This window comes from Alphaproteobacteria bacterium LSUCC0396 (assembly GCA_041228345.1).
GTDB lineage: Bacteria > Pseudomonadota > Alphaproteobacteria > Puniceispirillales > Puniceispirillaceae > UBA3439.
On sequence record CP166131.1, the window covers coordinates 2160073 to 2592803 of the forward strand.

At 48.9% G+C, this 432731-nt stretch carries 395 protein-coding genes, 3 tRNA genes, 1 other RNA gene and 2 pseudogenes (1 of these 401 running past the window's edge); 234 read left to right on the plus strand and 167 right to left on the minus strand.

From position 1 onward, the window contains the following. Nucleotides 1-1190, plus strand: partial view of an error-prone DNA polymerase gene (locus AB8881_10300; GenBank protein XDZ62928.1) — the end only. It extends 2038 nt beyond the left edge of the window; 1190 of the gene's 3228 nt are visible here — the last part of the coding sequence; its start codon lies beyond the left edge, outside the window; its stop codon occupies nucleotides 1188-1190. A gap of 85 nt (nucleotides 1191-1275) precedes the next feature. Here the strand turns inward: AB8881_10300 and AB8881_10305 are convergent, their stop codons facing one another. Then, nucleotides 1276-2679: a D-alanyl-D-alanine carboxypeptidase family protein gene (locus AB8881_10305; protein XDZ62929.1), complete on the minus strand. Its 1404-nt coding sequence runs from the start codon at nucleotides 2677-2679 to the stop codon at nucleotides 1276-1278. A gap of 272 nt (nucleotides 2680-2951) precedes the next feature. Here AB8881_10305 and clpS point away from each other — a divergent pair, with 272 nt between their 5' ends. Beyond that, nucleotides 2952-3269, plus strand: a complete 318-nt coding sequence (gene clpS / locus AB8881_10310) for an ATP-dependent Clp protease adapter ClpS (GenBank protein XDZ62930.1) — start codon at nucleotides 2952-2954, stop codon at nucleotides 3267-3269. A 5-nt stretch (nucleotides 3270-3274) separates the two neighbouring features. After that, nucleotides 3275-5572 (plus strand): ATP-dependent Clp protease ATP-binding subunit ClpA, encoded by a 2298-nt coding sequence (gene clpA / locus AB8881_10315; GenBank protein XDZ62931.1) that lies wholly within the window; start codon nucleotides 3275-3277, stop codon nucleotides 5570-5572. A gap of 16 nt (nucleotides 5573-5588) precedes the next feature. On the opposite strand, the gene AB8881_10320 is transcribed toward clpA, so the two are convergent. The 3 genes from AB8881_10320 to AB8881_10330 all read right to left on the minus strand — a co-directional run bounded on the left by AB8881_10320 (nucleotide 5589) and on the right by AB8881_10330 (nucleotide 11177). Continuing rightward, complete coding sequence (locus AB8881_10320) at nucleotides 5589-6734, minus strand: GNAT family N-acetyltransferase (protein XDZ62932.1); 1146 nt, start codon at nucleotides 6732-6734, stop codon at nucleotides 5589-5591. Between the two features lie 97 nt (nucleotides 6735-6831). Further along, the gene (locus tag AB8881_10325) at nucleotides 6832-7299 is read right to left on the minus strand and encodes a RidA family protein (GenBank protein XDZ62933.1); all 468 of its coding nucleotides are present in this window, start codon (nucleotides 7297-7299) and stop codon (nucleotides 6832-6834) included. 218 nt (nucleotides 7300-7517) lie between these two features. Further along, the gene (locus AB8881_10330) at nucleotides 7518-11177 is read right to left on the minus strand and encodes a vitamin B12-dependent ribonucleotide reductase (GenBank protein XDZ62934.1); all 3660 of its coding nucleotides are present in this window, start codon (nucleotides 11175-11177) and stop codon (nucleotides 7518-7520) included. Between the two features lie 499 nt (nucleotides 11178-11676). Here AB8881_10330 and AB8881_10335 point away from each other — a divergent pair, with 499 nt between their 5' ends. The 3 genes from AB8881_10335 to AB8881_10345 all read left to right on the plus strand — a co-directional run bounded on the left by AB8881_10335 (nucleotide 11677) and on the right by AB8881_10345 (nucleotide 13081). Continuing rightward, nucleotides 11677-12033 (plus strand): NADH:ubiquinone oxidoreductase subunit NDUFA12, encoded by a 357-nt coding sequence (locus tag AB8881_10335; protein ID XDZ62935.1) that lies wholly within the window; start codon nucleotides 11677-11679, stop codon nucleotides 12031-12033. Between the two features lie 123 nt (nucleotides 12034-12156). Then, on the plus strand, nucleotides 12157-12609 hold the full coding sequence (gene mlaD / locus AB8881_10340) for an outer membrane lipid asymmetry maintenance protein MlaD (GenBank protein XDZ62936.1): 453 nt from the start codon (nucleotides 12157-12159) through the stop codon (nucleotides 12607-12609). A gap of 1 nt (nucleotide 12610) precedes the next feature. Continuing rightward, on the plus strand, nucleotides 12611-13081 hold the full coding sequence (locus tag AB8881_10345; protein XDZ62937.1) for a DUF2155 domain-containing protein: 471 nt from the start codon (nucleotides 12611-12613) through the stop codon (nucleotides 13079-13081). Between the two features lie 26 nt (nucleotides 13082-13107). Here the strand turns inward: AB8881_10345 and aat are convergent, their stop codons facing one another. The 6 genes from aat to AB8881_10375 form a co-directional block, all read right to left on the minus strand. After that, entirely contained in the window at nucleotides 13108-13788 is a 681-nt protein-coding gene (gene aat / locus AB8881_10350; protein XDZ62938.1) for a leucyl/phenylalanyl-tRNA--protein transferase, read from the minus strand. Between the two features lie 27 nt (nucleotides 13789-13815). After that, nucleotides 13816-15159: an acetyl-CoA carboxylase biotin carboxylase subunit gene (accC, locus tag AB8881_10355; GenBank protein XDZ62939.1), complete on the minus strand. Its 1344-nt coding sequence runs from the start codon at nucleotides 15157-15159 to the stop codon at nucleotides 13816-13818. 5 nt (nucleotides 15160-15164) lie between these two features. After that, complete coding sequence (gene accB, locus AB8881_10360; protein XDZ62940.1) at nucleotides 15165-15674, minus strand: acetyl-CoA carboxylase biotin carboxyl carrier protein; 510 nt, start codon at nucleotides 15672-15674, stop codon at nucleotides 15165-15167. 6 nt (nucleotides 15675-15680) lie between these two features. Continuing rightward, entirely contained in the window at nucleotides 15681-16130 is a 450-nt protein-coding gene (gene aroQ, locus AB8881_10365; protein XDZ62941.1) for a type II 3-dehydroquinate dehydratase, read from the minus strand. Between the two features lie 43 nt (nucleotides 16131-16173). Further along, on the minus strand, nucleotides 16174-16899 hold the full coding sequence (locus tag AB8881_10370; protein XDZ62942.1) for a thioredoxin domain-containing protein: 726 nt from the start codon (nucleotides 16897-16899) through the stop codon (nucleotides 16174-16176). A gap of 107 nt (nucleotides 16900-17006) precedes the next feature. Further along, nucleotides 17007-18338 (minus strand): M48 family metalloprotease, encoded by a 1332-nt coding sequence (locus AB8881_10375; GenBank protein XDZ62943.1) that lies wholly within the window; start codon nucleotides 18336-18338, stop codon nucleotides 17007-17009. A gap of 143 nt (nucleotides 18339-18481) precedes the next feature. On the opposite strand from AB8881_10375, the gene AB8881_10380 reads away from it, so the two are divergent. Next, entirely contained in the window at nucleotides 18482-19645 is a 1164-nt protein-coding gene (locus AB8881_10380; GenBank protein ID XDZ62944.1) for a pyridoxal phosphate-dependent aminotransferase, read from the plus strand. 72 nt (nucleotides 19646-19717) lie between these two features. Here the strand turns inward: AB8881_10380 and AB8881_10385 are convergent, their stop codons facing one another. Beyond that, nucleotides 19718-22378 (minus strand): Rne/Rng family ribonuclease, encoded by a 2661-nt coding sequence (locus tag AB8881_10385; GenBank protein XDZ62945.1) that lies wholly within the window; start codon nucleotides 22376-22378, stop codon nucleotides 19718-19720. A gap of 560 nt (nucleotides 22379-22938) precedes the next feature. On the opposite strand from AB8881_10385, the gene AB8881_10390 reads away from it, so the two are divergent. From AB8881_10390 to prfB, 3 genes are all read left to right on the plus strand, one after another. After that, entirely contained in the window at nucleotides 22939-24288 is a 1350-nt protein-coding gene (locus tag AB8881_10390; protein ID XDZ62946.1) for an N-acetylmuramoyl-L-alanine amidase, read from the plus strand. A gap of 247 nt (nucleotides 24289-24535) precedes the next feature. Continuing rightward, complete coding sequence (locus tag AB8881_10395; protein XDZ62947.1) at nucleotides 24536-26887, plus strand: penicillin-binding protein 1A; 2352 nt, start codon at nucleotides 24536-24538, stop codon at nucleotides 26885-26887. Between the two features lie 138 nt (nucleotides 26888-27025). Then, entirely contained in the window at nucleotides 27026-28132 is a 1107-nt protein-coding gene (gene prfB, locus AB8881_10400; GenBank protein ID XDZ62948.1) for a peptide chain release factor 2, read from the plus strand. On the opposite strand, the gene AB8881_10405 is transcribed toward prfB, so the two are convergent. Both AB8881_10405 and AB8881_10410 read right to left on the minus strand, forming a co-directional pair. After that, the gene (locus tag AB8881_10405; GenBank protein ID XDZ62949.1) at nucleotides 28123-28977 is read right to left on the minus strand and encodes a ferritin-like domain-containing protein; all 855 of its coding nucleotides are present in this window, start codon (nucleotides 28975-28977) and stop codon (nucleotides 28123-28125) included. The two genes, prfB and AB8881_10405, sit on opposite strands and share 10 nt — an antisense overlap. A 2-nt stretch (nucleotides 28978-28979) precedes the next feature. Beyond that, nucleotides 28980-29438, minus strand: coding sequence for a peroxiredoxin (locus tag AB8881_10410; protein XDZ62950.1), 459 nt, complete (start codon nucleotides 29436-29438; stop codon nucleotides 28980-28982). A gap of 160 nt (nucleotides 29439-29598) precedes the next feature. Between AB8881_10410 and AB8881_10415 the strand changes: the two genes are divergently transcribed. Then, nucleotides 29599-33306, plus strand: coding sequence for an AsmA-like C-terminal domain-containing protein (locus AB8881_10415; protein ID XDZ62951.1), 3708 nt, complete (start codon nucleotides 29599-29601; stop codon nucleotides 33304-33306). Between the two features lie 58 nt (nucleotides 33307-33364). Here the strand turns inward: AB8881_10415 and tyrS are convergent, their stop codons facing one another. Continuing rightward, nucleotides 33365-34612 carry a tyrosine--tRNA ligase gene (gene tyrS / locus AB8881_10420; GenBank protein XDZ62952.1) on the minus strand — a complete coding sequence of 416 codons (1248 nt, stop codon included), beginning with the start codon at nucleotides 34610-34612 and terminating at the stop codon, nucleotides 33365-33367. A 99-nt stretch (nucleotides 34613-34711) separates the two neighbouring features. Next, nucleotides 34712-35374, minus strand: a complete 663-nt coding sequence (locus tag AB8881_10425; protein XDZ64551.1) for an alpha/beta hydrolase — start codon at nucleotides 35372-35374, stop codon at nucleotides 34712-34714. A 50-nt stretch (nucleotides 35375-35424) separates the two neighbouring features. On the opposite strand from AB8881_10425, the gene cysE reads away from it, so the two are divergent. The 7 genes from cysE (at nucleotide 35425) to AB8881_10460 (ending at nucleotide 40683) form a co-directional block, all read left to right on the plus strand. Then, complete coding sequence (gene cysE / locus AB8881_10430) at nucleotides 35425-36333, plus strand: serine O-acetyltransferase (GenBank protein ID XDZ62953.1); 909 nt, start codon at nucleotides 35425-35427, stop codon at nucleotides 36331-36333. A gap of 27 nt (nucleotides 36334-36360) precedes the next feature. After that, nucleotides 36361-37467: a cysteine desulfurase family protein gene (locus AB8881_10435; GenBank protein XDZ62954.1), complete on the plus strand. Its 1107-nt coding sequence runs from the start codon at nucleotides 36361-36363 to the stop codon at nucleotides 37465-37467. Between the two features lie 90 nt (nucleotides 37468-37557). Continuing rightward, entirely contained in the window at nucleotides 37558-37872 is a 315-nt protein-coding gene (locus AB8881_10440; GenBank protein XDZ62955.1) for a 2Fe-2S iron-sulfur cluster-binding protein, read from the plus strand. Between the two features lie 59 nt (nucleotides 37873-37931). Continuing rightward, nucleotides 37932-39089, plus strand: a complete 1158-nt coding sequence (gene mnmA / locus AB8881_10445; protein XDZ64552.1) for a tRNA 2-thiouridine(34) synthase MnmA — start codon at nucleotides 37932-37934, stop codon at nucleotides 39087-39089. Nucleotides 39090-39204: 115 nt separating this feature from the next. Then, complete coding sequence (locus AB8881_10450; protein XDZ62956.1) at nucleotides 39205-39420, plus strand: hypothetical protein; 216 nt, start codon at nucleotides 39205-39207, stop codon at nucleotides 39418-39420. A gap of 186 nt (nucleotides 39421-39606) precedes the next feature. After that, nucleotides 39607-40215, plus strand: a complete 609-nt coding sequence (locus AB8881_10455) for a hypothetical protein (GenBank protein XDZ62957.1) — start codon at nucleotides 39607-39609, stop codon at nucleotides 40213-40215. Between the two features lie 111 nt (nucleotides 40216-40326). Then, nucleotides 40327-40683 (plus strand): hypothetical protein, encoded by a 357-nt coding sequence (locus AB8881_10460; protein ID XDZ62958.1) that lies wholly within the window; start codon nucleotides 40327-40329, stop codon nucleotides 40681-40683. A 76-nt stretch (nucleotides 40684-40759) separates the two neighbouring features. On the opposite strand, the gene AB8881_10465 is transcribed toward AB8881_10460, so the two are convergent. The 3 genes from AB8881_10465 to AB8881_10475 form a co-directional block, all read right to left on the minus strand. Further along, entirely contained in the window at nucleotides 40760-41380 is a 621-nt protein-coding gene (locus tag AB8881_10465) for a flagellar basal body-associated FliL family protein (GenBank protein XDZ62959.1), read from the minus strand. A 14-nt stretch (nucleotides 41381-41394) separates the two neighbouring features. Further along, complete coding sequence (locus AB8881_10470; protein ID XDZ62960.1) at nucleotides 41395-42012, minus strand: hypothetical protein; 618 nt, start codon at nucleotides 42010-42012, stop codon at nucleotides 41395-41397. Between the two features lie 119 nt (nucleotides 42013-42131). After that, nucleotides 42132-42644: a hypothetical protein gene (locus AB8881_10475; GenBank protein XDZ62961.1), complete on the minus strand. Its 513-nt coding sequence runs from the start codon at nucleotides 42642-42644 to the stop codon at nucleotides 42132-42134. A 156-nt stretch (nucleotides 42645-42800) separates the two neighbouring features. Between AB8881_10475 and AB8881_10480 the strand changes: the two genes are divergently transcribed. Further along, the gene (locus AB8881_10480; protein ID XDZ62962.1) at nucleotides 42801-42989 is read left to right on the plus strand and encodes a hypothetical protein; all 189 of its coding nucleotides are present in this window, start codon (nucleotides 42801-42803) and stop codon (nucleotides 42987-42989) included. On the opposite strand, the gene AB8881_10485 is transcribed toward AB8881_10480, so the two are convergent. Genes AB8881_10485 through AB8881_10495 form a run of 3 tightly spaced genes read right to left on the minus strand, consistent with a single transcriptional unit; the run spans nucleotide 42986 to nucleotide 44224 of the window. Further along, complete coding sequence (locus AB8881_10485; GenBank protein XDZ62963.1) at nucleotides 42986-43171, minus strand: translation initiation factor IF-2; 186 nt, start codon at nucleotides 43169-43171, stop codon at nucleotides 42986-42988. The two genes, AB8881_10480 and AB8881_10485, sit on opposite strands and share 4 nt — an antisense overlap. After that, complete coding sequence (locus AB8881_10490) at nucleotides 43161-43838, minus strand: hypothetical protein (protein ID XDZ62964.1); 678 nt, start codon at nucleotides 43836-43838, stop codon at nucleotides 43161-43163. The genes AB8881_10485 and AB8881_10490 overlap by 11 nt, the downstream gene beginning before the upstream one ends. After that, complete coding sequence (locus AB8881_10495) at nucleotides 43838-44224, minus strand: hypothetical protein (protein ID XDZ62965.1); 387 nt, start codon at nucleotides 44222-44224, stop codon at nucleotides 43838-43840. The genes AB8881_10490 and AB8881_10495 overlap by 1 nt, the downstream gene beginning before the upstream one ends. Before the next feature lie 195 nt (nucleotides 44225-44419). Between AB8881_10495 and AB8881_10500 the strand changes: the two genes are divergently transcribed. Beyond that, nucleotides 44420-45223: a flagellar hook basal-body protein gene (locus AB8881_10500; GenBank protein XDZ62966.1), complete on the plus strand. Its 804-nt coding sequence runs from the start codon at nucleotides 44420-44422 to the stop codon at nucleotides 45221-45223. A gap of 8 nt (nucleotides 45224-45231) precedes the next feature. On the opposite strand, the gene AB8881_10505 is transcribed toward AB8881_10500, so the two are convergent. Genes AB8881_10505 through flhA form a run of 5 tightly spaced genes read right to left on the minus strand, consistent with a single transcriptional unit; the run spans nucleotide 45232 to nucleotide 50462 of the window. Beyond that, the gene (locus tag AB8881_10505) at nucleotides 45232-45645 is read right to left on the minus strand and encodes a hypothetical protein (GenBank protein XDZ62967.1); all 414 of its coding nucleotides are present in this window, start codon (nucleotides 45643-45645) and stop codon (nucleotides 45232-45234) included. 5 nt (nucleotides 45646-45650) lie between these two features. Further along, the gene (locus AB8881_10510) at nucleotides 45651-46370 is read right to left on the minus strand and encodes a sigma-70 family RNA polymerase sigma factor (GenBank protein XDZ62968.1); all 720 of its coding nucleotides are present in this window, start codon (nucleotides 46368-46370) and stop codon (nucleotides 45651-45653) included. Next, entirely contained in the window at nucleotides 46367-47155 is a 789-nt protein-coding gene (locus AB8881_10515; GenBank protein ID XDZ62969.1) for a MinD/ParA family protein, read from the minus strand. Before AB8881_10515 ends, AB8881_10510 begins: the two co-directional genes overlap by 4 nt. A 2-nt stretch (nucleotides 47156-47157) precedes the next feature. Then, complete coding sequence (locus AB8881_10520) at nucleotides 47158-48303, minus strand: hypothetical protein (protein XDZ62970.1); 1146 nt, start codon at nucleotides 48301-48303, stop codon at nucleotides 47158-47160. 35 nt (nucleotides 48304-48338) lie between these two features. Beyond that, on the minus strand, nucleotides 48339-50462 hold the full coding sequence (gene flhA / locus AB8881_10525; protein XDZ62971.1) for a flagellar biosynthesis protein FlhA: 2124 nt from the start codon (nucleotides 50460-50462) through the stop codon (nucleotides 48339-48341). Nucleotides 50463-50836: 374 nt separating this feature from the next. Between flhA and AB8881_10530 the strand changes: the two genes are divergently transcribed. The 7 genes from AB8881_10530 (at nucleotide 50837) to AB8881_10560 (ending at nucleotide 54847) form a co-directional block, all read left to right on the plus strand. Then, nucleotides 50837-51340 (plus strand): LPP20 family lipoprotein, encoded by a 504-nt coding sequence (locus tag AB8881_10530; GenBank protein XDZ62972.1) that lies wholly within the window; start codon nucleotides 50837-50839, stop codon nucleotides 51338-51340. Between the two features lie 4 nt (nucleotides 51341-51344). Continuing rightward, on the plus strand, nucleotides 51345-52475 hold the full coding sequence (locus tag AB8881_10535) for a flagellar assembly protein T N-terminal domain-containing protein (GenBank protein ID XDZ62973.1): 1131 nt from the start codon (nucleotides 51345-51347) through the stop codon (nucleotides 52473-52475). Continuing rightward, nucleotides 52475-52912, plus strand: a complete 438-nt coding sequence (locus AB8881_10540; protein XDZ62974.1) for a FimV family protein — start codon at nucleotides 52475-52477, stop codon at nucleotides 52910-52912. The genes AB8881_10535 and AB8881_10540 overlap by 1 nt, the downstream gene beginning before the upstream one ends. Beyond that, nucleotides 52887-53666: a flagellar basal body P-ring formation chaperone FlgA gene (gene flgA / locus AB8881_10545; protein XDZ62975.1), complete on the plus strand. Its 780-nt coding sequence runs from the start codon at nucleotides 52887-52889 to the stop codon at nucleotides 53664-53666. Before AB8881_10540 ends, flgA begins: the two co-directional genes overlap by 26 nt. A gap of 43 nt (nucleotides 53667-53709) precedes the next feature. Continuing rightward, nucleotides 53710-54006, plus strand: a complete 297-nt coding sequence (gene flgM, locus AB8881_10550) for a flagellar biosynthesis anti-sigma factor FlgM (GenBank protein ID XDZ62976.1) — start codon at nucleotides 53710-53712, stop codon at nucleotides 54004-54006. A 14-nt stretch (nucleotides 54007-54020) separates the two neighbouring features. Continuing rightward, nucleotides 54021-54311 carry a hypothetical protein gene (locus AB8881_10555; protein ID XDZ62977.1) on the plus strand — a complete coding sequence of 97 codons (291 nt, stop codon included), beginning with the start codon at nucleotides 54021-54023 and terminating at the stop codon, nucleotides 54309-54311. Between the two features lie 92 nt (nucleotides 54312-54403). Further along, the gene (locus tag AB8881_10560) at nucleotides 54404-54847 is read left to right on the plus strand and encodes a hypothetical protein (protein XDZ62978.1); all 444 of its coding nucleotides are present in this window, start codon (nucleotides 54404-54406) and stop codon (nucleotides 54845-54847) included. An 11-nt stretch (nucleotides 54848-54858) separates the two neighbouring features. Here the strand turns inward: AB8881_10560 and AB8881_10565 are convergent, their stop codons facing one another. Continuing rightward, nucleotides 54859-55215: a hypothetical protein gene (locus AB8881_10565; GenBank protein ID XDZ62979.1), complete on the minus strand. Its 357-nt coding sequence runs from the start codon at nucleotides 55213-55215 to the stop codon at nucleotides 54859-54861. Nucleotides 55216-55247: 32 nt separating this feature from the next. Continuing rightward, the gene (locus AB8881_10570) at nucleotides 55248-55889 is read right to left on the minus strand and encodes a hypothetical protein (protein XDZ62980.1); all 642 of its coding nucleotides are present in this window, start codon (nucleotides 55887-55889) and stop codon (nucleotides 55248-55250) included. Between the two features lie 102 nt (nucleotides 55890-55991). On the opposite strand from AB8881_10570, the gene flgB reads away from it, so the two are divergent. From flgB to AB8881_10670, 20 genes are all read left to right on the plus strand, one after another. Beyond that, nucleotides 55992-56381, plus strand: a complete 390-nt coding sequence (flgB, locus tag AB8881_10575) for a flagellar basal body rod protein FlgB (GenBank protein XDZ62981.1) — start codon at nucleotides 55992-55994, stop codon at nucleotides 56379-56381. Next, nucleotides 56381-56797 (plus strand): flagellar basal body rod protein FlgC, encoded by a 417-nt coding sequence (flgC, locus tag AB8881_10580; protein ID XDZ64553.1) that lies wholly within the window; start codon nucleotides 56381-56383, stop codon nucleotides 56795-56797. Before flgB ends, flgC begins: the two co-directional genes overlap by 1 nt. 22 nt (nucleotides 56798-56819) lie before the next feature. After that, nucleotides 56820-57509 (plus strand): flagellar hook assembly protein FlgD, encoded by a 690-nt coding sequence (locus tag AB8881_10585; protein ID XDZ62982.1) that lies wholly within the window; start codon nucleotides 56820-56822, stop codon nucleotides 57507-57509. A 58-nt stretch (nucleotides 57510-57567) separates the two neighbouring features. Further along, nucleotides 57568-61377 carry a flagellar hook-basal body complex protein gene (locus AB8881_10590; protein ID XDZ62983.1) on the plus strand — a complete coding sequence of 1270 codons (3810 nt, stop codon included), beginning with the start codon at nucleotides 57568-57570 and terminating at the stop codon, nucleotides 61375-61377. A 46-nt stretch (nucleotides 61378-61423) separates the two neighbouring features. Beyond that, complete coding sequence (locus AB8881_10595) at nucleotides 61424-62194, plus strand: flagellar hook-basal body complex protein (GenBank protein XDZ62984.1); 771 nt, start codon at nucleotides 61424-61426, stop codon at nucleotides 62192-62194. 64 nt (nucleotides 62195-62258) lie between these two features. Beyond that, nucleotides 62259-63047, plus strand: coding sequence for a flagellar basal-body rod protein FlgG (gene flgG, locus AB8881_10600; GenBank protein ID XDZ62985.1), 789 nt, complete (start codon nucleotides 62259-62261; stop codon nucleotides 63045-63047). A 30-nt stretch (nucleotides 63048-63077) separates the two neighbouring features. After that, nucleotides 63078-63776, plus strand: coding sequence for a flagellar basal body L-ring protein FlgH (locus AB8881_10605; protein ID XDZ62986.1), 699 nt, complete (start codon nucleotides 63078-63080; stop codon nucleotides 63774-63776). A gap of 40 nt (nucleotides 63777-63816) precedes the next feature. Continuing rightward, entirely contained in the window at nucleotides 63817-64923 is a 1107-nt protein-coding gene (locus tag AB8881_10610; GenBank protein ID XDZ64554.1) for a flagellar basal body P-ring protein FlgI, read from the plus strand. Nucleotides 64924-64934: 11 nt separating this feature from the next. Further along, nucleotides 64935-65237 (plus strand): rod-binding protein, encoded by a 303-nt coding sequence (locus AB8881_10615; protein ID XDZ62987.1) that lies wholly within the window; start codon nucleotides 64935-64937, stop codon nucleotides 65235-65237. A 13-nt stretch (nucleotides 65238-65250) separates the two neighbouring features. Then, entirely contained in the window at nucleotides 65251-70113 is a 4863-nt protein-coding gene (gene flgK / locus AB8881_10620) for a flagellar hook-associated protein FlgK (protein ID XDZ62988.1), read from the plus strand. Nucleotides 70114-70122: 9 nt separating this feature from the next. Continuing rightward, nucleotides 70123-71409: a flagellar hook-associated protein FlgL gene (gene flgL, locus AB8881_10625; protein XDZ62989.1), complete on the plus strand. Its 1287-nt coding sequence runs from the start codon at nucleotides 70123-70125 to the stop codon at nucleotides 71407-71409. Between the two features lie 163 nt (nucleotides 71410-71572). Continuing rightward, nucleotides 71573-72784 carry a flagellin gene (locus tag AB8881_10630; GenBank protein ID XDZ62990.1) on the plus strand — a complete coding sequence of 404 codons (1212 nt, stop codon included), beginning with the start codon at nucleotides 71573-71575 and terminating at the stop codon, nucleotides 72782-72784. Between the two features lie 143 nt (nucleotides 72785-72927). Further along, nucleotides 72928-75966, plus strand: a complete 3039-nt coding sequence (locus tag AB8881_10635) for a flagellin (protein ID XDZ62991.1) — start codon at nucleotides 72928-72930, stop codon at nucleotides 75964-75966. Beyond that, nucleotides 75963-76490: a hypothetical protein gene (locus AB8881_10640; protein ID XDZ62992.1), complete on the plus strand. Its 528-nt coding sequence runs from the start codon at nucleotides 75963-75965 to the stop codon at nucleotides 76488-76490. Before AB8881_10635 ends, AB8881_10640 begins: the two co-directional genes overlap by 4 nt. Before the next feature lie 326 nt (nucleotides 76491-76816). Continuing rightward, nucleotides 76817-78361: a flagellin gene (locus AB8881_10645; GenBank protein XDZ62993.1), complete on the plus strand. Its 1545-nt coding sequence runs from the start codon at nucleotides 76817-76819 to the stop codon at nucleotides 78359-78361. A gap of 152 nt (nucleotides 78362-78513) precedes the next feature. Continuing rightward, complete coding sequence (locus AB8881_10650; protein XDZ62994.1) at nucleotides 78514-79752, plus strand: flagellin; 1239 nt, start codon at nucleotides 78514-78516, stop codon at nucleotides 79750-79752. Between the two features lie 85 nt (nucleotides 79753-79837). Then, nucleotides 79838-81013, plus strand: coding sequence for a flagellin (locus AB8881_10655; protein ID XDZ62995.1), 1176 nt, complete (start codon nucleotides 79838-79840; stop codon nucleotides 81011-81013). A 177-nt stretch (nucleotides 81014-81190) separates the two neighbouring features. Next, complete coding sequence (locus tag AB8881_10660) at nucleotides 81191-82393, plus strand: flagellin (GenBank protein ID XDZ62996.1); 1203 nt, start codon at nucleotides 81191-81193, stop codon at nucleotides 82391-82393. A gap of 177 nt (nucleotides 82394-82570) precedes the next feature. Further along, entirely contained in the window at nucleotides 82571-83746 is a 1176-nt protein-coding gene (locus tag AB8881_10665; GenBank protein ID XDZ62997.1) for a flagellin, read from the plus strand. Between the two features lie 470 nt (nucleotides 83747-84216). Beyond that, nucleotides 84217-86178, plus strand: a complete 1962-nt coding sequence (locus AB8881_10670; GenBank protein ID XDZ62998.1) for a flagellin — start codon at nucleotides 84217-84219, stop codon at nucleotides 86176-86178. Between the two features lie 150 nt (nucleotides 86179-86328). Here AB8881_10670 and AB8881_10675 read toward each other — a convergent pair whose 3' ends face one another. The 3 genes from AB8881_10675 to AB8881_10685 form a co-directional block, all read right to left on the minus strand. Then, a complete protein-coding gene (locus AB8881_10675; protein XDZ62999.1) occupies nucleotides 86329-87531 on the minus strand; it encodes a flagellin in 1203 nt (400 codons plus the stop codon). Between the two features lie 214 nt (nucleotides 87532-87745). Beyond that, on the minus strand, nucleotides 87746-89245 hold the full coding sequence (locus AB8881_10680) for a tetratricopeptide repeat protein (protein XDZ63000.1): 1500 nt from the start codon (nucleotides 89243-89245) through the stop codon (nucleotides 87746-87748). A gap of 92 nt (nucleotides 89246-89337) precedes the next feature. Continuing rightward, nucleotides 89338-91344, minus strand: coding sequence for a tetratricopeptide repeat protein (locus tag AB8881_10685; protein XDZ63001.1), 2007 nt, complete (start codon nucleotides 91342-91344; stop codon nucleotides 89338-89340). Nucleotides 91345-91800: 456 nt separating this feature from the next. Here AB8881_10685 and AB8881_10690 point away from each other — a divergent pair, with 456 nt between their 5' ends. Together AB8881_10690 and AB8881_10695 are read left to right on the plus strand one after the other, a co-directional pair. Further along, nucleotides 91801-93807 carry a tetratricopeptide repeat protein gene (locus tag AB8881_10690; GenBank protein XDZ63002.1) on the plus strand — a complete coding sequence of 669 codons (2007 nt, stop codon included), beginning with the start codon at nucleotides 91801-91803 and terminating at the stop codon, nucleotides 93805-93807. A 92-nt stretch (nucleotides 93808-93899) separates the two neighbouring features. Then, nucleotides 93900-96008 carry a tetratricopeptide repeat protein gene (locus tag AB8881_10695; protein ID XDZ63003.1) on the plus strand — a complete coding sequence of 703 codons (2109 nt, stop codon included), beginning with the start codon at nucleotides 93900-93902 and terminating at the stop codon, nucleotides 96006-96008. Between the two features lie 539 nt (nucleotides 96009-96547). Here the strand turns inward: AB8881_10695 and AB8881_10700 are convergent. The 9 genes from AB8881_10700 to AB8881_10740 form a co-directional block, all read right to left on the minus strand. Beyond that, complete coding sequence (locus AB8881_10700) at nucleotides 96548-97609, minus strand: zinc-binding dehydrogenase (protein XDZ63004.1); 1062 nt, start codon at nucleotides 97607-97609, stop codon at nucleotides 96548-96550. A gap of 8 nt (nucleotides 97610-97617) precedes the next feature. Further along, nucleotides 97618-98286 (minus strand): class I SAM-dependent methyltransferase, encoded by a 669-nt coding sequence (locus AB8881_10705; protein XDZ63005.1) that lies wholly within the window; start codon nucleotides 98284-98286, stop codon nucleotides 97618-97620. A 42-nt stretch (nucleotides 98287-98328) separates the two neighbouring features. Beyond that, complete coding sequence (locus AB8881_10710; protein ID XDZ63006.1) at nucleotides 98329-99396, minus strand: phosphotransferase family protein; 1068 nt, start codon at nucleotides 99394-99396, stop codon at nucleotides 98329-98331. After that, entirely contained in the window at nucleotides 99366-99965 is a 600-nt protein-coding gene (locus tag AB8881_10715) for a haloacid dehalogenase-like hydrolase (protein XDZ63007.1), read from the minus strand. Before AB8881_10715 ends, AB8881_10710 begins: the two co-directional genes overlap by 31 nt. Before the next feature lies 1 nt (nucleotide 99966). Continuing rightward, a complete protein-coding gene (locus tag AB8881_10720) occupies nucleotides 99967-100890 on the minus strand; it encodes a transketolase family protein (GenBank protein XDZ63008.1) in 924 nt (307 codons plus the stop codon). Next, nucleotides 100890-101723 carry a transketolase gene (locus AB8881_10725; GenBank protein XDZ63009.1) on the minus strand — a complete coding sequence of 278 codons (834 nt, stop codon included), beginning with the start codon at nucleotides 101721-101723 and terminating at the stop codon, nucleotides 100890-100892. The genes AB8881_10720 and AB8881_10725 overlap by 1 nt, the downstream gene beginning before the upstream one ends. Nucleotides 101724-101835: 112 nt before the next feature. Beyond that, on the minus strand, nucleotides 101836-102939 hold the full coding sequence (locus AB8881_10730; protein ID XDZ63010.1) for a DegT/DnrJ/EryC1/StrS family aminotransferase: 1104 nt from the start codon (nucleotides 102937-102939) through the stop codon (nucleotides 101836-101838). Beyond that, on the minus strand, nucleotides 102936-104093 hold the full coding sequence (locus tag AB8881_10735; GenBank protein XDZ63011.1) for a DegT/DnrJ/EryC1/StrS family aminotransferase: 1158 nt from the start codon (nucleotides 104091-104093) through the stop codon (nucleotides 102936-102938). Before AB8881_10735 ends, AB8881_10730 begins: the two co-directional genes overlap by 4 nt. A 15-nt stretch (nucleotides 104094-104108) precedes the next feature. Beyond that, entirely contained in the window at nucleotides 104109-105137 is a 1029-nt protein-coding gene (locus tag AB8881_10740) for an NAD-dependent epimerase/dehydratase family protein (GenBank protein XDZ63012.1), read from the minus strand. Nucleotides 105138-105447: 310 nt separating this feature from the next. Between AB8881_10740 and AB8881_10745 the strand changes: the two genes are divergently transcribed. The 6 genes from AB8881_10745 (at nucleotide 105448) to AB8881_10770 (ending at nucleotide 110250) form a co-directional block, all read left to right on the plus strand. Then, the gene (locus tag AB8881_10745; protein ID XDZ63013.1) at nucleotides 105448-105606 is read left to right on the plus strand and encodes a hypothetical protein; all 159 of its coding nucleotides are present in this window, start codon (nucleotides 105448-105450) and stop codon (nucleotides 105604-105606) included. 119 nt (nucleotides 105607-105725) lie between these two features. Beyond that, a complete protein-coding gene (locus AB8881_10750) occupies nucleotides 105726-106679 on the plus strand; it encodes an NAD-dependent epimerase/dehydratase family protein (GenBank protein ID XDZ63014.1) in 954 nt (317 codons plus the stop codon). Further along, a complete protein-coding gene (locus AB8881_10755) occupies nucleotides 106679-107314 on the plus strand; it encodes an SIS domain-containing protein (protein ID XDZ63015.1) in 636 nt (211 codons plus the stop codon). The genes AB8881_10750 and AB8881_10755 overlap by 1 nt, the downstream gene beginning before the upstream one ends. 385 nt (nucleotides 107315-107699) lie before the next feature. Continuing rightward, entirely contained in the window at nucleotides 107700-108212 is a 513-nt protein-coding gene (locus AB8881_10760) for a WbuC family cupin fold metalloprotein (protein ID XDZ63016.1), read from the plus strand. Between the two features lie 146 nt (nucleotides 108213-108358). After that, a complete protein-coding gene (locus AB8881_10765; protein ID XDZ63017.1) occupies nucleotides 108359-109657 on the plus strand; it encodes an aminotransferase class III-fold pyridoxal phosphate-dependent enzyme in 1299 nt (432 codons plus the stop codon). Then, nucleotides 109654-110250 carry a formyltransferase family protein gene (locus tag AB8881_10770; protein ID XDZ63018.1) on the plus strand — a complete coding sequence of 199 codons (597 nt, stop codon included), beginning with the start codon at nucleotides 109654-109656 and terminating at the stop codon, nucleotides 110248-110250. Before AB8881_10765 ends, AB8881_10770 begins: the two co-directional genes overlap by 4 nt. 427 nt (nucleotides 110251-110677) lie before the next feature. Here AB8881_10770 and AB8881_10775 read toward each other — a convergent pair whose 3' ends face one another. The 4 genes from AB8881_10775 to AB8881_10790 form a co-directional block, all read right to left on the minus strand. After that, on the minus strand, nucleotides 110678-111871 hold the full coding sequence (locus AB8881_10775; GenBank protein XDZ63019.1) for a hypothetical protein: 1194 nt from the start codon (nucleotides 111869-111871) through the stop codon (nucleotides 110678-110680). Between the two features lie 10 nt (nucleotides 111872-111881). Further along, the gene (locus AB8881_10780) at nucleotides 111882-112592 is read right to left on the minus strand and encodes a nucleotidyltransferase family protein (protein XDZ63020.1); all 711 of its coding nucleotides are present in this window, start codon (nucleotides 112590-112592) and stop codon (nucleotides 111882-111884) included. After that, a complete protein-coding gene (locus AB8881_10785; protein XDZ63021.1) occupies nucleotides 112589-114016 on the minus strand; it encodes a PfkB family carbohydrate kinase in 1428 nt (475 codons plus the stop codon). The genes AB8881_10780 and AB8881_10785 overlap by 4 nt, the downstream gene beginning before the upstream one ends. A gap of 572 nt (nucleotides 114017-114588) precedes the next feature. Continuing rightward, nucleotides 114589-114759 (minus strand): hypothetical protein, encoded by a 171-nt coding sequence (locus tag AB8881_10790; protein ID XDZ63022.1) that lies wholly within the window; start codon nucleotides 114757-114759, stop codon nucleotides 114589-114591. A 384-nt stretch (nucleotides 114760-115143) separates the two neighbouring features. Between AB8881_10790 and AB8881_10795 the strand changes: the two genes are divergently transcribed. After that, nucleotides 115144-116850, plus strand: coding sequence for a tetratricopeptide repeat protein (locus AB8881_10795; GenBank protein ID XDZ63023.1), 1707 nt, complete (start codon nucleotides 115144-115146; stop codon nucleotides 116848-116850). Between the two features lie 144 nt (nucleotides 116851-116994). Here the strand turns inward: AB8881_10795 and AB8881_10800 are convergent, their stop codons facing one another. Next, entirely contained in the window at nucleotides 116995-118170 is a 1176-nt protein-coding gene (locus AB8881_10800; protein ID XDZ63024.1) for a flagellin, read from the minus strand. 558 nt (nucleotides 118171-118728) lie between these two features. On the opposite strand from AB8881_10800, the gene AB8881_10805 reads away from it, so the two are divergent. Further along, nucleotides 118729-119214 (plus strand): hypothetical protein, encoded by a 486-nt coding sequence (locus tag AB8881_10805; GenBank protein XDZ63025.1) that lies wholly within the window; start codon nucleotides 118729-118731, stop codon nucleotides 119212-119214. Between the two features lie 21 nt (nucleotides 119215-119235). Here the strand turns inward: AB8881_10805 and fliD are convergent, their stop codons facing one another. Continuing rightward, nucleotides 119236-120927, minus strand: coding sequence for a flagellar filament capping protein FliD (gene fliD, locus AB8881_10810; protein XDZ63026.1), 1692 nt, complete (start codon nucleotides 120925-120927; stop codon nucleotides 119236-119238). A gap of 136 nt (nucleotides 120928-121063) precedes the next feature. Between fliD and AB8881_10815 the strand changes: the two genes are divergently transcribed. After that, entirely contained in the window at nucleotides 121064-122776 is a 1713-nt protein-coding gene (locus tag AB8881_10815; protein ID XDZ63027.1) for a chloride channel protein, read from the plus strand. Nucleotides 122777-123138: 362 nt separating this feature from the next. On the opposite strand, the gene AB8881_10820 is transcribed toward AB8881_10815, so the two are convergent. Beyond that, nucleotides 123139-125967, minus strand: coding sequence for a flagellin (locus AB8881_10820; GenBank protein XDZ63028.1), 2829 nt, complete (start codon nucleotides 125965-125967; stop codon nucleotides 123139-123141). 408 nt (nucleotides 125968-126375) lie between these two features. Further along, on the minus strand, nucleotides 126376-126741 hold the full coding sequence (locus tag AB8881_10825) for a hypothetical protein (GenBank protein ID XDZ63029.1): 366 nt from the start codon (nucleotides 126739-126741) through the stop codon (nucleotides 126376-126378). A gap of 79 nt (nucleotides 126742-126820) precedes the next feature. Here AB8881_10825 and fliS point away from each other — a divergent pair, with 79 nt between their 5' ends. Both fliS and AB8881_10835 read left to right on the plus strand, forming a co-directional pair. Further along, nucleotides 126821-127210, plus strand: a complete 390-nt coding sequence (gene fliS / locus AB8881_10830) for a flagellar export chaperone FliS (GenBank protein XDZ63030.1) — start codon at nucleotides 126821-126823, stop codon at nucleotides 127208-127210. After that, a complete protein-coding gene (locus tag AB8881_10835; protein ID XDZ63031.1) occupies nucleotides 127200-127493 on the plus strand; it encodes a hypothetical protein in 294 nt (97 codons plus the stop codon). The genes fliS and AB8881_10835 overlap by 11 nt, the downstream gene beginning before the upstream one ends. Before the next feature lie 35 nt (nucleotides 127494-127528). On the opposite strand, the gene AB8881_10840 is transcribed toward AB8881_10835, so the two are convergent. Then, nucleotides 127529-128608: a sigma-54 interaction domain-containing protein gene (locus tag AB8881_10840; GenBank protein XDZ63032.1), complete on the minus strand. Its 1080-nt coding sequence runs from the start codon at nucleotides 128606-128608 to the stop codon at nucleotides 127529-127531. Nucleotides 128609-128864: 256 nt separating this feature from the next. Here AB8881_10840 and AB8881_10845 point away from each other — a divergent pair, with 256 nt between their 5' ends. The 19 genes from AB8881_10845 (at nucleotide 128865) to AB8881_10935 (ending at nucleotide 145684) form a co-directional block, all read left to right on the plus strand. Beyond that, complete coding sequence (locus tag AB8881_10845) at nucleotides 128865-130088, plus strand: sigma 54-interacting transcriptional regulator (protein XDZ63033.1); 1224 nt, start codon at nucleotides 128865-128867, stop codon at nucleotides 130086-130088. 17 nt (nucleotides 130089-130105) lie between these two features. Beyond that, entirely contained in the window at nucleotides 130106-130420 is a 315-nt protein-coding gene (locus AB8881_10850; GenBank protein ID XDZ63034.1) for a flagellar hook-basal body complex protein FliE, read from the plus strand. A gap of 67 nt (nucleotides 130421-130487) precedes the next feature. Then, nucleotides 130488-132206 (plus strand): flagellar basal-body MS-ring/collar protein FliF, encoded by a 1719-nt coding sequence (gene fliF / locus AB8881_10855; protein ID XDZ63035.1) that lies wholly within the window; start codon nucleotides 130488-130490, stop codon nucleotides 132204-132206. 33 nt (nucleotides 132207-132239) lie between these two features. After that, a complete protein-coding gene (fliG, locus tag AB8881_10860; protein XDZ63036.1) occupies nucleotides 132240-133286 on the plus strand; it encodes a flagellar motor switch protein FliG in 1047 nt (348 codons plus the stop codon). Nucleotides 133287-133309: 23 nt separating this feature from the next. Further along, nucleotides 133310-134470, plus strand: a complete 1161-nt coding sequence (locus AB8881_10865; GenBank protein XDZ63037.1) for a hypothetical protein — start codon at nucleotides 133310-133312, stop codon at nucleotides 134468-134470. Further along, nucleotides 134467-135804, plus strand: a complete 1338-nt coding sequence (locus AB8881_10870) for a FliI/YscN family ATPase (protein XDZ63038.1) — start codon at nucleotides 134467-134469, stop codon at nucleotides 135802-135804. Before AB8881_10865 ends, AB8881_10870 begins: the two co-directional genes overlap by 4 nt. Before the next feature lie 47 nt (nucleotides 135805-135851). Continuing rightward, nucleotides 135852-136220 (plus strand): hypothetical protein, encoded by a 369-nt coding sequence (locus AB8881_10875; GenBank protein ID XDZ63039.1) that lies wholly within the window; start codon nucleotides 135852-135854, stop codon nucleotides 136218-136220. A 151-nt stretch (nucleotides 136221-136371) separates the two neighbouring features. Next, nucleotides 136372-137838: a flagellar hook-length control protein FliK gene (locus tag AB8881_10880; GenBank protein ID XDZ63040.1), complete on the plus strand. Its 1467-nt coding sequence runs from the start codon at nucleotides 136372-136374 to the stop codon at nucleotides 137836-137838. Nucleotides 137839-137892: 54 nt separating this feature from the next. Then, nucleotides 137893-138474 carry a flagellar basal body-associated protein FliL gene (gene fliL / locus AB8881_10885; protein XDZ63041.1) on the plus strand — a complete coding sequence of 194 codons (582 nt, stop codon included), beginning with the start codon at nucleotides 137893-137895 and terminating at the stop codon, nucleotides 138472-138474. A 34-nt stretch (nucleotides 138475-138508) separates the two neighbouring features. Beyond that, a complete protein-coding gene (fliM, locus tag AB8881_10890) occupies nucleotides 138509-139471 on the plus strand; it encodes a flagellar motor switch protein FliM (protein XDZ63042.1) in 963 nt (320 codons plus the stop codon). A 51-nt stretch (nucleotides 139472-139522) separates the two neighbouring features. Continuing rightward, complete coding sequence (gene fliN / locus AB8881_10895) at nucleotides 139523-139870, plus strand: flagellar motor switch protein FliN (GenBank protein ID XDZ63043.1); 348 nt, start codon at nucleotides 139523-139525, stop codon at nucleotides 139868-139870. A 196-nt stretch (nucleotides 139871-140066) separates the two neighbouring features. After that, on the plus strand, nucleotides 140067-140546 hold the full coding sequence (locus AB8881_10900) for a hypothetical protein (GenBank protein ID XDZ63044.1): 480 nt from the start codon (nucleotides 140067-140069) through the stop codon (nucleotides 140544-140546). A gap of 79 nt (nucleotides 140547-140625) precedes the next feature. Next, entirely contained in the window at nucleotides 140626-141354 is a 729-nt protein-coding gene (gene fliP, locus AB8881_10905) for a flagellar type III secretion system pore protein FliP (GenBank protein ID XDZ64555.1), read from the plus strand. A gap of 26 nt (nucleotides 141355-141380) precedes the next feature. After that, nucleotides 141381-141647 (plus strand): flagellar biosynthesis protein FliQ, encoded by a 267-nt coding sequence (gene fliQ, locus AB8881_10910; GenBank protein ID XDZ63045.1) that lies wholly within the window; start codon nucleotides 141381-141383, stop codon nucleotides 141645-141647. A gap of 4 nt (nucleotides 141648-141651) precedes the next feature. Further along, a complete protein-coding gene (gene fliR / locus AB8881_10915) occupies nucleotides 141652-142482 on the plus strand; it encodes a flagellar biosynthetic protein FliR (GenBank protein XDZ63046.1) in 831 nt (276 codons plus the stop codon). Continuing rightward, on the plus strand, nucleotides 142475-143650 hold the full coding sequence (locus AB8881_10920) for a flagellar biosynthesis protein FlhB (protein ID XDZ63047.1): 1176 nt from the start codon (nucleotides 142475-142477) through the stop codon (nucleotides 143648-143650). Before fliR ends, AB8881_10920 begins: the two co-directional genes overlap by 8 nt. Next, nucleotides 143640-143849, plus strand: coding sequence for a hypothetical protein (locus AB8881_10925; protein ID XDZ63048.1), 210 nt, complete (start codon nucleotides 143640-143642; stop codon nucleotides 143847-143849). Before AB8881_10920 ends, AB8881_10925 begins: the two co-directional genes overlap by 11 nt. 220 nt (nucleotides 143850-144069) lie before the next feature. Then, nucleotides 144070-144807: a hypothetical protein gene (locus AB8881_10930; protein XDZ63049.1), complete on the plus strand. Its 738-nt coding sequence runs from the start codon at nucleotides 144070-144072 to the stop codon at nucleotides 144805-144807. A gap of 58 nt (nucleotides 144808-144865) precedes the next feature. Continuing rightward, a complete protein-coding gene (locus AB8881_10935) occupies nucleotides 144866-145684 on the plus strand; it encodes a hypothetical protein (protein ID XDZ63050.1) in 819 nt (272 codons plus the stop codon). A 344-nt stretch (nucleotides 145685-146028) separates the two neighbouring features. Here the strand turns inward: AB8881_10935 and AB8881_10940 are convergent, their stop codons facing one another. Continuing rightward, nucleotides 146029-147171: a flagellar motor protein MotB gene (locus tag AB8881_10940; GenBank protein XDZ63051.1), complete on the minus strand. Its 1143-nt coding sequence runs from the start codon at nucleotides 147169-147171 to the stop codon at nucleotides 146029-146031. 52 nt (nucleotides 147172-147223) lie between these two features. After that, complete coding sequence (locus AB8881_10945) at nucleotides 147224-147985, minus strand: motility protein A (GenBank protein ID XDZ63052.1); 762 nt, start codon at nucleotides 147983-147985, stop codon at nucleotides 147224-147226. A gap of 209 nt (nucleotides 147986-148194) precedes the next feature. On the opposite strand from AB8881_10945, the gene AB8881_10950 reads away from it, so the two are divergent. Beyond that, nucleotides 148195-148767: a DUF1566 domain-containing protein gene (locus AB8881_10950; protein ID XDZ63053.1), complete on the plus strand. Its 573-nt coding sequence runs from the start codon at nucleotides 148195-148197 to the stop codon at nucleotides 148765-148767. Here the strand turns inward: AB8881_10950 and AB8881_10955 are convergent. Then, nucleotides 148764-148997: a hypothetical protein gene (locus tag AB8881_10955; protein XDZ63054.1), complete on the minus strand. Its 234-nt coding sequence runs from the start codon at nucleotides 148995-148997 to the stop codon at nucleotides 148764-148766. The genes AB8881_10950 and AB8881_10955 overlap by 4 nt on opposite strands. 258 nt (nucleotides 148998-149255) lie before the next feature. Here AB8881_10955 and rpoN point away from each other — a divergent pair, with 258 nt between their 5' ends. After that, nucleotides 149256-150746 (plus strand): RNA polymerase factor sigma-54, encoded by a 1491-nt coding sequence (rpoN, locus tag AB8881_10960; GenBank protein ID XDZ63055.1) that lies wholly within the window; start codon nucleotides 149256-149258, stop codon nucleotides 150744-150746. A 102-nt stretch (nucleotides 150747-150848) separates the two neighbouring features. On the opposite strand, the gene AB8881_10965 is transcribed toward rpoN, so the two are convergent. The 3 genes from AB8881_10965 to AB8881_10975 all read right to left on the minus strand — a co-directional run bounded on the left by AB8881_10965 (nucleotide 150849) and on the right by AB8881_10975 (nucleotide 153466). Next, on the minus strand, nucleotides 150849-151079 hold the full coding sequence (locus AB8881_10965) for a hypothetical protein (protein ID XDZ63056.1): 231 nt from the start codon (nucleotides 151077-151079) through the stop codon (nucleotides 150849-150851). 130 nt (nucleotides 151080-151209) lie between these two features. Beyond that, on the minus strand, nucleotides 151210-152406 hold the full coding sequence (locus AB8881_10970; GenBank protein ID XDZ63057.1) for a M23 family metallopeptidase: 1197 nt from the start codon (nucleotides 152404-152406) through the stop codon (nucleotides 151210-151212). A gap of 670 nt (nucleotides 152407-153076) precedes the next feature. Next, nucleotides 153077-153466, minus strand: a complete 390-nt coding sequence (locus tag AB8881_10975; GenBank protein ID XDZ63058.1) for a hypothetical protein — start codon at nucleotides 153464-153466, stop codon at nucleotides 153077-153079. A 434-nt stretch (nucleotides 153467-153900) separates the two neighbouring features. On the opposite strand from AB8881_10975, the gene AB8881_10980 reads away from it, so the two are divergent. Beyond that, the gene (locus AB8881_10980) at nucleotides 153901-154338 is read left to right on the plus strand and encodes a polymer-forming cytoskeletal protein (protein ID XDZ63059.1); all 438 of its coding nucleotides are present in this window, start codon (nucleotides 153901-153903) and stop codon (nucleotides 154336-154338) included. A 3-nt stretch (nucleotides 154339-154341) separates the two neighbouring features. Continuing rightward, on the plus strand, nucleotides 154342-154701 hold the full coding sequence (locus tag AB8881_10985) for a polymer-forming cytoskeletal protein (protein XDZ63060.1): 360 nt from the start codon (nucleotides 154342-154344) through the stop codon (nucleotides 154699-154701). A 128-nt stretch (nucleotides 154702-154829) separates the two neighbouring features. Here the strand turns inward: AB8881_10985 and AB8881_10990 are convergent, their stop codons facing one another. After that, nucleotides 154830-155138, minus strand: a complete 309-nt coding sequence (locus AB8881_10990) for a hypothetical protein (protein ID XDZ63061.1) — start codon at nucleotides 155136-155138, stop codon at nucleotides 154830-154832. Nucleotides 155139-155141: 3 nt separating this feature from the next. Beyond that, nucleotides 155142-155720 carry a hypothetical protein gene (locus AB8881_10995; GenBank protein XDZ63062.1) on the minus strand — a complete coding sequence of 193 codons (579 nt, stop codon included), beginning with the start codon at nucleotides 155718-155720 and terminating at the stop codon, nucleotides 155142-155144. Nucleotides 155721-156066: 346 nt separating this feature from the next. On the opposite strand from AB8881_10995, the gene AB8881_11000 reads away from it, so the two are divergent. The 5 genes from AB8881_11000 to AB8881_11020 all read left to right on the plus strand — a co-directional run bounded on the left by AB8881_11000 (nucleotide 156067) and on the right by AB8881_11020 (nucleotide 160282). Next, nucleotides 156067-156537: a GAF domain-containing protein gene (locus tag AB8881_11000; GenBank protein ID XDZ63063.1), complete on the plus strand. Its 471-nt coding sequence runs from the start codon at nucleotides 156067-156069 to the stop codon at nucleotides 156535-156537. A gap of 86 nt (nucleotides 156538-156623) precedes the next feature. Next, a complete protein-coding gene (locus AB8881_11005; protein XDZ63064.1) occupies nucleotides 156624-157286 on the plus strand; it encodes a TetR/AcrR family transcriptional regulator in 663 nt (220 codons plus the stop codon). 75 nt (nucleotides 157287-157361) lie between these two features. Then, complete coding sequence (locus AB8881_11010) at nucleotides 157362-158333, plus strand: zinc transporter ZntB (protein XDZ63065.1); 972 nt, start codon at nucleotides 157362-157364, stop codon at nucleotides 158331-158333. 152 nt (nucleotides 158334-158485) lie between these two features. Next, nucleotides 158486-158779 carry a putative quinol monooxygenase gene (locus AB8881_11015; protein XDZ63066.1) on the plus strand — a complete coding sequence of 98 codons (294 nt, stop codon included), beginning with the start codon at nucleotides 158486-158488 and terminating at the stop codon, nucleotides 158777-158779. Between the two features lie 594 nt (nucleotides 158780-159373). Continuing rightward, nucleotides 159374-160282 (plus strand): ion transporter, encoded by a 909-nt coding sequence (locus tag AB8881_11020; protein XDZ63067.1) that lies wholly within the window; start codon nucleotides 159374-159376, stop codon nucleotides 160280-160282. A gap of 41 nt (nucleotides 160283-160323) precedes the next feature. Here AB8881_11020 and AB8881_11025 read toward each other — a convergent pair whose 3' ends face one another. Further along, complete coding sequence (locus AB8881_11025) at nucleotides 160324-160806, minus strand: DUF2721 domain-containing protein (GenBank protein XDZ63068.1); 483 nt, start codon at nucleotides 160804-160806, stop codon at nucleotides 160324-160326. A gap of 58 nt (nucleotides 160807-160864) precedes the next feature. Then, the gene (locus AB8881_11030; protein ID XDZ63069.1) at nucleotides 160865-161491 is read right to left on the minus strand and encodes a MarC family protein; all 627 of its coding nucleotides are present in this window, start codon (nucleotides 161489-161491) and stop codon (nucleotides 160865-160867) included. A gap of 407 nt (nucleotides 161492-161898) precedes the next feature. Here AB8881_11030 and AB8881_11035 point away from each other — a divergent pair. Continuing rightward, nucleotides 161899-161975: transfer RNA gene (locus tag AB8881_11035), tRNA-Met, on the plus strand. Between the two features lie 179 nt (nucleotides 161976-162154). On the opposite strand, the gene AB8881_11040 is transcribed toward AB8881_11035, so the two are convergent. From AB8881_11040 to AB8881_11060, 5 genes are all read right to left on the minus strand, one after another. Beyond that, entirely contained in the window at nucleotides 162155-164083 is a 1929-nt protein-coding gene (locus AB8881_11040) for a tripartite tricarboxylate transporter permease (GenBank protein ID XDZ63070.1), read from the minus strand. Between the two features lie 110 nt (nucleotides 164084-164193). Then, on the minus strand, nucleotides 164194-165294 hold the full coding sequence (locus tag AB8881_11045) for a Bug family tripartite tricarboxylate transporter substrate binding protein (protein ID XDZ63071.1): 1101 nt from the start codon (nucleotides 165292-165294) through the stop codon (nucleotides 164194-164196). A gap of 21 nt (nucleotides 165295-165315) precedes the next feature. Continuing rightward, nucleotides 165316-166437 carry a CapA family protein gene (locus tag AB8881_11050; GenBank protein ID XDZ63072.1) on the minus strand — a complete coding sequence of 374 codons (1122 nt, stop codon included), beginning with the start codon at nucleotides 166435-166437 and terminating at the stop codon, nucleotides 165316-165318. After that, nucleotides 166434-167180 (minus strand): GntR family transcriptional regulator, encoded by a 747-nt coding sequence (locus AB8881_11055; protein ID XDZ63073.1) that lies wholly within the window; start codon nucleotides 167178-167180, stop codon nucleotides 166434-166436. Before AB8881_11055 ends, AB8881_11050 begins: the two co-directional genes overlap by 4 nt. 965 nt (nucleotides 167181-168145) lie before the next feature. Continuing rightward, on the minus strand, nucleotides 168146-169051 hold the full coding sequence (locus AB8881_11060) for a LysR family transcriptional regulator (protein ID XDZ63074.1): 906 nt from the start codon (nucleotides 169049-169051) through the stop codon (nucleotides 168146-168148). A gap of 165 nt (nucleotides 169052-169216) precedes the next feature. On the opposite strand from AB8881_11060, the gene AB8881_11065 reads away from it, so the two are divergent. From AB8881_11065 to AB8881_11100, 8 genes are all read left to right on the plus strand, one after another. Then, nucleotides 169217-170128: a transporter substrate-binding domain-containing protein gene (locus tag AB8881_11065; GenBank protein ID XDZ63075.1), complete on the plus strand. Its 912-nt coding sequence runs from the start codon at nucleotides 169217-169219 to the stop codon at nucleotides 170126-170128. Between the two features lie 136 nt (nucleotides 170129-170264). Further along, nucleotides 170265-171458 (plus strand): pyridoxal phosphate-dependent aminotransferase, encoded by a 1194-nt coding sequence (locus AB8881_11070; protein ID XDZ63076.1) that lies wholly within the window; start codon nucleotides 170265-170267, stop codon nucleotides 171456-171458. A gap of 40 nt (nucleotides 171459-171498) precedes the next feature. Beyond that, a complete protein-coding gene (locus tag AB8881_11075; GenBank protein XDZ63077.1) occupies nucleotides 171499-172212 on the plus strand; it encodes an amino acid ABC transporter permease in 714 nt (237 codons plus the stop codon). A 10-nt stretch (nucleotides 172213-172222) separates the two neighbouring features. Continuing rightward, nucleotides 172223-172876, plus strand: a complete 654-nt coding sequence (locus tag AB8881_11080; GenBank protein ID XDZ63078.1) for an amino acid ABC transporter permease — start codon at nucleotides 172223-172225, stop codon at nucleotides 172874-172876. Continuing rightward, on the plus strand, nucleotides 172873-173613 hold the full coding sequence (locus AB8881_11085) for an amino acid ABC transporter ATP-binding protein (GenBank protein XDZ63079.1): 741 nt from the start codon (nucleotides 172873-172875) through the stop codon (nucleotides 173611-173613). Before AB8881_11080 ends, AB8881_11085 begins: the two co-directional genes overlap by 4 nt. Before the next feature lie 68 nt (nucleotides 173614-173681). After that, nucleotides 173682-175799: a hydantoinase/oxoprolinase family protein gene (locus tag AB8881_11090; GenBank protein XDZ63080.1), complete on the plus strand. Its 2118-nt coding sequence runs from the start codon at nucleotides 173682-173684 to the stop codon at nucleotides 175797-175799. Continuing rightward, on the plus strand, nucleotides 175796-177616 hold the full coding sequence (locus tag AB8881_11095; GenBank protein XDZ63081.1) for a hydantoinase B/oxoprolinase family protein: 1821 nt from the start codon (nucleotides 175796-175798) through the stop codon (nucleotides 177614-177616). The genes AB8881_11090 and AB8881_11095 overlap by 4 nt, the downstream gene beginning before the upstream one ends. 624 nt (nucleotides 177617-178240) lie before the next feature. Beyond that, on the plus strand, nucleotides 178241-179005 hold the full coding sequence (locus AB8881_11100; protein ID XDZ63082.1) for a dienelactone hydrolase family protein: 765 nt from the start codon (nucleotides 178241-178243) through the stop codon (nucleotides 179003-179005). Between the two features lie 62 nt (nucleotides 179006-179067). Here AB8881_11100 and AB8881_11105 read toward each other — a convergent pair whose 3' ends face one another. Together AB8881_11105 and AB8881_11110 are read right to left on the minus strand one after the other, a co-directional pair. Beyond that, nucleotides 179068-179871, minus strand: coding sequence for a carbon-nitrogen hydrolase family protein (locus AB8881_11105; protein ID XDZ63083.1), 804 nt, complete (start codon nucleotides 179869-179871; stop codon nucleotides 179068-179070). Between the two features lie 3 nt (nucleotides 179872-179874). Next, nucleotides 179875-181032, minus strand: a complete 1158-nt coding sequence (locus tag AB8881_11110; protein XDZ63084.1) for a M24 family metallopeptidase — start codon at nucleotides 181030-181032, stop codon at nucleotides 179875-179877. Between the two features lie 1367 nt (nucleotides 181033-182399). On the opposite strand from AB8881_11110, the gene AB8881_11115 reads away from it, so the two are divergent. Beyond that, the gene (locus AB8881_11115; GenBank protein ID XDZ63085.1) at nucleotides 182400-183632 is read left to right on the plus strand and encodes a hypothetical protein; all 1233 of its coding nucleotides are present in this window, start codon (nucleotides 182400-182402) and stop codon (nucleotides 183630-183632) included. Between the two features lie 19 nt (nucleotides 183633-183651). On the opposite strand, the gene AB8881_11120 is transcribed toward AB8881_11115, so the two are convergent. Further along, on the minus strand, nucleotides 183652-184815 hold the full coding sequence (locus AB8881_11120) for an MFS transporter (GenBank protein XDZ63086.1): 1164 nt from the start codon (nucleotides 184813-184815) through the stop codon (nucleotides 183652-183654). Nucleotides 184816-185061: 246 nt separating this feature from the next. On the opposite strand from AB8881_11120, the gene AB8881_11125 reads away from it, so the two are divergent. The 5 genes from AB8881_11125 (at nucleotide 185062) to yaaA (ending at nucleotide 191544) form a co-directional block, all read left to right on the plus strand. After that, complete coding sequence (locus AB8881_11125) at nucleotides 185062-186120, plus strand: asparaginase (protein ID XDZ63087.1); 1059 nt, start codon at nucleotides 185062-185064, stop codon at nucleotides 186118-186120. Nucleotides 186121-186148: 28 nt separating this feature from the next. Next, the gene (locus tag AB8881_11130; protein XDZ63088.1) at nucleotides 186149-187516 is read left to right on the plus strand and encodes an NAD(P)/FAD-dependent oxidoreductase; all 1368 of its coding nucleotides are present in this window, start codon (nucleotides 186149-186151) and stop codon (nucleotides 187514-187516) included. 241 nt (nucleotides 187517-187757) lie between these two features. Continuing rightward, nucleotides 187758-188552, plus strand: coding sequence for an amidohydrolase family protein (locus tag AB8881_11135; GenBank protein XDZ64556.1), 795 nt, complete (start codon nucleotides 187758-187760; stop codon nucleotides 188550-188552). 248 nt (nucleotides 188553-188800) lie between these two features. Continuing rightward, a complete protein-coding gene (locus AB8881_11140) occupies nucleotides 188801-190615 on the plus strand; it encodes an ABC transporter ATP-binding protein/permease (GenBank protein XDZ63089.1) in 1815 nt (604 codons plus the stop codon). Nucleotides 190616-190782: 167 nt separating this feature from the next. After that, nucleotides 190783-191544 carry a peroxide stress protein YaaA gene (yaaA, locus tag AB8881_11145; protein XDZ63090.1) on the plus strand — a complete coding sequence of 254 codons (762 nt, stop codon included), beginning with the start codon at nucleotides 190783-190785 and terminating at the stop codon, nucleotides 191542-191544. 314 nt (nucleotides 191545-191858) lie between these two features. Here yaaA and AB8881_11150 read toward each other — a convergent pair whose 3' ends face one another. Continuing rightward, nucleotides 191859-192236: an H-NS family nucleoid-associated regulatory protein gene (locus tag AB8881_11150; GenBank protein XDZ63091.1), complete on the minus strand. Its 378-nt coding sequence runs from the start codon at nucleotides 192234-192236 to the stop codon at nucleotides 191859-191861. 164 nt (nucleotides 192237-192400) lie between these two features. Next, on the minus strand, nucleotides 192401-192943 hold the full coding sequence (locus AB8881_11155; protein XDZ63092.1) for a transcription termination/antitermination protein NusG: 543 nt from the start codon (nucleotides 192941-192943) through the stop codon (nucleotides 192401-192403). A 717-nt stretch (nucleotides 192944-193660) separates the two neighbouring features. Here AB8881_11155 and AB8881_11160 point away from each other — a divergent pair. The 22 genes and pseudogenes from AB8881_11160 to AB8881_11265 all read left to right on the plus strand — a co-directional run bounded on the left by AB8881_11160 (nucleotide 193661) and on the right by AB8881_11265 (nucleotide 215722). Beyond that, nucleotides 193661-193978 carry a MarR family EPS-associated transcriptional regulator gene (locus AB8881_11160; protein ID XDZ63093.1) on the plus strand — a complete coding sequence of 106 codons (318 nt, stop codon included), beginning with the start codon at nucleotides 193661-193663 and terminating at the stop codon, nucleotides 193976-193978. A 281-nt stretch (nucleotides 193979-194259) separates the two neighbouring features. Next, entirely contained in the window at nucleotides 194260-195138 is an 879-nt protein-coding gene (locus AB8881_11165; protein ID XDZ63094.1) for an NAD-dependent epimerase/dehydratase family protein, read from the plus strand. Beyond that, nucleotides 195135-195539, plus strand: a pseudogene (locus AB8881_11170) (UDP-glucose 6-dehydrogenase). The gene AB8881_11165 and the pseudogene AB8881_11170 overlap by 4 nt, the downstream one beginning before the upstream one ends. A 164-nt stretch (nucleotides 195540-195703) precedes the next feature. After that, nucleotides 195704-196447 (plus strand): CBS domain-containing protein, encoded by a 744-nt coding sequence (locus AB8881_11175; GenBank protein XDZ63095.1) that lies wholly within the window; start codon nucleotides 195704-195706, stop codon nucleotides 196445-196447. Between the two features lie 31 nt (nucleotides 196448-196478). Then, nucleotides 196479-197360: an N-acetylneuraminate synthase family protein gene (locus AB8881_11180; protein ID XDZ64557.1), complete on the plus strand. Its 882-nt coding sequence runs from the start codon at nucleotides 196479-196481 to the stop codon at nucleotides 197358-197360. A 3-nt stretch (nucleotides 197361-197363) separates the two neighbouring features. After that, nucleotides 197364-198512, plus strand: coding sequence for an acylneuraminate cytidylyltransferase (locus tag AB8881_11185; GenBank protein XDZ63096.1), 1149 nt, complete (start codon nucleotides 197364-197366; stop codon nucleotides 198510-198512). A 115-nt stretch (nucleotides 198513-198627) separates the two neighbouring features. Further along, on the plus strand, nucleotides 198628-199626 hold the full coding sequence (gene pseB / locus AB8881_11190; GenBank protein XDZ64558.1) for a UDP-N-acetylglucosamine 4,6-dehydratase (inverting): 999 nt from the start codon (nucleotides 198628-198630) through the stop codon (nucleotides 199624-199626). Next, complete coding sequence (gene pseC / locus AB8881_11195; protein ID XDZ63097.1) at nucleotides 199626-200798, plus strand: UDP-4-amino-4,6-dideoxy-N-acetyl-beta-L-altrosamine transaminase; 1173 nt, start codon at nucleotides 199626-199628, stop codon at nucleotides 200796-200798. The genes pseB and pseC overlap by 1 nt, the downstream gene beginning before the upstream one ends. After that, entirely contained in the window at nucleotides 200798-201499 is a 702-nt protein-coding gene (gene pseF / locus AB8881_11200) for a pseudaminic acid cytidylyltransferase (GenBank protein ID XDZ63098.1), read from the plus strand. Before pseC ends, pseF begins: the two co-directional genes overlap by 1 nt. Beyond that, nucleotides 201496-202596: a UDP-2,4-diacetamido-2,4,6-trideoxy-beta-L-altropyranose hydrolase gene (pseG, locus tag AB8881_11205; GenBank protein XDZ63099.1), complete on the plus strand. Its 1101-nt coding sequence runs from the start codon at nucleotides 201496-201498 to the stop codon at nucleotides 202594-202596. The genes pseF and pseG overlap by 4 nt, the downstream gene beginning before the upstream one ends. Beyond that, nucleotides 202593-203240 (plus strand): formyltransferase family protein, encoded by a 648-nt coding sequence (locus tag AB8881_11210; protein ID XDZ63100.1) that lies wholly within the window; start codon nucleotides 202593-202595, stop codon nucleotides 203238-203240. Before pseG ends, AB8881_11210 begins: the two co-directional genes overlap by 4 nt. Next, a complete protein-coding gene (pseI, locus tag AB8881_11215) occupies nucleotides 203233-204285 on the plus strand; it encodes a pseudaminic acid synthase (GenBank protein XDZ63101.1) in 1053 nt (350 codons plus the stop codon). Before AB8881_11210 ends, pseI begins: the two co-directional genes overlap by 8 nt. Before the next feature lie 57 nt (nucleotides 204286-204342). Then, on the plus strand, nucleotides 204343-205740 hold the full coding sequence (locus tag AB8881_11220) for a surface carbohydrate biosynthesis protein (GenBank protein ID XDZ63102.1): 1398 nt from the start codon (nucleotides 204343-204345) through the stop codon (nucleotides 205738-205740). Between the two features lie 65 nt (nucleotides 205741-205805). Beyond that, nucleotides 205806-207314, plus strand: coding sequence for a hypothetical protein (locus AB8881_11225; protein XDZ63103.1), 1509 nt, complete (start codon nucleotides 205806-205808; stop codon nucleotides 207312-207314). A gap of 11 nt (nucleotides 207315-207325) precedes the next feature. After that, nucleotides 207326-208747, plus strand: coding sequence for an oligosaccharide flippase family protein (locus AB8881_11230; protein ID XDZ64559.1), 1422 nt, complete (start codon nucleotides 207326-207328; stop codon nucleotides 208745-208747). Nucleotides 208748-208775: 28 nt separating this feature from the next. Further along, entirely contained in the window at nucleotides 208776-210182 is a 1407-nt protein-coding gene (locus AB8881_11235) for a capsule biosynthesis protein (protein ID XDZ63104.1), read from the plus strand. A gap of 114 nt (nucleotides 210183-210296) precedes the next feature. After that, the gene (locus AB8881_11240; protein XDZ63105.1) at nucleotides 210297-211508 is read left to right on the plus strand and encodes a DUF6418 domain-containing protein; all 1212 of its coding nucleotides are present in this window, start codon (nucleotides 210297-210299) and stop codon (nucleotides 211506-211508) included. Next, the gene (locus AB8881_11245; GenBank protein ID XDZ63106.1) at nucleotides 211505-212302 is read left to right on the plus strand and encodes a glycosyltransferase family 2 protein; all 798 of its coding nucleotides are present in this window, start codon (nucleotides 211505-211507) and stop codon (nucleotides 212300-212302) included. Before AB8881_11240 ends, AB8881_11245 begins: the two co-directional genes overlap by 4 nt. A 487-nt stretch (nucleotides 212303-212789) precedes the next feature. After that, complete coding sequence (locus AB8881_11250) at nucleotides 212790-213644, plus strand: NAD-dependent epimerase/dehydratase family protein (protein XDZ63107.1); 855 nt, start codon at nucleotides 212790-212792, stop codon at nucleotides 213642-213644. Between the two features lie 4 nt (nucleotides 213645-213648). Next, the gene (locus AB8881_11255) at nucleotides 213649-214326 is read left to right on the plus strand and encodes a PIG-L deacetylase family protein (GenBank protein ID XDZ63108.1); all 678 of its coding nucleotides are present in this window, start codon (nucleotides 213649-213651) and stop codon (nucleotides 214324-214326) included. Further along, complete coding sequence (locus AB8881_11260; protein ID XDZ63109.1) at nucleotides 214327-214893, plus strand: sugar transferase; 567 nt, start codon at nucleotides 214327-214329, stop codon at nucleotides 214891-214893. Between the two features lies 1 nt (nucleotide 214894). Beyond that, complete coding sequence (locus tag AB8881_11265) at nucleotides 214895-215722, plus strand: formyltransferase family protein (GenBank protein ID XDZ63110.1); 828 nt, start codon at nucleotides 214895-214897, stop codon at nucleotides 215720-215722. A gap of 1000 nt (nucleotides 215723-216722) precedes the next feature. Here the strand turns inward: AB8881_11265 and AB8881_11270 are convergent. Continuing rightward, the gene (locus AB8881_11270) at nucleotides 216723-216905 is read right to left on the minus strand and encodes a hypothetical protein (protein XDZ63111.1); all 183 of its coding nucleotides are present in this window, start codon (nucleotides 216903-216905) and stop codon (nucleotides 216723-216725) included. A gap of 112 nt (nucleotides 216906-217017) precedes the next feature. After that, on the minus strand, nucleotides 217018-218994 hold the full coding sequence (locus AB8881_11275; protein ID XDZ63112.1) for a polysaccharide biosynthesis protein: 1977 nt from the start codon (nucleotides 218992-218994) through the stop codon (nucleotides 217018-217020). Nucleotides 218995-219262: 268 nt separating this feature from the next. Here AB8881_11275 and AB8881_11280 point away from each other — a divergent pair, with 268 nt between their 5' ends. Both AB8881_11280 and AB8881_11285 read left to right on the plus strand, forming a co-directional pair. Further along, nucleotides 219263-220276 (plus strand): NAD-dependent epimerase, encoded by a 1014-nt coding sequence (locus AB8881_11280; protein ID XDZ63113.1) that lies wholly within the window; start codon nucleotides 219263-219265, stop codon nucleotides 220274-220276. Between the two features lie 2 nt (nucleotides 220277-220278). Further along, nucleotides 220279-221571 (plus strand): O-antigen ligase family protein, encoded by a 1293-nt coding sequence (locus AB8881_11285; protein XDZ63114.1) that lies wholly within the window; start codon nucleotides 220279-220281, stop codon nucleotides 221569-221571. A gap of 15 nt (nucleotides 221572-221586) precedes the next feature. On the opposite strand, the gene AB8881_11290 is transcribed toward AB8881_11285, so the two are convergent. Then, on the minus strand, nucleotides 221587-222324 hold the full coding sequence (locus tag AB8881_11290) for an SDR family oxidoreductase (protein XDZ63115.1): 738 nt from the start codon (nucleotides 222322-222324) through the stop codon (nucleotides 221587-221589). Nucleotides 222325-222525: 201 nt separating this feature from the next. On the opposite strand from AB8881_11290, the gene hflX reads away from it, so the two are divergent. The 3 genes from hflX (at nucleotide 222526) to AB8881_11305 (ending at nucleotide 226124) form a co-directional block, all read left to right on the plus strand. Then, nucleotides 222526-223836 carry a GTPase HflX gene (gene hflX, locus AB8881_11295; GenBank protein XDZ63116.1) on the plus strand — a complete coding sequence of 437 codons (1311 nt, stop codon included), beginning with the start codon at nucleotides 222526-222528 and terminating at the stop codon, nucleotides 223834-223836. 191 nt (nucleotides 223837-224027) lie between these two features. Further along, entirely contained in the window at nucleotides 224028-224897 is an 870-nt protein-coding gene (locus tag AB8881_11300) for an aminotransferase class IV (GenBank protein ID XDZ63117.1), read from the plus strand. 54 nt (nucleotides 224898-224951) lie between these two features. Beyond that, entirely contained in the window at nucleotides 224952-226124 is a 1173-nt protein-coding gene (locus AB8881_11305) for an aromatic ring-hydroxylating dioxygenase subunit alpha (GenBank protein XDZ63118.1), read from the plus strand. An 85-nt stretch (nucleotides 226125-226209) separates the two neighbouring features. Here the strand turns inward: AB8881_11305 and AB8881_11310 are convergent, their stop codons facing one another. From AB8881_11310 to AB8881_11320, 3 genes are all read right to left on the minus strand, one after another. After that, entirely contained in the window at nucleotides 226210-227118 is a 909-nt protein-coding gene (locus AB8881_11310; GenBank protein ID XDZ63119.1) for a DMT family transporter, read from the minus strand. A gap of 227 nt (nucleotides 227119-227345) precedes the next feature. Continuing rightward, a complete protein-coding gene (locus AB8881_11315; GenBank protein ID XDZ63120.1) occupies nucleotides 227346-229067 on the minus strand; it encodes an ABC transporter permease in 1722 nt (573 codons plus the stop codon). 2 nt (nucleotides 229068-229069) lie between these two features. Continuing rightward, nucleotides 229070-230293, minus strand: a complete 1224-nt coding sequence (locus AB8881_11320; protein XDZ63121.1) for an ABC transporter substrate-binding protein — start codon at nucleotides 230291-230293, stop codon at nucleotides 229070-229072. Between AB8881_11320 and AB8881_11325 the strand changes: the two genes are divergently transcribed. Both AB8881_11325 and AB8881_11330 read left to right on the plus strand, forming a co-directional pair. Next, complete coding sequence (locus tag AB8881_11325) at nucleotides 230292-231095, plus strand: ATP-binding cassette domain-containing protein (GenBank protein ID XDZ63122.1); 804 nt, start codon at nucleotides 230292-230294, stop codon at nucleotides 231093-231095. The two genes, AB8881_11320 and AB8881_11325, sit on opposite strands and share 2 nt — an antisense overlap. Beyond that, nucleotides 231082-232308, plus strand: a complete 1227-nt coding sequence (locus tag AB8881_11330; protein XDZ63123.1) for a serine hydrolase domain-containing protein — start codon at nucleotides 231082-231084, stop codon at nucleotides 232306-232308. Before AB8881_11325 ends, AB8881_11330 begins: the two co-directional genes overlap by 14 nt. Nucleotides 232309-232338: 30 nt before the next feature. On the opposite strand, the gene AB8881_11335 is transcribed toward AB8881_11330, so the two are convergent. From AB8881_11335 to AB8881_11370, 8 genes are all read right to left on the minus strand, one after another. Further along, entirely contained in the window at nucleotides 232339-233109 is a 771-nt protein-coding gene (locus tag AB8881_11335) for a sulfite exporter TauE/SafE family protein (protein XDZ63124.1), read from the minus strand. A gap of 11 nt (nucleotides 233110-233120) precedes the next feature. Then, the gene (locus AB8881_11340; GenBank protein ID XDZ63125.1) at nucleotides 233121-234620 is read right to left on the minus strand and encodes a tripartite tricarboxylate transporter permease; all 1500 of its coding nucleotides are present in this window, start codon (nucleotides 234618-234620) and stop codon (nucleotides 233121-233123) included. A 16-nt stretch (nucleotides 234621-234636) separates the two neighbouring features. Further along, entirely contained in the window at nucleotides 234637-235194 is a 558-nt protein-coding gene (locus AB8881_11345; protein ID XDZ63126.1) for a tripartite tricarboxylate transporter TctB family protein, read from the minus strand. Nucleotides 235195-235264: 70 nt separating this feature from the next. Further along, nucleotides 235265-236383: a tripartite tricarboxylate transporter substrate binding protein gene (locus AB8881_11350; GenBank protein XDZ63127.1), complete on the minus strand. Its 1119-nt coding sequence runs from the start codon at nucleotides 236381-236383 to the stop codon at nucleotides 235265-235267. Between the two features lie 161 nt (nucleotides 236384-236544). After that, nucleotides 236545-238113 carry an AMP-binding protein gene (locus AB8881_11355; protein ID XDZ63128.1) on the minus strand — a complete coding sequence of 523 codons (1569 nt, stop codon included), beginning with the start codon at nucleotides 238111-238113 and terminating at the stop codon, nucleotides 236545-236547. Between the two features lie 3 nt (nucleotides 238114-238116). After that, nucleotides 238117-239529, minus strand: coding sequence for an aldehyde dehydrogenase family protein (locus AB8881_11360; protein XDZ63129.1), 1413 nt, complete (start codon nucleotides 239527-239529; stop codon nucleotides 238117-238119). Nucleotides 239530-239654: 125 nt separating this feature from the next. Next, on the minus strand, nucleotides 239655-240047 hold the full coding sequence (locus AB8881_11365) for a rhodanese-like domain-containing protein (GenBank protein XDZ63130.1): 393 nt from the start codon (nucleotides 240045-240047) through the stop codon (nucleotides 239655-239657). 134 nt (nucleotides 240048-240181) lie between these two features. Further along, entirely contained in the window at nucleotides 240182-240832 is a 651-nt protein-coding gene (locus tag AB8881_11370) for a hypothetical protein (protein XDZ63131.1), read from the minus strand. A 208-nt stretch (nucleotides 240833-241040) separates the two neighbouring features. On the opposite strand from AB8881_11370, the gene AB8881_11375 reads away from it, so the two are divergent. The 8 genes from AB8881_11375 to AB8881_11410 all read left to right on the plus strand — a co-directional run bounded on the left by AB8881_11375 (nucleotide 241041) and on the right by AB8881_11410 (nucleotide 251018). Then, entirely contained in the window at nucleotides 241041-241289 is a 249-nt protein-coding gene (locus AB8881_11375) for a DUF4212 domain-containing protein (protein XDZ63132.1), read from the plus strand. Nucleotides 241290-241299: 10 nt separating this feature from the next. Beyond that, nucleotides 241300-243126, plus strand: coding sequence for a sodium:solute symporter family protein (locus AB8881_11380; protein XDZ63133.1), 1827 nt, complete (start codon nucleotides 241300-241302; stop codon nucleotides 243124-243126). A 169-nt stretch (nucleotides 243127-243295) separates the two neighbouring features. Then, nucleotides 243296-243649: a hypothetical protein gene (locus AB8881_11385; GenBank protein ID XDZ63134.1), complete on the plus strand. Its 354-nt coding sequence runs from the start codon at nucleotides 243296-243298 to the stop codon at nucleotides 243647-243649. Between the two features lie 75 nt (nucleotides 243650-243724). Next, on the plus strand, nucleotides 243725-245629 hold the full coding sequence (locus tag AB8881_11390; protein ID XDZ63135.1) for a propionyl-CoA synthetase: 1905 nt from the start codon (nucleotides 243725-243727) through the stop codon (nucleotides 245627-245629). A 145-nt stretch (nucleotides 245630-245774) separates the two neighbouring features. Further along, nucleotides 245775-246965 carry an aromatic amino acid transaminase gene (locus AB8881_11395; protein ID XDZ63136.1) on the plus strand — a complete coding sequence of 397 codons (1191 nt, stop codon included), beginning with the start codon at nucleotides 245775-245777 and terminating at the stop codon, nucleotides 246963-246965. A 73-nt stretch (nucleotides 246966-247038) separates the two neighbouring features. Continuing rightward, complete coding sequence (locus tag AB8881_11400) at nucleotides 247039-248706, plus strand: thiamine pyrophosphate-dependent enzyme (GenBank protein XDZ63137.1); 1668 nt, start codon at nucleotides 247039-247041, stop codon at nucleotides 248704-248706. Between the two features lie 76 nt (nucleotides 248707-248782). Beyond that, a complete protein-coding gene (locus AB8881_11405) occupies nucleotides 248783-249961 on the plus strand; it encodes a MalY/PatB family protein (protein ID XDZ63138.1) in 1179 nt (392 codons plus the stop codon). 142 nt (nucleotides 249962-250103) lie between these two features. After that, nucleotides 250104-251018 (plus strand): DMT family transporter, encoded by a 915-nt coding sequence (locus tag AB8881_11410; GenBank protein ID XDZ63139.1) that lies wholly within the window; start codon nucleotides 250104-250106, stop codon nucleotides 251016-251018. Nucleotides 251019-251084: 66 nt separating this feature from the next. Here AB8881_11410 and AB8881_11415 read toward each other — a convergent pair whose 3' ends face one another. Both AB8881_11415 and AB8881_11420 read right to left on the minus strand, forming a co-directional pair. Then, nucleotides 251085-251981, minus strand: coding sequence for a DUF1932 domain-containing protein (locus AB8881_11415; GenBank protein XDZ63140.1), 897 nt, complete (start codon nucleotides 251979-251981; stop codon nucleotides 251085-251087). 169 nt (nucleotides 251982-252150) lie between these two features. Further along, nucleotides 252151-252855, minus strand: a complete 705-nt coding sequence (locus tag AB8881_11420; protein ID XDZ63141.1) for a YjbE family putative metal transport protein — start codon at nucleotides 252853-252855, stop codon at nucleotides 252151-252153. A gap of 286 nt (nucleotides 252856-253141) precedes the next feature. Between AB8881_11420 and AB8881_11425 the strand changes: the two genes are divergently transcribed. From AB8881_11425 to AB8881_11435, 3 genes are all read left to right on the plus strand, one after another. Then, a complete protein-coding gene (locus AB8881_11425; protein XDZ63142.1) occupies nucleotides 253142-254188 on the plus strand; it encodes an extracellular solute-binding protein in 1047 nt (348 codons plus the stop codon). Further along, nucleotides 254182-255825: an ABC transporter permease gene (locus AB8881_11430; GenBank protein XDZ63143.1), complete on the plus strand. Its 1644-nt coding sequence runs from the start codon at nucleotides 254182-254184 to the stop codon at nucleotides 255823-255825. The genes AB8881_11425 and AB8881_11430 overlap by 7 nt, the downstream gene beginning before the upstream one ends. Nucleotides 255826-255943: 118 nt before the next feature. Continuing rightward, nucleotides 255944-257095 carry an L-lactate dehydrogenase gene (locus tag AB8881_11435; protein ID XDZ64560.1) on the plus strand — a complete coding sequence of 384 codons (1152 nt, stop codon included), beginning with the start codon at nucleotides 255944-255946 and terminating at the stop codon, nucleotides 257093-257095. Here the strand turns inward: AB8881_11435 and AB8881_11440 are convergent. From AB8881_11440 to AB8881_11450, 3 genes are read right to left on the minus strand one after another with little or no spacing between them, the layout of a single operon-like run. Then, a complete protein-coding gene (locus AB8881_11440; GenBank protein ID XDZ63144.1) occupies nucleotides 257078-257944 on the minus strand; it encodes an Asp/Glu racemase in 867 nt (288 codons plus the stop codon). The genes AB8881_11435 and AB8881_11440 overlap by 18 nt on opposite strands. Nucleotides 257945-257996: 52 nt before the next feature. Next, entirely contained in the window at nucleotides 257997-259199 is a 1203-nt protein-coding gene (locus AB8881_11445) for a M24 family metallopeptidase (GenBank protein XDZ63145.1), read from the minus strand. Further along, nucleotides 259196-260365 (minus strand): diaminopropionate ammonia-lyase, encoded by a 1170-nt coding sequence (locus AB8881_11450; protein ID XDZ63146.1) that lies wholly within the window; start codon nucleotides 260363-260365, stop codon nucleotides 259196-259198. Before AB8881_11450 ends, AB8881_11445 begins: the two co-directional genes overlap by 4 nt. 368 nt (nucleotides 260366-260733) lie before the next feature. Between AB8881_11450 and speB the strand changes: the two genes are divergently transcribed. The 9 genes from speB (at nucleotide 260734) to AB8881_11495 (ending at nucleotide 271385) form a co-directional block, all read left to right on the plus strand. Next, nucleotides 260734-261690, plus strand: a complete 957-nt coding sequence (speB, locus tag AB8881_11455; protein ID XDZ63147.1) for an agmatinase — start codon at nucleotides 260734-260736, stop codon at nucleotides 261688-261690. A gap of 199 nt (nucleotides 261691-261889) precedes the next feature. After that, a complete protein-coding gene (locus AB8881_11460; protein ID XDZ63148.1) occupies nucleotides 261890-262993 on the plus strand; it encodes an ABC transporter ATP-binding protein in 1104 nt (367 codons plus the stop codon). A gap of 108 nt (nucleotides 262994-263101) precedes the next feature. Then, nucleotides 263102-264193, plus strand: a complete 1092-nt coding sequence (locus AB8881_11465; GenBank protein ID XDZ63149.1) for a polyamine ABC transporter substrate-binding protein — start codon at nucleotides 263102-263104, stop codon at nucleotides 264191-264193. A gap of 81 nt (nucleotides 264194-264274) precedes the next feature. After that, nucleotides 264275-265537, plus strand: coding sequence for an ABC transporter permease (locus tag AB8881_11470; GenBank protein XDZ63150.1), 1263 nt, complete (start codon nucleotides 264275-264277; stop codon nucleotides 265535-265537). Nucleotides 265538-265541: 4 nt separating this feature from the next. After that, entirely contained in the window at nucleotides 265542-266456 is a 915-nt protein-coding gene (locus AB8881_11475; GenBank protein XDZ63151.1) for an ABC transporter permease, read from the plus strand. 118 nt (nucleotides 266457-266574) lie between these two features. Then, a complete protein-coding gene (locus AB8881_11480; GenBank protein ID XDZ63152.1) occupies nucleotides 266575-267312 on the plus strand; it encodes an SDR family NAD(P)-dependent oxidoreductase in 738 nt (245 codons plus the stop codon). 110 nt (nucleotides 267313-267422) lie between these two features. Beyond that, complete coding sequence (locus tag AB8881_11485) at nucleotides 267423-268844, plus strand: aminotransferase (GenBank protein XDZ63153.1); 1422 nt, start codon at nucleotides 267423-267425, stop codon at nucleotides 268842-268844. Between the two features lie 34 nt (nucleotides 268845-268878). After that, nucleotides 268879-269781, plus strand: coding sequence for a DMT family transporter (locus tag AB8881_11490; GenBank protein ID XDZ63154.1), 903 nt, complete (start codon nucleotides 268879-268881; stop codon nucleotides 269779-269781). Between the two features lie 167 nt (nucleotides 269782-269948). Then, nucleotides 269949-271385 (plus strand): aldehyde dehydrogenase family protein, encoded by a 1437-nt coding sequence (locus AB8881_11495; protein XDZ63155.1) that lies wholly within the window; start codon nucleotides 269949-269951, stop codon nucleotides 271383-271385. Between the two features lie 10 nt (nucleotides 271386-271395). On the opposite strand, the gene AB8881_11500 is transcribed toward AB8881_11495, so the two are convergent. Genes AB8881_11500 through AB8881_11515 form a run of 4 tightly spaced genes read right to left on the minus strand, consistent with a single transcriptional unit; the run spans nucleotide 271396 to nucleotide 276264 of the window. Further along, nucleotides 271396-272022: a DUF3726 domain-containing protein gene (locus tag AB8881_11500; protein XDZ63156.1), complete on the minus strand. Its 627-nt coding sequence runs from the start codon at nucleotides 272020-272022 to the stop codon at nucleotides 271396-271398. Next, the gene (locus AB8881_11505; GenBank protein ID XDZ63157.1) at nucleotides 272019-273791 is read right to left on the minus strand and encodes a hypothetical protein; all 1773 of its coding nucleotides are present in this window, start codon (nucleotides 273789-273791) and stop codon (nucleotides 272019-272021) included. Before AB8881_11505 ends, AB8881_11500 begins: the two co-directional genes overlap by 4 nt. A 36-nt stretch (nucleotides 273792-273827) precedes the next feature. After that, on the minus strand, nucleotides 273828-274808 hold the full coding sequence (locus tag AB8881_11510) for a membrane dipeptidase (GenBank protein ID XDZ63158.1): 981 nt from the start codon (nucleotides 274806-274808) through the stop codon (nucleotides 273828-273830). A 4-nt stretch (nucleotides 274809-274812) separates the two neighbouring features. Beyond that, nucleotides 274813-276264, minus strand: a complete 1452-nt coding sequence (locus AB8881_11515; protein ID XDZ63159.1) for an aldehyde dehydrogenase family protein — start codon at nucleotides 276262-276264, stop codon at nucleotides 274813-274815. Nucleotides 276265-276512: 248 nt separating this feature from the next. On the opposite strand from AB8881_11515, the gene AB8881_11520 reads away from it, so the two are divergent. Next, a complete protein-coding gene (locus tag AB8881_11520; protein XDZ63160.1) occupies nucleotides 276513-277562 on the plus strand; it encodes a DMT family transporter in 1050 nt (349 codons plus the stop codon). Between the two features lie 6 nt (nucleotides 277563-277568). Here the strand turns inward: AB8881_11520 and ccmE are convergent, their stop codons facing one another. Beyond that, entirely contained in the window at nucleotides 277569-278006 is a 438-nt protein-coding gene (gene ccmE / locus AB8881_11525) for a cytochrome c maturation protein CcmE (protein XDZ63161.1), read from the minus strand. 190 nt (nucleotides 278007-278196) lie between these two features. Between ccmE and AB8881_11530 the strand changes: the two genes are divergently transcribed. From AB8881_11530 to AB8881_11540, 3 genes are all read left to right on the plus strand, one after another. Then, the gene (locus AB8881_11530) at nucleotides 278197-278565 is read left to right on the plus strand and encodes a cytochrome c family protein (protein ID XDZ63162.1); all 369 of its coding nucleotides are present in this window, start codon (nucleotides 278197-278199) and stop codon (nucleotides 278563-278565) included. 105 nt (nucleotides 278566-278670) lie between these two features. Continuing rightward, on the plus strand, nucleotides 278671-279825 hold the full coding sequence (locus tag AB8881_11535; protein XDZ63163.1) for an alpha-hydroxy acid oxidase: 1155 nt from the start codon (nucleotides 278671-278673) through the stop codon (nucleotides 279823-279825). 37 nt (nucleotides 279826-279862) lie between these two features. Next, the gene (locus AB8881_11540) at nucleotides 279863-280354 is read left to right on the plus strand and encodes a copper chaperone PCu(A)C (protein ID XDZ63164.1); all 492 of its coding nucleotides are present in this window, start codon (nucleotides 279863-279865) and stop codon (nucleotides 280352-280354) included. Between the two features lie 70 nt (nucleotides 280355-280424). Here the strand turns inward: AB8881_11540 and AB8881_11545 are convergent, their stop codons facing one another. Then, complete coding sequence (locus AB8881_11545) at nucleotides 280425-280901, minus strand: NAD(P)H-dependent oxidoreductase (protein XDZ63165.1); 477 nt, start codon at nucleotides 280899-280901, stop codon at nucleotides 280425-280427. 76 nt (nucleotides 280902-280977) lie between these two features. Here AB8881_11545 and AB8881_11550 point away from each other — a divergent pair, with 76 nt between their 5' ends. Beyond that, nucleotides 280978-281298: a 4a-hydroxytetrahydrobiopterin dehydratase gene (locus AB8881_11550; protein XDZ63166.1), complete on the plus strand. Its 321-nt coding sequence runs from the start codon at nucleotides 280978-280980 to the stop codon at nucleotides 281296-281298. A gap of 46 nt (nucleotides 281299-281344) precedes the next feature. Here AB8881_11550 and AB8881_11555 read toward each other — a convergent pair whose 3' ends face one another. Next, entirely contained in the window at nucleotides 281345-281659 is a 315-nt protein-coding gene (locus AB8881_11555; protein ID XDZ63167.1) for an AzlD domain-containing protein, read from the minus strand. After that, nucleotides 281656-282399: an AzlC family ABC transporter permease gene (locus tag AB8881_11560; protein ID XDZ63168.1), complete on the minus strand. Its 744-nt coding sequence runs from the start codon at nucleotides 282397-282399 to the stop codon at nucleotides 281656-281658. Before AB8881_11560 ends, AB8881_11555 begins: the two co-directional genes overlap by 4 nt. A 283-nt stretch (nucleotides 282400-282682) precedes the next feature. Between AB8881_11560 and pgk the strand changes: the two genes are divergently transcribed. The 8 genes from pgk (at nucleotide 282683) to AB8881_11600 (ending at nucleotide 290864) form a co-directional block, all read left to right on the plus strand. Further along, entirely contained in the window at nucleotides 282683-283882 is a 1200-nt protein-coding gene (gene pgk, locus AB8881_11565; protein ID XDZ63169.1) for a phosphoglycerate kinase, read from the plus strand. Nucleotides 283883-283984: 102 nt separating this feature from the next. Further along, the gene (gene msrA, locus AB8881_11570) at nucleotides 283985-284620 is read left to right on the plus strand and encodes a peptide-methionine (S)-S-oxide reductase MsrA (GenBank protein ID XDZ63170.1); all 636 of its coding nucleotides are present in this window, start codon (nucleotides 283985-283987) and stop codon (nucleotides 284618-284620) included. A 139-nt stretch (nucleotides 284621-284759) separates the two neighbouring features. Then, nucleotides 284760-284885: a type B 50S ribosomal protein L36 gene (gene ykgO / locus AB8881_11575; GenBank protein XDZ63171.1), complete on the plus strand. Its 126-nt coding sequence runs from the start codon at nucleotides 284760-284762 to the stop codon at nucleotides 284883-284885. Between the two features lie 233 nt (nucleotides 284886-285118). Beyond that, on the plus strand, nucleotides 285119-286606 hold the full coding sequence (locus AB8881_11580) for an FAD-linked oxidase C-terminal domain-containing protein (GenBank protein XDZ63172.1): 1488 nt from the start codon (nucleotides 285119-285121) through the stop codon (nucleotides 286604-286606). Nucleotides 286607-286652: 46 nt separating this feature from the next. Further along, nucleotides 286653-287843, plus strand: a complete 1191-nt coding sequence (locus AB8881_11585; protein ID XDZ63173.1) for an FAD-binding protein — start codon at nucleotides 286653-286655, stop codon at nucleotides 287841-287843. Nucleotides 287844-287855: 12 nt separating this feature from the next. Beyond that, the gene (gene glcF / locus AB8881_11590; GenBank protein XDZ63174.1) at nucleotides 287856-289145 is read left to right on the plus strand and encodes a glycolate oxidase subunit GlcF; all 1290 of its coding nucleotides are present in this window, start codon (nucleotides 287856-287858) and stop codon (nucleotides 289143-289145) included. A 46-nt stretch (nucleotides 289146-289191) separates the two neighbouring features. After that, nucleotides 289192-290355, plus strand: a complete 1164-nt coding sequence (gene bhcC, locus AB8881_11595) for a 3-hydroxy-D-aspartate aldolase BhcC (GenBank protein ID XDZ63175.1) — start codon at nucleotides 289192-289194, stop codon at nucleotides 290353-290355. Nucleotides 290356-290405: 50 nt separating this feature from the next. Next, nucleotides 290406-290864 (plus strand): hypothetical protein, encoded by a 459-nt coding sequence (locus tag AB8881_11600; protein XDZ63176.1) that lies wholly within the window; start codon nucleotides 290406-290408, stop codon nucleotides 290862-290864. On the opposite strand, the gene AB8881_11605 is transcribed toward AB8881_11600, so the two are convergent. The 3 genes from AB8881_11605 to ssrA all read right to left on the minus strand — a co-directional run bounded on the left by AB8881_11605 (nucleotide 290861) and on the right by ssrA (nucleotide 293635). After that, nucleotides 290861-292468 carry a fumarate hydratase gene (locus AB8881_11605; protein ID XDZ63177.1) on the minus strand — a complete coding sequence of 536 codons (1608 nt, stop codon included), beginning with the start codon at nucleotides 292466-292468 and terminating at the stop codon, nucleotides 290861-290863. The two genes, AB8881_11600 and AB8881_11605, sit on opposite strands and share 4 nt — an antisense overlap. A gap of 85 nt (nucleotides 292469-292553) precedes the next feature. Further along, a complete protein-coding gene (locus AB8881_11610) occupies nucleotides 292554-293135 on the minus strand; it encodes an SspB family protein (protein XDZ63178.1) in 582 nt (193 codons plus the stop codon). Between the two features lie 110 nt (nucleotides 293136-293245). Continuing rightward, nucleotides 293246-293635, minus strand: a transfer-messenger RNA (tmRNA) gene (gene ssrA, locus AB8881_11615). Nucleotides 293636-293856: 221 nt separating this feature from the next. On the opposite strand from ssrA, the gene AB8881_11620 reads away from it, so the two are divergent. After that, nucleotides 293857-294651, plus strand: coding sequence for a thymidylate synthase (locus tag AB8881_11620; protein XDZ63179.1), 795 nt, complete (start codon nucleotides 293857-293859; stop codon nucleotides 294649-294651). 11 nt (nucleotides 294652-294662) lie between these two features. Continuing rightward, the gene (locus tag AB8881_11625) at nucleotides 294663-295202 is read left to right on the plus strand and encodes a dihydrofolate reductase (protein ID XDZ63180.1); all 540 of its coding nucleotides are present in this window, start codon (nucleotides 294663-294665) and stop codon (nucleotides 295200-295202) included. Between the two features lie 84 nt (nucleotides 295203-295286). On the opposite strand, the gene AB8881_11630 is transcribed toward AB8881_11625, so the two are convergent. After that, nucleotides 295287-296408, minus strand: a complete 1122-nt coding sequence (locus AB8881_11630; GenBank protein XDZ63181.1) for a P-loop NTPase — start codon at nucleotides 296406-296408, stop codon at nucleotides 295287-295289. 216 nt (nucleotides 296409-296624) lie between these two features. Between AB8881_11630 and hflK the strand changes: the two genes are divergently transcribed. The 3 genes from hflK to AB8881_11645 all read left to right on the plus strand — a co-directional run bounded on the left by hflK (nucleotide 296625) and on the right by AB8881_11645 (nucleotide 300388). After that, nucleotides 296625-297734 carry an FtsH protease activity modulator HflK gene (gene hflK / locus AB8881_11635; protein ID XDZ63182.1) on the plus strand — a complete coding sequence of 370 codons (1110 nt, stop codon included), beginning with the start codon at nucleotides 296625-296627 and terminating at the stop codon, nucleotides 297732-297734. 1 nt (nucleotide 297735) lies between these two features. Further along, nucleotides 297736-298614: a protease modulator HflC gene (gene hflC / locus AB8881_11640; protein XDZ63183.1), complete on the plus strand. Its 879-nt coding sequence runs from the start codon at nucleotides 297736-297738 to the stop codon at nucleotides 298612-298614. 280 nt (nucleotides 298615-298894) lie between these two features. Next, entirely contained in the window at nucleotides 298895-300388 is a 1494-nt protein-coding gene (locus tag AB8881_11645; protein XDZ63184.1) for a DegQ family serine endoprotease, read from the plus strand. Nucleotides 300389-300521: 133 nt separating this feature from the next. Here AB8881_11645 and serB read toward each other — a convergent pair whose 3' ends face one another. Continuing rightward, nucleotides 300522-301460, minus strand: a complete 939-nt coding sequence (gene serB, locus AB8881_11650) for a phosphoserine phosphatase SerB (protein XDZ63185.1) — start codon at nucleotides 301458-301460, stop codon at nucleotides 300522-300524. Between the two features lie 42 nt (nucleotides 301461-301502). On the opposite strand from serB, the gene miaA reads away from it, so the two are divergent. The 11 genes from miaA to AB8881_11705 all read left to right on the plus strand — a co-directional run bounded on the left by miaA (nucleotide 301503) and on the right by AB8881_11705 (nucleotide 313006). Then, the gene (miaA, locus tag AB8881_11655; GenBank protein ID XDZ63186.1) at nucleotides 301503-302456 is read left to right on the plus strand and encodes a tRNA (adenosine(37)-N6)-dimethylallyltransferase MiaA; all 954 of its coding nucleotides are present in this window, start codon (nucleotides 301503-301505) and stop codon (nucleotides 302454-302456) included. A 79-nt stretch (nucleotides 302457-302535) separates the two neighbouring features. After that, on the plus strand, nucleotides 302536-302676 hold the full coding sequence (locus AB8881_11660) for a hypothetical protein (protein XDZ63187.1): 141 nt from the start codon (nucleotides 302536-302538) through the stop codon (nucleotides 302674-302676). After that, nucleotides 302676-304487: an acetolactate synthase 3 large subunit gene (locus AB8881_11665; protein XDZ63188.1), complete on the plus strand. Its 1812-nt coding sequence runs from the start codon at nucleotides 302676-302678 to the stop codon at nucleotides 304485-304487. Before AB8881_11660 ends, AB8881_11665 begins: the two co-directional genes overlap by 1 nt. A 26-nt stretch (nucleotides 304488-304513) precedes the next feature. Continuing rightward, nucleotides 304514-305038, plus strand: coding sequence for an acetolactate synthase small subunit (gene ilvN, locus AB8881_11670; GenBank protein ID XDZ63189.1), 525 nt, complete (start codon nucleotides 304514-304516; stop codon nucleotides 305036-305038). Nucleotides 305039-305183: 145 nt separating this feature from the next. After that, nucleotides 305184-306203: a ketol-acid reductoisomerase gene (gene ilvC / locus AB8881_11675; protein ID XDZ63190.1), complete on the plus strand. Its 1020-nt coding sequence runs from the start codon at nucleotides 305184-305186 to the stop codon at nucleotides 306201-306203. A 140-nt stretch (nucleotides 306204-306343) separates the two neighbouring features. Beyond that, nucleotides 306344-307381: a rod shape-determining protein gene (locus AB8881_11680; protein ID XDZ63191.1), complete on the plus strand. Its 1038-nt coding sequence runs from the start codon at nucleotides 306344-306346 to the stop codon at nucleotides 307379-307381. Between the two features lie 14 nt (nucleotides 307382-307395). Further along, entirely contained in the window at nucleotides 307396-308310 is a 915-nt protein-coding gene (gene mreC / locus AB8881_11685) for a rod shape-determining protein MreC (protein XDZ63192.1), read from the plus strand. Continuing rightward, on the plus strand, nucleotides 308307-308843 hold the full coding sequence (gene mreD, locus AB8881_11690) for a rod shape-determining protein MreD (protein XDZ63193.1): 537 nt from the start codon (nucleotides 308307-308309) through the stop codon (nucleotides 308841-308843). The genes mreC and mreD overlap by 4 nt, the downstream gene beginning before the upstream one ends. Continuing rightward, nucleotides 308843-310792, plus strand: coding sequence for a penicillin-binding protein 2 (gene mrdA, locus AB8881_11695; GenBank protein XDZ63194.1), 1950 nt, complete (start codon nucleotides 308843-308845; stop codon nucleotides 310790-310792). The genes mreD and mrdA overlap by 1 nt, the downstream gene beginning before the upstream one ends. 2 nt (nucleotides 310793-310794) lie before the next feature. Then, nucleotides 310795-311889, plus strand: coding sequence for a rod shape-determining protein RodA (rodA, locus tag AB8881_11700; protein XDZ63195.1), 1095 nt, complete (start codon nucleotides 310795-310797; stop codon nucleotides 311887-311889). 109 nt (nucleotides 311890-311998) lie between these two features. After that, on the plus strand, nucleotides 311999-313006 hold the full coding sequence (locus AB8881_11705; protein XDZ63196.1) for a putative transporter: 1008 nt from the start codon (nucleotides 311999-312001) through the stop codon (nucleotides 313004-313006). 93 nt (nucleotides 313007-313099) lie between these two features. Here AB8881_11705 and AB8881_11710 read toward each other — a convergent pair whose 3' ends face one another. Both AB8881_11710 and glmU read right to left on the minus strand, forming a co-directional pair. Next, a complete protein-coding gene (locus AB8881_11710) occupies nucleotides 313100-314539 on the minus strand; it encodes a PfkB family carbohydrate kinase (protein ID XDZ63197.1) in 1440 nt (479 codons plus the stop codon). Nucleotides 314540-314584: 45 nt separating this feature from the next. Continuing rightward, nucleotides 314585-315949, minus strand: a complete 1365-nt coding sequence (glmU, locus tag AB8881_11715; GenBank protein XDZ63198.1) for a bifunctional UDP-N-acetylglucosamine diphosphorylase/glucosamine-1-phosphate N-acetyltransferase GlmU — start codon at nucleotides 315947-315949, stop codon at nucleotides 314585-314587. A 218-nt stretch (nucleotides 315950-316167) separates the two neighbouring features. Between glmU and glmS the strand changes: the two genes are divergently transcribed. Together glmS and AB8881_11725 are read left to right on the plus strand one after the other, a co-directional pair. After that, nucleotides 316168-317988, plus strand: a complete 1821-nt coding sequence (glmS, locus tag AB8881_11720) for a glutamine--fructose-6-phosphate transaminase (isomerizing) (protein ID XDZ63199.1) — start codon at nucleotides 316168-316170, stop codon at nucleotides 317986-317988. A 184-nt stretch (nucleotides 317989-318172) separates the two neighbouring features. Then, a complete protein-coding gene (locus tag AB8881_11725) occupies nucleotides 318173-318724 on the plus strand; it encodes a peroxiredoxin (protein XDZ63200.1) in 552 nt (183 codons plus the stop codon). A 32-nt stretch (nucleotides 318725-318756) separates the two neighbouring features. Here the strand turns inward: AB8881_11725 and AB8881_11730 are convergent, their stop codons facing one another. Then, complete coding sequence (locus AB8881_11730) at nucleotides 318757-319203, minus strand: N-acetyltransferase family protein (protein ID XDZ63201.1); 447 nt, start codon at nucleotides 319201-319203, stop codon at nucleotides 318757-318759. Between the two features lie 338 nt (nucleotides 319204-319541). Between AB8881_11730 and AB8881_11735 the strand changes: the two genes are divergently transcribed. From AB8881_11735 to AB8881_11750, 4 genes are all read left to right on the plus strand, one after another. After that, complete coding sequence (locus AB8881_11735; protein XDZ63202.1) at nucleotides 319542-320429, plus strand: DMT family transporter; 888 nt, start codon at nucleotides 319542-319544, stop codon at nucleotides 320427-320429. A 168-nt stretch (nucleotides 320430-320597) separates the two neighbouring features. Continuing rightward, nucleotides 320598-321140 (plus strand): DNA-deoxyinosine glycosylase, encoded by a 543-nt coding sequence (locus tag AB8881_11740; GenBank protein ID XDZ63203.1) that lies wholly within the window; start codon nucleotides 320598-320600, stop codon nucleotides 321138-321140. A gap of 281 nt (nucleotides 321141-321421) precedes the next feature. After that, nucleotides 321422-321850 (plus strand): GNAT family acetyltransferase, encoded by a 429-nt coding sequence (locus AB8881_11745; GenBank protein XDZ63204.1) that lies wholly within the window; start codon nucleotides 321422-321424, stop codon nucleotides 321848-321850. 16 nt (nucleotides 321851-321866) lie between these two features. Further along, complete coding sequence (locus AB8881_11750; GenBank protein ID XDZ63205.1) at nucleotides 321867-322457, plus strand: LysE family translocator; 591 nt, start codon at nucleotides 321867-321869, stop codon at nucleotides 322455-322457. 38 nt (nucleotides 322458-322495) lie between these two features. Here the strand turns inward: AB8881_11750 and AB8881_11755 are convergent, their stop codons facing one another. Further along, nucleotides 322496-324670 carry an LPS-assembly protein LptD gene (locus AB8881_11755; protein XDZ63206.1) on the minus strand — a complete coding sequence of 725 codons (2175 nt, stop codon included), beginning with the start codon at nucleotides 324668-324670 and terminating at the stop codon, nucleotides 322496-322498. A gap of 61 nt (nucleotides 324671-324731) precedes the next feature. Then, a complete protein-coding gene (locus AB8881_11760) occupies nucleotides 324732-325865 on the minus strand; it encodes a glycosyltransferase family 4 protein (protein XDZ63207.1) in 1134 nt (377 codons plus the stop codon). A gap of 191 nt (nucleotides 325866-326056) precedes the next feature. Here AB8881_11760 and AB8881_11765 point away from each other — a divergent pair, with 191 nt between their 5' ends. Continuing rightward, nucleotides 326057-327043, plus strand: coding sequence for a glycosyltransferase family 9 protein (locus AB8881_11765; GenBank protein ID XDZ63208.1), 987 nt, complete (start codon nucleotides 326057-326059; stop codon nucleotides 327041-327043). On the opposite strand, the gene AB8881_11770 is transcribed toward AB8881_11765, so the two are convergent. The 3 genes from AB8881_11770 to AB8881_11780 form a co-directional block, all read right to left on the minus strand. Beyond that, nucleotides 327040-327591, minus strand: coding sequence for a DUF924 family protein (locus AB8881_11770; GenBank protein ID XDZ63209.1), 552 nt, complete (start codon nucleotides 327589-327591; stop codon nucleotides 327040-327042). The genes AB8881_11765 and AB8881_11770 overlap by 4 nt on opposite strands. Nucleotides 327592-327624: 33 nt before the next feature. After that, on the minus strand, nucleotides 327625-329067 hold the full coding sequence (locus AB8881_11775; protein ID XDZ63210.1) for an FAD-binding oxidoreductase: 1443 nt from the start codon (nucleotides 329065-329067) through the stop codon (nucleotides 327625-327627). Nucleotides 329068-329326: 259 nt separating this feature from the next. After that, complete coding sequence (locus AB8881_11780) at nucleotides 329327-330301, minus strand: L-threonylcarbamoyladenylate synthase (protein ID XDZ63211.1); 975 nt, start codon at nucleotides 330299-330301, stop codon at nucleotides 329327-329329. Nucleotides 330302-330508: 207 nt separating this feature from the next. On the opposite strand from AB8881_11780, the gene AB8881_11785 reads away from it, so the two are divergent. After that, nucleotides 330509-331177, plus strand: a complete 669-nt coding sequence (locus AB8881_11785) for an SOS response-associated peptidase (GenBank protein XDZ63212.1) — start codon at nucleotides 330509-330511, stop codon at nucleotides 331175-331177. On the opposite strand, the gene AB8881_11790 is transcribed toward AB8881_11785, so the two are convergent. Further along, the gene (locus AB8881_11790) at nucleotides 331174-331818 is read right to left on the minus strand and encodes a DNA-3-methyladenine glycosylase (protein XDZ63213.1); all 645 of its coding nucleotides are present in this window, start codon (nucleotides 331816-331818) and stop codon (nucleotides 331174-331176) included. The two genes, AB8881_11785 and AB8881_11790, sit on opposite strands and share 4 nt — an antisense overlap. Before the next feature lie 242 nt (nucleotides 331819-332060). On the opposite strand from AB8881_11790, the gene AB8881_11795 reads away from it, so the two are divergent. Next, nucleotides 332061-332723 carry a cytochrome b/b6 domain-containing protein gene (locus tag AB8881_11795; GenBank protein XDZ63214.1) on the plus strand — a complete coding sequence of 221 codons (663 nt, stop codon included), beginning with the start codon at nucleotides 332061-332063 and terminating at the stop codon, nucleotides 332721-332723. Between the two features lie 87 nt (nucleotides 332724-332810). Here the strand turns inward: AB8881_11795 and AB8881_11800 are convergent, their stop codons facing one another. Continuing rightward, nucleotides 332811-333302, minus strand: a complete 492-nt coding sequence (locus AB8881_11800) for a cytochrome c (GenBank protein XDZ63215.1) — start codon at nucleotides 333300-333302, stop codon at nucleotides 332811-332813. A gap of 278 nt (nucleotides 333303-333580) precedes the next feature. Here AB8881_11800 and AB8881_11805 point away from each other — a divergent pair, with 278 nt between their 5' ends. Then, nucleotides 333581-334480 carry a DMT family transporter gene (locus tag AB8881_11805; protein XDZ63216.1) on the plus strand — a complete coding sequence of 300 codons (900 nt, stop codon included), beginning with the start codon at nucleotides 333581-333583 and terminating at the stop codon, nucleotides 334478-334480. Between the two features lie 159 nt (nucleotides 334481-334639). Continuing rightward, nucleotides 334640-335158 carry a hypothetical protein gene (locus tag AB8881_11810; GenBank protein ID XDZ63217.1) on the plus strand — a complete coding sequence of 173 codons (519 nt, stop codon included), beginning with the start codon at nucleotides 334640-334642 and terminating at the stop codon, nucleotides 335156-335158. Between the two features lie 28 nt (nucleotides 335159-335186). On the opposite strand, the gene AB8881_11815 is transcribed toward AB8881_11810, so the two are convergent. After that, nucleotides 335187-337223: an acetoacetate--CoA ligase gene (locus AB8881_11815; protein ID XDZ63218.1), complete on the minus strand. Its 2037-nt coding sequence runs from the start codon at nucleotides 337221-337223 to the stop codon at nucleotides 335187-335189. A gap of 745 nt (nucleotides 337224-337968) precedes the next feature. Between AB8881_11815 and AB8881_11820 the strand changes: the two genes are divergently transcribed. The 11 genes from AB8881_11820 (at nucleotide 337969) to AB8881_11870 (ending at nucleotide 351084) form a co-directional block, all read left to right on the plus strand. Then, complete coding sequence (locus AB8881_11820; protein XDZ63219.1) at nucleotides 337969-338424, plus strand: hypothetical protein; 456 nt, start codon at nucleotides 337969-337971, stop codon at nucleotides 338422-338424. Nucleotides 338425-338598: 174 nt separating this feature from the next. Continuing rightward, nucleotides 338599-339972 (plus strand): glutathione-disulfide reductase, encoded by a 1374-nt coding sequence (gene gor, locus AB8881_11825; protein XDZ63220.1) that lies wholly within the window; start codon nucleotides 338599-338601, stop codon nucleotides 339970-339972. Nucleotides 339973-340132: 160 nt separating this feature from the next. Next, entirely contained in the window at nucleotides 340133-341512 is a 1380-nt protein-coding gene (locus AB8881_11830; protein XDZ63221.1) for a class II 3-deoxy-7-phosphoheptulonate synthase, read from the plus strand. Nucleotides 341513-341586: 74 nt separating this feature from the next. Continuing rightward, complete coding sequence (locus AB8881_11835) at nucleotides 341587-342723, plus strand: nicotinate phosphoribosyltransferase (protein XDZ63222.1); 1137 nt, start codon at nucleotides 341587-341589, stop codon at nucleotides 342721-342723. A gap of 15 nt (nucleotides 342724-342738) precedes the next feature. Next, nucleotides 342739-344400 (plus strand): NAD+ synthase, encoded by a 1662-nt coding sequence (locus AB8881_11840; protein ID XDZ63223.1) that lies wholly within the window; start codon nucleotides 342739-342741, stop codon nucleotides 344398-344400. Nucleotides 344401-344478: 78 nt separating this feature from the next. Beyond that, nucleotides 344479-345819 carry a glutamate--tRNA ligase gene (gene gltX, locus AB8881_11845; GenBank protein ID XDZ63224.1) on the plus strand — a complete coding sequence of 447 codons (1341 nt, stop codon included), beginning with the start codon at nucleotides 344479-344481 and terminating at the stop codon, nucleotides 345817-345819. Next, nucleotides 345816-347189: a cysteine--tRNA ligase gene (cysS, locus tag AB8881_11850; protein XDZ63225.1), complete on the plus strand. Its 1374-nt coding sequence runs from the start codon at nucleotides 345816-345818 to the stop codon at nucleotides 347187-347189. Before gltX ends, cysS begins: the two co-directional genes overlap by 4 nt. A 95-nt stretch (nucleotides 347190-347284) precedes the next feature. After that, nucleotides 347285-348901 carry a citramalate synthase gene (gene cimA / locus AB8881_11855; protein XDZ63226.1) on the plus strand — a complete coding sequence of 539 codons (1617 nt, stop codon included), beginning with the start codon at nucleotides 347285-347287 and terminating at the stop codon, nucleotides 348899-348901. Next, complete coding sequence (locus tag AB8881_11860; protein ID XDZ63227.1) at nucleotides 348898-349707, plus strand: RNA methyltransferase; 810 nt, start codon at nucleotides 348898-348900, stop codon at nucleotides 349705-349707. The genes cimA and AB8881_11860 overlap by 4 nt, the downstream gene beginning before the upstream one ends. 160 nt (nucleotides 349708-349867) lie before the next feature. Further along, nucleotides 349868-350494: a 30S ribosomal protein S4 gene (gene rpsD, locus AB8881_11865; protein XDZ63228.1), complete on the plus strand. Its 627-nt coding sequence runs from the start codon at nucleotides 349868-349870 to the stop codon at nucleotides 350492-350494. 212 nt (nucleotides 350495-350706) lie between these two features. Then, nucleotides 350707-351084, plus strand: a complete 378-nt coding sequence (locus tag AB8881_11870) for an antibiotic biosynthesis monooxygenase (GenBank protein ID XDZ63229.1) — start codon at nucleotides 350707-350709, stop codon at nucleotides 351082-351084. A gap of 47 nt (nucleotides 351085-351131) precedes the next feature. Here the strand turns inward: AB8881_11870 and grxD are convergent, their stop codons facing one another. From grxD to purB, 7 genes are all read right to left on the minus strand, one after another. Further along, the gene (grxD, locus tag AB8881_11875) at nucleotides 351132-351470 is read right to left on the minus strand and encodes a Grx4 family monothiol glutaredoxin (protein ID XDZ63230.1); all 339 of its coding nucleotides are present in this window, start codon (nucleotides 351468-351470) and stop codon (nucleotides 351132-351134) included. A 47-nt stretch (nucleotides 351471-351517) separates the two neighbouring features. Then, the gene (locus AB8881_11880; protein XDZ63231.1) at nucleotides 351518-351754 is read right to left on the minus strand and encodes a BolA family protein; all 237 of its coding nucleotides are present in this window, start codon (nucleotides 351752-351754) and stop codon (nucleotides 351518-351520) included. A 76-nt stretch (nucleotides 351755-351830) separates the two neighbouring features. Then, nucleotides 351831-354041 (minus strand): phosphoribosylformylglycinamidine synthase subunit PurL, encoded by a 2211-nt coding sequence (gene purL / locus AB8881_11885; protein ID XDZ63232.1) that lies wholly within the window; start codon nucleotides 354039-354041, stop codon nucleotides 351831-351833. Continuing rightward, nucleotides 354038-354742 (minus strand): phosphoribosylformylglycinamidine synthase subunit PurQ, encoded by a 705-nt coding sequence (gene purQ, locus AB8881_11890; protein ID XDZ63233.1) that lies wholly within the window; start codon nucleotides 354740-354742, stop codon nucleotides 354038-354040. The genes purL and purQ overlap by 4 nt, the downstream gene beginning before the upstream one ends. A 49-nt stretch (nucleotides 354743-354791) precedes the next feature. After that, entirely contained in the window at nucleotides 354792-355040 is a 249-nt protein-coding gene (gene purS, locus AB8881_11895; GenBank protein ID XDZ63234.1) for a phosphoribosylformylglycinamidine synthase subunit PurS, read from the minus strand. 50 nt (nucleotides 355041-355090) lie between these two features. Then, nucleotides 355091-355825, minus strand: a complete 735-nt coding sequence (gene purC, locus AB8881_11900) for a phosphoribosylaminoimidazolesuccinocarboxamide synthase (protein ID XDZ63235.1) — start codon at nucleotides 355823-355825, stop codon at nucleotides 355091-355093. A 46-nt stretch (nucleotides 355826-355871) separates the two neighbouring features. Then, complete coding sequence (gene purB, locus AB8881_11905; GenBank protein XDZ63236.1) at nucleotides 355872-357164, minus strand: adenylosuccinate lyase; 1293 nt, start codon at nucleotides 357162-357164, stop codon at nucleotides 355872-355874. Nucleotides 357165-357270: 106 nt separating this feature from the next. On the opposite strand from purB, the gene AB8881_11910 reads away from it, so the two are divergent. Then, the gene (locus AB8881_11910; GenBank protein XDZ63237.1) at nucleotides 357271-357462 is read left to right on the plus strand and encodes a hypothetical protein; all 192 of its coding nucleotides are present in this window, start codon (nucleotides 357271-357273) and stop codon (nucleotides 357460-357462) included. Here the strand turns inward: AB8881_11910 and radC are convergent. Both radC and map read right to left on the minus strand, forming a co-directional pair. Next, complete coding sequence (radC, locus tag AB8881_11915; protein ID XDZ63238.1) at nucleotides 357385-358248, minus strand: DNA repair protein RadC; 864 nt, start codon at nucleotides 358246-358248, stop codon at nucleotides 357385-357387. The genes AB8881_11910 and radC overlap by 78 nt on opposite strands. A 75-nt stretch (nucleotides 358249-358323) precedes the next feature. Further along, nucleotides 358324-359115: a type I methionyl aminopeptidase gene (gene map / locus AB8881_11920; GenBank protein ID XDZ63239.1), complete on the minus strand. Its 792-nt coding sequence runs from the start codon at nucleotides 359113-359115 to the stop codon at nucleotides 358324-358326. 237 nt (nucleotides 359116-359352) lie between these two features. Between map and AB8881_11925 the strand changes: the two genes are divergently transcribed. Beyond that, nucleotides 359353-360132, plus strand: a complete 780-nt coding sequence (locus tag AB8881_11925) for a competence/damage-inducible protein A (protein ID XDZ63240.1) — start codon at nucleotides 359353-359355, stop codon at nucleotides 360130-360132. 31 nt (nucleotides 360133-360163) lie between these two features. Here AB8881_11925 and AB8881_11930 read toward each other — a convergent pair whose 3' ends face one another. Continuing rightward, nucleotides 360164-361009: a rhomboid family intramembrane serine protease gene (locus AB8881_11930; GenBank protein XDZ63241.1), complete on the minus strand. Its 846-nt coding sequence runs from the start codon at nucleotides 361007-361009 to the stop codon at nucleotides 360164-360166. A gap of 171 nt (nucleotides 361010-361180) precedes the next feature. On the opposite strand from AB8881_11930, the gene AB8881_11935 reads away from it, so the two are divergent. The 7 genes from AB8881_11935 (at nucleotide 361181) to AB8881_11965 (ending at nucleotide 366294) form a co-directional block, all read left to right on the plus strand. Then, complete coding sequence (locus AB8881_11935; protein ID XDZ63242.1) at nucleotides 361181-362437, plus strand: hypothetical protein; 1257 nt, start codon at nucleotides 361181-361183, stop codon at nucleotides 362435-362437. Between the two features lie 106 nt (nucleotides 362438-362543). Next, the gene (locus tag AB8881_11940) at nucleotides 362544-363074 is read left to right on the plus strand and encodes an adenine phosphoribosyltransferase (GenBank protein ID XDZ63243.1); all 531 of its coding nucleotides are present in this window, start codon (nucleotides 362544-362546) and stop codon (nucleotides 363072-363074) included. After that, nucleotides 363064-363636 (plus strand): 5'-methylthioadenosine nucleosidase, encoded by a 573-nt coding sequence (locus AB8881_11945; GenBank protein XDZ63244.1) that lies wholly within the window; start codon nucleotides 363064-363066, stop codon nucleotides 363634-363636. The genes AB8881_11940 and AB8881_11945 overlap by 11 nt, the downstream gene beginning before the upstream one ends. Nucleotides 363637-363881: 245 nt before the next feature. Beyond that, the gene (locus AB8881_11950; GenBank protein ID XDZ63245.1) at nucleotides 363882-364727 is read left to right on the plus strand and encodes a TauD/TfdA dioxygenase family protein; all 846 of its coding nucleotides are present in this window, start codon (nucleotides 363882-363884) and stop codon (nucleotides 364725-364727) included. Nucleotides 364728-365074: 347 nt separating this feature from the next. Then, nucleotides 365075-365374 carry a hypothetical protein gene (locus AB8881_11955; protein XDZ63246.1) on the plus strand — a complete coding sequence of 100 codons (300 nt, stop codon included), beginning with the start codon at nucleotides 365075-365077 and terminating at the stop codon, nucleotides 365372-365374. Between the two features lie 36 nt (nucleotides 365375-365410). Continuing rightward, on the plus strand, nucleotides 365411-365998 hold the full coding sequence (locus tag AB8881_11960) for a hypothetical protein (GenBank protein ID XDZ63247.1): 588 nt from the start codon (nucleotides 365411-365413) through the stop codon (nucleotides 365996-365998). Nucleotides 365999-366009: 11 nt separating this feature from the next. Next, nucleotides 366010-366294 (plus strand): hypothetical protein, encoded by a 285-nt coding sequence (locus AB8881_11965; protein ID XDZ63248.1) that lies wholly within the window; start codon nucleotides 366010-366012, stop codon nucleotides 366292-366294. 4 nt (nucleotides 366295-366298) lie between these two features. On the opposite strand, the gene AB8881_11970 is transcribed toward AB8881_11965, so the two are convergent. The 8 genes and pseudogenes from AB8881_11970 to AB8881_12005 form a co-directional block, all read right to left on the minus strand. Beyond that, nucleotides 366299-366793, minus strand: a complete 495-nt coding sequence (locus AB8881_11970; protein XDZ63249.1) for a tyrosine-type recombinase/integrase — start codon at nucleotides 366791-366793, stop codon at nucleotides 366299-366301. 8 nt (nucleotides 366794-366801) lie between these two features. After that, nucleotides 366802-367149 carry a hypothetical protein gene (locus tag AB8881_11975; GenBank protein XDZ63250.1) on the minus strand — a complete coding sequence of 116 codons (348 nt, stop codon included), beginning with the start codon at nucleotides 367147-367149 and terminating at the stop codon, nucleotides 366802-366804. Between the two features lie 24 nt (nucleotides 367150-367173). Further along, nucleotides 367174-367359 (minus strand): DUF6538 domain-containing protein, encoded by a 186-nt coding sequence (locus AB8881_11980; GenBank protein XDZ63251.1) that lies wholly within the window; start codon nucleotides 367357-367359, stop codon nucleotides 367174-367176. Between the two features lie 77 nt (nucleotides 367360-367436). After that, nucleotides 367437-367521, minus strand: a tRNA-Leu gene (locus AB8881_11985). A 90-nt stretch (nucleotides 367522-367611) separates the two neighbouring features. Continuing rightward, on the minus strand, nucleotides 367612-368235 hold the full coding sequence (locus tag AB8881_11990) for a sarcosine oxidase subunit gamma (GenBank protein XDZ63252.1): 624 nt from the start codon (nucleotides 368233-368235) through the stop codon (nucleotides 367612-367614). Further along, nucleotides 368228-371185: a sarcosine oxidase subunit alpha family protein gene (locus tag AB8881_11995; protein XDZ63253.1), complete on the minus strand. Its 2958-nt coding sequence runs from the start codon at nucleotides 371183-371185 to the stop codon at nucleotides 368228-368230. The genes AB8881_11990 and AB8881_11995 overlap by 8 nt, the downstream gene beginning before the upstream one ends. 95 nt (nucleotides 371186-371280) lie before the next feature. Beyond that, nucleotides 371281-371550, minus strand: a pseudogene (locus AB8881_12000) (sarcosine oxidase subunit delta). Between the two features lie 28 nt (nucleotides 371551-371578). Next, nucleotides 371579-372829, minus strand: coding sequence for a sarcosine oxidase subunit beta family protein (locus tag AB8881_12005; GenBank protein ID XDZ63254.1), 1251 nt, complete (start codon nucleotides 372827-372829; stop codon nucleotides 371579-371581). Nucleotides 372830-373086: 257 nt separating this feature from the next. Between AB8881_12005 and AB8881_12010 the strand changes: the two genes are divergently transcribed. Further along, entirely contained in the window at nucleotides 373087-373311 is a 225-nt protein-coding gene (locus tag AB8881_12010) for a cysteine-rich CWC family protein (GenBank protein XDZ63255.1), read from the plus strand. Between the two features lie 46 nt (nucleotides 373312-373357). On the opposite strand, the gene AB8881_12015 is transcribed toward AB8881_12010, so the two are convergent. Then, complete coding sequence (locus tag AB8881_12015; GenBank protein ID XDZ64561.1) at nucleotides 373358-373930, minus strand: YfbR-like 5'-deoxynucleotidase; 573 nt, start codon at nucleotides 373928-373930, stop codon at nucleotides 373358-373360. A gap of 392 nt (nucleotides 373931-374322) precedes the next feature. Between AB8881_12015 and AB8881_12020 the strand changes: the two genes are divergently transcribed. Further along, nucleotides 374323-375021: a hypothetical protein gene (locus AB8881_12020; GenBank protein ID XDZ63256.1), complete on the plus strand. Its 699-nt coding sequence runs from the start codon at nucleotides 374323-374325 to the stop codon at nucleotides 375019-375021. A 64-nt stretch (nucleotides 375022-375085) separates the two neighbouring features. Here AB8881_12020 and AB8881_12025 read toward each other — a convergent pair whose 3' ends face one another. The 4 genes from AB8881_12025 to AB8881_12040 form a co-directional block, all read right to left on the minus strand. Then, nucleotides 375086-375706: a flavin reductase family protein gene (locus AB8881_12025; protein ID XDZ63257.1), complete on the minus strand. Its 621-nt coding sequence runs from the start codon at nucleotides 375704-375706 to the stop codon at nucleotides 375086-375088. An 84-nt stretch (nucleotides 375707-375790) separates the two neighbouring features. Beyond that, complete coding sequence (locus AB8881_12030) at nucleotides 375791-375970, minus strand: hypothetical protein (protein XDZ63258.1); 180 nt, start codon at nucleotides 375968-375970, stop codon at nucleotides 375791-375793. 24 nt (nucleotides 375971-375994) lie between these two features. After that, nucleotides 375995-376447, minus strand: coding sequence for a YcgN family cysteine cluster protein (locus AB8881_12035; protein XDZ64562.1), 453 nt, complete (start codon nucleotides 376445-376447; stop codon nucleotides 375995-375997). Further along, nucleotides 376387-377658 carry a class I SAM-dependent methyltransferase gene (locus AB8881_12040; GenBank protein ID XDZ63259.1) on the minus strand — a complete coding sequence of 424 codons (1272 nt, stop codon included), beginning with the start codon at nucleotides 377656-377658 and terminating at the stop codon, nucleotides 376387-376389. Before AB8881_12040 ends, AB8881_12035 begins: the two co-directional genes overlap by 61 nt. A 140-nt stretch (nucleotides 377659-377798) precedes the next feature. Here AB8881_12040 and mnmC point away from each other — a divergent pair, with 140 nt between their 5' ends. Beyond that, complete coding sequence (gene mnmC, locus AB8881_12045; protein ID XDZ63260.1) at nucleotides 377799-379646, plus strand: FAD-dependent 5-carboxymethylaminomethyl-2-thiouridine(34) oxidoreductase MnmC; 1848 nt, start codon at nucleotides 377799-377801, stop codon at nucleotides 379644-379646. Here mnmC and AB8881_12050 read toward each other — a convergent pair. From AB8881_12050 to rpsF, 11 genes are all read right to left on the minus strand, one after another. Further along, nucleotides 379641-380363 (minus strand): SDR family NAD(P)-dependent oxidoreductase, encoded by a 723-nt coding sequence (locus AB8881_12050; GenBank protein ID XDZ63261.1) that lies wholly within the window; start codon nucleotides 380361-380363, stop codon nucleotides 379641-379643. The genes mnmC and AB8881_12050 overlap by 6 nt on opposite strands. 27 nt (nucleotides 380364-380390) lie before the next feature. Continuing rightward, nucleotides 380391-381845 (minus strand): amidophosphoribosyltransferase, encoded by a 1455-nt coding sequence (purF, locus tag AB8881_12055; GenBank protein XDZ63262.1) that lies wholly within the window; start codon nucleotides 381843-381845, stop codon nucleotides 380391-380393. Nucleotides 381846-381974: 129 nt separating this feature from the next. Beyond that, nucleotides 381975-382613 carry a CvpA family protein gene (locus tag AB8881_12060; protein XDZ63263.1) on the minus strand — a complete coding sequence of 213 codons (639 nt, stop codon included), beginning with the start codon at nucleotides 382611-382613 and terminating at the stop codon, nucleotides 381975-381977. 58 nt (nucleotides 382614-382671) lie between these two features. Continuing rightward, on the minus strand, nucleotides 382672-384042 hold the full coding sequence (gene radA / locus AB8881_12065) for a DNA repair protein RadA (GenBank protein ID XDZ63264.1): 1371 nt from the start codon (nucleotides 384040-384042) through the stop codon (nucleotides 382672-382674). Further along, nucleotides 384042-384833 (minus strand): ABC transporter ATP-binding protein, encoded by a 792-nt coding sequence (locus AB8881_12070; GenBank protein XDZ63265.1) that lies wholly within the window; start codon nucleotides 384831-384833, stop codon nucleotides 384042-384044. Before AB8881_12070 ends, radA begins: the two co-directional genes overlap by 1 nt. Nucleotides 384834-384835: 2 nt before the next feature. Beyond that, nucleotides 384836-385612 carry an MlaE family ABC transporter permease gene (locus AB8881_12075; GenBank protein XDZ63266.1) on the minus strand — a complete coding sequence of 259 codons (777 nt, stop codon included), beginning with the start codon at nucleotides 385610-385612 and terminating at the stop codon, nucleotides 384836-384838. 159 nt (nucleotides 385613-385771) lie between these two features. Next, on the minus strand, nucleotides 385772-386920 hold the full coding sequence (gene alr, locus AB8881_12080; GenBank protein ID XDZ63267.1) for an alanine racemase: 1149 nt from the start codon (nucleotides 386918-386920) through the stop codon (nucleotides 385772-385774). A gap of 6 nt (nucleotides 386921-386926) precedes the next feature. Then, nucleotides 386927-388423, minus strand: coding sequence for a replicative DNA helicase (locus AB8881_12085; GenBank protein XDZ63268.1), 1497 nt, complete (start codon nucleotides 388421-388423; stop codon nucleotides 386927-386929). A gap of 137 nt (nucleotides 388424-388560) precedes the next feature. Further along, the gene (gene rplI / locus AB8881_12090) at nucleotides 388561-389166 is read right to left on the minus strand and encodes a 50S ribosomal protein L9 (protein ID XDZ63269.1); all 606 of its coding nucleotides are present in this window, start codon (nucleotides 389164-389166) and stop codon (nucleotides 388561-388563) included. A gap of 28 nt (nucleotides 389167-389194) precedes the next feature. Continuing rightward, a complete protein-coding gene (gene rpsR / locus AB8881_12095; protein ID XDZ63270.1) occupies nucleotides 389195-389449 on the minus strand; it encodes a 30S ribosomal protein S18 in 255 nt (84 codons plus the stop codon). Nucleotides 389450-389452: 3 nt separating this feature from the next. Continuing rightward, nucleotides 389453-389881, minus strand: coding sequence for a 30S ribosomal protein S6 (gene rpsF / locus AB8881_12100; GenBank protein XDZ64563.1), 429 nt, complete (start codon nucleotides 389879-389881; stop codon nucleotides 389453-389455). A 458-nt stretch (nucleotides 389882-390339) separates the two neighbouring features. On the opposite strand from rpsF, the gene fabD reads away from it, so the two are divergent. The 6 genes from fabD (at nucleotide 390340) to gmk (ending at nucleotide 395501) form a co-directional block, all read left to right on the plus strand. After that, entirely contained in the window at nucleotides 390340-391290 is a 951-nt protein-coding gene (fabD, locus tag AB8881_12105; GenBank protein XDZ63271.1) for an ACP S-malonyltransferase, read from the plus strand. Between the two features lie 76 nt (nucleotides 391291-391366). Beyond that, complete coding sequence (fabG, locus tag AB8881_12110; protein XDZ63272.1) at nucleotides 391367-392107, plus strand: 3-oxoacyl-[acyl-carrier-protein] reductase; 741 nt, start codon at nucleotides 391367-391369, stop codon at nucleotides 392105-392107. Nucleotides 392108-392238: 131 nt separating this feature from the next. Continuing rightward, nucleotides 392239-392475 (plus strand): acyl carrier protein, encoded by a 237-nt coding sequence (locus tag AB8881_12115; GenBank protein XDZ63273.1) that lies wholly within the window; start codon nucleotides 392239-392241, stop codon nucleotides 392473-392475. Between the two features lie 91 nt (nucleotides 392476-392566). Further along, a complete protein-coding gene (gene fabF / locus AB8881_12120) occupies nucleotides 392567-393829 on the plus strand; it encodes a beta-ketoacyl-ACP synthase II (GenBank protein ID XDZ63274.1) in 1263 nt (420 codons plus the stop codon). Next, nucleotides 393829-394836 carry an endolytic transglycosylase MltG gene (mltG, locus tag AB8881_12125; protein XDZ63275.1) on the plus strand — a complete coding sequence of 336 codons (1008 nt, stop codon included), beginning with the start codon at nucleotides 393829-393831 and terminating at the stop codon, nucleotides 394834-394836. Before fabF ends, mltG begins: the two co-directional genes overlap by 1 nt. Next, the gene (gene gmk, locus AB8881_12130) at nucleotides 394833-395501 is read left to right on the plus strand and encodes a guanylate kinase (protein XDZ63276.1); all 669 of its coding nucleotides are present in this window, start codon (nucleotides 394833-394835) and stop codon (nucleotides 395499-395501) included. The genes mltG and gmk overlap by 4 nt, the downstream gene beginning before the upstream one ends. Here gmk and rsmA read toward each other — a convergent pair. The 5 genes from rsmA to AB8881_12155 all read right to left on the minus strand — a co-directional run bounded on the left by rsmA (nucleotide 395498) and on the right by AB8881_12155 (nucleotide 401048). Further along, entirely contained in the window at nucleotides 395498-396358 is an 861-nt protein-coding gene (gene rsmA, locus AB8881_12135) for a 16S rRNA (adenine(1518)-N(6)/adenine(1519)-N(6))-dimethyltransferase RsmA (protein XDZ63277.1), read from the minus strand. The two genes, gmk and rsmA, sit on opposite strands and share 4 nt — an antisense overlap. 87 nt (nucleotides 396359-396445) lie before the next feature. Then, nucleotides 396446-397447 (minus strand): 4-hydroxythreonine-4-phosphate dehydrogenase PdxA, encoded by a 1002-nt coding sequence (gene pdxA / locus AB8881_12140; GenBank protein XDZ63278.1) that lies wholly within the window; start codon nucleotides 397445-397447, stop codon nucleotides 396446-396448. 5 nt (nucleotides 397448-397452) lie between these two features. Continuing rightward, on the minus strand, nucleotides 397453-398730 hold the full coding sequence (locus AB8881_12145; protein XDZ63279.1) for a peptidylprolyl isomerase: 1278 nt from the start codon (nucleotides 398728-398730) through the stop codon (nucleotides 397453-397455). A gap of 99 nt (nucleotides 398731-398829) precedes the next feature. Further along, entirely contained in the window at nucleotides 398830-399936 is a 1107-nt protein-coding gene (locus tag AB8881_12150; protein XDZ63280.1) for an LptF/LptG family permease, read from the minus strand. Continuing rightward, nucleotides 399933-401048 (minus strand): LptF/LptG family permease, encoded by a 1116-nt coding sequence (locus AB8881_12155; GenBank protein XDZ63281.1) that lies wholly within the window; start codon nucleotides 401046-401048, stop codon nucleotides 399933-399935. Before AB8881_12155 ends, AB8881_12150 begins: the two co-directional genes overlap by 4 nt. A gap of 146 nt (nucleotides 401049-401194) precedes the next feature. Here AB8881_12155 and AB8881_12160 point away from each other — a divergent pair, with 146 nt between their 5' ends. The 3 genes from AB8881_12160 (at nucleotide 401195) to ndk (ending at nucleotide 403776) form a co-directional block, all read left to right on the plus strand. Further along, nucleotides 401195-402679 (plus strand): leucyl aminopeptidase, encoded by a 1485-nt coding sequence (locus AB8881_12160; GenBank protein ID XDZ63282.1) that lies wholly within the window; start codon nucleotides 401195-401197, stop codon nucleotides 402677-402679. Between the two features lie 11 nt (nucleotides 402680-402690). Further along, nucleotides 402691-403143: a DNA polymerase III subunit chi gene (locus tag AB8881_12165; protein XDZ63283.1), complete on the plus strand. Its 453-nt coding sequence runs from the start codon at nucleotides 402691-402693 to the stop codon at nucleotides 403141-403143. Between the two features lie 210 nt (nucleotides 403144-403353). Beyond that, the gene (ndk, locus tag AB8881_12170; protein ID XDZ63284.1) at nucleotides 403354-403776 is read left to right on the plus strand and encodes a nucleoside-diphosphate kinase; all 423 of its coding nucleotides are present in this window, start codon (nucleotides 403354-403356) and stop codon (nucleotides 403774-403776) included. 128 nt (nucleotides 403777-403904) lie between these two features. On the opposite strand, the gene AB8881_12175 is transcribed toward ndk, so the two are convergent. The 3 genes from AB8881_12175 to purM form a co-directional block, all read right to left on the minus strand. Further along, nucleotides 403905-404036 (minus strand): hypothetical protein, encoded by a 132-nt coding sequence (locus tag AB8881_12175; GenBank protein XDZ63285.1) that lies wholly within the window; start codon nucleotides 404034-404036, stop codon nucleotides 403905-403907. 130 nt (nucleotides 404037-404166) lie between these two features. Next, entirely contained in the window at nucleotides 404167-404856 is a 690-nt protein-coding gene (gene purN, locus AB8881_12180) for a phosphoribosylglycinamide formyltransferase (GenBank protein ID XDZ63286.1), read from the minus strand. Beyond that, a complete protein-coding gene (gene purM, locus AB8881_12185; GenBank protein ID XDZ63287.1) occupies nucleotides 404853-405944 on the minus strand; it encodes a phosphoribosylformylglycinamidine cyclo-ligase in 1092 nt (363 codons plus the stop codon). The genes purN and purM overlap by 4 nt, the downstream gene beginning before the upstream one ends. A 100-nt stretch (nucleotides 405945-406044) precedes the next feature. Between purM and AB8881_12190 the strand changes: the two genes are divergently transcribed. Beyond that, complete coding sequence (locus AB8881_12190) at nucleotides 406045-407190, plus strand: hypothetical protein (protein XDZ63288.1); 1146 nt, start codon at nucleotides 406045-406047, stop codon at nucleotides 407188-407190. Between the two features lie 17 nt (nucleotides 407191-407207). Then, a complete protein-coding gene (locus AB8881_12195) occupies nucleotides 407208-407870 on the plus strand; it encodes a chromosomal replication initiator DnaA (GenBank protein XDZ63289.1) in 663 nt (220 codons plus the stop codon). Here AB8881_12195 and rnd read toward each other — a convergent pair. Then, nucleotides 407867-409072: a ribonuclease D gene (gene rnd / locus AB8881_12200; protein ID XDZ63290.1), complete on the minus strand. Its 1206-nt coding sequence runs from the start codon at nucleotides 409070-409072 to the stop codon at nucleotides 407867-407869. The genes AB8881_12195 and rnd overlap by 4 nt on opposite strands. Nucleotides 409073-409179: 107 nt before the next feature. Between rnd and AB8881_12205 the strand changes: the two genes are divergently transcribed. Then, a complete protein-coding gene (locus AB8881_12205) occupies nucleotides 409180-410022 on the plus strand; it encodes a DUF1849 family protein (protein ID XDZ63291.1) in 843 nt (280 codons plus the stop codon). Here AB8881_12205 and AB8881_12210 read toward each other — a convergent pair. The 9 genes from AB8881_12210 to ruvX form a co-directional block, all read right to left on the minus strand. Then, nucleotides 410019-410930 carry an ROK family protein gene (locus tag AB8881_12210; protein XDZ63292.1) on the minus strand — a complete coding sequence of 304 codons (912 nt, stop codon included), beginning with the start codon at nucleotides 410928-410930 and terminating at the stop codon, nucleotides 410019-410021. The genes AB8881_12205 and AB8881_12210 overlap by 4 nt on opposite strands. A 39-nt stretch (nucleotides 410931-410969) precedes the next feature. After that, nucleotides 410970-411137, minus strand: coding sequence for a 50S ribosomal protein L33 (rpmG, locus tag AB8881_12215; protein XDZ63293.1), 168 nt, complete (start codon nucleotides 411135-411137; stop codon nucleotides 410970-410972). 92 nt (nucleotides 411138-411229) lie between these two features. Next, nucleotides 411230-413572 (minus strand): ribonuclease R, encoded by a 2343-nt coding sequence (gene rnr, locus AB8881_12220; protein ID XDZ63294.1) that lies wholly within the window; start codon nucleotides 413570-413572, stop codon nucleotides 411230-411232. Next, nucleotides 413573-416224: a type I DNA topoisomerase gene (gene topA / locus AB8881_12225; GenBank protein XDZ63295.1), complete on the minus strand. Its 2652-nt coding sequence runs from the start codon at nucleotides 416222-416224 to the stop codon at nucleotides 413573-413575. Nucleotides 416225-416423: 199 nt separating this feature from the next. After that, on the minus strand, nucleotides 416424-417524 hold the full coding sequence (gene dprA, locus AB8881_12230; protein ID XDZ63296.1) for a DNA-processing protein DprA: 1101 nt from the start codon (nucleotides 417522-417524) through the stop codon (nucleotides 416424-416426). A gap of 72 nt (nucleotides 417525-417596) precedes the next feature. Next, the gene (gene plsY / locus AB8881_12235; protein ID XDZ63297.1) at nucleotides 417597-418199 is read right to left on the minus strand and encodes a glycerol-3-phosphate 1-O-acyltransferase PlsY; all 603 of its coding nucleotides are present in this window, start codon (nucleotides 418197-418199) and stop codon (nucleotides 417597-417599) included. Between the two features lie 35 nt (nucleotides 418200-418234). Then, the gene (locus AB8881_12240) at nucleotides 418235-419521 is read right to left on the minus strand and encodes a dihydroorotase (GenBank protein XDZ63298.1); all 1287 of its coding nucleotides are present in this window, start codon (nucleotides 419519-419521) and stop codon (nucleotides 418235-418237) included. Then, the gene (locus AB8881_12245) at nucleotides 419518-420489 is read right to left on the minus strand and encodes an aspartate carbamoyltransferase catalytic subunit (protein XDZ63299.1); all 972 of its coding nucleotides are present in this window, start codon (nucleotides 420487-420489) and stop codon (nucleotides 419518-419520) included. Before AB8881_12245 ends, AB8881_12240 begins: the two co-directional genes overlap by 4 nt. Before the next feature lie 89 nt (nucleotides 420490-420578). Beyond that, the gene (gene ruvX, locus AB8881_12250; GenBank protein ID XDZ63300.1) at nucleotides 420579-421049 is read right to left on the minus strand and encodes a Holliday junction resolvase RuvX; all 471 of its coding nucleotides are present in this window, start codon (nucleotides 421047-421049) and stop codon (nucleotides 420579-420581) included. Nucleotides 421050-421138: 89 nt separating this feature from the next. Here ruvX and gatC point away from each other — a divergent pair, with 89 nt between their 5' ends. From gatC to gatB, 3 genes are read left to right on the plus strand one after another with little or no spacing between them, the layout of a single operon-like run. After that, nucleotides 421139-421426, plus strand: a complete 288-nt coding sequence (gene gatC, locus AB8881_12255) for an Asp-tRNA(Asn)/Glu-tRNA(Gln) amidotransferase subunit GatC (GenBank protein ID XDZ63301.1) — start codon at nucleotides 421139-421141, stop codon at nucleotides 421424-421426. Then, on the plus strand, nucleotides 421426-422907 hold the full coding sequence (gene gatA, locus AB8881_12260) for an Asp-tRNA(Asn)/Glu-tRNA(Gln) amidotransferase subunit GatA (GenBank protein ID XDZ63302.1): 1482 nt from the start codon (nucleotides 421426-421428) through the stop codon (nucleotides 422905-422907). Before gatC ends, gatA begins: the two co-directional genes overlap by 1 nt. After that, complete coding sequence (gene gatB, locus AB8881_12265) at nucleotides 422904-424361, plus strand: Asp-tRNA(Asn)/Glu-tRNA(Gln) amidotransferase subunit GatB (GenBank protein ID XDZ63303.1); 1458 nt, start codon at nucleotides 422904-422906, stop codon at nucleotides 424359-424361. Before gatA ends, gatB begins: the two co-directional genes overlap by 4 nt. A 22-nt stretch (nucleotides 424362-424383) precedes the next feature. Here the strand turns inward: gatB and AB8881_12270 are convergent, their stop codons facing one another. Continuing rightward, nucleotides 424384-425334 (minus strand): LysR family transcriptional regulator, encoded by a 951-nt coding sequence (locus AB8881_12270; protein XDZ63304.1) that lies wholly within the window; start codon nucleotides 425332-425334, stop codon nucleotides 424384-424386. Between the two features lie 219 nt (nucleotides 425335-425553). Here AB8881_12270 and AB8881_12275 point away from each other — a divergent pair. Continuing rightward, nucleotides 425554-425645 (plus strand) — tRNA-Ser (locus tag AB8881_12275). Between the two features lie 382 nt (nucleotides 425646-426027). On the opposite strand, the gene AB8881_12280 is transcribed toward AB8881_12275, so the two are convergent. Further along, nucleotides 426028-427521: an amidohydrolase family protein gene (locus AB8881_12280; protein XDZ63305.1), complete on the minus strand. Its 1494-nt coding sequence runs from the start codon at nucleotides 427519-427521 to the stop codon at nucleotides 426028-426030. 614 nt (nucleotides 427522-428135) lie between these two features. Between AB8881_12280 and AB8881_12285 the strand changes: the two genes are divergently transcribed. The 3 genes from AB8881_12285 to AB8881_12295 are packed head-to-tail and all read left to right on the plus strand — an operon-like array spanning nucleotide 428136 to nucleotide 431544. Further along, entirely contained in the window at nucleotides 428136-428948 is an 813-nt protein-coding gene (locus AB8881_12285) for an enoyl-CoA hydratase/isomerase family protein (protein ID XDZ63306.1), read from the plus strand. Then, nucleotides 428921-430357, plus strand: a complete 1437-nt coding sequence (locus tag AB8881_12290; GenBank protein ID XDZ63307.1) for a class I adenylate-forming enzyme family protein — start codon at nucleotides 428921-428923, stop codon at nucleotides 430355-430357. The genes AB8881_12285 and AB8881_12290 overlap by 28 nt, the downstream gene beginning before the upstream one ends. After that, complete coding sequence (locus tag AB8881_12295; GenBank protein XDZ63308.1) at nucleotides 430357-431544, plus strand: MFS transporter; 1188 nt, start codon at nucleotides 430357-430359, stop codon at nucleotides 431542-431544. The genes AB8881_12290 and AB8881_12295 overlap by 1 nt, the downstream gene beginning before the upstream one ends. A 216-nt stretch (nucleotides 431545-431760) precedes the next feature. Here the strand turns inward: AB8881_12295 and AB8881_12300 are convergent, their stop codons facing one another. Beyond that, nucleotides 431761-432642: an MBL fold metallo-hydrolase gene (locus tag AB8881_12300; GenBank protein XDZ63309.1), complete on the minus strand. Its 882-nt coding sequence runs from the start codon at nucleotides 432640-432642 to the stop codon at nucleotides 431761-431763. Between the last annotated feature and the right edge of the window lie 89 nt (nucleotides 432643-432731).

Here is a 432731-nt window from a genome sequence, read left to right on the forward strand (position 1 = left end):
ATCAATTGCGCCGCGCCATGGCGAAGTTTAAAAAACAGGGTGATATCGGTCATTTCCGTGAAAAGATGGTCACTGGCATGATCGAGCGTGGCTATGATGAAGATTTCGCTCTGCGCTGTTTTCGCCAGATCGAGGGCTTTGGCACGTATGGATTTCCAGAATCCCATGCGGCGAGTTTTGCTCTTTTGGTGTATGTTTCGGCATGGTTGAAATGCCATTATCCCGATATTTTCATCTGTGCATTACTAAACGCCCAGCCAATGGGATTTTATGCGCCGTCACAACTAATTGCCGAGGCGCGGCGAAGCGGTATTGCAATTCGGCCGGTCGATGTGAATTTTTCCGGCTGGGATCACCGTCTTGAAACCGACCCCGATAATAAAACAGGGCATCATGCCTTGCGACTTGGGCTGCGGCTGGTCAAAGGGCTGCCTCGCGGTGAAGGTGAACGGATTGCGGCTAGTCAGGTGATCGGCAATCATGCCGTTAAAGGGCGGCAAGGTCTGACCTTTTCCAGCCTAGATGATGTGATGCGAAAAGCCGATGTGTCAGCTAAATCATTACAAGCGATTGCAGATGCTGATGGGTTTTCCAGTCTGGATATGGACCGGCGACAGGCATTGTGGGCGGCGCGTGGGCTGGCGCGGCACCGGCTGCATGATATGCCATTATTTGCTCATGCCGGCCGCCAGCACGAACGGCTTGCCGGCGACGAGCCGGTGATCACCTTGCCAAAGACCCCGCTTGGTGAGGCGGTGGCTGAAGATTACCGCAGCCTCGGCCTGTCATTAAAGGCGCATCCGCTTGACCTGTTGGCAAAACCGCTTGGTGTGGCGGGGTGGCAGCTTTGCAGCCATGTGCAACAAGCGCCCGATGGCAAACGGCTTCGCATCGCCGGTCTTGTAACTATGCGTCAACGACCCGGTACGGCCAGTGGCACCGTATTCATAACGCTTGAGGACGGGCAGGGCACAGCCAATGTGATCATCTGGCCCAAATTAACCGAAACTTACCGCGAGGCGTTGTTGCGTGCGCAGATTTTGGGACTGGTTGGCCGCGTACAACGCCAGCAAGCGGTAGTGCATTTTATTGCCGAGTCACTGTTTAATCTGAATGGGTTTTTGCGTCATATTGATGCCAGCACTGGCACGAAGGGGGCGGTGCGGATGAAAAGCCGCGATTTTCATTGATTCTTAATCCTGTAACTGCAATTAACCGCGGCTGGATGAATGAACCGCCAATGATGCGGGCCGCCAGCTATGCAAAGGTGCAACGCTAGCCGCGCGATGTGGCGTTGATTGCAATCACAATGCAAGGCCGACCCGCAGCAAATAGCGCGGCGCATGCTGCACGTGCCTGATCTTCTTCTAAATCATTAAACCGAACTCGCCATAATGGAATGGCACCACGGGTTACGAGGTGCAGATTGGCCGGCGTCATACCAAGCACATCATCCGCCGTTCGCCGCGCCACAATGGCGGCACGATGAGCCGTAACGCGCTGGGTAAAATTGCCGATCTGGACGCTCCAGGTGGTTTTGCTGATGGTATCGGGATTAGTGGCGCTGGCGACATTAAGATCGATAAATTCAGGGTTATCACTAGCGTCTGGCGCTGGTTGGGGATTGCGTCTGGCTTTGCTGATCGGCAGGGATTCGGGCAGTTTAAGGCCGCGATCGGGCGGTGCCACCGGCAGTGTTGGCGGCGGCGCAAGGGCGGCGCGCCGGACCCGAATGGTCTTTGCTCGTTTGAATTGATTATCCAGAATTTGCATCATGTGGCGGTCACGGCTTTTCGAGGTTTTGCCACCGAATACGACGCCAATTAGCCGAACACCATTGCGCTCGACCGTGGCAACAAGGTTGAACCCTGATGCGTTGATGTAACCGGTCTTGATGCCGTCTGTGCCCCGATAGTTTGCCAGTAATCTATTGTGATTGCGATATTTCCGACCCTTCCAATTAAAGCTCTGGGTGCTAAAATATTTATAGAATTGTGGAAAATCACGCCGCATTGCCGCTGCCAGAACGGCCATGTCGCGTGCCGTTGATTTCTGCCGACTGTTTGGCAGGCCGGACGCGTTCATAAATGTGGTGCGGTTCATCCCGAGGGACCGCGCCTTCCGGGTCATGCGCTTGGCAAATTTACGCTCGGTGCCGGACAGTTTTTCGGCAACCGCTGTGGCAACATCATTGGCTGATTTTGTGACCAGCGCATAGATGGCTTGCTCGACGCTGATCGACTGGCCCGGTTTTAAATATAGTTTCGATGGTGATCGGCCAGCGGCTTTTCTCGATATGGGAATGCGGCTCTTCAAGGTTATACGCTCGGCTTCGATATCCTCAAACATCAGATAAAGTGTCATGATTTTGGTCAGCGACGCCGGATAACGCAGATTGTCGGCGTTTCGCGAAAACAGAACTTTGCCACTAGACTCTTCGATAACGATTGACGCGTATTTACTGGCTTTGGCAGGGGATGCAGTCAGGCCAAAATTTGCCAGCATTAATGCGGTTATGGCGATTATCAGCGACGGATTTATGGCTCTGGGTAGCCGCAGATATGACAACAGCACGCGATAGCAACGCATCAACAGTAAAGCCGCGCCCTGAAGCCAGTCTATGGCCGCGAGGGGGGTTTGCGTGATTGGCGGCGGTTTGGCCAGGCTCAATCGTGCCATTAACGCCTGCCCCATAACAAATAAAACATAATACCCCTAACGTTGCTGGGCGAATCATAACGCAATTAGGATTCTATTCAAGAATCTTGCCGAATTTAGGGCGATTAACTGATCTTGCGGCGTAATATCCCAAAATCTGATGATATTTTTCCCGCTCACCCCCTTTTACCACTCGGCCGCAATACCAATATCAGAAGATGAGACGGCATTCCTCGTTATATGCTATGTTAGCAACATATGAACAAATTGATCGAAGGTTTGGTTGAAATTCGATGGAGAATGATGACGATAAGAATGGCAATGGTCAGCTAGTCCTCGACAGCCGTACCAAAACGAAAAAGCCATCAATGTATAAAGTCATTATGCTTAATGATGATTATACGCCGATGGAATTTGTTGTGCATGTCTTGCAAAAGTTTTTCGGCCGTTCATCAGGCGAGGCAACCCAGATTATGTTGAACGTGCATCAGCGTGGTGTCGGGGTTTGCGGTGTTTATAGTTTCGAAATTGCCGAGAGCAAGGCGCAAAAAACCATTGATTATGCGCGGAAGAATGATCATCCGCTGCAGTTGCAACTGGAAAAGGAATAGCTAAGATGTTGTCACGCGAACTCGAGGAAACATTGCGCCGCGCCATGTCAAACGCGGCAACGCGTTCGCATGAATTCGCCACTTTAGAACATCTTTTATTGGCGTTAACCGAAGATAGTGACGCGTTGGAAGTATTGCATGCTTGCAATGTAGATATCGAGAAGCTGGCGGCCAAGCTAGGTGAATTTATCGAGATCGAGCTGGCATCAATCGTCGATCCGAATGGCAATGTCGATGTCCAGCCAACGGCCAGTTTTCAGCGGGTTATCCAGCGGGCGATCATCCACACGCAATCATCGGGGCGGGACGTTGCCACCGGTGCAAATGTGCTTGTGTCGATTTTCTCCGAGCGTGAAAGCCACGCTGTCTGGTTCCTTAAATCCCTGAATATGACCCGCCTTGATGCGGTGTCCTACCTTAGCCATGGTGCCGAAAGCAGCGTGACAAAAAGCACTAGCGATGAGCAGAATGCTGAAACAGGTGGCGGTGATGAAAAAGATCCGCTGAGCCAGTTTGCGGTGAATCTGATCAGTAAGGCGGCGGCCGGCAGAATTGATCCGTTGATCGGCCGTGACCGTGAATTAGATCGAACGATTCAGGTCTTATGTCGGCGCACCAAAAATAACCCGCTTTATGTGGGTGACCCCGGCGTTGGAAAAACCGCAATCGCCGAAGGGCTTGCTTTACGCATTTATGAGGGCAATGTTCCTGAAGTGCTGTCAACGGCGGTGATCTATGCGCTGGATATGGGGCAGCTTCTTGCCGGTACCCGCTATCGTGGTGATTTCGAAGAACGGCTAAAGGCAGTGATGAAAGCCGTGGCCGATGATGTGAATGCCATTCTGTTTATTGACGAGATTCATACGGTGATCGGTGCCGGTGCGACGTCTGGCGGGGCCATGGATGCGTCGAACCTGTTGAAACCCGCGTTACAGGAAGGCACGCTTCGCTGTATCGGATCAACGACCTATAAGGAATATCGTGGTCATTTCGAAAAAGACCGTGCATTGGTGCGCCGGTTTCAGAAAATCGACGTTGCCGAGCCAACGATAGCCGATACGATCAAGATTTTGAACGGATTGAAAAGCCGCTATGAAGATCATCACAAGGTACGCTTTACCGGTGCCGCATTAAAAACTGCGGTTGATCTATCGGCGCGCTATATCAATGACCGAAAATTACCGGATAAGGCCATTGACGTGATTGACGAAGCGGCCGCTGCGCAGAATCTGCTGCCGCCATCTCGCCGCCGTCAAACCATCGGGCAAAAGGAAATTGAGGCGACCGTGGCAACGATGGCGCGGATCCCCTCGAAACATGTTAGCCGTGACGATAAGGCAGTGCTGGCCTCGCTTGAGGGTGATCTAAAGCGCATGGTGTTTGGTCAGGATGATGCGATTATCGCGCTGGCATCGGCGATAAAACTGTCACGGGCTGGTCTGCGCGATGCGGAAAAGCCGGTGGGCAATTACCTGTTTTCGGGGCCAACAGGGGTTGGTAAAACCGAAGTCGCACGCCAACTCGCCGAAGCACTTGGGATCAAACTCATGCGCTTTGATATGTCGGAATATATGGAGCGTCATACCGTATCGCGTCTGATCGGTGCCCCTCCGGGCTATGTCGGTTTTGATCAGGGCGGGCTGTTGACTGATGCGGTTGATCAGACACCGCATGCGGTGCTGTTGCTCGACGAAATTGAAAAGGCACATCCTGACCTGTTTAATATTTTGTTGCAGGTCATGGATCATGGCAAATTAACCGACAATAACGGCAAGGTTGTTGATTTCAGAAATGTGATCCTGATCATGACAACAAATGCCGGCGCGCAGGAATTATCGAAATCGGCCATTGGCTTTAATCGCACGCATAATGAAGGTGCTGATATCGAAGCCATTGAAAAGATGTTCACGCCCGAATTTCGCAACCGGCTGGATGCGATTATTCCGTTCGCGCCGCTTGGCAAGGACGTCATCCGTTTGGTCGTTGATAAATTTATCATGCAGCTGGATGCGCAGCTTGCTGATCGGAATGTTGAGATTGAATTGAGTGCTGCGGCACTGGATTGGCTTGCCGAGCGCGGTTACGACTCAAAATATGGCGCGCGGCCGTTGGCGCGTGTGGTGCAGGAACATATCAAAAAGCCGCTGGCAGATGAGATGCTGTTTGGCGGGCTTGTTGGCGGCGGATTGGTCTTTGTTGATGTCGTCGATGATGGCCTGTCGGTAACGGTTAAGGCACCGCCACAAAAGGCGATTGCCGGTGGCCGCAAACGTGCTGCATTGCCTGCACCTCAGGATAATTAGGGTCTCTTGGTGCTGACTAGCCGGCTTTAAACGGGCTTGTCATCGCTATATGGTTCTTTTCGGCTTCGATGCCGCGTTTTTCTGATGCAAGGAAACGCGACACCGCATCACGAAACCCATCATGTGCGATATGATGCACCGAATGGGTTGTGACGGGCAGATAGCCGCGCTGGACCTTGTGAACGCCTTGGGCACCGGCCTCGACCCGTGATAGGCGGTTGGCGATAGCAAACTCGATTGCCTGATAATAACAGGCCTCGAAATGCAGATTTGGGATTTCAATATCTGCGCCCCAATTTCGTCCATAAAGCGCATCATCCCCAATGAAATTCAGCGCACCGCCGACAATCTCGCCGTTATATTCGGCCATAACCAAAAGCATACGGTCTGCCATGGTGTGACGAAGCTGGGTAAAGACGTCATGCGTCAAATACGCCCCACCCCATTTCCGGTCGATCGTTGACAGGTAAAACCGGTAAAAATCATCGATATGATCTTGGCTGATTGCAGACCCAGTCAACGGCAGCATGGTTACACCGGCCGCGCTAAGCGCGGCGCGTTCTTTTCGAATGTTCTTGCGTTTGCGCGACGATAGACTGGCCAGAAAATCATCAAAATCGACATAGCCCCGATTACGCCAGTGAAACTGAATACTGGTGCGTTGTAACCAACCGGCGGCACCAAGAATATTGGCGTCATCACCGGGCAGAAAATTGATATGTGCAGAGGATAATTGGTATTTCTCCAGCAGGCTTACCAAGCCCTTGGCAAGCGCAATTTTGAGGTCAGCGCGATTGTCTTTTACCAACAAACGGGGGCCGGTTGCCGGTGTAAAGGGGATAGCCGCCAGCAATTTGGGATAATAGGCACCGCCGGCGCGTTCAAACGCATTGGCCCAGCCGTGATCGAAAATATATTCGCCATATGAATGATGCTTGAGATAATTCGGCATTGCGCCGCATAATTGCCCGTCATCATTGCGCAGCAACAGATGCATTGGGTCCCAGCCGCTATCCCCGCCAACTGCGCCGCCATCTTCTAGTGCCAGCAAGAACGCATGACTTACAAACGGGTTACCGCCGCCGCCAAGTGCGTTCCATTCGCCAGCATCAATGGTCGCCATACTGGCACTTATGTGAAGATTTAACGCGCTACCATCCATGTGGCTTTAACAACAGATCTAATCGCAAAGCCACTCCATAGGATGCGGCTGGTTGGGGAAAATGCCAGTTCAAAGAATACCAGTTCAAAAACTGCGTTTAGGCAATTTCAAAAATGCCGTCAATTTCGACGAGACAATTCAGCGGCAGAGCATTGCTGCCAACCGCAAACCGGGCGTGGCGGCCGGCATCGCCAAAGGCGGCAACCATCAAATCAGAGGCCGCATTAACCACAACAGGCTGGCTATGGAAATCATCCGCCGAGGCGACAAACGCGCCAAGCTTGACCACCTGCACAACCCGGTCAAGGTCGCCGTCACAAGCCACCTTTAATTGTGCCAGCAAATTGATTGCACAGATTTTGGCTTGACCTTGCGCATCCTCGACGCTGGCATCGGCGCCAACGGTTCCGGTAACGGTTAGCTTGCCATCAACAAAGGGAACCTGTCCTGAGACAAAAACCAGATTGCCGGAACGGGTAAAGGGCAAGTAATTGGCCGCAGGTGTGGGTGCATCCGGAATACTGACGCCGATCTCTTGTAACCGCTGTTCTACCTTGCTTGTCATAATACGTCCTTTCACATGATGATTGTGCCGCCTGAGCATACCGCTTATCGGGCGGTTCACTGGCGTTTATGTCCTGATTGCGAAGCTGGCATAATCACTGCGGTATGGCAAGCTGGATCGGCGCGCGCATGACAGTTTTCGGCATGATCGTTTTTGGCAAGAAAAAGGCCCCACGGAAATCGTGGGGCCAGGGCTGCAGGTTGCACTGCAGGGAGAGTTTAACTGCAGCCTGTGGTTCCGCCACAGGTGTTGCATTTCAAACAGGTTCCATTGCGGACAAGGGTAAAGTTCTGACACTCGGGACAGGCTTCGCCCTCATAGCCTTGCATCCGGGCTTGCTGCACGAGGTCTGCTGCTTTCTGATTGCCCTTCATCACTTTGGCACCGCTGGCGACCTCGCTCGCAGTATCGCTTGCAAGTCCGATTTCGGTTGCTGTTGTTGCCGGGGCTGGCTGTTTCACCCGCATGGTTTCGGCCTGATCTTCGGGCGCGGCTGCAACAGCTGCACCACGGTCATTCGAATAGACGACGAGCCCCTGCCGCCGGATAAAGCCGTGGCTGGTAACGCGGTTCATCAATTCGGACTGATTATCGCCAGTGCCGGTTGTGGTGACGTCCAGATCATCGACATTCACATGACCAAGGTCGCTGCGGTCGAGATAGGAAATGGCCAGTTCGCGGAATGTGTAATCAAGGATCGACGTCGACATCTTGATCGCATCATTGCCGGTGACGATGCCTTGTGGCTCAAACCGGGTAAAGGTATAGGCCTCGACAAATTCCTCCAGCGGCACCCCGTATTGCAGGCCGATGGAAACCGCGATGGCAAAATTATTCATCAGCGAGCGGAAGGCAGCGCCTTCTTTATGCATATCAATGAATACTTCGCCAATACGTCCATTTTCATATTCACCAGTGCGCAGATAAACCTTATGCCCGCCAACAGTGGCCTTTTGCGTATAGCCTTTACGGCGATGCGGCAGGCGTTCGCGTTCGGCACGGATCACCCGTTCAACGACTTTTTCGATGATTTGCGGCGCCGCTGCGGTCAGTGGCGCATCGACTGTTTCCTCGTCTTCATCGTCAATATCGTCAACCAAACCGGATGACAAAGGCTGGCTGAGTTTTGAGCCATCGCGGTAGAGTGCGTTAGCTTTCAGGCCAAGCCGCCATGATTGCATATAGGCCTCGCCACATTCCTGAACCGTTGCCGAGTTTGGCATATTGATTGTTTTTGAAATGGCACCAGAGATAAATGGCTGTGCAGCGGCCATCATGGTGATGTGGCTTTCGACTGACAAGAAGCGTTTGCCAATACGGCCGCAGACATTTGCGCAATCAAAGATTGGCAGATGCTCATCTTGCAGGTGTGGTGCCCCTTCAAGGGTCATCGCCCCACAAACATGAATATTAGCGGCCTCAACCTCATCTTTGCTAAAGCCCAGATGCTCTAGCAGGTTAAAGCTGAAATCATTGAGCTGCTCGTCGGTCAGGCCGAGTTTGGTCTTGCAGAAATCAGCCCCCAATGTGAATTGATTGAATACAAATTTCACATCAAATGCACTGCCGAGACCGGCCTCAATTTTGGCGATTTCCGCATCGCCAAAGCCTTTATCCTTCAGCGCATTTACTGACACTGACTGGCAGTTTTTCAGGCTGCCGGATCCGACCGCATAAGTGATAATGTCGTCAATCTGGCTTTGCTGATAACCAAGCCGCTGTAACGCCTCGGGAACCACGCGGTTGATGATTTTGAAATAACCACCGCCTGCAAGTTTCTTGAATTTGACGATGGCAAAGTCGGGCTCGATACCGGTGGTATCGCAATCCATCACCAGACCGATGGTGCCGGTTGGGGCAATAACAGTGGATTGGGCGTTGCGATACCCATGTTTCTTGCCAAGATCAATCGCCTTATCCCATGCTGCCTTTGCCGCAGCAGGCAGTGCCTGATCAGGGCAGGACTTGATATCAAGCGGTACTGGCAGGATTTGCAGCCCTTCATAACCACTGGTTTTGCCATGCGCGGCAAGCCGGTGATTATTCATGACCCGCAACATATGCTTGGCGTTCTTTTTATAATTCGGGAACGCGCCAACCTCACTGGCAATCTCGGCCGAGGTCGCATAGGCAATACCGGTCATGATCGCCGAGATTGAGCCACAAATCGCGCGGCCTTCAGGACTGTCATAGGAATGACCTTCGGCCATCAGCAAGCCGCCGATGTTGGCAAAGCCCAGACCAAGTGTACGGTACTCATAAGACAGCTGGGCAATTTCCTTTGATGGGAATTGGGCCATTAGAACTGAGATTTCCAGTGTTAATGTCCAGAACCGCACGCCATGTTCAAATGCCGGAATATCAAAGCTTCCGTCTTTTTTACGGAACTGCATCAGGTTCAATGACGCTAGATTACACGCCGTATCATCGAGGAACATATATTCCGAGCAAGGGTTTGACGCATTGATCCGGCCGCCTTCAGGGCAGGTGTGCCATTCATTGATCGTGGTGTCATATTGCAGGCCTGGATCAGCGCAAGCCCACGCTGCATGGGCAATTTTTTCCCAAAGATCGGCTGCCTTAATACGCTTGGCAACGCCGCCATCACGGCGCTTGATCAATTCCCAATCACCATTATCCAGCACCGCCTGCAAATACTCGTTGCTAACCCGCACTGAGTTGTTCGAATTTTGCCCCGCGACTGTCAGATAGGCTTCTGAATCCCAGTCAGTATCATAAGTCTTAAACTCAATATTAGTGTAGCCCTGTTGTGCAAACTGGATAACACGCTGCACATAATTTTCGGGGATCATTGATTTACGGGCAGCCAAAATCGCTTTTTTCAGCGGCTTGTTTACCTTTGGATCGAACCGTTCATTATCGGTCATGCCCTCGGTAATCTGACAGGCGGCCATCACCGCGCCCATATGTTTTTGTGCCAGCTTTGAGCCTGCAACAAGGGCTGCGACCTTTTGCTCTTCGACAACTTTCCAATCGACATAGGCCTCGATATCCGGATGGTCGACATCGACTGTCACCATTTTCGCGGCGCGGCGGGTTGTGCCGCCTGATTTGATTGCACCAGCAGCACGGTCACCAATGCGCAAAAAGCTCATCAGACCTGACGATTTGCCACCACCGGACAGGCTCTCGCCTTCACCGCGCAGGCGGCTAAAGTTAGAACCAGTGCCCGAGCCATATTTGAATAGGCGCGCTTCACGCACCCACAAATCCATGATGCCCCCTTCATTCACCAGATCATCGCTGACTGACTGGATAAAGCAGGCATGGGGCTGGGGATGCTCATAAGCACCGGTTGAACGGGTTAGCTTGCCAGTTTTGTAATCAACATAAAAATGGCCTTGGCTTGGGCCGTCGATACCGTATGCCCAATGCATTCCAGTGTTAAACCATTGTGGTGAATTCGGTGCGGCCATCTGGGTCGCCAGCATATAGCGCATCTCGTCAAAATAGGTTTGCGCATCTTCTTCGTTGGTGAAATAGCCGCCCTTCCAGCCCCAATATGTCCATGTGCCAGCAAGCCGATCAAACACTTGTTTGGCGGACACTTCGCCCGAATAGCGTTGATCTTCGGGCAATTTGGCTAGCGCTTGCGAATCAGCTTCGCTGCGCCAGAGCCATGATGGCATCGAGGTTTCCTCAACCCGCTTCAAGGCTGCCGGAACACCCGCTTTGCGGAAGTATTTTTGCGCCAGAATATCTGTTGCTACCTGCGAGAACTGAGCCGGAACCTCAATATTCTCGGCCTGAAACACGATTGTGCCATCTGGATTGCGAATCTCACTGGTCGCTGATCTGAATTCGATGTTCGCATAGGCGTCTTGGCCAGATGTCGTAAAACGTCTTTCAAAATGCATCTATCTATTCCTTTGTCGTGTGTTTTGCGTCAACTGACTGGGCTAAAAATTTTGTTTGATTACGTGGCTTTACCGCCGAATTGAGTGGGTGAATCCACAACATATAGCGTTCGCCGAGTAATTAAACTACATTATCTAGCGGGCGATGGACAATAGCCAAAAGAGCGGTTTGGCTAAAAATTGCCATAAAATGAACTCGATTTAAGGGTCAACTCTTCCCAGTTAAGTGTCACTCCTGATAGTAAGTATCTGATGGAGAATTGTTTTTACAGTGGCGTCATTACCAGAAATGAAGGTAGAACAATGTTAAAAAAAAATTACGTCGATCCTAAAAATATGCGCCGCTGATAATTTCGGAATTTCGACTGAGCAAGCGCCGGGTAAGGACGTAAATAATTTCCGGCCTTGGCCGGTTGATGGCTGGACGCACTGGGTTGCTTGCGCCTATAGTGAGGCCGGTAAATTCCTAACCCTGTAAATTATGAAGGGCAGACGTTGGATGGATCTGGTAACTTTGATGACGCTGAAACTGACCGCGCAGCAGGTTGGGACTGATCAGTTTGGCAATCGTTATTATGAAGAGCGCCGGGCCCGTCCGGGCAAGCCGCCGCGCCGTTACGTCCGTTATAACGGCATTGTCGAAGCCTCAAAGGTGCCGGCTGACTGGCACGGGTGGCTGCATCACACAGAGGCATCTCCGCCGCCAGAAGGTGGTTATGGAAAACATGACTGGCAGCAAGAGCATCAGCCAAATGTCACCGGGACAACCCATGCCTATCGCCCGCAAGGCCATATGCTAAAGGGCGGTAAGCGCAAGCCGGCAACGGGTGACTATGAACCTTGGAACCCAGCCTAAGGCACGCGATTATTTTTGGCCCGTTTATTCTTGGCCAGGTTGTTCTTGGCCAGATTGTTCTTGGTAAGGCTCTAGCACAGCCAGCCTATTGATTTTAAATTGAGTAGCGAGGAGACGACAGTCATGCAGCGCAATACTTTGGAAACCGTTATGGGCGCCATCGTTTTGTTGGCGGCAGCTGGATTTGTTGCGCTGGCCTATGAGGCCGCTGACGTGAAAGGCAGTGGTGGCTATGAAATCGCTGCCGAATTTGGCAGCACTGGCGGGCTTTCTATTGGTGATGATGTTCGCATTTCGGGTATCAAAGTCGGGCAGATCACCGCTCAGCATCTTGACCCAATTACCTATGTTGCCAAAATTTCGATGGCGATTGATCCGGCAATAAAAATCCCAAGCGACAGCAGTGCGCGGATCACCGCAGCCTCGCTGCTGGGTGGAAATTATCTTGAGTTAATGCCGGGCGCGTCCACCGAAACCCTGGCTGCTGGCGGGGTTATATATGATACCCGCGATCCGGTTAGCCTCAGTGACCTGCTTGGCAAGGCTGTGTTCTCATCAAATAACCCGGCGAATTAAAATGCCGATGGCAAATTGCCAAATCCAGCTGGCGACGATCGGGCGTTTAAGCGCCAGCGTTTATCAGATTATCTGGCGACTGCTTAAATCATCCCGATTTGTCGCCCCTATTCTTCTCGTGCTTTTTGCTGTTTTGAGCGCAGGGCCAGCCCGTGCGGTTACATGGATTGACGGCAGTAATGCGCGGTTGCAGGCACTTGATAAGATTACTGCACGTATTTCGACGGTTGAAACGCCGGTTGGTGCGGCGCAATTTTTCGGCACCTTAGAGATAACGGTCAATCGCTGTGCGTTCCACCCCCCCGAGGAACCGCCAGAAAATGCGGCATTCATAACGGTTCTTGATCGTGGCTATGATGGCCGCAAGCCTCAGCTGGTTTTTTCGGGTTGGGTTTTTTCATCCAGCCCTGCTGTTTCGGCGTTAGAACATCCGGTTTATGATCTGACGCTGCTGGCCTGTTTCAACAAATAGCATTGGCATGACGGCAAGGCTGGCACCTAAGCAGCATGGCCTTTAAGGCTGGCGAGAAACGGGGTGATCAGCGCGCTGCTTGGTGTTTCAAAATGCAAGTCACCATCGCTGGCAAGCGCGGCGGCAAGGCGGCCTTGGAAATCTACCCGGTCAATTTCGGTCACGCCAAACTGGGTCAGATGGTCGTTGGTAAATTGGGCATCGAGCATCAAGAACCCGCCATTCCATAGCCGCGCCATCAAATGAACAAGGGCAATTTTCGAGGCATCACGCTGGCGTGAAAACATCGACTCGCCAAAAAAAGCTGCGCGCAAGGCAACCCCGTATAGCCCGCCAATCAGGGCGCCGTTCGACCAGACTTCGATAGAATGGGCAAAACCCATCTTGTGAAGGGCGATATAGAGCTGGCGTATATCTTTATTAATCCATGTATCGGTGCGCTGATCACTTGGTGCGGCGCAGGCATCAATCACCGCGGTGAAATCCTGATTGATTGACACCTCAAACGGCGCTTGGCGAACACGGCGTTGCAGGCGGCGCGGAATATGCACACCCCCCCCAAGAGAGCCGTCAATCGGAATTAATGCGCGCCGGTCGGGATCGTAGAATTTAATCTCGACAGTGTCGTGACTATCAGCCATCGGAAACAGGCCCAGCGAATAGGCCTTTATGATGGTTTCAGGCGAATAGATATAGTGATCAGCCATGCAATGCCTCCGCAACGGGGCGCAAGCCTACTGCTCTTGCAAAAAAACTTCTTCAAGCCAGCGGATATTATAGCTTCCATTCTTGATCGCCTCGGCATCTACCAAACGTTTATGCAATGTGAGGGTGGTCGGGATTGGCTCGACAATAAACTCCTGTAAAGCGCGCCGCAGCCGTGCCAGACAATGTTCACGATCATCGCCATGGACGATCAGCTTGGCAATCAGGCTGTCATAATAGGGCGGCACCGAATAGCCGGAATAAAGGCAAGACTCGACCCGAACGCCAGGTCCGCCAGCAGCATGAAAAGCGGTGACTTTGCCGGGCGTTGGCATGAAAGTTTCGGGATGTTCGGCATTAATCCGGCATTCGATAGCATGGCCGGTAAATTTGACATCTTCTTGGCTGAAAGATAGTGGCAAGCCAGCCGCGATACGGATTTGCTCACGCACCAGATCAATCCCGGTGATTTCTTCAGTAATCGGATGCTCAACCTGCAAGCGGGTGTTCATCTCAATGAAGAAAAACTCACCATTTTCATATAGAAATTCCATCGTGCCGACACCGAGATATCCCATCTGGCGGGTGGCTTCAGCGGCGATAGTGCCAATACGCTCGCGCTCTTCGGCGCTTAAGGCTGGTGAGGGGGCTTCTTCAAACAACTTTTGATGCCGGCGCTGCACCGAACATTCGCGCTCGCCAAGATGAACCACATTGCCATGTGAATCGGCAATAACTTGCACCTCGATATGGCGCGGCTGGCCGAGATAACGTTCCAGATAGACTGTGTCATCACCAAAGGCAGCTTTGGCTTCGGCGCGCGCGGCTGAAAAAGCCTCGCCCAGCTGCGCGGCAGTTTCAGCAACTTTCATCCCACGGCCACCGCCGCCTGATGCGGCTTTAACCAAAAGCGGATACCCAACCTCGTCACCGACACGCGCAGCCTCGTCAAGCGTATGGACCGCGCCCGGCGATCCTGGAACCAGCGGCAAACCCGCTGCTGCTGCAGTTATTTTGGCTTCGACCTTGTCGCCCATCGCCCTGATGTGACGTGATTCAGGGCCAATAAACGTCAGGCCATGCGCCGCAACAATTTCGGCAAACTCAGCGTTTTCCGACAGGAATCCAACCCCCGGATGCACGGCATCTGCGCCGGTAATTGCGACCGCTGATAAGATCGAGGGAATGTTCAGATAAGATTCGGCGCTGCTTGGCGGGCCGATACAAACGGACTCATCCGCAAGGCGCACAGGCATCGAGTCTGCGTCGGCAGTCGAATGAACCACCACGCTTGGAATATTCAGCTCTTTACAGGCACGAAGCACCCGCAACGCAACATCACCACGATTGGTTATCAGGATCTTTTTGAACATGGCAATTATTCAACGATCACAAGCACTTCGCCAAATTCAACTGGCTGGGCGTTTTGGACAAAGATTTTGACGACAGTTCCGGCTTTTGGTGCGGTAATTGGGTTCATCACCTTCATTGCTTCGACAATGAACAAGGTCTGACCTGCGGTGACGCTGGCCCCTTCGGTGATAAATGCCGGCGCGTCAGGCTCTGATGCGGTGTAAACAGTACCAACCATCGGTGAGGTAACGGCGCCTGGGTGATCGGCCGGATTGGCTGGCGCATCCGCTGCAATATCGACACTAGCAGGTGCGGCGGCAGACGCTGCTGCAACTGGCGCGGCGGCAACCGGGGCAACAGCGGCAACTGGTGCCGCCGAGGTTATCCGTGATAGCCTGATCGCAACTGCATCGCTTTCATATTCAAGCTCGGCAAGTCCAGCCTTATCCAAAATTTCGGCAAGATCTCTGACAAAAGCGGCGTCATTGTTTGAAGCGGCGGTCTTTGCCGCTGGTTTTTTAGGTGTCGTTGCCATTTTTAATCATGTCTCCGAAGTCAGATTGGAAATGGCGTTAATTGCCATGTAATAGGATGTGGGGCCAAAACCGGCGATTACGCCTTTGGCCACGGCCGTGATCAGCGAATTATGACGAAATGCTTCGCGGGTATGGATATTGGAGAGGTGAACCTCGATCACACCCCCCGGAAATAGCGATAATGCGTCACGCAGTGCGACTGACGTATGTGTCAGACCGGCAGCATTGATGATGATCCAATCCACCTTATCGACGGCGTGATGGATCTTGTCGATTAGCGCGCTTTCTGAATTTGACTGGAACCAGTCGATATTCATTGATTGTTCAGCCGCTAATTGGCGGCATTTAGCTTCGATATCGGCAAGTGTTGCATCGCCATAGATGCCGGGCTCACGCATGCCGAGCATATTCAGATTTGGCCCATTAAGGACAGTGATGTTAATTGCTTTTGCCATTGTGCGGTCAGTTTACCCTTACTTCGCCAGCCACGCAAATAGCCTAGCCTTGCTTGCCACGTTCCTGATCAATCAGTCTCTGTAATTCTTCGCTGCTGATGGCACCCGGAACCACGTTATCACCAATGACGAGTCCGGGTGTGCCATTGATATTCAAAGCAGCCGCGGCGCGTCGTGTGCGTCCAATAATAGCGGTTGTTTCAGGACTGTCCATATCTTGCTGCAACTGATTAAGGTTGATCCCGGCTTTACCTGCCGCCGCCATGATCGCATCGTCGCTGACCTGCCCGCGATAGGTCATCATTTCAGTGTGAAACGGCGCAAATTTTCCTTGTTTCTGGGCGGCAATACCGGCCTTTGCCGCGGTAACGGACGTTTGGCTTAGGATAGGAAATTCCTTGATAACCATCCGCACATCGTCGTTTTTACTTAGCACTTGTTGAACTGAAGCGAACATACGTTTGCAATAGCCGCAATTATAATCGGAAAATTCATAGACAATGATGCTGCCGTCAGGGTTGCCCATTACCGGATCACCGGCATCATCCCGCACCGCCATAATGCCAGCTTGTAGTCTTTTGGCTTCCTCGCGGGCGGCCAGCGCGACCAGCGCATCACGCAGCAATTCGGGATTATCCTTGATGAATTGTTCGATCATTTGCTGCGTCTGGGCGCGCTCTTCGGCATCAAGGCCTGCCCTTACCGGCGTGTGCAAGATTGTGATCATCACCACGGATACGGCGATGGTCGAGGCAAGGAAACGTATCATTCAGATTATCCTTTCACAGCGGGGCCAGAGCTTTGGGCGGGCATTCCCGCCAACGGCAAATCGGTCACGCAACCTTATATCGGATTAATCATGTTAATGCAAAGCCATCAGCGGGTCGCTTTGCCAAAGCGGAACAGGATGTCATTGGCTCGATTACGGATATCGCTTGCCAGATCGTCACGCGCCAAAACGCGTTTTGCCATCCGTACCGCCTGTTGCTCATCGTCAAGCAGGATAGCCTCTTCTGCCAGCGTCAGATCGGCAGCAGCAATATCCCCACTTCGCCCATAGGCAATGGCCAATTGCCGCCGGACAAAAGCCCATTTCGGTTCACCGTCTTTTGCCGCACTAATCGCTTCGATGGCGCGGGGCAGGCGTGACCTATCATTTGTCGCAATGAGCGCGCGCCCAAGACTCACCAGAATTTGCGGGCTTTCAGGCCGTAGGGCCAAGGCTGCCTCATAGGCGTTGGCGGCGGCATTGGCATCCGCCATCGATAACAGGATATCGCCTTGAAACTCATGATAAAACGCATCATCGGGATAGGCGGCAGTCAGCTGATCCATCAGGGTCTTTGCTGCCTGCAAATCGCCGCGCCGATATTGTGCAATGGCGCGGCTGTAGCGTGCGTCAGCGGTATCTTCCTCACCGTCACGGCGCAAAATGGCGAGTGCAGGTTCACTATAGGCGCGAATCTTGGTGATCAGGCGCTGCATCAATTGCTGGGCCTCAGTCGCTAGGGGCGCTGCATAGTGGCCGGCCTGACGGGCGTGATCTTGATAGACGCCAAGGCGCTGGGCTGAGTCTGGGTGGGTCTGATAATATTGACTTTGCCGGTTTTCCGGCAATGCGCGCTGGGCCGCCATGCGGCGCATCATTTGCTCAAGCCCGGCCGAGCTAATGCCCGCGGCCTCAAGATAATCTAGCCCCAACTCATCAGCGACAGCCTCATCAAAACGGAATGATTGCAACATCTGACGTTTGGCCTGATCGGTGCCGCCAACCATCACCCCGACCGCCGCATCATTCGGTGCCCCGCCTGCCGCCAGCGCAATCGCTGCAATCGCCGCCAGCGCGCCAGCGGTGCCTGCATCCCTTAGTGCCGCATCACGGCGCGGCACATGACCAGCCTTTAAATGGCCAAGCTCATGCGCAATGACCCCCAGAATTTCGTCGGCAGATCGTGCGTTCAATAACAGGCCAGAATGGACATAGATCATCTGTTCGCCAGCCACAAACGCGTTGTAGCTGCTGTCGATAACAATCCGGATATCAACGCTATTGGGGGCAAAACCGGCCGCCTTTACCAGCGGTGCAGCAAGCGATTGAAGGCCCGTTTCAAGTTCGGTATCGCGGATTAATCCGGCCTGTGCGATCTGCGTCATGACCGCTAAAAACGCCGATGAAAGGGTCAGCCGGATGAGTGATTGAAGTTTCATGCTGTTAATTTTCCGACAAAATAATGGCCTGTTTAAGACAGCTCTGCTATAGACCTCTGCCTAAAGCGTGCTTTTCGCAGGCTTATTCATCTGCTGCCTTGGCGTAAAGATCCGATCATGGCACGAATTCACCGGAATGAACAATGGCCATAAAAATCAGTCAAGCCCGTGAAATCCCCGCTTTCCTCGCCATGCAGGTTATGAAACGTGCGAACGAGATGCAGGCCGATGGGGTCGATCTTGTCCATCTTGAAATTGGGCAGCCTTCAACCCCGCCACCTGCCGCCGTTTTAAAGGCATTGGAGGCATCATTACCGCAGACATCATCGCATGGCTATTCGGTCGGAATGGGATTGCCTAGCCTGCGTCAACGGATTTCGGTGCATTATCAGGACTGGTATAAAATGCCGGTGGATTGGCAGCGTATTGCGATCACGCCGGGATCATCACTTGGCTTTGCCATTGCCTTTTTATCGGCCTTTGACAAGGGTGACCGTATTGCGATTGCCACACCCGGATATCCTGCTTATCTGAACCTGATGCTGGCGCTCGGGATCACGCCACAATTGCTGCCAGCCCGCGCCGCGCAGAACTGGATGCCTGATTTGGATGCGCTGGTTGAAAGCGGTGATATTCCTGATGGGCTGTTGCTTGCCAGCCCGGCCAATCCAACCGGTGTTGTGATGCGCGATGATGAATTGGAGGCTGTTTTCCGCTGGTGTGAAACGCATGGTGTGCGCCTGATTATGGATGAAATCTATCACGGTCTGAGTTTTGGCGCGCGAACCCAAACTGCGTTGGCCTATAGCAACAGCGCGATTATCATTAATTCATTTTCAAAATATTTCTGTATGACTGGCTGGCGACTAGGCTGGATGGTTTTGCCCGAAGATCTGGTGCCAACGGCCGAAATATTGGCGCAGAATATGTATATATCGGCGGCGACGATCAATCAGCTTGGGGCGATTGCCGCTTTTGACTGTTATGACGAGCTGGATCAGCATATTCTGCGCTATGAAGAAAATCGTGATCTTCTTTATCGGGGATTGCCTGCCGAGTTTCTTGGCAATCACGCGCCATCTAACGGCGCCTTTTATCTTTATGCCGATGTCAGCGCCTTTACCAATGACTCCATTGCCTTTGCCGATCGGATTCTGGCGGAAACCGGCGTTGCCATCACTCCGGGTGTTGATTTCGATGGGGTTGAAGGCCGCACGCATTTAAGGCTGTCTTATGCTGGTGCCACCAAAGATATCAAACGGGCGGTAAAACGGCTAAATGGCTGGCTGGCAATCCAGCATCGCTAGCGGCCAGTAAATAACCGGCCGCCAGCTGAATTTATGCAGTTTCAGGCATTATGCGTTGCTGGCTGTGCCTTTTTAGCTGCGTGACCACCACCCACGACGCGGTGACTTTGGCTCATCGCTGCCGATTTCAACGACATCCATCGGGGCTGAACTGATCGCCTCTCTTGCCGATGCCGCGGTACCAGCCTTTGCAGTATCTGGCGTGTCTTTCGCGGTGGCATTATCAGCCATTTTGTCGGCCGCTTTGCTGGCTGCTTTGACAGGTGCCTTCTTAGCCGCTTTACGGGTTGGCTTTTTGGCGGCTGTTTTAACAGCTGCATCATCATCACCTGCGGTGTCCTCAGCCTTTGGCTTGCGGCCACGGGCTGGCTTTTTTGCCGGCGCTTTTGCCGCTGTTTCGGCGGCAACGGCTTCGCCAATAGGTTCAGCCCCACCACTGGTGTCAGCTGTTTCCATAGCAGCCTTTTGTGCTTTACCAGCTGGTTTTTTCCGGCTGCGCGATGCCTTCTTTGCCGGCGTGCTTGCGGTTACATCAATTGTGGTGGCCGCGCCCGAATTTGACTCAGACGTATTTGACTCGCCCATATTTGGGTTGAGGCTATCGCCACCGGCGGCGATGCCGGCCGTTTCACCATCAACAGCGGCCAGATTGGCAGGCTCAGCCTTGGCGACTTTGCGGCCGCGTCCCCGGCCACGGCCCGTTTTGGACTTTGGTGCCCCATTATCTGCGGTGCCAGTTTCGCTATTGGCATCGGCATGATCGGTCGAGCTGCTCGCATTGGAATTTTTTGCGTCGGCCTCATTGTCATTGGCCTGCTGATCAGATGGTTGGCCATCCTCACCATTGCGCCGCCGCCGCCGCCGTCCGCCGCGCCGTCCGCGCCGCCGACGTTTTGTATTGCCGTCCTCGCTGCCGTTTTCGTCATTATCCGGATGCGACGCGGTGCTTTTTTCGGTTTCGCTGCCAGCGCCCGTATCAGCCCCGGTATCAGCCCCGGTATCAGCCCCGGTATCAGCCCCCGTATCAGCGCCCGTACCAGCCCCAGTATCAGTGCCCGAATTATTGTTTTGCGCTTTGTTATTTTGACGTTGCGGCTGGCGGGATGGCTGTTTAGCCGATGATTTACCCTGCCATCCAACGCGATCAGCTCGGTATTCTGGTGCAATCAGGCTGTCATCTGATAGCAATATAACGGTCAAGCCAAAGCGGGTTTCAATTTCGGCAACCGCGCTGCGTTTATGGTTTAAGATGAACAGCACTACATCACGATGCGCGGTGATATGCAGTTCATCCATCTTGCCTTTTTGGGCTTCTTCTTCGATTGACCGCAGCAATTGCAGGGCAGCTGTATCAATTGATCGCACCCGGCCGGTGCCCTCGCAATGGGGGCAAAGATTGCTGATCGACTCGTTAATACTCAACCGCAGACGCTGACGTGACATCTCCAGCAGGCCAAAATGACTGATCGAGCCGATTTGGATACGGGCGCGGTCATTGCGCATCGCATCTTTCATCCGGCGTTCGACGGCGTGCTGGTTGCGGGTTTCTTCCATATCGATAAAATCGACAACGATCAATCCAGATAGGTCACGAAGACGAAGCTGGCGGCCCAATTCATCGGCCGCTTCAAGATTGGTTTTCAACGCGGTTTCTTCGATGTTCCGCTCGCGGGTCGATTTGCCCGAGTTCACATCAATTGCGACCAAGGCTTCGGTCTGGTTGATCACAAGATAGCCACCCGATTTCAACGTGACTTGCGGGCTGTGAATAGTGTCCATCTGATTTTCAACATTAAAATGTTGGAAAATCGGCTGGGTGCCTTCATATTTCTGCACTTTTTTCAGATGGCTAGGGATCAGCATTTTCATCTGATTGCGGGCGATCTTATAGGCATCCTCACCCTCAACAAGCACTTCATCAACTTCGCTTGTGTAAAGGTCGCGGATTGACCGTTTGATCAGATCGCCTTCTTCATGGATCAGGCAGGGTGCTTGTGATTCCAATGTGCGGTTGCGGATATCATCCCATAATTTTGACAAATAGTTGAAATCACGGGCAATTTCGGTTTTGGTACGTTTTGCACCGGCGGTGCGCACGATCACTGCCATGCCAGATTGAATGTCTAACCCGCCAACAACAGTCTTTAGCCGCTTACGATCTGCCACATTGGTGATTTTCCGGCTGACGCCGCCACCGCGGTTATTGTTCGGCATCAATACGCAATAACGGCCAGCCAGCGACAGATACGTCGTCAGCGCCGCGCCTTTATTGCCGCGCTCTTCTTTGACCACTTGCACAAGCATGATCTGTTTGCGGGAAATTACTTCCTGAATCTTATAGCGTTTTACCTGCCGTTTTGGCCGAATATCATCTTCGTCGGCACCTTCACCGCCAAGCGTTTCTGGCGCACCATCAGCCTTGGCCTCGACGCTGTCATCGTCGTTTTCGGCGCGGTCAGCCTCGATCAGTGCTTCGCGGTCTTCAACCGGAATGCGGTAATAATCTGGATGTATTTCGCTAAACGCCAGAAAACCTTGGCGATTGCCGCCATATTCAACAAAGGCTGCCTGCAGTGACGGTTCAACCCGTGTGACCCGTGCTAGATAGACATTTCCCTTTAGTTGTTTCCGGTTTTCTGTTTCATAATCAAAGTCTTCAATGCGTGTTCCGCTTAGCAGCACCACCCGGGTTTCTTCGGCTTGGCGTGCATCTATTAACAGGCGTTTTGTCATTTATTTGTCTTTCCCCGGCCATCTCTGTCCGGCCGTCATCTTCTGACGGCAGGGAAATCAGGCATGGCAGGCATTGTATATCCGGATCAAATCCGCGCGCACGACCACCCAAAAAGCTGTCGCCGTTTTGGCTGCTTTGGTCATATGGTCGGTTTAGCTGTATCATTTGGAATGATCCGGTGGTTTCAAATGGCGTCGTCGGCGCCTAATCATGCGGCTCGCTGGGGGTCAGTGACGTGGCTCGTCAATTAAAATTTCTTTAAATCACGGCTCGGCAAAGATAGTCGCGGCAGACATTATCAGGCGAATAATTCAGTTTCAGCTTCGGCGGGCAAAGTGTCGTTTCATCCCCTGTTGATCGCGCATTGGCGCAAATCGAGGCAGGTAAACAGCTCCTACTCACCGAACTAATAACTCTTATATACCCGCAAAAGCTTTTTTGCCAACAAAGTAATGCCGTTTTAATAATTAGAATGAATTTGCCTTTGATCACAGCATAGCATGGGCTAGGTTCCAGCAGGGGCGATGCGCGATAGCAAAGAAGGCCGGACATGGTAACAATGGCACCAATAAACACCATTATCGCAAGGGTTGCCGCCCTTGGCCGTTTGGTCGTTTTATCGGTGATGATGTTGCTATGTGCGGCAAGCGGTCAGGCATTTGCCGAAAATTCTGTGACTGGAATGCGGCTCGGCGCAATCAAGATTGATGATCGTGACGGCCTGCGGCTGGTTATCGAGACAAAGTCACCGATCAAAGCGCGGCTGTTATTGCTGCAATCACCCTATCGGCTGGTCATTGATATGCCGGAAACCAGTTGGAACGTCGCGCAATTGGCACCGCGCGGCAATCTGGATGTAACACCGGGCAAAGCCTATCGTTTCGGTAATCCGCAGCCTGATATTGGTCGATTGGTAATCGAGTTAGCAAAACCGGCGGCACCGGTGCGCGCCTTTTCCCTGCCGCCGTTGGGCGGCGGTAATCGGTTTGTCATTGATTTGCTTGATACCGGTAAAACCGCCTTTTTGGTGGCGTCATCCGCATTGGAAAAGAATCCGAATATTGATTTGTCCGAAAGCGCGACTAATCAGAATTTGGCAAGGGATGACGATAATGTTCGCCTAGCAAAACCGCTGTCGATGCCGTTGCCAAAGTCGAAACCGTCTCGGGCCGCGGGGAAAACGGCGCCAGCGCAATTGGCGGCGCCAAAGCCACGCCCGCGGAAATGGGTTGTGTTTATCGATGCCGGACATGGCGGCAAGGATCCGGGCGCAATTGGCAAGGCTGGTACGCAAGAAAAGGCGATCACGCTGGCGGCGGCGCGCGAACTTGCTAGACAATTGACCGCTACCGGCAAGATAACGCCAATTTTGGCGCGGGATGATGACCGTTATTTGCGACTTCGCCAGCGCATCCGTCTAGCCCGCCAGAATCAGGCTGATTTGTTTATCTCGCTCCATGCAGACTCGGCACGCACATCATCGGCACGCGGCATCTCCGTCTTTACCCTGTCAGATAACGCGTCAGACAAGGAAGCAGCGGCATTGGCGCGTCAGGAAAATAGCGCTGATCTGATTGGCGGCCCGGATTTGTCGGCTGAAGACCCAGATGCGGCTGGTGCGCTTGTTCGGATGTTCCAGCGCGAGTCGATGAACCAATCGGCGCGTTTCGCCGCGGCCATTCTAGCGCAAATTCGGGATCTGCCCGGCGGTGACAAGCGTGGGCATCGCTTTGCCGGTTTTGCTGTTTTAAAAGCACCTGATATGCCGTCGGTTTTGGTCGAGATGGGATTTTTGTCAAACCGGAATGATGAAGCCAATCTTAAAAGAGATTCGTACCGGAAGGATTTATCAAGGCGGCTAACCCGGGCCATCTTGGCCTATCTTGGCGAATATGGGCCTAAAATATGAAATGCGCCTAACCTTAAAGGGCGGTGTGGGCTGTTGTATGAACTTTAATCAAGAATGGTGTAAAAAATTGATAAACAAACCGGCATCAAATTGATAAAATCTCGTCTCTGCCATATCTGCGCCAAATTTCGGCTCTAACATTAAAGCCATGTTAAGATTCGTCTCGATCGTATTATCTCTTGTATTCCTGATGTCCATGCTCGTCGGAGCAGGCATAATTTGGGTATTCTGGACCTATGGGAAAGATTTGCCCGACTATCAGCAGCTGGCCAATTACGAGCCACCTGTTGTGACCCGCGTTCACGCGGGCAATGGGGCTCTTTTAGCCGAATATGCCAGTGAAAAGCGGCTCTTCGTGCCGGTTGAGGCGATCCCGCCACGGCTAGTTCATGCCTTTATTTCGGCTGAGGATAAGGCTTTTTACAGCCATTTCGGCATTGACCTTCGTGCGTTGGCGCGTGCGGTCGTGACCAATATCTTGAATTATGGCAGTGGCCGCCGGCCAGTCGGCGCCTCGACAATTACCCAACAGGTTACCAAAAATTTTCTGCTGACCAATGAGGTTTCGATTGATCGAAAAATCAAAGAAGCAATCCTGTCGCTTCGCATGGAGCGGGCCTTTAGCAAAGACCAGATCTTGTCTTTATATCTGAACGAAATCTATCTTGGTCGGGGCAGTTACGGGGTTGCGGCGGCGGCACTTAGCTATTTCGACAAATCACTTGGACAATTGGATTTGCATGAAATTGCCTATCTTGCTGCCTTGCCAAAAGCGCCAAATAATTACCATCCGGTGCGTAATCTTCGGGCTGCTACAATTCGGCGAAACTGGGTGTTGGATGAAATGCAGCAGAATGGCTATATCACCCAAGACGAAGCTGATAGAACCAAGGCAATGCCGCTGGAAATGAGGGGGCAAAGCGGGTTTGATGCGGCCGAAGCCCCGTATTTTACCGAAGAGGTGCGCCGCCAGCTAATCCGCCAGTTTGGTGAGACATCGCTTTATGATGGCGGTTTATCGGTGCGGACAACACTGGATCCTTTTCTGCAGCAGATTGCCGATAATGCGCTTGAACGAGGGCTTGAGGCGCTTGACCGGCGGCAGGGGTGGCGTGGCCCGCTGGGGGTGATGCAAGCTGGCGCTGATATTGATAAAGTGCTTGCCGATCAGACCTCGAAATTACGCCCTAATCATTACGCCGCGCTGGTTACCAAGGTTGATCGGCGACGTGCGGAAATCTATGTCAATGGGCGGCCGGCCGTCATCCCTTTTGAGCTTGCTTTTTGGGCCTATCCGCCGCGCCGTGATGACGGGGTGCGGCCGCCGCCGCTTCGTGACCTCCGTCGTGCCCTCTCGAAAGGCGATATCGTTATTGTTCAGCCGCCCGGCTTTACGCCGGACCTGATCCGCGACGACTTTCAGCCAGCGCCTGATCATTTTGCACTTGGTCAACGCCCGGATGTGGAGGGTGCGATTGTTGCGCTTGATCCGCATACTGGTCGGCTGTTGGCGATGAGCGGGGGCTATAATTACGCCGAATCAGAATTTAACCGTGCGGTTCAGGCGATGCGCCAACCCGGATCGGCGTTCAAGCCTTTTGTTTATCTGGCGGCGCTGGATGCAGGCTACAGCCCGACCACCCGCATTCTCGATGCGCCATTGGTTGTCGATCAGGGGCCGGACAAGCCAAAATGGAAGCCGGCGAATTACACAAAGCGGTTTTACGGCCCATCGATCATGCGGGTCGGGATAGAAAAATCACGAAACCTGATGACGGCGCGATTGGCCATGACAATCGGTATGGACCGTGTTCAAGATTATGCGAAACGCTTTGGCCTGAACGATAATTTGCCGCCGTTTTTATCAATGTCGCTGGGCGCTGGTGAGACCACTTTGCTGCGGCTGACGGCGGCCTATGGCATGTTGGTGAATGGCGGCAAGAAAATCACCCCAAGCCTGATTGATCGGATTCAAGACCGGAATGGCAAAACCGTTTATCGGCACGATGCGCGGCAATGCACGTCTTGTCTGGCACCAGATGGCTGGTCAAATCAGTCAATTCCAGCATTGCCGGATGCGCGTGAACAGCTTACCGACCCTGCATCGGCGTTCCAGATGGTGTCGATGCTTGAAGGTGTGATTAAACGCGGAACCGGCAGTTCGATCAATGATCTGGAGCTGGCCGTTGCGGGCAAGACTGGCACCACCAACGACAATACAAATGGCTGGTTTATCGGCTTTACCCCGGATCTGGCGATTGGCGTCTTCATCGGCTATGACCTGCCGCGGCCGCTTGGCAAGCGTGAGACCGGCTCAAGTGTGGCGGTACCGGTTTTTGGTGATTTTGTAATGCGCTCGCAAATCGGCAAGCCGGTAATTCCGTTCCGGCGGCCAAATAATATTCAGGTTATTCCGGTTCATGCCGAGAGCGGTGAGCGTGTTCTGCCAAAGGATCAACAGGCCATTCTGGAAATCTTCAAACCCGGGCAAAGGCCGGGCGGGGTTCTGATCGATGTGGCGCCCGGCATGACTGGTGAGGCTAGTTCAACCGGCCAGACAATCCCAACGCAAGAGATATACACAAAAGGTCTGTATTAATCCTTTATCGCTGCGATTTGTGATGCGGCGATAAATGCTGGTGGCGTGCCGGTCATAATTGGGGACTTGCCACAGCCCCCTTCAGCGCGTTAGGAACAAGCGTTATTAATTTCCATTTCTACGCTGGATCGTCACGTCATGCAGGCCGAAACCGCAGCAAAAATCGACATCATCAAAACGGCAATCGATCTGTTACGCAAACACGTCAAATATGATGACGCCAAGGCGCGTCTTACCAGTCTTGAGGCGGTAATCTCGGATGGTGATTTCTGGAACGATCAGGCCAGTGCGCAGGAGACAATGCGCGAGAAAAATCGGCTTGAGCGTCAATTATCGGTGATTGATAGCTTGCAATCTGAGATGGATGACGCCGTTGAATTGCTGGAGCTTGGGGCAGCCGAGGGTGATAACGAAATCGTCATTGACGCCGAGGACACCTTGAGCAAACTGGTGGCCGTTGCCGAAAAACGCCAGCTAGAAAGCCTGCTATCGGGCGAGGCTGATGGTAATGACTGCTTTATCGAGGTTCATGCCGGGGCTGGTGGGACTGAGGCGCAGGATTGGGCGTTAATGCTGATGCGGATGTATAGCCGCTGGAGTGAGGCGCGTGGCTTTAAGCTGCAGATTATCGAAGAGAGTGCCGGTGAAGAGGCTGGCATTAAGTCGGTCACCATGCGAATTGAGGGTGAGAACGCCTATGGCTGGATGAAAACCGAGTCAGGCGTGCATCGTCTGGTGCGAATCTCTCCTTATGATAGTTCGGCGCGCCGTCATACCAGCTTTGCCAGTGTTTGGGTCTATCCCGTTGTCGATGATAATATCGAAATCGAGATTGAAGATAAGGACTTGCGGATTGATACTTACCGCGCATCCGGTGCTGGCGGCCAGCATGTCAATAAAACAGACTCGGCGATCCGGATAACCCATTTGCCAACAAATATTGTTGTGCAATGCCAAAATGATCGCTCGCAGCATCGTAACCGTGCCACCGCATTCACTATGTTAAAGGCGCGTTTATATGAGTTGGAGCTGCAGCGCCGTGAAGATGCGGCAAATGATGCGGCGTCAAGCAAAACTGATATTGGCTGGGGAAATCAGATCCGGTCTTATGTCTTGCATCCTTACCAAATGGTAAAAGACCTTCGCACCAACGTTGAAAAAGGTAATGCACAAGGCGTTCTTGATGGTGATCTGGACGATTTCATCGAAGCCAGCCTTGCGGCACGTGTTGGTAATCAGCGGTAGGCGTCGTGGCGTCTTGATGGTGATGCTACCAGATCATCACGCACCGCAAGGGGGCCATAAAATGCCGCAGAAAACCGCGCCGCATTGCGCGCCGCAATGTTAAAGGGCGGCTTCAGGTCACCATGAAAATAGCGTTTTACCAAATTATGCCATGTGCTGACCGGATCAAGACGATCTAGGCCGCATACATAATCAAACCAGCGTTTCCCAACTGAAACATGGGTTATTTCGTCAGTCATGATGATGTTAAGCGCCGCCGCAGTTTCGGCGTCACCAACTGCTTGCAAACGCTCGATCATGGTCGGGGTGACATCAAGACCGCGCGCCTCAAGCACTAGCGGCGCGATTGCGAGCCGCGCAAGAAGGTCATGTTTGGTTGCATCGGCCGCCTGCCACAACCCATCATGGGCGGCAAGATCGCCATAAGCGGCATCGAGATCGGCCAGCCGGTCGCTGAGCATCAGAAAATGCCGTGCCTCATCATCAGCAACCCCAAGCCAGTCGTGATAGAAATCAAGCGGCAAGGGTGCCGCGGTAAAACGGCTTGCCATATCCAGTGCCAAATCAACGGCATTTAATTCGATATGCGCGATCGCGTGAAGCAGCGCAATCCGGCCGGGTGCCGATTGTGTAATGCGGCGGCGCGGTACCTCGCGCGGTGGGCGTAATAGCGGGCGGACAGGTCGGCCGGGGCGATCTGGTGGCATCTGCCTGCCAAGTGGCAGTGCGTGGGCCGTCCAGGCAGCAACGAGGTCACGGGTTGCCCCAGCCTTTTGCCGCGCATCCTTGATCGTGATGACCTCGGATATCGCGCCGTTTAGCGTTTTACCGGTGGTATCTGGCATGATTACAGCGCTTTCAACCTCTCCAGAACCTCGCCAGCGTGACCGTCAACCTTTACCTTTGGCCATACAGCGGCAACTTTGCCTTCTGCATCAATGATAAAGCTAGCCCGCTGGATGCCCATATAGGTTTTGCCATACATTGATTTTTCAACCCAGACGCCAAATTCTTCACAAAAACACGTTTCATTATCAGCCCCCAAAAGGCAGGTTAGATTGTATTTTGCGCGAAATTTTGCCTGTTTTGCCGCGGTGTCCTTTGAAACGCCGATTACAATTGCATTTTCCGCAGTGAATTCTTGCTGAAACGCGGAAAATTGTTGGGCTTCTTTGGTGCAGCCAGACGTATCAGCGCGTGGAAAGAAAAACACGACCACTTTTTTGCCACCTTGTTCGGCTATCGAAAAACGGTCGGTATCGGTTGGAATTGATAGGGTGGGGGCAAGATCGCCAATCGCAAGCATGAAGTGTCCTAACCATCTCTGTGACGCCAAGGATAAGGCGCGGTTTGTTTGGTGTTTAAAATGTTACAAATGATAGATAATATTTTTATTGAAGATCGCAAGACAGCCCGGTTTTAGCATGATAAACAAGATCAAATTTTAAAGCGTTAAAGGATACGGCGTGTTTGCTGTTCGACATATCACGGTAACGGGCGTTTTCAAGACCTTTATCGTCACTGTTTTGGTGATGGCGACGGTGATTTTTGGTGCTGGTTACCTTTATGTAAATGAGGCAGGAGGATTGCGCCGGCTGCTTGAAAGCGAGCTAACCCATATGGTTGGCAACGGGTCGGTAACTGTTGGTGGTGCGCGGCTTAAACTGTCACTGTCGCGCCAGCCCCTTCACCTCGCAGCTGAAGACATCGTTCTTAAACTCGAGCGCGATCAGATTGATTTGCCAAGCGCTGACATAAGGTTTGGCCTGACAAGCCTGTTTGGTGGTGGGCCAGAAACAGTTTTGCTGCGCGGGATCAAACTTGATCTGGTGAAAAAATCATCGGGCTGGTCAGGGTCACCGGCGATAATCTTCATCGATCAATTAGCGAAAAAGTCAGGTCAAATCAGCCAAAATTTGCCGCAATCAGGCGCCATTGAAAACCGCTTGGGTGGGTTGAAATTGATTGCGATTGAAACTGACCGCCTGTCGCTATCGGATGAGAGTGGTCGCCTGCCAAAATTGATGTTTGCTGATATTCATATTGATGTGACATCGGGCGAAAATGACGAGGTAAGGGGCAGCTTGCGCGCGCGACGGCTTAATACTGAGGGTGATGACGCGGGTAATTTCACCCTGTCATTTGATGGCTGGCCGGGCAGCGAACATCTGGCTTTTGATATGAGCGCATCGCAGCTACAAACGGCTGACATAAGTGGCTATATCGAAAAGTTACCAGCGGCGTTAAGCCAGATTGGTAATCTATCAGGGCATCTTGGCCTTGAGATGAAAGACGGCCAAGTGACCAAGCTGAACGCTGATGTGGCGCTTCAAGATGGTACGTTAGGCATCCCCGGCGTTGGCCGTGATGCAGCGTTTGACACGGCTGAGCTGGTATTTTCCTACATTTTATCAAGCGATAGCTTAACCATCAGCAAGGCGGCGTTAAATTTTGCCGATGAACGGCGATTATCCTTTGATGGCATGGTAAGGCGGTTTCATCAGCCATCAGCTGCGGTAAAAGGGGTCATTGAAGCCAATAATCTACCTTTGGAATCACTTTTTGGTGTCTGGCCGGAAACGGTCGCACCAGATTTAAAACAATCACTGAAACAGCGTTTCAATGCCGGCCAATTCAAAGTAGTCAAGGCCGAGTTTGATGGTGAATACAGATCCCAAACAAGCGCCTTGCAGCTATCTGGTCTGACACTGGAAAGCCAGTTTTCTGGCGTTCGTGCAAATCTTTCCAGAGGCCAATATCAACGCATTGTCTCGACCGTTAGCGGTGCGCTCGGCATGAAAATTGGTGACGGTGGCAGGGTTGAGAATGTCGTTGTTGATCTTGACATGAAAGATGGGTCGATACTGCTTGCCGATTACGGCGGTTCGGTCAGTTTGCCATCGGGCCAGTTAAAATCTGTGCTTCGCGGTAATGTCGTCACCCTTGAAAATTTGGCGTTTGATTTGGCGAATGCTGGAAAATTTGATGTTGGTGGTAAGCTTGAGATTGGCGATGATTGGTCACTTCGCGACTTAGAGCTTTCGCTCAATGTGCCTGATATGGATGCAGTCTTGTTTTCTGCCATTTGGCCGCGCTGGGCAGCGCCAAATACACGTACATGGATCAGCCAGAATATTCCGTCAGGCCGTATTCATCAGGCAAAACTATTGCTTGCCGCCGATCTTGGGGCGCCTGAAGGCGTGCGTAAGGTCTATGATGTCGAGGGCGATCTGAAATTACGCAATGCAGGCCTGATCTGGGCACGCGGTGCCACCCCTTTCTCGAATGTTGACGCCGACCTTTACTGGGATAACGATCGTTTTACCGCGAGTATTTTAAAGGGTCGTATCAACGATGTTGCGGTGCAGCGGGGACGGGTTGTTATTGAACCAGTGCTTGAAAATATTTCGAAAGATGCAGTGATTAGCTTGAATGCCAAAGGTGGAGCCAGCACCGTTATGACGCTGGCTCGTGAAGCGGGTCTTGCCAAATATGGCAGCTTTGATTTCAGTCAAATCCAAGCCGATGGCGAGGCAGAATTTTCCATGGAGGCAGCTGTGCCACTGGGCCGACCCTCAAATCTGGCAAGTCGGATTCAGCTACTTGATGCCACTATCAGCAATGGCTCGATCCAGAATTTGCCAAATCAGATGAATGTTGAGGATGCGGAACTTGTGATAAATATTTCGCCAAACAACAGTCAGGTCAGCGGTACTGCGGTTGTTTATGGCGCGCCAAGCGAATTCAACCTCGCCATCGATCACCAGAAAAATCATGTCAATCTGTTAGGGCAAACGCCGCCATCACCATTCCTTGCTGCAGCGATGGCAAAACTGTTTGACGTTGATATTGGCGGTGCGATTGGCGGTAAAATTGCCTATTCAGGTGATCCATCGATGGGCGAGGCAAAAATCGGGCTGACCGTCGATCTTGGGAATGCCTCAATCAATCTACCGGAACTGGACTGGGCAAAATTGCCGGCCGAGGATGGACGCGCAACGTTTATGATTACGCTGCGTGGTGGTCAAATTGCATCATTGCAAAATCTTGATATGGCAGCTGGCAGCCTGTCGGCGCAAGGGCAGGTAATATTCGGCTCAACTGGTCAGGTGCAGGCAGCGTTGTTTGATCGTGTTGCCTGGCCGGGCAATGATATTCGCGATCTAATCATTGAACGCAACGGACAGGATTTGTGGAAAGTCGGCGCGACGGCAAGACTTGTGAACCTAGTGCCGCTTCGCCGGAACGAGGGGGTCAGCGGGGGCAGGTCGCTGATTTTCGATTTTACCGCTGATCAGATCGTTGTTGATAATGCGATCAGCCTGTCTGGCCAGCTATCTGGTAGGCGGGGCGGTGATGGCGTCGGAACAGCCAATTTTCTGGGCACAATGCTTGCTCATGACAAGCCATTGATTACCCAAGCAAATTTGATCATGCAGTTTGGTGCGGGCGCCGAGCAGATTAAAGGAACCGGTCTTATCGGTGGTGGCGAGGTTGAATTATCGTTTGATGGACAGGTTGACGCCGGGCCTGAGCTGGAGATTTTTTCCGACAATGCGGGCCGGGTGCTGTCTGGATTGGGTGTTACTGATGTGGTTCGCGGCGGCAAGATGCGTCTCAAAAACACATTTAACACTGATGGTTTCAAATCTTACAATACCGAAATTGACCTTGTGAAATTCCGAGTTGTTGAAGCGCCGCGGGCATTACGTGCATTCTCTGTTCTCAGTCTTGCCGGTCTTTATTCGCTTGTTCAAGGGGACGGAACGGCCTTTCGAAAGGGCCAAGCCATTCTTGAAACGCGCGGGCCAGAGGTCAAAATTGTGAAGATGCGCGCGAGTGGTGAGGCAGTCGGGGTCACGATGCTTGGCCGTTATAATCGCGTCAGCAAAAAGGTTGATGTAAGCGGTAACTTGGTGCCGGTAAATCAAATCAGCAAAATTCTGGGTGATTTGCCTATCTTGGGTGGGCTTATCACTGGTGCTGACAAAAGCGGGGTGTTTGTAACTCAATTTAAGGTCACCGGTACATCCGATGATCTGAAAACGTTGGTCGATCCCGTAACGTCAGTGACCCCGGGTGTTTTGCGTGACCTGTTTTCGCCAAACTGGCTAAATCGTGAGGAAGAGCGCCTATTTGGTAATGATAACCCTAGCGCAAATCCGGCGCAGTAGTCGGCGATCAGAATAGGCCTTTTTGCGGATCACGTAATCGTGGCGAAAGACGCTGATTTTAGGACGCTAGGACCAGCAGGGCGTGACGCTTCTTACCGGCGGAAATTTTTGCCCTACCATCATTGAAATCTGCAAGGCTTAGTGCTGCGTCTTCATCGGTGATCGGCTGGTCGTTCACCCGTGCGCCGCCACCTCTGATCAACCGTCTGGCCTCGCCGTTAGATTTGGCAAACCCAACCATGTTTAACGCCGAGATAACGCTGAGGTTGGCGGCATCATCATTGCTGATGGTAACTTGATGCAATCCATCGCCCATGCCTTTGTCGCCAAATGTGGTTTGCGCTGTGGCCTTGGCATTTTCAGCCGCCATGGCGCCGTGGCAAAGCCGCGTTGCTTCATCGGCAAGAATAATTTTTGCCTCATTGATATCCGCACCTTCAAGCGCGCCAAGCCGGCGGACTTCATCCATGGGCAATTCGGTAAACAGGCCAAGGAAGCGCTCAACGTCCGAATCTTCAGTGTTGCGCCAGAATTGCCAGAAATCAAAACTTGACAGCTTGCCGTCATTCAACCAGATCGCGCCATTGGCCGATTTGCCCATCTTGGCACCTGACGATGTGGTGATCAGCGGCGAGGTCAGGCCATAGATTTCCTGCCCGTCGACGCGGCGCGTTAAATCAATGCCGGTGACAATATTGCCCCATTGATCGGATCCGCCCATCTGCAGTTGACAGCCGTAACGACGACGCAGTTCAAGAAAATCATAGGCCTGTAAAATCGCATAATTAAATTCTAGGAACGATAATGGCTGTTCGCGTTCAAGGCGCAGCTTTACCGACTCCATGCCCATCATGCGGTTAATCGAAAAATGCGGCCCATAATCGCGCAGGAACCGGATATAGTGAAGGCTGTCCAGCCAATCGGCATTATCGACCATCAATGCGTCGGAAGGGCCGTCACCAAAGTTTAGGTATTTTTCAAAGACGCTTTTAATACCGTTTTTATTAACCTCGATATCCTGATCAGATAATAGCGGGCGCGCCGTGTCTTTACCTGACGGGTCGCCAACCTTGGTGGTCCCGCCGCCCATAACAACAATAGGTTTATGGCCGCATTGCTGCAGAATACGAAGCATCATTATCTGCACAAGCGAGCCAACATGGAGACTGTCAGCAGTGCAGTCAAAGCCGATATAGGTCGGAATGCTATGTTCGGCTGCCAGCGCGTCAAGCGCCTCAATATCAGTGGCCTGATGAATGTAGCCACGTTCGCTAAATTGCCGGATTAAGCTAGATTTATAGTTCATATTCGATCCAGATTATGAAAATTTCAAGACCAGCGCAGAGTAGACATCGATAGAATAGACACCATTATAAACATTAGGCGCTGATATTTGGTCTTACAATTAGGCCAGCGGATCAAAATCCGGCTCGACCAGCGCCGTGTCAAGATAGGTGCCAACGCGTTCGATCATCTGATCAAGATGGTTGGTGAAAAAATGATTGGCGCCAGGCACAAAATCAATATCAATTTTTACACCCTTTTGGATGGATAGCCGATCGACGAGCTTGTGCACTGCATCTGGCGGTACTTGCTCGTCCTGTTCACCGTGAACGATCAGACCGGATGCCGGGCAGGGTGCCAGAAATGAAAAATCATGAGTTAGGGCTGGCGGCGTTACGGAAATAAAGCCCCTGATTTCCGGGCGGCGCATCATCAGTTGCATACCAATCCACGCACCAAAGGAAAATCCGGCAATCCAGCATTGGCGTGACGCTGGATTTTGCGCCTGCAACCAATCCATTGCGGTGGCGGCATCGGATAATTCGCCTTCGCCATTGTCATATTCGCCCTGCGAACGGCCGACACCCCGAAAATTAAACCGAAATACAGCAAAGCCGCGCGCCTGAAAATGCTTGTACAGCGAATAGGTGACGCGATTGTTCATGGTACCGCCCTTATCGGGCTCTGGATGAAGAATTAGCGCGGTTGGTGCATCTGGCACCTCACTCGGCATATAGCGACATTCCAACCGACCGTCTGGGCCGTTAATGATGACCTCGGGCATATCTTTTTCCATTCAACTTGCACTATCGTAAACACGGCTTATATCTTAATATGTGGGTCGCGCCAAGCGAGGTTTATCATCTAAATGCCTGCCCATGCGTGATTTGTGTATTTGCGAGTGGAGGAAAACTGCTCGCTGCCGACGATCTTGGCGATAAAGTGGATCGCCAAACCAGTTTTCCCGACAAAGCCAATATTGGACTAAAACTTATGTTTGCAAATTTACGCCGTGACCTAGATGCCATTATGGAACGTGATCCAGCTGCCAGTAATCGTCTGGCGGCGGTATTTCTTTATCCAAGTTTCCAAGTCATGCTGGCCTATCGCTTGTCGCATAAACTATGGAAAATGCGGCTCCGGTTTATTGCGCGGCTGATCATGCAGGTTGCGCGGGTGCTGACGGGTATTGAAATTCATCCGGGCGCAAGAATTGGCCCGGGGTTTTTTGTTGACCATGGTATGGGAACCGTTATCGGGGAAACCGCTGAAATTGGCAGTGATGTGACGCTGTATCACGATGTGACACTTGGCGGGGTTATGCCAGCAATCGATTCCGAAAAGCAGCGCGACGCCAAACGGCACCCGACCTTGGGTGATTACGTAATTGTTGGTGCCGGTGCGCAAATCCTAGGGCCGATTACCGTTCAACGCTGTGCGCGGGTTGGTGGTAACTCGGTAGTAACAAAGGATGTGCCAGAGGCGGCAACAGTTGTCGGGGTGCCCGCACGCCAGATGAGTAAGACGTCGGTGAAGACGGATGTTGATGCCGGCTTCATGGCCTATGCGGTGAATTATGGTCTTGATCTTGATCCGCGTGAGCGCACGATCCGCGCCCTTGTTGATGAGGTGCAAAGCCAGCGCGCCCGTTTAGAAGATCTCGAAGCACAATTGGCGCGCGCTGCGACGCCGGCTGCCGCAAAAAAAGCAGCTGTCAAAACCAAACCGAAATCGATCAGCTAGCCATAGGTTGAGAGACGGTCATTTGTGATGCGCAAAACGTCAATCTATCTCGATAATAACGCAACGACGCCGCTTCGCGCCGGTGCGGTTGCGGCGATGAATGAGGCGATGGGGCCGCCGGCAAACCCGTCATCGGTTCACAGCTTTGGCCGCAATGCCAGATTGATTGTTGAAAAAGCCCGCGAGGCGGTGGCGATGCTGGCCGGGTGCCGTTCGGCCGATGTGGTGTTTACCAGTGGCGGTACCGAGGCGAATAATCTTGTTCTCGCGCAGTATGATCATGTGATTACCAGCACCATTGAACATGATTCCGTGCGTCATGCACATGATCATTGTCACCAGATTACGGTTGATCACAACGGGTTGGTTGGTCTTGATGCGCTGGCAGCTGCCATCGCGCATATTGACGATGCCATAAGGCCAAATACACTGATTTCGATCATGGCGGCCAATAACGAAACCGGGGTTATTCAGCCCATCGCCGAGATTGCCGAAATGGCACGCCGTGCCAATATCGCCTTTCATAGCGATATGGTGCAGATGTTTAGCAAGCGCCATATTGAGTTTACCGCGTCTAACATCAGCTATGCAAGTCTTTCGGCGCATAAGATTGGTGGGCCTGCCGGTGTTGGCGCGTTACTGGTGCGCCCGGGAAGCCGGTTATCCAGCCTGCTTCGTGGCGGCGGTCAGGAACAGGGGCGGCGGGCTGGAACCGAAAACCTTGTTGGTATTGCTGGTTTTGGCGGTGCGGCAGACGAGGCGCTTGGCGATATTGGCCATTACCAGAAAATGGCAAAATGGCGTGATGATTTTGAGGCGCGTATGCTTGCTGAACGCGGCGGTATTCAGGTTTTTGGGCGAGGTGCGCCACGGCTTGGTAATACCAGTTCAATAGCCGCAGCAGGTAAATCGGCCGAAACAATGGTGATGGCGTTTGATATTGCCGGCGTTGCAATCAGTGCTGGTGCCGCCTGCTCTTCGGGCAAGGTCAAATCCAGTCATGTGTTGGAGTCGATGGGGGCAGGGCCGCGTGCTGGCGAGGCTATTCGCATATCTGGCGGCTGGGCAACTTGTAAAAACGACTTTGAAACGCTTGCAGATGTGTTTTTGCAACTGTACAAGCAACCCGCATAGTCGGGCTTGGCAGGGTCACAATAGCCACCTTAATAGCTGGCACGAATGCAGAAAATCGATGATGATCGACGAAATAAGGAGTCGTCTAAAATGCCGAATATCATTTTCACCAAGCCAGATGGCTCGGAACATAATGTGACTGTCGATAATGGCGTCACCGTAATGGAAGCGGGACGCGATGCCGGATTGGGCATCGAGGGCACTTGTGGTGGCTGTTTGTCATGTGCGACTTGTCATGTCATTGTTGATGCTGACTGGTTTGCCAAAACCGGTGCGCCCGGCGAAGATGAAATGGATATGCTCGATCTGGCATTTGGTCTTGCCCAAACATCGAGACTTGGTTGTCAGATTGAGATGTCAGATGCGCTTGATGGTTTGCGCGTCACAATTCCTGAGGATATGTAGAACTGATCATGGCGGTTCAGGTGGCAGAAAATAAGACCAAGGACGGCATTGCGGCTGGTCTGAACGCGCTTGGGTTTGCCAAGCCGCCTGCCGAAACTAGGGTCGTTGTCGCCATGTCGGGTGGGGTTGACTCATCCGTAACGGCTGCTTTGCTGCATGAACAGGGCTTTGATGTGATTGGCATTACGTTGCAGCTTTATGATCATGGCGTCGCGGTTCAGGCAAAAGGCGCGTGCTGCGCAGGGGTTGATATCCATGATGCGCGTACAGTTGCGGCACGCCTTGGCATTCCGCATTATGTGCTTGATTATGAAAGCCGCTTCCATGATCAGGTCATGCAGGATTTCGCCGATAGCTATCTTCGCGGTGAAACGCCGATCCCTTGTGTGCGCTGTAACCAGACGGTGAAATTTACCGATTTGCTGAAAACGGCGCGTGATCTTGAGGCTGATTGTCTTGCCACTGGCCATTATGTGCAACGGGTGGATGGCGGTAACGGTCCACGCCTTTTGCGCGGTGCTGATCCGGCCAAGGATCAATCCTACTTTTTGTTTGCCACGACGACTGAACAGCTGGATTACCTGCGGTTTCCGCTTGGCGGGTTTGATAAGGATGAAACCCGCAATTTGGCGCGGAAATTTGGTCTTGCCGTCTCGGAAAAGCCCGATAGTCAGGATATCTGCTTTGTGCCAAATGGGCGTTATGGCGATGTTGTGCGCCGGTTGCGGCCGGGCGCGGTTGATGCGGGTGACATCGTACATATTGATGGCACTGTGCTTGGCCGTCATAACGGGGTGATTGATTACACGATCGGCCAACGCCGCGGCCTAGGTATTGGCGGGCGCGCGGGTGCTGATGAGGCTGAAGGCCCGCTTTATGTTGTGGCGATTAATGCCGAGGCCAATCAGGTCGTCGTCGGCCCGCAAAAGGCGCTTGCTTGCGCTGAGGTGCATCTTGGCGAGGTGAATTGGATCAATGGGGCGCCGGCTGATGATAAGGCGGTGCTGGCGCGGTTGCGAAATACTGCGCCTGCCATGCCAGCGCGGGTATTTTGCAGCGATGACGGCACGGTTGTGGTTCGCCTTGATGATGCGCAATTTGGCATTGCTGCCGGGCAGGCTGCTGCGCTTTATGATGGCGATAATCCAGACCAACTGCTTGGTGGCGGCTGGATCGCAAACGCGCCGCTGATTGCGTGCTTTAATCAGGGCCAGTAATCGATCGGGGCCAGTAGTCGCTGCATCATCAGCCCCCTAAATTATCCTGATTTTTTTGGTGGGCGTGGGTCTCACGCCTAACATTTTTCGCCCTAATGCCGTTTTTATCGGCGTGATGATGAATGACCTTTTGCAAATTCAAAAAGATTTGGGTGCGCCGCCGCGTGAATCCCGCCGGCACCGTGCGTCCGATGATGACATGGAAACAAACGAAGACGGCTATGATCCAAAAGATTGGCTTGCTATGCCGGTGAACCATTGCCGTTATCACAAGGGGTATACGACCAATCACTGGTTAAGTGTGTTTCGAGCGATTAATGCAACCGGCTAGCCTTGCAATTGACGAAACCTCTCTCAAAGTCGATTAGCCCAAAGTAGATTGGTGACCATTCAAAAGCTGGCTCTTAAGATAATTGTCATGCAGTGTGGGCATTAAGAGCTTGGCAGAGCTTTTGCAATCCCATCGCAAAATTCAACGGGGATACAGTTAATCTAAATTATTTGAGGGTAAGCGTTGATGGGGCAGCAGGTCTTGGTTACGAAATTAAAAGAACAGATTGAAGCGGCAAAACGCGATCTTGCGCAAATGCAGCCGGTAATCCTGTCTGTAGATTTTGATGATCAGCAAGCCAAAGACCCTGCCGCTTTGCGCGGTATCGATACAGCTGCAAGTCCAGCTATTGCTGGGCAAGCCCCAATGACAAATGACAATGCTATTTTAAGCGCAGTCCCGCCGCTTGATGGTACCGGTAATGACGGTCAAATTCGGGACAGTGATCAAAGCCGTCTCCGCACAGCCGATGCTGGTTTTCAATTTTTTCATCGTAGCAAGACAGCTGACCCTTCAAGCCAATCAGTGCGTGATGATCTGCCGAATGGGGATATGCGCCAGCGCCTCGATAGGCTGGAGGCCGAAATTGCGCAAAACCGTAAACATATCCATGAATTGATTAAATTACTCTCATCCCTCGATATGTCCGCCTTAGCGGCAAAAAAATTACCATCACAAAAACGGTTTCAGCGTCGCCATAGCTATTGGCTGTTGATTGCAATGCTAGTGTTTGGCTGGTTTATCCTCAGCCCAGCGGGCCATGATTTAGTCACTTATCTCTTTATGATGCAGTAAGTTTATCCACAGCCTTAATCTGCCACTAAGCTACCGCTTATGTTGACAAAAACATTGGATTAACCTAACTTATCCACAGTTATTTTATTGTGTTAAGGTGAAGTTTACCCGATGGCATCCCACCCAAATTTATCAACAGCACCGCGCCAGTTATCGTTGGACCTTGATGATATGCCATCTTCTGAAACCGGAAACGCGGGCGTAAAACGGTCGGTCGTTTTTCCGAAAAACATCCAGATTTATAGCGTGCCAGATTTTCAGCGGCGGGTCTCACAACTGTTTGAACCGCTGAATATCAATATTGAATTCAGGGTGACGCGGCAAAACCGGTTGGAAATGTGCTGGTCATTCCCGCAAGAGGCTGTTCAGTATGATCATCGTGATGCACGCCAGAAAACGGCGCTCTCACCCGAGGAAAACGCAGCTTTTGAAACGTTAGTTTTGTCGTTTGCTGGCGCCAGCCACTAGATATCAAAATGGTGTGATGCCAACCCCGACATGTAATACCGACAGGTAATGTTGGTGATATGAGTTGTTGGCGATATCAGGTGCCGCTAAGCACAAATTTTATAAAATGCAAATCGGTAATGGCTGAGGGGGCGGTTGGGGTCTGCCCATCGACCACAAGCCGCACCTCGCTCAATAAAGCCTTTGCCAGCTTGTTGCGTTTTGCGACGGTATTAACATCATCAAGCGTCTGCTCTGACAGTTTAAAATTGATCGCTGACCGCATTTTTGGATTGAAGGTTTCCAATTGCTTCATAACTTTTTCGCTGGCCAACGTATTCCCATAAGTGGCGATAGCAATTTCAACGGTAAGCAACCCCTTGCCATTTGACAGATTGGCAACAAATGGCAGCGGAAAGCTGTAATAGCTGTAGCGCGCGAAATCAAAGGTACCATCTGGCAGCATTGTCGCATCTTCCGGCACTGCTGGTGCCGCATCATCGCCGTTACCTGCACCGGCTTTATCGGCGTCGGCTTTGGCTTTTGCATTTTTCATGATGGTGTATATGTCATCCGGGCGAGGCTCGGGCGTGGTCAGCGTCATATAGCCGATCATGAACAAGACCAGTACCAACAAGATGCAGCTACCGATCATCAGCGGTAAAAAAAGCCGGTGCTGACTTCCTGATTTTGATTTTGCGATACTGTCTTCAGCCATAAACTCAGTCCAATCTAGCCACTAAAGCTTTGGAGGATTTTGAAAATCCATCCTGCAAGGGTTAGGCTTGATACATCGAAATTCTCAGTTGCAACGAAATAGACAAGACCGATCACAAGCCCGGCCAGCACGGCTGCAACGATCATGATGCTCGGTTTGAAATGGTGGCGGCGCGGGGTGGCGGCATCTGCAATAGGCGTTTTCGCAGCCTGATTTGACGGGTCTTGAAAGCGCGAAACCTCGCGAATTTTTTGCAGCAATATGTGCAGGTCGCGCTGGTTTTCAGCCAATTTTGCCTCGAGCCGGGCAATGCGTTCATCCAAGGCGGCGGCGCTGCTCATCGGCGGTGTTATGCCAGCTGCTGATTGATCGGTGTTTTGCGTGGCGCCAATGCCGGATTGTCCGTGTGTGCCGCGGGCATTCTGGCTGGTTTCAGCGTTATTCGCTTTGATGTTTGGCCCCATATTTGGTTCATGCATTGAGGTGGCAGTGTCGTCGGCCTTTGGCTGGGGCGCCGTTGGCTGGGTGGGCGTGTCTTGTGGCAATGGTGCTTCACGTGATGGCGCTCCAAGGCCGCTGGCAAGGGCGGATTTGGCCGCCTCGATTTGCGCCTTTAAGCTGGGGTTTGCCATCACTCTATTGCCTTCATTTATCAAGAGATTTCATGCCGATGCCGCGCTGAAACGGCGGTTTATCAGCATTGTCTTGCCTATCGTTAAGCATTTTTAATGCCAAGCTGTGTGTTTGGCGGTTAGTAGCTTTTAACCGCGGCATCCCCAAACCGGTATCCAATGATCGCGCAGTGCCTCACTTCACGGAAATTCGCCAACTCCGAATTGATAATTTGTGTCCATGTATCTTGCCCAAGCCGGTCAAGCAGCCGGCTGCCAATTTTCTGCACAATGCGGCGGCACGATCCTGATTGCGCTGGTTTGATACCATTATGTTCCTGTCCGCAAACAGCGTCGCTATTGCCAATAATCTCTGATTTGCTGTTTAGCCAGTGAATCGAGATGCCCTGAACTGTGCGGGTTTGTCGGTTGCTAAGCTGCATTTCCAGCTCATAAGACACAACCGACATACCATTTTCATCGACGCCAAACACCAGATTGATCGTACATGGCTCAATATTGCCATTGATATGGCTATTCGCATGTACCGGGGGCATGCTAATCAACAAAGACAGAAACAAGCCTGCAACGCCAATCCCAAGCGCCATTCGTGTCAGATTATGCCCGATATTGGTCAGTCTTGTTAAAAACATGGCATTACCTCACATTTGCAATTGGCATGGTTTCTGCAAGGGTTGTATCGCAGATTTCGATTGCTTAAATTTAGCAAAAGATAATGTAATGATCCACCGCTGACGATTGTCAGGTCATCGCGGTGATCATCAGGTTTGATAATGAGGATGGGTAAAATGGCAGAAGAAGAGGTCAACGAAGCCGATCTAAGCGGTCGTCTTGCCACGGTTCTTGAAGAAATTCGCGACGTTATGGAAAAGCGCAAACAGCGCATTGAAGAGCTTCGTCAAGAAATTACTGAGATTGAAAATGACAATGATGACCTCGAAAAAACGATTGCTGAATTGTTGGACAGCTTTGGCTAGGACGTCTCGTTGTCGATTACTGCATGGCCTTGAATAGCCATCGCCCCCAAAGCTTCCGTTAGGTCAGGATGTGCCGCAATGAATTTGCGGAGCTTTTCATCCGCAATCGCTTCCGCTGCATCGTTTGACGCAGCCTCGATTTCCATCACGCCGTCGATTATCCATTGAACTTTAACTATCATTCTTGTCTCCTTTGCGCTGAGTCTGCAGAGGTTTGAAGTTATACTTTTCAAAGAGGCGTTGGGATTTTATCTGAAGATCAACAAGGTTTTTAGTGTCAATTTGTGACTCGGAATCGTCACGCGCATCCGTTGTTTCAGGAAGGTTCAAAGCTACCGCGATCGAATACCAGATGTAAGCGTTTTCATAATCGGGTTCGGCCATAATTGTTAAGTGATAGTTGGCCAGTTGTGAAATTGCAGTCAAGTCTTTGTTTTCAATTCGTTTTTGTAATGCGTCTGCAACCCGATTGCGGACCTCGTCGGTGGTTTTTGGGGGCAGTAGATCAACGATATCATTGGCAAGATCTTCTGCATCTTCAATGCCACCAAGCTGGGCCTGCCATGACCAGTAGAGTGCCTCAACATAATTGCGGGGGCGTCCTTTTCCAGCATTGAGTAGGACCGCCAGATTGTACTGAGCATCATAGCGCGGTAAATTCGCTTGAGCCTCAAATAGCGTGATGGCGTGCGCATAATTACCGTTTTTGACCGCCTTTACAGCTTCTTTAAAGGCTCTGTTTTCTAAAAGTGTTTCTGGGTTGGTTGCTACCGCTACTGGGGCAAGCAGCGCACTAGCACTTAAAAAAAGACTCAAGATAGCAATTTTAGTAGTGGTGTGACGGGTCATTATCGCCCCGCCATCATCACCAACTGAAGATAAAGTACACGTACTTTGAATTTTGAGTCTGGCCTTTTTTCATATACAACTATTCGTGGTCTGTCTGAATTCTGGCGCTGAAATTCAATCGTCATATTTGTTGGCAAGAAGACACCATGTGCCTCTAATGTGCCAGATGGATCCTGATCAAAAGCGCTTTGAAATTCTGAATCAATCCAGGTGCGGGCAAGTGCCTTGCCCAAAATGTCAGGTAAAAATTCACGAACTTCTTCCCGGTCTGTGAAATGCCTCTCACCGTCATAAAGCGAAAATATCTTTTTATCTGCTCTCGAAGAGCGTACCGCAGGCAATTTTTTTGCAACTGGAACCAGTGATGTATTTTGTGCTTTTGACATTTTTTGCCTTTGCCTTCCACATTCATAATATGCGGCATTAGCAACGGCCAAACAAGCCGAAATTTAAGAAGTTAGTTTTGAACGGCTTGGCGAAGCACTCACACTTACAATAATTTACAAGTAACATTGACAGTTCAGTCTTTGGCACAAAATTTGCTGCCAGTGGGTAGTTTAACAAAGTTAGGTTTGATGCCCATGATTTCGGTAATTCGTAATGGTATGGATGTTGCGATCCAGAATCTGAACATAACTTCAAACAACATCGCAAATGCGCGGACGACTGGCTATAAAAGGCGGGACGCAAATTTCACAGATGTGTACAGCACTGCAATTTCGACTTCGACAGGTGATAGGCTTGGTATCGGTGCAAAATCGGCAGATATTCGAATGAGTCAGATGCAGGGTGTTTTGCAAAAAACAAATGGCGTTCTTGATCTTGCGATAGAAGGTGAGGGGCTGTTTGCGCTGCGTGATGAGTCAAATCCAGAGGCAAACCTTTTTACCCGCGATGGTTCTTTTCAGATGACCAAGGATGGCCTTTTGGTTAACCGCGATGGTTATAGTCTATTGTCTGCAAATAACACACCAATTACCATTCCAACCGAGGCAACAGGCATTGTTACGGCGAATGGATTTCAATCTTTTGGCGGCAGGAGGCAGCTAAGCTCTCTAGCGATCCGGCAAGACGGAAATATTGAGGCATCATATGGTGGCTCAAACATCGCATTGATCGCCAAGGTTGGCCTTGCATCATTTGCAGACCCTAACCGCCTCAAACCAGCGGGCGCCAATCTGTTCCGAAGCAGCCGCGAGTCCGGGGCTGGCGATATTGGTGAAGCGAAAACAGATGGCAGAGGGAAAATACACTCTGGCGCACTGGAAATGGCAAACACTAACATCACGGAAGAACTTTCGAATATGATCCGGGCTCAGCAAGCCTTCTCAGGTTCTTCGCGGTTGCTTCAATCAGAAGCTGAAATGGTGAAGCGGTTTATCTAATTTTTTTGTTATTTCAGCTTGAGCGTCCAAGTCAGGTTCGTAATAGAGGCGTCGATTGAACCGTCGATCACTAAACAACCTTCGTGGTCTATTACAAGCATCTTATCTAGCTCAATTTTTGCTGTAACATGCCGGTCTGCAGTTTGGATCAGATGCTTAATAAGCCCATCGAAATGATTTTTTGGAAGGCCAACATCCACTTCAATCACCGTCCGATCCAGAGGAATATGTAATTTACCAGACATACCAGCCTTGGTTTTGCTCGGTTTGATGTTCATAGCACACGAGCCGCGGGCAATCGTGATTAGGGAAAAGTTAATGCATAGGTTTTCGGCATTTGTTCCTGATTGAATCTGGAAATTTGCACTGCGAACCCGCATTTCAATATGATTGATTTTCTCAAAATTATTTATGTTCATCATCGCTTTTAAGATTGAAGCTTTTTCAGGGACTCACGAAGATTGGCGATGGCTGACTTTTTGATTTGCGACACACGGCCACTGGAGACTTCAAGAACTTCAGCGATTTCCATCACATTAAGTTCCTCAACGTAATAGAGCTGGATCACAAGCGCTTCATTACCTGATAGCTGTTGCAATGAAATTTTCAAGAGCTCTTTTAGGTCTTTGTCATTCAGCATGTCTTCTGGTGACTGGTCATCAGAGGTAAACCAAGTTGAGTATTGATCGTAAGCATTATCAAGAGAGTCGAGTGTATTTGCCTGAAAAGCCCGCTCCCATTCTCTGTATTCATTCAGGCTTATCTGCATTTCAGCACTAATCTCTTCTGCTGTTGGTTGCCTAAACAACTTGCCTTGAAGCTTGGTAACGGACTTGTTATACCGTTTTTTCATTTTTATTGTTGTTCGGCAAAGGTTGGATGCCTTTCGAAGATGGTCGATGATATCGCCTTTAATTCTTATCGAAGCATATGTGGCAAAGGTTGCTCCCTCTTTTTTTGTATATTGTTGTGCCGCATTGACTAGAGCTGCATATCCAATTTGGATAACATCTTCAATTTCAACGGCGTGGCTGGCTCTGCCGTGAATGTGCCAGGCAATTTTTTTTACCAGGTTGCTATGTGATTTGATTACGTCTTCGATATCTATTTTCTGATCAGCGTAATGGTCACGTTTCGTTGAACTCATTTTCCACCTACATTGTCAAAAAATTTAAGTTTATCTGTTTTCGGAATAGGCGTTTTTATTAAAAGCTTAGAGACTTCGCGAAAAGCTGTGGAAGCTGTAGAATTTGGCTGGCCAATTCCTACCGGCGTTCGCGTCGCTACAGCATGTTTTATGTTTTTCGAATAAGGTATCATGCCAGAGTAATGCAAATTTACGTCCAAAAATCGCATCGCGATTTCGCGAAATTTTTCGAAGCTTCTTTTGGCCATAGCTTTGCTGTCAGCCATATTCACGATGACGGCGAAATTTTTAACACCAGTCTCTAAATTTGCAGCTTTGATAAGGGCATAAGCATCAAGAAAGCTTGTTGGCTCTTCGATCAGGACAACTGCTACGATATCTGACGCGCTGGCAAAAAATAGGGTGCTGTCTGCCGCTCCGGCGGGACAGTCTACAATCAAATAGTCAATATTTCTGTCCAAATTCGAGATACCAGACAAAATTTGGTGTCGCCGCTGGTTATCTAAATTCAGAAGTTCAATAAGGCCGGATCCACCTGAAAGAATGCTCACTCCATCTTTGAAATTGGTGATGCTGTCTTCCATTGAGCATTTTTTATCAAGAAAGTCTGCAACTGATTTTGACGGTTTTGTGCCAAGCAAAACATGGGTATTTGCAAGACCAAAATCGGCATCGAATAAAAGAATATCCTTGCCGGTTTGCCCAAGCGCGACGGCAAGGCTCACAGCTGTATTGGTTTTTCCAACCCCACCTTTGCCACTTGTTATTGCAATTGAAAGCGTCATTTTTATACTGCTAATCCTTTGCTGGAGGACCGAGGTTCGAATTTATAATCAAAGTTTTCCGAGAGATATTGCATTAGCACACCCTCCGTTGCAAACAATGGGGCATCGACAATCGAACGTGAAGCAGAAAATAACCCAATTTTTGCATTAACAGTCGCGAAAGATGAGAATTCAGCGGCGCTCAGATCGCATTCATCAAGTTTTGTTAGGGCCACCATCGGCGCTAGGCTCTTTGTCTCATCTATTGTTTTTTCTATCATATTTGCACTTGTGCTGGCGGGAACTGTTAGAATGATGCCGATATTCTGTTTGCCAACGCCGGTAATAATTTCAGCCAACTTTTTGCTTGCCTGAATAACTGGCAGGTCAATATCGACAACCATCACTTCCGTGCTTTTGATCTGGTTGAAATCGGCAGCAGATGTATCAAGCCCAATTGTAAAGGCCTGGCTGTTAAGAAGTCTGCAAAAATTTTGCAGTTGACCGTTTGGGCGGTGCCCACCAGTAGCCATCTCTGCGGTTATAATATCTTTTTGCTGATAGGTCTCTTTTAGATAGGCAGTTAATTTACCAGCCATCGTTGTGCGACCGGTGCCCGATTTTCCCAAGATAAAAATAAATTTCTTCGCTAATAAGGAGACAGCATCATGATGAGTAAGATGGGCGGATAAGTCAGATAGGAACCTGTTACAGCCGTTATGAAAATTCTCTCCAAGATAAGAAGTTTTAAAATCATCAAGTACCTTTGGTGAGAAGCCAGCCTTTTGAAGCGTAACGCGGCTATTTGATGACAAATCCTGATTTATACCATCAAGGTTGGTGATAAAAAGTCCGTCGAGCATCCCCTGAAGTTGGACCAATTGCTTTTGCAAATTTTGTATTTCCTTGGCGTTTGGCAGAGTTGTTGCTGTCTCGATTTTCTCGGCATTTTTGTTGCGCGTACTGAGCATCTTGTCCGACAGGATTCGAGAGAACTCATTTTTATCATGCGGCTGAGGTTGACTGGGTAGTGCGCCTGAAGCGGCCTCCATAACAACCTTTCCGTTGATTTTGGATGTCGACAAAATGACGGCGTCAGGCCCAAGTTTATTTATAATCTCGTCCATGGCTGCTGCCGTATCCATTGCTTGAACTGTTAATTTTGACATCAGTTACAATCCTTTTTAAATGCGGTTGCCGAACCTTATTGATCTTGAACTTCTAGTTTTGGGTCAGCGTCATTGCTAATCGTTGCAATCACATTGATTTTTCGGTTGTCCGGTAATTCGGTGAAACCAAAGACAAATAAATCATCAATATGCTGTCTTAGTAATATCGATAATTGCCGTCTAATTTGAGGGGCAACTATCAGGACTGATTGACGACCGTCCGCCAAAGATTTTTCACTGGCTTGCGAAATGGATTTTATTAACCTTTGCGCAAGATTTGCATCTAGCAAAAGGTTCCCATCCCCACTCTGACTTGACATTGAGATGAGCATGTGCTCAAGGTCTGAGCTGAGTGTGATAACGGGCAAGGCTTGATTTAAAGGGGCAATTTGTTGGATTAACAAGCCTGCTAAATTTGGACGCATGGCTTCTGCAACTTCCACAACACTCATACTTTTGCCAGACATATTTGCCAGCGTTTCAAGAATTTTACGGAGGTCGCTTATCGGTACACGCTCTCTCAAAAGTTCACATAAAATTCCAGTGAGCGTGTGAAGCGGTATTAATTTGGGGACTACAGACTCAACAAGACTTGGTGAAGTCTGGGATAAATTATCTAGTAGTTTCTGGACATCGTCCTGCCCAATTAATTCGGCAGCAAATTTATACATGATCTGGGATAAATGCGTGGCAAGAACGGACTCAGGCTCAACAACCACATAACCATTACCCTCAGCCTCAGACTCCTTATGACGCTCAATCCATACAGCGTCCATGTTAAAGCTTGGGTCTTTAACATCAATTCCCGATATTTTAATCTTGGTGTTGTCACCAGGAATTGCCATTTTGCGATTTGGGTAAATTACATCCTCGCCAACAATCGTTTGTCCCACGCGGATACGATATTCATTCGCGCTCAACGACATATCATCACGCACCCGGACTGCTGGCATCACGAAGCCGAGTGCTTTTGAGACCTGTTTTCTGACACTGGTTATGCGGTTGACCAAAGGCCCACCAGTATCCTCATCGACCATTTCGATTAGACCATAGCCCAGTTGGACTGATAACGTAGAATTATCAGTGATATCGGTCAGGTCAATTTGATCTGGTTTTTTCTCTGGTTTCTCATCCTCAATTAAGCTGCTCTCATCTGCTTCTATCTGGCTGATCTTTTCTCTTTTCCGCATGATATAGCCGGCTACTGCAGCGATCGCGGCTGCAAATAGGAATAGCGTATTGGGCATACCGGGAACCAAGCCCATCAAAAGCAAAACAGCAGAAACAGGCATCCATGCGCGAGACAGCGAGATTTGGTTGCCTATGTGTGAAGCCATATTCTCAGTCGATGATACACGTGTAACAATTATGGCTGTGGCAATCGCCAACATCAGCGAAGGTATTTGGGCAACGAGGCCATCACCGACTGACAACAGAATATAGGTTTCCGCCGCCTGACCAATTCCAAGGTCATGCTGTGTTACACCAATTGTCAAACCACCTATAATGTTGATTGCGAGAATCAAGATGCCAGCAATTGCATCACCTTTCACAAATTTTGATGCGCCATCCATCGCCCCATAAAAATCGGCTTCGCGGGAAATTTCTGCACGTCTCTCCTTTGCTTCTTCGTTTGTGAGCACTCCAGCATTGAGATCGGCGTCAATCGCCATTTGTTTGCCGGGCATGGCATCAAGCGTAAAGCGCGCCGAAACTTCTGATACGCGCCCAGCACCTTTGGTGATTACCACTAAATTGATTATAACAAGGATAACAAATACGAAAATACCAACGGCATAATTACCGGCGATTACAAATTGGCCAAATGCATTGATCACTTGTCCAGCGGCTTCAGGACCTTCTTGGCCGTTACCAAGAATAATCCTCGTAGAGGCCACATTCAGGCCAAGCCGGAGCACGGTTGCGATGAGAAGCAAGCTTGGAAAACTTGAAAAATCCAATGGTCGGTATGCGTGGAGCGCCACCATCAGCACAAGAATAGACAAAAGAATATTGGATACAAAAAACGTATCGAGCAGGAACGTCGGTAATGGCAACACCATCATTGCAACTAAAGCAAGAATACCCGTTGAGAGTATGAGCGCCGAGATCGTCGAACTCATTCCTGACATTCCAAATTTTTGCAGTGTCATAATCATGACAGTCTTTTCACACCGTTGTTGCAATTGGGTAGGCATTGGACGGTGTCTTGCCCATGGCTAACCCGATTAATCTAAAAAAATCAAAAAAAAACAATTTATTATCTTTCTAAATATGAAATTTCGTCGCTGTTACAGAACCTCAATGTCTGATTTAGAGGCAATTTCCATGCCAGTTTTGAGATTGAGTGCTTCAACTCTGGTCAAAATCGGTCTGGTTTGCTGTTTTCTGGCAAATGTAGAAGTAAGCAAGAATTTTGAAACCAGATAAACGGAGAGGGCGCTTTGATTTCTTTTTAAGGCTTAATTGGCATGGAAGATGCATAGATGATGCCAACCAACTGAAGGACTTGCGTGCATCTCAGGAGCTTTTTATGAGTAAAGTATCTTTGACCATCGTGACTTTGACCACAGGTATGGCATTTTTGACTGGCTGCCAGCACCTAACCAAACAGCCTGTTGTCGACAAGATGGCTACTGTCGAAGCATCTCAAACTCAAACGCTGGTCAATATCAAAGATGTGTTGGACTCAAACTCCGAAACCATCCCAACGCTCACCGCTGTTGGGTATGCAGTGACATCAACGCAACCGGGCCGCAATGAAGCTCAAAAGCGATTGATGGCAATTCGTTCCGCGCGAATGGCGGCGATGCGTGATCTGGCCGAGCAAATTCATGGTTTGAAGGTTGACTCAAGTACGACGGTGATTGATCTGATTGTTCAAAATGACACGTTCCGGGGTGTGGTTAATGGTACAATCAGGGGTGCGCGTACGGTCAGAATTAATCCAACTGGCACTGATACGTATGAGGTTGTTCTCGAAATTGACCGGGAAACGATCGCCTATCTTCTAAAGACAGCGCGGGTAGCGGCTTGAACCGATGATTAAAAGAAGCTCGTTTCTGACATTTTTGTGTTTATTTTTTCTTTGTACGCAGATTGCCGAAGCCAGTAAGAAAGATATTGAAATTGTTACAGCAACGGGACGCGCAGCAATTATTTCTGAGGAGCATATTGACGATACCAGAGCGCGTGCCCTGGAAGATGCTCTTTACAGTGCAGCTCTGTTAGGCGGAGCTGAGATCGATGGTTTCAGCTCGGTTCAGGCCGGAACGCAGTTGGATGATCATTTTGTGGTGAGGCCATCCAGTAAGATTGTCGATTATGACGTTGTTGACGAGCAAATTGATGATCTGCATTACACTGTCACAATTGAAGCAGCAGTTGGTGAACTGAAAAAAGTTGATTGCCAAAACCGTCTGCTTAACAATGTTACTATGTTTGCCCCGATGTTTCGGGTGGATGAGACAATCCCAGCCTGGCTCTCACAACAGCCAGCCGGCTTAATTAAAGATTTGTATGAACAGCTAAAAAGAAAATCTAATTTTGAATTGGTGAATAGAAGTGATTTGCGGCTGGATCCAAAAGAGCTGACCCGTGACCAAAACTTCAGCTATAAGGCATTAACATCTGGTGCAATCAGGGTTGCCGATGGTGACTTTGCCGTTTCAACAACAATCACTTTGAAAAGGGTTGCGAAAAATACAAGTTTTCAGCAGGAGCATTTTGCTGAGGTCACAATTGAAAGTACCATTTTTGTCGATAGTGATTATCGCCTCACTCAAATGATTAATCATCAGCTGCAGGTCCCCATTCGTAAAATCTTACCTACGCGATTTATGAGTGATTTAGCATCACCTAATCAAGCAAAAATTCGGCAAGAACTATCACGCATTATGTCTGAGCATGCAGCTGAATTATCATCCGCTATTGTGTGCACACCCCTTTCTGCAACGATGGTTTCCAAAGAAGATGGAATGCACATTCCAATCGGTTCTCGCCAGGGACTTCAGGAAAATCGGCTTGCTTTTGTGTCAAATAAAGCGGTGCCGTGGACCGTTTTAAGGGTTGTCAAAACCAATACCAATAGTGCAGTTCTCAAGCCATTGAACCGGCAGCGCTCACCTGCCCAATTAAGTGGGCAAAGAGTTTTGTTTTTGGAGTTTAACTGATGCGTATGTTTGTTATGATGTTTTTAGCGTCAATACTTAGCATTCACGCGGCGCAAGCCGTCGAGCCAATCGTTGTACTTAGCTATGGTGACATAAGGGGGAACAGTTCAACGCAGGATGAATACGGCGCGCATCCGATGCGGATGGATCCTGATGCTTTTCAAACACATCAAGTCGTTGAGGCGGAGACCTTGGGCCATATTATGGCTCAATATTATGCTGGAAGCGGATTGAATATGAAATTTGTCGAGCTTGCAATATTACAAGTTAACCCCAAGGCCTTCGTCCGCGGCAACCCAAATTTTCTATTCGCTGGAAAAACGCTTCACCTTCCATCTGTCAACCAGATTAAAGCTTTGGTTACAAAAGAAAAATCTACAACACGAAGCTCATCGCAAAATGGGAATCAAAATGAGATTTTCTTCTTTGGTGGTTAGAAAAACCTTTATATCTGCAGTTTTAGTTGTTGCTGTTTGTGGAACGTGGCCTCCTGCTTTGGCTAGTGAGATGATAAGTGGTGCCGATATAAAGCGTAAAATACAGTCATTTCTGGCGGCAAGAAATTACGTTGGTACCCCAGCAATTTCAGAAACAAGATTATTTCCAAGTTGCGCCTCTGATATCAAGGTCGCGCCGATGTTTGATAGTCTGAAGACATTAGAGCTGTCTTGCGCTGAACCGGGAGGATTTAAGATTGCGATCCGAACAAATGCCACCAGTGTTCGCAAAAGCTTGGAGGCAAGAGCAACTGGATATGCTGTTGAACATGACGGTGGTTCTTTGCCAGAAAAAGACAAAATTGCCAAGGGGCATATGCTTTTGGTTGTTTCGCGAAGCGTTCAAAAAGGCGAAATACTGACCGAAGATGATGTTCGCCTAAAACAAGCTGGTACACAAAAGTTCTTGGGTTATTTTACCAAAACCAGCGATGTTATAGGCAGAAAATTGAAAAAGGCCTTGAGCGTTAATCAGGTTCTACTGAGCCGCCATCTCGAAATTGACTGGGATATTCGAAAAGGGCAAAAGATAATTATGCAATCAAACACCGGACCTGTTACTGTGCTAACCTCTGGTATTGCTATAAATAACGCTCAGATCGGCGAGCTTATGAAGGTGGAAAACCAGCAGAGCGGCAAAATTGTTGAGGGTGTTGTTGTTTCCAGAAAAAAAATTAGAATTTTGACTAAATAATTTAAATGTCCTGTCGTAGAAGTAGTATCGGAGGTCTAACAAGATGGTAGAAATCGTAAAAAATGCTGCAACCCGGTTAGAAATGCGGGCGGCCGTCAATAACGGTTCTCGCGCATTGAAGCCTGCACAAAATAGTGGGTCTGTTGAGAATGTTGGTGACAGCGTCAAGCTCAACTCTTTAGATAGTCAGTCTGCTGTAAAAGAAATGGCATCAGCTGCACCTATCGACAAAGCAAATGTGAACCGGATCAAAGAAGCGATCAAGCGTGGAGAATATCCCATCGATCTTGACCGTGTCTCAGATGCTTTGATGGAGGCTTACAAAGAAATGAAAACCTAAGGGAGGCGGGGAAATTGACCCCAAATACCGAAGTTGTGGAACTGTTGCGGCGTGTCGAGGACTTAATCGATGCGCTAGAAGTGCGTGGCATCACCTCATCAAAATTCTATGATTTGTGCTCCGAAATAGATGCATGTTTAAAATCTTTGCCGGCTGAGAAAACCCTGCAAGCTATGGATAGCGATGATACGAAAAGCCGTTTATCGTCTCTGATCAATCGACTGAAAAAGCTAGAAATCTTTGCGGGCGCTCAAGCCGGCATTACCACTAACCTCACAGACTACATTGCGAATACTGGCAAATAAGCCGCCGAGCATTCCGGTATAGCTTGGCAATTTAATGTTTGGCTCATAGAATGCGGTAGAACTTTTAATGGTACAATCCGCATGGCGAGTAAATGTCATATCTAATTCTATTATCTGAGAACCCCGCGTTCATTGTGATCATAACTATATTTGCGCTTCTCATTTTGTTTTTGGGATTTGTCGGGCTAAACTTGTTAATCAAACTTAATCGGTTGGAATCACTTACGAAAAATATCCGCAATGATAGCTCTGATACGGCTGAAGGGCTAATAAATTTTAGTCTCCGCTGGGATGAATGGACCAAAAACTTTGAAAAATTTGTGGCGAGAAACGCCCAAAACACTGCGCTTATCGAACAAATACGCTCTGAGCAAGAGGTGTTAACCAAGTCTCTTGGGAATGATAACAAACTTTCTAAAGCGATTGAGCTTGCTCGATCTGGCGCAACTGCAGATGAAATAACATATCAGGCTGGTATCGGCGCTGATGAGGCTGCTGCTGTGGTAAAATTTCACGGCCCAAAACAAGTCGATTAACTCTCATTGAGCTACATCTTGAAAACAGATTTTTTGCAGACTGTGCTCTGATATTTTGCGCCGAATGTTGCGGTTACGGCGCCAGTTTTGCGGTTGATTTTTATCCGCATATTGGCTGATTCCAACTTAGTTGTTTCGGCGGTAATCTCTGTAATGTATGCCTCTTTCTCACCACTCGAGCTTATGATTTTTGCGTGGCTCCCCGTTTCTGCCTTATTTAGGACGATGGCTTTGATGTTGAAGAGGCTTCCAGAACATTCATATTTCTCGTGCCTAAACCGTTCGGGGAAACAGGACCATAAAGAAGCAGATAGCAGCAAAAGGACTGTTGTCTGCACCAGAATAGCCGAGTTTATCTTTTTATACATAATTTGGCTTTTCTATGCCTGCGCAGGTAACATCAGATTTTTGTTTCGTCAGAGTTTGTGTCGGGGGCGTCAGCATTTTTTTCAATAGTTTCTGCTTCCGTTGACGCGCTAGCCTGATTTTCATTTTGCTCATCAGTGTCAGCGCCACCTTCTACCTCGGACCCTTCAATCGGGTTGCCTTCTTCGTCAACAATAATTGCTTTGCCTGACGATATTAATCTGGCTGAATCTTCGGCTTTTGCGTTGATGACAGTTCCTTTGAAAAAGCGGACGCCATTCACCTCACCTGGTTCGATCATGCGAAGAGAACACCAGTCATCGGAGTTGGACTCTTCTGTATGTCGTTCCTCGTCGATTTCAAAATCGACCTCTGCTGTGCTTTCATCAGGTGGCGCAAGTGTAAGGTCAGGTGGGCTTTCCATCGCATCATCACTGATAAAAGCTTTTAGGCTTATAACCTTTTGCCTTAAAATATAGACACGCGCTGCCAGTAAGCCGAGCCGTTTCAATTCGTCGGTCTCAACATCAAGGGCGCTTTGGATAAATTTATTCATCTCCTCAATCGGTTGATAAGAAAATTTTTCTATCAAAGCGTTGCGAACTTTGATCGTTTCTGGTGCCAATTTAGTTGCTGCTGACAAGTTAGTCGGCGCGCCGATTATTGCATCGTTCATTTTTTAGCCTCTTTTCCACTTTGGCATCCTATTTGCAAATTCCACACCAAGTTTACCCAATTGTGGACGGAAACCTCTAGTTACTTTGGACCAGCCTGTTACATGAATAAGATTGCTTCACATCTAGATTTCCATGCTCAGGCGCTGATGCTGCGATCCCGCCGTAATGAAATATTAGCATCTAACATTGCGAATGCGGCAACCCCTAATTTTAAAGCGCGTGACTTGAGCTTCGACGATCTTATGAAAAAGCACGCATCTGGCAGTGGACCTTTGAAAATAACGCACAACCAACACCTTGACTCAGCAATTAGCGTTGGGAGCAAACGTATTTTGTTCCGTGACCCAATAAACCCTTCAATGGATGGTAACACGGTTGAGCTAGCTGTTGAACAAATGGAATTTTCTGAGAATGTGACCCGTTATCAAACAACACTGACCTTTTTAAATAACCGTATTGCTGGGTTAATGAGCGCAATTAGGGGTGAATGATGTCAGAGATTAAAAACATTTTTGATATTTCTGGCCGTGCAATGGCTTCCCAGTTGGTTCGGTTAAATACGGTTGCAAGTAATCTTGCAAATGCTGGAACGATCTCAGGATCAAAAGAAGAGGCATACCGTTCACTAAAGCCTGTTTTTGCGACACAGTTTTCAAACGCAATTGAGAAAAACGGCGTATCGACAGTTGACGTTGTGGGTATTGAGGCCATTACGCGCGATCCAGAACGTGTTTTTATGCCAAATCATCCGTCAGCTGATGGAGATGGTTACGTCTACCGAGCTGCGGTGGACGAAAATGAAGAAATGATCGAGATGGTAGAAGCAAGTCGTCAATACCAAAATAATGTTGAAGTGATTTCTACTCTACGTGGCCTGATGATGCGAACCATCAACATGGGTAAGTAAAGGTTAGTTGGGAGACTAAACAATGAGTTCCATTGATAATAATAATAGTTCATTGAATTCAATTCTTGATAAACTGGGTATCAACCAGTCAAAGGAAGCGAAAAAGTCGTCCGATACCCTTGGTCAGGATGATTTTTTGAGGCTGATGACAACGCAGTTGCAAAACCAGGACCCTTTCAAGCCCACTGACAATACTGAGATGATTGCACAGATGGCGCAATTTTCGATGGTTACGGGGCAAACAGAAATGAACGAAAGCATCAAGGCTATTTCTGGCCAATTGTCAGAATTCCGGATTGCAACCGCCGCTAATATGCTGGGTCATTCGGTTTTGGTCTCGGGTAATAAAGCTTACCCTGATCCAGAAGGTACAGTTTCAGGGGCAATCGATGTCCCCGCTGTGTCAACAAATACAAGTATCTTGTACAAATCGATAAATGGTGAAATTTTGCACACGGAAGAATTGGGTCCCCAGCAAGCTGGCTTGCTAGGCTTCCGGTGGGAAAACATCCCACAGAATGTCCTTGAAGAGAATGAATACATTACTGTGGAAGCTTTTGCTGATACGGGAGCTGGACTGCGGTCTGTTGGTTCATCGGTGTTCAGCGAAGTCTTGGCCGCGTCGGCGGGAAGTTCAAGCGAAGGCGTGGTCTATGACGTTCGAGGATATGGCGACGTCAAGGCTAATGATGTCAAACGCTTCAAGAACTAACTCAGTTGAAATAACAAAATAAATTTTATGATGCGACCTGCATTAGGAGTCTAGCTAAATGTCTTTTTATACCGCACTGACTGGTTTGAATGGTTCAAGCGCAGATATCTCTGCAACATCAAACAACATCGCGAACGTTGGAACGACTGGCTTTAAGCGTAGCCGCGCTGAATTTGGTGATATTTTTGCCACTTCACCGTTGCAAAATGCTTCATCTTCGATTGGTTCAGGCGCAATTTTGAAAGGTATTAAGCAGCAATTTACGCAGGGTAACATCTCGTCGTCATTGAATGCGCTCGATCTCGCGATTTCGGGGCAAGGTTTTTTTACCTTGAAGCCGTCTTTGACCTCAGCACAAAAAGTTTACACGCGTAATGGATCTTTGAATGTTGATAATGACCGTTATGTTGTTGATTCAGCTGGACAGTATCTTTTAGTTTACCCAGTGAACGATGACGGCTCGGTCACGGCAAAGGACTTGGATAGTGCACTTCCATTGCAGTTACCTGTAACATCGGGTGATCCCCAAGCAACAAGTAATATTTCTTTGGGTGTGAACGTGCCGGCGGCAGCTGATGTTGTGCCGGATAGGCCCGCATTTGCAGACGGCTATACTTTTAACCCGGCGGATCCAAATACGTTTACCAACTCAACATCAATTACAATCTTTGATGATTTGGGTAACCCAACCATTGCGACGATGTATTTTATTAAGACGCAGTCGGCCTCTGCAGAAGACCCAACAAACAAATATGATACAAGGTTGGTTATCAACGATACGGTGATTGATCCCGACCTCGTACCCTCAGTAGATGATGCGGGTAATCAGATTTTTATCGATAGATTTGGTATGCAAACCACAAAAATCCCAGATGACAACTACTTCATCGAAGGTAAAGGGTCGGCTCTTTATAAAAGGGATGCCCTGCAGACATTGGTGGATTCTCAACCAGCAAAATTGACGGGTGAGGCTACAGAATTTGACTTTGGCGAAGAGGGTGACAGACTGGTAAAAATTGTCACTGATCCTATTCAGTTCAACTCAACTAGAGAGAGCGGTGACGCTGATAGTCGCGTTTATTGGGGTAAAAACTTTCTTACAGTCAACGTAGACAACGGTGACCAGCCAGTAAATATTGACCTTCGTCCTGGCGAGTATAATGCTACGCAACTGGCGGCTGAGGTCGAACGCGCAATTAATGCTGCTTATGGTGATGATAGCAAAATCCAAATCGTTCAAAATGTTGACGATACACTCAGTATTAACTTGTTCAAGCTCAACGCAGATGGATCATCAACCGGTTTAACAACCGCCATTTCAGTTGATTTGCTAAGTGCTAGCTATGTGTCAGACGTTGAGGGCATCGTTTTGACAGGCGCATCTCCGGATTTTACCCGAGATCAGTTTCTAGCTCACTCACAAGCACGACTAAACACAGCACTAAATAATTACGCATCAACCACTGCCGGTGCAAGTGCGCTAGGGGTTACTAACCAAATGTTTGGGCGCGCTGTTGGCACAAAAATGGATGCTGTGCTTAAGTCGACGCAAATTGTTAACCTTAAACACGCGGTGTCAACTGCTGCCACCCCAGCCGCAGGAAATACAACTCTCACTGACAAATTCATGGTCTATTCGTATCAGGGAAAAACGCCAAGTTTGAGTGTATACGAAAATAAAACTCAGGTGAATGCTGGCACAGCCAATCCTGCATATACCGTAAAGTTTGATGCAACGCAGAACACCATGACGATTAATTTTGGTGCCACCACACCTCCAATTACGAATAATGGAAAAATTAGAATTGCTGGGAATTTTTTGGCAGCTGATGCAACTGCAGCTTCGCACATCAATGGTAGAGAATTTACCGTTACTAATGTGGATACGACGACAGACGCAGCCAATAAAACGGTCACGATTAACACCACTGGACTGTCTTTCCCTGATGATGGATTTACTCTCACCGAAGCAAATATTTACGTCATGAGTAACCAGTCAGAAAAAGTAGAAGCTTTTTTTGAGGGTGCTTCAAATGTTTATGAAGGTGCAAAGGTTAACTTTAGCAGCCAAAAAATTGTAATTCGTGAAATTGGTGATGCTAACAAGCATGCATATAGAAACACCGATATTACTGCATTAGGCGGTCTCTATGCTAATGGCATCATTCAGGTTGACAGCGGCCAATTCAATATTACGCAGGCAGTTGGCGCTCAAACACTGGGCTCTCTTGACGTTCTTGGGCTTCAAACAGCTGGCATTACAGATGCTAATGCTTCTGCAGCTACCAGCGGTTTAACAACAACCACGGACTGGGTTGATGAAAAGGCTCCTGCAATCAAAATAAACTATAATGAGAACACGCAAAAACTTGAGTTCACAGTTGATCGAACGGTCTTAGGTACTGGAACTGAGAGTAACTTTAATTCATTCTCAATTTTTGGCTCAACAAATGCTGACTCAACAAATAATTTAGGTGTTCCAACCCAGGATGATGCATCTACGGTTCTTATTCGCGGTGGTGAGGTTTTGAGAACTGAACCATTCGTTGCAGATGGTGAAGAGATACAACTTAATGATAAGCGTTATGGTGTTTCGGTTAACTATAACAGTGACACCTCTAGTTTCACTTTTGCCAGCGGATCTACTGGTGAGCTCATTGAGGCTAATGGTGCTCTGGGTGTTACTACTCAACAAAAAGCATCCTCAATTGAAGTTGGTCGCTATTCTCTCTCAACCACTGATGGTTCTGTAATCGATACGACGGCGCATTTCAGTGGTGACAATCACCTGATGTCAGTTGGCACATCTAAAAATGACGTAATTTTATCTGCAGGGCGGGGCCTTGCATCATCGCCAGCGATCTCTATTGGTGACGCTGCAAACGAAGATTTAACTAGTGTATTCAGGTTAAGTAATGCCGGCGGTGAAAATACGTTCAACGTCTCTGTAAACGGCATTAGTGGTGTTATTGAAATTCCAACAGGTTTTTATGTTGGCACCACATTGGCCGAAGCACTAGAAAATCGAATTAATCAAATTCAAGACCCTGTTACGGGTGATACTGTAGGCGGTGTTAAAGTTAAATATGACTCTACATCAAACAACTTCACCTTTACAACAGGAACAACCGGTAACACTTCTACGATTAAGGTAAAAGGTGCGGCAAGGTTTGGCCTTGATGATGTGGCCTTGGGTGTGGGTTCAGTGCCACAAATTTACAACCTTGTCCAAGCAACCAATTCTGATGGTGTTGCACTTTATGTTGACGCATCAGGCAATGTTGTGACTACGCCGCCCGCTAATTTGGTTGAAGGTTATTACCCCCTTTACATCGATGAGGGTGAACTGACATTTGATAATGGCGGTCGAATTGTGAGCCCTAAAAACCTTGTTCATTATGAGCGTCAGGAAGAAGGATTTTCAATCGCTCTTGACATTGACTTTGGTCAATCTACTCAGTTTGCTCAGCCCTTTTCGGTACTGAATGTGGAGCAGGATGGTTTTACATCTGGTCGACTTGATGGTCTTGAGATTGATGCATCTGGAACAATTCGTGCAAACTATACAAATGGCCAGAACAACCCACTTGGAAAAATTGTTCTAGCGAACTTCAATAACCAAAACGGTTTGAAGCAGATTGGTAACGCGACTTATGTTGAAACCGCTGTGTCTGGTGAAGCACAGGTTGGTGAGGCTGGTTCTGAGGGATACGGTAACATTTTGTCAGGTTCGTTGGAGCGTTCAAATGTTGATATCACTGAAGAGCTTGTGAATTTGATCACAGCGCAACGAAACTTTCAGGCATCAGCTAAAGCTATTGAAACAACCACTACTCTGACACAGACAATCATTAATATTCGTATGTAAATTCTGGCCACAGCGCTGATATCAAACTGCCAAGGATCTCATTTTAATGGATAAATTGATACATACGGCATTAAATTCACTAAATTCAGCGCGCATCAGGCAGAATGTGAGTTCTCAGAACCTATCAAATGCGCAAGTCCCCGGTTTTCGAGGAGATGAAATTGGTGGCAGATTTGGGTCAATTTTTCTTGAATCGGATTCAACATTAAGCACTCGTGTCTTCACAAAAAGAAGTGAAGCCGGTTTGTTTTCCGATCAGCAAGGCGAATTACGACAAACAGGACAGCCAAGCGATGTGGCAATTGTTGGCGATGGCTATTTCCTTATCGAAGGGAAAAGTGGTGAACTTGCTATGAGTAGGAGAGGTGACCTAACAATTGCACTCGATAAAACCCTTCGAAATGGCGCCGACGAGGTCGTTTTGGACACCAGCCTGACGCCCATAATTATGCCGCCGTTTAAGAAACTCTCTATTAGTGAAAGTGGGCAAATTTATATTCAACCCGTCGGTGCTCCCGACGGCACTAGAGTTTTGGTCAATCAAATTGCCTTGACTTCTGGTCAAGATATTGAGTTGGGGAAAGACACAGACGGCGCTATAAGACCGAAAGGTGACTTTGTGAGGGAGCAATTTAACCCTGATCAGAACGTGCGGCTGAAACAGGGCTACCTTGAAACTAGTAACGTGAGTGTTTTTGACGAGTTGATTAACAATGTCGAAATCCAAAAGCAGTATCAGTTAAATGTCAAACTTATATCACTTGCAAAGGAGTTGGACGAAGCTGGATCTGCCCTCATGAGGCTGCCAAACAACTAAATGATGTTGGCATGATTATTGCTGATTGTAAGTTCCATCCGTGTAACCTGGAGCTGCAAATCATATGTCTACTTTCGCAATGCATGTCGCCAAAACTGGCCTCAATTCACAACAAATTAAAATGCAAGTTATCGCAAATAATCTTGCAAACGTGAATACTACTGGGTTCAAAGCGGACAGAACAAATTTTGAGTCATTACTTTACCAGGTTCTGCGTGGTGCTGGCGAAAATACATCTGAAAATACCAGCCTTGCATCTGGTCTATCGGTAGGAACTGGAACCAGGCTTTTAAACACCAGTAAAATTCACTCACAAGGTAGCTTGATTAACACTGGCAATTCGCTTGACTTGTCAGTGGAGGGTGATGGATTTTTCCAAGTTCTTCTGCCTGATGGAAAGATTGGCTATACGCGCAACGGGGCATTTATGCGAAACGCCGAGGGAACGGTCGTTACCGCAAGTGGTTACCCGCTTCAGCCAGAAATTCAAATTCCAGCCGATGCTGCAACTATTACAGTTGCCTCTGATGGCATAGTTACGGTTCAAGTTCCTGGTGATGTAGATGCCCAGGAAGTGGGTCAAATAACTTTGGCAGATTTCTCTAACCGTCAAGGATTGCAGCCAAATGGCGAGAGTATGCTAATTGAGACGCCAGCTAGTGGAGCTCCAATTATTGCTAATCCATTTGCAGAGGGTATGGGCCGTCTGGTTCAAGGCTCTTTGGAGAGTTCAAATGTGAATGTTGTCCAAGAGCTTGTTGATATGATTGAAACACAGCGTGCCTATGAGGTGAGCTCAAAAACGATCACATCAGTTGATGAGATGATGCGCTTTATTGCCCAGAACATCTAATTTTACCAGTACGAGCAGGTGCATTATCAAATGACAACATCCACCGTCAAATTTGCAGCAACTTTGTTATTTTTAGGAATGACGGGCTGTTCGTCATATGAATCAAAGATTGACAATCAGGCCTTTGCACCCATTGACCCTCCTGTGCAACTGACCGAGCCTAAACCTGCAAATGGGGCAATCTTTCACTCGTCTCAGAATGGGCTTTTTGCAACAGATCAACGTGCAAGGCGTGTTGGGGATATACTGACTGTTAGCTTTAATGAGACTTATTCTGCCACTAAGGCTCAAACGGCCAGTTCAACAAAAGCAGATAATTTTGCTGTAACACTCCCAACTGGGTTACCAAATATACTCACCGGTGGTTTTGACAAAGATGCTGCTGGAAATGGCGCTGGTCTCTCCGCAGGAACGGCACGCAGTTTTGCAGGCGCTGGCAATGCAGTTCAGTCTAACTCATTCTCAGGTCTTTTGTCGGTGACTGTTGTCCGAGTTTTTGAGAATGGCAATATGGAAGTCGCTGGGCAGAAAGAGCTGATGCTTAATAATGGAAATGAATATGTTCGAGTTCGTGGTGTTGTTCGCCCTGAGGATGTCACCGCAAATAACATAGTTTCGTCAAATCGTCTTGCTGATGCACAAATCCGTTACACCGGATCTGGACAACTCGCTGACTCGTCGAAACAAGGTTGGCTTAGCGAATTTATGCGCACTGTTTCGCCGTTTTAAAAGGATGAGTGAATTGCTCCGTAGATTTTATATTTTTGGAATGTTGATGTGTTCAAGCCTGATTTTTTTGACGGGGTTTGCAAAAGCTGATCGTCTAAAAGATATGACGTCAATTGCAGGCGTAAGATCAAATCAACTAGTTGGCTACGGACTCGTGGTTGGATTGGCAGGCACCGGTGACGGTAATGCTGTTCTCACGCAACAAGCGATGCAGTCAATGATCAGTCAATTTGGGGTCGTCACGAATGCATCTGACATGAATGGTAAAAATGCAGCTTCCGTAATTGTGACGGCCGACCTTCCAGCATTCATCAAGCCTGGACAAAAGTTGGATGTTGTTGTTTCAACGGTTGGGCAAGCAAAATCACTGCGTGGAGGCACCCTTTTAATGACGCCCTTGCTTGGCGCAGATGGCGAAACCTATGCAATAGCTCAAGGCAATTTGATGGTAGGTGGGCTTGGTGTTGCTGGCGGTGACGGCTCATCTTTGACGGTAAATGTTCCAACCGTTGGGCGTATTCCAGGCGGCGGATCAGTTGAGCGTATGATTGAAAGCACTTTTTTGGAGAGTGAAAACCTTTTACTTAATCTGCATCAGGGTGATTTTAGTACTAGTACTCGTGTCGCTGAAGCGATCAATGAAATTTTTGGAGAGGGTGTTGCGGTAGCGCTAGACTCCACGTCGATCAAAGTGCGCTCTCCAATAAACCCTGCCGAAAAAGTTTCATTTGTAAGCTTATTGGAGAACATTCAGGTAGATCCTGATCGGCCAAAGGCCAAAGTCGTCGTGAATGCCCGAACGGGCACGATTGTTATTGGTGGTGATGTTCGGGTTTTGCCGGCGGCCGTTACGCATGGCTCGCTAACAGTGAGAGTGAAAGAGGATAAAGAAGTCACGCAAACACAGGCGCTAGCTGTTGCAGACGGCGTGGCGGCTGCGGTGCCAGGTGAAGCTGTCGTGACGCCGGATACAACGATTGAAGCGACTGAGGAGCTTGCGAGAGCATTTGTTTTTGACCCAGGTGTAGAACTGTCCTCAATCGTAGACGCATTGAACGCTGTTGGTGGAACACCGTCCGATTTAGTTGCGATTCTAGAGGCTTTGCGTGAGGCGGGCTCGCTACGGGCCGAGCTAATTATCATATAGGAGTGCTAAAATTGGAAGCTCTTACAACAGTAAGCCCCAAAGTAACTGCCTCTCTGCTGCAAAAACATCAGGTGCCGAGTGATCTGCGCGATGTCGCAGAGCAGTTTGAAGCTCTATTTATTCAACAAATCCTGAAACAAGGCCGCGCAGCGAAGTTGGCTGATGATATCATGGGTGGTGAGGCTGTTGACACATATACGAGTATGCTGGATCAAGAGCGCGCTGAACAACTATCAAAAACAGTTAATCTTGGCATTGCAGAAGCGCTCGTATCACAGTTTAAGCATTTAACTCCAACTGCATCTGATAAATAGTTGGTAGGTCTGTATGTCTAGTTTATTTGATGTTGGCAAAAGTGGGATCCAGAGTTACCGCCAGGCATTGGCGGTAACTGGCCAGAATATTGCTAACATAAATACGGATGGCTATAAACGCAGAGAGGCTGGTCTTGAAGAGGTTTCAGGAAGCCAAGGGGGCATTACGAGCCTATCTAATCAATCCGGGCTTGGTGTTCGCGTTGCTGATATCAGGCGGTCATTTGATAGTTTCCTTCTTTCAAAAGCGAATAGCACTAAATCTACTTTTGAAAAAGCTAGTGTTTTTCTTGATAACCTTAGGCAAATAGAAAACACATTATTACCGGGTAAGGGAGGACTGGATGAGCAAATTGGCCGGTTTTTTTCTGCTCTATCTGATGTTGCTGGCTCACCGACTGATATAGCGTCACGTACAGTTGCAATTGAAGTTGGAAAGTCACTTGCCGCGTCATTTAATGGCCTTGCGATACAGCTCGTCCAATTTCAGGAAGCCACGATCGGGCAAACTGAAGCTGGTGTGAAAGAGTTGGCATTAATGGCAAAAGAATTAGCGTCAATAAATTCGAAAATATTATCTTCTGGGCAAAGTGGTCAGACTCCAAATGCATTATTGGACCTCAGAGACAAAACCATTAGTGAAATGTCATCCCTGGCTGTGTTGTCGGTTGATTATTCAAGTCTTGGTGTTGCAACCGTCAGCCTTGGCTCAAGTGGCATGGGGCCAACATTAGTCAGCGGTAGTAGCCACAGCAATCTTGGCTATACAAAATCCTTTGGCAAAATTCAGGTAACTGTTGGAGATGGTGCAGTCTTGCGTCCAACCAGTCAAGTTGAGGGAGGTCTGCTGTCTGGCGCTTTGGACTCTTATGCCCTAATCGAAGAAATTAAAACTGACATTGATAATTTGGCATTCCTGATTTCGAGTGAGGTTAACGGCCAGCATGGTCGGGGTACTGATCTCAGTGGGAGGCCAGGGCAAGCAGTTTTTTCAACCTTTGGGTTGGATGCTGAATTGAGTCCATCTGCCAGTACTGATTTGCGGGTTCAAATTGAGGTAACGAAGCCACTGGAACTTCCGTCAGGCACTATGACAGTGCAGTACAATAAGTCTTCCGAATTGTGGACATTACGGGGTGAGGGGCTCGCAGCACCCATTTCTGGTAAGGAGCAAATAAAGGCGGACGGTTTTACAATTAACATCACGGGTGCTGCAAAAAATGGAGATTATTTTGAGGTCAGACGAGCAGTTTCTGCAGCCGCAAATATCAAATTTTTACTAACAAAACCGCAGGAAATTGCCGCCTCTGGACTCCTTACTGTTGAGCCCTCAATTAAAAATTCCAGCGAAGCCCGGCTCGATGCCCAGCTTTTGTTGGGGGCAAAGGCCGACGAGCCTCTGGAAGTTGGAAAAATCCTAAAAAATTCCCTATCACCCATTCAGGCTACAGACTTTATCGCAACGGGATTAGCAGCCGTGATACCCGCTGGTACGCCCACCGCAAAAATTGCTTCATTTTCTAAACAATCGACGGCTGAGTTCCAGCTGCAGGATTTGGTAATAAAGAATTTGCAGCAGCTCTCTTTTCAACGCGCTGGCTCGGCAAGTGATGGTCCACACAGTTTTGACATTAGATATGTAACAGCTCACCCAAATGCGACATCAAATGCGACCTGGAAGGACCTGAATGAACTTGCAAATATGCTAAATAGTGGTGTTTTACGAAGCGCTGCAAATCTATCACTCTCTGATTTGGGGATCCGCGCCTCGGGTAATGAGGGGCGTTTGACTTTTGCGTCAAGTAGCGGAAATTTTGTTTCAACTGGTGCCGGCGTGCCGTCCCTCTCTGCAGGTGTGGGCACTGTCGAGGCAATAGTAAAAAATGCGGTGAGTGCATCTGATTTTCAAATTTTCACACGCGAAGGCCGCCATCTTGCTGGAGGGTCTCTCACCCAAGAAAACATAACAAACCTACTCACCGCAAAAAATGGATTCACAGCGGAAGCTGCCTATCGCGCAGAATACCTCAATAGTGAGAACAACGCCTATAGGGGGATGGGGCTGAACATTAGTCGTTCCGGTGGTCTTTACCGCGTTGATACTGGAAGCAATGGTGTGTTCGCCCGTTCAGCCAGCAGCGCTTCATCGGTTCCCGCTAACAATACAGCGGCCCATGCATTATCAGTTTCTATGGCGAATGGTGAGACCGCGTCGATAGCAGTCGCTGCTGGTGCTTCAGCTAAGCAGGTGGCAATCGATGCAAATCTAAAATTCAATAAGGTTGGTTTAAAGGCTGAAGCGAGGCTTGTTACTGAGTTATTTGGGTTTAGTTCTGGGACTTTAGATTTTGAAATTGAGTCAGAGAATAGAATGCCCATTCGAATCCTTGCTGATGTGACTGCATCTGACTTAACTAATTTGGCTTCAGAAATTAATCAGGCGTCTGATTCAACCAAAGTGTCTGCATATTTATCTGAGGACAAAACACGTTTAATTTTGAAGAGTGCCTTTGGTGAAGACATTGTTTTTAGTAACTTAAGTGAGACAAGTCCGACATTTTCTGCGCAAATTGTCGATGAAAACAGTGTTGCCGCGATTACGCCAATTGGAACAGTTACAGCAAGCGGTTCATTTGGAACACTCAATCTTGCAACCACTACTTTGCCTGCGACAAATTTAATTGGTGGTGGTAAAGGTGCAACTTTCGATATCACATTGGCTAATGGTGTTCCAACGGTTGTGCTAAGGCAGCCGGGGAATGGTTACCACATAAACGATACTATGCTGATCAAAGGCTCTGATTTAGGCGGGGTTGATGGTGTAAATGATTTAACAATAACGGTCGGTACTATTGCTTCTGAAAAATTTGTTGCAATGGGCAGTGGAGTTGGTGCTGCACGGATTGGTAATGCAAGGTTTTCCGGTCAGTTAATATTTTCAGCAAGTGAGTCATTCAGCCTAACGTCACCATTGGAAACAAAAATTGCTGCTCGTGATCCAAACCTTGGAAGTTTTGTAAAAATAGAAAGCAATTTGACTGGTGATATCAAAACTATTGATTTTGAAGTAAATAGTGACACTGACGTCAGCATTTCCTCCATTGATGGTGGTCATGCGGTAGCAGCGGCAGCCACGTATCAAATTAGTGTTCCCACGAGCACTTCTGCTGTTAAATTTTCGGCTTCTGTTTCTGCGAGTGCCATGAAGCCTTTGAACAAAGCTGAAGTAAACAATGCGCTCATTGAGAAATTGCGTGAACAGGCGCCGCTTGCATCTCTCTCGGGAAATGTAACAGCAGCTTCAAAGCAAGTCACAACATACGGATTTGTGGGTTCTGAAGCGATAAATTCAGCCGCTGATACTGTGACGATTAAAATAAACAACACGGCTGTTAATGTTAACCTAGCAAATATCGACGGTAATAACACACCAGCAACAAATGCGGGTCACGTGACAACAGCAATTATGAATGCTGTAAATGCTGCTAAGCTTGGAGTTGTCGCTTCTACTGCTGTGGTGGGTGGATCACAACAGATAGTCCTGACTGGGGCCACTGTGGGCACTACTTTTACCGTCGAAAACTTTGAGTTTGCTGATGCCGCAAATGCGGGCTCTCAAGGAACTTTAAGCCTTGTCTCAACGGCAAACGCCAAGGATTTTCCTGCTGATGGTAGTTCGCTCTCAATAACATTTGAGGGCAGTCAATATAATTTGACAATGCTAAATGGTGAAATTGTTGTAACCGGCGGAGAACCTGGGCGGCTGACAGCCTTTTTTGACTCTAACAACAAGCTTCAAATCTTTGGTGGCGGAACCTTATCAGGTGCAAGCTTAGAGCTAACCTCGGACAGTATTGTTTCAGGGAATGCTGCCAGCGCAACGTCATTTGGCTTGAGCAGCAGAACCACAAGATTTACAGGCTCATTAGTAACATTGGCAAATGGTATGCCGCCATTGAGTATGAACTTTGGTGGAACGGATATTAATGTTTCACTGGCTCTTGATGGATCGGTATCTGTTGCGCCTGCCGCGGTGGGCCTGGTTGCTCGTTGGGAGAGCGCCTCGGCGACAACTGGTAGGTTGGTATTTGAATATGATGCAAGTTCCAATGTTTTGAGCTTTACAAAGCCCTCTGATAGGCTTGGCTTTAAAACCACTGACCATATTGTGAGTGTCAGTGACAACAAAATAAAGATCAAGGCCAATGATGGCGCTGCATTTAAGGTTGATGCAAGTGCGACGAGTATTGCGGGTTCAACTGTTGAATTGGCGAATATGCCCAATGAGGATCTACTCGTAATTTTTACAGGAACCGGCGCTAAATCTTTGGGAGCGGTTTTTGATGAACCAGTGCCCCAAGTTGAAATCGATCAAGTCAAAATCAAGGTAATTAACGAGACAGGCTCGCTTGTAGAGCTTATTGATGCTGATACAGGCCATTCAATTGCAACGAGGACACTGAAAGACAAAAAAACAACCTTTGGAAATACAGAATTTGTTATGCAAGGCAATGCCAATCTGAATGATGAGTTTCTCGTCAAGAAGAATATCAACGGTGGTGGAGACGCTAGAAATCTTGATAAAATTTTGAATTTGCAATTTGCTGATGTGAACGGCCAAAATTCTGGCGGATTCCAGAAGGTATTTGGCACAATTGTTGCTGAACTTGGAGAGACTGTTAAATCAGGCCAGATCGCATTGGAGTCCGCAGAGGCAAGTAGAAATGCTGCAGAGGAAGCTGAAGCTGAGTTTTCGGGCGTAAACCTTGATGAGGAGGCCGCTTCGTTATTGGAGTTCCAACAAGCATATCAGGCGTCCGCAAGGATCTTGTCAACCGCTCGCGAACTTTTCCAATCTTTAATGGACGTTGTTTAGGAAATAGTAATGCGTGTTAGCAATAAATTATTCAACGAGCAGCAGGTAAGAGCGTTTCAGACTTTGCGTTCTGACATGCAAGATATTCAAGAAAAGATTGCATCCGGTAAAAAAATTAACCGAGCATCTGATGACCCAATGGGAGCGGTTAATTTATCTGCTGCAAAGGAGCAAAAATCGTTAATAGACCAATTTACAAAAAATTCAGACGTTGCCTTTATGCGACTTGATCTCACCGATAAAACGCTTGATGAAATGACATCGGTATTAACACGAATAACTGAGCTATCGGCCACAGCTGGTAACGGGATCTATGATGGTTTTGGCCATCAAGCAATATTACAAGAGATAAAGCAGTTATCAGAGGTAGCCCTCGGCTTGGCAAACACGTCAGATAGTCTGGGCAGACCACTTTTTGCTGGCAGAAGTAATGTTGAAGTGCCCTTCACAAAGAATGTAGACGGATCAATTAGCTATAATGGCGACCGCGGTCAGCATTCTGTTCAAATTTCTGAGAGCATGACAACAGCCACTGGCATTGATGGTGGATCTGCCTTTATGCGCGTGGAAACTGAGAATGGCCGACGTTCAGTCTTTGATATTATTCAATCAGCTATGAACTCAATTGAGACTGCTGCCCAAATCAAAGGGCAAGCAACTGGTGGTAACAAGACAAGACTTGATTTCACGCTCCCTTCAAAAATGGAGACTTGGTCTTTTACCCTTTCAGGAAATAAAGGCTCGGCAAAAATTACTGCGGATATCGCGAGGGACAACCTTGGTGCTCTAGTCACAGAAATTAATAGATTTACAAGTCAGACCTCGGTCTCTGCAGCGATAGATGCTGCAACAGGAGACATGATATTGACAGATATCACCGAGGGTGAGATCAAAATTGAAGACATTTCTATTTCTGGGCAGGACAGGGCATCTGAAAAATTAACATCATATGTTGCCTTTACCAAACTTGATGGGTCTTTGGCTGCGGTGTCACCAACGGTTAAACTGACGGACCGCGATCAATTAGTTGCCTATAACGTAAGCGCGATGAAGGCTGCGATGGAGTCTATTGCAAATCAGAGGAGTGCAGTTGCATCTCAAATGAGTAAAAATGAGATGCAAAGAGATGTGCTGGAAAGCCGAAAATTGATTGTGGAACGGGATGTATCTGCATTGAATGACACAGATCTTGCGGAGATGATAACGAAGCTACAAGGTCAAATGACAAATTTAGAGGCTGCACAGGCAGCTTTTAGTAAAATTGGCCAGCAAAGCTTATTCGATTATCTGAGATGATGTACCAGGATCGGTAAAATTTTATTAAGATTTTTGGAAATAGGCCTTCAGGCCTATTTTTTTTATGAAAAACCTGAATTTTTCTAACATTTTTTTTTCTGCGCCGTTTGAGTTGGTGTAGGTCAGATCAAACTGGCCTGTCAAACTAGATGAGGACCTAGTGATGACGGTAATAAACACCAATATGGGTGCGCTTCATGCACGCCAATATTCGGCGAGAGCTGAGCTCTTTGTGAACAAAGCGCTGGAGCGTCTTTCTTCCGGAAAACGTATAAATCAAGCCGCCGACGACGCGGCTGGGCTTGCTGTTGCAAGCAAGATGACGAGCCAAATGCTCGGTATGAGAGCAGCTGTTCGGAACACTCAAGACGGCATCTCTCTTGTACAAACAGCAGAGAGTGGCATCAAATCCATAAGTAATATGCTTCTCCGCATTAGAGAGCTTGCGGTTCAGATGGAAAATGGCGTTTATACATCACGAGATCGTGATAATGCTCAAATGGAAGCAAATGCTTTGATGCAGCAAATTGATAAAATTGCTGAAACATCAAAATTTAACGGGGTCAACTTGCTTGATGGCAGCTACAACAAGCAAATCAGAGCTGGTAATACCAATGCTGAGGTAATCAACGTTTATATTGATAACATGGCTACAACTAATATTGCGAAAATAGAGGCTTTTGCGAACGAGAAAGCTGTTAACGGTGTTTCTAATGCTGCTGGAAATCAACAGGTTACTTCATTTGAAGCAGGACAAGTATCTGTAAATACATCACTGTTCAGCGATGCATTCAAAGAGATTTTCAAAGATGACGGCCTTGGGAGTTTTGATTTTACTTCAACCGCTTCAACGGGAGGGGATAACACGCTCTTCAATATTGACAAAAAAACAGGTGAAATTACGAGTAAAGCAGCTTTAGATTTTGAAAACCCTACAGATACGGCTGGGAGCGGATCCGCTGCTGGCAATAATATTTATGACATTGAAGTAACATACAATGCGCGGGACGGTAGTTCTCACATAGAAGTCATTCACCTGACAATCGCCAATAAAGCCGACTCTTACCTATCAAATGTGGATCTGACCAGCCCCGTAACAGCAGCGCGCTCAATCGAATTGCTCGACAAAGCGCTGATCGAGGCTTCCGCCAGCCAATCTAAGCTTGGGGCTTTGCAAAACCGTATGCAATACACAATCAATAATCTGACGCAAGCGGCCATGCACACCGAAATGGCACTTGGAAGAATTGTGGATGCGGATTTCTCTAATGAAACGATGATGTTAGCAAAACATCAGATTTTATCTCAAGCTGCTACAGCCATGCTAGCGCAGGCCAATAAATCAAAACAAAGTGTCTTAGCACTTTTACAATAGTAAGAAGCACTTAATTGACTATGAAATCACCACAGTTGTACGAGCATTTTTTCTCTAAAAAAATACAAAACCAATTAAAAATATTTTTAACCAGTCGTTACGTTATTTGAGGACCGAACAAATATTATATTTGATCGGCGAAAATGACAGTAATTAATACAAATGTTGGCGCCTTAATGGCAAGAACCTATGCGACCAAGGCAAATGAAAAAATGTCTCGGTCGATGGAGCGTCTGTCATCTGGGCAGCGCATCAACAGTGCTGCTGATGATGCTGCAGGGTTGGCTGTGGCCAATAAGATGGAAAGCCAACAGCGCGGCATAAGCATGGCCATGCGGAACTCGAGGGACGGGGTGTCTCTTGTTCAAACCGCAGAAAGTGCAATGACCGAAATCACCAATATGGTCCTAAGGATGCGCGAGCTTGCAATCCAGATGGACAACGGTGTGTACACAGGTACGGACCGAGATAATGCCCAGTTGGAAATTAATGCGCTTCTCGCTGAAATAGACAAAATTGCAGAAAATACTCGGTTCAATGACGTAAAATTGCTTGATGGCTCATATGACCAAACAATTAGAGCTGGTAATACGAATGCTGAGACAACCCGGATCACCCTTAACAGCATGTTTATTAAAGATACGGGTGCAGGTGCGGGCGCCACTTTATCGACAGAGTTCGCAACAGGACCTGTAGCTACAGGCCCTGCTCAATTTACGACAGACTTTGCAGAAGCACTTTCTAATCAATTAGGTATTGAAGCCACTGATTATGGTTCCCTTAACGCAACCGATAGTGAGGCTGTTTTATCAAATATCGTAAGCAGTGATGACTTTGGGCACCATGGCGATAACATTCTTTTGCTCAAGGATAACATAAGTGCTGTGGGGTATACTTACGCGGCTGTGTCAATTACCGACAGCCAATGGTTGCAGGTTTCATCGAATCTTACTTTAACAAAAAAGCTTTATGAGGAAATAGCCTCTCTCGATCCATTGAACTCGGTGAGCTACTTGGACGCTGTTGCACAAATCCGTTCAAATCTTGCGGATTTAGAGGTGGAGCGGTCTCGTTACATCGGGTCTTTATTTCATTCAAATGAAATCGACCACAAGGGTGTCCACGTTGAGGGGCTGTCTAACAACAAATATGCTGAAATTTTGAATGTTTACTCGGATCCGGCAACTCGTCAGTCAATAACCGGCGAAATAGCCGCTATTGAGGTTGATTTTCATGAGCTGGCAAAAACTCTTCATGATCCTTTGAGCTGTCGGCATTGTATCGCGAAAGCAGCTGCCGGAGGTGATAGCGCGGCAGCAGCTGGCGGTTCCGAGGGCGTCAGCCCCGGTGGTGATGTATGGGCAGCTGCTAATGCATCAGTTTCGGCAGCAGGATCGAGCTCGGCAACAGCCGCATCACCGTCCAGCAATGCTGTAAGTCCTCTGATTAAAGGTTCTAAATGGACTAACGTTGGCGATGATAGCTCAGCTGCCGGTGGGGCAAACAATTTGTCTTACTCGTATTGGGATGGCACTACAAATTATTCTGCTAGTGACCCCGTTGCTGGCACCAAAACAACATTAGACAGCCACGCCACTGGAACCAACAACCAAACAGCACACGATAAAATATTTGAACTTTGGGACGCAGTGGCACCATTCTCATTAGATAAAATTACAGAATCTGGTAATGCAGGAGCAATTGGTGACTTGAGAGTTGCTGTCACTGACTCTATGCCTGGTGGGGCTGCAGCTTTTGCTTATTACCCTAGTAGTTCTCCTGTTGGTGGTGATATCTATTATGGCCAAACACAAGTTATGGGTACGCCAACCGATACTGACTTTGTGGAGGGGGAGTATAATTGGGTGACTGCTTTACATGAAATCGGACATGCTTTGGGTCTGAGCCACCCCTTTGATGGTGGGAGTTCTGACGGAAGCAAGTTAGACTTAAATCTCGATGGTCAACGGAATACTGTTATGACCTATGTCCAGCGAGATCGGAATAGAAGAATTTATATGAATGGCTCAACAGCAACTACCGGTGGGCTGATCAACATTTCTACACCGGGCCTGCTTGATATTGAGGCTATAGAACATCTCTATGGCAGCACTAATTGGTCACATAACGCTTCCAATACAACTTATGGCAGTGGCGCAGGATCGGATGCTTTCGATAACAACTATGAGTCTATAAGAGTTATCTCTGATAGTGGCGGCACAGATACTCTAGACGCAAGTGGTGTGACTGCGACTGGGAGCATTATTGACCTTACTCCTGGAACTTATTCGTCGATCAATTATTATGCCACTGATGCGTTAAAGATTGCATCATTGACCAGTGATGCAAATCAAATTGCTTTCTTTGAGAACTATATAAGCCAACAAAATGCTTTAGCCTCGGCTAGTAGTTCAAAATATCAAGCATTTACAAGATCAGCACTATATAGAGGCCAGGAAAATGTTGGGATAGCGCACAACACGTGGATTGAGAATGCAATTGGTGGCGATGGCGCTGACACCATAACTGGTAATAACAAAGGGAACGAAATTACTGGCAACGACGGTAATGACATCATTGATGGCAGTGGTGGCACTGACGTTTCTATTTATTCTGAGGCGTACGCAAATTATTCGATTTCGTCTTCTGGCGGAACTGTTACTGTTTCACATACAGGTGGTTCCGCAGATGAGGGTACCGATACACTGAAAAATATCGAGTATATTAAGTTCTTGGATGGTTACTATGATGTTGCAACGGCGACATGGAATAACGGCGGCACTGTCCCTGGTTTGACTGGCTCGGAGACAGGTGGAAAGACCGGCGGGGTTGCCAACGGTGCAAGTGCCATAAATATCGCAGGCATGACGTTAGAAGATATCAAAATACAGTCCGCAGCTGATGCTCAAGCTGCAGTTTTGATATTAGACAAATCACTTGAGCAAATTTCTGCGGGGCGGGCAAAGCTTGGTGCTGTGAGTAATCGTTTGGCGCATAATCTTGACAACCAAACACAAGCTTCGATGATGTCTCAACAGGCGAGGGGTAGGGTTGTTGATACTGATATGGCTGTCGAGTCTACTGCGCTGGCCCAAGAAATGATATTAGCTCAAGCGGCTCAGCAGGCTATCAATATGGCGAGGCAAAGACAGCTCACAGTTTTGGCTTTATTGGAGACATGATTTCTGTAATCCGAAATTGGCCAAGAGCGATACTGGTCTTTTATTGGTGTTTGGTGGCGCCTGCTGTATTTGCTTGTGATGCGGCAGTTAACCTAACAAAAATCACGGGATTTATATCAAAGGGAACGCTTGGGAAAGATGGTGATTATATCCAGCGCGTTTACTCCGGGAATAATATGTCATTCTCAACAGTAGTATTTCCCCCTAATGCAACATTTAACAAAGAGAAGGCATTGCAGAGCACGGCAAAAAGCATGGTTTCTGCGGTGAGAGCAAGAGCTCAAAATTTTGAGCCAAATATCAAAATATTAAACCAAAATTTGTTATCAGAGCTCGACGCAAGATTAGAGTTTCTAATTTATGCGCAGTATGGAAGTGAACAAGCTGTAAATATTGAAGCCTCCAGCGTAATTAAAAATAAGAATTGTTGGGCGATATTAAGGTTTACTGCTCTTAGTAAAGAGAAAAAGGAAGTTGCTCTAAATCATTTTGCAGCCCTCATCAGGGCAACTGAACTTTTTTGATTTTTTTCTATAAAAGTTAGTTGGGTCCGATCTAAGCGATGAGTGAGACCAGAGATAAAAATGCGCCCCTCACTTCAAAATTATTACCTGAATGGCTTGAGATTTCAGTTCCAAGGGCATGTTAAAAGTTGGTACCGCTTGAAATTGCCGTTCAGTGGGTTTGTTCTGTTTTAAAATGTTTGACCAGAGTTGGGCGTTTGTTTTTTTCCAGCATTTAATGCTGAACCCATTGGCATACGCCGAGGTTTCAAAGGAGATAATTTCAGCCAGTGAGCAAATAAAAAATTAGAGAGGAAAATGAGCTCAAATGATTTGAGCCGGTAGAGATGACTGTAATTAACACAAACTCTGCTGCATTGATGGCGAGAGCCTATGGGGAAAAAGCAAATCAAAATATGCTGAAACCCATTGAAAGGCTGTCCTCCGGGCTGCGCATTAACAGCGCGTCTGATGACGCTGCCGGTTTGGTTGTTTCCAACAAAATGACTGCCAATATAAAAGACTATGATATGGCCGTCAGGAACAGTGTTGATATGATAAGTCTTCTGGCCACTGCCGAGTCGGCTCTGGCTCAAATCAATCAAATACAGTCCAGGTTGATGGAACTTGCAATTCAGTCCGCGAATGGCGTCTACACGCAGCAAGATAGAGACTCAATGGAAATGGAATTATATGGTCTAGTTGCAGAAATTGATCGGATTGCGTTGAATACTAAATTCAGTGAGACGAATCTCCTTGATGGGTCTTTTGAGGTTTCAGGCAGCTCCGCTCGTGATATTTTGCCCGTTAGTCTGAGCGAATTTTCTACTTCTACTGTCGGTCGCTATTGGGCGACAGATAGTTTTGAAAATAGTAACTTTGCGACACAAGGCCCTGTTACAAATATAAGTGCAACAGAAAATAGGTTTCCGGGCTGGGCGGTTTTCAACGAGCGCGTGCGCCTTGGTAAAGGGGCTACTCCGGGGACAACTTCCATTGGGGGTTATAACGCTCCCATCGACCCGACACCGAACCCGCATCAGAATATCACTGGAGTTAATGGTAGTGGCAACCCGGCCACTGGCCTAGATGACGAAGCTGCCATTACCGGAACTGGCAGTCGAGCAACTGAGTTGGGTACAGCTAACACAACGGGTTTTGCTTTTGACGCAACAGGTGGAATTAAACTGTTTTCTTCAAATGTATGGACAGAAAATGATCCATATTCTGTTGTGCATGGTCCGTATCTAATCTCTCAAGAAGCCAAGGAGATCACTGCTGGTGACGTAGTAAAATTTGACTGGAAGTCTGCCGGTACAGATGACGCTGCTTCGATTTATGCATATCTTTTAGATGTAGATACTGGCGATACGATTGAGCTAATTGATTATACTCAATCAAGCGCTAACCAAACAACTCCATGGGCGACCAAGTCTACAAATATAACCAGAACCGGCAATTATCAATTTGTATTTATTTCTGGAAGCTATGATGCAACTGGCGGTACGAAGCTTGGGGCAGCAATGTATGTAAATAATATTATTATCGATAGAAATCGACTCCCCGCCTCAATGCAACACCTTGTCTCGCAAATTTCAGTTCAAAGCGAAGCTGAGGCAAAAAATGCAACTGATGTATTGAGTTATTCAATCGAACAAACTGGTTTTACTCGAGCAATACTTGGCGCAACTATTAATCGATATCAAAGTTCAATCGAGGGAGCCCTGGTGCGGGGGGCAGACATGCGTAAAGCTAGGTCTCGAGTAATGGACGCTGAATACACAATTGAAACTTCAAAATTGGCTAAACAGCAAATTTTGGCACAAGCATCCATGGCAATGTTAGCGCAAGCTAACGCATCAAAAGATGCTGTATTAGAACTCATAAGATAATAAATTATTACAGTGCTTTAGGGAAAAATACCGCCGGCTGGCGTTTTTTTTTGCTTAAAATTAAATATTTTTTCTAAATAAATCTAAGATTGGGTCGTTAGGCAGAAACGAGGGCCATATCAATGCAGTCGTGAAAGCTGAGGAGCTATGATATGACAATGATTAACACGAACGTAGGTGCCTTATTAGCGCGCACCTACGCGTCTAGAGCTGCCGAAAAAATGCAGACTTCTATGGAGCGCTTGTCATCAGGCAAGCGCATCAACAGTGCGGCAGATGATGCCGCTGGTTTGGCGGTTGCCAATAAAATGGAAAGTCAATTGAGTGGTATAAAAATGGCCATTCGTAACTCACAAGATGGCGTTTCTCTTGTTCAAACTGCAGATGGTGCATTTGCAGAAATAAGTAAATTAGTTCGCCGGATGCGTGAGCTGGCAGTCCAAATGCAAAACGGAATATACACGGCCAAGGATCGAAGTAATGCGCAAATGGAAATTAGAGCTCTTCTTTCTGAAATCAACAAGATAACGGAAAACACCCAGTACAACAAAGTTAACCTTCTTGATGGCAGTTATGACCAAACTGTGAGAGCGGGAAATTCAAATGCAGAAACAATTAGGTTAAGCATTGGCTCTTCTGCAACATCATCCACTGCAAAAATTGAGAATTTTGCGGTTGAGAAAGCAGTTGGGCATACGAGTGCTTCTCCATCAAGGGCTAAAACACAAAATGAACTAGAAGTCTTTGAAGCTAAGAGTGTTCAAATTGATACAAGTGTTTGGTCAGATGCATTCAAAACGTTTTTTAACCAAGATAGCCTTGGGACTTTTGGTAAAACTACGACGGATGCAACAAAATCAGCTGATAATGCTGATTTCAACCTAGACACAAAGACTGGAAAACTTACCAGTACTGCCGCAATAGTCTCTGGAACTGGCGGTTCAGCTAGTTCGCCCGTTGATACACCAGGTGGTGCAGTCAACGATGGCTTGTTTAGAATTGAGGTCACTTATACCAAAAGAGATTTGACGACTCACGTCGAGCAGCTAGAGATTAGTGTTAAAAACAAAATAGAGACATCCCTCGATGATATAAGTGTTGAGACTACGGCAAATGCAGGCAGAGCAATTGAAACATTAGACAAGGCATTGGAGGAAGTTTCGACAGCACAGGCGAAACTTGGCGCGGTACAAAATAGGCTCAGCCACAACATCGATAACTTGTCCAAAGGGTCAATGCTAACTGAACAATCAGTCGGCCGAATCATCGATGCGGACTTTGCTGCGGAAACAGCAGAGCTGTCAAAGCAAAAGATTTTGTCGCAAGCGGCGACATCAATGCTGGCTCAGGCGAATGTATCAAAACAGGGGGTCATAGCTTTATTAAGGTAAAATATTAAAATTTTTAAAAGTTATGCCGTTATGTTAACCGAGGACGTCAATATAAGAATGTATTCCTTTATTGAAGGGCCTCAGCATGACTGTAATTAACACCAACGTTGGCGCTTTAATGGCGCGTACATACGCGACCAAAGCCAACGACAAAATGCAAACATCCATGGAGCGGCTATCTTCTGGCTTGCGCATTAACAGTGCGGCAGATGATGCTGCTGGTTTGGCTGTGGCGAATAAGATGTCTAGTCAGCTTAGTGGCATTAAGATGGCTATCCGGAACTCACAGGACGGGATCTCTCTTGTTCAGACGGCTGAGAGCGGCATGAGTGAGATCACAAACATGATCTTGCGTATGCGTGAACTTGCCGTGCAGATGGAAAACGGTATCTATACTGCAAAGGACCGTGATAATGCCCAACTGGAAGTAAACGCGCTTCTAGCCGAAGTTGATAAGATCGCGACCAATACCCGTTTCAATGATGTGAAGGTTCTGGATGGATCATATGATCAGACCGTTCGTGCTGGTAACACAAATGCTGAGACCATACGGGTTAGTGTGGGATCCATGAAAACAGCTGATAATGCCAAAATCACTGGGTTTGTGAAGAATAGAGCAGTTGTTCAATCAGCCACCAGTGTTACTTCGACAGGTGCTGCCACTGGTATTAAAGTGACGATGGGAACTACTAAAGCATCGACAGTGGAAATTGACACAAGCATCTTTAGTACAGCTTTTAAAGAAGCATTTAAGAGTGACTCACTCGGGACCTTTAAAGTGTCAGGTGGAACTGCAGCAAACTTCTCGATTGACGCCAAGACTGGAAAGTTGACAAGCACTACAGCAATGGCAGCAAATACTTATACCTTTAATGTTGTATATACACCTCGTACGGGCTCGGCCCACACAGAGCAAATATCACTAATAGCTAGTGCTGCGAGTGAAGCCACGCTTGCGGATATTAAAGTTGAGACCACGGCAAATGCTACACATGCGATTGAGAGTTTGGATAAGGCACTAGAAGAAGTTTCTACTGCACAGGCGAAGCTTGGTGCGATCCAGAACAGGCTTTCGCACAACATTGATAACTTATCAAAGAGCTCAATGCTGACTGAGCAGTCAGTGGGACGTATTATTGATGCTGACTTTGCAACAGAAACATCTGAACTCTCAAAGCAGCAGATCTTGGCGCAAGCGGCGACGTCAATGCTGGCTCAGGCCAACCAATCTAAACAATCGGTGCTAGCACTGCTTCAGTAAGAATGGGTTATTTCAAGTAAAAAAGGCGCCCAAATTGGGCGTCTTTTTATTAGAAGCAAATAGCATGCCAAAATAGATATTTTTTCATTTCTTTTCTAAATATTTTGCGTATGCGTCGTTCTTTCATTTGAACGATGAATTTATAAAATCCACACCAATGATTGTGAGGGTCAAATCATGACTGTAATTAACACCAACGTTGGCGCTTTAATGGCGCGTACATACGCGACCAAAGCCAACGACAAAATGCAAACATCCATGGAGCGGCTATCTTCTGGCTTGCGCATTAACAGTGCGGCAGATGATGCTGCTGGTTTGGCTGTGGCGAATAAGATGTCTAGTCAGCTTAGTGGCATTAAGATGGCTATCCGGAACTCACAGGACGGGATCTCTCTTGTTCAGACGGCTGAGAGCGGCATGAGTGAGATCACAAACATGATCTTGCGTATGCGTGAACTTGCCGTGCAGATGGAAAACGGTATCTATACTGCAAAGGACCGTGATAATGCCCAACTGGAAGTAAACGCGCTTCTAGCCGAAATTGATAAGATCGCGACCAATACCCGTTTCAATGATGTGAAGGTTCTGGATGGATCATATGATCAGACCGTTCGTGCTGGTAACACAAATGCTGAGACCATACGGGTTAGTGTGGGATCCATGAAAACAGCTGATAATGCCAAGTTGACATCATATGCAGTTGAAAAAGCTACGTTTGTAGCTACCAAATCTGCTGTTGCAACCACGAATGCAACTGCTATGTCATTGACTGTTAATGCAACTACGTCTGCTCAAATTAATACCCTGTCCTTAGCTGACTCAGCTTTCAAAGAGGTATTTAAAGGTGACTCTCTTGGAGAGTTTGCACTGACTGGAGCTGGCTCAACAAACGATCTTTTTACCATTGACGCAAAGACTGGTGAATTGACATCAAAGGCAGCCATTGCCAATACCACTACTCACGAAGGCACAATTACATTTACTTACACGCCACGTACAATTAATGGCGTCGCTGGCCAAGCACATAGCTTTACCATAAGTTTAAGTGTTGCCAATGGCCAAACCTCATCGCTTTCTGGCATCAAGGTTGAAAACACTGTTAATGCTGGCCATGCGATTGAGAGTTTGGATAAGGCACTAGAAGAAGTTTCTACTGCACAGGCGAAGCTTGGTGCGATCCAGAACAGGCTTTCGCACAACATTGATAACTTATCAAAGAGCTCAATGCTGACTGAGCAGTCAGTGGGACGTATTATTGATGCTGACTTTGCAACAGAAACATCTGAACTCTCAAAGCAGCAGATCTTGGCGCAAGCGGCGACGTCAATGCTGGCTCAGGCCAACCAATCTAAACAATCGGTGCTAGCACTGCTTCAGTAAGAATGGGTTATTTCAAGTAAAAAAGGCGCCCAAATTGGGCGTCTTTTTATTAGAAGCAAATAGCATGCCAAAATAGATATTTTTTCATTTCTTTTCTAAATATTTTGCGTATGCGTCGTTCTTTCATTTGAACGATGAATTTATAAAATCCACACCAATGATTGTGAGGGTCAAATCATGACTGTAATTAACACCAACGTTGGCGCTTTAATGGCGCGTACATACGCGACCAAAGCCAACGACAAAATGCAAACATCCATGGAGCGGCTATCTTCTGGCTTGCGCATTAACAGTGCGGCAGATGATGCTGCTGGTTTGGCTGTGGCGAATAAGATGTCTAGTCAGCTTAGTGGCATTAAGATGGCTATCCGGAACTCACAGGACGGGATCTCTCTTGTTCAGACGGCTGAGAGCGGCATGAGTGAGATCACAAACATGATCTTGCGTATGCGTGAACTTGCCGTGCAGATGGAAAACGGTATCTATACTGCAAAGGACCGTGATAATGCCCAACTGGAAGTAAACGCGCTTCTAGCCGAAGTTGATAAGATCGCGACCAATACCCGTTTCAATGATGTGAAGGTTCTGGATGGATCATATGATCAGACCGTTCGTGCTGGTAACACAAATGCTGAGACCATACGGGTTAGTGTGGGATCCATGAAAACAGCTGATAATGCCAAAATCACTGGGTTTGTGAAGAATAGAGCAGTTGTTCAATCAGCCACCAGTGTTACTTCGACAGGTGCTGCCACTGGTATTAAAGTGACGATGGGAACTACTAAAGCATCGACAGTGGAAATTGACACAAGCATCTTTAGTACAGCTTTTAAAGAAGCATTTAAGAGTGACTCACTCGGGACCTTTAAAGTGTCAGGTGGAACTGCAGCAAACTTCTCGATTGACGCCAAGACTGGAAAGTTGACAAGCACTACAGCAATGGCAGCAAATACTTATACCTTTAATGTTGTATATACACCTCGTACGGGCTCGGCCCACACAGAGCAAATATCACTAATAGCTAGTGCTGCGAGTGAAGCCACGCTTGCGGATATTAAAGTTGAGACCACGGCAAATGCTACACATGCGATTGAGAGTTTGGATAAGGCACTAGAAGAAGTTTCTACTGCACAGGCGAAGCTTGGTGCGATCCAGAACAGGCTTTCGCACAACATTGATAACTTATCAAAGAGCTCAATGCTGACTGAGCAGTCAGTGGGACGTATTATTGATGCTGACTTTGCAACAGAAACATCTGAACTCTCAAAGCAGCAGATCTTGGCGCAAGCGGCGACGTCAATGCTGGCTCAGGCCAACCAATCTAAACAATCGGTGCTAGCACTGCTTCAGTAAAGATGTTCCTAACCTAATATAAAATGTGTGGACCGCATTTGGGTTAGGCGACAACTTCGGTTTTGGTAGACCGTACTGGTTGCCATGCCAAATAGAATAACAGTCGGTCCTCAACCTGGTACTTAAGGTATTAGGTATGGCTGTTTGATGGGGAGGGGGCTTGCTTTGCAAGCCCTCTCTTTTCTTGCGCATAATTCCCCATTTTAGAAAATAAATTCTTTTAGTTGGCGATTCCAGCTTTGGCATGGCGTTTGCAGTGCAAAGACCATGTCATTTTTTTGATGGGAAAAAAGAGCTTTGATATGAGTAAATTGAACAAAATTCGAAAGCAACGGGCTCTAGAGTATGGTTTACGAACATCCATAGCTCTAAAAATGCCCCCTTTTTCATTGAAAGAATCATCAACCGCTAATATTGGCACAATGTTTGCAAGGTGGAACTGTGTCAAAAACTTTGGATTGGCTAGATAAATGAGCAAGATTAATACAAATATGGCAGCGGTTACTGCACTTTATCATCTTCGCAATAAAGAGGATGCGCAGAACCAATCTATTGAACGTATTTCTTCTGGGCTAAGATTGAACCACGCCCTAGACGATGCTGCAGGCGCTTCGATTGTCAGTCGAATGACTTCCCAAATTAAGGGTTTGGAGGCAGCAATGCGGAACGCTGCTGACGCTATATCGCTTACTCAAACTGCTGAAGGCGCGTTGGATGAAGTTTCATCAATCCTTCACAGAATGCGAGAGCTCTCTGTTCAGGCTGCCAACGGGGTTTATACTGGTCAAGATCGCCAAGCTATCCAAAACGAGGTGGGTCAAATTCAAATCGAACTGGCGCGTATTGCCCAGAATAGTACTTTTAACGCCGTAAAAATGCTCAACGGTGACTTTACCAATACTGCCTTTCAAATCGGTTTTATGCCAAATGACACGGCAATATTATCCATAGAGAATGTTGATCCCACCGGACTTGGTGAGTATCTGACCAAGACCGATCAGCTGAGAGCCTCAAGCGCAAGCTTTATGCCAGCAGCCGCTCCAATCGTTGCAAATTCAAAAGCTGACTTCCAGCCAAGAATATCCGAGTCCGAAAACCTGACAATATATGGAAATGTTGGGAATGTTACTATTGATATTAATGGTGGCTCTACAGCGAAAGAAATTGCCGCAAGCGTTTCTTCGAGATTGAGTGAAACTGGTGTTTCTGCAACTGCTCAAACCCGCTTGAACATCGAGTTTGCTGAAACAGCTAATGGAACGCAAAAGACAGATACTGTTTCGTTTAATCTTTATGGTAAAAATACGACGTCACCCGTATTAATCTCGGCAAATGTTGACTTTGGTGAGACTAACGGACGTGGCGCCAACCTCACTGAACTCGCCGCAGCAATTAATGGCTCAACCGGTAAAACTGGGATTTCAGCAGCTTTAAGTGTTGATAAAGCCACGATGACACTACTGTCTGATGATGGATATGATATTGTCGCAGAGGACTATGTGCTTGTTGGTGTGACCGGCCCAGATATGATTGTGGCGGGAGCTGATGAGAAGAAGAATGCGTTAGCTGGTGTAACGAAACTGAACATTAAAGCAGGCACGGAGCCTAACAGTGTGCAGGTCAGTGGAGAGGTGACATTTAGGTCTCCATTTATTTTCTCTGTAGCCTCCGGAAGCATTGGAACATCTGCAGCACCGAATTTGATGGCTCCAAGAGCTCCCTATGAGTCTGTTCTTGGCGACGGCGCTGCATTTAGTGTGCCTGCAGGCACCTATATTGTTAATACTCCAACGGCTGCCGCTAGTGCGGAATATGGCGGAACACTGCCTGATCCCATTGCCGCTAGAACGTCTGGGACAGGCATGACGCTTCAGGTTACAGTTGACGGAAGCAGCAATGTAACAGCGGTTCAAATACTGAATCCTGGTAAAGACTATGACTATGGTAATGTTTTGAAAATTCCTGGAACAAACTTTCTGTCAACAGGCACAGGGTTTGTGGAATTAGTTCTGAATCCGCCAACATCTCTTGGGTTAACTACGCCTACTGGTGATGGTACAGCAATTGTTAATCCTGGCGGCATGTTCTCGTCAAATCCTCCGGGCGCAACACTGTCCTCAGTCTCTAGCTTAGACGTTCTGACAGTAGAGAATGCAAAAAAGATGTTAACGGCTGTTGATGGCGCATTAGTTCGTATTGATCTAGAGCGTTCAGATCTCGGTGCAACTATGTCCCGAATGGAGCATGTGATTAATAACCTGTCTAATATATCCAAAAATACCAAGGAGGCTCGTTCGCGTATCCAAGATGCGGATATAGCTCTTGAGACAACGAATCTAACTAAAGCTCAGGTTCTTAACCAAGCAGCTCAAGCGATGCTAGCTCAGGCTAATAGAACGTCTCAATCAATCCTTAGCTTGCTCCAGAACTAAATAATAAGAAAATGAGGACCGACTATATCTCCCTTGAGATAAGCAGCCCTTCGGGGCTGTTTTTTATTCAATTTACTCTGAAGTAGAAACTTCTTCATGACAAAAGGGGGCGATTTCTCGCCCCCTTCATCAAACAGTCGTGAATGTTGCTTATTGCAACAAGCTGAGGACGGACTGCTTAGACTGGTTAGCTTGGGCCAACATCGCCGTCGCTGCTTGAGCGAGAATCTGTTGCTTGGAGAGGTTGCTTGTTTCTGTTGCAAAGTCAGCATCAATAACACGTCCCACTGACTGCTCAGTCAGCATTGAGCTCTTTGATAAGTTATCAATGTTGTGCGAAAGCCTGTTCTGGATCGCACCAAGCTTCGCCTGTGCGGAAGAAACTTCTTCTAGTGCCTTATCCAAACTCTCAATCGCATGGCCAGCATTAACAGTGTTTTCAACCTTGATGCCAGAAAGCGATGAGGTTTGGCCATTGGCAACACTTAAACTTATGGTAAAGCTATGTGCTTGGCCAGCGACGCCATTAATTGTACGTGGCGTGTAAGTAAATGTAATTGTGCCTTCGTGAGTAGTGGTATTGGCAATGGCTGCCTTTGATGTCAATTCACCAGTCTTTGCGTCAATGGTAAAAAGATCGTTTGTTGAGCCAGCTCCAGTCAGTGCAAACTCTCCAAGAGAGTCACCTTTAAATACCTCTTTGAAAGCTGAGTCAGCTAAGGACAGGGTATTAATTTGAGCAGACGTAGTTGCATTAACAGTCAATGACATAGCAGTTGCATTCGTGGTTGCAACAGCAGATTTGGTAGCTACAAACGTAGCTTTTTCAACTGCATATGATGTCAGCTTGGCAGTATCAACTGTTTTAAGTCCATCAACACTAACCCGTATGGTTTCAGCATTTGTGTTGCCAGCGCGGATGCTCTGGTCGTAAGAGCCATCCAAAACTTTGACGCCGTTAAATCGGGTATTGGTCGCGATCTTATCAATTTCGGCTAGAAGCGCGTTTACTTCCAGTTGGGCATTATCACGGTCCTTTGAAGTATAGATACCGTTCTCCATCTGCACGGCAAGTTCACGCATACGCAAGATCATGTTAGAGATCTCACTCATGCCGCTCTCAGCCGTCTGAACAAGAGAGATCCCGTCCTGTGAGTTCCGGATAGCCATCTTGATACCGTTTAACTGGCTTTTCATTTTGTTTGCAACAGCCATACCAGCAGCATCATCAGCAGAGCTGTTAATGCGCAAGCCAGAAGATAGCCGCTCCATGGATGTTTGCATTTTGTCGTTGGCTTTGGTGGAATAGGTGCGCGCCATCAACGCACCAACATTGGTGTTTATAACAGTCATCGTCAGATCCTCATCTAGTTTGATGTAGAAAAGCTTTCTAACCTTCCTACCCACTGGAACGACCATGAGTTAAATAATTTAGTTATTAATCAAAAAAACATTTTTAATTAATAACTAAATTATTGATTAAGAAACAAAAAAATATACCTCTCTTGGGCCCCATCTTTGAACTCTTCTTACTAGGAGTGCCTAAAACTTGGCTTTTCCCGGTATGTTATTTTATGGTTTTAAGAGTAGGTTTCCAGTCACCAGGTTTTTTTTGTCTGTGGAGTTGGAGTGAACCATACCAATAGCTATCAGAGCGCTCTAACCCCCACTGCCAGCTTCGATTAAAGGGCAATAGAACTCTGGTGTTAGCACCAAGAGCACCAGCAAGATGCACTGTTGCGTTATCAATAGATACGATCTGATCGCACGCCATAATAAGCGCAGCCAGGCCATCAATGTCGTTGCGGTTATCAATCTCTGACACCTCGGCAACCTCAATGCCGTGATCTTCCCTCAACTTGGCAATTTCATCAGAGACATCACCATATTGTAAATTGACCAGCTTTACGTTGGGCCCGTCTAGATGCTGTGCCATATCACTTAAAGTAATATTTCTATGATGTGCGCCTGCAATTGGTGAAGATGAGTTCCAGCTGATACCAATAAGGGTCTTGGCCTCACCTTTTAAAAGAGTTTTTCTCAACTCTTGTGAACGTTCACTCTCACAACGCAGATATGCTTTCGACGCTTTAGAAAAGCTATCTAATGATGGTCTAAATATATTGGGCAAAGATCCCATTGGGATATGACAGTCATAACTATCTTCCAGCGCTGGGCTTTTCCTGCACCGATATTCGATGCCATCTACAAATGATCTTTTAAAGAGAGGGATAAGCCTCTCATCACATTGTACGATCAGCTTAGATGAAGTGGCGGCAAGCTCAGGAATGAGCGAGGCATACATGATCTCATCACCAATACCTTGTTCAGCCCATAAAAAGACCCTTTTATTAGCTTCACCTGACCATCGTGGCTTTGACGTGGTGAGTTCTGTTCCAATATGTTTTTGTTCGGTTTTCCAGCGCCACTCACAAAGTGGCCAGCCTTCCTCAAACTCACCAAATAGAAGAAGTTGAAGGGCTTTGTTCCAATGCGCCTCCGGATAAGTAGGATCCAAAGCAATGGCCTTATTCAAATCAGCCATCGCTTCGTCAAAACGACCCAACTCCTTTAATAACAATGCTCGATTACTATAAATTTCGGCACTTTCAGGATTTAGAGATATAGCTTGTTCATAATTTATCATCGCCTCATTAAATCGATCTAGCTCCACTAACACTAATGCTCGGTTGTTGAAGGGCTCTGCATAATCAGGCTTCAATGATACGGCTTTACTATAATTAGCTAATGCATCATCAAATTGCCCCATATTTTTAAAGGTAATGCCACGATTATTATAAGCTTCAGCATAGTCTGGCTTTAAGTATATGGCTCTAGAAAACAACGATAGAGAAGCCTCATACTGCTGAACCTGACAAGCCAAAACTCCTGAAAGTTGGAGTGCAACAACATTGTCAGGATCGATTTTTCTTATCTTTTCATAAATCATGTTAGCAGCAGCTAAATTGCCATTTTGATGCCGTTCAACTGCGGCTTCTAAAAGCAATTGTATTTTTTGCTTTTGTTCACTTAGCTGTATATTTTGGTTTTTAAATGCTAATGACATGCTAATCACAACGCCTTTTAGTTCTCAAAATTGTAAATTTAAGTATTTTAGAAATTGGCACTTCCCAGCTAGCCCCAGCTTTTCCCGGTATGTTATTTTATGGTTTTAAGGGCCTGTTTCCAGTCACCAGGTTTTTTTTGTCTGTGGAGTTGGAGTGAACCATACCAATAGCTATCAGAGCGCTCTAACCCCCACTGCCAGCTTCGATTAAAGGGCAATAGAACTCTGGTGTTAGCACCAAGAGCGCCAGCAAGATGCACTGTTGCGTTATCAATAGATACGATCTGATCGCACGCCATAATAAGCGCAGCCAGGCCATCAATGTCGTTGCGGTTATCAATCTCTGACGCCTCGGCAACCTCAATGCCGTGATCTTCCCTCAACTTGGCAATTTCATCAGAGACATCACCATATTGTAAATTGACCAGCTTTACGTTGGGCCCGTCTAGATGCTGTGCCATATCACTTAAAGTAATATTTCTATGATGTGCGCCTGCAATTGGTGAAGATGAGTTCCAGCTGATACCAATAAGGGTCTTGGCCTCACCTTTTAAAAGAGTTTTTCTCAACTCTTGTGAACGTTCACTCTCACAACGCAGATATGCTTTCGACGCTTTAGAAAAGCTATCTAATGATGGTCTAAATATATTGGGCAAAGATCCCATTGGGATATGACAGTCATAACTATCTTCCAGCGCTGGGCTTTTCCTGCACCGATATTCGATGCCATCTACAAATGATCTTTTAAAGAGAGGGATAAGCCTCTCATCACATTGTACGATCAGCTTAGATGAAGTGGCGGCAAGCTCAGGAATGAGCGAGGCATACATGATCTCATCACCAATACCTTGTTCAGCCCATAAAAAGACCCTTTTATTAGCTTCACCTGACCATCGTGGCTTTGACGTGGTGAGCTCTGTTCCAATATGTTGCTTGGTTTTCCAGCGCCACTCACAAAGTGACCAGCCTTCCTCAAACTCACCAAATAGAAGCAGTTGAAGGGCTTTGTTCCAATGTGCCTCAGGATAATCTGGATCCAACGCAATGGCCTTATTCAAATCAGCCATTGCTTCGTCAAAACGACCCAACTCCTTTAATACCAATGCTCGATTACTATAAGCCTCTCGTTCGTCTGGCTTGAGCGATATCACTTTATTAAAATCATCTAATGCGTCTTCAAGGTAGCTGAGCGCAAAATAGACATTTCCACGATTATTGTAGGCTTCTATAAAGTCATCTTTGATAGTTAGAGCCTTGTTAAGGTCAGATAGCGCTTCGTCATAGCGGTTGAGTTTTTTTAGAGTCAGTCCGCGGTTGTTTAATGCTTCTACATTTTGAGAGTTAAAAACTAAAGCTTGTGCAAAATCGTTCAACGATTCATTGGTGAGGTTTAACTTTTGAAAAACGATACCTCTATTGAAGAATGCGTCTCCAAACGTTGAATCAAAAAAGATAGCATCGTTATAATGATTTAACGCGTTTTCAAGTAAGTTCATTTCCTTGCAAAGTGTGCCAAGGTTGTTGTGCGCTTCTGCGTAATCAGGGTCTATTGAAAGTGCATGCTCATAGTCAGATTTGGCATTGTTAAACTGTTTGATTTCTTGAAAAGCAATACCGCGATTATTGAATATTTTTGATGAAGTCGGTTTCATTGATAACGCACTGGTGTAATCAGCTATGGCAGCATCGATTTCTTGGAGTTTGTGACGTGCAAGACCACGATTATAAAACGCCTCTGCGTATTTTGGGTTGATTGTTATGGCCGTGCTGTAGTCATCGATAGCGGCTTTGAAATCTTTTTGTTCAAAATATGCAATACCTCGGTTGTTGTATGCTTCAAAACAATTAGGCTTTAATAAAATCACTTTAGAAAAACGCTCTATTGAGCATTTATAATTTTGTAATTGAAGAGCCACCAAGCTTGAAAGTTGCAAAGCAGTCAAATGGTCTGGCTCAATCTCCAGAGCGCTTAGGTATTTGATCTCCGCAGAGTATAATTGACCGTTTTGGTGTTCTAACATTGCAATTTCTATCAAATTATTGAATTTATTTGATAAAATATTATTTTTATCTGAAAAATTATTTTTGAGAAGTGCCATAATCAAATTGACCATTTTTTTTGGATTTAATTCAAATCAAATAAGCAATGACTGTGCCGAAATTAAGGATAAATTATTTTGTCAGTGATTTAGATCGAAAATTGTATGTCCAGAGCTCATAAGCATTCAGGGTTGTTTGCAGAAGAAATAGTTCATGATCTCCATTGAGGAAGCTTTTAGCTAATTGAATTTTTGCTCTCAAGTTTCTTTAAATTCTTAAGTAAATTTAAAACTTGTATTGATATCGGTAGTGGTGCTGGTGTCTAAACAGATGTCTTGAGTCATGCTGGTTTAGAAGTTTTCCAAGCTGATAAAAATCTTGATATTGCAGACTTCAAAGCTATTGGCCTAGTTTGAATCCATAATTCAGCTTGATCCAATCTTTAGGCACGCTAATTGCAGATAAGAGGAAAATTATTCATCTTTAAAGTAAAGTAACGAGGTTTTTTGGGTGAGATGGCTTTAGCGACCGATAACCGAACTGGATTGAAAAGTCCTCAAAACAAAAAGACTCAACTATTGTTAAAAGCGGCAATAATTAGACACAAAAACTTAGAATTTGAAGCTGCAAGATTGCTTTATGAAGAAGTACAAAAATCTGATCATGGCAATGTGCTCTCTTTGCAGCTGTCTGGTTTATTGTACTGCCAAATGAAAGATTATGAAAAATCAATTGAGCTTCTTTCGCGTGCGATTGCTCTGGAGCCCGCCCACGAGGATTCCTATTACCACAGAGCGATTTCTTATCAGGAACTAGGTTATTTGGAGCAAAGCTTTGATGATTACAGTTCAGTCCTTAATATCAACCAAGAAAATTTCTATGCCCTAAACAATCGTGGTAATATACTGAGAGACTTGGGTCGTCTTGATGAGGCTTTAAGGGATCTTGATTTGGCACTTGTAGTCAACTCAAATTACGCTTGTGCATACAATAATCGCGGAATTGTATTCAAAAGGCTTGGTCATGTTGATAGAGCCATCATGGACTATAGTAGAGCCCTGGCGCTGGAACCTCATTATTCGGAAGCTTTTTATAACCGGGCAAAAGCATTTCAAGACACAGGTCAACTAGAAAATGCGTTGGTCGATTATGACAAAGCTATTGCTTTCAAACCAAATTATTCAGCGGCGCTGAACAACCGTGGTTTGATACTGAAAGAACTTCTTCGGTTTGACGAGGCGTTGGATGACTTGAACCAGAGTTTAAATATAAACCCTGATGACCACGAGGCGTACAATAACTTAGGACTGGTACTCAGGGAGCTTTGTCGTTTCGATGATGCGTTAAAAACTCTTGATAAGGCGCTGTCACTAGAACCAAACTACTCAAAGGGCTTGAGTAATAGGGGAAATATTCTCCAAGATTTGATGCGTTTTGACGAGGCGATGATAAGTTATGAACAAGCTATATCTCTAAATCCTGAAAGTGCAGAAGCTTTTAATAATCGCTCTCTCGCTCTAAAGGAGTTGGGTCGTTTTGGCGAGGCGATGGCTGATTTGAATAAGGCCATTGCGTTGGATCCAGATTATCCTGAGGCACATTGGAACAAAGCCCTTCAACTTCTTCTATTTGGTGAGTTTGCAGAAGGCTGGCCACTTTTTGAGTGGCGCTGGAAAACCAAGCAACATATTGGAACAGAGCTCACCACGTCAAAGCCACGATGGTCAGGTGAAGCTAATAAAAGGGTCTTTTTATGGGCTGAACAAGGTATTGGTGATGAGATCATGTATGCCTCGCTCATTCCTGAGCTTGCCGCCACTTCATCTAAGCTGATCGTACAATGTGATGAGAGGCTTATCCCTCTCTTTAAAAGATCATTTGTAGATGGCATCGAATATCGGTGCAGGAAAAGCCCAGCGCTGGAAGATAGTTATGACTGTCATATCCCAATGGGATCTTTGCCCAATATATTTAGACCATCATTAGATAGCTTTTCTAAAGCGTCGAAAGCATATCTGCGTTGTGAGAGTGAACGTTCACAAGAGTTGAGAAAAACTCTTTTAAAAGGTGAGGCCAAGACCCTTATTGGTATCAGCTGGAACTCATCTTCACCAATTGCAGGCGCACATCATAGAAATATTACTTTAAGTGATATGGCACAGCATCTAGACGGGCCCAACGTAAAGCTGGTCAATTTACAATATGGTGATGTCTCTGATGAAATTGCCAAGTTGAGGGAAGATCACGGCATTGAGGTTGCCGAGGCGTCAGAGATTGATAACCGCAACGACATTGATGGCCTGGCTGCGCTTATTATGGCGTGCGATCAGATCGTATCTATTGATAACGCAACAGTGCATCTTGCTGGCGCTCTTGGTGCTAACACCAGAGTTCTATTGCCCTTTAATCGAAGCTGGCAGTGGGGGTTAGAGCGCTCTGATAGCTATTGGTATGGTTCACTCCAACTCCACAGACAAAAAAAACCTGGTGACTGGAAACAGGCCCTTAAAACCATAAAATAACATACCGGGAAAAGCTGGGGCTAGCTGGGAAGTGCCAATTTCTAAAATACTTAAATTTACAATTTTGAGAACTAAAAGGCGTTGTGATTAGCATGTCATTAGCATTTAAAAACCAAAATATACAGCTAAGTGAACAAAAGCAAAAAATACAATTGCTTTTAGAAGCCGCAGTTGAACGGCATCAAAATGGCAATTTAGCTGCTGCTAACATGATTTATGAAAAGATAAGAAAAATCGATCCTGACAATGTTGTTGCACTCCAACTTTCAGGAGTTTTGGCTTGTCAGGTTCAGCAGTATGAGGCTTCTCTATCGTTGTTTTCTAGAGCCATATACTTAAAGCCAGACTATGCTGAAGCTTATAATAATCGTGGCATTACCTTTAAAAATATGGGGCAATTTGATGATGCATTAGCTAATTATAGTAAAGCCGTATCATTGAAGCCTAATTACGTTGATGCTTTATATAACTGTGGTATCGCTTTGCAACAGCTGAATCGTTTGGATGAAGCTATTGTTAGTTACAGTAAGGCCATATCAATTAGGCCCAATTATGTTGAAGCTCTAAATAACCGTGGTAATATTTTTAAAGATTTAGACCGGCTCGATGAGGCATTAGCTGACCTTAGTAAAGCCGTGGAATTAAAGCCCAATGATGCTGAAGCCCTTAATAATCGTGGGGTTATTTTACAAGGTCAAAAATTGTTTAACAAAGCCCTGGTTGATTACAATAGAGCTCTAGAATTGCAACCAGATTTTGCCGCAGCATTAAATAACCGAGGCATTGCTTTTCAAGAACTGGGTATGCTTGATGAGGCATTAGGTGATTTTAACAAAGCGATAACACTTGAGGCAAATATTGCCGAAAATTTTAATAATCGTGCAAATATATTAAGAGAACTCGGCCGTTTAGATGAGGCGATAGCTGATTTGAATAAGGCTATTGCCTTAGACCCTGACTATTTAGATGCGTTGAATAACCGAGCACTTATTTTCAAAGAAACTAATCGTCTTGACGAGACTTTAGCTGATCTTGATAAAGCTATAATTCTAGATCCCATTGCTACTAAAACCCTCAACAACAGGGGTGTTATTTTAAATGAGCTTGGTCGATTTGATGAGGCGATGGCTGATCACGACAAAGCCATATCCCTACAGCCTGATTATGCAGAGGCCTTCAACAACCGAGCATTGGTATTAAAGGAGTTGGGTCGTTTTGGCGAGGCGATGGCTGATTTGAATAAGGCCATTGCGTTGTATCCAGATTATCCTGAGGCACATTGGAACAAAGCCCTTCAACTGCTTCTATTTGGTGAGTTTGAGGAAGGCTGGCCACTTTGTGAGTGGCGCTGGAAAACCAAACAACAGATCGGAACAGAGCTCACCACGTCAAAGCCGCGATGGTCAGGTGAAGCTAATAAAAGGGTCTTTTTATGGGCTGAACAAGGTATTGGTGATGAGATCATGTATGCCTCGCTCATTCCTGAGCTTGCCGCCACTTCATCTAAGCTGATCGTACAATGTGATGAGAGGCTTATCCCTCTCTTTAAAAGATCATTTGTAGATGGCATCGAATATCGGTGCAGGAAAAGCCCAGCGCTGGAAGATAGTTATGACTGTCATATCCCAATGGGATCTTTGCCCAATATATTTAGACCATCATTAGATAGCTTTTCTAAAGCGTCGAAAGCATATCTGCGTTGTGAGAGTGAACGTTCACAAGAGTTGAGAAAAACTCTTTTAAAAGGTGAGGCCAAGACCCTTATTGGTATCAGCTGGAACTCATCTTCACCAATTGCAGGCGCACATCATAGAAATATTACTTTAAGTGATATGGCACAGCATCTAGACGGGCCCAACGTAAAGCTGGTCAATTTACAATATGGTGATGTCTCTGATGAAATTGCCAAGTTGAGGGAAGATCACGGCATTGAGGTTGCCGAGGTGTCAGAGATTGATAACCGCAACGACATTGATGGCCTGGCTGCGCTTATTATGGCGTGCGATCAGATCGTATCTATTGATAACGCAACAGTGCATCTTGCTGGTGCTCTTGGTGCTAACACCAGAGTTCTATTGCCCTTTAATCGAAGCTGGCAGTGGGGGTTAGAGCGCTCTGATAGCTATTGGTATGGTTCACTCCAACTCCACAGACAAAAAAAACCTGGTGACTGGAAACCTACCCTTAAAACCATAAAATAACATACCGGGAAAGGCTGGGGCTAGTTGTTTGCCTGTTTTTCTTTGTCGAAGGATTGTTTTGGAAGCGCACCAAGCTGGGTGTTCATGACAGTTATCTTTCCCAAAAGCCAAACATGTACGGCGTCATGATGTGTTGAGCTTTTGACAGGTGGAGATCAGAGCGCAAATCTTGGAAAGCTGCGAGCTCCCAATACCGCCAAACTTCTTGTGCCAATAGTAATGGTTCTTTCCCGAAATCCCAGCCTTGCGGCAAGAACCCAATGCATTTAGCCCATCATGTAAATATACGTCGCTCTCTAATAAAGCCTTCAGCGCACCTTTGTCCAACTACCGTTTCCTTGCCATCCTTAAAACACCCTATGGCCATGAAGTAATGGCAAGGTTTTAGTGGGCTAGGACAACATTAAATGAGATTGATGCAAATACGATTTTTGCTTCCTTTGCTACACTTGATGGAATTTCTTTGACGTTATCGGTGTTGTTACGGAAGGCAGACATACTTAACGTCCATGGCTTTGTCTTTATTAAGCTGACATTTTTTATTTTGCATCCATGCCTATGACGATTCGGCCATGAATGCTTCCGTTTCTCATCCCGTTAATGCCAGCATTTATCCTATCTAGTGAGATGCGATGCGTTATTAAATGGTCAAGTCTCAGCTTGCCTGATTTATGGAGTGATAGATACCTTGGAATATCCACATGCGGAATTGTTTCACCACCATGTGAGCCAGATATGCTTTTACCAAAATGAAGGGGCAATGTATAGATGCTGGTATTACAGCCATCAGGCGGCACCCCAACAAGGATAACGCGTCCTTCTGCACTTGTAAGGTAATAGCCAAGCTCGATAATTTCTGGAACTCCGGTATTGTCGATGAATACATCTACTGGTGCGTTCTTCAAGATTTGTTCAATTTCTGACTTTGGGTCACGAGTGCTTGCATTAATGACATGCGTTGCCCCTGCTTTTTGGGCAATCTCTAGGCGTCCAGGATGCAGGTCAACCGCTATTATTGGATGTGCAGATGTCATTGCTGCGGCTTGAATAATATTCAACCCGACCCCGCCGGCTCCATAAATAATGATGCTCTCGCCTATTTTCAATTTTGCATTATTGATAATCACACCAAATCCAGTAGTTACAGCACATCCAAATAGGGCTGCCAATTCTTTGTCATAATTCTTGGGAATGACGGTCAGTCTGTTTTCCGAAACTATCGAATATTCGCTAAATGTGGTGATGCATCCCGCATTAACGTTTTTGTCGCCCCACGTATAAGTTGGTGGCATTGCCTCAATACCTTGCCCTTTTCTCCAGTGCATCACGACATGGTCGTTTGGCTTTACATGCCGCACACCTGGGCCAACCTCTATTACATTGCCAGATCCTTCGTGTCCCAGTAGGTGTGGCAAATAATTATCAAAGCCTTTCACGCCATCTATTTCACCTAATTGAGATCCACAGATGCCGCTGAAGTGTATTTTAACAAGCACTTGGCCTGGCTCTAAGTTTTCGGGCAAGCAGATTTCATCAATGATCAAGGGCTTTTTCAACTCTACCAAGATTGCTGCTTTGAATTTTCTTTGAGCTATTTTCATTTGATTCCCTACTCAAAAAAAATAAATGAATGATCGCCAGAATATCCTGTTAACCTAAACCACCAATTCCACTCTTCAGGGGTGTTAAAGGCTTCACAGGTGACTTGCCAATAAAGTAAGTTCGCTTTTTCTTGCTCGTTTCTGTAAGACTCAACACACAAGTATTTTTTGTCCTTGCCAACTCGTTCCATTTCTTGCAGCGCCGGAAACAGTTCTTGTGCATACAAATTGTGGAGCGTCGTAAGGGATAGTACGAGATCAAATTCATTGGCTTCAAAAGGTAAATTCTTGGCATTGCCAATGGATACACGGTCTCTGATTTCCGGAAGTGAATTTTCGATTGCATAACTGGATATATCAATGCCTGTCACCTCAACGCCTGGACAAACCTGCATGAAATCATAGAGTAAAAATCCTTTGCCACATCCAATGTCTAGAATTTTATCCCCAGCTTTTATGCCATAATGTTCAACCATGGCTTTTGCCACTTTGGCCCACCGGCCATCATAGCTATAGCCGCCATAATTCACCTTGCGGCTACCATCCCAATAGTCAAAATCCCACTTTTTGGCGAGAGTCGCAGCATAGGCCTTTGGATATTCTGGGTCATTTACCCGCGCGAGGTAGTCACGTTTGGTGCTTTTGTGAACAGATGACAAAAAATCTATATAGCTCATGTGGGGAAACCTTTGGCAATTCGGATGATTGTTATAAAGGCCTTAATAAAATTCTTCATTGCAGCGTGTTAGGATTACCCTAGCCGTTTCAATTCGGTCGCGGCAAGTGGCTTTGTATTTCTGTGTATCTTGGTCCAAGCCCCGCGCATTGGCCCAGTCTAGCCTGAGTGGATTAAGTAGAATAGAGCACCATCTTAGGCCAAATAACGGCCTGAGAAACTTTGCTCTGGTTATATGGAGTTGCAACCTATCTTTGTTCAGGTAGGAAAGGCAAGATGCCAAGAATTTGTCATAATACTCTTGCGGCACTGGTATTTGTGGCTGAAAAAAAAAGTCTGCCGATAGCTTGGCCGGATCATCCCATCCGGCATATTCAAAATCAATAAAAATAAGGGACCCAGATTTGGTTTTTATGGTGTTATGAAATCCGAAATCAGATGGTGATAGGCATCGCTCTTTCTGCGGTAGTGCTTCATCTATTTCGAAACCTTTATCCGTAACCATTGGAATTATTCTGGTCTCAATCTGCATTAACGAGGTCGCCATATCGGTTAACAGGTCTGTCGATGCAGTGTCTTTATCCTTGATTAGTTGGAGCTCAGTGATCTTATCCCGCACGAAATCAATGTGGTCATTGACAGAGAACTTTGCATCTGACGCAATGGGTAAATGAGCGGCAGAGTCTTGCATCAATGGTGTGTTGAGTGTTTTGATGAATTGTATGGCTGAGGAAATATTTGAGGCTGTAATTGCATCTGAACTTATTCTGCTGCCTTCAATAAATTCATAAATCGCCATATTAGCGTCCTCATTGAGTGCATGGGGCGTTGGGATAGGTGAGTTGCCATCAACATCCTTGACCAGAGAGAGAAAATCCCACTCGGTTTTCAACCTATTTCGATTATCCACTTTTGAAGTATTGTATTTTTTCAAGGCATAAGCACGCCCTGAGATTGAGACTTTAAGAACAGTATTGTTGCCCCCGGCATAGGTTTCAATAACCTCTAAATCATCAATTTCTGCTTTGCAGAAAGCCATCAATTTTTCGATCTGCACTGGATCGGTATGTAAAATAGCGGCTAAGTTAATAATGTTTTGAGCTGATCCCAATGGCTGATTCTTTCAATATTTGGCTCTTTTAGGTGATGTGAACACGGGTCAAAAAGTATTTTTCTGGTGCCTTTAGGGAATTTCTCTGCTTTCAAAATCTCAGGCAAATCGTCCACAAAAATATCACATTTTTGTAGTCCAATTTGGTCTATTTTTTCAGCCTTAGTTTGATGAAAAAAGATGAATTTCTTTTCAATCAAAATGTTGTTGGAATTAGAAAAATATGTCTCGATCCATTCCCTTGCGGTAGAGTGCAAATCATACTTGGGGCCTCTAAAGGGATGCTTTGTTTTATGGCTGATAATTTTGCATACGTGGTTTTTACGTTTGGCCCAATCTAAAAACTCTGTGACCCCCTCATAAGCGTTCACTTTTTTCATCGCATTGCCATAGACGAACCCTTGCAACTTGATCCATTCTTCCTCCATGTTGTTTTCACGAAGGTGTTCCCTAACGGATATTTTATCAACGGGCACCGACGGATCAATTAGGCTTTTCTCGACGGCTACAGTGTGGAACACAACGTCGTAGCAGGCTATGGTATTGTCAAAATCCAGCCCAATATTCATTTCAAGTACGGCTCATTTCTCTGATTACTTCACAAACTTTAGCTGCATTTATATCAAATTGATCCATTGCCAAGTTATGGTTGCAGATTTTATGGATGAATTCATCATTGCCTGAAATACTAAAAAGCTGGGGCCGTTGGTTTTGTTGTGAGCTGCACCATTCAGCAATTGCACCATATAGCCCGCCAATGCGGCCGTGTTCTTCAATTACGATCAATTTATCAAAGGATTTAAAAATTTCAACCAGCCTATCCTCGTCTAATGGTTTGATAGTGTGAAAATTTTCAACGCGCAGTGAAATGTCTTCTGATTTTAATATTTCCGCTGCTTGCATGGCTTGATTAAGAACTGGCCCAGAGCCTATTATGCACGCGTCAGTGCCCGAGCGCATCGTGACAGCCTTGCCAAACTCTATGGTCTCAGGGCCCTTGTACAGATCAGGTTCCCCCTTCTTTCCAAGGCGAATGTAAATTGGTGCACCATAATCCAAAGCAGCCATAAGGCCGTCACGGGTTTCCTTAGGGCCTGAGGGACAAAAGACCGTCATGTTGGGCAGCGTTCTTAAGATGGCGATGTCTTCCATGGAATGGTGCGTTGGGCCAAGAGAAGCATAAGATAGTCCTGCACCCGACCCAACAATGATCACCGGAGCATTGTTGTAACAAACATCAACGCGGATTTGTTCAAAACAACGATATGTGGTGAATGGGGCGATTGTATAAACGACGGGTCTGAGACCAGTCATTGCCAAGCCAGCCGCCAACCCCATCATTGTTTGCTCTGCAATGCCACAATTTAGAAATTGACCTCGCGTATCCAATTTTAATCCATCAAACATCCGGTTTCCAATATCACCAGAAAGTAAAACAATTCTATCGTCCTGCTTTGCTTTGTCGTGTATCGCCTTTGCAAAACTATCCCTCATTATAGAACCCTTAACTCTAATTTGGCTTCATCGATTTCCTTGTCAGTAGGGATCTTATAATGCCAATTGTTATCATCTTCCATGAATGACACGCCTTTGCCTTTAACAGTGTGGGCAATCACAGCACGGGGGCGACCAGTTGTTGATTTCTGGAGGATGTCTGAAAGTGCCGCTATGTCATGTCCGTCAACTTCCACAGCATCCCAACCGAAAGACCGCCATTTATCAGCCAATGGGTCAATATTCATGACTGCCTGACTGCGATCCGTTGCTTGCCATTTGTTGTAGTCCGTCACGACAGTTAAATTTTCAAGCTTTTGCGACCCAGCTAGCATTGCAGCTTCCCATGTAGTCCCCTCGTTACTCTCTCCGTCACCAATGAGAACGTCAATTCTGTTCGACCAATTATTTTTTTTGCTGGCAATCGCAAAGCCCAAAGCAATTGGCAGCCCATGGCCAAGTGACCCAGTAGCAGCTTCAATGCCTGATAAATATTGAGGGGCAGGGGGATGTTCGCCAAAGACGTCTGCTCCATCATGTTTAGCGGTAGCCAATCTTTCTTCTGGGAAAAAGCCAGCCATCGCCAGAACCTGAAATAACGCCGGTGCGGCGTGTCCTTTGCTCAACACAAATCTATCACGCATCTCATTTTGTGGATGCTTGGGTTCAATGTTCAAAAGGTGGAAATAGTAGACTGTAAGGATGTCCACACAAGACAGACATGACGCAACATGCGGCGTGCGCGATGATGCAGAGTATTCAATAATTCTTAAACGCAATTCAGCTGCGGTTGCTTTTAGATCCTGTAATTTTTTATCGTATAACGGTTTCATGGATGGCCCATTATAGTTTTTGAGCTTGAAGATCGAATTTCCGCTGAGCCAAAATTCAGAATATTGATAGACCTTTGGGTTGTCGAGTTAGGTCTCTAAACTCGTAAGTAGCTTATCGATAGAAATTTCTGATGCAATTTACAATATAGCTGATCTCATCATCGTGAAGTTCAGGATAAATTGGCAAGCTCATCATCTTTTTGGAAATGCTCTCAGCCACAGGAAAATCGCCTTCTTTGTAACCCAGAGCCACTGCCGCTGGTTGCAGGTGAAGTTGAATAGGGTAATGAATTTTAGTCTCAACGCCAACACGGGCCAAATAATCCATCAACCGTTCGCGTTCTTCTACCTGAATAACAAAATTGTGATACACGCAATATTCATGTTTTTTGTCAAACGGAGTTCCAACCAAATCGCTCAAGCCATTTCTATAAAGATCAGCGATTTCTCTGAACCGAGCAGTAGTGCTGTCTAAATGTTCAAGCCGAAACAAGCCTATTTCTGCCTGCAAAGTATCTAATCTTGAGTTCATACCCCAAAAATCTGCAGAGTCACGGCCAACCATGCCATGGTTTCTGAGTTTTTTTAGTTTTTCATAAAGGGCCGTATCATTTGTCGTGATAAACCCTCCATCTCCCATGACGTTCAAATTTTTCAATGGGTGGAGACTGAAACTTCCGGCATTGCCAAGCCCGCCCACTCGGCGCCCTTTGTACCTGGCACCAATAGCTTGGGCTGCATCTTCGATTACAAAAAGGTTGTGCTGTTGGGCTATTGTATTCAACGCGTTCATTTCGGCTGGTTTACCCGTCAGGTGAACCGCAATTATGGCTCTGGTTTTACTCGTGATACGAACTTTTACACAATCTGGGTCAAGATTTAAATCATTGCGGATATCTGCAAATACGGGCGTTGCACCAATGTTTGAGATGGAACTCGCCGAGGAAATATATGAGTTGGGCGCCGTTATGACTTCATCGCCGATACCCAAGCCAAGGGCAAGCATAATCATTGACAGAGAGTCAGTTCCGTTGCCAACACCTAGCGCATGTTTGACTTCACAATATTCGGCAACCGACGCTTCGAATTTCTGCACCCCATCGCCCATGACATAGGCACCACTTTTTCCCACAGTTTGAAAGATTTCAGTCAGCCTCGCTTTTTGATTTTCAAATTGACGGGCCAAATTCACAAAAGGAACTTGTGGGTGTGTCATGAATAAAAGCCTTGAATTAATTGGATGACGTCTTCTCGCTGTTCGTTGGAGATGAATTCATGAACAGGTAACGACATTACTGAAGCGGCAACATATTCGGCTCTCGGAAAATCACCCTTTTTGTAGCCAAAGGATTTTGCGGCAGGCTGCAAATGCATCGGTGTTGGGTAGTGGATTTTGGCATCCACACCCCGCTCCTCGAGATAGATTTTCAATTCATCCCTATTTTCAAAACAAAGCGAGTAAATATGAAATACCTGCTTAATGTAATCCCCATCTCGCGGCGGAATTTTTATTTGTGCGATATTTGATAGTGCGGTATCGAAGTATAGGGAATTATCAATTCTTTTTTGCGTGATGTTAGACAGCTTTCCAAGAAGGTGCTCTGCAACTACGGCTTGTATGGTGTCTAGACGCGAATTGTACCCAAACAACTCACAAGTGTCCCGGCCAGACAAGCCGTGATTTCTCATCAACCGCAGTTTTTGAACTATTTGCTCTGACTGTGTGCAAACGACGCCACCATCACCCCAGACATTCAAATTTTTGAGAGGGTGCAGTGAAAAACAACCAGTGTCGCCCATCGTGCCGGCATTGTGGCCATGATAAGTGGCGGTGATTGCGTGGCAGGCATCCTCGACAATTTTTAGCCCGTATTTATTGGCAATTTCGTTTATAGCGTTCATTTCACATGGTTTTCCTGACCAGTGAACAGGCATGATTGCCTTTGTGTTTGGGGTTATGGCCGCTTCTATTTTTGATGGGTCAAGATTATAATCGTCCATAATGTCAACAAACACTGGACGGGCACCTGCTGTTACAATGGCACCGATTGTGGCGTAGAATGTAAATGGCGTGGTAATGACCTCATCACCTGGATTATCGCCAATGCCCAAAGCCTTCAAGCTGAGGAACAAAGCGTCGGTTCCACTGCCCACACCGACTGCGTATTTGCTATTTACCATGCTTGCAAAATGTTCTTCGAACTCGTCAACCGCGCGGCCAAGAGTGAAGTCGCCATTTCGCACGATAGTCGCAATTTTTTCCAGTATTATCTCATAGTCGTAGAATTGCTCGCCCAGATAGTTGTGGTTAATTTGCAGCGGGCGCGTTCGATCGTACTGATGCGGCAAGAAATTCTTTACATTTTCCAACGTAGGCTCCTTGAATTAAATTTGGTGCGCGTATTCGAAGGGATGCTTTTCAAGTTCATCTATATTAGCCTTCAACCAATCAACTGTTTCGATAAGACCGCATGAAAGCGATATTTCTGATGACCAACCCAATTCATCAACCGCTTTTTTGGCATTCATCAAATAAGCCTGATCTTTTCCCATCCGCTCTGGCCCATCGACACAAAAATCCTCCATGTCAACATCCATGAGATTGCTGATTTTAACGACAAGCTCTTTAATAGACACAAATTCATCGTTCGAGAAGTGATATGTCTCTCCCAAGGAACCATGCCTCAGGGTTGCAAGAATGCCACTCGCGACGTCCCTACGATGTATGAATGAGCGAATAGATGTTCCACCCCCATCAAGTGTTAATTTTCCCTTCCCCAGCGCAGCTAATATTGTGCGCGGAACAATTCTGTATAACTTTTGGCCTGATCCATAAAAGTTCGCAAATCTAGTTGTCATGACTGGAAAATCAAACTGACTGTAGAATGCGTTTAAACTCATGTCAGTGGCTGCGTGTGACACTGCATAAGGCGTAGATGGATTATAGGGCATATTCTCGCTAAGAAGCTTATCGCTACTTCCATAAACTTCGGGCGTTGAAATTCGAACGTAGGCCTTGAGGTGTTCGTTGCCAATGAGATTTTTATGCAGTTTTGATTTCGCCAGAATGTTGGTCTGATACCATTGATCGGGATTTTCCCAACTCTGCGCAACCATTCCTTGGCCTGCAAAATCTATTATTGCATCTGGTTTTACGAACTCTATCAAGCTAACAAGTTTTTCAAGATTGTTGTTTATGTCGACTTTTTCAAAAGTGAATTTATCAATGTTTTGGTGTTTATCATAAACGCGGAAAGCGCCATGTAATTCGCGTGATCTGCTGACACCCCAAACATTCATTCTCGAATTAAGACACGCTTCAACTGTTGCTGCCCCCGCAAAAGAATTGCTTCCTAAAATCAGGATATTTGAAACATGTCTATTGGGAAGACCCTTTCTTGGGTTGATGTTCATTTATCAGATTCTCGAAAATAAAAAGGGTTGAGTGAGTGATGGTGTCGTCAGAATCTGGTAAAGTTGAGTGTTCAAGAGCACGCTGGGACGCTATACAAATAAGGCAGCCACATAAATTAAAAGCCTTTTGTAAATGATCTATCGGCCTGATGATTATCATATTGTTTTTGTCTAAGCATCTCCGAAGCACACATCCAATATATCTGATTTTACATTCTAAAATTTGTAACCGTTTTTTTCCAAAAAGTCGAAGGCTGTTTTGATCCCCTAAAACTATGCCATTACTCAATGGTCACAGGAAGTTTTAAGGATGGCAAGGAAACCGTATTTGGAAGAAGATGTGTTGAATATTTTGCGTAAGGGTGACTTGCATTTACATGATGCGCTGAATGTCGTGATTTCCTGCCGTAAGGCTGGGATTTCAAGCAAGACCTCATCGCGCATTGGGCATGAGATCATCCGTCCCTGAAACCGTGTTAGAGAAATCCAAAACAAGTTGTATTGAGAGAAGGCGGTAGACACAGCGTCTGAGGTTCTGGCATAGTTGTTGCACGAGGGTGTCAGGCGTTAATCAATCGGGGGCTGACTATGAAGATACTTGTAACAGGAGGTTGCGGTTACAAGGGACATGTTCTTGTCCCAAAGTTGTTGACGGCTGGTTACGATGTGCGTGTTGTAGATACGCAGTGGTTCGGGAATTTTCATTCTAAACATCCTCGCTTGGAGTTAACATCAGGTGATGTAAATGATGTTAGCACTGTCAAGTTTGATGATGTCGATGCCATTATACATCTTGCCTCCATCGCGAATGACCCCTGCGGTGACCTCAACCCAAAATTAACTTGGGAGACAAGTTGCCTTGCAACTATGCAGCTTGCAGACGAAGCAGCAAGGCGGGGTGTAAAGAGGTTTATTTATGCTTCTTCCGGTAGTGTTTATGGTGTGAAATCAGAAGACAAGGTTACAGAAGAACTAAGCCTTGAACCTATTTCAGAATATAACAAGACCAAAATGGTTTCGGAACGTGTTCTTCTTAGTTATCAAGATCGCATGACTGTACAAATCGTAAGACCCGCCACGGTATGCGGGGTTTCTTCTCGCATGCGTCTTGATGTCTCTGTCAATATGCTTACCATGCAGGCTCTGACAAAGGGTGAAATCACAGTTTTTGGCGGCAGTCAAATCAGACCAAACATCCACATTGACGATATCTGCGATTTGTACATTTTCATGCTCCAAAACCCGAATTTTGCCGGTATTTTTAATGCTGGTTTTGAAAATATTTCAATCCTGGATATCGCCTACATGATAAAGGACAAAGTGCCATGTGATATAGTTGTGACAGAAAGTAATGATCTGCGTTCTTATCGACTTGATTCGACAAAGTTACTAAACACGGGTTTTGCGCCAAAAAAGAGTGTTGGACAGGCAATATTAGATATCATTCGCGCTCATGGGTCTGGGGCATTAAGCGATGAAGAACATTTCTACAATCTGAGATGGATGAAACGAAATGGATTTGCCGAAAGGACGGCTGCATAATGAATTATTATTCAAAAACTGCTGAGAAATCTGCTGGTAGTCAAGGAGGTTATGTTTTCGGTTGCGAGCATATGTTCTTTTCTGATTATGCAAAAGTGTTGACTGGCTCTTTAGCAGATGCTGACTGGACGAGTGTGTTAGAACTTTCTGAGATGATATTGGAAACCCACAAGTCAGGCGGAAGAATATTCTTGTGTGGTAATGGCGGGAGCGCTGCAAATGCAATGCATATTGCGAATGATTTCGTTTATGCCGTAGCTGAAAAGACAGGGTCAGGCATTGATGCGGTGTCATTAAGTGCAAACACCGCTTTATTGACTTGTCTGGGGAACGACGTTGGATATGAAAATGTTTACAGTGAACAACTGGCTGTATCAGGGCGCTCTGGGGATGTTTTGATTGTATTTTCAGGAAGCGGCAACTCACAAAATAATATTAATGCTATCCATACTGCTCACTCACGAGGCATGCGCACAGCTGCAATCCTTGGATATGATGGCGGTTTGTGCAAACAAATTGTTGAACTGCCAATCCACTTTAACATTGCCGATATGCAGGTTGTAGAAGACCTTCAATTAACGGTTGGTCACATGGTTATGAAGTGGCTCAAAAAGGAAATTGCTGAAGTCCCATAAATTCAGGAGCTTTTATACCTCAGAGGTCTACAATTAATTTATTATAACCTGCTGACAGCCCGTTGAAAAAAATTAAAGGGTATGTTTGGAGCAGTGACTTAATGAGAAAGCGGTTGCCTTCACACCTTCATGACATTTTCACAAGATACTATTACCAGCACAATAGAATACAATAAGTCTTGAGCAAAACCAAACACGCCATGCCACAATGCCATCATATGTCTGATCAAGCAGTTATGGAGCTGGAGAAAGCAGGGCATTGTAGCTCACATCCTGTTTCAATTGCCTTTAAATGAAGAATTGAAATGATCTGGCGGAGCAAAACATTCGAACTACATTGTCATCAAGTTTGAAAAAATCTCGTTAACCCTTTTGAGAGAATGCGATGGCTGAAGTGAATATAGCTGAGACTGAGCAAGAAATATTACGGGCGTTTAAGTTAGAGAAAAAAACAAATGCCGTATATTTTTGCACAGAGTATCCCAGCATCATTACCCAACTTGCCATCGAAAGACTAATTGAAATTGCATTAGTGCGCGAAATAAGAAGATTCAGAATTTGTTTACATCAATCTCAAAATGAAGCTGTCCAAGAAATGATAATGGTAATGCTTAAACCGCAAAGAATAGATACACTCCAAACTATTTCTTTAGACAATTTGGACAGAACAACTAGCTATCATCTAATTGAGGGAGATATGCTGGTTTCAAGCCACGATGATAAAGGTATTATAACAGACACCTACCACCTTAAGGCCCACGACCCAAGCCTAGCAACCTCAATACGATTAAATGCTAGAAAAAATAGGTCGATTCAAGTTCTTTCAGATCGTTGCATATTTATCGAAACTGCGAGCGGACCGTTTACAGATGAAATGACAAAATGGTGGAACAGCTAAAATTGGTGAAAAAAGAATTTCATTACTATCCTTCAATAAACAATAAAGTGGCAGGTATGAATGCTGGACCAAAAAGTACTCTGCGTGAAAGAAATTTAGCGGGGTACAAAAAACAAATATATTTTGAGTAAAATAGATTGGCGAAAATGACAAAATCAAATGTATTTAGGGTTTTTCCAAATGCCCCCATTCCTCCCTTTGCAAAACGAGCCAAAGGATTAAATATTTGGACTAATGCCGGTGAAAAGCTATTAGATGCGACCGCTGGCGGCACTTCCTACGCGATTTTAGGGTGGAACCATCCTCGTATCAACGAGGCTATTAAAAAACAACTCTCAAAATACACGCACCTAGATTACAAAATTTGGTCAGATGAAAATACGGAAATGCTTGCAGATATTTTGTTGAGCAAAGCTGAACATGATTTGAATAAGGTATACTTTTCCGGAAACTCAGGTGCGGAAGCTTGTGAAGCCGCCATGAAAATGAGTTATCAAGCACATTATGACAAAGGTAATTTGGAGAAAAAATGGTTTATATCACGGAAACAATCTTATCATGGCGCGACCTCTGATGCTTTGGCACTTGGCGAGAGGCCTAATCTTGAATTTTACCGCGCAATGTTATCTCCTTATCGAGCGCAAATTGAGATGCACCATCCACTTTATTGCAAGAAAAGTGATGAGAGCGACGATGAATACGCCAAACGGAGCGCAAGAGAACTTGAACAAAAAATATTAGAAATTGGGCCTGAAAACGTTGCTGGCTTTGTTGGCGAAACAATAATGGGCGGGCTAGTAGGAGATGTGCCACCTTGTGTTAATTATTGGAAGTACATGAAAAAAGTTTGTACGAAATATGATGTACATCTTATCCTAGATGAAATTTATTGCGGTACGGGAACAACAGGCAAAATATATTGCTGCGATTGGGATGGTGTTACGCCTGATTTTATTCTTATCGGCAAAACCTTAGCAGCTGGATATGGCGCTCTTAGTGCGGTCATCACCTCCTCAGAAATTGAGGAAACAATAGCAAAAGGGCAAGGAAGACTGCAGCATACAACTACACATCAAGCCCTATCAATAGGTGTTGCTGCAGCATTAGAAGTACAAAAAATAATACACTCTGACGGATTTTTAGAAAATGTACAAAAGATAGGCAGCTTTATGCGGAACCAATTAAAAACAGAGTTGGGTCATTTGCAAGAATTCAGAGATTTACGTGGGCGAGGTCTCCGTTTTTCCCTTGAGCACTATACTTCTGACAACTCATCATTTGCATCAATACTTCAGGCAAGGTTACGCGAGAAACATAATATTTTAATTGACAGTAAGTGGCATCGCACATGCTTTACACCAGCTCTCAATATTTCCAGAACAGAAGCAGAGCAAATAATGGAGTGCTTTATATCAGAGTTTAAAAAAGCAAGCCTTAATCAATGAATGTTCTTTATTTCACAAATAAGGATATTAAAGACCATAACATAATACCAGATGTCATAACCCAAACTGGTGATAGGGTTATTGTTCATTCAAAGTTTGTTACAGAAAAACTTATATCCGATAAGAATATCGATTTTATTGTAGCCGACAGAGCACGCTCACTAATTAAGCAAGATGTGATAAATCTACTTCCTAAACGTATTGTAAATCTTCACCCTTCTTATCTGCCGTGGAACCGTGGTTATCATCCCAATTATTGGAGCGTAGTTGATAACACACCTATGGGTGTGACCATCCATTGCATCGCTGAAGGTATAGATACAGGTGATATTCTTTTGCAAGAAAGAATATACCCAATTAAGGACGATACTTTACGAACCATCTATGACAGATGTCGCGTCGCCATGGTTAAATTATTCAAACATAATTGGGTTAAAATTCGAAATCACCAACTTCCGCCTAAAGCACAAACTCCAGTTTCCACCAACAGTTTGCACATGAAAAGTGATTTCGATGGAGTTTACGAAACATTAGTGAATGGCTGGGACACGCCAATCTCAGAAATCAATCCCATTTTTGAAGACCTTAAATAAACAACTTTTAAAATCCAATTTCAACGCACTAAACCGCCAAATAGGGGGATTATTTTGAGCTTCATCAAACTAGTCTCTATGAGAGTCGATAGTATAGGGCATATAATTTTAAATGCCCTTTGATGTATAAATCCGAACCAAAAACTGAACTCACCATTACTTATCGTTCTGAATAAATATAATATATTGATTAAGAAGCAGTTGATATCGCCGTTAAGTTGGTCAGCGCTCGTTTTGATGTCAGAGTTTCCTAGAATATTATTTCTCGGGCAAAACCTTCAGCACATATTAGTCTTGTTAAAGAAAGTGCTCGGATATCAAAATTATTACGATTGTAATGTTTTATTACGCACCCAATCATGCTTTCGTCTCAGGTGACAACTAAAGTTTTGATATTGAATTTGGCATTGACCGGTTTAGTTCTAGTTTATGCCTCGTCTGACTTTGCAAACAGTTCTTCCACCACTTCTTGACTAAGCTTCTCCCCAGCAAGCTCCAACAGTGGCCGCTCAACACTATCAAAGAGTTTAAACTGAGTGTTTGCCGCCTTAATCCTTTTGAATAAAAGAATATCTTCCGGCATGAGACCATAACAAAGCTGGGAGGCTAAATGGTGCCAAGCGACAGTCAATGATGATTTAACATTTTCAATATTTGTAAAATTATTTAACTCAATATTATTATCTGACGCGTCCATTGCTTCATCAACACCTTGAATGATAGTGGTTGAGGTCTCATCATCCCAAACGTATTTTTTGGATTTTGTTGTCATTGGAAACTGGTCTCCATGATTCATACCATAATGGCTCGAGAACCATGTTTTGGATAGCGCTATTACATCATCATCAAATGAGTTAAATGCCATTGTCCTTGCCTTTGAATACAGTAGAAGGAGAACAGGCCCATTATTCTTTGTAAAATTCAATAAAGCGTTTTCATAGAGCGCTAGCCGCGTAGGGAGATGAACTGACGCTTCGGGAGCCTCCGGCGTATGAGAAAACAGTGCAGGGCAAAAAGCGTGGCTCGTATCTCTTACAACTATTGTCTCGATGCCTCTCTCCTTTAGTTTTGTAATGGTATCTGACCAGACATCATATTTAATGGTGCGTGTGTTGTTTGCATTGTCACGATCAATTTCTCGAACTGTTAGCGTAACATATGGGGCGCCGCCTGTTCTGCTATTTGTAATCTGTTCGGCAATTTTGCGTGCATATGAAGGGGCCTCAAAAAATCCGAGAGAATCCTCTCGAAAAAGTGAAGCCACAAGTTCGTGAGCTACATATTCTGAAGTGGGCTGGTTCAGTGTATACCCCCGCGGGAATATATTATGAGCTGCAAGAGACTGAAATGATATCCCTTGCCGCTCTTCCCATATGAAACTCTCGCAGGATGGCAGCACGCTGATACCGGGTATGATTACATTATTAAAAAATAACTCATTCTGTTCAAATGTTCTGATATTGTCTTCTCGAAATTTGCGATTAGGGCCATGAACAAATATTAACTTTATGTTTGATAATCCACGTCTTATCCTGCATATTTCGGCAGAATACAGGAAAGTGAAAAAGTCATATGAACATGGTGACACAGCCAGATCATAAAAACAAAATAGCGTTTTCATTATTTTCTTTCTAATGTGCCTGTTGTTTTAAAAACCATTGGTTAGCCTCAGCTAATGTTTCTGGCCTACCGATGTCCTGAAAATACCGTTTAGTGAAGTAACAATTTATTCTGCCAATCATCATTGGAATTAAATCCTTACTAATTTCGTAAAGTGTTGGTGCTTTTCTATGTAATTCCTGCAAGAAAGATGCCGAAAACAAATATACTGCGCCACTGGCTTCTGAGGATAGTGGGTGATCCACTTTTTCATGAAAATTAGTTAGAACAAAATTGTCACTATATTCGACAATTCCACATTCGCGTGGCCTATTTGTGCTAAATACAAGCATAGTGCCATCACATGAAGGCGGGCGATTGATGAACGTACTGTACATGCCTTCAAGGTTGTCTTCACAATAATTATCGACATGAACAACAAAACAGTCATCTGTTTTAAGCCATTCTAAATGGTTAGACAGGCTCATCCCGGTTCCTAATAATGTGGGCTCAAAACTGACATTTATCCGGTCACAAAAAGGATGTTTGGAAATGAACGCATCAACTTGTTCTGCCAAATAATGTGTATTTATCACAAAATCAGTAACCCCTAACTTGTCAAGTTTGCCAAGCCAATGATCAAGCATTGTCTGTCCGCCTACTTCCATCAAGCATTTAGGTGTTGACTTGGTTAATTCTTCTAACCGAGATCCCAAACCTGCCGCAAGCAATAGAGCTTTCATGAGAGTGCCTGAATTATTTCTGATGATTTGATTGGTATGTTGCCAACTCTGCCAACTTGAATGAACGCTGCTACGCTTCCAAGCAAACTCGCCTGCCACAAATTGGCGCCAGCCGCCAATGCAAGCGAGGCGATGATCAAAACACTATCACCAGCCCCTGACACGTCAATTGGGTTCATGTTGAGGGCATCCAACCTCTCAGTGTGACGCAAACCATCCTGTTTTTGCACCAATTGTGCTATCATTCCATCACTGCCAAGTTTAAGGAGAATATTTTTCGCTGATGTTATGGTCATCAACTTGTCCGCAAGGACAACAAGTCCGTCATCGTAATTCTGAAGGGCAAGCCGTGCTTCGCGCTCTGTTGGCGTAATGAGATGTACGCCTTTAAAACGGCTGATATCTCCAAATTGTGATGAACTTTGGCTGTCAGCTGACATCATTATATTATGGTCGTTACAGAGATTAATAACACGGTTGACAAGTGGTTGAGGAAGGCAGCCGTAATTAAAGTCAGAAAACACTACAAGATCAGTATCTTTTATGGTCTGTTCTAACTCAGAAAAAATTATACTTTGAAGATGATCAGAGATTGCTTGTTGCGACAATGTGCTGACCCGTAGAAGTGATTTCCCGTGGCTTCTAAACCTTTGCTTGAGGGTTGTAGGGCGCGCGTTGTCAACAACAAAGCTATAATCAACATTACACCTATCTAATTCAGTTGCAGCTAAATCCCTTACGTGATCAGAGCCTACGACTGATAGAAACCGAGTGGATGCGCCAAGTTGGGCTGCATGTGATGCCACAATACCAGCACCGCCAAGAAAATCCTTCGTTTCTTGAGGACTCACAACCAAAGTTGGTTCTTCCTGGGACATGCCAAGCGGAAAACAATCAATATATTGGTCAACAATAGTATCACCGATGACACATACCTTAAGCTTTGCGATCTTATCAATGATGTGTTTCAGTGAGCTCGTTGAAAACTGGTGACGAATTGAAAACGACCGGATGAGCTCCCGTGTGGCTGGTGGGATAGAGAGTCTATATTCTGAGTTACTGCTCGTAGAAAACCCTATTTCACCAGAGCTGAAAATTAGTTCCCCCCCATAACTCTCAATTATTTCAGATTCTTGATTATACTGACCCTCAAACTCCTTGCCTTTAACGATGACATCCGGCTTTAGAGATTTGATGCAGTCAGATAAGGACGTTGAAATAAGAAAGGATTTGTCGACAAGTTTGATTGAAGCAACTGACTCAAGTCTCAGATCTTCAGGTACATCTACCGCATTGCCCGCGAGCTTATCACTAAACACCCCGACCAACAGTGTTTTTGAAAATGTCCTTGCAAACTTTAAAAGCCTGATGTGACCAGGATGCAAAACATTGAAATTACCGGTTACTAAAACTGTTTTTTTCATACTAAGCCCTAGGTTATGTGAACTCCTACCCCCCCCTGTTCTTTGGAAGAATAAGAACATTAATTCAGATGGCTGGTGTTATCATAAGGTTAACTGAATTCAGACTTTTTCACTGCTTAATTACATAGCTTAGCAATATCATAGAAACGTTTGGATGAAATTAGCATTATTTTCTTTGAGTTCAACTTCTGTTCCAAATAGCTGTCAGAGACAGCGTGTTTGGCCTTCCTCAAATCTCTCTAACCATTCGAATGGGATGGACGATTATGAGTGGGCCTCTGTCCAGGCCCCAATTTATGTAACATTTTCCAATTAAGATTTCTTGATCAAATGTTCCATTAAGCCTCTCATCATATCCGTTTTCCCAAAACAATTTCTACTTATTGGATTGTGGACCGCCACAGAAGAGTTTTGATTAGAACTTATGAGGCTCTCGCAGAGTTAACGTTTAATTTTTTTCAGTTATTCAATTAGCCAGTTTTATTTCCAGGTTTTTTAGGGTTTGGCTCCATTAACCCAGCTTTTTCTGTCTGTAGAGCTTGAGTGTTTCATATCAGTGGCTTTTGAACTTTCTAACCCCAGCGCCAGTCCCGGTTAGTTGGAAGCAGAACATGTATATATGCGCCCAAGGCTTCGGCCAAATGGATGGTCGCTTTGTCTATAGAAACCATATAATCACAAACTGAGATTAGCGCTGAAAAAACATCCAGGTCATTATAGATATCTATTTCTGAAGCTTCCATCACATCAATCTTATGATTCTTTTTGAGGTCTGCAGTTTCATTTGAAGCATAGCCATATTGAAAGCTAACGAGTGTTTTTCAGGTTTGTTTAATAGCCTTGCGATATCAGCTAATGAAATATTTCTTTGGCGTGCAGCTGGAATTGTTGATTTTGAGGATCAGCTTATGCCAATCAGAGTACCATCCTTGTTTCCAATGATTTATTTTCTTAGTTCAAGAGCTTGCTCGTTTTGGCACAACAAATAAGGTTTGGCACCTTTTATAAAACTTTCAATTATTAAGGTAAATAACCTGTCAATAACCATTTTTTCAACACAACCGGCATGCCAATTGCTTATCAAATTGAGTAATATTTCAGAAACTACGTATTTAGAAACGTTTTAAATGCTGACGTCACAAAGAAATAAAAAAAACTTGAAAACTCGAATGTCAGATAAGGGTAAGTTGCAATTAATTTTGGCAGCGGGTTTTGAGCGTCATAAAAATGGAAACTTGAATGCTGCTAAAATGCTTTATGCGGAGGTTTTAAAAGTCACCCCGGATAATTTAGATGCCTTAAACCTTTTTGGTTTATTGCACTACCAATTACTCGATTACAAGATGGCGTTATCATCGTTTTCGCGGGCTATAACCCTCAAGCCTGAATGGAGTGAAGCTCTAAAAAATCGAGGCACTGTTCTTAAAGAACTTTTTCGATTTGATGAGGCATTAAAAGACTTGGACAGGGCGGTTTCGATTAACCCAAACAATTTCGAAGCCTACAATAACCGAGGCAACGTTCAGCATGAGTTAAAGCGCTTTAATGAGGCAATTGACGACTATAGCCAAGCAATTCGCATTAACCGTTATTATTCAGATGCTCTTTTTAACCGTGCAAATACACTCAAGGAATTAAAACGGTTCAAAGAAGCACTCAAAGACTTTAACGAGGCTATAACTCTCAATCAAAATGAAGTTAGGTATCATAACAACAGGGGTGTTATTTTAAATGAGCTTGGTCGATTTGATGAGGCGATGGCTGATCACGACAAAGCCATATCCCTACAGCCTGATTATGCAGAGGCCTTCAACAACCGAGCATTGGTATTAAAGGAGTTGGGTCGTTTTGGCGAGGCGATGGCTGATTTGAATAAGGCCATTGCTTTGGATCCAGATTATCCTGAGGCACATTGGAACAAAGCGCTTCAACTTCTTCTATTTGGTGAGTTTGAGGAAGGCTGGCCACTTTGTGAGTGGCGCTGGAAAACCAAACAACATATTGGAACAGAGCTCACCACGTCAAAGCCACGATGGTCAGGTGAAGCTAATAAAAGGGTCTTTTTATGGGCTGAACAAGGTATTGGTGATGAGATCATGTATGCCTCGCTCATTCCTGAGCTTGCCGCCACTTCATCTAAGCTGATCGTACAATGTGATGAGAGGCTTATCCCTCTCTTTAAAAGATCATTTGTAGATGGCATCGAATATCGGTGCAGGAAAAGCCCAGCGCTGGAAGATAGTTATGACTGTCATATCCCAATGGGATCTTTGCCCAATATATTTAGACCATCATTAGATAGCTTTTCTAAAGCGTCGAAAGCATATCTGCGTTGTGAGAGTGAACGTTCACAAGAGTTGAGAAAAACTCTTTTAAAAGGTGAGGCCAAGACCCTTATTGGTATCAGCTGGAACTCATCTTCACCAATTGCAGGCGCACATCATAGAAATATTACTTTAAGTGATATGGCACAGCATCTAGACGGGCCCAACGTAAAGCTGGTCAATTTACAATATGGTGATGTCTCTGATGAAATTGCCAAGTTGAGGGAAGATCACGGCATTGAGGTTGCCGAGGCGTCAGAGATTGATAACCGCAACGACATTGATGGCCTGGCTGCGCTTATTATGGCGTGCGATCAGATCGTATCTATTGATAACGCAACAGTGCACCTTGCTGGCGCTCTTGGTGCTAACACCAGAGTTCTATTGCCCTTTAATCGAAGCTGGCAGTGGGGGTTAGAGCGCTCTGATAGCTATTGGTATGGTTCACTCCAACTCCACAGACAAAAAAAACCTGGTGACTGGAAACATGCCCTTAAAACCATAAAATAGCGTTAAACAATAATAAAATGGTCATCAACTGAATCTTCGATGAAATCAACAGGTCGTTTGAGCGGCTTTATTGTTCAATTCATTGAAAATATGACAAAAGGGGGCGATTTCTCGCCCCCTTCATCAAACAGTCGTGAATGTTGCTTATTGCAACAAGCTGAGGACGGACTGCTTAGACTGGTTAGCTTGGGCCAACATCGCCGTCGCTGCTTGAGCGAGAATCTGTTGCTTGGAGAGGTTGCTTGTTTCTGTTGCAAAGTCAGCATCAATAACACGTCCCACTGACTGCTCAGTCAGCATTGAGCTCTTTGATAAGTTATCAATGTTGTGCGAAAGCCTGTTCTGGATCGCACCAAGCTTCGCCTGTGCGGAAGAAACTTCTTCTAGTGCCTTATCCAAACTCTCAATCGCATGTGTAGCATTTGCCGTGGTCTCAACTTTAATATCCGCAAGCGTGGCTTCACTCGCAGCACTAGCTATTAGTGATATTTGCTCTGTGTGGGCCGAGCCCGTACGAGGTGTATATACAACATTAAAGGTATAAGTATTTGCTGCCATTGCTGTAGTGCTTGTCAACTTTCCAGTCTTGGCGTCAATCGAGAAGTTTGCTGCAGTTCCACCTGACACTTTAAAGGTCCCGAGTGAGTCACTCTTAAATGCTTCTTTAAAAGCTGTACTAAAGATGCTTGTGTCAATTTCCACTGTCGATGCTTTAGTAGTTCCCATCGTCACTTTAATACCAGTGGCAGCACCTGTCGAAGTAACACTGGTGGCTGATTGAACAACTGCTCTATTCTTCACAAACCCAGTGATTTTGGCAGAGTCCGATGTTTTAAGTCCATCAACACTAACCCGTATGGTCTCAGCATTTGTGTTGCCAGCGCGGATGCTCTGGTCGTAAGAGCCATCCAAAACTTTGACGCCGTTAAATCGGGTATTGGTCGCGATCTTATCAATTTCGGCTAGAAGCGCGTTCACTTCCAGTTGCGCATTATCACGGTCCTTTGCAGTATAGATACCGTTCTCCATCTGCACGGCAAGTTCACGCATACGCAAGATCATGTTAGAGATCTCACTCATGCCGCTCTCAGCCGTCTGAACAAGAGAGATCCCGTCCTGTGAGTTCCGGATAGCCATCTTGATACCGTTTAACTGGCTTTTCATTTTGTTTGCAACAGCCAAACCAGCAGCATCATCAGCAGAGCTGTTAATGCGCAAGCCAGAAGATAGCCGCTCCATGGATGTTTGCATTTTGTCGTTGGCTTTGGTGGAATAGGTGCGCGCCATCAACGCACCAACATTGGTGTTTATAACAGTCATCGTTAGATCCTCATCTAGTTTGATGTTGGAAGCTTTTTGAACTTCCTGCTGAAATCTCCAACGACATAAAAATTAATTTTTTAGTTAAAACTCAAGAGTTGGTGAATTTGATATCAAAAATAAACTTTTTAAGCGTAATTTAGCTGTAAGCATATGAATTTTTTCACCAATTAAGACAACCTTCTCTAATTAGTCTCTGAACTCATTTAATGATAACCTCGAGCAGCAGTATGCCCATGTTCCAATGCGCTGTGTTGTCTCATTGAATTGAAATGTTTTTCCCCTGTTCGCTGACGATTTGAGATGCTCTTGCACTATGGCAGATTAAGTCTGCGTACTCTTTCAAGATCAACATATAAAGCGTCAGATTCGAGACCGGTTGTTGGAGCCATTCGTTTTTCGCAAGAGGCACAAGTTTTGAGTGGCGTTTAAAAAAAGCTTATTTGTATGATTTTTATATGGAATCATACTATGATGTTGACCGCTTTGGCTCTATGTAATAAGAAAACAACCGCGTCGAAAACGTAGCATAGAAATAGACAGGATCGGAGTAGTGTGATGGCAAAATGCCCTGACTGGATTTTTGATATTGTCAGCACACGCACTTGCATTCTGTTTTTGACTTCAAGCCATCCGCTTGAATTGTCAGCAAATCTTTTTTGCCAGACGCTGAATCAAAGTTATGATGTTACTGAACCAAAAGGGGTTGCTGAGGTCGCTGAAGAGATGGTCAGGTTCCTAAGCGAAATCAATGCTGGTGAGGATGCTGTAATATTTCTGAATGATTTTATTTATTTCAGGATAAATTATGAAACAAAAGCCAAGAAACGTAATTTAAAGCCTTTATTCGGTAATCCTGAAGAGGGGGTTGCTCAAGCCAGTCACAGCGATGCATTGAAACGTTTCAAGGCCTATGTTTTTGGACTTCGGTCAAATAATTCCCCTATGCCTCCACCGGCTTGGGATATGGTTGATAACGCGTCCCCATTACCTATTGTTAAAGCATTGCTCCAAGCCAGCATTAATCCGTTAGATGCGCTCTAACCTGGAACGCTTTAGGACTGTTTAGTCGAGCCCAGCTCTCCAGGAGTCCATGAAGTTGGTAAGATATTCACCAGTCTTTTTGAAAGAGGAGACTGCGCTTTCCATAGCAGCAAATTGTTGAGTGTACCGGGCCCGAGTTGCCTCCATAGCTGTCTCAAGTTTTAACAATTCTTCCTCATAGTTTTTAATCTCTGAGCTGTATGTGCTTATTTTATTGTCGATGGCATTGCCTGGTAACAAGACAGTCCTAGAAAAATCTCTGAGAGATTGAATTAAGCTTGCTCCGATGTATATCTTAGTATCTGGTGCGCCACTCGACGGAACAATGTTTATCCCAAGCGTATTTGTACTATCACCTTTGAAAATTCCGTTTTCAAGAACCATGGGAGCGCCGTCTAGCGTTGCGCCAGAGAAGGACACGCGGTCGTCGGCGCTTGTTAAAGATAAATCATAGGTCCCTGCTTTATAGAGACTGCCAGTTCCAGTTGCTTTGATAAGGCCGCTTCCACTAGTTACTTGATTTTGTGTCAACGCTGCGAAATCACTAGGGTAATTTTTGAAGTAATCTGCAAATTTTATAGTGTCTATACTAAGAGATCCGTCTAATTCAGTCATGACACCAAAATTTGATAAGAAAATTGGTTCATCTTTGTAATTAGAAATTGGTGTAGTCGTGATAGACTTTAGGCGATTGATATAAGATCTTACCAGTGTGTCTCCCCTGAGAGGGCCACCTTCGCCTCCCTCACTTCCCATATCAGTCATATTACTCATCGATGTACGTAACGAATTTATTTCGGTTACAAACGAAGTCAATATTTCAAGCGCCTGCTTTTCGTCATAAGCTGCTCCAATTTCTATATTAGTAGCGCTAGTTTTCTCTAAGCCAAGAGTTACGCCTGGTAATAAATCGGATATGGTATTTGTTGGCCTTGTTATTGTTATGCCGTCGAGTGTAAAAGCAGCGTCAACTCCTGCAACAACTTGTTTTGCTGTATCGGTTGAAGCAGGGTTCTCAAAATTAAGTTGTGATATTGCGACATTCGAAGCGTTTCTGGCTTCAATTTTTATTTGTTTATTCTCACCTAGTGCCGATTTCACCATTAGCGAGTAAGTGTCAGTGGCTGTTTTAATAACGGTTGCAGTCAAATCCATGTCTGAGAGATTATTAATTTGCGATGCAACATCTTGAATTGTTGTGGAGGCTGTCATCGTTATCATTTTTTGAGCAATGGTAGTGTCTCGGGTAAAACTATCTCCAGAATAATTGCCAATCGAGAAAACAAGTGTTCCCGCTTCAGGTACTGTACTAGTTGCGCTAGCGAAGCCACTGAATGACAGTGTATGAGCTGCTGCGAGCGTTGAAACGGTGACGTTGTGTATAAACGGTTTTAAAGAGCCGGTATTGTCAGCTGTCACAGTCACAGCTGTTGACGATGATGCGGTTACGAGAGCGTTTTGGTCTGCGAGTAGCGCCATATTAGTATCAAACGTTGTAAATTCGCTCTTGACTTGGCCCAAACTTGATATTGAAACGTTTTTTTCTTCTACTTGCTCATTGATTTTATTTTGTTTTGGCAGGACTTCAGCATTTACCAGTGTGTCAACAATTTGGGTTGTGTTCAGCCCGCTGCCAGCATTCAGCGCGCTGATATAGTCAACGCGTTGTGTTGGTGTTGTTGTAGTTGTGGTTGAAGTTGGTGTTGTTGCCATAAAATTCTCGTCGGTGTCTTGGGCCTTCGTTGATGCAATTTCTGTGCCGCATTGGATCATCATAATTACTTGATCTAAATAAGATTTTATGACTACCATTTCCAGCACTGCTATAACAATGCTCTTAGGTATAGCTATGACTTCATTACGGCAGAAAAATCAATTATTTAGGCAATTCAGAGCTATGCTCGGTTTGTTGATGCTTAGCGGTCTTTTCGGCGTGCTCATATCACTGGTTGCAAATTACTTTGTTATGATGGTCAAGTGGTTTGCTGCATTGAGAGTATCTAATGACTCATTTTTTGAGGTTGGTGGTCTTTCGTTTGCTCCAATCCTGTGGCTTTTTGCTGCTGTCCTAATATTATACTGTGTGAGAAAGTCCTTTGATATTACTCGCTGGCATGGGCCCTCTGATGCTGTATATGCATGCCATCGCACTGATAATGAATTAGATTTGAAAAGAGGCATAGGGTCTACCTTTGCAGCTTTAATTTCTTTGTGTGGTGGTGCGCCGGTTGGTCAATATGGCCCACTGGTCAATTTTGGCGCAACGATTGGCAGTTTTGTCTCAGAATCTCTTAAATCAAGGTCCCTAACTCCGGAAATATTGATGGGGTGCGGTGTAGCTGCTGCGATATCTGCAGGCTTTCATGCACCAATAGCGGGTATTGTTTTCGCCCACGAGGCTGTCTTGAGGCATTTTTCTCTAAGGGCTTTGGTGCCTATTGCAGTGGCTAGCACAACTTCTGCCGCTTTTGGCAATTGGGCATTTGGTGGTTCAGTTCTGTTTTCGCTGAACCTTGATGCACCTGAGCTCTTGCCCCTGATGCCAGCCTTAATTTTGAGCGGCATGGTTTTTGGGGTAGTTTCCTTGATTTACATGAGAATGATTTTTTTCTTTGCGTCTGTTCCGCCTAAAATCAATGTTGGATACATGCCCTTTGCATTAATTGCAGCATTTGTAACCGGGGTTTTTGGAATGTTTTTTCCTGAAGTCTTGGGCCTGGGTGTTGACGTTATTTTTAAATTTATCACACAAGACTTTGCTATTTCGGTCATTATAATTTTGCTAGTTTTAAAGGTGTTTTTAACCACTCTTTGTATTGGTTTTGGTATTTTTGGCGGCGTTTTTTCTCCAGCTCTTTTTATCGGAGCGGCTACTGGACAATTTATGTCAAGTCTTTTAGCGAATACAGCTCTCTTGAGCACGACCTCAATTTTGGCTGTAAGTGGGATGGCTGCAGTTGCGGCTTGTGTTGTTGGTGCACCACTCGCGGTGGTTATGATTATTCTCGAGCTGACAATGTCCTATGAATATACGATTGCCGCCCTTGTTTCCACTATGGTTGCTGTGTTGATAAGCAATAGCTTTTATGGGCATTCATTTTTTGACAAACAGTTGGAACAACGTGGTATTGACCTATCTCAGGGACGTGGAAATCTCGAACTGATGTTGAAAAAAGTCGACACGATCATATCCCAAGACTACCTTACTGTTTCAGCCGACGAAAAAATATCATCAGTGATTCAAAAAATGTCAAAAAACAAAAACAGTGAGGCTTATTGCATCGATGGACGTGGTGAGTTTTTAGGCAAATGCAAGTTGGCTGAGATAACCTCAGTTAGCAAAAGTAAAAGCATAAAACATTTTCTGGAAAAAGAACCGATATCAATTAAGTTCGACGCCTCAATTTTACAGGCTATTGAAGTTGCAAGTAACTTTGTGGGAGAGAGCATACCTGTTATATCGCGCGTTGATGGCCGTTTGGCTGGTGTTGTTACTGAGGCAGATATCTTCCAAGCGTATATGTCAACGCAGGTAAAAATCAATGACCTTGAGCGGCGTTAATTCTTTGGTCTATTGAATGAAGTGTAAGCATCTGGTTCTTAATGAAATATTTTCACAGTTGCTTTTAAAGTTGTGAGTCAGGGTGAGTTTTGTATCTCTTTCACAACAAACTTTCTGTTTATACTTTTGGCTCATGTTTGCAATATGCAAACTTTTGCATATGAAAAACGATCATTGCGGTCACGTTTAATGATTTTGAGATAAAGTATTGTCCTCAGATTTTAATTAATTTTCTTGAAACCTAATTTCGAATATTTTTGTTTGGGGTAGCATTTTGACTCAATAAAATTGAGTGAGCAGGGTAGAGAAGTCGAGCTTCTCTCGCTTTGGCTAAACCCCAATTCAAATCAAATGGTTAACAACTATTCCAACAAAATCAAATTTAATTGTTTTGAAATGTTGGCCTGCGCCAGCATTGCTGTGGCGGCATTATTAAGAATTTGTTGCTTTGCAAGACGTGAGGTCTCGATTGTGTATTCGGCATCAAAAACTCTTGAACGTGCTAGCCTCATATTATTGGCGATGGAGGATGTGCTTTCAGTGGAGTGCTTCAAGCGGTTAATCAGAGCACCAAATTTTGAGAGCTCAGTAGACGTTTGAGAAATAGCCAATTGCAATATGCCAACAGCATTTCCAGCATTAGCAATAGTTTGCAGGTTGATTTTATCGACTGTGTGCTGTTCTCCCGCTGGGAGATTCTCTCGTTCAATATAAATATTATCAAGATACATTTCTGCGCCTAGAAGTTTGCCGCCGGTGTCATCATATGTGCCGTTTATAAAAACGTATTTGTAATTACCACTGGTTTGAACGGTGTGCGACACAGTTGCCCAGTTTGTCGAGCCTGCGGGGCTTTGAGTTTCGTTAAGAAGTATCTCAGTCGCGCCAGTGTTAACATCAACTATGTACGCGAATACATCAAAGGAGTCATTCGTGCCTGACGCCTTCCAATCAAATTTAACCTTTTCACCAGCATTGATTTCTTTGGCCTCGGATGAAACAAGAACAGGGCCGTGGACAATGTCATAGCCATTAACACTTGTCATAGTGCCAGTATCAAGTTTTATGTAGCCATTTTCAATGCTGAAGCCGGTTGAATTGTCATCGCCTAAGGTGCCGAAACTCAAGGGCCGGGCGCTATCATCTGTTCCTGGGGGTGTTTTCAAAGTTTTTATAGTGAGGTTTCCGGCGCCGGCTGCAAGATCTGACCCAGCCAGCGTAACGGTGCCACCTGCAGTATAACCTGATCCCCCAGTTGCGCTCACACTGACACTAGCCGCGTTTCCGTTCATAACGATATTATCGGCACCGTCAGTTGCGCCAAGCTGGCTTCCTAAAATAGTAATTTGTTCGCCCAGTTTATAACCACTACCAGCATTAGTAACACTTACGCTGATATTGGCATCGCCAACGGTCACGTTAATATCATCAGTCCCCGCGCTGCCACCAATTAGATTTCCAGGAACAGTTATTACGTCACCCGCAGCATATCCAGTTCCTGCACTCGCGAGGCTTATGCTGACGTTCGCGTCACCAACTGTGAGCGCAATATCATCACCGCCAGGGCCTGCGCCAGCGTTACCGCCAATGAGATTGCCAAGAATAGTGATTGCTTCACCTCTAACATATCCACTGCCTGTACTTGTTTGGACTATGCTCACATCTGCGGCGCCTATCGTCAGAATGAGATCTGCCCCTCCACCAATAGACGACCCTGAAATCTTCAGCTGATCTCCTACATTGTAACCTGAGCCAAGGTTGACTGCTGTTGCATCTATATTACCAGATCCGTTGATGCTTACGTTGAAAGTGGCCCCGCTTCCGCCTCCAGTGATGGTTGTTGCTGCAATGTTACCATAATTCGTTGAAAAAAGCTCTCCATTGGCTGTGCTGTTGCCTGAAGTCTCATTAAATTTCATTTGTCCAATTGAGACTGTATATTTTGCAGAAGTTCCTCCCGCAGCAGGTGCCGAAGCCGAAACATTACTAAAAGTCTGCCCCATCATCGCTGTGTTATTGGTTGTCGAGGATGTTGGTGTGGTAGTCATCTCTCCTACCGTTACATTAAACAAAGCGCCTGTGCCTGCCCCACCTGTTCCAGGTACATTCGTGAAGGTCTGGCCCATCATTGCGGCATTCGAGGTTGTTGATGATGTTGGCGTGATGGTCATTTCTCCAACCCTAACTGTGAACTCAGCAGGAGTGCCGCCAGCTGCTGGTGCGGAGCCAGGAATATTAGTGAAAGTTCTGTTCATTAACGCTGCATTGCCCGTGGTTGTTGAGCTGGAAATTGTCACAGAGCTGAGATCCCCAACCGTTACATTAAACAATGCACCAGTGCCTGTTCCTCCCGTACCACTTATACCAGTGTGCGTGACGCCATACGTCAATGCAGTATCACTTGTTGTCGATGAGGTGGGGGCCACTACTAAACTGGGAACCGCATTACTGAAGGGACGAGGTGTAGGATCTTCGGGTATTGCAAATCCGGCAATTGTATTCGCAATTGAAACATTGTCTCGATTATTTATGTTGGCTGGACCGGCTGATCCATCTTGCCCCAGTTCGATTCTTTTGTTGTGGATTTCCCATCCTGGTATTGCGCTGACATCGGCTGCCGGGCTGGTAACTGGGCCGGCGGCGTCAAAACCCCCATTGGTAAAGGTTGTTGTTTCCCAGTATCTTCCCAGTGAGGAACTTACCAGTTTTTCTATGCTCAAAAGAATGTGGTCGCCATTGAAAGCCCCTGTTTGGATAGTCTTCCCCTCAAAACTTCCGTCCAAAAGACTGACTCCATTAAACTTGGTGTGAGCGGCAAGGCGGTCCATCTCTTGTATCAAGCCCGCTGACTCAATTTCTAGATTATCTCTGTCTCGTGCGGTGTATACGCCATTCGCAGATTGAACGGCTAACTCTCTTATTCTGAGTTGCATGTCGAGTATTTGGGACAAGGAGTTTTCCGCAGCTGCTAACAGGCTGATCATATTTGCTGAGTTTCTAGCCCCTATTTCGTAGCTTTTTATTGACCTTGTCATCTTGTTACCAACAGCCAAGCCAGCAGCGTCATCAGCGGCGCGATTTATGCGCAAGCCAGATGAGAGACGCTCCATCGACGTCTGCATTTTTCTATTGGCTTTAACCGCATAGGTTTTTGCCATCAATGCAGCAGCATTGGTATTAATTACAGTCAAAACTTGGTCCTCGTTTTGTCTGATGAACTATTTTTTCAAACCAGAAAACGACCAAATTGACATATTGTTTAGCTAGTTAATTTCCGTTTTTTTTCGGATTTATATGACTATTCGATGCCATGTTGATAGCTAGAGCAATGATCAAAAATGAAATAAGATTGTTTATGCTTTTGTAAAGCTGGTCAAAAAAATCTCTGAACTAAGCTAAAAAGCAGGCACTAGTTGCCAAGCAATCGCAGAGAGAGATGTTTGATCAGTTTGTTCACTGAAAAGGCCGAAGTCTTGTCAGTGTTTCACGAGACCGCCGCGGACTAATGATCAATCATGGTTTTGTTGGGTGAGGTGTTTTTTGAGGTTGCTGCCGTTTTTGGAACTTATGAGGCTGCCCTCGTTAGCTGCTTTTGAAGTTTAGGCAAGAATATCTATCTGTTCACGAAATTTTGGTGCTTCTTTGTACAGGTTTGACACCCGAGCCTCCTTAGTACTAGCTACGTTATGAACAAATGTACCACTTATCAATGCACGTGCAGCAAGGAAGTTTTCAGATGTTACGGCAGATGGCGCCTGCCTTGGATGGTAAATTTGAGTAAGAGGTTTTTGGTGAAACTCTCTAGCTAGATCAGACAGCCGATTTGATGGCTCTACAGCTTTATTTTCTGACCGATAATTTGGCACAGCCCTTGCAATAGTCGTGTTGGCGGGAGCGCCTTCGTCAATCAAAAGCGCTGCATTAGGCCTAACGGCCGGATTTGATGCGGGCAATGCATAAACCATAGACAAACTATAGAGTTTTTACGTTATATGTTCAAGTTAAAGTTAAAGTTGAAGCCTAATGTCCCAAAAATATAAAAAGATGACCGATGTTTATCAGAGCACAGAGCGCAACGCCCTTGCTGAGACGGAAGACCCGCACAAGCTTGTTCTGATCATGTTTGATGCTCTTATCAAATCAATGGAAATTTATATTGATAATATTGATTTAAAGACCGCTGATTTGGATCTTCGATCAAAACATTTCTCAAGATCGCTTACAATCATTTACTCTCTTCAATCGAGCCTAGATTTTGAAAAAGGCGGCGAAATAGCTACAAATCTATTTCAGACATACGAATTTGCGAGGCAAATGATTATCGGAAGCATCAAGGACATGGATGGTGAGGGGCCGAAAAGGGCCGTGTCGCTATTATCTGATATTCGAGAAGCTTGGGCTCAGATGGGGGAACAATTAACTGATGAAAAGTGATCTTTCCAAACAGTTCGACTCCCTTAATAGAGAGATCGTAAAATCAATAAACGCCAAGGACTATGCTCGCGCAACCCTGCTCGATCAAGCAAGGCAATCGATATTGCATGATCTGGCCTCTTCGGATCTTCAAGCTGTTGACGAGGAGTTTTTTTCTGTTTTGGAGCAATCTGCTCGGGAAAACTCAAAGCTTATCGTTATTGTTGAACGAGAGATGCAAAAAATTAGTGGAGAAACTGGACGCTCTATTCGCGCTCACCAAGGCTATGGAAGACATTTGTAGGCAAAAAAAATTTTATATGGTGCTTTTATCTACAGTTAGGTCAATGGCTTTTGGATCATTAGTTTTTTCATTTTTTCTATCAATGTTGTACGTCTAAGTTTTAAGCTATCCGCAGCTTGGCTAACCATTCCATCGCTTTTCTCAAGTGCTGCTTCAATCAGAACAACCTCTACTTCTTGCAGGTGTCTTCTGAGGTCAATATTATCGAAATAAGCGAACCAGTCTTTGTAATGCATTGGGTGAGGGACTGGAGCTTCTGGGAGCATGGACTCACCCGTAGACGTGCTATCTAGGCCAAAACTCTCAGTAGCCTCCCAAAGCGCGTCCTGTTCCTCGACGGGATCAGGAGCCCGAAGCCTCAATAAATGGTCGCGAACATGTTTGGCTTCAATCTTGCTGCCTGGAAATAACAGGCAGGCACGTTCCATTACATTGCGTAACTCTCGAACATTGCCAGGCCACGGATAACGCATAAACTCTTGCATTGCGCTATCCTCAAAACTAGGAAGGGAGCTCTTGCCTTCTTGTTTTGCAAGTGATTTTTTGAGAGCGTTTATAATCTGTGGTATGTCTACGGCGCGCTCAGCAAGGGCTGGGAGCTTGATCGGGAAAACATTAATCCTGTAAAAAAGATCGGCGCGGAATTTGCCAAGTTCTATATCACCTTCGATGTTTTGATGAGTGGCGCAAACAAGCCTCAGATCAATTGAGATGTCTTTTCCACCACCAACTCTCTGGATCGTGTGGGTTTCAATCGCGCGCAGGAGTTTTGCTTGCAGCGGCAAAGGCATGTCACCTATTTCATCAAGAAATAATGTGCCCCCTGACGCCATTTCAAACCGGCCAACACGTGTTTTTTCAGCGCCAGTAAATGCGCCTTTTTCATAGCCAAAAAGTTCAGATTCCAGAAGTTCGGCTGGGATAGCTGAGCAGTTGATTGAAACCAGTTTTCCTTTTCTGGCTGAAATCTTGTGGATATTCTGGGCGACCAGCTCTTTACCGGTCCCAGTTGCGCCCAAAACCAAAATAGTGGTTTTAGATGGCGCTGCAATATCGATCAGCCGCCTTACATCGCGCATTAATGCGGATTGGCCAACGAGTTCATTATCAACCACACTGCACACTCATGTTTGGGTTAAACATACCTTCTGACCTCACCTTTGAACCTTAGACCATAGTGTCAGAAAATTGAACAGAAAAAGTATTTGTTCAATCTGGGCGTCAGAAAATTGTAGCTATAACGTCTGATCGTGACATTTTAAAAATAAAACAAGAAAAATCATATACATAAGAGATTTTTTTGGTTTCCCGACAAACTTGGCTCGGATTTTGCCTTTTACCCTCCGCAGAGTTTTTTGGGAGACTTGAGACATGGTTAGAGTGTGCATAGAAAGACAGTACTTACCAATCGCCGATGCGTTGTGCGACATTTTTAAAATGCGAATGGCAGATGTTGGTATTCGAGGTAATGGTCCTGTTGAAGCATCTCGTGACAGTTCCACCAAGATTAAAAATATGAGTGAAACCCAACAGTTTTACGACGTATTTTTATGTGGTGCGGAATTTGCGGCCAAGGTAGGCAACACGTCAGCTATTGTTGACATTGCGCGTAGCATGAAAGCCAAGAAAATTTTGGTTGTTAATTCGGATGGTGGCTCTCAATGTTCCATAACTTCCGACATGAATGGAAAATTAATCCATATCACCCTACCAAAAATTGCTGCAAATAAATCAATTTCCCAAAATTATTGTCATCAAATTATCGCAACTCTGTGTCTGGATGATGAACATATCGCTGTTGCTGATCCAAAAAGTCTACAGTTGATGCAACTTGCAAAGCGTGTTGCGACAACAGACGTAACGGCATTCATCAACGGACCAACCGGCACTGGCAAAGAAGTACTGGCAAAATTTATCCATAACCACTCACATCGCAAAGAAAATGCATTTGTTGCGGTCAATTGTGCGGCAATCCCCGAAAACATGCTTGAGGCGATATTATTTGGGCACGAAAAAGGTGCGTTCACTGGTGCCTCAACTGCAAATAAAGGGATTTTTCGCGCCGCTGATGGTGGCACATTGCTCCTGGATGAAATTTCTGAAATGCCGTTGTCTCTGCAAGCAAAGCTGCTTCGAGTCTTGCAGGAACGAAAAGTCACCCCGCTGGGTAGCCAACGTGAGATTGATGTTGATGTTCGGGTGATTGCGACGACCAACAGGGATATGCTGGCTACAATTAATGACGGAAAATTCCGAGAAGATCTATTCTATCGGTTGAATGTGTTTCCTTTAACGACAAAACATTTAGCCAATCGTATCGACGATATCATACCAATCAGTAGCATCCTATTGGCACGCCATAGCCCAAATTTGGAAGCCCTTCCCTTCATTGATGACGATGCCACTGACATCTTGCTGTCTTATGGTTGGCCAGGAAATGTACGCGAACTGGAAAATGTTTTGCAGCGGGCCATTGTTTTGTCATCGGGTGGCAAAATCATGGCTGGCGACATAATGGTCGATGGCACGATCCAAGAGCGCATTACTCGAAGCATTTCCACGGAAACAATGCTCTCAAGAAACGCAACTGCTTAAATTTTTAGAGGATAAACATGACGCAAGTTAGTTCAATGACAGGTCCAATTTCTTCACTTCGTGCTCAGCTTCGGGCCCAAGCAGATGCCGCGCTCGCCCCCGAGGTTAACAGCACACCATTTACAAGCAGAATGGGCGACGCATTGAAAGAGGTTGCCAGTGCTCAAAATCAAGCTGCTGATATAACCAAGGCCTACGAGCTGGGTATGGAAAATGATATTTCTAAGGTCATGATTAGCCAACAGGTTTCAAGCCTCGGATTTCAGCTCACGCTAAATGTAAGAAATAAAATGCTGAGCGCATACAAAGACATCATGAACATGCCGGTTTAGGCGGGCAGCGATAACAGTATTTGATGAATTAAGAGATCAACAAAAATAAATTTCAGGACATAAAAACATGGCCGATGCAGTTGTAAATCAAAGTCGCGAAATGGTTACTAATGACTCGGGCGTTTTTGCGCAGGCGGGAACATTAGCTGCGCAAGTAAGTCGGATGTATAATCAGCCAGCATTTCAACGCTCGCTGCCGACTATTGTTGCTTTGGCTGTGGCGGTTCTTGGTCTTGGCGCTTATCTGTGGATGCAGCAGCCGACCCGAACCACACTTTATGCGGGCCTTCCAGAGGCAGAGAAGTCTAGGGTCATAGATGCGTTACGCAATTCTGGGGTGAGTGTGACGCTTGATCCCGTGACTGGCGATGTTCTGGTGCCTACCGAAAATTATCACAGTTCCCGAATGACATTAGCCGCGCAAGGGCTTCCAGCGTCAGCTGCAACGGGTTACGAACAGTTGGACTCAATTCAGATGGGCTCGAGCCGCTCAGTCGAGGCTGCCCGGTTAAAACAATCGCAGGAGTTGGAGCTGGCAAGGTCAATCAGCGAGATTGATTTAGTGCTCAGTGCGCGAGTGCATCTGGCGCTTCCTGATAAGGAGGTCTTTGTTCGTCAGCAAGCAGAGCCAACAGCGTCTGTGTTTTTGCAGCTTGCAAGAGGGCGTAGCCTTGGCCGTTCAAAAGTTGAGGCGATCACGCATCTGGTATCAGCCTCAGTCCCAAATTTATCGAAAGAAAATGTATCTGTTGTTGATCAGAATGGCAATTTGCTCTCAAGCATCAATGGTGGTGTTGAAGGCCGTTTATCTGATGCGCAACTTGAACATCGCATCCGCTTGGAGGATATTTATCGGTCGCGCATCACATCACTGCTATCGCCAATTGTTGGGGCAGGCAACATAAATGCTCAGATCAATTTAGATATTGATTTTACTAGAAGCGAAATTACCGAAGAAATCGTTGATCCAAATGGAAATGCGCTCCGGAGCGAGCAAAGCACGTCTGATAAAACAATGGCAGCGCAGGCAAAAGGCATTCCAGGTGCGGTTGCTAACACACCGCCAGCACCGGCTGATTTAAATACGCAAAGATCGGCGACTGGGGCAAATGATGAATTGCGATCACAATCATCAAGCGAAGTAAAAAACTATGAGGTTAGCCGTACCGTATCCAGCACGGTGAACCCGACAAACATAATTCGGAAGATTAATGCAGCGGTACTAGTGCGTGAGCGAACTATCATGGATCCAGAGACTGGACTGCCAACAACGCAAAAAATGACTGAAGGTGAATTGCTCCAAATTGAAAAACTGGTTGCTGATGCGATTGGCATCAATAAAGAACGTGGGGACAGCCTAACAGTGTCAAGTGCGCCCTTTATGACTGAATTATCTGAGGGTGTCGAAATCCAGTGGTTTGAGCAGCCCTATATGCGGTCTATTATCAACCAGGCCGGTCTAGTGCTGATCCTCGCGATTGTCATTCTAGGCGTTGTCCGCCCACTACTGAACCGTATTTTGATCCCAATCTCGGTTCCAGGCATGCATGGAGCTGCTGGCTCGGAAGATGAAATTGATATTGACCAAATTGAGGTTAGTGAAGGTGAAAGCCTTGAAGACATCAAGGCGAAGCTGAAGCCGAAGAAGGCCTCCATTTCGGCAGAAATGCTTGATACTGCAAACACCTATGATGACAAGGTCGCGGTAATCCGTATGATTGTTTCTGATGAAGCTGGCCGTGTCTCTAACGTCTTCAAATCAATGATGTCGCGCGATATTGGCTAGTGGGTAATATTTTGAAAGTGAAGGGTGATTAATATGGCTGCTGCAGCAGAAGAACAAGCGCCAAAAAAGGGTGAGTCAACTTTTGATACGCTAACAGGCACACAAAAATCGGCTATATTGATGATGCTGATTGGTGAAGATGAAGCCTCAGAAATCCTTCGCAATCTGTCACCCCGTGAGGTACAGCATTTGGGAACGGCAATGTATTCAGTTCAGGGGCTTGATCAGGAAACAGTCAATCTTGTTCTTGACGAGTTTCTGGCAATTATTAAAGCGCAAACAAGCCTGGGCATGGGTGCCGGTAACTACATTCGGAACGTTATGACCAAAGCGCTCGGTGAAGATAAATCACAATCAGTTCTGAGCCGAATTGCCCCCTCAACTAGCGCCAGACCGATTGAAATTCTTGACTGGATGGATGCGCGCTCTATTGCGGAATTGATTTCGGACGAGCACCCCCAAATTGTTGCGCTGGTGGTCTCTTATCTTGATGCTGGTCAAGCTGCAGATGTGTTGGGACTCTTACCTGAAAATATGCAGGCAGAAGTTATTCGCCGGATCGCAACCTTAAAAACAGTTGGGCCTGATGCGCTTCGTGAGCTTGAGGATGTGATGCAGCGAAAATTCAAGGCAAATACGTCGCTTCGTGCAACTCAGGTTGGCGGAATTGATGCTGCAGCGCGGATTATGAACTTTACTCAGCAGGCAATGGAAGGCCGAATTATGAAAGATATCGCCAAAGGCGATAAGGGTCTTATGCTGGCTATTCAAGAGAGCATGTTTGTCTTTGATACGCTAATAATGTCAGATGATAAATCATTGCAAACATTGCTGCGTTCAGTTGATACAGACCTTCTGATTCTGGCGTTGAAGGGTGCAGATGAGCCGCTTCAAGAAAAGCTGTTCTCTTGTATGTCAAAACGTGCAGCGGCAAATATCATGGATGAGATGGAGGCCCTTGGTCCGGTCCGCTTAACCGAAGTGCAAGCGGCACAAAAAGAAATCATCAATGTTGCACGACGCCTGTCGGATGAGGGCAGCATTGTTCTTGCTGGCCGTGGGGGGGATGATTTTGTCTAGACTGGCAATAGGGTGTTGGTGATATGATCAATGCGGTCAATCAAATTGTTGAGGAGCAAAGCGGCCCACTTGCTGAAAGTGAGGTTGCGCAACTTTTGTCTGTACTGCGAAATGCTGAATTCAAGCGCTCAGATACGCGGAATACCAAAAAAGATACTAGCTTTAAACCAAGAAGTTTATTTGAAATTGCGTCTGCAGCGCAGGCGCGTGAGGTTGGCAAAAGACCGACTGAAGTGACGGCTGATCAGGTCGCTAATGCAACAGATCTAAAAGATGGAATAATAGAAGATATTGAGCAGGGCGATACGAAAAATGAGGGTATCGGCGATCCTGGCGAAGGTAACTTGGAGAATTCTCTCTCTGCTGGCTTTGAAGCGAAAGATGATTTGTCTAGCCCAGAAAATGCCGAGGTGTTTGATGGGGCAGGTAAGGGTGATGCAAGGCTCGAGCCGCTGGCCCTGCAAGACGGAGCGTCAAACGCGCTGACATCAGAGGCTGAGATAAGCCAAAACCAGGAAACGGTCATTGCCGAAGATTTGGAAGGCGGAAAGGTTGCGGCAGGATTTGAGACAGCAAGTGAAGCTTTTGAGCGAGGCAAGGCTGAAGGCGTTGCTGAAGGGAGACAGGCAGCGATTGCTGAAAACAAAGCCGCTGCAGAAGTAGCGGCTAAGGCAGAATTGGCTGAAAAAGTTAGTGTCTTTGGGCAAACACTCGCATCTTTATTAAAGCCACAAGCCATGCAAGCTGAAGCTTTGACGAAATCAATTCACGCGGCAATTTTAAAATTAGCAAGCGAACGTGCTGGCAAGGAGATTGATAATTTGCCAGATGTTTTTGCAAATAGGATTGATGCTCTCGTCAGCGCTATCGGAAAAAAAATAAATGAAGGTCAGGTTCAGCTCAATGCAGACGATTACAGTGTAATGACGGCTTATTTCGCGAATACCACATATAATTTTGTGGTCAACTCGGATTTGATGCGTGGTGATGTTGTGTTGCGATTTGATGGCATTGAGCTTGCTGACATCGCTGAAAACCGGATTGGTAGCAATTACGTATCCGAGGGAACCAGTGAGTCTGTTCCAGTACAGATAGCTTTAGAAGACACAAATGGAAATTCCGATTTTATGGCGGAGCCTGATCTTGATATCGCGCCAGATTCTGGAGATCAGCAAGACTCATGAATGGGGCTTTAGAACAAATTATATCTGATATAGATGCGCTAACACTTGAAAAGCCGCTTCAGCTTTCTGGATGTGTCAGCCGGTTTGATGGACATATTATTGAGTGTGATGGTTTTCCTGCAACAATCGGAACTATCTGCCAAGTTGTTACCCAAAAGGGCAAAACAACTAATGCTGAGGTAATCGGGTTCAAGGACAACAATAATCTTCTGTCAGTGCATGATCACAATGCACAGATCACTGTTGGTGCAAAGGTAACGCTCAGCGATGATGGGCATTTGATCAAGGTCGGGCCGGAGCTGCTTGGTCGTGCAATTGATGCACTTGGTCATGCGCTTGACGATGGGCCGCCGATGCGGCTCTACGATAGCTGGCCGTTAAATGGCAAAAAGACTAACCCTCTGGCACGTCGTCCGGTGAATAAACAGCTCGATGTGGGGGTGAGGGTTATCAACAGCCTTTTGTCGGTTGGGCAGGGACAACGTATTGGCATTATTGCAGGGTCAGGTGTTGGCAAATCCGTTCTTTTGGGCATGATGACAAAATTCACCGAGGCGGATGTTGTCGTTGTTGGTCTGATTGGTGAGCGTGCACGTGAAGTGGCCAGTTTTGCGGCCGAAGTGTTAAATGGCTCATCTCGTGACCGCACCGTAATTGTTGCTGAGCCAGCTGATCGGTCGCCCTTGCTTCGAATACGCGGAGCAAACCGAGCCACTGCAATTGCTGAATATTTCCGGTCGAAGGGCAAGAATGTTTTGTTGATAATGGACTCAATAACAAGGGTTGCACATGCGCGACGTGAAATTGGGTTAGCTCTTGGTGAGCAGCCAACATCAAAAGGCTATCCACCATCGGTTGTTTCAATGATACCGGCTTTGATTGAACGTACTGGAACAGGTACGGGCCAGGAAGGGTCAATTACTGGTTTTTACACTGTATTGGCGGATGGTGATGATGCCAATGATCCAGTTGTTGATACAGCCCGTGCAATTCTTGATGGGCATATCCTTTTGTCACGGGAGCAGACGCAAATGGGCATTTATCCGGCGGTTGATGTGCCAGCATCTGTGAGCCGAGTGATGAGTGAAATTGCAAGCCCAATCCAACTTCAAGCAGCGCAATATTTTCGTCGATTGGTCTCGCTTTACATGGAAAATCGGGACCTAATTTTGATGGGTGGCTATGCGCCTGGCCAAGATCAGGATCTTGATTTGGCCGTACAATTATGGCCAAAACTCATGGCTCATATTCAGCAGCCTTTTGATCAAAGCGCATCTGTAGAAATTAGCATTAAAGCATTGACAGATCTGTTTAATTTACAGGCAGAGATATGAACCGCCGAATTTCGACCTTGCATCGCCTTGCCCTTAAGGAACGCGTCTTGATCAATAGACAAATGCGAGGCCTCGGCGTTCTGAATAGTGAGTTTCAACGAATTGACGAGATGCGGAAGAAGCTGAGTGAAATGGCGGGTGAACATGCGCATGACAACGGTGAACAAGTCATGTCGACATTTCGTATCGCTGCTCAGTTAAATCACCAAATCCGAGACCAGCTTGAAATGGCAAATAACCGCTGCGATCATCTAGCGCAAGAATTGCAGACTATGCGTTATAGAATTGCTCAAGCTGACCGCCGCCGCGAAAAATCCACCAAAAAGGCAGATGCGCTGAGGGCTCGGGAACTTAATGACCGCGACGCAAAACGTGAAGATGCAGAGGCATCGCGACGGCGCTCCAAGCTACAATAAAAACGCCAAATATCAAAAAAATGGCATCTGAATTGCATCATTGACTGAGAAATTGTCAATCTGATCTACAAAAGCGGTTAGCGGAAATATGCCAAAAATAGTGCCAAAACCCTCACAAAGCCCAGGATCTGGACCTAAACGGCCTGTGCCAATGCCAGCAGAAAAAACGGGCCATGATTTGCTGTTTGCAGCGTTGTTTGATGGCGCAAACGCTAATGTTGCCGGTAATGATATAGTTGTTGGCCCAGCTGCATTTTCTGGAAGTTTTGTGACTCATTTGCAAAATCAAGGCGATGATAATACGCAACCGCAAGAAGATTTGCTTGCAATGATAGCAGCACTGCAGGCGCCAGGGACGTTTTCTCATAAAAAGACTGACAAACAAAATCAGGAGACCGATAAAGAGGTCACATCTGATCAAGCTAGCTCTTTGATGGACGAGGAAAATCCCGATGGCTTGGCGAATATGGTAGTGGCAATGCCATCTAGTCCAGAGGGTTTTACCGAAATGGAAAAAGTCGATACCCACAGTGGTGAGAAAGCGAGCCTGATGCCAGCAAAAATGGCTTTTGAAGATAGAAAATCATCAGGTCTTCTGGGTACAAAAGGCTTTGCTTCTGAGGCTGGACAAACAACTACAGAGAAAATGCGGTCAATAAGTGAGAGGTCTTTCGCTCATGATAGTAGCAATTCGGCGTCTGCGAATACTAAGCTTGAGGGTGCGCCGGCAGTTTCAAACGAGAGGGTGTTAAACAGTAAAACAAAGCCACCGATGGTGAAATCCATCAATACCAAGCCGATAGTCAACAAAGCCAATATGGCAGTAGTTGAACCTATCACTGAAGAAGAAAGCAACACTAAAAATGTTGTCAAAGCTTTTGATGACTCTCGAGAACAGATGATCGGCAAAAAAGATAAAAATCTCACTACTGTCGCAAGCTTGAAACGGGCGATGCTGTCAGAAAGTAATATGGCGGCGGGTGACAAGGTGCCGCCGCGCGCAGCAAGTGGCCAAAATGTGCATGAGATGGGGCAACCGATGAAAGCTGTTTTAGCGATGCTTGATAATGCCTCTGGACCTGGTAGCCAGGCGCAAACAGGTGGTCAAAGTGGCGGCAATTCAGGTGGTCAAACAGGATCTATGACAGGAGGTGGGCTGCTTAATAATCTCAATATGCTTCAAACACTTGATATGGCAAAAAGTAACTGGAGTGAAATGCTGTTACAACGTGTACAAAGGGCGCTAGCTGGTGCCAAAGAGCATTTGGATTTTCAGTTAAGTCCCCGCAACCTTGGAAAAATGCGCGTTAGTATTGCGATACAGAATGATCGCACAAATATCCAGATTCAAACTGAAACATCGGCTGCAGCCTCTATGTTGAGCGATGCTGAGGGGCGTCTGGCACAAATGCTTGAAGCATCGGGCCTTCGCCTTGGTAGCCTAAGTTCGGGTCAGTCGCAGAGTTTTGGCGGGAACACGTCGGGCGGGCAGGCCGACCAGCAAGGTCAGGCAAAGTTAGCCTCGAAAGCGAGACCGGATAAAACTGAAAAAGATGGCTTGTCTGATACGGAAATAACTTCAGAGCTTTCAGAAAATTTGATAAATATTCAAGCCTAGTACATCAGTTGGTACTGATGTGTCAGGCAGGGACGTCCATTGGAGGATTAGTCTATGGCAGATGAAGAGAATAACCAGCCTAAAAAGAGTCGCGGAATTTTAAAAATTCTGGGGTTTGTCTTCGGTGGGCTGTTGCTTGTTGGGGCAGGTCTTGGTACCGGGTTTTTCTTGTTTGGCAGCGACCAACCAGATCCGTCCGAGGAAATCGAACAGATCATTGAACGGAAAATGGTTGAGGCTGAGGAGAAGAAAGCGGCTGATGAGAAAGCAGTTGAGGGAGAATCCAAGGTTGCCAAGGAAACCCCTGAAGTTAAAACTTTCATGACAACCTATTTTGAGTTCCCGGGTACTTTTACAACTAACCTCATGAATTCTCGGAAATTTCTGCAGGTTGGCCTAGGCGTCTCTACCCAATATGATGACAAAGTGATGAGTAATGTTGAAGCGCATCAATTAGCACTTCGCTCGGAGATTTTGAATGCGATGAGCGAATTTTCAGAAACTGACATTCAAGGCAAGAATGGTCGTGAACAGTTGGCGAAGGCGTTAACTGCTAGCATAAACGAAAAATTGATTGCACTTGAAGATTTTGGTGGCGTAAGTGAAGTCCACTTTACGTCTTTTGTGTTGCAGTAACATTAATAATTTAATCGGGAAATTTTGGTAAGGCATGTCGTCACGTAAATTATCAAGTGAAGAAGTCGAAGCATTGATGGACGGGTTGAAAGCCTCGTCTCATAATGTGCATGCTGATGTTTCTGGCTCTGCCGAAGTGCGTTCGTTCCAATTTGGCGAAGATGATTTGTCATTAATGGGCGACTACTATGCTTTGAGGCTTATTAATGAGAGGTTTGCGCGTATCGCACGTAGCGTATTCCTACCGATGTTAAGAGTTCAACCCCGCATTTCACCATTTCCTCCCGAGGTTAAAACTTTTGATGAATATTGCGAGAGCATTAGTAGCTTTATGAATTTGAATATTTCAAGGATGGAGGAATTACGAGGGCCGATGCTGTTATCTATTAGCCCTAAATTCATTTCGACCCTCACCGCCTCATATTACGGTGGATCAATCGTTCAAGCAGATCAAAAACGTACAGAATTCACCAGCACAGAAGAGCGCGTGATCGAGATTGTTCACCGGGGCTTGTGTGAAGCCCTAACCAATTCTTGGGTTGATTTGATGCCCATAAGAATCTCGAATCAAGGTCGTGAAGTTAACCCTCAATTCGCCTCATTTGTTGATGGAAATGAACTGGTCATTATTTGTTCTTTCCTTGTCCAATTGCCACAAACGGATGCAGTTAATTTTGATGTTGTATACCCCTTGCAAACTTTAAAACCTATCGCATCACAGCTTCGGTCTCGTGTCCAATCTGAAACTGGAGATGATGATGTTACCTGGCGCGAGAAAATGGAGCGCGCTATTTTGAATATTCCACTAAATATCACTGCGCTTCTTGGTGAGCCTGTCATGTCAATGGGGCAATTAATTCGCTTAAAAACTGGTGATGTTGTTCCTATCCAGATTAATGACGGCATTGAAGTTCGAGTCGAAGACAATCCGATCTTTTTAGCCGAAATCGGTGAAGTGTCGGGGCAGGTGGCAGTAAGCCTGTCAAGGCGGATTTAAATAATTTCTATCTGATGGCCGGCAAGCTGGCAAAAGAAAAGGAAAAGCATAATGGCAGACGAAACTGAAAATCAGGCAGCCGGTACTGAAACAGATGCAAAGGGCCCTGATACAGGCGCAACAAGCGCGGCAAAGGTGACTGCTGAGAACTTGCGTGTCCTCGAAAATGTTGAAGTGCAAATGACGGTCGAGGTTGGCAATACTGAAATTAAGATCCGTGATCTGCTGCGTCTGAATGAAGGTGCAGTAATTGAGCTTGATCGGCTCGCTGGTGATCCATTAGACATACTGGTCAATGGAACAATGATCGCCAAAGGTGAGATTGTTATGGTCGGCGAGAGATTTGGTGTGCGCTTTACCGAGATTGTTGATCCCGAAAAGCGGGTTGAAAATCTTTAGTGGCAAGCCTGCCCCACAGAGCCCAAATGTGTCTAACTTTTGACGCTTGATAGGGCATTGTCCTACAGCTTCCATTTAAATTTTTAATTTAAAGACAATGTATTCAGCCTCTTAATGATTAATTAAGGGGCTGTTCTTCGCTGTGGCATATATTTTGCCTTCTCTGTTATTAGGATGGTCCTGACGGAGTTCGGCTATGTACACGAATATTATTGGCACACAGCAAATTGTCATCACTGCTGCCTTTTTGGGGATGATGGTGTTGTTATTGGTCATTTTGCGAAAGAAAAGCAATGTGATCCGCGCCGGATTAAAAGCTGGGAAACGCATTAATGTGGTTGAGGAAACTGCGGTCAGCCCAAGTGAGAGGTTAAGGCTAGTAGTAATCGACTCCAAAGAATTCATTATGGTTTCGGCTAAGGGCCATGCGCCCAGTTTGATGCCGCTTAAGGCTGGTGATACTGGACCGGATATGAGAGAAAGCCAGTGCGATGATGCTGATGCTAAGATGGAGGCTGCGATCCGTGATGCCATGCAAGCGCACGCAGCGGCCACAGTATTTGATGGAACCCGAGAAGACCCCCAAAAAGCCCAGACCAGCCAGTCAGCTATTGATGACCCCCAGGCCTTTGCCAAAAAATTTCAAAGCTGGAGGCAGCAGAATGCAGGACGCTAACCAAATGAGGTTTGGCATCAGCGGATTGCTTTGTGCTCTTGTCAGTACTGCTATTTTTATCGTTTCGAATGGTGAGGCGATGGCGCAGGATGCAGCCAGCAGCCTTGCCAGTAACATGGCTGGCCTTGGCGCTGGCTTACCTGCGCTGATATCCAGCAATGCCGCAGATGGCAGCACATCTTATTCATTGTCATTGCAAATCCTCGCGCTTATGACGGCGATGACAGTTTTGCCTTCACTAGTGCTCGGTATGACTTCGTTCACCCGGATTATTATTGTGTTGTCTATTCTGCGCCAAGCGATGGGTACACAGCAAACACCCCCTAATCAGGTCCTAATTGCGATTGCGTTGTTCCTGACTTTTTTCATTATGTCGCCAACTCTGACTAATATTTATGAAACCGCTGCCGAACCGTATTTAAGTGGCAATGTTAGTGCTGAAAGTGCTTTGTCGTCAGCGAGTGGCGATATGAAAGAATTTATGGTTAAGAATACCCGTAAGGATGATTTGAATATGTTTATGGATCTAGCGGCAAAAGGCGCAGTTGAGACGCCAAAGGATGTTCCTTTGACGGTGTTGTTGCCGGCTTTTATTACCTCTGAGTTAAAGACAGCTTTTCAGATTGGCTTTCTATTATTTTTGCCATTTCTGGTGATTGATATGGTGGTGGCGTCTGTGCTCATGTCACTTGGTATGATGATGCTCAGTCCAATGTTAGTGGCATTACCGTTTAAATTACTTTTGTTCGTTCTAGTTGATGGCTGGAGCATGACAGTGGGTTCGCTTGTTGCGACCTATGTTGTTTAGCCTCTTTCAGTAGAAGGGTGCCGATTATGGGCTTTGATATGAATGTCGAATTTTTGCGGATGGCATTTTGGCAGATCGTTATGGTTGCTGGCCCAGTTTTGTTGGTCGCGCTTGCGATTGGTCTTTTCATTGGCATCATACAGGCGGCTACATCAATCAATGAGCAAACTCTCAGCTTTGTACCAAAACTTGTGGTGGTTTTGATTACCTTTGGATTATTGGCTAATCTGATGATGGTACAGTTAAGTGACTATTTTCATTTCATTTTTGAACAGGTCGCACAGGTAGGATAAATGAATGAGTGAGCTGGCATTGTCAAATTTGGGTGGTGTAGGCCCGCTGCCAGGTCTTAGCTTGCAATTTTTGATGGAGCTTCTTGCTGGATTATTTCTGGCAAGTTTACGCATTGGTGCCTTTTTGATCGCTTCGCCCTTTTTTGGAGGTAGTTCGGTTCCCTTGCAAGTCCGGATTATTATGGCAGTGCTTCTTGGGGTTGCTGTGGTTAATAATGTTGTGGTTCCGGACTGGCAAAGCTTTAACGCACTTACAGGCATTCGGGTGGTCTTAACCGAACTGGCCATCGGCATTGCATCTGGTCTGATTCTGACCATCTGGTTTTCAGCTGCGCTCCTTGCTGGTGAAAAAATTGCTAGTTCGGCTGGTCTTGGATTTGCAGCCCAGATTGATCCCGACTCGGGTGGACAAACGCCCGTAGTCAGCAAAACATTCTCATTGTTCCTTACGGTAATTTTTTTGTCATGGAACGGGCACCTGCTGGTGTTAAGGGCGGTTGCTGACTCGTATGAATATTTACCGGTTGGCGCGATGCCTGCTTTTCCAGTTTTGGTCCAAGGCGGGATTGCGGCGGCTGGTTCAATGTTTTTTGCTGCAACGATTATCATGCTGCCGTTGACTGCCTTTTTGCTCGCAATCAATCTGGCGATCGGTGTTATTACTCGATCAGCCCCGCAGCTTAATCTGTTTTCATTTGGTTTCCCAATCAGCATGCTGGGCATTTTTGTACTGCTCTATCTTTGGGTTGATGTATTGGGTGACGCGATGGATGATCTTTCCCGTTCGGCAATCGAAAATGTTCAATTTATTCTGGGGGCGATAATCAATGGCTGAAGAAGGTGATGACAGCCAAGAAAAGACTGAGGACCCCTCCCAACGAAAGCTCGAGAAAGCCGCAGAGGAGGGGCGGGTTCTTACCTCGAAGGATATGTTTGTCTTTACTGGCCTCTTTGGTGCTTTGCTAATGATGCTAGCGGTACCGGGCATTATTGAGCCGGTGCTTGGCAAGTGGGGAGCATTGCTAAGACTTGAGCGTGGAGCTGATTTGGATGCCCTAATCAGCCAGCGCATTACTGAGGGGATCAAAATGATCCTTATCACCGGCGTTGTTATCGGTGTTCCATTGATGGCTGTGGTAATCCTAACACAAGCAGCTGTTGCCGGTAATTTGAATTTCGCACCCAAGGCAATGGCGTTTAAGGGTAACCGTATAAATATCTTAAAAGGCTTGCAACGGATGGTGTCGATAAAGGCACTGGTCGAGCTCGGCAAGGCGTCACTAAAGGTTGTTCTGCTTTTTAGCATCGCGATTGGCATTCTTTATATGCAGGCTCCAAAGATTCTGAAGTTACCCTATCGATCACTTGGGGAAGCAGTGGCATCCGCAGGAACTATGTTTCCAGCAGTGCTCGGCGGGCTTTTATTAATGCTGGCAGTGATCGCACTTCTTGATTTTCTCTGGCAACGCCATACCCATATCAAGTCGTTGAAAATGTCCAAGCAGGATCAAAAAGATGAATATAAACAGACTGAAGGCTCGCCTGAAGTGAAAGCGAAAATCCGACGTATGCAGATGGAGAACTCTGCTAATGCTGCACGCCAGCAAGCTGCCTTGGATGATGTTTCTTCGGCTACTGCCATCATAACAAACCCGACCCATTTTGCCGTGGCACTGAAATATGAAGTTGGTAGCATTGAAGCTCCAAAAATTCTGGCTATGGGGCGAGGGAAGATTGCTGAGATGATTATCGATCGCGGTAAAGATGCCAATATCACAATTTTTCGCAGTGCGTTACTGGCGCGTGCGTTATACTTTAGTGGCGAGATTGGAAAAGAAATACCTGAGATGCTTTATCAGGCTGTGGCGGTAATCTTGGCCTATATCTACCGCATTGACCGGGGTGAAGACCTTGAGCGTCCGGAGATTGAGTTGCCTGACGATATGCGCTTTGATGAATTTGGTAAGCCGCTGGTCAATCGGGCAGGAGGATATGATGCGTAAAAACCGATCAATCGGTGAAATGATAAGTACCGTTACGTTTTCTGGCGTCGCCGCCTATCTGTTGATTTATAGTCTAGGCCTTTTTGAGGCGGGCGAGGCAATGCGCGGTACGATAGGTTTGCTGGCAGCGGCGTGTTGCGCGCTTGGCGGGTTGCGGTTTGTTATTGCAAACTTTGTCGCGATGTGGCGCAAAAACTAATGGCTAAAGAGCGTGATTATTTGGTTCGTTGTCATGGCTGTGCGCATTATTTCGTGACCTATGACAGGCATCGCCCGTACGGCTGTGCTAAGTTTGGCTTTAAGACCAAAAGCTTGCCATCGCAGGTGGTAATCGAAACAACTGGCATGCAATGTGCATATCGGACAGAACGTCCGGTCGCCAAAAACGGCCGTGTAGCAGAAAACCAGAGGAAAATCTGATGGCAGGCGAACTTAATTCAGTCCAGGAAAGTATCAAACTTGCATTGGACGCCGCAGATGCGGCAACTGATGTGACATCAGAGTATAGTCAAGTTAAACGCGAACACAAAAAGTTGGAAAGTAAAGTGTCACAGATTCACCGTTACACCACCATAACCTTTGTCAGCGCTATCTCAGCAGCAGTTATAGCGCTAGCCTTTTCGGCGACCTTGTATTTTAAGTCTATTTCTGAACTAACATTAATGACTTCAACCAACCGTCAAGGTTTGATTGTGTTTTCTGAGAATATTGAAAAATTAAATACCGTTCTGGCTGAACTACAGGTGTCACTGACCAAACAGGAGGAGTTGCTTAAATTAAATCGCGAGTCAACTTCGCAAATCGCTGAATTAAAGAAAGTTATAGCGGATGGTAACGCCAGCATCGTTGCACAATTGCAAAAAACTGGCGACGAGATGAATGGCGCGACTATGACAGTTGGCGATGACCTTAAAACGGCAATGGAAGCCCAGAACAAACTTGTTGCTAGCGGCTTTAAGGTAAATTTGACTAGCCTTGAATCGTCTGTGATGAAGTCAATCGAAGCGATCGACAAAAAGATTGCGAGTAACACGGCACTACAGAATGTGGCGGCTACTCAAGCAAAAACTAAAAAAGAGCTTGAAGCATTGAAACTGCAAACAAAAGAAATTCGTAAACTTCTTGAGACGCAGCAAAATCGCATTACATTTCCATAAGATGTTGACGCAACGCCAGCGGTTCTGTGAAGGGAGCGGCTAAGTAACGGAGACCACGGTGGCTGAATTTGATCAAGACCACGCAAATGCAGATGAGAAAGATTCTGACGGGGCCACCGCTCAAACTGCAGTAAAGACGCTTTTTGTGATGATCAAGTCGTTACCTAGGATCGCGCACGGGCGCGATCTTCGGCTTCGCGAGGGTGATATCATTGTTGCCATTGATGGCGAACTAAATGAACTCGACATTGACGCTTTCCGCGGACTTTGCGAGCAAGCTAAAGAAGATGCGGAGCCCTTACTGCTGACGATTTGTCGTGGTGACGTCATTTATGATGTTCTGATCGAAGGCAGGCTTGGCGCTGAGTTGGAATATGCTAATGCTGAGGCGTCAGTTGCCGCGCAAACATTGTTGACCAAACATCATATCGGCCCAAAGGATCATTATCGGAATTATGAGGCGTTGCGCGACATTCGCCGCCATGTGGTGCTTTATGATACCGCTTATTCTGCGATCGCCACTTTAGCGCCGCCAATTTGGCTATTACAACATCGCGCGTGGGAACCGATGGCGGCAGTTATTGCCGCCTATGCGACCTCTGCAGTCGTGCATTGGGGCGTCTTTGTTGCAACAGCAATTCTAATGGCGATCTATTTTCACCGCATTCAATTCCGTCTGATAAGAAACTATAGCCTGTTCACGGAACATTATTTTTGGCATGTATGCGCAGCTAGATCCGCCGCTGAGGCACAACTGGTTTGCCGCCAGCTAGATCCTTACTGCTATTTTGACTTTAGTCATGTTGGGCCGCCCGCCGTGGCTAAAAATGAGCAGCAACCTCGACAAAAGAAACAAAATGCCGCCAAGCCAGTATGAAGTTTTTACCAGGCTGTAAAAAGTCAACTATATAACGAATATACGTGCACGAAGCTGATATAATTTGTTTTAAAGTCGTGTCCGTTTTATGTCGCTTCTTTTTGAGTCGTATCTCTTTTTGTCACGAAGTGGGCATGCTGCTGCCGAGTAAAGGGTACCAGCCCCAGCTGGATTAGGTCTGTCAAGAGTTTAGTTATCATTTCATCAAAAACACACGGCTGCGGCTATTTTGATTAGGCGTGCCATGTACCAATGATACCCTCCCGCATTGCTGATGGCTCAAGATAGCGAGCCATTATAAACTTCTAAACATTTGGGTTTTAGAAACGCAGTCAGGTAAGGGATTAGTAGTTAATTTCGATCTCAATACGACGGTTTTTCGCGCGGCCTTCTGCGGTGTCGTTAGGCTCGACCGGACGTGACTCGCCGTAACTGATGGCCTCGAGCCGCTCTTCTGAAATTGTACCGTTAGCGGCAAATGCCTGGACAACACTGGCTGAGCGTGCAGCCGCAAGATCCCAGTTGTCGCGATAGTTTGATCCAAAAATCAGTGGAACATCGTCCGTATGGCCCGAAACTTTAATCTCGCTATTACCGGTGGCATTTACCTCCGCGATGCGGTTCATAATCTCGATCGCTTCAGGTGTGAGGTTGGCCGATCCAGACGCAAAAGCACCGCCAGCGCCAACGGTGATGATCACCTTATCGTCTTCACGCTGGACATCGACAAGCCCCTGACCAATCTCCTGCCGCAGGGCGACTTTTAATTCATCCTCGGCAATTTGTGCTTTTTTGTTGGACTCAGCTTTGGCCTCAGCCGCTTCTTTGGTGCTTTTGGCTGCGGCGCTAGCGGCGGCTGCAAGTTGGGCCAATTGACCCTCGATGCCGCCAAACAGCACATCCTGCTCTGACTTGCCAGTTGCAGATTTGGCCTTTTCGATAGCGTTCAGGGTTTCTTGCAATAGTTGTGGCAGATCTTTTTGTTCAGCCTCGGTTGGCGTGAAATTCACCACAACATTCTCGCCAAGCGTTTCGACCGTAATATCCCCACGCGAAACGGCCTCTTGCAGTGCCTTTACCAGGTCATCGGCATCGCTTTGCTTTTCTCCATTACCGTCGCTGTCTTTGGTTTTGGTCTGGGACTCAAGCTCAGGCTTGGTCGTTTCAGTTGTTTGCTGGGTCATCTCATCGGTGACAGATTTTGCCGGTGAGGGGCTGAAATTCAGTGAGAGAACAGTTGTGCCTTTCGGCTGTTCTACAATCGGAACAATCTTCTGCACACCAAAGGCGTTTTTCAATGAACCTGAAATCTGCTTGAATTTTGGTACATTAAATTCGGCAAATGACAAGATCAGAACGAAAAAGGCCATCAACAGGGTCGCCATATCGGCAAAGGTAGCCATCCATGCTGGCGCGCCAACTGGCGGGCATTTAGGACATTCCTCTTCCTGTTCTTCGATGACTTCGTTTTCGTCTTGCTCAGCCATTGTTCTACCCTTGTGCGGAAATAATCATGCGAGTTGCTGCTGGCTTCTACCGTTAGGCGGCCTCGAGCTTGGCTTGCATCTTAGGTGGAAGATTGGCGACCATCTGATCTTGAATGTTGCGTGGTGACTCGCCGCGGGCAATGTTACGCAAACCGATTACGACAAGATCACGATAAATCAGTTCATAAGCTGTATAGCCCTCTAATTTTACTAGCATTGGCATAAACAACACATTGGCAATGAACGCCCCATAAAGCGTGGTCAACAAAGCCACCGCCATCGCCGGGCCAATCGCTTTTGGGTCGGCCATGTTGCCAAGCATAAGCACCAGACCAATCAGAGTACCAATCATGCCCATTGCCGGCGCAATATCAATCCAGCCCTTAACGACGCCCTGATTTGCCTCATGCCGGCTTTTCATCGCCTTGATCTCCTGATTAAGCTGCGTAACCAATTTGCCTTCATCGGCGCCATCAACAAGCATCTGCAGTCCTTTTTGAAAGAATTTATCCGGCACATCTTGGCCCTCAAGAGCCATCATGCCATCTTTGCGAGCAATCGCTGCGAGCTCGGACATTCTTTCGACAAGTTGGTCCATTTTTTTAATAGGAGGCAGAAATGCTTTGGCCATCACAGCAAAACTGCCAAGAAATGTTGGCAACGGAGCGGTGTACATCACGGCAAAAAAGGTGCCACCAAATACGATAAGGATAGAGGGGACGTCGATGAAAGGACCAATGCCGCCACCTGATATCATGGCACCCAAAATCATGCCAACAGCGCCAATGAGTCCGATAATAGAAGCTATATCCATTGTAAAACCGCTCTTTTCCTGACTTTGCTCTTAAATCTGACCGTTCAACTAAGCAAAAACGATACCAATGCAACTATGCGGCATGATTTTTACAGGAAAAACAAAAAATATTAGAATCTGGATATATTTAAATCTGATTTGGCGCAAGATATGCTTATTCTTGGCTATAATTAGAGACATGCATTAATTTTTGACCTAGGGAGATCAGAATGCGGCAGATGCGGTTTTTTGCGTTTTTCCCAGCGATGACGCGCCGGTTTTTCATGGCTGGGTTAGCGCTGATTGTCGCTGAAGCTAGTCCGGTTGCGGCTCAGGATCTGATGCCTACAAGCGCTGCCCTAACAGATCCAGCGAAACAAGTGATCGTGAAATCAGGCAACTTCATGGTTCGAGATCATCTTGTGATTGATCTTCGAAACGGTGTTGAATGGATGCGCTGTTCTGTTGGCCAGGTTTGGAACGGCAGCAACTGCGAGGGAGAGGCCTTGCAGCTAACACAAGAAGATGCCGCCAAAGCTATCATCATTGCAAATGAGCAGCTGGGTCCGGGCTGGCGATTGCCTAGTCGTGCCGAGCTGGAAACGCTGGTATGCAGTGAATGTGCGCCGGTAAAAATCGAGCTTGATAGCTTTCCTGACACGCTGGCCGAGCCTTATTGGACTGGCGAGATTAATGGATTTGCCCCACGTCATATCTGGACAGTTAATTTTATGACCGGTCACACATATGGACGGTTCTTCCCAACCCAAGAAGTTCTCGTTCGGCTGGTTCGCAATCGTTAGATAATTTTGTTAAACAGTTTCCAGCTGATCAGCTTGACCAGAAAGCCAAAAACGCCAAGGGCGATAATCGCAGTTGCAAACCAGGTTGGGGTCAGAAAATCTATGACCTCCAGCTTCTTACCGCCAACCAATGCTAAGATGACCAGCATGAATGTAAACATCACAAATGAGCGAATGATCCGGCAGCGATGGCATGGGCCTGATTTCACATCGGTTCGCGTTGACAGCATAAAAACCTGATCTTTTCTATAACGTGCGGGAATAAAACATCATCATATGCGTAGTTTTTCGAATGATCAATTGCGTTTTAAGTTAGTTTTTGCCTGTCTGAATTCTGACATGGTGAAAAAGCAATAAACTTGCCAAAAACCTAATTCATTGAAAATATTATATATATTTGTCGCATTCTTGACGAATATTCTCGTCAAATAGATATTTTGCAAATTGCGTGCCGTAACCTCAAAGTTTTTTTTTAGGAGGACGGGATTATGCAACTATCTCAGTCAGTAAAACTAAAGCAAAAACAGTCGCTGGTGATGACACCGCAGCTGCAGCAAGCAATCAAATTGCTGCAATTATCCAATTTGGAACTCAGTCAACATCTGCAAGAGCAGGTTGACGAGAACCCATTTTTGGAGCTTGGTAATAATGAAATTTCTGCTCAAACACCATCTGATACCCTTGCTGATTCTGAAAAAGCTACTGCGTTGGAGGCTGTTGACCATACCGATCTCACGGAGATGAAGGCAAGTGCCGCACTTCGAGAGGACCCGACCGAACATAGTGATTTTGAAAACAGGTTTGACCAATCAATTGTTGACGCGCCACGCAGTGGTAATTCAAACGCGCCGTTTGAGGGGGACTTTGACGCAATCAGCAATGTATCGTCAAAGGAAGGGTTCTATCCAGGGCTTTTCCGCCAGTTAAATCTTGCGATAGACGATCCTAAGCAGCGCTTGATTGCCGGTCATTTTGTAAATGCGCTGGAGCCAAGTGGCTGGATTGGGATGCTGGTTCAAGATGTGGCTGATGCCAGCGGTTGCAACCTTGACGAGGCCGAGGACGTCTTGGCTATTTTGCAGACCTTTGAGCCAACCGGGCTTTTTGCGCGCAATCTTGAGGATTGTTTGCGTCTGCAACTAATCGAGAAGGGCGCGATGACCGATGCATTTTCAACCTTGTTAGAAAATTTGGACCTGCTGGGTCGCGGTGAGGTGAAACGCCTTGCAAGGCTGATCAAAGGAACGACAGATGATGTCATGGATATGCTGGCAATTATCCGAACGTTAAACCCAAAGCCTGGCGAATTTTTAGGAATTGACCACCTTGAGATGCCAAGCCCAGACGTTATTGTAAAGCGGCGCTCAGACGGCTGGGCGGTTGAGCTGAACCGGTCAACCTTGCCAGCGATCGTTATTAATGAGGATTACGCCAATCTGGTTGCAACAAAAAAGATGGATGAGCAGGCGCAAAACTATTCGGCAACCGCCCTGAATAATGCCCGGTGGCTAAAGCGTGCGGTTGAACAGCGCAATTCAACGACCTTAAAAATCAGCGCTGAAATTATTCGTCAGCAAACTGATTTTTTGGAAAAGGGGCTGGATTATCTAAAGCCGTTATCATTGCGTGATGTGGCGCAGGCGGTCGGTATGCATGAAAGCACTGTCAGCCGTGTTACCACCGGCTTACTGATTGCAACGCCGCGCGGAGGAATGCCTCTTAAATCGTTCTTTAGTGTTAATATTGCATCGCGTGCGCCGTCAGGTGATGCGTCGGCAGCGGCGGTTCGTAATATGGTAAAGCGATTGATTATGCAGGAGACGCCGGGCAAGCCGTTAAGTGATGAAGCAATTTGTAAAATGATCGCGGATGAGGGGATTGATCTTGCCCGCCGGACAGTCGCTAAATACCGCGAAATGATGAATATTCCGTCATCGTCACAACGCAGGATGCAGGCACGTCTTGCAAATATTCGGTAGAGATTTAATTAGCGCTTTTATTTGACGCTCCCTGTGCTTGACCGTTAGCCAGATTTTGGGTGGCGATCTTGTCACAGGGGGCGCCTGTAAGAAGTGTGCTGGCTATTTTGTTGCGTGCGCCGCAACTAACGAACGTGTGATCAGATATTCTTCACTGGTTAGTGGCTGGTCACTCATAAATTTACCAAGCGGAACGATATGCTGGCTTTCCGGTTTGTCTTCCTGATCGAAATGAACGAACTCGATGCCAAGGTCTTTTGCGTCATGGCGTGTTTTCTTGGCAAAGGCCAACTCGGCCTCAGCAGTAAAAACTGGTTTTGTCTGGCGGCTCATTCCGGTTCTCCTCAAAGGTATTGCCAACACTATTTTTTGACAGTGCGTGCTGTTTCTATGGTAATGCATTTCGCATGCCATTTGGTGCAAGGGATGCATCTAAAGAATGGGAATAGGATTGTGGTGGCGGCTATTCAATAAGGCTAGTTTGCCGTAACTCACCTGCAACGCTGATCTGCCGTCCGACATTCATAAACTTAACCGGATCGATTGATTTGTTGTTGATCCGAATTTCATAATGTAGATGAGCGCCCGCTGATTTGCCAGTATTGCCCATTTTGCCAATGATATGATTTTCGCCAATATAATCGCCGCGTTTGACAGTGATGCGGGCGAGATGCGCATATGTGGTAATTACGCCAAAATCATGCTCTATCCTCACGACCTTGCCGAACGAGCCTTCAGTGCCAGCATAGATTACTGTTCCCGGGGCGGCGGCGCGCACATTTTCCTGCCATGTGCCAGCCAAATCAACACCGTGATGGAATGTTACCTTGCCAGTCTTCGGATGTTTACGATTTCCGTAATCACTTGAAATGTAGAAATACAGCATTGGGGGTTTGAATGGTATTTTCCGCAATACTCCCCGATGTTCGGCAAGGTTGATCATCACATCCTTTAGAGTTGGATCGTTGGCACTGTCATCTAGTGGGAGTGGTTCCGGCAGGGCCTCAGTGGCAATGCCAAGGCCGGTCACAGTCGCGCGGATGTAATCAATCTCTTGTTTTAGCGATAACAGCATTTTTCTGGTGCGGGTCGCATCGGTCACAAGTGGTATTACTGGTCCTTGCTGGTTGGCGAAAAATCCTGATTGCAGTCCATCATCTTGAGGGTATTGCGGTACTGCGGTCACTGTATTGGCCTTTTCTGCAGGCGGCAAAGGCTGGGTCAAACCATCTGAAAAGTCACGTGACATGTGGCGGTCATGGATAGCCTCATCACTTTTACCATCGTCCAAAGCGCCGTTGTTTTCAATTGTCACAGGCTCAGTTTTTTTAGGCTTACTTGTGAAATTTGGTAAAAGCGCTATCGCAATTTCCTGTGCGCGTGCAGATAAGCTGTTTTCAAGTATAGGCGAAGGGCGCGCAACATTCATCATCGTTGGCGCGTCAGGTTCTCCTGGGCTAACCAATTGTGACAGGTTAGAAGCTGACGCCAGCTCTGTGTAGGGCGCGGTATTCACAACTGCCTCTGCATTTTCCTCAGCCTCATTCATATTTTGGAGAGGGACTTCAGGAGTGGGCAGCGCTTTTATATCAGCCATCATGCCAATCGCTGCCTCGCTCTCAACGGTAATCCGTTTGCCGCCTTGAATAATCATTGGCATGTTGTCAGATACCGATTGCGACGAAGAGGATGTAATTTTTTGGTTCTTTGGGACCGTATTGATTTGCGGGGTTTGAGGAGTAAGTAGAACAGGCTTGGCCATGATCCGGCCGACAATAGGTCGCGCTGGCTGCGCTATTTTTCCCTCAATTCCAGTTAGGTACATTCCATCTAGTTCCACAGATCGGTAATCGCTCCACTGTTTGACATCAGCTTGAGGCGTTTTGTCTTGAGCGATAACTGGCTGAGGTATGATAGCAAACTTGGGTTTTGAGGTGGTTTTTAGTTTGCTGGTGGCTGGGGCGTCAGTTGAGTTAATGCTTGCTTCCGTGGTTTTGATGGTTTCTTCTCGCCCAACCTTAGTGAAGCTATAGCTCCCGATCAGGTTTGAATAGAAAATTGTGGCAATGCCAGCCATGCAGACAAGAACACCTGTGAGCACGAATGATGGCTTTGACTTAACCCCGACAGGTCGATCGCAGGTAGAAACCAAGGGCCTGTTTTCATGCAAAACCGATTCTTTATCAGTAATAATTGGTCCTATATCTGTCTGATTAACATGTTTCAGCTCAGGGCTAAAATTATCATAAAGGCGTGTTAGACCAATGATGTTTGCAATTTTTATCTCACCTGATCCGATCGCAGTCCTGCCCTTACTTGTCATGCCACTCTTATCCCAGTTTTAGCCAAGCCATTAATATCAGCAAGATGTTGGTAATCAACTGAATGCCAATCACCACCAAAAGCAGTTTGTTAGTTGTTTGATTACGAATATTCAATTGGAAAGCTGGCATGTTCAAGTTGTTTTCAAGACTATTGTGTGTGTCTGATAAAGAGCCGGAAATTGGCTTCGGCAAAGCTGTTCCCAAGACTTCAGGTCTGTACTGGCTGGCGCTGGCCTCGGTTACTGGTTCTATGATGTCCGTTGCAAGCGAAGTATCGCTATTGTGGCCAGCGCTCTGGGGTGCATTTCCAACCCCGCGATTAGCGACAATCGCTGCAGAAACTTCGTTTCGCATTTCTTCTATTCTTTTGCGAAGATCAACAACGTCATCAGCCATGGTTTTTTTTATGATTGCATTAAATATTTTATTAAATCGTCGTTTTATTAAGTATTGTTGGCTTCTCAATAAGCAAACGACATGCCATCGTTTGATGTTGAAAACACCCGAAACTAGATCTTAACGTAAATTTCCTTTTTGATGATACAAAAGACTTTACTAAAAAAATATGGTTTCAGACTTTTTCGAGAATCAAAGGTATAGAAAGTTTGCAAATATCCAATTCTATCAACCAAATAATATCGATTATGTCGCCAAATAGTCTGTTTGTGCGAGTCAACGGATTGATGACCGAATATTGCCCGCTACTGATGACTAGCCAGATTGAGGGAAATATCAAAGCTGAGATTTTTTATGTCACATAACCCGCGGTTGTTAATGGCGATATAACGGCGCATAATTTGGCGTAACTTCAAATAAAGAGGCAAAAACAGTTGGATAAGCTGGGTAGCAAGACAATTATTAGCGCTAGTGCGTCATTTATTGGCAAGATTATCAATGCTGGTGTTATTGATGTTCACGGGAAGGTAAGTGCTGATTTGAGCACTAAAAAAATCACCATAAGTGAAACCGGTCAGTTCCGTGGTGCTATACGAGCTGAATTAGCTGTTATTTCTGGAGATTATGATGGCCAAATGGAAGCTGGCAGTGTCTGGGCAACCTCAACTGCTCGTATTTCAGGAAAGTTGCAATACAAAACATTGCAAATGGATCGTGGAGCAGCGTTGAATTGCCATGTATTGCACAATTGGGACACGCAGGCCGATGTTACGGATGAAAATCAGGAAACCGGACCAGATAAATCCCTCCCTGGCATCGGGTCTGGGTCCAAGCTTGACAACAAGAACTCATCTCGAAAGAAGGGTGCCTGACGCATGTTGATCAGACCTAAGGAGCAAACGCCCACCCCTAGCGAGCATGCGACTTATATTCTTTTCGGATTGGTGATGGAGGGCTCGCTCGATGGTGGTGAGTTTCCAGTTGTGATAGATGGTAGTTTTAAAGGGGATATAGCCGCGAACGAGCTAACCATAAGCGAGCAGGGAAGTGTAACCGGTAAGATTAAGGCCAGTAGTGTCAAGATTAACGGTAAATTTAGTGGTGAAATAATTTGTGAAAGTCTGACGGTTAGAGCAACTGGTAAGGTTGAGGGTGAGGTTCAGGCCGACGCGTTGTCAATTGATCTTGGTGCTGAAGTGATTGGATCGATAAGCCGAGTTAATCGTGAACTCTGATTACTGATAACTTTTCTCAAGACCTGCTCTAAATCGTACTTTCAAACCTGCTCGTACGATAAAATGCCTGCGGTCTTGGAGCTCTAGCAACTTATATTTTTTGTCATCAAGCGTAGGGCGCGTTTTGTCTACGCATCCTCATCGAGCTGTTTCGAAATATCATCACACAGTTCAGCGGTAACAATGCATTCATTCATAAAAGCCATGGTCTCCGCTCGGCCCTGAAGCTGAAACATTCGCATTGCAGCATAGCGCCCGGCGGCCATCGCAACTGTTAACGGCATATTCTCTGAGATGGCGAAAGTTTCCAACGCAGTCTCAATTGAATCCCGGATTTTCTCGACTTTGTGGATGTCTGTCTTAGATAAGCTCATGACATCATCACTGGTATTCACTGTTTTACCCAGATACTGATTGAATTGGATAATCTCTGCCATAGCTTAATTTCCTCGGGCAAGTTTCAGCGGGCATTTCATCATCCGCGCTTCGATTTCAATATTTGCTGATGCGAATGTGTTTAGATCGCTCTGTTTCATCGTCAATGGAACAAGAATATTCGTGTTTAACCTGTAGGCCTCATTTTTTAAAATGATGATCGCATCATCCATTTTTCCGGTGTGCTTAACTTCTATAATCCCAATGGTGCTGCAGCCGGCCAACTGACTGTTTGTGCGGTTGCTGAATTGAATATTTTGTGTTCCGTCTATTGGTTTAGCAGCGTTTTTGTTTACTTCTACCGCTTGATCATTTGCGTTATTTTTAACCGCCATAAAGTGTTTGTTATTAAATTCATCAATAAGTGCGTTAGCAAGATCGTGCGCGACATCTGCCTTTACTTGCTCTGATCTCAGTGCATCCCATTCATCGGTTGGCACAACCACGACCGAGGCCTTGCCGTTCTTACGATTATCAATCAGAAGCTGGCAGCCTGCTGTCATGTAGCCGATGATTGTGATTGCAGTGATTGTGAAAAGTTTTTTGTGCACGACCGTGAACCAATTGATTGTCGAATTACTCATGTGGTGGAACGACCCACCAGCATAAATGTTTACCCAATTTTCAATTTTCTGAACGCTAACTCATGGAGACGCCGAGATCGTGGCGGTGTTGTTTTGATATGTAGAGAATTTAAATAATTGAATTTATTGAATCAGAGAGATAGCCACCGACAGATTTCCTCTGGGATGAATGCATGCTAGGCATAGGAAACTTGCTCTGCCTAACTTACTAATTATCGTTGGTCTGGTGGACGTTATTTTTGTCAAAACTGCGCCCTTTACGGTTTGTTTTTCAGGTCGATATATTTTTATTCTGAGGGAATAAGCTGGGCAAAAAAGGTAAAACAGCCTGAGGGGGTAAGACGCTATGGATCAAGTGTCCTTGACCATAAAGCCTGATTTGATTGCGCGCATTTGTGCGCTTTGTGACGGAGAAGATGACAAGATTGCGATTATGGCAACCGTCTCGGCGGAATTATATCACGGGGTTGATGGGTTCGATTGGGTCGGCTTTTATCGAGTAGTATCGCCAGGTCTGATGAAAATTGGCCCCTACCAAGGTGGTCATGGTTGCCTTGTTATCCCGTTTGATCGTGGTGTATGCGGTGCGGCGGTGCGACAAAAGGCTATCCAGATTGTCGACGATGTTGAAAGGTTTGACGGGCATATCGCCTGTTCAGCGAGCACTAAATCTGAATTGGTTATTCCATGCTTTGACGCCTGTGGGGAATTGCTCGGAGTGCTTGATATCGACTCTGACAAGCCCGCCTTTTTCAACACAGGGGATGCGCGGAAACTTGACCAGATGCTACGCTGCCTCTTTTCTGGAGCTAACTGATGTGCATTCTTATTGTTCGTATATCTTGTTTTTTAGATCACTGGCGTTAAAATGACTGATAGTCAGTTAACTTTAGGCTAAACAGGATGCAATTCAAACAACGTGCCCGATCAAAGATGGCGAAATCAGAACGCGAAAACAGTATTTTGATGGCAGCTGAGATGTTGCTGCGCCAATTAAGCTATGACGCCATGACGATGCAAGCAGTTGCCACTGCGGCCGGTCTTGCCAAGGGAACACTCTATCTCTATTTCGCTAGCCGAGAGTCACTTATTATAGCGGTTTATGGACGATTGTTCGACCGCTGGATTGACCGGTTTGTCGTTTCTCAGTCGGAACAGTCCTGCGTTGATGGATTTTGCCGAGATTTTGCGCGTTGCTATGCTGATGACCCGCTTTTCCTGCAATTGGCTGGTGTTGCCAATACCTTTTTGGAACCTCATCTTGATCACGCCGCCTACATTATTGGTAGGCAGGGGATGATACGGCGGGTCAAACGTCTGTCTGGACGCGTGAGCCAGCAATTTGGGGTTACCCCCGTCGATGCGCAAAAATTGATTTGGGGACTGTTGACGATTGCTGGCGGTGCTGCACAGTTATCGGTTCAATCGCCATTCGCCAAACCTGAACTGCCAAGTGATGTTGCGTCCTTTAATGAGCTTGCGCATTTCGAAACTGTTTTTTTTAATGTGGCATTGCCTTTTGGTAGGGGTATTATCCAAATCCAACCCCCGCTTATCAGAAAGTAAAACTAATTGAGCCTTTCCCATTTTCAGGCGTATCATCTGGCGATACATCATTAATAATTTTGTGGGGACTTTGTTGTGGGTGACCCGGTATTATTTGCTTATTCACTTAATCAGGCGGGCGGTGGTGCTGCTTTGCATGATGGCGAAGTTGCGCGCCTTTTAAAAGATGATCAACTAGCTTGGGCACACCTCAATGCTGATCACCCCGAAACCGCAAAATGGCTGCGACATGAAGTTACCTATCTTAATGATTTTGTAGTCAATGCCTTGCTTGCTGATGAGACCCGCCCGCGCGTTGTGTCAATGGGTGAGGGAGTGCTGCTAATTTTGCGTGGGGTTAACTTGAATGATAATGCCAGCCCTGAGGATATGGTCTCGATCCGGCTTTGGGTTGACCCCCATCGTATTATTTCCCTTCAACGGCGTAAGCTGAGAGCAGTTGGCGACCTGGCGGCAACATTAGAGGCTGGTAAAGGGCCCAAGGGTAGTGCTGACTTTGTTACCATGCTTATTGACCTTTTGTTTGCGCGAATGGCACCAGTTGTCACTAGCCTAGGCGAGGAGATGGACGATATCGAAGAGGATATATTGAATGGTGGCGCCAACACATTGCGTGAACAGATTGTCTCGATACGTAAGAAGGCGATCATCTTTAAGCGCTATATGGCGCCACAGCGCGATTTGATTACGCATTTGCTAGAAGCAAAACGTGACTGGTTTGGGCAGAACAATGATCATCAGTTAATTGAGGCGCATAACAATATTACACGTTTTGTAGAAGAACTTGATTCAGTCCGTGAACGCTCACAAGTTATCAGCGACGAAGTGACTAATATTCTTACCGAGCGATTAAACAAGAATATGTATGCGCTGTCGGTTGTTGCAGCGATCTTTTTGCCAATGGGTTTCTTGACTGGTCTTTTGGGCGTTAATGTTGGAGGTATACCTGGGGCGGAAAATCCGCAAGCCTTTCTTGTATTTTGCCTGTTATTGGCACTAGTGGTTGGGGTGCAAATTTTGTTTTTTCGTAAAATGCGTTGGTTCTAAAATTTTTGGTTTGTTAGGCCTTACTGGCCGTCTGGTCCAATGTTAGTGAAATGTGTCAGAAACCTGAGGTTTAACTCAAGCATGGTTGATTTTGCTTGCCAGTGGGGACCTCGCTGAGGCACCGCAGCAATTTGTTTAGTAAGGACCTTTCAATGCTTGTAGTTTTTGTTTATTTTGAAATTAAACCAGTGTTCATTGATGCGTTTTTGGAGGTTATGCGAAAAAATGCGCAAGCCTCACTAAAAAATGAAATTGGGTGTCACCAATTCGACGTTAATCAAGACCCTCTCTCACCAAACAGCATATTCCTTTATGAACTTTATGAAGATGCCGCCGCATTTGAACTTCATAAGCAGACTGATCACTATCTTGAATTCAATGAGGCGATTGCGCCTATGATTATTGGTAAAACTTTGCGAATCTTAAAAAGGATGGAACTAGATTAGACAACCTGACACTCCATCTTGAATTTAATCCTGAATTGTGGCCGAAAACATTGGCCACTACTGCAGTCAATAATTTCAAGGCTTTAAAATTTTTACAGAGTGTCGTTAAATGAAGTCGTCAAGTGATTTTTCTCAGCCTTAGTTCTGTTTTGTGCGGGTTTTTGTTCATGAGTTTTTGGTTGCGCCTAAGTCTAGTATCAATCGTTGTGCTGTCTTTTTATGCCGTACAACCCGTATTCGCGGGCGGGAAGACCTATCAAGGAAGTGAGTCATCAGCTCACTGCACCCTTTGGTCGAATCTGAGGTTGAAATGGCCGCAAACGATTCTTGGCCGTGAAAAAGCGGAATGCCGTCGACGCGCCGTTGACAGCTCAGCTGGCAATACTCAGTGCCGGCTCTTAAAAACATACATTGACCCCGAGAGTGGTGAACGGATTTGTATCTACAAACGGCACGGTACAGGCCTCGAGGAACTTACTTTAAGCATGTCTGCCTTTTTGCATTGCCAGAAAGATTTTATGTGTAAGCGCACTGCAAAATAAGTGACTCCAAAATTATATTTCCAAATTATCTTGTTATACCTATGCTTGGCGCATGATTAGCCAAAGACGCGTATTTGAGATCATTGAAAAAGGTCAGGCTGATGACCGCGCAAGCCGTTATTGCGACCTATTCCTGTTCGCATTGATTCTATTGAATTTGCTTGCGGTCTGTTTGGAGACGATCGACACGCTCTATGCGCAATATAAAACTGCATTTACGGCGGTAGAGTTGGTATCGGTGACGATTTTCTCGATTGAGTATGGCTTACGAATCTGGTCATGTGCCGCCGCCCCTGATGGCAAATATAAAAGCGCATCGGGAAAACGCATGGGGTATATCTTCAGCTTTACCGGCATCATTGATTTGCTGGCGATCTTGCCTAGCATTATCCCGCTCTTGCTTGGCGGGGTGGATCTGCGCTGGCTGCGGATATTGAGGTTGATGCGGCTGTTGAAATTCTCGCATTATTCATCGGCGCTTGAAGATTTGATATCGGCAGTGCGTCATGAAAGCCGGTCATTCGCCGCAACCTTGTATTTGCTGGTGCTGGCATTGCTGATTTCCAGCTCATTGATTTATGTTGCCGAACAGGATGTGCAGCCCGAACATTTTGGTTCCATCCCGCAGGCGATGTGGTGGACAGTTGTCACGCTAACCACCGTTGGTTATGGCGATATTGTGCCACACACGGTGGCGGGTAAATTCATTGCAACGCTGACCGCGCTTATGGGGGTTTGTGTTGTTGCGCTCTTGACCGGTATTGTTGCCACGGGTTTTACCAATCAGGTGGCGATGCGGCGGCACCGGCTTGAGGCCGAGATTTCATCCGCGCTTAGCGACGGTGTTATCACCAGTGATGAGCGCCAAAAAATTGATGATTTGCGGCAGCGTTTGAATATCTCCGAGGAGGATGCGCTGGCGATTATCAGCTATCTAGAGCGCAGAAGTGACAAGAAATAGCCCGCTGTTTGTTTGGCGCGCAGATGAGGCAAAGCGCTGGGCTAGGCCGATGGCGGGCTGGGTTTTTGTGACCGTTTACCCCGTAGTTTTGACGCGGCAAGGTAATCTTGCCATTCTTGATGTTTTTCAAGATCTGATAGATGCACATCAAGCGCTGAATTAGCGATCTGGATTTCGATGGTGAACTGGATCATTGCCGCGACCATCAGGATAATCGACGAAAAGAACAGCCAGCTGCCGATCGTCTCGATGCCGAAATAAAGTGAAATCATCGCTGACAGATTCAAAATGAAGGCAAGCGCGCCGCAGGTCTGGATAATCGCAATCAGCCGCAGACGCTGGCGCAGGCTGGCAATCTGGCGAAAAAAGCGGGCACTGTCATCAGTTGAAATATTTTCGTTGATGACGGTGTCGTGCAAATTACGGATCAGGCCAGCAAGTAGCGAATACCGATTGCCGAAATTAATCATCATCAGGGGTATTGCAGGGAACAGAACGCCAACAATCAGAATATTTAGCTGCATACTCGGTGAAACCCCAAAACGTAAATGATACTAGCCGAATTTAAGTAGATGGCAAAAGCTAGCCGCTGATCTGGATTACGCCAAGCGCCTGCAGCCCGTCAATGATATATTGAAGCGACAGCGCCGCAAGGATGATGGCGGTGATCCGCGAGAAGACCAGCGTAATCCGCGGGTTAATATAAGACTCGGCAAGGCTGGCGATGATCAGAACGATTGCTGTTGCCAGCATCACTGCCACCATTGCGCCATAGCCGATGATCATATTGACATTTTCGGTCGGATTGCTGGCAACCACCATTACCGAGGTAATCGCGGCTGGCCCTGCCAAAAGCGGCGTAGCAAGCGGAAATATCGCGATATTATCGTCGGTTGAAACGCTGTCGCTGCCCTGTTCGCGCCGCGCCTGACGTTTGTTGGCAAGCATGTCAAGCGCCACCAAAAGCAGAATAATGCCGCCGGCAAGACGAAACGCGGTCAGTGAAATATTTAGGTAATGCAGGATCCACACCCCGCATAGCGCAAAGAATATCATAATCGCACCGGCAACCAGCGAGCCTTCAAGCGCGGTACGAATTTTCTGACGCTTATTCAAATGGGTTGTGATAGCAAGGAAAATTGGCGCCGTACCAACCGGATCAATCACCACGAAATAAACGATAAACGCCGTGATAAAGCTCTCGATCATCTTTCTATGCCTCCCTGGCTAATTTCAATAAAGACGGTGTCAAATGAGGCGTTCTGCAAGCTGTTGCCAAAATCGGGTTTTGCGCACCACGAGGTGGGCTGCGCCTCAATTGCGCGCCTCAATTGCGCTCCTTATTTGCGGTAAGGATACCGAAAACCTAGATAGGATGATATGAGAATCCCCAATGATATGGAAGTGGTGGTAAAAGCTGGTGCGCGGGGCGCTTTGCCGGCGAGGGCGCTCGCCAGTCCGATCCAGCCCCATAAAGAAATTTCTCGAAAGGCGAGATATACGCTTGACCTAGGGGCGGCAAACCCATTAAAACGGCGCACCGGAGGCGATCAACCGGCTAGCCCCTGAACGGGCCAGCAACAAAGATCGCCAGTGCCATTCGCAGGCACCGAGATGGCGGAGTAGCTCAGTTGGTTAGAGCAGCGGAATCATAATCCGCGTGTCGGGGGTTCGAGTCCCTCCTCCGCTACCATTTTTTTTCAAGTAAAACTGCCAGTTTTCTAGGTGTCACACCATGTTTCAACATGAGTGTAGAATCTCATGAAAACGCCCGTTTCGTCAATCTCTGTGTGACAGGTGTGTGACAGGGATCTGATAAACAGTATTATTAGCCAATTTAAGTTGCAATGTGCTACTGCATAGAGGTGTTCGCTAAAACAATAGTCCCTTTGGCAAATAAGCGCCAACTCCACGACTTAATAGAAACAGTATACTTGCGAGGGCAATACCGGTGCCAATAGCCAACAGTGCTTTGGTCTTGGCGAAGCAGTATAGGAATACAGCCACACCGACTAGGGCAACAGGCAGTATGCCAAAAAGGGTGACCAGCAACACAGCGCCGCTTATCATCACGATCGAACCGCTAAAGCTGATTACTCCAAGATATGCGTTTTTATTTGCAGGTTCCTCGTCTTCCCAAATTTTAAAGCCGGGTAAAGCAAAGTGTGCAATGGCCACAAGCCCCAAAAAGATAAGTGTTAAAATTGATATTATCGTTGGGAAAAAGGCCGTCAACGGGTCGAAATCAAGTGAGCAGATGAGAGTATAGCTGGCAAATATCAGGAAAGCTGAGGGCAAGACTAAAGCGCCGTTATTGGGATGAGGTTTTGTCTTAACTGCGGTAGTATGAAAGCTGCGGAAGACAGACCGGCAGAGTATCGCGAGAGCTAGGAAAGCTAGAATAATCACAATTGGACGTTCGAATATCGACCAACCGTAAAGGTTTATGACCTGATAAGACGAGGCTTCCATGCGGGGCGCAAGGACGAAGCCAATTAGCAGCGCTGGCCTAGACCAACCATAGCGCTTCATGAACATGCCACAAATGCCGAAGAAAAGAACTGTGAATAGGTCGCCTATGTCTTTCGTTGCCTGATAAGCTGCAAAACAGATGAAGACCAGAAGGATTGGGGCCAAGAATGAGAAAGGCACCGTCGTGACCCTGGCAATGGGATTGGAAAGGGCGATACAAATGACTGCACCGGCTATATTTGCAAGCGCCACTGACCAAACCATGAGGTAAACCAGATTTACTTCGTTTCGGATCATGTTGATCCCTGGCTCGATGCCGACAAGAATGAATCCGCCAAGCAAAAGCGCCATGCTGGCTGATCCCGGAATGCCGAACAAAAGCGTCGGGATTAGTGCGCCTCCCTCCTTGGCGTTGTTAGCGGCCTCGGGGGCAATCACGCCGCGTACATCCCCAGTCCCTAGGGTTTCGGGGGCTTTGACAGAGCCGCGTGCATGGGCGTAGGCAATCCAGTCGATCACAGAGCCCCCCAAACCAGGTAAAGCACCTAAAGCAGCTCCGATCGCTGAGCAGCGGATCACAAGCCACCAGTGTGATAGTGTTGATTTAACGCCCTGAATCCATCCTTTTCTTTTAAGCCCGCTGTCAGCAATGCGTTCTTGTTGTCTGAGCACGCCTAGAATTTCAGGCACGGCGAAAAGCCCAAGACCAACCAACACTACCTTGATGTTATCGAGAAGGTAAATTGACTCGAATGTAAATCGCGGTATGGCTGTGGTTGGGGTTGAACCAACCGTGCCAATCAACATGCCTATGCATGCTGTAGCAAGTCCCTTGAAAATATTAGCGCCAGTTAGCGAACCGATCAGAGCGACGGCCAGAACAACAAGCATCATCTGTTCGGCAAGTCCGAAGGCGAGGATGATCGGTTCTGCAAATCCAATTGCCACTGTCAGTATGGCTGCGCCAAACAATCCGCCTATCAGCGAGGACGAGAACGCCGCACCTAAAGCTTCAGCTGCTCTACCCTGCTTGGACATCTCAAAACCGTCAAGGACAGTGGCTTGCGCTGAGGCTGTCCCCGGAACACCAACAAGAACGGCCGGAAAAGTGTCAGATGTAGCCGTTACAGATTGCAGCCCGATCATAAGGCCAATTGCAGCTGATGGCTCGACGCCAATAACGAATGGCAGCGTCAAGGCAAGGCCCGCAGACCCTCCTAACCCTGGAATGATTCCTATAATCAGTCCCAGGACAACTCCAGCTATGAGGTAAAACAGGTGATTAAGGGTGAATGTCTGGACAAAAGCGTCCAAAAGGATCTCAAACATAATGGAGTCCGTTCAGCCTTGAATTACAAGCAAAAGGGTCGGGAATTTTTTGAGCAATTATTTGGGTGGCCGCGCAGAAATCTGATCGCGGCCACCTAGTTATCGCTAGGTTAGTTTCCAATGGGAACGCCCATGCGTTCTTCAATCCATGCAAAGAGCCAATTACGCTGTGCGACATCCATGTCCAGCGCTCCGCGGACTGCTGCCTTTGCTTCATCTCCAAATATCTGCGGATAGGGTCCCAGCACTTTACCGCTGACTTTCTGAAAATCAGGGTCCTGCAAGGTTGCATCAACAGCATTTTTCCATGCGGCGACAATTTCTGGTGGTGTGCCTGCAGGCAAACTTAAAGACTTTGACGTCATAACGCTCATATTCAGGAAATTTAGATAGGCCTGCCAAAGCGGTCCCGATGGGGCTTTACCATGGATGGCTTCGTAGATTTCGGGTACAGTCATTGTGTTGGGCATGCCAGGATCGCGCACAACATTCCCATTTTTATCCACGAACCCCATTGTGGCGAATAAGGCCAGTTCCCCTGAATCGATATAGGGCTTCACTTTTGACGAAAAGCCTGCGAAGGGTTCCACGCCCAAGGTTGTCTCTCCACGGATCATGGACTGACGTCTCTCGCCAGCTCCCAAACCTAATATGGGTTTTATGTTATTAACCCCGAGAAGATTAAATGCTGCAAAAGCTCTAAGTTCAGAGGCGGTTGGAGATTTTATGCCAAAGGTTTGGTTTGAACCTGCGAGTGTTTTGGTGGCTATCTTGGGGTCCTGGCCCACAATTCCTGTCACCGATGCTGCGAAGAGTGCCGAACCTTGCGGTGACAAAACAACCGGCTCCCAAGACGTCATGTCAAATTTGACTTTTTTTCCGCCAAAGACGGCACTGGTGAAAGTTGAAGTTGAAGCGACCATCGCGGTCAATCCATCCGGGTCTGCCTTCTGAAAAGCGTTTGCTCCTTTGATAGAACCACCACCCGGCATGTTTTCAACAACAACCTTCGGTTTGCCTGGTAAATACTTTGCAAGGTAGACTTGAAGCGTGCGTGCATATGTGTCTGAGCCGCCACCCTCTTTGAATGGCACTATCACCCGCACAGTTTTATCTGAAAAGTTGACGCTCTTGGCGATAGCTGAGGTCGTTGTAAAACCCACTACCGCACATCCGGCTGCAAGTGCCAAAAGTCCTAGTCTATGAAGCATATTTTTCCTCCCATGTGTTACTTAATTGGTAGTTCTCAGCGGTGATATTGAACGCGGTTGTTCAACCGCAATATAGTTCTCAAGCGAACGGAATACGGTTCCATAACCGTCAGACACAAATTTGAGAAATTGCAGTGCCTCGTCAAAAGCTGCGCCGCGGTTGAAGACACGCGGCTTCATGTCGGTTCCGATCTCTCCAAGGTGCAAACCAGCTTCAATGCTTCCTTGAGAGAGGTTTAATTCTGCAATCACGAGGCGCCGTGCATCCTGCCCGTATGGCAGGAATGGTCTGGAAGGGTCGAGTTTTACACCATATTGCTCTTCAAAGAGGCGAGCCTTATCACCGGTCTTTGGAACACCGGACATCATGAAATTGCCGAGACTATAAAAGCATGGCTTGCCGTCAATTATCTCAATGGCCTTTGGCGCATGTGCGTGAGATCCAATGATGGCATCCGCGCCTGCGGCGATTGCCGCCCTTGCGGCTGGTGGCTGATATTCAGCTATAAGTCTAGGAATATAGTGTATGCCCCAGTGCTGAGACACGATTAAATGGTCTGCTTGTTTCTTCGCTGCAGAGATATCGGTACACATTTCTTCGAGGTCTTCTGCCCAAACCTCGGAGCGGGTTAACGGAGGCATGCCTGGCTGCCAGTCAAATTCCTCGTGCCAGGTGCGAACGCGCAGTGGTGCGGCTCCAGCGCTGGTTTTGGTGGCCTCGAAACCTTCACGCAAGACCGAGGCGTAAGCCAAAAATGCAATCCTCTGGCCTGCCACCTCTAAGAATGCTGGCTTTCGCGCTTCTGAGATATTCATGCCAGCGCCCACTGTTTGCACCCCCCGGCTCCGGAAGAGATTTATCGTGTCGGCAAGTGCTTTGGCACCGTAGTTCAGTGTATGATTCGACGCTAATGAAACCACATCAAAGCCGCAGTCAAAGAATACCTGCGCTAGTTCAGGCGCACATCTTGCGTGAGTTGCGTTGGAGTTTGACGCCAGCCTACCTTGTAAAGAGTACATACGTTCGCACTGCGCAAATCGGATGTCTGCCTGTTTAAGAAAGGGGGTAATTGGTTCAGCTAATGTTCCATCACCAAGCGTAAGCGGCCCGACATCCCCACAGCAAAACACTCGGGCTGTCATGGCTTTAAATGCTTTTCGATTGAAACATCCCTTGACCGAGCTACAAGCTCTTGTGTCCGTTGTCTGGAGTCCTCTGCGTGTCGCCTGAGCAGCGCACCTGCGAGATTTCCGTCACGCTTTTTAAGAGCATTCAAAAATTGTTCGCGTTGGTTTATGGATGCCTGAAATGAAGCTTTAAGCCAGTGATTTCTCTCCGCAGTTTTCCTAGCCAAGTGAAGATGCTCCATACGATAGAGGCGAATAGAGCGCGTAATCCTTCTATAGATCTTTGTCAGTTCGCTATTACCGGCGGCCGTTAAAAAGGAATCATTGAATCTAATCGTTAGGCGGAAGTATGACGTCTCTTCATCCTCTTCGACCGAGGCTTTCATTCGTTTAAGCAAAGTGCTGATTTCTGAAATGTGATTATGGCCTTTGGTCTCTGCGGCTAGTTTACCCACCATAAGCCCAAGGTGCCCCCGAATGTCGTAGAGGTCTGAGATTTCACTGTTCGTAAATGTTCTAACGAATACCCCTCGCTGAGGAATAGAAACCAATAAACCTTCTCCGACTAGAGCACTGCAGGCTTCTCGCACAGGTCCTCGGCTAAAACCAATCTGGCTCGCGATCACTGCTTCTTTGACTTTTTCGCCAGGGACAAGTGCGCCATTGAAAATAAGCTGTTCCAGGCGTTTCTGCGCTAAAGATGTGAGCGTTTCTGGGCGCTCAAGCTTGCTATTTGAGAGAGAAGTAATATCAGTCATAAGTCAGTATTTGTGTCAAAAATGTAAAATGTCAACATTTTTTTGGAAGGTGGTGTTCCAGTTCCGAAGTTATCTACGAAATAGGGTGAGGGGAGTGTTCCGGTTACTGTGCTGGGGACGACGTCCCCTAATAACACAATAGCAACCATTCAAATGAATGTTAGATCTTAACAACGACGGCTAATTTAAGACGTTGATAAACGAACCGGTTGGTATTTTTTATTTGCCAATATCTAACGGCTAAAGTCGCCGCAAAATCTACTTTCAAGGAACAATAAAAGCTCGCTCTGAAAAACATCCACACCCATGAAATAATTGGAAGGTCTCAAGCAAGTCCTGCCTCCGTAGTCAAACTCCATTACACACTTTTTAACACACCTAATTTACGCGCTTATAAATAACTGAAATTAAATAGGAAAATTTGAAGCAGTTTTATCATAATCCGCGTGTCGGGGGTTCGAGTCCCTCCTCCGCTACCAAATAATATCATTCTTTATCAATTAATTAGCCGCCTTATTTTTGAGGCGGCGTTTTTGTGTGCTGAATTATTGCCGCGTTCATTGTCGCGTTTCGTTTATGCAAAACGTTGGCTCAGCAAATCATTACACATAGCCGTTCTTACGATAATGTATCGAAACCCTGCCTAAACCAAGTTCCGAGCTTCGAGAGCCAAGTTTCGGGAAGCTTAACACTTGAATATTGCTCCCAGAGCCAAGATGCGAGGGTCTTGAAGCTTGGCTCGGGGGTCTGGATCCTTGAACCTTGAGGCTTGAGCAGCATTCGAACAGCATAAGGCATAGGATCCAGCAGCTCGAACCTCGGTCCTCAGGGGTTACTGGGAGAGTTTGCTGATTGGGACTCAATATGGCTCAGGGGGGTGGGGCCTAGATTAGTTCGGGCGTTGCGTCTCGGATCGCGGTGGTTTGATAGTTGGGTTGGCGTATCAAGAGAGGAAATAGCAGCTTTCATAAGCTCCGATATATTTCGTCATTGATTTGATCAAAAAACCATTCACGAAATAATTTTATTGGCCTTAACTTTTCCTTTGCTTCGGATATGACCAGACTTCGCAAAGACTGGGTTGTAGATAACCTTTTTAATGCCGGAGGAGTGACCAAGCTTCCCGATATTAAATCTTCTCTAGCGAGTAATTCTCCCTCCATCGCTATTCCGAGGCCATTTCTTGCTGCTTCAAGGGCGAGCAAAGTATTGCCAAGTTTGATATGAGAGCACACAGGTAAGATGAGTTTATTTTCGGCAAAAATATTTGTCCAGCTCGCTGCCCGTATATCAGAGTCGATGAGTCGAAAGTGAACTAAATCTTCAATTTTTTTGAGTGGATAATCACCCTTCAATAAATCAGGGTTGCACAGTGGTGCGATTGTTTCTGGTGGTAACGGCTCTACGATCATGCCTGGCAGGTCTGGAACTCCAAAGCGGACATCAACATCAATTGGGAGTTTTCGAGCGCCCCAAGCGGCTGTTGGCGTAAGAATTCTTATATCAATATCTGGATATTCATCCATGAATAATTGAATACGCGGCGATAACCAACGTAAGCCAAAGCTAATACCAGAATGAATGGTTAAGGTCTCTCTCGATGGTCTGCCGAGCATTTCGAGAGTCGCTCTCTCAAAGGTTGAATATGCTTCGTTGACAATTTTAAAGTAGGCAGATCCCTCCATGGTCAATCGCACTCCCCGATTGAACCTATCAAACATTTGGCGTCCCAAAAATAACTCGAGTTCTTTTATTTGATGACTGACAGCCGATGGAGTGATGTTTAATTCACGGCCAGCTTCTTTAAACGTGCCGCAACGGCCAACTGCTAAAAACACTGTTAGCGCACGTAATGGTGGAACTTTAGCCATGTTTTAACCAATTTTTTGTCTTTGAGAGACTTATAATCAGTAACAAATTATTTTTTTTCAAGACTGAAATAAAATTCATCTCTGGGTTTAAGTATTTGCGTTATAGAAAAATAAAATTTGATCCTAGTATTTTATATATGTCAAATGATAGGAGGTATTGAGATTATGAAAAACTTTGTGTTTTTGGCGCTTAGTGCGTCATTGTTGACTTTTGGCGTCAGCGCCAGCAGTTCTCCCGCTTTAGCAGACAGTGTTCTTGATAAAGTAATTAAAAACAAAGAAATTTTTATCGGCACTCGGGAGTCGACGCCCCCCTATGCCTATGTTGAGTCAGATGGTACTTGGACGGGCTGGTCTGTTGAAATGAGCCGTGCAATGGTTGGTGTGATATCTAAGAAGACAGGCGTAGAATTAAAAGCAACCCTTAAGGCTGTCACTCCACAAACACGTATTCCATTAATTTTAAATGGTACAAATTATTGGAATTGGGGAGCAACGGGTATTAGTTTAAAGCGTCAAGAAGCAGTTGATTTTTCACATGTTGTTAATTCTGTTTGTGTGAAAAAGCTAACCCCTGTCGGCAGTGGTATAAATTCAATTGATGATCTTGCAGGAAAGCGTGTGGGTGTTACTAAAGCGAGTATCGAGGAGAAATTGCTAGATACAATGAATAAAGAGGGGAGGTTCAACCCTCCCGTAAAAATAATATCTTTTGATAAACACCCTAATGGTTTTCTGGGACTGCAGCAGGGTAAAACTGATGCACACGTTACTCTAGATGATGCACTTCACAGACTAAAAATGAAGGCGGCGGACCCGAGCAAGTGGGAGGTTACCGGACCAGACCTTTTTTGTATCAATCAGGGTATGATTTTACCTAATAATGATAGCAAATGGGCTGATATGGTTAACGGTGCCTTTTGCTATATGGTTAAAACTGGAATGTACAGAGAGATCTATGATGAGTGGTTCCAGGGGCCAAGTCCAAAAGCTGGGTATGTGCGGGATCAATCAGCAGGTGTTCAGAGGCTTTTGAGTGACCAGTGTCCGTATAAAAGCGAAGATTTCATAAAGTAAATTTGTATTAGAGGACAGATAAGGCTCTGACGTGATTTGTGCCTTATCTGTTCTGTGAAGCACTTTTTTTGTTCTAATTCATATTATAAAAATTGAGCTTTATGGTGAGATATAATTTTTTTGATAAAGGTAAACCATGAATGATTTTAATTATGCTGAGCGGGTAAAAAAGATTAACCCTGCATTCTCTCAAGATCTAATTGCTAAAGTACGAGCGTTAAGGGCAGATGGGGTTGAGGTAATTGATTTTTCGGATCAGGGCGCGTCACCTGATGTAGCTCGGCAAGCAGCAATTCAGAAAATTAATATGTCCTCGGGCTCGAGCTATTCTGACACGCGTGGGTTGTCTGAGTTACGATATGAGATAGCCAGAAAGATGTTGATCGAGCAAAAAATAGAGGTAAACCCAGAGACTGAAGTCTTGGTAACTGTAGGAGCAAAAGAGGCAATTCTTTCAGCATTGCTTACTCTTGCTGACCATGGGGATGAAGTGTTAGTCGAAGATCCAGGTTATCTCGGTTTTGAGCCAATAATTCGTTTGGCAGGTGCGAAGCCAATAAGAGTTCCATTAATAAAAGAAAGCGGGTTTCGTTTTCCAGTGGAGGGCCTACGCCATTATATTACGGCAAGAACAAAGGTTCTACTGCTTTGCAACCCCCATAATCCTGGCGGTTATTGTTTGACCAAAAACGAACTGACTGAAATTGGAAAAATAGCGAAGGAAAATGGGTTAACCATTTTAGTCGATGAAGCATATGAGCATTTTGTTTTTGATGGACGTAAACACATAAGTTTGGCGAGCCTTCCAGGTATGGAATCTATCACTATTACAATCCAAACGATGAGCAAAATTTTCAATATGGGTGGGTGGAGAATTGGATGGGCCATTGGGCCAACTCATCTTATAAAGAAAATGCATTTGGTTCACACTCACGCGATCACCGCACCGACAACTTTCTCGCAATCAGGTGCGGCTGCTGCTTTGTCAGCGGGCATTGCGGAAGGCAATCAGCCAATAGCAAATATTGTGGAGCGTTATGAGGCTCAAAGGGATGCTATGATTGAGGGTCTGGCGTCAATCCCAGGGCTTTCGTGTCATGTCCCACATGGAACTTTTTTTGTATTTCCAAATATTAGCAGGTTTAAAGCTCCACCCAATGGCATTAGTGATTTTCTTCTGGAAATTGGTCATGTTGCCACTGTGCCCGGATCAGCTTTTGGGCCGAATGGATCCGAGCATATACGAATGGTTTTTAAGTGCGACAAGGCAACAATTCAAAAGGGTATAGCGCGTATGGCTGATGCTTTTGGTAAGCTCGAATATCAATAGTCTAGTCACTTAATTTATACTTGATTGGGAAAGAAACTTTATGAACTATGAATTTGATTGGTCTCTCCTTCTTGAGGAACCTAATTGGAGCTGGGTCATTGAAGGTATTGCTAATACTATTCAATTGTCACTGGTGGCTTGGGGATGCGCTTTAGTTCTTGGTATTTTAATAGGCGCAATCCGAATGTCTAAGTCACGCACGCTTCGGTTTATAGGAACTACTTACGTAGAAATCTTTCGAAACATTCCTCTTTTAGTTCAGCTTTTTCTTTGGTTTTTTGTTTTTCCACTGCTTTTGCCAGATGATTTAATGAGAGCATGGAATAGACTTGATGGAGTTCCTTTTTTAACGGCTTTAATAGGTCTGTCTCTTTTTACCGCAGCTCGCATAGCGGAACAGATTCGTTCTGGGATTTCTTCAATACCGAAAGGACAGTTTCTCGCAGCTTACTCAACTGGATTAACTGAAGTGCAGACGTTTCGTCACGTAATAATACCCTACGCATTCAGAGTTATGATACCTGCCATTGCGTCGGAGTTTTTAACTATTTTTAAAAATTCCGCACTTACTCTCACCATTGGTGTAGCCGAAGTAACTGGGGCAGCAAAAACTATTGAGGCTTACACCTTTCGGGGTATTGAAGCCTATTCGGCCGCTTCATTGACTTATATGCTTACAACAGCGTCGGTTGTGATTTTTATGGGATGGTTAGAGCATGCACTTCGCATACCTGGCTTAATTGGGAAGCGATAGGGCGCTGGGCATGGATTTTTCAGTTATAAACGATAATATAGAATTCTTAATGCTGGGTTTGATGCGCAGTTTTCAACTCGCTATATTTACAATTGTCCTGAGTTTAACAATAGCATGCTTCATCGCGATTGGACGGGTAAGCAGTAAGCGCTCAATAAGATATCCATCTGCAATATTTGTAAATTTGCTGCGAAGTAATCCACTGATTTTAATTGTTTTTTGGTTTTTCTTTTTGGTGCCGTTGATTACTGGGAAAACATTGCCCGAGTTTCACACTGTACTTATTGCATTCGTTGTCTTTTTTGCAGCTTATTTTGCCGAGATTGTGCGCTCTGGCATTCAATCTGTTGGCTCGGCTCAGGTGAAGGCGGCCTTATCAACTGGTTTGACCTATTCTCAGTCCATGCGCTTGATTGTATTGCCGCAAGCCCTTCGAAACATGCTGCCGGCACTTGTAACCGAATGTGTGATCGTATTTCAGGGCACTACTATCGCTTACGTGATCGGAATGCGGGAATTTCTGCACAGCACATCATTAGTTGCTGAACGAACAGTTCGCCCTGTGGAACTCTACCTTTTTGCAGCCCTAGTGTACCTTGTGATTTGTTTTACTGGTACCCGTTTGGCTCTTTTTCTTGAAAAAAATAAGGAATTGGCACGATGACATTACCTTTGGTTCAGATAAATAATCTATCGCTGCGGTATGGAAACTTTGTGGCACTAGATGATATCTCGATAGATTTTATGCCTGGAACTTGCGTCGTAATATGTGGCCCCAGTGGCTCTGGGAAAAGTTCATTGCTTCGTTGTGTTAATCGACTTGAAGACTTTGGTAAAGGTGACGTTATTTTTGATGGACAAAGTTTAAAATCGGCACACAACATCTCAAAAATTCGGTCGAATATTGGTATGGTTTTTCAGCATTTTGAACTTTACCCCCACTTATCAGTTATGAACAACATCACCCTCGCACCCCGATATGTAAACGGAATAAATCGTGATGAGGCTGAAGCGAAAGCCCACAAACTTCTTGAGCGTGTGGGGATATTAGATCAAGCAAACAAATATCCGGACGAACTTTCAGGTGGGCAACAGCAAAGAGCTGCTATTGCTCGAGCGCTTGCCTTAGAGCCCAAGTTGATGCTTTTTGATGAACCTACATCTGCACTTGATCCGGAAATGATCTCGGAGGTTTTACAGGTAATGCGTGATCTCGCTCGGAATGGAATGACCATGCTTGTAGTGACACATGAAATGGGATTTGCAAGAGACGTGGCAGATGAAGTTGTCTTTATGGATAAAGGCAAGGTGATCGAAAGAAACGCAAGCGGTAATTTCTTTGACAATCCGCAATCTGATAGAGCGAAGGAATTTATTGATCGGGTGCTGCAAAAAATCTGACTTCCTATAGAATATTTTCACCATATAAATTAATAAAGTATTGAAAAACAGTATTTTGGGTAAATTTAATGAACCAAGTTATTAAATCAAAAAGTGTTAACAGATATCGTTTAGGAGTCGATATAGGCGGAACATTTACTGACATAGTTTTAACTAGTGATAGAAGGCCACCATTAGTTAGGAAGATATCTTCAACACCTGAGAACTATGCGTCTGCGGTTGCCGAAGGTATCGATGCCCTAATAAAGGAAGAGCAAATTAAGCCTGAAGAGATTAGCGATGTTGTGCATGCCACAACGGTAGCGACTAATGCAATCTTGGAGGGAAAAGGCGCTCACACTGGTTTAATAACTACGAAAGGTTTTAGAGATGTTCTAGAGTTTAGGAGGGTAAGGTTTCCTGAGCTTTATAATTTGAGTTATGTAAAGCCTAAACCGCTTGTTGAGCGTCGCGATCGCTTAGAAGTCATTGAGCGTATTTCCGCTGATGGGAGTGTAACGGTCAAATTAGATGAAACGTCTGTTGTCAACGCAGCTTCAAAGCTAAAAGAACGAGGGGTAACAGCAGTAGCAATCTGTTTGTTACATTCATACATCAACTCCTCCCATGAGAAACGTGTTGAAGAAATCATTCGTGATATTATGCCGACAGGCACTTTTATCTGCAGTTCTTATGATGTTTTGCCAGAAATAAGGGAATATGAAAGAACTAGTACAACAGTTGTAAATGCTTATTTGGGCCCTGTTCTAAGTCATTACCTTTTTCAGCTTCGAAAAAAACTAAATGATATAAAAGTATCAAGCCCTCTATACGTGATGCAATCTGGCGGCGGACAAATGAGTGATAGTACCGCTATAAACCTGCCAGCTTATTTTGTTGAGTCAGGCCCTGCTGCTGGTGTAGTGGCTGCTGCTGCTATTGCCAAGCGAGCGGGGTTGGATCAGATCATAACGCTGGATATTGGCGGTACGACCGCTAAAACTGCCATTGTTGAGGGAGGTGAGCCATCTCGTACATCAGAATATGAGGTGGGTGCGGGGGTAAACCTTTCTAGTAAGCTTGTTAAAGGTGCGGGTTATTCAATTAAGCTTCCTTTTATCGACGTATCAGAAATTGGTGCTGGTGGTGGCAGTGTGGTTTGGTTTGACGAAGGTGGTTTGATGAAGGTAGGGCCTGAGAGCGCGGGTTCTTTTCCGGGGCCGGTTTGCTACGACCTGGGTGGAGACAAGGTGACGTTGACTGACGCGAATTTGCTACTGGGATACCTGAACCCAACGGGATTGCTTGATGGTAGTATGAAGATAAATCATGAAAAGGCATTTTTACATGTAAAACAATTAGTTGGAAACCATCTTAACCTATCTGCCATGGATGCCGCTATGGGCGTTTTCACTGTCGCTGTGAATAACATGGTGAGAGCGGTCAAATCAGTTTCAACTTATCGAGGGCGAGATCCAAGGGAATTCACTCTTGTCGCTTTTGGTGGTAACGGAGCGGTACTAGCAGCAGCGATCGCTGATGAACTTAATATTACAAAGTTCCTCGTGCCTTCCCGTTCAGGTGTGCTTAGTGCGGCTGGATTGCTTGCTGCCGATACTACTAATGAACGTGTCCGGTATCTTTTTGGTGTGGTCGGTGACCTGGAAGACGATCTAGTCTTGTCTGCTTTTGATAGTCTTGGGGCAGAGGCGTCAACACAGCTTCTTGAACAAGGTTTCTCTTCAACTGAGATTTCAATAGGTATGTTTGCAGACCTGAGATACAAGGGGCAAGCATTTGAATTAACAGTGCCGATTGATATTCATACTCCTAAACTTACCAACATGATGGCACAACGATTCCATGAAGAACATCAACGCACCTATGGTCATAAGTCGACCGAAGAGCAAGTGGAACTTGTGAGTATTAGGGTGTCTGCTCGCGTGTCAAAACCAAAAGAAATAACCCTGGAAAGAGGGGAAAGCTCATCAGCTAAGCTTGAGCGTAGAATGGTTAAATTTAAAGCAAATGCTGCCGTAGAGGAGACCATTATCCTAAAGGGACGAGAACATATTGACAACAAATGTATATTTGGTCCCGCAATTATAGAAGAGTATGACTCCACAATAGTTATTCCCCCAGATTGGAGAGCTGAGGTTGATGTATCAGGAAACTTGATTGTATCCAAGGGGAAGGGCAAATCATGACTTCAAATGTTGATCCTATTACCTTAGAGGTTTTTCAAAATGCCCTCGCATCTATTGCAGATGAATTAGCGTTAGTGATCATGAGGTCAGCCTATTCAAATATCGTCCGTGACTCGATGGACTATTCAACAGCGGTTTGTGACCACAAAGGGCTTACAATAGCTCAGGGACTTACTACTCCTGTTCATCTTGGTTCCTTTCCACATGCAATGCGAAGTTTAATTGAGGCTTATGAAGGTAAGATGTCACCGGGCGACATTTTTATTTTCAATGATCCCTATGAAGCTGGCGGTATGCACTTGCCAGATTTTTATGTGATAAAGCCTGTTTTTGTTCAAGATAGATTAGAGGGCTATGTTGCAACACTTGCTCATCAGATCGATGTTGGCGGAATCGCACCTGGTGGTATGGGAGTTTTCTCACAAGAAATATTTCAGGAAGGACTTAGAATTCCAATACTGAAGCTTTTTGACAAAGGTCACGCAAATGAGGCTATCTTCAGTTTAATAAAGATAAATACGCGGATGCCTGACAGCCTTATGGGGGATCTGCGCGCACAGGTTTCTGCCTGCACCACGGGTGACAAAGGAATGATTTCACTTGTCAATAAGTATGGCGGTGATTCATTTCGCGAACACTGCGAAGCTCTACACGATTACGCCGAAAAAATTATCCGCAAACAAATTGCTGAACTACCTGATGGCAGGTATGCATATGAGGATTATCTTGATGGAGTTGGAGAAAATCCAGAGCCAATAAAATTTTGTGTTTCTGTGAATATTAAAGGAAATCATGTAGAGATTGATTGGACGGGGACATCTCCTCAGGTCAAAGCAGCGATTAACGGGCCACTGCCAACAACGCACGCAATGTCATACCTTGGCGTTCGCTGTGCAATAGCAACGCAAATGCCAAATTGCGAAGGCTACATGCGTGCCATCTCGGTTACGGCTCCTAAAGGTTCGATTGTTAACCCCTTTGAGCCTGCGGCTTGCGGTGCCAGGGGAATAATATGTTTTAGGATGTTTGATACCTTGTTGGGAGCTTTTTCACAAGTTGTGCCTGATCGAATTCCTGCTGCTAATGAGGGTGGATCTACTGCTCCACATATTGCTGGACGTGATATTCACAACAAACCATTTATGGTGTCGGGTGGTTTAATGGGTTGTTGGGGCGGTAACGAATCTTGTGATGGAATGGAGGGTATTTCAAACCCTGCCGCTAACCTCGGCAACACCCCTATCGAACTTTTGGAAAGTCGGCAGCCTATTGAAATTACTAAGTACGCTTTTATCACCAATTCTGGCGGTCCTGGTTCTCAGCGGGGTGGTGTTGCGCTTGTTCGTGGCTACCGATTATTAGAGGAGGCAGCGGAGCTTGTGGTCCGTTCTGATAGGCGCTCCGTGCCACCTTATGGGCTTGGTGATGGATTTCCGGGGACACCGTCTTGGAATGTCATTTATTCCGATGGAAATCAGAAACTTTTACCAGCCTGTCCAATGGAAGCGGTGCCAATGAAAAAGGGTGATGAGTTTGTTCACTATCAGGCAGGTGCCGGGGGATATGGTGACCCGTTGAACAGAGATCCTAAAAAGGTGCTACGTGATACCATGAATGAATTATTTAGTTTGGATTATGCAGCAGAGGTTTACGGTGTGATAATTGAAAACGACCAGGTATCTTCGGAAGAAACGGCTAAAAAAAGGAAAATTTTAAGAGCTGATAAAAGCCATAAAGTCGCGTACCTGCGGCATTTTCACGAGGCTATAGGTGTCGATTTTTCCAATTGGCAGCCACATTTCATCAACAAAAGCTAATGGTACGATTTCCAAGAAACTAATTTAAATCGAAAAAATAGAAAGACAGTCTGCCTTACACAGATTCAAGTCATTGATTATGGTTCATTTTTTTGGTTGCACAGGATCTTACCCCACATTTTGCCCCACATAAAACCCAGGGTTACTGAGGGCATTTCTAAATCGGATGGATCCGGTGAGGGGCAAAGTATTTTAATTACACACTTTTTAACACACCTAATTTATGTGCTTGTAAACAACTGAAATCAAATATGAAAAGTTGAAACAGTTTTATCATAATCCGCGTGTCGGGGGTTCGAGTCCCTCCTCTGCTACCATTTCCCTGGTTAAAATTAGCAATTACATCAGTGCCTTATGGCCAGTCATCACCTCAATGTGATTTCTGTCGATTCTACTGATTCATGCCGTTTTGTCAAAGTCTGTGTGACTGAGGTGTGACCGGCGTGTGACCAAAGTTGATCGCGTGGGTCCCATGTTCAAGGGAAAGACGCCCCCGGTACCTCAAGACAAACAGAAGTTTCAAAAATCCGCTAAAGGGACTTTTGATTGTTTTTTAGCTTTCCTAAATCAAGCTATTCTGTCTTGATATGCAAGAGGAATCTGGCGTCAACAGAGGAACCAAACATGTTGTCCATTCGTCTTTTATTCACAGCAACCCTTCTTAGTTTGTGCGTAGTAAAAGGATTAGTTGCTGAGCCAATTTTTCACGAAAAGCATTATCCAAAGGGAGATGGGCCGTTTCCAGCTGTAATTGCACTGCACACTAGCGGTGGGTTCAAGACCGTAAAGCACCTCATTCAACGTTATGTGGATGATGGATTCGTGGTCTATGCGCCAGACTTTTTTACGCGACACGACCTAGGTCCGGAGAACCGGATGGAAACGTTCTCAACGTACCGCAAAGTGATCGAGGGTGAGTTAGATGATATTGTCGAACTCGCTAAGAATGACCCAAAGGTGCAAAAACAAAACGTGTTTGCGGTTGGCTTTTCAAATGGAGGGTTCTGGGCAACCTATCTGGCGGGCAAGAAGCGCGTTCGAGCAGCTGCTAGTCACTATGGAGTATGGAAGGCTAAGAAGGGCAAGCTGGATTGGGAAAAACAGCCATATCCGAAAGACTATGTGACAGGGTCAAGTAACCCTATCCTTGCTCTCCACGGAGCAGATGATAAGACGCAGAAATTGAAATGGGCCGAAGAGGCATGGCGAAAAATAAAACGAGTGAACTCAAGTTTTGAGACGCATGTCTACGCTGGTGCTGATCATGCTTGGGATCGACAGGGACATAAGAAGTACGCCTACAACGCTGAAGTGGACCGAGACTCCCACAAGCGCACCGTTGCCTTCTTTAAGAAGTTCATGAACAAAACAGCGTCTTCTGGTAATTGAAATTAACAAAAGCCCACCAGCGTTAACTGATGGAATTATTGCATGATAGTCTTGCTGGCTGTTCACAAGCTATCTGCTAGCACCCAAGGTAATTTTAGCCGATCCGTAAGGTATGGCAAACGCTCTTTTGCAGCGGCTACAGCAGACTTTTCAATACGAGCATATAACAATTCTGGTTTGTTTCCGGCGCGTACTATGTCTCGACCGTCTGGCGAAACGATACAGCTACCGCCAAAAAATTCCATGCCATTCTCATGCCCAGAAGAGTTTGCATAACAAATATATATGCCATTCTCAAAAGCTCGCGTAGGGACAACTTTTTCAGACACTACGCCCCATTGCGCCCCCAATGCTGTAGGCACTACGACCAGATCAGCGCCCTGCAACGCCATATGTCGCAAGTTTTCGGGAAATTCAAGATCGTAACAAATCAAGATTCCAACCTTGAAGCCGTCAATATCAAATAATTTGCAAATTTTACCCGGGGTAAAATGATTTCCCTCGAACCCAGGAGGCAGTATGAGCTTTCGATGATGTCCAATGACTTTTCCACTTTTTTCGATACACTGTGCGCTATTAAAAAGAGCTTGTCCCTGTCGTTCTGAATATCCGTATAGAATTGCAGTGTCGTGCTTCTGCGCAAGTTTAGCCACTTCCATTGCGAATGGTCCGTCAGAGGATTCTGCATGTTTAGTAACCTTATCACCAATGCAATAGCCACTCTGGAAAAGTTCTGGAAGCACAACCAGATCATACGGCTGGTTTGCATGCTCAAGCATAGCTTTTGCCAACCAATCCACACGCGCTTGAGGACCAACCAAACACCCAGGACTTTGAATCACCGCAACGTTGAGCTTTTTTGGCATTGATTAGCCTTTGCTAAGAAGAATTTCGCGAGGATAATGTGTTAGGTACTCTGCGCCCGTTTCCGTAACGACAATTGAATCACCAATCCGGCCGGCTGTGACACCATCAACCGAAATACCCCCATCAACCGCAAAGGTCATGCCCGGCTGCAAAACCGTTTTGTCACCTTCTTTAAGCTCTGGTGCTTCCAGATAGGCAACACCGATTGATCGACCTGTGCGATAACCGGTCTCGTAGCCTCGCTCACGATAGACCTCGTTGGCAGCAGCAGCAACATCCTCAGCTAGAACATTGGGGCGGATCGCAGCAATCGCAGCTTGCTGAGCCTCGATTGCAGCCAGTTGTACCTTGCGGTCTTCGTCTTTGACATCACCGATGTGAAACATTCGGTCAAAGCCAAGTTTATACTGTTTGAACTGGGCCATATTACAAAAACAGAAATAGACTGGATCGAATTTCTCTAAAGTCTTTACACTTGCACGTCGATGGACCATCGACGCGTCTTTGCCGCTTTGCATGATTTGTAGATTGTGGATCATCGGTGAAACGAAGCGATCCCAGCCTTTGGCGGTTAAAAATTCCGCGGCTTTGTGCGAACCTGCCTCTATGACAGCCAATGCACACTCAAACTCGCGACCACCTTCACGCAGGCTATTATGCGCAGCCGCCATCATTGCGCCAGCAATTTGTCCCGCCTTTTGCATCACTTGAATTTCAAAAGGTGACTTGATTGTTCGCATGCCTCCGAGAATTGGTGAAATATCTCTCAGTGCAGCATCTGGGTATGTTTCATCTAAATGATTGCGAACAATGGCTGGAATAGACGCTTTTTCGATCCAAATTTCGGCTGGTTTATCTCCCAAGGCTTCAGCAAGAGCGCGCCACCAAGTACGTTGGCCAATATCCTCCCAAACGCGGATATCTTCTACCCAAGTCATTTCATCAACCATTTCCGACTCCATTAACGGTGTGATGATAATTGGTGGCTCGTTTGCATCTATGACAAGCATACTGGGTCGACCAAATTCAATTCCAAGATAACCCCAGAACCCAGCCAGATACGCCATTGAACTCTCATCAGTGAAGACTGCCTTTTGGATACCCTTTTCTAGCATTTTGGCTTGAAGATTTTGGGTGCGTAGTTTTGCTTCTGCGAGCATGCGGTATCTCCTTTAAAGACGGTATTTCTTTGTTTCTAAATGCTATTTCGTAACAGGTTTTAGCGTGCTGGTTTGTATAATCTGTCTCGAACCCCAGTTTGGCAAGGTTAACTCTAGATCAACCCAAAATAAGATCTGAGGCTGCAGATTGAGTGAATTTAGCCCTAACTTCAACAATCAAATCCATAGATTGCAGTTACACTTCCATTGATCCTTCGCCCTCGGTCCTTGAACGGGGGGTTACTGAGGGCATTTCTGGATCAGATCTGGACTTGATCAGAGGGGGTGGGGTCTAGATTGGGCCGGATGTTGCGCCTTCGACCTCGGGGCTTGATGGGTTGGTGGAGGGTGTAAAGGATAATTTTGTTTGGAATAACGGAATCATAATCCGCGTGTCGGGGGTTCGAGTCCCTCCTCCGCTACCATTTCTCAAGTTAAAATTAGCAATTACATCAGTGCCTTAACATCAGTCATCACCTCAATGTGATTTCTGTCGATTTTACTGATTCATGCCGTTTTGTCAAAGTCTGTGTGACTGAGGTGTGACCGGCGTGTGACCAAAGTTGATCGCGTGGGTCCCATGTTTAAGGGAGTGATACACCTCCACATCCGCTCGGACATGAGCGGGGACACCTTAGATATCAGCACCACTAGAGTATGGGTGACACCAAAGTATCTGACGGTTTGTCTGAAAATTGTCTGGATGGGGTCATTACATTATGTTTAAAATTGGGGTGTAAAGACGGAGTTCGCCACTTAGCCTCCGATAACAAAAGGCAGACATAATGAAAGACCAAAACAGCCTATTCCTGGGCAATTCCTTCAGTTCCCCAAGCTACAAAAAGGCCAGACGAACCAAAGGATGGAAGTGGCTTGCGTTAGCTGCTGTAGGTGCAGTAGTGACTGCGCTGGGCTATCTAGGTTCTTAGATAGATTAAGGATAGCTTGAGTTGTCCTGCCCCTTCATTTTTATAATGAGGGGTGGTGGGAAAGCTTTTCGTCTAATAATGAGCGGGACCACCTAAGATACCTACACGCTTCGGGTCATAAATGAGTCCCGACACCTATGGTATAACTACTGCAACTGCGGGATGGTACACACAGGTAATAGCCGTCGTACTGTCTTGATTGATGTTCCTTGGTTAACCAACTTCTTTGGATAAGCCAAGGCTGGTAGTTCAGTGGCATCGGGTTTCCAACGACCAAAACATCCCACGACTTATAGACCAAACCCCGCAGTTAGACTGCAGTCTTTTCTTTAAGGTGCAGGCCGAATATCTGAATTAAATCAATGACTAATAACAGCCTTGAGGCGCATTAGGTGCCTCAGGGTTTTCTTTTGTCTGAAACAAGGAGAATACACAAACATGAACAAAGTAATTAAGATTGACGACTACCCTTGTGGTAGTGGCAAAACGACAAGAATGATTAAAAACTTAAAGGAAGACCGAAAGTACCTAGTCATCCTACCTTTGTTGTCTGAAGTTGACCGCGTTATCGAAGCCTCAAAGGGCATCAAGTTTGTCCAACCTTACGCTAATGACAACGAACAAGGAACCAAGGCCAGCAGTCTGGAGGCACAGCTTTTACTTGGTAACAACATAGCGACCACCCATGAGATTTACGAAAGACTGGTTCCTATGGTCAAAGCTGGTCTCTTAGATGATTACGACATCATCATTGATGAAGTTCCAAATGTTGTTAAATCAGTTACGTCCAAATCCAGAACCTCAATCCAAGAGTTTTACGTTGATGCTGGCTATATGGATGTGGATGCAGGAACAGGCTTAGTTAGACCAACATCAAAGTGGAGACAAAACCAAGAGCAAGTCTCTGACACCCTAAGCCCAAAGATACTAAAGTATGCTGAGAGCGGGTGTCTTTACCTTCAAGATGGAGAGATGTTCATCTGGGCTTTACCAGAGTGCATCTTATCTGCTGGCAATTCAGTAACTGTGATGACCTACAAGGCTGAAGGCTCCATGCTATTGGCCTACCTTGATAAACTTGGGCTTCCCTTCGAGGTTAGTAATGACAATCATCTCGAAGAAGACTTTAGAGCCAAGGCAGCCGAGTTGATTACCATCGAAGATATTCCAGCTTTATCAAAGTTGAAGCTGACTTACTCTGGTCAAGAGAAGGGTATGTCTTCATCGTCTTATTACTCCAAAGTCGCAAGGTCACTAAAGAACCTAAAGGAGAGGAAGCTAGTTGGTGTCGACATCAACTCCATTCTGATTACCTCTAAGAAAGACGCTTGGCTAAAAGCAAGCAATGATAACCAGCCTAAGCCCGGTGTCTTTGCTAAAAACTCACGGCTTAAAGACGCCAACTGGATAGCGAATACCACCAGAGGCACCAACGACTATGGGCACTGTAGTCATCTCATCTACCTGTATGACCAGAACATAAACCCAGTAGTCGCAAGGTGGCTTGGGAACAGCTCAAGAGCCTTTAATGACGCCTATGCTCTCACTGAGCTAATACAGTGGGTATGGCGTTCTAGGGTCAGGAGAGGGGAGCCAATCACCCCTTACCTTCCGTCACCTAGGATGCGTAGGTTGTTGGAAGACTGGCTTTTTGCAAGATGGCCCTGTTAACTCGATCGACAACATTTGCCTATTTACTAAATAACGCCCGCTGCAATGCCAGGCTAGCTTCAATCGACGCAAGAAACGAGACTAGCAATAACAAACTAATAGAACCTAGTTCCACAATCATCCAACCAGCAATCAGTGGAAATCCGAAAATACCGGCAAAGTAAGTGAAAGCAAAAATCTGTAGTGTTTGTGCAACTAAATCCTTAGGAGCGTCTTTGGCCGCCATGGCCACTAGGATAGGGTAAGATACACCGTACCCAACCCCGAACAAAACTGCAAATAGCCAATATTGGTAATGGTTTCCAGCGATAAAGCCAAACATTATAACGCTACCGCACATCAAATATTGCAATACCGAGATGGTTAGGTATGGATTTTTACCTCCGCTAAATCGAGCAAGCACAAACCGGAAAATTACCACCGTGAATGTGTAAATTAAGAAGTAGTCTGAATAATCTAATCCACGCTCATCAGCAAAAACAGTTTGGAAGTTTGTAACACCGGCAAAAACGCTAGCGCCAATGAAGACCATAGTGACAGGGCGCCAAGCCGTTGATTTAAATACTGCTACAATGGTTTTAAGAGTAACTTTTGACTTTTGCGGTGTGTCGGTGGCCAAAGAATGCGTCTTAATGGATCGGTCTATCAATAAAAACATTAATGCGGCAATAAGACACAATGCAGATGTTACGTAGAATGCCATGTTGACGGTCCTGCCAAGTGTTTCTAAAAAAGCAGCGAGAACTGGTGACAATCCAAATCCAGCCATAACGGCGATAGACAATAACGTGAAAAACCTAACCCTTAATTCATCGGTTATAAGTTGTGTAAGAACCACTGGACAGACAGCATATGTGGTGCCCCAACCAAACCCAAGTAGTAAGCTGGCCATAAGGCTTAAGCCGCCGACAGTGTCTGCCACACCATAAAAAAACAATGCGATGGCAATAGCTACACAGCCTAATACCAGCATTTTAACTCTTCCGAGAACGTCACAGAGGTGACCCACATAGTAGACGCTTGCTAAGGTTGATAAAGCTGTGAGCATCAGCACTGTGCCCACGGCTTTCTCATTTGAGCCAAGCCCCTCAAACAGCCTCGGGAGCATAAAAGTCAAGCCATACGCACCCGCTTGCAGGAAGGTAGCAGAAAAGAACATCGTAAGTGTTGATCTTTTATTCATGAGTTATATCTCTTGCTATCTAAGATAGCCAACCTCTTGAGAGTTGAGATTTAAAATGGCTTAAAAAACTTATCAAAACAACAACCGACCCTTTAGCCCTCTTTTGAAAACTGCTGTTTAACAAAGGTACTGGGGGTCAGTTTGTTGGCGTCTGGGACCCTTTTTGCCATCCGATAGAAGTTATAGCGTTTAGGTCATAAAAGCATCATAGTCTTTTCAGAGAACATTCGACTAGATGAGACGCAAATGACCAAGCCCTTGATTGCATTGCCTAGCAATTTGCCAAGCCCTTTAAATGTCCATGTTAACAGAAATGGCTTCAAAGAGAGCTTGCATGAGATCGACGTGGCAGTTTGCGATGCTGATGGTTCAGTCATATTGGGCATGGGTGATGTCGAGAGTGTTATCTTTCCGCGTTCAGCAATGAAACCACTTCAGTCGATTGCATTGATCGAGCTGCTAAGAACCCTGCAAGATATTCCTGAATTTACAGATGCTGAGGTCGCCCTGATTTGTGCAAGTCACAACGGTGAGACACTGCACACAGACGCCGTGCAAGGTTTGCTTGGTAAGTTCGATATATCTGTTGATGATCTCATTTGCGGTGCACACTGGTCGATGCATCAGGAGACGTTGGTGTCTCAGGTCAGAGCCATGCATGAGCCTCATAAGGTCCACAATAACTGCAGCGGTAAACATGCTGGGATGTTGATCTTATCCAAACTTATGAGTGGTAAAACATTCGGTTATGCTAACCTAACGAATGCGGCTCAGCAGCAAATCCTCGGTACGTTAGAATTCATGACCGGTTTGGACCTGATGCAGTATCCTCATGGCGTAGATGGCTGCGGCGCACCTGTGTTCTCTGCGCCATTGGGTAATTGGGCAAGAGCGTTTGCTCTATTTGCTGGCGGTGGTGATCTGACAGATGCGAGGCATGAGGCTTGCCAAAGGATACGCAAGAGTATCGCTGCAGAGCCATTGCTCATTGCCGGTCATGGCAGAGCATGTAGCGCAATCAACGCGGCCTATGGTGAAGCTATAACCGTCAAAACAGGTGCTGAGGGCGTTTACTCGGCTGCATTTCATGACCTTGGACTTGGTGCCGTCGTTAAAGCAAGAGATGGCAACAAAAGAGGAGCTGAAGTTGCGATTGGTGCAGTAATTAGGGCTTTAGGGTATCCCATCGAAAACTCTGTAAAGGGGTTCTTTCAACCGACGCTGCTAAACTGGGCGGGTGATGAGGTTGGTGACATCACAACGCCTGACTTCGTTTGTGATGACGTAGACAAAGCATCAGAATAACACCGATAACAAATAAGAAAGTTACGTTGTGAAATACTCATCCTGCCAAATTGCTATCATTGGGACAGGCATCGTTGGAATTGCCACGGCTTATTACCTTGCCAAGAATCATGGATTGACAGACATCGTCTTAATTGACCGCAATCAGCCAATGACGTTCACATCGGCGCAATCTGGCGAGAACTACCGAAATTGGTGGCCACATCCTATTATGGTTGCATTCACAAACCGTAGTATTGATCTGCTCGAAGATATTGCTACCGAGAGCAACAACCTCATCAAAATGAACCGCCGTGGCTATTCGTTAGTCACACGCAATACCGATATTGATGAGATCATTAAGCAGTTACATGCAGGGCTTGGAGCCACAGCCGATGACTTGATACGTTATCACACATCAAGCGCAAGCCCACAGTATCAATCACCTGTTGATCCAGATTGGGAAAGTGCACCGAGCGGCGTTGATATCCTGCAAAATCAGGATCTCATACGTCGTATATTCCCATCATATGCCCTAGACATTCAAACAGTCATCCACATCAGGCGGGGCGGTGACATCAGTGGCCAACAACTGGGTATGCACATGTTGGAGACGCTAAAAGGAACTGAATTAACACGGATCACTGGCTCTGTTGAGGGGATTGACCAATTGAACGGCTTCCTTATCGAGATCAATGGAAAAGAAGGCGTACAGCACATACAAGCTGACAAGATTGTCAATGCAGCAGGACCGTTCGCAGATAATATTGCAAAGATGCTGGATGTCGATCTGCCAATCTATAACACTTTCCAGCAAAAGATTGCGTTTGAGGATCGTGCACAAGCAATCCCGCGCGATATGCCTTTTTCGATTGATCTGGATGGCCAGAACATTGATTGGTCAGACGATGATCGCGCTATGTTATTGGAAGAACCAAAGTTTCGCTGGCTTGCTGAAGCGATGCCTGGCTCGATACACTGTCGACCTGACGGTGGCGACAAAGGAAATTGGGTCAAACTCGGCTGGGCGTATAATGAGAACCCCGCGACCGCCACATGGGAACCGCCACTTGATGATAATTTCCCTGACATCGTTTTGCGCGGGGCTGCTCGTCTAAACCCCAAGCTGAAAGACTATTACGGGCAGTTGCCAAGAACCATGCATCATTATGGTGGCTGGTACTCCATGACCGATGTAAATTGGCCCCTTATCGGGCCAATGGGGCCTGAAGGCGCGTTCATGAATTGTGCACAATCCGGCTTTGGGACGATGGCGGCTTGTGCGAGCGGCGAGCTTTGTGCAGCTTGGGTTGCTGGGGCCAAACTCCCGGCTTACAGCCACGCTTTTTCCTTGGCCCGCGCGGATGATGCAGTTCTTATGCAAACATTGCGCGAGAGTGCGAAAGGGGTTCTTTAATGCCTTTGGAATATTCGGCATCACGATGACCAACGCTAATAAGCGTTATTAACGATACGCTATGCAAACAACTAGGTCTTGATATCCGGACTTTGCTGAATAGCTTCATACAGCAATTTCGGAAACAACAAATAGCAACTGAGTCTGTAGTTGCCCCTTTGGGCGTCACCAATAAACAGCGGTGTAATGGATGTTAAACGAAAACAACGCCAGCCTTCCAAGAGGCGCAGTCGACTGCCACATGCACATTTATGGGTCATCTAATAGGTTCCCACCTGAAACGACAAATGGGCTGTGTAATCGTGCTCAATTGCATCACTACCTGGCTTTTCGTAAGGAGCTCAACCTTTCGAGGACAGTTTATGTCCAGCCTAGCCATTATAAACGCGACAACAGTTGTATGCTTGAAGCTATGGCGTCTGACCCAGCTGAAGCGCGTGGCGTTGCGGTTGTAGGCGGTGAGGCGGCGACATCTGAATTCAAACGACTGAATGATATTGGGGTTCGTGGTGCAAGGTTCAGTTTTCTGTTCTCTGGGTGCCTGACCTACGAAGAGTTAAACCCGGCCGCAAATCGGATTGCAGATTTCAATTGGCACGCCCAATTACAGTTAGATGGCAATGAACTGCCTTTATTAGAACGCCAACTGAAGGCGTTACCTGTTCCAATTGTTATAGATCATCTTGGCCGGATACCAGTAACTGGTAGCATCAATAGCGATGCGCATTCAGCATTGTATCGCTTGTTAGACAACGGTAAATGTTGGGTTAAGCTGTCTGCCCCTTACCACATTTCAAATGACACAACAGGCAATTGCAGTGATGTAGCCCCCTTGGCAAGATATCTGATAACCAATTATCCGGATAGATTATTGTGGGGCAGCAACTGGCCACATCCAAACGCCCTCTCTAATCTTCCTGACGATAAACGGCTTTTGCAACTATTTTGTGAATGGTGTGCAAACGATAAAATCATCCACCAGATATTAGTAGAAAACCCCGAGCGACTATATGACTTTGCTCAAGTTGCCGGATGATGTTTGGGGCCGTTTGGGATTAAACTGGCGGATAGTGATAAACTATCGAGCTGTAATGCGGAGAAAAAACGCTCTTAAAACCCAAAAAACATGGTGGCAAATTTTGCGTCTCGGCATGAATTGTGGTCTCATAGGATTGTCGTGAGCTATTAACGTGTGATCACGGTTAGCTCCATTTCTATTTTAGGCTCCACCTAGCGAAGTATCTTATGAACAGCACGAACAAATCCGAGCAGCCACAAATGCAAATGGCTGATAAGCCTGTTTTAGGCACAGTGATCAAGCTATGGCCATATATCTGGCCGCATGATCGCCCCAGCCTGAAACGTCTGGTACTCATCGCGGTGCTGTTGCTGATCGCCGCCAAACTAGTCACGGCAACGGTTCCATTCTTCTTTAAATATGTCACTGACAGTCTGGCGGGCAATGTGCTTGATTTGCCCTATTTGCCATTATTCCTGTTAACGCCGTTGATGCTGATCCTTGGGTTTGTCGCGGCGCGGATCGTCAGCATTGCGTTTAACCAGCTTCGCGACGCGTTATTTGCCCGGGTTAGCCAGCATGCGGTGCGCCAGTTGGCATTACAGGCCTTTCAGCACATGCATCAATTATCGCTGCGGTTTCATCTACAGCGGCGGACTGGCGGCCTGTCGCGGGTCATTGAGCGTGGCACCAAAGGCATTGAGAGTGTCGTGCGCTATACGGTTTTGTCAACGCTGCCGGTGATTTTTGAATTCGCCCTCTATGCCGGTATTTTCTTTTATAATTTCGGCATCGCCTACGTGGTGGTGATCGCGGTTACTGTTGTTAGCTATAGTGTTTTCACGGTGAAAACGAGTGATTGGCGAACCGTAATTCGCCGCGAGATGAACCGGGCTGATACCGAGGCTAATACCCGCGCGGTTGACTCGCTTCTCAATTATGAAACCGTCAAATATTTCACCAATGAAAAGACTGAGCTGATGCGCTTTGATCAGGCCATCGCGCAATATGAAAAGGCTGGGGTGCGCACCTCTACATCGCTTGGATGGCTGAATTTTGGACAAGCCGCGATTTTCTCGCTTGGGATGATGGCCTCGATGCTGCTTTCGGCAAATGCCGTGATGCTTGGTGAACAGACGATTGGTGACTTTGTTTTGATCCATCTGTTTTTAATCCAGCTATCGCAGCCGCTTGCCTTTATTGGCGGGGTTTACCGTGAAATCCGGCAATCGCTGACCGATATCGAGCTGTTGTTTGGTTTGCTGGAAACGCCTGCAGAAATTACTGATGCGCCCGATGCGACGATGTTGTCTGTGCAATCCGGTGCGATCCGCTTTGATGATGTGCATTTCCATTATACCGCCGATCGGCCAATTCTGCGTGGTATTAGCTTTGATGTGCCAGCAGGTAAGACGCTAGCGATTGTTGGGCAGTCTGGTGCCGGAAAATCGACCATTTCGCGTTTGCTGTGCCGTTTTTATGACGTGACGGCGGGCGCCATCAGCATTGACGATCAGGACATCAGATCGGTGACAGCGACCAGTCTGCGCGAGGCCATTGGCGTGGTGCCGCAAGACACCGTGCTGTTCAATGCCAGCATTGGTTACAACATTCATTATGGGCGGCTGGCTGCGAGTGCGGACGAGGTCTGGAAGGCCGCTGAAAGTGCCAAGATTGACACTTTCATAAAATCACTACCGGGCGGGCTTGCAACCGAGGTTGGCGAGCGCGGGTTAAAACTGTCAGGAGGAGAAAAACAGCGGGTGGCGATTGCAAGGACAGTTCTAAAAGGGCCGCCAATCCTTATTTTGGATGAGGCGACATCATCGCTGGACACAAAAACAGAGCAGGACATAAATCAGGCGCTGGACCGTGTTTCCAGAGGGCGCACTGCGGTTATTATCGCGCACCGGCTATCGACGATTGTGAACGCCGATGAAATCATCGTGCTGGATCAAGGACGTATTGCCGAGCGTGGGACGCACAGAAACCTGATGGCTAAAAAAGGCCTTTATCAAAAAATGTGGAGCCGTCAGCAGGCGGTTCAGCAGGTTGAAGAAAAGCTGCAGAGCCTAAGCTAGCGGTGTATGGTGTAGGTGAGGCCGCGTTTAGCCGGCGGGGTGTTCTTTAAAAAGAACATCCTAGAATTCGCCGCGCCGATTTCCTATCATGCGGCAAATTGTCAAAACGCGTCACGCGCGTTTATGGTAAAAAATACTGGATATTATTTGGATTTACGGAGATTTTTATGCTGATTGTTATCTCGCCCGCCAAAAAATTAAACATGCAACCATCGCCGGCGATCGAGCCAACCCAGCCGATGTTTGGCCAAGAGGCCGATGAATTGGCGCACGTAATGCAGAAACTCAGCCTCGATGAGTTGCAGTCTCTAATGGGGATTAGCGCAAATCTGGCCAAGCTGAACGCCGATCGGTTTGCGAGTTTTGGTGCGCAGGATAAAAAGCCAGCGGTACTTGCATTTGCTGGTGATACCTATCAAGGGCTGGAGGCGGCAACGCTAGAACCTGAAGATATGGCATGGGCACAAAATCATCTGCGTGTGCTGTCTGGTCTTTATGGGGTGTTGCGGCCACTTGATGGGATTGAGCCATACCGGCTTGAGATGGGCAGCCAGCTGGCTACGGCGCGGGGCAAATCGCTCTACCAATATTGGGGCTCGAAAATTGCGGGCGCGCTAAATGAGCAGGCGGTGGCTACGAACTCCAGCCTATTGGTGAATTGCGCGTCTAAAGAATATTTTGGCGCGGTTGATCTTGCCAGTCTGACATTACCCGTGGTGACGCCGGTATTTCTGGAAAATAGCGGTGGCAAAGCAAAAATTGTCAGCTTCTACGCGAAAAAGGCGCGCGGGGCGATGGCGCGTTTCATCGTGCAGAACCGGCTGAAGGAGCGTGCTGAATTGCAAGATTTTAATGCTGGCGGCTATCGCTATCAGCCCGATCGCTCAGACGCGGGTAATCTGGTCTTTATGCGGGATGCTGCGGTTTAAGGATGGACTTCACTGCCAACAATTTGCGGCGCATTTGAAGAGGGTGCAAGCAATTCTCCCGCGGTTAGGGATTATAGGTTTTGCAGCGACCATTGGCACGCGACATTGCGGCATCGCCAAATCATCACCATAATCGTATGTTGTAGTATATTCCTCCGCGTGGCTGGAAAAGCTCAAAGAATGCCTCAATATGCCAGCAAGAATAGAGTGTGGCGTTCTAATATAAAAACAGACGCAACATCTTCCTAAAATTATAATTTAAGGATAGCCAGCGGCTTGAGTTTTGAGCTGGTCCAAGTTTTGATTTTCAAAGCTTAACAGCGAAAGCGGCTATCTTTTTTAAACCCATCAATATCAATGCCTTCATTTTGGCAAATGCCCTGAACCCATGATGGTGCCCGGCCACGCCCTGTCCAGGTTGCCGCGCTATTTGGATCTTTATATTTCGCTCTCACTTTGCTTCGCTGATCGCGTAATTTTGTTACTTTGGCGCGCTTTTTTGTGCTACTTTTAACGCCGGTTTTGGTGATTATATTCAGATCAATATCTTGAAAATCAATTTTGTATTTCTTTAAGATAGAGCGAATTTCAACAGTTGCCGCATCAATGTTTTTGCGGCGTGTTAACTCTGCCTGTGTTTCGTCAATAATTTTATTCAATTGTGCCGCTGAAAGTTTTTTCAAAGTTGTCATGGATTCCGCCGAATATGATTAAACACAATATTTTGATATCGTATCTAATTAAAATAAAAAAATAAAGTTATTAATAAACGCCATCAGTTCTTTTTATTCTCTGTCATGCGTCTGCTGGTGCGCATTATCTGGAGAGGTATGGCGATAAAGATGGTCCTTATATTTTATCGATAGCCAATAGGCTGTAATGCGTCAGCATTAATCGCTACTTTTGTTGTCTGACCCATGATTTCAATTAGGATATTAATGCGGTTGTTGGGCTCGATGTTGTTTATTGTTGCAATAAATCCGGAAAATGGACCTTGTGTCACTTGCGCCTGATTACCAGCGTGAAGCTGTGTTTCAGTTGTTTGACGCAATATGCTTTGCTGATCACATCTCGCCATCAGTGCTTCAACAATCTTGTTTGGCACAACGCTTGGCTCGGCGCCGAAACGGACCAAGCGGTTGACGCCGCGTGTGCTATTTACTTGACGCCATGGCCCCAGTTTAGGGGCGATCTGAACGAAGAGGTATCCGGGAAATAATTGACGTATTTGCCGCTGGAATATCCTGCCCTTTTGCTTGGTGATTTCCTGCAGGGGCGAGAATGTGCCAAAACTCTGATTTTCAAGATTTTGGGCGGCGATTTTCGCCGCGTTCGGCTTACATTGAACAAGATACCAACGTAACTCATGCATTGTTTCAGTGTCAGGTTTTTCAATCATTGGCAAGCGGCCTTTTTGTCTTGATGTTTCATTTAGTAGCACAGGCTGCACTTTCTATCTTTACCGCATTTCTCTGGCACATTTAATTGCTTTTGTTATCGCCGTCTAGACCTGTTGACTGCTGCCCTCATTCTAGGACCTGCAGAGGATCATGTTTAAGTTTAGCTTGCGAAAAAAGGCTTATACCTTGCTTTAAAGATCTCTGTAGTTACATCTTTTGGTGATAGTTGGCATTGATATAATTTTCGGTGTCTATTTTGAAATATTTTAGATACTGGGCTACTGGTTTATAAGTGAGACCATTGCCACCACCATAGCGCATGGCGCTCTGGTAGCGTCTGATTAATGTTGGCAATTCTTTAAACAAGAGGCAATGCTTTCTTAGTTTTTGGTGTTTTACACTGACCTGGCAAGGGCGCGAGATAACGTGCTTTATTTTGCGAATATCGTTTCAAAAAATTAAAGAAAGCTAGTTAACAAAAAGGCTAGCGATTAAAATTGTAATCATTTTACCCAGTTTAAAATTTTCTGGCCAGCGGTGGCAACCTTGCTCCTTTTTTTACTGGGTCATTCAATTTTATAAGTTGTCGTAGCCCTGTCACAAAAATCAATTTGACATAAATGCCTAATGTGTTCAAGTTATGAACAGACGTAAACGGTTTGGGAAACATTCCCACGCCGTGCGGTAGCCTGAGAGCGTTTTTTTAAATTATTTTTATGAACCAAGAGTTGTCAATTAAAATTATCAGGGAGCTTGAGAAGGCTCCAGAACAGAGCCAACGCGCGCTTTCCAAAAGGTGCGGCGTTAGCCTTGGCTCCATCCATTACTGCATAAACGCGCTTGCGGAAAAGGGCTACGTGAAGGCAAGGAACTTCAAGAACGCGCAGAACAAACTGGCTTACGCTTATATTTTAACGCCGTCGGGCATAAATCTCAAAAAAGAACTAACCCTGGCCTTTTTGAAGCGCAAGCAGGCTGAGTATGAGGCGCTACAAAAAGAGATAAAGGCGCTGGAAAAGGATCTGGCGCGGTGACGGCGTTTCGGGCGGCGGTTCCAAGCTGGAAAACTGGATTTTGCGCCTGACGCCCGATAATGGGATTTAGTGGGCAGTAGGTTCTAGGGTTGTGAGTGCAGCTATCAAAGAATGCGATAATAGCCATTATCGGGAGTTTGTTCACCAGTATGAGTTTGAATAATCCAAACTTGTATAAATCACATTAATTCAATAATTTAAACAAAAATTAGAAGAAAATTTTATCTGGCACTAGTTGTTAAAAATCAGAAAATTTTGGTTTAGGGAATCAAAATTCGAACATGAAACAAAAAACTATACTTGTTACTGGCGGTGCAGGCTTTATCGGTAGCCACCTCTGTGAGCAGCTATCCAAGGATGCTTATAACCGTGTGGTATCACTGGATAACTATTCAACCGGTTCTGAGGATAACCACGTCCCCAATGTTGAGTATATCAAGGGCGACACAAAAGATATTCATTCACTGGTGATATTTTCACCTGATATTGTCTTCCATTTGGGCGAGTATTCACGGGTTGAGCAGTCTTTCGATGATATAGAAACCGTTTGGGATTACAACAAATCGGGCACGTTTGAAGTGCTTCAGTTTTGTCGAAAGCATGGTAGCAAGATTGTCTATGCGGGCAGCAGTACGAAGTTTGGTGACGGTGGATTGGGACGTTCGCAAAGCCCTTATGGTTGGACTAAGGCCAGCAATACCGAGTTAGTAAAAAACTATGGTGAATGGTTCGGTGTGCGTTATGCGATTGTGTACTTCTACAATGCTTATGGCCCGCGTGAGATAAGAACTGGTAAGTACGCTACCTTGATTGCTCTATTTGCTGAGAAAATGCGAAAAGGTGAGCCTTTAACTGTTGTTAGTCCTGGTGAACAGAAGCGTAATTTTACTCACGTTAATGATATCATCCGAGCGCTGATTCTGGTGGGCGAGAAGGGCTATGGTGATGAATTTGGCATAGGCTGCCCTGAGTCCTTCTCAATTCTGGATATTGCCAGGCTATTTGGAGGTAAGATAGAGATGCTACCTGAGCGTCGAGGTAACCGTATGAATGCGGATGTGATTGCAGAAAAAACCAAAGCACTCGGCTGGAATGCTGAGTGTTCAGTGGCCGATTACATTGAAACGCTGCGCGCGATGTCCTGGGACACTGTGCAATGAAGATTGCGGTTGTTGGAACAGGATATGTGGGTCTTTCCAATGCGCTGCTATTGGCGCAACACCATTAGGTAGTTGCGCTCGATATCATTCCAGAGAAAGTGGCGTTAATAAATCAGCACAAATCTCCCATCGTCGATGCAGAGATTGGAGACTTCTTAGCAAACCGTGAACTGAATCTCAAAGCCACTAGGGATAAGCAAGAAGCTTTCGTCGGGGCTGAGTATGTCGTGATTGCCACACCAACTGATTATGATCCCATGACCAATTACTTTGATACAGGATCGGTTGAAGCCGTTATTCGTGATGTGAAGGGTGTTAATCCCGATGCGGTGATGATCATCAAGTCAACCATACCGGTTGGTTATACCCAGAGGCTGATTGATAAAACTGATAATTTGATAGACCTAGGGGTCAATGAAAGCTCGATACACTTTAGCCATCGAATTGTACTCCAGGCTTAGGCGGGACTTCGGTTTTTGCAGATTTCTATAGCTTCTCGTAACATGACGCGGGACACAGAGAGGGCGGTGGGCTCCATCGTATATGTTTTTTTATGATAACAAAAATGAATAATTTAATTATAAGATCCAGCGACTCTATACGGGTAGCATTAAATAAGATACAAGATAATAAAAAGAGGTTTTTGATTTGTCTTGACGATAATAATACTATTTTGGGACTCGCCACAGATGGAGATATAAGGAGGGGATTTCTGCTAGGCTTACATATGGATGATTCAGTGCAGAAATTAATAAACATTAATTTCGATTATTTAACTGTTTTCTCAACTTTTGATGAAATATGTGAAAAATTCAAATCTAATAAAATAGATCTTTTACCTATTATAGATAGTGATATGAAGCTAGTAAATATTATTACAAAAAAACAATTTCATATTCTGCTTTTGGAAGGTATTGAGTTAGACCTAACTTATGATTTTACCCAATTAGATAAAATAGCTTTAGAACACGAAATTTATAATAGGCCATGGGGATTTTATAAAAGTACAATTTTAACTTCTCGTGCGCAGGCAAAAATAATAACTGTTTTTCCGGGTGGTGAATTAAGTCTTCAGAAACATAAGAAAAGAGAAGAGCATTGGGTGGTTATATATGGGAATGGAAAAGCGATTTTAGGTGAGTCACTATTTGATATTTATCCTGGAAAATATATCTATGTTCCGAAAGGATGTAAACATAAGATTATAAATGAAAGTGAGTTAAATCTCATAATCTCAGAAGTTCAGCTTGGTGAATATTTTGGGGAAGATGACATTATTCGATACAGCGATAAATACGGCAGAAAATAAATTCTACGAACAAAAAACAAAAGGAAATGAAATGGCTTTTAAGTTTGATTATGAACCTCCAAAGATAATAGCAGAGATCGGCTGTAACCACATGGGCCAGATGGAAATAGCCATAGAGTTGATTGACTTAGCAAAAGATGCGGGGGCAGGATATGTAAAATTTCAAAAAAGAAACAATAAAGAACTACTTACAGAAGAACAATATAATGCACCTCATCCATGCCCTGAAAACTCATATGGTGATACATATGGAGCCCACAGGGAATTTTTAGAATTTGATGTAGCTCAAAATAGAGTGCTAAAAGAGTACTGTGATAGCATAGGTATGGTTTTTTCCACTTCTGTTTGGGATGTAACAAGTGCAAAACAGATGGTCGCTTTTCAACCTCAGTTTTTAAAAGTACCATCAGCTTGTAATAATAACTTTCAGATGCTAAGGGTGCTTAGAGATGAATTTAAAGGTCATGTACAACTTTCTATTGGAATGACAAGTAAAGATGAAGTAGAAGAAATAGTAAAGTTTTTTGAAGAGAAAAATCAAGCAAAAGCAAGACTTCTTATTTACTCTTGTACATCAGGGTATCCAGTTCCTGCAAAAGATGTTTCGTTGCTTGAAATTAATTGGCTATATGAAAATTATGAAGACAGAGTAAATGGGATAGGTTTTTCAGGTCATCATTTAGGGGTTGCTCTTGATGTGGCTGCTTACACATTAGGTGCAAGATGGATTGAAAGGCACTTTACAAAAGACAAAACATTGAAGGGAACAGATCACGCGGCTTCACTTGAACCTCAAGGGCTTAAAAAGCTGGTTAGGGATCTTAACTCTAGTTACGAAGCGTTACGTTTCAAAGATAGTGAAATACTGCCAATAGAACGAGTGCAAAGAGATAAACTAAAGAATAGAAAATAAAAGATGAATATTGCATTTATACCCGTGAGATGTGGAAGTAAGTCAATACCACTCAAAAATATAAAGGTCTTTTGCGGTAAGCCTCTGATTTATTGGAATCTTGAAGCGTTACAAAACTCGTCAAATATAGATAAAATATTTGTAGCCGTTGATTGTGAAGCGATAAAGTGTGTCATAAATAGTTTTGGATTTTCTAAAGTTCAAATATACGATAGAGAGGCGCAGAACGCAGGGGATGCTGCAAGTACAGAATCTGTGATGTTGGAGTTTATTTTAAAGCACAGCTTTAAAAGTAGTGATTTATTTATATTGTTACAAGCTACTTCGCCATTTACGCAAACCAAGGATGTTGATGAGGCAATAAAGACTTTAAAAAGGAAAAAAGCTGATTCACTTCTCACATGCGTAAGGACAAAAAGATTTTTTTGGAAAGAAGATGGAACACCATATAATTATGATCAAAAAAACCGGCCAAGAAGACAAGACTTTGATGGTATTTTCATGGAGAATGGGGCCATATATATAAACAGCATTGCAAATATTAAAAACGACAAAAATCGTCTTAGTGGAAAAGTAGCTATTCATGAAATGGAAGCATTCACAGCAGTTGAAATTGATGAAGAAGATGACTGGAAGATTGCAGAAATTCTTATGGATAAGCATATCCTTTCAAAACGACCCAAACAAAATATTAAAATTTTTCTTTGTGATGTAGATGGAACACTAACAGATGCAGGCATGTATTATGGAGAAAATGGAGAAGAATTCAAAAAGTTCAATACCCACGATGGGAAGGGTTTTGAGCTTTTGCGAAAAGCAGGTATAAAAACAGGCATCATCACTAGTGAAAATACTAAAATTGTAGAAAATAGAGCTAAAAAATTAAACGTAGACTACCTTTATCAAGGACTTGACGCTAAAGGCAAACTTGAAATAGCAAAAGAGATATGTCGAAAAGATGGTATCACATTAAATAATGTGGCATATATTGGAGATGATGTTAACTGCCGAGAACTACTTCAAAGCGTTAGCATTGCAGCATGCCCAGAAGATGCGATTAATGATATAAAAATGATACCTAATATTATAAATCTGACAAAAAAAGGAGGTGAGGGAGCTGTTAGAGAGTTTATAGATTTGCTTATTAAATAATCCGTTTAACTCGTGTTATATTAGACTTTGGCTGAAAATATTTTTTTGGATATTTAATGCAAATAACATGATATTAATTCATAACTTACATGGCCTTAACTGCACGATACAAAAAATGTTGACAAACAAATCGATTTTAATCACCGGTGGTACGGGCTCTTTTGGGCATACATTTGTGCCGATGACGCTTGCAAAATACAACCCAAAGCGGATTGTTGTTTTCTCTCGAGACGAAATGAAGCAGTGGGAGATGGCGAAATTATTTGAGGGCGACGAGCGAGTGCGTTTTTTCGTCGGTGATGTAAGAGACAAAGAGCGTCTGCATCGGGCCCTAAATGGCATCGAATACGTTGTACACGCGGCAGCAACAAAAATTGTGCCAACCGCTGAGTACAATCCCTTTGAGTGTGTGAAAACTAATGTCAATGGTGCAATGAATATTATTGATGCCTGTATTGACCAAGGTGTTAAGAAAGTCATAGCCCTTTCAACAGATAAGGCGAGTAGTCCCGCGAATTTATATGGTGCAACCAAGCTAGCTTCAGATAAGTTGTTTATTGCGGGCAACTCATATGCAGGATCTGTAGATACGCGCTTCGCTGTAGTTCGTTACGGAAACGTTATGGGTTCTCGAGGTTCGGTGATTCCATTCTTTCTGTCCCAAAAAGATAAGGGTAGCCTCCCAATTACTGATGTTCGCATGACACGCTTTATGATTACCTTAGAGCAAGGTGTTCAACTCGTTTGGCATGCGTTTGACGACATGATTGGCGGTGAAATCTATGTAAAAAAAATTCCTTCAATGAAAGTAACAGACATTGCGCTCGCCGTTGATCAAAGGTCTAAACATGAAATTGTTGGCATTCGTCCGGGTGAAAAATTACACGAAGAAATGATTAGTCCAGAGGATGCGGCTCACACCTATTCGTATGATGGGTACTTTAAGATCCTTCCGGCTATTCATAACTGGAGCAGTGACCCTTTGCGAATTGGTACAGGGGTCAAGGTACCAGAGGGGTTTAGTTATACATCGGAGAATAATAAAGAATGGATGAGTCAAGATTCATTAAAATCATGGATTTCAGATAACGCTAAAAAGATTGGGAATATTTAATGATCCCATACGGCCGGCAGGACATTACTCAGGCAGATATTGACGCCGTTGTCGCGGTACTGCAATCAGACTTCCTTACCCAAGGCCCGAAAGTACCACTCTTAGAACAGTCTGTTGCAGATAAAGTGGGTGCAAAACACGCGGTGGCCGCAAACAGCGCTACAAGTGCACTTCATGTAGCTTGCATGGCACTTGGTCTGGGAGAGGATGATTGGCTGTGGACTGCGCCCATTACCTTTGTAGCGTCGGCAAATTGTGGCCTTTACTGTGGAGCAAACGTCGATTTTGTTGATATTGATCCTCTTACCTACAACCTATCTCCCAAAGCGCTCGAAGCCAAACTGATCGTTGCCGAACGTGAAGGTAAGTTGCCCAAGGTAGTTGTCGCGGTTCATCTGTGCGGACAGCCCTGCGATATGCAGCAAATCCATGCACTCTCGAAGCGTTATGGCTTCAAAATTATCGAAGATGCGTCTCATGCCATTGGTGGCAAGTATCAGGGGGAATATATCGGCAGCGGACGTTACAGCGACATCACGGTTTTCAGTTTTCATCCGGTAAAAATCATTACTACAGCTGAGGGCGGCATGGCGCTGACGAATGACGACCAATTAGCCGAAAAAATGAACCTGTATCGTAGTCATGGTGTAACTCGTGACCAGAATTTAATGACGCATGAACCAGACGGACCATGGTATTACCAGCAAATTGAACTCGGTTACAACTACCGAATGACTGAGCTGCAGGCCGCTCTGGGTGTTAGCCAGATGGAACGCTTGGATGTATTTGTGTCCCGCCGCCATGAATTGGCCAAGCGATATGATGCGTTACTGCAAGACCTACCGGTTATAACCCCTTGGCAACATCCTGATAGCTACTCGGGACTTCACCTGTATGTAATTCGGCTGAAACTCGACAAGATCGACAAAAATCATCGACAAGTGTTTGAGGGCCTGCGTGAACAAGGTATTGGTGTAAACCTGCATTACATTCCAGTTCATACCCAACCTTATTATCAAAGTATGGGCTTCAAACAGGGCGATTTCCCTGAAGCAGAACACTATTACAGTCAAGCAATCAGCTTACCCATGTTTCAAGGTCTGACCGATGAACAGCAGTATGAGGTGGCTCGCGTACTGGGTTCGGTACTTCGGCTTGAGACAAGTGCGTAATGCGAATTGCCATCATTCCTGCCCGTGGAGGTAGTAAACGCATACCCCGCAAGAATATTAGAGACTTTTGCGGCAAGCCAATGATTGCCTGGTCGATAGAGGCTGCCAAAGCCAGCGGCTGCTTTGATAGAATCATCGCCTCCACGGATGATAAGGAAATAGCCAATATTGCACGGCAATGGGGTGCTGATGTGCCCTTTATGCGCCCGTCTGGACTGTCAGATGATTACACGGGTACCATCCCAGTCATACGTCATGCCGTTCAATGGCTGGATGCAAACAAGAGCAAAGTTGACTATGCCTGTTGTATCTATGCGACCGCGCCCTTCTTATCCGTACAGGACTTGCAGGCAGGTTGGAAGCTGATCAACGGATCAGGGCATGATTACGCTTTCTCAGTCACCAGCTATGCCTTCCCTATTCAACGTGCAATCCGGATTACTGAGCACGGCCATGTCGCCATGTTCAACCCTGAACACTTCATGACACGTTCACAAGATCTTAAAGAAGCCTGGCATGATGCGGGCCAGTTTTACTGGGGGACTGCTGAAGCCTGGTGTGAAGAGCGTCCCATCTTCGGCGAAGATTCTCTCCCTATTAAGCTACCACGCCATCGGGTGCAGGACATAGACACTCCAGAAGACTGGGCAAGGGCTGAATGGCTATTCCGCACCATGCAAGCTGAAGGTGGGTTAAAGTGAAAGTCGCCTTTCGCGCTGATGCCTCCATCCAAATTGGTACGGGCCATGTGACGCGCTGCCTTACGCTCGCCAATGAACTCGCACGCCAAGGCCACGAATGCTGGTTTGTGTGCCGTGAGCATCCAGGTAATCTCGGTGATCTGATTGCAAGTCAAGGGCACAGTTTAACGTTGCTGCCGGCCCCTGCAATTCAATGGCCGCAGGAAAAGGATACAGTATCTGACGATTATGCACTCTGGCTGGGCGCGCCCTGGCAAGAAGATGCTCGCCAAACAATGGAAGTCATTTCACCACTGAAATTGGACTGGCTGGTCGTTGACCACTACGCACTCGATGCGCAGTGGGAATACACTGTCGCCAGCGCAGTAGGAGACATCATGGTAATTGATGATCTGGCGAATCGTCCTCATGCGTGCGCACTGCTACTGGATCAAAATCTTGGCCGTTTCGTATCAGATTATGATGGGTTTTTACCATCAGAGTGCCATCGACTGGTCGGTCCGTGCTTTGCTCTACTACGCCCAGAATTTTCGGCTCTACGTGAACAAAGCCTTGAACGTCGAAAACAAACTGAGCTCAAGCGTATTCTCATATCTTTGGGTGGAGTAGACCGCGACAACTTTACCGGTAAAGTACTTGAGGCGCTGGCAACGTCGTCACTATACTCCAGCACTGAGTTGGACATCATTATGGGTGCTGCAGCGCCTTATCTGGATGACGTCCGTCAGCAGGCCGCCCAATTACCGTTCAAGACAACCGTAAGTGTGAACGTGAAGGATATGGCAGCGCGGATGTACCAGGCAGACCTGTCTATAGGTGCTGCAGGTAGCACTTCGTGGGAGAGGTGTTGCATGGGCTTGCCGTCGATTACGGTTATACTTGCAGAAAATCAACGATCGATTGCTGAGGCTCTTTCAAAATACAAGGCTAGTTTATTAGTTGATACGTCACGAGTTACAGAAGAGATTGCAGAAATGATTCAAGTGTACGCGAGCGATGCAGAAATTCGTTCCCTTCTTACCCAAAATGCTGCTCAGGTTTGTGATGGAGCGGGTGCTGAACGTATTGTATCCGCTTTTAACGGAGCGATTAAGTGAAGATTACTGTCCTATGCTCTGATGCTTTGCATCCTGTTAATGCTTACTTGAATGCATGGGTTCAAGAAGTAAATGGCAGTCATAACATAACCATTGCTCGGAGCCCCGCAGAACTAACTAGCGGAGATTTTCTTTTTCTTCTTTCTTGCTCCGAAGTTATAAAAGCAGAGCACAAGGAAAGCTATTGTCATACTTTAGTACTGCACGCAAGTGATCTGCCGAAAGGGCGCGGATGGAGCCCGCACATTTGGGATATCATACAAGGTCGCGAAGTCATTACATTGAGTCTTTTAGAAGCAGAAGATAAAGTGGACTCAGGGCGGATATGGTTAAAGCGTAAAATCCCCGTTGACAAGACTGCGATTTGGTTTGAAGTCAATCATGTTTTGTTCGAAGCAGAAATAAAGTTAATTAACGAAGCGTTGATAAACTATGACAAAATTAAACCTTATCAGCAAGGTTTCGATATAGAACCGACATATTATAGAAAAAGAACACCTGACGATAGCAGGGTTGACCCTCACTCAAGCATTTCCGATCAGTTTGATCTGATACGCATGTGTGATCCGGATCGTTACCCTGCTTGGTTCGAGATGCATGGGCAGAGGTACAAGTTGGTTTTGGAGAAATTGGATAATGAGTGAATTTGAAATTTCTGGTCGTCGAATCGGTAGTCAATATGAGCCGTACATAATTGCTGAAATGTCTGCAAATCATAATGGTGATATAAATACAGCGTTTCGCATTATCGCAGAAGCTAAAAGGGCAGGTGCTGATGCTGTTAAAATTCAAACTTATACGCCTGATACCATCACGTTGAACTCCAACCTACCTGACTTCCAGATTAAGGGCGGTTTATGGGGCGGTAAAACGCTTTATGAGCTGTATGAGTGGGCACATACGCCCTGGCAGTGGCACAAGCCCCTGTTTGAACACGCAAAAAAGATCGGGATCCCTGTCTTCAGTTCACCCTTCGATAGCACAGCAGTAGATCTGCTCGAAGACCTGAACGCACCAGCCTACAAAATTGCCTCCTTTGAAGCCGTTGATCTACCGCTGATCCGTTATGTGGCTGCCACTGGAAAACCAATGATTATCTCCACCGGTATGGCCGATGCGGAAGAAATTCAGGAAGCGATCACCGCTGCCCGTGAAGGAGGCTGCAAAGAATTGGCTATCCTTCACTGCGTAAGCGGTTATCCTGCGCCCGCCGAAGAATACAACCTGCTTACCATCGGCGATATGATAGAACGCTTTGGTTTGGTCACGGGACTTTCGGACCATACACTCGACAACACCACCGCTATTGCCAGCGTAGTGCTGGGTACGTGTATCATCGAAAAGCATTTCACGCTTGATCGCAATGGGGGTGGTCCCGACGACAGCTTCTCGCTGGAGCCATCAGGTCTTGCCGCGCTTTGCCGTGATACCAAAACTGCGTGGAGAGCGCTTGGTCGTGTTGACTACGGTCGTAAATCGAGTGAGCAGGGCAATGTACAGTTCCGCCGTTCTTTGTATTTTGTGAAGAACATGAAGGCTGGTGATGTAATAACTGAACAATGTATTCGAAGTGTTAGGCCAGGCTATGGATTAGAACCGAAATATTTTGACCAGATTGTTGGACATTTAGTGAAGCGAGATATTATAGCAAACACACCAGTTACCCGAGATAAAATAAGAAGGCGATGATCAAATGGTTCGTGAATTTTGCCCCACTCAATCATCGTATTTTGCGTTGAATGTATTATGTCTAGAATTTGCCTAATTATAGACAATCCGCTGCGTGACCTCGACGGCTTATGTCTTATTTCCTGGTACCTTGCTCAAGCAGGGGTAGAGGTCTTTCTGGTACCGATGTACGCTCAGGGTTTTGATGTCCCTTCGCTACAACCCGATGTGGTTCTGGCGAACTATGCACGGGTCAATAACTTGGAGCTTCTTAAGCTATACCAGCGCCAGGGGATTCGTGTTGCTATATTGGATACAGAGGGAGTTGGAGAGTGGTGGCCTAACCATGCCCAGCTTCTTCGCCAGCAAAACGTAAAGTCGTTTGTGGATCAATACTACTGCTGGGGGAGAGAGCAAGCAAAAGAGTTGCTAGAGGCTCGAAGTTTTGCTCCTGGACAAGTCACAGTGACGGGCTGTCCCCGTTATGACTTTATTGCCAATCAATGGCGGCCCGCACTACCCGCCAACGACGTTAAACCCGGCTATATTCTTATCAACACCAATTTTCCAGTTGTGAATCCTCAGTTTTCTGAAGATGCGAGCACTGAAGTTCGAGGTTGGGTAGATGTTGGTTGGGGTTCTCAAAGTCGGGCGGAGGAGTTTGTCCGAGCTTCTGAACTGCTTTTTGAAGATGTTAGACAAAACGTTACTGCCATAGTGAAGGCACTACCCGAAGAAACCTTTGTTCTTCGTCCCCATCCGTTCGAAAGTATGTCCCCTTACGAAAAGATGGCAGAGTCTCTGCCAAATTTACTCCTGCGCAAAGAAGGGACGTCATTGCAGTGGATTAACCAGGCTGCTGCGTTATTGCATGTGAACTGTTTTACAGGTGTAGAAGCGGGGCTGATGCATATAGAAACGCTGGGATTCGAGTGGCTCAACCGCAAAGAAATTCGTGATCATAGCAGTGAGCCTTTTAGGGTCAGCCGTAACGCTAGCAGTTTTGAAGAGATGGTCTATTGGCTGAAGCACCTGGCCAATGAGCGGAACTCATTGCCTCCGTTACCAAGTCGCGATGACGCGCTTCGCAGACTGGTTAACGCCAACTATCGTGCTGTGGATGGTCATTCCGCCAAACTGGTAGCAGACTCTCTGATAAGGTTAGCGGAAAAGGGGCCGCAAGCCGCTGCTGTAAATGTTCCAACATTGGCCGCGCGGCAACGAATGGTACATATGGCACGGCGATGGTTGGGCTATCGTGGAGCAAGCCTCATTAAAAATCTGACCACGCCTGCAAAACTCCAACGGGCGCGTAATGAGAAAATTCCTTCCCTCGAAGCCGTTGCTGAGGTTTTGGAGCGAATTCAGTCGGCGAGCGCAATAATACAAAGGCCTCGGATTAGAAACACATTGCGATCGGATTATGTCAATCCATTTCAGTCGAGCTTTAAATCCCTGCGTATTTCATCCTCATGAAACTCTTTTTAATATCGAAAACTATAGTGCGTCGGTTCATAGCGTCAGCCAATGCGAGGCATTATATGGCGGCCAATCTATCCACTTTTCGGCGTCCAAGGACGAAGACTAAAAGCCATGTGCTGATCAATCAGGTGAACTCTTATCCACCAATTGAGTTGTATGCTCAAGCTGGCAACTTTCTGGCTAAAAGTAAAAATGCCTCAATTAGCCACTACCGCTTTGAATCGGAACGCCTAGATCGGTTAGCTGTCCCCAATTTGGTACTTGAACGGATTTTTTGTTCTTTCGGCTCGCGTCTGGGTTTGAGTTGGAGCTGGTGGCGGCAAGACGGTCCGACGTTGATCTGGAATGCGGTATGTAGTTTCAGAGCGCTGCAGTGCAAAAAAGATGTGCTTGAGGTCGAAATAGAGGGTATACCGGTTGGGACCTTGATTTACGATACTTATCTGCGCCGCTGCCGGCGGGAGACTATCCAGATTCGAAGTTGGGGCCTGCTATGGATCATGATCCAAGCTCATTTCATTACTCGACGCACGCAACAGTATTTTAACCGTCATCAGGTGGTCTCGGTCATCCCTGGTGATGTTGCCTATATCTACTCCGGCATTGTGGCTCGCGTGGCGATCCTGAAGGGCATTCCCACCTACTCAGTTGTGGAAACTCCTTGTCGTCTGCAGCCCATGGATTCGAGCTTTTACAGACGGGTTCCCTACTGGCTCTACCGTGAACAGTTTGCACTGCTTCCTCGTGAAATACAACTCAGGGGCAAACAGCAGGCCACCGAACGGATTAATGCACGCCTAAATGGTAAAATCGACGAAGGCTTGATTTATATGCGCCAATCGGCTTATGCTAAGCGAGCAAGCGCAGAAAGAGCACTGATGAGCACCCACAAAACGAAGGTGCTTGTATTGCTTCATGACTTTTTTGACAGCCCCCACATCTATCGTCATATGCTGTTTGTAGATTTCTGGGAATGGATTTGCTTTACACTCGATAGCGCTTCCCAAACCACATACGAATGGTACGTGAAGGCTCACCCCAACGGACTGCCAGGCAACGACTGCATACTTGAACGCCTGAAAGCTCGATTTCCCAAGATTCACTTTCTCGACTCAAAGACTTCCAACCGACAACTTGTTGATGAAGGCATCACCGCCGTCTTCAGTGTTTATGGATCCGCTGGACACGAATTCCCCTACTTGGGGGTCCCCGTAGTTATGGCCGGCGACAATCCGCATGTGGCCTTCAACTTCACCCTTACGCCCCAAACCATTGATGAATACGAGCGTCTTATAAAGAATGCTGGCGAACTGCGCTGCAATACAGACCTAGATCAACTACTTGAGTTCTACTATATGCATTACTGCCATTACAAGTCGGAATTGCCACTCGACCCAGTCTACCCACCATCAAATTTCTGCCAAATTAATGGTTTAGATAGTCTTTCAAGTAAGGAGCAGCGCAACTTTTATCATAAGGCCGATATCACACTTCCCTATTTGCTTCAGCAGCGAAGCCCTGAGCAACAGCAAAAACTTCAAAAGTACTTCCGTGAGGTTTTTTGGTGAGTCAGCCTCGTATGCATCGTCAGATTATTCTGTCTTACCTGCCACGATTTATAAATTTATTAGTGGTGCCTGTTCAGATGGCTCTGCTTACCAAAAACCTTTCTGTAGAAAGCTACGGTATTTGGAATATGCTGCTCTCCAGTGGTTTTGCCGCATCCATGATTTTTTCGCTAGGATTACAGAAAGTCCTCAGCATCAAAGTGCCAGGCCGCAGCTTATACATCCAGCTCAGTTTTTTCAAAGCAGTACTTGTGGCGGAGTCGCTAGCTTATATCGCCCTCTCCATCCTCTTTCTCGCCCTCTGTCTGCCCTGGGTGGTACCGGCTTTAAATATTGAGGGGTACGATGGTGCTGTGGTAGCAATTCTCTTAGCATTTTTGGTCAACCTTATTTATAACGAGTTTGGCCGTCTATTCAATTACCAAAAGCGAATCGAGATTCGGTTGTTGATTGGATGCTTCGAAAAGATACTGGAACTTGGACTAATCTACGCAGCTATCTCGTGGATCGGCAAAGCAGACCTCAACCAGTTATCACTCGTTTATATAGTTCTTTACCTGATATTGCTATTAGCCAACATCTTCTTTTTCAGAGGCTTTAAAGTTTTCTTTAAAGTTAGGTTGCGATTTCCTGTTATAAAAAGCGCCTTAATGTTTGGTGCACCGCTGATACTCTCTGATGTTGCTTGGAAACTCATTCAAAATTTTGATTTTTATATGTTGTCAGCTTTTGACCGGCAGACAGAACTTGGGCTCTATGCTTTTATGTCTCGGCTTATCAACTACATCTATCTGGCCGCCGCCCCAATAATCTGGGTTGTCTATCCTTATCTGGTAGAATCTTTTCATAAAGAGGGTAACCAGATCGGAGGGCAAGCCCGTTACCTGCTGAGCGCCCAGCTAAAATACAGCACACTTTTTTTGCTAGCCGCAATGGGTGGTGTCTTAATTAATCTTGAATGGTTGGTCGACCTGTTGGCTAATGAGGCTTACAGCCAGAATGTAACCGCTTATCTGATGTTTGCCCCTTACCCCGTGCTAGTCACTCTTATTTTTCTGGGTCAGCAAGTGCTGCTGTTAGATAAAAAAAACCGATATGTTTTCATCAGTTACGCTGTTGGCTTGTTAGTCAACATCGGTGGGAATCTTGTGCTGATTCCTGCGTTGGGTATCATAGGCGCAATTATCACTACACTGGTATCGTTGGTGATCATATTGAGTATTCAGGCGCGCCACTTCTCACCACTACGCTACCTGTCTGGCGCATTAGCGGCTATGATGATTATCCAGGTAGTTGTGATCGGTACGTTAGTGCACGCCTCGCTGTCTTGGCCGGTCGAGAACCTCCTATTCGCAACTGAACTGGCGGTTACCGCTTTCTTGTTTCGCCTGGTTGATTTTCGCGCAATTAGCCTGTTACTAATCCGAACCTAAAGTACTTCCTGTAATTAAAAGGTTTTTTATGTCTCGTTCTTTCTCCACCTGGGTCATTACCACTCTAGCTATCTATCAAACTCGCTTTTGGGCAGAAATCGGTCAACACCTGCAGGCGCAGGGTCAGCCGGTTGCCTTTCTATCGTTTGACGACCGCTCAACTGAATACCTTGCCGAGAAAAAGTTTAAGGTCTACTCGGTCAGTGCCAAGGACAGGCGGCAAGCCGAGTACATGATGCAGAGCGTGGAAGCGAGTCTGTCGTATTATGGGATAGATAATCTGAATTTCTGGCTGACTCATGAGCGCTTTGCTTTCGATCTTCGAGATAGCCAAGAAATGTCAAGGCGGCTGATGACTTACCTGGTTTTTGCAGATCGCTCACTATCGGACCTGTCTGAAGATTGCCAGCCGGTAATGATCCAGGAGCTTGGTGGTTTTATAAGCGTTATCGCCAGTTTCTTTTCCGCACGTAAGCATGGTGTGGACAACTGGTTTGTTGAGCCTTCCTTTTTCCGTGGTCGCCAATTTTTTCTCAAAAACCGTTTCAGTGCTATAGAAATTCCCCAAATGCCCGTGAAAGCGGCCTGCAGTGAAGTCAAAGACTATCTAAGTGAGGCCAAGGCAAACAAAACAATCGTTATGCCACTTAAAGATAAGCACCACTACTCAGCAGCCGTGCATAAAATTTTCAATTGGCACAACATCCGTCGACTGATTGAGAAAACCATCGATAAATACCTGCTAGGAAAGCATCAGGAGTTCGGCCACCTCGGCAGTCATGTTTTCCGCCATGTGGGGATGCTCCTTAATAGCATCAAGCTTGCTGGAAGTTATACAGAAATATCAAAGCTAGAGCGCTTTGTTTACTACCCCCTGCATGTACCTGGCGATATGGCTTTAACCCTGCGTTCACCGCAGTTCCTGGATCAACTGGGCTTAATTGATTACCTGGTGCGCAACCTCCCCAACGGCTACAAGCTGGCAATTAAAGAACACCCAGCCATGACGGGTGCGGTGGATGCCAGCCGCTTGAAAAAGTTATTGAAGCGTTATGATCAGCTTGCCCTGATCAACCCTGCTAACAACAACTATGACATACTTTGTCAGTGTGACGCCGTCGTCTCTGTCAACTCTAAGTCTGGGGCCGAGGCAATCCTATTGGGCAAGCCGGTGTTAGCTCTTGGTGATTCGTTTTATAGAACATCATCGTTAGTGTTAGCAGTAGACAACCTGAGCGAACTGCCAACAATTCTTAAAACTTTGATACGCCAGCCAAAATCAAAGAATCGAGAACAGATTGAAATTTTCTTTGAACAGGTCTGGGGATCTTCATATCCTGGCGAATTGTATATAAATGAGCCAGGAAACTTAGCACTGTTTGCGCAATCAATGCAGCAAGCAATGATTAATGAAGGCAATAGGACAACGAGATAAATGATACTGCCATCTGTCGCCTTATTGTTAATAGCAATTCTTTTTTTAAGAGTTCGTTTTGCATCGCTGCTAATTATATTCCTACTAGTAATCTTTGCATGGAGAACGGTTTCTGTGATCTATATTGATCTTAATGCACCGATTTTCTCAAGCCAACTTGATAAGTTTTTGATCAATCCTACTGGTGGAGAATTCTTTGGACTTGCAATGATCGCAACACTTCTGCCTTTCTTTTTTATAAAGCCCTTGAATATAAATTGTTACAGAACTGTAAAAATAAAGTTAATTGATAAGAATGCTGTTTTTCTGATCGCAATAGCATTTATAACTGCTTTATATGCTGATTTAGTATTCAAGGGAGTTTATCCAGTTTTTCAAGGTATGGAGCGCTATGAGTATAGAGATCAATTCGCCGGGCCTATGACTTTATTTTTATTCAAGTATGGTCAACTTATTATGGCATTATTGGGCGGGTGCCTCGTATGGCCGAGCTTAAAAGGGCGCGGGCTGGATTTGAAATTTATCGTACCAATCATTCTGATTTTTATATACTTATTTATAATATCTGTTAGATTTTCTGGCTATTTTAGTTTTTTTAGTTTTCTTGTGTTGCCATTGGGTGCACTGCTACTTAGAAAGAGTAGGAAAAATCCTGGAGTAAGTCCTTATTTAGTCCCGAAAAAATTGATAGTATCTGGCATCGTCATTATCAGTATCTTATCGGGAATATCAATAATTAACTCTTACACTAGCCGAGTTACAAAAAATATTGCCAAAATTGAAAACGTCAACGAAGTTATAAAAGATAGATTAATTGAACGCTTTTTCGTGCAGCAAGGGGAAATGTGGGGTGAAACATTTAATCGGTTATTTTTAGGCAATGTGGATTCCAGAGAAGAAGCCTTGTATTTCATGTTTGTTGAGCCTGGCCTTGGCGGTGGAGATACTGGTATACGCTATCTCATGCGAGCATCACTAGGAGCTCACCTAGAACAAAGCCTGTACGAAGATGGCGTTCAGTATGCCGGAGGTTATCCCGAAAGTATATTTGAAATGTCAGGCGCCATATTGGCATATCCCATTATTATCATTTTGAACGTTTTTTTTGCTTTATTCATGATCTTTGGCGCAAAGAACTTTAATAAGGGCCGTGCCTATACGGCTTTTTTTTCGGTATATGTATATTTTGCTATGAGCGCAATGTATACGAGTGGAACATTTACATTTCTTGTGGCATGGACGTTTTGGGTTAAGGTCGCGCTACTCGCACTCTGTTATTCTATCGAGTCGGGAAAATTGAGACTTCCACAAGGAGTTCCAAATTGACGGGATATTTGAGTGAATCAGCTGATTGTAATATTAAAAATTGTTTGGATTTAATTTCGATAATAACTCCAGCATGGAACTCAGCATCAACAATAACGGAATGCATTTCATCAGTGCGCCAACAGACCCATCTCAACTGGGAAATGCTTGTTGTGGATGACTGCTCATCGGATAACACCTGTGAGGTTGTGCAAGGGTTGAGCTCTCAGGATGATCGTATCCTCCTGATTCGACAACCTGAGAACGGTGGTCCGGCGCGTGCTCGTAATGCCGCTTTGCGCCATGCGCGGGGCCGATGGATAGCATTTTTAGATAGTGACGACCTCTGGTTGCCGACAAAGCTGGAAACCCAGTTGGTGTTTCATAAAGCCCAAGGGGCTCATATCTCCTTTACTGAATACCGCCGTATCTCTGTGGACAGTCGGAGAACTGGACAGCTGATTCAAGTGCCACCGCGACTCACCTATTTTGACTTGCTGAACAATACCGCGATAGCGACCTCGACTGTGCTGGTCGATAGGCAACTGACCGGTGAGTTTGAGATGAAACCGATATACTACGATGATTTTGGTTGTTGGCTGGAGCTACTGCGCTCAGGAGGATTTGCGGCTGGTCTCAACCATGATCTGATGCGGTATCGGGTCATGGAGGGTTCGGTGTCAAGGAATAAGTGGAAATCAGCTATGGAAGTATGGAAAACCTATCGCAATGTGGAAGCGCTTACAATACCCCGCTCAGCTTGGCATTTCGGTCACTATTGCATTAATGCGATTAAAAAATATCGAAGGTTTTGACTGTCAACTTTCCAAAAATAAGATGCTTTATAAAAGGGGGGAATAGATTTATTAGTCGTGCCCTTAGCGGTTCATTAGCCAACCTAAGCCATAATATTGCTGCTAAAATTGGGATTCTCCGCAGTTTGTGCAAAAGAACAGAGGAATTCAATGGCGTCTGCAGCAAGATTTAATTTTGAAACATTTGAAACAAGGACGGCGGATTCTTTTGTTGATGGAAAAAGGTTTGAATTAGCTAAAATGAGGCTCGCTGATAGTTAAGGCTTTTCTGTGGCAACTGGAGATGTGGAAAAATTGGTGAGATTAATAATGAAATTGGTAAAGGGTCAGTTATGGAAAAAACTAATGAGTCAGTCTTCCTCAGCTGCATTTGAAAAGTGCTTTTCTTCAACATTGCCGCTCTCGGAATGGTCTCAATTGGCGGGGCGCCCGTGAGGTGTATTTGGGTAACTGGGAGTTTGAGCTTCCATAGTGGATCCAATTGATCATGCATTATGTGATTACAGGTCATAGTGGATTCATTGGGTCGGAAGTTATTCGCCTTTTGGATTTGGAAAAGACAAAATACTCTTTAATAACTAGGGAAGACAATCAGCCTAAACTGCCTTTTGTAGATCCAAATGAAGAGGTTGTTTTGATTCACCTTGCCGGATTAGCTCACAGGGAAGCGAATTATGATGAATTATATCAGGCTAACGTCAATTATCTTGAGAAAACTATCAATGAGGTTTTGAGTGGATGCAATTTAAAGAGGGTTATATTTCTGAGCTCTGTTGCTGTTTATGGTGTACATGAATCTGATAAAATCATGGATGAGAGTTGCCCTTTGTATTCTGATGAAGCCTATGGAAAGGTAAAAATTTTTGCGGAGAATAAAATTATAGAACTTTCACAAAGGTATAAGTTTGATTATGTGATTTTAAGGCCTCCCTTGGTTTACGGTCGAAATTCACCTGGAAATTTATCAAAACTAAAGAAATGGGGAGAAAGGCTCCATTTTTTGCCGTTTGGTCTTGCTAAATCCAAAAGAACAATGATTCATGTTTCCGATTTATCGAGGGCCATAATTGTGTCTGCAAGTTATCCTTTAACTATCAGTATGAAGTTTAATGTGTGCGAGGACAAAGGTATTTCTACAAAAAGCTTAATGAAAAGGCTTCAACTGAAAAATTACGTCAGCGTGCCCATACCAATAATAATAATGAAGCTCATACTTGAGATGTGTGGTAAGAAAAAATTGTATCAGCAGCTTTATGGACAAAGACTTTTTAGTAATAGGTTGATTGTTGATGAAACAGGATGGAAGCCAAAATTTACTGCAATAGAGAACCTAGAGATTTAAACTTATGATCAATTTAGTTGTAGTCGCACATCCTGACGATGAGGTGCTTGGGCTCGGTGGGACTGGTAAGTTACTGGTAGACGCGGGTGAAGTGGTTCAATCGATAGTGGCTTCTGGTCAAGTTGATGCCAGAACTCATAGACCTGAAAACGATGAGCTTTTGGAAGACATAGCATCAGCAAATAGTCTGCTGGGCTTTTCGTTCCCTGTTCTTGGTGCTTTCCCAAATATCATGTTGAATACAGTACCTCATTTGGAGTTGGTGCAGTTTGTAGAAAAAGCTATTATCGACTTTCAGCCAGATCGGATTTTCACGCACCACCCCAATGACCTCAATGATGACCATCGCCATCTTTCGCGCGCATGTACAGCAGCTGCTCGTTTGTTTCAACGCAGAAATGACATAAAGCCTTTAAATAGTCTCTACTATATGGAAATTCCCTCATCGACTGATTGGGCCTTACCAGAGGCACAACTGCCCTTTTTGCCCAATGTTTTTTTTGATATTACTAGTTCTATTGAACAAAAAATATCTGCATTGAAATGTTACCGTAACGTGATGCGTCCTGCACCTCATCCGCGCTCAGAAGAAGTCATTAAGGGACTGGCTTCCTATAGGGGCGGGCAGAGTGGTTTTTTATACGCAGAGGCATTCCAATTGGCGTTTCGGCGAGGGTTTTAATTGTACTCCTGTTGTTTAAAGCGTGGCCTTGATATCGCTTTCGGGCTATTTGCTCTCATGATTTCGTTGCCGTTATTTTTGATAATTGGTTTTTTGATTAAAAATCTAGATGGTGGCCCCATATTTTTTGTGTCCATGAGAGTGGGTAAAGATGGAAGAGTTTTTTCATTCTACAAGTTTCGAAGCATGCCAGTTAATACTGCTGTAGTGGCATCGGATAAGCTTGGCGAGGTAAGCTTAAGTTGGCTAGGTAGTTTTTTGCGGAGAACCAACTTAGATGAGTTGCCGCAGTTTTGGAATATTTTAATAGGCGATATGTCGCTCGTCGGTCCTCGGCCTTCTTTAGTAACGCAAGTCGAATTAATTGAGAAAAGACGTTCAGTGGGGGCTTTAAAATGTCGACCGGGATTAACTGGATTAGCACAAGTTAACTCATTTGATGGAATGTCAATTGATGAGAAATCTGAATTTGATGGGATTTATGCCAAAAATATTTCAGCTTGGAACGACCTGAAAATTGTATTATCGACGTTTAAATATCTTTCAAAGCCACCACCGGTATATTAATTTGAAGTTTGGATTTGTCACTTGTGTTGAATTGGGGTTGAGCTGTATTAAAGCGATTTATAGTGAAGGGTATAACCTTGAATTAGCGATAACTTTAAATGACAGCAATTCATTGGATAAGTCGGGTCGCGTATATTTAGACGACTTTTGCAAAGAAAAATCTATACATTTAGAGAAGTGCAATCACATTAATGACCCACACATCAGTGACACAATCAGGCGTGCTGATATTGATTGGCTGTTTATTGTTGGATGGTCACAGATTGCCGGTACCGAAGTGTTACGAGCTCCTAAAATGGGCGTGCTTGGAATGCATCCAACGCTCTTGCCTGTCGGCCGTGGACGTGCAGCAATTCCTTGGGCAATACTTAAAGAACTCCCTGAGACAGGAGTTACTTTGTTTAAGGTAGACGAGGGCGTTGATACTGGTTTGATTGGTGGTCAGCTTGTTATTCCACTGCATAATCGTATAACGGCTTCTGAGCTTTACAATCTGGTAAACAATGCGCATGTCGAGTTGGTAAAAAATATTTTGCCACTTTTGATTTTGGGAGCAGTCAGTTTTGAAGCTCAAGATGTCTCAAGAGCAACTGAATGGCCTGGCCGAAAACCTGAAGACGGTGAAATTGATCTTGATGGTTCTGTATTTGAAGCTGAGCGACTAATACGGGCAGTTACTCGACCTTACCCAGGTGCATTTTTCTTTCAGGACGGGAAAAAAGTTATTGTATGGAGAGCGGAAATGACTGGTAAAAAGCCTGATCAGAGATCATTGGTTTTTCGCGATGGCTTTTTAACTTTATTGGAAATTGATGAGATTAAGGTTTGAGTTTTCTTAAAAAGTCAATTCACGACCTGCAGGTTTTGTAAAGTCACTTCTCTAAACTAATATCTAATTCCTGGCATCGCAGTTCTTGAAATAACTTAGTGATTTGGCCTCCGACTCCCCCCCTGCAGTATGGTTCGCTCAAGCGGCACGCCCTCCTGCGTCTGGTCTGTCTTTGACTGGCGCAGGAGGATTACGCCTTGCCCATCGCCACACTTTGTCAAATCCTCGACTCTCAATGATGTCAGCTCTGACCTTCTTCGCAATGAGGTGTATACAAGAAGAAGGATCATTCTGTTTCTGATGCCGCGCAAGTCATCTCCGCAGACATGCAGCATTCTATCAAGCACAAGCCTGTTTATCTGCCACGCCTGTTTGGAGCGCGTGCCTAATTTGCGGTTTATCTTTCGGATTGCGATTTTGACCTCCGGGTGTTTGCTGGGGTCCTCAAAATAGCCGTAGCGGTGGATCGCACTTATCGAGGCGCACTTCCTCCTGATGGTTGATGCGCGGTTGTTTCTCGCATTAGCTAAGCCAAGCAAGAATTCAGAGAAGACAAAGGGGTCTGCCGGGAGAGGGCAGGCCCCCTTTTTCGTGCAGACCGATACATGCGCAGAGCCTCAAACCAACTCGTTAAGGCGCTGAAGGTATCGCAAAAGGTACTATAATGTTTCCTTGAGTTAACGCTTCTGCCTAATGCGCTTTTTTATTTTTCTTGTGGCCTAAAGTGCGGACGACGGCGATGAGGGTGCGCCAAAAGAGTGAGACATGATGCATGGGTTTGTTGACGGTGAAGCTTATTTCACGCGTCAGCAGCTAGCCATTCACCCGGCTCTATGCTGCCTCTCTCTCTCCTGCCGCGCATCGCGCTTGCAATCAAAACATAGACAACGCCGGCCATGCCACCAACGACCACGGAGAGGGCGAGTATCAAAGGCCTTTTGCCCTTCGACTTGAAGTCTGTCGTGGCAGGCTCAAAGGACGTAGCCACGAAATCTTTTCCTTAGCCCGCTGGCGTCAAGTCAAACAGCTTCTTCGCCCTATAGACTTTCTTATCTTGTTCAAGCTCGCGTTTCCCTTGCTCCAATATAACCAGGCCATTGATAAACGGCCGCTTGTCGTCTCTTGCCATTATCAGCTCTATCTCTTTTTCAATGGCCTCATAGCCACGCGGAGAGAGATGCATGATAAAGCCAGTTATCAGCTGTTGAGCCTGGCTGAGGTTGCTGCTGGATTTGCATTGGGGTTTGCCCTGACGCTCATATGAATGCGCCGAAAATCGTTAAGCGGTAGTTATTCTATTCATTTCTTCTAACTGAAATCGGGACGATTTTATTTGGCTGCCTGTTAAGCTCGCTGATGAACGCGTCACTCGATCTGGCGACGTCAGCAACCCCGTCAGTGATTTCGGCAATTACTTGATACAGCTTTTGGTGGTCACCACCACGAATGGCGTTACGTGCAGTGGCCAATATTGCCTGTAATTTTTCTTTTTTCATTGGTGTCTCGGCAGTTGTATTGATGCGGGGGTGGATTGTTCCCGTCAAATTTTTGTCGTAGCTGAGCTCTTCAAATAGTTTTTCGCCTGGTCGCAGCCCAGTTACATTGATTGCAACCTCACCCTGTTGCGACTTCGTTTCACTGTTTACTAACTTCGTTTCACTGTTTACTATAGGTAGAAGCCCCGATAGCATTGCCATCCTTTTGGCGAGGTCAATAATCTTGACGGGCTCTCCCATATCCAAAACAAAAACATCACCACCCTTGGAAATTGACCCTGCCTGAATTACCAGCTGCGCAGCTTCTGGTATGGTCATAAAGTAGCGCGTCACATCAAGGTGGGTTAGCGTAATTGGCCCTCCGTCTTCAATTTGTTTTTTAAACAGCGGCACCACTGACCCTGAGGACCCTAAGACATTGCCAAACCGCACAATTGAAAAACAGGTCTTTTCATTGTCTAGTTGCAGGATTTGGCAGATAATTTCTGCAAGTCGTTTTGATGCGCCCATGTAATTTGTTGGGTTAACCGCCTTGTCGGTTGAGACCAGTATAAAATGCTTTACTTTTGCGGCAATGGCGAGCTCGGCCATGTTTAGTGTGCCAAAAACGTTGTTTGCAATGCATTGCATTACATTTTGTTCCATCAGCGGTACGTGTTTGTAGGCGGCGGCGTGGTAGACAGTCTCTGGCGCGAAATGATCAAAAATCTTTTTCAAAAATTGCCTGTCTTGCACTGATCCGATCAGTGGAATTAGGTCAAATCCATTGATGGTTGGGTGCTGTTTCAACTCTTCTAATAGGGTATAGACGGCAAATTCTGATACATCCAGAAGGATGAGTTTTTTCGGCTTCCACTGGATGATTTGTCGGCATAGCTCGCTACCTATAGACCCTCCAGCACCCGTGACTAAGACCGTTTTGTTAGCGATGGTTTTTGCCATGAGGCCCGGATTGTGATCTACCGGTTCGCGCCCCAGTAAATCCTCAATTTTTATGTCTCTTAGCTGTGTAATTTCAGCTCTTCCGGCTATCAAGCTTGAGATACTGGGGACGGTTTTTAACTTGAGAGGATGCTCTGGTAATATATTAAAAACCTTGCGGCGGGTGGCGTTGGTATCGCCTGGGGTCGCAAGGAGTAGAGTTTCGATATTTAGTTGTTTTAATTTTTTCTTGGACTGATCCAAACTGAAAATTTTAACGCCGCCTATAATTTTACCAATCAGCTCAGGGGCTTCGTCGATAAAAAACTTGACGCGATAATTCGGGTTCTTTCGCATTGCCTCCATCAGTTGGATGCCTGCGGCACCGGCTCCATAGATTGCAACATTTTCCTGAGGTTTTTTAGCGATGCTTTGGCCGAGGCCACGAATAAGAAAGCGCGCAGATGTTGAAAAAAAACACAAAATTGTTGCGTAGATCAGTGGAACTGACCTCGGTATCTGGAGCTCGAGCAAGAGAGTTGCCGAGAGCAGGGCTGTGCAAGAGACTAGACAGCCAATAATTATGCTATTGGCGGTCTCAATTGAAATATGCCGCGCAAAATTGTTGTAAATCCCCCGCGCCGCAAAAACAGATAGGGTCGCGATTATGGCGATCAAAACCCCAATGTAGGTATCTAGCTTGTAGAGGTAAGCGGTAGTCTCGAGCCGCATGAAGAGTGCCAGCAGAAACGCAAGTGGAGTGATGGACACGTCAAAGGCGATTTGAAGTAACCGTTTTTTCCATCGGTCAAGGCCAAATAACCAAACCGTAAAACTTTGCATTAAGTTAGACATTCAAACCGTCAATGTTATTTGCGTACTTACTAACTAGAGACACCATAGCCTCCTTTTATAAACTTTTTTAATCTAACTCGCAATTTGATAGTGAACGCTTTTTTTGAGAGTGCTTTGGAACAAAGTTTTGTAAGTTTTCCGGCCCATTTTCAATTTCTTTTCGGTTCTCAAATGTTATAGAACGATATGTCGCCTTGCGCCAAGTCTTTTGCTGAATAATGTTTTTTGTACTATTCAGTCGAGCAATTAGTATGGGTTGGAGGTTTAATTGAGAACGCTTGTCACCGGCGCTGCTGGCTTTATTGGTATGCATTGCGCATCGCGTTTGCTCGAACGCGGTGACGAGGTTATCGGCATTGATAATCTCAATGATTATTATGATGTGTCTCTGAAACAGGCGCGCCTTGCCAAGCTTAGCCCAAAAGAAAGTTTTAACTTTCACAAGATCGACATTAGTGACCGCGACGCCATGGCTGATACGTTCGCATCTGAACGGCCCGATCGTGTCATTCATCTCGCCGCGCAGGCCGGTGTACGTTACTCATTGACAAACCCGCACGCCTATATCGACGCAAATCTTCAAGGTTTTATGAATGTCCTAGAGGGCTGCCGGCATCATCAGATTGGCCATCTTGTTTATGCCAGTTCATCCTCGGTCTATGGCGGCAATGAAACCATGCCCTTTAGCGAGCATGATAATATTGATCACCCTTTAAGCCTCTATGCAGCCACAAAAAAAGCCAATGAACTGATGGCGCACACCTATAGCCATCTTTATCAACTGCCGACAACTGGATTGCGGTTTTTTACCGTTTATGGCCCATGGGGGCGGCCGGATATGGCCTTGTTTCTTTTCGCCAATGCGATGCTGAAGGGAGATCTCATCGATGTGTTCAATGATGGGAATATGGTTCGTGATTTTACTTTCATCGATGATATTGTCGAGGGGGTCATCCGCGTCCTTGACAAACCAGCAACGCCAGATGCGAAGTTTGATGCCTTGCGTCCTGATCCTGCGACATCGACCGCACCATATCGCGTCTTTAACATCGGTAACGGTAACCCAACACCATTGATGGACTATATAGGGGCGCTTGAGACAGCACTTGGGGTCACGGCAAGGAAAAATTTTATGCCAATGCAACCGGGTGATGTACCCGCCACATCGGCAGATACAAGTGAACTTGGGAAATGGGTCGGTTTCCAGCCTGATACACCAGTCGTCGATGGTGTTCAAAAATTTGCCGATTGGTATTTGGCCTATTATCAAAAGAACGATTAGAAATGAAAAACTTAAATATCGTGAATGAGTCCGGTCAGGCGCCAGAGCCAACAATCAAGGCAATGTTTAAAGACATCTGGACTGGCCTCTGCAACGCGCTTGCCGCAATGCCGCGTTGGGAAAAAGGCTTTCATATTTTCTGGCTTTTCGGCCCCTTTATTCTGCTGATAGAGCGGAGTCCGGCCGATATTTGGCTATCAATTCTGGCACTCGCTTTTGTCGTTCGTTCAATCATGAAACGCGATGGTGGATGGCTAAAGGCTTTTTGGGTCAGGACAAGTTTTCTGTTTTTGGCTGTCTGCATGGTTTCATCAGCATTATCGGTTATGCCGGCCTATGCGTTTCCTGAAGGATTAGCGTGGTTTCGCTTTCCTCTATTTGCAATGGCCACAGCCTTTTGGCTAGGCACTGATCGACGCCTTTTATATGCGATGCTGGTGTCAACCGCTCTTGGCATGATGTTGATGACCGGTATTTTGACTGCAGAAATAATAATCGAAGGCCAGAAGGGCGGACGTCTGTCTTGGCCTTATGATGATCTGGTGTCGGGCAATTATCTGTCCAAGGTCGGTCTACCAGCCTTTACCATCATGGTGGCACTAGCGATTGGCGCCAAACCCAGGCTGGCATCGATCATGGGCGGCTTGTCTTTGATCAGCATCATTATGTCCGTGCTGACCGGTGAGCGGATTAATTTCTTGATTAGAGCCTGCGGCGGCATGTTGGCGGCGCTGGTGTGGCGGCCGCATTGGCGGCGTTACGGTATTCTAGTAATTATTGAAATTTTTGCGGTGGTGGCGCTATTCCTATCATCACCTTCAATTCAAAATAGATATGTTGATAAGTTTATAAGCCAATTACCTACTGGATCGCACAGCCCATATTATCGCGCGATTATGGCTGGGCCAGAGGCGGCGAAGGACTCACTTATACTAGGTCTAGGGCCAGCTACTTTCCGCGATCTCTGTCCGGAAATCATTGGCGTGTCTTCCGAATTTGATTGCCATAATCACCCCCATAATTTTTATTCTCAGCTGCTAACTGAAACTGGCGTTATCGGCCTTGTTACAGGGAGCTTGATGATTGTCAGCATTGTCTGGGCGGCCTTTGCGGGCTGGCGAAAAAACCGCGATAATGTCGTTGCCGCAACTGCCTTTGTGGTGCCTTTTGGATTGTTTTTTCCGATCCAGTCGACCGGTGACTTCTTTGGCCAATGGAACAATATTTTCATGTGGAGTGCGATTGCGCTGGCCCTCGCTGCGGCGAGGACGTTAACCGCAGCACAAAAGAAATAGCACTCTTCGAATTAGCTATCCTCGGCCGATAAACGGCATTTTTGGTGCCATCACAGTGATAAACTGAACATTCGCATCAAGTGGCAAATTCGCCATATGCAGAACCGATGATGCCACATGCGCAACATCCATAGTTGCCTCAGGGCGAATACTGCCATCTGGCTGGGGCATACCGGTGGTCATTGCCTGCGCCATATCGGTCAGCGCATTGCCAATGTCGATTTGCGACGCGCAGATGTTAAAGGCGCGTCCATCAAGCGACAGGCTTTTGGTCAGGCCGCTAATCGCGTGTTTCGTGCTGGTATAGGGGGTTGATCCCGGGCGCGGGGCATGCGCGGATATTGACCCGTTATTGATAATCCGCCCACCTTGGGGCGATTGCGCGCGCATGATTTTAAAGGCCGCACGCGCACATAAAAATGATCCGGTCAAATTGATCGACACAACATTCAGCCATGTCTCAACTGGAATTTCGTCAATGGTCGTTGAAAAACTGCCAATACCGGCATTGTTGAACAGCGTATCAAGCCGCCCCCACGCCGCCATAGTGCTTGCAAAGGCTTTGTCCACTGCGTCTGGATCAGCAACATCACACGGTAGAACCAACGCGTTTTTATGGCCGTCAGCGGTTGCCTCCAGCGTTTCTTGGCGCCGCCCGATCAAGCCAACATGATAGCCATCATCTAAAAAGGCCTTGGCGGTTGCTGCGCCAATGCCGCTTCCAGCACCGGTAATGATGATCGTCTTGCTCATGATGGGCTGTTCCTATGTTGATATGGGGCATAAGGGTGCGCGCCCAAAAAAGATCTTTTTTTGATATTAGGCGAAAACCCTGCCATTGGTCTATCAGGGAAATCGTATTGCTGGTCGAAGATTTCGCTTTTGTGCTAGCTGATCATTGCTAGCCACGCTATTGATGATGATTGATCATCGTCAGTTTCAATGAGGCTTGCCTTGGGCACCCCAATTGCGTTTGTTATCCATCCCGAAGTGCGGAATGCGCCGTCGAGCCGTTCTGCCGATTTAATGCTGGATGAGGCTTGTTTGCTGGCCGAAGCCATCGGCCTTGAGGTGGTTCATGCCGAGGTTGTTGCATTGGCGAAATTGCGGGCGGGTTCGTATTTTGGCAAAGGCGTTACTGAACGTTTGGCGCATCTGACTGAAGATTTTATGTCTAGCCGCGACGCGCCGCTGATTATCATTAATACAACCCTATCGCCTGTGCAGCAGCGTAACCTTGAGACCCAGATCAAGGCCAAGGTTATTGACCGCACCCAGCTTATTCTTGAGATTTTTGGCGCACGTGCGCAAACCCATGCTGGTCGGCTGCAGGTTGAACTTGCCGCGCTCAGTTTTCAGCGAAGCCGCCTTGTGCGCAGCTGGACCCATCTTGAACGCCAGCGTGGTGGCAGCGGCTTTCTAGGAGGCCCCGGTGAGCGGCAAATCGAGCTTGATCGCCGAATGCTGATGGACCGCGTAATCCGGATTAAAGCCGAGCTGAAAGAAGTCACCCGCACACGAACCTTGCAGCGTAGCAACCGCCTTCGAAGTGAAACACCAACATTGGCGTTAATCGGCTATACGAATGCTGGCAAATCAACCTTGTTCAACCGGCTAACAGGTGCTGGTGTTCTCTCAAAGGATATGCTGTTTGCAACGCTTGATCCGACCATGCGCGAACTAGATTTCGCCTCTGGCCGCAAGGCGGTTCTTGCCGATACGGTCGGCTTTATCAGCCAGCTGCCAACCGAACTAATCGAGGCGTTTAAAAGCACGCTTGAAGAGGTGGTTCATGCCAATGTCATGCTTCATGTGCATGATGCGTCATCGCCGCAGGTGGCCGAAGAGGCGGCCGATGTGATCAAGGTGCTTGGCGACCTTGGCATGGACGCCGAAACACAGGCCGCGCGGGTTGTTCATGTGCTGAATAAAGCCGATCTGCTAGAGCCTGACGATGAACAGATTGCCAGCTTGCAAAACATGTTCCCAAGCGGTGTGTTTGTGTCTGCTGCCACGGGTGACGGCGTTGATGATTTGATGGCGCATCTTGATCGGCATCTCGGGAAATCGGCGATTTTGGTGACTGTTGATGTGCCGCCAATTGACGGCGCGGCGCGCGCTTGGCTGCATCAGAATGCAATGGTTAAATCATCGCATTTTGACGAGCGAGGGCATGAACAAATTCTGGTCAGTATTGATCCTGCCAATCACGCACGGCTGTGTGCGCGCTGGCCGGATCTGGCAATCTTAAACACGGTGTCGTGATCGGTGTTTTGGTTTTGCGCGATTGTCACATAATATTTGGTTTTCATTTGTCCGTTCTGGGATTAGGGTTTTTGTCTAGCGGTGATCAACGCTGGATGCAGGATCTCTTTGACTGCCAGTAGTTCTTTGACATCCAGTAATAATGAGAGATTTTTAACCAGACTATTGAAAAATATATAAAAGAGCATGGTATGAGCGAGCGGATTATCTATTTAAATGGCGACTATATTACCGAGAGTGAGGCTAAGCTGCCGGTTTTTGATCGCGGCCTTTTATTCGCCGATGCTGTTTATGAAGGCTTTGGGATTCTGGATGGGCAGATTGTTGATTTTATCTACCATATGGATCGGTTGAGACGCTCGCTTGGTGAATTGACAATCCCGATGAATTTCAGCGTCGATGAGATGTTTCATGCTTTGATGCTGCTGATCGAAAAAAACAATGCAAAATCCGGGTTCTTATACCTTCATGTTACAAGGGGTGCTGGTGATCGCGCGTTTCATTATCATGACCAGTATGTGCCGAATGTGTTTGCGTTTACCCAAGGCGAAAAGTTTGCGGCTGACGCGATGCCGCCTGTTATTGATCTTCTGACCTATCCCGATTTGCGCTGGGCGCGGCGCGATATCAAATCAACGAATCTGCTGGCGCAGGTGATGGCGAAACACGCCGCCAATCAGGCAGGTGCCTATGAGGCATTGATGGTTGATGATGAGGGATTTGTGACCGAGGCCGGATCGTCCAGCTTCTTTTTCATTAAGGACAATGTGCTTTATGTGCGGCCGGTTAGCAACGAAATCCTGCATGGTATTACCCGCCAGACAATGCTTAGGGTGGCAAAGGAACGCGATATTTCGTTAATCGAGCGTAATTATACTCTCCATGAGGTTATGGCAGCTGACGAGGCATTGATCACTGCATCGTCGATTTATGTAATGCCTGTTGGGAATATTGATGGCAAACCCATTGGAGATGGCCAGGCGGGCGCGTTTACGCTGGCGCTTCGTGAGGGCTATCTTGCCAAGGCGCGCGCTGAATTTTACACACCAAAGTCGTCGTGAATGATAGCGATGCCGTGCTAGGCGCTGGAATATCTTTGGGAGAGGGGTTTGGTTATGATGACAACATCACCTGATCAGGCACTGCTGGCAAATACACCGCTGGCACAAACGCTGGCAGCCTTAAAAGAGCTTGCTGCAACCCCGTTATCGTCGGCAACGGCGATGCCCAAAGACATGTATGTCTCTGCCGATATTTACCAGCTTGAACGCGAGCGCCTGTTCCACCGTGAATGGATTTGCGCTGGCCGTAGTGACGAAATTCCCGATGCTGGGGATTATATCAGTTTTGATCTCTGTGATCAGCCGCTAATCCTTGTGCGCGGCGCTGGCGGCGATATCCACGCTATGTCAAACATATGCCGGCACCGCATGATGCGGCTGGTTGATGGCAAGGGAAATACGCGGAAATTCACCTGCCGCTATCATGCTTGGACGTATGATATTGCGGGTAATCTTGTGGCGGCGCCCTATATGGATCAAACCGACTGTTTTGATAAAAAGGCAATAAGCCTGCCGCAGGTTCGCTGTGATCAGTTTGAAGGCTGGATCTATGTCTCGCTAAATCCAGATATTGCACCGGTTGCCGAAATGCTGGCGCCCTTGACCGAGATCACCGCGCCCTATGCTCAGGCTCATTACATAACCATCTTTACCGAACAGCATGAGTGGGATTGTAACTGGAAATGCCTGACCGAAAATTTCATGGAAAGCTATCATTTGCCGGTTGCGCACAAGGCCACGGTTGGCGCGCATTATGTGGTGAAAGACACCAGCTTTGACCAGCGCGGGATTTTTGAACATTTCACTTATCAGCTTTTCACCAAATCGGATGGTGCGCCGGTTGGCAACGCCCATCCCGATAACAAAACCCTGACCGGAAAATGGCGAAATATTTCGGTAATGCCAACGGTTTTTCCGGCGCATATGTATGTTTTGGCCCCCGATCATCTCTGGTATTTATGCCTACAACCGGTTGGGCGCGGCAAGGTATCGATCAAATATGGCGCTGCGGTTCCGCCCGAGGTGTTGAATGCACAACCCGATAAAGCCGCATTTATTGCCAAGACCAAAGCGTTTCTCGATATTGTTCAGGTTGAGGATCGCGGCATTGTCGAGGGAATTTACCAAGGTGCATTATCACCGCTTGGCAGCCCCGGCCCGTTAAGCTGGTTAGAGCGTGAAAACCATGAATTTACGCAATATCTGGCGCGCCGGCTTTGTGATTGAATCGGGGTGATTGAATCGGGGTGACCAAATCTGGATGACCAAATCCGGATGATTGGCCTTTGCAGCCAAAGTGAGTATCGCCTGATCAGGCAAGGGGACGTGCCACATGACGGGTCACCAGATAAACCCCTGCCGACGCCATTAAAAAGCCGCTGATCGTAACTGGCGTCAATGGCTCGCCAAAGATGAAAAAGGCGATAATTGCGGTGACTGGCGGCACCAGAAACAACAGTGACGTTGTCGCGGCGACACTATCGCGCTTGATCAAAATCATCAAAATCACATAAGCGCCGGTCGAGACCGCTAATATCTGCCATGCCAGCGCAATCAAAAAGGGCTGGTTCCAATTGATATGTGGTGTTTCCACGGTCGAGATCAGCAGGATGAAAAACAGGCTGGCCGAGCTCGCCTGAATGATATTGCTTTTCAGCAAGCCAATCGAGCCGCCAATGCGTTTTTGCAGCAATGTGCCAGCGGTAATCGCCAATAATCCAAAGATACAGGACATGATCGCAATTGCCGGCGCATTAACCCCCAACGATGGCAATAGCACAACCACCACACCGGCAAATCCGATAAAAACACCAACCCATTGAACCAATAGCGGTTTTTCGCCAAACAGGAAAATCGCCAAGGCGGTGGTCAATAAAGGCTGGGTGGAAACGATCAAGGCGGCCAAGGCAGCGCCGAGGCCGTTTGACATCGCGAAAAACGTGCTTCCCAGATAAACCCCATGGATTAGAACACCAACAAGGGCTGTCCAGAAAATTGGATCATTTGTGCCGGTTTTGGCATTGGCTGCATCTTTGGTGTTTTGGCGATTTTTCTGCCAAATCCTGATGCCAATGGCGACCGCCATGAAAATCAGTGCCACAATCACAAATCTGACCGCCAAAAAGGCAAAAGGCGTTGCGTGCTGAACGCCTGCCTTGCCAGCCACAAAAGCAGACGACCATAGAACAACAAAAATTATCGGTAGAATAAATTGTGCCATTAATGTCTGGTTCCGTTGATCGCCGTCGACATAATTTCGTTTTGAGGCGTTGGTCTTCAGATGCCGCGATAACGGCGTGCTAGGTGTTTGGCTGCAATATCTGATTTATGAAAGATACACAGGCTACAGATATAAAAGGCGAAAGATAATTAGGGCAAATCCTTCAGCTGCTAATATGATCGCAAATATGGGCTTTGCGCAAATGATAACGCGCGATTCACGGTGATTTAAGTAAGGCCGCCACCTTGCATATTGGCAAAGCGGCGAAAGCGGTTTTTCAGCAACAGCCAAATCACCCCATAACAGATCAGCGGGATTAAAATTTGTAACATGGCAGCAACACCGGCGGGGCCGCGACTGCCATTTGCGGCAAGGCTGACCGCCTCGACTGTAATCGTGCCAATCCTACCGCCGCCAACAAAAACGGTCGGCAGATAAAGCGCGATCGAAACAGCAAATCCGATGAATAGCGCGGCACCGATCGGCATTGCCATAAGCGGCAGATGTACTCGGTAAAACCGGCGAAATGGCGCAACGCCAAGACTGCTTGCCACCCTGTCATGGCGCCAGTCCATTTGCCCGAATGCCGGTGCAAGGACAAGCCACATATATGGCAGAATGAAAATCATGTGGATATAGATCAATGCTGGCCAACTGCCATCAATGCCGGCCCAGCTAAGCCCGATTTGCAATCCGAACAGAAAGCTGATTTGCGGCACTAAAAGTGGTAGGTAAATAGCTGCCTGTAATAATCGGTTTTGCTGAAGGAGACCCTGCCCATGATAAAGCCACAAAAACACAACGCCCACCGCCAGTAATGCCGCCGTGATCGCCAATATTCCGCTATTCAGCACAAGCGGCATATAGCTTGCCGCGTCCTGCCAATGCATAAGGCTTATGCTGGCGGGAAAGGCCGCTGGAAAGAACCAGCCCGTGGCAAAAGACCAGATTAGCGCCGCAATCAGCCCCATGACGCCGATCAGCAGTGGCAGAATAGCGATGATCGATAAAATTGGTAACAGGTGATCAGCCGCAAGCCCGCGCCAGCCGCGCCACCGGCAAAACTGGACAATCTTGCCGATCATCTGTTCCAGTAAATACCAGATAAAAACCGCAATCAGCACAAGACCGATTTGCCAGACCGCACCAAATGACGCTGGCAGCCGCGCCGCAAGATCGGCGTCATGAAAGCCGTTCAGAACCAGAATGGCGAGGGGCGGCGGCAGGCTAGGTGCCAATAGTAACGCCATATCGACAACTGACAGGCTGAAGACCAGAACCGCAATAACTGGCAGCCTGATCTGGCGATAGATAAGCGGTAAAATAAGAAAGGCCCAGCTGGCAAACCGCCCATAGCCAAGCCCCGCACCAATTGCCAGCAAACGCTGCAGCGGCAGGGTTGCGCTCGCTGAAAGGCCAAGCAGCAATAGAAATGGCAATTCTTTTGTGATCAGTCCCAAAACTAGCGCCAGCCCGGCGGGATCGGGAACAAGCCCCCATAAAGGCGGCTGGCTGAGGCCGGTCAGTGATGGCGATATCAGCCGCATTAACCAGCCGGACGGTGCCAGCAAAAACACCATCCCAACGGCGATTGTGCTGTGCGGGATTGCAATCAACGGGCCAAGCAACCGACGCAGGCGCACCATCATTTTGCTGCCAGTAAAACCGGCAAGAATAATAAAGCCGCCGATAAGCGAAAGGCCGGTTGCCAATAATCCGGTTTTAAGCGACAGCCAACTGGCCCAGATAAGGCCGGGTGTCGCCAGAAACTGTTGCGCCGCATCGGCCGAAAAACCGGTTTTGCCAAGTGCTGGGAAATATCCGGCTGCTGGCAAAATAATCCCGATTAGCCCCAGTAAAACCGGCAATCCGAACAGCAAGGCTGTAAGGCCGGTAAGGGCGGTTAGGCTGGTACTGCTGCTAATCGGCCGACGGCTGGATTTTATCACTGCTAATTGCCGCTGGCATAGCGTTTAATCCATGCCGCCTCAAGTCGGGGAACCCAGCTTGGATGCGGCTCGGCAAGGGTGCGGCCAAGGTCGGCATCACTCAAGGTTGCGATACCGCGCGGTAGCTTATGAAAGGCCATGCGCTGGGCGTCAGATAATTTATCCATCGACAGCACGGTCGGATCGCCCCAAACGGCGGTATCGGCCTTTTTGACCTGCGCTTCGGGTGAGAGCATGAAATTTGCCACCAGCTTGGCCGCGGCGGGCGCGGATGCGTTAAACGGGATCGCAAGGAAATGCACATTGGCTAGGGTGCCGCTGTCGTGGATGTAGGTTCGAACGCTCTCGGGCAGCTCGCCCCGTGCAATCGCCGCCGAGGCATCAGCAGGGTTGAACGCAATCGCAATGTCAATTTCACCGTCACCAAGAAGCTGGCGAAGAACCGGATAATTCGCCGGATAGGCGTTGCCAGCCAGCCATAGATTTGGCCTTGCTGCATCTAGCCAGTTCCATAAAGGCGCGGTAACAGCATCAAAGCTGGCATCGCCAACAGGTTGATAAAGCGCCGGATGCGCATCACTAAGCTCGATCAAAATCTGCTTTAAAAAGGACATGCCGATGAAATCGGGCGGCTGCGGAAAGGTGAACCGGCCCGGATTTGCTGCAATATAATCAGCCAGCTCTCGGGCTGATTTTGGCGGGGTTTGCAGCCTTGCGCTATCATGGGAAAAGACTAATTGCGCGCGTCCCCACGGGCTTTCTTTGCCCTCGGTTGGTTCGGCAAAATCTGACAGGATACCGGGCAAGGCGTTGCTATCGGTATATTGCCAATTTGGCAGTGATGTAACCCATGGCCGTTCTTGCAGCAGGCCAGCCCGTTTCATCGCCGCAAAATTCTCACCATTCACCCATAAAAGATCAATCGCGCCACCATCGAGGCGTCCGGCCACCTTTTCGGCAAGAATGCGCGAAACCGCACTTGCTGTATCGGTTAATTTGACATGCACAAGCTTAATATCATGCCGGTCGGACAAGGTATCGCCGGCCCATTTGATGTAGCTGTTGATCTTGGCATCCCCGCCCCATGCGTTGAAATAGACGGTCTGGCCCTTTGCAGCTTTTTCAAGCTGGACAAATCCGTCTGCGCTAGCTGATGAAGCGGTTATGGCAAGGCCGAGACCGATCAGAAAATTGCGGGCGGTGCGGTAAAAACGATTTCTCTGCATGTTTCTGTCCTCTATTGCCGTTTCAAAAGTTCCGTTTTTCATTTCGATCGAGGCAAGATCGCTGATAGCATTGTCGCCGCTGTTCTGTCACATTGCAATGAACTGGTCGATTGATTTTTTAACGATCTGGGAAATCAGGATTTTATTCGAGATGCTAGAGGTTAACGCGCTTGAATTCGGATTTGAACGGCCGCTAGTAACAGGGCTTTCATTCACCGTGCCAAAAGGGCAGATCAGGTTGCTGCATGGGCCAAGCGGCTGCGGTAAATCAACTTTACTCGCGCTGATTTCCGGAACGCCAGTTGCCGGCATTATGTGGCGCGGTGATATCAGGCTTGATGGGGTTGATATTGGGGTGCTTGCGGCTCACCGGCGTTCGGTCGGAATAATTTTTCAACATGCGCTGTTATTTCCGCATTTAAGCGTTGGTGATAATCTGGCATTTGGCTTGGCTGCATCAATCAAGGGGGCGGCGCGCGAGGCCGCGGTTCATGCCGCGCTGGCGGCGGCCGGTCTCGACGGGTTTGCCGCGCGTGATCCAGCCAGCCTGTCCGGCGGGCAGGCTGCACGTGTTGCGTTGATGCGCGCGCTGCTGGCAGAACCCAAGGCGCTGTTGTTGGATGAGGCTTTTTCCAGCCTTGACCCTGATCTGCGCCAGCAATTTGGCCAGTTTGTTGCTGCACAAATCAAATTGCTGCAGATACCGACTTTGCTTGTCAGCCATGATGCAGCAGATGAAGAATTTGCCGTCGGTCCGATGTTGCAGTTTCCAATAGGGTCAGCAAAATATGCCAGAAAATGATCAAAACCCAGAAAATAATATCATGCAGATGATGCAGGGCTTTCCGCCGCCCGCTACTTATCAGGCATTGCTCGCCAATTGGCGCGAGCCCGGGGTTGCCCGCTGGTCGTTTAATCATTTGCGGCAATTGCTGCCAACTGCGCCTGTGCAGCCTGCCTCTAACCCCATTGTGATTGATGAGGCGCGTCAAAATCTTGATGATCTTTCCTTTATCAATGCGGCTGGCGAAAAACAGCAGCTTGGCGCATTTCTGGCCCGCAGCCAAAGCGATTGTTTTGCGGTGATGAAGGATGGAAATCTGGTTTATGACTGGTTTGGTGGATTTGGCGCGCCCGATCGCCAGCATATTATCTTTTCCGTCACCAAATCCATGGCCTCGTTGCTGGCGGGCGTTTTGGTCGGCCAAGGGGGCATTGCGCCAGAGCAGCTGGTGACGCATTACCTGCCCGAACTTGGCAATAGTGCCTATGCTGGCGCAACGATGCGGCATCTCTTGGATATGCAGATCGCCTCATCCTTTAACGAAGATTACCTTGATACAAGCGGCGTGTTCATGGCCTATCGCCGCGCCTCGGCATGGAACCCAATCGAAGAGGGTGACCGGAATGATGGTTTGCGCGATTTTCTGACCAAGATGCCGCCGTCAAATGACCCGCATGGCACACGGCATCATTATTGCTCGCCGCATAGTGACGTTCTTGGCTGGGTTATTGAACGCTGCGGCGGCGCCAGTTTTGCCGCGCTATTTTCACGCCATATTCTGGTGCCGTGCGGGGCGCGATATGAGGGCTATATCAGCCTTGATACCTTTGGGGCGCCGCGGGTGTCTGGTGGGCTGTGCCTGACAATTCATGATTTGCTCCGGATCGGTCAGATGGTTTGCGATGGCGGCATCGCAGGCGGCCAGCAGATTATCCCCAAAAGCTGGATTGATGATATCTATAACCGGCGTGACAACAGCATCTGGCTTCAGCAAAAAGACGGCGAGGGGCCACGACTTTTCGTCAATGGGAATTACCGTTCGCAATGGTATCGCCCCGATCAGGATCGCCAGATTGTCTGCGCCATCGGTATCCATGGGCAATGGCTGTGGATTGACCGTGCATCACGGCTGGTGATCGTCAAGCTGGCGTCAAACGGAACCGTGGTAGATACCGAGACTGACCGTGATTTACTGGCGGTCTTTGCTGCAATTGAGGCGGCGCTGGGCTAATGCAGCGATCCAGGCTTTAGATTGCGCGGCTTAAAACAGGCCAACCACGATCAGGCGCGCGCCCATGATCAAGAATGCCCAGAGGACAATCCGGCGGAACGAATCCTGCTGCACATAGCCGCGCAACCATTCACCAACCCGGAATCCAGCCAACACCACAACCAACCCCATCAGCGAATGCAGCACCGTATCAAAATTCAGCACACCGGCAAATGTCAGGCCAGCGGCCAGCGGGATTGATCCGGCCAGAAACAAAAAGCCTGTCGCACCGATAAATTCGGCTTTTGAGACATTATGCGCCAGCAAATACATCGCAACCGGCGGTGACCAGATCGAGCTTAATCCGCCAAGTATGCCGGAAAAAAGCCCCACGCCGATATGCCATTTGCGGCCGTGACCAAGCGGAATTTTTGCGCCAAACATCTGTGTAAGTGAAAACGCAATCATCGCAAAACCGATTGAAACGGTGAGGACTGCCTTTGGAAATGACATAATAAAAAGTGAGGTCAGGAAAATGCTCGCCATAATCGCGAGGCCAAAAAGCCAGTATTTCTCGGCAATTTCACGTCGGTTTTCACTGCGGGTATATTGCGCGATGTTGGTAAAGATAATCGGCAGGGTCAAAAGCGAAATGGCAATTGTCGGTTCCATTACGAGAGTGAGCAAGGCCATTGCCGCCGCTGGCAAACCGATGCCAAGAAAGCCTTTGACGATCCCCGATAGAAAAAAAACTCCCAAGACAGCAAGCGTAATGCCGAAGTCTTGGGAGGGTAGGAGTGAGGTTGTAATAAACTCGTTCAATGGTTTCTGTTTTAATCCTGCGATGCGCCGGCGCGGTTTGACGCCAGCGCCTTGTAAACACCAGTACCAAGCGTGATAGCACCAGCAATGATCAGGATTGTGCAGATCGGCCGTGAGAAATAGGTGAACAGATCATAATGCACCATCTGCATGCCTTGAGCAAAGTTCTGCTCGCCAATTTTGCCAAGGATAATCCCCAAAACAATGCCCGGAATCGAATAGCCTGACCGGCGTAACAAAAACCCTATGATGCCAGCACCAAACATGACGATGACGTCCAGTACCAAACCGCGTCCGATATATGAGCCAATGCTGGCAAGCAGCAGGATCATTGGGGCTAGGAAATGGAACGGGATTTTCAGCAAATACAGAATTGTTTTTGTTTCAATAAGGCCGATGAACAAGATCGACACATTGGCATAGAACATCGCGGCGAAAACAACCCAGATCAAATCTGGTGAATTGTAAAAGACCAGCGGCCCTGGTTCCATGTCATGCATCTGGAACACCGCAACCATCATCGCGGTCAAAGCGCCGCCGGGAAGGCCAAGTGCAAGAAGCGGGATCATTGCTGCACCAGTTGCCGCGTTATTGGCGGTTTCCGATGAAATTACGCCCTCAATATTACCCTTGCCGAAGGATTTTTTGTCCTTCGACCAGCGTACCGCTTCGCCATATCCCATGAAGGCTGCAAGAGTGGCGCCGATGCCAGGCAAAATACCACAGAAGAACCCAACAAAAATTGAACGGACTACAGCAATTTTATAACGCCATAGCTCTGCAATTGTTGGGAAATCAACGCTAAATTTTGGTGCAGTATGTTTTCCAAAGGCGCGCCGCTCTGCTTGAACAAAGATTTCTGACACTGCAAAAAAGCCAAGTATCGCTGGAACAAAAGCAATTCCTGCAGCCAAATCACTAAGGCCAAAATTGTAGCGGTTGATACCGCCTACTGGATCTTGACCAATTGTCGCAATCAAAAGCCCGAGAAGAACTGACATCCAGCCCTTCCAGATGGTGTTGCCACCAACTGAAGAGGCGACAGCAAGCCCAAAAAACACTAGAGCGAAGATCTCTGGTGGGCCAATATTTCTGATCGCCCATTGTGCAAGCGGCTCCGTCGCCGCCATCATTACCAACGCCGAGGCTGTGCCGCCAACAGCTGAGCATAGAACCGCCGCTCCAACGGCTTTACCGGCCATGCCTTTACGGGTCATGGGATACCCATCAAAAGCGGTAGGCGCGTTTTCAGGTGCGCCCGGGATATTGAACAAAATTGCCGTAATTGCGCCGCCATATGTACCGGTACAATAGATTACTGCAAACAGCATCACTCCTTGAGAGGCTTCAAGGCCCGCGGTAAATGGCAACAGTATTGCCGCAAGCGTCAGCATGCTAACACCTGGTATAGCTCCAAACAGCATGCCCCCCAAAACGCCAAACACAAAGATTGCTATCGTGAAAGGGTCGCCAAAAAGCGCAGCAGTACCAGCAAGAAAGTTTTCAATCATTTTATATGACCTAGATCTAGAACAAATGTTGCAGCTGATTATTCATGCGAAGCATCAGCGCGCTGAAATCATAGAATGGCGAGACTGTGCCTTGTGGTAGCGGAGCATTTAGCACAACCATGAACAGTCCAATCAAAATGGAATATATCAAAGTCGTGATCCCTATAATCCATTTTATTCGGCGCTCACCAAGCAGCACAATAACGGCTGCGGCAAAAATAGGTGTGGCTGCGTAAAACCCCACAGGCTTGAGTGACCAAGCGTAAATTAGAGGTAGTAGCACGAAAGCCACAATATTTAGAATTGATGAAAAAGATTTATGAACGCCACTGAGATCATCGTCAGTTACGCCAACTCGTCCATCTTGAGCACCTGAGCCATGGTTTCTTTGATGAAAAATATTACCAATTACAACAAGGACAAGCATGAGGATTACCGCACGGGGCCATCCAGTAGCGCCAAATTTATAGATCTCGATACCTTGATTAAACTCAAATGAAAAAACAAAAAAGACTAACGCTATGGAAGTCCAAATAAAGGCCTCTATTATATTGTATTTTGATAATTTACCCATGTTTAAACCTCATAATGCCCTGTGGTAATTAAACCACAGGGCATACTTTAGATTGCGAAGGCAATTGATATTATTTAACTGCCATTCCCATTTGCTTGTAGACTTCACGGTACTGATTTATTGACTGGTTAATCAGTTTTTTCGCACCTTCAGTGTCGCGATAGCTGTCGATAACAGTCATAAACTTTGACTCGTTATACTTCTGGTAGCTGTCCTGACAATAAGCACGTTGGAATGCCCACTGGAGCCACTTTACTCGATCTGCTGGTGCCTTCGCATTGACGTAGAAACCGCGGAAACGCAGTAGCGGCTCAAAGTTCATACCCATCTCCATGTGAGTCGGAACATCAGCAAATGCCTTCGGACGTTCATTAAAAATAGTCAAGATCGGCTTAAAGTTACCGGCATCAAGAAATTTTTTGACGTCCCCAGGCTGTTCGAATAGAGCGTCTACCTGACCACCAAGAAGTGCTCCGTAACGAGGGGCGCCCTTGTCAAAGGAAATTTGTTGAATTTCCATCCCTGAGGCATCAGTAATGAACTTCATTGTAACGCGTTCCATTGAACCTTCAGCAGAAACGTTTGCTATGGTTGCTTTGCCCCCTTGGGCCTTCACCCATGAAACAAATGATTTCCAATCTGTGAAACGGTCTTCATTTGTGCGGATATAGATTTGTGAGAAGGTGACTTGAGAAACCACGAGCGGAATAAGATCGACAGCTGGGTTCACCTTCGATGAGTCAAGCGCATGTGCTGATGAGGCATCATCAATATGCTCAAGAACATTGTAACCATCGGCAGGCATTGCCATGTAGGCTGTCGTGCCAACTGAGCCGGAACCGCCCGGCTTGTGATCTCGGTTGATGTCAACACTGGTAAGGTCAGTAACAGCCTTAGCCATTGCCGCTGCAACCTGGCCTGAACCCCCGCCTGGACCGTAAGGTACGATCATTGTCAACGCACGATCAGGGAACCCGCCCGGTTTTGCCATTGAGTCTTCACTTACTTGACATTTAAAGCCGTGCCCACCAGCGATTGCAACTGTCGAAGCGCCAGCTACCATACCGGCAAGCAGAGCGCTTTTGGCGATAGATTTTACGATTTTCACAATTTCCTCCGAATTTGATTTTTGTGAGGGATAGTGTGGCCTATTGCGATACAAAAGCAAAGCATTCTCGGTAATAATCACAAAAATTTTCTAAATATTCCAAATTTTGAACAATTTGCGGAGGTGGGAGCGGCTTTCCTTCTTTTCACCCAAAAAGATCGCGCAAAAAACTATGAAAAACCATAGTTATAGAAACGCAATCATCAAAAATAGGTCAAAAAAGATAGGGGATATCAGTGGAGTCAGGCGACTGGCAGTTCGGCAACCAGATCAAGCAGCTTCATGCGTTGCACCTTGCCAGACGGGCCTTTTGGTAGGTCATCCAGAAAATGGATGTGATCCGGTGTCTTATAGGCGCCGATCCGGCTTTTGCAGAACTCACGAAGCGCGTCTTCAGAGATGAGTTTGCCGTCCTTCAGCCGCACGCAGGCCTCGACCCGTTGGCCGTAATCCTTGCATTCACGGGCAAAAGCGGCGGCTTCTAAAACCGCGTCATGCTCCAGCAATGCCTCATCAATTTCACGCGGTGCAATATTTTCCCCGCCTTTGATGATCAGTTCTTTGATACGGCCAGTAACAAAGATAAACCCATCCTCGTCCATGCGCCCCAAATCGCCAGTGCGCAGCCATCCATCCGGTGTGATGGTTTTGGAGGTTTCCTCTGGCCGGTCGAGATAGCCTTGCATGACATTTCTGCCACGAACCAGAATTTCCCCCTCAATATTAGGCCCGAGCAGGTTCAATTCTGCATCAGCGATCGCGATTTCGTTGCCATAGCCAATGCCGGGTGACCCGATCTTGCGTTCGGCAGGAGGCAGAGGATTTGACAGAATTTGTGCGCCAGTTTCAGTGAGGCCCATGGTCTCAATGATCGGAATATTGAACCGCTTTTCGAATTGACGGTGAATTTCTGGCGGCAGAGGCGCGGATGCTGACCGCGAAAAGCGCAGCCGTTCTCGGTTGAGCTCGGGCACTGTTTCGTCATTCAGCAAATAGGCAAATAGCGTCGGCACAGCGCTGAACCAGCTACAGTCAAAACGCTTCATCTGACCCCAAAAATGTGTGGCCGAGAACCGCCGCGGCATTACCAGCCCGCTGGCCGATACCAATGTGCCCATAACGGTTACACAAAGGCCATTAATATGATAGATCGGCAACACGCACATTCCTGTGTCACCTGGGCTTAGTTTGTGTGCGATACAGACATTAATGCCCGCCGCAATCAGGTTTGCGTGCGACAGCAATACACCTTTGGGAACACCGGTTGTGCCGGACGTATACATCAAAAGGCCGATTGTATCAGCAGTTGGACGGCGCAATTCCTGTGGTTTTGCCGGCGTGATGCCAGTTTCGTCCCAGCGCGGCCCGTCATCAAGATCCATGCTGACGATCTTTGGCATGGTGTGCGGTGCGTCGGGCATTGCGGCCAATGCGTCTTCGACCATTTGACGCGACTCGTCAGCACATAAAATGATCTCGGTTTTGGAATGCGACAGGACAAACCCAAGTGTTTTTACCCCCGCCACCAGATTCAACGGGGTTGCACGATAACCGGCAAACACGGTGCCAAGAAAGGCAAAGCTGGCGGCCGCACCATTGGCTGATGCGATCGCAACCGACGCACCATCCGACAGTCCAGCCCCCTGCAGGTAGCAGGCTATTTTGGTCGCACGATCACGGCTTTCCTGCCAGCTGAACCCCTTGCCGGTTTCAGGTGTTGTCAGCCAAATAGCAGCAGGTGTCGCGGTAGCGGCGTTGATAAGCAGGTCAGCAATATTGGATGATTTCGCGCCATAAATAGGATCGGACATGATTTACGCACCAGTTTGGTTGCTGGCCTTAAAATAGGCGCCAAGCATTTCATCAACAGTGGGTTCAACCGGGGCAATTGGCCGTGCGATTCGCACATGATTGACGAAATGCGTCCAATTCAAATTGTCGTCGATCGAATTGCCGCCCCACGAACCACAGCCCATAGACAACGAAAATGGTAGTCCATTATCAAATGATCCGCCGGTCGCAAAACAATGCGCCTGATTGACAATAATCCGGCAGGCTTCCATATCCATCGCCAGTTCACGCGCTCGCGCATCATCACGGCTATGCAGCCCCAACGAATGGCCGCGTCCCTGATAGGCGTGAAGCTCGCGTGCCATTTCCTTGGCGGTGGCAAAATCTGCGGCGCGGTAAAGCGCAAAGAACAGAGCCATTTTTTCGCCAGAGATTGGCGCGTCAGGGCCAATGCCGGTTGCAGGAGCAACAAGGAATTTTGTACCTTCGGGCGCGGTCTCGGCAAAGCCAAGCGTGTCCAGAACGGCGTCGATGTCCTTTGCCAGCATATTCCGGTTTAAATGCCCATCATGCCAATGTGTGTTAATTAGATGGGCTGTTTGATCAGCGTCAAGACACATGCCGCCAGCCCGCGCAATCGCCCGCAAAAACGCATCATAAACTGCATCGACAACAATCACGGCATTTTCTGATGAGCATGAAGTCGCGTTATCAAAACATTTTGAACGGGCGATTTTACCAGCTGCATCATCGAGATCAGCGGTTTCATCAATGATTGTCACGACATTGCCCATGCCGACGCCAAGTGCCGGTGTTCCTGATGAATAGGCTGAACGCACGTTACTTTGCGAGCCGGTTACCACCAGCATATCCACGCCCTGCATAAGCCGCGCGGTTTTCTCTTTCGATGGCGGATTCGGCACCATTTGTACAAGATCATGATCAAGGCCAATTCGATCAAACTCCGCATAAACATATTCCAGAAGCTTTGCCAGCGGTGCAGCGCCTTTTGGTGAAGGTGCCAGAATGATTGCATTGCCGGTTTTCAGCGCGTTGACAACGTTGTTGATTGGTGTTGCCAGCGGGTTGGTTGAAGGAACAACTGCAGCAATAACGCCTTTTGGCCGCAGATATTCGCTAACGCCTGATTGTGCGTCATCATCAATCAGGCCAAAGCTAGTCTTACCATGAATATCCCGCAGCAGACCAAGCGTTTTCCTGTGGTTTTTAGTAATCTTATCGGCGATTTTACCAAGGCCAGTTTCAGCCACAGCAAATGCCGCAAGTTCAGCGTTACGGCTGGGTTCCATTAAGGCCCATGCAGCGGCTTCGGCGGCGCGGTCAAACCGTTCCTGAGTGCCGTTCGCCTCATAAGCCTTTTGGGCAGCACGCGCCCGCGCAATTATGGCATCAATCTCGGCCGCTACTTCACTCATCACTTTGCTCCCGATAATAAACTGCCAGCACTTAGCCTACGGAAAAATTAATTGTCAATTACTACCCCGGATTTTTTGCCGAAATTTTCAAACTTGACCCGGCAAATATTCGTCAGATCGGGCAATCAGTCAGCTTTCGTTATGGGCAATGACTGGCCTTGCCACGCGGTAAAGCCTCCCTCCATATCGCGGATATTGGTAAACCCCATATCTCGCAGGGTTTTGGCAGCCAAGGCCGAGCGCCAGCTGCTGGCGCAAAATAAAATCAATTCGCCGTCTGTTGCAAATATATCTTTGTGATAGGGGCTGTCAGGGTCGGCCCAAAATTCCAGCATCCCGCGCGGGGCATGGAATGCGCCATCAATGCGGCCGTCACGTTGAAGTTCGCGGATATCACGAATATCAATCAAAACAGCCGCGCCCGATTTTTGGCGTTCGTAAGCGTCATCGACGCTGATGCTATTGATTTCGCTTTTGGCCTCGGCGACCAGCATTTTCACAGTTTTCGTTATGGGCATGTCTTCATCCTTGTGTTTTTAACCAGTATCAGCATTTAGACTGGGTATTTAGAATGGGCAACTAGAATGGCGAGGTATGATGATGTGAGTTTGGGGGGCATGAATTAAGCGGCGAAAGCCCCCCGGCCAAATCATCAAACGGACGGCGGATAATTTCGTCCAGCCCTTTGCCAATCGGCCAGAACGAGTTCTGGTTTTATCAAGGCCTTCAAATCGCGGCGAACGCCAATCCAGCGCAGGTGAATTGAATTGCGCACAATTTCCTCATCATCATTTTTTAACTCATCGGCAATCGGTGCCCAACGAAACACTGCATCCGAGCTTGACTGGAAAGCGGCCGCCCCATCGGCAATAAGGTCCCAATCGGCAAAGGCGGCTCGCTGTTTGCCCTTGTCACCCATTGCTGCAAACAGGTTTGGATCGATATCGTCCTGTTGGTAATCAAGCAAAATACCATCCAGCATTTCAGCGACTAATTCGCTTGCCTTTTGATTTTTTAACCCGCCACCGCGTTTTAGCTGTGCAACGGCAAAAAGGCTAAGATCACAGATAGCAGCACCGTAAATATGCCAGCGCGCGATGCGCAGAGATGTCAAGAAATCGGTATTTTGGAATAGCTTTGGGTACTGTGTACCGGCGCGCGCTTTTACATAGGTGTAGAGCGTAACCTGCGAGACATAGGCAGCTCTGGTGTCAATGAAATCAATAAGTTGTTGGCGTGTCTCAACTGGTGGGTCGCTCAAGAGTCCGATTGTGCGCAGCATTGATTTTAGAATTGATATCATGGGCGATTACACCACTGTCGCGGAATTTGGTTGTCATTTGTTTCATTCTCATTAACATCTGGTGCGAGTGATGTCGTGATCAAAATAATAACAAAATTCGGCATTGAGGTAGTTTAGTTATTGGGCTTGCTTCAAGCGGGTCAGAGGCTGGGCTGAGGGGAAGTGAGCAGTTCGGAGAGGCTGGTCACGATTATCGGAGGAAACTGTTATGAGCAGTCAATCAACCGGGCACTGGGATAGGACCAAGAGTTTGTTGGTCAAGACCCTAGCGATCTGGGTATTTTTCTCTTTTGTTGTTCATTGGTTTGGCGGTGCGTTAAACGGCGCAGCTGGGTCATTCCCTGGCGGTTACTACATGGCTGGCCAGGGCTCGCAACTTGCTTTTGCCATTCTCATTTTCTGGTTTGTAAATAAACAAAACAAACTGGACGAAGAGTTTGGTGTCGCTGAAGATTAGGAGGTTTGCTATGAAACTTGAAGGAGGGTTCATTAATAATCTCAGCAAAGTTTACGGTATCTATACACTTGGATTCCTTGGCTTTGTAATCCTCATGGCAATCCTTGAACAAGCAGGCGTCAGTGCGGATGCAATTGGCTGGATGTTCGTCGGATTTACCATTTTCATCTACGCCCTGATCGGTGTGTTATCTCGAACCATGGAGTCTAGCGAATATTACGTCGCCGGACGAGAGGTGCCGGCGGTCTTTAACGGTATGGCAACAGCTGCCGACTGGATGTCGGGAGCTTCGTTTATTGCGATGGCTGGCGGTATCTATCTGAAGGGTTACCCTTATATGGCGTTCCTTGTCGGATGGACTGGTGGCTATGTGCTGGTGGCAAGCCTTTTAGCGCCGTATTTGCGCAAATTCGGTTGTTATACAGTGCCTGATTTCATCGGCACTCGTTATGGCGGTAATCTCGCGCGTTTTTGTGCGGTTGTTATTCTTGTGGTCGCGTCTTTCACCTATGTGACAGCGCAAATCACCGGAACTGGCATCGTGGCATCGCGTGCGCTGAATATTCCGTTTACGGTGGCAGTCTGGATCGGTCTTGCCGGTATCCTGTTCTGCTCGATGCTTGGCGGAATGAAGGCGGTTACTTGGACACAGGTTGCACAATATATCGTTTTGATTATTGCCTATTTGTTGCCAGTGTTCTGGATGTCGAACAAATTCGATTATGGTCTGATACCTCATTTGTCACAATTTGATGCGGTTCTTCGGGTTCAAGAACTCGAAGCCTTGCATAATGTTGGTGCCTTGAAACCGACGCCTGAGGCGCAGGCTGCTGCCGGCGGTCTTGCGGCGCTCACAGTCGGTATCAATGATGCCAGCGATACATTGATGGCAAAATGGAAGTTTCTGACCTTGGTCATTTGTATGATGGCAGGTACAGCGTCACTTCCACATGTGTTGATGCGTTATTTCACAACATCATCTGTAAGAGCCGCCAGACAGTCAGTTGGTTGGTCGCTTGTATTCATTTGCTTGTTGTATCTGACGGCACCAGCTCTGGCTACGTTCACCAAGCTTTCACTGCTTGATCCGAACCTTGCAACTGGCATCATTGGCAAATCTATCGCTGATGTGAACTCGCTTGAGTGGGTGCAGAAATGGTCGCAAGTTGGGTTTCTGAAAGTCTTTGACGGTAACGGTGACGGTATCCTGCAGATCAACGAGTTTTTCATGAAGGGTGATATTGTGGTTCTGGCAACGCCAGAGATTGCAGGTCTTCCTTATGTGATCTCAGGATTGGTTGCTGCTGGTGGTCTGGCAGCTGCGATGTCAACGGCTGACGGCTTGCTGCTGGCCATTGCAAACGCTTTGTCACATGATCTGTACTACAAGATTATTGATCCAAAGGCTGACACAAAGACCCGTCTGGTGGTTGCCCGTATCCTGCTCTTGGGTGTTGGTGCTGCTGGCGCGTTTGTGGCGGCTCAGGGATTGACCGGAATCTTGGGTGCGGTTGCGTGGGCGTTCTGCTTTGCCAATTCGGGCCTGTTCTTCCCACTTGTCCTTGGTGTCTGGTGGAAGCGGGCAAACCGTCAGGGTGCTGTTGCCGGCATGATTGGTGGTTTTGGCGCCGGTTTCTGGTACCTCTATATGGTCCAGTTCGGCGGCATGACCCCGTGGTTGGGCCTCGATGGTCTGCGCTTTGGTATGATCGGTATGCCGGTCAGTCTTGTGCTGATGATCGTGGTATCACTTGCCACCGAGGCGCCGGATGAGGAGACCATGAAAATGGTTGATGAAATCCGTATTCCAAAGGGCAAAGTTGTTTCTGACGGCTAAGCACAATCTTCCGGTCTTCTGATCGGAAATACCAATTCTTTAATGGAGCAGAGGGGTTCTTCTGCTCCATTTTTTATTTTTCAAAAATTCTTTTGTGAAAAAGCGTCCACAAATCGAACAAATCATGCCAATCTTTACTGGTATAAACAAATATGCATGGATGGCTTTGATGGAAACAGGGTTTGGGGCAACCGTACTGGTTATTGACTATATTCTTGGTGCTGCAATGTGGACCTTGATTGGCCGGTTTGGCATGGCGATATTTGTTGCCGAATATTCCGACTTTTTCTTCATGCGCGCTTTTGTAAAAATTACCCAGCCGATGATTGATGCAACGGCAAAACTGACACCGCCGTTTCTAATCGACCGGTTCAAACCGCTCTATGTGGCTTGGTTCCTGTTTATGATCCGGTTTTATCTTATGCCTGGGCTTCTTGGCTATGATGTTATGGGTATGCTTTCATTTCCATTGGAGTCCGATATCGCGCTGGTGATCTATGATATTGGCCAGATTTTCCGCTAATTAAAAATTGCCAAGCCATGATAAATTTTGCGCAAAAAGGGCAACAGGCAAAAAGGCAAAAAAGAAAGTGCAGCTATGGGGAATTATAAAGAAATCTATCAACAGGCAACCGAGGATAAAGCTGCATTCTGGCTTGATGCCGCCGCACAGATTGACTGGATAGTCCCGCCAAAAACCGGCCTTGATACCAGCAATCCACCGTTTTACCGTTGGTTTCCCGATGGTCAGATGAACAGCTGTTTTAACGCCGTGGATCGTCATGTTCTTGCCGGTCGAGGCGCGCAGAATGCGATCATCTACGACTCGCCGATTACCGGACAGAAATCAACCCTGACCTATGCCGAATTGCAACAGCAGACGGCAAGGTTTGCCGGAATGCTTGCCGGCCTTGGTGTGGCAAAAGGTGATCGGGTTATCATCTATATGCCGATGATCCCACAAGCCGTTGTGGCGATGCTTGGCTGCGCGCGGCTTGGTGCGATCCATTCGGTTGTGTTTGGCGGCTTTGCTGCGGCCGAGCTTGCCAAGCGGATTGATGATTGTACCCCAAAGGTGATTATCAGCGCATCCTGCGGCCATGAGCCGGGGCGCATCGTCGAATATAAGCCATTGCTTGACGGGGCTATTGATGCGGCAATGCACAAGCCCGATCATTGCGTTATCGTCCAGCGTGAGGCATTGCGCGCTGATCTCGTCGATAGACGCGATCTGGAATGGCAGGCGGCGCATGATGGTGCGCCCGAATTACCGCCTGCCACCCTAAAGGCAACCGATCCCCTATATATTCTCTACACATCTGGCACGACAGGCCAGCCCAAAGGCGTGGTTCGCGATAATGGCGGCCATGCGGTTGCCCTGAATTGGTCGATGCGGCATATCTATGATATGCAGCCGGGCGATGTCTATTGGGCGGCGTCTGACATTGGCTGGGTGGTCGGACATTCTTACATTGTCTACGCCCCATTGCTGTTTGGATGCACTAGCATCTTGTTTGAGGGAAAGCCGATTGGCACGCCAGATGCGGGCGTGTTCTGGCGGGTTATTTCTGAACATAAGGTCAAGGCTCTATTTACCGCCCCTACGGCGTTTCGCGCCATCAAGCGGGCTGACCCAGACGGTGCCTTTTTAAAGGATTATGATACTGCATGCCTGAAATACCTGTTTCTGGCGGGTGAGCGGGCTGATCCTGATACGATTAGCTGGGCCGAAAAACAGCTAAAAGTTCCGGTTATTGATCATTGGTGGCAAACCGAAACCGGATGGTCAATCTGCGCCAATCCGATGGGGATTGAACATCTGCCGGTAAAGCTTGGCTCGCCATCATTGCCGATGCCCGGTTATGAAATTGATATTTTGGATGCTGATGGCGCGATATTGCCGGCTGGTGAGCTTGGGGCGATTGCGGTCAAACTGCCATTGCCGCCGTCAGGTCTTGCCACAATTTGGGGCGCGGATGATGCCTATGTCGAAAAATATCTAAGCCGGTTTCCCGGCTATTATGAAACCGGTGATGCTGGTTATTGTGATGCCGATGGCTATCTCTACATCATGGCGCGCACGGATGATGTGATTAATGTTGCCGGACACCGGCTGTCTACCGGTCAGTTAGAAGAGGTGCTGGCCGATCACCCTGACATTGCCGAATGCGCGGTTATTGGGGTCGCAGATCAGCTAAAGGGGCAATTGCCGCTTGGCCTGATTTGTCTCTATCCGAATTGTAACCGGCCGCAAAATGACATCACCACCGAGGCGATCGCTCTTGTAAAGGAGCGCGTGGGGCGCGTTTCGGCATTCAATTTGGTTGTGGTTATTGATCGCTTGCCAAAAACCCGGTCGGGTAAGGTGCTTCGCGGCACCATGGCAAAGATTGCTGATAATGAGAGCTGGACCATGCCAGCGACTATTGATGATCCGGTAATTCTTGATGAAATTACAATTGCGCTGCAGTCACTTGGTTATGCTGGTGGCGTAAAAAAATGACGCTGTACTGGCGCTTTTTTTGGAAAAGCGGTCAGGATATCAACGAATGTGACGCCGTTTGATAAATGCGCGGTAAAAATCGTTGCGTTTCAAGCTGGATTTGCCTTAAACAAAACCATCGCCACCTGCATTTAGAGAAACCAAAATGTTTGAAAAATTCCAGCCTGCAAAAGCCGATCCGATTCTGGGTCTTTCCAAGCTATTTCAAGCCGATCCGCGTGCCGAAAAAATTGACCTCGGTGTTGGTGTCTACAAGGATGACAGTGGCATAACACCGGTTATGACTGCAGTGAAAAAGGCCGAGGCGCGGCTCTTGCAGGAACAGAATTCAAAAGCCTATGTTTCGCTTGCTGGTGCCGAATTATTCCGTGATCAGATGCGTGATCTTGTGCTGGGCGATGCGGTGGCGGCTGATCGGGTGGCGACATTGCAGACGCCGGGCGGCACAGGTGCAATCCGGCAGGTTTTCGAGTCAATGAAAATCCTGAATCCTGACTGCACAATCTGGATCAGCGATCCCAGTTGGCCGTCGCATATGAGCATGGCAACGCATATGGGCTTTAAAGCCCGCGGCTATCCATATTTTGACAATGAAACGCGCCTTGTTGATACCGACGCAATGATGGCGTCGTTTCAAGAGCTGAAAGCCGGCGACCTGTTGCTGCTTCATGGGTGCTGTCATAACCCCACTGGGGCAAATATCGACATGGACACATGGAAGGCAATCACCGATTTGGTTATCGAAAAAGGGGTAATGCCGTTCATTGATATCGCCTATCAGGGGTTTGGTGATGGGCTGGATCGGGATGCTGCGCCGCTTCGTCATATGGCGTCGCGTGTGCCGGAAATGTTTATCGCTGCATCATGTTCTAAGAATTTTGGGCTTTACCGTGACCGCGTTGGCATTGCGATGATGATTGCAAAAGACGCTGATACGGCCGAGGTGGTGCAAGGCAATTTGGCGGTTTTAAATCGGCTAAATTACTCATTTGCGCCTGATCATGGCGCTGCTGTGGTAGGAATGATCCTTGCCGATGCCGAATTGCGCGCGGAATGGATGGCTGAGCTTGAAGATATGCGCATGACAATGTTGACGATCCGGCAAAATCTTGCCGATGCACTGCGCCAGCAATGTAATTCTGATCATTTTGATTTTGTCGCCCATCACCGCGGGATGTTTTCGCGCCTTGGATTAAATGCCGAGCAGGTTTTGTCGCTTCGTGATGATCACGGTATGTATGTCGTTGGCGATAGCCGCATCAATATTGCTGGCTTGGCCGGAAATCGTCATCTGCCATTCGCTATTGCGGTTGCGAAGGTTGCGACAGTTTCCTAAGATTTGACGGCAATCCGGTGGTTTGATGGCGCCGTTTGCGCCCTCTTATTCGGTTTTCTTGGGAAAAATTATCATGTCATCTGATGTAAAATATGGCGGCGCTCTGTTAATGGATTGCCTGATCGCACTTGGCGGCACCAAGGGCTTTGGTGTCCCGGGCGAGAGCTATCTTGCGGTTCTTGATGCGATGTATGATCGCATGGGCAAATTTGATTTGATGCTGTGCCGGAATGAAGGCGGGGCTGCCTATATGGCCGAGGCATGGGGCAAATTGACCGGCACGCCCGGTCTTTGTTTTGTTACACGTGGCCCGGGTGCAACCAACGCCTCGATTGGCATCCATACCGCGACGCAAAACTCAACGCCGATGATTGTCTTTGTCGGGCAGGTTGGTGTTGGTATGAAGGGGCGCGAGGCCTTTCAGGAAATTGAATATTCACACTATTTTGGCAAGGTTGCGAAATGGGTTGTCGAAATTGACGATGCTGACCGCATTCCTGAGATAATGTCGCGTGCATGGGCAACCGCGCTTAGCGGCAGGCCGGGGCCAGTTGTCGTGGCCTTGCCCGAGGATATGCTGACAGCGCCGACCAGTGCCAAGGCCTGTGCACCGGTGAACATTCCCGCGCCTGATATATCGCCGGCCCAGCGTGATCAGCTTGCCGGCCTATTAATGGCTGCGAGACGCCCGCTGATCCTTTATGGGGGTGCTGGCTGGACCAGCGATGCTGCGCGTCAGCTTGAGGCCTTTGCCGGGGCTAATCACCTGCCGCTGGTGGCGGCGTTCCGCTTTCATGATATCTGCGATAATTACCATCCAAGCTATGTTGGCGATGCTGGTGTTGGGATGCTTGGCTATATCAAAACGCTCCTTGGTGAGGCTGACCTGATTATCGCAATCAATGTGCGGTTTGGTGAATGCACGACCGACGGCTATAGCCTGTTTGACTGTCCCAACATGAAACCAAAGCTGGTTCATTGCCACCCGTCTGATGATGAAATCGGCAAAATCTACGCCGCTGATTTACCGCTTCAGGCAACGCCGAATGCAATGGCCGCCGCCTTGTCAACGATCAGTCTTGAGGCTGATCCGGTGCGCCAAGGCTGGGTTACTGCCGCCAAGGCCGCCTATGATGCCAGCTATAGCGTGAAATCACAGCCGGGCAGCCTAGATATGGGCGAGGTCATGCAGCATATCCGCGAGGTCATACCGGATGATGCGATTATCACCAATGGCGCTGGAAATTTTGCCATTTGGCCCAATAAATTCCTGAAATTTGGTCTGAAATCACGACTTTTGGCACCGCAAAGCGGGGCAATGGGATATGGCGTTCCAGCGGCAATTGCTGCAAAGGCGTATGATCCTAGCCGGTTTGTTCTCTGCTTTGCTGGTGATGGCGATTTCCAGATGAACGGCAACGAGCTTGGTTCGGCAATGCAGTGCGGTTTGCAGCCGATTATCCTGATTGTGAATAATGGTACCTATGGTACCATTCGGATGCATCAGGAACGTAATTATCCCGAACGCGTGTCAGGCACTGAACTAGTGAATCCGGATTTTGTTACCCTTGCCAAGGCCTATGGTTTTTACGGTGAGCGGGTCGAAAATACTGCAGATTTCGCGGATGCTTTTGCGCGTGCCTGTGCGTCTAAAACTGGTGCTGTTCTTGATCTTATTGTGTCAACCGAAGGGATTACCCCGCACCAGACTATCAATGATCTTCGCCAAGCCAGCCGTTAATTACTAGCCAGCCGGTAATTAATGGATAAAGGCACCGGTTTGGGATAGGAGAAATAAAGTGTCAGGAGAGACCGGAATGTCGTTCAATTTTGACGAGGTGATTGACCGCGTTGGTACCCATTCATCGAAATGGGACACGGTGCAAGCCAAATATGGCGTGTCGCCAAAAACCGGCATTCCGATGTGGGTTGCGGACATGGATTTTCGCGCACCGCCAGCCGTTCAAGAGGCCTTGGCTGGTGCGCTAGATCATGGTGTTCACGGCTATTTTGGCGATGATAGTGAGTACCGCGCTGCCCTGATCGGCTGGATGAAGCGCCGGCATCATTGGGATGTAGAGCCTGATTGGATTATCAATGCGCATGGCCTTGGCAATGCCATTAGTCTTTGTCTTCAGGCCTACAGCACGCCCGGTGACGGGGTTATCGTTTTTTCGCCGGTATATCATGCGTTTGCAAGGATTATCAAAGGCATTGACCGGCGCCTTGTCGAGTCGCCGCTGGTACAGCGTAATGGCCGCTATCACATGGATCTGGATGCGCTTGCGGCCAGTCTGACCGGTGATGAAAAGATCGTGCTGTTTTGTTCGCCGCATAATCCGGGTGGGCGGGTCTGGTCGCCCTTGGAATTGCAACAGCTTGCCGATTTTTGTGAGGCGCATGATTTGACATTGATCAGCGATGAAGTGCATAACGACCTTGTTTTTAAGGGTAATCAGCACCATGTCCTCGCCGCGGCGGTACCTTCAGTACGTCACCGGCTGGTCACGCTTGTCGCAACCACCAAAAGTTTTAACCTTGCTGGCTGTATGATCGGCAGCATTGTTGTCAGTGATGATGCGCTGCGTGCGCCGCTGGCAAAGGTGGCGTTCGGCGCGGCGGGGATGTCGTTTAACCGGATTGGGATGTTGATGTGTACCGCTGCATGGCAGCATGGTGATGAATGGCTTGATGCGTTGCTTGACTATCTTGCCGAGAATAAGCTTATTTTTGATGACGGAATTGCGGCCATTCCTGGGTTGCGGTCAATGCCGATTGAGGCAACCTATCTGTGCTGGGTCAATTTTGCTGATACCGGAATGGATCGGGCTGAATTTACCCGACGTGTTGAACAGCAGGCCGAGATCGCGGTCAATCATGGCAATAGTTTTGGGGCAGGTGGGGATAGTTTCCTGCGCTTTAATATCGCCTGTCGGCGAGAATTGGTAATTGAGGCGGTGGCGCGGTTACAGGTGGCGTTTAAGGATTTGCAATAATCATCGCATCAGTAAATTTGGCCTTTGATGAATTTGGCCCATCTCTGATTTGGCCCATCTCTGATTTGGCTTCTCCAAAATTTGGCATTAAGTCCGGTGATAAAGTGGCACCTATCACGCTGAAAGCCCGAAAAGAGAAGATATGATCTGGTTTCTATCGCTTTTTACGCGGCAGTATGAACACCGGCAGGCATTGCTGATTATTTTTCTGGCCTCATCGCTCTGGGGCGTTTTATGGGTTCCGATGCGCTATATCGAGGGGATGGGACTGTCCGCCCTCTGGGTTGTCGTTTTGTTTCATTTCCTGCCAGCATTGGCGATGCTGCCACTGATCTTGAAAACCGCACCAGCAACCCGCGGTGACTGGTCGCGGGCAATGATCGCCGGTTTGCTGATGGGGGCCGGCTTTACGCTTTATGCCCTTGGGCTGGTTGTTGCATCGGTGACAAAAACCGTTGTTCTGTTCTATATGACGCCAATCTGGTCGACGGCCATTGCCTATTTTGTGCTGCGTGAGCGGGTCGGGTGGAGCCGGTGGCTTGCCATTTTTGCGGCGCTTTGCGGCTGTGTTCTGGTAACCGGTATCAGCCCCGATCAGTTAACATTCGATCCGGCTGATTTGTTGGGGCTTTTATCTGGTTTGTTCTGGGCGTTAGGGTCGGTGATGATCCGGCGGTATGACGGGGTAAATTTTATCCATGTCAGTTTTCTACAATATCTATGTGGTGCGGGGCTGGCGTTAATCGCGGCGATTTATCTGGGTGACCCGCTTCCGCAACTGGATATCGTGATCCAAGCCACCCCTCCGGCCTTTATTGCGTCAGCGGTGGTATTTTTACCGTCGGCCTTGCTGATATTCCGCATCATGCAATATGTATCGCCCGGCCTTGTTGGCATCTTGATGCTGTCCGAGGCGTTGGTAGCGGCCGTATCCGCCGCGTTTTGGCTGGGTGAAACGCTAAGCGTGATACAATGGGTGGGGGTTGGCGTCATTCTTACAACCGGTGTTCTGATCGGCCTTTTTGAGGGCAAATCTGAACCGGCAGCCACCGCATAGAGCAGAACAGAACCCAGCCCAAATTAGACCAGCCCAAATTAGCCCAGCCCAAATTAGCCTAAACTTTTAGCTAATTTTCTTGGCGTCCAATGCGCCGCGGATGGCACTTAACCGCGGCTCCAGCCCCTCGGTGTCCAGCAATGAAAGCCCAAGATTGCCAAACTCGTCCTGCCAATCGATCGTGCCTGCGGTCATGCGGCCAGCTATATTGAGGTCGGCAAGGGTGATTGCGACCTCGCGCATTTCAGCCGCGCGCCTGATGCCATGTGTGGTCATTCGCTCCATATTATAGGCCGCTTGATCTTTCCAGCCATCTCTGGTTTGCGAGGCATCAAGCGAGGCCGCCACCTCATCGGCAACACCGGCAATTGAGGCCGCGCTGAAACATTCGGCGGTCAGTGCCTCAATGCCTTTGACCAGAACCGACCGGATCATTTTAATCGTCGAGGCGCGGCCAACCGGGCCGGGGACGTGAACCGGCTTCATGTCGAGTGCCAGCATCAGGTCAATTGCCGCCTCGGCGTGGTCTCCTGCCACTAGCATTGCGGTTTGGTGATATTTGGGCGTGATCGTTGCCATGACCGCCACATCGACATAGCGTCCACCAGCCTCATTTATCAGCGCAGCATTTTTCTGTTTGGTTGATGGCGCGCAGCTGTTCAGATCAAAGAAATAGGCACCGGGCCGGATGCCCGCTGCCACCGCGGCGGCCGCGGCATGAGCCTGATCTGCTGTCACTGTGCTGAAAATCATGTCAGCCTCGCCGGCGATGCTGGCCGGATCATCACCAATGATAACATTGGCCGCCTGCATCTGGCTGATCTTCTCGGCGGCAAGCGCGGCATCGCCATGTTGTTTGATGTCATAGGCGCGCACATCGGTGCGCCCCCAGCCTTGGCACAGGCATGATCCGGCTTCGCCAAATCCGATGACTGCAATTTTGGGTGTGTTTTGTTGGGTCATTGAATAACTGCCGTGAAAAACTGCCGAAAAAACTTATGTGAAACAATGCCCTTAAAAAAGCGCATTGCTGTCACAAAAGACTAGCAAACTCTCCCCGGATGCCAATCAATTAGCGCTTGGTAATTGAAAAAAATATGCGCCATGACCGGTTTCGCCATAACTGGTTTGGCTATGACTGGTTTGGCGCCGATTTGCGTGCCGCGAGAAATTTGCCAAGCCCTGCCACAAAAACCGCACCAATCATCGCGGCAATCCAAGGTGACTGGACAATGATTTCAGGCAGAATATTTGCATTGATTTTGTCGTTAGCGATCAGGTCGCCACCAAGCCAGCCAAGCAATCCCGCACCAATTGTGACGATGATTGGATAGCGTTCCATAAACCGCAAAATGATCGCACTGCCGCCAATAATGATTGGCACGCTCAGCACCAGACCAAAGATTACCAGAAACAGGCTGCCCTTGGACGCAGCGGCAATGGCAAGCGCATTGTCGAGGCTCATTACAAAATCGGCAACGATAATGGTTTGAATCGCCCCCATCAGGCTGCTTTTTTCGGCTATCTTGCCGCTAAGATCATGCTCGGTCTGATCGGTCAGTAGTTTTACCCCAATCCACAGCAACAATATGCCGCCAATCAAACGCAGGCCCGGTGTGGTCATCAACGCGCTGGCAAAAAACACCAGAATTACCCGCAGGATGATGGCACCGGCGGTACCCCACAGAATGCCGAGGCGTTTTTGTTTTGGCGGCAAATTTCGACAGGCTAGGGCAATGATGATGGCGTTGTCACCGCCAAGCACAATATCAATGGCGATAATTTGAATAAGGGCAATCAAGAACGCATCCGTACTCATTCCCATCATTATATCCATTTTTAAACACGAGCCTTTCTGGGTCATTTTTTCGCACGATAAAACCGCGAAGACGTGATAGCCTAGCCGTCATAATTTGCAACCAGAAAAGACATTGGTGACTGTATTTGAGAATGATTCGCAGAAAAACCCTTGCGATGCTGAATTGAGTTTGATAATCATTCTCAACGTAAGGATTTGCTCATAAACGTGTTGGCAAGAAACATGGCGATGCAGGCACGTCTAAATACCCGCCCACAGCATGGCCCTTCATGACTGGTGCCGTTTTTTTATGTAGGATAATAAAATGATTTATGTTGATTTTTCCGGCTCACAGATAATTCGTAAATTAATTGCTGGCGCCTGTTTCATGGCGCTTGCGGGGGGTGCATCGGCTGCGGTTGCGGCTGAGAAGATCAATATTTATTCGCACCGTCAGCAGGTTTTAATCCAACCGTTTCTGGATGCTTTTACGGCGAAAACCGGCATCGAGACCAATGTTGTCTATGCGGCGAAGGGGCTAGCGCAACGCCTTAAGGCTGAGGGGCCGGCAAGCCCTGCCGACGTCATTCTGACAGTCGATATTGCACGGCTGGCTGAATATGCTGACCTTGATTTGCTAGCGCCGATTCAGTCTAAAATTTTAACGGAAAACATACCGTCGCGGCTTCGGGCTGATGATAATCGCTGGTTCGGATTGTCGGAGCGCGCGCGTATTCTGGTGACCTCAAAATCGCGGGTTGCTGACGGTGAGATAGCCGACCTTGAAGATCTTGCCAAGCCAGAATGGAAGGGCCGCATTTGCAGTCGTGCGGGTAGCCATGACTATAACCGCGCATTGGTTGCTTCGATGATAGCGGCGCATGGCGAAGCGGCGACAGAGGCATGGGCAGGCGGCGTGGTGGCAAATCTGGCGCGTAAACCGCAGGGCAATGACCGCAGTCAGGCCAAGGCGATTTTTCAGGGGCTGTGTGATGTTGCGGTGATGAATAGCTATTATTACGGCAATATGAAATTTGGTGATAAGGCTGATCAAAAGGAATGGGCGCAATCAATCCGTCTGGTCTTTACCAATCAGTCAAATCGCGGCAATCATATGAACATCTCGGGTGGCGGTGTTGCGAAATACGCCAAAAACAAAGCGGCAGCCATCGCGTTTCTTGAATTTCTAACCGAAGAAAAAGCCCAGCAGCTTTACGGTGAAATCAATTTCGAATATCCGGTTAATCCAGCGGTTACGGTCAATGGCGAGCTGGCAAGCTGGGGCAAGTTCAAGCCTGATGCGCTGCCAATTGAGCGGCTTGCGGACTTGGCACCTAAAGCGCAAATGATCATTGATCGCGTCGGATGGTAGCGACTTTCCTGTCTCAATTTACCCGTGCACAACGCCGACCGTTTGACCGGTGGTCGGGTGGCGTCATTGTCCTTTGCGGCTTAATTCTGGGGCCGGTCATTGCTGTCCTGCTGGCGGCTTTTGGCGATAGTGCCGGGCTATGGTCGCATCTTTATGACACTGTTCTTGGCCGTTATGTCAGCAATACGCTGATTTTGATGGCCGGGGTTGGCGCGCTAGCGGTCGGATTTGGGGTCAGTTCGGCATGGGTGATCAGCCGTTACGATTTTGCCGGTCGCCGGATGCTGGAATGGATGCTGTTATTACCTGCCGCCATTCCGGCCTATATCATTGCCTATAGCTATACCGAATTTTTTGAATATGCTGGCCCGTTGCAATCGGGCTTGCGCCATATGTTTGGCTGGCAAAGCCCGCGCGATTACTGGTTTCCTGAAATACGCTCGCTAGGCGGTGCTGTTCTGGTGATGGCGTCGGTTTTATATCCCTATATCTACATGGTGACGCGGATCGCCTTTCGCTTAACACCGGCAAGCCTGTTTGAAATTGCCCTGGTGCATAACCGGTCGCAATTCTGGCAGGTGGGCTTGCCGCTTGCACGTCCGGCCATTATGGCTGGCCTTGCGCTGGTGATGATGGAAGTCATGTCAGATTTTGGCACGGTTGAGTTTTTTGCAATTGAGACGATTACCCTCGGTATTTTCAATGTCTGGCTGGGGATGAATAATCTGGTTGCGGCGGCGCAAATCTCAATTGTAGGTTTTGGCTTTATTCTGGCACTATTGGGGCTGGAACTTTACGCACGCTCACGCCAGCAATATGTTGCCAGCAGCCGTAACCAGACACCGCTAGCGATGCTAACGCCGACCAAGCTGGGTGTTTTGGCCTGTTGGATGGTGTGCGTTATCCCACTGTTATTTGGATTTTTTATTCCGGTTGGGGTGCTGCTGGGGCTGGTTGTAACTAATGATCTGCTGGCAGATTTTCTGGCAATTCGCGAAATTATTGGCAATACGCTGATTGTTGCGGCGATTGCGGCGTTGGTGATTATGCTGCTATCTGCATTTATTGTCGTAACGGCGAGTTTCCGCGCTGGTGCAAAGACCCGTAAATTGGCGTTATTCGCCTCGACTGGCTATGCGTTTCCGGGGACTATTCTTGCCATTGGCGTGTTGATCTTTAGCGGCCAGCTCGATCGCGGTTTTGCTGCCGTGTTTGGCGCCCAGTTTCAAGGCGTTTTGGTCACCAGCATCGCGGTGCTGTTTCTGGCCTATATCGTCCGGTTTCAGGCGGTTGGCTATGGCGCGATGATTTCGGGGGTGCGGCGACTGCCGGCAAATATGATGAATGCAAGCCGGGTTCTGGGTCAGGGCTATATGGAATCGATCCGGCAGGTGATTATGCCATTGCTAAAAAGTTCGTTCCTTGCGGGCATTATGCTGGTATTTGTCGATGTGATGAAAGAACTGCCGATGACATTGCTGTTGCGGCCGTTCAATTTTGAAACGCTGGCAACCTATACCTATCAATTTGCCAAGGATGAAATGCTTGAGGTTGCGGCATTGCCCGCCTTGATGATTGTTTTGTCAGGGTTGGTGCCGGTAATTTTGATGAGCGCCATGTTGCGGCGCTATCGCTAGGCACGCATTGCCCAGCCGAACATTGTCCAGCCAAAGATTGCCCAGCCGAAGATTGTGAAGCATCTGTTGAGTTAAAGCCGTTCATGCTGTAAATCAGTGGACCAATTTAACCTTGATGGTGACGAGGCGTATCATGACGGCAATTGCCTGTATCGAAGATCTGCAAAAACTGGCCAAGCGGCGGGTGCCGCGGATGTTTTATGATTATGCGGATAGCGGGTCATGGACCGAGTCAACCTACCGCGCCAATGAAACCGATCTTGCCGCGATTAAATTTCGGCAACGTGTCGCTTTGGATGTCAGCCAGCGCACAACCGAAATGCCGATGCTTGGGCAAAATCTGCCGATGCCGGTGGCGTTAGCGCCAACTGGCCTAACCGGCATGCAGCACGCTGATGGTGAGATTTTGGCGGCCAAGGCTGCGGCTGAATTTGGCGTGCCTTTTACCCTATCAACAATGTCGATTTGCTCGATTGAGGATGTTGCCGAAAACAGCCCGACGCCGTTCTGGTTTCAGCTATATGTGATGCGCGACCGTGATTTTGTATCACGGCTGATCGAACGGGCGCGTGACGCCAAATGTTCGGCGCTGATGGTCACACTTGATCTGCAATTGATGGGTCAGCGGCATAAGGATGTGCGCAATGGCCTTAGTGCGCCGCCAAAACCAACGTTGAGCAATATACTGAATCTTATGCAAAAACCGGCTTGGTGTCTTGGTATGCTTAGCACAAAGCGGCGTCAATTTGGCAATATTGTCGGCCATGTAAAGGGCGTTAAGGATATGTCATCGCTGGCAGATTGGACGGTCAGCCAGTTCGACCCGTCCTTGTCATGGGATGATGTGGCGGCGATCCGTAAACAATGGGGCGGTAAATTGATCATCAAGGGCATTCTGGATGTCGAAGATGCGCTGGCCGCGGTGAATGTCGGGGCGGATGCGATTGTTGTGTCAAATCATGGCGGCCGCCAGCTTGATGGTGCTATGTCGTCAATTACCGCCTTGCCGGCAATTGTTGATGCGGTTGGTGATCGCGCCGAGGTCTGGATGGATGGCGGTATCAGGTCAGGTCAGGATGTGCTGCGCGCGATCGCGCTTGGCGCAAAGGGAACGCTGATTGGCCGCGCCTTTCTTTATGGGCTTGGTGCCAAGGGGCAGGCGGGCGTTCGTCAGACACTGGAAATCATCCACCGCGAGCTTGACCTAACTCTTGGGCTTTGCGGCCAGTCCGATCTTGCCAAGGTTGATAAGTCAATTCTGCTGAAATAGGCGGCCTTTTTGGCTGGCACCATCGGCGGGTACGGCAAGACCAGCAAGCCGGGCCATATCCCATGCGATTGCTGAATTGCTGGAAATAACCGGAATTGCGTGTTTGGCCTCGGCGGCGGCGATAATGCTGGCGCATTTCAGCGATGTGCAGGAAATGAAAACCGCATCAAGCGGCGTGTCTGCATTGCTGACCAATGCGTCAATTGCCGCTGAAATTGACGATGGGTGAATGCGGCCAACAATCGAGTCCTGGCCCTCACCAAAAGTGGCGGCGGCGCCAATGCGAAACCCATCATCCTCAAGCAGAAGACACATATTTTGTGATATTTCAGATATATACGGCGCAAGGTAGCCAATATTTTTGGCGCCCAATGTTTTCAAGGCGCGCCGTGCGCCGGTCAATGGGGTGGTGACGTGATCGACATTAACATGCGATTTCACAATGGCTTGGATCGTCTCTTCGCCGATCAATAGTGACGCAGACGTGCAGCCATAACCGATAACATCAAAATGATAGCCGGACGGAAATAGCGCCAGCGCATCGGCAAACCGTTCCCTCATCGCGGTCAGGTTCTCGACAGTCACCTGATCATCACAGGCAATGCGGCTGTGCAAAATGCTGGCAAGCTGTCCTTTGCCTGCTTGTGTGCCAACGCCGTCACCAATGAAATGCCGCAACTCGGTCTCGATTGTTAAATCGGTCTCTAATGTGACCAGACCAAGCTGGGTTGCGGTTTCATCAGCCTCTGCGACGCGGAATGGCAGATGACTGAATGCGGGCGGTTTCCGGTCTCTTGATGCATTATCTTGAGATAAAGTGTTTTGGGATGTGGTTTCAGGGGCGGCCATATCTTGTCCTTCCTCAAGCATTGTTCAGTCAGTACATCGAAACGCAGGCGCATTACCTAGCGGCAATGACCGGCAAATCACGTGGTGCGCGCGTTGATAATAAAACAATCTGATCGTCAAGAACGAGCACATTTTCTTCGGCCACCATGGTTAATCCATCACCATAGCTTAGCGACGGTTCAATCGTCAGCGCCATGCCGGCCTCAATTATCGTATTATCCCAATCAGTATGGGATGGCGGTTCGGTCAGCTGGGTGCCAAGTCCATGCCCATAGCGGCCGACACCTTCACTGGTGATTTGGGTATCATTGGCGCTATGGAGGCTCGACTGGTCTGGCCTCAATATCTGATCCATCACCGAAAACAGCTTGGATACGGGAATACCTGGCCGCAGGATATCCAGTGCGGCTTGGGTTGCATCATAAAGCCGGTGATGTGCCTCATGCGCTGCGTCAGTGGCGTGATGCATGGCAAAATTTCGGTCAAAATCACTGAAATAACCATCCCATAGAGCACCGGTGTCAAACATGAAAACATCACCTTCGGCAAGCGGGCGGCCATTTGGCGGCGCGATAATGTCCCCATAGCCGCCGGGCCCTGCCGCGCCAACCAGATAGCTGACATCATCAACGCCGGCCTCTAACGCCTTGATTTTGAACTGACGAAACGTTTCATCTAGTGGCATACCGACAGTTGCCCATGTCGGCACATCGGCAAACACGCCCGATACCAGCTGGCAGATATGTTTTAATTTTGCTTGCTCAGCCGGTGATTTTATCATCCGGATATGCTGTATGGCGGCGGTCATATCGCAAAAAACGATCTGATCCAGCTGGCTTTCTAGGGCATTAAGGTCATTCAATGGCATCCGGATAGCGGTTTCGCGCCCCATCATCATGCCCAGCCGTCCCGATGCCCCAATCTGTTGGCGGATCACGCGTGCCAGCAGGCTAATGCCGTCATCTGTTGCCGCCGGTGCAGGCCATGATTGCAGATCGCCAATATAGCAGTCACGCATTAATGGCACGCCAATCGAGGGGATGATCGCAATGGGTTTGCCGGTGGCTGGGATCAGCACAAACCACGGACGTGTCGGGCTTTGCCAGAACTGCGTCATAAAGCCGGTGAAATACCGAACATCAGCCTCGCTGGTTAACAGCAAGGCACCAACATCATCGGCGGCCATGGCGCGCTGGGCGTTGGCACAGCGCATGGCGAATTCGGCGGACTCAAAGCCGCGCAACGGCACCGTCACGGCTGCCGCCCTTCGGTCAAAAGCTGCTCATACAATACTGGATCAGTTGCCCCTTCGGTTCCGATTAACAGCACAATCGAGTCCGCCCCCAACCCAAGTGCCTGCCACCCTGCCGGATCATTCTTTGCCGCCAGCAATGCGGCAAGACCAGCAGTCGAACATTCGCCAGCCTCGATCGACCCGCCGCCAAATCGGCCATCGGCAAAGCCCGCCATCAATGGCGCAATCGCATCATCGGTAATTGACAGGCAATGATCCAAAGCCGGTTGCAGAATTTGCCATGCAAGATCGGATATTTCGCCGCATGAGAGGCCCGCCATCATGGTCTCTTCACTTATATCTACAAGGCTAGGCATTTGCGCCTCGATACTATCCAGAAAACAGGCTGACATATAGGATTCAACGCCAATCATCTTGCCAAGGTCGGCACCCATATCGCGCCAAAGCGGGGCAACAATGCCCGCCGCCATGCCGCCAACGCCGATCGGTAAAAAACAGTGCGTTGGTTTCACCCCTTGCATCTGATCAAGGGTTTCACGCCCCATGACGCTGTAACCGGCCATGATATCAAGCGGCATTTCGCGGTAGCCGGGCCATGAGGTGTCAGACACAATATACCGGCCATTGGCCTCGGCATCGGCTTTGCAAGCGGCAAGCGAGGCTTCGTAATTGCCCTCAATCCGGTTGATAGTGGCACCAAAGGCAGCCATTGCATCGGCGCGTTGCTGGCTGACATGTTCGTGAATGTAAATCTCGGCATGGCAACCGGCCTGCTTTGCACCCCACGCAACCGAACGGCCATGATTGCCATCAGTCGCCGTTGTCACGGTAATGTTTGACGGCTCAATGCCATCGGCCTTTTTTGCGGCAACAAGATTTGCCACCGCGTAAGCACCGCCAAGCGCTTTAAAGGATTTCAAGTCCAGACGTTGTGACTCGTCCTTGTAATAAACCGCGGCAACACCACAAGACTTTGCCAGCTTATCAAGTAAAATCAGAGGGGTAGGTTGATAATGCGGCCATGTGGTGATTGTCGCATAAGCCTTGTCCATATTGTGGCTGTTCAAATTATCGTCAAATTCTGGAAATGCCGACGCGATATGTCCCCGATTGGCAACAGCTTTGACAATCTTGCATTTTGCGATTGTTTGATGATCGAGGGGCATGAATTCCACTCCCAGTTAGTGATTTTTAGACATTGCTTGTTAGGTCTTGCTTTGTAGCCATTCCGCAGTTTTTATTTTGTAAATTCTTAATTTTGTTACGCTTGCCAGCGGTGCCACTTTTTAATGGCAGCAGCATGACTGCAACAGACTGCGCCAATACCGGGGTTTTCGTAAAGTGCAAAATGGTCTGGCGTCTTAAATTTGGCGTCTTTAACGCAGCTATTTGGGTCTTGGCTTTATCGCGTTTTCCACCTGACGGCTTGCAGAATTTTCGGGCTTGGATTAGCGTTTGCCCATCGTGTCGATTTCGATCTGGACAGGTTTCAGCGTAGGCTGAATTGTTCAGCATATAATAGGGGGATTATTAAATGTCAGGACATGGGTACGAAACAGGCCGGCTGAATTTGCCATTCGTCGGATTATGCAGTTTTGGCAAATATCCATATCAGCCTGACTGGTCATCGATTGATGCTGATTTTGCCATTCTTGGCGCGCCATTTGATTTTGGCACGCAATTTCGGGCTGGCGCAAGGTTTGGTCCGCGCGGCATCCGCGAGGCATCAACATTGTTTTCATTTGGCCATGCAGGGGCCTATGACCATGAAGATGATGTAACGTATTTGCAGGCGGATCAGGTGCGTATTGTTGATATTGGCGACGCTGATATCGTTCACACTGACACGATAAAAAGCCATGCAAATATTGAGGCCGGCGTGCGCGCTATCCTAGCCGCTGGCGCGGTACCGGCGGTGCTCGGCGGTGATCACTCGGTCAATATCCCATGTATTAACGCCTTTAGTGATGAAGAGCCGTTTCACCTTGTGCAAATTGATGCGCATCTTGATTTTGTTGACGAACGGCACGGGGTGAAATACGGCCATGGTAACCCGATGCGCCGCGCAGCCGAAAAGTCTTATGTGACTGGCCTGTCGCAGATCGGCATCCGTAATGTGTCGTCGACCGCAAAAGACGGGTACGAAGATGCGCGGAAAATGGGCTCGGACATTCAATCGGTCCGGCAATTCCGCAAACTGGGTGTGGCCGGCATGCTTGACCGGATCCCTTCGAATGGCCGCTATTACGTGACGATTGATATTGACGGGTTTGATCCATCGGTTGCACCGGGAACCGGCACGCCGTCGCATGGCGGGTTTTTCTATTATGAAATATTAGAATTTCTTGATGGTTTGACCAAACGCGGAACGGTCATCGGCGTCGACCTTGTCGAGGTTGCGCCGGATTATGACCAGACTGGCAGCACGACCACATTGGCGGCGCAAATCCTGCTAAATCTGATTGGAAGAATTCACCATAACCGGCGGTAAAGTCTCATAATCGACATCAAAAAGGCAATTGTTCCATCATGTTGTTATGAAAGACTGTGGTTCGTCGTAAATTTGGTTTAATTGGTCGGTTCCGGTTGCAAAACTAACCCTCAGGTGTTTTAGTTATTGCAGCAAAAGGGAAATGGTTCGGCGTTGATCTATTGACCTATAAATAAAAGCAAAATCCGGGTAGGAAAACATGGTGCAAGCGAACGACCCATTCGTCAGTTTCAAAGGGGTCCAAAAGAGCTATGACGGCGAAACACTCGTCGTTAAGAATCTAAATCTTGACATTGCGTCGGGCGAATTTCTGACGATGCTCGGCCCGTCCGGATCTGGTAAAACAACCTGCCTGATGATGCTTGCCGGCTTTGAGACTGCAACGCATGGCGATATTGAGCTTGGTGGTCGCCCGATCAACAATATACCGCCGCATAAACGCGGTATTGGTATGGTGTTTCAGAACTATGCATTATTCCCGCATATGACGGTTGGCGAAAATCTGGCGTTTCCTTTGTATGTGCGCAAGATGCCAAAGGCCGAGGTTGAGGATAAAGTGCGCGCCGTGCTGGATATGGTGCAGATGCTGAACTTTATCGACCGCAAACCGGCACAGCTGTCGGGTGGCCAGCAACAGCGGATTGCGCTGGCGCGTGCGTTGGTATTCAATCCTGAGCTGGTGCTAATGGATGAGCCGTTGGGCGCATTGGACAAACAGCTTCGTGAGCATATGCAATACGAGATCAAGCATATTCACGAAAATCTGGGCGTGACCGTTGTTTATGTGACGCATGACCAATCCGAAGCCTTGACCATGTCCAACCGGATTGCAGTTTTTGACGATGGGATTATCCAACAGCTTGCTGATCCGGTAACGCTTTATGAAAAGCCGGAAAATGCCTTTGTCGCGCAATTCATCGGCGAGAATAACCAGATGCTTGGCACGGTTCAGTCGGTCAGCAAAAACATTGCGACGGTGAAGCTGGACTCGGGGGACATCGTAAAGGCGCTTGCGGTGAATATTGGTGCGGTTGGCAGCCGGACGACATTATCTGTTCGCCCTGAGCGCTGTATTGTGTCGACGAGGAAATCTGCCGCAGTCAGCACACTTGATGCGCGGATCGAAGAATTAATTTATCTTGGTGATCATATCCGATGCCGCATGGACGTAGCAGGCGATGATCAGTTTATTGTTAAAGTGCCAAATACTTCAGGTCAGCTTGGCCTGGAAATTGGAACATCGTTGCAGATTGGCTGGAAGAACGATGATTGCCGCGCGCTTGATTTTAAAGAACCAGTTTGACTATGCTGATAGTCAATAATGGCTTGCTGCCTTGGAAACGAGTAGTGGCTAGCACAAAAGAGCGGTGCGGCTCTCAAAACGCACGAACAACAAAAGGGAGTGGACATAATGTCTGGATTAACGAAGAAAATAATTGCCATTGCGAGTGCGTCGGCGTTTGTCAGTAGTGCTGCGATTGCCGCTGATTTGACTGTTGTGTCATGGGGCGGTGCCTACACCAAGTCACAGGTAGAGGCCTATCACAAGCCGTGGATGGCAAAGACAGGTAAATCAATCGTATCTGAAGATTACGGCGGGGGTATTGCCGAGATCAAAGCACAGGTTGAGTCTGGAAATGTAACTTGGGATATCGTTGACGTTGAATTGTCTGATGCTATCCGCGCCTGCGATGAAGGCCTGCTTGAGCAGATTGACCATTCAATCCTGCCGCCTGCACCAGACGGAACGCCAGCGACCGAAGACTTCCTGCCGGGCACTTTGCATGATTGTGCCGTTGCCAACATCGTTTGGTCATCAGTTTATGCCTACGACTCAAGCAAAACACGGAACTGGAACAAGCCAACAAAGATGGCTGACTTCTTCAATACCGCAGCTTTTCCGGGCAAGCGCGGTATGCGCAAATCTCCAAAAGTGACCCTGGAATTTGCCTTGATTGCTGATGGCGTGCCAGTTAGCCAGGTCTATGATGTTCTTGGAACTGAAGAGGGTGTGGCCCGCGCATTTGCTAAACTAGACACAATCAAAGATGACATTGTCTGGTGGGAAGCCGGCGCCCAGCCACCACAGCTGCTTGCTGATGGCGAAGTTGTATTCTCAACTGCGTGGAACGGTCGCGTCTTTAACGCCAAGAATGCTGAAGGCCAGTCATTTGAAATGGTTTGGGATGGTCAAATCTATGACCTTGACCTCTGGGTTATTCCAAAAGGCTCAAAGAACAAAGAAGCCGCTCTTGATTTCCTTGCTTTTTCAACCGCAACTGAGCAGCTAGCTGCACAGGCATCATGGATTTCGTATGGTCCAGCAAGAGCGTCATCTGTTGCAAGAATTGGAACATTCCATGCCGATCCTAGCATCAAAATGGCTAGCCACATGCCAACAGCGCCTGCTAACTTCAAAAATGCGTTGCAAAACGATTTTGAGTTCTGGGCGGATAATGCCGACCAGCTGAACGAGCGTTTTAATGCTTGGTTAGCGAAGTAAGGCCAAAGACTTTTGCGATCACATGAAATGCATCATGTGGTCGCATTTATTTTTCCATTTTAAACGAGATCTATTTTGACCATGGCAGATAGTCAAACAGTCCAGCTTGAGCCAATTACGGCCGCAGATGGAACGCCGCTGAAGAAAAAGCTGGCGCAGGCGCTATTCCGCAGTCGGGTGCGCGCTGTTTCTCTTGTGTTGCCGTTATTTGCCTTTGTGATGGCCAGTTTTGTGATTCCGATTATCGCGTTGATGTGGCAAGGGGTCTATAACGACACATTTTCATCCTACACGCCAAATTTAACAGCGCAGTTAAAGCTCTGGGATGGTATGTCCGATCCTGATGAGGCGATGTATGCAGCGCTTGTCACCGATCTGGAAACCGCGCGCGCCGAGCGAACCATTGGCCGGATCGCAACACGGGTCAATCAGGAATATCCCGGAACAAGATCGCTATTTACCAGCACGGCGCGCAAAGCCAAAAAGCTAGAGGCGCCATTCAAAGACAGTGTGATCAAAACCAACAAGAAATGGGATAATATCGAAGTCTGGCGGGCGATGAAAATCACCTCGCAGGATCTAACCCCCGGCTTTTATGCGACCGCGCTAGATGGACGTTATACCGTTGATCAGGGTTTTATCAGCCAAGATGAAAACCGGCAGATTTATGTGCAACTATTCTGGCGCACAATGATGATTTCCGGAACGGTTATGGGCTTGTGTCTTTTGCTTGGGTATCCGGTGGCCTATCTGCTGGCAACTTTGCCGCTACGCACGTCTAATCTGTTGATGATTATGGTGCTGTTACCGTTCTGGACCTCGCTTCTGGTGCGGACAACGGCGTGGATTGCGCTTTTGCAATCACAGGGCGTTATCAATGATTTACTGGTATATGTTGGCATAACTGCCGATGATGCGCGCTTTTCGCTGATCTATAATATGACTGGCACAATCGTTGCGATGACGCATATTCTGCTGCCTTTCATGATCCTGCCGCTTTATTCGGTGATGAAAACAATCCCGCCATCATATATGCGGGCCGCACGTTCGCTTGGGGCGACGCCGACGAAGGCGTTTATCAAGGTCTATATGCCACAGACGATACCGGGCATTGGTGCAGGTGGGTTGCTCGTGTTTATTCTTGCAATCGGCTATTACATCACGCCAGCGCTGGTTGGCGGTCAGGATGGCCAGTTGATCTCGAACATGATCGCCTATCATATGCAGAAATCGCTAAACTGGTCTTTGGCGGCTGCGCTTGGTGGCATATTGTTGGCGGGTGTTCTATTGCTCTATTGGGCTTATGACCGAGTTATCGGTATCGATAATATGAAGCTGGGGTAAAATAATGGCAAAACTTCCCCCCTATACCAGTACTGGTGAATATATTTGGCATTACACATTTCGCGTGATTTGCGGGCTGATCTTTTTGTTTTTGATTCTGCCGATCCTTGTGGTTTTGCCGCTGTCATTCAATGTAGAACCCTATTTCAGCTTTACCGAGGGCATGCTGAGCTTTGATCCTAATGCCTATTCGCTACGGTGGTATGAAGATATTCTGCGGAACGGTATGGGTGCGCCTGACGCGCCGTTTAGCTGGGCGTGGCTTTCTGATACATGGAATAATGGCCAGTGGATGCGCGCTATTCGCAACAGTTTTTTCATTGGAATTTGCGCGACCTTGCTGTCAACGGCGCTTGGTACATTGGCGGCGATTGGCCTTAGCCGGTCCGAAATGCCCTATCGCCGCTTGATCATGTCAATTCTCATTTCGCCGATGATCGTGCCTTTGGTGATTACTGCAGCTGGGATGTTTTATTTCTACTCGCAAGTCCAGTTAAGCCAGACTTATCTTGGCGTGATTATGGCGCATGCGGTGCTAGGAACGCCCTTTGTAATCATTACGGTTACCGCAACGCTGGTCGGTTTTGATAAATCACTGGTGCGCGCGTCACAGTCGCTTGGTGCGGGTGCGGTGACAACGTTCCGCAAGGTGCAGATGCCGCTGATCATCCCCGGGGTGGTTTCGGGCGGATTATTTGCCTTTATCACGTCGTTTGATGAGGTGGTTGCGGTCTTGTTTCTCGCCAGTCCCGAGCAGCGCACAATCCCGCGCCAGATGTGGTCGGGTATCCGCGAGCAGATCAGCCCGACGATTTTGGCGGTTGCGACATTATTGGTGATTCTGTCGATTATTTTGCTTACTGTTCTGGAATTGCTGCGGCGGCGGTCTGAGCGTTTGCGTGGGATCACCAGCAGCTAATTACCTTGCGTAGATGAGGTTGCGAGAACTGAAGCCTCTTTTGGTGCCACTTGTTTTTCTGGCCGTGACGTTGCAAAACCGATGCGTATAAGACAGATGAAAAAGGGGTTCATCATCAATGGATGATCGGAAAATTCTGGTGCTAACCGGGGCAAGCAGGGGCATTGGTCATGCAACCGTCAAGCGTTTTTCGGGCGCTGGGTGGCGGGTGATTACCTGTTCGCGCCACGGGTTTCCGGAAAATTGTCCATGGGAGGCCGGGCCGGAGGATCACTTGCAGATTGATCTATCATCACCTGATGATGTCGGGCGCGGTGCGGCAGAATTGCTTACACGCCTCGATGGCAAGCCGCTTCATGCGCTGGTGAATAATGCGGCAATTTCGCCCAAAACGTCGAAAGGCAGCAGGCTTGATTGCCACCAAACGCCGCTAGATTTGTGGCAGCACGTCTATCAGGTTAATGTGTTTGCACCGGTTATGCTGGCGCAAAGACTGTGTGATCCGCTGCGCCAGGGGCGAGGCTCAATCGTTAATGTAACATCAATCGCCGGCAGCCGGGTGCATGAATTTGCTGGGTCTGCCTATGCCACATCAAAGGCCGCGCTTAGTGCGCTAACGCGCGAAATGGCGTCTGATTTTGGCAGGCTCGGTATTCGGGTGAATGCGATTGCGCCAGGTGAAATTAAAACTGATATTCTATCACCTGATAGTGAGGCCACGATCTTGCCGCAGATACCGCTTGGCCGGTTTGGCAGTGCAGATGAGGTTGCCGATACGGTATTTTTCCTTTGTAGTGATCAGGCACATTATTTGAATGGCGCCGAAATTCATGTGAATGGTGGACAGCACGTTTAGGTAAATGCCAAGAGCCGGTTGCTAGAGATCAAAATCTGTTAGATATAGATCAAGAGATGGAGCGCCGGTTACTGGCGGTTTATCGTCACTTAAGAATAAGGACCTGAAAAATGACACACCCCCCCCCCCCATCTGATCAGGTGATTGCTGGTAATTCGCCGGCAAGCCGTGACATCGCGTTTCATATGCATCCCTACACTAATCCGGCAGTTCTTGGTGATGCCGGGCCGCATATCATGGCCGAGGGCAATGGGGTTTTTGTTATCGATGAGACTGGAAGCCGATTTTATGAGGGCATGAGTGGGCTGTGGTGCACATCGCTGGGGTTTTCCGAGCCTGAATTGATTGATGCTGCAATGGCGCAGTTTAAAAAGCTGCCATTCTATCACAGCTTTGCCGGTAAAACGGTCAATCCGGCGATTGATCTTGCTGAAATGCTGATTGCCAACGCACCGCCGGCGGGCGGCGACAGCGTGATGAGCAAGGTGTTTTTTGCGGCTTCTGGGTCCGAGGCTAATGATACCGCGATGAAAATGGTCTGGTATTATAACGCAGCGCTTGGGCGGCCGGAAAAGCGCAAGATTATCAGTCGCAAAAAAGGCTATCATGGCGTCACCATGGCGGCGGCAAGCATGACAGCGCTGGCCTATGCGCAGGATGGATTTGGCCTGCCGCTGGATTTTGTCAAACATACCACCGCGCCCGATTTTTATAATGGGGCTGCTGTTGGTGAAAGCGAAGAAGATTTCGCCAGTCGCTGCGCGGCAGATTTGGAAGAGCTTATCCTGAATGAGGGGCCCGATACAGTTGGCGCGTTATTTGCCGAACCGGTGATGGGGGCTGGCGGGGTGATTATTCCGCCGCGAACCTATTTTGAAAAGATCCGTGCAGTTTTAACGAAATATGATGTTCTGCTGGTTGCGGATGAGGTGATTTGCGGCTTTGGGCGTACTGGAAATATGTGGGGGTCGCAAACGATGGATGTGCGCCCCGATATGCTGACCTGCGCCAAGGCGCTGTCATCTGCCTATTTGCCAATTTCGGCGGTGATGCTGTCGGAAAAAGTCTATGCGCCGATCGCCAAACAGGCTGAAACACTGGGTATTTTTGGGCATGGCTACACCTATTCGGCGCATCCAGTCTGTGCAGCGGTGGCACTTCGTGCCCAGCAATTGATGCAGGAACGTGATATTGTTGGTCATGTCCGCAGCATTGCGCCGCAATTCAAAGCTCGGATTGAGCGGCTTGCGCGGTTTGATTTTATTGGCAATCTACGGTCAATCGGTTTGATCGGTGCGATGGAATTTGCCGCCGATAAACATAGCGGTAAAAAATTTGATCCGGCGCATAAGATCGCCGCACAGGCGGTTGCTGCCATTCAAAAACATGGCGTAATTCTTCGCGCGCTACCCGGTGATATTGTCGGTTTTTGCCCACCTTTGATCATTTCAGATGTAGAAATTGGCGATATGTTTGACCGTATTGAGGGGGCACTTGACGAATTTGGCGCCGTCGCCGCAAGGCTAGGCTAGCCCTATGGCCGGGTCGTGACAAGGAGGAGCTGGTTTGGGGCTGTTTGACCGTTTTTGGAACAGCGCCCATACGGTGTTGACGATGGCAACCTTGATGTGGGCAGGCCATGCGGTGGCATTGCGTATGTCGGTGGGCGAGATTTCGCCTGTCCTGCTCATGCAATCGCGCTGGCTTGTCGCTTTTATCATTCTTGTGCTGGTGTTTCACCACAGCGTAAGGCGTTACCTACCGCTGGTTTTAGATAATTGGCGTTGGGTTTTTGGCATGGGCGGTGTTGGCCTTGCCGGGTTTAGCCTGCTGCTTGTTTATGCCGCGCAATATACCACGGCGGTCAATCTTGGCATTATGCAAGGCGGCATTCCGGCCTTTGTTATGCTGTTTGGCTGGTTGATGTTCCAGACGCGGATTGGCTGGCTGCAATTTTTTGGGCTTTGTTCGTCATTAATGGGGATTCTGGTTCTGGTCAGTGCTGGCAGCATTGCAACGATATTGGCGCTGCAGTTCAATATTGGCGATTTGATGATGGTTGTTGCCTGCTTTTGCTATGGTGCCTACACGCTGGGCCTGTCGCGGCGATTGGATATGCCGCCGGTCATTATGTTGTGCTTTTTTGCGTTCTGTGCGTTTTTTACCTGCAGCCTGTTCAGTATTGCCGAATATGCGCGTGGTGATCTGGTTTTGCCCGGCTTTAAGGGCGGGCTGCTACTGATCTATTCGGCGGTTTTTCCAACAATTTTGGCGCAGACATTTTTTATGCGTGGAGTCGAATTGACCGATGCAAACCGCGCTGGATTATACGTTAATTTGGTGCCGGTATTCGCGGCGTTTCTGGCAGTTATGATCTTGCCGGAACGTCTTTACCTTTATCATCTGATAGCTTTGGCGATGGTGCTTGGTGGCATCTATCTTGCCGAGCGTGGTAAGCGGGCAAATTAACAAAATGGCGATCTGATCAGTCCCTGCCGGTTACTTGACAAGAGATGCTGACTATGTGCAATTTGGCCGCTGTTCGCATGATAGGGTGATCTGCGCGCCTTTCGCTATATATGATTGTTGGGTGCGGCCTTGATAGGGCGGACGGAACCCAAGCCATTGGAGGCTTTATGCTAGATAAAACAGAATTTTATATCAATGGGGCGTGGATGCCATCACTGGATGGGCGCTCTTTCCCTGTCCTTAATCCAGCCACCGAAGAGGCATTTGCCACAATCACCATTGGCGGCGCCGAAGATGCCAAAGCGGCGATTGCTGCCGCCAAGGCAGCCTTTCCAACATGGTCGATGACCAGTCCTGCGGAACGTGCAGATTATCTGCAAAGGCTGCTTGCGGTTTACACGTCACGGCATGCTGAAATGGGCGCCGTGATCTCGACGGAAATGGGTGCGCCGATTGATATGGCGGTCAGTGATCAGGCCGGGGCAGGGATCAGCCACCTCAAGTCATTCATACGTGCGTTGGGTGCATTGGAATTTCAGCGGCCGTTGCGTGATGGTGTCGTGGGTCAGGATATTGCCTATGAGGCTGCCGGTGTTGCGGCATTGATCACGCCTTGGAACTGGCCGATGAACCAAGTTGTGCTAAAGGTTGGCGCGGCGCTGGCGGCGGGCTGTACAATGGTGTTGAAACCATCCGAAATCGCACCAATGTCCAGCATTCTATTTGCCGAGATGGTGCATGAGGCTGGTCTGCCTGCGGGTGTCTTTAACATGGTTAATGGCGATGGCGTCGGCGTTGGTACAATCTTGTCATCGCATTCCGATATTGATGTTGTATCCTTTACCGGATCGACAAGGGCTGGCGTTCTGATCAGCAAGGCCGCGGCTGATACAGTGAAAACCGTGTCGCTGGAGCTTGGTGGAAAATCGCCAAATCTGGTGTTTGATGATTGCGATGTTGAGGCGGCGGTGCGCCGTGGCGCGGCTTTTTGCTTTAACAATACTGGCCAGTCCTGTAACGCCGCAACGCGGATGCTGGTGCAGCGTAATGTCTATGATCAGGCGGTTGAGTTTGCTGCGTCTGAGGCGGCAGCCACCAAGGTTGACCTGCCGTCTAATTCAGGCAATCACATTGGCCCATTGGTATCTGAGGCACAATTTGACAAGGTGCAGAAATTAATCCAGTCGGGCATTGATGAAGGCGCAAGGCTGGCGGCCGGCGGTGTTGGACGCCCAGAAGGGATGAATCGTGGCTGGTTTGTAAAGCCAACTGTTTTTGCCGACGCAACACCGGAAATGACCATTATTCGTGAGGAAATCTTTGGCCCGGTTTTAGCAATGATGCCGTTTGACACCGAGGAAGAGGCGATTGCCATGGCCAATGATACACCATACGGTCTGGCTGCCTATATTCAGACCGGAGATATGGATCGTGCGCGCCGCGTCGCGGCTAGATTGCGGGCGGGGATGATTCAGGTGAACGGTGCCTCGCGGGCTGCGGGCAGCCCGTTTGGCGGCTATAAACAATCAGGCGTTGGCCGTGAGGGCGGTTTTTGGGGCATTGAAGAATTTCTTGAAATCAAAACCATCAGCGGGATCGTCTAACCGGCTGGCTTTAGTCATTATCACTTAAACCTGCACCGGCACCGGCAAGGCGCGACGCCTCGGTTGCTGGTGCATAGGTGTTTTTGGCAAAGCTGTTTAAAACCGTGACACAAGCGGCCGCCGTTTCTGGAACGCGGGGTAAATCGGTGTCGCTAATGCGGGTCAGCGGCGGCATGTGATCAATCTTCGTTGAAATCCGGCAATGCGATGCGGCCGTTAAAATGGCAGTGTCGTTGCCCGAATAGGCAAATCCGTCTTGGCTTAGGCTGAAAACCACAGTCTCAAGCGATATTGTAATTGGCGTTATGTCCGCGCGAAGTGCAATAAACGGGATCAGCAACAACGGTGTTCGCATACGGCTGAACTCTACCTCATCGCCAAAGAGGCCATCACCATAGGCGGCGCCGGTGGCAATCGGACAATAATGCCCCTGATCACCAGTCACATCCGGCCATGCTGTAATCTCGCCGGTTTGCCGCCAGCTTAAATAACGGCACAAGGCAGCAATGCCGGGCAATTGGTGTCGTTGCAACCATTTCACCGCATATCCGGCTTCGTCCGCCAGCCCCCAATCCATACCGCAGCCACGTGCAGCCTTGGTGGAAAGCGCGCCAATTTCACCAAGCGACCAACTCATACGGTGCTTTGGCTCGGTGCGCTATTATGGCCAAGGGGGGGATAAAACAGAATATCGGGATCAAGCTGGCTCAACTCGTCCGGAAAAGGCGCGCCCTGATACATGGTAATGCGCAGCCACCGGTCAGAACGCGGGTCGAACTTTGAAGCGCCAAAAAATGACAATTTGCAGCGCAGCAGGTCAATTGGCTGCATTTCTGCCGAGATGGTGTTATCCTGAATTTCGGCATAAGGCAGGGCAAAGACCGTTTGGGTGCGGCGCACAATATGCCGGTGTTCGGGATGTTTTAACAGGAACATAGCGACCGTATCATCGCCAGATGTGCTGTCTTGGCGGATCCATTGATCGATTGCCTGCATTGCTAAAACCGCATCACGCCCAGGTGCTAGCGGCTGTTCATAAGGCTCAATCGGTTCTTCGAACCTCTCGCCCAGCCGCGGTTCCAGCTTTTCTTCGGACACATACCAGACCCGCGCCAACGCGTCATTCCGGGCATAATCAATGCGGTTCGTCCAGCCATAGATACTGCCCATCATCCGCCGAAGTTCGACAAGCCGCATTGATCCGTCGATGCGGAAATGCGCTGCCTCATCAGCCGCCATACCTGCGGCCAGATCATCAATTAAGGAGCCGTGATCCTCAAGCAGCAGTGATACCAGCTGTTCCTGACCCTCAAGGCTGAGGTTGGCTTCGCCCCAGCGATAGATTTGATCCCAAGGCTGGTTGATGCTGGCATCAAGCGTGCGCACAAAACCGTCCAGTCGCACAAGATCATCACGCAAACCCTCGGTCTTGGCGCGCTGATACGGGCTGTCCGTTGTCCATTCATTGGCATTTTTGGCGGCTTTTGCGACCATCGTCAAAAACCGATCTAGACCAGCCTGATCGCTTGCCCCAAGGGCGCGTACCCGCGCTAGCGCTGTTTCACGCGCATTGATCCATGCATGAATAAGCGAGGGATGATTGATCAGAAACGGCGCCATGCCAAGACCGGTGGAATTGCCAACGCCAATGCGGCGGCGAATATCCAGATTTAGTTTCACCGCGGTTTCAGGCGATTTTGCCGCGGCCATATGTTCGACAATATCAATGGTAAATGACCGGATTAGCCAGACCGCCAGCAATTCAGGCTGGAACGAGCCGGAAAATTCAGGCCGGTTTGCCCAGATATCACGGTCAGCCGCGCCAAATTTCCCCGATCCATAAACCGCCGTTGTCCGCATTAGATAGCCAATCGGCTCAATTTTTTCGGGGTTGGGCTGCGTCCCTGCGGCAAGGCAGTCACGCACATAATCAAACAGTCGAACCGACCGGTTTGCCCGCGATAGGACAAATTCACCATCCGAAATACGTCCGGCCTCTTGCAGTGGCACATTTTGCTGCAGCCTTTGGATGTCAAGGTCGCTGATGACGCCATCATGCAGGGTGAAGGTTGCGTCCCACGCCTCGGCGATGACCCGATCCGAGCGTTTCTCAGCAGGTAAATCATGCGCAAAAGCAACCAATGTATAGCTGCGCTCGGGGCCAATAGCCTCATAAGTGGCAACGCCGACCCCATGCTGATCAATGTTCCAGCGGCTACGCTTAAACTGCCAGTTTTCAGCCTTGAGACGGCGCAAGAGAACCCGCATAAAGCTGAGGCGGCTCTGATGAAATGATCCGATGCGTGCCAGCGTCATAATCTGTGCGGCCGGACGCAGGGGGATAGCCTTGTTAGCGGCAGTTGATGTGCCTGATGCCCCGTTTTTCAAATCTGATGTTTTCATCATTTACATTACTCTAACCGCGTGACTGCAGATAAATTTTCAAGGTGTCTGCGGGCCAAAATTTTCATCATAGAACCGCAGCCAATTCTCTCCCATAACGGCGGCGGTGTCGTCTTTGGAAAAACCATATTTTTCCAAACCTGCGGTAATCGCACCAAAATGCCGGTTATCTTCAAACCAGCTTGGCATTGGCGGAAAACCGGCGTCGCTGGCCGAGCCTTCGCCATAATCAATTTCCTTTGTCCATCGACCGACGCGCATCCATTCAACAATACTGTCAGGCTGATCCTGACAAAGATCGGATCCGATGCCAATATTGTCAATGCCCATTAAATCGGCGGTGCGTGCAATCATCTCGCAAAAGCTCTCGAGGCTGCAATCAGATTTGTTTTTCAGGTGATGCGGATATAATGAAAAGCCCAGCATACCGCCAGATTGTCCAAGGGCACGAAGCACATCATCAGATTTATTGCGCTTTGCCGGGTGCCAGAAATAAGGGTTGGCATGGGTAATGGCAACGGGCCGCTCGGAAATATCAATTGCATCTAATGTCGATCGCTCGGCTGAATGGCTCATATCGACGACCATGCCAACGCGGTTCATCTCTTTTATGACCTGCCGCCCCATGCGCGTGACGCCGCTATCCTCATCCTCATAACAGCCAGTCGCAAGCAGTGACTGATTATTATAGGTCAGTTGCATAAAGCGAACGCCAAGGCTATGCCAGATTTCAACGAGGCCAATGTCATCCTCAATCGGTGAGGGATTTTGAAAGCCGAAAAAGATCGCAGTTCGGCCCTCGCGTTTTGCGCGCCGCACATCATCGCCGGTAGTCCCGTGAAAAATCAGCTCAGTATAGCGCTCAAACCACCGGTTCCATTGTTCGACATTGGCCACGGTTTCACGAAACATCTCATGATAGGCAATTGTAACATGAACCGCATCAACGCCGCCTTCACGCATTTGCTTGAAGATTTTTTCTGACCAATTGGCATATTGCAGATTGTCGATAAGATGCATCAGATTATTCCGGCTTGCCAGCGGCAATATAGCTCGTCTTTACAATGGTATAAAATTCCTTGGCATAACCGCCCTGTTCGCGCGGGCCGTACGAGCTGTTGCCGCGTCCGCCGAATGGCACATGATAATCGGTACCTGCAGTTGGCAGGTTAATCGTGACAACGCCAGTTTGCGCATTGCGGCGGAAATGCGTTGCCCGCGCCAGCGAACGCGTGATGATCCCCGATGTCAGGCCAAAATCAGTGTCGTTTACGACCTCCAGCGCCTCATCATACGACCCGACCCTGATCACAGCAGCGACCGGGGCAAACATCTCTTCACGGTTTATGCGCCAGTGATTTTTTGTGCCGGCGACGACGGCCGGTGTCATGTAATAGCCATCATCATCACGGCTAACCTGCTCGCCGCCACACAGAATTTCGCCGCCTTCCTGCTTTGCGACATCAATCCATTGCAGGTTTTCCTGTAATTGTCCGGCGCTGACCACGGGGCCGATCTGGGTGCCGTCGGCAAGCGCGTGACCAACCTTCATGGCCGATGCGGCCGCAACCAGCCGTTCGACAAATTCATCATGAACGGCATCATGCACAACGAGGCGCGAAGAGGCGGTGCATTTTTGACCAGTGCCGCCAAATGCGCCGCCAAGCGCGGTTGCAACTGCAATATCAAGATCACCATCATCCATAATGGCAAGGGCATTTTTTGATCCCATTTCCATCTGTATCTTGGTCAAATTGCCTACCGCCGCGACGGCAATTTGTTTGCCAACTTCCAGCGAACCGGTAAAGCTGATCGCATCAATCGCAGGGCTTTCGATAAGTGATTGTCCGATGCTGCCACCGGCGCCCATCACCAGATTGAACAACCCGTGCGGGATATCCTGACGCGCAATAATTTCGGTCAACGCAACCGCGGAGGCTGGTACCAGATTTGCTGGCTTCCAGATTACGGCGTTGCCAAAGGCCAAAGCCGGCGCAATTTTCCAAACGGCGGTTGCTGTCGGGAAATTCCACGGGCTGATAATAGCGACCACACCCACAGGTTCGCGCCGCACATCAATTTCGATTCCATCGCGTACGCTGTCGGCGGTATCGCCGATCTGGCGCAAAATTTCGGCGGCGTAATAGGTAAAGAACTGACCCGCCCGATAGATTTCGCCAACCCCCTCGGCAAGTGGCTTGCCTTCTTCGCGGCTAAGCAGCGTGCCAAGCTCAACGCGGCGCTCCATCAGCTCATTACCGATATTCATCAATATTGTCTGGCGTGCCTCAAGACCGGTAGCGGCCCATTTTTTCTGAGCGGTTTTTGCCGAATCAAGGGCGCTGTCCAACTGATCACGGCTTGCCTGCGCATAATGGCCAATCAGATCAGTGACGTCAGATGGGTTAATATTTGCGACATTGTCTTGCCCATTGCACCAAGTGCCTGCAATAAAATTCTGACCTATGTTCGACATGGTTTTGCGCCTCTCATCATGCCAAGATTTTCTGCAAATTACAGGCCTCAGCAACGGTCTCAGACTGACCCATTAATAATTTGAATACAACCCCCAACAAAGTTGGCAGCTGCGCTTCATTTCGGCATTTCATTGCAAGGTATGACATTTCCTGATAAGCGGAGTTTAGGCGGTTATCGGGCAGGATCATTATTTAGACTTACCTCTGGCTGACATCCCCATGGCACCAAACCACCGGAGGGCGACGAATGAAGATGATCACTGATCGTATCTCGACGCCCTATTTTGCGCTGGCTGTGCTGGCTTTGGCGATGGGGATCATCCCGCTAAATGACGCGTTGTTCAAATTAATGAGCGGTGATGTGTCGCTTGGTCAATTGGTCGCTTTGCGTGCCGGAATGGCGCTGGTGGCGCTTGGGTTATTTAGCCATAGCATAGGTGCGATGCTGGCCCTTCCGGCCAAGGTTTTTTGGCTGTTTTTTGGGCGCGGTATGTGTCTTGTGCTGGCCATGGTGTTATTTTTTGTCTCGCTTGGCACGTTGCCACTGGCCAATGTGATTGCGATCTTCTTTGTCTCACCAATGATCATCACAATCCTGTCCGTGCCGTTTTTAGGTGAAAAAATCGGCTTTCATCGGTTGGCGGCGGTATCGGCTGGCATGGCTGGGGTTTTATTCATTATCCGGCCGGGTGGGGTGCAGTTTCAGGTTGAGACATTGTTCGTTGTAATGTCGGCCTTTAGCTATGCCGCGTTTCAGATATGGACACGACGGCTAAAGGCAGTCGGCAATCTGGCAGGGATGATTGGCACTCAGCATATTTGCTATCTTGTGGTCGGGCTCGGCTTTATGGGTGTGAACATGATCTGGCCGGTTGATAACTCGGGAAACCCAACGGTTGATTTTCTTTTGCGCGCTCCGTCAATGATGTCGGCAACGCACATGGGCTATCTTGTCATTTGCAGCTTTTCGGTTCTGTTATTGTCCTTTGCGTCGTCAAACGCCTACCGATCGGTCGAGGCGTCGGTGATTGCGCCATTTGAATATGTGGCGATACCGCTTGGTGTAGTTTGGGGCATTCTGATTTGGGATGAATGGCCTGATCAGATGGTGATGATCGGTATCTTGCTGATTCTGGCAGGCGGCCTTTACACGCTTTACCGCGAAAATGTCCAATCGGTTGACGTCATCACCTCAAGCCCGATGCCAGCGACCGCGGCCATAGCCCAGCCGCCAGAAGATGAACTTCCCCAAACCGCTGATGACCGGCAGAATCTTGACAAAAATCCCGACAGGTGATCGTCCCTAATCAGCTTTACCGCCCTTCCAGACGCCAGTATCTTTCAGTTTTTTGGCAACCTCGGCAGGCATATAATTCTCATCATGTTTCGCCAGCACGTTGGTCGCGATAAACTGGCCGTTCATCAGCGATCCTTCGGCGACAACGCCCTGACCCTCACGAAACAGACTTGGCAGCGCATTATCATAGCGAACGGTGATATCAGTTGATCCGTCGGTGACGGTGAAAACAGATTGCAGCCCGTCAATTTTAACGCTGCCATCCTTGACCAATCCGCCTAGCCTGAGGGCTTGCCCCGCTTTGGTTCCCGCGCTGTTGATTTCGGTTGGGGTATAGAAAAACACGATATTATCCCGCAATGCGCCAAGAACCAGCATGGCGGCAATACCAACGAGAGCTGCAATCATTGCAATGATTGATAAGCGTTTGGCTTTGGGTGACATGAATTGCCTCACGGATTAAAAAATTGCCGTTTGATATACGCTTGACCTCACGCTGCTTACCAGAACAACAGAAACTTGCAATAGTTTGGTGGAAATTTAGGGTCGCGGCAAGATGGCGCAGGTTATTGTGTATCTTGGGCAAACCTTGTAAACACATTCAGCGAAATTATTCAGAGCAAAAGAGGGTTTTATGAAAAATTACGTTTTCGCTGCGGTGGCAATAGCAGGGTTTATGATGGCAGCACCAGCAATGGCTGGCGATGCGGCTGCAGGTGAGAAAGTGTTTCGGAAATGCAAAGCCTGTCATTACGTGGATCAAGAAAAGAACAAAACTGGCCCGCATCTGGTCAATATTATCGGCCGCAAGGCAGGTGCTGTTGAGGGATATAAGTATTCAAAAGCAATGGCTGGATCAGATCTTGTTTGGGATGAGGCAACACTTGCCGGCTTCCTAGCAAAGCCAAAATCATATCTCAAAGGTACGAAAATGGCGTTTGCCGGTCTGAAAAAAGACAGCGATATCGCCGATGTGATCGCGTATCTGAAATCACCAAACTAATTATAAGCCCCTCTTGGCAGGGGCTTTTGCATTTTTTTACATGGCAGGTTTTTACATGGCAGGTGTTTTTACCCTGCAATTCCTGATTGCGGTGACGAGCTAGACATGGATTTGATGAACAAATATCCGCGTTTGTCGGATCTTAGAGTGCCAGCGTCAAGGCGGATTCCAAAATTTGTTTTTGCTTATCTGGACTCGGGCACCGGCCATGATCGGGCGAAAGATGAAAACCGCGCCTTTCTCGACTCGATTGAGCTTACCCCCCAATTCATGCGGGGCCGGGTTGATCCAGATTTAACCACCAAGCTTGGCAAAAGAACCTTTAAGGCACCATTTGGTGCGGCGCCGATTGGATTGTCGTCGCTGATCTGGCCGGGCGCAGAATCGATCATCGGCCGCGCCGCAAAAAAACACGGTTTTCCGTACACGCTGAGCACTGTTGCCGGCGAGTCCATCGAAATGTTGGCAGAGTCTGCCGGTGAGATGGGGTGGTTTCAGCTATATGCGCCGCGCGACCGTGACCTGATGCGTGATTTGCTGCGCCGGGCCAAGGGCTGCGGCTATACCACATTAGTGGTTACAGCTGATGTGCCATCGCCGAGCCGGCGGGAGCGGATGCGGATCGCTGGCGCGCCGCTTGGTAGTCGCGGGAATTCAGCCTTTTCTCCGCGGGTGATCTGGCAAAGCCTGATGCGGCCTGAATGGGCGGTGCGGACGTTGCTAAACGGCGGGGCACGGTTTCGGAATATGGAACCCTACGCGAAAAACGATGGCGCAATGGGCATTACCAAATTTATTGGCGACCAATTAAATGGATCGCTTGATTGGGATTATCTTGCGGAAATTCGTGCCCAATGGGATGGCGAAATTTATCTCAAAGGTGTGCTTCACGGTCAGGACGCGGCGCGGGCAATCAAGCTGGGCATTGATGGAATTGTGGTCTCGAACCATGGCGGTCGCCAGTTAGATGCAGCACCGCCGCCACTGGCGCAGTTATCAGCTATTCGTGCCGCGGTTGGCAAAGACGTGCCGTTAATTGTCGATAGCGGCATTATGTCAGGCCTTGATGTGGTAAGAGTGTTGTCAGCTGGTGCCGATTTTGCCCTGATCGGCCGCGGCTTTATGTATGCTGTGGCGGCACTCGGCAATAAGGGCGGCGAACATGCTGCGTCAATATTGCTTGAAGAAGTTCGCGATGTTATGGCACAGCTTGGTCTCTCGACGATTGATGAGGTCAAACGGCTGCAAAATACCGGCTGATAATCTATCTGGTGCGAACAAAATGGCGGCAAATAATATGAAACTTCTGGGCATTTCGCGCGCCTTTGGCATTGTTTTGATGATGCTGGCAATGACGCAATCAGCACTGGCTGCTGATCTGATGTTTGGGCCATTGCAGTTTCGCGCTACCGTCGGTTCGATGCCAAGCAGTGCTGCCTATATAGAGATCAGCAACCATGGCACCAATCCGGACCGGCTGGTCGGGGTAGAAAGCGACCTTGCGCGCAAAACGGAATTACACAGCATGACAATGACCGATGGTGTGATGATAATGCGCGCCGTTGATGGCGGGATTGATATACCGGCTGGTGCGCGCATCCAGCTGGCACCTGGTGGCTATCATGTGATGCTGATAGGTCTGAAGGCGCCGCTAAACATTGATCAGAAATACGATATTACGCTGGTGTTTCAATCAGCCGGAAAAATAACGATCAGCGGCCTTGCAAAACGCCCGTCAGATTTGAAAAAAGTGCCGCCGCATGACATGAAAATGCCAAAAACCCACTAGCAGCTTAACCGACGGACTAGGTGGCGCCCCGGCCAGGCCAGATGTACCGCCAAGTATTGGCTCTTAAATCTTAAAAAATGCCTGCATCCAGCCCGGCAGCCATGCCAAGGCACAGATTAGCAACCTCTTGGCAAAACCCCTCATTCCAGTCGCCATGTAAGATTAATACGTCTGCAACCAGCCGCCAGCCAAGCGCGCCAGAAATGCTGGTCAGCGCCCGCTTTGTTGCGGTGCCATCCAGTCCGGCGCGAATATAGATTGCAACTGGCTTGCCGTTGGTGCGATCCAGCCAGTCATTATAACAGCGATCAAACATATCTTTGGTGGCACCCGCCATATAGCCAATATTCTCGGTCGTGCCGATGATCACGCCGTCAGCGGTTGCAAGGTCAGTGCTGGTGACATCAAACGGCGATAGGCAGCGCGTTTCAACATCACTATTATCGTCATCGTCATCATAGCCGCGACAGGCGGCAATGCCGGCCTTTGCAAGCGCGGCAGTGTTTGGCGATGGTGTATGGGCAATGATCAATAAAGTTTTCGACATGGGTGAAACTTTAGGCAGTTTTCGCTATATTGCAACGGTGAGGCAGCCAGCCGGTTTTTAAAGAAAGGGCCAGTCTATGAAAAATGAACCGCTTGACCGGTCGGCAATTATTGCTGGCCTGGTGCCTTTGAAAGACTGGCAATTAACGCCTGAAGATGTGTTGCCGCAAGTCATTGAAAAAAATTATACCTTTAAAGATTTTAACGCTGCTTTTGGATTTATGGGGCGGGTTGCCTTGATGGCCGAGCGTGCGAACCATCATCCCGAATTTCACAACCGGTATCGTCAGGTCACAATTCGCTGGGCGACCCATTCTGTTCGGGGCATTACCGCGCTTGATCTGGAAATGGCAAAAATCTGTGATCAGCTCGCCACCGACAGCGGGATAAAAGCCTAGACTGTTGTCCTTGGGTGGCGCCAGCCAATGGCTTGGCAACTGCTGATCACATTAGCCATTGCAGCAACCATAGCGCGGCAAGTCCAACGCCGATTGTGGTGATCACTTGGCGCGTGACAAGGGCGGTGACAATTGCCAAGATGGCGGCAAATAAACGCGGGTTATCGCCAAGCGCAATCGTCTGGCTGGCCGGATCAATCAGTACCGCCGGCACAATTATCGCAGTTAATACGGCAATCGGAACGAAACCCAATGCGTCGGCAAGCCAAGGCGGTGGCCGATTGCTGATAATATTGCTCAGCATGATAAACCGGGTCGCAAAGGTAAATAATCCCGCCGCAATCATCACCAGCCAGATCATGCTGCGTCTCCTGCGGGCTGGTTGAAATAATGAACGAGCCAGCCAGCCAGAATCCCGCCAATCGCGGCCAGCAACAGCCAAGAATTCCACGGCAATGGCTGGCCAATCATGGCAAGACTGCCAGCGGTAACGGCGGCGACAAGGTCAGAACGTGATTTTAGGATTGGCGCAACGACGGCGATAAAGGTCAGTGGAATGGCAAAGGATAGCGACCATGATTCGGGGATGGTCTCGCCAACGACAACGCCAAAAATTGTCGATATTTGCCAGCCTGTCCATAACAGCAGGCCGCTGCCAAGAAGGTGAAAATGCTGAAACGGGCTCGGCGGCTGATGTTGGAACCGCCTGATTGAAATGGCAAAGGCTTCATCGGTAAGTAAATAACCCAGCAATATCCGCCAGCGTAGCGGCAATGGGCGCAGATAGATTGCCATTGATGCGCTGTAGAGGAGGTGGCGCATATTGATGACGCAAACTGATCCCCCGACGATAAAAGCTGGTACACCGGCCGCCCAAAGCTGGGCGAATACAACCTGACTGGCACCGCCAAAAAGGATTGATGACAGCAAAATTGTTTGCAAGGCAGATAGCCCGCTTTCAACCCCTAAAACACCAAAAACAAGGCCAAAGGGGATGACACCAAACATCAATGGTGTTTCGTCGCGCACACCTGCCCAGAATTCGGCGCGCGCCGAACGGGTTTTTTGGGGTGCTAAAGACGTGCCAGAGGTTTCGGCCATCGCGGCTGTCCTTTTTGGTAAATGCAGGAGGGGTCCGGACGGCCGCATCTTAATACAGGACAAAAATTTAGCAAGCTGCCGGTAAAACCGTGTCGGGGGGCGCGCTGAACGCTGCGCTGGGTATAGATTGCCATTCGTCACGTGAGGGGGGACGGGGGCAGGTTAAGGCCGGAACCGGTTAACCCTGCTGCCAAGTGAACTTGCATTTCGCCCTCACATTGGGTAATTCCTAAGCTTATCACTTAAAGACGCTCAAAAAAAATTATAACAAGGGTTGGCGATCATGGCGGCTCACTTCCGATTTGCAGACCAGCTTGATGTTGCTGGCAAAACCGTTTTGCTGCGGCTCGATGTCAATGTTCCGCTTGCTGATGGCGTCGTCAGCGACGATACGCGGATTCGCCGTGTGATGCCCGGGGTGAAATCGCTGCTTGAGCGCGGCGCGAAAGTTGTTGTTCTGACGCATTTTGGCCGTCCAAAGGGCCAATTTGTGCCCGCATTGACAGTGCGGCCGGTGGCACAATCAATCGCCGGCATCCTTGGTCAGCCAGTTCATGTTGAAAGCGATGTTATTGGCCCGGGCGGCCAGCGGGCGGTGGCGGCGCTGGGTAATGGTGAACTCTTGATGATGGAAAACCTGCGCTTTTATCCCGAGGAAGAGGCGAATGATTTGGAATTTGCCAAGCGTCTCGCCGCGCTGGGCGATCTTTATGTCGGTGATGCGTTTTCTTGTGCGCACCGGGCGCATGCGTCGGTTGATGCCTTGCCACGTTTGATGGAGGCTGCGGCGGGACGTTCATTTGCGGCCGAACTAGAGGCGTTGAATGCGGCCTTGTCATCGCCGGTACGCCCGCTTGGCGCGGTGGTTGGCGGGGCAAAAGTTTCGTCAAAGCTGGCGCTGTTGGAAAATCTTGTGACTAAGGTTGAAGGACTGGTGCTTGGCGGCGGCATGGCAAACACGTTTCTACTATTGGCTGGGAAATCAATCGGTGCCTCGCTTGCTGAGCCTGATATGGTCGAGACAGCGCAGCGCATCATGGATGTTGCCGCAGCGCATAATTGCCGGATTATATTGCCCGAGGACGTTGTTGTGGCGGTTGAATTCAAGCTTGGTGCCGCTCACCGGATTACCGGCATTGACGATGTGGGCGGCGCGGAAATGATTTTGGATGCCGGCCCGCAATCGGTAAAGGAGGCAACGGATTTTCTTGATCAATGTTCAACCATTGTCTGGAACGGGCCGATGGGAGCGTTTGAAATTCCGCCTTTCGATACTGCAACGACGGCGCTGGCGCGTGCGGTTGCGCTGCGAACGCAAAAAGATGGTGTCATGAGTGTTGCTGGCGGCGGTGATACGATGGCAGCGCTTGCAAATGCGGGTGTGAATGACCAATTCTCTTATGTATCGACTGCTGGCGGTGCCTTTCTTGAATGGTTAGAGGGCAAGCGTTTGCCGGGGGTTGAGGCGCTAAATACCGATTAATGAATACCGATTAATGAATATCGACTAATCGCCTCTGGCAAAATCCCTTTGGCAGAATTGTCATGGAGACCCTTTGCCTGAATTGTCATGGAGATAGGTGTGATGTTTTTCGATAATCCATTTAAAACGCGTCTGCCGCGTGCCGATGAGGCACTGGCGGGGCGCACCACGGCTGTTTTGGCAGGTGGAAATCATGCGGTTCTTGGCACGCCGCTTATCGGGCCCGTGCCAGCGGGGTTTCAATCGATCACGCTTGGTCTTGGCTGTTTCTGGGGCGCGGAGCGGCTTTTCTGGAAGTTGCCGGGTGTCTATGTGACTGCGGTTGGCTATGCTGGCGGGGTGACGCCAAATCCGACTTATGAGGAAACCTGCAGCGGGCAAACCGGTCATACCGAAGCCGTGCTCGTTGTGTATGATCCGGCCAAGCTAAGCCTTGCCCAAATATTAACAGTGTTTTGGCAGGCACATGACCCGACGCAAGGGTTTCGGCAGGGTAATGACCGCGGCACACAATATCGGTCTGCAATCTTTGTGACGCAAGAGACAGAGCTTGCAATCGTCACGGAAAGTGCGGATCGTTATCAAAGAGCATTGGCCAAGGCCGGATTCGGGCAGATCACCACCGAAATTGCGGTAAATAGTCATTTTTATTATGCCGAAGACTATCATCAGCAGTATCTTCACAAAGTGCCAAACGGCTATTGCGGTCTGCGCGGAACCGGTGTTGTGGCAGGCTAGGTCGACGCATCGTGAAAGATCGAGACAGCGTGAAGAAAAAGCGTTATCCAAGGATTGACCTTCGGCCTCGCTGGTGTTAGGTTCCGCGCTCGTTATTAAGCATTTAGGCCATTGGCCGCCGATTTGGGAGCCCCAAATTATGAAAGTTGTAAGTTCACTCAAAACGCTGAAATCGCGCGACCGTAACTGTCAGGTGGTACGTCGTCGTGGCCGGCTATATGTCATCAATAAAAAGAACCCGCGCCTAAAGGCTCGTCAGGGTTAAGGTTTTGGCGGGCGCGCTGCGCCGAACGATTGTCAAAATTTTAAGAAGTTGTAAGGCACGGTCGGGTTTTCCGGCCGTTTCTTTTGCCCGAATTTCCGATTGCGCCGCTATTGGCTGACCGGCATTATGGTTACACCATCATCATGGTGGCTGTCAGGGTGGCTGTCAGGGTGGGCAATTCAAACCATTAAAGTCAGCATTTATGTGGGGATATCGAGACTGAGGAGCATATTATGCAGATGCCAGAACCAGATCAGGCGGTACTTGACCGCCGCGCCGATATTTGCCGTGACCTCTGCAATTTGGTTGCCGCTGATTGCGTGATCGATTCGATTGAGGGTCGGCGGGCTTATGACGCTGATGGTCTGTCTGCCTATCGCCAGTTGCCGTTGGCTGTGGTGTTGCCTGAAACGGTTGAACAGATTGCCGCCGTCATGAAATATTGTCATGGCGAAGGCATCAAGGTGGTGCCGCGCGGATCTGGAACATCACTGTCTGGCGGTGCCTTGCCGTTGGCTGATGCGGTGCTAATCGGTTTGGGTAAATTTAACCGGATTCTCGATATTGACTATGCCAATCGCTGTGTTGTCGCCCAACCGGGCGTGACCAATCTGGCGATTACGCATGCGGTGCAGGCTGACGGGTTTTATTATGCGCCCGATCCATCTAGCCAGATTGCCTGTTCGGTAGGCGGTAATGTGGCGGAAAATTCGGGCGGTGTGCATTGTCTGAAATATGGCCTGACGACAAATAATCTGCTGGGAATTGAGCTGGTAACCATTGAGGGCGAGATTTTGCGGCTTGGCGGCAAACATCTTGACGCTGGTGATTATGATTTGATGGGCGTCATGACCGGGTCTGAAGGGTTGCTTGGCATTGTGAGCGAAGTAACATTGCGGATTTTGCAAAAACCGGCGACCCAGCGTGCTCTTCTTGTTGGCTTTGACGATACCGGATCTGCGGCGAAGGCGGTTGGTGACGTGATCGGGGCTGGCATTATTCCGGCGGGCATGGAAATGATGGATGGGCTGGCGATTAACGCTGCTGAAGATTTCGTCAATGCAGGCTATCCGCGCGCCGCGGCTGCTTTGTTGATAATCGAGCTTGATGGCCCCGAGGTTGAGGTGAATACATTGATTGACCGCGTTGCCAAGGTTATGGATGACGCCGGTGCCTCATCATTGAAAATTAGTAACTCCGAAGAAGAGCGAAACCTGTTCTGGGCTGGTCGCAAATCGGCCTTTCCGGCGGTTGGGCGCATTTCGCCTGATTATCTGTGTATGGATGGCACAATTCCGCGGCGCCGCTTGCCGGATATGATGGTGCGGATGTCGTCGCTTAGCCAGAAATACGGCCTGCGCGTTGCCAATGTGTTTCATGCCGGTGATGGCAATCTTCACCCGCTGATCCTGTTTGATGCCAACCAGCCGGGTGAATTACAGCGGGCCGAAGATTTTGGTGCCGATATTCTGCGTGCTTGTGTCGAGATGGGCGGCGTTTTAACCGGCGAGCATGGGGTCGGCGTTGAAAAACGTGACCTTATGGGGATTCAGTTCACCGAAGATGACATGAAACAGCAACAGCGGCTGAAATGCGCCTTTGATGCTGATCATTTGCTGAATCCGGGCAAGGTCTTCCCGCATTTGCATCGTTGTGCCGAATTGGGACGATTACATGTTCACAAAGGCAAGATGCCGTTTCCTGAATTGCCGCGTTTCTAGATTTTTTTGACGGCCGGTTTGCGGCGGTAACAGGGGTAGGGTTAAAATGATCAAAGTTGCCGGACTTGATGACGTTGCTGCGGCGATTGCCGATGCAATCGAGGCAAAGCAGCATCTGGCTGTCAGGGGCATGGGCACAAAGGCCGCACTTGGCCGTGATGCCAGCTATGATGCGATAATGGATGTGTCCGGACTTTCTGGGATCGTTGATTACCAGCCGGATGAGTTAATTTTGACGGTGCGCGGTGGTACACCAATGCACGAGGTGGAGGCAGTACTCGCCAAAGCCAATCAGATGCTGGCGTTTGAAGTGCCTGATCTGCACAAGCTGCTTAACAGCAATTCGGCCGGAACAATTGGCGGGGTACTGGCGACCAATGCCAGTGGGCCGCGCCGCCTGACGGCAGGTGCCGCGCGCGATTATCTGCTTGGGTTTGATGCCATCTCTGGTCGCGGCGAGCGCTTTAAATCTGGCGGCAAGGTGATGAAAAATGTCACAGGTTACGATCTGTCAAAATTGATTTGCGGGTCCTATGGCACCTTGGCAGTTTTTGATGAGGTGACACTGAAGACCCTGCCAAAGCCCGAGACGAATATCAGCATTTTATTTGCTTGTGATGATAGTGACGTTGCGGTCGCGCGCATTGCTGCAATTTTTGCCAGCCCACATGAACCGAATGCGGCCGCTATTTTGCCACGCGCAATCGCTGCCAAAGCTGGGATTGATATTTCGGCAACAATGGTGGCGGTGATCCGGCTTGAGGGAATTGATGTTTCGGTTGCTGATCGGGCGGCGCATCTATTGACGTCTTTTGAGGGCGGCCTCGAGATTGATAATGATGCCAGCACATCATTGTGGCAGGCCATTCGCGATGTCGAGCTGCTCGAGGATGTCGCTGGCGATATCTGGAAATTATCCTGTGCGCCGGCGTCTGCACCATCAATTATCGCGGCCTTATCAGACCAGTTTGATCTGGTTTATTTTGCTGATTGGGCTGGCGGGCTATTATGGCTTGCAGGGCCGTCAGGGGACGAATTTGGCGCGGCGTTGCGTGCCGCGTTAGCGGCGAATGGCAGCGGCTATGCGCAATTGATCCGCGATCAGGGCAATAGTAAAGCGGTTATCGCGCCATTCCAGCCTTTGCCCGCCGCGCATTACGCATTGCATAAACGGGTGAAGGCGGCATTCGATCCCATGTCAGTGCTTAATTTTGGCCGTATGCACGACGGCATCTAGGGGGCAAGGTCTATGCAAACTCATTTCACCGCAGAACAGCTTGCCGATCCGGTTATCAGCGAAGCTGACAATATTCTTCGCAGTTGTGTTCATTGCGGTTTCTGCACTGCCACCTGTCCAACCTTTGTGATTACTGGCGATGAGCGTGATAGCCCGCGTGGGCGTATCTGGATGTTGCGTGAAGTTTTGGAAAGTCCGGAGACTGTTTCGGTAAATACCAGCTATCATATCGATCGTTGTCTTGGCTGTTTGTCCTGTACAACAACCTGTCCTTCAGGAGTTGATTATCCGCATCTACTCGATATTGGCCGGGAAAAGCTGGACAAGCTAGTGCCGCGCCAATTTGCTGATAAGGCAATGCGGCGGATGCTTGGCATGATCATTCCGCATGCAGGCCGGTTTCGGGCATTGCTTGCGCTGGCGCGGATAGGGCGGGTATTTAGCTGGGCGATGCCGCGGTCAATGCGGGCGGCACTGACGAAAATTCCTGCACGGCTAAAGCCATTTGATCTGGTTGGCGCGCGTGATGCGGTGTTCCGCCCTTATCAAAAGCCAGTCAAGCGCGTGGCCCTGCTGGCTGGCTGCGCGCAGCGCGCGCTTGATCCGGATATTAACGCCAGTACGATCCGTGTGCTCAACCGCCTCGGGGTTGAGGTTGTTGTCCGGTCTGAGGCGCATTGTTGCGGTGCATTGGCACATCACATCGGCGAGACTAGCCGCGCGCATGATACGGTTCGTGCGGCCATTCTTGCATGGCATGACGAAATGAAAACAGATGGGATTGATGCGATTGTGGTCAATGCGTCGGGATGCGGAACGATGGTTAAGGATTATGGCCATATGATGAAAGATGACGCCGAGCTTGCTGGCATTGCCAAGGCTGTGTCGGATAAATGCGTTGATATATCTGAATTGCTGGACGGGCTTGATATCGAGCCTGTCTTGCAACCAGCACCAGTTGGTGGCCGCGGCAAGATTGCCTATCATTCGGCCTGCTCGCTGCAACATGGGCAGAAAATCCACGACCTGCCGATGCGGCTATTGCGTCAGGCCGGTTTTGACGTTGTGCAACCAGCGAATGGACATCTTTGCTGTGGGTCGGCGGGTGTTTATAATATCCTACAGCCAGACATGGCCGATGCGTTAAAGGCGCGTAAAATAGAGAGCCTTGAGAAAACCGGTGCAACGCTTATCGCCGCCGGCAATATCGGCTGTATCAGCCAGCTAAACCGGCCTAGCCTGCCGGTCCGGCATACGGTGCAGCTTATCGATTGGGCGACCGGTGGGCCAAACCCGATCTAAGCCGGTTCCCTAATCTGCCCTGGATTGCGGGCTTAGGAGACACAAAATGAATATGCAAACAAAAGTCGAAGAACTAGAAGTCGGCTATAACATCCCGGCTTTGGTTGGCATGGATGAGGTAGATATCCAGACACCTTGTCTTGTGCTGGATCTTGACGCGCTGGAACGCAACATCATCAAAATGGGCGAGTTTGCCAAGGAAATGGGTATGCGGCACCGTGTGCATGGCAAGATGCATAAATCAGTTGATGTTGCATTGTTGCAGGAAAGGCTTGGTGGCAGCTGTGGTGTTTGTTGCCAAAAGGTCAGCGAAGCCGAAGCGTTTGTGCGCGGCGGCATCAAGGATGTGCTGGTATCCAATCAGGTGCGTGATCTGGCAAAGATTGACCGGCTAGCCCGGTTGCCAAAGCTGGGCGCACGGACGATTTGCTGTGTAGATGATGTGGCAAATGTTGCCGATTTATCAGCGGCTGCGGTAAAGCATGGCACCGAAATCGAATGCCTCGTCGAAATTGATTGCGGGGCCGGGCGTTGTGGTGTCCAGACTACCAAGGATGTGGTCAGGATCGCCACCGCAATTGATGCGGCTGATGGGTTGAAATTTGCCGGTCTGCAGGCCTATCAGGGCGCAATGCAGCATCTTGAGGACTTCAACCAGCGCAAGGTGAAGATTGATATTGCGGTTGCTATGGTCGTGGATGCGGTGGCGTCGCTAAATGCGCAGGGGCTGGAATGTGATATCGTCGGCGGCGGTGGCACCGGATCCTATTATTTTGAGGGTCAGTCTGGCGTTTATAATGAACTTCAATGTGGATCATACGCCTTTATGGATGCTGATTACGGCCGTATTCTGGATAATCAAGGAAAACGAATTGATCAGGGTGAATGGCAGAATGCGCTATTCCTGCTGACCTCTGTGATGAGCCATGCCAAGGCGGATAAAGCGATTTGCGACGCTGGTCTGAAGGCTCAATCAGTTGATAGCGGTTTGCCGGTTGTGTTTGGCCGGACGGATGTTGAATATATCAAATGTTCCGACGAACATGGTGTGATTGCTGATCCGGATGGCGTGTTGAAAATTGGTGAGAAGCTGAAGCTGGTGCCCGGTCATTGTGACCCAACCTGTAATATTCACGATTGGTATGTTGGTGTTCGCAATGGCAAGGTCGAGGCGCTTTGGCCAATTACGGCGCGCGGCAAGGCATTCTAAGCCGCGCTGTTTAGGCCGGCCTGCCTTTTTAGACGGTAACGCCTGACCCAATGACGGCGGCCGATGTCAACATCACCGTAACATCATCCAATCAGCCTTTGTTGATGGCGGATCATGTCACCCCCGGAACCTATGTCGTCGCGATGGGTGCCGACACGATTGGTAAACAGGAAATTGACCCAAAGCTGTTTTCTAACGCTGCGGTTTTCACCGATGAAGTGGCTCAATCAGTAACAATTGGCGAAGCCCAGCACGCGGTGGCGGCAGGTTTTGTCGACACAGACGCAATTGTGCCAATTGGGCGGGTTATCAACGGGGATCATGCTGGCCGAAAAAATGAACGGCAGATTACCATCTTTGACGGTACCGGTGTCGGGTTGCAGGATCTGGCGCTAGCGTCAGTGGCGATGCGGCGCTTGATGCGGGAACGGCGACAAGAATTGCCTTCTAGGCAGAACCGCACCCTTAAACGCCCTGGAAAACCGGCAATCGCTTTGTTGGCGATCTAGCTTAGATCAAAAAAATCATTGCCCTTGTCATCCATGACGATGAAGGCTGGAAAATTTTCGACTTCGATTTTCCAGACAGCTTCCATGCCAAGCTCGGGATATTCCAGCACTTCAACCTTTTTGATTGATTCGAGCGCCAATTTTGCTGCCACACCACCAATCGAACCCAGATAAAAACCGCCATTTTCCTTGCATGATTCGCGCACTACACGCGACCGGTTACCCTTGGCGAGCATAACCATGGATCCGCCAGCGGCCTGAAATGTTGGAACGTAAGAATCCATGCGCCCAGCAGTTGTCGGGCCAAATGATCCTGATGGCAGGCCCTCGGGTGTTTTCGCCGGGCCAGCATAATAAACCGGATGGTCTTTGAAATAATCGGGTAATTTGCCTTCGCTGTTCAGGCGTTCCAGTAATTTGGCATGCGCAATATCACGCGCAACGATCAAGGGCCCGCTAAGGGCGAGGCGCGTTTCAACCGGATGCGCGCTAAGGCTTTCCAGAATTTCATTCATTGGTTTGTTCAGATCAATCGCCACAACATCGTCTTCCGGCTGATCAGACAGGTCAGGAAGGAATTTCGCCGGATCGCGCTCTAGCTTTTCGATAAACAGGCCCTCTGCGGTAATCTTGGCAAAGGCCTGCCGGTCAGCCGAACAGGAAACGCCAATGCCAATAGGGCAGGATGCGCCGTGACGTGGCAGGCGGATCACGCGCACATCATGGCAATAATACTTGCCGCCAAATTGCGCGCCAATGCCAAGCTCTCGCGTGATCTGCAGAATCTCAGCTTCCCATTCGAGATCGCGCCAAGCATGGCCAAGCTCATTACCCTGGGTTGGTAAATTATCCAGCGCCTTAATCGACGCCATCTTGACGGTTTTCATCGTCAGCTCGGCCGAAGTACCGCCAATAACAATCGCAAGGTGATAAGGTGGGCAGGCCGAAGTGCCAAGCTCAAGGATCGCGGTGCGGAGAAATTCACGCATGGATTCAGGGTTCAACACAGCTTTGGTCTTTTGATGCAAAAACGCCTTATTTGCCGATCCGCCACCCTTTTGGATAAAGGCAAACTTATATTCAAGCCCCTTGCCGGCATTGATCTCAATCTGCGCCGGCAGGTTGGTGGCGGTGTTGCTTTCTTCAAACATTGTATGCGCGGTCAGTTGAGAAAAGCGTAAATTACAATTCTGGTAGGTGTTATAGATGCCGCGCGATAGCGCCTCGCCATCATCGCCGGTAACCAGCACATGATCGCCGCGATAGCCGGTTACCAGCGCGGTGCCTGTATCCTGACACATCGGCAATTGACCCTCGGCAGAAATCACCGCATTTTTCAGCATCTCCAGCGCCACAAACCGGTCATTCTTGGTGGCCTCAGGGTCTTTTAAAATATCGGCAAGCTGTCCTAAATGGCTGCTGCGCAATAGGTGTGAAATGTCGGTAAAGGCACGCTCGGCAAGAATTGTAAGCGCCTCTGGATCAACCTTTAGAAAGGTTTCCCCATCCATTTCAACAAGACGGATATGATCACTGGATAGAAGCTCATATTCGGTTGTATCAGCACTCATCGGAAACATCGGGCTATAGGCAAAATCGGCCATGGTGAAATCCTGTAAATATCAAATGGCAAATAATCAGACGGCTGGCGCGGCGCAAAGGGCCATGTCGCCAGAGGTCATTGAAATATTATTTAGTCGGTCTTTTTCGGAAGGTGTCAAGCGACACGACATCAGCGCTATTGCCCGATCCATTATCGCTGTTTCTTGGCGGCTGATCATCCGATTGCGATTTGTCACTATGATCATTATCGCCGTTAAAATCGCCGTCTTTTTGGCTTATGTCGGTGCCAGCATTGCGGCCATGATCAGCGCTATCGTCATCATCATGATCATCATCGTCGGCCATGCCAAATTGCAGGCCAAACCCGACTGACGGATCGTTAAAGCTGGTGAGCGCCTCGAACGGGATAATCATGGGGCTTGCTTTACCGCCGAAAAACAAGGTAACGGCAAATTCAGTCTCACCAACGACCAGATCGGCGAACTGATGCTGCAGAACAATCGTCATTGTTTCGGGGTGTTTTACCCGCAGGTGATCATCAATTTCAACGCCGGTATAATTTGTCAAAAAGCTGATATAAAAATGGGTCTCGCCCGGTAGCCCAACCTTTTCAACAATCCGCAGCGATGAACGCACCACCGAACGAAGCGCATCTTCCACCAGAAGTTCATAATTCAAGCCGGTTTGAAGCGTATCATTGTCGGTCATTAGCGTTCGGTCTTTCTTTCAAAAATTCTGTCAGATGAGTGGCGCGAATTTGGAGGCTGGATGCGTGGTCATGCATGGATTTGCAAGTTTAAAGCAGTTTACCAGTGTAAAGCGGAACGCTTCTGTTGCCAGGTGCGCCCCAAACCCCGCCAGACCGAGCTCAATCGATCTGGACTTAAGATCGGTTACTCCCGCTGCCGTTAGGCTGCGATTGCGACCGGAGCAGTGTTGTCATTTGCAACTACTACATGGCCCGATAACGGCGGGTACCATACCGAGCGAAAATACTGCCTTTACCACATGCGTCGATCCTATTTCGCCCCCAATCTTTTAGCCCGAATTCGCGAAGTTGGCCTTGCTGGCCATAAATTTGGGCTAAAATGGTGGAGGCGCCGGGTACCGCCCCCGGGTCCGCTCTGCTTATTCCACAGCACGTTTATCGCCATAGCTGGCGAACCAGCATTTTTAATATAGGATTAATAACGCCGCTTTTAAAGCAGTCTTTTTCGATACGGACTGTTTGCCGGTGAATTATCAACCATCGAGGTGGGTGGACTGGAGAAAATGCCCGATTATCCGCTTGCACGGCGCGGCGCGGCCATGCCATTTTAAATCCATTACAGGCGCGGGGCACGTGCCGGTTGTCAAAGGGTAAACCCTTGCTGCCGGTGGGCTGTTTTGATACGGGCCTGATGCGAAATTGAATAAGTGAGGCCGGCCAATGCGGCAATATCTGGATTTATTGCAACGGATTCTCGACGAGGGTGTTGATCGGGGGGATCGTACCGGCACCGGTACACGGGCGGTCTTTGGGCATCAGATGCGGTTTGATCTGGCCGCTGGCTTTCCTCTTTTGACGACGAAAAAGCTGCATATCAAATCAATCATCCATGAATTGCTCTGGTTTATCAGTGGCGATACCAATATCCGCTATCTGCAGGAAAACGGGGTATCCATCTGGAATGATTGGGCCGATGAGAATGGCGATCTGGGGCCGGTTTATGGCAAGCAATGGCGCCATTGGCAAACGCCTGATGGTGCCGAGATTGACCAGCTTGCCGATTTGATCGAGATGATCAAAACCAATCCCGACTCGCGGCGGTTGATGCTTTCGGCGTGGAATCCTGCCGATGTGCCGAATATGGCATTGCCGCCGTGCCATTGCCTGTTTCAGTTTCAGGTCGCCAATGGCCGCCTGTCCTGCCAGCTTTACCAGCGAAGCGCCGATTGTTTTCTAGGCGTTCCGTTCAATATCGCGTCTTATGCGCTGCTGACCCACATGATTGCTGTGATTTGCGGGCTAAAGGCGGGTGAGTTCGTGCATACGCTTGGCGATGCGCATCTTTATGCGAATCATTTTGAGCAGGCGCGCGCACAGCTGAGCCGGACGCCAACAAAATTACCCCAGCTTGTAATCCATAATGTGCCGGATCAGATTGACGGGTTTAAATTTGAAGATTTCGAGATTGTTGACTATGTCGCCGCGCCGCATATTGCCGCGCCGATTGCGGTTTAGGGGGCATGGCTATGCTCAAAATGACAGCCGTCGTTGCAATGGCGCAAAACCGGGTGATTGGTGATGGTAAAGGGCTGATCTGGCACATCCCCGACGATTTGCGGCGGGTCAAAATGCTGACAATGGGCTGTCCGTTGATTATGGGGCGCAAGACATGGGACTCGATCGGTCGGCCGTTGCCAGGCCGTGGAAGTATCGTCATGACCCGTGATCAAAATTGGGCGGCGGATGGCGCGGTTGCTGTTGCGACGATGCCAGCGGCGATCATTGCGGCGCGTGACTGGATCGAGGCAAATGCCGAGGCTCGGCCGGAAATCATCCTGTTTGGTGGTGGTGAGATTTATCATCAGGGGCTGGATTATTGCCATAAGATTGAGCGAACGGTCATTGACGCCGCGCCTGATGGCGGCGCCAATGCCGCGTTTTTTCCCGATTTACCGGCTGACCAGTGGGATATCGAAATCGAAGCCGAAATTGCCGCAACCGACGACGTGCCGGCGTACCGCTATGATCGCGCGATCAGGCGCAGCGCCCCAAAGCCCCTGTTTTAGGCTAATGCATAAGCCGGCATTCTAACCCTGTACGGCGATTTTTTTTCGTCGCTACTTGGCCGCTGCTTGGCCGCTGCTTGGTCGCTATTCAACAATAATTTTTGGGCCTGCCTTTTGGGTGCTGCGCTCAAGCGTTTGCAAAACAGCTGCGGCAATCGCGGTGTAATGGGCGGCATGCGGGCTATCGGGCTGGCTGGCGACAATCGGTGTACCCTCATCTGAGGTTGCCCGGATTGCCATTTCCAGCGGCACTTCGCCAAGAAACGGTACCCCTAGCTTGGCGGCCTCGGCGCGGGCGCCACCATTGCCAAATATGTCATGCCGTGCGCCGCATTCGGTGCAAAGGAAATGGCTCATATTCTCGACAATGCCCAGCAATGGCACATTGACCTTGCGGAACATATTCAGCCCCTTGCGCGCATCGATCAGCGCCAAATCCTGAGGCGTTGAGACAATCACCGCGCCAGCCAGCGCGGCACGCTGTGACAGTGTTAATTGCGCATCGCCTGTGCCTGGCGGCATATCAATGACCAAAATATCCAGCCCGTCCCACGCAACATCACGCAGCATCTGCTCGATGGCGCTCATCACCATTGGCCCGCGCCAGATGGTTGGCGCATCCTCGGCGACAAGATAGCCGATCGACATGGTTTGCAGGCCCCAAGCCTCAATGGGCACAATTTTATTGTCGGCGCTTTGTGGTTTGCGGTTCAGTCCAATAAGCCGTGGAAGCGATGGGCCGTAAATATCAGCATCCAGAATGCCCACTTTTTTGCCAAGCGCCGCCAATGCCAGCGCCAGATTGATCGAAGTGGTCGATTTACCAACACCGCCTTTGCCAGATGCGACCGCGATGACGTGTTTTGCCGGCTGGTGCGGTTCGGCCTGCATCTTTTGGCCTGCCCCAATGGGCGTGCCGCGATCATCACCTTTACTCGGCATTGAAGGGCCAGCCTGATGCGCCGTCAGCATTGCCGTTGCCGATAATACGCCGTCAAGCGCCAGTACGGCCTTTTCTGCCATGCTGCGCAGCGTGTCGGCTTTGTCCTTATCCTTTGGATCAATCTCAATGGTAAAGCCGATATGGCCATCTTTGATGACGATCCCTGAAACTGCACCAGCATCAATAATTGAGCGGTCTGATCCCGGCATCTGGACAGCAGCAAGGGCTTCGGTAATTTTTCTCTCGTTCAATTCGTTTGTCATTCTTGAAATCAACCGCTTCTATGCAAATATGAAAGGGGGCGTTAATTGAACCTGTGACATAAGCCTTTGACAGCTGTTTTGCAAGATAAGGGTGGTAATTGATACAGCAGCAATGATAACAAGGCCAAGATTTAGAGACGGTGAACCAAAATTTCCGCGACGCGGTGCCAAAAGCGCTGCAAAGCGGAGTTTAAACGGCGAGGGAGCGAGAGCATCATGCCATGGAATAATCAAGGCGGCCAAGGCGGCGGCGGTGGCCCATGGGGGCAAGGCGGCGGCAAAGGCGGCAGCCCGTGGGGGCAAGGTGGCGGGGGTCAACCGCCACAGGATGTTGATGCGGTAATCCGCCAGTTTGGCGAGGCATGGCGCCGTATGATGCCGAGTGGCGGCGGCGGTGGCCGGTCGGCCATGCTGTTGCTTATTGTGTTTGGCCTTATCTGGGCGGCAACTGGTTTTTACCGGGTAAACCCCCAGCAGCAGGGCGTCGTTTTGCGGTTTGGCGAATGGGTGCGTACCAGCCCGCCGGGCCTGCATTACCACCTGCCTTATCCGATTGAAACAGTGCTTCGGCCCGAGGTAACACGCGACAACCGCATCGAGATTGGGTTTCGTGATGTAACTGGCAATTCGTCATCACGCCGTGATATCGCTGACGAAAGCCAGATGATTACCGGTGACGAGAACATTGTTGATATTGATTTCGTCGTTTTCTGGCGTATCTCGGATGCGGGTGAATATCTCTTTAACCTTGCCGAGCCGGATGAAACCATCAAGGTTACAGCCGAGGCGGTGATGCGTGAAATTATCGGCAGAACGCCAATTCAGGTTGCGTTGACCGAAGGCCGTCAATCCATCCAGGTGCAGGCACGCCAGCAATTACAAGATTTGCTGAGTGAATATGGTGCCGGCGTGCGGGTGCGCGATGTTCAGCTGCTGGCAGTTGATCCGCCAGCCGATGTTATCGACGCCTTCAACGAGGTTCAGCGGGCGCGCCAAGACCGCGACAGGCTAAAGAACGAAGCCGAAGCCTTTAGCAATGATATCGTGCCGCGGGCGCGTGGTGCGGCGGCAAAGTTGATCGCCGAAGCCGAAGCCTATCAGGCTGAAGTGGTCAACCGGGCGACTGGTGATGCGTCACGTTTTGACCAGATTTTTCAGGCCTATTTGAAAAATAAAGACGTCACGCGTGAGCGTATCTACATCGAGACTGTCGAAGAGATTTTCTCGAATGTTGAGAAAGTCATCATTGACGGCAAAGACGGTGGAAGCGGCGTTGTGCCTTATCTGCCACTCAAAGAACTGAACAAGTCTGCGGGGGTAAAGTAACATGGCATCATTTCGTTTAGTGACTGTTGCGCTGTTGTTTGTAGGTGGCCTTGCCGCTTATAATTCAGCCTTTACCGTGGATCAGACCCAACAGGCACTTGTGCTGCAATTGGGCGAGCCAAAGCGGACAATTCAGGAACCTGGCCTTGCGTTTAAGCTGCCGTTCATTCAGGACGTCACCTATTACGAAAAGCGGGTGTTAAGCCTAATCCCGCAGGATGCCGAAGAGGTGATCCTGTCTGATCAGAAGCGTTTGAAAGTGGATGCCTATGCCCGCTATCAGATTTCTGACCCGTTGCTGTTCTATCAAACAGTCCGCAATGAGTCGGGTGCGCGCGGACGGCTTGAGGCGATCATCGATTCGTCGGTTCGCCGGGCACTGGGCCGGGAAACATTGGCATCAATCCTGACGGGGCAGCGTAACGACATTACCCGGTCGATTGGTGATGAGGTGAACCAGTCCGTAACATCGCTTGGTATCCAAATCATTGACGTGCGCTTGCGCCGTGCTGATTATCCAGAAGCGACCAGCCAGAACATCTTTAACCGGATGAAATCTGAGCGCACAAGAGAGGCCAAGGAATTCCGCGCGACAGGTGAAGAAGAAGCGCAGAAAATTCGGTCAGCCGCCGAAAAGGTGCGTACCGTGATCATTTCTGAGGCGCAGCGTACATCGCAGGAAACACGCGGTGCGGGTGACTCAGAAGCCATTCGTATCTATGCGGACAGTTTTGGTCAGGACGCCGAATTCTTTGCTTTTTACCGGTCAATGGAAGCCTATCGCAAATCGTTTGGCGAGCAGGATACCTCAATGGTGCTGTCGCCGGATAGCAAGTTCTTCCGCTTCTTCTTGGACAAGGACGGTGCGCCTTCAAAGTAGAGGTTAAAAAATAATCAGGGGGGCTGGTTGCGTGGCGGGTTAGACGTTCATATCTAACTAGTCAGTGTGGTCGGCCCTTTTTTTACAGGTTGTTTCGTGGGGTCATTCGCCTTGTTTGGGGTCTTGTTTCAGCGGCGTTTATGGAATGAGCCGAAATGAACACGAAGCTGCCTTTTTTTGGTCATGCTGTTACGGCATGTCTTTAGACAGTCATTACCCGTATTTGCGGGTGGTTATTGTCATCTTAAATTGACCTCATTGCCCTAAGGGAGTGTTTATTATGCTTGTCAGACTGTTGCAGCCAATCCAGCAACCTCTAAGTCGAAGGCGTTTGCCTCATTGGCGCACGGATGTTCTGGTATCGCTTGCCGTTGCCTTTACAATCATGTTCGTGTCGGTTGGTATCTCGGCGGCAGAACGCCCAAATTCTTTTGCGGATCAGGTTGAAAAACTATCGCCATCAGTGGTGAATATTTCGACAACGACCATCGTAAATGACGGGCCGAGTGCAGATATGCCGCAATTCCCGCCTGGGTCACCATTCGAAGAATTCTTTAAAAACTTTGGTGATAATAACCGCCAACGCAAGTCACAGTCACTTGGGTCGGGCTTTATTATTGATGCCGAGGGTATTGTCGTCACCAATTACCATGTGATCGAGAATGCTGAGGAAATTCGCGTTATTCTTGCCGATGAGACCAGCTTTACCGCCAAGGTGCTGGGTCAGGACAAAAAAACCGATATTGCGGTTTTGAAGATTGAACCGGGTGAAACCAAGCTAACAGCGGTTGCTTTTGGCAATTCAGATGATTTGCGGGTTGGTGATTGGGTGCTGGCGATCGGTAATCCGTTTGGCCTCGGCGGCACGGTAACGGCAGGGATTGTCTCGGCCCGTGGGCGCGATATTGGCAACGGCCCTTATGATGATTTCATCCAGACCGATGCCTCGATCAACCGCGGCAACTCGGGTGGTCCCTTGTTTAATGTCGAGGGTGAGGTGATCGGTATTAATACCGCAATCTATTCACAATCAGGCGGTTCAGTGGGCATTGGCTTTGCGATTTCATCAAACCTAGCCGAACGCGTGGCAAGCCAGCTTGTTGAATTTGGCCAGACACGCCGCGGCTGGCTTGGTGTGTTTATTCAAGAAGTAACGCCTGACATTGCGGAATCGCTTGGTCTGAAAGATGCGGCTGGTGCCTTGGTGTCATCGATCAACGAAAACAGCCCTGCTGCCAAAGGCGGCGTTCAACCGGGTGACGTGATCTTGAAATTTGATGGCAAGCTCATCGACAAGATGCGTGATCTGCCGCGCATTGTTGCGGAAACCGATATTGGTACAAAGGTTGATGTCGAACTATTCCGTCAGGGCAAGGCAAAAACCGTTCAGATTACCCTTGGCGAGCTGGAAAAGGCCGAACTTGTCGGCCTTGCCGGCGGTGGTAAAAAAGAGGGTGAGCAGAACAAGCAAAGCTTTGGTAGCCTTGGCTTTTCCGTTCAGAGCCTAACGCCGAAACTTGCCGGTGAAATGGGGCTTGATGCGGAGAAAACTGGGATCGTTGTCAGCGAGGTGATTGCTGGCAGTCCGGCCGCCGATAAAGGGCTTCAGGTGGGCGATATCCTGCGCCGTTTTGGTCAACGTCCCGTTGTCGGGGTGGCCGAGCTTGCCAAGGATATTGAGGATGCGGAACAGGGCGGCCGGCCAGGAATTTTGATCCTGATCGAGCGCGAGGGCCGTGAACGCTTTATCCAGATTAGCTTTGCCAAGAAATAGGCAAACCCCAAACCTGCCAAGTGCGGTGCAAAAAATGCGCCCGCGCTGATGTGAGTGCTATTGCCATTGCACCCAAAAAGGGGCCGGATTTCGGCCCCTTTTCCTGTTTGATGGCATAAATGGCAAATATCTGTCAGCGCGACGCTAAGGCGTGAACAATATCGCTGTCTTGATAGCCTTGCAGGTATAAAAGCCCTTTCAGGTCAGTGTGATTTAACTGGATTGCAACCTCGCTCAAAAGCAGTGGCTTGCCCTCGAATGCGACCCCCATCCCCGCGGCTTGCAGCATGGCAAGATCATTTGCGCCATCGCCAATCGTTGCCGCATCACTGGGGGTGATGCCGTGAAGCGCGCAATAATGCGCCAGATACCCTGCCTTGGCGTTACGGTCGAGAACGGGTGTTTGCACCGTTCCCAAAATTTTTCCATCTGCAATATGCATATGATTGGCATGATTGTCATGAAATCCACATAAGGCCGCAACCGGGCCAGTGATGACGTCAAATCCGCCAGATACGAGATAGCATTTGGCGCCATTGGCGCGCATCGTTTGGACAAGGTCTATCGCGCCTGATGTCGGGGTGGCTGTCGTAATCAACTGGTCAAACAGGCTGCTGGGCTTTCCTGCCAGCATTGCAACACGTTCAAACAACGCCTCTTCAAAGTCAATTTCGCCCGCCATCGCGCGTTGGGTAATGGCCGTGACCGCGTCGCCAAGACCGGCAAGCGTTGCAAGATCATCCAGTGACTCACTGGCAATAATCGTACTGTCCATATCGGCAATCAGCATTTGTTTGCGGCGGCCGGCAAGGGGAATTATATTGACATCTAGCCCCAGTTGGGCTGCACGGCTGCGCAAGGCCTGAAATTCTGAATTATGCGGCAGACCCGCCGCGTCAAAACTGGCATCTGGATCACAAATCAACTGGGCGGCATAGCCCCGATGCAGCCAATGCGGCGGTTCGACTGGCTGTAAAAAGCCATAATGATCTGCCAGATTTGCCAGCCATGATGCGGCATCACTGGCAGATGATGGGTGTTTGGAGGTTGAAAAAACAAGTGCATGATGCATAGTGCAGTCGCCTGCCGCCAAGCGGCTAATTGGAGTAAACTATTGTCAAATACAGCGCAAAATGCCCTGAAAAACGAGACTGACACCAGCTATATCATGATTGCCGGCCCAACTGCATCAGGTAAATCACAGCTAGCGGTTGATCTGGCGGCGCGACTTGATGGCGAGGTCATCAACGCTGACTCGATGCAGCTTTATGCTGATCTCTCAATTTTAACGGCGCGCCCGTCGGCGGCTGACATGCAAGAGGTTCCGCATCATCTTTATGGTGTCTTGGATGGTGCGCACCGGGCATCGGTTGCTGAGTGGCTGGATTTGGCAGCAACGGCGATGGCGGTGGTGCGCGGGCGTGGAAAACTGCCAATTATTATTGGTGGAACCGGAATGTATCTCGATGCGGCAATCAAGGGGATTGCGCCAATCCCCGATGTGCCCAAACCAATCCATGACGATTGCGTCGCGCTTTACCGTCAAATTGGTGGTGTTGCATTTCGCCAGCGCCTCGCAATTCATGATCCGGTGGTGGCGGGGCGACTTGCCGATGGTGATAGTCAACGGCTTATTCGCGCCATGGGGGTTTGGAGTGCGACCGGAACACCGCTTGGGCAATGGCAGGCGGCACCGCATCAAGGCGCTTTGCCCGGCAGAGCGGTAAAGCTGGCGATGTTACCGCCGCGAGAATGTTTGTATCAGCGGATTGATGCGCGTTTTGATCAGATGCTGCAACAAGGCGCGATGGATGAGGTGCGCCAGCTTTACCAGCGCCAGCTTGATCCGTCATTGCCGCTGATGAAGGCACTTGGCGTGTCGGCGTTAAAATCTGTTCTTGACCAGTCAATGACGATTGATGCGGCCGCCTATGTTGCCAAGCGCGATAGTCGCCATTACGCAAAACGGCAGATGACATGGCTCCGGAATAATTATAATACGCAAATTACCCTTGATAAGAAATTATCGGAAAGTTTTTTCGAAAATATCTTTGCACTTATTCGCTAAAAATGGTTGACCCTTCGGTCAAAAACTGGCACTACATTCCAATAAACTAAGCTGTTCCCTTGAAATTAAGGATTTAGTGATGACGTGGCACTTGATAGCGTGTCATGGCAACCTGTTTTACAAGGCTGATGGCAGTGTCTTTTTAGATGCGCTGGGCGTGATTTGGACGGTCGGCGGACTTAGTGCGACGAATGTATTAAATTTATGGGAAACACGATAATGGCGAAATCTGCCCCCACAGACCGCAAGCAGGCGGCATCAAAAAATGGTGTGCTGGCGTTAGCTGGTGCGGAAATCCTTCTAAAGACGCTCGAAGATGAGGGTGTTGAGGTGATTTTTGGCTATCCGGGCGGTGCGGTGCTGCCGATCTATGACGCCTTATTCAAAAATAACAAAATCAGACATATTTTGGTGCGCCATGAGCAAGCAGCGGTTCATGCTGCCGAGGGCTATGCGCGCTCAACTGGCAAGGTTGGTGTGGTGCTGGTGACATCTGGGCCGGGGGCAACCAATGCGGTGACCGGCCTTACCGATGCGTTAATGGACTCGGTTCCGGTGGTGTGCCTGACCGGTCAAGTGCCGACGCATCTGATTGGTAATGATGCGTTTCAAGAGGCCGACACAACCGGCATCACGCGCGCCTGCACCAAGCATAATTATCTGGTGAAAGACGGGAGCGTTCTGCAGCAAACCGTTGCCGAGGCGTTCCATGTCGCGCGGTCAGGCCGGCCTGGCCCGGTGCTGATTGATCTGCCAAAAGACATTCTGATGGGCGAGTATGGGTATAAAACTGACGGCGTTGCCGCAGTGGCAAAACAACGTTACGCGCCGCAAACCCGCCCCGATGCCGAGGCGATCAAGGCGGCTGTGGCTATGCTGAAACGCGCCGAACGCCCGATTATCTATGGCGGTGGCGGGATCATCAATTCAGGGCCAAAAGCATCGGCATTGTTGCAGCAACTGGTTGATATGACCGGGTGGCCGACGACCCTGACCTTAATGGGTCTTGGCGCTTTGCCTGCATCAGACAAGCATTTTCTTGGGATGCTGGGGATGCATGGCACCTATGAGGCGAACTGGGCTATGCATGATTGCGATATCATGCTGAATATCGGCGCACGTTTTGATGATCGCGTGACCGGCCGAATCAGCGGGTTTGCGCCGAAATCAGAAAAAATCCATATCGATATTGATCCGTCATCGGTGAATAAGAACGTCAAGGTTGACCTGTCAATCATTGGTGATGCGACGATCGTTCTGGAAATGCTGATTGCTGAAATGAAGGTGCAATCTTTTGCCCCGCATGAGGCATCACTGGCAAAATGGTGGAAACAGATCAAAAGCTGGCAAAAAATCAATTGTCTTGGGTTTGATCAGGGCGCTGACGTTATCAAGCCGCAGCACGCCATCAAGCGGCTATGTGAGATGACCTCAGATCATGATTCCTACGTCACGACCGAGGTCGGCCAGCATCAAATGTGGGCGGCGCAATATTACGATTTTGAAAAGCCAAACCGCTGGATGACATCAGGCGGGCTCGGCACGATGGGGTATGGCCTGCCAGCCGCGCTAGGGGTGCAGGTGGCTCATCCTGACGCATTAGTCATTGATATTGCTGGCGAAGCCTCGTTTATGATGAATATGCAGGAATTGTCGACCTTGGCGCAATATAACCTGCCGGTAAAGATGTTCATCATCAACAATGAGTGGATGGGAATGGTGCGGCAGTGGCAGGAATTGATCCATGGTGGTCGCTATTCCGAGTCATACAGTGCCTCATTGCCCGATTTCCGCAAGCTGGCTGATACTTTTGGCATGGTCGGGCTAGTTGCCGAAAAGCCAGACGATCTGGATGGTGTAATTGCCGAAATGCTGGCAACACCGGGGCCGGTCATTGCCGATATCCGCGTCGCCAAAGAAGAAAACTGCTTCCCGATGATCCCATCAGGGGCTGCGCATAATGAAATGCTTTTGGGGCCTGCAGATCAGGCTACCAAGCCAATTTCCGAAGAGGGTATGGTGCTGGTTTAGACTGGCCATTAAGGAGTTTTATCGACATGAGCATTAATGAAATAGTTGAACGCCATATTATTTCGGTTTTGGTGGATGACGAGCCGGGCGTACTGGCACGGGTGATCGGGCTGTTTTCTGGGCGTGGCTACAATATTGAAAGCCTGACCGTTGCCGAGGTTGAATGGAACCGCGGCCTGTCACGGATTTCGATTGTAACGTCTGGAACGCCAATGGTGATTGAACAGATCAAGGCACAGCTATCGCGTCTGGTGCCAATCCATTCGGTCTGTGATTTGACCGAAATGGGTGCCGCCATTGAACGTGAATTGGCCTTGGTAAAAATCATCAATGATGGTGATAACCGGATTGAGGCATTACGGATCGCTGATACTTTCCGTGCAAGAACACTAGACAGCACACTAGATAGTTTTGTATTTGAGGTGACAGGAAATTCGTCAAAGGTTGCTGCCTTCATTGATTTGATGCAGTCGCTTGGTGATGTGGAGATCGCGCGGACCGGTGTTTCGGCTATTTCACGCGGCAACCGGATCGATTTAACGGCTAAATAAAACGCCGGAATTAGCGAATTTACGCAAAGGGTCTGGATCACACCGCCACAGTTGGGGTGCGATGTTATATTTAAATAGGATGGTCATGAGTATCTGGCATTAGGGTCAGCACCGGATCAGCCGTCAAATGAGGAGAAAACTGTCAATGCGTGTCTATTACGATCGTGATGCCGATGTTGGGCTGATCAAGAAAAAGAAGGTTGTTATTGTTGGTTATGGCAGCCAAGGTCATGCTCATGCAGCAAACTTGAAAGATAGTGGCGTTGCTGAAGTTGCTGTTGCGTTGCGGGCGGACTCGTCAAGCCGCGCCAAAGCGCGCGATGCCGGTTTCAAGGTCATGGATGTTGCTGAAGCATCAAAATGGGGCGATGTCATCATGATGCTGACCCCTGACGAATTGCAGGCCGATATCTATGCTGATGAAATCGCTGAAAATATCCGTCCGGGTGCAGCGATTGCTTTTGCGCATGGTTTGAATGTTCACTTCAACCTGATCGAGCCGCGGACTGACATTGACGTTTTCATGGTTGCCCCAAAGGGCCCGGGCCACACTGTTCGTTCAGAATATGTAAAAGGTGGCGGTGTTCCTTGCCTGATCGCTGTGCATCAGGACTCATCTGGAAATGCGCATGAAATTGGTCTTTCATATGCCTCTGCTGTTGGTGGTGGCCGTTCAGGTATCATCGAAACCACATTCAAAGAAGAGTGTGAAACCGATTTGTTCGGCGAGCAGGCAGTTCTTTGCGGCGGCCTTTGCGAATTGATCAAGGCTGGTTTTGAGACATTGGTCGAAGCAGGCTATGCGCCTGAAATGGCCTATTTTGAGTGTCTGCACGAAGTCAAACTGATTGTGGATCTGATTTATGAAGGTGGTATCGCCAACATGAATTACTCAATCTCAAATACCGCCGAATACGGTGAATATGTCACTGGCCCACGGATTATCACCGATGAGACCAAGGCCGAGATGAAGCGCGTTCTTGAAGATATTCAGGCTGGTCACTTTACCCGTGACTGGATGCTTGAGAACAAAGCGCGTCAGACCAGCTTTAAGGCCATTCGTCGCCGGAATACCGAACACCCAATCGAGCAGGTTGGCGCAGAATTGCGCGCGATGATGCCATGGATCGGTGCAAACCGTCTGGTCGACAAGGCAAAGAACTAGTTTTTGCCACTTTGTTGATGTAATGATAATCTATGACGTAAAGGGCCGCTTGGCCCTTTACGTTACTCGCGGTTATCATCCTGATTATCCGCATAAAAGACGCTTCGCCCTAACCAGCGGCTGAAATTTGGAGATGCAATATGTTTGGCGCAATTCTTGGTCTTTTCTCGGCTGATATTGGTATTGATCTAGGAACTGCAAATACGCTGGTCTACGTGAAAGGGCGAGGCATTGTTCTGGACGAGCCATCAGTTGTTGCGATGGCAGAAATCAGGGGCAAGACTCAGGTTCTGGCTGTTGGCGAAGAAGCCAAGGTTATGCTTGGCAAGACGCCGGGCAATATTCGCGCGATCCGCCCGATGGCCGATGGTGTGATTGCCGATTTTGAAGTCGCCGAAGAAATGATCAAACATTTTATTCGCAAGGTGAATGGCCGTATGTCGTTCGCCAGCCCACAGGTTATCGTTTGCGTGCCATCTGGTTCGACTGCGGTTGAACGGCGTGCCATTCAGGAATCAGCCGAGGCCGCTGGCGCGCGCCGTGTCTTTTTGATTGAAGAGCCGATGGCCGCGGCGATTGGTGCCAATCTGCCGGTAACCGAGCCGTCAGGCTCGATGGTGGTTGATATCGGTGGAGGTACGACCGAGGTTGCGATTCTCTCGCTTGGCAATATCGTCTTTGCTCATTCGGTTCGGGTTGGCGGTGACAAGATTGATGAAGCGATCATCGCCTATATGCGCCGCACGCATAATCTTTTGATTGGTGAGGCCACTGCCGAGCGCATTAAGAAAAGCATCGGTGTTGCCCGCAAGCCGGAAAAGAGCAGTGGCAATAAGATTGATGTTCGAGGCCGTGATCTGGTGAATGGTGTGCCCAAGGAAATCACCATTACCGAAGCACAGGTGGCAGAAGCGATCTCCGATCCTGTGCGCCAAGTCGTTGAAGGGGTGAAAATGGCGCTTGAACAGGCCCCACCTGAATTGGCGGCTGATATCGTTGAAAAAGGTATTGTGATGACCGGAGGCGGGGCGCTGCTGCGCGATATTGATGGTGTATTGCGCGATGCAACAGGCCTGCCAATTTCAATTGCCGAGGATCCACTTAGCTGCGTTGCGCTTGGCACAGGACGGTGTCTTGAGGAATTGAAAACCCTTCGGAACGTCCTGATCGGGGCCTAGGCAAGGAGACCGCGATGCGCGTGTCTGATAAAGCCAGAATCAGACAACGCCGTATCATTCATGGCGTCCTTATTCTCTTGAGTTTTTCTCTGATGTTTCTTGGCAAGGCGGATTTATCTGCCTTGCGTAATATTCGTATGGGAAGCAGTGATTTTCTAGCACCGGTCATCGATTTCGTCTCAGCGCCAATCCGTGGCATTGAAACGATGGTAGAGGGGGTGCGAACTGTTGCATCCTTGCGCGCTGAAAATGTCCGGTTGCAGGGCGAAAATGACTTGCTGAAACGGTGGCGTCGCCGCGCCGAAATTCTGGAAAGCGAAAACCGCCAATTGCGGAGCGTTACCGGTGCGGCCACGATTGAAAACCGAACCCCGATTACCGCCCGTGCGGTGACTGCCCCTGGTGGCGGGTTTGCCCATACGGTGTTGATCGCTATTGGCAGTGAAGAGGGCATCGTAAGGGGGAATCCCGTGGTTACCGCCGATGGTTTGGTCGGTATTGTGATTGATGTTGGCCGTGCTTATGCGCGGGTTTTGATGATCAGCGACATCAATGCGCGTATACCGGTTATCCTATCATCATCATCTTGGCCCGGATTGACCGTCGGCCAAAACGGCCAGTTTCTGGATTTGCAGTTTCTGCCCGACGAAGCGCAGCCAAAGATTGGCGAACTGGTCCTGACCTCAGGGCATGGAGGGGTTTTGCCAAATGGCTTGCCGGTGGGACGGGTTGATCAGATCGAGGATGGCACAATAAGGGTTCGCCCTGCAGTTGACCTGCGCAATCTCAGCTATGTTTCAGTTTTGACTGGCGGGCTTGAAGGGATTGATAACAGCAATCTAGATCTGGCTGATTTCTATACACCGCTGCAGATTGATGACACGACCCGGCTGCTTGAAGGCCTGGATTCATCGGGGCAACGCCGATGAAGGATCAGCGGTCTTATTTTGAACGAGCCGATTTTCAATCGGATTTTCCCTTGCAGTTTCTCGCCGGCGTCGTGGGCATGATCCTTGTTTTGTTGGAATTGGGGGTTGCGCAATGGCCGTTTTTTTATGGTGCGGCGCCGGTTCTGTCGCTGATCTTCGTCTATTATATGATCATATATCACGATAAATATATGCCGGTTTTTGTCATATTTTTGATGGGGATCGTTGGTGATGTTCTGTTGTCCGATCTTTTGGGCGGGCGGGCAACCGCCTTTTTGCTGCTGACCTATGTCATGCAGCATCGCCTCGTCCGGCTCCAGCAAAGCGATTTCGGCCAGCTCTGGTTGGATTTTGCAGTTAGCTGTGCGGCGGTCTCATTGTTCCAGCTTTTGTTATTTTCAGCTCTTAATTTTAGGATTCCTGCATTAAGCCCAATTCTGTTCCAGCTTGGAGCAACGTTGATATTATTCCCGATTGGATTTGTAATCATTTTCACCATTCATCGTCTTTTACAGAAGGTGAAAATAGTCTGATGAGCCGTAATAAAACAAAAGATTTGCGCCGCACCATGAGCCGCCGTGGACTATTGCTTGGCGGTGGGGCGGTGGTGTTGACCAGTATTTTGGGCGCACGGCTATTTCAGTTACAAGTTGCCGAAAATAATCGTTATCGGCGGTTATCAGACCGTAATCAGTTTGATCTACGGATTGTCGCACCGACAAGGGGGCGGCTTTTTGACCGCGAGATGCGGTTGCTCGCCGGCAATGCAGAGTCTTTTCAGCTCTATATTACGCCGCTTTATGTTGATGACCTTCAACAGACCTTGGCGGCGCTTGGGCAGATCGTTGATTTAACCCAAAAGCAAATTGATGAGGTGTTTGCCGCAGCGCGCAAAGGCCCATCATTTCATGATATCATTGTACGAGATGATCTCTCGCAACGCGAACTTGCGCGGCTTGCCGTGCGAAGCCCTTTATTAAGCGGGGTTAGTTTTGGCAAGTCATTGCGGCGGATTTATCCGCAAGGCTCGCTCGCCTGTCATGTAACTGGCTATGTCTCGCCGATCACGGCGCGTGAAATTGTGCGTAATCAGGCGCTGGAAAAAACACCGCATCTTGGGACTGGTAAAAATGGGATCGAACTGGCCCATGAACAGAATTTGCGCGGAATTCCGGGGCGCGAGCGTATCGAGGTTAATGCCAAGGGACAGCCAATTCGCGTGTTGCGTGATGTGGGGGCAATTTCGGGCAAGGATTTGCAGCTTTCAATTGATGTCGGGTTGCAGCTGCACTCGGCTGAAATCCTGCGACGCGGCCAGCTGAAACCTGTTGAAATGGGTTCGGCTGACGTGCAACGCGCGCTGGCAAAGGATGATGACTTAAAGGCGCATATCGTGCTTGGCGACAGCCTTATTTTGCGCGATGAGAAAGATCGGCTTGTACCACCGGAGTCTGGCGCAGTGGTTGTCATGGATATCTATAGCGGCGAAATCATATCGCTTGTCTCGGCGCCGATGTTTGATCCAAACCTGTTCACCGGCAGATTGTTGACCCGCGATTGGCGCCGGCTCAATGCGCATCCAAGAAAGCCATTGTTAAACCGCGTGACCGCCGGTCAATATGCCCCCGGTTCGACATTTAAAATGGTGGTAGGGCTTGCGGCGCTTGAGACTGGGGTGATTTCCAGTAAGACCCAGTTTAATTGCTCTGGTGACATGCAGCTTGGCAATGCGAGGTTTCATTGCTGGCGTGACGAGGGTCATGGGGTAATGAATATTATCTCGGCGCTTGAACAATCATGTGACGTGTTTTTCTATGAAGTTGCGCTGAAAACCGGGATTCGAAAAATCAAGAATATGGCGCACAGGTTGGGTCTAGGTGAGGTGACCGGGCTTGGTCTTCCGGGTGAAAAACAGGGCATTATTCCCAGCCATGAATGGAAATTAGCCAACCTTGGCAAGGTTTGGACGCCGGGTGAAACCGTGGTCTCGTCAATCGGACAGGGCTATGTGCTGGCAACGCCTCTGCAATTGGCGGTGATGACGGCGCGCATTGCCAATGGCAAGCACGCAGTCACACCCAGTTTGGTAAAATCACCCGGCGATACGCCGCCAGCCTTTGCGCCATTGGACGTTGATCCCGGCGCCCTTTCGATTATCCGTCAAGGGATGTTTGAGGTGATGAAAGGCGGGCTTGGCACCGCGCGTAAATATGATCTAGAGGCCTCATTTGGCGGGATGGCCGGAAAAACCGGCACTGTGCAGGTCAAGCGCATTACCAAAGCCCAGCGTGAAGAGGGCATTGTCAGCAATATTGACCGGCCATGGGCAGAACGCGACCATGCGCTGTTTGTTGCATATGCGCCGGTAAAACAGCCGCGCTATGCCATTTCGGTAGTGGTCGAACATGGGGGCAGTGGATCATCCACCGCCGCGCCTGTTGCCCGAGATATCCTCACAAAATTAATGCAGGAACAAGGATAGATATGACTGGTCTCAAAACCCTGCTACGTATCCCATGGCATCTGTTGCTGCTCGCTGGCGTTTTGGTGTTGGTGGGATCGCTCGCCCTCTATTCAGCGTCACAAGGGTCTTGGCAGCCATGGGCCGGACGCCACGCAATTCGGGCGACGATTGGCATGGCGCTTGTGGTTGGCATTGCCTTTGTTGATTTCGGCTTTATAAGGCGGATGTCATATGTATTCTTAGCCACAGCAATTCTGGTTCTGCTGGCGGTAATGATCATCGGCACCGGGCAAGGGGTGTCGCGCTGGATCAGCATCGGCGGGGTAAATTTCCAGCCATCAGAACCGACAAAGATAGCCGTCATATTGGCCTTGGCACGTTATTTTGGCAGCCAGTCGCATGATAGAATGCACAGTTTTATATGGTATTTGCCGGCTTTTGTGATCATCGGGATCCCATTTGCGTTGATTATGAAACAGCCTGACCTTGGTACGGCATTGATGCTATTGTTTGGCGGGCTTGCCGTGGTGTTTTCTGCCGGTTTGCCGTGGCGCTATGTGTTAGGTTCGATCGCTGCAGTGCTTGCGGCCGTACCATTGCTGTGGTTGCAGCTTCATGCCTATCAAAAGGCGAGGGTGATGACGTTTTTTAACCCTGAGTCCGACCTTTTAGGGGCAGGCTATCAGATTACCCAGTCGAAGATTGCGCTTGGCTCTGGCGGGGTCTTTGGTAAAGGGTTCTTGATGGGAAGCCAAAGCCAGTTGAATTATCTTCCCGAAAAACAGACTGATTTCGTATTCACCATGATCGGCGAGGAGTTTGGCTTCGCCGGAAATATTTTCATCCTGCTAATCTATCTGCTGTTGACGATCGCAATTCTGCGGATCAGCTATCGGGTGAAAAGCCGTTTTGCTCAGCTGACTTGTGTCGGCATTGGTATGATGGTGTTTTTCTATATGTTCGTAAATGTGGCGATGGTTACCGGTTTATTGCCGGTGGTTGGGGCGCCATTACCGCTGATTTCCTATGGTGGTACGTCAATGCTGACCGTATTTATCGGCTTTGGGATTGTCGCCAGCGCCATCGTGCATGACCGGCGCGAGCGCACGCTTTAACGATTGGCAGCGCATTTGTTTTAATTTAGGTGTATCAAATATAAACGGCGGCACTGCAAAAACGGCAATTGCAGATGCGCGTAACCGCTTTAAATAGTGAGGGATTGAAATGTTTTCGTCTTTTTTCAGATCACGGCGATGGGTGCTTTGGGCTTGGCTTGGCATGATTGTGATTGTTGGCGGTACCTATTATCAGGTGCAGGTTGATGTGATGATCAATAAATGGTTTGGCGAGTTCTACGACATGGTGCAAAAGGCGCTATCAGCACCAAACGCGGTAACACAGGCCGAATTCTACGGTGCTTTGCTCAGTTTCTTCAAAATTGCTGGTGTCTATGTTGTGGTCGCAACATTGCTAAGCTTTTTCTCAAAACACTGGGTGTTCCGCTGGCGTACTGCGATGAATGATTTCTACACAGCCAACTGGGAAAAACTGCGCCGGATTGAGGGTGCTTCTCAGCGCGTTCAAGAAGATACGAAGAGATTTGCCGCGATTATGGAAGGGTTGGGTACCGCGTTTTTAGACTCGGTCATGACGCTATTTGCGTTTTTGCCGATCCTTTGGGGCTTGTCAAAGAACGTTACCGAATTGCCATTTTTTGGGCAGATTGACTACTCGCTTGTTTATGTTGCGATTGTGTTTGCGCTGTTCGGCACGGTTGTTCTGGCCGCGGTCGGCTTTAAACTGCCGGGGCTGGAATTCAATAATCAGGTCGTCGAGGCTGCATACCGGAAAGAACTCGTCTATGGCGAGGACGATCCAGACCGGATCAATCCACCGACAGTCACCGAGTTTTTTGGCAATGTGCGGAAGAATTATTTCCGCCTGTTCTTCCATTATCTCTATTTTGACGTTGCCAAGATTTCCTACCTGCAGGCTGGTGTACTTGTCCCTTATGTCGCACTAGGACCAACGATCGCGGCCGGTGCGATCACTCTTGGCGTGATGCAACAGATTGTGCGCGCCTTTGGCCGGGTCGAGTCATCGCTGCAGTTTCTGGTTCGCAGCTGGCCGACGATTGTCGAGTTGATTTCGATTTACAAGCGTTTGCGTTCATTCGAGGCGATACTGCAGGGGCAAGATATGCCGCACTGGGAAAATCAGAAAATCGATTAATCGGACGGCAACTGTGCAATATTGATCACTGGAAAAGGCGGCGCGCTTGGCAAAGGGCAGGGCGCGCCGCTTTCGTTATGTCTTGACCACTCGTTATGTCTTGATCAATTTGCTGGTCGAATGCCCGTCTAATGTTGGGATGATCACGACCTTGCCGCCGCGTGCTGTCACAATATCGGCGCCAACAACCGCATCTGCTTGATAATCGCCGCCCTTAATGATGATATCTGGTTGTAGCGTTGCGATCAGATCATACGGCGTATCCTCGTCAAACACTGCTACAGCGTCGACAAAGGGCAATGCGGCAAGAACGGCGCTTCTAACCTCGGCTGGCTGATGGGGGCGCTCTGTGCCCTTTAGGCGGCGCAAAGACGCATCACCGTTCAACCCGATCACCAGCCTGTCAGCGGTTGTGGCCGCTTTGGCTAATAGATAGATATGACCCGGATGCAATAAATCAAAACAGCCATTGGCAAAGGCGATTTTATCACCACCATCACGCCAGGTCGTGCATTGCGTGGCAATTTCAGGCCAGTCAGTTGCAGGCGGTATACTGCCTAAATGTGCAAGAATCTCACCCGGTGCCACAATCGCGGTTCCGGATTTGCCAACGGCAACTCCGGCGGCATGATTCGCAAGGCGCACCGCATCCTCAAGCGAAGCACCTGCGGCCAGTGCGCCGGCCACGCTTGCTACCACGGTATCACCAGCACCAGACACATCGAAAATATCACGCGCGCTCGCCGGATCGTGGAACTGGGTTCCATCGGGCTTGCTCAGCATCATGCCGCGCGAACTCAAGGTTGTCAGAACGCTGCCAAATCCCATATCTTTTGTAAGGTTGCTTGCCGCCTTGCCGATCGCTTCAATCGAGGTTAGCGCGTGTTTTGTGCTGTTTTGCAATTCAGCCAGATTGGGCGTTAATAAATCAACGCCGGCATAGGCCGAAACATCAGCTCGTTTCGGATCAGCGATGATTGTTTTACCGCTGGCTTTTGCCCCGCTTATGATTTCTGCCAGCAGTGATAGTGGCAAAGCCCCTTTGGCATAATCGGAGATCACCACCAGATCGGCGCCATCCATTGCAGCCAGCGCGCGGTTTAGAAACTCTTTAGCGGCGGCGGTATCAATATCATCGGTGATTTCATCATCGACGCGCAGAATCTGCTGGCCGCCAGCACGAAACCGTGTTTTTAGGCTGGTTGGCCTGCTGTCCAGTTCAATCGAATCATAAAAAATTGCTGGATGAGCGGCCAATTCACCGGCTAAGTCGGCGCCCGCTGCATCAGTGCCGCAAACGCCAATTAAATGCACCCGCAGCCCTAATTGCGCCAGATTGCAGGCAACATTGGCAGCGCCCCCCGGCATTTGATGAACGCGGCTTTGACCAAGGACTGGCACTGGTGCTTCGGGCGAAATGCGTGTTACGGCGCCATCGACAAAACGGTCAAGCATCACGTCACCAAGAACAAGCACTGTTTTGGATTGCATCGCGCAGATAAGCTTTGCAGCGTTGGCAATGTTAACGTTCATATAATCAAATTCACCTTTACAGTGGCTTATGAGTGGTCTGGACGGCTATTGCGGCTCATTACTGCGGATATGGCGATAGCGGGTTGCCGCATCATGGCGAACATCGAGCGCACTGCGCGTCGTGGCAATGGCGTTGCTGGGAACATCGGCGGTGATGGTACTGCCCGCCCCAATGATAGCGCCGGCGCCAATGCTGACCGGTGCAACAAGTGCTGTGTTTGAACCAATCGAGGCACCATCACCGATCAGCGTTTTAAATTTTCCAAAGCCATCATAATTACAGGTAATCGTGCCGGCACCGATATTTGCGTTGGCACCAATTGTCGTGTCGCCGATATAGGTCAGATGATTTGCCTTACTGCCAGCCCCGATATTTACCTTTTTGGTTTCAACAAAATTACCGATTTTTACACCCTCATCAGCATTGGTGCCGGGACGCAGCCGCGCATAAGGCCCAATGATGCAGCAGGCACCCAACGTCGCGCCTTCGATATGCGAAAAGGATTTGATTATACTGCCCTCGCCAATGACGCTGCCAGCACCAATCACCACATGCGGCTCGATAATAACATCACGGCCAAAGCTGACATCGGCGCTCAGGAACACGGTTTCAGGGGCGTGTAGGGTGACGCCCTGTTCCATAGCTGACGCACGCAGCCGTTTTTGTAAAATGGTCTCGATATGGGCAAGGTCTTGGCGGCTGTTGACGCCAGCAATTTCGGCCTCATCAGTGGTCCGAAAGGTCACGTTAAGCCCTTGCGCATTGGCATGATGAACGATGTCGGTAAGGTAAATCTCGCCTTTCGCATTATCCGGAATGACCTTCTCAAGAAGATCAAACAGCAGCGGACAGCGCACCGCCATAACGCCGCCATTCACCAGCGTGACAGCGCGTTCGGCCTCAGTCGCATCATTATGTTCGACAATCCGGTCAAGCCGATGATTATCTGTTGTTATCAGCCTGCCATAACCGGCCGGATCCGATGCCTCAAACCCAAGAACCGCAATATCGGCGCCATCAGTAATTGCCGCGGCGAGGCTTGACAGCGTTTGCGCTGTCACCAGCGGTGTGTCGGCAAACATGATTAAGGCAATGCCGGAAAAACCGTCTAGGGTGCCGCGGGCGGACAGAACAGCGTGACCGGTTCCCATTGGCGGGTCTTGGACACAGCTATCATGACCATCAAGCCATTTGATAATCGCGTCCGATCCTTTTGGCAGAACGGTGATAATTTGGGTTGCTGATGCCGCTTTGGCTGCGTCAAGAGACCAGGCCAGCATCGGTCTTCCACCGACTTGATGAAGCGGCTTTGGTAATGAGGAATTAAGGCGTGTGCCTTTTCCAGCAGCAAGAATGATAGCAGCAATTTCCATGGCAAATTTATAATCGCAAATACCGGTTAATGCCAAACATTTGCGTTATCGCTGTCCGCTTTTCCGCTCAAAATCGGAGAAAACACAAAAAAAACCTGTTCCTGCCTTTCAATCCTGTCAAAATATATCTATCACAATGCGAGAAAAGATCAGATACTAGGCGGTGGTTAAAGCGGTTAACCTCGCAGCATTAACAGGCTGGCGTAACCCTGCGCCATTTATACCGACGGTGCGATAATGAAAGAGGCGATCTAATGTGCGGAATTGTTGGCGCAGTTGGGCATAAACAATGTAGTGAGGTGCTTCTTGATGCGCTGAAACGTCTTGAATATCGCGGCTATGACAGTTCGGGCATCGTAACGATTAATGAGGGGGTGATCGCGCTAAAACGTGCGGTTGGCAAACTGGTAAATCTCGACAAGGCGCTGAGGGCATCGCCGCTGATGGGCGATGTCGGGATTGGTCACACGCGCTGGGCCACCCATGGCGGTGTTTCAACCGAAAATGCGCACCCGCATGTGGCCGCTGGCCGGGTTGCGATTGTGCATAATGGCATTATTGAAAATCATCGCACCATTCGCAGCCGCCTTGAAGCGGTAGGGTATAAATTTTCCAGCGATACAGATTCTGAAGTTCTGGCACATTTGTTTGTCGAGGCACTGGATGCCGGGCTTGATCCGGCGGCGGCAACGCGCCAAGTGCTTGCTGAAATTGATGGTGCCTATGCGTTTGCAATGATGTCGATCGACCATCCTGATATGCTGATTGTGGCGCGAAATGCCTCGCCACTAGCTCTCGGGATTGGTGATACGGCGTGTTATGTCGGGTCTGATGCGATTGCGCTATCGCACCTGACGCGCAAAGTTGTTTATCTCAAAGACCATGATTATGCGCTGGTTCGTGCCGATGGCGTGTCAGTCTATCAGGCTGATGGGGTGCCGGTGAACCGCGAGGCAGTAATTGTCTCGGCAAGCCCGGGTCTGGTCGATAAGGGCGGCTATCGTCATTACATGGAAAAGGAAATCCATGAACAGCCTGACGCTATTGCCCATTCGCTGGCGGCAATGACGGATGAGTCTGGCAGGTTAACGGCACAGATGAGCGATGATGAGCTGCGGTCGATTGACGGCATCGTCATGGTTGCGGCTGGCACCAGCCATTACGCATCACAGATTGCCCGCTATTGGATTGAGTCGCTGGCCGGTGTGCCGGTGGCCTGCGAGGTGGCATCGGAATATCATTATCGCCAACCGGCAACAGCCCCTTTTGATACAGCGATTGCGATTTCCCAATCTGGTGAAAGCCTCGATACAATGATGGCGATGCGCCACGCGGCCAAATCTGGGTTGAAAACCATCGGATTGGTGAATGTGCCAGACAGCACGATTGCGCGTGAAGCCGATGCGGTTTTACCGACGCGGGCAGGGCCGGAAATTGGTGTTGCCAGCACCAAGGCCTTTACCGCGCAATTAACCGTTTTAATATGTTTTGCGGTGGCGCTAGCCCGGGCCAAGGGACAGATTGATACCGCCAGAGCTGAGGCTATTCACTCCGAAATTCAGGGTCTGCCCGGGCTGGTTGGCAAGGCGCTCGGACTGTTTGATTCGATCCGTCCGGTTGCACATCAGTTATCGCAGGCAAAATCGGCGTTGTATTTGGGGCGTGGCGCGCTGTATCCGCTGGCGCTTGAGGGGGCGTTAAAGCTGAAGGAGCTTAGCTATATTCACGCCGAGGGGTTTGCCTCTGGCGAGATGAAGCATGGCCCGATTGCGCTGATCGAAGACGGCTTGCCAGTCGTTGCGCTACTGGCGGCTGATACGGTGATGACAAAGGCCAGCAGCAACCTTCACGAGGCCAGTGCACGCGGCGGCAAAATCATCCTTTTATCCGAGGCGCGGGCTGCCGATGAGGTGGATTACGCCAGCGCAGTTGTGACTGTGCCAAGTGTTGACCCGCTATTGGCGCCAATCCTGCTGGCGATACCGGCACAGATTCTGGCCTATTTAACCGCGGTTGAAAAAGGCACTGATGTCGATCAACCACGCAATCTGGCAAAATCCGTGACAGTGGAATAGTTCCCAGCCTGCCGGCTTGCAGGTTACGCACCGCCTACAGGGCATGAAATGACGGCTATTTATGTCTTTTCGCTGCTGCAAAAGAAATATATTCTATGGGCACGGTGACAGTATATGCCCGGCTGTGAAACTGGGAAATTACAGATAGCCGTTTTCGCAACGCCAATAATGTCAGAAGATTGAAATGAGCGCATACGATACGATGCCAAACGACCTGCCGAGACCCGTTGATGATGGTGCTTGCGACCATTTGATCGGCACTAAACTTCCAAATATTGATTTAGTCGCAACTGATGGAAGCATTGTGAACTTGTCCGCGCAATCCAGAAAGACTGTTATTTATTGCTATCCCATGACCGGAAAACCCGGCGTTCCGTTGCCAGACGGTTGGGATGAAATCCCCGGTGCTCGTGGTTGCACGCCGCAGAGCTGTTCATTCAGAGACCACCATGCTGAATTATCCGCTTTGGGTGCCGATGTTTTTGGCTTGAGCACACAGAATACCGAATATCAGCAAGAGATGGCGGAACGGCTTCACCTACCATTTTTGGTTCTAAGCGACGCCAATTTTAAGTTCTGTGAAGCGATGACACTTCCAACTTTTGAGGTTAACGGTGTGCGCTTGTTGAAAAGAGTTACAATGATTGCTGATAATAATGAAGTGGTTAGCGTCCATTATCCTGTGTTTCCAAGTGATGGAGACGCCGCATGGGTGATTGAGCAGCTGTCGTATTGACATAAAATGCCGGATCAACGCCCCATCTGGCACTAGCAATCAATGTCCATCTCATACATCGCCCAGTTTGTTTTTGTGGCAATTTTGTCATAAAGCGCGCGGGCACGATAATTATCGTCTCGTGTAATCCACCGGATTTTTGCCCATTCCTGTTTTTTGCCAATCGCCTTTAACGCGTCCAATAGCAATTTTGCTGCGTCACTGCCTCTGTCTTGAGGCCTTACCACCAAATCATCCAGAAACCCCAGATATGCGCCCCTTAACGGGCTTGGCATCGCGCGGTAATGCGCAAGGCCGATCAAACAGCCCCTATCCTCTGCCACAATGCCGGTTAATGGGTGGTTTACATCCATCAGCCACGCCCATGTTTTTGCAATGCCATCATCGGTTAGATCTAGGTCGTAATGTTCAGCGTAAAAGCGGTAAACATCCAACCAATCATCAAAATCCCTCTCATTCAAAGCGCGAATTAATGTCATTCTGCGGTCTCCATAAAGTATAGTCCTTAAAAAAGAATTTCCACGGCCTCAATTTCCACGGCCTCTTGGCCTTTTTATGCTGTTTTACCATTTCTTTAGCCGATTTGTTGAACGATTATTTGGTTGCCCGCGCAATGTCTGTGTGACGAGGCCAGTGCGACGAGGCCAGTGCGACGAGGCCAGTGCGACGAGGCCAGTGCGACGAGACCAGTGTTTGCGGACGCCGGAAAGAGGCGTGAATGATTAGCTTAAGCATGGTATAGAGGATAGGATGAAACTATCAATTACATCCCGCGCCCTTTTTTCATGCGCTCATTCCCGATGATCAGGTCGTCTCGATGAAAAACAAAGATTGGGCTTTGGTCATATCTCTTGGTGTTTTGTGGGGGATGAGCTTTGTCTTTGTTGAATTGCTTTTGGCCTATCTTTGCCCGTTTATGATCGTCTATCTAAGGGTGGCAATTGGGGCGCTGTTCTTGCTGGCTTTTGTTGTGATTAAGCGCGTGCCTTTCGAATTTACGACAAGAAATATTTTCAACCTGTCTGTCATGGCATTGTTGAACAATGTTATTCCGTTTCTGTTGATCACCGTTGGCCAGCAAACAACAACTGGCGGGCTTGCGTCCATTTTGAATGCAAATACATCCTTTGTGACGATAATGTTGGCGGCTTTTTTATTGCCGCATGAAACATTAACGCTAAACCGCGTTGTCGGGGCATTGATAGGCGTTGCGGGTGTTGTGGTGGCAATTGGATATCAGTCTGTTTTCCAAATATATGATGGAACGATTGGGAAATATCTCATTCTATTGGCGACAGTGTCATATGCGTTTGCCGGTATCTGGGGGAAATGGCGGTTGGCGAGCATGCCGCCAATGATTGCGGCAACCGGTATGCTGACGATGAGCGCTGTTATCCTATCGCCCTATGCTTTCAATTGGCATTTTGATGAATTTGCACTATTGGATTGGCGCCTTATTCAATATTCGGTTGCATTTGCTTTGTTATGTTCGGTGATGGCCTATTTTCTCTATTTTAAAATTCTTGAGAGAACAGGCGCTGGAAACCTATTAATCTGCACGATTATTATCCCGCCATCATCAATTCTGGCGAATTCTGTGTTATTTGGTGAGACTGTTACCGTCAATGAAGTGGCAGGTTTGCTGATTATCACCATTGGGCTTATTGTTCTGGATGAAAGATTAATAGGTAAAATATTGAAATAAATATAAATTTTTTATAAATGAAAATTTTATTTCCATATGTTAACTAAAAATTAGTTTAAAATTAATAAATAAAATAAAAACAATATTTTGAAAGTAATTTTTTTGAATCATGATGCCTAACGGGAAATGCCTAAATTACCGTGTATTGACTACTTCAAGGGAGAGGCGATGCCGCGTCAGACGTTAGCCAGTGGCCTTGATCCGCAAATTGGCGAGCAATGCCGTATTCTGGTGCTTGGCAGCATGCCCGGAACCCTGTCATTGCGTGCGGTCGAATATTATGCAAATCCCCGCAATTTATTCTGGGACTGTGTCGAAACGGCATTTGGGATTGACCGAGATCTGCCCTATCAAGCGCGGCTGTCTGCCCTTTATCGCGTCAATGTCGGCTTGTGGGATGTGCTGGCCACCTGCAGCCGCCATGCATCATCTGATGCGACGATACGAGGCGCGCAATGCAATGATTTTGTGCACTTATTGAAAACCCAGCCGCAGATTGAAAGAATTTGCCTGAATGGCAGTACCGCGTTCAATTACTGGCAGCGGCTTGTGATGCCCAGCTTTGGTGACGCGCCACCAAATACTGGCCTTGGCATAAATACTGGCCTCGGCGAAATTGAAATCATCCATCTGCCATCCACATCGCCGGCAAACGCGGGAATGGCGCGCGCGGTCAAGATTGACGCATGGTGCGCCGCCCTGACCCGTTAATATCTGACCCGTTGACACCCGACCCTTTGATACCCGACCCGTTGATACCCGACCCTTTGATACCCGACCCGTTGATACCCGACCCGTTGATACCCGACCCGTTGATACCCGACTGGTTGATACCCGACTGGTTGATACCCGACCGGTTGAAAATTTTGATGCTTTGAGTTGCGGATTAAAAGCTGATATCACACAAATGATCTGGGGCGAAAATGACGGTATAAATCTAATCAGATATCGCTGTTCTCGCCGAATGATTATTAATTTCTGGGGTAAGGCTTATGTCTGAATTGATTATTTCTGATTTTTTGGATGATCAGAGTGAGGCGGTCATCGCGCTGTGGCAGCGTTGCGGCCTAACCCGTAGCTGGAACAATCCGGCGATTGATATCATTCGGAAAAACACTGATAAAAACGGAAAATTTCTGGTTGGTCATGTTGCGCACCGCCTGATTGCTTCGGTCATGATTGGCTATGATGGGCATCGCGGCAGTATCAATTACCTTGCGATTGATCCGGATTATTCTGCGGTTGGTTATGGCAAGGCGATGATGGCCGAAGCAGACCGTTTTTTGATATCAATTGGCTGTCCAAAAATTAATTTATGCGTCCGGCAAGATAATGACCGTGTGGTGTCGTTTTATCAGCAGCTTGGTTATGCGATTGAGCCTGTTCACTTGCTTGGTAAGCGGCTGATCAAAGATGATTAGCGTGGCAATTAGATAAATGCTTGCATTTTTTAGCCTGCTGGCCTTTGTCGCCTTTATGGTCGGAACGCCCGGGCCTGCCAATTTGATTGTGATGCTGGCCGGTGTCCGGCAGGGGCTGGGGCGCTGTCTTGGGTTTATCTTGGGCCTTATTGTTGGCAAGATTCTATTGAATCTGTTCATCGGTTTCGGGTTTGGTCTTGTGCTTGCCAAAGCGCCGTTTTGGCAGATGCTTTTCAGCTATGTCAGTGCCGGCTATATGATCTGGCTTGCGTTAAAATCATGGCCATCAGGTGATGCTAACCTTCATCAAGCCGAGCCTGACGCCCATCATTTTCGGTTCCGAAACGGGATTTTTGTGCATCCGCTCAATCCCAAAGCGTGGGTTATGTCGGTTTTGGCATGGGGAAAATTTGCCCCAGATCTTGGCGATTTTTCAGTGCAATTGCCCGTTGTCATTCTGACCTTTGCCGCCTGTCAATTGGGCTTTCACAGCCTTTGGTGCTGGCTTGGCACGGTTATGGGAAAAAGCCTGCGCAATAATGTTGTGCTAACACGCGCAATGATCATTGCCACAGTTGTTATCGTTATTATTGCGGTGTTGATTTAGGGCGGCCCGCAGGAGCACCGCCCCCGGCGCCATTCCGCTTAATTCCCGCCGAATGTCGATAATGTCGATAATGCCGATTGCGAAATTGCGCCAAGATGTTTGAAGCCTATGACAAAATTCAATTGGTCAACGGCACTGACATCGCGGTCGGCAACGGGATCATGTTTGTAATTGATTGTAACATAAAGGCAATCTTGAATGCCGCCATTCCAGCTAAGCGCCGCCGTGCTTTTTTTCCGAACAGTTTTTCCGTAAGACAAATCCCACAATTGTGTCGCGGCAAACTGCCATCCACCGGCAAAAGATTGACTGTAGGTGGCTGACAATTCTTCGCGGTCGTCATCACTGCTGGAGAAATAGGCTTTGGCGAGCTGATTATGCGTCACGCTAAGGCGGCCATTGCCAAGATTTGAGGACAGCGACGCCTTCGACTCGTTCAAAGTCAGGTTTTTCGATGATATCCGTCCCGACCACCGCAAGTTCAGGCTGTTTGCCGGATTAACCGATAGGCTTGCAACATAGTCTGAATATTTGTCACCCTGATCGGCGTTCAATCCTGCTGAGGCACTACCGGAAATCCGGCGGCTAATTCCCAAAAAGCCAGTAACATCACCAAAGAAATTATCGTTCGTTGTTGCGGATACACCAATATCGGCGCGTGTTCCAGGAAGCGTGAAATCCTTGCCCTGATAACGGTTTAGCAAAAAAAGATTAGCCTCATCAATCCGGTAATCGCCAGCATCACGGTTCGGAATCACCGTGGTGCGATCCTTTCCGCCAACATAAACCAATTGGGTTTGTGGCTCAAAAATCGCTGTGCGGTTCGCGGTTGTTATCGCGATCGGCAGCCGCCATCCGATCGACAGGGCTGGTGTTACAAAACTAACCTCACCCAGACGGGTTGTTGCATCTTCAGGCTTTGCGTGAAGGCTGTAATAACTACCCGTTACGTTGGCTTCGTAATTGGCAACACCGACTGGCAGCTTGAAGTCTTCGGATAATTCGAAAACGCCGCTCCAGCGCGCCAGATCATAGCCTTGGTCATTGTCAAGTTGCAGGGCGCTAAGCTCGGTTCGGAACTGCTGGTTCGCGCGCCATCCTTTTTCAGTTTTTTCATAAAAGATGGCGGGCAGTACAGTTGGTTCATTCACGGTTTTATCGCTATTCACCAATGATTGGCGGTCCGACGCTTCGATGTGGTAATAGCGGTTATCGATGGCTCTTTTGACGTCGAGGGTCGATTTCAGCGATATGTCATCATTGAAATCATAACGGCGCATAAATGTGTCCTGACTGGCGCGGCGCAGACGCGCCCCAAGGTTCCAGCCATTGCCAATGCGGCTTGCAAAGCTCGCATCGACAGCACCAACAAACTCGCGGTTCTTCTTATAGGTCTCGACATTTGCCGTATAGACCATGGCATTCAACTCGGCCTTGTCCCAGAGCTTGCGATAGCGCGTTTTGACGCCAAGCCCGCGATATTGATATTTATAGCCGGTGAATTCTGCGTCACTGGTCTTGTCAATGATCTGGTAATAGGGGATCGACGGGGTCAAACCAAGGTCTGAGCTTACAACAAAGCTGGGGGTTAAAAAGCCCGAGCGGCGCCTTACCGTCCAGTCGGGGTGCGATAGAAATGGCAGATAACCAACTGGCACATTCATCACATTCATGCGCAGGTTGAAATGCGTAATGGTCTGGGTTTTTTCATCACGAACAGACTGGCTGGCCTTAATATCCCATAATGGTCGTTCACCATTTAAAAAATCGCATTTACAGGGGGTAAAACGGCTTTTCTCGAAAATACCACGATCGCCAGCAATGCGATCAGCACTGGCTGCAGACAGCCACTCGCCACTGGCAAAATGCGAGATTATTGTTTCACCAAGAATATGCGTAAATTCGGTATCCAGCTCCATCATTGTGGCGTGAGTGACGGTGCCATCGCCATCGGTATGAATAACATTACCGCGGGCAATGGCTCTGTTCTGGTCACGGTAATAGGTTACTTCGTCAGCGCGCAAATTGTTATTGGCCTGTTTCAGTTCAACATTGCCGGTGGCAAGCAGGCTTCCATCATTCTGATTAACAACGACATTATCAGCTTCAAACCCAATTGGCTCATCTGCGGCAACTACAGAATTAGCAGGTAATGATAACGTCAGCGCCACCAGCAGACAGCGCATATGAAGACTGTTCGATAAAAACCCCAAAACACCTTATCCTTTGCCGATCGTTCAGTCGCTTGGCGATGCTCTCTATCGCTAGCCTGTTTTACGCCCTATGTCCATGTAAAGCGGCGTGAATTGCTATATGCCTCAATCCATCAACTCTATTTGCCATCGCTTCGCTGGTAAATGGAAAATCGGCCCAAGCCTTGGCCTGTAATTCAAGGCGCAGCTTATCATTGGTTAAAAGCTGTTCAAACCCTGCACGAAGGCTGGACACTGACGGCCTATCGATAATCAGCGCGCGCCCCTCGGCAACTTCGGGGATGCCGCCGCGCCGTGTCGTCAGAACGGCACAGCCCGCTGCCATGGCCTCAACCACCACCTTGCCAAGCGGCTCCTCCCACAAAGAAGGGCAGGCGGCAATGGCAGCTCTTTCCTGCCAGTCACGAACCGCGTCAATGGGGATAAATCCGGTCATTTCCACCTGATCGCCAAGTGTGCGCACGGCGGTGGCAACCTTGGCTTCATAGCTGCCAGCCGCGGTCTGCTCAAACCGGCGGGCACCAGCAATGACCAGCCGCCAAGCGGGAAAGGATGGCAAAATATCGGCGAGTGCTTGAGCGCATTCCAAAATGCCCTTTTCAGGCACCATACGGCCGGCAAGAAAGATAATCGGTTCCTTTTTGGCCGGTGATTTCAGTCGGCGCGAAACCCCGTTTGGTACAACATTTACCTTGGCGGAAAGTGCATGATCACGATCCAAGCCGTCAAGAAAACAGCGGCGAATATAATCAGAAACACAAATAATCTGAACAAGCCCGTTCAACAATGATTCCCGTTCACCACTGGTTTTTGCCCCTTTCATCGTGCGCGGGTCATTGTGAAGATAGAGACTGACCGGAATGTCCGGGCGTTTTTTAATCAGCTGGCTGGCAACATGACATCGCCCGTGAACTTCAATCAAATCAGGCCTAGGGTGCATTTTTAGCCGATCCAAATAGGCCGCCGTAAACCCATCATTCTTGCCCAAAAGCCAAGCCATTTTTGGCTTTAAGCCACAAAAATTCACCCCGTCGAAGGGCGCGTCTATCGCGCGACCGACCACCCTGATATCATCTTCATTACGGCTTTCTGTCACAAGGTCATGCACAATCGTTGCAACAGCACCGGCATTTGCCGCCGAAAAGGATTCTTTGACAGGAAGCAAAAGATCGATTTTGAATTTTGATCCCGTCAACAGCGTTGTTCCGTCAGTTTGTGGCAAGAAAGGGGTGGGTAGGCTTGCTATATTATTGCATCACCGCAAGGACACAATATGTTAGTTGACATGGCGGGATGAAAATATGAACTTCCGCGCAGAAAATTTGCTATTGCGTCAGCAGTGGTAAATTTGACTAGTCCACGACTTCAACCACTAATGGTCTCTTTATGCCGTCTGATCACACTTTAACACGAATTCTTGTTATCAAGCATGGTGCGCTTGGCGACATTGTTCAGGCGCTTGATAGTTTTGCTAGTCTGCGTGCGGGCAACCCTGATGCCCATATTGCGCTCATGACGACCCCCGGTTTCGTTTCTTTTGCCGCGATGATGCCGTGGTTTGATGAGGTGATTGCCGACCCGCGCGCTGGCATTTTTAACCTTGCCGCGTCATGGCGTATTCGCCGCGCCCTTCGCCAAGACTGGTCGATTATGGTTGATATGCAGTGCAGTGGTCGAACCAAACGCTATTTTACCCATTTCGTGATGCCTGCAACACGCTGGATTGGCACGGCGCCCGGCTGTTCGGATCGGCTGCCCGATTTTACGGGCGTCAATAACCGTGACCGTATGATGAAAACTGCGGAAATTGCCGGCGGTATTGCCAAAAATGCTGATATGGATTGGCTTATGGGTGATGCGGCAAGTGCCGGCACGCCATTATTGTTTACGCCATCGTTTGCCGATTGCGAGTTTCCCCACGCTGGTCGCTATGCCGTTCTTGTACCGGGTTGCTCGTTGGCAAAGCCGCAAAAGCGCTGGCCTGCGGAACGGTTTGCTGAACTTGCAAATGCGTTACTTGCCCGCAATCTAGCGGTTCTGCTGGTCGGCACAGATGATGATCGTACTGCGGTTGATGCGGTGCTGGCGGTGGCGGCAGATGCGGTTGATCTATGCGGAAAAACCAATCTGGTCACGCTGGCGCAATTATTAAGCGGCGCTGCATTCGTTATCGGTAATGATACAGGCCCGATGTTCCTTGCAGCGAAAACCGGCGCGCCGAGCCTGATGTTGATGGGGCCAGATACCGATCCATCAATGTCGGCCCCAACCGGCCGCACCGCAACCTGGCTGCAAGCAAGCCCGATTGCCCATATTACCGCCAAAGCCGCACTTGATGCGCTTGAAAAGCTGGGTCTTGAACCGGCCGCTTAAAAGGATGAGCCGGGCTGGCTTAAAAACATCTCTTCCTCGGCGCTGCTTGGCCGGCCAAGCCATGCGTTGCGATGCGGAAATCGCCCGAACCGGGCAATGATATCGCGATGTTTAAGCGCATAATCATGGGTCATTTTTGACGTATAACCCTCAAATAACGGTAATGATGCGTCTTGAATGCCGATATCCTCGCTATGCATCATTGGCATAAGCATGAATTGGCACCGTACCGCCTGACCCGGCTCAAGATATTGCCGTTCAACACAACGTAGACTTAGCGCAAGCGCCATTTCATCGCCGGAAAATGCGCGCGCAGAATTGCGAAAGATATTCCGGGTAAATTGGTCAAGCAGCAGGATCAAGGCAAGACAACCATCGGCGTCATTTGCCCAATGATCGAGACGCCCAGCAAGCGCCTCTCGCACCGCTTTGCCAAACCTGCTCTCAAGCAGGGCGTCAAAATCATCGTCTTTTTTAAACCAGAATTCGGGCGAAGTTTCGACAAACCAGAAATGCAAAATGTCCTGCGGCGTTGGTGTCTTGGGCATGACCTAGGCCTCTTTGCCGATGTGGTGGTATGATTAGATAACCTTACCCGGATTCATCAAATTTTTTGGATCTAAAGCGGCTTTAATTGATTTCATCGTATTTATGATAGCGGGACTTTTGACCTTGGCTAGTTGATCGCGCTTTACTTGCCCAATGCCGTGTTCGGCGCTGATAGATCCGCCATATTTGGTGACATTGCCGTAAAGCAGTTCAAGCAGTTGCGGCGTCTTTGCGTCAAAATCGGGATCACCACCGGCCGCTTGAACAAGGTTAAAGTGCAAATTTCCATCACCAATATGACCATAGCCGCAAATACGGATTTTCGGATCAATCGCCTTTACGCCGGCAACCATATCCGCATAAAAGGCCGATAATGCTGATTGCGGTAATGCCACATCCGAGCGCATGACCTTGCCAGCACGCTTGTGCGATTCTGGTGATTGTTCGCGCACATCCCATAAGGCATCGCGCTGAGCGTCGCTATTTGCGATGGTGGCGTCAATCACGAGGCCATCTTCAAAGGCGGTTGCCAGCACGGTTTCCATAATGCTGCGGATTGGCGAGCTGCCATTACCGTCGACCTCATTATCAGCCGGGTTGGTGCTGCCGATTTCCATAAGCACATTCATCGGGCCAATTGTTGCCAGTGGACACTGGATATTTGGGAACGACTCAAACAGAACATGCAGAATATCAGCCGGAATCAATTCAAAGGCCTCAACCATACCGCCTGATGCGGCCTGCACGCGGTGCAGCAATTTGACCGCCGCATCAACATCACGCACCTCGGCAAAGGCGGTGCTAAGCGCGACGGGTTTTGGAAATAACCGCATCGTTGCCGCGGTTATGACGCCAAGCGTGCCTTCTGATCCTACAAACAGGTTTTTAAGGTCATAACCGGTATTGTCTTTTCTGAGGCCGCTGAGCATTTTCAGCACCTCGCCGCCCATCAGCACCACTTCAAGGCCAAGGGTAAGCGCCCGCGTAGTACCATAACGAACCACGTTTAGCCCGCCTGCATTGGTGCCAAGATTACCGCCAATCGTGCAACTGCCTTTGGCTGCTAGGTTCAGCGGAAAATAGAGACCAGCCTCATCGGCAACATCCTGCAGATTTTGCAAGATACACCCAGCCTCGACTGTCATCGACATATTCTGCGTGTCGAGTTCGCGCACCTTATTCATCCGCCGCAGCGATAGCAAAATTGTATTGCCGCTTTCATCTGGTGTCGCCCCGCCCATAAAGCCGGTATTGCCGCCTTGCGGCACGACAATGATATTATGTTTATCGGCATAGGCCATGATTGCCGAGACCTGCTGGGTTGTTTTGGGCAAAACCACCGCATGCGCCGCGCCGTGAAAACGGCTGTGCCAATCAGACAGATAGCTGGCCGTATCATCGCGCTCTTGCAACACTGCCTTTTCGCCAACAAGGGCAATCAGATCATCAATGATATTGGGTTTACGGTCGTCCATGTGCGGCACACTTCCTGTTTTGGTCTGTTGATATCGGCACTTGCCTTCGGCGGGGTAACGCGGCCATCTAAAAACCAGTTCTCACCGGATGAGACCGCCTTGGCATTTCATGTAATATTTATAGATATCTGCAAAGATCAATGCAAATGCTGAAACATGCAAGAAAAAGGATCAGGGACTGGTTACGCCAATGGCGAGACGTTTTTGCCCGTTTCGCCGATAAACTGCTGCCGATAAACTGCTGCTGATAAATTGCGCCCTAGCGCGGCGCGGCGGCGCGGCGGAGCCGGTCATTAATCGCCTCGCCAAGACCGTCAACCGGAATAGGCGCAATGGCAATTGTTTCTGCATTCACCGCATCAGCTGCATGAAGCATCGAAAACAAATTGGCAGCCGCCTCGATCAGATCGCCTGAGGGGCTGAGGTTTAACCCCAGCTTTCCAGCGCCTTGAACAGTGCCAAAGCCAATTAGTTCCTCGTTCCCGTCTCGGCTTTTTGCCATCAGGCGCACCGATGAATTTGGTGCGTAATGGCTGGCAAGCTGTCCCGGGGCAAGGGGGTTTTCATCATTCCCGAGTGGGGCGGCAATGTCGATTTCCGGGTCACAACCTGCGGCGGTCAATGCAGCAGCCAGCGCATCACGCGTAACGCCGCCTGGGCGCAGCAGCAGCGCGCGCGCGCCGGTACAATCCACAATAGTGGATTCGAGACCATTTTCGCACGCCCCCCCGTCAAGTACCAGTTCCACCTTTCCATCAAGCCCTTTGACAACATGCTCGGCGCGGCTGGGGCTGATCTGGCCGGACGGGTTGGCGCTAGGGGCGGCAACCGGCTTGGCAAACGCTGTTAGTAACCGTCGCGCGCCGTCATGCGCAGGTACCCGAATACCCAGCCTGTCCAGCCCAGCCGTTGTCAGCATGGCAACCGGACAATCACTGCTGCGTTGCAGAATAAGGGTTAAGGGGCCGGGCCAGAATGCCGCGGCAAGTGCAGCAGCAATCGGTGTCTTTTGCCCAAGCGCAAACGCGGCCTCGGCGGTGGCAACATGGCTGATTAGCGGGTTAAAGGCAGGGCGTTGTTTGGCCGAGAAAATCCGCGCCACTGCCGCCGCGTCCGTGGCATCAGCACCAAGCCCGTAAACCGTCTCGGTTGGAAAGGCAACAAGCTGGCCTTTCTGCAATAACGCCGCGGCGTCGGCAATGCTCTGATTTGAAATGGCAAGACAAACTGTCATAGTGCTAAATCATCATTCTGGTAAGGTTTTTCATATCCGGCTGGTGCGAACTGACGTGCTTGATCGCCGTTTCTGCTATCCAGTGATACAACATCATTGTTCACTCGCCTAGTCGTCTGTTTCGCGTTACTCTTAATCGCACTCGGCCGGTCAGGCCAAAAGATTTCCAATCAAGGCTTAGAATTTAGATCAAGGGTTTGTTAGATCATGTGCGGACGCTTTACCAGCACGGCCACAACTGATGAATTGATGCGCCGCTTTGGTGTTACAATTACGCAGAATTTGCGCCCGCGCTGGAATGTTGCGCCCAGTCAAAGCAGCCTAGTTCTCATTCGTGAGGGGCTGCATACGCAGGCAATAAACGCCGCATGGGGACTGCCGCCGGCCGCAAAGGGAAACAGTTTTCTCATTAATGCGCGGATGGAAACATTGCGTGAAAAGCCAACCTTTCAAGACGCGTTTTCGCTGTCGCGCTGTGTTATTGTGGCAAGCGGCTGGTATGAATGGTCAGCCCCGAAAACGCCGTGGCATATCCAGCTTTTGGATGGCGGGGTTATGGCGATGGCAGGGTTACTGTTTCGCCAGTCCGCGCAAACCCGATTTGTGATTGTAACGAGTGCTGCCGATGGTGAGCTCGCACAAATCCATCATCGTCAGCCGCTTGTGCTAGATACCGAGGCCGAGGCTGCATGGCTTGGCGGATCGGCTGATAAGGCTGCCGCTTGCTGCAAGGCCGCGCCCGCCAGCTGGTTTAACTGGTACCGGGTCAGCCCTGATGTTGGCAAAACGACGCGTGATCATCCGCAGCTTGTGACGCCGCTTGAGGGCGATGCGCTGTTACCGGCCGTACCAGATCAGGGCGATCTGTTCAGCTAAATCTCGTCGATCGTCGCCTTTCGCACCAGAATGCCGTAAATATGCCAAAGCATCAGCGCGCCAGCACCGCGATAAGGGCGCCACGCGTCACCGCGGCGCTCCAGCTCTTTGCCGTCTGGCCGCGTATTCAGGGATTTTAGGCGCTTCATACCCTCTTGTAGGGCCAGATCATTAGCCGGCCATGCATCCATATCGCCAAGTGCAAAAAGGCGATAATTGTCAGCTGTCCAAGCGCCAATACCGCGAATTTCAACAAGCCGTTTTTGCACATCTTCACCGTTCATTGTCGCTAGGTTGGAAAGGTCAAGGCGGTTTGATTGAATTTCATCGGCAATCCCAATCAGATATTCCGCTTTGCGGCGCGACAGGCCAAATGGCATTAAATCATCGGGCTGTTTTGCGGCGATGATCGGCGCGGTGCTGTGGTTTTGATCACACATGCGGTTCCAGATCGCGCTGGCGGCGGCGCGTGAAATCTGTTGGCCGATAATCGAACGCGCCAACGTCTCGAAACTAGCGGGGAGCGAGCGATCTGGCGGCGGGCCGTATTGCGCCAGCGCGGCAGCAATGTCGGGGTCAATTGCGGCAAGCCGGTCAAGTGCGCCGCCCGGGGCGAGAAGTTTTTGTTGCATGATTGTCATGAAAAAACCCTAACAGGCTTTAGAAAGCCGTGCCAGTGATTGACGCTATAGCCTCAGCTTTCGTCACATAAGAGCAAATATGGGCCAAAACGTTCATATCAATAAGCAGATCGAAATGCAGATCGAAATATATGGATAAACTCTGGTGGATAAATTCTGGCGGGTAAAAAGAGTTGATTTGTCAGCTGTTTACCATGTTAGAGTGAGGTCAAACGAGACTGTCTAGCAAAAGGAGAGATGACATGATTGTGTGGGATTTTCCTTTGCGCATGTTTCATTGGTGCCTGTTTATTTGTGTTGTTGGCGCAATTATTTCGGCGAAGGCCGAAGTTCTTTGGGTACATGAACGCTTTGGTTTGGCGGTCCTGGGGTTGGTGAGTTTTCGCATTTTCTGGGGTTTTATTGGTGGCCATTATGCACGGTTCAGCCAGTTCCTTGCCGCGCCCAAAACCGCGTTGCAGGGGCTGAAGGGGGTATTTCGGCCTGATCCAGTGGAAAAGGCCGGGCATAGCGCGCTTGGCAGCTATGCAGTGCTGGCCTTGCTTGGTATCCCGCTTTTCATGGCGGTAAGTGGCACCATGTCGAATGATGATGTTTTATTTGAAGGCCCACTTGCGCATCTGGTGCCAAATGGCACCGATAATGCCACCTCGGCGCATCATTTTGGCGAGAAATTTCTGTTTATCATTATATTTTTACATCTCGCCGCGATTTTGATCTATAAATTCAAGAAAAAGCGTAATTTGACGATGGCGATGGTTAAAGGAACGACCAGCCTGAAAGGCGATCAACCGGCAATTGATGGGCGGATTTCAGGCCAGCATACTGCCTTTGGCATTTTGTTGATGCTGGCCTTTGTTGTCGCGGCACAAGCGATTAGCCTGCTGCGGCCGTCGTTATTCTAGGCGCACCGCGGGTATGGGGTGAGCTTTTTCCACAGTATTTCAGTGGTGATCTGTTGCATAATATCTAGCAGGATCAAGCGGTCGGGTTTAATCTTTGAAATCTGAATGACAGGCTTTGCAGCTTGCCCCCAGCGTTTTTAGACCTGCCACCATTGCTGCGGGATCACCTGTTTGCGCCGCGTTTACCAGCGCTGTCGCGGCAGTTTCATTCGCCTTGGCCCGCGCCTTGAATGTGTCAAAGTTAAACCAAATTTCGGCGCGAGCTTTGGTATCGCCCCCGTCGCTGCCTTCGGGGAAATGGCTGGGAATTTTTGCCGCCCAACTGGCAATGCCACCAGCAAGTTTGCCCACCGTTTCCCTGTCACCGGCACCGATGGCGGCGGCAATGGCCTTCATCGACTGGGCATTGGCTTTGAATCCCGCCTTGCGGTCTTCGATGATGTCGGCCTTGGCGGTAATAATGGTGCCAAAACCCGTGGTCATCATGCAAAAGAGCAATAGCGCAACGCCGCGAGATACGGCACGCGGTATGGCAAATATTTCTGTATTCAATCGTCTATTGATTGGCGGCGTAATCATGAGATTGGCTCCTAAAACGGTGCAGTAAAGATGTATCATACCTCAAAATAATTAGAGATGCCGAAAAGAAAAGATGTGCATGTGAACAAATTGCGATAGCATCGGTTTTGTCCTCAGGTGAATTTACGGTGATTTGTGCAATGATCTGCAATTTGCATAATCCCTAGTCTAGGTGATCCACATAATTCCTAGTCTGGAGTGCCCAGTCTAGAGCACCCAAAGGCCGAATTATCTAAAGGTCGCATGATCAGAATTCTAAAGGTGAGGGGGGCAACAGAGTGTCAGGTTTGATACCTCGATCTTTAGTCGGCGTTCTTTTAAGCCTTTGTTCCGTGATTTTTGGTGTGCTGACAGGGGTTTTGGTCAAACAGCTAGGGCCCGATATCAATATCGTAACGATGCTGTTTTATCGGTTTTTGTTCTCATTGCCGATCTTATTCTTGTTTGCGATCTATCTGCGAGGATGGCAGTTTTTGCAGATAAACCAACGCAAAACCCTGTTTTTCCGTAGCATCCTTGGCTGTTGCGGGATTGCTTTCTGGTTTTTGTCAGTGCGCTCGATGCCGCTTGGCATGGCAACGGCGCTGTTTCAAAGCTCGGTGATCTTTATCACATTGCTATCGCCTCTCTTGCTCGGCGAGAAAGTCGGCATTTACCGCTGGACGGCGGTTGTTGCAGGTTTGACTGGTGTTGTTATTATTACCGACCCTTTGTCGGGGAATATGTCATGGTATGCGCTTTATGGCATCGGGGCGGCATTAACCGGTGCCTGTCTTTCATTGCTGCTGCGCCAACTCGGCAAGGGTGATGCGCCGGCATCGGTTGCGGCTTGGTATAATCTGGCTGGATTTGGCGTGTTGACCAGTATTGTCACAATCCTGCCCGATCAATTGCAAGCCATTAGCCAAACGGTTTTGATTGATCTGGTGTTTATTGGGGTAATCGGGTCTGCCTTGCAGATTGTGATGACAACCGCCTATCGACATTCTGATGCGGTGGTGGTGGCATCGATGCGGTATCTGCAGATGCCAATATCAGGTGTTGTTGGCTATTTTCTATTTGCCGAAGTGATGTCGGCAACTGAAATTATTGGTGCCTTGGTTATTATTGGCAGCTGTCTTGTGATTGCGTGGCGTGAACTCGTGCGCTCACGCGAGGTGAACCAGCCGGGTATTTAGGTTGCGAACGAGTGCTATGTTGTCAGGCGGGGCTTTTATGCAGCCGGGATTTTATGCGCGGGGACTTGTTCTTTTCGCCAAATCCCAGTAAACCCGCCGAGTGGAATTTGGCATCTGCCAATCTGCTATTTTTTGACGATTATTTTTGGAACTGAACCGATGGCCGAGCAAACCGTACTGATCCGTATCATGGGCGAAAGCGATATTGTTGACGTTACCATGCGTAAAGCCACTGCAAGTCACGCATTGCTGATGGGGCTGGACGCGGCTGACCGGATCAATTTGCTAGGTCACTGGATGGATCAGGATCGCGGCGCGGCGCTGGCTGAGGATCAAAATCATCTCGATGCGATGACAGAGATTGCCAGCGGTATTTTGGCGGAAAGTCCCCTTGGCGCCCAGCTGGAGGCCGGCGCTAATTTCGTGTTATTGACCCTGCTTCGGGAAAAATGGCCGGTCGGATCAAAAGCCAAATTCAAAATTATTGCTGATCGCGTCAAGGCTGATCATACCTATTTGGCGCATCCTTGTGCGGCAGTAAAGCTGGATGATCTGACCGACCTCGACGCAGTAAAGCAAGAAGAAACCCGCCAATTGTCGAAGTCACTTGCGTTTTACAAGGCAAACCGCCGGCGTTTTGCCAATAGCAGTGCAGTTCAAGGCCTTATCAAAGGCTAGAGATATGGGCGGCGAGGGGCTGCCCGGATCAGCCCTTGAGTTCAGCTAAATCTTTAAAAAAGGCAAGGGCTTCGGCATTGGCCAAGGCGTCGGTGTTTTTGACCGCACGCCCATGGATTATATCACGGACCGCCAGCTCGGTTATTTTGCCGGACCTTGTGCGCGGAATATCGGGAACAGCGATGATTACTGCTGGAACATGACGTGGGGTTGCGCCGGCGCGGACAGCAGCTGAAATCCGCTGTTTTAAATCATTATCAAGCTGGGCGTCATCGGCCATCCGCACGAACAGGATAACACGAACATCATTATCCCAGTTCTGTCCGATAACCAAGGCCTCGACAATCTCATCAAACGCCTCGACTTGCCGGTAAATCTCGGCAGTGCCAATCCGCACGCCGCCCGGATTTAACGTCGCGTCCGAGCGGCCATGAATGATCATCCCGCCACGCGGTGTCATGGTTGCCCAATCGCCATGTCGCCAAACCCCGGTAAAATGCTCAAAATAGGCCGATTTATATTTGCTGCCATCTGGATCATTCCAGAATTTTACCGGCATTGATGGAAACGGCGCGGTGCAGCATAGCTCTCCCTGCTGGCCGGTGATACTGTCGCCATTATCATCCAGAACGTCGGTTTTCATGCCGAGGCCACGGGTCTGTATTTCACCGGCAAAAACTGGCAAAACCGGACAGCCGAGGACAAAGCACGATACAATATCGGTACCACCTGAAATTGAACATAGCTGAATCTCGGGCTTGATCTTTTGATAGACGAAGGCAAAGCCGTCTGATGAGAGCGGCGATCCGGTCGATAATAATGTTCGCAATGTATCAAGGCGTACGGCGTCACGGGGGGAATAGCCAGCCTTTCGCACGGCATCGATATATTTTGCTGATGTTCCAAAGACTGCGATATTTTCAACCTCGGCCAATTCCCACAGACGCTGCGGCCCGGGGTGAAAAGGATTGCCTTCAAACAGAATGATTTTAGCCTTTAAGGCCAATGCCGATACCAGCCAGTTCCACATCATCCAGCCACAGGTGGTGAAGTAGAACATCGCATCACCAGCGCCAAGATTGCCATGCAGGCGATGTTCCTTGATATGCTGAATAAGGGTGCCGCCAACCCCATGAACAATACATTTTGGCGCACCGGTTGTGCCGCTTGAATAGAGAATATAGAGAGGGTCATTAAAGCCGATACGGTGAAATTTTGTCACCGGCGTTGCGGTGCGTATGGCGTCGGGGAAACAAACCGCATTTGGGATATGGCTGCAATCGCGTGCTTTATCGAGATAGGGCAGGATCAAAACGGCCTCAAGCGTTGGCAGTCTGGCGGCAAGGTCGGCAATCAACGCCATCCGATCAATCGGCTTGCCAGCATAGAGATAGCCATCACAAGCCATCAGTAATTTCGGCTCAATCTGGCCAAAGCGATCAACGGCACCGGTCAACCCAAAATCGGGTGAACAGCTTGAATAGACCGCACCAAGGGTCGCCGCGGCCAGCATGGTAATCACCGCTTCTGCCGTATTTGGCGTGTAGGCGGCAACACGGTCACCCTGCCCAATGCCGTTTGATTGCATCCAGCCAGCCAATGCCATCACCTGCTGTTTCAATTCGGCGCGGCTTAATATCGCGTGGCGACCATCCTCGCCATGCGCACTAATGGCAGGCCGATCATCAGCCTCAGCCAATAGATTTTCAGCAAAGTTGATTTTGGCATCAGGAAAGAACTGCGCACCGGGCATGGCTGTCTCATTGATCAGCTGGCGGGATCCCATCTCGCCGATAATGCCGTGCCATTGCCAAATTCCTTGCCAGAAATCTGGCATTTTATCGACTGACCACTGCCACATCGCTTGAAAATCGCCGTTCCAGTCAAAGCCATAATTGGCCGCGATAAACCGCCCAAAATCCTGCAATTGTGCGGCGTCAACATCTGCTGCTGTCGGCTGCCATAGGCAGGTGCCTGCAAGATTGTCAGGATTAGCATCCAGCCCGGCGGCACGGCCAGTTTCGAGGGTTTTGGAATGTGATGCTGGTGGCGATGGATCTGACATGAATATGGCCCGAATGAAAAGCGTGCTGTTGCGAGGGTTAATCTTATCTTTAACCTGATCTAATTTTTCACAGGCCCGACCGTGCGGGCGGTTCAAGCTTATCGTGGTGCGTTGGATGGTGCAATGAGTGCAAATGGCCGTAGGGTGATTGGGAGGTGATTGGGAGGTGATTGGAAGGTGATTGGAAGGTGATTGGGAGGTGATTGTGGGGTGGAGACGTCATAGAGTTGCGAATACCATAAATCTATTGTTGTTTTGCCAGCATTTATCACGGCGCACGCCGCCGAAATTCACGTGTCTAACGAAACAAGTCGGCAATCTATGATTGTTTTTGTGTAATTTTGGCTGGGCAAGCCGGCGGGCATAGCGGGCGACGGTTTTGACCCGCATCAAGGCCCCTCAATTATCAAGGCCTCTCAATTATCATCAAATGAACGGGGCTTTCGCAAACGGAGTCCAGCAATGTGAGTCTGTCGGGGCTGCAATATGCCTGTCGTGATATCGCCGTTATCGGTGCGCGTCCAGTTCTGGTGCTGATCCAAATGGATTGTTTCTCCGTATAATAGAAAAAACTTCAGGATACTGATAATAGTTAATAATTAGTTAAGATATGATAACATCAACGATGTGTTAGGTATTATTTCTGCTGTTTGTGATTGCGTTTGAAAATTGGATTTTCCGCGGCGCATTGCCGTTACCGTTGGTACCAGCTTGCACATTATTTTGTACCGGAGTTTAACTCAAAATGCGTCCCTACAAGAAATCACATATTCGCCAGATCATGTCGGGCCTTATGAAAACCAAACATCATTTGCTGGATACTTACATCGTCGAGCTTGCCGCAAGCCGCTGGATGATGCCGGTTAATGAACGTTCAATTATCCAGATCGAATTGTTGCATCACCGAGATCAGGCGCTGTTATCCAGCACTGTTGCGCGTGATGGCAGTGGCCCGTTAAAAGCGTCGTTCCTGACGATGTTGCTGCTTGAGGATACGATTGCGCATGCGCAGCGCCCGTTTGGTATCTGTTCCGGTGCGGCAACAATAACGTTGCACCGGTTTCTTGATATTGCGGCGATTACCGATGATCAGATGGCCGTTGCCATATCGAATTTCGCCAGCCTGAATGATGTCGTCTTTGCCGATTATGTGGCATTGCCAACGGCTGAACCGCGAGATGGCGAACGCTATAGCATCTAACGGCTTGCTGACGTGCCAAACCAATGGATAATGTCACGCCTGCAATAGTTATGCGGCGATGTTGGGAATCATCTTGAACTTGGTTGTTGAATGCGCGACAAGGGGTGGGGGCACTATACCGCACCGAAATGCGAGCGATAGCCCACGGCAAGCGATGTGCAAAGGCGATGGATAATGGCAGCTTCACCAGCAAATTTTGATTATGATCTGATCGTTATCGGCGCTGGATCGGGTGGTGTGCGCGCTGGCCGGATTGCGGCCGGGCATGGCGCCAATGTTGCGGTAATCGAGGGGGATCGGCCGGGTGGCACTTGTGTCATTCGCGGTTGTGTTCCGAAAAAACTTTTGATGTATGGATCCAGCTTTTCCGCCGATGCTGAGGATGCGCGTGGATTTGGCTGGAAAATTGATGGTCTGTCGCATGATTGGGCGGCATTGATTGCCGCAAAGGACGCTGAAATTGCCCGTTTGGAGGGCATATACCGTTCGTTGCTGAAGAATGCTGGTGCGACCCTGATCGAGGGCTGGGGGCGCGTTACGGGCCCCAATGAGGTGACGGTTGGCGATAAGGTTTTGCGGGCGGGTAAAATTTTGATTGCCGTCGGTGGCACGCCGCAATTCATTGATGTGCCGGGTATGGAGGCGCACGCAATAAGCTCTAATGAAGCGCTGGATTTACCAGTCCTTCCAAAAGAGATTGCGATTTATGGCAGTGGCTATATCGCGCTGGAATTTGCCGGTATTTTTAACGGTCTTGGGGCGCGTACTCATCTGATTTACCGCAGTGATTTGCCGCTTCGTGGATTTGACGATGATGTTCGTGCGCATATTGCTGCCGCGTTACATGATCGAGGGGTTATCCTCCATCCACAAAACACCATCGAACGCGTTACCGCCGAGGATGGCCGCAAGCAAGCCTGTCTAAAGGATGGCAGCAGGCTGGAGGTTGACGCGGTTATGGCGGCGACTGGCCGCAGACCAAACACGGCCGGCCTTGGGTTGGAGGATGTTGGTGTGGCGCTGGGCAGACAGGGTGAAATCATTGTTAATGATATGTCGCAAACCAATGTGCCAAGCCTTTATGCGATCGGTGATGTCACTAACCGGATTAATCTGACACCAGTTGCGATTGCCGAAGGCCACGCTTTTGCTGACAGTGAATTTGGTAATCTTACCCGCAAGGCTGATCACACAAATGTGGCATCAGCAGTGTTCAGCCAGCCGCCCATCGCGTCTGTTGGACTGTCAGAAGCCGACGCAGAACAGCGCTTTGGCAAGCTACGGGTGTTTGAAAGTCAGTTCAGGGCGATGAAAAACACCCTTTCTGGCCGCGGCGAAAAAACCTATATGAAACTGATTGTCGACGCGGCGAGTGACCGGGTTGTCGGGGTGCATATGATGGGGCCGGATTGCGGTGAAATCATGCAAGGGATTGGTATTGCGGTAAAGATGGGCGCAACCAAAGCGGACTTTGACGCAACCATTGGCATCCATCCGACCGCGGCCGAGGAATTTGTGACGATGCGTACAGCACGGCAAGATGGATAGCCAGATGGGTAGCCAGACAATTTGTCGCCTATGTTGACACCGCAATAAAACTTGAAAAAACAACGAAAATCCGTGATATTGGCCTATAATTTTAACTGCAGGCGTTGAGCGGTATTGCCGCGATGCCGGTAGCTTCACTCTTAACGAGGATGATAGGGAAATGACTTGGCAACCAAATAGCTGGCGCGGCCTTCCAATAAAGCAGGTGCCGGACTATCCTGATCTTGACCGGCTGACTGCTGTCGAGAAGATCATTTCAGGTCGTCCGCCACTGGTATTTGCCGGTGAAGCGCAGAGCCTGCGTGATCGTCTGGGTGCCGTATCGCGCGGTGAGGCGTTCTTGCTGCAGGGCGGTGATTGCGCCGAGAGCTTTGCTGAATTTTCAGCGAATAATATCCGTGACAGCTTTAAGGTCATGTTGCAAATGGCGGTTGTGCTGACCTATGGCGCCTCAATGCCGGTTATCAAGATCGGCCGGATGGCAGGCCAGTTTGCCAAGCCGCGCTCGGCGCCAACCGAAGTGATTGATGGGGTTGAGCTGCCAAGCTATCGCGGCGATATGATCAATGGGCCTGCCTTTACCGAAGATGAACGCACGCCCGATCCACGTCGGTTGTTACGCGTTTATGAACAATCAGCCGCAACGTTGAACCTGCTTCGTGCCTTTGCGCAAGGCGGGCTTGCTGATCTGACCAAGGTGCATAGCTGGGTTGCTGATTTCCTGAAAGATACGCCACAAACGCAGCGTTTTGAGGCACTTGCCGAACGTATCGAGGAAAGCCTGAATTTCATGAAGGCGTGCGGTGTCACCGCGCAGACGGCGCGGCCGCTTGCCGAAACCGAGCTTTACACCAGCCATGAAGCGTTGCTGCTTGGGTTTGAAGAGGCGATGACCCGCCGTGATACAATCACCGACGAGCAGGGCTGGTATGATACATCGGCGCATATGCTGTGGATTGGCGATCGTACGCGCCAGCCCGATGGGGCGCATGTCGAATATATGCGCGGTATTGCCAACCCGATTGGCCTGAAATGTGGGCCAAGTCTCGACCCGGACGAGTTATTGCACCTTATTGATATCCTGAACCCGAATAATCAAGCGGGCAGGCTGACTCTGATCGTGCGGATGGGCGCAGAGAAGGTGCGTTCAGGCTTGCCGCCATTATTGCGCGCGGTAAAGGCGCATGGCGCCAATGTCGTGTGGTGCTGTGATCCGATGCATGGCAACACCATCAAGGCCAGCAGCGGTTACAAAACCCGCCGCGTTGATGATGTAATGGCTGAGGTCACCGGCTTTTTTGATGCGCATGACGAGATCGGCACCTATCCGGGCGGCGTGCATTTTGAAATGACCGGACAGAATGTGACCGAATGTGTTGGCGGCGTTATTGATGTAACCGAGGCCAACCTCGGTGACCGCTATCATACGCATTGTGATCCGCGTCTTAACGGGGCACAGGCGCTTGAGCTTGCGTTTCTTCTTGCTGATTTGCTAAAGCGTCGGCGCGGCGTCCCCTCATTTATGTCAAAGGCGGTTTAGGGTCAAAAGTTCCGCAAAAGATGCGCCGCAATGCGCGTTGGGGGCATTGATCTTTTTTTACACAAGGTAGACTGATGGCAAAATTTGCGAGCAGCGGGCCGACGCCGGAAACCCAGCCGAGCCTGACCGATGCCTATTTCAAACATACCCGCAATATCGTTCGGGCGAACGGCGATTGTGAGGTCACCTATGCGGTATTTATGCGCCGGCCAGTGACCTTTGCAGGCCGACTGGCAATTGAATGGATTACGGCAATGGCGGCGGCACGCGGTGCCAGTTTGAACATCGAACAGCTGTATGTTGAAGGTGCATGGATCGGTGCGGGTGAGCCGATGTGCTATATCACCGGGCCGTTTTCGGTACTTGTTGATCTTGAAACGATTTTCCTGCAACGCTTGGGGCCGGCCTGTGTCGCGGCCTATAACGCCTATAATATGTGCATGGAATTGCCAAAGGTTGCGTTTTTGGCGATGGATGCACGTCATTGCGCTGGCAGCGAGATGGCGGAGCTGATGGCCTATGGTGCGTCGGTAGGAGCAGCCAAGGCGCGCGCCAAGGCAAATGCAGTCGGATTTGTTGGTTGTGCGACCGACGCAACAGCGCATTTTTTTGGTCAGGAAAAGGGCGTTGGTACGATGCCGCACGCGCTGATCGGATATGCCGGTTCAACAGTTCGTGCAGCCGAAATGTTCCATCAAACAATTCCTGACGCGCCTTTGACTGTGCTGGTTGATTATTTTGGTCAGGAGATTACCGACGGATTGGCGGTTGCTGAGCATTTTCGTGAATTGAGCGATGCCGGCACCCTCTCGCTGCGCATTGATACGCATGGTGGCCGTTATGTCGAAGGACTTGATACCCAGTCATCCTATGCGGTTCTTGAGCGTAATGTACCGCAGGCCTTGCGTGGTTATCGTACCGAGGATGAGCTTCGGCTATTGCTTGGCACGGGCGTTAGCGCGGCAGCCGTTTGGCATATGCGTGAACAGCTTGACGAGCATGGGTTCAACAAGGTGAAAATTGTTGCGTCCAGTGGATTTGGCCCAGATAAATGTCGCGTTTTTGGCCTTGCAAATGCGCCGGTTGATAAAATTGGCACCGGATCATTTCTGCCGCAAATTTGGTCGCAGACATATGCGACAGCGGATATTGTCGCCTATGATGGCGTGCCACGGGTAAAGACGGGTCGTGAGTTTCTTCTTCGTAAGTAAAGGGTCTATTATCCAATGACAAAGCCGGTTCTTATCGCGCTGGCGCAGATGAATGCGCATCTTGGCAAGGTAAATGCTAATGTTAGCCGCCTTGCTGAGGCCCGCGCCAAATCAGCGCTACAAGGTGCTGAAATCATCGTGACGCCTGAAATGTTTTTGTCGGGCTATCCTTGCGATGACCTAGTGCTGCGCAATGATTTTATGGCTGATGTCGCCGCTGGTATTGATCAGTTGACAGAGCTGACGTCGGATGGCGGGCCGGCGATTGTGGTTGGGGCGCCTGCTGCCATTGATGGTGCCATTTACAATTCGGTCTTTGTGCTTGATGGCGGCAAACAGCTTGCCAGATTGGACAAGGTGAATCTGCCCAACTACGGCGTGTTCGATGATAAGCGCAACTTTACCGCAGGTCAGATGCCCGGCCCGGCGATGCTGCGCGGGTTGAAAATCGGGTTTCCGATCTGTGAGGATATCTGGGAGCCGAATGTAGCTGAATGTCTCGAGGAGTCCGGGGCTGATCTGATTATCGCGATTAATGCCTCGCCGTTTGATATCAGTAAACCAGAACGCCGGATGTCGACGATTGTTGCGCGCACGGTCGAAACTGGCCTGCCGGTCGCTTATGTAAATATGGTTGGTGGGCAGGATGAGCTGGTCTATGACGGCAGCTCTTTTGCCATTAATGCTGGCGGCAAGCTCGCGTGTCATTTGCCTAGTTTTTCTGAGTCTATCGTGGTGATTTCGGCGCAGAAAACCGCCGGAATGGTGGCATTGACTGGCCAGATCACCCCGCCTGACAGTGATCTGACCGCGCTTTACCGCGGTTTGTGCCTTGGGCTGCGCGATTACGTTCATAAAAACGGCTTTCCCGGCGTTTTGCTGGGATTGTCGGGGGGCATTGACTCGGCTTTGGTGGCGGCACTTGCGGTTGATGCGCTTGGTGCAGAGGCAGTTCATGCGGTGATGATGCCGTCGGCCTTTACCAGTCAGGAAAGCCTTGATGATGCTGCTGAAATGGCGGCGGCGCTTGGTATACGGCTAGATACCATTGCGATTACACCGGCGGTAGATGCGCTTGGCACGATGTTGGCTGACCAGTTTGCCGGCACCGCGCCTAATGTTGCCGAGGAAAATATCCAGTCGCGGCTGCGCGGTTTGATTTTGATGGGCATTTCCAACAAACATGGTGCGATGGTGCTGGCGACGGGTAATAAATCTGAATATGCCGCAGGCTATTCAACGCTATATGGCGATATGTGTGGCGGTTATGCGCCGCTGAAGGATGTTTGGAAGGTCGATGTTTTCCGTTTGTGTGAATGGCGTAACCGGCATTTGCCGCGCGGTGCGGCAGGCCCAGAAGGTTTGGTCATCCCCCAAGCGATCATTGATAAGCCGCCATCAGCAGAACTGCGCCCCGATCAAAAGGATACGGACTCGCTGCCACCCTACGACCAGCTGGACGCGATTATGGCCGCGTTGTGCGAGGAAATGGCTGATATCGAAACAATCGTTGCACGCGGATATAACCGTGATGATGTTACCCAAGCAAGCCAGCTATTATTCCGTGCTGAATATAAGCGGTTTCAGGCGGCTCCCGGGCCAAAGATGACGCCGGTTGCTTTTGGCCGTGATCGCCGTCTGCCCTTGACCTCTGGCTTTAATCCGATAAAACGCTAAGGCGCGTGGATATGATTTTGGCCGCGGGCGAAACCAACGCTGAAAGATACCGGCCTTGAGCCAAAAAGGAGTCGTTTGATGACTGCAATTAAAGTCCGCTTTGCCCCTAGCCCCACTGGGCGGCTGCATGTTGGTAATTTACGGACAGCGTTGGTGAATTACCTGTTTGCGCGCAAAACTGGTGGTCAGTTTATGCTGCGGATTGACGACACTGACACCGAGAGGTCGAGTGCGGCGTTCGAGGCTGATATCAGAGCCGATCTTGAATGGATGGGCATGGGCTGGGACTGTGAGGACCGCCAATCGCTTCGCCTTGAGCGTTATGATGCGGCGCTAGCCACGCTGATTGCGGCTGGGCGGGCTTATGCCTGTTATGAGACGCCTGAGGAATTGTCGCTAAAGCGTAAAGCACAGCTATCGGCTGGCAGGCCGCCGGTTTATGACCGCACAGGCCTGAAGCTAAGCGATGATGAAAAAGCCAAATTTGAGGCACAAGGCCGGCGTCCGCATTGGCGGTTTTTGCTGAATGATGCCGAGGTCAGCTGGCACGATATGGTGCGGGGTGATGTCGCCTATCATATGTCTAGCCTGTCCGATCCGGTTTTAATGCGTGAAGATGGGCGGGTGATCTATACGATGGCCTCGGTGGTTGATGATATTGATCATGGCATTACGCATATTCTGCGCGGCGAGGATCATGTGACGAATTCAGCGGCACAGATTCAGCTTTTCGAAGCGCTGGGTGCGAACGCCCCAACGATGGGTCATCTTGCGCTACTGGCTGGTGCTGACGGCGAGGGATTGTCAAAACGCCTTGGCAGCATGTCGATTGGTGAATTGCGGCAGAGCGAGATTGAGCCAGCGGCGATTGCTAGCGTTCTTGCCCGTATCGGCACCGCAGATCCGGTCGAGGCAAAGCTCGACATGGCACAGATCATTGCCGGTTTTGACATCACCCGGTTTGGCCGTGCTACAGCCAAATTCGATCCGGCCGAATTACAGAAAATCAATGCGCAGATTATTCAGGAAATGCCGTTTGAATTGGTCACTGCGCGCCTCGAAGAAATCGGCGTAAAGGGCGATGCACTATTCTGGGAAACAGTGCGTGGCAATATCATGAACCTTGGCGAGGCAAAAATCTGGTGGGATATCTGTACTGGTGAAATAACGCCGATCATTGATGCGAACAACGTTACCAATGCAGCTGCTGCGCTGTTGCCGCAAGGTGATCTTGATGCCTCGATATGGAAAGGGTGGACAACTGCCATCGCGGCCGAAACCGGGGTAAAGGGCAAGGGGCTTTTCATGCCGTTGCGGCTGGCGCTAACCGGGGTTGAGGCTGGCCCTGAGCTGGCGCCTTTGCTGGGTCTAATAGGCCGTGAGCGCGTGTTAAAGCGCCTGCAAGGGGTGGCCGCATGACGGTGCTGAGACTGCATAATACGCTGACACGCAAAAAGGAAGATTTTGTTCCGATTGATCCTGATCATGTGCGTGTCTATGCTTGCGGCCCAACGGTTTATGGCCGTATCCATGTCGGCAATGCACGTCCGATCGTGGTGTTTGATGTTTTGGTCCGGCTGTTACGCCTGCGTCACTCAAAAGTAACCTATGTTCGCAATATCACCGATGTTGACGACAAGATTAATGTCAGGGCTAGTGAACGCGGCATTCAGATTGACGAGCTATGCGCCGAAACGATTGAGACTTTTCATCAAGATACTGCCCGCCTTAGTGCGCTGGCACCTGACATTGAACCGCGCGCAACGCATCATATTGCTGAGATGCAGGCGATGATCACGACCCTGATCGAAAAGGGTCATGCCTATGAGGCCGATGGTCACGTGCTGTTTCAGGTTTCGACCATGGATCATTATGGGGCGCTGTCCAAGCGGTCGATGGATGATATGATTGCCGGTGCAAGGGTTGAGGTTGCCCCCTATAAGCGTGAGCCTGCGGATTTTATTCTGTGGAAGCCAAGCAGTGATGATCAACCCGGATGGGACAGCCCGTGGGGGCGTGGCCGTCCCGGCTGGCATATCGAATGTTCGGCGATGGCAAAGACCTATCTTGGTGAGGTCTTTGATATTCACGCTGGTGGACTTGATCTGATTTTTCCGCATCATGAAAATGAAATCGCGCAAAGCTGTTGTGCGCATGATCAGCCTAAAATGGCGCATTACTGGCTGCATAACGGTTTTGTGACGATGAATGACGAAAAAATGTCAAAATCGTTGGGGAATATCATTTCAGTCACCGACGCTGCCGACCAGTATCGCGGTGAAACATTGCGTGCGGCTTTGTTGTCGGCGCATTATCGCGCCCCACTGGATCTGTCGGATAGTGCGATGCGTGATGCACGCAACGGCCTTGACCGTCTGTATCGTGCGGTTGGCGATATTGTTTTTGACGCTGACAAGATTGACGCCGGATTTACCGATTGTTTGCTTGATGATTTAAACACGCCCGCGGCAATTGCCCGGCTGCATGAACTTGCGCGTCTCGCAAATAAGGGTGATACGTCAGCCGCGATCGCATTGAAGGCCAGCGCATCAGTGCTCGGGCTTTTGCAACAAGACGCTGAAAGCTGGGCAAAGGCGGGCGATGCAGCAACTGATGCGGCAACTGCTGACGGGATGGATGACGCGGCGATTGATGCGTTGATCGAGGCGCGGAAACAGGCGCGCGCAAATCGTGATTTTGCCAAGGCAGATGAAATTCGCGATCAACTGACCGACGCTGGTATAATTCTTGAAGATAGTGCCGATGGAACGGTTTGGCGGCGACGATAGTAATGATTAAGCAATTTTGTTAAACCGAAGTCACAAAACCAAACAAATATGCGGTAATCGCGGCATTGTTTGGCACAGGCGGTGGGAGAATATCAATGGGTAGCGATAAGATATGGCTGTTTGACACCACATTACGTGATGGTGGGCAAACCCGCGGCGTTGATTTTTCACGTGCGGACAAGGTTGCTATCGCGCAGGCTCTAGATGACATCGGGATTAATTATATCGAGGCTGGCTGGCCGGGGGCAAACCCAACCGATGATGCCTTTTTCGCCAAGCCCCCATCGCTGAAAAAGGCCAAGCTTGTTGCCTTTGGCATGACGCGGCGCGGCGGGCGCAGTACCGCCAATGATCCCGGGCTAAGCGCGGTGATTGATGCCGAGGCTGATGCCGCGTGCCTTGTTGGAAAAACGTGGGATTTTCATGTCAAAACCGCGTTAAATACGACGCTGGATGAAAATTTGGAAATGATCCGGCAATCATTAATCGCTGCCGCTGATCGTGGCCGTGAGCCAATATTTGATTGCGAGCATTTTTTCGACGGCTATAAAAATAACCCGGATTTTGCGCTTGATTGCATCCGCGCGGCACAGGAAGGTGGCGCAACATGGGTGGTCTTGTGCGATACGAACGGCGGCACGCTTCCTGATGAAGTGTTTGAAATTGTCAGTGCAGTCCACAAAAAAATGCCAGACGTTCGACTTGGTATTCATTGCCATAATGATGCCGGTGTTGCGGTGGCAAATTCACTGGCGGCAATCGCGGCTGGTGCGCGTCAAGTGCAGGGCACGATCAACGGCCTTGGCGAGCGTTGCGGCAACGCCAACCTGATCACCCTGATCCCGACATTGGTGCTAAAGACTGACTATGAAACCAGCATCTCCGAGGCCAGCTTGCCAAAGCTGATGGGGCTGTCACGGTTTCTTGATGACCGGTTGAACCGTACGCCTGATGCGCACGCGCCTTATGTCGGGGCGGCGGCATTCGCCCATAAGGGCGGTCTGCACGCCTCAGCAGCGCAAAAGGATCCGCGTACCTATGAGCATGTGCCGCCGGAAAAAGTCGGTAATGAGAGGCATTATCTTGTGTCCGATCAGGCTGGTCGTTCAAATATGCTGGCGCGGTTTGCCGAGTTCAATATTGAAATTGACCCCAAGGATAAACGGCTGGATACGCTGATTAGCGTGGTGAAAGCCAAGGAGTTCGAGGGCTGGTCGTTTGATTCTGCCGAAGCCAGCTTTGAGTTGTTGGCGCGCCAGATGCTGGGCGAGGTTCCGGAATATTTCCGCATTGGCCGGTTTCGCGTGATGGATGAACGCAGGTTCAATGCGCGCGGTGAATTGGTCGTTGAGTCCGAGGCGACAACAACAATTTTTGTTGGTGATGAATGTTTCCATGAGGCCGCCGTTGGTAATGGCCCGGTGAATGCAGTTGATACAGCGATGCGCAAAGCGCTGGTGGCAGCTTATCCATCCTTGGCCGATGTTGAGCTGGTCGATTATAAGGTGCGTATTCTCGATGCGGCCGAAGGCTCTGGAACGGGTGCGATTACCCGGGTGATGATCGAATTTTGCGTCCCTGATGGTACCGTGTGGCGCACTGTTGGATTGTCGACGAATATCATTGATGCGTCGGTTGCCGCGCTTGGCGATGGCATGATTTGGAAATTGCAGCATGATCAGATCGCTGGCCCAAAGCCAAAAATAAAATGATGACGTTACCAACGGCGCCAATCGTCATTTTGGCGCGTCCTCAAATGGGCGAAAATATCGGCGCTGCGGCGCGTGCCATGATGAATTGCGGCCTCTCTGAGCTGCGGCTTGTTGCGCCGCGTGATGGGTGGCCGAATCCGGCAGCGTTACCGATGGCTGCAGGTGGTAGCCAGATTATTGAAAATGCGCGTGTTTTTGACAGTCTGGCCGCGGCGGCGCATGACGTGTCCTTGATGCTGGCAGCAAGCGCGAGGCGGCGTGACCTTCCGATTAAAAGTACTAATCCACGCGCTGCGGCGGCGATGATGCTGGCGCATGACCGGAATAACGCCACACATCCTGATCAATCACCAACCGGCCGGACGGCGATGCTATTTGGGCCAGAGGCATCTGGGCTGGATAATGATGAGGTGGTTCTGGCGGATGTTCTGGTGACAGCGCCGCTAAACCCGTCATATCCGTCGCTTAATCTTGCGCAGGCAGTTTTGCTAATGGCCTGGGAATGGCGGATGGCAGCGCATCTAGAGGCGGTGGCGGGAGCCGAAAATACGGTCGGGCAAGCCGGACATATGCCGCGCCCTGTTCAGGAATTACCCGACGCGCGGCAGGCATCGGTTAAAGAGCGCGATTTTTTCTTTCAGCGGCTTGAAAATGCGCTGGATGATGGCGGGTTCTTTACCGCCCCTGATATAAGTAATGTGGTAAAGCGGAACCTGCGGGCTTTATTTACCCGTGCCGGCCTTTCGGCGCAGGAAATCAGCACGCTTCATGGGGTGATTCAAGCGTTGACGCGAAAGCGGCGATAACCACAGCGAAATTCGTTGACAAACCGCGGAAAACCCCATAGTTTGCCGCAAATTCTCGGGAAAGTGGATTGCACCAGCGGGGTGTGATGCCGGTCAAGATAGCAAATAATTGCGCTATTGCGACCCTACCGGGACAACAACGGAACAAAAGGAGCCAAAAATGGCAAAATCCGATCATAAGCGGCATTCCGCGAAACATAAAATTGACCGCCGTCTTGGTGTAAACCTATGGGGTCGTCCAAAATCTCCTGTAAATTCACGCGAATATGGCCCGGGCCAGCATGGTCAGCGCCGCAAAAAGCCAACTGACTTTGGTGTTCAGTTGATGGCCAAGCAAAAGCTTAAAGGCTATTACGGCAATATCGGTGAAAAGCAGTTCAAAAAATATTATGCCGAGGCTGTGCGCCGCCGCGGTGATACAGGCCAGAACCTGATCGGTATTCTTGAATGCCGTCTTGATGCTGTTCTGTATCGCTCGAAAATGGTTCCAACCGTTTTTGCCGCGCGCCAGACCATCAACCACGGCCATGTTTTGGTAAATGGCAAGCGTTGTAACATTGCGTCAGTCATGTTGAAGCCGGGCGATGTGATCAGCCTGAAAGACAAGGCAAAGAACATCCCAGCGGTTCTTGATGCGATTGCGTCAGTCGAGCGTGATGTTCCTGAATATGTCGATGCTGACCATGGAAAATTCTCGGCAACTTTCTTGCGGGTGCCAGCGCTGGATGAGGTGCCTTACCCAGTTCAGATGGAACCAAATCTGGTGGTCGAATATTACTCACGTTAATCACTGAGGGTGGCAAACAGCCGTTCGAGCCAGATCAAATTCAAAAAGGCGGTACGCAAGGTGCCGCCTTTGTTTGTGCCGTCTTTTTTGGTGCACCCTTTTGGATGCCTCCCTTTTTGATGCCAAAGTCGGCAACCGCTTATCACCCCTATTAAAATCTATTTAAGTGCGTTTATCATAACCCAATATTCACGAGTGATATGGAGGTCTTGATGACTGATGGCGGTGGCAATGCAGATAGCGACTGGCCGGAACGCTATTTTGCGGTGATTTTTACGAGTCAGCGCAGCCTCAGCGGCGACGATATCTATGAAATTGCGGCCAACAGGATGGTGACTTTGGCGCAGCAACAGCCGGGGTTTCTTGGGGTTGAGTCGGTTCGTGCCGATGACGGGATCGGGATTACCGTATCTTATTGGACGGATCGCGATGCGATTAGCCAATGGCGCCATAATGCCGAACATATGGCAACCCAAGCGATGGGGCGTCAGGAATTTTATGATTGGTACCGGATACGCATCGCCGAGGTCGTTTCCGAACGGGCGTTTTTGTCCGATAATATTGTTCAAGGCCAGCCCGCCAGCGATTAGGCAGCGATGCCTAAATCTGCCAGCGGAGTGGATATTTGGATCGGCACTTAGCTTGGGCGGGCGTCAATGCCATGTGTCTGGAACATTTCGGTCAGTTCGCCAGTTTCATACATCTCACGAATGATGTCGCAGCCGCCAACAAACTCACCTTTTACATAAAGCTGGGGAATCGTTGGCCAGTCTGAATAGGCCTTGATACCTTCGCGAATATTATCATCTTCAAGGACGTTGATACCGCGAAATTTCACGCCAAGATGTGATAGCACACCGACAACAGCGGCAGAAAATCCGCATTGTGGAAAAACCGGAGTGCCTTTCATGAAAAGCACGACCTGCTCGCTGGCAATTTCATTATCAATGCGGGTCTTGAGTGCATCATCCAACATAATTCTGCTCCTAAAACTGGGGGTTATGCCCTGTTGGCCTTCGGGGGTTATTCTTGTGGTGCCGATGTTTGCAGGGCCAGTGCGTGTAGCTCGCCGCCCATGCGCCCACCAAGTGCCTTATAAACCATTTGGTGCTGCTGAACGCGGTTTTTGCCAGCAAAGGCAGCCGAGATCACATTACAGGCGTAATGGTCGCCATCACCGCGTAAATCTTCAATAGTTATGGTGGCATCAGGGAAGGCGGCACTGATCAAAGCTTCTATTTCGCTTGCTGCCATTGCCATAATCGCTGCTCCTTATTTCCGCCGTTTGGCTCATCGCCGTTTGGTTACCTATATTATGGCTGTTGCCTGATTGTGCCTAGCCCGCCATCAATGCAGGGATAGTCGCTTCAAAGACAACACCCAACTCACTAACTGATATGGCATCGCTGGCACCGAATTTCAATTCACCGCTAGCCGAAACCTTACCAATCTTTGTGATTTCAACGCCAGCATCTTTTGCGGCTGAAATTAATGCTGAATGATTGGCCGTGGTCACGACAAACCGCGCCTGATCTTCACCAAAGGCCCAGCCATGCAGCTGGCCCGCCTGCGGCACCGTGATATCAGCCCCAAAACTGGACCGGATTGCCATTTCGGCAATGGCAACGGCAAGGCCGCCATCGCTGATGTCATGCGCCGCGCTGATGCTGCCGCCCAAAATCTGTTCACGGACAAAGCTGCCATTTTTTAACTCAGCATCTAGATTAACCGGCGGCGGTGCGTAAATCGCTTGGTCGCCGTGCAGTTGCTGATAAACCGAGGCACCGAGCCAGCCGTCATTCACAATGTCGCTTTGACCAACAACGAAAATATCCTCACCGTCGGCAACAAACCTGTTACCGGCGGCATGGTCAACATCTTCGATCACACCAACCATGCCAATCACCGGACAGGGCTGAATTGCGTTGCCATCGGTTTCGTTATAAAGCGACACATTGCCCGAAACCACAGGGGTATCCAGATGGCGCGCAGCTTCACCCATGCCAAGCACCGACTCGACAAGCTGGGTCATGATTTCCGGCTTTTCAGGATTGCCAAAGTTCAGATTATTAGTGATCGCAAGCGGGGTTGCACCAATCGCTGAAAGGTTACGATAGGCCTCGGCAACCGCCTGTGCGCCGCCGGTTTTCGGATCAGCTTCAACATAGCGTGGGGTACAGTCGGTACTCATTGCAAGGCCGCGCTTGCTGCCATGCACCCTGATTAAGGCCGCATCGCCGCCCGGGCCCGCAACTGTATCGGCCATCACCTGACTGTCATACTGCTCATAGATCCAGCGGCGACTTGCAAGATTAACATCGCCAAGCAGTGATTTCAGCACCGTGGAAATTGGCGCATCACTGGCAATATCTGCGCTCGGCAGCTGCACGCGCACCGGTGCATCGCCATACGGGCGATCATATTCAGGCGCGTCATCAACCAGCGGGCCAATCGGAATATCACAAGCAGTGCCGCCATCTTTTAAAAGGATCAGGCGGCCCGTTTCGGTAACCCGCCCAATCGGCATGAAATCGAGATCCCATTTGTTGAAAATCGCCCGTGCCGTCTCTGTGGCATCAGGCCTTAGCACCATCAGCATCCGTTCTTGCGACTCTGACAGCATCAGCTCATAAGCCGACATATCTTCTTCGCGTGCGGGCACAAGATCAAGATCAATCTCCATGCCAAGACCGCCCTTTGACGCCATCTCAACCGATGATGATGTCAGACCAGCAGCGCCCATATCTTGAATGGATAATACCGAGTCCGATGCCATCAGCTCAAGACAGGCCTCCATCAGCAATTTGCCGGTGAACGGATCACCAACTTGAACGGTCGGGCGCTTGCTTTCGGTTTCGTCAGAAAATTCGGCTGATGCCATCGTTGCGCCATGAATGCCATCACGGCCAGTCTTGGCGCCAACATAAATCACCGGATTGCCCGGGCCGGTCGCTGCTGAACGGAAAATACGGTCGCTATTGGCGAGGCCAACCGCCATCGCATTGACCAGAATATTACCATTATAGGATTTGTCGAAATTGACCTCGCCGCCAACAGTGGGAATGCCAATGCAATTGCCATAGCCGCCGATGCCAGACACAACACCGCCAACAAGATGTCGGGTCTTCACGTGGCTGGCCTCGCCAAAACGTAACGCATTCAGCAATGCAACCGGACGTGCGCCCATCGTGAACACATCGCGTAAAATCCCGCCAACGCCCGTTGCCGCGCCCTGATAAGGCTCGATAAAGGATGGGTGATTATGGCTTTCAATTTTGAAAATAGCGGCCAGCCCGTCACCGATATCAACCGCCCCCGCATTCTCGCCCGGCCCCTCGATCACTTGCGGGCCGTCAATCGGCAGGGTCTTTAACCATTTCTTCGACGATTTATACGAGCAATGTTCCGACCACATGGCCGAGAATATTCCAAGCTCACAAAGATTTGGCGTCCGGCCAAGGCGCTGATTAATCAACGCCCACTCATCACGCGAAAGCCCCATTGCGGCGGCATTTTCAAAAGTCATTACATCGGATGCTGCGTTCATGATACCAGCGCCTCAAGTGATTTTAACAGGAATGTGGCGCCGTCAGTGCCGCCATGCAATTTTGACATGGCGCGTTCGGGGTGTGGCATCATGCCAAGAACGCGGCCATTGTTTGATAGAACGCCGGCGATATCGCGCGATGCACCATTCGGGTTTGCCGGACCAACCGCGTCGCCGTTTACATAGCGGAACGCAACCTGACCATTGCCCTCAAGCCGGTCAAGCTCGTCATCATCAGCAAAATAATTACCCTCATTATGCGCCACAGGGATGGTCAAATCCTCGCCCATGGCAAGGCCAGCGGTAAAGGGGGACGACAGCGTTTCACATAGCTGCAACCGTACATTGCGGCAGGTAAACTTTAATCCCGCATTGCGAATCAGAACCCCGGGAACCATGCCGGTTTCGGTTAGGACCTGAAAGCCGTTGCAAATCCCCATCACAGCCCCGCCGCGTGCCGCATGGTCAAGCACCGCATTCATAATGGGTGAGCGCCCAGCAAGCGCACCGCAGCGCAAATAATCGCCAAAAGAAAAGCCGCCGGGGATAATCACCAGATCGGCTGGATCCAGCGAGGCTTCTTTGTGCCAGACAAGGGCAGGGCGGCGAGAGGTCAATTGTTCAATGGCAACCATCATATCCCGATCACAATTCGATCCCGGGAAAATGATGATGGTAACGCGTAAGGCTGAGAGGGTCATGGTCTGTTTCGCATTATTGTTTAGGGGTGACGATTGACGCGATTGGCGTCTATTCTTCGTCGGGAATATCGATTGAATAATCCTCAATCACTGTGTTCGATAGTAATGTCTCGCACATACGGGCAACACGCTGGCGAAGCCGCGCCGGATCAGTCTCGTCAATCTCCAGCAAAATCTGTTTGCCAACCCGCACGTCACTCACCTCGTTAAAGCCAAGATCATTAAGCGAATGCGAGATTGCCCGTCCTTGCGGATCAAGAACGCCCTCTTTTAGTGATATATTTACAATGGCTTGCATCTTTATGCCCTTTATAGTTGTGTCGTCTGGATGGTGCTATCACCATTTAATTAATCGGTTTGTGGCACCTTCACACCGAGGCGCCGCGCAATTTCCTGATAGGCTTCGACCAGCCCACCAAGATCACGGCGAAACCTGTCCTTATCCATCTTTTCGTTGGTCTCTGCATCCCAGAGGCGACAATTATCGGGGCTGATTTCATCAGCAAGCATGATCTCGATACCATCATCGGTCTCGTAGCGACCAAATTCTAGCTTGAAGTCAATCAGCCGAACGCCGATGCCGAGGAATAATCCGGTTAGAAAATCATTAATTCGCAATGTGTCTTCGACGATGATTTCCAACTCTTCCGGCGTTGCCCAGCCAAAGGTAAAGATATGTTCGGGGGCGATAATTGGGTCACCCAGCTTGTCATCCTTCAAACAGAACTCAACAAGCGTGTTATTCAGCATCGAGCCTTCTTCAAGCCCAAGCCGCGGGCAGATTGAACCGGCTGCTACATTTCGTACAACCACCTCAACTGGAATGATTTCCAGTTTGCGGATAAGCTGTTCACGGTCGCTAATCCGGCTGATGAAATGGTTAGGAATACCCAGTTCAGCAACCGCCAGCATAATATGCTCGCTGATATAGTTATTCAGTATCCCCTTGCCGGTGATGACGTCTTTCTTCTGTGCATTAAATGCGGTGGCATCATCTTTAAAATGCTGAATTAAGGTGCCAGCCTCCGGCCCGTCAAAAATAACCTTGGCCTTGCCTTCATAAAGCGGTTTTTTACTTGTCATGGTTTAAAATCCCAGTGGTGGCCAGTTTACGGCCAGATTTTGAAAACTAGCCGAATACCCGTTCAAAGATCGTATCAACATGGCGGAAATGCTGGTCAAGGTCGAAAAGCGCATCTAGCTCGCTACTGCTCAAATTCGCTGCAACATCCGTGTCGGCTTTCAATTTATCGAGATAGCTGCCGCCTTCTGCCCAGATTTTCATCGCATTGCGCTGAACATATACATAGGCATCTTCACGGCTGACCCCTTTTTGGGTCAGTGCCAGCAAAACCTGCTGCGAGTGCACAAGACCGCCCAGTTTATCAAGATTGGCCTGCATTGCCTCAGGATAGATCAACAGATTCTCGATAACGCCGGCAAGACGGTGCAGGGCAAAATCAAGCCCGATTGTGGCATCGGGGCCAAACACCCGCTCAACTGATGAATGCGAAATATCGCGCTCATGCCACAGCGCGACATTTTCCAAAGCTGGCACCACGGCGGCGCGAACAATGCGGGCGATGCCGGTCAAATTCTCGGTTAAAACCGGGTTACGCTTGTGCGGCATGGCAGATGAGCCCTTTTGCCCAGCCGAGAAAAACTCCTCGGCTTCACGCACTTCAGTGCGCTGCAAGTGCCGAATTTCTGTTGCCAGCCGTTCAACCGAGCTTGCCACCACACCCAAGGTCGCAAAAAACATCGCATGACGATCGCGCGGGATCACTTGCGTTGAGACCGGCTCAATCGTCAGCCCCATTTTTTCGGCAACATGTGCCTCAACCGCCGGATCGATATGTGCAAAAGTTCCAACCGCACCGGATATCGCGCAGGTAGCAATTTCCTGCCGCGCGGCCACCATACGGTCACGGCAACGCTTAAACTCGGCATAAAAGCCAGCCAGCTTTAGACCAAAGGTTACCGGTTCGGCATGAATGCCGTGACTGCGGCCAATGGTTGGTGTGCGTTTATGCTCAAAGGCGCGTGTTTTCAGCCCGGCAAGCAAACGGTCAATGCCACCGATTAACAGGTCGGCGGCGCGCGCCATCTGTACCGATAATGTGGTGTCGAGAACATCCGATGAGGTCATGCCCTGATGCACAAAGCGGGCATCTTCGCCGATATATTCTGCCAGATTGGTCAGAAATGCGATCACATCATGTTTGGTTTCGCGCTCAATCTCGTTGATTCGATCAATGTCAAAAGCGCCTTTTTCCCAGACGACAGCCGCAGCCGATGCAGGAATTACGCCCAAATTTGCCTGTGCGTCACAGGCATGTGCTTCGATTTCAAACCAAATCTGGAACTTGCTTTCCTCAGACCAGATTGCGCTCATTTCTGGCCGGGAATATCGCGGGATCATACTTCTAATACCTTTTGCGTTAAATGGAGCTTGGGTATAGCATTGGGATGGGTAAAAAGCCAGCGCATAACTAGTCATTGTGGCTATTTTGGTAAGGGGTATCTATATGCTGATTCGCCGTTTTGTTGTTGCTGCATTGATGCGCGCCGCGCGCAATCCAGACGTGCAAAAAAAGGCCGGCGAAATGGCAGGAAAAGCCCTTGATGCGGCCCGTCCATCGTTATTGCGCGCCAGCCGCAAAGCCGGCGAGCTTACCCGCAAGGCCGCTGCCAAGCTGCGTGACGACGCCGAGCGATAACGCCAGTTCTTTATATCTTTGGTGTATTTCTGGTGCATCTCTGTTGCATATTGGTGCATCTGTGGAAAGTTCCTGGAGATGGCCGAGGCTTTTCAGGCTAACACAATTTATACCGGCAACGATCAAATGATCATGCAATGTAATCCCCATCACCGCCAACGCCTTGTCGATATCCTTTGTTACCGAGATGTCGGCGCGTGACGGTTGGGTTTCGCCGCCCGGATGATTGTGAACAATGATCACCGCATGGGCAAAGTGCTGAAGGGCAAGATTGACAATTTCGCGCGGGTAAACCGACGTCTGGTTCACCGTGCCGCGTGAAATAGTTTCATCGGCAATCAGCGGGTTCTGGCTATCAAGCAGTAACAGCATCACATATTCGATCGGCTGATGCGCCAATTTATTGATACAGTAATCCTGCACATCCATCCAATGCGTTAAAACCGGTTTCCCTTTGATCCGTGAGTGGCTGATTCGAAGGCCGGTTGTCTCGGCAACCTTAAGCGCGGCAATTGCCGCATCGCCCATATCCTTTACTGCCCGCAACTCGGTCGGCGTCGCCCTTAGTACCGCTGGCAGGCTTATGAATATCTTGACGAGCCGCTTTGCCAAAGGCTTGGTGTCGCCACGTGGAGCGCCCGCATAAAGCAGCATTTCTAGAATTTCCAAATCGGTCAGGGCAGTGCCGCCCTTTTCCAAAAGCTTTTGCCGCATACGGGCACGGTGCCCCTTAGTATCATGCGATGCTAGCGCGGGTGGCTTGGGCGGGTCTGAAGGTTTGGACATAGCCAAACAGATAACCCATTAGGGTTAAAATTGGGTTAATTGCCCGTTAAAGGGGGGTGCAGCTTGCCGATTTTGTTAGCTAGCATAGGGCGGCAACGTCAGCCCAGCAGGTGATCTTGTGAATATTTCGGCGTCGCCTTCGGTAATGCCGATCGAATGTTCAAACTGTGCCGACAGGCTTTTGTCTCGTGTAACCGCTGTCCACCCATCATTTAGAATTTTGGTCTCGGCGCGGCCAGCATTGATCATAGGTTCGATGGTAAAGATCATCCCCGGTTCAAGCACCATGCCGCTGCCAGCCTCGCCATAATGCAACACGGTCGGGGCTGTGTGAAACACCTGTCCAAGGCCATGTCCGGTAAAGTCACGAACCACCGAATAGCGGCATGATTCGGCGTAGGATTGAATGGCATGACCAATATCGCCAAGCGTGTTTCCGGCTTTGGCCACGGCAATGCCGCGCATCAGGCATTCATAAGTTACCTCGGTAAGGCGTTGGGCTTTGATTGATGGCTCGCCAACATAAAACATGCGTGAGGTATCGCCGTACCAGCTGTCCAATATCACGGTGATGTCGATGTTCAGAATATCGCCGTCACGCAATGTTTTTGGCCCGGGAATTCCGTGGCAAACAACATGATTAAGCGAGATGCAGGTCGATTTCGGAAAGCCCTTGTAATTCAGCGGGGCAGGCGAGGCGCCATGTGCCAGAATATAATCATGGCAAAGCTTGTCCAGATGTTCGGTGCTAGCGCCGGCGATCACGTGCGGGGTAATCATGTCCAATACCTCGGCGGCAAGGCGGCCTGCTTTATGCATGCCAGCAAAGCCTTCGGCACCATGTCGGATCACTGTATCGCTTCGCATTTTTACCCCTATGGAATACCCCTATGGGTGGTCGTCTTCGTCGTGCGGACAGGCGCTAACGTTATTCTTCACTAGTGTGATGCCGCTGGAATAGCATATTTTGTCTGGCGCGAAACCTATAAACTGCAATAAACACCGGATGAGCGGTCTCGGCCGCATCAAGTTATTTGACACATCGCGCATATTTGACCAAAGTCCCATCTTTGATTTTTGTCCCTAAATTCAAGGTTTCCGATCATGACATCTTCGCCGAATCCTACCGCCGCCATAATTGTTATTGGCGATGAAATCCTGTCGGGTCGCACCAAGGATAAAAATATTGGCTGGCTGGCTGAACAGCTTGGCGCGCAGGGCATCCAGCTTTGTGAGGCGCGGGTGATTGCCGACAAGAAACAGGTGATCATCGACACGGTGCAAACATTGTCAAAAGCCTATGATCTGGTGTTTACCAGCGGCGGTATTGGGCCGACGCATGATGATATCACGACTGATGCGGTGGCGGCTGCCTTTGGCGTGCCGGTTATTCGTCACCCCGAGGCTGAACGCCGGCTCATCCTGCATTATGCCAATACCGACCTTGAATTTAATGCAGCACGCCAGAAAATGGCGGATATTCCAGATAATGCTGTGTTGATTGATAATCCGCTATCGGCGGCACCTGGCTATATCATCGACAATGTTCACGTGCTTCCCGGAGTGCCAACGATCTTGCAAGCCATGTTTGAAGGGCTGAAACCACGTTTGCCGGGCGGTATTGTGATGACGCGGATTACGGTTCAATGTTCGACCGGCGAGGGTAATATCGCCACAATATTGTCAGATGTCGAGGCAAGCCATGACGGGGTTAGTGTTGGCAGCTACCCATGGATGAAGCCGGGAAATTTTGGCACCGCAGTTGTTGTTAGCGGCCTTGATGCCGAGATTACCACAGCTGCAGCAAAGGCAGTCGAAGCCGGTGTGCGGGCGTTTGGCGCCGCGGCAAATATCGTCAATGCCGATGGCACGTTGCAGGACTGAACCGAACAATGTTTGGCATCCCCTGATGCCTTTAACCCCAGGGTCCCTTTGGCCGTGTTGGCTTTGTCGACGGAATTGACGTGCGTGTTGTCTGGCCGGCATTGCGCTGAAATCTTTTGCGAGCGTCTCGCTTCATCTCATCAAAACTTATCGGCTGACCTGACCATGTTTTCGGTGGCTGGCCGCGATCAAACAGCGATATATGGCGCTTTTTGAAAAGCGGAACCAGCACAAGACCGGCAATAAAACCGCCAATATGCGCCATATAGGCAACACCGCCACCATCCCCGCTAAGGGCCTGTGGCGCCGCGGCAAATTGCAGGCCAATCCAGCCACCAAGCACCAGCCATGCTGGCAGATTTATAAAGCGGAAAAAGACGATGATAATCACCAGACAGCGTACCGCGGCCTTTGGGTGTAAAACAAGATAGGCGCCAAGCACCCCAGCAATCGCCCCCGATGCACCAACCATGGGAATGGGCGAAGACGGGTCGATCAGGCCTTGTGACAAGGCAGCGATCAGACCGCACAGACAATAAAAGACGATGAAACGTCCGCGACCCATCGCCTCTTCAACATTATCGCCAAAAATCCACAAATACAGCATATTGCCGCCAAGGTGTAGCCAGCCACCATGTAGAAACATCGAGGTAAAGATTGTCGCCCAGCTCGGAACAATGATCATTTCGGCCGGAAGTGTATCGCCCTTGAAAACGATCGTGGGAACAAAGCCCAATTGATACAGCGCCAACCGTGCAGCCACCTCGTCAAGCGACTGCTGCCAGAAAAAGATGGCAACACAGGCGGCGATGATTAGCCAGACGATAAAGGGCCGTCGGCCAGTTGCATTTTCATCAAAAAGTGGGAAGAAAAACATAAATATGTCCGCATGTGATCATTACCAGCAACCTACCCCGCCTTGAGCGGATCAGCAAATAACTTTGAAGAAAGGCTTTTATCGGCATTATTGTTTGTCAAAAAAGGTCGCAAGGTCACAATTTTGCCAGAAATCAAGCAAACCCCAACAGCATCAAAAGGAGAGAATTAAATGAACATCAAACGAAGCCGTTCCAGCGAGGTTTCGCCCGGACAGCCGAAGATATTCAGGCGATCCATGATGAAGCGAGCGATTATGCGGTCGCTGGTGGGGCTGATGATTTTCCTGTCTTCTTGGGCTGTTTCATCTGTCATGGCTGCCACAATTGTAACGCTGGATAATGGCGTGGAGGTGCGGTTCAAAGACGGTCAGTTTGATGCAAAATCATTTAATATGCGGGTAAATTCTGTTGAGTTTTACAACGACGGCAAGCTTTTTGCGTTGGCTGATACGATGCAACTGGAAGTCGAACCGCACGCCGATGGCAAGCACTTGATTGTTAAGGATTCTGAGATGACCGGCTTTGTTCTGCCGGATAAGGGGCTAGAGTTTGGCAAAGTTGTTTTGCGCAATTTGATGATCAAGGACAAAGGTAATTTATTTGCTGCTGATTTCGACCGGCTGGCAGATAGTTTGATGGATAATGCCTATATCGGGCTGTTTGATTTTTTGGTCAGGCATGATGAAGCGATTGGTTTTGATGCTTATGTCCATGCGGTTGAAATTTCACCAGTGAGGCTGAAGGCCTTGCCGAACGGTGACATTTACTACAGCGAATTGGGGCTTCGTGGGGCGATGGATCTAACGCGGCGTGATGATAATAGCCAGACGAAGTCACTTAGTCAGAACGACATGATCGGCTATGCAGCTTTACAAAAACTGAACTTTGACAAGATTAAACTCGCCTTTGATATCCAGCATAAAATGTCTGAAGATGGTGTTTCGCTCTATTTAGAAAGCACAGGAAATTTGGATATAGAACAGCAATTTGTTAGCGGTTTTAATCTGGCTATGCAGATGCCGCTGGCATCCTTTTATAAGATGGAAAACGCAGCCGAGCTTGAAGGTGAGGAGGCTTTCTTTGCTTTGTTGCAATCCGATGCGGCGCTTGCCAATTTCAGTTTTGATATTCGTGATCGTGGATTGCTTGGCAAAGTGATGGCAATCATTGCCGAAGAACGGGCACAATCGGTCGATGCGGCGCGTGCTGAAATCAGTTTGATGCTAGACCAAGCCATGCGTGAGGCACTGCCGGCAGAGGGTGCAAAACTTGCCATGGCAATTGATCATTTCTTGCGTCAAGGTGGAAAATTGCGTATTGCAATGACGCCGGATGAGCCGTTGCCGCTGATCAGCCTTGGCGGTTTTCTGATTGCCCCTGATCTTATGGTCAGAACGAGCAATATCACCACCCAACGGCTGGATTAGCGCGCGGTAAATCAGGTTTATAGTGCGCAGAGACGCGATATAAATCCGCGAGAAGTAACGTGTGATCAGGTAAAAGCGACTAGAGTCGGTGTTAGGGAGGTTTTGGGTGTCGAGCGGGTTGATTGATTTTGGCGAATATATCGCCAGCTATCCAGATTTTCCAAAGCCCGGAATCCTGTTTCGTGATATCAGCCCGCTATTAGCATCGGCTGCGGGCATGAACCACGCTATCGACCAGTTTGCCGCACAATTATCGGCATTTGATATTGGCCTGATTGCCGGCATTGAGTCGCGCGGGTTTTTGTTTTCAACATTGTTGGCATCACGGCTGAACATCGGCTCAATGATGGTGCGCAAACCGGGAAAATTGCCGGGCAAACTGGTGCGTGCCGGTTATGATTTGGAATATGGAACTGCCGAATTAACCATCCAGCAAGATGCGCCGGTAAAGGGGCGTCAGCTGTTGTTAATTGACGATTTGCTTGCCACCGGGGGAACCATGATTGCGGCGAAATCATTGCTTGAGTCCTGCGGCGCGATAGTGCCCGCCTGCGCCGTTGTGATTGAGCTGGCTGCTCTTGGCGGACGGGCGCGTTTAAACGCGCCTCTAATCGCGCTCAAGAGCTATGATGACTAGATTTAATCCGCAAACAACGCTGCTTGTGGTGGCTTTGGAAAATGAGCTTCCGCGTGCAATGGCGGCGGGGTGGAACATTGTTTATACTGGCGTTGGTAAAATTAATGCGGCCATGACATTGTGTGATGCGATTGCGAAATATCAACCGCAACAGGTGGTAAATTACGGCAGTGCCGGCGCGCTTCGTCCCGGCCTTAGCGGCTTGCATATCGTAACCCGTTTCCTGCAGCGTGATATGGATGTACGGGCGCTGGGGTTTGCGCTTGGTCAAACGCCCTTTGAAGATGATATCGAAATCAGCACCAAGGGTGAGGGATTAAGCTGTAGCTCCGGTGATCAATTTGTCAGCGCGCCGCCCGAAATCGCCAGTGACCTTGTTGACATGGAAGCTTATGCACTGGCCAAGATTTGCCGGCAAAAGGCCATTGATTTTCATTGTTTCAAGTTTATTTCAGATAATGCAGATGGTGACGCTGCTGGGGATTGGAGTCAGCACCTAGCCACTGGTGCCAAGCTGTTTGCGGCTGAAATCCTCGATAAATCACCGACCAAAACCGCTTAATAATTAACCAGCAACCGGTTTCGGTTAATGGCCCGCCGCTTGGCCCAATTGATCCTTGATTGACAGGATTGCAGGTTTTTGAAAGGCTAGTTGCGCTGGCTTTGCCATGGGGTGCGTTGCTGCGGGTGCGTAAAATAGGGGCAAGGCAAGCAGGTTATTGATCGTTAATGGTGATAAGTAATTGATATGGTTACCAGCTAGGTCAATCTTGGGAGGAGGCTGTAATACTCGAAAATGCTGAAATCGTGCCATTGACTGGGGCGCTTGGCGCTGAGGTTAATGATGTGCAACTTGCCGATCTTGTAAAGCGTAATGACCGCAGCAATGCTGATGCGCTTGGTCGAATGCTGGTGAAGAATAAGGTGCTGGTGTTTCGTGATCAGCACCCTGACCCTCAAACGCATGTCGAAGTTGCAAAATTGCTGGGTGAATTAGCGCCGGCCGTGCCGATGTATCCAAAGGTGGCTGGATTTGAGGATATTATTATTATCCGCAATGATGATGATAATCCGCCCGAAAATGAGGTTTGGCACGCAGATATGACCTATCGCGAGGTGCCAATTTTTGCTGCCGTACTGCATGGGGTTCATGTTCCCCCTGTTGGTGGTGACACTCTATGGGTTGATATGGTCGCGGTCGCCAAGGGCCTGTCAGAGCCAATGCGCCAGTTCCTGCGAGGGCTGACATCGCGCCACACGATCGAAAAAGGCTTTTCGTTTGTTACCGAGAACGGACAGGATGATCGCGCTGCCGAGCTGGCTAAAACCATAGGTAAACATAACCGAACCAATCACCCCGTTATGCGTGTTCATCCGGTAACGGGCGAGGAAACATTATTTGTCAACGCGGCCTTTACCGAAGCGATAAATGAGCTGACCGCCGCCGAGTCTGATGCGATGCTTCGCCATCTCTATAGTCATATTGATAATCCGCGCTATCAGATGCGGGTGAAATGGCGTCCGGGAACGGTTGTTATGTGGGATAATTGGGCAACGCAGCATTTTGCCTGCGGGGATCATTATCCGTCATTCCGCGAAGTACAGCGGGTGACGGTAAGGGCGCCGCACCATGAGAGCTTTGCCGCAAACTAGATACCGGCGGGACGTGATCACCGGTCACGTCTGACATTAATATACGGATGTCTAGGGTTCTATAACATACTGATATTACTTGAGGTCAGTAGTGACTGGTGCTTGGGGGATGCGTCTTTGTCTCCCCGCCCGCACCATTCGCTGTAACACTTTATGTGTAACTGATTGAAATGCTTCACTTCATGTGTCTGCATGATGATTGGTGTGCAACAGAATGAGTTTCCTCCTTGGAAAGAAATTCAACACAAGGAACAACAAAAAACACAAGGAACAACAAAAAACGATGTCGAAAAGTATATATATTTAATGTTAGCGCTTTGTGATCAACATTGCTCTAAAAATATGTGATGTATGAAATAATCAGAATCATTGCTAGTTCACAACTCAAGATATTCCTATCAAATGGATATTCTTTAGAGCTTCTATTTTTTTTGGCACGTAATGATGGTCGTTACTCAATATCAGAAACCTATGCTTTACTTGCATCGCCTAAACCTCAAAAACCTTCTTTTGACAAATTCATTCAACGCTTGTTGGCGGCCAATTTTATTCATACAACAACGGGCCCTGACAAAAGAAAAAAATCCTTGTCTTTGTCAGACGAAACAAAAGCATGCATGGCAACACTAAAGATTAATTCCTTTTAAACTAACATTTAAATTGTAACCTTGGATCTAAGAAACATGAATTTGATACGCAGCCTTTCTCAACACTGGATTGGCATTTCGATGCTTGCTTATATTTTTGCACTTATAATCCAGCAGCACCTTATATTTCCGTTGGAAATTAGGCTCACGAGTGAGAATGCTGCTCTTGCTAGCTTTCTTTTCTTCCCTCATGCAGTGCGTGTCTTGAGTGCATGGTTGCTCGGACCAAAGTCGCTGATAGCTATGGTTCCAGTCGCTATTGGACTCTCCTTGATAAGCGATACAATGCCTCACACAGAGTATGAATTTCTTGCGCATACTATAATGCCCACTTTTTCAGCTTGCTCTGCAGTAATGGCATTTGAATTCATGCGGTTTTGCAAGATAGATGCTTATCCAAAAGATATTGGTGTAATCAGCTGGCGAACTGTCCTGTTTGGGGGGGTGTTTGCCTCAATTATAAACTCATTAGGCTCTTCTTGGTTAAAGTCTGGTCTTTTTGCACCAAGTGAATTAATGGAAGTAATTATCAGGTTTATTGTTGGTGACACTTTAGGTCTGTTGTTTGGTATGCTAGTTATTATGTTAATATTTAGACAACTTCGACAAATTGCGCAGGCCTAAGGGGGAAACCGATGTCAAATCGCAAAGTGTTTGCAGACCTCTTAAAGGTCACACAATCAATGGAAACAGATTTAGGTTTGAGTGCGCTGACACAAACTGACAAGCAAGTTCTTGCTTCTGTAGTTTTGATAACTGAAGATGGCAAAAGAGATGCCTTACTTGATGATATCAGGACCCATAGCTTGGTCGATACAATACCAACGCCTTCTTTATATAGGTCACTTAAAACCCTCATTCAAAAAGGCTTGGTTCAGAAGGTTGGCTCCGAAAGGTCGGGGATTTATCGTCTGGCTTAAATAGCTAGTGTGTTATCCGTTTCATCCACTTCTCCAAGACATTCAATGGATACCCATTCCCATATCCATGCCCTATGCCAGATGTCTTCCAGCCTCCTATGGCATCCACGATGTCACTAGGACACTCTACTGCTCTTAACCTATCTCTGAGGCTATGCCTGAAGCTATGTATGACACAGTTATCAGGCACATATTGATGCAGCCACTTGTTCAATCCACCACTAGCTGAGTTAGCTTTGCAGCTTCTTTCATCGCAGTATCGTGGAAAGGCAAAGATACTATCATTATTGGCATCTAAAAGGCGTTTAGAAGCCCAAAGAGCTTCTTTAGTAAGAGGTATGAGTCTTTGGCTGCCTTTAGTCTTAAGACTCCTCCACGGATGTGGTTTGAGGTCTATATGAGGAATAGGTTCATCAAGTTTGATATCCTCTTTCAATAGACCAGCTGCTTCACCCAATCTCATGCCAGTGTCACTGATAAGAGCAATAAGCCATCGCATCTCATCGTCTATGTCTTTGCAAAGGCATTAGAACAATCAAATCCTTCTTCTGAGATAGCTAGATTTATAATGGCTCTAACAGAGGCAAAGACACGCTTAACTGTCTTAATACCCATGCCTTGCCCAATGCACCAATCACGGAACTGAGCAGCTTCATTGGATGAATATGAGGATATGGGTCTATCGCCAAGCAACTTAGTTACATAGCCAGTATTACGATTGGCTGTTCTTATGAACACCTTGTCCTTACCCACGCCTTTCAGCCGAAGGTATAACTCACAGGCTTCTGATAGACGTAAAGTATCATTTACATGGGTATCACTTGATTTGACCACTTGAATGGCTGGTATATCCATGTTCTGAAGCCTTAAACCCAGCCATTAGTCCTCAAGGCGTTGGTTTATGGACTTGCTTGCACGAACAGCAGCAGAGGCTGATTTCGTCTTTAGACTGAAACACAGCCTTTTAACATTATAGTAGGAGGTTAAGTCGTAAGGCACACGCCTCACATAATAGTAAACACCATCACGATAAAGCAAGTGATTCGCTTCACATTTGTTTCTCATTCTGTTGCACACCAATCATCATGCAGACACATGAAGTGAGTCATTTCAATCAGTTACACATAAAGTGTTACAGAGAATGGTGCGGGCGGGGAGACTCGAACTCCCACGGCCTAAGGCCCACGGATTTTAAGTCCGTTATGTCTACCATTCCATCACGCCCGCGTGGCTGGTACGTATCAGGTGATAGCCCAGCTAATCCGATGATGCAAAAGGAAAGCTTGCTTTAGTGGCAAAAAAAATACTGTTTCTGATCTAGGTATGAAATGGCGGCGTTGTGGTAATCGCGCGCAAAAAGCTGGCGGCTGATGACCGCGCCGAAAACAGCCAGAAACAGGGCGCACCATCATCAGTGTCGGGGCGGCGCGTAATGATTACACCAAGATGTTCCATCATTGTTCGGGCGGTGGTGCCAATCGGCATCGCAGCCGCGCTGCAATCAATTGGACAAATTCTCTCGAGAATCTGGCGTGCCTCTATCCCGCTTAGCGCCAAGACAGCCCATGAGTCCGATTGATCAGTCATTGCAAGATGGGGTTTCGTATTTTTACCCAATAAACCAATCGCCGCGTCTAGCGGATCGCTTTGATTATCGTCAAACACCAAAAACCACTGATTATGCGCGCTTGGCATGATGAAACAGCGGCCCTTGCCAGTTCGCTCGAGCGCCATTGTTGCCGAGGGTGTGCCGGCGTTAAACAGCTTGGCAATGGCAGATTTAAAACTGGTCTCACCGCCCATAAGCGGGGCAACTGACACGATTGAAAGGTCGGTAATTTCGATGAGGCTGACGCCATCGGTAATGGCATGATGTCCCCCAAGCGGGCTTTGTGCCGTCAGGGAAAATGACGAATTGACTGCCGGATCAGACTTAGCCATGTAGCCGTGCTCCTTCCGGATCAATAAAATGCGGGCTGCATAATTCGACCCTGATATCCTGATTGCCAAGCAAATCCACGGCCCTGACGATATCACCATGACGGCTGCTGCCACGCCGGATATAGCCAAGGCCAATGGCACATTTAAGGTGCGGCGAATGGGCGACCGATGTTACCCATCCTTGATCATTTTCGGCGGTGCAACTAGCATCTAGCGCAATGAAATGGGCGCCTGCGGTCAGCCGGTTATTCACGTCAACCGGTTTTAGGCCAACCAGCTCATAATCATCATCACGAACCAGTTCAGGGCGGCGGCTCAACACAAGGCCAATCGAGTCCTTGCTTTGCGACACCATCCGGCCAAGCCCCATTTGACGCGCCGTTGTCTGGCCGTTCAATTCATTGCCAGCAACATGGCCTTTTTCAACCCGCATGACGCCAAGCGCCTCAGTGCCGTAAGCGGTAACCCCAAATTCTTTACCTTCTGTCATTAACGCCCGCATCATCATGTCACCATAGCGGGCAGGAACAGCAATTTCATAGGCAAGCTCGCCCGAAAAAGAGATGCGGAAAAGGCGCGCTTTAATCCCCCCGCAAACGCGTATCTCGCCGCAAGCCATAAACGGAAATGCCGCGTTCGAGATATCGACGCCCTTATCCACCAGCTTTTCCAATAATTGCCGCGACTTTGGCCCAGCAACCGCATATTGCGCATATTGCTCGGTCACCGAGATTAGCTGTACATCCAACTCAGGCCACAAGCATTGATGGGCAAATTCAAGGTGCCTGAAAACACCAACGGCGTTGGCTGTCGTCGTCGTCATCAAATAATGGGTTTCACCAAGCCGTGCCGTGGTGCCATCATCCATTACCATGCCATCTTCACGAAGCATCAGGCCATAGCGGGTCTTGCCAATTGGCAATTTTGCAAAGCCGTTTGCATAAACATGGTTCAAGAAAGCGCCAGCGTCACGGCCCTGAATATCAATCTTGCCAAGCGTCGTCACATCGCAAACGCCAACGCCAGCACGCGTGGCAAGAACTTCACGGTCAACTGATTGCCGCCATTCGGTCTCACCAGCTTTCGGGTACCATTGGGCGCGAAGCCAGGCCCCGGTTTCGACAAAAACAGCCCCCTGTTCGCGCGCCCATTTATGCGATGGGGTAAGGCGAGTTGGGCGGAAATGTTTGCCGCGGCTGCGTCCGGCAAAGGCGGCGATTGGCACGGGTGTATAGGGAGGGCGGAATATTGTTGTCCCAGTTTCAGCAATTGTCTTGCCCGAAATATCGGCCAGAATCGCGAGGCCGGGTATATTTGCAATCTTGCCCTGATCGGTGGCCATGCCAAGCGTGGTATAGCGTTTAAGATGTTCAACCGCGCGAAATCCTTCTTTATGCGAGAGTTTAATATCCTTTACCGAAACATCGTTCTGGAAATCGACAAACGCCTTTTTAGTGCTGGTTTTAACGTACCAGAATGGCTGAATTGCAAAGGCTTCGTCGGTGGCGCGCGGCGGTTTGATGCTGGCCGGTTTGCGGCCAAGGCTACGCGCGGCCTGCTGCCCCGCCTTCACCCCGGCCTTAAGACACGCATCAAGGGTCATCACGCCTTTGGCGGCTCCGGTTACAATCATGCCGTCTGGCATAATACCGCCCGGAACAAACCCGGCAATTGCGTCCTGCCAAACCGGTTTGCCGCGTTGATGACAGGTCAGATGAACATTTGGTGACCAGCCACCGGAAACTGCCAAGCAATCAGCCGGAATATGGGTGCCGTTATTTAATTGAACGCTGTTAAGGCCAAGTCTGCCGCTGGTGTTAGTAACATATCCGCCAAGCAATGTTGGCACGCCCTTGGGCGGGGTATGTGATATGTCACTGCGGCTATCAACAATTGCGGTTACTTCAACACCGGCGGCGTGCAGATCTTCGGCAGTTGACCAGCCATCATCATTATTGGTGAAAATCGCCACACGCTTTCCGGGCGCGACACCAAACCGGTTTACATAGCTGCGCACGGCACCAGCCAGCATAACGCCCGGCCGGTCATTATTGCTAAAGGCAATAGGCCGTTCATTCGATCCAGCTGCCAGAACACAGCGCTGGCTGCGGATATGCCAGAAAATCTGCCGAACGCTGTCGTTGGCATTATGCTCATTCACCCGCTCCAATGCGCCATAGCCCCCATGGTCGAACGCACCAAAAACGGTTGTTTTGGACAGGATACGCACATGATCCATCGATGCTAGCTGGGCAAGAATTGAGGCGGCAAAGGCGGCGCCTTCCATATCGTCTATTTGCTGGCGTTCGGCATTAAGCCTGCCACCAAGGCGAAAATCCTCATCCGCCAGAATAACCCGAAGCCCCGATTGGGCCGCGGCGAGTGCGGCCATTAACCCGCTTGGCCCACTGCCAATGACCAGCACATCGCAATGAAGATAGCCTTTGTCATAATTGTCGGGGTCGGCGCGGCCGGACAGGCTGCCAAGACCAGCCGCTTTCCGGATGATCGGCTCGTATAGCTTTTCCCAAAATGCGGCAGGCCACATGAAGGTTTTGTAATAAAAACCGGCACCAAGTAACGGCGATAAAAAATCATTTATCGCCATAAAATCAAATGACAATAAGCCCATTTTTGTCTGACTTTTGGCGCTCATCCCGTCAATTAGTTCAGCAGTCGTGGCGCGGCAATTGGGATCTTGATACGCACCATCACCGATTGTTACCAGCGCGTTTGGCTCTTCTGATCCGGCTGTCAAAATACCGCGTGGCCGGTGATATTTAAAACTGCGCCCGACGAGGCGAACATTATTCGCCAATAACGCCGAGGCAAGCGTATCACCTGCAAAGCCGGTATAATGCTGTCCATCAAAGCGAAAGCCTAGCGGCTGGCTGCGATCAATAAGCCCGCCCGCGATCCGGTTTTTTTGCGAAAGGCTTGCCGCACTCATGCGCCTTTTCCTTTGGCTTTAACCGTCTTTGTAGCAGCTTTTTTTGCGCCGGCTTTTTTTGCAGGTTTTTTAGGGGCGGCCGAATCAGATTTGGCAGCTTTGGCGACATCGCTGGCAATCGCGACATCAATCACCGCATGGGTTCGCGTGTCACGGGTAACGACCAGCCATGAACGGTCGCCCTGTTCATGAAACCATAATTCACGATGCAGCCCAGCCGGATTATCGCGAAGGTAGAGATAGGTATAAAAGGCATTGTCGGCGTCATCAGCCTGCCAGTCCGGCCGGTTGATCAGGCTGGCATCACCTAGAATGGTAAACTCGCTAGCGTCGCGCGGGCCAAGATGGGGATGGTTGATAATCATTTGTTTTAATCAATCCTCAAAATCTTGGTTAATGCAGATTTGGCTGGGCACCAGCCCCGCGTTCATCAATCATCGCGCCCCGCTGAAACCGGTCGAGGCGCAGTTTGGTGGCAACCTTATGCGGCGCATCATTTGCAAGAAGATGCGCAAAACACAGGCCAGATGCAGGGGTCGCCTTGAAACCGCCATAGCACCAGCCAGCGTTCAGATATAATTGATCAATCGGGGTTTTATCGATAATTGGCGATCCGTCCATCGACATATCCATGATGCCGCCCCAATTGCGCAAAAGCCGTGCACGACCAATCATCGGCATGATTGCCATGCCGCCTTCGCAAACATCTTCGAAAACCGGTAAATTGCCGCGTTGGGCATAGCTGTTATAGCCGTCAATATCACCGCCGAAGACAAGTCCGCCCTTGTCTGACTGACTGATGTAGAAATGACCAGCGCCAAAAGTGATCACACCCGGGATTACTGGCTTTAGCCCCTCGCTAACAAAGGCTTGCAATACATGGCTTTCAATCGGCAGGCGCAACCCAGCTTTGGCCATAACACGGCTGGTTGACCCAGCAACAGCAACCCCAACTTTACCGGCGCGAATTGTGCCGCGGCTGGTTTCAACGCCACTGCAGACCCCATCCTTAATCAGAAAATCTGTAACATCACAATTCTGGATGATGTCGACACCGCGCTGATCAGCGCCGCGCGCATAACCCCATGCCACCGCGTCATGTCGGGCGGTTCCAGCCCGTTTTTGCAGCAGGCCACCCATGATCGGAAAGCGGGCATTTTCATAATCTAGAAACGGACAAAGTGCGCGCAATTGGTCTTGGTTTAACAGCTCGGCATCGGCCCCATGAAGCCGCATGGCATTACCGCGCCGAACATAGGCATCGCGCTGGGCGTCTGAATGATAGAGATTAATGATGCCGCGCTGTGACATCATGACATTGTAATTGAGATCCTGCTCAAGCCCTTCCCAGAGTTTGAGTGATTTCTCGTAAAACGGTTCATTCCCATCCAGCAGGTAGTTCGATCTGACAATTGTCGTGTTACGACCGATATTGCCAGACCCAATCCAACCTTTTTCCAGCACTGCGATATTCTTGATACCATAGCGGCTGGCGAGGTAATACGCCGTAGCAAGCCCATGACCGCCACCGCCAACAATAATGATGTCGTAATGATGTTTCGGTTCGGGGTCGCGCCAAACCGGTTTCCAGTCTCGATTGCCTGTCAATGCTTGATTGATTAATGACCAGAGTGAGTAACGCATTCATGTCCCAGCGTTGAAGTATCGTATGATTACTCCTCAATGTGGCAAAGTTTACACCAAAGAAAAAGGCCTTTTTACTGATAAAATTCGACGGCTGCACTGGCTGACAAAAAAGCCTTTCAGGGCGACATTAAATGGCGTGATAGCGTCGCCCAAGGAACGGGGCGTCGGCTGGTTATGACCCGCTTTCTTGCGGGTTGCTCTTGCCAGTTAAATATTGGATGCTAGCCCGGCAATCTAGGGATGCGGAGATTTTTTTGGAAAAATTGACCTGTGAGCATTGTGGCACATTGTTCAATTGTGGCGCGCCACCGGGAAAGGATCATTGCTGGTGCATGGATCTGCCCAATATGCGTGGCGGCTTTGATCTTGCTGGAAGCTGTGTTTGTCCCGATTGTCTGACATTGGGACGCGCCAAAATTTTGATGAAATCACGCCGGGTCAAAAAGCGCCAGCGTGCGGCTTCGGCATTACGCAAATAACTGCCCATTGGTAGCGGCCATAAGTGGCGGCCATTATTAGCGGTCATTATTGCATCTGTTTTTTATACCCGCCAAGGATTGAAAAGCGCCGCAGAAAGCTGGCCGCTGCCTCGTCAGGCGATTGTGGGCGCAGCCTTATATTGGCAGGTGTGCCAGCAGGTTTAATGAAAATCTTTGCGGCCTCGCTCTCGGCAAAGCCGGCAAGCTGGGTTGCCTCCAGCCATGCGGCCATACGGTCGGCGCGTTTAATCGTGCGTTGTACCGTTTCGGGCAGGCTTGCTGGCAGGCCAAAGCGGATATTAACGGCCCGATCAAGCCCGGATTCGATGTCGCGGTAAATACCGCCAAGGACGTGTTTAAACGGCGTTATCATGTCGCCGATCACATATTCCGGTGCGTCATGCAGTAATGCGGCTAGGTACCATTTCTGGTCTAGTTTTGGCGCATTTGCGCGCACCAGCCGTTCAACCAAAACACAATGCTGGGCAACTGAAAAACTGTGTTTGCCGCGGGTTTGTCCGTTCCAACGGCTGACCCGTGCTAGCCCGTACGCAATGTCCTCGATTTCGATATCCAGTGGTGACGGGTTTAAAATATCGAGGCGCCGACCGCTTAGCATCCGTTGCCATGCGCGGTGCGTGATATCGCCTTTAATTAGCGTTGCCAAAGGTTTCCGGACTTGCTTTTTAAGTGATCTGCCGCCTGACTTGCCTGCCGATTTGCCCCCTGTTTTGATAGCTGATGATCGGGGTGAGGCAGGCTTTTGCATGACAGAAGATCCAAATGATTTAATGGTGGAAAAGATCGAACTAGCCGGATTTAACGATGATCCGGCTCACCAATTTGCCAAGACTTGACCAAAGTTTCAAGCAAGCAGACCTTGGCAAAGGCGATCTGTTATCGGTGATCGTCAGCATTGCCGATCATTGCTTGGCGTTTGGGCATCATTGTTGTATCTAGAACCGTTAGTGGTACCGGTATGGCATCATGATCATGGCAAGGATTGCCCGCATGGATTTTTTTGAAACACAAGAACGCTATCGCCGCCGGGAAATGCGCGGCTGGTTGGTGCTGTTTGTGCGTATTGCCTTGATTGTCGGTGCATTGTGGTTTGGCTGGCTGTGGGGACAGGCCGAGCAATCTAGCTTGCAGGCCGAAGCCGATCTGGTGATTTATGAAAATAATGTGCGCATTACCGAACTCAGCACCCACGTTCAAAATCTACAACTTGAACTGGCAAAAACTAGGGCGGATGGTACGGCGAAATCGATCACTGGCGACGATAATGTGCCGTTGCGTCGGGTAATCGCCAGAAAAATAGCCACTGGTGTGACGTCAGAGCAGATTACGTCATCTATTCAGTCTCTTGGAAAACCGGCAAATTGCCGCGAGGTGGCGCGCAACGACGTTGCAGTTGCAACACCGCTTTATGCCGGGCCGGAATCCAAACTCACACTGTTTGGTGGCGGGCTGAATTTGTCGGTTGAGGGCAGCGCCGGAAAACAGGCACAGCGTGATACACCATGGTTTGATCCGACGTTACCGGTCAGTGTTCGACACGTGTTTCTTGGGGGGCAGAAAACCATCAGCGGGTCATTGCCGTTGAATGCAATCATCCCAACCGAAGACTGGATTTTGAAACTGCGTTATGAGAAAGCTGGCATTCTTGGCTATGTGACAGCAATTGTTTCAAGCTGCACATTGCGGTAAATTAACGATCATTCAAAAACTAGCGCCAGATTAATTGCTTCCAGAATAAGTGCCTGTTGTACGGCTAGGTTTTTTCGGGGCGTGCCATCGCAAAAACATCGGTTACCCGGGCGTAATCCATATAGCCAAGCCGAGCAAGTGGCTGATAGCGCGTGACATCAACCTTGCCATCAATGATCACATCATCGGCGATATGAATACCGGTAATGATCCCAATTACCATGACGCCAGCATCATTATCCTCTGGCTTTGGCAGTTCAATCACCTTCCATAATTTGCATTCAAGCGCCGCCGGCGAGGCGGCAACACGCGGCACCGTCACGCTATGGCAATCGGCCATATCCAGCCCTGCAGCGGTAAATTCATTCTGGCCGTAAGGCAGCCCTTCTGAGGTGATGTTCATCGCATCACCAAGGTCCGAGCTGACGATATTAACGACAAATTCCTCGGTCTCGATCACATTGCGAAGCGAGTCCTTATGCTGTCCGTTCCCCGATGGTGCGCTGCTGAACATCACCATTGGTGGGAGTTCGGAAATGGCATTGAAATAGCTGTAGGGTGCTAGGTTAACGCTGCCGTCTTTGCCACGGCTGGAAATCCAGCCAATTGGACGCGGCGATACAATCGCTTTAAGGGGGCTAAATGAAAGGCCTGCTTCTTTATGCAATCCGGGGCGAAAATACATGACGCTAACTCCTGAACATGGTCGCGAGATGTTATAATCCTCTTTGCCCGAATTCGACAAGCTGTAATACCAGATATCCCGCGCCTAAGACGGCGTTGTTTCACCCTTGAAACGCATGGTGCAAGCGCCAGTAAAAATCTGCGTGAAAAGCGATTCTTTGCATAATGTCCAGCTTGGTGCTGGCTTGCCCTCAGAGTCGCGCCAAATCATCGAAATCGACAATACCGCCATCAACGCCAGCAATATCCACATTGTTCGGCTCATGACTTGCCTCTTCTGTTTTTCCGGTTACCAGATCGTTATATGGTCAGGCAGATCATCTTCGTCAACCGCGCTTTCCGGTGTCACGCGTCCGGCGACCGAGTGACCGGCCAGAATAGCACTGTCGGGGTTGCCGGTGATAAGCGGGTGCCAGTCGGGCAGATCCTTGTTCTCATAGATCAAACGGTAAGCACAGCTTTTCGGCATCCAGCTTAGTATTCCCAGATTATCAGGCGTCAGCATAACGCAATCTGGAACAAATGATTTGCGCTTTTCATAGCTGCTGCATCTAGCGGTTTTGCAATCGAGCAATTTACAGCTCACATCGGTATAATGCACCTCGCCAGTATCAACATCTTCAAGCTTTAAGACACAGCATTTCCCACAGCCATCACACAAAGATTCCCACTGGTCTTTGTCTAGCTTTTCGAGCGGGATGGTTTTCCAGAACGGGTTTTTTGGCACAATCTTATCCGATATTGATTTTCATCTCGGCTGATATACCGCCTTGTCAAAGGCACAGCGTTGTGATCATGGGCCAACTGGATCTGAAATACCATACCATCCTGACAGCGAAAGAAATATTCACAGCCAGCAAGATAAAATTCCCATATACGGATAAAGCGCTCGTCATACTCCTCGCGAACCGCGGCGATATTTGCCCGAAAACCGCGACGCCAATGCCGCAATGTTTCCGCATAATGGCCACGCATGATTTCAATATCGAGAATCTTTAACCCTTGCCGGCCAGCGGCCCGGGTCATTTGTTCGAGCGATGGCAGATAGCCGCCCGGAAAGATATATTTATTCAGCCAGCGATTACAACGCCTTGCCGTTTGGTGAACCCCGATAGAATGCACCAGCGCAACGCCATTTGGCGCTAAAAGTCGCGCGATGCTTGCAAAATAGCTGTTGAAATGACGCTCGCCAACATGCTCAAGAATCCCGACCGATACGATGCGATCAAAAACGCCGCGTTGATGCCGGTAATCGCAAAGCTCAAAATTAAGATGTCGCCCGCGCTGATCCTGCTGTGCCTTTTGGCGCGCATAGGCGTGCTGATTTTCCGAGAGGGTGATGCCCGTTACCGAAATATTGGGTTGCATCTCATAAAGCGGGTTGGCAAGGCCGCCCCATCCACAGCCAATATCAAGAATATGATGCCCGGGTTGTAAACATAGTTTGGTACCGATCCGCGCCAGCTTGTTGATTTGCGCATCAGCAATCGTTTCACTGACATCATGGAAATAGCCACAGGAATATTGACGCCGCGGGTCAAGGAAGTGATCAAAAAGGCTGTCTTTCAGATCATAATGATGGGCGACATTACGCTTTGCCCGCCCCAGTAGATTAAAATATTGCCAAAATGCCAGATAATTACCGGCGAACAGCCCTAACTTTGACAGCCAGTGATTTTGCCAATGACTGTTATTTGCCATTAAAAGTGCCATGAACGGGTCAAGGTCATTGCCCTCGATGATCAGGCTGCCATCCATATAGGCCTCGCCGATAGCAAGGTCTGGCCGCAGAAGAATACGCCAGAACAGGTGACGGGATTTTAACTTAATGGCGACATCTGGGCCGTCTTGTTTACCGTTAAGGCGATAATAAGGCCCATTTGCGATGGTGATGGTCAGGCAACCAAAATTGAGAAACTGCTCAAAAATTGATAATTCGAGGCGTGTCGGCATGGCGCACTACACATGTCCATATGATCACCCCTCCAAGAATAACCAGCAAAAAACAAAAAAAGCGTTAAAGCGACAATCTTTTTTAGCGCAAAGATTGGCATTTTCTTGCGGCGTGGACGCAGCAGGTGCAGATTACCGTCATGACGGAACCCGCAACGCATCATTCAGCCGATTACCGGCTAGCCGCCGCACCATTATCTCAGCGTGATGGGGTTTTGCGCGCTGATGATTTTGATGATTTATATTTCTCGGCAGACGATGGTTATGCCGAGGCTCGCCATGTATTCCTTGCCGGTAATGATTTGCCGCAACGGCTTGCAACAGCATCACATTTTACCATTGCTGAAACTGGTTTCGGGACGGGTCTGAATTTTCTGGCGCTATTGGTGTTGCTTGATGATGGGGCAGTATCGCATCAAGGGCCGTGTCAGATTGACTATATCTCGGTCGAGGCACGGCCGTTGCCAGCCGCTGTCATGACGCAATCTCATCAGGCATTTCCGGCGCTTGCCAAGCACAGCCGTGATCTGGTTGCGGCATTGCCGCCATATTGGCCCGGATTACATCGCTGTGATTTTTACAATGGCAGGGTGCGTCTGCATTTGATTTATGGCGATGCGGCTGATGCGCTGGCGAAAGCCGATTTCGCCGCCGATGCATGGTTTCTGGATGGGTTTACCCCGGCCAAAAATCCGCAATTATGGACGTCTGATCTTTTGAAATCGGTTGGTCGCTTAACGCGCGCTGGCGGCAGTTTTGCAACATTCACCGCTGCCAGGTCGGTACGGCAGGGGCTTATTGATGCTGGATTTGATGTTGAAAAACGCCCCGGTTTTGGCCGCAAGCGCGATATGCTTGCTGGCCGGAAAACGGGTGCTTTAGCACCGTCATCGGATTTGGCAAATTGCAGAATTGGCATCATTGGCGGCGGGATTGCCGGTGCCTCGGTTACGGCAGGATTGGTGGCGCGGGGGATCGCTCCGCATCTTGTCGAGGCGGGTGAGGGGCTTGCTGGTGGTGCATCAGGTAACCGGCTGGCGGTGCAAAGCCCGCGTTTGAGTGTTGATCATAATGCGGCGAGCCGGATGTCTGCTGATTGCCTGTCTTATGCGTCTCGGTGCAGCGATGCCGCCGGGGCAACAATTGCCGACAAAGTTATTTCACTTGATTGGCCGGAACGCGAAGCGGTGCGGCAAGCCAAATTTCGCACGCAGTTCTGGCCCGATGATTTGATGCAGTTTGTTGATATGGCCGGCGCGTCAAGCATCGCCGCTATCAAACTTCCGCTTGGGGGTGTTTTGCATCCGTTTGGGCGGGTCATTGATCCGGTACGCCTTACCACGCATCTTGGCGCTGGTGCGGTCAGCCATTTTGGCTTTCAGGTCATAAATATCAACCGCGATGATAACGGGTACCATCTGGTAGCGGCTGATGGACGCCGCCTGACGTTCGATCGGCTCGTGATTGCCGGCGGTGCTGATCTGGCTGGGCTTCATGCAATGCTGGCGGTTACTGGCATCAATATTGACGTTACCTCCGGTCAGGTCAGTCATGTGCCGACGAATGCTGATTTGGCGGATTTGCGCGCGGGTATCAGTTTTGGTGGTTATCTGACGCCGGCCAAAGATGGTTTGCATGAATTGGGCGCGACATTTGACCGAGAGGGCAAGGTCGAAATCCTGCCAAGTGCGCATCTTCATAACCGCCAGCTTTTGCCGGATGGATTTGCGTGCCGCCTGCCGGATACGGCAGACTATGGCGCGCGGGTAAGCCGGCGGGCCAGTACAGCAGATCGCAATCCGGTATGTGGCAAAATTGACGATGATCTTTATGTGCTTGGGGCGCTAGGCGCACGCGGCCTGACCTTGGCGCCTTTGCTTGGCGATATGCTGGCAGCTGCGATCGCTGGGATGCCGGTCACGCTTGATCGTGATATTCGGCGTACGCTCGATCCTTATCGTTTTCGTCTGCGGGCAAGCCGCCTATAGACCCAGCATTTCGCGTGCGTCAAAGCGTTTGCCGTGATCGCTACAACCGGGGCTGAGAAGCGTCAAGAAAGCTGGCGCAATATCTGCTGGTTGCGGCAATAGCCCCTGATCTTCGCCCGGGAACGCCGATGCCCGCATGCCAGTGGCTGTACCGCCCGGGTTGATCATGTTAATTCGCAAATTGGTTTTTTCGGTTTCGCCCGCCCAAACACGGCCCATCGCCTCTAGCCCCGCCTTGGAAATTGCATAAGGCCCCCAGAATGGGGCAATGCCACTAGCAACACCGGATGAGACCAGAACGGCGCGGCCAGCAGGTGCGGCAATCAATAGCGGCTCCATCGCACGGATTAAATGCCACTGAGCGGTTAGATTAACCGAGATAGTATTATCCCAGACCTTGTCGTCAAGATGTGACAATGGGGTCAGCGGCCCAAGCATTGCCGCATTAGCAAGCAACCCGTCAAGACGTCCCCAGCGACCGTGGATGGCCGCGGCAAGGCGCGGCATCGCGGCGTAATCAGCCATATCAAGCTCAACAATGGTCGCTTTTCCGCCAGCGACCTTAATCTCGTCATCAAGGTCTTCAAGTGCGCCCATCGTGCGGCCGGTAATGACCGTTTCGGCACCGGCTTTAGCCACAGCCAGCGCAACCGCACGGCCAATACCGCGGCTGGCACCAGTTATCAAAATCACTTTATCTTTAAGATCAGGGGTCATGCGGCGCTCACGTCAGGTTGGTAAGGGCTAGCGGCTGCTGCCATGCGAAACTCGTTTGCTTGACAGGCCAGACGCCAGTTTAATCGGGTAATCACCAGTAAAGCAGGCATCACAAAATTGTGGGCCATCGGGATTGCGGCTTGCTTCACCCATTGCCCGATAAAGCCCGTCAATTGAAATGAATGCCAATGAGTCGGCGCCAATTTCCTTGGCAATCGCGTCAACGTCCAGTTTGGCGGCAATCAACTGGTCTTTGTCGGGCGTATCAACCCCGTAAAAACATGGATTTGTCGTTGGCGGGCTGGCAATGCGCATATGCACCTCAGCCGCACCGGCGGCGCGCATCATCGCCACGATTTTACGCGATGTGGTACCACGCACAATCGAGTCATCAACCAGCACGACACGTTTGCCGCGCACGGTTGCCGGGTTGGCGTTATGCTTCATCTTGACGCTGTCGTTACGGCCTTGCTGTGTCGGCTGGATAAAGGTGCGGCCGATGTAATGATTACGGATGATGCCCAGCTCAAAAGGGATTTTGGCGGCTTCGGCATAACCGAGCGCTGCCGGCACGCCGGAATCGGGAACAGGCACAACCAAATCGGCATCAGCGCCTGACTCATGCGCCAGCTCGGCACCAATGGCCTTACGCGCATGATAGACGCCGCGCCCCTCAAGCACACTGTCAGGGCGGGCAAAATAGATGTATTCAAACACGCAAAACCGGCTGGCTTGCACAGGGAAGGGCTTGAGTGATTTGACACCGGCCTTGGTAATCACAACCATTTCACCCGGTTCCAGATCCCGCACGATCTCTGCACCAACAATGTCCAACGCACAGCTTTCTGATGCCAGCACATAAGCATCGCCCTGTTTGCCGAGAACCAACGGCCGCACCCCAAGCGGGTCACGCACGCCGATCATCATGTCTTTGGCAACACAAACCAGCGAATATGCCCCCTCAATTTGCTTTAGCGCATCAATCAACCGGTCAGTTACGTTGTCTTGATGCGAGCGTGCAACCAGATGCACAATGATTTCAGTGTCTGATGATGATTGAAACAGGCTGCCAGTTTCGACCAGTGATGAACGCAGCCGCGCCGCATTGGTGAGATTGCCATTATGCGCAAGCGCAAAGCCGCCAAAGGCTAGTTCTGATGAAAATGGCTGAATTTCCAAAAGGGCGTTTGAATTTCCGCTCGTTGAATAGCGGTTATGCCCGATCGCAACATGACCAACTAGATTTTCGATATGTGATGAGCCAGCGCCAAAATTTTCGCCAACATGACCAAGGCCGCGATGGGCGTAAAAAGACTTGCCGTCAAAGCTGACTATGCCAACCGCCTCTTGCCCACGATGTTGCAAGGCGTGCAAGCCTAGCGCGGCGTTAATGCTGGCTTCATTTGTGCCGAAAATGCCGAAAACTGCGCATTCTTCTTGTAAATGATCATCATAAAAAGGGTCGGTTGTTACCAAGCTCATAATCAATGTCCTAAGGTCAAGACGGATTTAATAACACCCCGATGCCCGCCAATGGCAGGGTTATCAACCAAAACACCGGTGCGCGTCAAGTCGTGTCAGATATGCCATCGGCAGGCAGTGCCAGCCGCGTTATTTCGTCTGCTCATCGCTAAATAATTTCATGCCGTTATTGATCGCATTTTTGCCTGCCTCAATCGGCGCGTTTAGGCTATCGCTTGCTTTGCTATCAAATATAGGTGGCCGATAAGACAAATTATTGATCAACTGATCTCGATAATCCTCTGGCACGAAGTCCGAGAAATAATGGGCGCTGCGGCTCAGCAGCGGCGTGCTCTGCGAGTCTTTGACAATTTTTGGCAGATTTTCCTCACCGTCAGTGCCAAAGACGGCAATCACAAAGACGATCAGTACAAGGCCGAAACCGCGGATAATCCCAAACAATACGCCAAGCCAGCGATCAAGGCTGGCGAACCCGACACGTGTTAGCGCAGGCGCCATTACGCTTGCGAGGATAAACCAGACCACAACTGATGCGGCAAAGGGCAGGGCCCACGCCAGTGCGGCGCCGAGCCCCTTGATTTGCAGTAAATCAACAATCGGGTCTTCAATTTGAGGGGCGGTGAAATTCGCCACCAAGATTGAGACAACCCACCCAATAAGACCCAGCAATTCGCGCGTTATGCCGCGCAATGTGGACAAAACACAAGACAGCACCAACACCAGCAGGATGCCGTAATCTACAAGTGTCAATGTTGCAAAGTCGATCATCTAGACCCTTTGTCCGGAACGGTTTGACGCCAAAAGCGCCAAATTATGCGTTAGGACGTTAATTTATTCCACCCATAACTTCGATCAACTCAGCCAATGTTGTTGGCTGTGCCATTGATATACCAGTTGTTTTACTAATTGATTTTCGGGGGCGCGGCATAACCGCATTGTCAAACCCCAGCTTGGCCGCTTCTTTTAGCCGCGCCTCGGCCTGTGCAACTTGCCTTAACTCCGCCGACAACGCCACTTCGCCAAAAAAAACCGTGCGTTTTGGGGCGGGTCGGCCCGTCACCGATGAAATCAACGCCGCCGCCACTGCAAGATCAGCCGCGGTTTCATGAATTTTCAACCCGCCAGCCACATTCAGGAAAATATCACGTCCCGATAAGGGCACCCCGCATCGTGCTTCAAGAACCGCAGTCAGCATCGCAAGGCGGCTTGAGTCCCACCCAACCACATTACGCCGCGGGCTTGCCAGTGACGATGGTGCGACCAGCGCCTCGATCTCAACAAGAACCGGCCGGCTGCCCTCGATGCCAGCAAACACCACAGCGCCGGTAACATCGTCCCGCCGGTCAGCCAGAAATAGTTCTGACGGGTTTGGCACTTCGGCAAGGCCTGCTTCGACCATCTCAAAGACGCCAATTTCGTCAGTCGCGCCAAACCGGTTTTTCACGCTTCGCAAGATTCGGAAATGATGCGATCTGTCGCCTTCAAAATACAGTACCGCATCCACCATATGTTCCAGCACACGCGGGCCGGCTATGGCGCCGTCTTTGGTGACATGGCCGACAAGTAACAGTGCCACCTGATTATTTTTTGCGGCTCGGATGAGTTCTTGTGCGGTGGCGCGTACCTGTGAGACGGTGCCGGGCGCCGAGTCTAGGCTTGGTAAAAACATCGTTTGAATCGAATCGATCACCATAATATCCGGCTTGTCGGCACCATCCATTGATGCCGCGATATCACTGGCATTTGTTGCGGTGCCTAGCTCGACACTCGCACCCGATAGCCCCAGCCGCTGGGCACGCATTCGCACCTGATCAGCCGATTCCTCACCCGAAATATAGGCTGCCTTCAGGCCGGTCGCTGCCAGCTTGCAGGTTAGCTGTAGCAACAGGGTTGATTTGCCAATCCCGGGGTCGCCGCCGATCAATGTTGCCGATCCTGGAACCAGACCGCCACCTGACACACGGTCAAATTCACTGATGCCTGAGCGCATTCTGGGCGGAGGCTCACTGCTGTTATCAAGTGAGAGTGACTCAAGTTGTATGCGGCGGCCAGTTACCCGTTTGCCGGGGCCTGACGGTGCTTCTTTTCTTTCTTCGACAAGCGTATTCCACGCGCCGCAATCATCACATTTTCCGGCCCATTTCGGGGCAATGGCACCGCATTGCTGGCACACAAATGAGATTGTGCTTCTGGCCATTATGAATGAGCCTTTTGTGAGGGGCTCATTTCACGCGTCAACGGCCCTTCTGATAAGCCATGAACAAATTGATGCACCTCAGGAACCCCGCTATTTTCCATATTATCGGCAGATCCCGCCCAGATGATTACGCCATTATGCACCATCGCCACCTTATCGGCGATGCGCCGTACCGAAGCCATGTCATGGCTGATCGTCACGGTCGTCGCACCAAGCCGTTTGCGCGCATCAATAATCAGGCGGTCAATAACCCCGCCGGTAATTGGGTCTAGGCCGGATGTTGGCTCGTCAAACAACAGGATTTCCGGCTCGTCAACAATCGCACGGGCCAGCGCAACGCGTTTTTGCATGCCGCCCGACAATTCAGCTGGATATCGGTCGATAACCGTGGCGGCAAGCCCAAGCTGGGTGATCGTTTGCGCGGCGATATCACGCGCCTCGCTTTTGCCAAGATCGCGTTGATGGCGCAATCGAAAGGTCACATTTTCCCAGATTGGCAATGAATCGAACAGGGCGCCAAATTGGAATGTCATGCCAAAACGCTGGCGCAGATCCTCAAGCGCGGCACGCCCTTGGCCAAGAATTTCTTTGCCGTCAATTTTTATGCTACCGCTATCTGGCGTGATCAACCCGTTAAGGCATTTCATCAAGACGGATTTGCCGCAGCCCGATGTACCAATAATCACCAACGATTCCTGTGGCGCAATGGTCAGATCAATCCCTTTAAGAACATGATTGTCGTCAAATGATTTGGTAACAGCCGATAATTCGATTTTTGGGATAACCGCCATGCCTATCCCCCAAAAAATATTGTCGTGACGACATAATTGGCGATCAGGATCAAGATCGATGCAGACACAACGGCATTGGTTGTAGCACGGCCAACCCCTTGCGCCCCGCGGCCTGAATGATAACCGTGATAACAGCCCATAAGCGCGATCAGAAATCCGAATACAGCGGCCTTTATCAGGCCAAGTGTTACATCGGACACTTCAAGATATTCAAGCGTTCGCGCCAGATAGATCGACGGGTTAAAGCCAAGCCGGTATACCCCGACAATACAGCCGCCAAAAACGCCAATCACGTCACCAACCAGCACCAGAAATGGCAAGCAGATCGTGCCAGCCAGCAATCGCGGCGCAACAAGATATTGCATTGGGCGTGTCGATAAGGTGTCAAGCGCGTCAATCTGGTCGGTTACCCGCATCGTGCCAATTTCAGCAGCCATTGATGCGCCAATGCGGCCAGCAACCATTAACCCTGCCAAAACGGGCCCTAATTCGCGCGTCACTGATAAAACAACCACAGTTGCGACCGTGTCCTCGGCCGAAAAGCGGGCAAAGCCGGTATAGGATTGCAGCGCCAGCACCATTCCAGAAAATAACGTGGTCAGCCCAACGACGGGGAGGGAGTAATAGCCAATGTCAACGATCTGGCGAAGCAATTGCTGCCAATAATATGGCGGGGTGAAAATCCAGCGCACCGCAGTTACCGAAAACAGAGTGATCCGGCCGAATGCAGCAAGGAAAGTGAGGATGGTGCGACCTATATTTTGGACAAAGCCGAGCATATGTCTTGGAACCGTCCTCGATAAATAGTGAAAAAGCAGCTTTCGTTATGCCGATGTTTGCCTTTTTTGGCTATAGAAAATCTGTCAGTCGCCAAAAATATGGGAAGAAACTGGTTAAAGTTTCACCGCCAAAAGACAAAAACGGGAACAGCGTAATGCCTAAACGCCGCCGCAATAACGCCAATTTGCGCGGTGACCAAGATTTGTGATGATCTCATAGGAAATCGTCTCAAGGTCAGCCGCCATCGCTTCCAGCCGATAATCATCATGGATCAGCGCGGCAAAATCGGCGCGTAGGGCCGTTTTGTCAAGATCGGTCACATCGACGGTAATGCTATCCATCGAAATGCGGCCAATTACCGGTGCAACCTGTCCGCCAATTGATACGCTTGCCCTACCTCCAAGCTGGCGTCGATAGCCATCAGCATAGCCAACGCCGATCGTGGCAATGCGCGAGTCGCGCTGTAATTCAACCGTTCCGCCATAGCCAACCCGGTCACCGGCAACCGCATGACGGATTTGCAAGATCCTAGCCTGCCAGTCAAAAACTGGTCGCAATTGAGGTGTCGCCGCCTCCAGCGGATGAATGCCATAAAGCGCAATGCCCGGGCGCGTCATCTGGAAATGATAATCGCTTCCCAACAAACAGCCGGCACTGTTGGCAAGGCTGGCCGGTACCGCCGGAAACCAGCTTCGAAGCTCGTTAAAGCTGGCAAGTTGCCGCCGGTTAATTGGATCATCGACCACTTCACCAGAAACAAGGTGGCTCATCACATAGGCAATATCCAGCCCATCGAGTGCTGCTTTATTCTGGATCAGCCAGTCAGCCTGATCCGCATCCAGCCCAAGCCGCGTCATGCCCGTATCGAAATGCAGCAATGCAGGCAGCGATGTGCCGGTCTTGTTGGCGAAAAGCCGCCAGCGGGTAATTTGTTCAAGATCATTTAAAACCGGCACTAATTGATGGGCGGCAAGCGCGTCTTCTTGGCCGCGTTGGGCGCCGTGCAGGACCATGATCTGCAGGCCATCATGACCGGTGGCACGAAATGTCTTCCTTAATTCAATCGCTTCACCAAGGCTGGCAACAAAGAATATGTCTGCGCCCGCACGCGCCAGAGCGCTGGCAACTGCGCCGCTGCCAAGGCCATAACCATTTGCCTTGACCATGGCCGCCGTCTTTGTTTTCGGTGATGACAGACTGTCGATGAAACGCCAATTTTCGACAATCGCATCAAGGTTAACGGTGATCGTGCTATCGGCAGCTAGAACAGTAAAATCGACGGTATTTTTGGACGGGTTTGTCGTCATGGCAAATTAGAACCCTTCGGGAAGATGGGTGCTTTCGGTTAGATCAGTAAAATGGGTAAAGCGTTTCTCGAAATGTACCAGCACCGATCCTGTTGGCCCGTGTCGCTGTTTGGCAACGATGACTTCGGCCTTGTTTTCTGAATTTTGCATCTTTCGTAGCCATTCGTCATGACGAATATTGAAGGTGTCTTCCGACTCTTCCATTTTGCGTTCGGGTTCGCGCTTGTTCAGATAATATTCCTCGCGATACACAAACATGACCACATCGGCATCCTGCTCGATTGATCCAGACTCTCGCAAATCGGCGAGGTTTGGCCGTTTGTCCTCGCGCATTTCAACAGCACGCGATAATTGGGATAGCGCCACCACAGGAACATTCAAATCCTTGGCGATGGCCTTTAGGGTTCGGCTAATGTTCGAGATTTCCTGAACGCGGTTTTCTGACCTTACGCCTAGCTGCGGCGTTAACAGCTGAAGATAATCGACGATGATCAGCCCAAGGCCGGACGTGCGCTTTAGCCGGCGCGCGCGGCTGGCAAGCTGCGAGACCGATAGCGATGGCGTATCATCAATAAAGAATGGCGCGCTTGCGATCGTGTTGCTGGCGGCGACAAGCTGATCAAATTCGGCACGGTTCAGCTTGCCGCGTCGGATTTGTTCCGAGTCGATTTGTGCGCGTTCCGACAAAATACGCGTTCCCAGCTGTTCAGCCGCCATTTCCAGTGAGAAAAAAGCAACCGGAACGGCGGTTTCGCCAGTACGGGTAGTTGCCGCCGCATGAAAGGCAATGTTGGTCGCCAGCGCCGTTTTACCCATGCCCGGGCGACCGGCCAGAATAATCAAATCCGATTTATGCATACCGCCAAGCAGATTGTTCAAATCGGTCAAGCCGGTACTGGTTCCAGACAGGTGCCCGTCACTTTTCCGTGCGAGGTCGGCTTGGGTGATACTGCCGCTGATCACCGAATCAAACCCGCGCAAACCAACGCTGGCACTATCCGTATCGGCAAGGCGGAATAATTTTGACTCGGCCGCTTCAATCTGTTGATGCGCCGGCACGTCAACCTCGGGCTGGCTGGCATCCAAAATCACTTCATCGCCGATTAAGATGAGCTGGCGACGGACATGAGCCTCATGGATAATTTTGGCGTAATCGGGGGCTTGGGTAATGCTGATCACACCATCGGCAAGCTCTGAGAGGTATGTTTCGGAACTGTCGCTCTGGAAATCTTCATAATCGGTAAAAAAGCTTTTCAGCGTAACCGGATTGGCCAGTTGCCCCCGTTCAATCAACCGCTGCATTGTCGAGAAAATCCGGCCATGAAACGGATCATAGAAATGATCGGCAAGCAAACGATCGTCAATACGTTCAATGACGCTGTTATCAAGCAGGATCGCGCCAAGCAGATTTTGTTCAGCCTGCAGGTTATGCGGCATGACGCGGGCTGGCGGTGTTGTGCCAGATCCGGGAAAGGTTTTTATGTTCGAGCGTTCATCAGCCATAGGTTTTTATAGCAGCCTCGCATCGCAATTGCCCCATGTTAAGACTGGGGATGATGGGGATAACTCAAAAAACAGTTTTTTTTTGACAAAAAAAACCGGAGACAAAGCTCCGGTTTTAATCACATGATCTATCAGGTTTAGGCTTCGCTTTTATCGGCCGTATCATCGTCAGATGATGTTTCAGCTGATCCTTCTGCAGCTTTGGAACCTTCGCTGTCAGCGGCTTCAAGGGCTGGCTCATCATCGGTGATTTCGCCGGTTACTGCCATGCCTGTTTTCAGCTGGGTTTCAGCCTCAGCCAGCGAACGGGCAATATTCACAATAACAGTCACCGAAACTTCTGGATGCAGACGGATACGGGCTTCGGTAAGGCCCAAGGTCTTGATCGAGCGATCCATCACGACCTGATTGCGGTCGATGGTAAAACCGGCTTCGGTAACCGATTCGGCAATATCGCGTGATGTGACTGATCCGAAAAGCTGACCCATCTCAGAGGCAGCCCGCACCATATTGACAGCCAGCCCCTGCATTTTTGCAGCTTCGGTCTCGGCGTCTTTACGAAGCTCAAGATTGTTGGCTTCACGCTGGGCGCGTTCGGCTTCGAACCGCTCCATGTTGGCTTTGTTTGCCCGAAGAGCCTTGCCCTGCGGGATAAGGTAGTTGCGCGCATAGCCTGTTTTCACATTGACGAGATCGCCCATCTGACCCAGCTTTTCGATGCGTTCAAGAAGAATGATTTGCATTTTGATGTCTCCTGAATTCTGGCGATGCTTATGCGGTCACATATGGCATCAGTGCCAGAAAGCGTGACCGCTTGATGGCAGTGGCAAGTTCACGCTGTTTTTTTGCAGAAACAGCAGAAATGCGTGACGGAACGATTTTACCGCGCTCTGATGTATAGCGGGCAAGCAGCTTGGTGTCTTTGTAATCGATCTTTGGCGCATTCGGACCAGAAAACGGACATGCCTTGCGGCGACGGTTAAATGGTTTACGTACGGCTTCGCGTTTGATTTCCAACTGGGTCATTGATTAGCCCTCACTTTTTTCGGCGTCTGCGCTGTCATTTCTGTTAGCCTTGGCTTCGTTTTGGTCACCATCGTCACGGTCATCACGTCCGCCGCGCTGTGGGCGTTCGGTCTTTACCTGCATCATGATTGATGGGCCTTCCTCGACCTCTTCAATCCGGATGTTCAAAAAGCGCAGAACATCCTCATTCAGGCCCATGATGCGCTCATATTCCTTAAGCGCTTCTGATCCGGTTTCGAGGTTGAACATGACATAATGGCCCTTCCGGTTCTTTTTGATCCGGTAGGCAAGGGCGCGAAGACCCCAATATTCACGTTTTTTGATTGATCCACCGGCAGATGTAATGATCTCGGCGAATTCATCAGCCATGGTTTCCACCTGGGCTGCAGTAATATCCTGGCGTGCAATAAACACGCTTTCATACAAGCGCATGATAACTCCTTCTGGCTTATTGTTGCTGCCGACAATGGCACCAACGAACCGGCTAACCGGCAAGGATAAAGTCAATGATGTAATATGTTTGCGGCGGATCGCCACAAGCACGAGGCGCACCATACACTTTTTTGCCGCAAGCGCAAGCCTGATCGGCATCTTTGCCGCATCACAATAGCAAACGCATGATAGGTGCTGTCGCCATCATCGGCCGAACATGATTTTTCATCCGGTTATCTGTCCGGTGATTTGCCAAATTCTCTGCATCACGGCCCCGCCAATTATTTGGTCGTGACGGGCACGGCAAATGGTTGCCTTTGCAAAGACTTCTGGCATAGGGTTTGAGATATATCTGTTTGTGATACAAATAAAGGCGCGGTGCGCCAGGGTAAAGTTTCAAGTCAGCTGGCAATTGGCCAGTGAGTGGGTGAACTATATCCAGTAAATGGGTGAACTATATGACGAATCAATCGATTGCATTTCTGTTTCCGGGTCAGGGATCTCAGGCTGTTTGCATGGGCGGTGCGTTGGCCGCGTCACATGCGGCAGCGAAACAGGTGTTTGAAGAGGTGAATGATGCGCTTGGCGAAAACCTGTTTGCCATAATGCAGGATGGGCCAGATGATGCGATCCGCATGACGCGCAATGCCCAGCCGGCGTTGTTTGCGACGTCGATGGCGGCGGTTCGGGTGATCGAGGCTGAGCTTGGTACATTGCTGACCTCGCGTGGCGGCTTGGCGGCAGGCCACTCGCTTGGGGAATATGCGGCTTTGGCAGCATCCGGCAGCCTTTCGATCAGTGATGCGGCGCGGTTGCTGCGCCAGCGCGGTGATGCGATGCAATCGGCGGTGCCGGTCGGCGAGGGCGCAATGGCGGCAATTCTTGGTGGTGATGAAGATCAGATCAATGCCATTCTGGCTGATGCGCAATCATCCGGCCTTGTTCAGATTGCCAATGATAATGCGCCGGGGCAGATTGTGGTTAGTGGTGCCGCAGCGGCAGTGGACGCGGCGATTGAGTGCGCCAAGGCAGCAGGCTTGCGGCGGGCGATTAAACTGCCGGTGTCGGCGCCGTTCCATTGTGAATTGATGGCGCCTGCCGCCGATGTGATGGCACAGGTGTTGGCTGAAACAGCGATATTGGACGCCGCGATGCCGGTCTATTGTAATGTAACGGCAGCAGCTGAGACCAAGGCGGAGCAGCTTCGCGCTAACCTTGTGACACAAGTGACCGCACGGGTAAGATGGCGCGAGACCTTGCTGGCCATGAGTGCCGCCGGTGCGACAAAATTTATTGAGCTTGGAACTGGTAAAGTTCTGTCTGGGCTGGTCAAGCGCGGGGTCGAGGCCGAGGTCGTGTTAAATCTCGAAGGGCCGGATGATCTGGACAGCGTGTTGGCGCAATTGTAGTCTGGTGTCGGCTGGAATTTTTTTGCTGAAACGCGTTTAAGCCGCGCCCTCCAAAATCTTTGAAAAAGGGGTTGTTATGTTTGATCTTCAGGGCAAAGTCGCTCTTGTTACGGGTGCCAGCGGTGGCATCGGGGCCGAAATTGCCAGGGCGTTGTACGCGCGGGGCGCGGTTGTTGTTCTGCATGGTACACGCGCTGAACGGCTGAATGCATTGGCGGCAGAGCTTGGCGAGCGGGCATTTGTGGTAACCGCCAATCTGGCTGACCGTGAACAGGTTGCAGGCCTTGTCGATGCGGCTGGCGATGTTGCTGGTGCGCCGGTTGGCATCCTGATCAACAATGCTGGTATCACCCGCGATGGGTTGTTGATGCGGATGAAGGACGAGGATTGGGATGATGTTATCGAGGTCAATATGACCGCGAGCATGATCTTATGTCGGGCGGCAATGCGCAGTATGATGAAGGCACGAACCGGGCGGATTATTTCAATTTCGTCGGTCGTTGGTGTAACCGGTAACCCCGGCCAGACAAATTATGCCGCCTCTAAAGCAGGGATGATCGGCTTTAGCAAATCATTGGCGGCCGAGGTGGCAAGCCGCGGCATCACCGTGAATGTGGTTGCGCCGGGCTTTATCGAAACACCGATGACCGACGTTCTGGATGAGGCGCAAAAAGCCAATCTTTTGACCAGGGTTCCGGCGGGGCGGCTTGGCACGCCAGCTGAAATTGCCGCGTCGGTTGTGTTTTTGGCAAGTGATGAGGCAGCCTATGTTACCGGCATGACAATGCATGCTAACGGCGGCATGGCGATGCTTTAAAAACCGCGTGCTGCTCATTATAGTGACAAACGGGGCTGGCATAACACAGAAAACTATGTTATTTGCCGCCAACTTTTGAATTCTCCGGCCGGACTTCCGGTCAAAATCTAAGCTTCTAAGAGGGGGCACCAATGAGCGATATCGCAGATCGTGTTAAGAATATTGTAGTAGAACATTTGGGTGTAGACGCTGATAAGGTTGTCGAGGGCGCAAGCTTTATTGACGATCTGGGCGCGGATAGCCTTGATACAGTTGAGCTGGTTATGGCGTTCGAAGAAGAGTTCGGCGTTGAAATTCCGGATGATGCTGCCGAGCGTATCCTGACCGTGAAGGACGCTGTATCGTTCCTCGAAGAAGCTGCTGCCTAAGCCTCAGCGTTTCAAACAAATGATCGCTGCGCATTGCTATCTGGTGAATGCGCAGCCGTCGATTTCCACCTGATTTTCTGGGAGGTTTGCCTTGCGCCGTGTTGTTGTTACCGGAATGGGAATGGTTACTCCGCTTGGATCTGGTGTAGACCATAACTGGTCTCAAATCATTGCCGGCAAAAGCGGAATTTCACGCATCGAAGGGTTTGATGTCTCCGATATCGCCTGTCAAATCGCCGGTCAAGTGCCGGGCGCTGACGTTGCTGGCGGGCTTAATCTCGATGACTGGATTGACCCACGCGAACAGCGGAAACAAGACCGCTTTATCCAGCTTGGACTTGTGGCTGCCTGTCAGGCCATTGAGGATTCTGACTGGAAGCCGCAGGATCGCGAGTCGCAATGCCGCACAGGCGTGATGATCGGGTCAGGCATAGGCGGCCTCGAATCAATTGTGAAAACAGATCAACTGATGAACGAGAGAGGCCCGCGGCGAATCAGCCCGTTCTTTATTCCGTCAGCGCTTATCAATCTTATTTCTGGCCATGTTTCGATCCGTTATGGATTTCGCGGGCCAAATCACGCGGTCGTTACCGCCTGTTCAACAGGCGCGCATGCGATCGGTGATGCGGCGCGGATGGTTGCGCTTGATGATGCCGATGTAATGGTAGCGGGCGGCGCGGAAGCTGCGGTATGCCGGATTGGTATGGCGGGGTTTGCAGCTGCACGGGCGCTCTCGACCAGCTATAATGACACACCCGAAGCGGCATCGCGGCCGTGGGATGAAGGGCGTGACGGTTTTGTCATGGGCGAAGGTGCCGGTATCGTTGTTCTGGAAGAGCTGGAACATGCCAAGGCACGCGGCGCCAAGATTTACGGCGAAATCAAAGGCTATGGTATGTCAGGTGACGCACATCATATTACCGCACCAGCTGAGGATGGCGATGGGGGGTTTCGCGCGATGCAGGCGGCGCTAAAGCGCGCCGGACTCGCGCCAAGCGATATTGATTATGTGAATGCACATGGCACCTCAACGCCGCTTGGCGATTTGATTGAAGCCAAAGCCGTGGCCCGTCTTTTAGGTGATGCAGCGGCAAATGTATCCATTTCATCAACCAAAAGCGCGACGGGGCATCTGCTTGGTGCGGCGGGTGCAATCGAGGCGATTTACGCCATTAAAACAGTACAAACCGGTGATTTGCCACCAACCTTGAACCTAAATGATCCAGAAGATCAGGTCGCAGATTTTGACCTCGTGCCGTTGAAATCGCGGAGCCGTAAAGTCCGCAATGCCATGTCGAACTCGTTTGGGTTTGGCGGCACTAATGCGTCATTGATCATGGGTGAGGTTACCTGATGCTTGGCACAGCCGTCCGGTTTTTGTCCCGGTCGGCGATGTTTATTCTGCTGCTTGGCGTGATCGCGTCTGCCGGTATCTATTACTGGCATGACCGGATGCTGCATGGGGCAGGCCCGCATCAAGAAGACGTTCTGATCATCATCGAACCGGGAAGCGGGCATAAGGTGTTGCGCTCAGTTCTTGCGCGGTCTGGGGTGCTATCTCAAATCTACCATTACGATGCGGCGCGATTGCTTGCTGGCGATCGGTTTATGCCAAAGGCTGGTGAATTTCTGCTGCCAGCAAAGGCCAGCGTCAGTCAGATTATGGCGATCATTCATGCGGGGATTAGCTATCAGCGCCGTCTGACCATTGTTGAGGGGCTGCGAAGCGCCGATGTGGTTCGGCTCATTAAGGCCTTGCCACATTTAACTGGCGACGTGCAAACAGTCCCAGACGAGGGCAGTCTGCGCCCCGAAACCTATTTTTACACCCATGCTACCCCGCGTGAGGATCTGATAAACCGGATGCAGCAGATTCAGCAGATGGCGCTTGCCGAGGCTTGGATTGATCGTGCCCCCAATCTGCCCTACAAGACGCCGCAAGATGCGCTGATTATGGCGTCAATCATTGAAAAAGAAGCGGCTGCAGGTGGCGATAGGCGGCTGGTTGCCGCGGTCTTGGTCAACCGGCTGAAACGCGGGATGCGTCTTCAATCTGACCCAACGGTTCAATATGATACAGCTGAAAGTCCGGCCGAACCAAAGCCGATAACCAAAATTGAATTAAAAAACAAAACCCCGTGGAACACCTATGTGATTTCTGGCTTGCCAAAAACACCAATCTGTAATCCGGGGCAGGAATCGATTATGGCGGCGCTGCATCCAGCTGATAGTGATTATCTCTATTTTGTGTCAGATGGCAAAGGCGGGTTACGATTTGCAAAAACACTGGACGCGCATAACCGCAATGTAAGATTATTCAGACAGTTTGAGGCCGCAGCCAAGAAGGACAAAGCGCAATGACCAAAGGATCGTCAGCAGATAGTGATAATAAGAATGGTCTTGTTGGCCGGCGGGGGGTGATGCTGGTGCTGTCATCGCCATCGGGGGCGGGAAAGACGTCAATTTCGCGGCGTCTGCTGGCCGAGGATGATCAGCTGGAGCTGTCGATTTCAGCGACAACCAGAAAGCGTCGTCCGGGCGAGGTTGAGGGCAAGGACTATCATTTCGTAACGACCGATAATTTCCATTTAATGATAAATAACCGTGAAATGTTGGAATATGCCAAAGTCTTTGATCATTATTACGGCACGCCTGCTGCACCGGTAATGGCCGCGCTTGGCGCTGGGCGCGATGTTCTGTTTGATATTGATTGGCAGGGTACCCAGCAGCTTGCTGATGCCAGCCGTGAAGATCTGGTTTCGGTATTTATTCTGCCGCCATCAACGCGCGACCTTGAAAAGCGGTTGCTTAGCCGCGCGCAAGATAGCGCCGATGTTGTGGCCTCGCGGATGGCAAAAGCATCTGACGAAATTAGCCATTATCGTGAATATGATTACATTCTGGTAAATGCTGACCTTGATCAGGCTGTACAGGAAGTAAAGGCCATTTTGCAGGCTGAACGGCTGCGGCGTGACCGGCAGGTTGGGTTAACAAATTTTGTTAAACGGCTTCGCGCTGGCTATTAATCAGTCTCTAGGGCGGCTGCCTCGGCGTGCAATGCAAGGCGGCAAAAAGATTCGACATCAATGTCTTGCGGCCGTTTTTCCGGGTCGATATTTGCTGCCCGTAAAAGCGTTTCCCCGCCAATTTTCTTTAATGAACTTCGAAGCATTTTACGGCGTTGACCAAAGGCAATGCGCGTTAAATTCTCTAATGCGTTTTGATTGCATGGATAGCGCGGCACCGCTAGCGGCACAATCTGTACAATCGATGATGTGACTTTGGGGGCAGGCACGAAGGCTGACGCCGGTACATCAAACAAAATCTCGCTGTCAGCCAGCCAATGGGTCAAAACGCTTAGCCGGCCATAAGCGCTATCCCCCGGTTTGGCGGTGATACGTTCTGCCACTTCCCGCTGGAACATCAGCGTCATGGATTCAAAAGCGCTGGCATGGCTTAACCAATTAATGAATAGAGTTGTTGCGATATTATAGGGCAAATTGGCGATAATCCGGCGCGGCGGCGTGCCCATTTCCCAAATGGCACTCTCCATCGCATCAGCCTCAATTAAATCAAGGCTGTCACCAGCGGCTTTGGTTAATCCGGCGAGAATATCCGCGGCACGCTGGTCTTTTTCGATCGCGATTACATGGTCGGCACCCTCGAGCAATAATGCGCGAGTCAGGCCGCCAGGTCCCGGGCCAATTTCAATCGTGGTACCCGATAACGCGCCGGCTGACCGGGCGATTCTGCGGGTTAGATTAAGGTCGAACAGAAAATTTTGGCCCAATGATTTGCGTGCCCGCATATCCATCATTTCGACAAGCTGGCGTAATGGGGGCAGAGCTTCGATCTGATCAAGCATTAATTGCCGGTCGGTCATTTGGCACGCTCACTCATCTGGCACGTTCACTCATCTGGACTGATTGCTTGCAGTGCCGTGTCGGCGTAAAGACGATAAGACACGGCATCATGTTGCGGTTTGGCGACGGCTGTTGCCGGCGAGTCTGCTTGCCATTTTGATGGCTGCGATCAGGCTGTCGGCGCGGGCAATGCCGCGGCCAGCGATATCAAGGCCAGTACCGTGATCGGGTGATGTTCGCACAAAATCCAGCCCAAGCGTTACATTCACACCACCAAAGAAATCAATTGTTTTCAGCGGGATAAGAACTTGATCATGGTACATACCCAAAACCGCATCATAAGTTTTGCGTGCTTCGGCGTGAAACAGCGTATCCGCCGGATGGGGGCCTGTGGCGTTGATACCCTCGGCCTGTAACTGGTTTATCGCAGGCAGGATAATTGTTTCATCCTCGTGACCCATCCGCCCATTTTCGCCGGCATGGGGGTTAAGTCCGCAAACGGCAATATGCGGGTCTGGAATGCCAAATCCGTTTATCAGGCTTGTGTTCAAAAGCTGACATTTCTCGATGATCAACGATGTTGAGATGCTTTCCGGAACTTTGTTTAGCGCAATATGAATGGTTGCCGGCACTACCCTTAGCGCGTCACAGGCTAGCATCATAAGCGGCGCACCCGGCACCGGCGTGGCGAGACTTGCCAGAAACTCGGTATGCCCCGGATAGGCGAAACCAGCGTCATAGAGAGTGGATTTCTGAATGGGGTTTGTCACAATACCGGCAGCGGCACCTGCTTGTGCCCAGATGGCTGCACGCTGGATCGCGTCAATGACCTGCGGTGCGTTTGCCGCATCAGGCGCGCCGGCGACAGGCGGCTTGGTCCAACTGATCGGAATGATCTGTAGGCTGTGACTGTTTGGATCAAACGATACCGGATCAGTGATTTCAGTCAATCTTGGCGTCATGCCCAGTGCCGTTGCTGTGCGCTCTACGTGCGCAGGCTCGTCAATGAGGCATAGATCGGTGATACCGCTCTGCCACGCCTTTAAGGCGATTTCAGCACCGATACCGGCTGGCTCACCAGGTGTGATAAGAAGAGGTCGCTTCGTCATCAAATTCATGAATCTGTTTCGATAACCGCTGCACGACGCAAACGAAGCAAATAGCGCTCGGATAGCGAGCCAAACACTTTATCAAACTCAGCCCGGTATATATCGTCGCGTGATGGTAGGCTGATGGTTGGGCTCTGGCGGTTGCACAGCATAACGACACTTAAACTATCATTAAATGCCAGTGGTTTACTTGGAACAGCAACTTTCAGGTTATTGATCAAACTCTGCAAAGGCCGATTGAATGAGCCAATAGTAACGTTCTCAATCAGGCTTTTCACGCCTGCGTTATAGCTGTTGTTTAGCACTACAATATCATCACAGCTTTTCGCGGTTGCGGTGTCGCGCTCAAGCTTTGCTGCGGCCTCTAGCTTGTCCGCGTTGTTCGCGTCTTTGCCAAGCGGATATACCGCTCGTGCGAGCGTAACAATATCTTGGCTTGGGTCGGCAACACCATCCTGACGGCGCCCTTCATTTTGAATTAAAATCACTAACCCGTCACGCTGAAGCGGTGCGCTAATGGTGCCGATCTCGGTTTGTTTTACCAAATCCTGAATTTCGGGCGGGAGCTGATCAAGCATTATCCAGCCAAGTGCCCCCCCATTTCCAGACGTGCCTGCTGCGGAATATTGTCTGGCGATTGCATTGAAATCGGCACCACGATTTACCGCTTTGATAATCTCGTTCGCAAGAACGAGGGTGCGATCAAGCGGGCGGTTTGGTTCTGGCAGCAATACAATCTCGCTTAGTTTGACCTGAGGCTGTTTTGCATTCGCCTTGATACGGTCGAGCACCATATCAGTAACCTGTTCCAAATCACTGAATTTGGATTGAAATTTAAATCTAATAAACTCAGCCCATACAATGTCAGTAATGAATTTTGCCTGAACATTTCGGGCGTCAATTCCCTCGTCACGCAGACGCTCGGTTCCGCTTTTACCGTTAAGAGCAAAGTTTTCATCGACCAGCCGTCGCGCCGTCTCACGGCTTCTTCCCACAAGGGTGGGGTTGACTGATATGCCCGCCTCCAGCTTTAGGGCTTCGTCAATGAGCATCTGCGCAGCGTCTTGCCTAATTTGGGCGCGGTTGGCCTCGGTATCCTCTAAATTTGTGACCATGCGCAGAAAGGCTGTGCGCTGGTCAACCTCATAATTGGTGATCGCCTTGCCATTGACCTTTGCAATGATTTCTAACGCCGCATTAGCTGGTCGTGTTCCTGCGCTGAACATAAACATCCCTGCGGTGAGCATAACCATCATGCAGAAAGCAAGTGGCATCAGGCTCATTTTTCTTCGCATTGCGATCATTGTCTCAATAATGTCCATGATTTTTTTGATAGGTTTTCTCGGAATTAACTGCGCTTTGTTACTCGTTCTCTTTATTAATCAGCTTTCATCGGTGCGGGCAAGGATTATGGCACCAAATAGGGCAATGGCAATCGACGGTGTCCATGCGGCAACTGACATTGGTACTTGCAATGATGATCCTAAAACCTGCATGAAGTAACTAAAGATAAAGATCGCAATTGCCAAAAAGGCGCCGCGCAAAAATAGCCTTGAGCGCCGTCCACGCGATACATTGGTTAACGTCACACGCGCTGCCAGCATCGCAATACCAATCATCAGCAGCGGTGTAGATAATGTCTTGTAAAGATGAAAGCGGTATTCACTGGCCGGGATGCCGGCACTCTCAAGCCCGTCAATAAAGCCCGGCAGGGAATAAACCGAAATCGACTGGGGACGAAGGCCGGATTGGCGAAGATCAAGTGCGTCAAGGCCAGTTGGCAAAAGTAAACTGCCGATATCGGTTTTTTGCCCGTCACTCAGCCACCGCACAGCCCTGTCCAGCATCCAGCCTTTGTCGGTCAGCTGCATCGCATCAGCCTTATATAACGCCCTTAGATGCACATCTTCGCCATAAAGGTAAATCGCTGGATTGATAATGCTGGCGATTTCTGTGTTCAACGCATCGCCGCGTATGATGAGTTTGCCAGTTTCCAGCGTGTCACGAAGCCATATGCCGCTTGTCGATACAGAAAAATTATTATCTGACTCGCCAAATATTTTGGCCATCTGAGCTTCATGGCGTTTTGATGTCACCGCGCCAATCGGATTGATAATCGTGACAAAAAGCATGCCGATGATAAAGGCGGAAAACAAAGCTGGCCCGAGCGCTGCCCAGACTGATTGGCCAAACCCCCGAACAGCAACAAATTCATTGGTCCGGTTCCATGATGAAAAACACAGCATTGCCCCCGCTAACATGGCAAATGGCAAGATCATCTCGATTACCGCAGGCAGGTTTAAAAACGCCATATTGAGAAAATTTACCTCTGGCGTCGTTGTCGTTAGAACGCTAACGCGCCGGGCAAGCTCGACCGTCTGGATCAGGCTGATAATTGATGCAAGGCCAAATAAACATAAAGCTATCCAGCCAACAAAGCGCAATGCAAAGTAACGGAATAACGTGCCGAAGGGGGCAAACTGGCTCATATCGCGGCCCCCTCATGCAGTGGTGAGCTAGAGTCTGTTTGCGTCGAGCGAAGCAGCCAGATGGCAAGGATGATTGGAACAAAAACGCTGAGGTGAATAAATGGCCAGAGGCTGGCGTTATTCGTTACCCAGCCGCGCGTGACAACAACGGCAATAATTACCAAAACACAGGCGCCAATATTCATGCTGGCACGCCGTGTCCATAAATCGCGCCGGATTTGTCCGCGTAAAATTATCGCGGCTGAGAGCAAGGCTAATCCCAGCCCCAGCCATGGCGATGCGATGCGGTAATGACCTTCGGCGTGACGCTGTAGATAATATTGCGGCGAACTGGCCGCTGCAGGTGATAGCAGATTGGCGATGGTGTCTTCATTGATATCAATTGTGGCGCGCGCGGTTGGTTGGCTGCTGCTGCGGGTGATGGTCACCGAATGTGTTTCGAAAAGCAGCACAGCGCCACTTTGGCCTTCAGCATTACGTTCCGACCTTTCGCCATTTTGAAGAATAAGCGTTGGGCTTCCATCGCGTTCAATAAACGTGCCAGATTTTGCCGTCATGGTGATGATACGATCACCAAGTCTTGCATCGTGAATAAATAAATCGCGCATAACATCATCATCATCGCGCGAGCCGATAAACATCGTCATATCATCGACCACCTCGATAAAGATGCCATCACGTAACAAAATCGTCGGTATGCTATTGCGCAATTTAAACTGTAGGTCCTTGTAGACGCCAAAGGAGGCGGGCAAAATATAGACAGAATTCACTGCCAGAAATCCGGTCATTAATATCCCAAGGGCGATCGGCGCCTTGGCAAGCTGCAGAGGGCTAAGGCCAATTGACTGCATGACCAGCAACTCACGGTCAGCAAGAATACGGCTATAGACCCAATTTACCGCGATAAAGCCTGAAATGGGAATCGCGATCATCAACCATAAAGGCATCGACGCAACTGACATGATCAGAAAGTCACTGACGGGGGCGCCGCGATTAACCACCAATTCGAGAATGCGGATTGTTTGGAATAGCCAAATGATCCCCACCAGCACCGATGTCAGCGCCAATGTAGTGCGTAAAAGCTGATTGAAAATATACAGATTAAACTGCATATATATCCCCATCTATTGCCAATGGCTTCAATAGCACAATCGCCAATAGAAAGGCAAAACCTATAGTGCGACCATATGGCTGGATTGACAGTGATGGTGAGTGCCTGTTTTAACTAAAGGCCCTAGTTTCCAGAAGTGAGAGATCAATGCCCGTTAAACTTCAGCTTAGCTTTGCTAAAACCGCCCCCAAAGGTGACGTCACCACAATTTGTTTGATTGGCAAAAAAGGAGATATTATCCCGCATCTAGAACAGGATGTTGCTGCCTTTCTGATCGCCGCAATGGCAACCGCACAATTTACTGGCAAGGCTGGTAAAAGCCTGATGATCTATAATGATAAGCAGAGCTATCTTCTGCTTGGCACTGGCGACAAGCTGGCGCCGGGTAAAGAGGCGGAGATAGTTGGCGGAAAGCTGTTTTCAGCGCTTGCCGGAACGGCGTCGAAACGTGGCTGGTTTCCCGATCACAAGCTCGATGCGACGGTTTTGGCCGATATGATGTTCGGGGCTAATCTTGCCTCATATTATTTCGACAGCTATTTCACCGAAAAAAATGACGAGAATAACAGCGTTCGACTTGCCGTTGGTGGGGATGCGCTTGATGAGAATAGCGCGCTGTTCCAAGACCGTGAGGCGCTTGCCAACGGCGTTTTTCTGGCGCGAGATCTTGTGTTTGAACCTGCCAATAAATTATATCCGGGCGAATTTGCGGCGCGTTGTTCGGCGCTGTCTGCGCTTGGGCTTGAGGTTGAAATCCTTGATGAAGCGGCGATGGAAACCCTCGGCATGGGCGCATTATTGGGCGTCGGGCAGGGCAGTCGGCGTGACTCCTTTATGGTGGTAATGAATTGGAAAGGCGGCGGTGATGAAGCGCCGTTTGCGCTCGTTGGCAAGGGGGTAACCTTTGATACTGGCGGTATCTCGCTAAAGCCTGCCAAGGGCATGGAAGATATGAAATGGGATATGGGCGGCGCGGCTGCGGTGACGGGCGCAATGTGCGCGATTGCCGGCCGGAAAGTGGCGAAAAATGTTGTTGGGGTGATCGGCCTTGTTGAGAACATGCCCGATGGCAACGCCCAGCGCCCGGGCGACGTGGTAAAATCAATGTCGGGCAAGACCATTGAGGTTATCAACACTGATGCCGAGGGGCGTTTGGTGCTGGCTGATGCGTTGCATTACACTGAAACCCGATTTAAGCCGCAGGCGATGGTTAATCTGGCGACCTTGACCGGCGCCATTATTGCCTCGCTTGGCAAAGAATATGGTGGCCTTTTTGCCAATAGTGACGATTTGGTAAGCCAATTAGTGTCAGCCGGAGAGGCCACTGGTGAGCGTTTGTGGCAAATGCCAATGGGGCCAGCCTATGATCGAATGCTAAAATCTCACATTGCCGATATGAAAAATATTGGTGGGCCTTATGGCGGCGCGATTACCGCTGCCTGTTTTCTGGCCCGGTTTGTCGAGGCAACACCATGGGCACATCTCGATATTGCCGGCAAAGCATGGTCAGATTTGTCAACCGCAACGGTGCCAAAAGGCGGTACAGGGTACGGGGTGCGCCTTTTGAACCGGTTGATTGATGATTGGCAAGGTGCTGAAATGTCTCAAACGATGGATGAGACTGACAGCTAAGATTGGATCATATGCGGCAAATTGACTTCTATCAGATAGGTCAAGCGGGACTGGAAACTGTCTTGCTGATGCTATTGAAAAAGACACTTGCGGCAAAGAAAAAGGCGCTAATTCTTTGCCCCATGCCGGCGGCAAATGCGCTTGATGCAGCGCTTTGGAGTCACGAGGCCGAGTCATGGCTTGCGCATGGGCTAGATGATGCCGACGGGACTGATCATTGCAATATCTGGATTTCAAGCGATATGGCGGCAAATCAGATCAATGCCGAATTCCTGTTTATGCTGCATGGCAGTGTGCCCGCCACATTGCAGATGTTTGAGCGCGGTTTTTATCTTTTTGATGGGCGATCGGACGCGCAGTTAGCGCAGGCACGAACGCAATGGAAGGCGTGGCAGGATTTGAGCGACGGCCAGCTTGGCTATTTTTCCCAAAATGCGCAAGGCGGTTGGGATAAAAAAGCCTGATTTTGCAGGGTTTTGCCAGTATTTAAGCCAGTTTTACGAGTATTTAAGCCAGTTTTACGAGTATTTATACCAGTTTTGCCGCCGTTTTGCTGGATTGGCTGATTTTGGGCTTGTGCCTTGATGGGTGCTTGCCGTATTAAGACGCCATAGTTTCCAGCTCGAAATGATGCGTGATCTTGGGTCACGCTCAGTAAAACCAAAGGATGCATAATGGCACTCGAAAGAACTTTCTCAATCATTAAACCTGATGCGACACGCCGTAATTTGACTGGCCAGATAAATGCCCGGCTTGAAGCTGCCGGTCTTCGCATCGTCGCGCAAAAGCGCAAGCAGCTAACACAAACCGAAGCCCAGGCTTTTTATGCCGTTCATGCTGAGCGCCCATTCTACAATGATCTTGTGGCCTTTATGACATCAGGCCCGGTCGTTTTGCAGGTGCTTGAGGGCGAAAATGCGGTTCTTGCGAACCGTGAAGTCATGGGGGCGACAAACCCAGCCGACGCCGCCGAGGGTACAATTCGCAAGGATTTTGCAGAATCAATCGAGGCCAATTCAGTTCACGGCTCAGACAGCCCAGAGAATGCTGCAATTGAAATCGCCTATTTCTTTGCCAGATGTGAAATCACATCATAAACAGCCCTATTGGTGCGTTTTGATAAACAAGAAAAGGCGGGGTTTTGCCCCGCCTTTTTATTTGATCGTGGTTAATGCCAGCATTGCATCCCGTAAAATTCGGACGTCTATGCCTGAACCCTGTCAGGTTAAATTAGCGTTGCCGCCATGATCACAAGCGTCGCAATTATTGCAACAATGCCAATTTTTGCCGCAAGCATAACATTATGATAGACCTGCAAATGTTCTTTGGCCTGTTTGTCGAGTGATTTTGTATCCATGATAAATGCCTTTTCCCCATCGCGGCGAGATCATGAGGATGCTCTACCCTCAACGCCCAACCCGCTGTTCAAATAATCTTTGATTTATGGCCGAATAAGCGCGGCAAATCAACCGCACAATTAGACCAATTTATTGCATCAATAGATCGTCAGGCCAGCAAAGGCATGGCGCCAGAACGTCGCGCATTGCCGCAGGTGCAGCTGTTAATGCCGCATCTTTTACGCGCCATTCAGCGCCATCTGGTGAAAGGCCAAGATGCTGTTCTGCTAGGCTGAACAGAACAAAGGGATATAGCTGATGCTCAAGCCGTAGCACCCGCGTGGCAAGACCTTCAGCTGTGTCGCTTGGGTTCACATCAAGCCAAGCTTGCAGAATTAGCGGCCCGTCATCCAATTCGGCATTGACCAGATGAACAGATGCGCCATGCCGCAAAGCACCCGCATCAATCGCCCGCTGGTGCGTATCGAGGCCTTTGAATTCAGGCAGTAACGAGGGGTGAATATTGATCAGCTTACCAGTAAATTCTTCAACGAAATCAGCGCTAAGAATCGCCATATAACCAGCCAGAAACACGTAATCAGCATCACTTGCCGTGATCGCCGCCGCAATTGCCGTATCATGGTTGCTGCGTGTATCAAAATCGCGGCGTTTAATCACTTTGGTGGACATTCCGCGCTTTGCGGCGAGGGTGATGCCATCACAATCCTTATTGCTGATGACAATTGCGATTTCGGCATCAATTCCGAAGTCCTCGATGGCGTCGGCAAGCGCAAGCATATTGCTGCCGCGCCCCGAAATTAGAATGGCAAGCCGGATCATGCCTGTCCGCGCCAATGCTCACTATTCTCCAATATCACCGCATCACCGCCATCACGCGTGACAAGTGAGCCGATGATCAGGGCCTCAGGTTCAGGGCCTGCCCGCAATGCGTCCAGAACAGCATCAGCCTTGCCCGCATCGACATAGATGATCAGCCCGATACCGCAATTAAAGGTACGCGCCAGCTCAAACAGCTCCATTCTGCCTTCGTCACGAAGCCAGCCAAATACCGGCGGCAGAGGCGCGGCAGCACAATCAAATTTGAACGCCAATGAGGCGTCATAAACGCGTGGAGGGTTCTCGATCAAACCCCCACCGGTAACATGGACAATGCCGCTGACACCGCCGATTGCAAGCGCGGTTGCGGCGGCCTTTTGATAGATCCTGGTCGGTGCCATCAATTGGGCGCCAAGGCTGCCGTTATCTGGGGCAAAAGGAGCTGGCGCAAAGATGTCGGTACCCGAGACTTCGATAATTTTGCGCACGAGTGAAAACCCGTTTGAATGGACTCCAGATGATCTTAGGCCGATGGCCACATCACCCGCCTTTGGCTGGCCCGGCGATAGCAAGGTACCGCGCTCAGCCGCACCAATGCAAAAGCCTGCCAGATCATAGGTTCCAGCCGGATACATGCCCGGCATTTCTGCCGTTTCACCACCAATCAGCGCACAATCGGCCTCGACACAGCCATCAGCAATGCCGGCAATGACTTCAACTGCCATCTCGCGCTCTAGTTTCCCCGTGGCAAAATAATCTAGAAAAAACAGTGGCATTGCACCTTGTGCTAAAATGTCATTCGCGCACATCGCCACAAGGTCAATACCGACGCCGCGGTGCAGCCCGGTGGTTTTAGCCAATTCAAGCTTGGTGCCGACACCATCGGTTGCGGCGACAAGAATTGGATCTTTGAGACCGGCTGCTTTCGTGTCAAACAAGCCGCCAAATCCACCAAGGTCAGTACTGGCACCGGCGCGTTTTGTGCGTTTGGCGTGCGGCGCAATATCACCGATCAATGCATCGCCTTCGTCAATATCGACACCAGCGTCACTGTATTTGAGGGATTTAGGTTGTTTTTGTCCGCTAGACATGCTGGCCTCGGTGACTAGGATTGATATAACAATATTTAATAAGCTTGGATCGGTACATAATCGACCATCGAATCAAACCGCATAATAGGCATTGGACGACATGCGCGCAGCATTTATCTTTCACATAATCACAGAAATTCGCCGCCAGTCCAAACCGCTGGCGTTTATCTTGGTCGCTTTATGCATCAGTCATCCGGTTCTGGCGGCAAATAATCGCTGCAGCGAACCAGTTTACGGCGTTGCTGGCGTAACGGTTGATCAACGCGCGGAAACGGCGTCGATTGCGCGTGATGTTGGGGTGCGGGATGCCGCCGAGCGCGCCTTTTCAACAGTTCTTGATCGGGTGTTACCGACGGCTGCGGGGAAGGCACAATTTCTGGCAATGCATGATCTCGATAATTTTTCCGATTTCACCCATATCGTTGAAGAGAATAATCTGGAGCAGCGCTATATTGCGACCTTGGATTTCTGTTTTGACGCGACCCGGCTACGGCAAGCTATGATTGCTGCCAATCTGCAATGGTCAGAATTATACAGTCCACCTGTTTTGGTAATCCCGGTCTGGAAAGGCCCGGATGGCGCGCGCGCATGGCATAAGGATAATCAGTGGCTATCCGGCTGGTGGGATCAGGTGGTTTCTTATCGCGGATTGCTATCACTGCGCCAGCTTGACCGGAATTTGATCAATGAACGGCGGTTTCGCGGTGAGGATTTGAACGACGCCAATCCGGCGAAACTGGCCGCCGCCGCCAGCGAGGTCAACGCCGAGCAGGTCATGCTGGTTACAGCGTCGCTTGATTATGAGGGGTCAAAACCGGTGATCACAATTACCGCACAGCTTTTTGACAAAAATGGCCAGCTGTTGACCGATATTCTGTTAGGCGATCAGATGCTGCTAACCGATATTGCGCCGGGCAATCTTGATAAAATGCGCCAGAAGATTATCGCAAAGCTGGATGCAAGCTGGCATTCAGCAAACCTGATCGGCGGGACAAGCATTGGCAATCTGAATGTCTTTGTGCCGGTAACATCGGTAAAGGAATGGGCCAGCCGCCTTGTTGCACTGAGTGAGGTGGCAGTTATTCAAAGCTATCAGATCTTGTCGATGGATGTTTCTGGTGGGCAGGTTCTGCTGCGTCTTGCCGGGTCACGTGTTGCGTTGGAAAATGGGCTATCAGCGCACCGATTACAGCTTGTCGATGACAATGGCCGCTTGCTGATCAATGCCAAGCCAAAAACCAGCTAGGGTAATGGACAGGTGAAATGAAACAATTGCCCCTTGAATTGCCGTTTCGCCAGCTGGCGGGACGGGCTGATTTTATTGTCAGTGATTGCAACGCCTTGGCGCTTGCCTTACTTGATCAATGGCCCGAATGGCCAGGAAGTTGCCGTGCCTTAAACCTGATTGGCCCATCGGGTGCGGGAAAATCGCATCTTGCGGCAATCTGGCAAGCAATGCTTGAAAACAGTCATCATTTTACCGGTGTGACGGCAGGCCAGATACCGCCTGAACCGGCATTTTATGTGCTTGATAACATCACTGCCACTGATGTGTGGGATGAAGAGGCGCTATTTCATTTGTTTAACCGCTCGGCAGCAGACAATGGCGGGTTACTACTGCTTTCGCAAATACCGGTTGGGCAGATGGAATGGCGACTGCCCGATTTGCGGTCGCGGATGCGGGCGGTAAATATTGCGCAGATTGATCTGCCGGATGATGATCTGCTCTATGCGCTGCTGGATAAATATTTCACCGATCGACAAATGCTGGCACCGCCGACATTGCTGACCTATCTTGTCGGGCGAATGGAGCGGTCTTTTCATGCCGTGCAGACGGTTGCCAGCGCCCTTGACCGGCGTTCGATCGCCGAGCGTAAGCCGCTATCGGTTGCGCTGGCACGTGGCGTTTTTGACGATTTAGCTTAGGCAGTATTTTCAATCAGCATAATCCGGCCATTTTTAACCGCCAGAGCAATCTCGCCCTGTTTTAGCCGTAACGCCAGATCACCAAAAACTTCACGGCGCCAACCCGTTAACGCCCGAATTGGCGCATTATCATCGCCTGCCAGCAATTCCAGCTCTTCCGCCGAGGCGATCAGGCGCGGTGCGATATCATGCTTGTCAGTGACATGTTTTAACAGCACCCGTAGCAATTCCATCACAGCCGCTGGGGGGCGTTTTGCCGGCCCGCGTTTTTCAGCAGGGGGAAGCGCCGATTCGGGCAGCGCAGCAACCTTGGTCAAGATCTTGGCGATCGGTTCGACTAGCTTGCCATCCTTGCCGCCCGGAAAATTGCGGATATTGGCAAAATCTTTGCGCTCCTTGGGATTTGAGCCGGCGAGATCAATCAATGTTTCGTCGCGGATAATGCGGTTGCGCGGCATATCGCGGTTCTGTGCCTCGGTTTCGCGCCATGCGGCCAGATGTATTAGCCGCAGCAGCGCAGCAGGGCGCATATTACGGATCTTCAGCTTTTGCCAAGCAGCATCAGGCGCGGTGACATAGGTCGCCGGATCATTCGATTTGGCATATTCTTCATCCAGCCAATGGCTGCGGTTTTCGCGCTCCAGCTTGGTGCGCATCAAGGGGTATAATTTCGCCAGATAGATCACATCATCAAGCGCATAGAGGATTTGCCGGTTGCTCAACGGGCGTTTTGACCAGTCGGTAAAGCGTGATGTCTTGTCAATATCATGGTTCAGCATGGCCTTGACCAGCTTGTCATAGCCGACCTGATCACCCAGCCCGCAAACCATCGCGGCAATCTGGGTGTCGTAGATGGGCTCAGGCAGGCTGCCCATCAAATGTAAAAAAATCTCCATGTCCTGATTGCCCGCATGGAACACTTTGGTGATAGCGGGGTTACGCATCAGATCCCAGAGCGGATTAAGGTCAAGACCTGTTGCCAGCGGGTCAATCGCAACAGCGTCAATGCCGTCGCTGATCTGGATAAGACATAATTGCGGGTAATAGGTGCGCTCGCGCAGGAATTCGGTATCTACAGCTAGAAATTCGGCAAATTGATATTGTGTGACGATGGCGGTGAGGGCGTCATTGGTGGTGATTGGCGGCGCCACTTTAGTTCCTGTGGCATCATCGTCGCCGGCTTGGCTAGCATGTCGTTTCATCAAATACCTCGCTTCATCCCCGATCATATACGGCAAAAAGCAGCGCACTGAAAGGCAAACCTATTGATTTCGGTCTGTCGCCCCCCTAAAACTAAAGGATGACACATATGATGAGAACTTTTAGATCTTCGGGTGCGCTTGTTGGTACGCTTGTTGGTGCGGCTGGCGCGTTTGTGGTTTCAACCGCGGGCGCGATTGCGTTTGCATCTGGCGCAGCGGCGACAACGATCATGCCGCACCGGGCTTTTTATGAAATGCAGCTTGGCATCGCAGATCAGAATTCAAATGTGCAGACAGTCAGTGGTCGGTCAGCTTTTACGCTTGGCCGCGACTGTGATGGCTGGCGCTCCAATGAAGATTATGTCATTGAATTTGGTGCCCAAGAGGGCAATCTTGATCGGGTTCTATCGCGCTTTGAATCGTGGGAAGCAGACACTGGCGAGATGTACAGCTTTGACATCAGCGAGAGCAGCAGCTTTCAATCGGCCAAGGATTTTACCGGTTTTGCCGAATTGAAATCAACCGGTGGTAATGCCTACTTTTCAATGGCAGATAATGTTGCTGTCGAATTGCCTAAAAACACCTATTTCCCAATGCGGCATTTAAACGCCATTCTCGACAGTGCGAAAAGCGGCAAAAAGATTCTCGCGGCATCCGTATTTACCGGGGCTGAGCCTGATGATGCGCTGTTATCGACCAACACGGTGATTGGCAGCTGGCGCGGCGATCCAGCGTCTGATGAAATGGGTGCGCTGGGACAAGATGGATATTGGCCGGTGCAGGTCGCCTATTTTAAGCCAGCAGCCACCGCTGCAGAGCCCGAATATGAAATCCATTTTGCCATTCAGCCCAATGGTATCGTTCGCCGATATGTGATTGATTACGGTGATTTTACCATCATCGCCACGCTGTTAAAACTGGAAAGCGTTGAGATGCCAGCCTGTAGTTAGGCGGGTGATGCCGCCGGATCAGCGGCAAAACAGGCGGCACCCTTGGTGAGGGTGAACGCATCGGGATCAGCTCTTAATAATTTGGTGTCACTGCGCTCTACCAAAAGATAGCCCGGCCATTTGCGTGGCACGGTCTGATAAAGCCGATCCAGATTTGCCAGCCGCCCGCCCAAAATGATCACATCCGGATCAAACATATTTATGATTGTCGCTGTGGTCCGACCAATCCGGTCGTCAAGCACTTGCAAAACGTTAGCCGCGACCAGATCGCTAGCATCGGCAGCCGCGGCAATAGCCTGAATATCAAGACGGGTTTGGGTAATGGTGTAATATTCTTCTTCCAGCCCGCTAAGCGATAAAAAGCAATCAATACAACCAGTTCTTCCACACCAGCAATCGCGCCCGTCAAGTTCATGCGGTACCGGCCACGCCAATGGCATATGCCCCCACGCACCAACAATACGGTTCGCACCGCGCCATAAGGTTTCACCAAATGTTACCCCACCGAAAACATGGCTATCAAGATAGAGTGAGCACGCAACGGCGCAGTTTTTAGCAACGCCAAAACGACTTTCATAGAGGGCAAGGGCCTGTCCCGGGCTTGCGAGTGCAATTGGCCGCCCAAGGCTGGCTTGGAGATTTGACTTGAGATCTGTGCCAATGAGACATTTAAGGCCATCAGGCGGGCTTGGCTGGCTGGTAAAGCCGCCTTCTGTCGAGACGGCAATCTTCTCGGAAAGGCCGGGATGGGCGGTATTCGCCTGTTCGGTAATAGCACTGCACACAGCGAGCAGGCTAGCGATCTTATCTTGTTCAAGCGCGACGCTATCCTGCCAAACAAAATCACCGCCATCGGTAAGGATGGCGGCGTTAACAACGCTATTTTCAATGGAAAGCCCTAGATACATATCCGGCCTTTCAGCCTGATTATCTGGCTCGTCACTTGCTTATTTGATTTTTGATTCGCGGAAGATGACGTGCTTGCGCGCGCGCGGATCATATTTTTTCAGCTCAAGCTTTTCTGGCTTGGTGCGAGGATTCTTCTTGGTTACGTAGAAATAACCGGTGTCAGCTGTGCTTATGAGCTTAATTTGCAGGGTCGCTGGCTTCGCCATGACACATACTCCTAAGTTGTGGGCCGTTTTGGTGACCCTTCAATAAAACTGGGCGCAAACTGCGGTAAATCGCAGCAAATGTCAAGCGCAGATCACCGTCTTTTTCGTTTCGCGGCTTTCCCCTTGCCAGCATTTTTATGGCCGTTACTAGATTGTGGCCGGGCGCCGCGCCCAGATGGTTTATTGCCATGTTTGCCAGCGTGCTGATGCGGTGCCTTATGTTTGTGTCCTGAGGGTTTGCGGCGCGGCGTATCGCTTTGCAGGCCGCCATCAACCCATTCCAAAAGAATGCCGCCAGATACCGGCGTGACTTCAGTGACCTTGACCTTCAACGGCGTGCCAACGACAAATCGCCAGCCATTGTGCCTGCCTTCAAGTGACTGGGACTCTTCGACAAAATCATAATAATCATCGGGAAGCGCATTGAGCGGCAGCAACCCGTCGGCAGCACCATCCTCAAGCCGGATAAAGGCGCCAAATCCGGTGACGGCAACAATCATCCCCTCGACCACGACGCCGAGCCGCGACTGAAATAATGCGGCGGCAAAACGGTCAATAGTCCGACGCTCGGCGGCGGCTGCGGTGGCTTCGGTTTCTGAAATATGCGTGCAAATTTCGGCAATCATATCGAGTGTCATGCCATTTAGCCCGTCTTTCGGCCTTGATTTCTTGCCCGCCGCCGCATCGACAAGCGCGCGATGCACCAGCAAATCGGCATAGCGCCGAATTGGTGAGGTGAAATGCGCATAATTACGCAATGACAGGCCAAAATGCCCAATATTGTCAATGCTATACACAGCTTTTGCCTGACTGCGAAGCACGGCTTCATTCACCGTCAGCGCATCCGGCGTGTTCTCGGCGAGGGCGATGATTTTGTTGAAGTGATGCGGGCGTAGGACCTGTCCGGTGGTAAATTTGCCGCCAACAGACTCTGCTAGCTTGGCAAGGCTGGCGGCCTTTTTCGGGTCCGGCGTGTCATGTATGCGAAAAACACAAGGGCGGCGGCTGGAAAACAGACTGTCCGCAGCTGCAACATTGGCGGCGATCATAAAATCTTCGATGAGCCTTTGAGATTCGGTCTGGGATCGCTGGGTAATAGCAACAGGGTGACCAGCATCATCCATGACGACGCGGCGTTCCTTTAGATTAAGGGCTAGCGGTTCACGGCTTTGACGATCAATATCAAGGGCGCGCCATGCCCCGAACAATGCGTGAAGGCATCCGTGCGGCACGTCACAATCGGCCTCGTCAATGGTGCCATCAAAAACCGCCTGAACTTGATCATAGGTTAGGCGCGCATGCGATCGGATCAGTGCCCGTGCAATATGATGGGATAGGCGCTTACCGTCCTTGTCGATGTGAATTTCGGCAACCATTGCGGCGCGGTCTTCATGCGGCCGCAGCGAACATAGATCATTGGAAATCGCCTCGGGAAGCATTGGCACCACACGATCGGGAAGATAGACCGAGTTTCCACGTTTTCGCGCCTCAATATCGAGGGCGCTATCTGGCCTGACATAATGCGAGACATCGGCAATCGCAACAAGCAGGCGCCACCCCCCATTATCAGCTGGTTCGGCGAACACCGCATCGTCAAAATCGCGCGCATCCGCACCGTCAATCGTTACCAGCGGTTGATCCCGCAGGTCGCGTCGGCCCTTTATCGGCGGAATTTTCAGGCCTTGTGACTCGTCAATAGCCGCGTCGGGGAATTGATGCCGGATTCCAAATTCGGCAAGGGCAAGGGCGCTAAAGGCACCGGCAGATGATGTATTGCCTAGGTTGGTGATGACCCGGGCTGTTTTGCCGATATAGCCGCGCGACGGTAGTAATTCTGCCTCGATCAGATCACCGGCATTAAGGGGCACCCCGTCGGTTGTTTGCAAGCCAATGCTGTCACGCTTGCCCCGATCAGCTGGCTGTAGGCGAAACCCTTTGCCCGCTGGAACAACAACCCCGAACAGCCGCTTTTGCTGGCGATCAAGAACCCGGATGATGCGCGCCTCATATTGATCTGGGCCAACCCGTGTTAGGCGGGCGAGCACCTGTTGGCCAACCGCTGGGGCACGGCCTGCGCGCCGGTTCAAGATTACCCTGATTTCGGGTGGGTTTTCGGTGTCATTGCCCGCTTGGTGGGCTAGGCCATCACCATCATTATCAAAACTGGTCAATTCAAGCACGGTAACTTCGGGCAGAGTGTCGGGCGCGGCAAGGGCGCGGCGATCCCCGGCCAGCAAACCCCGTTGAGCCATGTCGCGTAACAATCGGCGGATCGAGGCACGGTGATCCTGCCCGATGTCAAAGGCGCGGGTGATATCACGAAGACTTGGCGGCACCGGACAGCTGTTGATGTAATCAAGCAGCATTGCCTCATCGGGCAATGTAACCGTGCTTGGCGATTGATCGGGGCGGTTTTCACCCTGTTTACGCGCCATTTAGCTCGCTTTCTGCTTTGCGGTTGTCTTTTTGGCGGTTGTCTTTTTGGCAGCTGTCTTTTTAGCTGCCGGCTTTTTGGCAGTTGCCTTTTTCGGCGCCGCTTTTTTAGCGGCCGGCTTTTTAGCCGGACCCTTGGCTGCCTTGGCGGCTAGCAGTTCGAGTGCTGTTTCTAAAGAGATATCAGCGATGTCATGCGCCTTGCCCAAGGTGGCCCGCAGCTTGTTATGCTCGACATAGGGCCCGAACCGGCCTTTTTTGACATGAACCTCACCGCCATCGGGATGTGTGCCCAGCAAGCGGCCAGCCTTCTTGGCGGCCTCGGCCAGCAGGTCAACCGCGCGGTTAATCCCAATTTCGAGGACATCATCTTCGGGCGGAAGGCTGGTAAATTTACCCTGATATTTCAGATAGGGGCCAAAGCGGCCAAGACCTGCCTGAATCATGTCGCCGGTTTCGGGGTGCGGTTCGATATCACGCGGCAGTGCCAAAAGCCCAAGTGCCGCTTGCAAATCCAGATTTGCTGCGCTGGTGCCCTTTGGCAGTGACGCACGTTTCGGTTTCTTTGTTTCCGGATCGCCGATCTGAACATAGGGACCATAAGGACCGTTACGCAGATAAACCGGCAAACTGGATGCAGGGTCAATGCCCAGCTCTTTGTCGGTGAAAGGCGCGTCGCCATCGGCATTGTCGTTCTGGCTCGTTAACTGGCGGGTAAATTTACATTCTGGATAGTTTGAACAGCCAACAAAGGCGCCAAACTTTCCAAGTTTCAATCCCAAGCGGCCATTGTCACAATTCGGGCAGCTACGCTTGAGCATACCAGCTTCATCGGCCTGAAAGAAATGTGGTCCCAATTCTTCATCAAGCACATCAAGCACATTGGTGATGGTCAAATCCTTGGTGCCGTCAATTGCCGCTTTGAAATCGCCCCAGAAATGCGCCAGAAGCGTTTTCCAATCAAGTGTGCCTGCCGAAACTTCATCAAGCTGCGACTCAAGCTGGGCGGTGAAATCATACTCAACATAGCGATCAAAGAAATTGCCCAAAAAGGTTGAGACCAACCGGCCACGATCCTCAGGGACGAACCGGCCCTTATCCTTGACCACGTAATCGCGGTTCTGCAGAACCTGAATGATCGAGGCATAGGTCGATGGGCGTCCAATACCCAACTCTTCCATACGTTTGACAAGGCTGGCATCGGTAAAGCGCGGTGGCGGCTGGGTGAAATGCTGTTCTGGCGTGACCGTATTTGTGGTCAGATGATCGCCTTTTGCCATGCTTGGCAACAGCGCGGTATCATCGTCGCTATCACCATTCGCTTGATCGCCATTTGCTTTTTCGCCATTTTCCTGTGCGGCGTCTTTGCTTTCACGATAAACCGACAAAAACCCATCAAACACCATCACCTGACCAGTCGCCCGCAAGGTAACGCTGCCGGCAGCATCACCAATTTCAATTCCGGTCTGGTCAAGTTCGGCCGATTGCATTTGGCTGGCAATTGCGCGTTTCCAGATCAGCTCATAAAGCCGGAACTGGTCATGGTCCAGAAACGCCCGCATTTGGTCAGGGTGACGGGTAATCTCGGTTGGGCGGATGGCTTCATGCGCCTCTTGCGCGTTGGCGGCCTTGGTTTTGTAGATGCGCGGTGCATCTGGCAGGTAATCTTTGCCATAACGCTGGTCAATATTCTGCCGGATCGAGGCAATCGCCTCGCTGCCAAGCTGAACACCATCGGTACGCATATAGGTGATCAGACCGGTGGTCTCACTGCCAATATTGATGCCTTCATAGAGTTTTTGGGCAATCTGCATCGTGCGGCTGGCGGAAAACCCTAGCTTGCGTGACGCTTCTTGTTGCAGGGTAGACGTTGTAAAAGGCGGCTGCGGGTTGCGGCGCACGCGCTTTGTCTCGACCGACTGTACCGCAAGGTGGGAGGCTGAGATGGCCGCTACAGCGGCGCTGGCTTCGGTTTCGGTTTTGATGTCCAGCTTGCCAAGTTTGGCACCGTTTAGGTGGGTGAGGCGGGCGGTAAATTGATCGCCGCTGGCCAGCCCAAGCGCGGCTTCAACGCTCCAATATTCCTGCGAAATAAAGGCTTCAATTTCAGCCTCGCGCTCACAGATTAGGCGAAGCGCAACCGATTGTACCCGTCCGGCAGATTTTGACCCGGGCAGTTTACGCCACAGAACTGGTGAAATTGAAAACCCGACAAGATAGTCAAGCGCGCGCCGCGCCCGATAAGCATTGATCAATTCGGTATCAAGCTGGCGCGGTTTATCCATTGCCGCCAGGATCGCGTTTTTTGTGACCTCGTTAAAGACCACCCGTTCGACATCAACCCCGTTCAAATGCTTGGTGTTTTTTAGCTGTTCTAGAACGTGCCAGCTAATCGCCTCGCCTTCGCGGTCAGGGTCAGTCGCGAGAATCAACTTATCTGCACCCTTTAGCGCTGCAATAATATCTTTTAGATGTTTTTCGGAACCGCTGGAGATCTGCCATTTCATTTCGAAATCATTATCCGGCAGAACCGATCCATCCTTGCTTGGCAGATCGCAAACATGACCGTATGAGGCAAGCACCTTGTATCCATCACCGAGGTAACGGTTAATGGTCTTGGCCTTGGCTGGAGATTCGACAACGACGACTTTCATCACTTGTCCCTACTATCGCGTGAAGGGCTTGCGATAAAGCCAAAAGTTGGATTTGTCAAAATTTCTGATGGTTTTTTTATAAATTAGCTAATTTTAGCGCTGTTTTCGCCAATTCGCGTGGCGGATTTTCTTATCAGGCCAGTTTGGCATTTTGCGTGCGTGTGCCGATTTTGCGTGCTCGTGCCGACAGGGCGGCCAGTTAAACATTAAAGTGACGTGATACGCGATTACTAAAATGCCGGGTTAGATGTCCGGCTAACTCTAACTCAAGGATCGCCGCCCACACCACCGCCGGCGGTTGCTCGCACCAGGTAATCAGATCGTCAATTTCAACCGGATCACCGCCAAGAGCATTCAAAATAGCGTCACGACATTTTGCAACATCATCGTCAGTGACTGGCACCTGCGGAATATTTGTCCAAACAGGTTTCGCTGGCGGTGTTTCAACATTGCCAAGTGCCGAGATCGCCTCGATGATATCGGATACGCTTTGCACCAAGGTCGCGCCATCGCGGATAAGCTGATTACAGCCATTAGCGCGCGGATCTAGCGGCGAGCCGGGAATTGCCATGACCTCGCCGCCGCGTTCGCCCGCCTCACGTGCGGTAATCAATGATCCTGAACGGGTTGCAGCCTCAATCACGACAACGCCCATCGCTAGGCTGGCGATAATCCGATTGCGTGCCGGTAAATGGCGCGGCGTTGGCGCCGTGCTGGGTCGCATTTTGGCCAGCAGTAACCCCTCATTGACGACCTGCGTAAAAAGGGCGCGGTTTTCCGGTGGGTAAATGATGTCAATGCCGCCAGCGATAACATCAATTGTTCCGGTTGGCATGGCACCGCAGTGAACGGCAGCATCAATTCCGCGCGCCATTCCAGACACGACCACAAAACCAGCGTCGCCAAGTTCGCGCAGCAGTGACTCGGCATGGCGTATCGCATTGATTGAGGCATTTCGGGCACCAATGAGGGCAATAATAGGCTGTTGCAGTAAATGCAGATTGCCGCGCGTTGATAAAATGACTGGCGCATCATCAAATTGTGCCAAACGTGCAGGGTAAACCTCGTTATCACGACAAATCAATGTGGCATCAGCCGCGGTATTGGCGGCGATCTTTGCCTTGGCATTAGCAAGGCTGGCAGCCGATAATTTGCGCCCACCGCGCACCGTAAGTTCTGGGATGGCGGCCACTGCGTTGACCGCACTGCCATGGCGCTGGATCAATAGGCTAAAGGTAATGGGGCCAATATGGCGCGTCCGAATTAAACGTATTCGCGCGAGTTTTTCATTTTCATCCATTAAAGGACTTTAAGGCTACCACTCTAACATAGTGTTAACGGGTTGAGCTCTGCTGTCTCACGGGCAGTTTTATTAGAGTTTGGTGCCGATTTTGGTCTCGCATCCCGTCAAGAGGCGGCCGATATTGGCATGATGACGGCTCCAAACAAGGCCGCCAAGCAGCAAAATGGCAATTTTCGTCGTTATATCATCAAGCGTTATGAATCCCGTTACAACACAAGCCGCGATCGCCAGCAAGGCCGATAGTGATGAATAGCGTGACAGGAACGCGGTCACAAGCCAGACAATGACAAACACCGCGCCAAGCCGAAAATCGAGCGCGGCCAGTGCGGCAAGGCTGGTTGCAACCCCTTTGCCGCCATTGAATTTCAGCCAAATAGGGAAACAATGGCCGATAACAACAATCAATCCGGCAATTGCCATTAGATCGGGAGAGACTATGGTTGCGGTCAGGAATACCGCCGCAGCACCCTTGCCAGCGTCGAAAATCAATGTTGCAACCGCCAGCTTTTTATTGCCAGTTCGCAGAACATTCGTTGCACCGATATTACCGCTGCCAATTTGCCGAATATCCCCAGCCCCTGCCATACGGGTCAAAATCAGGCCAAAGGGGATGCTGCCAAGCCCATAAGCAAGACACCCAACAAACAAAAAAGAGCCCAAATCGTCAAACATCTTGCTATCGTTTCCGTTACAGGTGTTCTGCTTGATTAGTCGCGGAGGAAAATTGCGGTGCCATCAACATAAGTTGCGTCAACAATGCCTTGCACCGGATGTGACTCAAACGGCGTGATCCGCGAGTTTGACCTGAAGTTCGCACTTTTGACAATCCAGCTGCTATCCGGCCGGAACAAAATAAAGTCTGCGCTACTCCCCGGGGTTAAGGTGCCCCCCGGTATGTCGAGAATTGACGCGGGTGCAAGGCTCAGCGCCTCGATCATTCGAGCCATGCTGATCTGACCTTGATGCACAAGCGTAAGGCTGAGCGCAAGCAGTGTGTCCAACCCCGATGCACCGGGTTGGGCAGGGCCAAACGGCTGCATTTTCGCATCGCGGTCGACCGGCATGTGATCGGATGCAATCGCGTCGATCGTGCCATCGACAAGCCCCTCTATAACCGCTTGCCGGTCATCTTCACTGCGCAATGGCGGGGATAGTTTGAAGGCTGTGTTATAGGTGCTGATTGCCAGTTCATTTAACAGAAAATAAGGCGGCGCAGTATCTGCGGTGACAGCCAGCCCCTCGGCCTTTGCCTCGCGCACTGCCTCAATGCCGGCGCGCGTCGAAATATGGGCGACATGATATCTGGCGCCGGTACGGCGCAGCAGATGCAAATCACGATCAATGATGATCACCTCAGCTTCGCTGGGACTGCCAATCAGGCCAAGCCGCGTCGATGTTTCACCCTCGTTCATTTCAGCATCTTTTGTCAGAGCGTGATCTTCACAATGCTGGATAAATGGCTTGTCCAGCATATTGCTGTAGGCGAGAAGGCGCCGCATGATCAGGCTGTCATTGATAGAGGTTGCGCTATTGGTAAAGCCAATGGCGCCAGCTTCGGCCATCAATCCCAATTCGGCCATTTCATGTCCGGCAAGCCCTTTTGTTGCGGCACCATAGGCATAAAGCCGCGTGCCCCCAATGCGAGATGCCCGCAGGCACAACGAATCAATCGCGCTGGCCTCGTCAATCACTGGCCGTGTGTCTGGCAAGCAGGCAAGTGCGGTAACCCCGCCACCAGCCGCGGCGGCCATTAATGTGCTTAGACTTTCGAGATGTTCTGCCCCCGGATCTGCCGGTTGAACGCGCATATCAACGATGCCGGGCGAAAGGCATGATTTTTTACAATCAATCAGCTGATCAAATTTGCCGCTGTTTGGCGGTGTGCCAAGGCCAATGGCATCAACCACCCCGTCAATCACATCCAGATAGCCAATGCCGTCAAGCGATTGTGATGGGTCGATTAAATGGGCATTAAAAAAACGGGTCGCGGTCATGCTGGCCTCGTCACCAAAGCTTCAAGACAGGCCATGCGCGCCGCAACACCCATTTCAACCTGCGTGCGGATCAGGCTTTTTTCCACATCATCGGCGGTGGCAGAATCGATTTCAACGCCGCGATTCATCGGGCCGGGATGCATCACCAATGCCTTTGGCGCGGCACGCATCAATTTTCCGCTATCAAGTCCGAACAGGTTAAAATATTCACGCTGCGACGGGGTTTCGGTGCCTGCCATTCGTTCGGTCTGTAGGCGCAGCATCATCACGATATCGCATCCCTCAATGCCGGTTTCGAAATCGGTAAAGACCGAAACGCCCATACTGCAAATGTCGGCTGGCAGCAGGGTCACCGGGCAGACCAGCCGCAATTCCGCGCCAAGCGTGCCAAGAAGGTGAATGTTTGAGCGGGCAACACGGCTGTTGGCGATGTCTCCGCAAATAGCGATTTTCAGCCCTTCAATTCGGCCGATACGCCGACGGATCGTAAGCGCATCAAGCAGCGCTTGAGTCGGGTGTTCATGGCGCCCATCACCGGCATTAATGACCGCGGCGTCGACATGCTGGCTTAGCAAAAGCGCCGCGCCCGAGCAATTGTGGCGAACCACCAGAATATCGGGGTGCATCGCGTTCAGGGTTGTGGCTGTGTCGAGCAGGGTTTCGCCCTTTTTAACCGACGATCCAGCAACCGAGATATTCAATACTGATCCACCAAGCCGCTTTGCCGCAAGCTCGAAGGAAACCCGGGTACGGGTCGAGTTTTCGTAAAACAAATTGATGATCGTCTTGCCACGAAGTGCGTCGCTAACCCCGTCATGAGGGTTGTCGGCAAACATGTGCCCCCGGTCAAGTAAGCTGCGAATTTCGATAGGGGACATACCCTCAATACCGAGCAGATGCCGGCTTGCCAGTTCGGCAGGGGCTTTGGAATTGGGCGACTGAACGCCTGTGGTGTCCCGCTTGGTCATGAAGCCAGTTTATTAACGTAACCGGCACCGCTGGTCTAGCGTTAAATGCATATCAAAAGCGCAAAATAGGGCGAGGTAATTATGCGGGGCTAGCGGCTAGTGTCCAGCGGCGGCGGGCTGATACGCGCCTGTTCATCATTAACTGCATCCAAGGCAGATTGTAAAATCCAGCACGCGGCCAGCGCATCGCGGCGCACGGCGCGTTTGGCGCGGGTCATATCGGCGGCGACCATGGCGCTTTCGACGGCGCGCGTTGACAGGCGTTCATCCTGAAAGGCGATGGGAAGGTCGCGTATTTTAATGAGCGCATGGGCAAAATCACGAACCGAGTCACAGCGCGGGCCAAGGCTGCCATCCATATTGACCGGCCAGCCAAGCACCAGCCCGCCAACCGATTCGTTGTCAATAAGTGTCAGCAATGCCGCAACATCCGGGGTGAATTTGGTGCGATATAGGATTTTCACTGGTGAGGCGATTTTCAGCCCAATATCAGACAAGGCAAGGCCGATGGTTTTCTTGCCAATATCAAGCCCTAGCAGGCGTTGACCGCTTGAAATCATCCCAAATATATCGTTTGTCTTGCAGATCGCCATGCTGAGTGATAAGTCACCAGTTGAATTTTTTCAATAACAGCAAAAAGCACAGTGACATGTCCGTTGACAAGACCACAGTGGCAAAAATCGCGCGTTTAGCCCGGATTAATGTACCAGATGAACGTCTTGAGCCACTTGCCGCAGAATTAAATGGCATTCTGAACTGGATTGCCGAACTAGACGAAGTGAACACCGATACCGTCCAACCGCTTGCCAGCGTAACTGGTCATGCGTTGCCGATGCGCGATGACGTGGTGACAGACGGCGACCGTCTCGACGACGTCCTTTCCAATGCTCCAGAAGGCGCGAGTGGCTTTTTTGTTGTGCCAAAGGTTGTTGAATAATGTCAGATTTACTTGATTTGAATGCAGTTGCCGCGCGTGAAGCGCTGGACAAAAAGGCAATTTCTGCAGTTGAACTTGCCACCGCTTATCTTGGGGCTGCCGAGGCAACAGCGGGGCTCAATAACTATGTAGTGCTGACTGCTGATCATGCACTGGCAATGGCTGCAAACGCGGATAAACGCATCGCTGGCGGCACTGCTGGCTTGCTTGAGGGGTTGCCGATTGGGGTCAAGGATCTGTTCTGCACCAAAGGCGTAAGCAGCACCGCCTGCTCGAACATCCTGAAAGGATTCACGCCGCCTTATGAAAGCACTGTTACGGCCAATCTTTGGGCGGCTGGTGGGGTGATGCTTGGCAAGCTGAATTGCGATGAATTTGCTATGGGTTCGGGCAATGAGACCAGTGCCTTTGGCCCAGCAATTAACCCCTGGCAGGGCAAAGACAAAACGGATCTTGTTCCGGGCGGTTCATCAGGTGGATCAGCCTCGGCAGTTGCCGCGCGCTCTGCGCTGATGGCAACCGGTACAGATACTGGCGGATCAATTCGCCAGCCAGCGGCATTTTGTGGTGTCGTCGGGCTAAAGCCGACCTATGGCCGCTGTTCGCGTTGGGGCATTGTTGCTTTTGCCTCGTCACTAGATCAGGCCGGACCGTTCACCCGCACGGTGGCGGACAATGCGCTGATGATGACGGCAATGGCAAGCCATGATGTAAAGGACTCAACCTCGACGCAAACCCCGCTGCAAGATCTGATCGGGTCTGTTGGCGCGGGTGTGAATGGAATGAAAATCGGCGTTCCCAAAGAATATGTTATGGACGGCATGGATAACGAAGTCGTTAAATTATGGGAGCAGGGGCAGGCATGGCTAAAAGATGCTGGCGCCGAGCTGGTTGATGTGTCGCTGCCGCACACGAAATACGCGCTGCCGACCTATTACATCATCGCACCGGCTGAGGCCTCATCAAATCTGGCCCGCTATGATGGGGTTCGTTATGGAATGCGGGTTGAGGCGGAAACGCTCGACGGAATGTATGAGGCCACCCGTGCCGCCGGTTTTGGCGATGAAGTGCAGCGCCGGATTATGATCGGAACCTATGTTCTATCGGCGGGCTATTACGATGCCTATTATCTGAAGGCGCAAAAGGTGCGCCGGTTAATCAAGCAGGATTTTGACGCCGCGTTTGAAACCGTTGATGCGCTGTTAACACCGGCGACGCCATCGGCTGCCTTTCCTGTTGGCCGCAAGATTGATGATCCAGTGACAAATTACCTGAATGACGTCTTTACCGTGCCGGCAAACCTTGCCGGTCTTCCGGGGATTGCAGTTCCGGGCGGTTTAACAAGCGATGGCCTGCCACTTGGGTTACAGGTTCTTGGCCGGCCGTTTGATGAGGCAAGCCTTTACCGTGTGGCCGGTGTGATCGAGGCGGCGGCAGGCTTTACCCAGACACCAGCACGCATGGCAGGAGGTGCAGCATGAGCGATCTTGTGACAGGGCGTACTGGTGATTGGGAAGTCGTGATCGGCCTTGAGGTTCACGCGCAGGTTAGCAGTAAAGCCAAGCTGTTTTCCGGCGCGTCAGCCAGCTTTGGTGCGGCGCCGAACGAAAATGTATCACTTGTTGATGCTGCCATGCCGGGGATGTTGCCAGTTATTAACCGCGAATGCGTCTATCAGGCTATTCGCACCGGCCTTGGGCTGAAGGCGCAGATTAATCTGACGAGTGTTTTTGACCGGAAAAACTATTTCTATGCCGATCTGCCACAAGGCTATCAGATCAGCCAGTTCAAGGATCCGATTGTCGGCGAGGGCTCGCTGCGCATTGTCATGGCTGATGGCAGTGCACGCGATATTGGCATTGAACGGCTGCATCTCGAGCAGGATGCTGGCAAATCAATGCATGACCAGCACCCAAGCAAAAGCTATATCGACCTGAACCGCACGGGTGTTGCGTTGATGGAAATTGTCTCGCGGCCTGATATGCGATCGGCTGCCGAGGCCGCGGCATATGTCCGTAAATTACGGTCAATCCTGCGCTATCTTGGCACTTGTGATGGCAATATGGAAGAAGGGTCACTTCGCGCTGATGTAAATGTTTCCGTGCGACGGCCGGGCGGTCCACTTGGCACCCGAACCGAAACGAAAAATCTAAACTCGCTGCGCTTTATCCAGATGGCGATTGATTATGAAGTGGCACGCCAGATCGAAATCATCGAGGACGGCGGCGAAATTGATCAGGAAACGCGGCTATTTGATACGAGCACTGGCAGAACACGGACCATGCGTAGCAAAGAAGATGCGCATGATTACCGCTATTTCCCTGATCCTGACCTGTTGCCGATGGTGGTTAGTCAGGAAGAAGTTGACGCGCTGGCGGCAGCTTTGCCGGAACTGCCAGATGAAATCCGCGACCGGCTAATTGGCGAATACGTATTATCCGCCTATGACGCGTCGGTCATTACCGAAGAGCGTGACACCGCCCTTTATTATGAGGCGGCTAGCAATGGCCGTGACCGCAAACTTGTGGCCAACTGGATGACTGTTGAGCTGTTTGGTGCGTTGAATAAGTCGGGAAAAAGCCTTCATGATTGTCCGATTGCACCCGAGGAGCTGGGCGCGCTTGTTGGCCTGATCAGTGATGGAACAATTTCAGGCCGAATCGCCAAAGATGTGTTCGCCGATATGTTTGAAACTGGCAAGAGCGCAGCAAATATTGTCGATGAAAAAGGCCTGAAGCAGGTATCGGACAGTGGTGCCATTGAGGCGTTGATTGATCAGGTGCTTGCAGACAATCAGGATAAGGTCGAGGATTATCGCGGCGGTAAGAACAAGCTGTTTGGCTTTTTCGTTGGTCAGGTGATGAAACAGTCTGGCGGGCAGGCAAATCCGGGCATGGTGAACCAAATCTTGCGGAGCAAGCTGGACGGTGCTTGATAGGCATTAATCGCGGCTTGTCCTAGTTGTTGGCGCGGTATGCGGTGTCTAACGGCAGCGTGTCGAGAGCATCCCAATAGGGTACTGGCTGATATAGCTTGCGAAGATACGCCAGAAAAGCGTCAATTTTCGGGATTGAGTGACGACTCGGAATGGTGACAGCATGGATTGGATGATCTTCCATTACCAGCTGGTCAAGCACCGTAGTGAGCGTCTCACTGCGCAGATAATCGGCCGTCATGTAATTTGGCAGCATAGCAATGCCCCCATCATTTAACACCGCACGAATGATCGCATCACCGTTGTCGGCCATGATGTTGCCGCGCACTTTGATCGTGCTTGGGCTGCCTTTTTGATCTTTGAAATGCCAGTAATTGCTGTTGCTGGTGGCGGTTTGTGTGATCAGTTGATGCGCCGTTAAATCACTGGGCTTTGCTGGAATACCATTCGAGGCAAGATAGCGCGGGGTGGCGACAAGGCGACGTGAATTGGGCGCAAGCTCGGTATAGACAAGATGGTCATGGTCGCCATGCGGGTTAATGCGGATCGATAAATCCAAGCCTGAACCGATCATGTCATCGGGAATGTCGCGGCCCCTCAATTCAACCGATAAATGTGGGTATTTTTTCAAAAAAGCGGGCAGGTGAGGTGCGACATGACGATGCGCAAATCCGGGTGGCGCCTCGACCCGCAAATGCCCCTGAACGGCACCACTGGCACTGCGTGCCTCGGCATCTGCCTTGTCAATATCAGCCAGAATCTGCCGGCAATTTTCTAGATAGGAACTGCCAACGTCAGTTAGGGCGATATGGCGCGTGGTTCGGGTAAAAAGCTGGGCGCCAAGCCGGTTTTCCAAGGCTGCAATATGTTTTGAAACAGCTGATGGCGATAGCCCAAGCTGGCGTGCGGCACCGTTTAGCGCGTTGGCTTCGGCGACGGCAAGAAATATGCGCATTGATGCCAGCTGATCCATGACAAATTATCCATAACAGAGGTTTGATGTTGCGTATTTTTCAACGCGGATTTTAGGTTGGCGCATTTCGACCCTTTTTGGCAATGTCAAAACCGGCAAAAAGTTGATTTTGGTGTTTGACAGTAACGGAAATCAAAGCTAGAGAAAGGGCAGCATACGCCGTGTATTGTGAACATGAGCATTGGCCAGAATTTTGCTAGCCATGCTTGTGACCCCGGCGGGGGGGTGGCCGAGTGGCTGAAGGCGGCGGTTTGCTAAATCGTTAAAGGAAGAAATTCCTTTCGGGGGTTCGAATCCCTTCCCCTCCGCCATTTCCTCCAATATTTTCAATATATTGCTTCGCTTCAAAAAAGATCTTGAGGCGCTTTTCCTGTTACACACCTCTTACACAGCTAAATTATGTGCTTATAGATCATTGAAATTAAATATGAAAAGTTAAAGCAGTTTTATCATAATCCGCGTGTCGGGGGTTCGAGTCCCTCCGCCGCTACCATTCTTTTTCAAGTAAAACTGCCGGTTTTCTAGGTGACACACCATGTTTCAACATGAGTGTAGAATCTTATGAAAATGCCCGTTTCGTCAACGCCTGTGTGACAGGTGTGTGACAGCGGTAATGCGAGCTGATGGGCTGATAAGCCAATACTGTAGATATTAAGACAGGGTGTTAGCGGTGCATACTCTGACCCTGTTTCACTAGTGATCGCGCCGCAAAATAATGCCATGGCCTGAACCGGCAAGTGCTTCATTTTTCCAAGCGGGTTTCCCGTTAACAAGTACTAGGCTAATGCCGGCAGATGGCATTTCTGGCGATTTGTAGTCAGCACGGTCTGCAATTGTTGCGGGATCAAAAAGTACTAGGTCTGCCGCCATACCGGTTGCGATCCTGCCACGATTAGCAAGCCCTAGCGTTTTCGCGCTTTGGCCAGTCATCTTGGCAATTGCTGTTTGCAGCGCAAATAAGCTGCGATCACGGGCGTAATGCCCGATTACGCGCGGAAAAGTGCCCCATAAACGTGGATGTGGCCTCATATCATTTGGTAGCCCGTCAGAGCCTATGAGTGCTGGTGGATAGGCCATGATACGCTCTAGGTCTGCATCATCCATTTGATGATAGATCCCGCCCCCAGGCTGGAGCTTTTCAAGGGCCGAAATGTTGTCGACCCCCCATTCGGTGGCAATATCATCTAGGTCGCGGCCAGCCATTTCTGGATGAGGGGTAGACCAGGAAACAGTAACCTTGCGGCTGTCCATGGCAAAGGATTGTAGCAGCACCGTGGAACTGGCGGTATAGGGGTAAACATCTAGGTCAAGCCGCAACTCATCGCGTGCTTTAGAAATCATTGCCAAAGTAGTGCGGGAAAGCCCAAATGCCGCCTCACCACAACATTTGTGATGAGAAATCAGCGTTCTCACTCCAGAACGCCGCGCAATATCGATTGTCTCAGCAACCGCTGCAACAACACCACTTCTTTCGTCGCGCATGTGAGTTGTCCAAAGACCGTCGACATCAGCCACAACCTCGGCCAGTGCCAAAACCTCATCCGTGGAGGCCGCCTTCGCCGGCGGATAGGCAAGACCGGTCGAAAACCCATTCATGCCAGCTGCCAGCGCGGTTGAAAGATCTTTTTGCATAGCGGCCAGTTGGCTGCTACTGGCTGGAAGCTGGAGATCATCCATTGCACGCGCACGCAATACTGTGTGACCAACAAGCGGTAGAACGTTTACCGTGGGTGCGGAGGCAGCGAGTGCCTCCATATAATCATTGGCATTAGTAAAACGGAACGAGCTGTTGTCACCAAGCAAATCAAGTGGAGGGATCAGGGTACTGTGTCTTGCAAGAGGTGAGGGCGAGGCGCTGATTCCGCAATTGCCAACAACAACAGTGGTAACCCCCTGACTTAGCTTCGCCTTCATTCGCTTTGAATCAAACACCGCCATATCATCATGGGTGTGGATATCTATGAAACCCGGGGCAAGGGCAAACCCGCTGCCATCGATTTCCTGTTTTGCTCTAATGGGCTGAGTATCAGCTCGACTTTCAGCAGTGCTGAGTGAAATGATGCGCCCATCGGCAATTGCGCAACTTCCTCGCCACGGAGCATCACCACTGCCATCGAAAATTTCCACATCACGGATCAGCAGATCAGCAACGGCAGCCTTTTTTTGTTTTTTTCCATCAGCTGGCATATCTCACTCTCTTTTTACTGGTTTCAGCACGGTTTGAGTTCTTCTTAGGTTGCCAGTTTTATTTGGGTAAAAAAATAAGGTTTTGGCTGTCAAAATATGCCTCAAGATTAGTCTAGGGTTCCATAATGATTCATCTTTCGTCAATCTCTGTGTGACAGGTGTGTGACAGCGCTTGTTGTATGCGATAATATGCGAGTGTTACCTCATTGCCACAGCGAAACATAATTCGGTGAGGGAAACTGTTCACAAGGCTTGAAATAACATTGTTGTGGTATTGAATCAAAGGCGGTCTCGGGCTTTGTCTGGCTCCCGAGGTAGCAGCTGCTGACAGGCCTCTTTATTGATAGAGTTTTCAAGAAAACATTTTAGGTAAAATCTGCCCTTCAACTGGCACGGGCCCCTGAAATATTTAGCCAACAATATGTCCCATTTCATACCTTGCTTCATATATTTCAAGGTCTTGACCGTGTCAGACTGCTTCGGCATTGTCAGCAGGGATAAAAATACACCAGATTTCTGGTCAAAAGTCCTTTGTTCCAAGGTAGGTCTTTTTATTATGGCCGAGGACCTTGCTGCTGGAGTATTTATCCAATTATTGCAAAGGTAGGAATTGCATGGAATTTGATACAATCAAGATCGACCGTATGGATACGGTTTATTTGCTGACGCTTGATCGGCCTGAGCGACTTAACGCGATGAGCCAAAAAATGCTGTCAGAAATCGCTGTTGCCTGTGACATGTTTGAGAAGGACCCCTCCTGCAGAGTTGTTGTTGCGACCGGCTCTGGTAAGGCGTTTACCTCTGGCTTTGACTTACAGGATCAGGCGCAAAAAACGCCTAAAGGGATTGATGAGTGGCGGCCAATCCTCCAGCGCGACTTTGATAACGTCATGCGCTTCTGGAACCTAAAAAAACCCACTATCGCAGCTGTAAACGGTCCGGCTCTCGCGGGTGGGTGTGAACTCGCAATGGCCTGTGATATTACGATAGCTGGAACTTCAGCAACATTTGGTGAGCCGGAAGTTAAGTTTGGGGCTGGCATTGTCGTAATGCTGCTGCCTTGGATTGTTGGCCCAAAAAAAGCAAAAGAAATTGCTTTTCTTGGGAAAGATCAGTTGGGCGCGGAGGAGGCCTGTGACCTTGGCATCGTCAATCAAGTTGTTCCTGACGATGAAGTATTAGCAACAGCGCTGAAAATGGCACGTGCAATAGCAGTTGTAGACCCCATGGTAATACGACGAACAAAACAACAAATTAACGAAAGTATGGAAATTGCTGGTATGGCAAGGGCGTTAAAACATTCATTAGAAATTGACCTAGAGCTGGAAGGGGAAGGCAGTGTTGACAAACAAGTTTTTCTCGAGGAGCTCCGCAAAGGGGGGCTGCGTGGAGCATTAACGTGGCGCGACAAGAGGTTTGGCGTTTGAGCAGAGATCTGTCGAAAGTAACTGATTTTCACTCAGCGCTAATGGCAGCGACTGCTGGTGGTGTATGGGATGACTTAGGTTGGCTGAGTATGGCCGATATTCAGCAGATGGCCAGCGTTCTGCATAAGGCTCTCCGACAATCTGGATTATCCCCCAGCGAACCGGTGCTTATTTCAATTGGAGGCCGCGCCGAAGACATTGCTAAGATCTTGGCAGTTATTGGGGCAGGAGGGGTTGCTGTCCCGTTTCACCACAAATCCCATAACAATACGCGCGTCTATCTTGAGTCTTCAACGCGCGCGAGATTCGTTTTGTCGACGCCCAATCTTAAAAAACGCAGCCCGCCTGAACTAAAAAAGATTTCAGAGGTGATGCCACCAAAGCGTCTGTTGCTGGACGGTGCTGCTATGATCACATATACGTCGGGGTCCACCGGCAAGCCCAAGGGAGTTGTACTATCGAGAGACAGGATTTCAGCCAAATTTCACACAATCCTTGAGTCTATCGATATGGAAACGGAACCCTTTTTTGTGGTGCCTTTGCAGCTCCAGTTCAGCTTTGGTCAGTGGGCTACTTTTTTGCCATTAATGAGAGAGGGGGTAGTTCACATCACAGAGCAGTTCTCGGCTAACTGGGCAAGCCAAATCATTCGTGACAAGCCAGTAACACACTTTGCAGCTGTCCCGACGATGCTGCGGCTAATGTTGGAAGGTGAGCGCGTTGAAAGACACATGCACATATTAACCGGGGGAGAAGCAGTGAACTCCAAATTAAGCAGTGCTCTTTTTAAACGTTGGCCAAATGCCTCCATACATGGAATATACGGCTTAACCGAAACCGGAACCTGTGACATTTTTCGTCGTGATAAAATAGACCTTCCTTCTAATGACAGTCTTGGTTATCCGGCAAGACATATTCAGGTTAAGACAGACCCTTTAACCTCCGAACTACTTATCAACACCCCTTTTGCAATGCTTGGTTACCTAGATATGCCGGAGTTAACCGACGAAACAATTTGCAGCGGTTGGATCAGAACTGGCGATATTGCTGAAATCAACGAAGATGGTGGTGTGAGTCTCCGTGGCCGAATAAAGGACCTAATAAATAGAGGTGGCAATAAGGTTGCGCCGAATGAAGTTGAGGCTGTTTTTGCAGATCACCCTGATATCAAAGCTGTTTTAGTAACAGGCGTTCCCGACCCAAAGTTTGGTGAGTCCATTCATATGTTAGTAGTACCCAAAAATGCGAAGGCTCCGACCAAACAAGCTTTAATTGATTGGGCTAAAGATCGAACTGAACGGTTTAAGTTGCCGGATGTTGTGCATTATGGGGAGGAGCTGCCGCTTGGGCCAACTGGAAAAGCAGATAGGACTGCGCTACGTCATGGCATTCTTGGCCAAAGTGCTTGATGAGTAGACGCTACTTAGATCATGGCAGTGAGCGAAGTATTGGACTTTTGTTATTAGCCGAAGTTGGCGCAATGTCTTTATGGTTCGTGTCCAATGCGATTTTGCCTGAATTGGCGATAGAGGCTGAAATTGGCGCTTGGACTGAGGGATTGCTCTCAACCGCGGTTCAGGTTGGTTTCGTGATTGGGGCTTTAATGTTAGCTTACCATGGCACCGCAGACCGCTATGATCCTAGAAAAGTTTTTGCTGTTGGGTCAATCATCGCTGCCCTTAGCAACTTGCTATTGGTCCTAACAATACCTGGAAGCTCAGTTCAAATATTACTAAGGGGTATAACAGGATTCTGCCTTGCTGGAGTATATCCCGTAGGTATGAAAATTGCCGTCGGATGGACGGTGAAGCGTCGAGGTATTGTGGTTGGAATGCTTGTTGGAGCACTCACGCTTGGTTCAGCTGCTCCGCACGGCTTAGTTTTAATTGGTGGTGCAGACTGGCGTTTAACAGTCTTTTTGGCTAGCCTCCTCGCGTTTGTTGCCGCAGGGTTGATAATGTTTGCGCGGCTTGGCCCATACCATGCAACTGCAGCACGTTTTGATCCGTCTGTACTTTGGTTGGCTTGGCGATTGCCAAAGGTCCGATTGGCGTATGCAGGATATTTTTGTCACATGTGGGAGCTTTATGCGTTCTGGGCTTGGATTGCAGCTGCGCTGACGGCATCTCTTACCTTGTCAGGCGTTGATGACCCTATAAAAGTAGCGCGAATAACAACATTTATCTCAATAAGTTTTGGCGGACTATTGTGCGTTTTTGCTGGAGTTTTGGCCGATAAGATTGGCAAAGCGGTAGTTGCTGGTGGAGCGATGGCAATAAGCGGGGGGCTTGCAATTGCAACGGCGATTAGTTTTGGTGGCCCACCAACTTTAACCATCTTATTTGTCTTTTTGTGGGGGGTATTCGTAATTCCTGATAGCGCACAATTTTCAGCTCTCGTTGCCGATAATGCACCACCAGACCGTGCCGGTAGTCTGCTCACATTTCAGACAGCAATCGGTTTTTTACTGGCGGCTATTGTCGTGCAGACAATTCCAATAATGGCGCAAAGTATGGGCTGGCCAGTTACACTGGCTTTTTTGGGGGTAGGTCCAATTTTGGGCACTGAAATGATGAGGCGTTTGGTAAAATATTAGCACCCGTGATGCTGTTTGTTAGCTTATGAACACCAAGGTGCCTTGGCTGTGTCAACGCTTGCAAATAGGCTTTTGTGGATAGAGTGTCGGACGAAATGTGGGACAAAAATTCAGCTGTTTTAATTCATAAATCGTTTTCAATAGCTTACAAAAACTTTTGGAAGACTTCCCCTTCCGCCATACTCCTCTAATCTTTGATCGGATCGTTAGCAAGCCTTACAGGTCAAATCGCCATGGTTCAGGGTAGAGACGATATCCTTCTTTTTCACGGGCTAGGTGACTGAAGGCGGGGAAATGCAAATGCATTCCTGCGACTAGCATTTTCTCACTAGCAGCCATATCAAAAATTCGTTTACGTGTTCGAATGGCAGTCTCAATATCAGAGTCAAAAGCGATAGCCACTTCAGGGCGTGCCAGCTGGATTTCAGGTACGTGCACCGTGTCGCCCCAAATTAGCAAGCTTTGCCCATTGCTCTCCACAAGATAGCAGCAATGCCCGGGCGTGTGGCCAAATGCATGAATGGCATGAATACCCGGAAACACCTCGCTTTGGTTGCGAAATAGCCGTGTTTGCTTTTTGTAAGGTGCAATTTGCTCTCTTGTGGCTTGAAAATATAGGCGTTTGCCGCGTTCGTCAGCCCTTTCCATTTCAGCGTCATTCAACCAGTGTTTTGGCTCGTTCTCGTGCACCACCAGTTCTGCATTGGGAAAATTCTGAGATTGGCTGACCATATTGAACAAACCGGCTGAATGGTCTGGGTGCATATGTGTTAAAAGAACGGTGTCGATCGTTAGCGGGTCAATGTTTGCCGCTTTCATGTTGGCGAGCATCTTGCCTGCAGATGCTTGCATGTAATCGCCAGCCCCGGTTTCGATTAATGCAAAGCGTGCCCCATTTCGCACAATGAAAGCGTTAATATGAGTGCAACGGTTGGCATTAAAATGTTGCGCAAGCAACGCACGCGCGTCGGCGTAATCAATATTACGCATGATATCTACGTCACCTGAGAGATAGCCGTCGGATAACGCTGTAATAGTTAAATCACCAACGCGGCGATGATAAACTCCGGCAACTTGAACCGTTGGCATTTCAGACATTGTTCTTCCTTTTACCAATTTTCCTATGTTATTTTAATGTTAATGCTATTTTAATGTTAACTTGAATCCAGATCACGCAAATCAAATAA

What these genes read in the sequence shown, in the direction of transcription:
- AB8881_10305 (XDZ62929.1), bottom strand. Translation starts at nt 2,679, where the DNA reads ATGGCACGATTGAGCCTGGCCAAACCGCCGCCAATCACGCAAACCCCC.
- clpS (XDZ62930.1), top strand. Translation starts at nt 2,952, where the DNA reads ATGGAGAATGATGACGATAAGAATGGCAATGGTCAGCTAGTCCTCGAC.
- clpA (XDZ62931.1), top strand. Translation starts at nt 3,275, where the DNA reads ATGTTGTCACGCGAACTCGAGGAAACATTGCGCCGCGCCATGTCAAAC.
- AB8881_10320 (XDZ62932.1), bottom strand. Translation starts at nt 6,734, where the DNA reads ATGGATGGTAGCGCGTTAAATCTTCACATAAGTGCCAGTATGGCGACC.
- AB8881_10325 (XDZ62933.1), bottom strand. Translation starts at nt 7,299, where the DNA reads ATGACAAGCAAGGTAGAACAGCGGTTACAAGAGATCGGCGTCAGTATT.
- AB8881_10330 (XDZ62934.1), bottom strand. Translation starts at nt 11,177, where the DNA reads ATGCATTTTGAAAGACGTTTTACGACATCTGGCCAAGACGCCTATGCG.
- AB8881_10335 (XDZ62935.1), top strand. Translation starts at nt 11,677, where the DNA reads ATGGATCTGGTAACTTTGATGACGCTGAAACTGACCGCGCAGCAGGTT.
- mlaD (XDZ62936.1), top strand. Translation starts at nt 12,157, where the DNA reads ATGCAGCGCAATACTTTGGAAACCGTTATGGGCGCCATCGTTTTGTTG.
- AB8881_10345 (XDZ62937.1), top strand. Translation starts at nt 12,611, where the DNA reads ATGCCGATGGCAAATTGCCAAATCCAGCTGGCGACGATCGGGCGTTTA.
- aat (XDZ62938.1), bottom strand. Translation starts at nt 13,788, where the DNA reads ATGGCTGATCACTATATCTATTCGCCTGAAACCATCATAAAGGCCTAT.
- accC (XDZ62939.1), bottom strand. Translation starts at nt 15,159, where the DNA reads ATGTTCAAAAAGATCCTGATAACCAATCGTGGTGATGTTGCGTTGCGG.
- accB (XDZ62940.1), bottom strand. Translation starts at nt 15,674, where the DNA reads ATGGCAACGACACCTAAAAAACCAGCGGCAAAGACCGCCGCTTCAAAC.
- aroQ (XDZ62941.1), bottom strand. Translation starts at nt 16,130, where the DNA reads ATGGCAAAAGCAATTAACATCACTGTCCTTAATGGGCCAAATCTGAAT.
- AB8881_10370 (XDZ62942.1), bottom strand. Translation starts at nt 16,899, where the DNA reads ATGATACGTTTCCTTGCCTCGACCATCGCCGTATCCGTGGTGATGATC.
- AB8881_10375 (XDZ62943.1), bottom strand. Translation starts at nt 18,338, where the DNA reads ATGAAACTTCAATCACTCATCCGGCTGACCCTTTCATCGGCGTTTTTA.
- AB8881_10380 (XDZ62944.1), top strand. Translation starts at nt 18,482, where the DNA reads ATGGCCATAAAAATCAGTCAAGCCCGTGAAATCCCCGCTTTCCTCGCC.
- AB8881_10385 (XDZ62945.1), bottom strand. Translation starts at nt 22,378, where the DNA reads ATGACAAAACGCCTGTTAATAGATGCACGCCAAGCCGAAGAAACCCGG.
- AB8881_10390 (XDZ62946.1), top strand. Translation starts at nt 22,939, where the DNA reads ATGGCACCAATAAACACCATTATCGCAAGGGTTGCCGCCCTTGGCCGT.
- prfB (XDZ62948.1), top strand. Translation starts at nt 27,026, where the DNA reads ATGCAGGCCGAAACCGCAGCAAAAATCGACATCATCAAAACGGCAATC.
- AB8881_10405 (XDZ62949.1), bottom strand. Translation starts at nt 28,977, where the DNA reads ATGCCAGATACCACCGGTAAAACGCTAAACGGCGCGATATCCGAGGTC.
- AB8881_10410 (XDZ62950.1), bottom strand. Translation starts at nt 29,438, where the DNA reads ATGCTTGCGATTGGCGATCTTGCCCCCACCCTATCAATTCCAACCGAT.
- tyrS (XDZ62952.1), bottom strand. Translation starts at nt 34,612, where the DNA reads ATGAACTATAAATCTAGCTTAATCCGGCAATTTAGCGAACGTGGCTAC.
- AB8881_10425 (XDZ64551.1), bottom strand. Translation starts at nt 35,374, where the DNA reads ATGCCCGAGGTCATCATTAACGGCCCAGACGGTCGGTTGGAATGTCGC.
- cysE (XDZ62953.1), top strand. Translation starts at nt 35,425, where the DNA reads ATGTGGGTCGCGCCAAGCGAGGTTTATCATCTAAATGCCTGCCCATGC.
- AB8881_10435 (XDZ62954.1), top strand. Translation starts at nt 36,361, where the DNA reads ATGCGCAAAACGTCAATCTATCTCGATAATAACGCAACGACGCCGCTT.
- AB8881_10440 (XDZ62955.1), top strand. Translation starts at nt 37,558, where the DNA reads ATGCCGAATATCATTTTCACCAAGCCAGATGGCTCGGAACATAATGTG.
- AB8881_10450 (XDZ62956.1), top strand. Translation starts at nt 39,205, where the DNA reads ATGATGAATGACCTTTTGCAAATTCAAAAAGATTTGGGTGCGCCGCCG.
- AB8881_10455 (XDZ62957.1), top strand. Translation starts at nt 39,607, where the DNA reads ATGGGGCAGCAGGTCTTGGTTACGAAATTAAAAGAACAGATTGAAGCG.
- AB8881_10460 (XDZ62958.1), top strand. Translation starts at nt 40,327, where the DNA reads ATGGCATCCCACCCAAATTTATCAACAGCACCGCGCCAGTTATCGTTG.
- AB8881_10465 (XDZ62959.1), bottom strand. Translation starts at nt 41,380, where the DNA reads ATGGCTGAAGACAGTATCGCAAAATCAAAATCAGGAAGTCAGCACCGG.
- AB8881_10470 (XDZ62960.1), bottom strand. Translation starts at nt 42,012, where the DNA reads ATGGCAAACCCCAGCTTAAAGGCGCAAATCGAGGCGGCCAAATCCGCC.
- AB8881_10475 (XDZ62961.1), bottom strand. Translation starts at nt 42,644, where the DNA reads ATGTTTTTAACAAGACTGACCAATATCGGGCATAATCTGACACGAATG.
- AB8881_10480 (XDZ62962.1), top strand. Translation starts at nt 42,801, where the DNA reads ATGGCAGAAGAAGAGGTCAACGAAGCCGATCTAAGCGGTCGTCTTGCC.
- AB8881_10485 (XDZ62963.1), bottom strand. Translation starts at nt 43,171, where the DNA reads ATGATAGTTAAAGTTCAATGGATAATCGACGGCGTGATGGAAATCGAG.
- AB8881_10490 (XDZ62964.1), bottom strand. Translation starts at nt 43,838, where the DNA reads ATGACCCGTCACACCACTACTAAAATTGCTATCTTGAGTCTTTTTTTA.
- AB8881_10495 (XDZ62965.1), bottom strand. Translation starts at nt 44,224, where the DNA reads ATGTCAAAAGCACAAAATACATCACTGGTTCCAGTTGCAAAAAAATTG.
- AB8881_10500 (XDZ62966.1), top strand. Translation starts at nt 44,420, where the DNA reads ATGATTTCGGTAATTCGTAATGGTATGGATGTTGCGATCCAGAATCTG.
- AB8881_10505 (XDZ62967.1), bottom strand. Translation starts at nt 45,645, where the DNA reads ATGATGAACATAAATAATTTTGAGAAAATCAATCATATTGAAATGCGG.
- AB8881_10510 (XDZ62968.1), bottom strand. Translation starts at nt 46,370, where the DNA reads ATGAGTTCAACGAAACGTGACCATTACGCTGATCAGAAAATAGATATC.
- AB8881_10515 (XDZ62969.1), bottom strand. Translation starts at nt 47,155, where the DNA reads ATGACGCTTTCAATTGCAATAACAAGTGGCAAAGGTGGGGTTGGAAAA.
- AB8881_10520 (XDZ62970.1), bottom strand. Translation starts at nt 48,303, where the DNA reads ATGTCAAAATTAACAGTTCAAGCAATGGATACGGCAGCAGCCATGGAC.
- flhA (XDZ62971.1), bottom strand. Translation starts at nt 50,462, where the DNA reads ATGATTATGACACTGCAAAAATTTGGAATGTCAGGAATGAGTTCGACG.
- AB8881_10530 (XDZ62972.1), top strand. Translation starts at nt 50,837, where the DNA reads ATGAGTAAAGTATCTTTGACCATCGTGACTTTGACCACAGGTATGGCA.
- AB8881_10535 (XDZ62973.1), top strand. Translation starts at nt 51,345, where the DNA reads ATGATTAAAAGAAGCTCGTTTCTGACATTTTTGTGTTTATTTTTTCTT.
- AB8881_10540 (XDZ62974.1), top strand. Translation starts at nt 52,475, where the DNA reads ATGCGTATGTTTGTTATGATGTTTTTAGCGTCAATACTTAGCATTCAC.
- flgA (XDZ62975.1), top strand. Translation starts at nt 52,887, where the DNA reads ATGAGATTTTCTTCTTTGGTGGTTAGAAAAACCTTTATATCTGCAGTT.
- flgM (XDZ62976.1), top strand. Translation starts at nt 53,710, where the DNA reads ATGGTAGAAATCGTAAAAAATGCTGCAACCCGGTTAGAAATGCGGGCG.
- AB8881_10560 (XDZ62978.1), top strand. Translation starts at nt 54,404, where the DNA reads ATGTCATATCTAATTCTATTATCTGAGAACCCCGCGTTCATTGTGATC.
- AB8881_10565 (XDZ62979.1), bottom strand. Translation starts at nt 55,215, where the DNA reads ATGTATAAAAAGATAAACTCGGCTATTCTGGTGCAGACAACAGTCCTT.
- AB8881_10570 (XDZ62980.1), bottom strand. Translation starts at nt 55,889, where the DNA reads ATGAACGATGCAATAATCGGCGCGCCGACTAACTTGTCAGCAGCAACT.
- flgB (XDZ62981.1), top strand. Translation starts at nt 55,992, where the DNA reads ATGAATAAGATTGCTTCACATCTAGATTTCCATGCTCAGGCGCTGATG.
- flgC (XDZ64553.1), top strand. Translation starts at nt 56,381, where the DNA reads ATGTCAGAGATTAAAAACATTTTTGATATTTCTGGCCGTGCAATGGCT.
- AB8881_10585 (XDZ62982.1), top strand. Translation starts at nt 56,820, where the DNA reads ATGAGTTCCATTGATAATAATAATAGTTCATTGAATTCAATTCTTGAT.
- AB8881_10590 (XDZ62983.1), top strand. Translation starts at nt 57,568, where the DNA reads ATGTCTTTTTATACCGCACTGACTGGTTTGAATGGTTCAAGCGCAGAT.
- AB8881_10595 (XDZ62984.1), top strand. Translation starts at nt 61,424, where the DNA reads ATGGATAAATTGATACATACGGCATTAAATTCACTAAATTCAGCGCGC.
- flgG (XDZ62985.1), top strand. Translation starts at nt 62,259, where the DNA reads ATGTCTACTTTCGCAATGCATGTCGCCAAAACTGGCCTCAATTCACAA.
- AB8881_10605 (XDZ62986.1), top strand. Translation starts at nt 63,078, where the DNA reads ATGACAACATCCACCGTCAAATTTGCAGCAACTTTGTTATTTTTAGGA.
- AB8881_10610 (XDZ64554.1), top strand. Translation starts at nt 63,817, where the DNA reads ATGTTGATGTGTTCAAGCCTGATTTTTTTGACGGGGTTTGCAAAAGCT.
- flgK (XDZ62988.1), top strand. Translation starts at nt 65,251, where the DNA reads ATGTCTAGTTTATTTGATGTTGGCAAAAGTGGGATCCAGAGTTACCGC.
- flgL (XDZ62989.1), top strand. Translation starts at nt 70,123, where the DNA reads ATGCGTGTTAGCAATAAATTATTCAACGAGCAGCAGGTAAGAGCGTTT.
- AB8881_10630 (XDZ62990.1), top strand. Translation starts at nt 71,573, where the DNA reads ATGACGGTAATAAACACCAATATGGGTGCGCTTCATGCACGCCAATAT.
- AB8881_10635 (XDZ62991.1), top strand. Translation starts at nt 72,928, where the DNA reads ATGACAGTAATTAATACAAATGTTGGCGCCTTAATGGCAAGAACCTAT.
- AB8881_10640 (XDZ62992.1), top strand. Translation starts at nt 75,963, where the DNA reads ATGATTTCTGTAATCCGAAATTGGCCAAGAGCGATACTGGTCTTTTAT.
- AB8881_10645 (XDZ62993.1), top strand. Translation starts at nt 76,817, where the DNA reads ATGACTGTAATTAACACAAACTCTGCTGCATTGATGGCGAGAGCCTAT.
- AB8881_10650 (XDZ62994.1), top strand. Translation starts at nt 78,514, where the DNA reads ATGACAATGATTAACACGAACGTAGGTGCCTTATTAGCGCGCACCTAC.
- AB8881_10655 (XDZ62995.1), top strand. Translation starts at nt 79,838, where the DNA reads ATGACTGTAATTAACACCAACGTTGGCGCTTTAATGGCGCGTACATAC.
- AB8881_10660 (XDZ62996.1), top strand. Translation starts at nt 81,191, where the DNA reads ATGACTGTAATTAACACCAACGTTGGCGCTTTAATGGCGCGTACATAC.
- AB8881_10665 (XDZ62997.1), top strand. Translation starts at nt 82,571, where the DNA reads ATGACTGTAATTAACACCAACGTTGGCGCTTTAATGGCGCGTACATAC.
- AB8881_10670 (XDZ62998.1), top strand. Translation starts at nt 84,217, where the DNA reads ATGAGCAAGATTAATACAAATATGGCAGCGGTTACTGCACTTTATCAT.
- AB8881_10675 (XDZ62999.1), bottom strand. Translation starts at nt 87,531, where the DNA reads ATGACTGTTATAAACACCAATGTTGGTGCGTTGATGGCGCGCACCTAT.
- AB8881_10680 (XDZ63000.1), bottom strand. Translation starts at nt 89,245, where the DNA reads ATGTCATTAGCATTTAAAAACCAAAATATACAGCTAAGTGAACAAAAG.
- AB8881_10685 (XDZ63001.1), bottom strand. Translation starts at nt 91,344, where the DNA reads ATGGCACTTCTCAAAAATAATTTTTCAGATAAAAATAATATTTTATCA.
- AB8881_10690 (XDZ63002.1), top strand. Translation starts at nt 91,801, where the DNA reads ATGGCTTTAGCGACCGATAACCGAACTGGATTGAAAAGTCCTCAAAAC.
- AB8881_10695 (XDZ63003.1), top strand. Translation starts at nt 93,900, where the DNA reads ATGTCATTAGCATTTAAAAACCAAAATATACAGCTAAGTGAACAAAAG.
- AB8881_10700 (XDZ63004.1), bottom strand. Translation starts at nt 97,609, where the DNA reads ATGAAAATAGCTCAAAGAAAATTCAAAGCAGCAATCTTGGTAGAGTTG.
- AB8881_10705 (XDZ63005.1), bottom strand. Translation starts at nt 98,286, where the DNA reads ATGAGCTATATAGATTTTTTGTCATCTGTTCACAAAAGCACCAAACGT.
- AB8881_10715 (XDZ63007.1), bottom strand. Translation starts at nt 99,965, where the DNA reads ATGAATATTGGGCTGGATTTTGACAATACCATAGCCTGCTACGACGTT.
- AB8881_10720 (XDZ63008.1), bottom strand. Translation starts at nt 100,890, where the DNA reads ATGAGGGATAGTTTTGCAAAGGCGATACACGACAAAGCAAAGCAGGAC.
- AB8881_10725 (XDZ63009.1), bottom strand. Translation starts at nt 101,723, where the DNA reads ATGAAACCGTTATACGATAAAAAATTACAGGATCTAAAAGCAACCGCA.
- AB8881_10730 (XDZ63010.1), bottom strand. Translation starts at nt 102,939, where the DNA reads ATGACACACCCACAAGTTCCTTTTGTGAATTTGGCCCGTCAATTTGAA.
- AB8881_10740 (XDZ63012.1), bottom strand. Translation starts at nt 105,137, where the DNA reads ATGAACATCAACCCAAGAAAGGGTCTTCCCAATAGACATGTTTCAAAT.
- AB8881_10745 (XDZ63013.1), top strand. Translation starts at nt 105,448, where the DNA reads ATGGCAAGGAAACCGTATTTGGAAGAAGATGTGTTGAATATTTTGCGT.
- AB8881_10750 (XDZ63014.1), top strand. Translation starts at nt 105,726, where the DNA reads ATGAAGATACTTGTAACAGGAGGTTGCGGTTACAAGGGACATGTTCTT.
- AB8881_10755 (XDZ63015.1), top strand. Translation starts at nt 106,679, where the DNA reads ATGAATTATTATTCAAAAACTGCTGAGAAATCTGCTGGTAGTCAAGGA.
- AB8881_10760 (XDZ63016.1), top strand. Translation starts at nt 107,700, where the DNA reads ATGGCTGAAGTGAATATAGCTGAGACTGAGCAAGAAATATTACGGGCG.
- AB8881_10765 (XDZ63017.1), top strand. Translation starts at nt 108,359, where the DNA reads ATGACAAAATCAAATGTATTTAGGGTTTTTCCAAATGCCCCCATTCCT.
- AB8881_10770 (XDZ63018.1), top strand. Translation starts at nt 109,654, where the DNA reads ATGAATGTTCTTTATTTCACAAATAAGGATATTAAAGACCATAACATA.
- AB8881_10775 (XDZ63019.1), bottom strand. Translation starts at nt 111,871, where the DNA reads ATGAAAACGCTATTTTGTTTTTATGATCTGGCTGTGTCACCATGTTCA.
- AB8881_10780 (XDZ63020.1), bottom strand. Translation starts at nt 112,592, where the DNA reads ATGAAAGCTCTATTGCTTGCGGCAGGTTTGGGATCTCGGTTAGAAGAA.
- AB8881_10785 (XDZ63021.1), bottom strand. Translation starts at nt 114,016, where the DNA reads ATGAAAAAAACAGTTTTAGTAACCGGTAATTTCAATGTTTTGCATCCT.
- AB8881_10790 (XDZ63022.1), bottom strand. Translation starts at nt 114,759, where the DNA reads ATGGAAGCTTCAGAAATAGATATCTATAATGACCTGGATGTTTTTTCA.
- AB8881_10795 (XDZ63023.1), top strand. Translation starts at nt 115,144, where the DNA reads ATGCTGACGTCACAAAGAAATAAAAAAAACTTGAAAACTCGAATGTCA.
- AB8881_10800 (XDZ63024.1), bottom strand. Translation starts at nt 118,170, where the DNA reads ATGACTGTTATAAACACCAATGTTGGTGCGTTGATGGCGCGCACCTAT.
- AB8881_10805 (XDZ63025.1), top strand. Translation starts at nt 118,729, where the DNA reads ATGGCAAAATGCCCTGACTGGATTTTTGATATTGTCAGCACACGCACT.
- fliD (XDZ63026.1), bottom strand. Translation starts at nt 120,927, where the DNA reads ATGGCAACAACACCAACTTCAACCACAACTACAACAACACCAACACAA.
- AB8881_10815 (XDZ63027.1), top strand. Translation starts at nt 121,064, where the DNA reads ATGACTTCATTACGGCAGAAAAATCAATTATTTAGGCAATTCAGAGCT.
- AB8881_10825 (XDZ63029.1), bottom strand. Translation starts at nt 126,741, where the DNA reads ATGGTTTATGCATTGCCCGCATCAAATCCGGCCGTTAGGCCTAATGCA.
- fliS (XDZ63030.1), top strand. Translation starts at nt 126,821, where the DNA reads ATGACCGATGTTTATCAGAGCACAGAGCGCAACGCCCTTGCTGAGACG.
- AB8881_10835 (XDZ63031.1), top strand. Translation starts at nt 127,200, where the DNA reads ATGAAAAGTGATCTTTCCAAACAGTTCGACTCCCTTAATAGAGAGATC.
- AB8881_10845 (XDZ63033.1), top strand. Translation starts at nt 128,865, where the DNA reads ATGGTTAGAGTGTGCATAGAAAGACAGTACTTACCAATCGCCGATGCG.
- AB8881_10850 (XDZ63034.1), top strand. Translation starts at nt 130,106, where the DNA reads ATGACGCAAGTTAGTTCAATGACAGGTCCAATTTCTTCACTTCGTGCT.
- fliF (XDZ63035.1), top strand. Translation starts at nt 130,488, where the DNA reads ATGGCCGATGCAGTTGTAAATCAAAGTCGCGAAATGGTTACTAATGAC.
- fliG (XDZ63036.1), top strand. Translation starts at nt 132,240, where the DNA reads ATGGCTGCTGCAGCAGAAGAACAAGCGCCAAAAAAGGGTGAGTCAACT.
- AB8881_10865 (XDZ63037.1), top strand. Translation starts at nt 133,310, where the DNA reads ATGATCAATGCGGTCAATCAAATTGTTGAGGAGCAAAGCGGCCCACTT.
- AB8881_10870 (XDZ63038.1), top strand. Translation starts at nt 134,467, where the DNA reads ATGAATGGGGCTTTAGAACAAATTATATCTGATATAGATGCGCTAACA.
- AB8881_10880 (XDZ63040.1), top strand. Translation starts at nt 136,372, where the DNA reads ATGCCAGCAGAAAAAACGGGCCATGATTTGCTGTTTGCAGCGTTGTTT.
- fliL (XDZ63041.1), top strand. Translation starts at nt 137,893, where the DNA reads ATGGCAGATGAAGAGAATAACCAGCCTAAAAAGAGTCGCGGAATTTTA.
- fliM (XDZ63042.1), top strand. Translation starts at nt 138,509, where the DNA reads ATGTCGTCACGTAAATTATCAAGTGAAGAAGTCGAAGCATTGATGGAC.
- fliN (XDZ63043.1), top strand. Translation starts at nt 139,523, where the DNA reads ATGGCAGACGAAACTGAAAATCAGGCAGCCGGTACTGAAACAGATGCA.
- AB8881_10900 (XDZ63044.1), top strand. Translation starts at nt 140,067, where the DNA reads ATGTACACGAATATTATTGGCACACAGCAAATTGTCATCACTGCTGCC.
- fliP (XDZ64555.1), top strand. Translation starts at nt 140,626, where the DNA reads ATGGCGCAGGATGCAGCCAGCAGCCTTGCCAGTAACATGGCTGGCCTT.
- fliQ (XDZ63045.1), top strand. Translation starts at nt 141,381, where the DNA reads ATGGGCTTTGATATGAATGTCGAATTTTTGCGGATGGCATTTTGGCAG.
- fliR (XDZ63046.1), top strand. Translation starts at nt 141,652, where the DNA reads ATGAGTGAGCTGGCATTGTCAAATTTGGGTGGTGTAGGCCCGCTGCCA.
- AB8881_10920 (XDZ63047.1), top strand. Translation starts at nt 142,475, where the DNA reads ATGGCTGAAGAAGGTGATGACAGCCAAGAAAAGACTGAGGACCCCTCC.
- AB8881_10925 (XDZ63048.1), top strand. Translation starts at nt 143,640, where the DNA reads ATGATGCGTAAAAACCGATCAATCGGTGAAATGATAAGTACCGTTACG.
- AB8881_10930 (XDZ63049.1), top strand. Translation starts at nt 144,070, where the DNA reads ATGGCAGGCGAACTTAATTCAGTCCAGGAAAGTATCAAACTTGCATTG.
- AB8881_10940 (XDZ63051.1), bottom strand. Translation starts at nt 147,171, where the DNA reads ATGGCTGAGCAAGACGAAAACGAAGTCATCGAAGAACAGGAAGAGGAA.
- AB8881_10945 (XDZ63052.1), bottom strand. Translation starts at nt 147,985, where the DNA reads ATGGATATAGCTTCTATTATCGGACTCATTGGCGCTGTTGGCATGATT.
- AB8881_10950 (XDZ63053.1), top strand. Translation starts at nt 148,195, where the DNA reads ATGCGGCAGATGCGGTTTTTTGCGTTTTTCCCAGCGATGACGCGCCGG.
- AB8881_10955 (XDZ63054.1), bottom strand. Translation starts at nt 148,997, where the DNA reads ATGCTGTCAACGCGAACCGATGTGAAATCAGGCCCATGCCATCGCTGC.
- rpoN (XDZ63055.1), top strand. Translation starts at nt 149,256, where the DNA reads ATGCAACTATCTCAGTCAGTAAAACTAAAGCAAAAACAGTCGCTGGTG.
- AB8881_10965 (XDZ63056.1), bottom strand. Translation starts at nt 151,079, where the DNA reads ATGAGCCGCCAGACAAAACCAGTTTTTACTGCTGAGGCCGAGTTGGCC.
- AB8881_10970 (XDZ63057.1), bottom strand. Translation starts at nt 152,406, where the DNA reads ATGCCAATGATTATTCAAGGCGGCAAACGGATTACCGTTGAGAGCGAG.
- AB8881_10975 (XDZ63058.1), bottom strand. Translation starts at nt 153,466, where the DNA reads ATGGCTGATGACGTTGTTGATCTTCGCAAAAGAATAGAAGAAATGCGA.
- AB8881_10985 (XDZ63060.1), top strand. Translation starts at nt 154,342, where the DNA reads ATGTTGATCAGACCTAAGGAGCAAACGCCCACCCCTAGCGAGCATGCG.
- AB8881_10990 (XDZ63061.1), bottom strand. Translation starts at nt 155,138, where the DNA reads ATGGCAGAGATTATCCAATTCAATCAGTATCTGGGTAAAACAGTGAAT.
- AB8881_10995 (XDZ63062.1), bottom strand. Translation starts at nt 155,720, where the DNA reads ATGAGTAATTCGACAATCAATTGGTTCACGGTCGTGCACAAAAAACTT.
- AB8881_11000 (XDZ63063.1), top strand. Translation starts at nt 156,067, where the DNA reads ATGGATCAAGTGTCCTTGACCATAAAGCCTGATTTGATTGCGCGCATT.
- AB8881_11005 (XDZ63064.1), top strand. Translation starts at nt 156,624, where the DNA reads ATGCAATTCAAACAACGTGCCCGATCAAAGATGGCGAAATCAGAACGC.
- AB8881_11015 (XDZ63066.1), top strand. Translation starts at nt 158,486, where the DNA reads ATGCTTGTAGTTTTTGTTTATTTTGAAATTAAACCAGTGTTCATTGAT.
- AB8881_11020 (XDZ63067.1), top strand. Translation starts at nt 159,374, where the DNA reads ATGATTAGCCAAAGACGCGTATTTGAGATCATTGAAAAAGGTCAGGCT.
- AB8881_11025 (XDZ63068.1), bottom strand. Translation starts at nt 160,806, where the DNA reads ATGCAGCTAAATATTCTGATTGTTGGCGTTCTGTTCCCTGCAATACCC.
- AB8881_11030 (XDZ63069.1), bottom strand. Translation starts at nt 161,491, where the DNA reads ATGATCGAGAGCTTTATCACGGCGTTTATCGTTTATTTCGTGGTGATT.
- AB8881_11040 (XDZ63070.1), bottom strand. Translation starts at nt 164,083, where the DNA reads ATGTTTGAGATCCTTTTGGACGCTTTTGTCCAGACATTCACCCTTAAT.
- AB8881_11045 (XDZ63071.1), bottom strand. Translation starts at nt 165,294, where the DNA reads ATGCTTCATAGACTAGGACTTTTGGCACTTGCAGCCGGATGTGCGGTA.
- AB8881_11050 (XDZ63072.1), bottom strand. Translation starts at nt 166,437, where the DNA reads ATGACAGCCCGAGTGTTTTGCTGTGGGGATGTCGGGCCGCTTACGCTT.
- AB8881_11055 (XDZ63073.1), bottom strand. Translation starts at nt 167,180, where the DNA reads ATGACTGATATTACTTCTCTCTCAAATAGCAAGCTTGAGCGCCCAGAA.
- AB8881_11060 (XDZ63074.1), bottom strand. Translation starts at nt 169,051, where the DNA reads ATGGCTAAAGTTCCACCATTACGTGCGCTAACAGTGTTTTTAGCAGTT.
- AB8881_11065 (XDZ63075.1), top strand. Translation starts at nt 169,217, where the DNA reads ATGAAAAACTTTGTGTTTTTGGCGCTTAGTGCGTCATTGTTGACTTTT.
- AB8881_11070 (XDZ63076.1), top strand. Translation starts at nt 170,265, where the DNA reads ATGAATGATTTTAATTATGCTGAGCGGGTAAAAAAGATTAACCCTGCA.
- AB8881_11075 (XDZ63077.1), top strand. Translation starts at nt 171,499, where the DNA reads ATGAACTATGAATTTGATTGGTCTCTCCTTCTTGAGGAACCTAATTGG.
- AB8881_11080 (XDZ63078.1), top strand. Translation starts at nt 172,223, where the DNA reads ATGGATTTTTCAGTTATAAACGATAATATAGAATTCTTAATGCTGGGT.
- AB8881_11085 (XDZ63079.1), top strand. Translation starts at nt 172,873, where the DNA reads ATGACATTACCTTTGGTTCAGATAAATAATCTATCGCTGCGGTATGGA.
- AB8881_11090 (XDZ63080.1), top strand. Translation starts at nt 173,682, where the DNA reads ATGAACCAAGTTATTAAATCAAAAAGTGTTAACAGATATCGTTTAGGA.
- AB8881_11095 (XDZ63081.1), top strand. Translation starts at nt 175,796, where the DNA reads ATGACTTCAAATGTTGATCCTATTACCTTAGAGGTTTTTCAAAATGCC.
- AB8881_11100 (XDZ63082.1), top strand. Translation starts at nt 178,241, where the DNA reads ATGTTGTCCATTCGTCTTTTATTCACAGCAACCCTTCTTAGTTTGTGC.
- AB8881_11105 (XDZ63083.1), bottom strand. Translation starts at nt 179,871, where the DNA reads ATGCCAAAAAAGCTCAACGTTGCGGTGATTCAAAGTCCTGGGTGTTTG.
- AB8881_11110 (XDZ63084.1), bottom strand. Translation starts at nt 181,032, where the DNA reads ATGCTCGCAGAAGCAAAACTACGCACCCAAAATCTTCAAGCCAAAATG.
- AB8881_11115 (XDZ63085.1), top strand. Translation starts at nt 182,400, where the DNA reads ATGAACAAAGTAATTAAGATTGACGACTACCCTTGTGGTAGTGGCAAA.
- AB8881_11120 (XDZ63086.1), bottom strand. Translation starts at nt 184,815, where the DNA reads ATGAATAAAAGATCAACACTTACGATGTTCTTTTCTGCTACCTTCCTG.
- AB8881_11125 (XDZ63087.1), top strand. Translation starts at nt 185,062, where the DNA reads ATGACCAAGCCCTTGATTGCATTGCCTAGCAATTTGCCAAGCCCTTTA.
- AB8881_11135 (XDZ64556.1), top strand. Translation starts at nt 187,758, where the DNA reads ATGCACATTTATGGGTCATCTAATAGGTTCCCACCTGAAACGACAAAT.
- AB8881_11140 (XDZ63089.1), top strand. Translation starts at nt 188,801, where the DNA reads ATGGCTGATAAGCCTGTTTTAGGCACAGTGATCAAGCTATGGCCATAT.
- yaaA (XDZ63090.1), top strand. Translation starts at nt 190,783, where the DNA reads ATGCTGATTGTTATCTCGCCCGCCAAAAAATTAAACATGCAACCATCG.
- AB8881_11150 (XDZ63091.1), bottom strand. Translation starts at nt 192,236, where the DNA reads ATGACAACTTTGAAAAAACTTTCAGCGGCACAATTGAATAAAATTATT.
- AB8881_11155 (XDZ63092.1), bottom strand. Translation starts at nt 192,943, where the DNA reads ATGATTGAAAAACCTGACACTGAAACAATGCATGAGTTACGTTGGTAT.
- AB8881_11160 (XDZ63093.1), top strand. Translation starts at nt 193,661, where the DNA reads ATGAACCAAGAGTTGTCAATTAAAATTATCAGGGAGCTTGAGAAGGCT.
- AB8881_11165 (XDZ63094.1), top strand. Translation starts at nt 194,260, where the DNA reads ATGAAACAAAAAACTATACTTGTTACTGGCGGTGCAGGCTTTATCGGT.
- AB8881_11175 (XDZ63095.1), top strand. Translation starts at nt 195,704, where the DNA reads ATGAATAATTTAATTATAAGATCCAGCGACTCTATACGGGTAGCATTA.
- AB8881_11180 (XDZ64557.1), top strand. Translation starts at nt 196,479, where the DNA reads ATGGCTTTTAAGTTTGATTATGAACCTCCAAAGATAATAGCAGAGATC.
- AB8881_11185 (XDZ63096.1), top strand. Translation starts at nt 197,364, where the DNA reads ATGAATATTGCATTTATACCCGTGAGATGTGGAAGTAAGTCAATACCA.
- pseB (XDZ64558.1), top strand. Translation starts at nt 198,628, where the DNA reads ATGTTGACAAACAAATCGATTTTAATCACCGGTGGTACGGGCTCTTTT.
- pseC (XDZ63097.1), top strand. Translation starts at nt 199,626, where the DNA reads ATGATCCCATACGGCCGGCAGGACATTACTCAGGCAGATATTGACGCC.
- pseF (XDZ63098.1), top strand. Translation starts at nt 200,798, where the DNA reads ATGCGAATTGCCATCATTCCTGCCCGTGGAGGTAGTAAACGCATACCC.
- pseI (XDZ63101.1), top strand. Translation starts at nt 203,233, where the DNA reads ATGAGTGAATTTGAAATTTCTGGTCGTCGAATCGGTAGTCAATATGAG.
- AB8881_11220 (XDZ63102.1), top strand. Translation starts at nt 204,343, where the DNA reads ATGTCTAGAATTTGCCTAATTATAGACAATCCGCTGCGTGACCTCGAC.
- AB8881_11225 (XDZ63103.1), top strand. Translation starts at nt 205,806, where the DNA reads ATGGCGGCCAATCTATCCACTTTTCGGCGTCCAAGGACGAAGACTAAA.
- AB8881_11230 (XDZ64559.1), top strand. Translation starts at nt 207,326, where the DNA reads ATGCATCGTCAGATTATTCTGTCTTACCTGCCACGATTTATAAATTTA.
- AB8881_11235 (XDZ63104.1), top strand. Translation starts at nt 208,776, where the DNA reads ATGTCTCGTTCTTTCTCCACCTGGGTCATTACCACTCTAGCTATCTAT.
- AB8881_11250 (XDZ63107.1), top strand. Translation starts at nt 212,790, where the DNA reads ATGCATTATGTGATTACAGGTCATAGTGGATTCATTGGGTCGGAAGTT.
- AB8881_11255 (XDZ63108.1), top strand. Translation starts at nt 213,649, where the DNA reads ATGATCAATTTAGTTGTAGTCGCACATCCTGACGATGAGGTGCTTGGG.
- AB8881_11270 (XDZ63111.1), bottom strand. Translation starts at nt 216,905, where the DNA reads ATGCATCTCTCTCCGCGTGGCTATGAGGCCATTGAAAAAGAGATAGAG.
- AB8881_11275 (XDZ63112.1), bottom strand. Translation starts at nt 218,994, where the DNA reads ATGTCTAACTTAATGCAAAGTTTTACGGTTTGGTTATTTGGCCTTGAC.
- AB8881_11285 (XDZ63114.1), top strand. Translation starts at nt 220,279, where the DNA reads ATGAAAAACTTAAATATCGTGAATGAGTCCGGTCAGGCGCCAGAGCCA.
- AB8881_11290 (XDZ63115.1), bottom strand. Translation starts at nt 222,324, where the DNA reads ATGAGCAAGACGATCATCATTACCGGTGCTGGAAGCGGCATTGGCGCA.
- AB8881_11300 (XDZ63117.1), top strand. Translation starts at nt 224,028, where the DNA reads ATGAGCGAGCGGATTATCTATTTAAATGGCGACTATATTACCGAGAGT.
- AB8881_11305 (XDZ63118.1), top strand. Translation starts at nt 224,952, where the DNA reads ATGATGACAACATCACCTGATCAGGCACTGCTGGCAAATACACCGCTG.
- AB8881_11310 (XDZ63119.1), bottom strand. Translation starts at nt 227,118, where the DNA reads ATGGCACAATTTATTCTACCGATAATTTTTGTTGTTCTATGGTCGTCT.
- AB8881_11325 (XDZ63122.1), top strand. Translation starts at nt 230,292, where the DNA reads ATGTTTCTGTCCTCTATTGCCGTTTCAAAAGTTCCGTTTTTCATTTCG.
- AB8881_11320 (XDZ63121.1), bottom strand. Translation starts at nt 230,293, where the DNA reads ATGCAGAGAAATCGTTTTTACCGCACCGCCCGCAATTTTCTGATCGGT.
- AB8881_11330 (XDZ63123.1), top strand. Translation starts at nt 231,082, where the DNA reads ATGCCAGAAAATGATCAAAACCCAGAAAATAATATCATGCAGATGATG.
- AB8881_11340 (XDZ63125.1), bottom strand. Translation starts at nt 234,620, where the DNA reads ATGATTGAAAACTTTCTTGCTGGTACTGCTGCGCTTTTTGGCGACCCT.
- AB8881_11345 (XDZ63126.1), bottom strand. Translation starts at nt 235,194, where the DNA reads ATGGGTAAATTATCAAAATACAATATAATAGAGGCCTTTATTTGGACT.
- AB8881_11355 (XDZ63128.1), bottom strand. Translation starts at nt 238,113, where the DNA reads ATGTCCGATCCTATTTATGGCGCGAAATCATCCAATATTGCTGACCTG.
- AB8881_11360 (XDZ63129.1), bottom strand. Translation starts at nt 239,529, where the DNA reads ATGAGTGAAGTAGCGGCCGAGATTGATGCCATAATTGCGCGGGCGCGT.
- AB8881_11365 (XDZ63130.1), bottom strand. Translation starts at nt 240,047, where the DNA reads ATGCCCATAACGAAAACTGTGAAAATGCTGGTCGCCGAGGCCAAAAGC.
- AB8881_11370 (XDZ63131.1), bottom strand. Translation starts at nt 240,832, where the DNA reads ATGATATCAATTCTAAAATCAATGCTGCGCACAATCGGACTCTTGAGC.
- AB8881_11375 (XDZ63132.1), top strand. Translation starts at nt 241,041, where the DNA reads ATGAGCAGTCAATCAACCGGGCACTGGGATAGGACCAAGAGTTTGTTG.
- AB8881_11380 (XDZ63133.1), top strand. Translation starts at nt 241,300, where the DNA reads ATGAAACTTGAAGGAGGGTTCATTAATAATCTCAGCAAAGTTTACGGT.
- AB8881_11385 (XDZ63134.1), top strand. Translation starts at nt 243,296, where the DNA reads ATGGAAACAGGGTTTGGGGCAACCGTACTGGTTATTGACTATATTCTT.
- AB8881_11390 (XDZ63135.1), top strand. Translation starts at nt 243,725, where the DNA reads ATGGGGAATTATAAAGAAATCTATCAACAGGCAACCGAGGATAAAGCT.
- AB8881_11395 (XDZ63136.1), top strand. Translation starts at nt 245,775, where the DNA reads ATGTTTGAAAAATTCCAGCCTGCAAAAGCCGATCCGATTCTGGGTCTT.
- AB8881_11400 (XDZ63137.1), top strand. Translation starts at nt 247,039, where the DNA reads ATGTCATCTGATGTAAAATATGGCGGCGCTCTGTTAATGGATTGCCTG.
- AB8881_11405 (XDZ63138.1), top strand. Translation starts at nt 248,783, where the DNA reads ATGTCGTTCAATTTTGACGAGGTGATTGACCGCGTTGGTACCCATTCA.
- AB8881_11410 (XDZ63139.1), top strand. Translation starts at nt 250,104, where the DNA reads ATGATCTGGTTTCTATCGCTTTTTACGCGGCAGTATGAACACCGGCAG.
- AB8881_11415 (XDZ63140.1), bottom strand. Translation starts at nt 251,981, where the DNA reads ATGACCCAACAAAACACACCCAAAATTGCAGTCATCGGATTTGGCGAA.
- AB8881_11420 (XDZ63141.1), bottom strand. Translation starts at nt 252,855, where the DNA reads ATGGATATAATGATGGGAATGAGTACGGATGCGTTCTTGATTGCCCTT.
- AB8881_11425 (XDZ63142.1), top strand. Translation starts at nt 253,142, where the DNA reads ATGATTTATGTTGATTTTTCCGGCTCACAGATAATTCGTAAATTAATT.
- AB8881_11430 (XDZ63143.1), top strand. Translation starts at nt 254,182, where the DNA reads ATGGTAGCGACTTTCCTGTCTCAATTTACCCGTGCACAACGCCGACCG.
- AB8881_11440 (XDZ63144.1), bottom strand. Translation starts at nt 257,944, where the DNA reads ATGGCCGCCCCTGAAACCACATCCCAAAACACTTTATCTCAAGATAAT.
- AB8881_11450 (XDZ63146.1), bottom strand. Translation starts at nt 260,365, where the DNA reads ATGCCCCTCGATCATCAAACAATCGCAAAATGCAAGATTGTCAAAGCT.
- speB (XDZ63147.1), top strand. Translation starts at nt 260,734, where the DNA reads ATGTCAGGACATGGGTACGAAACAGGCCGGCTGAATTTGCCATTCGTC.
- AB8881_11460 (XDZ63148.1), top strand. Translation starts at nt 261,890, where the DNA reads ATGGTGCAAGCGAACGACCCATTCGTCAGTTTCAAAGGGGTCCAAAAG.
- AB8881_11465 (XDZ63149.1), top strand. Translation starts at nt 263,102, where the DNA reads ATGTCTGGATTAACGAAGAAAATAATTGCCATTGCGAGTGCGTCGGCG.
- AB8881_11470 (XDZ63150.1), top strand. Translation starts at nt 264,275, where the DNA reads ATGGCAGATAGTCAAACAGTCCAGCTTGAGCCAATTACGGCCGCAGAT.
- AB8881_11475 (XDZ63151.1), top strand. Translation starts at nt 265,542, where the DNA reads ATGGCAAAACTTCCCCCCTATACCAGTACTGGTGAATATATTTGGCAT.
- AB8881_11480 (XDZ63152.1), top strand. Translation starts at nt 266,575, where the DNA reads ATGGATGATCGGAAAATTCTGGTGCTAACCGGGGCAAGCAGGGGCATT.
- AB8881_11485 (XDZ63153.1), top strand. Translation starts at nt 267,423, where the DNA reads ATGACACACCCCCCCCCCCCATCTGATCAGGTGATTGCTGGTAATTCG.
- AB8881_11495 (XDZ63155.1), top strand. Translation starts at nt 269,949, where the DNA reads ATGCTAGATAAAACAGAATTTTATATCAATGGGGCGTGGATGCCATCA.
- AB8881_11500 (XDZ63156.1), bottom strand. Translation starts at nt 272,022, where the DNA reads ATGAGTTGGTCGCTTGGTGAAATTGGCGCGCTTTCCACCAAGGCTGCA.
- AB8881_11505 (XDZ63157.1), bottom strand. Translation starts at nt 273,791, where the DNA reads ATGATGAAAACATCAGATTTGAAAAACGGGGCATCAGGCACATCAACT.
- AB8881_11510 (XDZ63158.1), bottom strand. Translation starts at nt 274,808, where the DNA reads ATGCATCTTATCGACAATCTGCAATATGCCAATTGGTCAGAAAAAATC.
- AB8881_11515 (XDZ63159.1), bottom strand. Translation starts at nt 276,264, where the DNA reads ATGTCGAACATAGGTCAGAATTTTATTGCAGGCACTTGGTGCAATGGG.
- AB8881_11520 (XDZ63160.1), top strand. Translation starts at nt 276,513, where the DNA reads ATGAAGATGATCACTGATCGTATCTCGACGCCCTATTTTGCGCTGGCT.
- ccmE (XDZ63161.1), bottom strand. Translation starts at nt 278,006, where the DNA reads ATGTCACCCAAAGCCAAACGCTTATCAATCATTGCAATGATTGCAGCT.
- AB8881_11530 (XDZ63162.1), top strand. Translation starts at nt 278,197, where the DNA reads ATGAAAAATTACGTTTTCGCTGCGGTGGCAATAGCAGGGTTTATGATG.
- AB8881_11535 (XDZ63163.1), top strand. Translation starts at nt 278,671, where the DNA reads ATGGATTTGATGAACAAATATCCGCGTTTGTCGGATCTTAGAGTGCCA.
- AB8881_11540 (XDZ63164.1), top strand. Translation starts at nt 279,863, where the DNA reads ATGAAACTTCTGGGCATTTCGCGCGCCTTTGGCATTGTTTTGATGATG.
- AB8881_11545 (XDZ63165.1), bottom strand. Translation starts at nt 280,901, where the DNA reads ATGTCGAAAACTTTATTGATCATTGCCCATACACCATCGCCAAACACT.
- AB8881_11550 (XDZ63166.1), top strand. Translation starts at nt 280,978, where the DNA reads ATGAAAAATGAACCGCTTGACCGGTCGGCAATTATTGCTGGCCTGGTG.
- AB8881_11555 (XDZ63167.1), bottom strand. Translation starts at nt 281,659, where the DNA reads ATGATCTGGCTGGTGATGATTGCGGCGGGATTATTTACCTTTGCGACC.
- AB8881_11560 (XDZ63168.1), bottom strand. Translation starts at nt 282,399, where the DNA reads ATGGCCGAAACCTCTGGCACGTCTTTAGCACCCCAAAAAACCCGTTCG.
- pgk (XDZ63169.1), top strand. Translation starts at nt 282,683, where the DNA reads ATGGCGGCTCACTTCCGATTTGCAGACCAGCTTGATGTTGCTGGCAAA.
- msrA (XDZ63170.1), top strand. Translation starts at nt 283,985, where the DNA reads ATGTTTTTCGATAATCCATTTAAAACGCGTCTGCCGCGTGCCGATGAG.
- ykgO (XDZ63171.1), top strand. Translation starts at nt 284,760, where the DNA reads ATGAAAGTTGTAAGTTCACTCAAAACGCTGAAATCGCGCGACCGTAAC.
- AB8881_11580 (XDZ63172.1), top strand. Translation starts at nt 285,119, where the DNA reads ATGCAGATGCCAGAACCAGATCAGGCGGTACTTGACCGCCGCGCCGAT.
- AB8881_11585 (XDZ63173.1), top strand. Translation starts at nt 286,653, where the DNA reads ATGATCAAAGTTGCCGGACTTGATGACGTTGCTGCGGCGATTGCCGAT.
- glcF (XDZ63174.1), top strand. Translation starts at nt 287,856, where the DNA reads ATGCAAACTCATTTCACCGCAGAACAGCTTGCCGATCCGGTTATCAGC.
- bhcC (XDZ63175.1), top strand. Translation starts at nt 289,192, where the DNA reads ATGAATATGCAAACAAAAGTCGAAGAACTAGAAGTCGGCTATAACATC.
- AB8881_11600 (XDZ63176.1), top strand. Translation starts at nt 290,406, where the DNA reads ATGACGGCGGCCGATGTCAACATCACCGTAACATCATCCAATCAGCCT.
- AB8881_11605 (XDZ63177.1), bottom strand. Translation starts at nt 292,468, where the DNA reads ATGGCCGATTTTGCCTATAGCCCGATGTTTCCGATGAGTGCTGATACA.
- AB8881_11610 (XDZ63178.1), bottom strand. Translation starts at nt 293,135, where the DNA reads ATGACCGACAATGATACGCTTCAAACCGGCTTGAATTATGAACTTCTG.
- AB8881_11620 (XDZ63179.1), top strand. Translation starts at nt 293,857, where the DNA reads ATGCGGCAATATCTGGATTTATTGCAACGGATTCTCGACGAGGGTGTT.
- AB8881_11625 (XDZ63180.1), top strand. Translation starts at nt 294,663, where the DNA reads ATGCTCAAAATGACAGCCGTCGTTGCAATGGCGCAAAACCGGGTGATT.
- AB8881_11630 (XDZ63181.1), bottom strand. Translation starts at nt 296,408, where the DNA reads ATGACAAACGAATTGAACGAGAGAAAAATTACCGAAGCCCTTGCTGCT.
- hflK (XDZ63182.1), top strand. Translation starts at nt 296,625, where the DNA reads ATGCCATGGAATAATCAAGGCGGCCAAGGCGGCGGCGGTGGCCCATGG.
- hflC (XDZ63183.1), top strand. Translation starts at nt 297,736, where the DNA reads ATGGCATCATTTCGTTTAGTGACTGTTGCGCTGTTGTTTGTAGGTGGC.
- AB8881_11645 (XDZ63184.1), top strand. Translation starts at nt 298,895, where the DNA reads ATGCTTGTCAGACTGTTGCAGCCAATCCAGCAACCTCTAAGTCGAAGG.
- serB (XDZ63185.1), bottom strand. Translation starts at nt 301,460, where the DNA reads ATGCATCATGCACTTGTTTTTTCAACCTCCAAACACCCATCATCTGCC.
- AB8881_11660 (XDZ63187.1), top strand. Translation starts at nt 302,536, where the DNA reads ATGACGTGGCACTTGATAGCGTGTCATGGCAACCTGTTTTACAAGGCT.
- AB8881_11665 (XDZ63188.1), top strand. Translation starts at nt 302,676, where the DNA reads ATGGCGAAATCTGCCCCCACAGACCGCAAGCAGGCGGCATCAAAAAAT.
- ilvN (XDZ63189.1), top strand. Translation starts at nt 304,514, where the DNA reads ATGAGCATTAATGAAATAGTTGAACGCCATATTATTTCGGTTTTGGTG.
- ilvC (XDZ63190.1), top strand. Translation starts at nt 305,184, where the DNA reads ATGCGTGTCTATTACGATCGTGATGCCGATGTTGGGCTGATCAAGAAA.
- AB8881_11680 (XDZ63191.1), top strand. Translation starts at nt 306,344, where the DNA reads ATGTTTGGCGCAATTCTTGGTCTTTTCTCGGCTGATATTGGTATTGAT.
- mreC (XDZ63192.1), top strand. Translation starts at nt 307,396, where the DNA reads ATGCGCGTGTCTGATAAAGCCAGAATCAGACAACGCCGTATCATTCAT.
- mreD (XDZ63193.1), top strand. Translation starts at nt 308,307, where the DNA reads ATGAAGGATCAGCGGTCTTATTTTGAACGAGCCGATTTTCAATCGGAT.
- mrdA (XDZ63194.1), top strand. Translation starts at nt 308,843, where the DNA reads ATGAGCCGTAATAAAACAAAAGATTTGCGCCGCACCATGAGCCGCCGT.
- rodA (XDZ63195.1), top strand. Translation starts at nt 310,795, where the DNA reads ATGACTGGTCTCAAAACCCTGCTACGTATCCCATGGCATCTGTTGCTG.
- AB8881_11705 (XDZ63196.1), top strand. Translation starts at nt 311,999, where the DNA reads ATGTTTTCGTCTTTTTTCAGATCACGGCGATGGGTGCTTTGGGCTTGG.
- AB8881_11710 (XDZ63197.1), bottom strand. Translation starts at nt 314,539, where the DNA reads ATGAACGTTAACATTGCCAACGCTGCAAAGCTTATCTGCGCGATGCAA.
- glmS (XDZ63199.1), top strand. Translation starts at nt 316,168, where the DNA reads ATGTGCGGAATTGTTGGCGCAGTTGGGCATAAACAATGTAGTGAGGTG.
- AB8881_11725 (XDZ63200.1), top strand. Translation starts at nt 318,173, where the DNA reads ATGAGCGCATACGATACGATGCCAAACGACCTGCCGAGACCCGTTGAT.
- AB8881_11730 (XDZ63201.1), bottom strand. Translation starts at nt 319,203, where the DNA reads ATGACATTAATTCGCGCTTTGAATGAGAGGGATTTTGATGATTGGTTG.
- AB8881_11735 (XDZ63202.1), top strand. Translation starts at nt 319,542, where the DNA reads ATGAAAAACAAAGATTGGGCTTTGGTCATATCTCTTGGTGTTTTGTGG.
- AB8881_11740 (XDZ63203.1), top strand. Translation starts at nt 320,598, where the DNA reads ATGCCGCGTCAGACGTTAGCCAGTGGCCTTGATCCGCAAATTGGCGAG.
- AB8881_11745 (XDZ63204.1), top strand. Translation starts at nt 321,422, where the DNA reads ATGTCTGAATTGATTATTTCTGATTTTTTGGATGATCAGAGTGAGGCG.
- AB8881_11750 (XDZ63205.1), top strand. Translation starts at nt 321,867, where the DNA reads ATGCTTGCATTTTTTAGCCTGCTGGCCTTTGTCGCCTTTATGGTCGGA.
- AB8881_11765 (XDZ63208.1), top strand. Translation starts at nt 326,057, where the DNA reads ATGCCGTCTGATCACACTTTAACACGAATTCTTGTTATCAAGCATGGT.
- AB8881_11770 (XDZ63209.1), bottom strand. Translation starts at nt 327,591, where the DNA reads ATGCCCAAGACACCAACGCCGCAGGACATTTTGCATTTCTGGTTTGTC.
- AB8881_11775 (XDZ63210.1), bottom strand. Translation starts at nt 329,067, where the DNA reads ATGGACGACCGTAAACCCAATATCATTGATGATCTGATTGCCCTTGTT.
- AB8881_11780 (XDZ63211.1), bottom strand. Translation starts at nt 330,301, where the DNA reads ATGACAGTTTGTCTTGCCATTTCAAATCAGAGCATTGCCGACGCCGCG.
- AB8881_11785 (XDZ63212.1), top strand. Translation starts at nt 330,509, where the DNA reads ATGTGCGGACGCTTTACCAGCACGGCCACAACTGATGAATTGATGCGC.
- AB8881_11790 (XDZ63213.1), bottom strand. Translation starts at nt 331,818, where the DNA reads ATGACAATCATGCAACAAAAACTTCTCGCCCCGGGCGGCGCACTTGAC.
- AB8881_11795 (XDZ63214.1), top strand. Translation starts at nt 332,061, where the DNA reads ATGATTGTGTGGGATTTTCCTTTGCGCATGTTTCATTGGTGCCTGTTT.
- AB8881_11800 (XDZ63215.1), bottom strand. Translation starts at nt 333,302, where the DNA reads ATGATTACGCCGCCAATCAATAGACGATTGAATACAGAAATATTTGCC.
- AB8881_11810 (XDZ63217.1), top strand. Translation starts at nt 334,640, where the DNA reads ATGGCCGAGCAAACCGTACTGATCCGTATCATGGGCGAAAGCGATATT.
- AB8881_11815 (XDZ63218.1), bottom strand. Translation starts at nt 337,223, where the DNA reads ATGTCAGATCCATCGCCACCAGCATCACATTCCAAAACCCTCGAAACT.
- AB8881_11820 (XDZ63219.1), top strand. Translation starts at nt 337,969, where the DNA reads ATGCGTCCCTACAAGAAATCACATATTCGCCAGATCATGTCGGGCCTT.
- gor (XDZ63220.1), top strand. Translation starts at nt 338,599, where the DNA reads ATGGCAGCTTCACCAGCAAATTTTGATTATGATCTGATCGTTATCGGC.
- AB8881_11830 (XDZ63221.1), top strand. Translation starts at nt 340,133, where the DNA reads ATGACTTGGCAACCAAATAGCTGGCGCGGCCTTCCAATAAAGCAGGTG.
- AB8881_11835 (XDZ63222.1), top strand. Translation starts at nt 341,587, where the DNA reads ATGGCAAAATTTGCGAGCAGCGGGCCGACGCCGGAAACCCAGCCGAGC.
- AB8881_11840 (XDZ63223.1), top strand. Translation starts at nt 342,739, where the DNA reads ATGACAAAGCCGGTTCTTATCGCGCTGGCGCAGATGAATGCGCATCTT.
- gltX (XDZ63224.1), top strand. Translation starts at nt 344,479, where the DNA reads ATGACTGCAATTAAAGTCCGCTTTGCCCCTAGCCCCACTGGGCGGCTG.
- cysS (XDZ63225.1), top strand. Translation starts at nt 345,816, where the DNA reads ATGACGGTGCTGAGACTGCATAATACGCTGACACGCAAAAAGGAAGAT.
- cimA (XDZ63226.1), top strand. Translation starts at nt 347,285, where the DNA reads ATGGGTAGCGATAAGATATGGCTGTTTGACACCACATTACGTGATGGT.
- AB8881_11860 (XDZ63227.1), top strand. Translation starts at nt 348,898, where the DNA reads ATGATGACGTTACCAACGGCGCCAATCGTCATTTTGGCGCGTCCTCAA.
- rpsD (XDZ63228.1), top strand. Translation starts at nt 349,868, where the DNA reads ATGGCAAAATCCGATCATAAGCGGCATTCCGCGAAACATAAAATTGAC.
- AB8881_11870 (XDZ63229.1), top strand. Translation starts at nt 350,707, where the DNA reads ATGACTGATGGCGGTGGCAATGCAGATAGCGACTGGCCGGAACGCTAT.
- grxD (XDZ63230.1), bottom strand. Translation starts at nt 351,470, where the DNA reads ATGTTGGATGATGCACTCAAGACCCGCATTGATAATGAAATTGCCAGC.
- AB8881_11880 (XDZ63231.1), bottom strand. Translation starts at nt 351,754, where the DNA reads ATGGCAATGGCAGCAAGCGAAATAGAAGCTTTGATCAGTGCCGCCTTC.
- purL (XDZ63232.1), bottom strand. Translation starts at nt 354,041, where the DNA reads ATGAACGCAGCATCCGATGTAATGACTTTTGAAAATGCCGCCGCAATG.
- purQ (XDZ63233.1), bottom strand. Translation starts at nt 354,742, where the DNA reads ATGACCCTCTCAGCCTTACGCGTTACCATCATCATTTTCCCGGGATCG.
- purS (XDZ63234.1), bottom strand. Translation starts at nt 355,040, where the DNA reads ATGCAAGCCATTGTAAATATATCACTAAAAGAGGGCGTTCTTGATCCG.
- purC (XDZ63235.1), bottom strand. Translation starts at nt 355,825, where the DNA reads ATGACAAGTAAAAAACCGCTTTATGAAGGCAAGGCCAAGGTTATTTTT.
- purB (XDZ63236.1), bottom strand. Translation starts at nt 357,164, where the DNA reads ATGATCCCGCGATATTCCCGGCCAGAAATGAGCGCAATCTGGTCTGAG.
- AB8881_11910 (XDZ63237.1), top strand. Translation starts at nt 357,271, where the DNA reads ATGCTGATTCGCCGTTTTGTTGTTGCTGCATTGATGCGCGCCGCGCGC.
- radC (XDZ63238.1), bottom strand. Translation starts at nt 358,248, where the DNA reads ATGTCCAAACCTTCAGACCCGCCCAAGCCACCCGCGCTAGCATCGCAT.
- map (XDZ63239.1), bottom strand. Translation starts at nt 359,115, where the DNA reads ATGCGAAGCGATACAGTGATCCGACATGGTGCCGAAGGCTTTGCTGGC.
- AB8881_11925 (XDZ63240.1), top strand. Translation starts at nt 359,353, where the DNA reads ATGACATCTTCGCCGAATCCTACCGCCGCCATAATTGTTATTGGCGAT.
- AB8881_11930 (XDZ63241.1), bottom strand. Translation starts at nt 361,009, where the DNA reads ATGTTTTTCTTCCCACTTTTTGATGAAAATGCAACTGGCCGACGGCCC.
- AB8881_11935 (XDZ63242.1), top strand. Translation starts at nt 361,181, where the DNA reads ATGAACATCAAACGAAGCCGTTCCAGCGAGGTTTCGCCCGGACAGCCG.
- AB8881_11945 (XDZ63244.1), top strand. Translation starts at nt 363,064, where the DNA reads ATGATGACTAGATTTAATCCGCAAACAACGCTGCTTGTGGTGGCTTTG.
- AB8881_11955 (XDZ63246.1), top strand. Translation starts at nt 365,075, where the DNA reads ATGTATGAAATAATCAGAATCATTGCTAGTTCACAACTCAAGATATTC.
- AB8881_11960 (XDZ63247.1), top strand. Translation starts at nt 365,411, where the DNA reads ATGAATTTGATACGCAGCCTTTCTCAACACTGGATTGGCATTTCGATG.
- AB8881_11965 (XDZ63248.1), top strand. Translation starts at nt 366,010, where the DNA reads ATGTCAAATCGCAAAGTGTTTGCAGACCTCTTAAAGGTCACACAATCA.
- AB8881_11970 (XDZ63249.1), bottom strand. Translation starts at nt 366,793, where the DNA reads ATGCGATGGCTTATTGCTCTTATCAGTGACACTGGCATGAGATTGGGT.
- AB8881_11975 (XDZ63250.1), bottom strand. Translation starts at nt 367,149, where the DNA reads ATGGATATACCAGCCATTCAAGTGGTCAAATCAAGTGATACCCATGTA.
- AB8881_11980 (XDZ63251.1), bottom strand. Translation starts at nt 367,359, where the DNA reads ATGAGAAACAAATGTGAAGCGAATCACTTGCTTTATCGTGATGGTGTT.
- AB8881_11990 (XDZ63252.1), bottom strand. Translation starts at nt 368,235, where the DNA reads ATGGCTAAGTCTGATCCGGCAGTCAATTCGTCATTTTCCCTGACGGCA.
- AB8881_11995 (XDZ63253.1), bottom strand. Translation starts at nt 371,185, where the DNA reads ATGAGTGCGGCAAGCCTTTCGCAAAAAAACCGGATCGCGGGCGGGCTT.
- AB8881_12005 (XDZ63254.1), bottom strand. Translation starts at nt 372,829, where the DNA reads ATGCGTTACTCACTCTGGTCATTAATCAATCAAGCATTGACAGGCAAT.
- AB8881_12015 (XDZ64561.1), bottom strand. Translation starts at nt 373,930, where the DNA reads ATGCTAAGCGGTCGGCGCCTCGATATTTTAAACCCGTCACCACTGGAT.
- AB8881_12020 (XDZ63256.1), top strand. Translation starts at nt 374,323, where the DNA reads ATGGATTTTTTTGAAACACAAGAACGCTATCGCCGCCGGGAAATGCGC.
- AB8881_12025 (XDZ63257.1), bottom strand. Translation starts at nt 375,706, where the DNA reads ATGTATTTTCGCCCCGGATTGCATAAAGAAGCAGGCCTTTCATTTAGC.
- AB8881_12030 (XDZ63258.1), bottom strand. Translation starts at nt 375,970, where the DNA reads ATGAGCCGAACAATGTGGATATTGCTGGCGTTGATGGCGGTATTGTCG.
- AB8881_12040 (XDZ63259.1), bottom strand. Translation starts at nt 377,658, where the DNA reads ATGCCGACACGCCTCGAATTATCAATTTTTGAGCAGTTTCTCAATTTT.
- mnmC (XDZ63260.1), top strand. Translation starts at nt 377,799, where the DNA reads ATGACGGAACCCGCAACGCATCATTCAGCCGATTACCGGCTAGCCGCC.
- AB8881_12050 (XDZ63261.1), bottom strand. Translation starts at nt 380,363, where the DNA reads ATGACCCCTGATCTTAAAGATAAAGTGATTTTGATAACTGGTGCCAGC.
- purF (XDZ63262.1), bottom strand. Translation starts at nt 381,845, where the DNA reads ATGAGCTTGGTAACAACCGACCCTTTTTATGATGATCATTTACAAGAA.
- AB8881_12060 (XDZ63263.1), bottom strand. Translation starts at nt 382,613, where the DNA reads ATGATCGACTTTGCAACATTGACACTTGTAGATTACGGCATCCTGCTG.
- radA (XDZ63264.1), bottom strand. Translation starts at nt 384,042, where the DNA reads ATGGCCAGAAGCACAATCTCATTTGTGTGCCAGCAATGCGGTGCCATT.
- AB8881_12070 (XDZ63265.1), bottom strand. Translation starts at nt 384,833, where the DNA reads ATGGCGGTTATCCCAAAAATCGAATTATCGGCTGTTACCAAATCATTT.
- AB8881_12075 (XDZ63266.1), bottom strand. Translation starts at nt 385,612, where the DNA reads ATGCTCGGCTTTGTCCAAAATATAGGTCGCACCATCCTCACTTTCCTT.
- alr (XDZ63267.1), bottom strand. Translation starts at nt 386,920, where the DNA reads ATGACGACAAACCCGTCCAAAAATACCGTCGATTTTACTGTTCTAGCT.
- AB8881_12085 (XDZ63268.1), bottom strand. Translation starts at nt 388,423, where the DNA reads ATGGCTGATGAACGCTCGAACATAAAAACCTTTCCCGGATCTGGCACA.
- rplI (XDZ63269.1), bottom strand. Translation starts at nt 389,166, where the DNA reads ATGCAAATCATTCTTCTTGAACGCATCGAAAAGCTGGGTCAGATGGGC.
- rpsR (XDZ63270.1), bottom strand. Translation starts at nt 389,449, where the DNA reads ATGACCCAGTTGGAAATCAAACGCGAAGCCGTACGTAAACCATTTAAC.
- rpsF (XDZ64563.1), bottom strand. Translation starts at nt 389,881, where the DNA reads ATGCGCTTGTATGAAAGCGTGTTTATTGCACGCCAGGATATTACTGCA.
- fabD (XDZ63271.1), top strand. Translation starts at nt 390,340, where the DNA reads ATGACGAATCAATCGATTGCATTTCTGTTTCCGGGTCAGGGATCTCAG.
- fabG (XDZ63272.1), top strand. Translation starts at nt 391,367, where the DNA reads ATGTTTGATCTTCAGGGCAAAGTCGCTCTTGTTACGGGTGCCAGCGGT.
- AB8881_12115 (XDZ63273.1), top strand. Translation starts at nt 392,239, where the DNA reads ATGAGCGATATCGCAGATCGTGTTAAGAATATTGTAGTAGAACATTTG.
- mltG (XDZ63275.1), top strand. Translation starts at nt 393,829, where the DNA reads ATGCTTGGCACAGCCGTCCGGTTTTTGTCCCGGTCGGCGATGTTTATT.
- gmk (XDZ63276.1), top strand. Translation starts at nt 394,833, where the DNA reads ATGACCAAAGGATCGTCAGCAGATAGTGATAATAAGAATGGTCTTGTT.
- rsmA (XDZ63277.1), bottom strand. Translation starts at nt 396,358, where the DNA reads ATGACCGACCGGCAATTAATGCTTGATCAGATCGAAGCTCTGCCCCCA.
- pdxA (XDZ63278.1), bottom strand. Translation starts at nt 397,447, where the DNA reads ATGACGAAGCGACCTCTTCTTATCACACCTGGTGAGCCAGCCGGTATC.
- AB8881_12145 (XDZ63279.1), bottom strand. Translation starts at nt 398,730, where the DNA reads ATGAGCCTGATGCCACTTGCTTTCTGCATGATGGTTATGCTCACCGCA.
- AB8881_12150 (XDZ63280.1), bottom strand. Translation starts at nt 399,936, where the DNA reads ATGAGCCAGTTTGCCCCCTTCGGCACGTTATTCCGTTACTTTGCATTG.
- AB8881_12155 (XDZ63281.1), bottom strand. Translation starts at nt 401,048, where the DNA reads ATGCAGTTTAATCTGTATATTTTCAATCAGCTTTTACGCACTACATTG.
- AB8881_12160 (XDZ63282.1), top strand. Translation starts at nt 401,195, where the DNA reads ATGCCCGTTAAACTTCAGCTTAGCTTTGCTAAAACCGCCCCCAAAGGT.
- AB8881_12165 (XDZ63283.1), top strand. Translation starts at nt 402,691, where the DNA reads ATGCGGCAAATTGACTTCTATCAGATAGGTCAAGCGGGACTGGAAACT.
- ndk (XDZ63284.1), top strand. Translation starts at nt 403,354, where the DNA reads ATGGCACTCGAAAGAACTTTCTCAATCATTAAACCTGATGCGACACGC.
- AB8881_12175 (XDZ63285.1), bottom strand. Translation starts at nt 404,036, where the DNA reads ATGGATACAAAATCACTCGACAAACAGGCCAAAGAACATTTGCAGGTC.
- purN (XDZ63286.1), bottom strand. Translation starts at nt 404,856, where the DNA reads ATGATCCGGCTTGCCATTCTAATTTCGGGGCGCGGCAGCAATATGCTT.
- purM (XDZ63287.1), bottom strand. Translation starts at nt 405,944, where the DNA reads ATGTCTAGCGGACAAAAACAACCTAAATCCCTCAAATACAGTGACGCT.
- AB8881_12190 (XDZ63288.1), top strand. Translation starts at nt 406,045, where the DNA reads ATGCGCGCAGCATTTATCTTTCACATAATCACAGAAATTCGCCGCCAG.
- AB8881_12195 (XDZ63289.1), top strand. Translation starts at nt 407,208, where the DNA reads ATGAAACAATTGCCCCTTGAATTGCCGTTTCGCCAGCTGGCGGGACGG.
- rnd (XDZ63290.1), bottom strand. Translation starts at nt 409,072, where the DNA reads ATGAAACGACATGCTAGCCAAGCCGGCGACGATGATGCCACAGGAACT.
- AB8881_12205 (XDZ63291.1), top strand. Translation starts at nt 409,180, where the DNA reads ATGATGAGAACTTTTAGATCTTCGGGTGCGCTTGTTGGTACGCTTGTT.
- AB8881_12210 (XDZ63292.1), bottom strand. Translation starts at nt 410,930, where the DNA reads ATGTATCTAGGGCTTTCCATTGAAAATAGCGTTGTTAACGCCGCCATC.
- rpmG (XDZ63293.1), bottom strand. Translation starts at nt 411,137, where the DNA reads ATGGCGAAGCCAGCGACCCTGCAAATTAAGCTCATAAGCACAGCTGAC.
- rnr (XDZ63294.1), bottom strand. Translation starts at nt 413,572, where the DNA reads ATGGCGCGTAAACAGGGTGAAAACCGCCCCGATCAATCGCCAAGCACG.
- topA (XDZ63295.1), bottom strand. Translation starts at nt 416,224, where the DNA reads ATGAAAGTCGTCGTTGTCGAATCTCCAGCCAAGGCCAAGACCATTAAC.
- dprA (XDZ63296.1), bottom strand. Translation starts at nt 417,524, where the DNA reads ATGGATGAAAATGAAAAACTCGCGCGAATACGTTTAATTCGGACGCGC.
- plsY (XDZ63297.1), bottom strand. Translation starts at nt 418,199, where the DNA reads ATGTTTGACGATTTGGGCTCTTTTTTGTTTGTTGGGTGTCTTGCTTAT.
- AB8881_12240 (XDZ63298.1), bottom strand. Translation starts at nt 419,521, where the DNA reads ATGACCGCGACCCGTTTTTTTAATGCCCATTTAATCGACCCATCACAA.
- AB8881_12245 (XDZ63299.1), bottom strand. Translation starts at nt 420,489, where the DNA reads ATGACCAAGCGGGACACCACAGGCGTTCAGTCGCCCAATTCCAAAGCC.
- ruvX (XDZ63300.1), bottom strand. Translation starts at nt 421,049, where the DNA reads ATGATTTCAAGCGGTCAACGCCTGCTAGGGCTTGATATTGGCAAGAAA.
- gatC (XDZ63301.1), top strand. Translation starts at nt 421,139, where the DNA reads ATGTCCGTTGACAAGACCACAGTGGCAAAAATCGCGCGTTTAGCCCGG.
- gatA (XDZ63302.1), top strand. Translation starts at nt 421,426, where the DNA reads ATGTCAGATTTACTTGATTTGAATGCAGTTGCCGCGCGTGAAGCGCTG.
- gatB (XDZ63303.1), top strand. Translation starts at nt 422,904, where the DNA reads ATGAGCGATCTTGTGACAGGGCGTACTGGTGATTGGGAAGTCGTGATC.
- AB8881_12270 (XDZ63304.1), bottom strand. Translation starts at nt 425,334, where the DNA reads ATGGATCAGCTGGCATCAATGCGCATATTTCTTGCCGTCGCCGAAGCC.
- AB8881_12280 (XDZ63305.1), bottom strand. Translation starts at nt 427,521, where the DNA reads ATGCCAGCTGATGGAAAAAAACAAAAAAAGGCTGCCGTTGCTGATCTG.
- AB8881_12285 (XDZ63306.1), top strand. Translation starts at nt 428,136, where the DNA reads ATGGAATTTGATACAATCAAGATCGACCGTATGGATACGGTTTATTTG.
- AB8881_12295 (XDZ63308.1), top strand. Translation starts at nt 430,357, where the DNA reads ATGAGTAGACGCTACTTAGATCATGGCAGTGAGCGAAGTATTGGACTT.
- AB8881_12300 (XDZ63309.1), bottom strand. Translation starts at nt 432,642, where the DNA reads ATGTCTGAAATGCCAACGGTTCAAGTTGCCGGAGTTTATCATCGCCGC.